Below are 377,551 nucleotides of genomic sequence, written 5' to 3'. Positions count from 1 at the left end.
AACCCCACTTGCTACGCAATACCAACTTCCGCTGGCTGCTGGGCGGCGGCCTCGTGTCGATGCTGGGCGACCAGTTCAGCATGCTGGCCCTGCCCTGGCTGGTGCTGGGCCTGACGGGCGATAGCCTCAGCCTGGGCATCGCCGTGGCCCTGATGGGCGCCCCGCGCGCCGTGCTGATCTTGCTGGGCGGCACCATCGCCGACCGCCATTCGCCGCGGCGCGTGCTGCTGCTGAGCAAATTGGCCAATGCCGCCATCCTGCTGGCCCTGGCCGGGCTGCTGTGGCTGGACCAGGCCAGCCTGGCGCTGGCGTATGGGGCCGCGCTGGCGCTGGGCATCGCTTCCGCCTTTGCCATCCCGGCCGGCACGGCCATCCTGCCGCAGGCCGTGCCGCCGCAGATGCTGCAGGCGGCCAACGGCCTGCAGATGGGCGCGCGCCAGCTGTCGCTGCTGGCCGGTCCCCTGCTGGCGGCCCTCGTGCTGGGCGCCCGCGATGGCGCGCAGCAAACCTCCATGGCGGCGCTGGCCGCCGCCTTCGCCATCGATGCGCTGACCTTCCTGTGCTCCGCGTGGACCTTGCGGCAAGTCAAGCTGCGGCCCCTGGCAACACCTGCTGCGCCGCAAGCCATGTGGCGCGACATGGCGGCGGGCCTGGCCGTGGTCTGGCGCGACCTTCCCCTGCGCAACTGCTATGCCTACTGGGCGCTGGTAGCCTTCTTCGTCATGGGGCCGCTGCAAGTGGCCTTGCCCGTGCTGGCCAGCGAGCGCCTGCACGGCGCCTCCGCGCTGGGCCTGCTGATGGGCGCGCATGGCGCCGGCACCTTGGCCGGCATGCTGGCCTCCGGCTTGGGCGGCGCCTGGCTGCGCCGCCGCTTCGGCGCCACCCTGCTGCTGGTCGACGCGGTCGTCGGCCTGCTGCTGATGGCGCTGGGGCAAATCGACACGGCCTGGCAAGGCGCGGTCCTGCTGGCCGTCACGGGCATACTGGGCGGCTACCTGCAGGTGGCCATCTTCACGTGGATACAGCGGCGCGTGGCGCCCGCCATGCTGGGACGGGCGATGGCCCTGTTCATGGGCATCTTCCTGGGACTGGCCCCGCTGTCGGCGGCCGCCACGGGCGCGCTGCTGCGCCACCTGACGGTGGGCGAGCTGTTCTGCGCCGGCGGCGCCCTGCTGCTGGCCGCCGCCGTGGCCGCCGCCCTCCTGACCGACATCCCCCGCATCGCGGGCAGCACGTCCACAGCATCACCTTGAGAAAGTTCCCCATGGATAAAACACGGCAAGCGGCCCTGAAAGCAGCCTACCGGCAGCAAGCCCCGGCCCTGGGCATCATCGCCTTGCAGCACCTGCCCAGCGGACGCACCCTGCTCGACCGCAGCCGCAACGCGCCTGGCGCGCTGAACCGCCACCGCTTCGAACTCGCGCTGGGCACGCACCGCAATGTGCGCCTGCTGGCAGACTGGCGGCGCGATGGCGCGGCGGCCTTCCGCCTGGCCATCATCGATACCGTCAAGCTGCCGGACGATCCCGCCTTCGATGCGCAGGCCGAGCTCGACGCCCTGCTGGCCCTGCACCGTGAGCAGGCGCTGGCGCAGGGCCAGCTCCTGTATTGAGCGCGCATGCTTTACACTTGCGCACTCAAGCACTTCGCAGCGAATTGAAAGGACCTCATGATGGATCACCCTCCCCCGTCGCCGGACGGCGCCGGCGCGCTGGATTTCTGCCTGCGCCTGGCGCGCGCCCAAGCCGTGCTGGTGCGCCGCTTCGACAGCATCCTGGGCAATCTGCACGGCCTGAGCTTTTCCGACTACCAATTGCTGTACCACCTGCAGCGCGCCCCGGGCGGCCGCCTGCGCCGCATCGACCTGGCCGAGCGCCTGGCGCTGACGGCGTCCGGCATCACGCGCTCGCTGATGCCGCTGGAAAAGATCGGCCTCGTGGCGCGCCAGGCCGATGCGCGCGATGCCCGCGTCGGCTATGCCGCCATCACCGGGGCGGGACTCGCCCTGCTGGCCCACGCCGATGCGACGGCGCAGGCGCTGGCGCAAGAATTGCTGGGCAGCGCCAGCGCAGAGCAGCTGGCGCCCCTGTCACTGCTGCTGGGCGGCATCGCCGGCAGCCCGCCCGCCAACGGCTGATCCCTCCCCCTACACAAGCGCCAGCTTGCGCAGGCGCCGCGTCGACGGCCAGCGCGCCATGCCCGTCTCGTCGCGGATGGCCGCGCAGGCGGCCAGCAGGCGCGCGCATTCGTCTTCGCGCAAGCCCGCATTCAGCGTCAGGCGCACCAGCGCGCGGTTCTTCGGCGTGGCCGGCGCGCAGAACACGGCGCCGTAGATGCCGTGCCGCTCCAGCGCCTTGCGCAGGATCAAGGTATCGGGCTCGCTGCCCGCTTCCAGCGCGATGATCTGCTCCGTGCCGTCGCTGACGTTGTAGCCGAGATCCATCAGCCCCTGGCGCAGCCGCACGCTGTGGCGGCGCAGGGCGGCGCGGCGGGCATCCGCGGCGCGGATGAAGTCGAGCGCCGCGTCGAACCACGCCAGCTCGTGCTCCAGCAGGCAGGAACTGAAAATGGCGGGCCGCGAGGCGGACAGGAAATAACCCTTGAAACGGGCGCAACAGGTGATCAGCCCGGCCCGGCCCGCAAAGGCCTTGGCCAGCGAGGCCGTGCGGAAATGCACGCGCCCGGCCAGGCCCAGTTCCACCACCAGGCCCGCGCCCTGCGGGCCGTGCGTGCCCAGCGAGTGCGACTCGTCGACGATCAGCATGCTGCCGCTGCGCTCGGCGATTTCCACCATCTGCAGCAGGGGCGCCACGCTGCCATTGGTGCTGTACAGCGCATCGACGACGATGATGCCAGGGCCATGCTTGTCGAGCTGGCGCTGCAGGTGGGCGCCGTCGTTGTGCAGGAAGGCGACGGGCGCGGCCTGCGCCGACTGCACGCCTTCCCACAGCGAGGCGTGCGCCTGCATGTCCAGGTAGACGGGGATGCCGGGGCCGGCCAGGCTTTGCAGCAAGCCCACGTTGGCGGCCCAGCCCGACTGCGCCAGCACGCAGGCCTCGCTGCCGAGATAGTCCGCGAATTTGTGTTCGAGGCGGTGCTGGCGGCTGCCTTCCTGCAGGAACACGGACGACATCAGCATGGCGCCGCCTCCCTGCAGGACGCGGGCCTGGGCCGCCAGCAAGGCCGGCTCGCCGGCGATGTTCAGGTAATCATTGCCTGCCAGCATGACCGCACTGGCCGGCACAGCCTGCCATTCGTGCAAGTGCTCGCCGCCGAGCAGCTTGCCGATGCGCTCGACGTAATGTTCATCCATGCGCGCGCGCACGAAGGCGGGCAGCTGCTGTTCGGCGGAGATGGCAGGCGATGGCAGGGGAAAAGTGGCGTTCGGCATAAGGGCTCCTGATTGGTTGCGGGGGTAACTACCGCGTCCAACATGCGCGAGCCATTCGGCAAGAGATTGATCCATCTCAACAGTTACGGCGATATGCATCTTTTGTGGCAGGAACCCGCCGATCATGTTGCATTGATACGCCTCAACGAAGTGTCCCCCATCATGAAGCATGTGCGGTCCCCTTCCGACAAACGCTGGCAAGGCAGGCTGCTCCAGCCTTTCCTGCATTTCCACGACGCCATCGAACACATGCCGATACGCCGTACCCAGGTGCGCACGCTGGCCGTCATCGGCGCGCTGGGCATGCCCCTGTACTATGCGCTGTGGCAGCACGTCTTTCCGCAGGAATATGAGTCGCCCCTGCTGCGCGCCGTGGCGGCGCTGCTGTTCCTGCCCGCGCTGTGGCCGGGACGCTTCCGCAATACCTGGTTCAGCGTGTACCTGCTGCTGGGGCTGACGTTCGAGCTGCCCTTCTTCTTCACGTATATGTTCCTGATGAACCACGCCTCGGCCCTGTGGGTGCATTCGCTGCTGGTGGCCCTGATCGTGCTGTTCCATTTCGATACGCGCATCGCCATGCTGGCCTACCTGAGCGGCACCGTGCTGGCCTGCCTGGCCTTTGCCGTGCGCGGCGACCCGGCCTACCTGCTCAGCCGCGACGTCTTGCAGCAATTGCCCGTGCACTGGTTCACGATTGCCGTCCTGTCCGTCGTCAAGGTGGGCCGCCACGTGGGCGCGCAGGAAAAGCTGGCGGGCCTGGCGGCCGGCCTGGGCAGCGTGGCGCACGAATTGCGCACGCCCCTCGTCAGCGTCGAGGCGAACGTACGGGGCCTGCAGCGCTGGCTGCAGCGGGGCCTGCCGCCCGGCGCGCCAGGCCAGCCGCCGGACGCGGCCAGCCAGGAAGCGCTGGCGCGCATCCAGTTCGAGGTGCGCCACATGCACCACATGATCGACCTGTTCCTGCTCAGCGCCACGGCCGTCAACCGCAAGCTCGAAGCGATCGAGAGCGTGGCCATGCAGGACAGCGTCGCCGCCGCCCTGCGCCGCTACCCGTTTACCAGCACGGCGCAGCGCGACATCGTCAAGGTCGACGTGCGGGCCGACTTCACCTTCCACGGGCAATCCGAGCTGTGCGCGGCGATCCTGCTGAACCTGCTGCGCAACGCCCTGAAAGGCATCCAGCGGGCCAGCAAGGGCCGCGTACGCATCATCATCGATGGCGCGCGGCCCGCACCGCGCCTGCTGTTCATCGATACGGGCTGCGGCATCGCGGCCAGCCGCCTGCCGCTGATCTTCGACCGCTTCTATTCCTATCCGGCGCACAACGGCAGCGGCATCGGCCTGGCCCTGTGCCGGCAAATCCTGCAGGCGTGGCATGCGCGCATCCGCTGCGTGTCGCGCGAAGGCGCGTATGCCATCTTCGTGCTGGAGTTTCCACCAGCCCCAGCCACGACCCGCTCCAGCCGTTTCCCATCCATCCATCGCGCAAGGTGACGCATGCAACTGCCCGTCTATACCCATCCGACCCTGACCGTATTGATCGATGACAGCGACTCCTTCCTGAAAAGCCTGGCGTTCCAGCTCGATCCCGCGCTGGCCCGCCAGACCTTCCACGACACGAGCAGCGCGCTGCACTGGCTGCGCCACAGCCCCCAGTTGGGCGAGACGCCGCTGCACGTCAATTTCGACACGCAAAACCTGCCGCCCGACCAGTGCAACGTGGCGCTCGACCTCGAACGCATCTGGCGCATCAGCGGCCAGGCGCAGCGCTTTGCCGTGCCTTCCGTGCTGGTGGTCGATTATTCGATGCCGCAGATGAATGGCCTGGAATTCTGCCAGGCCGTGCGTGACTTGCCGTGCAAGAAGATTTTATTCACGGGCGCGGCCGATGAAAAAGTGGCCGTGACGGCCTTCAACCGGGGCTTGATCGACCGCTACATCAAGAAGAGCGACGACGATGCGCTCGATATCCTGGAACAGGAAGTCCACGCCCTGCAACGCGAATTTTTCCTGCAGCAATCGGACACGGTGCGCGACTTGCTGTTGCTGCACGACTATCGTTTCCTGCAAGACGAAGCCATGGCCGCCGTCGTGCACGAGCTGTGCCGGCGCCATGGCTTTGTCGAGTTCTATATCTTCCCGAATCCCTGCGGCATCCTGTTCTTCACGCGCGACGGCCAGGCCCGCCTGATGATCATCGAGACGGAACGCAGCCTGCACACGCAGTACGAAATGGCGCGCGACAGCGACGCGCCCGCGTCCTTGCTGCTGGCCTTGCTGGAAATGCGCGTGATCCCGTATTTTTCCGATGCCGGCAGCGACGGCATGTATGCGGCGCACATCGGCGAAAACTGGTTCCGCTACTGCGCCGCGCCGACCATCTGCCACGGGCGAGAAACCTACTTCTGGGCCCTGTTCGACGTGCCGCCGCACCAGCTGGACCAGCCGGTCGTGTCCTACGCGCAATTTTTACGCGCGCAGGCGGACGACAGCGTGGGTGTCTAGCTTTCCCGCAAGGTTTGCAGCGGCGGATGTTTCAAGACATTGCGCAAGCCCAGCCAGCCGCCGGCGATCGCGCACAGGGCGCCGGCCAGCAGGCCAAAGGCCCACACGCCCGGCGCGAAGCTCCAGGCGAACTTGAACTGGTACGTGGCCAGGGCCCAGCCCATGGCGGCCGCGCCCGATGCCGCCAGCAAGCCGGCCAGCGCGCCGACGAGCGAAAACTCGATCAGCTGCGCCTGCGCGAGCTGGCGCCGCGTCGCGCCCAGGGCGCGCAGCAGGCCCGCTTCGCGCGTGCGCTCGTCCTGCGAACCCATCAGCGCCGCGTACAGCACCAGCAAGCCCGAGGCCAGGGTAAAGGCGAAGAGGAATTCGACGGCCGTCACCACCTGGTCCAGCACGCCCTGGATCTGTTTCAGCACGCCGCCCACGTCGACCACCGTCAGGTTCGGATAGTCGCGCAGCAAGGCGTTGCCCAGGTCCGCCTGCGCCGGCGCGGACGCGGTAGGCAAGTGAAACGCCGTGATCCACGTTTGCGGCGTATCCGCCATGGCGGCCGGATTGATGATGACAAAGAAATTGACGCGCATCGAACCCCATTCCAGCTTGCGCAAACTCGTGATCGATGCCTCCACGCTCTGGCCGGCGATGTCGAAGCGCAGCTTGTCGCCCAGTTTCAGTTTCAAGGTCCTGGCGATGCCCTCTTCCACCGATGCCTCGGCCGGCGCGCCCGGCGCATTGGCGAACCACTTGCCGGCCACGAGTTTGTTTTCTTCCTGCATGGTGGCCATCGTCGACAGATTGAATTCGCGGTCGGCCAGGCCCTTGGCGCGGTCATCCTCGTAGGTGCTTTCCGTGATGGCCTTGCCGTTCACGGCCACCAGGCGCCCGCGTATCATCGGATACAGCGGGGCATTGCGTACGCCGGCCTGGGCCAGGCGCGCGGCGATCGGGTCTTTCTGTTCCGGCAGGATATTGATCATGAAGCGGTTCGGCGCGTCCGGCGGCGTGGCGTTGCGCCAGGCCACCATCAGGTCGCCGCGCACCACCGTCAGCAGCAGCAAGGCCATCAGGCCCAGCGCCAGCGACACCACCTGGATGACGGTCGCGCCCGGGCGGCGCTGCAAGGACGTGACGGCGAAGCGCCAGCCCTGGTGATTGAAGGCGCCGCGCAGGGTTTTCAGTGAGCGGATGCCCAGCCAGCCGGCCAGGGCGAACAGGGCGAAACCGCCCAGGAAACCGGCCGCCGTCAGCAAGGCCAGTTTCACGTCGCCCGCCTGCCACAGGAGCAGCACGACGAAGGCGGCGATGCCCAAGCCGTAGGTGGCCAGGGCCAGCGCCTGCGGCGGCTCCTGCTCGCGGCGGATCACGCGGTTGTGCGGCACATTGCGCAACTGCAAAATCGGCGGCAGGGCAAAGCCCAGCAGCAACAGCATGCCGGTGGCCACGCCCTGCAGGGCGGGCAGCATGGACACGGGCGGCAAGTCGCTCTGCACCAGCTTGCCCAGCAGTTCCAGCAGCACCAGGTGACCGCCGAATCCCACCGCCACGCCGACCACGCTGCCGGCCAGGCCGACGAGCAGGAATTCGATCACGTACATGGCCGTGACCTGGTTTTGCGTCAGTCCCAGGCAGCGCAGCATGGCGCACGCATCGAGGTGGCGCAGCATGAAGCGGCGCGCGGCCATGGCCACGGCGACGGCCGCCAGCATGGCCGACAGCAAGCCGACGAGGGACAGGAAACGGTCGGCGCGGTCCAGGGTCGATTGCATCTGCGGGCTGCCCGACTCCAGCGACTCGATGCGCACGCCCTTGATGGCCTGCGTCTTGATTTGATTTTCCAGCCAGGCTTGATATTGCGCAAGCTCGGCCGCCTTGGCGGGCGGCGCCGACAGCAGCAGCCGGTACGACACGCGCGAACCGTTCTGCACCAGCGCCGTGGCGGCCAGGTCGCCCAAGGGCAGCATCACGCGCGGCGCGAAATTCAGGAAGGAGGCGCCGCGGTCCGGCTCGCTGGCGATCAATTGCGTGACGGTAAATGCCTTCTCGCCCAGGGTCAGGGTGTCGCCCAGCTTCGCCTTCAGGCTGGACAGGATCGCCGCATCGACCCACACGGTGCCGGGCGCCGGCACCTGGTCCGTTGGCCGTCCCACGGCATCCTGCGCTTCGCTGGTGCTGGTCGTGATTTTCAGCCTGCCCCGCTGCGGGTAGCCGGGCGAGACGGCCTTGATCGACGCCAGCTGCGAGGTCGACTGCTCGCCCGCGCCCGCCTGCGCCATGCTGGGAAACGTCACCGTGTCGGCCAGGATAAAACCGCGCTTCTGCGCTTCCGCGCGCCAGGCCCCATTGACGGGCTGGTCGGCGCTGATGACCAGGTCGGCCCCCAGCAGCTGGTGCGCGTCGCGGTTCAGGCCCGCGCGCAGGCGGTCGACGAAGAAGCCGACGGCCGACAGGGCCGCCACGGCGACGATCAGCGCGACGAGCAGGAAACGCAGTTGCCCGGCGCGCCAGTCGCGGCCGGTCATTTTCAGGGAGAGGCGCAGCATGGGCGGCGGGTCTTTCTAGAGTTACTGCGCGCTGCCGTGGGCGGCGGCGTGCTGCGCGAAATACGCATCGACGGTGGCGAGAAACGCGTCTTTTTGCGCCTGCGGCAGGAAGGCGGCGATGAAACCGTTGCGCGCCAGGCGTTGCGCGTGGGATAGGCCCAGCGGCAAGGCGTCGAAGATGGCCTCGAAATTGTCGTTCATGTAGCCGCCGAAATACGCGGGATCGTCCGAGTTCACCGTCACCAGCAAGCCCGCGTCGAGCAGTTGCACCAGGTTATGGTCATGCATCTGGTCGAACACGCGCAGCTTGGTGTTCGACAGCGGGCAGACGGTCAGGGCGATCTGTTCGCGCGCCAGGCGCGCCGTCAGTTCCGCGTCTTCCAGGCAGCGCACGCCATGGTCGATGCGTTCGACCCGCAAGTCGTCGAGCGCCGTGCGGATGTAGGCCGGCGGGCCTTCCTCGCCCGCGTGGGCCACCAGGTGTAGGCCCAGTTCGCGGCAGCGGGCAAAGACGCGCGAGAATTTCTCGGGCGGGTTGCCCACTTCCGAGGAATCGAGGCCGATGCCGATGAATTTGTCGCGATGCGGCAGGGCGTCTTCCAGGGTCTCGAACGCCTCTTTCTCGCTCAGGTGGCGCAGGAAGCACAGGATCAGGCTCGCGCTGACGGGGCTGTCCTGGCAGGCGCGGTGGATGCCGTTGATCACGTCGGCCATGGGCACGCCGCGCGCCGTGTGGGTTTGCGGGTCGAAGAAGATTTCCGTGTGCAAGACGTTATCGGCTTCGGCGCGGCGCAGATAGGCTTGCGTCATGTCATAGAAATCCTGCTCTTTCAAGAGCACGCTTGCGCCGGCGTAATAAATGTCGAGAAAAGACTGTAAATCCGTAAAAGCATAGGCGCTGCGCAAGTGTTCCACCGATTCATAGCCCAGCGGCACGCCATTGCGCGCTGCCAGTGCGAAAATCAGTTCTGGCTCCAGCGAGCCTTCGATATGGATATGCAGTTCGGCCTTCGGCATGCCGCGGACGATCGCGCGCAATGGGGAGTTCATCATGGGTGTTCCTTGTAGGGTGACGATAAAAATGCTGGCCCGCGCGCGTGCGGCGCGCGCGGCCATCAGACATGCAGGCATCTTAGCGCAAGATGGCCGGCCTCACCGGCGCCAGGCCGCCATGGCGCCGGCGACCGCAGCGCCACGGCCGGCACCGGCACGCGCTGAGGAATTGTCGTATGATGATTTAAAAGGGACAAAAAGGTTCACTGAAACCGATGAAAAATTTGATGATTTATTCAATTAAATCAACAATTTGCAAACAAGTATTAAGGATATGCCGACATATCTTTTGACTTCCTGATCCTTTAGAGCAATAATAAATTTCATGGGGTAAAGGTTGGTGCAACAAGCGCTATCAACAGTGAAAAAAAGCCGGCTGGCCACGTCAGCACACGGCATCAAGCGCCAGTTTTTTGGTCCGGGCAATCCGGACTCGCAAAGACAGCCGGGCTTGAAACAACAATAAAAATCGATACGGGGTACAGAAAAAATTCAAGCGGCAAGCCCAGGCGAGTGCCAGGCGGGCGGCCATGGTGACTGGCAGTACAGGTTTACATTAAAGGACATTGACATGACCATTTTTGATAACTATGCAGCACGCTACGAGCGCACCCGCGAAGAGGAAATGTCGCTCACCGAATACCTGGCCCTGTGCAAGAAGGACAAGCTGACGTACGCCAGCGCGCCCGAACGCATGCTGGCCGCCATCGGCGAGCCGCAACTGGTCGACACGCGCAACGACACGCGCTTGTCGCGCATCTTCGCCAACAAGGTGATCAAGATCTACCCCGCCTTCCGCGAATTCTACGGCACCGAGGAAGTCATCGAGCAAGTCGTCTCGTATTTCCGCCACGCGGCGCAAGGCCTGGAAGAGCGCAAGCAGATCCTGTACCTGCTGGGGCCCGTCGGCGGCGGCAAGTCGTCCATCGCGGAAAAACTCAAGTCGCTGATGGAACACGTGCCCTTCTATTGCCTGAAAGGCTCGCCCGTCAACGAATCGCCGCTGGGCCTGTTCAACGAGGAAGAGGACGGCACCATCCTGGAAGAGGATTACGGCATCCCGCGCCGCTACCTGCGCAACATCCCCAGCCCGTGGGCCGTGAAACGCCTGCATGAATACAATGGCGACATCAACCAGTTCCGCGTCGTCAAGCGCTACCCGTCCGTGCTGAAACAGATCGCCATCTCGAAGACGGAGCCGGGCGATGAAAACAACCAGGATATCTCCTCGCTGGTGGGCAAGGTCGACATCCGCAAGCTGGAAGACTATGCGCAGGACGACCCGGACGCCTACAGCTATTCGGGCGGCCTGTGCCTGGCCAACCAGGGCTTGATGGAATTCGTGGAAATGTTCAAGGCGCCCATCAAGGTCTTGCACCCGCTGCTGACGGCCACGCAGGAAGGCAATTACAAGGGCACGGAAGGCTTCGGCGCGATACCGTTCGACGGCATCATCCTGGCCCACTCGAACGAGTCGGAATGGAAGACGTTTAAAAACAACCGCAACAACGAGGCGTTTCTTGACCGTATCTATATAGTCAAGGTGCCGTATTGCCTGCGCGTCTCCGATGAAATCAAGATCTACGACAAGCTGGTGGCCAATTCCTCGCTGGTCAAGGCGCCGTGCGCGCCCGGCACCCTGCGCATGATGGCGCAGTTCGCCATCCTGTCGCGCCTGAAAGACCCGGAAAACTCCAGCATCTTCTCGAAGATGCTCGTCTACGATGGCGAAAACCTCAAGGATACGGACCCGAAGGCCAAGTCGATGCACGAATACGTCGATTACGCCGGCGTGGACGAGGGCATGAACGGCCTGTCGACGCGCTTTGCTTTCAAGATCCTGTCAAAAGTGTTCAACTTTGACAATTCCGAAGTGGCCGCCAATCCCGTGCACTTATTATATGTACTGGAACAGCAGGTCGAGCGCGAGCAGTTCGCGCCGGAACTCGAGCAGCGCTACTTCTCCTATATTAAAGAGCACCTGGCGCAGCGCTATGTGGAATTCATCGGCAAGGAGATCCAGACGGCGTACCTGGAAAGCTATTCGGAATACGGCCAGAACATCTTCGACCGCTACGTGACGTTTGCCGATTTCTGGATACAGGACCAGGAATACCGCGATCCGGACACGGGCGAAAGCTTCGACCGCGAATCGCTGAACAATGAGCTGGAAAAGATCGAGAAACCGGCGGGCATTTCCAATCCGAAGGATTTCCGCAATGAAATCGTGAACTTCGGCTTGCGCGCGCGGGCCTCGAACGGCGGCAAGAATCCCGCCTGGACCAGTTATGAAAAGTTCCGCACCGTGATCGAAAAGAAAATGTTCTCGAATACGGAGGAATTGCTGCCCGTGATTTCCTTCAATGCCAAGGCCAGCGCCGACGATGCCAACAAGCACGCCGACTTCGTGGCCCGCATGGTGGAAAAAGGCTATACGGCCAAGCAGGTACGCCTGTTATGCGAATGGTACTTGCGCGTGCGCAAGTCATCCTAGCGCGGACAGCGGAGGCGCGCTCCCGCCCGAGGGCTGGCGGGGCGCGCAAGACGAGAAGCAAGGAGGCACCCTTTGACATACCTCATCGACAGGCGCTTGCAAAGCAAGAACAAATCCGCCGTCAACCGCGAGCGTTTCCTGCGGCGTTACAAGGGCCAGATCAAGGATGCCGTGGGGCGCGCCATCAAGGGGCGCTCGATCACGGACGTCGAGAATGGCGAGAAGGTCAGCATCCCAGTCAAGGACGTGGGCGAACCGTCGTTCGGCCACGCGCATGGCGGCATCTGGGAAGTGGTCAATCCCGGCAACAAGGAATACCTGAAAGGCGACCAGATCGCCCGGCCGAAAGGCGGCGGTGGCGGCGGGCGGGGCAAGGCGGGCAATAGCGACGAGACGACGGAAGACGACTTCATCTTCGAATTGTCGCGCGAAGAATTCATGAACTATTTCTTCGAGGACCTGGAATTGCCGCACATGGTGAAAACCCAGCTGACGGCCACCACGGAATTCAAGAACCAGCGCGCCGGCTACAATATGTCGGGCACGCCATCGAACATCCACGTGCTGCGCTCCCTGCGCGGCGCGCTGGGACGGCGCATCGCCGTCGGCGGCGGCGCCCGCAGGCAGCTGGCGCAGGCCGAGGAAGACCTGGCGACCCTGCTGCACGAAGGCGCGCCCGACAGCGACCCGCTGGTGGTGGAACTGCGCCGCCTGATCCATCACCTGCACACGCGCCTGCTGGCGATTCCCTTCATCGACCCGTTCGACTTGCGCTACAGCAACCGCATCAAGGTGCCCAAGCCCATGACGCAGGCCGTCATGTTCTGCATCATGGACGTGTCCGGCTCCATGGACGAATCGCGCAAGGACACGGCCAAGCGCTTCTTCATCCTGTTATATCTGTTCCTCAAGCGCGTCTACGACAAGATCGAGGTGGTCTTCATCCGCCACCATACGGCGGCGGCCGAGGTGGACGAGCATGAATTCTTCAATTCGCGCGAGTCGGGCGGCACCGTCGTCTCCTCGGCCCTGCACTTGCTCAACACCATCATCGACGAACGCTATGGCGCCGGGCAATGGAACAGCTATGTGGCGCAGGCCTCCGACGGCGACAACTGGGACAACGACTCCGTGCTGTGCCGCCAGTTGCTTATTAATACCATCATGCCCAAGGTGCAGTACTACACCTATGTCGAGATCACCGACGGCCCGCAGCAAAACCTGTGGGAGCAATACGCGGGCGTGCTCGAGCACCACGCCCATTTCGCCATGCAAAAGATCGTCACGCCGGCCGATATCTACCCGGTCTTCCGCGAACTGTTCAAGAAACAGGTGAAATGATGAGTGCAGCCTTTGACCGCGCCAGCAACACCCCGGGCGAACCGTTCGTGCGCCTGCGCCACCCGAACGCCCTGCCCGAACAGTCGGAATGGACGTTCGAGCTGATCGAGCAAATCCACGAGGAAATCCGCCGCGTGGCGAAACAGTTCGGCCTCGACACCTATCCGAACCAGCTGGAAATCATCACGGCCGAACAGATGATGGATGCCTACACCTCGGTCGGCATGCCCGTCTCCTACAACCACTGGTCGTTCGGCAAGCATTTTCTGTCCACCGAGAAAAGCTACAAGCGGGGCCAGATGGGCCTGGCCTACGAGATCGTCATCAACTCGAATCCGTGCATCGCCTATTTAATGGAGGAAAACAGCCTGACCATGCAATCGCTGGTGATCGCGCATGCGGCCTATGGCCATAACTCCTTCTTCAAGGGCAATTACCTGTTCCGCGCCTGGACGGATGCGGACGCCATCATCGACTATATGGTGTTTGCCAAGAATTACATCGCCGAATGCGAGCAGCGCCATGGCGTCGATGCGGTGGAATTGCTGCTCGACTCGTGCCACGCCATCCAGAACTATGGCGTGGACCGCTACAAGCGCCCGGCGAAACTGTCGATGGCGAAGGAATATGCGCGCCAGAAAGAGCGCGAAGCCTATGTGCAGTCGCAGATCAACCAGCTGTGGCGCACCCTGCCCCGGCGCGACGAAGACGAGGAAGAGGACGACCAGCGCAAGGCCGCGCCCCGCTTTCCGCCCGAACCCGAGGAAAACCTGCTGTACTTTATAGAGAAGTACGCGCCGCTGCTGGAACCGTGGCAGCGCGAGATGGTGCGCATCGTGCGCAAGATTTCCCAGTACTTCTATCCGCAGCGGCAAACCCAGGTCATGAACGAGGGCTGGGCCACCTTCTGGCACTACACGATATTGAACCAGCTCTACGATGAAGGCGTGGTGGGCGACGGCTTCATGATGGAGTTTCTCAAAAGCCATACCAACGTGGTCTACCAGCCGCCCATCGACAGCCCCTATTACAGCGGCATCAACCCGTATGCGCTGGGTTTTGCCATGATGAGCGATATCCGCCGCATCTGCGAGCACCCGACGGACGAAGACCGCGCCTGGTTCCCCGACATGGCCGGCAGCGACTGGCGCAAGAGCCTGGACTTCGCCATGCGCAATTTCAAGGATGAAAGCTTCATCGCCCAGTATCTGTCGCCACGGCTGATCCGCGAATTCCATTTCTTTGCCGTGCTCGACGACGACAAGAACGAGAAGCTGGCCGTGTCCGCCATCCACGACGACGCCGGCTACCGCTACGTGCGCCAGCAGCTGGCCGAGCAGTACAACCTGGGCAACCGCGAACCGAACATCCAGGTGTGGTCCGTCAACACGCGCGACGACCGGGCGCTGACATTGCGCCACACGCAATTCCAGCGCCGCCCGCTGAACCAGCAGGCGGCCGAGGTGCTCAAGCATGTGGCGCGGCTGTGGGGCTTCGACGTGCACCTCGATACGGTCGATCCGCAGGGGGTAGTTCTGGGCACCTTGAATTGCCGGCGCGAGAAGCGCAACCGGCGCGACGACCCGGTCGCCAAGCCATGAAATGATTTATTGATAATAATCAATAGCAAGAATATAAGCGCTTCCTATGCCTATATAGGAATTCAGTATGGCCTGACGGCGTCAAAACGGCCTCCGGAAGGGCTTTTTTTGACCTGGGTGAAGTACGTTGCGCACCCGTTTGGTGCGCGCGGCGGGCTAAGTGGTCTGGTTCCGCGTCAAAACATTTCCTGCGAGAAAGATTTTTCTCCAAATTTAGCAGTTTCCATATTGGATATCACGAAATATAATTCCGCCAGATCGGCACATCGGAGAACTTAGCAGCGGTCGCCCAAAACGGCTGTAAAAAACCGATAAGACCGCCTTTTTTTCTGTCCGAAAGCGTGCAAAGATGACATAAGCAAGTACGTTTTCAGGGCGCAAAAGCGCCAAAAATTTAACCGGTTTTAGGCGTTAAAAATCTGTGTAAAATAAAGAATTCGTATGTATAATTCGGCGACGTCCCGGATACGGCTGGAGCTTTGTGTCGTCATTTTGGGGTTCAGTTGCAAGACAAGAGATGGTATTTGGAGAAAGCAGGCATGAATTTTTCGAACGAGAAAAGTCCCAAGAACTACACAGGCATAACCGTCGTTGTCCTGCTGCACGTTCTCGCGGCTTACGGGATCGCGACGGGCTTGGGCAAGCGGTTGGTCACCAAAATGATGGAACCGGTTGAAACCAAGATTATCGAGGAAGTCAAACCGCCTCCACCGAAGGATCTTCCACCGCCACCACCGCCGCCAGAAATGAAAGCGCCACCACCGCCATTCATTCCGCCAGTCGAGGTGAACGTGCAGCAGCCGCCGCCACAGCAGAACGTGATCGCAAATGCGACTGCCGTGAAGCCTGCCACGAATGTATTGGCACCGCCATCGCCGCCTGCACAGCCTGCGCCAACTCCTGGACCAGCCAAATCGGTGCGTACACCGGCCGTGGTTGACTTCAGTGTCTGCGAAAAACCGGCTTATCCAAAGTCGTCGCAGCGCAATGAGGAAACCGGTGTGGTGACACTGTCGTTCCTGATCGGTGTAGACGGCAAGGTCGCTGATTCGAAGATCGTGAAGTCCAGCGGCTTCAGAGACCTGGACAAAGCCGCGGTGCAAGGTATCAGCCGCTGTACATTCAAGCCGGCAACAGTTGACGGCAAGCCGGAACAAGGCTGGCAGCAAATGCAATACGTTTGGTCGCTGGATTAAAACCCGAGGCAGTTATCCCCTGTCTCACACTATGATTTCGTTGTCATTACGTTCAGCGATCTGTTATTTTTAATTTTGGAGGAAGCATGTTTAAGAATACCCGTTTGTCCGCATTTTTTGCCGCGGTTCTGTTGTCCGTCACCGCTACCACCGCTCTGGTAGCAGCTCCGGCATTCGCTGACGCGCCAGCATCGGCTGCCGCTTCGGCTCCTGCGGCAGACGCTGCACCAGCACCAGTTGCCGCAGACGCCGCCGCTCCAGCAGCAGACGCAGCAGCAGCTCCAGCCGCTGACGCAGCCGCTCCAGCCAAAACCGAAGAAGTGCACAACCCGTTCGGCCTGTCCGCAGTGTGGGACGGCGGCTTCGTGCCACGCGCCACCCTGATCATCCTGTCCATCATGTCGATCGGCAGCTGGTACATCATCATCACCAAACTGCTGGATCAAATGAAGATCTTCAAGCAAGCCAAAGAAGCCGCTTCCAAATTCTGGAAAGCGCCTTCGATCGCTGCTGGTTCGGCAACCCTGAGCGAAGGCTCGCCATTCCGCTTCATCGCTGAATCGGGCACCAAGGCAACCGCACACCATGACGGCGCCCTGCTGGAACAAATCGACCTGTCGACCTGGGTGACGATGTCGATCCAGCGCGCTTCGGACAAAGTCCAATCGCGTCTGCAAGATGGCCTGTCGTTCCTGGCAACCGTTGGTTCGACCGCACCGTTTATCGGTCTGTTCGGTACCGTTTGGGGTATCTACGGCGCGCTGACCGCTATCGGCATGACCGGTAACGCATCGATCGACAAAGTGGCAGGTCCAGTTGGTGAAGCACTGATCATGACCGCTTTCGGTCTGCTGGTCGCCGTTCCTGCCGTTCTGGGTTACAACTGGCTGGTACGTCGCAACAAATCCGCAATGGAAGACATCCGCTCGTTCAGCGCCGACGTTCACTCGGTCCTGGTTTCCGGCGTAATGTCCACCAGCGAAGCTGGCCGTGCTGCCGGCGCTAAAAAGATCGGATAAGAATCATGTCGATGTCCGTCGGCTCCGACAGCGGAGATGAAGATCAAGTAATGTCAGAAATCAACACGACGCCGCTCGTCGACATCATGTTGGTTTTGCTGATCATTTTCTTGATCACCAGTCCGGTTGTCCTCAAATTGCAGAAAATCGATCTGCCGATTGAGGCCAACCAAGCCCTGCAAACCAAGCCAGAGAACGTCAACATCGTTGTTAACAAGGATGGTGAGATTTACCTGGGCCAGACCAGACTGAAAGACACGAACGAACTGTTCGATTATCTTAAAGTTGAAGCAGTGAAAGTACCGCAGCCGGAAGTACACGTTCGTGGCGACCAAGAAACACGCTACGAATCGATCGGCCGGGTTATTTACACGACCCAACGTGCCGGGATCCAGAAGGTCGGCTTCATCACCGAACCACCTGACAAGGGCTGATAGCGACTGACAGCGGCGCCCCGGCAACATGGGGCGCCGCTGAAGGAAGCTTGCCGGGCGGCAGTATCGCCCGGTGCTTCGTTGGACTTCTTAAAGGAAACACTATGAGTATGAATGTCGGTTCGGGAAGCGCAGCAGGCGCGGATCCGGAACCAATGATGGAACTGAACATGACGCCCCTCATCGACGTGATGCTGGTGCTGATTATCATGTTGATCATCACGATTCCTAAGCAAAACCACTCGGTGAACCTGAACATGCCGGTCGGCACCCCGCCGCCACCGACAACCGAACCAGTGGTCGTCACGATCGATGTCGATTTTGATGGCACTATCTTGTGGGACAATCAGGTCGTACCTGATCGGAATACGCTGGAAGCCAAGCTGAGCAACGTTGCTGCGCAAGCAGATCAGCCAGAAGTGCATCTGCGTCCCAACAAGCTGGTGGAATACAAGGTCGTCGCCGGTGTGATGGCGTCGGCGCAGCGTCTGGGCGTGACCAAAATCGGTCTGGTCGGCAACGAGCAATTCCAGTAAGCTGTAGCAATCAGGTTATCTTTACATCCGAATAGGCAGGACTTCCTGCCTATTCGCTTTTTACTGAAAGACTTTCTCATGTCCAAGTTTCGTCTCGCTCATCTCGGCCTCGTCATGGCCGCTATCGGTTTTACCGCAGCAACTCCTGTAATCGGCCTGGGCTCGCTGGCATATGCCGCGGACACCGTGCGCGCCGAAGTCGGCAAGCCACTGCAAGAAGCACAAAAACTCGCTAGCAGCGGCAAGAACAAGGAAGCGCTGGCCAAACTGCGCGAAGCAGACAGCGTCGGCGGCAAGACCGCCTTTGAAAGCTACCAAATCGAACGCGTGCGCGCTTCGGCCGCCGCCGCCGCTGGCGACAACGGCACCGCCATCAAGGCCTTCGAAGCCGTCATCAATTCCGGCCGCCTGAGCGCCGCCGAAGCACCGAAATTCACGCAAGCGCTGGCAGGCATGTACTACCGCGCCAAGGATTGGCCGAACACCATCACCTGGATCAAGCGCTCGCTGAAAGACCGCGACGATGCGCAGATGCGCGAATTGCTGATCCAGACCTACTACGTCAGCGGCAACTACGCCGAAGCGGCCAAGGAACTGCAAGCGCGCGGCGGCAACTCGGAAGCGAGCCTGCAAATGCTGGCCAACATCCAAATGAAACAGAACGACAAGGCCGGCTATGTGGCTACCCTGGAAAAACTGGCCGGCAGCTATCCAAAGACCAGCTACTGGGCCGACCTGCTGAACCGCGTCTCGGGCAAACCTGGCTTCTCGCAACGCCTGGGCCTGGACGTCCAGCGCCTGCGCCTGGCCAACGGCCTGTTCACCAAGCCTTCCGAATACATGGAAATCAGCCAGCTGGCCCTGCAAGCAGGCAATCCCGGCGAAGCGCTGGCCATCATCGAGCAAGGCTACAAGAAAGGCGTGCTGGGTACCGGCGCCGATGCCGCCCGTCACCAGCGCCTGAAAGACCTGGCCCTGAAAACCCAGGCCGACCTGAAAGCCAACGCCGCCAAGTCGGAAGCGGAATACGTCAAGAACAAGGACGCCGACAGCTTGAGCAAGCTGGGCTTCGCGCTGGTCTACGATGGCCAGGCCGAGAAGGGCCTGGGCTTGATGAACGACGCCGTGAAAATGGGCACCGCCAAGTATGCGGAAGAGGCCAAGCTGCATCTGGGCATCGCTTACATTCACGCCGGCAAGAAAGCCAATGCCACGACGGCATTCAAAACCGTCAAGGGCACGGATGGTGCGGCTGATCTGGCACGCTACTGGATGTTAATGAATAAATAAGACAACATCCTCCGGGAGTTGCAGGCAGCTAGTCGAGTGCCACCCAAAAGCGTTGCCAGCACACTTGCCGGCAACGCTTTTTATCATTTCAGCAGTGAAATTCGCCCTGTGCCCGCCCTGCCGGGTGTGCATCGCTGAAACAGTCCGTATAATCCCCCTTTTGGCACAGTTTTTCATCAGATTCCTATGAAGGTATTCCGCGGACTTCCCAATGCCCAGGCACGAGCGCCTTGCGCTCTGACCATCGGCAATTTTGACGGTGTCCACATCGGCCATCAAGCCTTGCTGGCGCGCGTGCGCGGCGCGGCGACCGAACTCGGCATTGAAGCGGCCGTGATGACGTTCGAACCGCACCCGCGCGAATTCTTCGCGCAGCGCGCGGGCGACCTGTCCAAAGCCCCGCAACGCATCGCCAACTTGCGCGACAAGCTGCAATCGCTGGACGACGCCGGCATCGACCGTGTCGTCGTCGAGCACTTCAGCGCCCAGTTCGCCGCCTTGACGCCGCAGGAATTCACGGAAAAAGTCCTCGTCGACGGCTTGCACGTGAAATGGCTGATGGTCGGCGACGACTTCTGCTATGGCGCCCGGCGCGCCGGCGACGTGGCCATGCTGCAGGAAGCGGGCCGCCAATATGGTTTCCATGTAGAAACATTGCCCACCGTGATGAACGGCAGCACGCGCATCTCCTCGTCCGCCGTGCGCCTGGCCCTGGCGGCCGGGGATTTCCCGCTGGCCACGCAGCTGCTGGGCCATCCCTACGCCATTTCCGGCCACGTCATCCACGGCCAGAAACTGGGCCGCACCCTCGGTTTTCCCACCCTGAACCTGCGCGTGGCGCACCGCCCCGCCCTGTCCGGCATCTTCATCGTGCAGGTGCACGGCCTGGGACCGCAGCCGCTGCCCGCCGTGGCCAGCCTGGGCGTGCGCCCCACCGTCGACGACAGCGGCCGCGTCCTGCTGGAAGTGCATCTGTTTGATTTCGCCCAATCCTGCTACGGCAAGCTGGTGCGCGTGGAATTCCTGCACAAGCTGCGCGACGAAGAAAAGTACGACGACTTGCCTACCCTGACGGCCGCCATCGAGCGCGACTCGAATCAGGCGCGCGCCTATTTTGAGCAGCGCAGCGGCGCCATTACCGCCACCGACCGAATTTGACGCCGGCCAACTCCGCCGCCTGGCGGCACTTGCCGCCGCAAACCATTCAATATCATTAAAGAAGATTATGTCCGATCAAAACAAGCCAGCCACGCCCAAGCAGAACAAGAAACCCGAAAGCAAATACCCGGTCAACATGACGGAAACCCCGTTCCCGATGCGCGGCGACATGGCCAAGCGCGAGCCGCAATGGGTGCAGCAATGGCAAGACAAGAAGATTTACGAGCGCGTGCGCAAGGCTGCCGCCGGCCGTCCGAAATTCATCCTGCATGACGGCCCACCGTACGCGAATGGCGATATCCACCTGGGCCACGCCGTCAACAAGATCCTGAAGGACATGGTCGTCAAGTCGCGCTCGCTGGCCGGCTTCGACGCGCCGTATGTACCGGGCTGGGATTGCCACGGCATGCCGATCGAGATCCAGATCGAAAAACTGCACGGCAAGAACCTGCCGACGGCCGAGGTGCTGGAAAAGGCCCGCGCCTACGCGACCGTGCAGGTCGAGCGCCAGAAGAAGGATTTCATTCGCCTGGGCGTGCTGGGCGAGTGGGACAACCCCTACCTGACCATGGCGCACGGCAATGAAGCCGACGAATTGCGCGCGCTGGGCAAGCTGCTGGAAAAAGGCTATGTCTACCGCGGCCTGAAGCCCGTCAACTGGTGTTTCGACTGCCAGTCGGCGCTGGCCGAAGCGGAAGTGGAATACGCGGAAAAACGCGATCCCGCCATCGACGTCGGCTTCAAGTTCGCCGAGCCGGAAAAACTGGCGGCCGCCTTTGGCCTGCCTTCCCTGCCGACCGATAACGGTTTCATCGTCATCTGGACCACCACGCCGTGGACCATCCCGTCGAACCAGGCGCTGAACGTGCACCCGGAAGTGAAATATGCGCTGGTGAAGGCCGAGCGCGATGGCCAGCCTCTGCTGCTGATCCTGGCGCAAGACCTGGTCGTGGCCAGCCTGGCCCGCTTCAAGCTCGATGGCACGACCATCGCCACCTGCGACGGCGCGGCCCTGGCCGGCATCAGCTTCCGCCACCCGCTGCATGCGGCCGACGCCTTCTACGACCGCCTGTCGCCTTTGTACCTGGCCGACTACGTGACCACGGAAAGCGGCACGGGCGTGGTCCACTCGGCGCCAGCCTACGGCCTGGACGACTTCATCTCGTGCAAGGCGCACGGCATGAAGGACGACGACATCATCAAGCCCGTCATGGGCGACGGCAAGTTCGCCTCGACCCTGCCGCTGTTCGGCGGCATGACCATCTGGGAAGCGTCCAAGCCGATCTGCAACGCCTTGCGCGAAGCGGGCGCGCTGTTCGAAGTCAAGATGTTCGACCACAGCTACATGCATTGCTGGCGCCACAAGACGCCGATCATCTACCGCGCCACCTCGCAGTGGTTCGCCGGCATGGACGTGACGCCGAAGGATGGCGGCGCGACCCTGCGCGAGACGGCCTTGCAAGGCATCGCCGACACCGAATTCTTCCCGGACTGGGGCCAGGCGCGCCTGCACGGCATGATCGCCAACCGCCCAGACTGGACCCTGTCGCGCCAGCGCCAGTGGGGCGTGCCGATGGCCTTCATTGTGCACAAGGAAACGGGCGACCTGCATCCACGCACGCCGGAACTGCTGGAGCAAGTGGCCAAGCTGATCGAAAAGGGCGGCATCGAGGCATGGCAGGCGCTGGACCTGGCCGACCTGATCGGCGACGAAGCGGCCATCTACGCCAAAAACAAGGACACGCTGGACGTGTGGTTCGATTCCGGCGCCACGCACCAGACGGTGCTGGGCGGCCCGCAAGCGCACGGTTCGCACTCGACGCAGCTGCAATTCCCGGCCGACCTGTACCTGGAAGGCTCGGACCAGCATCGCGGCTGGTTCCACTCGTCGCTGCTGGTGTCGTCGATGCTCAATGGCCGTCCACCATACAAAGCCCTGTTGACGCACGGCTTCACGGTCGATGGCGAAGGCAAGAAGATGTCGAAGTCGCTGGGCAATACCTTAGCGCCGCAAAAGATCTCGGACACCCTGGGCGCCGACATCCTGCGCCTGTGGATCGCCTCGACCGACTACACGGGCGAGCTGTCGATCTCCGACGAGATCCTCAAGCGCGTGACGGAATCGTACCGCCGCATCCGCAACACCCTGCGCTTCCTGCTGGCGAACACCTCGGACTTCAACCCGGCCACGGACGCCGTGCCGGTGGCCGAGATGTTCGAAATCGACCGCTACGCGCTGGCCAACATGGCATCGCTGCAGCAGCAGATCGAGAACAACTATGCGCGCTACGAATTCCACCCGGTGGTGTCGAAGCTGCAGACCTACTGTTCGGAAGACCTGGGCGGCTTCTACCTGGACATCCTGAAGGATCGTTTGTACACCTCCGGCTTGACGTCGCACGCGCGCCGCTCGGCGCAGACGGCCCTGTGGCACATCACGCAAAGCCTGCTGCGCCTGATGGCCCCGGCCCTGTCGTTCACGGCCGAGGAAGCATGGGCCGTCTTCGCAGGCAGCGAAGCCTATGCCGCCAGCGATGAAACCATCTTCACGCAAACCTGGTGGCAGCTGCCGCAAGTGTCGGACGCCGCCGACCTGCTGGAGAAGTACACGGCCCTGCGCGCCGTGCGCACGGACGTGACGAAACAGCTGGAAGACTTGCGCACCTCGGGCGCCATCGGCTCCTCGCTGCAGGCGGAACTGACGATCAAGGCCGCGCCGATGAAGTACAAGCTGTTGACCACCCTGGGCGACGACTTGAAGTTCGTCTTCATCACCTCGCAGGCAACGGTGACTGAAGTCGCCGACGAAGCAGCCGAGGAAGTGCTCGTGGCCGCGTCGACGGCGCCGAAGTGCGAGCGCTGCTGGCACTACCGCAGCGACGTGGGCACGGACGCCGCCCATGCCACCTTGTGCGGCCGCTGCGTCAGCAACCTGTTTGGCGCGGGCGAGAAACGCCGCTTCGCCTAAACAACGTCGTCAAAATCTACTGCGCGTCGCGATTTGCGGCCTGCGATGCTCGCTGTACTAAAGTACAGCTGCGCGTCTCGGCCACAACTCGCTGCCGCTCGCTACGATTTTTCCCGCCGTTGTATGCTATGAGTCCAACCGCCGCCTGCCACCAGGCGGCGGCTTTATCTTCCCTGGAAAAATATGGCCACTAAAAACCGTTTTTCATCGAAATCGTCATCCTCGGCGTCGCTCGTGCCCTGGCTGGGTATTGCCGCCATCGTCATCCTGTTCGACCAGATCACCAAGATCACGATCCTGAAGACCTTCCGCTATGCGCAAGAGATGGTCATCACCTCGTATTTCAACCTGGTGCTCGCCTATAACAAGGGCGCCGCGTTCAGCTTCCTGTCCGACCAGGGCGGCTGGCAGCGCTATTTCTTCACCGGCATCGCCCTGGCGGCCGCCATCTACATCGTCTATCTGCTGAAAAAGCACGCCGGCCAGCGCATGTTCTGCTGGGCCCTGGCGTTGATCCTCGGCGGCGCGCTGGGCAACGCCATCGACCGCCTGATGTACGGCCACGTGGTCGACTTCCTCGACTTCCACTGGAAAAGCTGGGGCCATTTCCCCGCTTTCAACATCGCCGACAGCGCCATCTGCATCGGCGCGGCCCTGTTCATCATCGATGAACTGCGCCGGGTAAACAAATAAACACGCAGGAGAACGGCATGGAATTGTCCGGCAAAAAAATCGTCCTGGGACTTTCGGGCGGCGTCGCCTGCTACAAGGCGGCGGAACTGTGCCGCGCGCTGACAAAGGCCGGCGCCTCGGTGCAGGTGGTGATGACGGAGGCGGCCAGCCATTTCATCACGGCCGTCACGATGCAGGCCCTGTCCGGCCACCCCGTGCATACGAGCCAGTGGGATGCGCGCATCGCCAACAACATGGCGCATATCGACCTGACGCGCCAAGCGGATGCGATTCTGATCGCCCCGTGTTCGGCCGATTTTCTGCGCAAGCTGGCGCACGGCGTGTGCGACGACCTGCTGTCTACCCTGTGCCTGGCCCGCCCTGCCCACCTGCCTTTGCTGGTGGCGCCGGCCATGAACGTGGAGATGTGGCAAAACCCCGCCACGCAACGCAATGTGCAACAGCTGCGCGACGACGGCGTCAAGCTGTTTGGCCCCGCCGCCGGCGAACAGGCGTGCGGCGAAACGGGCCTGGGCCGCATGCTGGAACCGGAGCAGCTGCTGACGGAGCTGATCGCCGCCTTCCAGCCAAAGGTGTTGGCGGGCAAGCGCGTGCTGGTCACGGCGGGCCCCACCTTCGAAGCGATCGACCCCGTGCGCGGCATCACCAATCTGTCCTCGGGCAAGATGGGCTATGCGGTGGCGCGCGCGGCGCGCGAAGCGGGCGCCGAGGTGCTGCTCATTTCCGGCCCCACGGCCCTGGATGCGCCCTTCGGCGTGCGCCGCATCGACGTGCAAAGCGCGCAGCAGATGCATGATGCGGTACTGGCCCACGTCGACGGCCAGCATGTCTTCGTCGCCGTGGCCGCCGTGGCCGACTGGCGCGTGGCCAACGCCAGCGAACAGAAGATGAAAAAACAGGCCGACGGCTCCGTGCCCGAGCTGCAGTTCGCGCAAAATCCCGACATCCTGGCCACCGTGGCGGCGCGCACCAACCTGGCCGGCTATCCGTATTGCGTCGGCTTTGCCGCCGAATCGGAAAACCTCGTGGAATTCGGCTCGACCAAGCGCGAGAAAAAAGGCATTCCATTGCTGGTCGGCAATATCGGCCAGAACACGTTCGGCCAGGACGACAACACCATCATCCTGTTCGACGAGGAAGGCCATACCGTGCTGCCGCGCGCCTCGAAACTGAACCTGGCGCGCCAGCTGATTTCGGAAATCTCGAAGCGGCTGGCCAAAAATTCGCTGCTCAAATAAGAATGCCTAAAAACCTACTGCGCGTCGTGATTTGCGGCCTGTGATGCTCACTGTACCTTCGTACAGTTGCGCTTCTCGGCCACAACTCACCGCCGCTCGCTACGGTTTATTAGGCATTCCAGAAACCTTTTTATCAGTCTTAATGTAAAGCTTTAATGAAAAATATCGACATCAAGATCCTCGACGCCCGCATGCAAGACCTGCTGCCCGCCTACGCCACACCCGGCAGCGCCGGCCTGGACCTGCGCGCCTGCATAGACGAGCCGATCACCATCGAAGCCGGCCAGACCGTGCTCATTCCCACCGGTCTGGCCATCCATATCGGCGACCCGTCGTATGCGGCCATGATCCTGCCGCGCAGCGGCATGGGCCACAAAAACGGCATCGTCCTGGGGAATCTGGTAGGCTTGATCGACTCCGATTACCAGGGCCAACTGATGGTATCGACCTGGAACCGGGGCCAGAGCGCTTTCACGCTCAATCCCATGGAACGCCTGGCGCAACTGATTATCGTGCCGGTGCTGCAAGTGGGCTTTAACGTCGTCGAGGAATTCGGCGACAGCGAACGCGGTGTTGGCGGTTTCGGCAGCACCGGCAAACATTAACAGCGACTGACAAACCGTAGCGAGCGGATGTGCGTTGTGGCTGAGCATCGGAGCTGTGCGAATGCACGGGGCCGCCGAGACAGTGAGCATCGGAGGCCGCGACCCGCGCCGCGCAGTAGGTTTTGTCAGGAGTTACAAGAAGGATTTTCTCATGCCAGGTTTCCGCCATCTGATCCCAGCCCCGACTTCGCTGCGCCATCTGGCCTCGCCACTGCTGGTGGCTTGCGTTGCCCTTCTCTCTGCCTGCACCACGCCGGCGACGCATGTCAGCGGCCCGTTCAACGTCGTGCCGGCGCCCGATGCTCCCGCGCCGACGGCGCAGCAAAAGGCGGCGCAGGAAGAACTGGTGAAGATGGTGGCGCTGCAGGACCGCCTGTCGAAAGTCTCGGCGCCCCTGCTGATCAACAATGCGGACCTGTGCAAGACGTATGCGCGCAACCTGCTGGGCTTTACGGCGCAGAACAAGTATTCCTACCCTGGCATCTATGCCGATGCGGCGCAGGCGGCGCTCGGCTACGGCGAGCAGATGCAGGTGTCCGGCGTCTTGCCGGGCAGCGGCGCCGCGCGCGCCGGCTTGCGCAAGGGCGACGGCTTGCTGGCCGCCGAAGGCAAGCCGCTGCCGGCCGGCCCGAAAGCGGAAGGCCCGTTCGGCGCCATCGTCGGCCCGCTGGCCTCGAAAAGCGCGAGCCTGAACATGACCATCGCCCGCGACGGCCAGCAGCAGGACCTCAAAATTCCCGTCACGCGCGCCTGCGCCTTCCGCGTCGCCCTGGGCAATGCGGACAACGTCAACGCGTATTCGGACGGCGCGCGCATCATGCTCACGCGCGGCATGGTCAACGCGGCGCAAAACGATGAAGGCATCGCCTTCGTGATCGCCCGCGAAATGGCGCACAACATCCTCGACCACGCGCGCAGCCAGCGCACGGCGGGGACGGCCGGCAGCATCATCGACAGCCTGGGCGCCGTGCAGCCCGACGTGTCGATGCTGACGGGCGCCGCCGGCATCAAGGCCATGCCGCAGGAACTCGACGTGCAAGCCGACACGCTGGCCATCTACCTGCTGGCGCGCGCCGGCTACAACGTCGACAACGCCGCCCGCTTCTGGCAGCGCCTGGCCACGCAAGTGCCGGCCACGGTCGCCAACGGCTACACGGCCCTGCACCCGGGCACCAACTCGCGCATGGCGGCCATCAACCGCGCCGTCACCGACGTGCGCGCCAAGCAGGCGGCGAAGAAGCCGCTCAAGCCTTAAGCACCAGAGGCGCCTGATGCCGCAGGTTGGCTCAGGCGCCCGGGAAGTTGGGGAAGTAGGTGCCCATGATCCAGGTCAGGGCGCCGCAAAACACCACCGCCAGGAACAGGGCGATGAGCAGTTTGCCGAACTTGGGAATACCCTCTTCTTGCGTCTTGACTTCATTTGACATGAAAATTCTCCGCAGGGTGGTGGAACAGGTAGTATATCCACAATCTTGAATACTTTTCCATATTTTGCCGCAAACATGCGGCATGTCACTCGCGCGCACCATGGACAGCATCGACCTTGAAGTTCTGAAAACCAGCGCCGCCTGGCTCGCCACCGGCCACCGCTGCGAACTCGTCACCGTCATCAAGACCTGGGGTTCCAGCCCCCGCCCCGTGGGCGCCACCCTGGCCATCTGCGACGATGGCACGGTGGTCGGTTCCGTCTCCGGCGGCTGCATCGAAGATGACTTGATCGACACCGTGCGCGTGCACGGCATCGTGCGCACCTTGCCGGAAATCGTCAGCTACGGCATCAGCGCCGACGAGGCGCACCGCTTCGGCCTGCCCTGCGGCGGCACCATCGAACTGGCCATCGAACCGCTGCATGCGGGCAGCCGCGTGGACGAACTGCTGGCGCGCCTGGAAGCGCATGAACTGGTCGAGCGCCGCCTGGACCTGCGCAGCGGCGCCGTCACCCTGCAGCGCGCCGCGCCGGGCGCCGTGCTGGCCCTGGAAGATGGCGTACTCACCACGCAGCACGGCCCGCGCTGGCGCTTGCTGATCATCGGCGCCAGCCAGCTGTCGCGCTTCGTGGCGCAAATCGCCACGGCCATGGATTACCACGTCATCGTCTGCGACCCGCGCGAGGAATACCGGGGTGGCTGGAACGTGCCGGGGGTGCCCCTGCTGCACGCCATGCCCGACGACCTGGTGCTGGAATTAAAGCTCGACAGCCGCAGCGCCGTCGTCGCCCTCACGCACGATCCCAAGCTCGACGACCTGGCCCTGATGGAAGCGTTGAAATCGCCCGCGTTCTACGTGGGCGCCATCGGCTCGCGCGCCAACAATGCCAGGCGGCGCGAGCGGCTGCTGCAGTTCGACGTCAGTGCGGAACAGCTGGTGCGCCTGCACGCTCCCATCGGCCTGTACATCGGCAGCAAGACGCCGGCCGAAATCGCCATTTCCATCCTGGCCGAACTGACGGCCGTGAAAAACGGCGTGCCCGACGCGCTGCAGATCCAGCATGCGGCGGCCTTGACGCCGCCCAACCCTGACCTCTGCGTGCGCTGACGCCTGAAAAGCAAGAAACGCGGTGCGCCCGCATCGCCTCCCTGATACCGTCCCTGACTTTGGCCCACCATGACCCTGCTGCACTGGACGCTCCCCCTGCCCGCCGGCTACCGCCGCGACGACGTCATCGCCTTTCACGGCCGCGATACAGAAGCCGTGGCGGAACAAGTCACGCCGGCGGGCCTGCGCAAGGGCATCCTGCTTGCCGGCGCGCCCGTCGTACTGGACGTCGCCTTCACGCCGGATGCCGCCATCTGCCAGGCAGACATCGATGACGATGGCGATGCCGACCTTGACACGCCCCTGCACGGCGCCCTCCTGAACATCCTCGGCCTGCGCATCGACCCGCAGCCGTTCGCGCTACTGGCCGCCGCCGACCCGCTGCTGGCGCCCTTGGTGCGCCTCAATCCGGGCCTGCGCATCGTGCAGTCGGCCAGCCCGTTCGAGGCGCTGACCTGGGCCATCATCGGCCAGCAGATCAACCTGCCGTTCGCCATTGCCCTGCGCCGCACGTTTATTTTGCAGGCAGGACGCCGGCATGGCAGCGGCTTGTGGTGCTACCCGGAGGCGCGCGACGTGGCGCGGCTATCCGTCGAGGATTTGACGAGCCGCAAATTCTCGCGCGCCAAGGCGGAAACCGTGCTGCGCCTGGCACGCCTCGTCGACGACGGCGACTTGTCGCTGGAGCTGCCCCCGTCCGGCGACGTGGCCGCCATGTCGCAGGCGCTGCTGGCCGTGAAAGGCATCGGTCCGTGGACCGTCAATTACGCGCTGCTGCGCGGCTACGGCCATGCCGACTGCTCGCTGCACGGCGACGTGGCCATCCGCGCCGCCCTGCAAAGGCTGCTCGGCCTAGACGTCAAACCGGACATGGCGCGCACGGAGCAGTGGCTGCGCCAGTACGCGCCGCACCGCACCATGGCGGCCGCCCACCTGTGGGCCAGCCTGCATGCGCCGGCAAAAAATAATCCGCAAGACGTGGAATAAACGGCGGGCGGCGGGCGTCTATCCCTTGCAAGCCCACCAAAACCTCAAGGAGACCATCATGCGCTTCACCACTTTTGCCGCCACCGCCCTCGCCGCCCTGCTGTCCGCCCCGCTCGCCTTCGCCGCCGACGTCATGCCTGCCAACGGCATGCTGGTCAACGCCAGCGGCATGACCGTGTATGTGTTCGACAAGGACGTCGCCGACAGCGGCAAGAGCGCCTGCGGCGGCGGCTGCCTGGTGGCCTGGCCCGCCGTCATCGCCACCGAAGCGGCGCCCGCCGCCCCGTATGGCAGCATCCAGCGCGAAGACAACGGCGCCATGCAGCTGACCTACAAGGGCAAGCCCCTGTACCTGTACAAGGAAGACAAGAAGCCGGGCGACGTGGCCGGCGACAATGTCAAGAACGTGTGGCACGTCGTCAAGCCCTAAGCTCACTATCGCGCCGCCACGATGACCACGCAAGAGGACAGCCGCCAGCTGCAAGCCTGCCTGCCCGGCCTGCGCCGCTATGCGCGCGCGCTGGTCGGCGCCGTGCACGCGGACGACCTGGTGCAGGACACTGTGGAGCGGGCCTGGCGCAAGGTCGACCAGTGGCAACGGGGCGGCGAAATGCGGCCCTGGCTGTTTTCCATCATGCACAACCTGCACGTGGATCAATTGCGCCGTCCCGGCCTGGCGCTGCAGGAACTCGACGACGATGCCCTGCTGCCCGCGCCCGAGCATGCGCCGGGACAAGCCATCGCCATCGGCGAGATGGATGCGGCGCTGGCCCGTTTGCCTTTGGCGCAGCGCGAAGTCATCCTGCTCGTCGCGCTCGAACAGATGCCGTACGAGCAGGTGGCGGCCACCCTGGCCATCCCCGTCGGCACCGTCATGTCGCGGCTGTCGCGCGGGCGCGAGCGGCTGCGCGAACTGCTCGACGGCCGCCCGGCCGGTAGCCATGGCGCCCCCACCCTGAAAGTCGTGAAATGACAACGCAAGCCATCAGCGAAGCGCAATTGCACGCCCTGGCCGACGGCGTCCTGCCCGAGGCGCAGCGCGCCGCCATCGAGGCCCACCTGCGCGCGCATCCCGAAGACGCCGCCAGGGTGGACGCGTGGCGCGAGCAGAACCGGCAGTTGCGCGCCCTGTTCGATCCCGTGCTGGACGAAGCCGTGCCGCCGGCGCTGCGGCAGGCGGCGGCCCCGCCGGCCGCGAACGGCGCCTGGCGCCGCCCCGCCATGCAGGCGGCTGCGGCCATCGTGCTGGTGGTCGCTGGCGGCGCGGGCGGCTGGCTGCTGCGTGGCGGCGACGGCGTGAGCGCCAGCGCCAGCCCCATCTCCCTGGCGCGCAGCGCCGCCATCGCGCATGCCGTCTATACGCCCGAAGTGCGCCACCCCGTGGAAGTGGGCGCGGCGCAGGAAGCGCATCTGGTGCAATGGCTGTCGAAACGCCTGGGCACGCAACTGCAGCCGCCCGCGCTGTCGCCGCTCGGCTACCAGCTGATCGGCGGGCGCCTGCTGCCCGGCGATGGCGACGGCCCCGTGGCGCAATTCATGTATGAAGATGGCAAAGGCCAGCGCCTGACCCTGTACGTGGCCAGGGAGCGGAGCGGCAGGCAGGAAACGGCTTTCCGCTACACGCAGGAAAAGGATTTGAGTGTGTTTTACTGGATCGACGGCCAGCTCGGTTATGCCCTCTCGGCGAGCCTGCCCAAACAGGCGCTGGGCAAGATCGCCGACGCCGTGTACGCGCAGCTGGAGCAGGCGCGCTGAAGCAGGTCGACGTGAGGGTACCCGACGGCCGCCGGCCCCACTCCCTGCAGCGCACGGCGGCTGGTGCTACCATCGCCTACTGATGCGCTCATCCGTATGGCGGATGGCCGTCGCGCTTCCCCGCGCCATCCCCACTCCGAGGAATACACATGACGACCCTGACCATCAATGGCAAGCAGCACGACCTTGCCCTGCCTGACGACACGCCCCTGCTGTGGGCCCTGCGCGACGAACTGGGCATGACCGGCACCAAATTCGGCTGCGGCATGGCATTGTGCGGCGCCTGCACCGTGCATATGGACGGCGAGGCCATCCGCTCCTGCGTGACGCCCGTGTCGGCCACCGCCGGCAAGAAGATCACCACCATCGAAGCGGTGGGTGTAGACAAGGTCGGCCTGGCCCTGCAGCAAGCCTGGCAGGAGCACGGCGTGCCCCAATGCGGCTATTGCCAGGCCGGCCAGATCATGTCGGCCACGGCCCTGCTGCACAAGACCCCGAGACCGAACGACCAGCAAATCCGCGAAGCGATGAGCGGCAACATCTGCCGCTGCGGCACCTACACGCGCATCCACGCGGCCATCAAGCAGGCCTCGGCCAGCATCGGCGTGAAAGGAGCGGCCCAATGAGCATCCTTGAAAATCTCCCCGCCCCCGCTTCGCCTGCGCGGCGCAACTGGCTCAAGGCCGCCGGCGCGCTGGCCGGCTTGAGCCTGGTGGCCGGTCCTTCCGGCCTCGTGATGGCGGCCGACGCCGTCAAATACGGCGGCGACAAGATGGCGGGCGGCGTGGTCGACGACACCCTGGTCTTCCTGTCGATCGGCGCCGATGGCATCGTCACCATCGTGGCGCACCGCTCCGAAATGGGCCAGGGCATCCGCACCAGCCTGCCCATGGTGGCGGCCGATGAACTGGGCGCCGACTGGGCGCAGGTGCGCGTGCGGCAGGCGCCCGCCGACGAAGCGCGCTACGGCAGCCAGGATACGGACGGCTCGCGCAGCATGCGCCACTCGTTCCGCGCCATGCGCCACGTGGGCGCGACGGCGCGCCTGATGCTGGAAACGGCGGCCGCCGTGCGCTGGGACGTGCCCGTGACGCAAGTCAAGGCCGTCAATCACGCCGTCGTGCATGCGGCCAGCGGACGCTCGCTGTCCTTCGGCGCGCTGGCCGGGGAAGCGGCCAAACTGCCGGTGCCGCCACGCGCCCGCATCAGCCTGAAAACGGCGGGCGAGCTGCGCTACATCGGCCAAACCAGCACACGCGGCATCGACTTGCACGATATCGTCACGGGCAACACCCACTTCGGCATCGACACGCGCCTCGACGGTATGGCGTACGCCGTCATCGCCCGTCCGCCCGTCTTCGGCGGCAAGCTGAAAAGCGTGGACAAGACGGCGGCCCTGAAGGTGCCCGGCGTGCTGCGCATCGTCGAACTGGCGGGCAGCCCGCCACCGGCCATGTTCAATCCGCTGGGCGGCGTGGCCGTCATCGCCAGCAACACCTGGGCCGCCATCAAGGGCCGCGCGGCGCTGGTGCTGGAATGGGAGGATGGCCCGAACGGCGATTACGATTCGACCGCCTTCCGCAAGACGCTGGAAGCGGCCGTGCGCCAGCCGGCCAGCCCGGCGCGCGACCAGGGCAAGACGGTGGCGACGCTGGCCGCCGCTCCCGCCGCGCGCAAACTCAGCGCCGAATACTATCTGCCGCACCTGGCCCACGCCACCATGGAGCCGCCCGCCGCCACCGTGCGCATCGCCGGCGGCAAGGCCGAGGTGTGGGCCTGCGTGCAGGCGCCGCAGGCGACGCGCAGCAACGTGGCCAAGGCCCTGGGCCTGGCGCATGACGACGTGACCGTGCACGTGACCCTGCTCGGCGGCGGCTTCGGGCGCAAATCGAAACCCGATTTCGCCGTCGAGGCGGCGCTGCTGTCGCAAACCATGGATGGCGCGCCCGTCAAACTGACGTGGACGCGCGACGACGACCTGCAGCACGACTACCTGCACACGGTGTCCGTCGAACGGCTGGAAGCGTCGCTCGACGCGAAGGGCATGCCGACGGCCTGGCTGCACCGCACGGCCGCGCCCACCATCACCTCGACCTTTGCCGCCGGCGCGAACAAGCAGGCGCCGTTCGAGCTGGGCATGTCGGCCATCAACGTGCCGTTCGCCATTGCGAACATCCGCGTCGAAGTGCCGGAAGTGCCGGCCCACACGCGCATCGGCTGGTTCCGTTCCGTGTCGAACATCCCGCACGCCTTCGCCATCCAGTCGTTCACGGCCGAACTGGCGCACGCGGCGAAGAAGGACCATCGCGACTACCTGCTGGCGCTGTTGGGCCCCGCGCGCAAGATCAACCCGGCCGACCTGTCCGACGGCTGGAACTATGGCGAAGACCCGGCGAAGTATCCGGTCGACATAGGCCGCATGCGCCACGTGATCGAGCTGGCAACAAGCAAGGCGGGCTGGGGCCGCAAGCTGCCCAAGGGACGGGGGCTGGGTCTGGCCGTGTCCTACAGTTTCGTCACCTATGTGGCGGCCGTGATCGAAGTGGAGATCAACGCGGCCGGCGAAGTCATCGTGCCCAGGGTCGATATCGCCATGGATTGCGGCCCGCAGATCAACCCGGACCGCGTGCGCTCGCAGATCGAGGGCGCCTGCATCATGGGCCTGTCGCTGGCCATGAGCGGCGAGATCAGCTTCAAGAACGGCCGGGTCGAGCAAAGCAATTTCCACGACTATAGCGTGCTGCGCGCCGCCGACGCGCCGCGCGTGATCCACACGCACCTGGTGCCGGGCACCCTGGACATGGAGCTGGGCGGCGTGGGCGAACCGGCCACGCCGCCCATCGCGCCCGCCCTGTGCAACGCCATCTTCGCCGCCACGGGCAAGCGCATCCGCGCCCTGCCCGTCGGCATGCAGCTGGCGAAGAAAGCCTAGGCGCAAGAGTAAACACTCCGCACAACGAAAAAACCGCTGGCCCTCTTGCGAGGAGCCAGCGGCTTCGAATTGGTTGCGGGGACAGGATTTGAACCTGTGACCTTCGGGTTATGAGCCCGACGAGCTGCCAGACTGCTCCACCCCGCACAAGAATTATAAGGGCAAACGGGTGGCTTAGGCAATAGCTATCTCAACTTCGACTGCAATAGAGCCATTAAATTAAAAGAGTGCGACAATTGCCAGCTGGTATTGTGTCCGCCCGTCACGCCACGCCGTGCGCAATCGGTGTACAGTAAGCGTTACCGCAAACACCCATTTTCCCAAGCCCGCCCATGAAATTCTGCTCCGAATGCGCCCATCCTGTCAGCCTGTCCATTCCGGAAGGCGACAACCGTCCGCGCTATGTCTGCGCCAACTGCGACGCCATCCATTACCAGAACCCGAAAATGGTGGTCGGCTCGATTCCCGTCTGGGAAGAGGATGGCCAGTTGCAGGTCTTGCTGTGCAAGCGCGCCATCGAGCCGCGCCTCGGCTACTGGACCCTGCCGGCCGGCTTCATGGAAAACGATGAAACGACGTCGGACGCGGCCGAGCGCGAAACGGTGGAGGAAGCGGGCGCGAATATCGAGCTGGGCCCCCTGTTTTCGCTGCTCAACGTGCAGCGCGTGCACCAGGTGCACCTGTTCTACCTGGCGCGTTTGCGCGATCTCGATTTCGCGCCGGGCATCGAAAGCCTGGACGTGCAGCTGTTCACGGAAGCGCAGATTCCCTGGGACGACCTGGCCTTCCCCACCATCCGCGCCACCCTGGAGCTGTTCTTTGCCGACCGCGTGAAAATCCGCGAAGGCGGCAGCTACGGCGTCCATACGGGCGACATCACGCGCCCGATGGCGCGCGCGGATGCCGAGTAAGCCCCCGAATAAGTCCCCCTCACCCGCCACCTTTGACGCCGCATGATTCCCTGGCTCGACATCCACACCCCCTTCCCCGACGTCTCGCGCGCCCTGACGGACGAGGCGCCCGGCCTGCTGGCGGCCGGCGCCGACCTGTCGCCCGCGCGCCTGCTCGATGCTTACCGGCACGGCATCTTCCCCTGGTTTTCCGAAGGCCAACCCATCCTGTGGTGGAGCACCGATCCGCGCATGGTGCTGATGACGGACAACTTCAAGGTGTCCGACAGCCTGGCCAAGGCGATCCGCAAGGTCGAGCGCAGCGCCGCCACGGACGGGCGCTGGCAGCTGCGCTTCGACGGCGATTTCGAGGCCGTCATGCGCGCCTGCGCGGCGCCGCGCAAGGATGGCCCGGGCACCTGGATCTCGGACGACATCGTCGCCGGCTACACGGGCTTGCACAAGCTGGGCTACGCGCACTCGTCGGAACTGTGGCTGGACGGGGAACTGGTGGGTGGCGCGTATGGCGTGTCGATCGGGCGCATGTTCTATGGCGAATCGATGTTCGCGCGCGTCTCGGATGGCTCGAAGATCGCGCTGGCGCAGCTCGTGCGCTTTTTGCAGGCGCGCGGCGTGGCCATGATTGACTGTCAGCAAGAAACAAAACACCTGGCGTCGCTGGGCGCGGCGCCCATTTCGCGCGCGCGCTTCCTGGCCCACGTCCGCGTCGCCATTGAAGCAGCGCAAATCACGGATTGGCATGCTGCACCGCCCGCATAAAAAAGCTATGATATCTCCACGCAGACTTCCATTGCCGCGGACAGACCAGACAGGATCAGCATGACGCACCTGAACGAACTACCGTTTGCCACCCTGCAGTTCTACACGACGGCGCCCTACCCGTGCAGCTACCTGGACGACCGCCAGGCCCGCTCGCAGGTGGCCACGCCCTCGCACCTGATCAACAGCGACGTGTACTCGGAACTGGTGCGCAACGGCTTTCGCCGCAGCGGCATTTTTACCTACCGCCCGTATTGCGACGGCTGCCAGGCCTGCATTCCCGTGCGCGTCGTCACGGGCGAATTCACCCCCAACCGCAACCAGCGCCGCGCCTGGAGCCGGCACGCCGATCTGCAGGCGGGCGTGGCCACCCTGTCCTTCCTCGACGAGCACTACGAACTGTACCTGCGCTACCAGAGCACGCGCCACGCGGGCGGCGGCATGGACCAGGACAGCCGCGACCAGTATGCGCAATTCCTGCTGCAAAGCCGGGTCAACACGCGCCTGGTGGAGTTTCGCGATGCCGAAGGCATCCTGCGCATGGTCAGCATCATCGACGTGCTGGCCGACGGCCTGTCTTCCGTCTACACCTTCTTCGATCCCGACGTACCGGGCGCCTCGTACGGCACCTACAACGTGCTGTGGCAAATCGCCCAGGCGCGCGAGCTGGGCCTGCCCTACATCTACCTGGGCTACTGGATCGCGCAAAGCCCGAAAATGGCCTATAAAATCAACTTCAAGCCGCTGGAAGCGCGCATCAAGGGGCAGTGGGTGGTGATGTAAAAAAGGGGCTTGTGCCCCTTTTCCATTGCCTTACTTGCTCTTGTCCGGGAACGCCGGACGCTTGGGACGCGCGGGCGGATTCTTCGCCAGTTCGGCCTGGATCACCTCGATCGCCTTTTCCAGCTGCGGATCGCGTCCGGCGATGACGTCGGCCGGCGTTTGCTCGACGTCGATATCGGGCGGCACGCCTTCGTTTTCCACGCCCCAGCCATTCTCGCGCGTCCAGAACGCCAGGTTCGGCGCCGTGATGAAGCCGCCATCCATCAGCACGGGGAAGCCGAGGATGCCCACCAGGCCGCCCCACGTCGCCTTGCCGATCAGCGGGCCCATGTTATTTTTGCGGAACATCCACGGCAGCAAGTCGCCGCCCGAACCGGCCGTCTCGTCGATCAGCATGGCGCGCGGGCCCTGGATCGAGGCCGACGGCGTCTTCATGTCGGCGCCGTAGCGCATGGTCCACCAGGCGATTTCCTTCTTCTGCAGGATCTCGATGTAGTAATCGGCCACGCTGCCGCCGCCATTGAAACGCTCGTCGACGATGATGGCCTGCCTGTCCGCCTGCGGGAAGAAATAGCGCTTGAAGTAAGTGTGGCCCAGGCTCGCCGTATTGGGCACGTACACGTAGGCCACCTTGCCATTGGTTGCCGCATTCACCTTGCGCATATTGCCCTCGATCCAGTCGCGGTTGCGCAAGGCATCCTCGGTGGGCACAGGCACCACGGTGATGGTGCGCGCGCCCTTGCCGTCGGCCGACGGCCCCACGGTCAGGTCGATGGCTTTGCCGGCCGTGTTCTCGAAGGCGCTGTACAAGTTCGTCGGCGGCGCCAGCGGGCGGCTGTCGACGGCCAGCAGGTATTCGCCCGCCTTGACGTTCAGGCCCGGCTCCGTCAGCGGCGCGCGCAGGGTCGGATTCCAGTTCAAGCCGCCATATACCTTCTTGAAGCGGTAATGGCCGTCGCTCACTTCATAATCGGCGCCCAGCAAGCCGCCCGGCACCTTCTTCGCCTCGATGAAATCGTCGCCGCCGCCGCCGCGGTGGTGGCCCACGGCCAGTTCGCTGCACATCCACTGGATCAGGCGGTTCAGGTCCGCTCGGCTCGACAGCTCGGGCAGGAAGACGGCGTACTTGTCGCGCATGGCTTTCCAGTCCACGCCATGCATGCCCGGGTCATAGAAGTAGTCGCGGTTGATGCGCCACACCTCGTTGAAAATCTGCGTCCACTCGGCGCGCGGGTCGGCCTTCACTTCGATGGCATCGACCTTGATCTTGCCTTCGCCGGGCGCCAGCAGCTTGCCCGTGGCGGAACCCATGGCCCAGTTGTCCTTGTGGCGGTACAAGAGCTTCTTGCCATCGGCCGACACGTCGAAGTCGTCCGCGTCGGCCACCACGGTTTCCGCCTTGCGTTCCTTCAGGTCGAAGCGCTGCAAGGCCTTCTTGCCATCGCTTTCGCGCAGCAGGAAGATCTGCCCGGCGGCGCCCGCCTCCAGCCGGGAGAACTGCGCGGCCGGCAGCGGCAGGTCGACGATGCGCGTGGCGATGCCGTCGAAGTCGATGTGGATCGGCGCCACGGGGGCCACCGTGACTTTCGGATCATCGCGGCCCGTCTTCGGATCGATCTTCGGCTCGCTCTTCGCTTCCGTTTCCGCCTTGGCCGCGTCTTTCTTACTCTCCGCGCCGGCGGCCTTTTCCTCGTCGCTTTCCTTGATCAGGGGCGACGGCAGGTCGCGCCGCAGCACGGCCATCCACACGGTGCGCGTCACCAGGTTGTCTTCGTTCTGCTGCGAGAACCAGTTGTTGCTGGGGCCCGCATTCGTCGAGGCGAAGAAGTACAGGTATTTGCCGCTCTTGTCGAACACGGGCTGGGCCACGTCGGACAGGCCGTCGGTGACGGGCATGGACTTGTTCTGCTCGAGGGAATAGATGTAGGCGCTGCGCGTGTAGGTGGGCGAATTGAGCGTGTAGGCCAGCCAGCGCGAATCGGGTGCCCACGCGGCGCGCATGCTCTTGTCGACGCCATACATCGGCTCCGTGGCGACCTTCTGCACCTTGCCCGTGCCGATGTCGATCACGTACAGGCTCCAGCCATTGTCCGCAAACGCGATCTTCCTGCTGTCGGGCGACCACACGGCGTTGTCATAGAAGCCGCTGCCATTGAGCTTGAGTTTCTTCACGGCGCCCTTGCCATCCTGCGCCCGCACATGCAGTTCATACTCGCCCGACTCGTCCGAGAAATACGCGACCGAGCGGCCATCGGGCGACCAGATGGGCGTGCGCTCGTGGGCGCCGGCCGTCTGCGTCAGATTGCGCACGTCGCCCTTGTCGGCGGGGATGGTGACGATCTCGCCCCGGTACTCGAAGGCGACGCGCGCGCCCGACGGCGAAATCGAGGCGTCGCGGATATATTTCGCGTTCTTGACCCAGCGTGGACGCGTCTGTCCCAGGTCGCTGGCCACGGCGATGCTCAGCTTGTGCGCCTGGCCGCTGGCGATGTCGAGCGAGTGCAGGTAGCCGGCCTGCTCGTAGACGATGGTGCCGTTCGCGGCCGACGCGTTCAGCACGGGGAAATCCGCGTGCCGCGTCAGCTGGCGCACGGCCTTGGTCTTCACGTCGTAGGCAAACAGGTTGAATTCGCCGTTGCGGTCGGAACGGAAGTACACGGTGTCCTTGATCCACATGGGATCGACGTCGTTCGAGCGCGTCGTCGGCTGGGGGATTTTTTCGATCGATTTGTCGGCCGACGAGAATAGCCACAGCCAGGAATTGGTGCCGCCCCGGTAACGCTTCCACTGTTTAAAAGCGGGCATCAGCGGATTGTAGGCGATGCGCTTGCCATCGGGCGAATACGCGGCGCGCGACGCGTTGGGGATCTCCAGCTGGGTTTCCACGCCGCCCGCCACCGGCACCGTGAACAGCTTCTGGAAGCGGTTGTTGAAGGCGGCGCGGGGCGAGGTGAACATCACGGCCTGGCCATCGGGCGTGAACGACTGCGCCAGGTCCGCGCCCGGATGGAAGGTCAGGCGGCGCGGCACGCCGCCAGCCGCCGCGATCACATACACGTCGACATTGCCGTCGATGTTGGCGCTATACGCGATCAGGCTGCCGTCGGGCGAAAACACGGGATTGGACTTGTCGCCCAGGTCGGAGGTGAGGCGCCGCGCGCCACCGCCGTCGAGGTTCGACAGCCATACATCGCCCGCGTAGATGAAGGCGATGTGGCGGCTGGAGACGGCCGGTTCGCTCAGCATGCGGGTGTCTTGCGTATTGGGCAGGGCCAGGGCCGGGTGGCTCAGCAGCAGTGTGCTGGCGGCCGCGATGGCGGTCAGGATGCGTGTCTTTTTCAATCGATGTCTCGCTTATGAAGTCAACAGAACAGGGAAGAAACAGGGAATCCACGGCCGAATGCCAATTATCAATGGATCAATATTGCATTTGACCAACAAGAACTATACACCCGGCAGCCGCATGGAACACGGTAAAATACGGCAAATTACACAGCGCGCCGCCAGCCTCTCCCGGCGGCCCGCACACCTACTCAAAGCGCCCCATGTCCGAAAAATTCCTGTACTCCCTCGCCCGCCCCTTGTTGTTTTCGATGGATGCCGAAGCGGCCCACCATCTGACCCTGCCCGCCCTGAAACGCGCCAGCGCGCTGGGCCTGACCAAGCTGGCCGGCAAGCCGGCGGCGGACCCGCGCACGGTGATGGGCATCACCTTCCCGAATCCGGTCGGCCTGGCCGCCGGCCTGGACAAGGATGGCGCCTACATCGACGCGCTGGCCGACCTGGGCTTCGGCTCCATCGAAGTGGGCACCGTCACGCCGCGCGCGCAGGCGGGCAATCCGAAACCGCGCATGTTCCGCCTGCCGCAGGCGCAGGGCATCATCAATCGCATGGGATTCAACAATGGCGGCGTGGACGCCTTCGTCGCCAACGTGCAGGCGTCGAAGTTCTACCAGGACCGCGCCGGCGTGCTGGGCCTGAACATCGGCAAGAACGCCGACACGCCGATCGAGCGGGCGGCCGACGACTACCTGCTGTGCCTGGAAAAAGTCTACCCGTATGCCAGCTATGTGACGGTCAACATCTCATCGCCGAACACGAAGAACCTGCGCCAGCTGCAGGGCGCGTCCGAACTCGACGCCCTGCTGTCGCAGCTCAAAGATGCGCAGGCGCGCCTGGCCGACAAGCACAAGCGCTACGTGCCGCTGGCCCTGAAAATCGCGCCGGACATGGATGGCGAACAGGTCAAAAGCATCGCCGACTCGCTCACGCGCCACCGGATCGACGGCGTCATCGCCACCAACACGACCCTGTCGCGCAGCGCCGTCGAAGGCATGCCGCACGGCGCCGAAGCGGGCGGCCTGTCGGGCGCGCCCGTGTTCGAACTGTCGAACAATGTCATCCGTTTGCTGAAGGCGGAACTGGGCGACGCCCTGCCCATCATCGGCGTGGGCGGCATCATGCAGGGCCTGGACGCCGTGGCCAAGTTCGAGGCGGGCGCGCAGCTGGTGCAGCTGTACAGCGGCCTGATTTACGCCGGTCCTGCGCTGATCAAGGATTGCGCCCGCGCGCTGCGCGGCAAACAGGCGACATGATCGCCAGGGTCAAGCTGGGCGCCAGCAGCCTGGAAGTGAGCCGCATCTGCCTGGGCACGATGACCTTCGGCGAGCAGAACAGCGAAGCCGAAGCGCACAGCCAGCTCGATTACGCGCTCGAGCGGGGCATCAACTTCATCGACACGGCCGAGATGTATCCGGTGATGGCCAGCGCGCAGACGCAGGGCAGCACCGAGCGCTATATCGGCAGCTGGCTGAAGAAGAGCGGCCGGCGCGGCGACATCGTGCTGGCCAGCAAGGTGGCCGGGCCGAATTCGCGCATGCACTGGATACGCAAGGGCAAGACGGACCACGACGCGGTCAACATCCGCGCCGCCGTCGAGGACAGCCTGCGCCGGCTGCAGACGGAGCACATCGACCTGTACCAGTTGCACTGGCCCAGCCGCAACCTGCCCATCTTCGGCGCCAGCGTGTACAACCCGCGCAAGGAACACGCTTGCGTCGCCATCGAGGACACGCTGGCCGTGCTGGGCAAGCTGGTCGAGGAAGGCAAGATCGGCCACATCGGCGTATCGAACGAATCGTCGTGGGGCGTGTGCGAATACATCAAGCAAGCCGAACTGAAGGGCTTGCCGCGCATCGCATCCATCCAGAACCTGTACAACCTGACGGCGCGCCATTTCGAGACGAGCTTGCTCGACGAAACCTGCCACCGGGAAAATGTCAGCTTGCTGGCCTACAGCCCGCTGGCGTTCGGCCAGCTGACGGCGAAATATATCGACGATCCGCAGGCCAAGGGCCGCCTGACGCGCTTCCCGGCCGGCTGGAGTCCCCGCTACGTGCGCCCCGCCACCATCGCGGCAGCCAGCCGGTATGCGGCGCTGGCCCGCGCACACGGCTTGACGCCGGCGCAGCTGGCGCTGGCCTGGTGCTATACGCGCTGGTTCGTGGCCTCGACCATCATCGGCGCCACCAGCGTGACGCAGTTGCAGCAAAATATCGATGCCCATGAAGTCAGCCTGTCGCCGGAACTGGTGGCGGCCGTCGACGCCATCCACGCCGACGTACCCAATCCGGGACAGTAAGCGCCCTCCGCCCGGCGGCGCATGCCGCCGCCAGGCTCCTCCCTCCTCTCGCAGATAGTCGTATTTATACAACAGCCGGCAATTTACTGCTGTGCAGCATTGCGGCCTTGCCATGCCCGGCCGTATGCTGGAAACGAGGCCATATGCGCTACTCGCGCCATGTTGACGTGTTTCAGATATTTATTGCATATCGATAGACAGAACGATTCGTAAGCACGCCGCGTGCCCACTGTTAATCTGTTTTCATCACCGGACCGCCATGGTCCGCGCAACCACCAACCGAAGAGATATCGTCGATGAGTTCAAGCAACGCCCGCTCCCAGATTCCCGCCCTGCCCGTGAAAACCGTGATCGCCGCCAGCCTGGTCGCCTGCTTCAGCCTGCCCATGCAGGCGCAAGCGCAGCAAGAGCTGCCGGCCGAAGGCGAATTGCAATCGGTGGTCGTCACCGGCACCTTCGCCAAGAACCGCCGCACCATCGATTCCGAATCGCCGATCGACATCCTCACCTCGCGCGACCTGCAAAGCACGGGTTCGGGCGAACTGGCCACCGTGCTGGCACGTTTGCTGCCCTCGCTGAACTTCGCCCGCGCCACGGGCGCCGACGCCAGCGACGCCGTGCGTCCGGCGCAATTGCGCGGCCTGTCGCCCGACCAGACCCTGGTGCTGGTGAACGGCAAGCGCCGCTACACCTCGGCCGTCGTCAACGTCAACGGCTCGCTGGGCCGCGGCTCGGCGCCCGTCGACCTGAACGCGATTCCGCTGGCCGCCATCGACCACGTGGAAGTGCTGCGCGATGGCGCGGCGGCCCAGTACGGCTCCGATGCGATTGCCGGCGTGATCAACATCATCCTGAAAAAAGGCGCGGCCGGCGGCGACATCGAAGTGGGCTATGGCCAGACGCAGGAACGCGACGGCAAGCAGAAATCCATCAAGGGTTCGGCCGGCTTCGCCCTGGGCGACGACGGCTGGGTGCGCGTCTCGGCGGAAGTGGCCGAGCGCGACCCGACCAACCGCGCCGGCGCCGATTTCCGCAATCCCCTGGAACCGCGCTACGGCAAGGTCAACCAGCGCTATGGCGATGCGGAAAGCAAGCCGGCGACGCTGTTCCTCAACAGCGAATACCATATCAGCGATAACCTCGACTGGTATGCCTTCGGCAACTACGGCAAGCGCGACACGTCGGCCGCCGCCACCTGGCGCACGGCCTACAATGGCACGGCGCTGCGCACGCCCGTCTACCCGGAAGGCTTCCTGCCGCTGCAAAACAGCACCTTGACGGACCAGTCCATCGTCACCGGCCTGCGCGGCGAAGCGGCCGGCTGGCGCTGGGATGCCAGCCTGAATTACGGCAGCAACAAGTTCGAGCTGGACCTGGACAACACGATCAACCTGTCGATCGGCACCCTGGGCGCGAACAGCCCCACGCATTTCCATGCCGGTTCGCTGAAAAACGAGCAGACCGTGTTCAACCTCGACGCGGCGCGCGAATTCCCCGTCGCCGCCTTCTCCGGTCCCCTGACCGTGGCCGTGGGCGCGGAAGCGCGCCGCGAGAAATACAGCATCGGCGCCGGCGATGAAGCATCGTACATCGGCAGCGGCTCGCAAGGCTTTGCCGGCTTCCGCCCTGCCAACGCGGGCAGCCACTCGCGCCACAACGAGTCGATCTATGTAAATCTGGAAGCGGAAGCGACGAAGAAGCTGTCCGGCGGCGTGGCCCTGCGCCATGAGCGCTACAGCGATTTCGGCAGCACCACGTCGGCCAAGGGCTCGGCGCGCTACGCCTTCACGGATGCGCTGTCCCTGCGCGGCACCATGTCGAGCGGTTTCCGCGCGCCATCGCTGGCGCAGCAGTACTACACCATCACCACCACCAACTTCCAGGTCATCAACGGCGTCAACACGCCGATCGAGACGGGCACCTTCGCCGTCAACACGCCGCAGGCGCGCGCCCTCGGCGCCCAGGACCTGAAACCGGAAAAAGCCCGCAACTACAGCCTGGGCCTGCAATTCCAGCCGAACCGCAACTTCACCACCAGCGTCGACGCCTACCGCATCGACATCGACAACCGCATCCTGTTCTCGGCCAACCTGGCGCTGAACGACGCGCTGAAGGCCCAGCTGGCGGCGCAAGGCACGCCCGTGGGCGCGGCGCGCTACTTCACGAATGCCGTCGACACGCGCACGGAAGGCGTGGACATCGTCAGCACCTACCGCATCGACCTGCAGGACAAGGACCGCCTGGACTTCACGGTGGCCTACAATCACAACAAGAGTTCGGTGGAAAAAGTGGCCGACAACCCGGCCATCCTGACGGCCAACAACCTGAAGCTGATCGACCGCCAGACCATCGCGCGGGCCACCGTGGCGTCGCCGAAGGACAAGTTCAGCCTGGCCGCCGACTATGGCTTCGGCATCTGGAACGTGCATGGCCTGGTAACGCGCTATGGCAGCTTCACCGTGCCGCAAAACGATGTCAAGCTGGACCAGACGTATGACCCGCAGTGGGTGCTGGACGTGTCCGGTTCGGTGAAACTGGGCAAGAACTGGCGCCTGGTGGCCGGCATCGACAACGTCACCAACCGCTACCCGGCCCAAGTGACGAGCGCGGGCAACCTGAACGTCGCCGGCACCCAGCCGTACAGCATCTTCGCGCCGAACGGCTTCAACGGGCGCTATTACTACGCCAAGGCTGGCTATAGCTGGTAAACAAGGCCCGGCCATGCAAAAAGCCCGGAACGCATCGCGTTTCCGGGCTTTTTTTTCCTGCAATAGCGCTTGCGCCCGCAGGCGCTGCAGGCTCAGGCGCTGCGGCGGCGCGCCACAAAACCGAGCAGGCCAAGGCCCAGCATCAGCATGCCGTAAGTCGCTGGCTCAGGCACTGCCGAGACCGAGTTGTACGCGCGGAAATTGCTCAGGCCGCGCGGCAGGTTGGCAATGCTGAACAGCGTGTTGGCGGCCAGCGGCGTGTCCCAGTGAAACAACAATTCGCCACGGCCATAATGTACGGCCAGGTAGTCAAAGCTGGAGTTGACGGTGAACGAACCGGACTTGCTGCTGGCCAGGTCGCCCTGGGCGGCAAAGACCAAAGAACCGGTGCCGCTGGACGGCAGGCCGAACTTGCTGGTGACCAAACTCTGGATGGCGGCCGCGCTTTGCGCGCCGGGCGGGTTGGCGCCGTCATAGACCCAGACCGAGTCCGCTGCCACGCTGCCATAAGTGACGGTCTTGCCGCCCACCAAGAAGCCGCTCATGGCAGGATCGGTGATTTCCACCCAGCTCGCCGCCTGGGCCAATGGCGCCAGGCAAACCGAAACGCTCAGGCAAAGACCCAGTAACGCATGTTTAGTCGTGTTCATATCCGCCCCTTACTCAAATATTTCAATAAATATATTATTAATTAATTTTTTATCATTTCTCAACCACTGAGCAAAAGATATCATTCAGGAAAGCAAAATGCAATAAAAGAAACAAGTTTTACCATTGACATTTTCAATCGACCTCATCAATTCATTGCCAGTGCCGGCTATCGCAGGGCTTGCCGCCATCCTTGCCATGAGCGGCCGCCATTCCGGGCGACAGGATTGTTGTAGATCAGCACATGGGAAGCCGGGTAGCCCTGCGGCAATGGCAAGGCTGGACGATATGCGTGGTCAGTCTGACACGCGATCGGCTACCATGGGTGTTACTCTTTGGATCACGGATCACCATGCCCGGCTAGCGCCTGGCCGACGCCGCCGAACTGGCGGCGCGCCACATCATCAATACCCGGCACGACGATGACGATAAGCTCGTCAACCGCTACGCGGGCCTGTGCTTCGTGACGAAAAAGTGCCGGAAGACGGCGCTCGTGTCGCTGGGCGCCGTGCTCGGCGTGGATGACCGTTTCATCCGCCTGCTCGATTCTCCGACCGGGTCAGCCTATGCCTTCGACCACGACACGCAACAATTCATGGCGGTGAACGTATGACAAGTGATGAACTGAAGGAATTTTGCGCGGCCCTGCCCGGCGCTCAAGCCATGCTCTACGGTGCGCCGTCGAACATCCTCGTGTATGAAGTAGCTGGCAAGAAATTTGCATACTTTAAAACCAGCACGCCCGAGCAGTGGCGCTTCAGCCTGCGCGTCAGCGCGGAGCGCTTCATCGAACTGACGGACATGCCCGGCGTCAAACCGGCCCGCTACATGGGCCGCTTTCACTGGGTAAGCATCGTCGACGTGGCGCGCTTCCCGTCCGACTATCTGGCGGAACTGGTGCAGGATAGCTACGCGCGCGCCGTGGCCAGCCTGACGCGCGCGCAATGGGCGGCCATCGCCTAGAGGGCGTCCTCGCCCGCCATGGCGCGGTCGATGTCTTCGCGCGTCAGGTCCGGCGCCAGTTGCAGGATGAATTCGTAGGCGTAGGAACGCAGGTAGGCGCCGCGGCGCACGGCCAGGCGCGTCGTGTTGGTGGCGAACAGGTGCGACGCTTCCACCGCCCGCAGTCCCTTGTCGCGGCCATGGTCGAAGGCCATTGAGGCGACGATGCCCACGCCCAGGCCCAGCGCCACATATTGCTTGATGACGTCGGAATCCATGGCCGTAAGGATGATGTCGGTCGCCACGCCGGCCTTGGCGAAGGCGTCGTCGATATGGCCGCGTCCCGTGAAGCCCTTGTCGTAGGTAATCAACGGGTATTTCGCCAGGTCTTCCAGGCGGATGGGCGAATGCTCGAGCAGCGGGTGACCATCCGGCACGACGATCAAATGGCTCCAGCGGTAGCACGGGAAGGACACGAGGTCGGGGAACTGGCTCAAGCCTTCCGTGGCGATGCCGATATCGGTCTTGCCCGACAGCACCCATTCCGCGATGTGCTCGGGCGCGCTTTGCTGCAGTGCGATGCGCACGTCGGGATAGGCGGCGCGGAAGCCCTGCACCACTTTCGGCAGTGCATAGCGCGCCTGCGTGTGCGTGGCCGCCACGGATAAAGTGCCGCTGGTCTGGCCGCTGTATTCCAGGCTGGCCTGCTGCAGGTTTTCCGCCTCGATCAGGAGGCGGTCGACGATCTTCAGGATGCCCTTGCCCGGCTCCGTCAAGCCCGTCAAGCGCTTGCCGTTGCGTTCGAAAATCACCACGCCCAGCTCGTCTTCCAGCTCGCGGATCTGCCGGCTCACGCCCGGCTGCGACGTGAACAGGGCGTTGGCCACCTCCGTCAGGTTATAGCCGCGGCGGGCCGCTTCGCGGATCGATCGCAGTTGTTGAAAGTTCATGGCTATCCTGTATTAAGTTCGGCTGGGTTCGACAAAGACGTGCAGGCGTTTCGGGCGGACCACCAGCGTCTCGCCCTCCTTCAGCTGCAGATGGCTGAAGCGCTCGTTCGACATCACCGCTTCGATCAGTTCGCTGTTATCGACACGCTGCAAGTCCAGCTGGGCCAGCGGGCCGATGGCATGGGCGCGGCTCAGTTTCACGACGATGCCTTCCGCGCCCTGCGTGTAGCGGTCGATTTCCAGGTCGTGCGGCCGCACATAGGCCGTGCCCTTGCTGTCGCTCACGCCCGCGTAATCGGGCACCTCGAAGCTGGCGTCGCCCGTCGCCATCACGCCGTCGTGCACCCTGCCGTGAAACAGGTTGACGTTGCCCAGGAAGCCGTAGACAAACGGCGAGGCCGGGTGGTTGTAGACTTGCTCTGGGGAACCAAGCTGCTCGACGGTGCCCTTGTTCATCAGCACCACCTGGTCCGCCACTTCCAGCGCCTCTTCCTGGTCATGCGTGACGAAAATACTGGTCACGTGCAAGTCGTCATGCAGGCGGCGCAGCCAGCGGCGCAATTCCTTGCGCACCTTGGCGTCCAGGGCGCCGAACGGCTCGTCGAGCAGCAGCACGCGCGGTTCCACGGCCAGCGCGCGCGCCAGCGCGATACGCTGGCGTTGCCCGCCCGACAGTTGCGGCGGATAACGGTCGGCCAGCCAGTCCAGCTGCACCAGCTCCAGCAAATCTTTTACCTTGCGGCGGATCTGCTCTTCCGACGGACGCTCGCTGCGCGACTTCACGCGCAAGCCGAAGGCCACGTTCTCGAACACCGTCATGTGCTTGAACAGCGCATAGTGCTGGAAGACGAAACCGACCTGCCGCTCGCGCACGTGGCGGTTCGACGCATCTTCCGCGTCCAGCAGCACTTGCCCGCTGTCCGGATGTTCCAGGCCGGCGATGATGCGCAGCAAGGTGGTCTTGCCGCAACCGGACGGGCCCAGCAGGGCCGTCAGTTCGCCGGCGGGAAAGTCCAGCGAGATATTGTCGAGGGCGACGAAATCGCCGAAGCGCTTATGGATGTTTTTAACGGCGATGGTCATATCAGTGCTCCGTGGAACGTAAGGCGGAATCGTCGGCGTTGTTCTCGTTCAAACGCCACTCAATGAAGGCTTTCAGGGCCAGGGTCACCAGCGCCAGCAAGGCCAGCAGCGAGGCGACGGCAAACGCGGCGGCGAAGTTGTACTCGTTGTACAGAATCTCCACCTGCAGCGGCATGGTGTTGGTTTCGCCGCGGATATGGCCGGACACGACGGACACGGCGCCGAACTCGCCCATGGCGCGGGCATTGCACAGGATCACGCCATACAGCAGCCCCCACTTGATGTTCGGCAAGGTGACTCGGCGGAAAGTGTTCCAGCCCGAGGCGCCCAGCACGATGGCGGCCTCTTCCTCTTCGCTACCCTGCGATTGCATCAGCGGGATCAGTTCGCGCGCGACGAACGGAAAGGTGATGAAGATGGTGGCCAGCACGATGCCGGGCACGGCGAACAAAATCTTGATGTCGTGCGCCTGCAGCCACGGGCCGAACCAGCCCTGGGCGCCGAACATCAGCACGTAGATCAGGCCGGAAATCACGGGCGAGACGGAAAACGGCAGGTCGATCAGGGTCAGCAGGATGCTCTTGCCGCGGAAATCAAACTTGGCGATGCACCAGGACGCGGCCACGCCGAACACCAGGTTCAGCGGCACGGCGATGGCGGCCGTGATCAGGGTCAATTTAATCGCGGAAATCGCGTCCGGGTCGATGATGGCGGCGATATACGCTTCCCAGCCCTTCTTGAACGCTTCCGCGAACACGGCCACCAGGGGCACGATCAGGAAAGCCGTCAGGAACAGCAGGGCGATGGTGATCAGGACCGTGCGCACCCACAAAGGTTCCAGCACGACGGGACCGACATTCGGCTCGAAGCGGCGCGCCGTCGGGCGCGCATTGTCCGCGTTGGCGACGGCGGTAATATTCGTACTCATGATTTCTTCGCCTTTCCGCGCGTCCATGCTTGCAGCAGGTTAATCGTCAACAACAGCAGGAAGGACACCACCAGCATCACCACGGCGATGGCCGTGGCGCCTGCGTAATCGTATTGTTCCAATTTGGTAATAATGAACAGCGGCGTGATTTCCGACACCATCGGCATGTTGCCGGCAATAAAGATCACTGAACCGTACTCGCCCGTGGCGCGGGCGAAGGCCAGCGCAAAGCCCGTCAGCAAGGACGGCAAGATCGTGGGGAAGATGACGCGGATGAATGTTTGCAGGGAATTGGCGCCCAGGCTGGCGGCCGCTTCTTCCAGCTCCTTTTCCGCGTCTTCCAGCACCGGTTGCACGGTGCGCACGACGAAGGGCAAGCCGATGAAGGTCAGCGCCACCACCACGCCCAGCGGCGTGAACGCCACCTTGATGCCCAGCACGCCTTCGATGAACTGGCCGAACCAGCCGTTCGAGGAATACAGCGCCGTCAGGGTGATGCCGGCCACGGCCGTCGGCAAGGCGAACGGCAAGTCGACCAGCGCGTCGATGATGCGCTTGCCGGGGAATGTATAGCGCACCAGCACCCAGGCCAGGATGCCGCCGAACACCACGTTCAGCAGGGCGGCGATCAAGGAAGCGCCGAACGTCAGGCGGTACGACGCCATCACGCGCTCGGACGTGACGGCGCTGAAGAAGGCGTCCCACGTCATGGTGAAGGTTTTCAGGAACACCGACGACAGCGGAATGAGGACGATCAAGGCCAGGTAAAAGAGCGTGAAGCCCAGTGACAGCTTAAACCCCGGCATGACCCGAAACGGCGCTCCCCGCGCCTTGATCGGTGCTGCTGATGCTGCAGACATAGAAACTCCTTCTTATTACATTTTTGAGTTATAGGGCGCAATAATCACATGCAGTCGTTATAAAAAGAACTAACCATTTCTCATTTGCTTAGATGGATTTTGCATACTTCGCTGTCAAAGCGTCAGGCGAAAAAAAACGCACCGGTGAGGTGCGTTTTTGTGGGATCAAGAGTGCCGAATAAAACGTTCAGGGCTAGGCGCGTTGCCGAAGACAGTACGAATGTACGGCGAGGCAATGCAACAACGCCATGGACGTTTTTTCGGTGCTCTTATTTGTTGGGCTGCGGCGTGAGGCGCAAGTATGGCTTGGCCGCCGTAAAGCCCTTCGGATATTTCTGCTTGATCACGTCCGGGTCTTGCACGGTCAAGGGAATGATGACGTCGTCGCCATCTTGCCAGTTGCCGGGCGTGGCCACGGTGTAGCCGTCCGTCAGCTGCAGGGCGTCGATGACGCGCAGGATTTCATTGAAGTTGCGGCCCGTGCTCAGCGGATACGTGAGGATCAGGCGCACCTTCTTGTTCGGGTCGATGATGAAGACGGAGCGCACGGTGGCCGTGACGGATTGTTCCGGGTGGATCATGTCGTACAGCACCGACACTTTCTTGTCGACGTCGGCGATGATGGGGAAACCCACCACCGTGTTTTGCGTCTCTTCGATATCCTTGATCCAGCTCTTGTGCGACTCGGCCGCGTCCACGGACAGGGCGATGGCCTTCACGTTGCGCTTGTCAAATTCCGGCTTGAGCTTGGCCGTCAGGCCCAGTTCCGTCGTGCACACTGGGGTAAAGTCGGCCGGGTGGGAAAACAGCACCACCCAGGAGTTGCCGGCCCACTCGTGGAACTTGAGCGGACCGATCGAGCTGTCTTGTTCAAAATCGGGGGCGACGTCGCCCAGGCGTAAAGTCATCGTGATCTCCTTGTGAGGTTGTGTGGCGGGATGTTCGTCGTATCAGGCTGCCTGACGGTGGCGCTTGTCGCCTTGCGCCAGATCAAACAGCGTTTGCAGTTGCGCCTGGCCATAGAGCCAGTCGCCCAGGCCCGATTCGGCGTTGATGTGGCCGAGTTCTCCGCCATCAATATACTTGCAATTCCAGCGCCGCGCCCACTGCGCCGCGTGTTCGGCCGTCATCCACGGATCGGTCTGGCTGGCGATCAGGATGCCGGGGCAAGGCAGCCGCTTTTGCGGCAAGGCCTTGGCCACGCCAAACTTGTCGGGATCGGCCGGCCCCACCAGCAGCACGCCGGCCACGCCCTGCGGGTCGCGCGCCAGGCTGTGCGCCGTCGTCAGGCAGCCGAAGCTGTGGGCGACGATCAGCGTGGGACGCGCATCCTGCCGCCGCACCTGGTCCAGGCGCGCCGACCAGGCGGCCAGGTCGGAAGCATTCCAGTCGTCCTGCTCGACCCGCTCGAATTGCGGATACAGGCGCTGCCAGCGGCTCTGCCAATGCTCGGGACCGCTGTTCTGCAAGCCCGGCACGATCAATACCCGGTAATCGGAAAAGCTGCGCAGCGCCATGATGTGTCCTTGCGTGATCGATTCCGGCAAGCGTCGCCGCCTGCCGGTGAAGATTACTTCGGCTGGTAAATCTGGTCGAAGATGCCGCCGTCGGCAAAGTGCGCCTTCTGTGCGGCCGTCCAGCCACCCGCCACTTGTTCGATGGTGAACAGGTTGACCTTGGCGAACTGCGATGCGTATTTCTTCGCCGCCTTGTCCGTTGCCGGACGGTAGTAATTCTTGGCGATGATATCTTGCGCTTCGTCCGTGTACAGGTAGTTCAGGTAGGCCTCGGCCACCTTGCGCGTGCCGTGCTTGTCGGCAAACTTGTCGACGACGGCGACGGGCGGTTCGGCCAGGATGCTGACGGACGGCGTGATGATGTCGAACTTGGTGGGGCCCAGTTCCTTGACGGCCAGGTAAGCCTCGTTTTCCCAGGCGATCAGCACGTCGCCGATGCCACGTTCGACGAAGGTGGTGGTGGCGCCGCGCGCGCCGGAATCGAGCACGGGCACGTTCTTGTACAGTTTGCCGAGGAAATCCTTGGCCTTGGCTTCGCTGCCGCCCGGCTGGCGCAAGGCGTAACCCCACGCGGCCAGGTGGTTCCAGCGGGCGCCGCCCGAGGTTTTCGGGTTCGGCGTGATGACGGACACGCCCGGCTTGATCAAGTCGTTCCAATCCTTGATGCCTTTCGGGTTGCCCTTGCGTACCAGAAACACGATGGTCGAGGTGTAAGGCGAGCTGTTGTGCTTCAAGCGCTTTTGCCAGTCGGCGGCCAGCAGCTTGTGCTCGGCCAGCGCATCGATATCGTAGGCCAGGGCCAAGGTGACCACGTCCGCTTCCAGGCCGTCGATGACGGCGCGCGCCTGCTTGCCGGAACCGCCGTGCGATTGCTTGATCTTGACGGTGTCGCCCGTCTTGCCTTTCCACTCCTTGGCAAACGCCGTGTTCACATCCTGGTACAGCTCGCGCGTCGGGTCATACGACACGTTGAGCAGGGTGATATCGGCGGCCTGCGCCGTCTGCAGGAGGGTAAACGCGCCGATGGCGGCGGCAATGATGATTTTTTTCGACAGCATCTAAGATCCCCGTGTGGTTGAACTTTCAGAGCCACCAGATTACGGCGCCACGGCTGCAAAGAGAACGAAGCGTTTCGCCGTTTGATATACATTTTTCGCATATGGACGGCGCGCAACGGGGATTTAGTGCTTAATAAAACCGGTTGAACAATACGACGGCCCAGGCAGCGAAGGCCAGGATACACGTGAGCAGCACGGCCGCGCTGCCGAAGTCCTTGGCGTTTTTCGACAGCGGATGGCGCTCCAGCGAAATGCGGTCGACCACGGCTTCGATTGCGGAATTGATCAGTTCGACGATCAACACCAGCAGCAGCACGCCGATCAGCACCAGTTTTTCAAAGGCGGAGATGCGCAAGACCAAGGCGATCACCGTACCGACGACGAACAAACCGAGTTCCTGGCGGAATGCATGTTCATGGCGCCAGGCCGCCTTCAAGCCATCGAGCGAGTAGAAAAAGGCGGAAAAGATCCGCTTCAAGCCACTCTTGCTTTTGAATTCATTTACAGGTTGCATATTTTTCCATATGTAAAGCAGGTGCAGTGGGCACATTATGGGGGCGGCATGGCAGTGTGACCATTTATTCGCTGAATATCTCGGAACATTTCACTATTTTTTCACATCATGGTATAAAGAAGCATGAATACTGCATTGCACCAAATCCATCATGAAAATTGAACCGGTCGCAGCTCCAAAGACGACGATCCAGGTGATCGAACGAATGGTCGCCCTGCTCGATGCCCTGGCCAAATATTCCGACCCGGTCAGCCTGAAGGAATTATCCAAGGTCTCCGGCCTGCACCCCTCGACGGCGCACCGCATCCTCAACGACATGGTGCTCACGCGCTTTGTCGACCGCATCGAACCGGGCACCTATCGCTTGGGCATGCGCCTGCTGGAACTGGGCAATGTGGTGAAAAGCCGCCTCAGCGTGCGCGAAGCGGCGCTGGACTTCATGCGCCAGCTGCACAAGAAAACCCAGCAAACCATCAACCTGTCCGTGCGCCAGGGCGACGAGATCGTCTATATCGACCGCGCCTTTTCCGAGCGCTCGGGCATGCAGGTGGTGCGCGCCATCGGCGGCCGCGGCCCGCTGCACCTGACTTCGACCGGTAAATTGTTCCTCTCCGTGGACGAACCGAAAGCCATCCGCGCGTATGCCACGCGCACGGGCTTGGCCGGGCACAACAAGAATTCCATCACGGATCTGCAAAAGCTCGAACGCGAGCTGAGCCTGGTGCGCGAGCGCGGCTATGCGCGCGACAATGAAGAGCTGGAACTGGGCGTGCGCTGCATGGCCGCCGGCATCCGCGACGACTCGGGCAAGCTGATCGCCGGCCTGTCGATCTCGGCGCCGGCCGACCGTCTGCAGGATGAGTGGCTGGTGGACCTGGTGGAAACGGCGAACCAGATTTCCGTCACATTGGGTTATATCCCGCAAGACTGACTTCCGCATAAAAATGTTCAGGGCAAGGCGCACTAACGAAGGCAGTACGACTAGTACGGCGAGTTAGTGCAACGCCGCCATGGACATTTTTAGCCGCCGGGCAGGCTCATGTTGGCTGGTTTCAAGGCTTCCAGCCACTTGCGCATGCGGCCCGCGTCGGCCGTGCGCGACTGTTTTCCCTTGGAATCGAGGAATACCATGATCACGGCCCGTCCTTCGATGACGGCCTGCATCATCAGACAACGTCCCGCCTCATTGATGAAGCCCGTCTTTTGCAAGCCGATTTCCCAGCCGGGGTTGGCCACCAGGTGATTCGTATTGCCAAACTGCATGGGCTGGCCGCTGGCTTCGACGATGGCTTTCGGGTCCGTCGAGTACTCGCGCAACAGCGGATGGCGGAAGGCGGCCATGGCCAGCTTGCCCAGGTCGCGCGCGCTGGCCACGTTCATTTTCGACAAGCCGCTGGAATCGACGTAGTGCGTATCCATCATGCCCAGCTGGCGCGCCTTGCTGTTCATGGCGTCGACAAACGCCGGCAAGCCGCCCGGATAATTGCGGCCCAGCGCCGAGGCGGCGCGGTTTTCCGAGCTCATCAGGGCAATGTGCAGCATGTTCGCGCGCGTCAATTGCGAACCCACTTTCAAGCGCGAGCTGCTGAACTTGGCGCGGTCGACGTCCTCGTCCGTGATGGTCAGCAGCTCATCCATGTCCTGGCGCGCTTCGACCACCACCAGGCCAGTCATCATCTTGGTGATGGAGGCGATGGGCAGGGCGACATTCGAATTCTTTTCAAACAGTACTTCCGAGTTGGCCTGGTCCAGCACCAGCGCCACGCTCGACTTGAGGTCGAGCGGATCGCGCGTCAGGTTCAAGCCTGCCAGGTCGCCCATGGTGGGCATCGGTGCGGCCATGGGCACGGCCACGCTGCTGATTTTTTGATAGATGACCTTGCGTTTGCCGCGCACCATGACGACCCGGCGCACGGTCTTTTCGCGCGGCGCGGCCGTCGCGCCCTTGCGCAGCACGACTTTGACTTTCTTGGTGTTGTGTTTCTTCGCGGCTGAGGATTTGCCGTTCGCTTCCCTGGCGTGCACGGCCGCAGCCGGCGCCAGCGCAAACAGCAGGGAAGCCAGGACACCCAGCGCAAGTTTAAACTTAGCCATTCGATAATTCCCCGTGAAGCTGTTGCCTTATTGCAGTGTAGCGAAATGCAGAGTAATCGCAAGCCAATTTAACAGTTAGGACAGTATTTATTGCAGCAACGAAATACAAATCGTTAGCGATCCGCAAACAAGCTCATCCTTAACGGGCTGTTTAGCTGTGCCGGTCACTGGCAATGTCTATTTGTCCATGAATTTAACAAAACCTGCCAGCGGCTCGCGTTCCGTGCTCAAGCGGTTCTCGATCTTGTCCGGGTCGGCATGGCCGAGGGCCATGCCGCACACCACCATTTCGCTGTCCGGCACGCCCAGCTCGTCGCGGATGATGTCATGGTAATGGATGAAAGCCGCTTGCGGGCACGTATCGAGTCCGCGCGCGCGCGCCGCCAGCATGATGTTTTGCAAGAACATGCCGTAGTCGAGCCAGGAACCCTGCTCCAGCACGCGCTCGATGGTAAAGATCAGGCCGACGGGCGCATCGAAAAACTGGAAATTGCGCCCATGCTGGGCCGCCATGCCGGCCGTGTCGCCCCGCTCCAGGCCCAGCAACTGGTACAGGTCCAGGCCGATCTTGCGGCGGCGCTCGATGAACGGCGCCGTCCACTGGCGCGGGTAATAGGTGTACGACGCCGTGCGCGCGGGCGCATCGGGCGCCTTCGGCGCGTCGTAAGCGGCGAGGATGCGGCGCGACAGGCGCTGGCGCGCCTCGCCCGACAGCACATACACTTTCCACGGCTGCATGTTGGCGCCCGAAGGCGCGCGCGCCGCCACTTCCAGGATGCGCGCGATATCGTCCTGCGCCACCGGCGTGGGTAAAAAGGCGCGGATCGACCGGCGCGACAGAATGACGGCGTCCACGGCTTGCTGCGCCGACGATGTTTCCAATGCTTGCTTATCCACTGCCCTGCTCTCCCGCTTGTTGCTTTACTTCTTGACCACGAACACGACGCCAACCACGGCCACCAGCATGCCGGCGATGCCCAGCATATTAAAGGCTTCGCCAAACATCAGCCAGGCCATCACGGCCGTCGTGGGCGGCGTCAGGTACAGCAAGCCCGTCACTTTCGTCGCATCGCTGCGGCGGATCAGGGCGAACAACAGGAAGATGGCGCCGATGGACAGCACGAGTACCGACCACAGCAAGGCGCCGATGAAATTCGCCGTCCATTGAACATTGCTGAAATGCAGGTCCAGGCCTTCGTAGTACAAGGCGAACGGCAAGACCACCACGATGGAGGCGGCAAACTGCACCACCGTGCCGGTGCGCAAGTCGAACTGCGGGCAGTGGCGTTTTTGATACATGGTGCCGGCCGTCATCGACAACAGCGCGAACACGCACAGCAGCACGCTTTCCACGGTCAGGCCCACGAGGTTGATCTTCGCATACACGACGAGGGCTACGCCCAGCAAGCCAAAGAACAGGCCCAGCCACTGGCGCGGGCGCACGGATTCGCCGATCAGGGATGCGGCGCAGGCCGTCAGCACGGGCTGCATGCCGACGATCAGGGCGGACAGGCCGGCCGGCATGCCCAGCTTGATGGCGCACCAGACGCCGGCCAGGTAGCCGGCCTGCATCAAAATGCCGGCCACGGCGATCTGGCGGAACTGCCCCACGGGCCACGGCGCGCGCAACAGCAGCACCAGCGGCAACAGGATCACCAGCACGCCCAGGAAGCGCAGCAGCAAGAAGGTCAGCGGTGGCGCATACGGCAAACCGAACTTGGCCACGATAAAACCTGTGCTCCATAACAACACAAAGAAGCCGGGCAAGGCCATCGGCGCCACGGTGGTCAGGAAAGAAGCTTTGGGGACTTTGCCGCTGGCGCCAGCCGCGGCGGGAAGATTGGACATGGTATCGACTCGGGAAACGGGATCGGCACTGGAGCGCTGCGCCGGTGCGGGAGGCAAAGTCTAGCATGCTGCGCCGCGATCGTCCCCGTAGCCACTGGAAACGATAGTTTAAGGATAAACCATTGACACACGGAAATTAAATATTTCTCTTTAGAAACAACGGCTTTTGATGCAAATCTATTCAATTGTTGCATCGCACAAGAATCGCTTGACTTCGTTTTTTTTCACCGTAGAATAGGGTTTGTTGCGTTGCACAATTCTTGTTCAGCTTGAAAAATTTAGATTCACCTGCTTTCCCAAACGGTACACGCAGCATCAAATTAACCAGATTTCGATTTTTTGGAGATTTATATGTTTTCAATTCCTGAGCAATTTTCGTCCGCTACCAAAGCCAACCTGGAAGCCCAATTCGCCCTGTTCTCGTCGCTGACGGGCAAAGCCTTCGAAGGCATCGAAAAGATCGTCGAACTGAACCTGACCGCTGCCAAGGCAACGCTGGAAGAATCGACCGCCGCCGCCAAGCAATTGCTGTCGGCAAAAGATCCACAAGAATTCTTCTCGCTGACCGCTGCCCAAGCCCAGCCTGGCGCCGAAAAAGCCATCGCTTACGGCCGTCACCTGGCTGCCATCACGTCGGGCACGCAAGCCGAGTTCAGCAAAGCTGCTGAATCGCAAATCGCTGAAACCAACCGCAAAGTCCTGTCCCTGGTGGAAGAAGTCACCAAGAACGCGCCAGCCGGTTCGGAAAACGCCGTCGCCATCCTGAAAAGCGCCATCGGCAACGCCAATGCAGGCTACGAGCAATTCTCGAAAACCAGCAAGCAAGCCGTCGAAGCCATCGAAGCGAACCTGACGTCGGCCGTGAACCAGTTCACGCAAGCGGCTGAAAAAGTCGTGCCGCGCGCTGCCGCCAAGTAATTATCAAGCGACCGCCACGGCGGTCCGCTGTTATCGGCTCCTCCAGGCATCCATCCTGCACTTCCCCGACGGATGCCATTATGCCCCAGCCCAGCTGGGGCATTTTTTATGCCCGCAAGCTTCCCGCACCTTCCTACTCTCCCAGATACGCGGCCTTCACGCGCGGGTCGTCGAGCATGGCGGCCGCGTTGCCGCCCATGGTGACCAGGCCGGAATCCATCACATAGCCGCGGTGCGCCGCCTGCAGGGCCAGCCGGGCATTCTGTTCGACCAGCAGAATCGTGATGCCTTCGGACGAGACCCTGCGGATCACCTCGAAGATTTTCTCGACCATGATGGGCGACAGGCCCATCGACGGCTCGTCGAGCAGCAGCAGCTTCGGATGGCTCATCAGGGCGCGCGCCATGGCCAGCATCTGCTGCTCGCCGCCGGACAAGGTGCCGGCCATCTGCGCCGCCCTTTCCTTCAGGCGGGGGAACACGTCGAACCATTTCTCGATATCGGCCTCGACACCGGCCTTGTCCGTGCGCGTGTAGGCGCCCATCATGAGGTTTTCGCGGATCGACATGCGGGTAAACACGCCCCGCCCTTCCGGCACCATGGCCAGTTTCCTTTCCACCAGGTGGAACGATTTCGTACCCTTGAGCGACTCGCCCAGGTAGCTGATCGTGCCCTCGACCTTGCAGGCGGGCAAGGTGCCCGTGATGGCTTTCAAGGTCGTCGTCTTGCCGGCGCCGTTCGCACCGATCAGGGCGATCAGCTCGCCCTCGTTGACTTCCAGGTCGATGCCTTTGACCGCCTTGATGCCGCCGTAGGCCACGTGCAGGCCCGCTACCTTCAATATATTGCTCATGCGTGCGATCCCCCCAGGTAAGCCTCGATGACGGCCGGGTTTTGTTGTATTTCGGCCGGCAAGCCTTCCGCGATGCGCTTGCCATACTCGAGCACCGTGATGCGGTCGCACAGCCCCATCATCAGTTTCACGTCGTGCTCGATCAACAGCACGGTCTTGCCTTCGGCCTTGATTTTCACCAGCAACTCGCGCAGGGCCAGCTTTTCCGTCGCATTCATGCCGGCCGCCGGCTCGTCGAGGGCCAGCAGGGTCGGATCGGTCGCCAGCGCGCGGGCGATTTCCAGGCGCCGCTGGTCGCCATACGACAGGAAGCGCGCCGTGCGGCTGGCGAACTGGGCGATGCCGACGAAGTCGAGCAACTCCATCGCCCGCCGGCGGATGGACGCCTCTTCCTCGCGCGCCGCCTTGTGGCGGAAGATGGCGCCGAACACGCCCTGGTGCGAGCGCACGTGACGCCCCACCATGACGTTTTCCAGCGCCGTCATGTCGCCGAACAGGCGGATGTTCTGGAAGGTGCGCGCGATGCCCGCCTTGGCCACCTTGTGCGGCGCGGACGGCGAATACGGCTTGCCGGCCAGCTCGAAGGTGCCCGTGTCGGGCTGGTACAGGCCGGTGATCACATTGAAAAACGTCGTCTTGCCGGCGCCGTTCGGACCGATCAAGCCGTAAATCTGGCCTTGGCGGATGGTGATGCCCACGTCGGTGAGCGCTTGCAAGCCGCCGAAACGCTTGTTCACGCCGGCGATGTTGAGGATGATCTGTTCGCTCATGCTATCCCTCCCTTATGCGGACACGACGCCGGTGGATTTGTTCGGCTGGTCGACGTCGTGGTCGGGCCGGTCTTCGTGCTTCGGCGACGGCCACAGTCCCGCAGGACGGTTGAGCATGATCAACACCATGGCCAGGCCGTACAGCAGCTGGCGCAGCACTTCCGCCTCGATCACCACATGGCCGAACAGCGCCTGCTGGGCCGGCTCCACCACGTGGCGCAGCACTTCCGGTATCGAAGCGAGGATCACGCCGCCGAGGATCACGCCAGGAATATGGCCGATACCGCCCAGCACCACCATGGCCAGCACGGCGATCGACTCCGTCAGCGAGAACGATTCCGGCGAGACAAAGCCCTGGAACGAGGCAAACATGGCGCCGGCCACGCCGCCGAACGAGGCGCCCATGGAAAAGGCCAGCAATTTGACGTTGCGCGTATTGATGCCCATGGCCTTGGCGGCGATCTCGTCTTCGCGGATGGCCACCCAGGCGCGGCCCAGGCGCGAATGCTGGAGGCGCTTGGTGACGAACACGACGGCGATGCACAGGAATAGGAACAGGAAGTAATAGGCGTTCACGGACGGCATGGAAAAACCGGCCACCGTGACGGTGCTGTTGGTGCCCGCCTCGCCCGCCAGGTTGACGCCGAAGATGCGGATGGGGTCGATCAAATTGATGCCTTGCGGGCCATTCGTGAAGTTGATCGGGTCGTTCAAATTGTTCATGAAGATGCGGATGATCTCGCCAAACCCCAGGGTCACGATGGCCAGGTAGTCGCCGCGCAGTTTTAATGTGGGCGCGCCCAGCAGCGCGCCGAACAAACCTGCCACGGCAGCGGCCAGCGGCACGATGATCCAGATCGACAGGTGGATGCCGTTTTCACGGATCTCCGGCCCCATCAGCTGCACCAGGGTTTCCCCCAGCACGGGATACTGATTCACCACCGATTCGAGCAGGATGGCGAACTGGGGCGAGGCCAGCAAGGCCGTCAGGTAGGCGCCCACGGCATAGAAGGCGATGTAGCCCAGGTCGAGCAGGCCGGCGAAGCCGACGACGATGTTCAAGCCCAGGGCCAGCATGATGTACAGCAAGGCCATGTCGATGATGCGCACCCACGAGTTGCCGAACTGGGCGGCAAAAAACGGGAACACCATCAGCAGCGCGGCCAGGCCCAGCATGCCGGCATAGGCCTTGGCGGGATTCTTTTTTGCGTCGAAATCGAGTAATGCCATGATTATTCTCCCAGTGTCACATCAGGCACGGTCGGCCACGCGTTCGCCCATGATGCCGGACGGGCGCAGGGTCAGCACGATGATCAGCACGACGAAGGCAAAGATATCCTGGTAGTGGCTGCCCAGGAAACCGCCCGTGATGTCGCCGATATAGCCGGCGCCCAGGCTCTCGATAATGCCCAGCAAGATACCGCCCAGCATGGCGCCATAGATATTGCCGATACCGCCCAGCACGGCCGCACAGAAGGCTTTCAAGCCGGGGATGGCGCCCATGGAAAACTGGATGGATGCATAGTTGGCGCCCCACATCACGCCCGCCACGGCCGCCAGCGCGGCGCCGATGGCGAAGGTGGCGACGATGACCTTGTCGGAATCGACGCCCATGAGACCGGCCACGCGGGGATTTTCCGCCGTGGCGCGCATGGCGCGGCCCATACGCGTTTTTTCCACCAGCAATACCAAGCCGCCCATCGACAGCGCGGCCAGGGCCAGCAGCAGCACTTGCGTTTGCGAAATCACGGCGCCGCCTATGTTGATGGGGTCGGTCGACAGCAATTGCGGGAAGGGCAAGGGATTGCGCGTCCAGATCATCATGGCAAAGGTCTGCAGCAGGATGGAGACGCCGATGGCGGTAATCAGGGGGGCGAGGCGGGGGGCGTTGCGCAGGCGGCGGTAGGCGACCCGCTCGATGATGATGTTGACCAGAATACAGATGGGAATGGCGCCGAGGATGGCGGTGGCCAGTTTCAGATAGCCGGGCCAGTCCGGCACATAAATGCCCAGCAGCTTGAGGATGCTCAAGCCCACCATGGCGCCGATCATGAGCACGTCGCCGTGGGCGAAGTTGATCAGATTCAAGACACCGTACACCATGGTGTAACCGAGGGCGACTAAGGCATACATGCTGCCCAACACCAAGCCGTTAATGATCTGCTGGATGAATGTATCCATGATTGCCCTATCAAATATGCATTTTTCGGGAACAACTTCCGCCAGAACATGGGTCGCTGATACAAAAACGGCACCGGAGGAAGAATTCCTGCAGTGCCATCCCTGGACCGTTCTCACCAGCATGGTGCACGCACCAAAAACGGGCGTGACCTTGCTTAGTTATAACGACAACATATTCAAGCTTGAACCAATCATAACGATCTTTTGCAAAAACTAAGCTTGGAATAATGCGATCATTTCCGAATTAAATTCGGTTTTGAGGTAACTCCTCATCGATACTCAAGCGCCCTGGCAACTCAGGCGACGTCGCGCTTGACGCCGTCGAGGCCTTTCGGCATCGGGAACGTGACGGCTTCCTGCACGCCGTCGAGCGGGCGCACGCTCTTCACGCCGCACTCTTTCAGGCGGTCGATGACGGCCTGCACCAGCACCTCGGGCGCCGAGGCGCCAGCCGTCACACCCACGCGCAGCTTGCCTTCCAGCCAGGCGGGATCGATTTGCGAAGCATTGTCGACCATGTAGGCTGGCGTGCCCATCTTCTCGGCCACTTCGCGCAGGCGGTTCGAATTCGAGCTGTTCGGGCTGCCCACGACGATCACCACTTCCACTTGCGGGGCCATGAATTTCACGGCTTCCTGGCGGTTGGTGGTGGCGTAGCAAATGTCGCCTTTTTTCGGCTCGGCGATGTTCGGATATTTCGCTTTCAAGGCCGCGATAATGTCGCTAGTGTCGTCAACTGACAACGTTGTTTGCGAAACATAGGCCAGGCTGTCCGGATTGGCGACTTGCAATGCCGCCACATCGTCGAGCGTTTCCACCAGATGCATGCCCATATCGGCCTGCCCCATCGTGCCTTCCACCTCGGGATGGCCATCGTGGCCGATCATGATGATTTCGCGGCCTTCGCGGCGCATCTTGCCCACTTCCATATGCACCTTGGTGACGAGAGGGCAGGTCGCGTCGAAAATGCTCAGGCCGCGCGATTCCGCCTCGGCGCGCACGGCTTTCGACACGCCATGCGCGGAAAACACGAGCGTATTGCCAGCAGGCACATCATCGAGGTCATCGATGAAGATGGCGCCCTTGTTGCGCAAGTCGGCCACCACATAGGCATTGTGGACGATTTCATGGCGTACATAGATCGGTGCGCCAAATTGCTGCAAGGCGCGTTCGACGATTTCGATCGCCCGGTCGACGCCGGCGCAGAAACCGCGGGGCTGGGCCAGTAACAGTTCTTTATCCATCGCTATTCCTTCACAGCACCGAGATGAGCTTGACTTCAAAGCGCAGCGGCTGGCCGGCCAGCGGATGGTTGAAGTCGAACAGGGCGGAGTCCTCGCGCATTTCGCGCAGCACGCCGGCAAAGCGGCCGCCGCCCGGCGCGGCGAAATCGACCAGGTCGCCGATCTTGTAGTCGGCGCCGGGCACGGAGTTCTCGTCCAGCGTCGCGCGCGAGACCGATTGCACCAGCTCGGGATTGCGCTCGCCGAAGCCTTCGCCGGCGGCCAGCTCGAAGGTCTGGTGCGTGCCTTCAGGCAAGCCCAGCAAGCGCTGCTCGAGGAACGGCGCCAGTTGGCCCTGTCCCAGCATCAAGGTCGCGGGATTTCCGCTGAAGGTAGTGACAATATCAGTACCGTCAACAGTAGCAAGACGATAATGCAGGGTGAGGTAAGCCGCTTCGGTGACGACTGCTGGTTGCTCGTTGGACATAGTAGTTTTCAAGTAACTGGTGCAAAACGATATTGTAAGCCACACTGAGCCAGCGCGCCCCATGCCATCTCGGCGCGGCCGTGCTTTTGTCAAAAAAACATGGCCGCGCAACACATCCCACGTCGAATCAGCGAATCAGACGTTGACGTACGTCAACCCGCCCGCCGTGCTGGCATGATTGCCGAAGCCGGAGCTGTCTTCCAGGTTGCCGTCGAGCTTCCAGCGCCCCACAGGCCGGTGCACGATGCCGTACTGGCCATAGTCATACACTTCCTTGGGCGTCAGCACGCGGTCGTAGAGGATGACGTCCGACAACTGCCAGGCGGGCGCGCCCTGCTCCAGCGCATCCACGGTGCGGCCGATCACCAGGGGCGCGCCGATGGCCTGCACGAATGGCGTTGCCATCTTGCTGCCCTGCGACATCAGGAAATCGTCGACGTACAGGCTGATGGAACCATCATGCTTGACGGTGTAGGTGCAGCGAAACCAGCGGTTGGCGCTATCCACGTTCACGCCGTGGCCATTGTTATTGAAGCCCGCACCAGCACTATTGCGCAGGAACAGGAACGTCTGGATATCCTGCGTCAGCAGCGTCCATCCTTTCAGGTTCGCTTGGCGCGCGACAAACGCCCCGCCCCGGCCCACCATCGTGGAAAATGCCTGCTGCCGGATGCAATACGACAGCGAAAAATCGCTGCTCTCGTAACGCACGGACGACGGCACGGTGAGCAGGAGGCCAGGCTGGAACTGCACGGTTTTCTTGACGCCGAAGCAAGGCGTGGGCGGCGCCTGACGGACGGCGTCGTCGCCACGCAAGGCGTCCCAGACGGCCTTGCGCCCGTTGCTGTAGGCCGGTGTCTCCACCAGGTTCAGACCGTCGTCTTGCATAGGCTTGCCGCCGTTCCAGTCCCAATAGCATGCCAGTTGCACGCCCGTACGGCGTATGGCGCTCAGCAACGCGTGCAAGTTGTCTTGCCGTTCGGTATCTTGCAACGCCAGCTCCTGCTTTTCCGACAGGCAAAAACTGCCAAGGTAATACGGCTTGCCCAGGTCCCTGGCCGCGCGCTGCATCACTTGCAGGTAAGCGAGCGAAGACGAGACGAAGTCGGCCGGCAAATCCGCACTGTTGTCCAGGGCGCTGCTTACATATTCATTACCCGGAAACAGGTTTTCGCAAATACAGTCGACCGGGTCTGGATTCATCAATGGCAGGATTTCCGTGACGTATTGCTGCAAAGAGCCTTGACGGGGCCAGGTATGGGCAATGCCCGCGTTACCGGAAGAAATCATGCGCGCCAGGCTATCATTATCACGCAGCAATTGCGCCGTCTCCTGGATGATTTCCCGGCAAGCGCTCAAGCTCATCTCCGTCACGCCCTTCAGTTCCTGCGCTGCCATCCAGGCGGCGATGCCGGCGTGATTGCTGTAGTGCTGCGCAAAAGCCTGCGCAAAGGCACGCATGTAGCGGCGTGATTTCGACTGCGGATTGGCTAGTGCAACGCGCGCGGCGGCGGCCTGCTCGTCTTTTGTAGCGCCCGCAGCGCCCGCCTCGCCCACCAGTTGCGGCACGGCGTAGGGATTCCAGAATGGGCAGGCGATGATGCCGATGCCATTGGCCAGCGCGCAATCGAGCAGCGCCTGGATCGCGGCCCAGTATGCGGGCTTGATATTGAGCGCGGTCAGCGTGCTGTCGGGAGCGAAATCGGGCTTGCCAACGACCTCTTCCCAGCTCCAATAGCCGTCCTTGCCGTTGAAAGGCGCCACCATCACCTGGATGTACTTGAAGCCGTTGGCGGCAAGATACGGCAAATCGGTGCTGTAATCGGGATTCTTCACGTCCGGATCGAGCGGCGCGGTAACGCTCCAGTTGCGGTGTTCCAGATACGCGTGCGCATTGAGGCCGATGCCGCTAACCTTGCCCGTGTTGACGCCGGCGGCGTTGAACTCCTGCATGACTCCATTGATAACTTTGATATAAGGCATGACGACTCCTGTAAAACAAGTGGAAGACATTGAGTTCAGGGCCCTGACTCCCCGCCGCTGCAACTTGTATGAAGTGCAACGACAGGTAAATGATAGCGCTTGAAAATGCGCGGGCCGGGCATCTTGGTTTTTGTTTTTTTTACTACGATTTACAGTGAAGACGAGCTAGCGCAGCATGGCCGCCCGGGGAAGGCGCGACAATCGTCGGCAGGCGCCACGACCAGGCGGGCGCGAACGGGAGGCAGCATGGGCATCAAGGATTGGCCGGCCGGCGAACGGCCGCGCGAACGCCTGATCGAGGATGGCGCGCAGTCGCTGTCGGACGCGGAATTGCTGGCCGTGTTCCTGCGCACGGGCGTGCGCGGCAAGAGCGCCGTGGAACTGGCGCGCGACACGGTCGAGCACTTCGGCTCCCTGCGGGGCCTGTTCGGCGCCAGCCTCGTGAGTTTTTCCGCCGTACACGGCATGGGCAGCGCCAAGTTTGCCCAGCTGCAAGCGGTGCTGGAACTGGCGCGGCGCGCCATCATCGAGGACTTGCAGGCGGGCCAGGCCCTCAATTCACCGCACGCCGTCAAAGATTATTTGCGCCTGACCCTGGGCCACCTGGCGCATGAAGCATTCCACGTGTTGTTTTTGGACGTCAAGAACCGCCTGATCACGACCCAGGAAATGTTTCGCGGCACCCTCACCCACACCAGCGTGTACCCGCGCGAAGTGGTCAAGCAGGCGCTGCTGCACAACGCGGCCAGCGTCATGCTGGCCCACAACCACCCGTCCGGCGCGCCGGAACCGAGCGAATCGGATTTGTTGCTGACGCGCGCGCTGGTGCAAGCGTTGTCGCTGGTGGACGTGCGCATCCTCGACCATTTCGTCGTGGCCGGGCGGCAAGTGCATTCGTTCGCGGAACATGGCCAGATCTAGGCCTGGGCTGGTAAGGCGACAGTTAACCATGTGTAAACAAGGACATACGTGAACACACCGGCACGCTTATCTAACAGTAAACAGCGCTGTTTACCAGTGCCTTCCCCTATGAGGAAGGGCAAAAGTCAAATTGTTAAATTACTTCAATGCACCTTGACACAATTGTTTTTCGCAAGTCATTGATAAATCGGCTTATTTTGGATATACTCTCGTTTTTCCAATTTGGAATATCTTTAAGGAGTGCGCCATGGCACGTGTTTGCCAAGTCACTGGGAAGAAGCCGATGGTCGGCAACAATGTTTCCCATGCAAACAACAAAACCAAACGTCGTTTTTTGCCTAACTTGCAGAATCGTCGTATTTTTGTTGAATCTGAAAACCGCTGGGTCTCCCTGCGTTTGTCCAACGCCGGTCTGCGCGTCATCGATAAAGTCGGCATCGACGCCGTATTGGTCGATATGCGCGCTCGTGGCGAAAAAGTCTAATTAGCAGAATAAGGGAGCTATCATGGCAAAATCAGGCCGCGACAAAATCAAGTTAGAATCGACCGCCGGTACGGGTCACTTCTACACGACCACCAAAAACAAGCGTACGACGCCTGCGAAAATGGAGATCATGAAATTCGATCCTAAAGCACGCAAGCACGTCACGTACAAAGAAACCAAAATCAAGTAATTGATATTGTGTTCTGCAAAAAGAGCCGCTCCGATGAGCGGTTTTTTTTCGCCCTGATTTTCATCTCGCCGTTCTCCCCTTCTGCCTGGACGAAAAAAAGGCCCTGGAAACCAGGGCCTTGATATGACGCGACAGCTTACTCAGGCATAGCTGCGCAGGCGCAAGGAGAAATCCTGCAGCGACTTGATGCCCGACGCTTCGGCGCGCGCACACCAGTCCTGCAGCTTCTGCAGCAACTGTTCGCGCGTAAAGTGCGAACGCTCCCAGATGGCGCCCAGTTCCACGCGCATGTGGTGCATGGTTTCCAGCGCCTTGCTGTGCTGGAACAGTTCCGACAGCTGCTCGTGGTGCGCATCGGCCAGCTTGGCCGGCTCGCGCTGCATCAGCTTGCGCGACGACTTCAGGAAGCGCTTTTCCAGCTCGGCCTTGTGCTTCAGGTGTTCCAGCTCTTCCTTCCAGGCATGCTTGATCGATTTCGCGTACTTGGCCATCACGTCGTAGCGGTTGGCGATGACGGACTGCAAGGTCTCGAAGTCCGCTTCCACCTTGCCGTGCGAAAACTTCGGTTCCGGCGCCAGCTTTTTCACCTTGGCCAGGCCCAGCATTTCCAGCGCGCGGATATACGCCCAGCCGATATCGATCTCATACCATTTCGACGACAGCTTGGCCGACGTCGCATACGTATGGTGATTGTTGTGCAACTCCTCACCGCCAATCAGGATGCCGAAAGGAATGATGTTGGTGGCCGCGTCGGCGCAGTCGTAGTTGCGGTAGCCCCAGTAGTGGCCGATGCCGTTGATGATGCCGGCCGCCGTGATCGGGATCCACATCATTTGCACGGCCCACACGGAAATGCCGATCACGCCGAACAGGATGAAATTGATAACGAACAGCGATACCACGCCCAGCCAGCTGTATTTGGTGTACAGGTTGCGCTCGATCCAGTCCGTCGGCGTGCCGTGGCCATATTTCGCCATGGTTTCCATGTTCTTCGATTCAGCGCGGTACAGCTCGGCGCCCTCCCAGAACACTTTCTTGATGCCGCGCGTCACGGGGCTGTGCGGATCTTCTTCCGTATCGCACTTGGCATGGTGCTTGCGGTGGATGGCCGCCCACTCCTTGGTGACCTGGCCCGTCGTCAGCCACAACCAGAAACGGAAGAAATGGCTGGGAATCGCATGCAATTCCAGCGCGCGGTGGGCCTGGTGGCGGTGCAGGTAAATCGTGACGCTGGCGATCGTGATGTGCGTGACCACCATGGTGTACAGAAAAATTTGCCATGCAGACAGATCGGTAACACCGGTTGCCATGAACTGCAAAACGTCGTGTAAAACGGAACTCAATGTCATTACTGCTACTCCAAGTGGTCAGGGCGTGCGCACGGTCGCTCCAGTGACTCTGGAGGTCCGGCAGAGTTAAATTTTAGGCGTGATTGTACGCCCTAATGGGTGTTATCAGACAAAATCGGAGGCAGGCAGCGAGGTCAGGGCTGGGTGCCGGATGGCGCGGACTCCCCCTCTGCCGCGCCAGCGAGCGGGGCAGGAGGCGTACCAACAATACGCAATTCGCGTTGCGGAAACGGTACAGTGACCTTATGTTCCTGCAAGGTGCGCCAGATGGCGCGGTTCACATTCGACTTCACGCCACCGGTGCCGTTTTCCGGATCCGCGATCCAGAAGCCGATCTGCACATCGAGGCCGTCGGCGCCAAAACGCACGAGGGTGGCCGATGGCGGATTGCTTTGCGACACACGCGGCACCTTGGCCGTCGCCGCTTCCAGCAAGGGGAAGATGACGTCCAGGTCCGTTTCATAGCCCACCGACACGGCCGTCGACAACCAGACCATGCGGTTGCTCAGCGACATGTTCTGCACGCCGCCGGAAATCAGCATTTCATTCGGCACGATGGATTCAACGCCATCGCCACCCAGTAACACAGTATAGCGCGTATTGATCTGCGTGACCTTGCCCGTGAATTGGCCGACGGTGATCATGTCGCCGATGGTGAGGCTGCGGTCGAGCAGGATGATGAAACCGGAGACAAAATTGGCGGCGATCTTTTGCAGGCCAAAGCCCAGCGCCACGCCGAAGGCGCCGCCAAACACGGACAGCACCGTCAGGTCGATGCCCACCAGCGACAGGCTGACCAGCACGGAGACGAGGATCAGCACGGCGCGCCCCATGCGCGACAGCACCACGCGCAAGGAGGTGTGCAAGCCCTGCATTTTCATCAGGCGCTCGTCGAGCGAGGTGCCGGCCCACATGGCCAGCACCAGCAGCACGGCCACGGAAATCGCGGCTTGCAAGATGGCCGCCACGGACACCTTGTTGCGTCCCAGCGGCACGACGATGCCCTCCAGGAAGGCATGCAGATCCGGCCACAGGCCCGTGATATACAGGGCCATGCCGGCCCACACCACCACCGTGAAGATTTTCTCCAACAGCAACATTGTCGGACTGACCTCGCCGTGGCGGGTAAAGATGCGGCGCAGCACATAAAAGCCGAAGCGCACCAGCGCCATCGAGGTACACAGGGGAATGGCAATGCTGAGCAGGTTCACCGACTGGAACTTGGCCAGGAAATGTTGCGCAATGCCCAGCAGCATGGCCGCCAGCACGGGCGTCAGGATGCGAATGAAGCTGTCCGTGCGCTGCAAGGTCTCCGGCGCGGCCGGCGTGGCCGCCGCTTCCGCCCGGTGGTGCAGGAACAGGCGCAACTGCCGCACCAGCAGCCAGCTCAGGGCCAGGCAAGCGGCGATGACCAGCGCCTGCCACAGGATGGCCGGTTGACGGAAATCGTCGACAAAGTCAGTGATCAGATTCAGCAGTGGGGTTTCATTCATGGCGCAGGTGGTCCGGAAGGTGGGACGGATGGGAGTGCTCCCATGCCGCCAGGCGGGCTGGCGGCATTGCATGGCCACCGCCGCAAGGTGCGGCGGCGGCCGGTGACAGGCTTACTCGGCTGGTTCAGCGTCAACGTCGTCGGCCGGTTTTTCATCGGCGTAGACTTTTTTCGGCATGACCTTGCGTTCGAACACGGCGGCGAAGAAGCCGTCGGTCTGGTGCAAATGCGGCAACAATTTCAGGTAGTCGCCCATTTCCAGCTCGATCTTTTGCTCGGCCAGCACCTTGTGCATCGGCACCAGGGTGAAATCGGGGTTGGTGGCCAGGAATTGCTCGGCAATTTGATCGTTTTCTTCGTTCAGGAAACTGCAGGTGGCGTACACCAGGCGGCCGCCGCCCTTGACGAGGCGCGCCGCGCCGGCCAGGATGGCCGCCTGCTTGGCTTGCAGCTCGACGATGGAATTGGGCTGCTGGCGCCATTTCACGTCCGGATTGCGGCGCAGGGTGCCCAGGCCGCTGCACGGGGCGTCGACCAGCACGCGGTCGATCTTGCCGGCCAGGCGCTTGATCTTGGCATCGCGCTCATGCGCGATCTGCACCGGATGCACGTTCGACAGGCCGCTGCGGGCCATGCGTGGTTTCAGCTTGGCCAGGCGCTTTTCCGACACGTCGAACGCGTACAAACGTCCCGTGTTGCGCATCAGTGCGCCCAATGCGAGAGTCTTGCCGCCCGCGCCGGCACAGAAATCGACCACCATCTCGCCGCGCTTGGCGCCGACGATCTGCGACAGTATCTGGCTGCCTTCATCCTGCACTTCGATGGCGCCGCTCTGGAACAGGGGCAGGTTTTGCAGCGAAGGCTTCTTGATCACGCGCAAACCCAGCGGGGCATACGGCGTCGGCGTGCTGAGGATAGGCGCTTCGGCCAGCGCCAGCATCACGTCTTCCCGCGTGGCCTTGAGCGAGTTGACGCGCAGGTCCAGCGGCGCCGGCGCGTTCAGCGCATCGGCCAGCAGCATGGTTTCCGCCTCGCCGAACTGGGCGATCAGCTTGTCGAACAGCCATTTCGGCATATTGGCGCGCATGTTCGGCGGCATCAGGTTGCGGTCGATCTGCTTGATGCGTTCCAGCCATTCCACTTCTTCTTCCGTCAGGCCGCCCAAGGAGTCCGCGCCGACGGCTTCGGCCAGGCCGAGGATGGTCAGGCGGCGCATGGTCGGGCCATTGCCCGCCTCGGCGAAGTCCGTGAAGAACGATTTATTGCGCAGCACGGCATAGATGCCTTCGGCGATGGCGCCCCGTTCGCGCGAACCGAGGCGCGGATGGTCGCGGAAATAGCGCGACAGGGTGGTGTCGGCCGGGGCCGTGAAACGTAAAATTTCGCGCAATACTTCTTCAGCATTGGCAAGTATCGCTGGTGGCAATCTCATTGTTATTCTTCCTGTAATATTTTATTGAGGGTCCACGCGGACCTGGCCATGCTCGACTGACAGTTTATCGTCAATGAACAGGCGGATGGCGCGCGGGTAAAGCAGATGTTCCTGTACCAGCACGCGCGCCGATAAGCTGTCTTCTGTGTCGCCCGGCAAGACGGGGACTGTCGCGCTCGCCACGGCCGGGCCATGATCGAGCTCGGCAGTCACGAAGTGCACGGTCGCGCCATGTTCCGTCACGCCCGCCTCAAGCGCCTGGCGGTGCGTCGCCATGCCCGGGAACAGCGGCAGCAGCGACGGGTGGATGTTGAGCATGCGCCCCGCGTAATGCTCGACGAAGGGCGGCGTCAGGATACGCATGAAACCGGCCAGCACGACCAGGTCGGGGGCGAAGCCGTCGATCACGGCTTGCAGCGCCGCATCGAACTGTTCGCGGCTGGCATAATCCTTGTTGGCAACGACTGCGGTCGCTATCCCATGTTCCGCGGCAAAAACCAATCCCTGGGCATCGGCCCGGTTACTGATGACGGCGGCAATACGGGCTGGCCATTGCTCGGCTTGCGCCGCGCGCACGACTGCTTCCATGTTGCTGCCGCGTCCGGAAATGAGGATAACGATATTTTTCATAGCGCGCATTGTACCCGCTATGGCGATGCGAATCTAGAAAGGCCGGCATTATTGTTGCGGCGCAACATGAGCGCCGGTGCCCCGCAGCCGCCCGGCGATGCCGATTCTCACCGGCGCCGGAGGCCGGGTTGACGGCGTCGCGGCAAGAGTAAGTGTTTACTCGAACGAATAGAAGACGCGGAACGGGACTTTCTTCTCGGCCCAGTAGTCGGCCGCGTCGCGGAACACGTCGAGCAGGATCTCGCGCGCTTCCTTGTCGAATTTTTGCGTATTTGGCAATTGCTCGAGCACCACCAGGAAACCCGTCTGCGTGCCCGCCTTGAACATGGTGTCCGTCAGACACAGGCGCAGGGCATCGAAATTCTTTGCCAGGTTTTTCGGAAACAGGAATGCTTCTGCAATAATGCCGATGACTTGTTGTTTGGTCTGCCCAGCGTTGCAATGCGCATATAAAAAGTGCTGCCCGAGACGGATCGCCTCGTCTTGTAATTCGGTCACGCGAAAGGCACGGATGGACTGGACAAGGTTGGGCGGCACGGTTAGTAACAAACTCATTTTTCCCTCAAATCGACCTGTTATGTATGGATTGTTCTAGCTGCTCTTCTTATTGCATCCCCGCACGCGGGTCAATGCGCACGCGGTGATTCGATCTGTATCAACTTTTATGCGATTCAGTGCGATTTTATATAAGCCATACGCGTATTAGGGTAACGTGTTGTCCTGCATGAATCAACCCGAATATGATGTCAAACGCAAGATTTGTTACAAACCGCTGGTTTCAAGTCACTTCAACATCTTGTATCGATTGAAAGTGCATGTTACAGACTGTGGGGCAAGGGGCTTGGGCTGTTACATTTTGTTGCCATGCGAAACACTCTCCCCGGTCTGGCGGGATTACTATAGTCCCAAGTTGTAAAAAATACCCTGAAAGATTCTCTAGATAACGAGGTTACAAATGAACTTGCAAGCCAAATTGATGATGTCTGCCCTTTGTATCGGCGCATTGCCACTCGCCCAGGCCGCCGACTTTGAAGATTTTGGCAAGGTCGTGCGCGTCGTGCCGCAAGTGGAACAGATCAACCGTCCACGCCAGGAATGCCGTACGGAATACGTGCAAGTCCAGGCGCCGCCGCAACAGCGCAGCGCTGGCGGCTCCATCGTCGGCGGTATCGCCGGCGCCCTGCTCGGTAGCCAGGTCGGTGGTGGCAATGGCCGCACGGCCGCCGCCGCCGCTGGCGCGATCGCCGGCGCCGTCGTCGGCGACCGGGTCGACAACCAGAACAATTACCAGGGCGGCATGCAGGAACAAGCCGTCAAGCAATGTCGCCAGGTCGACCATTGGGAATCGCGCAACACTGGCTACCAGGTCACCTACGACTACCGCGGCCGCAACTACACGAGCATCATGTCCTACGATCCGGGCGAACGCATCCGCCTGCGTGTTTCCATTGAACCGGCACAGCAATAAGCGTCCCCTACCATGCCAGCCCCAGCGGCTGGCATTTTTTATGGCGCCCCGGCGCGGGCTATAATGCGGCACACTTTCAGGCCGCCTTATGCTTATCAAACGAAAATCCATCGAACAAGTCGAATCCTCGCGCCCCGCGCGCAAGCCCCGCTACGCCCCCGTCACCCTGTCCGAAATGGATGGCGTGCGCTATCTGCATTTCGGCACGGAATGGGTGCAGGGCGCCATGCGCATCCGCAAGCCGGACTGGCCGGAGCTCGAATACGCGCAGCAGATGATGGCGTGGATGTTGTGGATCGAGCAACCGCAACGCCTCGCCCAGCTGGGCCTGGGCACGGCCGCGCTGACCAAGTTCTGCTACCGCCAGTTCCCGCAGGCGCAAGTCGAGGCCATCGAACTGAACCCGTCCGTCATCACCATCTGCGCATCGATGTTCAAGCTGCCGTCCAACGACGAGCGCCTGCACGTGCGCGAGATGGATGCGCTCGACTACGTCAACGACGAGGCCAACCATGGCAGCCTGGACGCCCTGCAAGTGGACCTGTATGACGCCACGGCGCGCGGTCCCGTGCTCGACAGCGCCGATTTCTATACCGCCTGCTGCGCCTGCCTGGCGCCGCACGGCATCATGACGGTCAATCTGTTTGGCGACCACCCCAGCTACGCGAAGAACATCAAGGCGATGAAGTTTGCGTTTGAACAGGTGATCTGCCTGCCGGAAGTCCATGATGGGAACGTGGTGGCGATCGCTTTCAAGACGAAAGTGGCACTCGATGCCGAGGCGCAAGCAGCCCTGCTCGAGCGCGCCAAGCAGATCGTCGCCGAGACCAAGCTGCCCGCCAAGTCCTGGGTCAAGGGCATCGTCAGCACCCTGTAAGCGCCGGCCACCCAGGCAAGGCCGGCAGCCTGGAAAGGCGCCGGCCATGTCCGCTCCCCCTCCTCCCGACACGCCGCTGCAACTGCCGCAACTGCTGGCCTGGCTGCAGGAAGACGGCTTGCTCGACGCCGCGCAAGCGGCCGCCGTGCAGGTCCAGGCCGCCCTGCTGCCGGCGCCCGCCCTGCATCCACTGTGCAGCATCGCCCACGACACGCTGACGCTCGACACCCTGTGCGCCTGGCTGGCGCGGCGGGCCAGCCTGCCCTATCTGCGCATCGATCCCCTGCACATCGATTTCAGCCAGGTGGCCGACGTCATGACGGCCGGCTATGCGGCCCGCTTCAACATCCTGCCCGTGGAAAGCACGCCGGAGCGCATCGTCATCGCCACGGCCCAGCCCTACGCGCTCGCCTGGCGGGCGCAGCTGGGGAATCTTGCGCCGCGCAAGCTGAGCCTGGTCATCGCCAATCCGCTGCACATCGCCGACGCCATCGCGCAATTTTTCAGCCTGGCCAGTTCCGTCAAGGTGGCCCGCCAGGCGTCCACGCAAGACATGGCGCTGCGCCACAATTTCGAGCAACTGGTGGAACTGGGGCGCAACAAGGGCAACCTGGACGCCAACGACCAGCACGTGGTGCGCATCGTCGACTGGCTGTGGCAATACGCGTTTGCCCAGCGCGCTTCCGACATCCACCTGGAACCGAAGCGCGACGCGGGCCTCGTGCGCCTGCGCATCGACGGCCGCCTGCACCAGGCCTACCAGCTGCCGCCCGCCGTCATGCTGGCCATGACGGCGCGCATCAAGTTGCTCGGGCGCATGGACGTGGTGGAAAAGCGCCGCCCCCAGGATGGCCGCATCAAGACGCGCAATGCCCAGGGCCAGGAAGTCGAGCTGCGCCTGTCGACCTTGCCCACGGCCTTCGGCGAAAAGCTCGTCATGCGCATCTTCGACCCGGAAGTGGCCGTCAAGAGCCTGTTTGATCTGGGCTTTCCGCCCGCGGAGGCCGAACGCTGGCGCCAGCTGACGGCGCGCACGCACGGCATCGTGCTGGTGACGGGCCCCACCGGCTCGGGCAAGACCAGCACCCTGTACAGCACCTTGAAGGCGCTGGCCGGCAGCGAAGTCAATGTGTGCACGGTGGAAGACCCCATCGAAATGGTCGAACCGGCCTTCAACCAGATGCAGGTGCAAACCCAGGCCGGCATCGAGCTGTCGTTTGCCGACGGCGTGCGGGCGCTGATGCGGCAAGACCCCGACATCATCATGGTGGGCGAGATCCGCGACCTGGCCACGGCAGAGATGGCCATCCAGGCGGCGCTGACGGGGCACCTGGTGCTGTCGACCCTGCACACCAACGACGCGCCCTCGGCCGTCATGCGCCTGCTGGAACTGGGCCTGCCCGCCTATCTGCTGGAAGCGTGCCTGGCCGGCGTGCTGGCGCAGCGCCTGCTGCGCTGCCTGTGCCCGGACTGCAAGGAGCTGGATACCGCCCCCGGCGCCGGCGTCTGGCAGCGCCTGACGGGCGGTCAGCTGGAACGGCCAGACGTCATGTATCGCCCCGTCGGCTGCGCCCTGTGCCGGCACAGCGGCTACCTGGGGCGCGCCGGCATTTATGAATTGCTCTGCGTGACGGAAGCGTTCGGCCAGCTGGTCAAGGCGGGCGCCGACCTGCACGCGCTGCGCCGCCAGAGCCTGCTCGACGGCATGACGCCGCTGCGCCTCGCCGGCGCGCGCAAGATCATCGATGGCACGACCAGCATCGACGAAGTGCTGAAGCTCACGGCAGCCCTGCCTTAGCGCCTATCCCAGTAGATGAATACATCCCCTGCTGGGATAGGCTCTTAGCTGGCCTGCATTTTCTCGCAGGAATGCTTTGCATTCTTTTTCAACTGATATATAATGCGGCCTCTTTCGGGTCGTTAGCTCAGCTGGTAGAGCAGCGGACTTTTAATCCGTTGGTCGCAGGTTCGAATCCCGCACGGCCTACCACGAATGCGCAGTACCAAAAAGCCAATCCTTCGGGATTGGCTTTTTGCGTTTCCCGCCCCACGGTTATACTGGCCCTTCGTCTTGCCAGTCCTGAAAGAAACGCATGAAACTTGCCTCCGCCCTGTTACTTGCCACCGCGTGCCTGTCCGCCCAAGCGCAATCGCCCATCGTGCTCGACGGCCAGTACAGCGCGCGCACGGACGAGATGAGCCTGGAAATCATCGGCGACCGCGTCTGCTTCGCGCCCGACAAGGCGCAATGGGGGCGCCTGCCCCGCCCCGCCGCCCAGCATGAGATATGGTTTTGCTTTGCCAACGATGGCGAGGCGCGCCGCCTGCTGCGCGTGCCCGCGCGCCAGGCCGACAATTGCGGCTGGCAAGCGCGTGCCCGCATCATCATTGATTCTTATCAACCGTATGTGGAGCAAGGCGACGGCAACGACATGGCGCGCCTGGCATCGGTGGTCAAGGTGGCGCAGCCGAACGCCATCGCCTGCGAATAATCAACCAATCAGCCGAGTTCGTTTTCCTGCAGATAGCGCGCGAACAAGTCGCCATCGGCCAGCGGACACGCAAAGCCCGCGCCCCAGTCGGCCAGCAGCAACTGCTCTTTCAAGGGCAGCAGCATCAGCCCGGGCATGCCGTCGCTGCACCACAGGTCGCACACGATGCCGCTCTCGTCCAGGCCGGCGAATAATGTTTCCGTCTTGTCGCCGCCAAAGGCCAGCACGTTCTTGCATTCCACCCGGTAACTGCCGTAGCCCGTGCACACGGCGTCATACGGCGGCAAGGCGTCCGCCAGCGCCAGCCGTAGCTGGTCCGCCGTGATGCCCAGCGCGCGCAGCGGCGACGGCGGCGCCTCGGGCACGTACATCTGCGTCCAGCCGGCGCCGCTGCGGTGCGCATCGGCGAACGCCTGCTGCTCGCCCATCTGCGTCAAACAGTGCTGCAAGTTATCCAATGGCAACAGTTCGATCATGCAAAAATCGTCTTCGTGGTAATACGCTTCCCGCATGGCTTAATTCTCCAGCAAATCTTTTAGTTGCACATTGCGCCGCGACGTCAGGCGGCCGGCCCACGTTTCGCTCGTGACGGACGGATAGCGCACGGCGCCAAAGTTCATCCAGGCATCGCGGTACGCCAGCCACAGGCGCTGGGTGGCGCGGATGCCATCCTTGCCGACGGCGCCCGCATGGGTTTGCGCCGGCTTTTTCATCAGCTTGCCGTAGATGGCGTTGAGCTCCTTGTCGAGCGCCGCCGCCTGTTCCCTGGACATGCCTGGCGGCAGCTTGCCCGCCTCGACCTCGCGCAGATCCTGCGCCAGCAAGTCGAGCTCGGCCGTGCGGGCGGCGATGCTCAGGGCGGCGCGCGCCGTGCCGCTCAAATCCGTTTCATTGGCCGCGCGCGCATCGGCAAACTTGCTTGCCGCCGCCTGCAGTTTTTGCAGCGACGCTTGCGCCACGGCCGGCATGGCCGCACTCACCTGATCTGTCGCCTGCGCGCGCACGCGCTGCTTTTGCCGCGCATCGATGGCGCTGCACACGCCCATCATGTAGCCGCTGATGATGTCGTCGCACAAATCGATCAGCCCGCGCCCGCTGGCGTTAATCTGCTGCAAATGTTCGATGCGGCCCTGCATCTCGGCCGGCGCCGCATCGATGCTGCATGCATACTTGAGCGCCAGCAACGGGTCCTTCTGCACGCCCTGTCCATTCTGGTACAGCATCATCAAGACGGCGTTATTCTGCGTGGCCATGGCGCAATGGCGCACGGGACGCCAGTCGGCCGGCTTGGGCGAGGACATACTCTTGGTATCGTAATACAGGTCCGTCGCCTGGCACTGCCGCAAGGCCGCCACGGCGGATGGGGCCGGCTGGTCGGCCGGTGGCGGCGCCGCCTCCCTGACCTTCAGGCAGCCCGCATACCAGGCCGTGCTTTCCGCGTGCCCCACGCCCATGGCGCTGGTATTCGGGTACGGTGCGGCGGCGGCGGCAAAACCCGGGTTGGCAAGCAGCGCACACGCTCCCAGCAAGAGCGTTTTCAATAAGGGTAGACAAATTTTCATGTTGAATCGGCGCCAGCGTGAGTAAAGCGGCAAGTTTAACTGATCGGCCAGGCCGCGCCCGCCCGATACACGTCCATCCCGCCCGGTAAGTAACGGTTCATGGCCTTGGCAGCGGGGGAAACGATGGGCAATAATGTTGCCCGCTGTACTTTTTTCACTTCCCGGACCACGCCCATGACCTCACCCCGTCTTCGCCGTTCCCTCGGCTCCCTGCTGATCGCAGCGGCCTGCGCCTCGCTGGCAACGACCGTCCACGCCGCCGATACCAAGGCCATCACCCCGGTTGCCGCCACGCAAACCAACACCAGGCACGCCATCACGCATGAAGACGTGTGGCTGATGAAACGGGTGGGCGCCCCCGTCGCCAGCCCCGATGGGCGTTGGGCCGTGTTCTCCGTGGTCGACAGCGCCTACGACAACAAGGACCAATGGTCGGACCTGTGGATCAAGTCCCTGGGCGACGACAGCCCCGCGCGCCGCCTGACCTATTCCAAGAGCGGCGAAAGCGCCGTGGCCTGGTCGCCGGACAGCCGCCAGCTGGTGTTTGTCGCCAAGCGCGACGGCGATGAAGCGGGCCAGATTTACCGCCTCGACGTGGCCGCCGGCGGCGAAGCGCAACGCCTGACCTCGCTCACCCTCGGTGCACGCATGCCGAAATGGAGCCCGGACGGCAAGCAATTGCTGTTCATCAGCGACATCTATCCAGGCAACAAAACGGAAGCCGACGTCAAGCAGAGCGCGAAAGAGCGCAAGGAGCGCAAATACAGCGCCCGTTCGTATGAAACGACGGCGCCGCGCTACTTCGACAAATGGCTGACCGACAAGCAGGTGCGGTTGTTCATCGTCGACGCGCAACCGGAGGCGACGCCGCGCGACATCCTGTCGGGCACGCAACTGGCCGCCCTGCCGGGCTTTGGCGGCGGCCAGGGCGACGAGGGACAATCCTTGGACGCCGTCTGGACGCCGGACGGCAAGGCCGTCGTCTTCAACGCGGCCAGCAACCGCGACGCGGCCCAGCGCGAAGCCGTCTATTCGCAACTGTATCTGCTGCCCGTGGCGGGCGGCGAAGCGCAGCGCTTGACGCAGGACAAGCATAGCTATGGCAGCCTGAAATTCGCCGCCGACGGCAAGACCCTGTTTGCCTTGAGCGACGCGCAAACGCCGGGCAAGGTGTATGACGTGAAGCGCCTGGCCAGCTTCGCCTGGCCGATGAGCAAGCCTGCGCCAACCATCCTGACGGCCAAGCTGGACCGTTCGATCTCGCGCTTCGTGCTGCCCGAAGACGGCAAGCGCGTCATCTTCAGCTATGAACATGCGGGCCTGGAAAAGCTGTACTCGATCGACGCCAGGGGCGGCGACGTGCGCGAGGAGCCATCCTTGCCAACCGGCACCATCAACTCGCTGAGCAGCGGCGGCAAGGCCCTGGTGGGCGTGTGGGAGTCGTCCATCAATCCGCCGGAAATCTATGCCTTCAACGGCAAGCAGCCGAAGCGCCTGACGGCCTTCAACGCGGACAAGGCAAGCAAGATCGACTGGCAGGCGCCCGAGCACTTCTGGTTCACGACGGCCGACGGCCGCCATATCCACAACATGCTCGTCAAGCCGGCCAACTTCGATCCGAACAAGAAATACCCGCTGTTTACCGTCATCCACGGCGGCGCGGCCAGCATGTGGCGCGACCAGTTCGTGCTGCGCTGGAACTACCATTTATTGGCCAAGCCCGGCTATGTCGTGCTGCTGACCGACTACAAGGGTTCCACTGGTTACGGAGAGGAATTTGCGCGCTCGATTCAATTCGACCCCTTGAAAGGTCCGGGCGACGAAGTCAACCAGGGTGTCGATGAAGCCATCAAGAAATATCCCTTTATCGACGGCACGAAGCTGGCCGCCGGCGGCGCCAGCTATGGCGGCCACTTGGCCAATTGGCTGCAGGCGACCACCACGCGCTACAAGGCCATCGTCTCGCACGCGGGCGAAATGGATTTGATCATGCAATGGGGCACCAGCGATGGCGGTTTCGGCCGTGAAACGAATGCCGGCGGCCCCGTCTGGTCGAACCTGCCCGTGTGGCGCGATCAAAGCCCGGTCATGCAAGCGGGCAACCACGAAAAAGGCACGGGCTTCACCACGCCCATCCTGATCACCGTGGGCGAGCTCGACTACCGCGTGCCGGCCAACAATGCGCTGATGAACTTTGCTGTGCAACAGCGCCTGAACGTGCCGGCAAAACTACTCGTGTTCCCGGACGAAAACCACTGGATCCTGAAGGGCGAGAACAGCCGCTTCTTCTATAGCGAAGTCGAGGGCTGGCTGGCGAAGTATGTGAAATAAGAGCCGCTACCAGAGGAACGTCTGCTGCCGGCAGCGATAAACAGCCAGGTTCCGCATGCGCGGACCTGGCTTTTTTCATGCAAGCAGGGCCTTTGCCGCGGCGGCAAGCGCCACCGGGCTTACTTCACCTTCAAACCATTCTTCACATCCTTCACGCCTTCCACGCCACGGGCCAGGTCGGCGGCTTTTTTCACTTGCGCCTGGGAAGGCACGAAGCCGCTGAGCATGACGACGCCATTCACGGTTTCCACGTGCACGTCGAGCGCTTTCAAGTCATTGTCCTTGACCAGGTCCGCCTTGATCTTGGTGGTGATGACGGAGTCGGCCATGGCCGTCTTCGTGCTGCCGGCCGCATTGCGCGCCACGCAGGCGGCCTTGGCCGTCGCATCCATGGCGTCGCAGTTTTCCTTCATCGTGGCAGGCGGATTTTGCGCCACGTTGGTGCCGGCCCTGGCGCCCGTGTTGGCGTCGGCCAGCGCCGCCGTTTTCGCCGCCTTGGCATCGTTCATGCACGTGGTTTTATCGGCGCCCGTACGGTCGCCGCACTTGGCCTTGGCCAGGTCATACTCGGCATTGGCGACATCCTTGCGGGCCTTGCCCAGCTCGCGCGGCGTGTTGCGGTACTGGGCCACGGCGTCCGACTCGGCCTTGGCGCGCGCCACCTTCGCTTCCTCCACGCAGACTTTTTTCGCGTTGCCGCTGTGGCTGTCGCAGGCGGCCTTGGCCTGCTTGTAGTCGGCCGTCGCCTTGTCCGTCAAACTCTTGTACGAGGCATCCTGCGCATACGCGGGCGTGGCGGCAAGCAGGGCGCTGGCACTGGCGGCCAGCATGAGTGCGATCATTTTGTTCATGGTGGTTCCTCTCTGGTTAGTTGATGCCCAGATTAGACCCCTGCCGCGCGCAAAGCTCCGTGCGACAGCACACGCTGACAGTCCATCCGCGTACAAAATCACGTTTATTTGTCGCCGCTCAAGCCCTTCCGCCACAATACTTGCGCCTGTTCAAATGGTGAAGCGGAGTCATCAAATGCCCCCTCGCCATCGGCCAGCGCCAGCCATGCCTGCGTGGCGTGGGAACCGCCTGCGCCGCCGCCCGCCGCCTCGCCAGCCGCGCGCACGCCGCGCATCCAGGCCAGCACCTGCTGGTACTGCCCGGGGTGGCGCGCATGCATCCACGCCAGGGCCACCAGGTCCGCATAGCCCTCTTCGCGGCGCGTCTCGCGCAACTCCTGCGCCAGCGGTGTCAGCTTGCCGCGCCGCATGCCGCGCGGCTCGACAAAACCACGCGGCAAAGCGTGCCAGTCGCCTTGCGCATAGCGCCGGCAATGGCCGATTTCATGCGCCGTCATCGCTTCGATCATGAGGCCGTGGCGCGCGGGCGGCACGCCCTGCAGGACGGTATCGGCCATGGCATTGCCGCGCAAGGACAGCACCAGCTTGCAGCGCCCTGCCGCGTAGCCCAGCGCCAGCGGCACGGCGCCGGGCGCATCCTGCGGCTGCACGATGATGTCGATGGGCAAGTCCTGCGTGCGCGCGTAATCGATGACGGGTTTTCCCGCCTGCAGCCAGCGGCTTTCCAGATCGGTGAGCTGAGCATGCGCCATGGTGGGCGCGGCCATAAGAAAACTCAACAGCGAAAACAGTCTCAACATGGGATCAACGGGAAGAAAGAATGTCACCACTGCAGAGTAAGCGGTGAAAATATTTCCACAAGAAAAAACTGGCAACTTTTCAGAAAAAAAGCCGAAAAAAAACCGGTACGCGAGGCACCGGTTTTTCAGACTGACAATAGTTAAGGTCGAGTTATTTCTTCGTCGCCTGGTCCAGCGCGCGGGCCGTGACGAATTCCGGGCGGATATCGTTGGGCACGGCCTTCATCTTGTCGAGCGCCACCTGTACTTCCGGGCGGATCACCACGTACTTGGCCATCATCGCTTGCGCGCGCGCATAGTCGCCCGTCGCCTCGATGGTCAAGAATTCACGGTCCAGGTCGATCACGGCCTGCTTGATCTTGGCAAAATCGACGCCGAACTTGCCATCGCCCAGCGAGACAAAGCCGCCCTTGTCGAGGATGTAATTCATCTGGATGGCCATGCCGCGCGCATGCGAATCCGTCAGGCCGAAATGCAACGTGCGGAAACCGGAGGCAAGGAAAGTGTTGTACAGCTTGCGCTCGGCCGCCTCGCCCTGGCCCAGGGTGTCGTTGAGCTGCCCCTTGTCCATCATGTAGCGCAGCGCGAACAGGCCCGTGATGTCGGCCTTGGCTTCTTCGATGGTCGAGTAGGCTTCCTTCAAGTCCTGGCGCGGTGTCGATGGCTTGCCGTCGACGGTGGTGGCGTGCGGGCCCAGGCCGTGCATGATTTCATGCGCGAGGATGTGCGTGAAGAAGGAATTGAAATCGACGTCCTGCTGCGCTTCGGGCGTGAGCACCAGTGTCGAGATCGGCGTCAGGGTGGCCTTGAACTTGGCTTCCTGCACGTTTTTCAGCATCACGCGCTTGGAGCCGCGCGCGCTGATGATGCGCTCGTCATTGGGCAGGTTGTAGGCGGCCGTCTGCACGGCCATGTTGCCGTCGCCAGCGCCGTACACCTGGTTGACCACCACCATCGGCGCCAGCGCGCCCACTTTCGGGTTGCGGTACTGGGCGTCGAGCGGCAGGTTGTCTTCCAGCTCCTGCATGTGCCTGGCGAAGAAGTTCAGCTTCTGCGTTTCCGCCTGGTCGCGGATGTTCACATAGGCTTCAAACGCGGCCTTGTAGCCGAACAGCTCGTCGTTGTACGTCTCGTACGGGCCGATGGTGATATCGACGGGCGAGTCGAGGTCCATCCAGGCAAAATCGGACGGTAAATAGTCGTTGTCGAGGAAAGCCTTGGCGCGCAGGGTCAAGAATTTCTTCAGCGATGCGTTGTCCGTGGCGGCGGCCGCCTCGTCGAGCAGCTTAGCCAGTTGCTTGAGTTCCACCTTGTACTCGTCCGAGTATTTGACCGTCTGGTATTTGCCGTCCTTGCCCGTGCGAATGGTCGTGAAGAACCATTGCGCCTGCTGCTTGTCTTCTGGCGACAAGCCATGCATCCACGTTTCCAGGCTGGCCTTGGTGGCGCCCTGCGGATAGAAATTGCCCGCTTCCGGCTTGTGCGCGGGAATGGCGATGCCGGCATAGCTGGCCGGCATGAACGAGGCGTGCGCGTCGAGCACCGACCATGGACCCTTGTTGATCCAGAAATAGTTCAAACGGGCCTGGCCCAGCTTTGACTTGTCCTTCTTCAAGGCGGCCCACAGCGCTTCATTGCCGGACCAGCGCTGGCGCAGCTGCAGCACGTCGACCAGCTTGGCCGCCTCGACCAGCTTGGCGATGGCCTGGCGGTCGCCCGCGGACAGGTGCGTGACGTCGGCGGTCAGCGCAACGGGCGCGTAGCGGGCGCTCATGGCGGTCAGTTGCTCGGCGGTGGCCGGCGTGGCCACTTGTGGCGCGGCGCAGGCGCTGCCGACGGCGGCGGCCATCAGCAGGGGAATCAGGATGTTTTTCATGGAGGTCTCGGTTAAGTTTGGGGTCAGACCCGGCGGGTCAGACCCCGAGTGTGCCAAATTGTAATCCACCACCGACCCCGCCTGCAGAGCTGGCTTACCAGACCTTGTACACCTGCCCCGTCTGCGCCCCTTCCACGCTGCGGCTGTAGGCCAGGGCCACGCGGCTGGCGGCGGCCGGCTCGAAGCCGTAGAAGAAGGGGCCATACGCGTCCAGCGACTCGGCCAGCACCGTGGGGCTGACGACATTGATGCGCACGCCGCGCTGCAGCTCGATGGCGGCGCCCCGCACGAAGCCTTCCACGGCCGCATTCGTCATGCTGGCGGCCGCGCCGAAGCGGATCGGCTGCTCGGCCACGATGCCGCTCGTGAGCGTGATCGAACCGCCGTCGTTCACGTATTCCTGCGCCACCAGCGCCACGTTGACCTGGCCCATCAGCTTGCTGTCCAGGCCCAGCCGGAATTGCTCGGGCGTGAATTCGGCCAGGGGACCGAAATGCAGCTTGCCGGCCGTGACGACGACGGCGTCGACCTTGCCGATGCGCTTGAACAGGGCGCGCACTTGCGCGATGTCGCCCATGTCGGCCTGGTGCGTGCCGCTGCGGCTGCCCACTTCGATGATGTCGTGGCGTTGCGCCAGTTGGGCCGCGACGGCCGTGCCGATGGTGCCGCTGGCGCCGATGATGACGATTTTCATGATGCTTCCTTGTCTGGGGTTGAACGATGGAGCCAGTATGCGCCGCTTACAAAAAGGAATAAATACGCTAGAATTTACAAGATTACCAACCCACAGTTTGCAATCGAGACGCCATGGATAAATTGCGCAGCATGGAAATCTTTGTCGCCGTCGTCGATGCGGGCAGTTTCACGGCCGCCGCCGAGGCGTTCCAGATTTCGCCCGTTATGGTGGGCAAGCACATCAAATACCTGGAAGAGCGGCTGGGCGCGCGGCTGCTGGCGCGCACCACGCGGCGGCAAAGCCTGACGGAAATCGGCCAGCAATACGTGGAACAGTGCCGCCAGATCCTGGCCAGCATCCATGCGGCCGAACGGGGCGCGGAAGCCATGCGCACGGCGCCGCGCGGCAAGCTGAAGATCACGGCGCCCGTGTCGTTCGGCAGCGAGTGCATCGCGCCGCTGCTGGCCGACTACCTCGACGCGTATCCGGAAGTGAGCCTGGAATTGAACCTGAACGACAGGACGGTGGACCTGGTGGAAGAAGGATTCGATGCGGCCATCCGCATCGGCAAGCTGGAAGATTCCGCCATGGTGGCGCGCGCGCTGCGGCCGTATGCGATGGTGATGTGCGCCGCGCCCGCCTACCTGGCCAGACACGGCACGCCGCGCACGCCGGCCGACCTGGCGCGCCACGAATGCCTCGATTTCATGCAGTGGACGCGCCATGTGCGCTGGCGCCTGGCCAGGAGCGACGACGACGACGGCAGCCCCGTGCGCGAGAGCCGCTTCCGCTCGAACAATGGGCAGGCCTTGCGCGTGGCGGCCCTGCACGGCTTCGGCATCGTCATGCAGGCGGAAATCCTGATGGCCGGCGATATCGCCGCCGGCAGGCTGGTGCCGCTGCTGGCCGACTACGTGCCGGCGCCGCGCCCCATGCACCTCGTGTATGCGCGCGACCGCCAGCCCACGCCGAAGCTGACGACCTTCATCGACTTTCTGCTGGAACGCTACGGGCCGGCGGCGACACCGCCACCGGCCACGCTCACGTAACCGGGAAGCTTAGTTCACCTTTGCGGCGGGCGCCGACGCCAGCTTGGCCAGCTCGCCGTCCGGCTGCCAGCCGGCGCCCAGGGAACGGGCCACGGCCACCGTCGCCAGCAGGCGCTGGGTCTTGATCTGCGCGGCGGCGCGGTCCGCCGCCAGCGAGCTGCGCTGGGCATCCGTGACGTCCAGGTAGGTCGAGATGCCGCGCTCGTAGCGCGTGCGCGCCACCAGGTAGGCGCGCGCGGCGGCCGCCTGCGACAGGGCTTGTGCATCGCCCTGCAGCTGGCGCTGCTCCACGTCGGACAAGGCGTCTTCCACTTCGCGCAAGGCCGTCAAGAGCTTCGTCTCGTGGTTCGCCACGGCTTCCGCATAGCGCGCCTTGGACAGATCCAGGTTGGCCTGGTTGCGGCCGCCGTCGAAGATGGGCAGGGACAGGGCCAGCGGGCCAAAACTGAACTGGCGCGAGCCGCCCTGCGCCAGGTCGCGCAGCTTTTCCGACGCGTAGCCGAAATTGCCCGTCAATTGCAGCGACGGGTAAAACGCGCCTTCGGCCACGCCCACTTGCGCATTCGCCGCGCGCAGGTTCGCCACGCTGGAGACGAGGTCCGGGCGGTGCGCCAGCAGGCTGGCCGGCAAGCCGACGGGAATGGCGGGCGGCAACGGCAAGGCCGATGGCTGGGCGGCCACCGGCAGCTGCAGCGCCGACGGCGGCTTGCCCGTCAGGGTGGCCAGGCTGTTTTCCAGCTGGTTGCGCTGGCGCTTGACTTCATGCAGGTCGGCTTGCGCGTTCGACAGTTCGACTTTCGCGCGCGCCAGGTCCAGCTCATTCGTCAGGCCCGCGTTGAAGCGCGCCTCGACCAGCTGCGCCGACTCGCGGCGCGTATCCAGGGCGCCGTTCAGGATCGCCATTTCCGCGTCCAGGCCGCGCAGCTGCCAGTAGTTGCTGGCCACCTGCGCCGACAGCATCAGCAGCACGCCGTCGCGGTCGGCCTGCGCCGCCAGCGCCTGCGAGTCCGCCGCTTCAACCATGCGTTTCACGCGGCCCAGCAAGTCGACTTCATACGACAGCGAGCCGCCGACGGAAAAATTGTTGCCGCTGATGGAGCGGTTGCCCAGGGCCAGGCCCTGCGAGGTGTTGGCCGAGGTGCGCGAGTTCGAGATGCCCGTGCTGACGTTCACGCTCGGCCCCTGGTTGGCGCGCGCCGTGCCGCTTTGCGCCAGCGCCTGCAGCAAGCGCTCGCCGGCCGCTTTCACGCCGGGATTGTCCTGCAGCGCGCTGCGTTCGAGGCGGTCCAGGGTGGCGTCGCCGTAGATGCTCCACCACTCTTTCGGCAGTTGCGCGGCATCGGCCGCGGCCGCGCCGTGGCGGAAGGAGGCGTTGTCGATGCCGGCCACGTTCGCCGGGGCGGTGAAATCGTGGCCCACGGTGCCGCAGGCGGACAGCGCCACGGCAAGCGAGGCGGCCAGCGCGATTTTCGTCAAAACTGTTTGCATGATGTATACCTTCTTGTTCTTTAAGGGCTCGCGTTGGCGGTCAATGACCGCCGCCACCGCCACCGGGAGCTTTGAGTTTATCGGCCAGCCACAGGGGCACGATGCAGGCCAGCAGGATGGCGCCGACGAGGAAGAAGCCATCGTTGTAGGCCATCACATACGCTTCGCGGCGCACGATGCCGTCGATCGCCTGCAAGGCCTGGTTGCCGGCCGTGACGGCGTCATAGCCCTTGGCCATGAACGACGACGTCAGCTGGTCGATGCGCAGCTGCGTGGCGCTGGAATACGCATTGATCGCCTCGCCCAGGCGCTGCGAGTGGAAGTGCTCGCGGGTGCTCAGGGCCGTGGCCAGCAGGGCGATGCCGATCGAGCCGCCCAGGTTGCGCGTCATGTTGAACAGGCTCGAGGCCGACGCCATGTCCTTCGGCGCGATGCCCTTCATGGCGAAGTTCGACAGGGTCAGCATGACGAAGGGCTGGCCCAGCGCGCGCACCACCTGCGACCACAGCAGCTGGTCGTAGCCGGTGGACGCATCCATGTAGGCGTTCATCATGCACGAACCGCCGAACAGCAGCAGGCCGAACGAGCAAAGGATGCGGTTGTCCACCTTCGACGACAGTTTGGCGACAAACGGCATGATGAACAGCTGCGGCAAGCCCACCCACATGATGACTTCACCGATCTGCATCGGCGAATAGCCGGCGATCTGGCCCAGGAACAGGGGCAGCAGGAAGGCCGAACCATACAGGCCCATGCCCGTCACGGCCGACAGCACGGTGGCCACCAGAAAATTGCGCTGGCCGTACAGGGCCAGGTTGACGAAGGGCTCGGCGCGCGTGGCGCTGGTGACGACCCAGCCCAGGATGCCCGTCAGCGCCAGCGCGGCGAAGGCGATGATGAAACCGGAGTCGAACCAGTCCTTCGAATTGCCCTCTTCCAGGAAGATGGTCAAGCAGCCCAGGCCCAGGGCCATGAAGAAGATGCCCAGCCAGTCGGCCTTCCAGAACAATTTGAGCTGCATCGGCTCCTTGTCCAGGCCATAGATCATGCCGGCGATCAGCAGCACGCCCGGCACCCAGTTGATGTAGAAGATCGAAGGCCAGCCATACAGCTCTGAGAGATAGCCGCCCAGGGTCGGGCCCATGGCCGGCGCCAGGGTGGCCGTCAGGCCGAAGATGGCCATGCCGACGGCCCGCTTCGAGGCCGGCAGCTTGAGCATCACCAGGGTGAACGCCATCGGGATCAGGGCGCCGCCCGTGAACCCCTGCAGCATGCGGAAGACGATCATGCTTTCCAGGTTCCAGGCCGCCCCGCACAGGGTGGAGAACAGCAGGAAGAAGGCGGTGGTGCCGATCATGTAGGTGCGCAGACCGAACACGCGCGCCAGCAGCGCGGTGAGGGGAATGACGATGATTTCCGCCACCAGGTAGGCGGTGGAAATCCACGAGCCCTCTTCCTGGGTGGCCGACAGCGAGCCAAGGATATCCTTGAGCGAGGAATTCGTGATCTGGATGTCGAGCACCGCCATGAAGGCGCCCAGCATGCCGGCGGCGACCGCCAGCCAGGTGCGCGCGGAGACTTTCTCGTCGATCACGGGAAACGCCGGCGGCTTCGCCAGCGTGGTGGAAGGGCTGCTCATGGAAGCTTAGCGGGCGGTGGTCTGGGCGGCTGGCGCGGCGGCGTGGCGCGGTGCCTCGGCCGACGCGGGCTGGTTCACTTCCACTTCGGCGATCACCGACATGCCCGGCACCAGGCGGCCATTCATGGCCTTGATGTCTTCCGGCTGGAAGACGATTTTCACCGGTACACGCTGGACGATCTTGGTGAAGTTGCCGGTGGCGTTATCGGCTGGCAGCAGGGCGAATTGCGCGCCCGAGGCAGGCGCGAAGCTGTCCACGGTGCCCACCAGTTTCTTGCCCGGCATGGCGTCGATGCTCACGTGCACGCTCTGGCCGCGGTGCAAGTCGGCCAGTTGCGTTTCCTTGAAGTTGGCGGTGACCCAGACGTTGTCCTGCACGATGGCCGTCAATTGCTGGCCAGGCTGCACGCGCATGCCCGTTTCCACGTTGCGCTTGCCGATGCGGCCGGCGACGGGGGCCAGGATGCGGTTGTACTGCAGCTGCTGTTCCGCGTCCTTCAATTGCACGCGCAGCACGGCGACCTGCGCCTTGGCCACGTCACGCGCAGCTTGCGCCGCACCGATCTGCGCCTTGGCGGCGGAAGCGCTGTCGCGGCGGGCGGCCAGGTCGGCCACGGCGCTGGAGCGGGCCGCATTGGCGGCGTCCAGTTCCGCTTTCGAGACGGCCTTCATCTGGCTCGTGTACAGCTGGCCATAACGCTCGGCATCCTGTTTCGCGCGCAGCAGCTGGGCATCGGCTTGCGCCACTTGCGCCTGGGCGCCACTGGCTTGCGCCTGCACTTGCGCGATCTGCGCGTCCGCTTGCAGCACTTGCTGCTCGGCGCTGGCGATCTGCGCGGCGATCTGCTCGGTTTTCACGCGCTGGTCGAACGGGTCGAGTTCGGCGATCACATCGCCCTCTTTCACGATCTGATTGTCGTCGATGAAGACCTTGGTGACGACGCCGGAAATGCGCGCAGAGACGGGATGCACGTGGCCGGCCACATAGGCGTTTTCCGTTTCCACGAAATAGTGGCTGCGGTACCACATGCGCGCGCCGGCGCCCAGCGCGACGAGGACGATCAGGCCGGCGATGATTTTCACGCGCTTGTTCGGTGGGGCGGAGCTGGCGGAAGCGGCGGGCGTGGAAGGTGCGGCAGGGGCCGCGGGTGGGACGGCGGTCAGCACCTTGTGCTCTGCCTGGCCTGGCTGGTTGGACATACTCGCTCCGAAAATGAAATGATGTAGGTTCATTATTGGGCAAAGAAAAGCCAAAGTCAAGAAATGAAACGATTGCATTTCATTTTAATTTGCACTACAGTGTGAGCCATCACTTACCTTCCCACTTTTAAAGAGACCCAGACCATGTCCGATCCCGGCCTCAGCGATACCTTGCCTACCGATACAGAATCCGACGATGCCGCCCAGGAGCTTTCCTGCTGCGGCAAGCCAGCCGGCCGTCCGCGCGCGGCCGACATGGAAGCGCGCATGGACAAGCTGCTGCACACGGCCGGCTGCCTGTTTCTGGAAAAGGGATATGGAAAGGTGAGCCTGGAAATGATCGCCCGCGAAGCCCACGTGGCCGTGCGCACGATCTATGTGAAGTTTGGCGGCAAGTCGGGCCTGTTCAATGCCGTGGTGGAATTGCGCCGCGCCGCCTACTTCTCGACCATGCCGGCGCTGGAAACGGATATGCGGCCGCTGCCCACCATCCTGGGCGAGTTCGGCCTGCTGTTCGTGCAGCTCGTCACCATGCCGGCGGCGATCCGCCTGAATCGCATGGTGGTGGCCGAAGCGGCCACGCACCCGGAACTGGCGGAAACGTTTTACAAGGTGGGACCGGGACAGACGCGCGACATGCTGACCAAGTTTTTCAGCCGCCCCGACATCGCACCGCTGTTTCGCGCGGAGCTGACGCCCTCCATGCTGGCGTTGCACCTGCTCAATTGCCTGCTGGGCGACCAGATGTCGCGCCTGCTGTTTCCGCCACAGGCGCAACCGGACGTGGCGCAATTGCGCGCCAAGGTGGAGGTCAGTCTCGACCTGTTCCTGCGCGGCACCCTGCGCCAGCGGCTCGCGGACTGACGCGCGACGGCTGGCCGCGCAAGTCAGCCAGGGCGGCTGCAGTCTTGCGGCACCGCCGCTTCGGCGTATTCTTCGTTCAAGCCCAGCGCGCGCAGGAAAGGCTGGGCCGCCAAAGCGCCGTCAAGGCCAAGTGAAGACTCACTTCCATCGTGGCGCTGCGGGCCATAGCGCATCAGGTCGAACGAGGTTTCAAAGCGTTGCGCCAGGAAATACGTGCGGAAATAATCGAAGGAAAACGCCACCTGGCCATCGGCCCGCAGCAGCAAGCCATGCGCATACAGCGGCGCCAGCCACTCCCCGGCCGCCATGTTCCAGCCCTTCACGCCGCAATAGTCGCTGGCAAAGCGCTCCAGCTCCGCCTCGCCGAGGAATACCGTCTTGGCTTCGAACATCAGGAACGCCAGCTCCATCAGGAATTCGCGCGCATCGGCAGCCACGCCGGCGTCCACGCGCGGCTGCACGCCCGCCGTGCCCAGCAAGCCGTCGAGATAGGCGCGCTCGCCCGCCAGCTGCGGCAGCAAGGTGGCAAACACATACTCGGCATCCATCTGGCCCGTTTCCTGGCCATTCGGCGTGTACAGCACCGACAGAGCGAAGCGCTTGCTCACGTCGTCGAACTCGCGCAGGGACACCGTCCACTGCGTGCCTGCCGCGCCGCCATCGGCCGCGCCCGTGCCGAACTCGAGCACGGCAAACGCCGCCATCTGGCCCTGCGCACCGTACAGGCTGCCGGGATTGCTCTTGAACAAGATGCCCAGCGACTTCATCAGCGAACTGGCGTCGCCCGTATGCTGGTGGCCATGGAACACGGCGTGGATATTCTTGTAGTGCGCGCGCTGCTCGGCACTGGCGTGCTCATCGGCGGAGAAGAAGCTGAAGCCGGCATCGCCCAGCGCCGCCGCCGCGACACCCTGGGCGCGGCTGCCCGGCACCAGGTAGAAACGCGCGCCCGGCAGGCTGGCCGCCTGCAGCAAGGGGCGCAGGAAATACTCATAGACGTACACGGGCGTCGTGCCGGCACAGGCGTCGGGCGCCACCAGCTGGCCCGTGAAGAAAATCGCATCGATCTTCTTGCCCGTCGCCAGGATAGCGGCCACATCTTGGTACAAGGCATGCAGCATCACGGCTTGCTCTTGCTCGTCGGCCCGGCGCAAACGGACATCGGCAATATGAAGGGCGGTAAATTTTTTCATCGTTGCAAAACTCTCTCAGTACAGCGGAATTTGACCGTATCCCACGCTGGCAACATTCCTGGAAAAATCACACGCGTCTATCGCAGCAAAAGAAGCACATGGTGACAGACCTCCATTCTGCCACTTTTTCCATACGGCAATACTCACCAATTTTCACATGGGGCCGATGCGCCATCGCTTTACCATGCTAAAGGTCAAGGAAAATAAAAAAAACCCGCAATCGCTTGCGGGTTTTTCATGTTGCAACGTGCGCTTAATACATCAGCGCTTGCGCGGCGGCGGCAAGTCCGTGCACACGCCTTCGTACACTTCGGCGTTTTTTTCCAACCTGCAGATCGATTCACGCAGGGTCGGGGACGAGTGGTAGCCCGCTCCAAAAAAAACCCGCAATCGCTTGCGGGTTTTTCATGTTGCAACGTGCGCTTAATACATCAGCGCTTGCGCGGCGGCGGCAAGTCCGTGCACACGCCTTCGTACACTTCGGCGGCCATGCCGATCGACTCGCCCAGGGTCGGATGCGGGTGGATGGTCTTGCCGATGTCGGTGCCGTCGCAGCCCATTTCGATGGCCAGCGCGATTTCGCCGATCATGTCGCCCGCATGCGTGCCGACGATGGTGCCGCCGATGATGCGGTGCGTTTCAGCGTCGAACAGCAGCTTGGTGAAGCCTTCGGCGCGGCCGTTGGCCACGGCGCGGCCCGAAGCGGCCCACGGGAAGTGCCCCTTCTCGACCTTGATGCCCTTGGCTTTCGCTTCGTCTTCCGTGATGCCGGCCCATGCCACTTCCGGGTCCGTGTAGGCGACCGACGGGATCACCTTGACGTCGAAGTGCGACTTCTGGCCGGCAGCCGCTTCGGCCGCCACGTGGGCTTCATGCACGGCCTTGTGCGCCAGCATCGGCTGGCCCACCAGGTCGCCGATGGCGAAGATGTTCGGCACGTTGGTGCGCATCTGGCTGTCGACGTTGATGAAACCGCGATCCGTCACTTGCACGCCGGCCTTGTCGGCGGCGATCTTCTTGCCGTTCGGGCTGCGGCCCACGGCGACGAGCACCAGGTCGTAGACTTGCGGCGCCGGCGCCGTGGCGCCCGCTTCGGCCGCTTCGAACGTGACCTTGATGCCTTCCGGCAGTGCCTCGACGGCCACCGTCCTGGTCTTGGTCATGATGTTGTCGAAGCGCTTCTCGTTGAACTTCTGCCACACCTTGACGGCGTCGCGGTCCGCGCCCTGCATCAGGCCATCCATCATTTCGACCACGTCGATGCGCGCGCCGAAGGTCGAATACACGGTGGCCATTTCCAGGCCGATGATGCCGCCGCCGATGACCAGCATGCGTTTCGGGATCTGGCGCAATTCCAGCGCGCCCGTCGAATCGACGATGCGCGGGTCTTCCGGCACGAAGGGCAGCTTCACCACGGACGAACCGGCGGCGATGATGGCCTGCTTGAACTGCACGACTTTTTTCGTGCCGTCGCCAGCCGTCACTTCGATGTGGTTGGCGGACAGGAACTGGCCCACGCCCGTGACGACTTGCGTCTTGCGCGCCTTGGCCATGCCGGCCAGACCGCCCGTCATGTTCGAGATCACGCCTTCCTTGTACTTGCGTACCTGGTCGATGTCGATCGTCGGCTTGGCGAACGTCACGCCCGTATTGGACATGTGCGCCGTTTCATCGATGACGGAAGCGACGTGCAGCAGCGCCTTCGACGGGATGCAGCCCACGTTCAGGCACACGCCGCCCAGGGTCGCGTAGCGTTCGACGATGACCGTCGACATGCCCAGGTCGGCCGCGCGGAACGCCGCCGAATAGCCGCCAGGGCCGCCGCCCAGCACCATCATGTCGACGTCGATATCGACCTGGCCGCTGTAATTACCGGCCGGGATGGCGGCGACGGGTGCCGCCGGGACCGGGGCTGGTGCCGCAGCCGGAGCTGCAGCGGCTGCCGCAGGCGCAGGAGCGGCAGCGCCTTCGGATGCTTCCACCACCAGCAGCGCGCTGCCTTCGGCGATCTTGTCGCCGACCTTGACCTTGACTTCCTTGACGACGCCGGCGTGGGTCGACGGAATCTCCATGCTGGCCTTGTCCGATTCGACCGTGACCAGGGACTGGTCCACCTTGATGGTGTCGCCCACCTTGACCATCAGTTCGATGACTTCGACTTCCTTGAAGTCGCCGATGTTCGGTACTTTTACCTCTACTGTGCTCATCAATCGCTCCTTACAGCAGAATTTTGCGCATGTCGGCCAGGACTTCGCCGAGGTACACGGAGAATCGCGCGCCCATCGCGCCATCGACCACGCGGTGGTCGTAGGACAGCGAGGTGCCCATCATCAAACGCGGCTGGAAGGCCTTGCCATCCCATACCGGCTTGATCGAGGCTTTCGACAGGCCCAGGATGGCCACTTCCGGCGCATTGACGATAGGCGTGAAGTGCGTGCCGCCGATGCCGCCCAGGGACGAAATGGTGAAGCTGGCGCCCTGCATGTCGGCCGGTTTCAGCTTGCCTTCGCGCGCCTGCAGCGACAGTTCCGTCATTTCGCGGGCGATCTGCGACACCGACTTCTGGTCCGCGCCCTTGATCACCGGCACCACCAGGCCGTTCGGCGTGTCGGCCGCGAAGCCGATGTTGTAATACTGCTTGAGGATCAGGTTTTCGCCCTTGGCGTCGAGCGACGCGTTAAACGCGGGGAATTTCTTCAGCGCGGCGACGGAGGCCTTGATGACGAAGGCCAGCATGGTCAGCTTGGCCGCATCCTTGTTCTTCGCATTGGCCGCGTTGGTGTCGACGCGGAACGCTTCCAGGTCCGTCACGTCCGCTTCGTCGAACTGCGTGACGTGCGGGATCATGACCCAGTTGCGGTGCAAATTCGGACCCGAGATTTTCTTGATGCGCGACAGCGGCAGCAATTCGGTCGTGCCGAATTTGCTGAAGTCCAGCGACGGCCATGGCAGCAGATCCAGGCCCACGCCCGAACCGCCTTTGGCAGCGACCGGTGCGTTCGGCGCGGCGACGGCGCCCGACATCACACCCTTGACGAAGTTCTGCACGTCTTCCTGGGTGATGCGGCCCTTCGGACCGGAACCGCCAACCAGCGCCAGTTCCACGCCCAGTTCGCGCGCGAACTTGCGGATCGATGGCGACGCGTGCGCCAGCTTGCCGTTGACGGCAGGGGCGGCGGCAGGGGCAGGTGCGGCGGCGACCGGCGCCGAAGCGACGGCGGCGACTGGTGCGGCGGCAGCTTGCGCTGGCGCGGCGGCCGGGGCGGCAGCGGCAGGAGCGGCGGCGCCACCTGTCGTTTCCACCACCAGTACCAGACTACCCTTGGCAACCTTGTCGCCGACCTTGACCTTCAATTCCTTGACGATACCGGCATGGCTGGACGGGATTTCCATGCTGGCCTTGTCCGATTCGACCGTCAGCAGCGACTGGTCGACCTTGATGCTGTCGCCGACCTTGACCATCAGTTCGATGACTTCGACTTCCTTGAAGTCGCCGATATCGGGCACGGTCACGTCGACCAGGGCCGGCGCGCCGGCAGGGGCGGCAGGCGCTGGCGCAGGCGCAGCGGGGGCGGCTTCAACGGCAGGTGCTGCAACCGGGGCGGCAGCGGCAGGCGCCGGCGCAGAGGCGTCGTCCGCCACTTCCAGCAGCAGGACCAGCGAACCTTCGGCGATCTTGTCGCCCACGTTGACTTTCAATTCCTTGACGACACCGGCGTGGCTCGATGGAATTTCCATGCTGGCCTTGTCCGATTCGACCGTGATCAGGGACTGGTCGACCTTGACCGTATCGCCTGGCTTGACCATCAGTTCAATGATCTCGACTTCCTTGAAATCGCCGATATCCGGGACTTTGACTTCCACAATGCTCATAGCTTGCTCCGTTATTTTATTTGTCAGATGGACCCGCACACACGCCAGGGCGGCACTTTCGCACCGCCCTGGCATCATCGGGTCCGCACAACGATTACTGGGTCACCGGATTCGGTTTGTTCGCGTCGATGCCGTACTTGGCGATCGCCTGCTCCACCACCGACACGTCGATCTTGCCTTCGTCAGCCAGCGATTTGAGCGCGGCCACGGTGACATAATAACGGTTCACTTCGAAGAACTCGCGCAGCTTGGCGCGGCTGTCCGAGCGGCCAAAGCCATCGGTACCGAGCACTTTATAAGTGCGGCCCTTCGGCATGAAGGCGCGGATCTGTTCTGCAAACGCGCGCATGTAGTCGGTCGTGGCGACGATCGGGCCGTCCGTGTCCTGCATCAGCGACGTCACGTAAGGCACGCGCTGCTGTTTCGACGGGTTGACCATGTTCCAGCGTTCCGCATCCTGGCCATCGCGGGCCACCAGGGTCAGCGACGGCGCCGACCACACGTCCGCAGCCACACCCCAGTCGTTTTGCAACAGTTCGGCGGCGAAGATCGATTCGCGCAGGATGGTGCCGCAGCCGATCAGCTGCACGCGCAGCTTGGCGTCCGCCGGGCCTTCCTGCAGCTTGTACATGCCTTTCAGGATGCCTTCTTCCTGGCCTGGCTTGATGCCTGGCTGGGCGTAGTTCTCGTTCATGATCGTGATGTAGTAGAACACATCTTCCTGGTTGGCGATCATGCGGCGCAGGCCGTCCTGGATGATGACGGCGACTTCATGGCTGAAGGTCGGATCGTACGGCATGCAGGTTGGGATGGTCGCGGCGAAGATATGGCTGTGGCCATCTTCATGCTGCAAGCCTTCGCCGTTCAGGGTCGTGCGGCCGGCCGTGCCGCCCATCAGGAAGCCACGCGCGCGCATGTCGGCCGACGCCCATACCTGGTCGCCGATGCGCTGGAAGCCGAACATCGAGTAGAAGGTGTAGAACGGGATCATGATGCGGTCGTTGGTCGAATACGACGTCGCCGCGGCGATCCACGAGCTCATGCCGCCCGCTTCGTTGATGCCCTCTTGCAGGATCTGGCCGGCCTTGTCTTCGCGGTAGTACATGACCTGGTCCTTGTCGACCGGCTCGTACAACTGGCCTTTCGGGTTGTAGATGCCGATCTGGCGGAACAGGCCTTCCATGCCGAAGGTGCGCGATTCATCGACCAGGATAGGCACGACGCGCTGGCCCAGGTTCGGGTCTTTCAGCAGGGTCGAAATGACGCGCACGAAGGCTTGCGTGGTCGAGATTTCGCGGCCTTCAGGCGTCGCTTCGAGCACGTTCTTGAACGCGTCCAGGCCAGGCACGGGCAGGGTTTCTTCCGCCTTCTGGCGGCGCTGCGGCAGGTAGCCGCCCAGGGCCTTGCGGCGCTCGTGCAGGTAGACCATTTCCGGCGCGTCGTCGGCAGGCTTGAAGAACGGGATGTCGGCCAGCTTGTCGTCAGGGATAGGCAGCGAGAAGCGGTCGCGCATTTCGCGGATGGCTTCGTCGTCCAGTTTTTTCGTCTGGTGCGCCGTGTTGCGCGCTTCGCCGGACTTGCCCATGCCGTAGCCCTTGATGGTTTTCACCAGCAGGACGGTCGGCTGGCCCTTGTGTTCCTGGGCGATCTTGAAGGCCGCGTAGATCTTGTGCGGATCGTGGCCGCCACGGGTCAGGCGCCAGATATCGTCGTCCGTCATGTTGGCAACCATTTCCAGCAGCTTCGGATGCTTGCCGAAGAAGTGCTTGCGCACGTAGGCGCCGTCTTTCGCCTTGTAGTTCTGGTATTCGCCGTCGACGGTTTCCATCATCACGCGCTGCAGGATGCCTTCCTTGTCCTGCGCCAGCAGGGCGTCCCAGCCCGGGCCCCAGATGACCTTGACGACGTTCCAGCCGGCGCCGCGGAATTCGCCTTCCAGTTCCTGGATGATCTTGGTGTTGCCGCGCACGGGCCCGTCCAGGCGCTGCAGGTTGCAGTTGACCACGATGACCAGGTTGTCGAGCATGTCGCGTGCGGCCAGGCCGATCGCGCCCAAGGACTCTGGCTCGTCCATCTCGCCATCGCCGCAGAAGGCCCAGATCTTGCGGTTGTCGGTCTTGGCGATGCCGCGTGCGTGCAGGTATTTCAGGAAGCGCGCCTGGTAGATCGCCATGTGCGGGCCCAGGCCCATCGACACGGTCGGGAACTGCCAGAAGTCAGGCATCAATTTAGGATGCGGGTACGAGGACAGGCCCTTGCCGTCGACTTCCTTGCGGAAGTTCAGCATTTGCTCTTCCGTCAAACGGCCTTCCAGGAAGGCGCGCGCGTAGACGCCGGGCGAGGAGTGGCCCTGGATGTACAGCAGGTCGCCGCCGTGGTCGGCCGTTGGCGCGTGCCAGAAGTGGTTGAAACCGATGCCCAGCATGTTCGCCAGCGATGCGAACGAGGACAGGTGGCCGCCCAGGTCGCCGTCGGCGCGGTTGGCCTTGACCACCATGGCCATGGCGTTCCAGCGCATCCACGAGCGCAGACGCTCTTCGTATTCCAGGTTGCCGGGACAGTGTGCTTCTTGCTTGGTGGGGATGGTATTGACGTAGGCGGTGGTGCTGGAGAACGGGATCTGGGCGCCGCGGCGGCGGGCCAGGTCAACCATGCGCTCCATCAGGTAATGCGCGCGTTCCGGACCTTCATTTTCCAGCACGGCTTCGAGCGCGTCCAGCCACTCCTTGGTTTCCTGCATATCCGGGTCGGTGCCGATCTGTGTCGTTACCTGGTTCAGTTGAGCTGACATCTGTTGAGTCTCCTTTGTGAACGCCCCACCCCGATTTTCCGGATCGCTGTCGGACGGTATTTCGCTGATTATTTACTATTAAGTCGGTTTAGTGTGGGGATTCTAACAGCGTATTTACTATTTTTCAAATTACGATATAGCATTTCGCATTGTGAAATTACCCTATGAAATTTATGCTGCAGTGCCGCAAATTCTGTCTGGAAATTAGGGTGATCAAAGTGCCAAAAACGGCACCAAAAAAACCGCAGGCCCTTGCGCTCCCTAGGCCGCCAGTACGGCAAGGAGCCGCAACGCCGCCATCGGCATTTTCTCAGGCCCGCGTTTCCGGCCCGCTGTTGTTACGCCACATTGAGCCAAAACCGCCCCTTTGCGCCGCCCGGCTTTATAATCTGTCTTTTCCCTCCCACAGCTCTCAGCCCCTACCATGCCAGCACAACTGATCGACGGAATCGCCCTCTCCCAAAAACTGCGCAGCGAGATCGCCACACGCGCCGCCGCCCTCACCGCCAAGGGCACCCAGCCCGGCCTGGCCGTGATCCTCGTCGGCGAAGACCCGGCCAGCCAGGTATATGTCCGCAACAAGGTCAAGGCCTGCGGCGACGTGGGTTTCCACTCGGTGCTGGAAAAATATGAAGCGGACCTGTCCGAGGCGGACTTGCTGGCGCGCATCGCCAGCCTGAACGCCGACCCGGCCATTCACGGCATCCTCGTGCAAATGCCCTTGCCCAAGCACATCAACCCGCACAAGGTCATCGAAGCGATCGCCACGACGAAAGACGTGGACGGCTATTCCGTGCTGAGCGCCGGCGAACTGATGACGGGCTTGCCCGGCTTCCGCCCGTGCACGCCGTACGGCTGCATGAAACTGATCGAAAGCACGGGCGTGGACTTGGGCGGCAAGCACGCCGTCGTCATCGGCCGCAGCAACACCGTCGGCAAGCCGATGGCCCTGCTGCTCTTGCAAGCGAATGCCACCGTCACCATCTGCCATAGTGCGACCCCGGATCTGGGCCTGTACACGCGCCAGGCGGACGTGGTCGTGGCCGCCGTCGGCCGCCGCAACACGCTGACGGCCGACATGGTCAAGCCAGGCGCCATCGTCATCGACGTGGGCATGAACCGCGACGATGAAGGCAAGCTGTGCGGCGACGTGGATTTTGCCGGAGTGAAAGACGTCGCCTCCCACATCACCCCGGTACCGGGTGGCGTGGGGCCGATGACGATCACCATGTTGCTGATGAACACGGTCGAAGCCGCCGAGCGCATTTAAGAGGAGCGCCTGAGAAAACGTCCATGGCTGCGTTGCAGTGCCTCGCCGTACTATTCGTACTGCCTTCGGCACCGCGCCTTACCCTGAACGTTTTTCAGGCGCTCCATATATGAAGACAGAATGGACGAACCGACGATGAACACCAATCCCCTGCTTGATTTTTCCGGCCTGCCAGGCTTCGACGCGATCACGCACGAGCATGTCACGCCTGCCATCGATACCCTGTTGGCCCAGGCGCGCGCCACGGTGGCGCAGCTGGAAGCGCCCATGGAAGAAGTGAGCTGGGAAAACTTCGTCGCGCCCCAGGACCAGATCGCCGAAACCCTGGGCCGCGCCTGGAGCATCGTCAACCACCTCAACAGCGTGGTCGATACGCCGGAACTGCGCGCCGCCTACAATGCCAACCAGCCCAAGGTGACGGAATTCTGGACCGAACTGGGCCAGAACGAGATCCTTTTCGGCAAATACAAGCAACTGCAAGCGAGCCCCGCTTTCGCCAGCCTGTCGCCGGCGCGCCGGCGCATCGTCGAGAATGCCGTGCGCGACTTCCGCCTGGGCGGCGCCGAGTTGCCAGAGGATAAGAAAGAGCGCTTCGGCGCCATCCAGGAAGAACATGCGGCCGTCTCGACGCGCTTTTCCGAAAACGTGCTCGACGCCACGAATGACTACAAGTTGCTGGTCGAAAACGAAAGCGAGCTGGCCGGCCTGCCCGACGACGTGAAGGCCGCCGCGCGCGCCGCCGCCGACCAGGCCGGCAAGCAAGGCTATGAATTCTCGCTGCACTTCCCCTCGTATTACCCGATCCTGCAATTTGCCGACAATCGCGCGCTGCGCGCAACCATCTACCGCGCCAACGCCACCAAGGCATCGGACCAGGGCGAGGTCTTCAGCAAGAAAGAGGACTGGGACAACACGCAGAACATCGTCACCCTGTTGCGACTGCGCAAAGAAGAGGCACAACTGCTCGGCTACGCCAATTTCGCCGAAGTGTCGCTGGTCTCCAAGATGGCCACCTCGCCCGCGCAAGTCATCGCCTTCCTGGAAGACCTGGCCAAACGCGCGCGCCCGTTCGCCGAGAAGGACCTGGCCGAGCTGAAACAATTCGCCCGCGAAGAACTGGGCCTGGACGAGCTGCAAGCGTGGGACGTGCCGTACGCGTCCGAAAAGCTGCAGGAGCGCCGCTACGCGTTCTCGGCCCAGGAAGTGAAGCAATATTTCCCTGAACACAAGGTGATCGACGGCCTGTTCCGCCAGATCCAGAACCTGTTCAACGTCGAGATCAAACTGGATACGGCGCCCGTCTGGCACCCGGACGTGCGCTTTTACCGCATCGAGCGCGACGGCCAGCTGGTCGGCCAGTTCTACCTGGACCTGTATGCGCGCGCGGGCAAGAGCGGCGGCGCCTGGATGGACGACGCGCGCGGCCGCCGCGCCGATGGCGGCCAGGTGCAAACGCCGATCGCTTATCTCACCTGCAATTTCACGCCGCCGGCCGTGGTCGACGGCCAAGCCCGGCCTGCCCTGTTCACGCACGATGAAGTGATCACCCTGTTCCACGAATTCGGCCACGGCCTGCACCACATGTTGACGGTGGTCGACGAGCTGGGCGTGTCGGGTATCTCTGGCGTCGAATGGGATGCCGTGGAACTGCCGTCGCAATTCATGGAAAACTTCTGCTGGGAATGGGAAGTGCTCGAACACATGACGGCGCACGCCGTCACGGGCGCACCGCTGCCGCGCGCGCTGTACGACAAGATGCTGGCAGCCAAGAATTTCCAGTCCGGCCTGCAAACCCTGCGCCAGGTGGAATTTTCCTTGCTCGACATGCATTTGCACTATGACTACGACGCCGGCACGGGCCAAAGCGTGCAGCAGCTGATCGACGGCGTGCGCGCCAAGTTCGCGCTGATCATCCCGCCCGCCTTCAACCGCTTCCAGAATTCTTTTGGACATATCTTTTCCGGCGGCTACGCGGCCGGCTACTACAGCTACAAATGGGCCGAGGTGCTGTCCGCCGACGCCTATGCGGCGTTCGAGGAAGCCCGCGCACTGGGACCGGCCGCCACCACGGCGGCGGGCAAGCGTTACCTGCAAGAAATCCTGTCCGTCGGCGGCTCGCGCCCGGCGCTGGAATCGTTCACGGCCTTCCGCGGCCGCGAACCGTCGATCGACGCCCTGCTGCGCCACAGCGGCATGGCCGCCTGAGCGCCATGAGCCGCGTCGATTTTCACAGCAACGTGCCGGACAAGCTGGCCTACGCCTGCCGCCTGGCGCGCAAGGCTTACATGGCAGGCAACAAGGTGGTCGTCCTGGTGGCCGACAGCGCCCAGCTCGACGCCCTGAACAGCGCCATGTGGACCATTTCCGCCACGGATTTCCTGCCGCACGTGCTGGCCGGCGATCCGCTGGCGGGGCAAACGCCCATCATCCTGACCGATGACGAAGCGGCCGAGCTGCCGCACCACGACATCCTCGTCAACCTGTCGCAGTTGCCGCCCGCCAATTACGCGCAGTTCCAGCGCGTGTTCGAGATCGTCTCCATGGATGAGCAAGATGCGCAGGCGGGCCGCCAGCGCTTCCTGCACTACCGCCAGCAGAACGTGCAACCGACCCACTTCGTGGCGGGTAAAACATGAGCCAGCAGCCATTCGACCCGGGCATCCCCCTGCTGACGGAGGTGCTGCTGGGGCCGGACGTGGCGGAACCTGTCGCGCCAGCTGCCGCCGCACCTGCCGTTGTGGCAACGCCGGCATTCCCACCGAGCATAGCTCAGCCCGACTGGGACGTCATCGAAGCACGCCTGACGCAGCGCATCCTGCACCAGGTGCAGGGCAAGATCGACCACCTGCTGGAAGAACGCATCGCCCACGTCCTGCAGACGGCCCTGCAAAACGCCCTGATCGGCATGCGCGGCGCCCTGCGCGAAGACTTGCAGCAATCGCTGGAACAGATCGTGGCGCATGCCGTGAGCCACGAGCTGGGACACTTGCATCCGCCCGCGCAGTAACTGCACGCCCGTCTGTCGGCGGCACCATTTCACCCACCGGCAAAAATCCGGGGTCAGACCCGACGGGTCAGACCCCAGCATTCCCCCTACACCTTTCCCCCTCCCAACGCCATTCTTTGGTGCGCTCGCGCCTGCAAAATCGGTGCATCGCGCCTCACTTTGGTGATTGTTGCGACAAAATGTAAAAAGCCAGAAATGCGGCTTTGCGCCGCCTGTTTTTTGTTGTACCTTTCTTCACACGTACCGCCATTCGAAGCGGTTTTACGAGATGCCGCCGTATCTTTATCCATTGGAGAATGTTTATGCTGCTCAAGACCAAAGTCCTTCCTCTCGCCGTCGCCCTCGCCTTTGCCGGCCATGCGGGCGCGCAGGAAATCATCAAGATCGGCCACGTCGCCCCGGTCTCTGGCGCCAGCTCCCACCTGGGCAAGGATAACGAGAACGCGGCCAAGATGGCCATCGAGGATTTGAACGCCAAAGGCTTCAAGATCGACGGCAAAGCCGTGAAATTCGTGCTGGTGCCCGAAGATGACGCGGCCGATCCCAAGCAGGGCACGGCCGTGGCGCAAAAGCTGGTCGACGCCAAGGTCAACGGCGTCGTCGGCCACCTGAACTCGGGTACGACGATTCCCGCCTCGCGCATTTACTTCAATGCCGGCATTCCGCAGATTTCCCCTGCCGCCACCAACCCGACGTACACCCAGCAAAAGTTCAACACGGCCTTCCGCGTCGTCGCCAATGACAACAAGCTGGGCGGGACTTTGGGCGCGTATGCCGTGGGCAAGCTGCAAGCGAAGAAAATCGCCGTCATCGATGACCGCACGGCCTACGGCCAGGGCGTGGCGGAACAGTTCGTCAAAGGCGCCAAGAAGGCGGCGCCTGGCGTGCAAATCGTCGGCAAGGAATTTACGAATGCCAACGCCACCGACTTCAACGCCATCCTGACCAGCATCAAGTCCAAGAATCCCGACCTGATCTTCTTTGGCGGCATGGATTCCGTGGGCGGCCCCATGCTGCGCCAGATGAAGGCGCTGGGCATCAAGGCCAAGTTCATGGGCGGTGACGGCCTGTGCACGGAGCCGCTGGGCAAGCTGGCGGGCGACGCCGTGGGCGAAGACATGGTCACCTGCGCGGAAGCGGGCGGCGTGACGGGCGCGCAGCAAAAAGGCATGGACGATTTCCGCGCCCGCTACAAGCAAAAGTACAACATGGAAGTGCAGCTGTACGCGCCCTACGTGTACGACGCCGTGATGACCATGGCCACCGCCATGGCCGACGCCAAATCGTCGAAGCCGTCCGTCTACCTGCCATATTTGGCCAAGGTGCACTACCAGGGCGTGACGGGCCCGATTGCGTTCGATGCCAACGGCGACATCAAGGATGGCGCGCTGACCTTGTTCACTTACCGTGACGGCAAGAAGACCAAGATGGAAGTCGTTAAATAAACGGCTGCTCAGCCACGTAAGCCAGCAAGCCTTCGGCCAGCGCGTCGAAGGTGGCGCGGCAGCGCAGGCTGCCGCGCAAGTCCGCATGCATGGTGACCCACGTTGCCATCGGCAGCGAAAACGCTTGCGGCAAGACGCGCCGCAAGGCCGGATCGCGTGCCGCCAGCCCTGCCTGGCACACGCCGATGCCGGCGCCCGCGCGGATCAGGGCCAGTTGCGCCAGGTCGCTGTCGCTGCGCCAGGCAAAGGTCTCCCGCGAAAATCCCTGGAAGGCCGCGCCCGCGTTGCGCACGAACGGGCTCGCCTCGTCGTAGCCGATGACGGCATGCCGTGCCAGATCGGCCAGTGCCAGCGGCGCGCCATGGCGCGCCAGGTAATCCGCGTGCGCATGCAGGCCCAGTTCGATATCGCCCACCTTGCGCGCCACCAGCTGTTCCTGGCGGGGGCGCAGCATGCGCACGGCGATGTCCGCTTCCCGGCGCAGCAAATCCTGCACCTTGTTGCTCAATACCAATTCAACGATCAAGCCCGGATGGCGCGCGCGCAGCTGGGCCAGGATAGGCGGCAATACCTCCACGCCCACCACTTCGCTGGCCGCGATGCGCACGGTGCCGGCCACGCCCTGTCCCTGGCTGCTGGCGGCGCGCTCCATCAGGGCGGCCGTGTGCTCCATGGTTTCCGCATGGGGCCGCAGCGCCAGCGCCACTTCCGTGGGCAGCAAGCCCAGCTGGGAGCGCGTGAACAGGGTCGCGCCCAGCGCCTGCTCGAGCGCGGCGATATGCCGGCCCACGGTGGGTTGCGTGATGCCCAGCGCGCGGGCGGCGCCGGACAAGGAGCCTTGCTGCAGCACGGCCAGCAGCGAACGGTAGTATTCCCAGGCGATGGATGTGGCGGTCATACATAAATGTATAGCCTGTGGTCGATGCTCGTCAATTCCCAATCAGCCCTGCGCGGCAGATACTGGCGCCATCAACCACACGGAGGTCAGCATGGACACGACAGCATTGGTATTGGGCGCCACGGGCGGCATCGGCGGCGAAATGGTGCGCCAGCTATTGGCGGCGGGCTGGCGGGTGCGCGCCCTCACTCGGGGCGAGACGCCATCGCCACGGAGCGACCGCATCGAGTGGCTGCGCGGCGATGCGCTGGCGCGCGCGGACGTGCTGGCGGCCGCCAGGGGCTGCGCCGTCATCGTGCACGCCGTCAACCCGCCCGGCTACCGCCACTGGGGCCGGCTGGTGCTGCCCATGCTCGACAACACCATCGCGGCGGCGATTGCCGAGGGCGCCACCATCGTGCTGCCCGGCACCGTGTACAACTTCGGTCCCGACGCCTTTCCTGTAGTGGCCGAAGACGCGCCGCAACGTCCGCTCACCCGCAAGGGCGCCATCCGCGTGGAGCTGGAAGCGCGGCTGGAACGGGCCAGCACGCAGGGCGCCAGGGTGCTGATCGTGCGCGCGGGCGACTTCTTCGGCCCCCGCGCCGGCAACAACTGGTTTTCGCAGGGCCTGGTAAAGCCGGGCCAGGGCGTGCGCAGCATCCTGTATCCGGGCGCGCCGGGCATCGGCCACCAGTGGTCCTACCTGCCCGACGTGGCGCGCACGATGCTGCAGCTGCTGGCCGTGCGCGCCACCTTGCCGCCGTTTGCGCGCTTCCACATGGCCGGCCACTGGGACCACGACGGCCGGCAAATGACGGGCGCGATTGCCCGCGTGGTGGCACGGGCGACGGGCGCCGCGCCCGCCATCCGGCGTTTTCCGTGGTGGCTGGTGACGCTGGCGTCGCCGTTCGTGGCGACCTTGCGCGAAATGCGCGAGATGCGCTATCTGTGGCAAACGCCCTTGTCCATGGAGAATGCGCGGCTGCTGGCCGTGCTGGGTCAGGAACCGCATACGCCGCTCGACGAGGCGGTGCGGGCGACATTGGAAGGCATGGGCAATCTGAACGCTGCAGGCAAAAAAAATGCGCCGGGATTGCCGGCGCGCTGATTGCAGGTACCGCGGCACAGATTATTTCTGTGCCAGTACCCATTTGACCAGGGTGTGGGCTTCAGCATCGCTCACTTGCGGGTTCGCTGGCATCGGGATCGCGCCCCAGGTGCCGGAACCGCCCTTCATGACTTTCGCCGCGAGCTTGGCTTCCGCGTCTTTCTGACCGGCGTACTTGGCAGCCACGTCCTTGAACGCAGGGCCCACCAGTTTCGTGCTCACCGCGTGGCAAGCCATGCAGTTTTTTGCTTTCGCCAGGTCCGGATTGGCCAATGCTGCTTGCGATGCCAGAGCCGATACGGTCAATACACTCACCAACATAAAACGTTTCATTGTCTTTTCTCCAAAGTTACTTCCTGCGGCATTTTACTGTGTTTCCGCAGATGCACCACGAGCCCAGATCAAGCGTTTCAATGTAGTAACGCAATGTCGTCAGAAGGCAGTCCTATTCTGCCCCATCTGCGCGCGCATGACCATGTTGTTTGTAAGGCGATGTAACGACAGGCGGCCCCGTCCGGTCAAACGGGGCCGGCCGTCGCGCTTACACAACAAATCAGCGTTTCTTCAGTTGGGAAAGATCGCGCACGGCGCCGCGGTCGGCCGACGTCGTCAGGGCCGCATACGCCTGCAGCGCCTGCGACACATAGCGGTCGCGGTTGACGGGCAGCCAGGCCGCATCGCCCTTCGCTTCCATGGCGGCGCGGCGCGCGGCCAGCTCGGCATCCGTCACGCGCAGCTTGATGGTGCGCGCGGGGATGTCGATGTCGATGAAGTCGCCCTCTTCCACCAGGCCGATGGCGCCGCCTTCGGCCGCTTCCGGCGAAGCGTGGCCGATCACCAGACCCGAGGAACCGCCCGAGAAGCGCCCGTCCGTGAACAGCGCGCATGCCTTGCCCAGGCCCTTGGACTTGATGTACGACGTCGGGTACAGCATTTCCTGCATGCCGGGGCCGCCTTTCGGACCTTCGTAGCGGATGATGACGACGTCGCCCTCATGCACGGTGTCGGCCAGAATCGCTTCAACAGCGGTATCCTGGCTTTCGAACACGCGCGCCTTGCCCGAGAATTTCAGGATGCTTTCATCGACGCCCGCCGTCTTGACGATGCAGCCCTTTTCGGCCAGGTTGCCGTACAGCACGGCCAGGCCGCCATCCTGCGAATAGGCGTGGGCCTTGTCGCGGATGCAGCCGGTGGCGCGGTCCGTGTCGACGGCAGCGAAGCGCTCCGACTGCGAGAACGCCGTCTGCGTCGGCACGCCGCCCGGCGCGGCCCGGAACAATTCATGCACGGCCGGATCGTCGGTGCACATGATGTCGTTTTGTGCGATGGCATCGGCCAGGGTAGGCGCGTGGATGGTCGGCAGAGTGGTGTCGAGCAGGCCGGCGCGCGCCAGTTCGCCCAGGATGCCCACGATGCCGCCCGCGCGGTGCACGTCTTCGATATGGTATTTGTCCGTCATCGGCGCCACCTTGCACAGGCACGGCACCTTGCGCGAAATGCGGTCGATGTCGGCCATCGTGAATGCCACTTGCGCCTCGTGCGCGGCGGCCAGCAAGTGCAGCACGGTGTTGGTCGAGCCGCCCATGGAGACGTCGAGCGCCATGGCGTTCTCGAAGGCCGCCTTGGTGGCGATGGAACGGGGCAGCACGGTGTAATCGTCCTGCTCGTAATGGCGCTTGGCCAGTTCCACGATCAGGCGGCCCGCGCGCAGGAACAGCTGCTGGCGGTCCGCGTGCGTGGCCAGAATCGTGCCGTTGCCGGGCAGGGCCAGGCCCAGCGCCTCGGTCAGGCAATTCATCGAATTGGCCGTAAACATGCCGGAACAGGAACCGCAGGTCGGACAGGCCGAGCGTTCAATCTCGGCCACGTCGGCGTCGGAGACGGTGCTGTCGCCGGCCTTGATCATGGCGTCAACGAGGTCCAGCTTGATGATCTTCTGGCTGCCGTTGACGACCTTGACGACCTTGCCCGCTTCCATCGGTCCGCCGGAAATAAACACGACGGGGATATTGATGCGCATGGCGGCCATCAGCATGCCCGGGGTGATCTTGTCGCAGTTCGAGATGCACACCATGGCGTCGGCGCAGTGGGCGTTGACCATGTATTCGACGGAGTCGGCGATCAGGTCGCGCGAGGGCAGCGAATACAGCATGCCGCCGTGTCCCATGGCGATGCCGTCATCGACGGCGATGGTGTTGAATTCCTTGGCCACGCCGCCAGCCTTTTCAATTTCGCGCGCCACCATCTGGCCCAGGTCCTTCAGATGCACGTGACCGGGCACGAACTGGGTGAACGAGTTGACGACGGCGATGATCGGCTTGTCGAAATCGCCGTCCTTCATGCCGGTGGCGCGCCACAGGGCGCGGGCGCCAGCCATGTTGCGGCCGTGGGTGGTGGTGCGGGAGCGGTATTGCGGCATGATGGGGACCTTCCGAGAGTAATGGATGCCGGACTGCGCGGGTTTGCAACAAAACCCTGCATGGGGGGTACGCCAGATTGCCTTGCGCGCGCCCCACTGTCAAATATATGATGCACGTGTCTGTGAGTCGTTTTACATATCACAGAACTTATTCCACATGGAAACACATATGAATCTCGAACTGCGCCAGCTGCGCTACTTTGTCACCGTCGCCGAGGAATTGCACTTCGGCCGCGCCGCCGCGCGCCTGCACATGACGCAGCCGCCCCTGTCGCAAACCATCATGGCCCTGGAAGAATTGCTGGGCGTCCCCCTGTTCGTACGCACGCGCCGCGAGGTGCGGCTGACGCCGGCCGGCACGGCCCTGCTGCCCGAGGCGCGCCGGCTGCTGGCGCAGGCGCTCGAACTGCCCGCGCTGGTGCAACGGGCCGCGCAGGGCGAGGCCGGGCGCCTGAGCCTGGCGTTTGTCTCGTCGGCCGACTACAGCGTGCTGCCGCCCTTGCTGCGCGCTTACCGGACGGCCTATCCGCAAGTGCAGATCGCCCTGCAGGAAGCCACCTCCGACCTGCAGCTCGACGAATTGCTGGCCGGGCGCACGGATGCGGGCCTGCTGATCCCGCCCCTGCCCGAGAAGGCGAAAGGAGAGCTCGATTACCTGCCCGTGCTGGCCGAACCGCTGGTGCTGGCCGCGCCGTCCGGCCTCGCCATCCTGGCGGCGCCGGGACCCGTGCGCCTGCGCGACGTGCCGCCCCTGCCGCTGATCATTTTCCCGCGCGCGATCTCGCCCGCCCTGCACGACGCCATCCTCGGCGTGTTCCGCGCGGCCGGCATCACGCCGCGGATCGGCCAGGAAGCGATCCAGATGCAAACCATCGTCAGCCTCGTCTCGGCTGGCATGGGCATCGCGCTTGTGCCACAATCGGTATCGAATCTGATGCGCCCCGGCGTAGAATACAGGCCGTTGCAGGACGCCACGCCGCTGGTGGAAACGGGCCTGGCCTGGCGCCGCGACAATCCGTCCGCCGTGCTGCAGGGTTTCCTGGCGCTGCTGCGCGGGCAGATCGGCGCTGCCGCCCAATAAATTAAGTGGCCGCTAAGGCAAAAAACCGCCTGTGCCCCCATACTACGCAACCTTGGCTTTAAACAAAGAAAGAAACCCCATGCTGAACCACCCGATGCCCGACCCGATCGCCATACAAATCGGCCCGCTCGCCGTGCACTGGTACGGCCTGATGTACGTGCTGGCCTTCGCCCTGTTCATACTCCTGGGCCGCGTGCGCATCAAGCAGCCGCATATCGCCAGGCTGGGCTGGCAGAAGGAAGATCTCGACGACATGCTGTTCTACGGCATGCTGGGCGTGGTGATCGGCGGACGCCTGGGCGAAGTGCTGTTCTACCGCCCCGAATACTTCCTGCACAATCCGCTCGAGATCTTCATGGTCTGGCATGGCGGCATGTCCTTCCATGGCGGCTTCCTCGGCGTCATCCTCGCCATGTACCTGTGGAGCCGCAAGGCGGGCCGCAACCTGTTCGACGTGCTCGACTTCATCGCGCCGCTGGTGCCGCTGGGCTACGCGGCTGGCCGCCTGGGCAACTTCATCAATGCCGAACTGCCGGGCCGCATCGCCCCGGAAACGCTGCCGTGGGCCATGCAATGGCCGGGCATTCCGTATCCCGTGCACCCGTCGCCGATCTACCAGATGCTGGTCGACGGCATCCTCGTCTTCATCATCCTGTGGCTGTATGCGCGCAAGCAGCGCCCGCGCATGGCCGTGGGCGCCATGTTCACCCTGTTGTACGGCTGCGCGCGCTTCTTCACGGAATACTTCCGTACGCCGGACTGGGAAGTCGTGTGGCTGGGCGTGCCGATCACGTCGGGCCAGATGCTGTCCTTGCCGATGATCGTTGGCGCCATCGTGCTGCTCGTGTGGGCGTACAAGAGCCAGATGACGGGCACGCCGCCCAGCAAGGCGCGCCCGGCCTGAGGGGCGATCAGCCGATTAGTTTGCTTGTAATGACTTTCCATTGCGCCGGCGTCACGGGCGTGATGGACAGGCGGCTGCCCTTCTTGAGCAGCAGCATGTCTTCCAGTTCCGGCATCTGGCGCATCTCGGACAGGGGCAGCAGCGCCGTCTTCTTCACGCCGCGCACGTCGACGCTGATCCAGCGCGGCTGTTCAGGCGTGGCCTTGGCATCGAAGTATTTGCCGCCCTCTTCAAACTGGCTGTGATCGGGATAGGCCGTGCTGGCCACTTCGGCCACGCCCGCCACGCCCGGCTGCGGGCAGCTCGAATGGTAGAACAGCACGCCATCGCCCGGCCGCATGCCGTCGCGCATGAAGTTGCGCGCCTGGTAGTTGCGCACGCCAAACCACGGCAGGGTGTGCTGGGGCGCGGCCATCAGGTCGTCGATGCTCACCTCGTCGGGTTCGGATTTCATCAGCCAGTATTGTTTCATGCTCACTCCCTATCAAAAGCACCAGGCGTAAAAAAACGGTTGCGCATGATGCTGCAACCGTTTTCTTTGTACTGCAAATTGGGCCCCGCCTGTGCCGCTATGCCGGCATCCCGAACCAAACGGTTCAAGGTGGTCACGTTAGTTCAATTTCGGGTTCGTCGAACGAGCGACGCTCACTCCCATCAAACAAAATTCGCAACCGATGCGCATAAATGGTTCAAGGAATATATGGCAATCGCGAACACCGCAGGGTAGACCCAAGTTTACTCCTTTGATCGCGCATCGCAAAGACAAATCGTACCGTGCCCGCTTAAAATCCAATTAATAACACCGAATAAAACCGTAGCGAGCGGTGATGAATTGTGGCTAAGAAGCGCAGCTGTGCTAGCACGGGGCCGCCGAGGCAGCGAGCATCGCAGGCCGCAATGCGCGACGCGCAGTAGGTTTGATTCGGTGTTTAAAAAAGGTTTTCCTGGGGCGTCAATGCGCTATCAAGGACGGTATGCATGGCCGAGATTTTCTGCTTCACTTCCAGTATCGTCAATTCCGACAGCGGACCTTGCGGCGACTTCACGGAGAGGAATTCCGCGGCCACGCCCAGGGCGGCCAGCACGGCGATGCGGTCGTTGCCCTTGACCTTGCCCGCGTCGCGGATGGCTTTCATTTTACTATCAAGATAGATCGCCGCTTCGCGCAGCGCGCGCTCTTCGCCGTCGCGACACACCATGCTGTAGGACTGGCCCATGATATTGACATCGACACGCGACATTACGCTTCCTTCTCGTTCTCGGCAATAGAGGCGCCCGCTTCCGAAGCGGCTTGCTCCAGGCCCGCTTGCACCAGTTCGGGAATTTTTTCCAGCAACGCTTCCACCCGCTCCTGCGCCTCGCGCATGCGTTGCACATACAGGGCGTTCTCGGCGGCCAGCGCGGCATTGTCCTTGCGCAGTTGCGCGTTTTCACGGCGCAGCGCATGGGTCATTTCGGCCAGCAGGCCTATTTTGTCGGATAATTCGTTGAATTCGGAAATCATCCCGCCACTATAGGGCGGACGCTCCATGGGCGTCAATCGAATCACGCCGCTGTCACACATATTTACATCAATGCAGGGCAGTTGGCGGACAATACACGCTTTTTCCGGCGCTTTTGCCATCTGCGCGCATCCGCCAGCACCGCGACGGCAGCGTTTTACTCGTCGACGTAATCGGCTTCGATATCGAGTCCGCCATAGCTGTTTTCGCAAGAGCGGCGCGTCAGCGTCTGCTGTCCGCCCTTGCCCTCAAGCACCATCGTCAAGTCGCGGCAAGTGCGGCGGTAGCTGCCAGGTTTGGCGTCCGTCCGCGAGGGCGTCAGGCGCACTGTCAGCGGCGCCGCATTGCCCAGGCCCTTGTTGCTCCACTGCCGGCTCTTGCCATCCTCTTCATCTTTCAGGGTGCGCACGGCGGCCGTCAGCAAGGATTTCTGTTCCTGCGCATTCAGCTTGGCGACGGTGACGTCGGACAGGAAAGGCGGAGCCACGACGGGCGCCGGGTCCTTGCCCTGCACATCCCAGCGGCCGCTGTTCTGCGAACAGGTGCGGCGGCTCAGGTCCTGCGACTTGCCTGCCGCCGTGACGACGAATTTCAGGTCGCGGCAAACGTGCGCCTTCAGGCTGTGCTCCGTCATGCCGGAGTTGCTGAAGTTATACGTGACTTTCACCGGCACGCCCTTGTCGCCGCCGTTGTCCCATACATGGGCTTCCTGGTCGTCGTCATCCTTGTTCAAATCGTTGAACAAGTCGTTGAGCAACATTTCCTTTTCCTGCGGCGTCAGGGTCGCCACGGTGATCTCGTCGACGATGGTGGGCGTTTGCGCGCCAGCATTACCCAGGCAGGCGAGGCCGATGAGGGCGGCGCCCAGCAGGCGCAGGGAGGGGCTGGAAATCGGGAATGACATGGTGTGCTTTCTGGCGCAGGTGGCGATATGTGGTAATAATGATATGCAATTGCAATCATCTTATCAAATTTCATAGTCAAACTCTGTTTCCTGTGCGTACAGGAACGCCCCCTCTCCGGACGGCATGCTAGAGTCGCGCCTGTTGCTGACGCCCGGGAACGAGGCTTGCGCTGGCGCAAACCCTGTGTAGATGCAGGCTCTGCTCAGCATCTATCTATATGTTCCCTTTGAATAAGCCCTTGAAGTTGCCCCCTACCGTCCCTATAATTAGCACTCGTTAGTAGAGAGTGCTAACAAACTCTTTCGTAGCAATCCTCAGGACTGATGGTGCTTGCCAGACCACTGCAGGGAACGCTACGCGGCGGGCGACGCCGCGATGCACCACTGCCGCAGACAGGCAAGGACAGGATGACATGGGGGTTGCTTGACCGTTGCGGGCTGCTTTCAACGGCGGTCACTGAAAGCACGTCTGGCGCTGTGCCAGGCATGTATTCATTTGGCAACACCTATCCATTGAACTTTAAGGAGTTTTGTATGAATCTGCGCCCATTGAACGATCGCGTCATCGTCAAACGCCTCGACCAGGAAACCAAGACTGCGTCCGGCCTCATCATTCCTGATGCAGCTGCTGAAAAACCGGATCAAGGCGAAGTCCTTGCCGTAGGCAATGGCAAGATTCTCGACGACGGCAAAGTCCGTCCTCTGGATGTCAAAGTGGGCGACCGCGTCCTGTTCGGCAAGTACGCCGGCCAAACCGTCAAAGTTGACGGCGATGAGCTGCTGGTCATGCGCGAAGAAGACATCATGGCGATCGTCGTCAAGTAATTGTTTCCACGTTTTATTAAGTAGATCTATTCCGAAATCTCTGGAGAATTGAACATGGCAGCTAAAGAAGTAGTATTCGGCGACGCAGCGCGCGCCAAGATGGTCGAAGGCGTCAATGTCCTGGCCAACGCAGTCAAAGTCACGCTGGGCCCGAAAGGCCGCAACGTGGTCCTGGAGCGCTCGTTCGGCGCCCCTACCGTCACCAAGGATGGTGTGTCGGTAGCGAAAGAAGTTGAACTCAAAGACAAGCTCATGAACATGGGCGCGCAAATGGTCAAGGAAGTTGCTTCCCGCACCAGCGACAACGCCGGCGACGGCACCACCACCGCGACCGTGCTGGCACAAGCCATCGTGCGCGAAGGCATGAAGTTCGTTGCCGCCGGCATGAACCCGATGGACCTGAAGCGCGGTATCGACAAGGCCGTTGCCGCCACCGTCGAAGAACTGGCGAAAATCGCCCGTCCTTGCACCACGACCAAGGAAATCGCCCAAGTCGGTTCGATCTCGGCCAACTCGGATGCATCGATCGGCGAGCGTATCGCTGAAGCGATGGAAAAAGTCGGCAAGGAAGGCGTCATCACCGTCGAAGACGGCAAGTCGCTGAACGACGAGCTGGACATCGTTGAAGGCATGCAGTTCGACCGCGGCTACCTGTCGCCATACTTCATCAACAACCAGGAAAAGCAAGTTGCCGTGCTGGACAGCCCATTCGTCCTGCTGTGCGACAAGAAAATCTCGAACATCCGTGACCTGCTGCCGGTACTGGAACAAGTCGCCAAAGCTGGCCGTCCACTGCTGATCATCGCCGAAGACATCGAAGGCGAAGCGCTGGCGACCCTGGTGGTGAACAACATCCGCGGCATCCTGAAAACCTGCGCAGTGAAAGCCCCTGGCTTCGGCGACCGTCGCAAAGCCATGCTGGAAGACATCGCTGTCCTGACCGGCGGTCAAGTGATCGCTGAAGAAGTCGGCCTGACCCTGGAAAAAGTGACCCTGGCCGAACTGGGCCAGGCGAAACGCATCGAAGTGGGCAAGGAAAACACCATCGTCATCGATGGCGCCGGCGAAGCTGCCTCGATCGAAGCACGCGTGAAACAAGTGCGCGTACAGATCGAAGAAGCGACCTCGGACTACGACCGTGAAAAACTGCAAGAGCGCGTGGCCAAACTGGCTGGCGGCGTTGCCGTGATCAAGGTTGGCGCAGCCACCGAAGTCGAAATGAAAGAGAAAAAAGCCCGCGTTGAAGATGCACTGCACGCGACCCGCGCTGCCGTGGAAGAAGGCATCGTGCCAGGCGGCGGCGTAGCCCTGCTGCGTGCACGCGCCAACATCGCGATCAAGGGCGACAACCCTGACCAGGACGCCGGCATCAAGATCGTCCTGCGCGCAATGGAAGAGCCACTGCGCATGATCGTGCAAAACGCTGGCGAAGAAGCTTCGGTCGTCGTGGCAGCCGTTCTGGCTGGCTCGGGCAACTACGGCTACAACGCTGCCAACGGCACGTATGGCGACATGGTGGAAATGGGCGTGCTGGACCCAGCCAAAGTGACCCGTTCGGCGCTGCAAAACGCCGCTTCGATCGCATCCTTGATGCTGACGACCGACTGCATGGTCTGCGAAATCGCTGACGACAAGGCAGCCGGCGGCATGGGCGGCGGCATGGGTGGCATGGGCGGCATGGGCGGCATGGACGGCATGATGTAATGTCCGGCGTCCCCGCGCCGACGGCGCGCAGGGACGCTTACGCCGGACAGGCGCTGGCAAGCCAGGACCTGCCAGCGCCCGCCCGGCGGCCCCGAAAGCCACCTTCTACGGAAGGTGGCTTTTTTTTCGTCTTTCTTTTTAGCAATTCCAACGATTGCCCGTGCGGGCGTTTTGCTTTAGCATGGCCGCCATCCTTCACCTTCTGACGCCACCACCGCCATGCCGCCACGCGCCTCTTCTTCCAAAACCACCATCATCGCCGGCATCCTGGCCGGCTTGCTGGCCGCCGGGCTCGGCGCGTTCTACCTGCACCAGCAGTCCGCGCCGCGCGCAGGCAATCCCCCGGCCGCGAGCAGCCCGGCGCAAGAGCAGAATGCGCGCGCCGTCGATGCCTTGATGGCGTTGCCGGAGATTAAGGCCTGGTCGGCGCATATCGAAAAGGCGTCGGGCGGCCGCGCGCACGGCGCCGTGATGGAAACGTCGCCCGAGACGCGCCTCGTCGATGGCGTCGCCTGTTATCAGCTGAGCTTTTTCGAAAGCACGCCCGATGCGGCGCACCGCTGGGAAAGCTTTGTCGTGACGCCTGACGGCAAGCGCATCCTCGTCGACGACATCGTCAGCGGTGAGCTGATCAGCCTGGAGCAGTGGCGCAAGGACAACGCGCCCATGCAGCGCATCGCCACGCAGTAACACCCTACGCCGGCGCCCCTTGCGGCGCCGCGCCGCGCACGCGCGCCACCCACCACACCGTCCACAGCGACAAGCCCGCCGCCAGCCAGCCATTGACGCCATAACCGCTGATGTGGCCGGCCGCGTCCGTCTGCAGGCTCAAGCCGCCCAGCCAGGCGCCCAGGCCGCTGCCCAGGCTTTGCAGGGCTGCATTGGCGCTGAGAAAGGCGCCGCGCTTGTGCGGCTCGGGTATCGTCGTCAACAGCGCCTGCAGTGGCACCATGCGGCCCGACACCAAGGCCATAAAGAAGGGAAACGCCAGCATCAGCCCCAGCAGCGGCAACTGGGGCAAATGCGTCATGAACAGCAGCGGCGCGATCGACAGCAGCGAGACCCAGCGGTACACCTGCTGCTTGCCGGCCCGGTCCGCCCAGCGGCCGATCAGGCGCGCCGTGAAGATCGTGGCGCAGCCGCCCGCCAGGTACACCCAGGTGACGTCGGCCGGCGCCAGTCCCATATTGCCCACCAGTACGGGCGAAATGAAGGGAATCACCAGCATGCCCGCCGTCATGTTGACAATCGACAAGGCAAACGCTTGCAGGTGGCGCCGCTCGCGGAACAGCGCCAGCAGCTTTGGCAGCACCTGGCGCAGCGGCGTGGCAGCCGCGCCCATGTGCGCCGTCAGCGAGGGCAGCACGCGCGCCGCGCCCAGCCAGACCAGCAGCGACAGCACGACCAGCAGGAAAAACGGCGAAGCCCAGCCGAAGTGCGCGGCCAGCACCACGCCGATGGGCACGCCGCCCACGGCCGCCATGGCAAACGAGGTCATGACGATGCCCGTGGCCGCGCCGCGCCGCTCGGCAGGAATCACGTCGCCGATGATGGCCATGACCATGGCGCCCAGCACGCCGCCCGTCAGCCCGGCAAAGGCGCGCGACCACAGCAGCACGTGGAAGGTCGGCGCCAGCGCGCAAGCCAGATTCGACAAGGTGAACAGGCAAAACATGGTCAGCAGCAGCTTCTTGCGGTCGAAGCGGTCGATATACGTGGCCGCCAGCAAGCCGGACAGGCCCGCGCACCAGGCGTAGGCCGAGACGGCGCCGGACACGGCCGCCGGGCCGATGTGAAAAGCCTGCATCAGCTGGGGCGCCAGCGGCATCATCACCATGAAATCCATGATGACGGTAAATTGCGTGAGGGCCAGCAGCCACAGCATCGCGCGCTCGCGGGCCGGCGTCAGCATGGGGACGGGCGCGGCCTTCGGTGCGCCCATCATGCGAGCGCCTCGATCTCGGCACGGGCCTGGCGCAGGATGGCGCGGATGGCGTCGAGGCGGGCCGCGTCCGGCTCGCCCATGTGCCCGCGCGCCAGCACCGCGGCCTTCAGTTCGTGCATCAGGTGGCGCAAGTCAGCGTCGCCATCGGCCGGTGCGCACACGCGGGCGGCGATGGCGTCGACATAGGCGCGGTTGGCGTCCAGGAAGGCCAGCCCTTCCGGCGTGATGCTGTGCAGTTTCTTGTTGCCATCGAGGCTGACGGCCACGTAACCGTGTCCCACCAGGCCATGCATGAGCGGATAGATGGCGCCGGGGCTGGGCGCATACGCGCCGCCGGCGCGCTGCGCGATGGCCTGGATGATGTCGTAGCCGTGGCGCGGCTTGTCGGCGATCAATTGCAGCACCAGGTAGCGCAAGGTGCCCGCATCAAACATTTTCGGCCCGCGCGCGGCGGGAACAGGCTTGGCGGCCGCGGCGGCCGGCGCATCGCCCTGGCTGTGGGCCGCCGCGCGCAGCGGGTGCGTACCGCAAAGAAAAAGGGACATGGCATTCCTTAAGATATATCGCAATAAGATATATCTTATGTTCGATACCGCCGCAACGCAAGGTTTACTTTCCGGTATCGAAGCCCGATACTCGCCCACATGCCCGCCGCCTTCCGCGCCACGCATGCGGCGGAAAGCGGCTTGGCGCAGGCACAGACAACCAAGCGCTTGCGCGTCACTTTTCACCAAATAATATTTGGCGTTTTTAACGGCGAACAATTGATCGCCATTGCAGGCCGCCATAGCCCATGCCTGCACCTGCCCGTGGCGCAGGACAAGCACGCGGCGTCGCCCCTGTCCTGGGTTGCGGTTTTACCCTGGAAGACCGTCCCGCGTCGGACGGCATGCTGCCGATGCGGCTGTGGCTGTCCCGCCCCGCTCGTGCAAGTGCCAGTGCAAGTGCCGAAAGTAATGTCTTTATGGAAATCAATACCTTACAAATCCCTGCGAAATAGCGGACAGGCCGTTTTTTCTGTTGCAAGCAAACGCGGCAGGCCTTAGCATCGCGGCTTACAAAAAAAACTTGGGGAGAGCCAATGTCATCGGCCGAGACACACACCGCCACGGGCAAGATGCCCCGGCAAATACCGTACATCATCGCCAACGAAGGCTGCGAACGCTTCAGCTTTTACGGCATGCGCAACATCCTGACGCCATTCCTCATCAGCACCCTGCTGCTGATGATCCCGATCGACCAGCGCACGGGCGAAGCCAAGCACGTCTTCCACACCTTCGTCATCGGCGTGTATTTCTTCCCGCTGCTGGGCGGCTGGCTGGCCGACCGCTTCTTCGGCAAGTACAACACCATCTTCTGGCTCAGCCTTGTGTATTGCGCCGGCCACGCCTGCCTGGCCATCTTTGAAAACAGCGTCAACGGCTTCTATTTCGGCCTGTTCCTGATCGCCTTCGGCTCCGGCGGCATCAAGCCGCTCGTCGCTTCGTTCGTCGGCGACCAGTTCGACCAGACCAACAAGCACAAGGCCAAGCTGGTCTTCGACATGTTTTACTGGATCATCAACTTCGGCTCCTTCTTCGCTTCGCTGCTGATGCCGATGTTCCTGCGCGACTACGGTCCGGCCATCGCCTTCGGCATCCCCGGCATCATGATGCTGGCCGCCACCATCGTCTTCTGGATGGGCGCCAAGAAATACGTGCACGTGCCGCCGGCGCCGCCGAATCCCGATTCGTTCACCCGCGTGGCCCGCACGGCCCTGCTGGCGCGCGTCGACGGCGGCTCGCGTCCCGGCCTGTACGTGGCGTATGTCGGCGTGATCGGCGCCCTGTATGCGTTCTACAGCATTCCCGAATGGGGCTTCGTGATTTCCGCATGTACGGCGCTGGTCCTGCTGCTGGCCTTCGGCAGCATCGGCACGGCCATGCAGCTGGAACGCGCGCGCGGCATCCACCCGGACGAAGCCGTCGAAGGCGTGCGCGCCGTGTTGCGCATTCTCGTCATCTTCGCCCTCGTCACGCCCTTCTTCTCGCTGTTCGACCAGAAGGCCTCGACCTGGATCGTGCAGGCGAACACCATGGAAAAACCAAGCTGGTTCCTGCCGGCGCAGATGCAGGCGCTGAACCCGATGCTGGTGATGCTGCTGATCCCGTTCAACAACCTGGTGCTGTACCCGATGCTCAACCGCTTCGGCCTGGAAGCGACGGCCCTGCGCCGCATGACGGCCGGCATCGGCTTTTCCTCGCTGGCCTGGATCGTCATCGGCTTGCTGCAACTGGCCCTCGACAGCGGCAACGCCGTCTCCATCATGTGGCAGATCCTGCCGTATGCCCTGCTGACGTTCGGCGAAGTGCTGGTCTCGGCGACGGGACTGGAGTTTGCCTACAGCCAGGCGCCCGTCTCGATGAAGGGCGCCATCATGAGCTTCTGGAACCTGTCGACCACGGTGGGCAACCTGTGGGTGCTGATCGTCAACCGCAGCGTCATGAACGAAGGCGTGATCGGCAAGATCGCCGAAAGCGGCATCAGCGTGACGGCCTTCCAGATGTTCTTCTTCGCCGCCTTCGCCGCCGTCGCCATGCTGGCCTTCGGCCTGTATGCGAAGCGCTACAAGATGGTGGACAACTACCGCCAGGCGGCCATCCCGGCAAAGGCGTGATGCCGGCTTGATCTACGACAAATCTGCCGCAATGAAGAAGGGCGCCCTCGGGCGCCCTTTTTTTACGTCGTCACGCTCGGCGCATCGCGCCCCGTGCGCGCGCGGATCTGCGCCACCTGCTCGGCCACGGCGATCAGTCCCGCCAGCGCTTGCTGGGTCGGGATGCTGTGTTGCCCGGGATCGGCTTCGTAACGCTCCAGATACAGGCGCAGGGTGGCGCCTTCAGTGCCCGTGCCGGACAGGCGCAGCACGATGCGCGCGCCATCCGTCATGACGATGCGAATGCCCTGCCGCGTCGCCACCGAGCCGTCGACGGGGTCCGTGTAGCTGAAATCGTCGGCCAGCGCCACCGTGTAGCCATCGAACACCTGGCCCGGCAGGGCGGCCAGCCGGCCGCGCACGGCTTCCATCAGCTGCTGCGCGCCGGCGCTGTCGATGTCTTCGTAATCGTGACGCGAATAGTAATTGCGGCCATAGGTCGCCCAGTGCGCGCGCACGATGTCTTCCACCGATTGTTTTTTCGCTGCCAGCAGGTTGAGCCAGAACAGCACGGCCCACAGGCCATCCTTTTCGCGCACGTGGTCCGAGCCCGTGCCGTAGCTCTCTTCGCCGCACAGCGTCGCCATATCCGCGTCGAGCAGGCTGCCGAAGAACTTCCAGCCCGTCGGCGTCTCGTAGCACGGGATGCCCAGCGCGCTGGCGACCCGGTCGGCCGCGCCCGACGTCGGCATGGAGCGGGCGATGCCCTTCAAGCCCCCACGGTAGCCGGGCGCCACGCTGGCGTTGGCGGCCAGAATCGCCAGGCTGTCCGACGGCGTGACGTCGAAGCGCCGGCCGACGATCATGTTGCGGTCGCCGTCGCCGTCCGAGGCGGCGCCGAAGTCGGGGCCATCGCCGGCCGCCATGATGGCGATCAATTCCTGCGCGTTGACGGGATTCGGGTCCGGGTGGCCGCCGCCGAAGTCTTCCAGGGGCACGCCGTTGATGACACTGCCCTTGGTAGCGCCCAGCATGTCTTCCAGGATGGCCGTCGCATACGGGCCGGAGACGGCGTGCATGCCGTCGAAGCAAAGGCGCAAGCCGCCCGCGAACAGGGCGCGGATGGCGTCGAAATCGAACAGCTGCCGCATCAGTTCGGCGTAATCAAGCACCGGGTCGATCACCTCGACCGTCATCTGCTCGATGCGCACCGCACCCGGTTTGTCGAGGTCGATGTCGGCAGCGTCGCTGATGCGGTATTCGGTGATGGCTTGCGTGCGGGCATAGATGGCTTCGGTGACCTTCTCGGGCGCCGGGCCGCCATTGGCGATGTTGTACTTGATGCCGAAATCGCCATCGGGGCCGCCCGGATTATGGCTGGCCGACAAGATGAGGCCGCCGCTGGCGCCATGCTTGCGGATCACGCAGCTGACGGCCGGCGTCGACAGGATGCCGCCCTGCCCCAGCAGCACGCGCGCGTAGCCATGCGCGGCCGCCATGCGCAGCACCGTCTGGATCGCCGCGCGGTTGTAAAAGCGGCCGTCGCCGCCCAGCACCAGGGTCTGGCCATGGCAGTCGCCGAGCGTGTCAAAAACGCTCTGCACGAAGTTTTCCAGGTACTGCGGTGCGCTGAAGACAGCCACCTTCTTGCGCAGGCCCGACGTGCCTGGCCGCTGGCCGGCAATCGGCGCCGTATTGATGATTTGTATACCCATGTTGCCTCCCTTGACTCCCCATGTTAACCCATGCCGGACCAGCGGCAAAACGTTGTACGTCTGCCACGGTGCGGCAAGCCGCTTAGCGCAACATCCCGGCATGCCATATAATGAGAATCATTCTCATATGCGGCATTCCTGGCTGCGGACTCATATATCGGACGCCGTGGTTGCACGCTATTACCAAGAACTGTTGAACTTTTGCTGGCGCAGCTTGCGCAACCGCGAGGCTGCCGCCGACCTGGTGCAGGAAAGCTATGCGCGCGTGCTGAGCGAAGCGGCCGTACGCGAGCCGCGCGCGCTGCTGTACCACACGGCGCGCAACCTGCTGATCGACCAGCATCGCCGCGCCGCCTTGCGCCAGCATGAGGCACTCGACGCCCTGCCGGAGGCCGCGCATCCGGCCGCAGCGCGCCATTTGCAGCCGGAGAAGGCGCTGGAAAGCAGCCAGGACTGGCAAGCCTGCGTGGCCGCCATCGACGCCTTGCCGCCCCGTTGCCGCGACGCCTTCGTGCTGCACGTGTTCGAGGAATTGCCGCACGCGCAAATCGCCGCGCGCATGGGCATTTCCGTGAGCATGGTGGAAAAACATATCGCGCGGGGCATGCTCAGTTGCCAGGCGCAGTTGCGTTCTCTGCGGGAATGCGCATAATGCCGGGCATGACCGCCCACCCGCCCCGCCACGATTTCGGCCCCTCGGCCCAGGAGCAGGCGGACTTGCGCGAGTACGCCGACTTTGCCGCCACACAAGATGACGTGGCGCTGGCCGCGGCGACCTGGTTCAGCCGCCGCCATGCCCTGACCGCGCAACAACAGGCCGAGTTCGCCTCCTGGCAGGCGGCCGATCCGGCCCATGCCGAAGCCTACGCGCAACTGCAAAGCACGCACCGCGTGGCGCGCCGGATTCCCGCACAGTTCGCCGCGCGCTGGGCGGTGCCGCCAGCCGCAACGCACGTGACACCGCAGGCGCCGCGCCGTCATTGGCTGCGCGCGCTGCCGTATGCGGCCGCCGCCATGCTGCTGCTCAGCGTGGGCGCGGGCGGCTACCAGTGGTGGCAGCAACCCGTCTTCAGCCAGTCGTATGCCACCATGCGCGGCCAGCGCCTGGCCGTCGCGCTGCCCGACGGCAGCCAGGTGCAGCTCGACACGGCCACGCAGCTGCACGTCACGCTGTACCGCCAGCGCCGCGAAGTGCGCCTGGCGCACGGTGAAGCGCTGTTCCAGGTGCAATCGAAGCAGGGCCAGCCCTTCGACGTGCTCAGCGGCCCTTTGACGGTGACGGTGGTGGGCACGCAATTTGCCGTGCGCAATACCCTCGAGCACGACGGCGGCCTGCGCGTGGCCGTGCAGCAAGGCCACGTGCGCGTGGCGGGCGCGGGACAGGAACTGGTCGACCTGCGGGCCGGCCAGGGCGTCAGCAGTGATGCCGGCGGTCACTTGTCCGAGGTCGCCAGCCTGGCCCCGAACAGCGTGGCACCCTGGCGCGCAGGCAGGGTCACCTTCGACAACGTGCCCCTGGGTGCGGCGCTGGCCGAGTTCGAGCGCTATGGCGACACGGGCCTGGTCGTGCGCGATCCGGCCGTCGCGCAGCTGCGCATCGGCGGCAGCTTCAGCCTGACCCAGCTGGACCGCTTCGCCGCCGCCCTGCCCCAGCTCTTGCCCGTGCAGATCGTGCGCAGCGGCACCGTCAGCACCATCGGCATGGCGCCGAAAGCCGCCGCGCAGGCGCCGCTCATGCAACTGCAACAAAATTAATGAAAATAATTCTCATTCGCAGGTGAGGATTTGATCCACTGCCGCGTCTACCCAGTTAATCGACAATAAATTAACCTGGAGAAATGCAACATGTGGTCCCCCCGCCTCAATCTGACACCCGCCCCCCTCGCCTTGGCCGCCATGCTGGCACTGGGTAGCTTTTCCCTGGCGCACGCGCAAACGGCCCCCACCGTCAAACTGTCCATCGCCGCCCAGCCGCTGGGACAAGCCCTGAATGAGCTGGCCCGGCAAGCGAATCTGCAACTGCTGTTCGCGCCGGACCTCGTGGCAGGCAAGACGGCACCCGCCGTCAGCGGCAGCCTCAGCGTGGCCGACGGCCTGGAGCGCCTGCTGGCCGGCAGCGGTCTGACGGCTGCCATCGACGGCAACAGCGTCATCATCCGCCCCACGCCTGCTGCCACAGGCAAGGTGGCGACCCTGGCGGAAATCACCGTCAGCGCGCGCCAGGAGGCGACCAGCGATACCGAGCTGACCAAATCGTATGCGGCGCAAGCGGTGAGCATCGGCAAGGGCCGGCAAAGCCTGCGCGAGATTCCCCAGTCCGTCTCCGTGCTGACGCGCCAGCAGCTGAACGACCAGAACCTGCTGAGCCTGGACGACGCCATGCGCGGCGTGACGGGCATTACCGTCGAAGCGAGCAGCACGGGCGGCAACCACGGCAACTTTTATTCGCGCGGCCATGCGCTCGATAGCGTGCAGGTCGATGGCGTGATGACGCCGGCCAGCACGGGCAACGACTTGTCGGCCGGTTTCGGCCTGGCCATCTATGACCGCGTGGAAGTGTTGCGCGGACCGGCCGGCCTGTTCCAGGGCGCGGGCGATCCGGGCGGCACCATCAACCTGGTGCGCAAGCGGGCGCGCGACACCTTTGCCGCTAGCGGCGTGCTCAGCGCGGGTTCCTGGGACCGCTACTACGCGGAAGCGGACGTGACGGGTCCCCTGAGCGCGGACGGCAAGGTGCGCGGCCGCCTGGTGGCCGCGTATGAACACCGGCGCTCCTTCGTCGACCACGTGTATGCGGAAAAACCGCTGCTGTACGGCACCGTCGCCGTCGACGTGGCGCCGGACACCGTGCTGACGGGCGGCGTCACCCACCAGCAATACCAGGGCCGTCCCGCCTTCGGCCTGCCCGCGTATGAAGACGGGCGCCTGCTCGACGTGCCCCGTTCAACGTACCTGGATCCGGCCTGGAACCACATCACGGAAAAAGTCACCGAATACTTTGCCGAACTCGATCACAAACTGGACAACGGCGGCCAGTTCAAGGTGACCGCCCTGCACCGCGAGCAGGATGAACCGTCGCGCCATTTCGGCTGGTCCGACTGCGCGGCCGATCCCGTCACGGGCGACAGCTGCCTGGTCAGCTGGACCTACCGCAGCCACTGGAAGACGCAGGGGCTCGACGCCTGGCTGGCCACGCCGTTCCAGGCGTTTGGCCGCAGCCACGACCTGATCGTGGGCGCCGACTACCGCCAGGTGCACAAGAATTTCCAGTATGGCGGCGGCGACAATGCACCGATCAACATCTTCCACCCGGATAACAATGTGCCACAGCCCAGCTATACTTTCTCCAACGGCAATGACAACCGCACGAAGCAGTTCGGCCTGTACACGCGCACCCGCCTGCAGGCGACGGACCGGCTGGCCGTCAATCTGGGCGGGCGCCTGACGCACTGGCACAACCATACCATCAACCGCAACGCGTATTTCAACCAGTTCACCGACGTCAGCGACACCATCAACGCGAAATTCACGCCGTACGCGGGCCTGCTCTACGAGCTTGACAAACAGGTGTCGGCCTACGGCAGCTACACGCGCATCTTCTCGCCCCAGACCACCACGGACGCTGCCGGCCAAACCCTGAAGCCGCGCACGGGCCAGCAATTCGAGCTGGGCCTGAAGGCGGAGCTGTTCGACAAGGACGTCAACGCGCATGCGGCCCTGTTCCGCATGGAAGACGAAAACCGCGTCATGCCCGATCCGGCCAACCCGCTGTTTTCCATCGGCGCCGGCAAGATGCGCAGCCAGGGCCTGGAAGCCGAGCTGAGCGGCAGCCCCTTGCCGGGCTGGAACATCACGAGCGGCTATTCCTACACCAGCACGCGCACCCTCGAAGGCAGCGACGACCAGAAGGCCCAGCTGTACACCTTCATCGCGCCGCGCCACAATTTCAATCTGTGGACTAATTACCGGCTGGCCGGCGCGCTCGACAAGATCAGCGTGGGCGGCGGTTTGCGCAGCGTCAGCAGCATGTACCGCCTGAACGGGCCCGTGAAATTCGAGCAGGGCCCCGTCACCACGGTGGGCTTGCAGGCGGGCTACCGCCTCAGTCCCAAGCTGGAGCTGTCCTTGACGGTAAACAACCTGTTCGACAAGAAGTACTACACGCGCGTGTGGGCCGCCTATGGTTCCAACTTCTACGGCGAACCACGCAACGCCATGCTGACCCTGCGCGGCCAGCTGTAAACGCCCGCGCTTGCGCTTGCACGGCCGCCGCCAGCAATGGAGCGGCCGTGCTCGTTTGCAACATCGCACTCTTGCATGTCTCGCAACCCCGCACTATAATAAGAATAGTTCTCATTCACATTTGACTCACTCCCGAGTCTGCACGCAGTCGCCTGACTGATGCGCGGCTGGATGACATGCTGCGCCAGCCAGGCACCACCGCCAAGCAAGCCTTCCCCTACCAATAAAGCGTGCCGCACGACGGCAGGCGCACGAGAAGAAGGATGTTTCATGGCACGAACACATTCGTTGGCCGGCAGCGTTGCCGCCACGATTTTCCCCGTCCTCCCTGCATTGCGCATCCGGCCGCTGGCCATCGCCATGCATGCGGCCTTGCTGACGGCGGCGCTGGGCGCGGGCGCGTCCGTAGCTGCCGATGCGCCCGCTGAACCCGCGGAAGCCACCCTGGGCGAAATCAAGGTGCTGGGCCAGCAAGACAAGGCATCGACCGAGCATACTGGCTCCTACACGACCAGACAGATGGCCACGGCCACGCGCCTGGGCCTGTCGATCCGCGAAACGCCGCAATCGATTTCCGTGGTGACGCGCCAGCGCATGGACGACATGGGCTTGAACAGCCTGGCCGAGGTGCTGGTGCAGTCGACGGGCGTGACGGTGCAGGAAAACGACAGCGAACGCACGAACTTTTCGGCACGCGGCTTTTCCATCGGCAATTACCAGATCGACGGCGTGGCCGTCAATTCCGGGTCGAATGCGCTGTTCGACACGGCCATCTATGACCGCATCGAAATCGTGCGCGGCGCCACGGGCCTGGTCAGCGGCAATGGCGACCCGTCGGCCACCATCAACATGCTGCACAAGCGTCCCGGCAAGGAATTTTCCGCCTCGGCCGGACTGACCGTCGGTTCCTGGAGCAAGGTCCGGCTCGAAGGCGACGTCAGCGCGCCGCTGAACGCGGACGCCAGCATCCGCGGTCGCGTCGTCGTGGCCGGCCAGAACCGCCATTCCTATATGGACCTGTACCAGGAACGCAAGCTGGTGGGCGCCGTCATCGTCGAGGCGGACCTGACGCCGGACACCATGCTGACGGCCGGCATCGACTATCAAAAGAACACGCCGAAAGGCACGAGCTGGGGCACCACGCCCCTGTTCTTCAGCGATGGCACGCCGGCCAACATGCCCCGCTCGTTCAACATGGCGGCCAAGTGGAGCAGCTGGGAGCGCGCATTCGAAAACAAATACGTCTACCTCGAACACCGCTTCGCCAACGACTGGAAGATCAAGGCCGCCTACGGGCGCCTGGACAGCGCATCGAACGGCAAGCTGTTCTACGGCGGCAGCGGCTACCCGAACCGCGACGGCTCCGGCCTGGGCGTGTGGAGCAGCGCCTTCCCCTACGATGAAAAGCAGGACAACTTCGACCTGTCGGCCAATGGCGCCTTCCCCCTGTTCGGCCGCCGGCACGACCTGGTGCTGGGCGTGAATGGCTGGAAGCGCGCGGGCACGACGAATGAAACGCAGTTCGAGGATCCGCTGCCCTTCGCCACCACCATTCCCGACTTCCGCCACTGGACGGGCGACGTGCCCGAGCCGGCCATGCTGCGCACGGGCGCGCGCGACGTCGCCACCACCAAACAGTCGGGCGCCTTCATCGCCACGCGCATCAACGTCATGGACAATCTGAAGGTGCTGGCCGGCGCGCGCGTCTCGAAGTGGGAAACGTATAACGACCGCTACGATACCCAGGGCCGTTTTGCGAAGCGCAGCTCCGCCTACAAGACGGACGATGTCGTCACGCCGTATGCGGGCCTGGTGCTCGACGTCAGCAAGAGCACCTCGCTGTACGCCAGCTACACGGACCTGTTCAAGCCGCAGAACCTGAAGGACAAGAACAATGCCTTCCTCGACCCGATCACGGGCAGCAACATCGAGGGCGGAGTGAAAAGCGAATTCTTCGACGGCGCCGTCAATGCCTCGTTCGCCGTGTATGAAGCCAAACAGGACAATCTGGGCGAGGAAGACAGCTCGGTGCCGCCGACCTTCGTGCTGCCGGACGGCAACCGTCCGTATGTCTCGACGGGCAAGGGCACGAAAAGCCGCGGCTACGAAGCGGAAGTGTCGGGCAGTCCGATGACAGGCTGGCAGCTGTTCGCCGGCTACACGCACAGCAAATCGAAGACGGGCAAGGGCGTGCTGACCAACACCATCCAGCCGAGCAATATGCTGCGCGTCTCGACCACCTACCGCCTGCCGGGCGCGCTGCACAATCTCACCGTCGGCGGCGGCTTGAACTGGCAGAACGATATCTGGACGATGGCCACCCTGCCGAACAAAAGCAAGATCCGCGTCAGCCAGGGCAGCTACGTGCTGGCCAACCTGATGGCGCGCTACCAGATCAGCCCGCAACTGTCGGCCAGCCTGAATGTCAACAACCTGTTCGACAAGACGTATTTCCGCCGCGTGGGTTTCTATAACGGCGGCTATTACGGCGAACCGCGCAACGTGGCGCTGAACCTGCGCTACCAGTACTGATGCATCGCAGGCCGCTGCCCCCGGGAACGCGGCCGCTTTGTCCATTTCACATAACAAGATAAGGGATACACCATGCACCTCACTTCCATCGCGCGCCTCGGCGCCCTCGCCGCCGCCCTGCTGGGCGCGGCCCTCGCTTCTGGCTCGGCCAGCGCGCACCAGATCTGGCTGCAGCAGGACGGCAAGGCAGCCAGCGTGTACTTCGGTGAATTTGGCGACAACCTGCGCGAAGCATCGCCCGGCCTGCTGGACAAGTTCAGCATCAGGAACGTGACGTGGATCTCGGCCAAAGGCGTGCAGCCACTGCAGGCAAGCAAGACGGCTGGCGCGTTCATCCTGAATGGCAAGGTGGGCGCCGGCGAAAGCATCGTCGTCGAGGAAGACAATTACCCGTCATGGGAAGAAAAGAAGGATGGCAAGAGCACGCGCACCGTGTGGATTCCCGCCGCGCGCCTGGTCGCCGACGGCAAGGCGCAAGCGCCCGCGCTGACCCTGGACCTGGTGCCGACCGGCCAACCGGGCCAGTTCCAGGTCAGCTACCGGGGCAAGCCGCTGGCGCAAGCCAAGGTCAACGCCGTGGTGCAATCGGGCTGGGGCAAGGAAGCGTGGAGCGATGCGCAAGGCCTGGTCAGCTTCCCGCTGCCATGGAAGGGCAGCTATGTACTGGAAGTGCAGCACACGGACAAGACGGCCGGCCAGCGCGGTGCGCAAGCCTATGACAAGGCCATGTTCGTGACCACCCTGAGCCTGCTGCAGCCGCACGGCGTGACGCCGCTGCCGGCCGGCCCGGCCCAGCCACCGAGCAAGGATCACGACTGACCATGCAAGCGCCAGCCATCATTAAAATGCCGCGCCTGCGGCTCTCCGCCGGCGCCGTCTACCGCCTCGGCGTGGCGTCGCGCAGCGTGGCGGCCATCGTCGGCGGCTACGTGCTGGCCGCGCTGCTCACCATGCTGCTGTCGGTGAGCCTGCCCATGGCCCGAGCCGAAGCCGTCATGACGGCCACCCTGCTGTCGTTTGCCATCTACACCTGCGCCGTGCTGTGGGTCTTCGCCACGCGCAGCGCCCTGCGCGCCTGGCTGGGTCTCCTGATTCCGGCCGCCGTCATCGCCGCCATCCTGCAGTGGATGGACGCACTCTCCTGGAGTCTCGCATGAAAGAAGGTTTCCGCCAGTCGATGGCATGGCTGCACACCTGGTCCGGCCTGCTCGTCTGCTGGATCTTGCTGCTGGTGTTTTGCGCCGGCACGGCCAGCTACTACCGCAATGAAATCACCTTGTGGATGCAGCCCGAACTGCACGGCGCCGCCGCCAGCCAGGTGAGCACCGAGGAAGCGGCCAAGGTGGCGCAGCAGGCGATGCAGGAGCGGGCCCAGGGCGCCACGCGCTGGTTCATCAGCCTGCCCGGCGAACGCAGCCCCGCCACGCAGCTGGGCTGGAGCAAGCCATCGCAAGCGGGCGAGAAAAAACGCGGACGGCGCGGCAATTTTCATAGCGAAAAAGCCGATCCGGCCACGGGCGAGGTGCTGTCCAAGCCGCGCGAGACGCGCGGCGGCGAATTCCTCTACCGCCTGCATTTCGACCTGCACTACATGTCGGCCATCTGGGGCCGCTGGATCGTCGGTTTCTGCGCCATGTTCATGTTCGTTGCCATCATCAGCGGCATCGTCACGCACAAGCGCATCTTCAAGGACCTGTTTACCTTCCGGCCGAAAAAGGGCCAGCGCTCGTGGCTCGACGCGCACAACGTGACGGCCGTGCTGGCCCTGCCCTACCACATCATGATCACCTACACGGGCCTGGTCACCCTGATGTTCCTGTACATGCCGTCCGGCGCCACGGCCGCCTACAAGGGCGACCAGGACGCCTTCTTCGCCGAGGCCTTCCCTGGTCGTACGGGCGACGGCAAGCCGGCCGGCGTGGCCGCGCCGCTGACGCCGTTCGCGCCCCTCGTGCGCCAGGCGGAACAGCACTGGGGCGGCAAGGTCGAGCGCATTTCCGTGAACCACCCGGGCGATGCCAACGCCACCATTTCGCTGACGCGCGCCGGCGGACGCGACATGTCGTCGAAGCAGCCGTCGATGCAATTCGATGGCGTGTCCGGCAAGCTGCTGGCCACCGACGGCGACGCGCAGCCCGGCGCGGCCGCCACGCACGGCGTGATGGTCGGCCTGCACGTCGCGCATTTCGGCGGACCGCTGCTGCGCGCCCTGTTCTTCCTCTCCGGCCTGGCCGGCTGCGCCATGGTCGCCACGGGCGCCCTGCTGTGGGCCGTCAAGACGCGCCAGAAGCAGGCCAAGGCGCTGGCCGCCGGCAAGCGCGCCAGCTTCGGCCTGCGCCTGGTGGAAGCGCTCAACATCGGCGCCATCGCCGGCATGCCGATCGCCTTCGGCGCCTATTTCTGGGCCAACCGCCTGCTGCCTGTGACGATGGCAGACCGGCCAAAAGAGGAAATCGCCTGCTTCTTCGGCGCCTGGGCCCTGGCCGCCATCATCGCCCAGCTGCGCCCCTCGCGCGCCATGTGGCGCATGCAGCTGGCCGCCGGCGCCTTCCTGCTGGCGTCCCTGCCCGTGCTGAACGTCTTCACCACCAGTTCGCACCTCGGCGTGACCCTGTTCCTGGGCCGCGGCCCCGTGGCGGTGGCCGCCTTCGACCTGGTGGTGCTGGTGCTGGGCGTGGGCCTCGCGTATGCGGCATTCAAACTGAAACCGCTGCCCGTGAAAGCGGCCAAGGCACACAAGGCAACGGATGCGGTGAAACCGGCGCAAACGATGGAGGCCGCATGATGGAGCTGTTAGCCGACTTCCTCGCAAATTTCCTTGTTTTCGCCCTGTGCTACGCGGGCCTGTCGTCGCTGTGCCTGGCGATGGACCGCCACTATGCCGACCTGCACGGGCGCGGCGCCGAACCGCCCGCACCGCTGCGCCGCCGCCTGCAGTGGGCCGGGTCGCTGACGCTGGCGGCGGGACTGGCCTGGGCCATGCACCTCGCCGGCGGCGGTTACGGCCTCGTCTACTGGGTCGGCAGCCTGACGGGCTGCGGCTTGCTGCTGATCTGGCTGCTGCCGTATGCGCCGCGCCAGGCCATGCGCCTGGCGCGCGTTGCCGGCCGCGCGGCCGTGCTGGCCGCCGTGCTGCTGGCGGCGCTGTCCGTCAGGCCGGGCTAGGCGACTTGAGCAGCGCCTCGATGCCCTCGGGCGCCATGGCGCGGCCGAGAAAATAGCCAAACGCCTCGTCGCAGCCCATCTCGGCCAGCAGTTCCAGCTGCTCGCCGCTTTCCACGCCGCCGGCGATGGTGCGCAGTCCCAGCGTGCGCGCCATCGCCACGATGGCGCGCACCATGGCGCCGTCGCCGCCCGGTTTGCCCACGTCATCGACGAAGCACTTTTCGATCTTCACGGCATCCGTGGGAAAGCGTTTCAGGTAATTGAGCGAAGCGTCGCCCGTGCCGAAATCGCTGATGGCGATCGCCATGCCCAGCTGGCGGAACTGGCGCAGTATCAGTTCGCAGTTCTGGTTGCGGTCGATCAGGATGCCGGCGGCGATTTCCAGCTCGATGCAATGGCCCGGCACGCCGGCCGCGTCCAGCGCGGCGGCGAAATTGCGCGCGATATCGCGCTGGTAGAACTGGCGCGCCGACAGGCTGACGGACACCGTCAGCATCTGCCCCTGCGCGATCCAGCTGCGCGCCTGCTCCACCGCCGTGGCCATCACCCAGGCGCCCACCGGCAGGATCAGCGCGCTTTCCTCCAGTACCGGTAAAAAATCGAGCGGCATCATCAGGCCCAGTTCCGGGTGCTTCCAGCGCAGCAGCGCCTTCACGCCCGTGATCGTGCGCGTCTTCAAGTCCATGCGCGGCTGGTAGAACAGGGCGAACTCGTCGCGTTCAAGCGCGTGGCGCAGGGCCGTCTCGAGGATGGTGCGCGAATACGACTGCGTCTGCATGCGCGGCGCGTAGCGCAGGCAGGTGCCCGGCGCGTGGCGCTTGGCCGCGTACATGGCCAGGTCGGCCTTTTCGATCAGCGCATTGACGTCGTCGTCGTCATCCGGGTACAGGGCCACGCCCACGCTGGCCGCCACCGACAGGCTGTATTCGCCGATGACGAAGGGCGCGGCGATGGCGCCGACGATTTTCTCGGCCACCCGCTCCGCATCGTGCGCCGTGCGCAATTCCGTCAGCAGGATGATGAATTCGTCGCCGCCCTGGCGCGCCACCGTGTCGACCTTGCGCACGCACTGCTGCACCCGGCGCGCGAACTCCGTCAGCACCTGGTCGCCCACGTCGTGCCCCAGGCTGTCGTTGATGGATTTGAAGCGGTCGATGTCGACGAACAGGACGGCCAGCAAAGCCTGGTGGCGGCGCGCGTAGGCGATGCCGTGCTCGAAGCGGATCTGGAAATGCAGGCGGTTCGGCAACCCCGTCAATCCGTCGTGGTGGGCGATGAATTCCAGCTGCTGCTCGGCGCGCCGGCGCGCCGACACGTCGTGCAGCAGCAGCACCGCGCCGCCCTGCGCCAGCGGCGCGCAGCTGTATTGCACGTCGATGCGCTTGCCATCGAGATGGCGCAGCAGCACGGCGCCGCGCACCACCTCCAGCACTTCCTGCCGCGCCACGCAGTCGCGCACCTGGCGCGCCGCATCGACGGGCGTGCCGTCGTGGAACAGCGGCAGCAGCTGCGTCACGGGCTGGCCCAGGCCATCGTCGCCCAGCCGCCCGCCCATGGCGCTGGCGCGGGGATTGAGGTAGCGCACCACGCCGTCGTGGTCGGTGCCGACGACGGCCGCCGGCAAGGCATGCAGCAGCGCCAGCGCATCGGCCATGCGCCGCGCCTGCGCCGCCTGCAGCACCACGCCCGTCGCATGGCGCAGGCGCCACATGCGCGCCGCCTGCCACTGGCAGGCCAGCAGCACGCTCAGCATCACGGCCAGGGTCAGGCACAGGGCCAGCAGCAGCGCCGTCATGCGTCACCCGGCAGGCTAGAGATGGAAGACATGCTTTTCCTTTGCAACGCGCGCCATGCGGCCGGGCGCAGAACCATGCGGAAAGGAAATAGTATAAGAATTTCGGCGCGATAGTTGCCTGATGGGGCGCCGCTTGACTGGCGTCAAGCGGCACGGCGGCACGCCCGCGTCAGGCCAGCGACAGCTTCCGCGCCGGGGCGGCGCCCGCCGGGACGGCCACGTTGGGCGTGCCGTGCAGCTTGAAGATGCTGACGGCGTCGGCCAGGCTGGCCGCCTGCTGCTGCAGCGCGTCCGCGGCCGCGGCGGCCTGCTCCACCAGCGCCGCGTTCTGCTGCGTCACGCCATCCATCTGGCTGATGGCGATGCTGATCTGCTCGATGCCGTCGCGCTGCTCCACGCTGGCCACGGCGATCTCGCCGATGATGGCGTTGACGCGCTGCACGCTGCTCACCACCTCATCCATCGTGCGCCCCGCCTGGCCGGCCAGCACGCTGCCCTCTTCCACCGTGCGCACGGATTCGCCGATCAGCTGCTTGATTTCCATGGCCGCCGCTGCCGAACGGTGCGCCAGGCTGCGCACTTCCGTCGCCACGACGGCGAAACCGCGTCCCTGCTCGCCCGCGCGCGCCGCTTCCACGGCCGCATTCAGGGCCAGGATATTCGTCTGGAAAGCGATGCCGTCGATGACGGCGATGATGTCGACGATGCGCTTCGACGAGGCGTTGATGTGGCTCATGGTCTGCACCACCTGCGCCACGGCCTCGCCGCCACGCTGCGCCACGTCGGACGCGCCGCCGGCCAGCTGGCGCGCCTGGTCGGCGTTGTCGTTATTCTGCCGCACGGTAGAGGTCAGCTCGACCATCGAGGCGGCCGTCTCTTCCAGCGAGCTGGCCTGCTCTTCCGTGCGCGAGGACAGGTCCATATTGCCGCTGGCAATTTCGCTCGACGCCGTGGCGATGGCGTCCGTGCCGCTGCGCACGCGGCCCACGATGGCGGCCAGGTTGCCGCTCATCGCCTTCAAGGCGCGCAGCAGGTCGCCGATTTCATCGCGGCTGCCGTCGGCCACGACGGCGCGCAAGTCGCCCGCCGCCACCTGCTGGGCGATGCCGACGGCCGCGCCCAGCGGCACGGTGATGCTGCGGATCAGCCACCACACGGTGACGGACCCGACGACCAGGGTCACCAGCACGGTGGCCAGCATGGCGATGCTGGCGCTGCGGTGCGCGGCCGCGTCCTGCTCCTTCATCTGCGCCGTCAGGCTGTGCGACTGCTTGCCGATGACGGCAACGATGGCGTCGATCTGGCGCGTCGGTTCGCGGTCCATGCCCTTGACCAGCGCATCGACGGTCTGGGCGCTGTCGGCGCGCGCGCCATCATACTTTTGCAATGCCGCCAGGTAGCTCACGCCCAGCGCGTCGTGCGCCTGCAGCGCCTGCTCCACGGGCGCCGTGTCGAGTTTTAATGCGCCCATCATCGCCTGCAGGTTTTTTAATTCCTTGCGCGTCTGCGCGCCACTGGCAACAAAGGCTTCGCGGTAGCGCCGGAAAGCGGCCGCATCGCCGCCGCGCAGCAGGATGTTTTTCCATTCCTGCACCTGGATCTTGAATTCCACCTGCGCGCTGCGCGCCGCATCCACCGCTTCCGTCAGGGCCACGGAGCGCTGCATGGCCTCGTTGGCGCGCGCGCTGGCCGCGTCGAGCGCGCTCCAGCCGCGCGCGCCGACGAACACCAGCGCAAGAAAGAAGAAGGCGCCCAACAGACCCAGGCGGACGGAGATTTTCAGATTCGCAAGTTGCATGTGTTTCTCCCGACGGCAAGAACAGGATGGCAACAAAGACGCCGCCAAATCTATCCAATTCTCACCAAATAAGGAAATCATGCGGCGCGCCCCGTGAAAAACCAAGCGACGCTTTCGCTAGAGAAACACTTTCAACATAGAAACAACAAATTACACGGGAAGATTGACTGTCTGGCCATATTGCCGCGCCCGCAGGATGGTCAGGCGGGCAATCTTGCCGGCGGCCTCAGCGCGCCGCGGCCGCCCCCGCGAACTCCGCGCGCAGCAGCGGATACAGGCGCCGGTAGCGCGCCAGGCGCTCGTCGAGCACGCCGCACGCCTGCGGCGCCACCGTTTCCTGCACGGCCGGGCGCGTGCACACCTGCGCGGGCGGCAAGCCCGTCACCGCCATCTGCGCCAGGCGCGCCGCGCCCAGGGTGCCGCCAGCCACGCCGTGGTCGTGGCGCAGCACGTGCAAGCCGGAGGCATTCGCGCACAGCTGCGCCCAGAAGCGGCTGCGCGACCCGCCGCCCACGAACGACGCTTCTTCCAGATGCGTGCCGGCGCTGCGCAGGGCCGCATTGCCGTCGGCCATGGCAAAGGCCACGCCTTCCATCACGCTGTAGGCCAGCTCCGCGCGCCCGTGTTCCGTCGACAGGCCGAAGAACACGCCGCGCGCGGACGCATCGTTGTGCGGCGTGCGTTCGCCGCTCAAATACGGCAGGAAGATGGGCGCCGTGCGCGCCTCGACGCCTTCGGCCAGGTTCACCAGTTCGCCGATGTCGGGCGACTGCGTCAGCCGCGCCACCCAGGCCAGGCTGGACGCGGCGCTGAGGATCACGCTCATCTGGTGCCAGCGCTCGGGCAGGCAATGGCAAAACGCGTGCACGCCCTGGCCCGGATTGGGCGCGAAGCCGTCGCTGCCGGCGAACAGCACGCCGGACGTGCCCAGCGACAGCAGGCCGGCGCCCGGCTCCACCACGCCCAGGCCCACGGCGGCGGCCGCGTTGTCGCCCGCGCCGCCGGCCAGCAGCACCGTGTGCGCGATGCCCCATTCCTGGCACAGCGAGGATCGCACCTGCGCGGCGCTCGCGCTGCCTTCGACCAGGCGCGGCATGTGCTCGCGCGAGAGGCCGGTGGCGGCCAGCATGCGCTCGGACCAGTCGCGTTTGGCCACGTCCAGCCACAGGGTGCCGGAAGCGTCGGACATGTCGGTCACATACTCGCCCGTCAGGCGCAAGGCCACGTAATCCTTCGGCAGCAAGACCTTGGCCGTGGCGCGGAACAGCGACGGCTCGTACTTTTGCAGCCACAGCAGCTTGGGCGCCGTGAAGCCGGGCATGGCCTGGTTGCCCGTGATGGCGCGCGACTCGGGCACCAGCGCTTCCAGCTCCACGCATTCGGCAAACGCGCGCGTGTCGTTCCACAGGATGGCGGCGCGCAGCACGTGCTGCTGCTTGTCGAGCAGGGTGGCGCCATGCATCTGGCCCGACAGCGCGATGCCGCGCAAGCCGGAAAACGCCACCGGCTGCGCGGCGCGGATGGCGGCGATGACGTCCAGCGTGGCGTGCCACCAGTCCTCGGGATTCTGTTCCGACCAGCCGGGATGGGGACTGGAGACGCGCAGCGTCACGCCGGCGCTGGCCAGGATGGCCTGGGCGTCATCGGTGAGGATGGCCTTGACTTCGGAAGTGCCGATATCGATACCGAGATAAGTCATTTGATTCCAAAAGAAAGTTAAGAATGGCCGTCGCCGGACGGCTCGGGCATGTTCATCAGCAGGCAGGAGCGGAATTTCGACGGCGACATCTGCTTGTGCGCCAAAAACTGGCGGTTGAAATTGGAGAGGTTGTTGAATCCCGTGCGGTAGCAGATATCGGTGACCTTCATGTCCGTGTTCATCAGCAGTTCGCAGGCCAGCGCGATGCGTTCCTGGTTCACGTATTGGATGAACGAGGTGCCCGTGTGCTTGCGAAAGAAGCGCGTGAATTTCAGGGTATTCATCTCCGCCACGTCGGCCACATCCTGCTCGCAGAAATCCAGGGTGATGTTTTGCTTGATGTAGGCCAGCACCAGGTTGATGGTCGACGACATGTAGCGCCCCGCCTGCGCCAGGTAGGTGACGCTGGCCAGCGGACGCCGTTCGCGGCAGTCGCACAGCTCGCCGAACAGGCGCGTAAACAGTTCGACGCGGCGCAAGCCCTGCGCCGTCGTCAATTCCTTCATCAGCGGCACCAGGCGCAGGCCCAGCGCATCGGGAAACTGCAAGCCCCTGCCCGCCTCGGCCAGCAGCGCTTTCAGGGGCGCCATTTCCGGGAACAGCAGCGCGCAACGTTCGATGAAGTCGCTGGAAAACTGCAGCACCAGATCGCGCTCGGGCAGGACCACGCCTTCCGGCAGTTCGCTGACCCAGTTGTGCGGCAGGTTCGGTCCCGTCAGGATCAGATTGCCCGCCCCGTAACTGCCGATATGGTCGCCGATAAAGAATTTGCCGCTCGACGTGATGATGAAATGCAGTTCGTACTCGGGATGAAAATGCCATTTCGCCACGGTGTGCGGAAAGCCGTGCGCCCACGCGCGAAACGATTCGTGGATCGGTTTGTGGATCAGTTCCAGGTCAGGCGTCACGGCAGTTCCCTTGCACGGTCTCGGTCCCCTATTTTAACGACTTCAGCCCGCGGCCACCGCCAGCCCGCTGTCGGCGTCGAACAGATGCATGTGTTCCTCGTCGAAGGCCAGCGCCAGGGTCTGTCCCACCTGCGCCGCGCCATTGGCCGCGTTCGCCGGCAGCAGGGCCGACAAGGTCAAGGCGCCGCACTGAAAGCTGATCAGTGCTTCGGCGCCCAGCAGCTCGACCAGGTCGATCGCGCACGCCAGGCCATGCGTGCCGGCCGGTTTCTGCGTTTGTGCCTGCGTTTTTGCCTGCGCTGGCGCCGCGCGCAAGTGATTCGGGCGCAGGCCGAAGACCACGCGCATGCCTGCCTGCAGCGCGGCGAAGCGGGGCGAAATCAATGGCCAGCGGTAGCCGGCGCACGCGAGCACCGTTTGCCCGCCCGCCTTGTCGACGACGCCATCGATGAAGTTCATGGCAGGCGTGCCGATGAAGCCTGCCGCGAACAGCGTGCGCGGATGGTTGTACAGGTCCGCCGGCGTGCCGATCTGCTCGATATGTCCGCCCTTCATCAGCACCACGCGGTCGGCCAGGGTCATCGCTTCCAGTTGGTCGTGCGTGACGTACAGGGTGGTGGTGCGCAGGCGCCGGTGCAGGCGCTTGATGTCGGCGCGCAGCTGTGCGCGCAGCTTGGCGTCCAGGTTCGACAGCGGCTCGTCGAACAGGAACACCTGCGGCGTCTTGATCATGGCGCGCGCAATCGCCGTGCGCTGCTGCTGGCCTCCCGACATGGCGCGCGGCTTGCGATCGAGCAGGCTGTCCAGGCTGAGGATGGCCGCCACCTCGCGCACGCGCCGCTCGATCTCGTCGTTCGGCACCTTCAGGCGGCGCAGGCCGAAGGCGATATTGTCGTACACCGTCATGTGCGGATACAGCGCGTAGTTCTGGAACACCATCGCCACGTTGCGCGCGCGCGGCGGCAAGTCGTTGACGATGGCGCCGCCGATGTGCAGCTCGCCGCCGCTGATGTCTTCCAGTCCCGCGATCATGCGCAGCAAGGTCGACTTGCCGCAGCCCGAAGGCCCCAGCAGGACGATGAATTCGCCGTCATCGATATCCAGGTCGAACGGCTGCAGCACGGCCGTCTTCTCGTCATACGTCTTGTGCAGCTGCCTGCAGGCGATATTTGCCATGGTTAGTCTCCCGCCAGTTCAATTTGGATCTTGACGTCGCGCGGATGGCCCTTGGCCGCTTCCTCGAACGCCTGCACGCCGTCGGCAAAGCCGAAGGTGCGCGAAATGAAGGGCTTCACGTCGATCTTGCCCGAGGCCAGCAAGGCGATGGCGCGCGGGAAGATGTTCGCGTAGCGGAACACGGATTCGATGCGCACTTCCTTGGCCTGGATGGCGACGATATCGAAGGGGACGTTCTCCGGCGGCATGCCGACCAGCACCAGGCAGCCGTTCGGACAGAGCAGGTCGACGATGTGGTCGTAGGCGCGCATGCTGCCGCTCGCTTCGAAGACGATGTCGGCGCCCCAGCCATCGGTGGAATCGCGCACCGTGTCCGCCAGGCTGGCCTGGCGCACGTCGACCGTGGTCACGGCGGGGTTATCGGCGAACAGGGCCAGTTTTTCCGGCACCAGGTCGGCCAGGATCACGCGCGAGCAGCCGCCCGCCAGCGCGGCCAGCGCATTCATGGCGCCGATGGTGCCGGCGCCGATGACCACCGCCACGTCGCCCGGCTTGATGGCCGCCTTCTTGGCCGCCTGCAGGCCGATGGCCAGCGGCTCGACGATGGCGCCTTCGCCGAAGCTGACATTATCCGGCAGCTTGAAGGTGAACGCGGCCGGATGCACGACGTACGGCGTGAGGCAGCCGTGGATGGGCGGCGTGGCCCAGAAACGCACGGCCGGGTCGAGGTTGTACAGGCCGCGCATGGTGGCGGGCGAATCGAACTGCGGCACGCCTGGCTCCATGCAGACCCGGTCGCCCACTTTCAGGTGCGTGACGTCCGCGCCCACTTCCGCCACCACGCCGGACGCCTCGTGGCCGAGCACCATAGGCGCCTCGACGGCGAAGGGGCCGATCCTGCCATGTTTGAAGTAGTGCACGTCGCTGCCGCAGATGCCCACGGTATGAATCTTGATCTTCACATCGCGCGGGCCGACGGCGAGCGGCACGTCGATGTCGCGCAGGGTGATGGAATGCGCGTGTTCCAGTACGAGTGCTTGCATGATGGGAGTCCTTATTTATGTTTGAGCATGGAGTTGAGCAGCCGTCCCAGGATGCCGACGAACAGCAGCGGCGGCAGCGCCAGCAGCACGGTGGAGGCGTTCACCACGCCCCACGGCACTTCCTGGCCCATCGACGTGAAGGCCGACGCCACCACGGGCAGGGTCATGCTTTTCGAGGAGGTGAGCGCCAGCGCGATCATCAGTTCATTCCAGACCAGCACGAAGCTGAAGACGATGCCGCCCATCAGGGTCTTCGAGGCCACCGGCAGGGCCACGTGCCAGAACACCTGGTAGGGGCCGTAGCCGTCGAGCGCGGCCGCTTCCTCGATCTCCTTCGGGATGCGGGCAAAGGCGGGAATCGACAGCCAGATGATGGTCGACAGGGTCACCAGCAGATACGTCACCACCATCGACAGGCGCGAGTCGTACAGCCCCAGGTCGATCCAGATCGAGATCAATGGAATGGCCACGGCAACGGGCGGCAAAAAGCGCAGCGACAGCAGGAAGAACTGGATATCCTTCTTGGCCGGGATCGGGTAGCGGGCGATCGCATACGCGGCCGGCACGCCCAGCACGGCGCCCAGCAAGACGGCCACGCCGACGATGGCCACGCTGTTGCCCAGGCCCGTCAGCACTTCCGGGCTGGCCAGCACCTGCTGGTAGTTGGCCAGGGTCGGGCTGAAGAAAAAGCGCGGCACGGGCGTGACGATGTCCATCAGCTCCTTGAAGGAATTGAGCACGGCCCACAGGATGGGGAACAGCGCCACCAGCACGATGAGGGTCGTGATGGCGGTGGTGGTGACGGCGCCAAGGCCGCGCGTAACAGTCAGTTTTCCCATTTGGCGACCCGCTTCCAGAGTAAGGTAAAGATGACAGTCGTCGCCAGCATCATCAGCACGGCCATGCTGGACGCGTACGACACCTTGCCCATCAGGCCGATGCCTTGCGCATACGCGTACATGTCCAGCGTTTCGGTGGAGATGCCGGGGCCGCCCTTGGTCATCACGTAAATCAGGTCGAACGAACGCAGCGACTCGACCATCTTGATGAACACGAGGCTCATGATGGGTACCTTCAGCATGGGCAGCGCAATGTACGCATACACCTGCAGCGTGCTGGCGTAGTCGAGGCGCGCCGCTTCCAGCGGTTCGGCGGGCAGGGTTTCCAGCAGTTTCAGGATGACGGCGCCGAAGAACAGGCCCCACTGCCAGATATCGACCAGCGCCACCGCGTACAGGGCCGTGGCGGGGTCGGACAGCAAGGCCGTGCCGCCCAGGCCCACGCATTCCAGCAGCCAGTTCAAAATACCCATCAACGGCGAATACATGAACTTCCAGATGAAGGCGGCCGACACGCGCGGCAGCAGCACGGGCACGATCAGCAGCAGCGCGATGACGTCACGGGTGCGTCCCTTGACTCTCTCGAACAGGAACACGGCCAGCAGCACGCCGACGATCAGCGAGCCGGCCACGGTGACGACTTCCCAGATGGCCGATACCTGCACGGCATTGACGAAGCGGCGGTCGCCGAACAGGCGGAGAAAATTGGCAAAGCCGACGTAGTCGCTGTCGCTGTAGCGCAGCACGCGGTTTTGCAGGGCCAGGTTGATGGCGGCGATGCTGGGCACCAGGCCCAGTATCAGCAGGATCAGCAGCGGCAGCGTCAGAAAGACGGCCGGCAGCCAGGTGTGGCGTTTTTGACGGATGGAATGCGGCATAAAAATAGGCTTTCAGGCTCGTTAGCGTAAATCCGGGGTCAGACCCGACGGGGGATTGAGCCCCAGTGGGGCCCAATCCGATCGCAAAGCGACTGACCCCTGGTTTTAGCTGGTGGAGTTGTTGGCGATAAGGGCTTATTTACGCTTGCTGGCCCGCTGCATCACTTCCGTCGCGTACTCATTCGCCTCATCAAGCGCGCTCTGCACGTCGCCGCGCGTGCCGGTAAACACCTCTTCCAGCACCACGCCCAGGTTGTCGCCGATGTCCGGCCACTCGGGGCTGGGCCAGATGGTGACGCGCGAGACGGGCGTGGTGTCCGTCAGGCCCGCCTGGATCTGCGGCTTGACGTGCTTGCGGAAGTAGTCGCTGGCGATGGTGCTGCTGCGGTTGTAGTCGCTGAAGACGTTGTCCTTCAGGCGCGCCTGTTCCTGTTCCTTGCCGGTGGCCCAGGCGATGAACTTGCCGGCCGCCTGGCGCGTGCATTCATCCCTGGCGCCCGTGGCGGAGATGGCCAGGCCATGGCCGTAGGCGGCCGACGCCAGCGGCGCGGGTGGGCGCACATAGCCGACCTTGTCGACCACCGCGGATTTTTTCGGGTCTTCCATCCAGTCGGCGAACGGCGTCGACTCGATCATGAAGGCCACCTTGCCCGACCTGAATGCTTCGAGCGCGTTGCTCCAGTCGTAGGTGGCGCCGCCAGGCGGCGAATACTTGAACAGGTCGCGGTACAGGGTCGTCGCCTTGACGGCCTGCGGCGAATTGAAGGTCGGTACGCCATCCTTTTCCCACTTGCCGCCGGCGGCCAGCATGAACGGCGACCAGCGCCACACATTCATGCCCGAGCCGCGCTGCCCGCGCGCCGCCCAGCCATACACGTTCGGCGGACTATTGAGCTTCTTGACGGCGGCGACCAGTTCGTCGAGCGTCTTCGGCACGGCGATGCCGGCCTTTTCCAGCAGGTCGCGGCGATAGAACAGGAAGTCGCTGCCGCCGATCAGGGGCGCGAAATACGCCACGCCCTTGTACGAGGCGACGGCGCGGCGACCGGGCAGGAAGTCATCGTAGTCGGCGTCCTTGGGCAGGTATTTGAGCAGCGGAACGACCCAGCCGGCCGTGGCAAATTCGGCCACGTTGGCTTCGTCGATGTAGTAGATCTGGTAGGAACCGGCCTTGGTGGAAGCGTCGAGGCGGGCCTTGGAGCGGCGGTCGTTTTCGCCGAAATAGCTGATTTGTACCTTGGTGCCGTTTTTCTTTTCATACTCGGCCAGGGTCTTTTCCATCACGGTCAGACCCAGGCTTTTCTGCGCCAGCACCTTGATCACCGGCACCGAGCAGCTTTGCGCCGAGGCGTCGGCAAACCCGGCGGACATAAGTGCGCCCCATGCAACAGCAGTCATGATTTTCATAACACGTCTCCATTTTTATAGTCCGGCGGTTTTCCACCGGTGAATCCACTATAAAAACAAAGACGGCCTGCCACCACTACAAAAGGCGCGGGTTTCTAAATACTTTTTTTCAGCCGTTCCTCACCTGCTGGCGGATCGTCAAGAGCCAAGATGTCCTCATTTTCTCGAGGACTCACACTTCAGGCAAGACACGCCGACAAGGTGCGCCGAGAAATTCTTGTATCGCTTTCGCTACGTTCTCCAGATCACGAAGCTCGCACTCCCACACGACCATGACATCCCATCCAGATTGACGCAAGGCATCGACTGCTCGTGCATCGCGTAACTTATTACCGCTCAATTTTGAGTCCCAAAAATCGATTCGTGACTTAGGCATGCGAGCCAAATCACAACCCTCATGCCGGTGCCAAAAACATCCATGTACGAAGATGACTTTTTTCCTGCGAGGAAACGTCAAATCGGGAGATCCCGGCAGATTCTTGACATGAATTCGATAGCGATATCCAGCTGCGAACACCAGCTTTCGAACCAACAGCTCTGGCCCAGTGTTTTTGCCTTTAACCCGTGCCATCACTCTGCTACGCGATGGCTGATCTAGAGTGTCAACCATAATGCACCTCATGAAACCGTGCAAAAATAGTGCCGTTCCTGGCATTTTCAATGGGTAGTTTGAGTCACAACAAATCAGCCCATTGAGCACTGTACAAAAACACAGTAAAATGAGGTCTACAGAAAGATGGGCATTGAGGCATATGGCGTTCAGCTACCTCCTTCGGTTTGTTCCTCTTGTGTTCATTGCTTTATACTGCTGCACTACTTAAATGTATCCACACAGAAGTTGCTATACACACCATCACATGCAGACGAGAGTGGCAGTTGCCACCCTACAATGTCAGGTTACGATCAACCACATCGATTCAATAATGTACCGAAGAAGCAGCAGCGTTTCAGCCACCCAAAATGACCATGTATAACACGCCCGCCCTCTTAGTCCCTTCAGACACACTAGTGACAAATGCTCGTACCATTGAGTCAATTGAACTATTCGCAGGGGCGGGAGGACTGGCGCTTGGTTTTTCCAGCAATGATGTTCAGCATCGCGCAGTTGTCGAATGGAACAGCCATGCGTGCAATACCTTGCGCAATAACAAACTTCAGCAGGTGGAACCGATCAGTCATTGGCCTGATGTCATAGAAGGCGACGTACGTGATTTTAACTATACAAGTCATATCAATATCGATCTAATCACCGGAGGTCCACCATGCCAACCTTTTTCCATGGGTGGGAAGCACGGCGGATTTCTCGACGAGAGAGATATGTTCCCGCAAGCGATACGTGCTGTCCGAGAGGCCCGGCCGCGCGCGTTTACCTTTGAAAATGTACAAGGTCTAAAACGTGCGGCATTCGCCGACTACTTCAACTACATCCTTCTGCAACTTGAATTTCCATCACAAATTTCCAAAACGAAAGAGCTGTGGACAGAACACTTGGCAAGGCTGCAAACATACAAGGCCAAGGGGGCGCCGAGCGAATATCATGTCTATCACCGTCTGGTCAATGCCGCCAATTATGGTGTTCCGCAAAAGCGTATGCGTATCTTTTTCGTTGGTTTCAGGGCTGATGTTCACAAGCCTTGGGACTTTCCAGCTGAAACACATAGTAGCGATGCGCTGGTGCTGACAAAATGGGCAAACGGGAGCTACTGGGAACGTCACCGCGTCGCATCCAAGAAGCGTCCGCCGCGGCCCGAAGGCATAGATAAAAAGATCCAAAAAATTCTAGATGCTGATGACGGCGCAAACATGCTTGCCTGGCAAACCGTCAGAGACGCTATCTCAGATCTCCCCGACCCTGAGAGATCCTCCACAAAGGAATTGGAGTTGACGCAAGCACATCGCTTTCAGCCAGGCGCAAGAGCTTACGCCGGGCATACAGGAAGCCCGATTGATGAACCAGCAAAGGCACTCAAAGCAGGTGACCATGGGGTTCCTGGAGGTGAAAATATGCTACGCCGCACTGACGGCTCAGTTAGGTACTTTACTGTCAGGGAATCAGCACGTATTCAGACCTTCCCTGACAATTTCATATTTGAAGGTACATGGTCTGAGACCATGCGCCAGCTAGGCAACGCCGTTCCTGTAAAGTTAGCGGCAGTAATGGCACGCAGTGTATGCGCACTTCTGCGAGAGTAAAAGTGGATCCCAGCATGGCGGGAAGAATGCAAGAGGTGCACCAAAAGCCCCTGCCCTTCCGCCATATTTTAAAGAATAAATCCGAGTCAAAAAAATCGCGCCACTACTCTGAAGGGGGCATGACCTCGGCGGCTACCTGATCGAACAAAGCATCACCTTTTGCAGGAGTAAAGAAACGCTCCCGGTTAATCTGGCGCATATCGGCCATGATCCGCTCAAAAATTTGATGGACATCTGTGTAAGGCGTATGTACTGACAAGTGACCAGCAATTTGCTCATTGATCACCTCGATCGATTTCTGGTTCTCAAAAGTTCTATCCGCCCATTCTCGTCCTGGATGCATGGTATCCCAGGGTGAGCGCTTATTGACACGCGTATCGGAACTGTCTCCATGCTTCCCAAGACCAAAGCAGATCTTCGTCTCCGAGTTCCAGATCGGCTTGAAAAAGTTGATCAAGTAATCTTCGGCCGACTTTTGATACCCGCTTTGCACAATCAAAAAACGACATTCAAAATCTTCAATTTTCAGTGTAGTAGTTGCTTTTCGAATACTGCGGGCATGTTCATTGAGTCGTGCCGATAGCTTTGTTCCTTGAGTTACAGCATCCTTGGCGCCTTGTCGATCAGGGTCAGCTTTTCCCACGTAGATAGGATGATCAGTATCTTTCAATGGTAAGTAAGGTGAAAAATCGCCTCGATAATAGATCGCATACACCCCGGCACCATAGAATTCAGGGATAGCCGCCAACGAATGCCTTTCCTGCGCAACCATGGTCAAGGCCACTACCCTGCCAGCGGTGTTAGGATCGGATGGATCGAAAATCGATTCCGGACGCCAAACGGGGTCCAACCTTTCCGTGGTCGCCTTGATCTCAGACACCGCCCGCTCTAGTTCCAAACGGATTTTTTTGACACTACGGGCATCAGTACCTGCGTCAACATTGGCTATTCGACTGGCTAGATCTTGCAATTCAATAAGCATAGTTTCGAGAGGTGGAACGACTTTTTTACTTGTGGCCATCTATTTCCTTACCCTATTCAATATTTACGTTCACCCTACGAAAACTGGCGAAAATCCTTACGGTAGACATTCGTATCCTTGCCATCCGGCTGGCGGCGCGTAAAGCGCTCGAAGCGCAGACCCAGCTTGTTGAGCAGATTGATCGACGCCTGGTTTTGCAGCGAGGTGATGCCGTACAGGGTGGGCAGGCGCAGCACGTGCTGCGCATGCCGCACGATGGCGGCCGCCGCCTCGTAGGCATAGCCCTGGCCCCAGTAGGCGGGGCGCACGGCATAGCCGATATCGGGGCCGGGCAGGCTGTCGCGGCGTACCAGACCGGCCATGCCGACAGGCGCGCCGTCGCTGCGGCGTTCGACGATGTACAGGGAATAGCCATGCTCGCGGAACTGCGCCATCGGTCCCGTTTCCAGTGCCGCGCGGGCCGCCTCCAGGGTGTGGATATTGCGCTGGCCGATGTTGGCGATCCAGGACGGGTCGTTGACCAGTTCCATGTAGAACGCCGCATCGTCGGGCGTGACCGTGCGCAGGCGCAGGCGCGGCGTCTCGCAGATGGTGATGGCGCCGCTCATGCCGGCCACTGCATCGGGTCGGTCAGCAACTGGTACATCACGTAGGCGTCGACATAACCGAGCTGCGCGTGGCGGTAGGCCAGCGGCAGGGTGGCGACCACCGTGAAGCCCAGCTTTTTCCACAGGGTGACGGCGGCCAGGTTGGTGCTGACGACGAAGTTGAACTGCATCGCCAGGTAGCCCGCGCGGCGCGCCTCCTCCATGCAGTGCACGCCCAGCAAACGGCCCACGCCGACGCCCTGCGCGGCCGGATCGACCATGAACGAGGCATTGGCCACGTGCGATCCATGGCCCTGCTGGTTCGCCACCAGCTTGTACATGCCCAGCAGACGCTCGCTGCCCATCACGGCGACAAAGCTTTGCACGCCGGGGCCGAACCAGTAGGCGCGGCACGCTTCGCGCGTGGTATCGGCGGGGAAGGTATAGGTGTCGCCAGCGGCCACCAGGACCTGGAAGATGGCCCACATGGCGTCGAAGTCGGCTTCGTTGGCCGGGCGGATGTCAATTTCTTTCAAGGCGCTGCTCCCGATAACAAGTGATGGCCGATTGTATCAGCGCCCCAGGCGGAAATTCACGCTGTCCGGCCGCCCCGCCAGGTGCAGACGCGCACTGGCGCGCGGCGACTCGCTGACGACCTGCCCGCGCCGCAGCACCAGGCGCCGCGCCGCGCGCAGGCGCAGCGCCTCCACCGTGGAGCCGCAATCGAGGATCAGCAAGTCCGCATGGCAGCCTGGCGCGATGCCGTAGCCATCCAGGCCCAGGATGCGCGCCGGCGTTTCCGTCACGGCCAGGAAGCAGTCGTGCATCGCTTGCTGGCCCGTCATCTGCGCCACGTGCATGCCCATGTGCGCCACTTCCAGCATGTCGCCCGAGCCGAGGCTGTACCACGGGTCCATCACGCAGTCGTGGCCAAAGGCGACGGGGATGCCGGCGGCCAGCATCTCGGGCACGCGCGTCATGCCGCGCCGCTTCGGATACGTATCGTGGCGCGCCTGCAGGGTGATGTTGATGAGGGGATTGGCGATGGCCGCCACGCCCGCCTCGCGGATCAGGGGCAGCAGTTTGCTCACATAATAATTGTCCATCGAATGCATGGACGTCAGGTGCGAGCCCGTCACCCTGCCCTGCATGCCGAGGCGCTGGCTGTGGAAGGCCAGGGTTTCGATATGGCGCGACAGCGGGTCGTCCGACTCGTCGCAATGCATGTCGACCATCAGACCGCGTTCGCAGGCGAATTCGCACAGCAGGCGCACGGATTCGGCACCATCGGCCATGGTGCGCTCGAAATGCGGGATGCCGCCCACCACGTCGACGCCCATGGCGATGGCGCGCTTCAGATTGTCGAAGGCGCCGGGACTGCGCAGAATGCCGTCCTGCGGAAACGCCACCAGCTGCAGATCGAGATACGGCGCCACCTGCCGCTTGACGTCGAGCAGCGCTTCGACGGCCAGCAGGCGCGGGTCGCAGATATCCACGTGCGAGCGGATGGCCAGCAAGCCGCGCGCCACGGCCCAGTCGCAATACTGCAGGGCGCGCGCCACCAGGGCGTCCTGCGTCAATTGCGGCTTGAGTTCGCCCCACAGGGCGATGCCTTCGAGCAGGGTGCCGGAGGCGTTCACGCGCGGCAAGCCATAGCTGAGCGTGGCGTCCATGTGGAAGTGGGCGTCGACGAACGGCGGCGTGACGAGGTCGCCGGCGGCGTCGATCTCTTGCGCGCCCGTCACGGGCAAGGCGGGAGCGACGGCGGCGATGCGGCCACCCTCGATGGCGATATCGATGGCGCGGCGCCCGTCGGGCAGGCTGGCATTGCGGATGACAAGGTCCATGCGGACACTCCTTCGGTTGACTACGGTATCTGGTGCTTCCAATAGATTGTCATCTTCTTTTTTCAAGGATGCTGCGGTGCATGAATATTGTCACTGGCAAAAGCGTAGCCATAGATTCGCTGACAACACCTTGCGCGTGCACAAACTTCCCGCAAATTCTGCCAGGCCCATGAATGCGGCGTGTGCGCGCCAGGCACGCGGCGCACGCCCTTGAGAAAATAGCTTTCAACTAACTCGAATCACCGCTAGAATATTCATATTGCGTTGCATCATAAACAGTCCATGTTCAGCACCTAGCACGCTACCCACTTTACAAAACGCGGCCAACTCTGGTTTTCGGGATTTTGCAGAGCGTTTTGCCAGCATTTTAATCCGTACAAAGGAGTAAATATGTTTCCGCTTCCTGAACAATTTTCCAGTGCCGCCAAGTCGCAACTGGAAAACCAGCTGCAAATCTTCAGCGCCCTGACCAGCAAAGTCTTCGAAAGCGCCGAGAAAATCATCGCCCTGAACCTGAACGCCGGCAAGGCCGCCCTGTCGCACACGGCGGAAACGGCGCAGCAGCTGCTGGTCACGCAGGACCCGCGCGACTTCTTCAGCTACAGCACCAGCCAGGCGCAGCCCAGTATCGAGAGCGTACTGGCCTACAGCCGCCAGCTGTTCGGCATCGCCTCGAGCACCCAGGCGGAATTGCTGGCCTCGGCCAAGGCGCGCCTCGATGCGACCACCCCGGCCGTCGCACCCGCCCCTGCTCCTGTCGCGGCCAAGCCTGCGCTGGCCGCGGTAGCTGCGCCTGTAGCTGCGCCAGCACCAGCGCCCGCGCCAGCAGCGGCACCTGCCCCCGTTGGCGCCAAGCCTGCCGAAGTGGCCAAGCCTGCCGCCAAGGCGGCACCCGCCCCCGTTGCCGCCTCCGCCCCCGCAGCCAAACCACAAACAGCGCCCGCCAAGGTTGCCGAGAAGGCCGCCGACAAGCCCGCCGTGAAAGCGGCCGAAGCCAAACCGGCTGCCAAATTGGAAGCCAAGCCTGAAGCGGCCAAGCCCGCACCGGCGCCTGCGAAAGCCGCCGCGCCGGCACCGGCCAAGCCGGCCGCGAAACCATTTCCTTCGAGCAAACCAGCCACCAAGCCGGCCAGCGCCGCCGGCAAGACCGTGGCCAAGGCCGCCCCCAAGGGCGCGCCGTCGAAACAGCTCGACATGCTGGGCGGTGGCAAAGGCAGCGGCCGCAAGTAAGCCGCGCGCGCCGCGCTGACGCAGCAACACAACGGGCTACGGCCCGTTTTTTGCGTGCCCGTCCACAGCGCGCTTTTCCGCCTTGTTGTATCCTACGCGTACTTTCCGTCCGCGTGCCCGTCCTTCCGCCCCGCGACACCCCATTATTCAAAACAAAAGGTAACCATGAGTTTATCGAGGCTCATCGCCGGCTTCGTGCGTCAGCATTGGCCGGCGTATGCCGCCGCCGCCGTCATGCTGACAGGCGTGGCAACACTGACCGTCTGGATCCCGCGCCGCGTGGGCGCCATCATCGACGCGCTGGCCGCGCACCGCATGACGGCTGCCGAACTGTGGCTTGAACTGCTGACCCTGCTCGCCGTGGGCGTCGTCATCTACTTCCTGCGCGTGGGCTGGCGCATCACCCTGTTCAAGGCCGCCTACCAGCTGGGCGTGATGCTGCGCACGCGCTTCTACACGCGCATGTCGCAACAGGGCGCCTCGTTCTACCAGAACCAGCGCACGGGCGACCTGATGGCGCTGGCGACGAACGACATCGACGCCATCGAAATGGCCGCCGGCGAAGCCATGCTGGCCGGCTTCGACGGCACCTTGACCTTGCTGATGGTGCTCGGCATCATGCTGCTGGGCGTGGACTGGCGCCTGGCCTGCATCGCCTTGCTGCCCTTCCCCCTGATGGGACTGGCCTTCTGGCGCATTTCCAGCCATATCCACACGGCGTCGACGGATTCGCTCAAGCGTTTTTCCGCGCTGAACGACCATGTGCAGGAATCGCTGTCGGGTGTGCGCACCTTGCGCGCGCTGGGCCTGGAAGAGCGCAGCAGCAAGCAGTTTTCCACCCTGGCCGGCCACGCGGCCAACGCCAGCCTGACGGCGCAGCGCTGGGAAGCGGCGTATGAACCGGCCGTCGGCCTGACCCTGACGGCCGCCACGGCGCTGACCCTGGGCCTGGGCGGCTACCTCGTGTGGCAAGACCAGCTGACCATCGGCGCGCTGACGAGCTTTTCCATGTACCTGGGCCAGCTGATCTGGCCCATGTTCGCCGCCGGCTGGGTGCTGTCATTGATCGAACGGGGCCGTGCCGCCTGGCAGCGGCTGCAGCCGATGCTCGACGCGCCGCTGGCCATCGACGACCATGGCAGCATCACCACGCTCGCGCCCGGGCCCCTGCAATTGCAGGACGTCGGCTTTGCCTACGCGGGCCAGACGGCGCCCGCGCTGTCCGGCATCTCGCTGCGCCTGCTGCCGGGTCAGACCCTGGGTCTGGTGGGCCCCACGGGCAGCGGCAAGTCGACCCTGCTGCGCGTGCTGCTGCGCCAGGTCACGCCGCAGACGGGCACGGCCACATGGAATGGCCAGCCGCTGGACGCTTATACGTTACACGCGCTGCGCGCGGCCATCAGCTGGGTGCCGCAGGAGTCCTTCCTGTTCTCCGCCACCATCGCCGACAATATCGCCCTGGCCCGCCCCGACGCCACGCGCGAGGAAGTGGAGCGGGCGGCGCAGCTGGCCGACATCCATGCGGACATCCTGCAATTCCCGGACGGGTATCAAACGCACGTGGGCGAAAAGGGCATCACCCTGTCCGGCGGCCAGCGCCAGCGCGTGGCGATCGCCCGGGCCCTGCTGGCCGACAACGGCTTGCTGCTGCTCGACGATGCGCTGTCCGCCGTCGACACGGGCACGGAAACGCGCATCCTGCAGCACCTGGAAGAATTGCGCCGCAAGCGCCCCGAGCGCAGCGCCATCATCGCCAGCCACCGCCTGAGCGCCGTCGTCAACGCGGACCTGATCCTGGTGCTGCGCGACGGCCACGTCACGGAAACGGGCAACCACGACGCGCTGATGCAGCGCGACGGCTGGTATGCCAGCCAGTGGCGCTATCAACAACTGGAGGCCAGCCTCGATGCCATCTAAGACCGACCACGCCACCACCGCCACGCCATCCGTGCGCCGCCAGGCCGCGCAAGCCATCGGCCTGCTGCGCCGCGCCGCTGCGCCCGACCTGCGCCATTTATACTGGGCCACGTTCTGGCTGATCCTCGCCGCCGCCCTTGAAGTGACGGGGCCGATCCTGGGCAAGGCCCTGATCGACCAGCACCTGCTGCCGCGCCACCTGGACTGGACGCGCATGGCATTGCTGCTGGGCGGCTGCCTGCTGACGGGCTGGGTCGCATCCGGCCTGCGCTACCTGCAGCTGGTGCGCCTGTCCGGCCTGGCCATGCGCTCGGTGCAGCGCCTGCGCGAAACCGTGTATCAACACGTGCTGCGCCTGCCCATGGCCTTCTTTGACCGCGCCATCACGGGGCAACTGGTCAGCCGCGTCACCAACGACACGGAGGCGGTGAAATCGCTGTACGTGCAGGTGCTGTTCGTCATCCTCGACAGCTCCATCGTGCTGGTCGGCACCATGGCCGCCATGGCCTTCCTCGACTGGCGATTGATGCTGATCGTGCTGGCCCTGCTGCCGGCCGTGCTGGCGATCGTCTTCCTGTATCAGCGCTGGAGCGCGCCGGCCGTCACGCGCGCGCGCGCCCTGCGCAGCGAGATCAATGGACAGATCGCCGAATCGATCGGCGGCATGAGCGTGCTGCAGGCGAACAATGCGGAAAAACGCTTCGGCGCCCGCTTCACGGGCATCAACCAGGACCACTACACGGCGCGCATGCAGGAATTGCGCGCCAACGCCTGGCTGCTGCGCCCCGCGCTCGACATGCTCAACATCGTGCTGCTGGCCGTCGTCATCTTCAGCTTCGGCCGGCGCGAGATGGGCGCCGTGGAAGTGGGCGTGCTGTATGCGTTCATCAGCTACATCGCGCGCGTGATCGAGCCGCTGATCCAGATCACCATGCAATTTAGCCAGCTGCAGCAGTCGGTGGTGGCCACGGCGCGCGTCTCGGCCCTGCTGGACGAGGCGCAGGCGCTCGAGCACGCGCAGGGCAGGCAAACACCGGCCCTGCGGCAGGCGAAAGCGGACATCGACGTGCCCGCCGTGGACATTTCCCGCCTGACGTTCGCGTATGTGGAAAACCAGCCCGTGCTGCACGACCTGTCGCTGACCATACCCCAGGGTGCGTTCTTTGGCATCGTCGGCCACACGGGCAGCGGCAAGTCGACCCTGCTGTCCTTGCTGCTGCGCTTCTACCCCGTCACGCAGGGCGGCATCGCCATCAATGGCGTCGCCCTCGACAGCATAGCCAACGAGCGCTTCCGCGCCGACGTGGGCCTGGTGCCGCAAGACCCCTTCCTGCTGGCCGCCTCGGCGCGCGAGAACATCGACATGGGCCGCGGCTACACGCAGCAGCAGATCGAGACGGCGGCGCGCGCCGCGCATGCGCACGACTTCATCGCCGCGCTGGAACACGGCTACGACACGCCGCTGGGCGAAGGCGGCTCGCGCCTGTCGTCGGGGCAGAAGCAGCTGATCGCGATTGCCCGCGCGCTGGCCGGCCAGCCGCGCATTTTGCTGCTGGACGAAGCGACGTCGCGCATCGATAGCCAGACGGAGCAGATCGTGCAGCAGGCCCTGAACGAGTTGCGCGGCAAGGTCACCATCATCGCCATCGCGCACCGCCTGTCGACCATCCGCGAGGCCGACCGTATCATCGTGCTGAACCACGGCCGCATCACGGAAGCGGGGCCGCACGAGGAATTGATGCAGATCGAGGGCGGCCTGTACCAGCGCCTGTACCTGCTGCAGCAGCTGGCGCAGTAAGAGGCTTAGCTTAGTCTAGACCTGCCGTGTGCACTTTCGCACATTTCTGCGCACCGCATGATATTTCTTGATTGCAACAGAATATAATCTGTTACAGACAGGTGGTCATTGCGGGAGCGGGACGTTGGCAGGCAGACAGAAACGGGCATCATGGCGAAACGCGCAGTGGCTGCTGGTATTGGCCTGCTGGCTGCCGCCTGCCGCGCATGCCCAGGTCGGCAACCTTGAGCAGTATCTTGCCGCCGTGCGCGACGATGGCCGCTTCGTGCCCGCGCGCGCCCTGCAGCGCCTGCAAGAGGTGGAAACGCAGGCGCGCAGCGCGCCCTTGCCCGTGCACGCGGAATTTCTTACCCAACTGAGCAACGCCCGCATGCGCCTGGGGCAGAACGACATCGCCATGCAGCTGGCCGAGGAGCTGATCGCCTACGCGCGCCGGAACAAGAGCGACGTGGCGCTGGCGAAAGGCATGCTCAACAAGGCCTACATCACGTTTGCCCGGAATGAACGCCGCGCCTCGCACCTGCTGGCCTTTGAGGCGGAACGCATCGCCAACCGCACGGACGACTTGCCCGTGCGCGTGCAGGCCACCATCAGCGCGGGCCAGTCGTGGGCCGAGGAAGGCAATTTCCCGTTTGCGCTGGCCAAGCTGCAGGCGGCCGTCGACCTGGCGCGCCAGAGCAATTCCCCGTCCAGCCTGGCCGCCGCCCTGAATGCCCTCACCCTGCTGTACACGCAGATGCGCGAATACGAGCAGGGATTCAGGACACTGGACGAATTGCTGGCCGTGTCCAGCACCCTGGCCTCGCCGGGCCGCATGGCGCAGGCGAAGAATACGGAGTACGGGCTGGCGCTCGACGCGCAGCAGCCGCAGCGGGGCCAGCGCGCCCTGCTGGCGGCGCTGGCGCTGGAACGCCAGCTCGGTGCGCGCGGCATGGTCGCCGTCACCCTCGTCAACCTGTCGGACAGCTACCTGAAGGAAGGCGATTACGCGCGCACCCTGCGCTTTGCGAATGAAGCCATCACGGCGGCGCGCCTGGTCAACGATGAACAGGTGGAGGCGACGGCGCGCCTGAACATCGGCCAGGCGCTGATCGGCCAGGGACGCTTGCAGGAAGGCAAGCAAAGCGTGGCCACGGGCCTGGCCTACTACGAACGCACGGCCAACCAGCCGGAAATGCAGGCGGTGCTGCTGGAATACGGCACGGCGCTGGAAAAGGCGGGCGACCTGCGCGGCGCCGTCACGGCATATCACCGCGAGCGCGGCATTTCCAACCAGCTGTTCGAAAAGCAGCGGCAAAAGGCCGTATATGAATTGCAAGAAAAGTATGAAGCGGAAAAGAAACAGCGCCAGATCGAGCTGCTGAGCCGCGAAAACCAGCTCAAGAGCACGGAAATCGACAACCGCCGCCTGCAGCAGCGCGTATGGTGGCTGCTGGCACTGGTGCTGGCCATGGCGTCCGCCATCGTCGGCTTGCTGTACCGCAAGGTTCGCCACGCGAACGTGCAGTTGAAGGTGAAGAACCAGGAGCTCAAGCGCCAGAGCTCGCGCGACCCGCTGACGGCCCTGTACAACCGCCGCCATTTCCAGGAATTCATGCGCAGCCATGCGGGCAAGCCGCAGCCGGCCTGCGCGGGCAGCGACATCGTGGGCGCGCTGTTCCTGCTCGACGTCGACCATTTCAAGCACATCAACGACCGTTACGGCCATGCGGCGGGCGACCTGGTGCTGACGACGATCGCCGAAACCTTGCATGAGGTGCTGCGCGAAACGGACATGATCGTGCGCTGGGGCGGCGAGGAATTCCTCGCCTTCCTGCCAGCCGTCGCGCGCGACGGACTCGACGATATCGCGCGGCGCATCCTCAACGGCATGGCGGCGCAACGCATCCATTACCAGGGACAGGCCATCGGCGTGCACGTGTCCGTAGGCTTCGCGCCCTATCCGCTGGCGCCGCTGGGGCGGCCGCTCACGTGGGAACGCAGCGTCAACCTGATCGACATGGCGCTGTACCTGGCCAAGGCGCACGGGCGCAACCGTGCATATGGCTTGCGCGGTTTTCAGCAGGTGGAAAAAACGACCCTGGAAGCGGTGGAGCAAGACCTGGAACGCGCGTGGCGCGACGGCTTCGTCGATTTGAGCGTGGTGCTGGGGGGAACGGACGGGATGGATGGGGGAAGTACGGGGACAACGGCGCATGGCAGGCCAGCCGGCGCCAGCGACGGCGTCGCCGCAGCCGCCACCGCGTGACGGCAGCTGCGGGCTGGCGCGGGTATTGCGGGTATTACTTGTGCGCGGCGTCCTGGATCTTTTCGCCGGCTTTTTCCACTTTTTTGCCGACGGCATCGGCCGCTTCGCTCATTTTCTTGTCGGCGTCAGCTGCGACCTGGTCCATCTTGGCGCCCGTATCGGCGGCGGCCTGGCTCACGGCGGCGTCGGCTTTGCTGGCGGCGGCCTTGATGTCGGCTTCCGCCTTGGCAGCGGCCGCATCGATCTTCTGGCCAGCTTGTTCCGCAGGACCAGCGGCGACATCGTCCTTCTTCTGGCAGGCAGCCAGCGCCACGACCATCATCCCGGCGGCGCACACGGTCATCCAATTTTTGCTTGCTTTCATGATATTCCCTTTCATTGTTATCAAAAGACACAGATCAGTCCGCAATATACACCTGCCTAAAAATTTTTAGCGTGCGCTAACGCACATAAGAACACGCTTTTGTGGCGTAGTTGTAAGCAATGGTATCTTGATATCTTTCACATTGCCCTACGCGCACCTGGCGGCGGGCCCAGCCATGCTGCCTTGCGCTACTGGCCGGGGGCCGGCGCCGCGTCCAGCAGCGAGCGTTCGAGCAATTGCGACAAGGCCGCGCGCAGCGCCTGCGTGCGCGCGGCCAGTTCCGGGCGCTTGTAGCGCTCGGCGGCAAGCAGGCTGCTTTCCAGGCAGACGCGGTCGCCTTTCGCCAGGCAGGCGTCGGCCAGGTCGAGCTGGGCGCTGGCCTGCGCCACGTTCACCGTGGCGTCGAGTTCCAGTGTGTCGGGATCGTCGCCCCAGCGTTTCACGTAGACGGCCAGGCGCGTGGCGGCCAGCTCCGGCTTGCCCGCGTCGAGCGCCTGCCTGACGCTGTCCTGCAGCGCCGTCCACGCCTGCACCCGCTGCTGTTGCCGCTCGCAGGCGGCGGCGGACTTGGTGATGCTTGCCTGCAAGCGCTTGAGGTGCGAGGCGGGCGCCTTGGCGCTTTTCAGCACGGCCAGCGCGCTGCGCGCGCCGTCCAGGTCGCACTGCGCCGCCAGCGCAGCGGCGGCCTCGACCTGCTCCGCCACGCTGGCCGGCTTGTCGGCCGGCTTGTTGAAGAACCAGATACCGGTCAGCACCACCGCCGCCGCGATCCACGTGCGCAAGCGCACGGGCGGACGCGGCGGCGGCACCGAGCCCTTGCTGGCCGGTTTCGCGGGCGGCGCCTTGACCGGCGCGGGAGCCGCTGGCGCGATGGGCTTGGGAGCGGGCTGAGGCTGCGGTACGGATTGCGGCGCGGGTTGTGGTGCAAGAATGGGCGCGGCGACGGGCACCGGCGGCGGCATGCGCGGCAGCGGGGGCGGCGCCACGGTTTTCTCCAGAACCGGCGCTTGCGCCACCTGGCGCGCGCCGCAAAACGGGCAATGCGCCACGCGCAGCGGCAAGGTCCGGCCGCAAGCGGCGTTGATGCAAACGTCATTCACTGTTTCAGACACATTCCAACCTTCTGCTCATGCAACAAGGCAAAGCATACGATCAAATCGAATGCCCTGGCCATTGTGCGAGCTCTGCTTATCTCTGCTGGCGGAGATAGCGCAGACTTAACGCTCCGCCTTCACCAGCCCTAGTGCTCGTTCTTTTTCTAATATTACCTCACGATCACGGTTCAGCAGCTTCGCACGTGCCAACCACTTGGCCGCCGCGCCAAGATCATTTGATGTGGCACTTTTTTCAGCCAGTTTGATGTAATGATCAACTATCTTGCTGGCAAGTCCTTTGACTTCTTCACCACGATATTGCCCCTCGGGGTCAATCTGGCGAATTTGATCCAGCGAAGCCTTGGCTGAGCTTTCCGGCGGATCAGTGTATTGAGCTTTCTCAATATAAAGAGAGGCACGACGCAACTGATCATCGATTTCCGAACGATCATTTTCATTAAGCTTGATCGCCTTCGTATCCACAGACCGGCTCTCATTGACTTGTGCCACTGCGCCTGGAGTTGCATCCTTCGGCGGCCGAGTCGCAAAGTAGATGGCTGCGCCAACAACTGCAACGGCGACAAGCGCCAGTCCCATCTGGGAACCCAGCCATTTTTTTGTATCCGTCGAACGCGATGCCCCGTTCGCCTTGCAAAAACTAGTCACATACTCTTCCGCCACACGTGGATCCAGTCCAACACGTTTGCCAGACGCCGCATTAACTACTTTACTCAGTGCCAGACGCTCTTCTTTCTGATCCAACTTCTTGTCGTTGTCAGTAAACTGATGCAGTAATCTATCCAGCTCCTCCACGAGCGCACGTTCGGACACTGCGGAGTACTCATCCAACTGTTCACGGATGACCAACTCTATTTCTCTGCTCACGATACCGCGTGCGGCGGATTCTTCTTTAATGCGCCGCTCTTCACCACGATCCAGATAAAAATCATCATCCACAGCCGCAGCTACACGGTTCTTCAACCAGTCCAGATCGGATTGATTCATGTTTTCCTCTGTTTTTTAAAAATTGTAATTTGAACGATCAAACCAGATCATGTCTATGTAATCCCACCACACTACAAAATTTTCCAGCCCCAGATACCTGACCTCTGCATCACGCTATGCTTGCGACAAAAATCGTTGATGTACCTCTCCGCGATCTCTGGATCGACACCCTTCATCGCGCCAGGACGCGGCTTTGAAACACTTTGCAGGGCGTCGACACGACTTTTTTTATCTAATTTTTTTTCAGTGTCTGTAAACACGTGCAACAGTGCATCAAGTTCATCCAACAACGCTTTTTCATTCACGACATTCAAACGTTGCAAAGCCATCGACAAAATCGACTCGACCCGTCTTATATCCAGACCTAAGGTACTTTTCCCATATCGCAACAAAGCACCAAACGAGACGCTATCGCAGTACGAATTTGAAATACTGTCGGCAATATGAATACTGTATTTTTTCTGACCATCGTCCAATAAAACGAGATCTGGCAATGCTCGATCCTTCATTCCGCGATCGTCCCGCTCACTGGAAGCAACAATCCTTGTTTGATCGTTCATATTGAACGATGCACTTTCATCAACGTTTTGCACCTCGAATTGCGGTGACATTATCTTCACTTTGACAACCGTTTGCTTCGCTCCACAAAAAGGACAAAAGCTCACAATCCAATGAAATGTCGCCTGACAAGTCGATTCCTGACATTGGTATTCAATTTCCTTTTTCACAAAATACCTCTTCATGCATCACCCATACGTCACCGGAAAAATCATCCTGTCATAACAATGAAATCAACATCAATAAAATTGCGATCAATCACTTCAAATTATCTTTCAAATAATAGCTCATCATTCGCCACCCATGCCATTTATTTCCAGCACAACAAATTTAGAACTTCGGGCCAGCTCTGCCTGTCTACGAAAATCGCACACTACGTTCCACATAAACACCTGCCGCCGCATTTCAGCAGATTTGAGGCTAATCAATCTCTGAATCGCCACCGCAGCCTAAGCTACAAGCACCGGCCAAGGACAAGGAGAACGCCATGCCAGCCCACCTGATCATCGAAGACGGCCAGCCCTGGTGGTGGGACAGCGCCGACATCTGGGTGGTGCCGGGCAATGATCCGAACGGTCCGCCCGGCGCGCCCATCGCCGGCAGCGGCAACTATCTGTGGGGCCGCGTGCACAACACGGGCAACAGCGCCTCGAACGGCGTGCGCGTGGATTTTTACTGGGCCGACCCGTCCGGCCAGATCGCCGTCGGCGCCGCCACGCAGATCGGCTCCGCGTTTGCCGACTTGCCGCCCGGCGCCACGCAGGAAGTGCTGTGCCTGGTGCCCTGGGTCCCCGTCATCGTCAATGGCGGCCACGAATGCCTGCTGGCCGTGGCCCACGGCCCGGGCGACGTCAATCCGCTGCCCGATCCCCTGCCCAACGGCTTTCCCTTCCAGCCCAGGCAGCACGAACAGATTGCCCAGCGCAATGTCACCGTGGTGCTGGCGGCGCGGCGCGCGCAATTGCTGAGCATCGCGGTGGCGGCCCTGCCGCGCACCGACAGGAAAGTGGCATTGCACATCGAACAGGGCGGCGAGCTGCCGGAGCACCTGCTGGCCACCCTGGGGCTCGAGCGATGGCAGCCGGCCAGGGACGCGCGCCTGATAGCGGGTCTGGCGCGCACGCCCCATTGCCATGGGGATGCGCCCGGCGAACAAAAACTGGTGCTGGAAGTGCCGCGCGGCCAGGCGCAGGCCGTGTACCTGAGCCTGCGCGCCGAGGCATTGCCGCCACGCCAGTATGCGCTGCTGCGCGTGCTGGAGAGCCATGAGGGCAAGATACTGGGCGGCGTCACCTATATCGTCACCGACCAGGAGAAAGAGCAAGCGCAAGAACAGCAAGGCCCCGAGGAGCAAGCATCATGAGCGATACCCCCCTGCAGGTGCTGACGCGGCCGTTCGCGATCGAGCCCGTCACCCATATCATGCTGCCCGATGGCATCTTCGACAATGCCATCTATGGCTTGCGCATCGCCGCCCATGTGACGAATACGTCGAGCAGCGCGCTGAACAATGTCACCGTGTATCTGGAAAGCGTGGGCGACCCCGGCATCGCGCCCGTGGCACGCACCTTTTTCTTTGCCAGCATTCCCGCCGGCGCGGCCATGCTGGTCATGTGGGATGCCGACTTCCAGCACGCCACGCCCGGCAAGCGCCTCGTCAGCTTTGTCGCCAAGGCGGACGGCTACACGCCGCACCGCTCGATCCAGCAAATCTTCGTTTCGCAAACGCGCTTCGACAGCGCCACCAACACCTATACGTGCACGGTCGAGGAAGGCACCCTGGAACTGTCCAAGCCGCAGGGTCACCTGCCGGGCAAGCGCTGGGGCGCCACGGGCGGCGACAACAAGGACTGCCGCTGCCCGCCCGGCCTCGGGCCCATCGTGCCGACCGGCATGACCCTCGTCTGGACGCCGAACCCCGCCTACGCGGGCACGCATGGAGACCTGCCGTTTTCCGACCCGTGGTGGAAGGTTCTCGCCATTATCATCGCCATCATCGCCGCCCTGGTGGCCATCATTTCTGCCGCGCTCGGTTCCGGCAAGGCCAGCTTCAGCGTGGGCGGCACGTTCGAGGAGACCGATCCCAGCGTGCATTGCTGTTCGCTCGAAGGGGCCGGCTCGGGCCAGCCCGAATTCACGGTGGCGGGCGTGGCCTCGGCCATCGCCTCGGGCGCCATCGCCGTCGCCTGCTCCGATATCGCCGACCCGTTCTGGCGTGGCCAGGAAGCAACAGCACCGGCCGCCGGCGAACTGACCCTGGCCGAGCGCGTGGTGGCGAAATGGGTGTTGTCGGAAGCGCCGAACGCAGGCCTGCCCTACACGGCCGACATCAGCTGGCAATATGACCGCTTTACCACGGGCGCCACCTATCAGCATGCGGTGAGCGAAACGCAAGTCAACATCCATGTGGCGGGTCCCGTGGAAACGGATACGCCCGCCGTCGTGCAGGCGTTTGAACCGTTGTGGCTGCGCGCCAGCTTCAAGCGCGACAATGGCAATGTCTTCCGCGGCACGGAGCTGTACGCCTTCGTGCTGTTCCAGGCGCCGCAGGGCCTGTATTTCGTGGAATCGCTGACCGACGACGGCCTGGGCTTCGACCCGGGCGCCAACGACGGCGTGTACGCAGGCAGCCTGGACTTGAAGCGGGCTTACCGCACCCTGCTGCGATATGATCAAACGGTGTACGGCACCTGGCGGGTCTTCGTCTTCGCCCAGGACGTCAACCTGACCAAGCCCGGCACGCCGCCTGAAATCGCCGCCCAGCACATCGGCGGCATGTTCATCGCCAGCGCCATCGAAATCACCTTCGACGACACCCTGCCCTGCCCGCTCAAGGCGCAGGCGAATATCGTCGTGGTGTGATGGGGAGAAAGTGAAACGGTTGATAAAACGCCTTGGGCGTCTCTTATCAACCGCTCTTATACCTTGACGCTTTCGGGTTTCGCGATCACCGTGCGCGGAATGATATCCGTTGCCGGGCAAGACTCCATCGCCTCCGAATACGCGAGCCAGCGTTGCAGGCTTTCCATGCGGCGGATGGTGATGCCCTTGCCATTGATATAGCCGATCTGCTCGAAATTGGCGGGACTGGTGGTCAGCTTCGACACTGTGGGCGCATTGTCGACCAGGCGGTCGTAGGCCTTGCGCGCCTTGTGCTCCCACTTGGCCAGTACGGGGTCGTCAAAGCGGTTGCTTTCAAAATACACGGTGATGGTGCGGTCGTGGTTGGCAAAGCCGACGATGGCCGCGCCCTTGCGTATGGTCAACAGGACATCTTCCTTGACGCCCGTGACGGGAACGAAGACGGCGGCGCGCCCATCCGTATCCGGCCGCTCCATGGGAATATCTTGTCCGATTATGCTCATCACATCACACTCTTCATCATCGCCTGTCGGCTTGTTGTCCCTGCATCACTGAAAGCGTGCCGCCGAGCGCATGCGTGCGTTTGCCGCCGCGCCGGGCCGCTTCCAGGCTCGCTGCCATACCCTGCCATACTATTACTTAAATAATACATTGCCGTAAAGCACTGCACAAGATAATCAGGGACGCGGCAGCCGCCCGTCCTGCGCCGATGGGGAATGGTGTGCTCAGCAGCAATCACCTCACGCAGCAATCACCTTATAATGCTGCGATTACTTCACGTCCCCCACCTTCGCACCATGACGCTTCCCGAGAATGACACCAGCCGGCTCGACGCCATCAGCGCCGCCGCCACCGAAGTGGCCGCGCAAAACGTGGCCGACCTGCTGGCCATGGCCATCTGCCACCGCCCGGACGAACCGTCCCTGATCGTCTGCGACAAGCGCAGCTGGCTCAATGTCGTGCTGACGGAAGCGTATCGCCAGGCCTTGCCGGACGCCACCTTCATCGATTTCGACGAGGTGACGCCCGACGCCGTGCTGGCCGCGTTTGCCGAACTGCCCGCCGGCAGCCTCGTCGTGCTGATCCAGTCGACCAGCTTCCGCCTGGAAGCGTTCCGCATCCGCATCGAGCTGTTCAAGCGGGGCCTGAAGGTGATCGAGCACGTGCATTTGTCGCGCATGCCCGGCGTGCAGGGATTGCACTACATCGCCTCGCTGGCCTACGACCCCGCCTACTATCGCGGCATCGGCCATGCGCTCAAGGCGCGCATCGACGGCGCCCGCCACGGCATGGTCGACAGCGGCGGCGAGCGGCTGGTCTTCGCGTCCCCATTCGAATTGGCCAAGCTCAACATCGGCGACTACCGCGGCATGAACAATATCGGCGGCCAGTTCCCGCTGGGCGAAGTATTTACGGAAGCGCAGGACCTGGAAGCGGTGAACGGACGCGTGCGCATCTTCGTCTTTGGCGACACGCACTTCATGGTCAACCGCCCCGACACGCCGATCACCCTGATCATCGACAAGGGCCGCGTGACGGGCACAGAAAACGCCACGCCGGAATTTTTGGCCATGCTGGACATCATCCGCGCCCACGAAGGCGAGGTATGGGTGCGCGAACTGGGCTTCGGCATGAACCGCGCCTTTTCGCGCGAGCAGCTGGTCAACGACATCGGCACGTATGAACGCATGTGCGGCATCCACCTGTCGCTGGGCGCCAAGCATGGCGTGTATGCGAAACCGCAGTTCAAGCGCAAGGATGCGCGCTACCACGTCGACATCTTCGCCGTCACCGAAGCCGTGTATCTGGACGACGAGCGCGTGTACGCGGATGGCGCGTGGACGCTGGAACCGGTCGCTTTCAGCTAAAAAATCCTGCCGCCGCCAGCTCGCGGTCCCATGGCGGCACGGGCTGGTATTCGGCCACCAGGAAATCGATCAGCGCGCGCACCTTGGGCGACGGCTGGCGGCTGGCCGGATACAGGGCGCTCAAGTGATTCAGCGGCAGGTCCCAGTCCGACAGCACGGGCAACAGGCTGCCATCGAGCAGATTGCGCCAGGCGAGAAACGTGGTGCTGTAGACGATGCCGAGTCCCCGCTGCGCCGCCTGGTGCAGCACCAGGCCATTGTTCGCCGTAAAACCCGCCTGCACGCGCACGCTCACCGCTTCTTGCTGGCCGCCCTCGCTGCGCTGGAAATGCCAGTTCGTGCCATCGGTCAGGTGGCTGAAATGCAGGCACTGGTGCTGCAACAGCGCTTGCGGCGTCTGCGGCACGCCCCATTGCGCCAGGTAGGCGGGACTGGCGCACAACACGGCGCGGCACGGCGCCAGCGGGCGCATGGCCAGCGCGCTGCTGTCCGGGATGCCGCCCACGCGGATGGTCAAATCGAAGCCGTGGCGTATCGGGTCGAGCAGCGCATCGTCGACAAACAACTCGGCGCGCACCTGCGGGTGCAGCAGGCTGAAACGGGCGACGGCGTCGGCCAGCCACGCGCTGCCAAAACTGGACGGCGCCTGGATGCGCAGCGGCCCGGCCAGCTCCGCCCCCGCACCGGCCTGCGCCACGTGCGCCACCATGCGCGCCGCTTCCTGCGCCTGGCTGACGGTGGCCATGCACGGCGCCAGGTAGGCGCGCCCCGCGTCCGTCAGGCTCACTTCGCGCGTGGAGCGGTGCAGCAGGCGCGCATGCAGGCGTTCTTCCAGCTGCATGATGGTCTTGCTGACCATGGCCCGCGTCAGGCCCAGGCGCTGCCCGGCCACCGTGAAGCTGCGCTGGCGCGCCACTTCGACAAAGATTTCCATCGCTTTTAGTTGATCCATGTCAAAGATTGTCTGCGCTTTGGCGACAATCTGTCAACCGCAGGGCGATTGTTTGCCGCCCTCGCCCACCCTACAATGGCGCTTTCTATCTACTTACGGAGCCGCCGCCATGCTAACGATCGAACAACAAGAACAGTACCAGCGCGACGGCTACCTGATCCTGCCCGATTTCAAGGGCGCGGACGAGATCGCCGCCTTGCGCGCGCGCGCCGAACAGATTGTCAACGAATTCGATCCCAGCCAGAGTCAATCCATCTTCACCACGCGCGACCAGGCGAAGAACACCAACGATTATTTTCTCGCTTCCGACAACACCATCCGCTGCTTCTTCGAGGAAGAAGCGTTCGGCGCGGACGGCCAGCTGAAGCAGGCGAAATCCCTGTCGATCAACAAGATCGGCCACGCCATGCATGACCTGGACCCCGTCTTCCGCGCCTTTTCGGCCGATCCGAAGCTGGCCGCGGTGGCGCGCGACCTGGGGCTGGCGGATGCGCAGGTCTGGCAATCGATGTACATCTTCAAGCAGCCCGGCATCGGCGGCGAAGTGCGCTGGCACCAGGACGCAACGTATTTCGAGACCACGCCCATCAGCGTGACCACCTTCTGGTTCGCGCTGGAAGACGCGACCCTGGACAACGGCTGCCTGTGGGCCGAACCGGGCGGCCACCGCGGCCCGCTGCGCGAACGCTTCATCCGCAACGGCGACGCCGTGCGCGTGGAAAAGCTCGATGCGACGCCCTGGCCCGACGACAGCACGGCCGTGCCGCTGGAAGTAAAAGCGGGCGCCCTCGTCTGCTTCCACGGCTTGCTGCCCCATTACAGCGCGCCAAACCGCTCGCCCGTCTCGCGCCACGCTTATACCCTGCACGCCACCGACGGCCAGACGGCATACGCGGCCCACAACTGGATACAGCGCGACGCGTCCTTCCCCGTGCGGGGCTTCGTCTGATGCGCATCGAGGTGTTTGCCGCCCACTGGGGCAATAACGACCTGCCGCCCGAAGTCTTCATCGACAAGGTAGCGGCGGCCGGCTTCGACGGCATCGAAATGTCGCTGCCGCTGGACGCCGCCCTGCGCGAGGAATGGACGGAGCGCATCGCCAGGGCCGGACTGCAACTGATCGCCGCGCAGTGGGAAACCGTCTTCCACGGCGACTTCGAGCTGCACCGCGCCGCCCTGGCGGAGTTGCTGGAAAACGCCTGCCTGGCGCGCCCCGTGCTGGTCAACACGCACACGGGCAAGGATTTCTATACGCCGGCGCAAAACATGCAGCTGCTCGACCTGGCCGCCGCCATCTCGGAAAAGCACGGCGTGCCCATCGTGCATGAAATCCACCGCAGCCGCTTTTCCGGCCACCCGCTGCTGCTGCTGCCCTACCTGGCGCAGTATCCCGAGCTGCCCTTGACGGCCGACCTGTCGCACTGGTGCTGCGCCTGCGAATCGCTGCTGGAAGACCAGCCGCAGACCCTGGCGCAGGTGCTGCCGCTGGTGCGCCACGTGCATGCGCGCGTGGGCCATGCGCAGGGGCCGCAAGTGGCCGACTTCCGCGCGCCGGAAGCCAAGCCAGCGCTCGACGCCCACCTGGCCTGGTGGGACGCCATCGTCGCCCTGCGCCGCGCGGCCGGCGCCGAGCGCATGACGTTCACGCCGGAATTCGGCCCTGCGCCCTACACGCAAACCCTGCCCTGGACGCAGCAGCCCGTGAGCGACGCGTGGGAACAGAACGTCGCCATGCTGCAGCTGCTGCGCCAGCGCTATGCGGCGGATTGAGGAAGCTGCGGAGGCGGCGCAAAATTGGCCTGCACGAAATCGATGAAGGCGCGCAGCGGCGCTGGCAGGTGGCGCCGGCCCGCATAGTATAAAAACGGGCCGGGAAAGGGCATCGCCCAGTCTTCCAGCACGGGCTGCAGCTGGCCCGCATCGATGTACGGCTGCAGCCACTCTTCAAACAGGTAGACCAGCCCATGGCCGGCGATGGCCATGCTGACCGCGAAGTCGGCCGCCGTCGGCGTGACGATCACGGGGCCGTCCGGCTCGACGCTCACTTTTTGCCCGTCCCGTTCGAACTCCCACGGTGGAACCGCGCCACTGAGGAATTTTCCCAGCAGGCAGGCATGCCGCAGCAGGTCGCGTGGATGCACGGGCACGCCGCGCAGCGCCAGGTAGGATGGCGCGCCCGCCACCGCGAAGCGCTGCGTGCGCGGGCCGATCGGGATGGCGATCATGTCCTGCTCCAGCCTTTCGCCATAGCGGATGCCCGCATCGCAGCCACTGGCGACGACATCGACAAAATTGTTATCGACCACCAGTTCGACCCTGATCTGCGGATGGGCGCGCAGGAACTGGTCGACCATGGGCTGCAAGAAGAAGCGCGCCGCGTTGACCGGCACGTTCAGGCGCAAGGTGCCGCGCGGACTGTCGCGCAAGTCGTTCAGCACGTCGAGCGCGCTGCGCACTTCATCGAGTGCCGGACGCAAACGCGTCAGCAGCAGCGCGCCGGCCGCCGTCGGCGTGACGCTGCGCGTCGTGCGTTCCAGCAGGCGGATGCCCAGTTGCTGCTCCAGCCGGCGCAGCGCCTCGCTCAGCGCGGACGCGGACTGGCCGCTGGCGCGCGCGGCCTGGCGAAAACCCCGGTGCCGGGCCACCAGGGCAAAGGCGGACAGGTCGGCCATGGAAGGGCCGTCCGCATGCATGAGGATTTCTTTCATGGAGTGTGATTGTGCATAATTAAGTACAGCCCGTGCCGGATTGACCTGATTATCATACAGCGCAATCGCCCTTACCATGGCTGCTCCCGTCACCCACCACAACACAGGAGCTACCATGCACACCTCTTCCCCCGCCCGCGACCAGTTCACGCCCGCCCATTGCGACATCGGTTTCAAGCGCGTCGGCTACGGCGCCATGCAGCTGGCCGGCCCGCACGTCTGGGGGCCGCCGAAAGACCGCGCCGCCGCCGTCGCCGTGCTGCGCGCAGCCATCGAACTGGGCGTCAACCACATCGACACGTCGGACTTCTACGGCCCGCACGTCACCAACCAGATCATCCGCGAAGCGCTGCATCCATATCGCGAAGGCCTGACCATCGTCACCAAGATCGGCTTCGTGCGCGGCGCCGACCAATCCTGGCTGCCGGCCGCATCGCCACGGCAATTGCGCGACGCCGTGCACGACAACCTGCGCAACCTGGATCTGGACGTGCTCGACGTGGTCAACCTGCGCGCGCCGGGCCTGGACGGTCCCGATGGCTCGTCGCTTGCCGAGCCGCTGGCAGCGCTGGTGCAGCTGCAGCAGGAAGGCCTGGTGCGCCATATCGGCCTGTCCAATGTCGATGCCGGCCAGGTGGCCGAGGCACAGCGGCTCAGCCCCATCGTCTGCGTGCAGAATCACTACAACCTGGCGCACCGCGCGGACGATGCGCTGATCGACACCTTGGCCGCGCAAGGCATCGCCTACGTGCCGTTCTTCCCCCTGGGAGGTTTTTCGCCGCTGCAGTCCGATACCTTGAACCAGGTGGCGGCCGCCATGCAGGCCACGCCGATGCAGGTGGCGCTGGCCTGGCTGCTGCAGCGCGCGCCCAATATGCTGGTCATTCCCGGCACCTCGTCGGTGGCGCATCTGCGCGAGAACGTCGCGGCCGGCGCGCTCAGGCTCGATGCGCAGGCACTGGCGGCATTGAACACCCTGTAGCGCCGCCAGGCAGTGAGCTCGCTTGCAACTAAGTAGCGCACTATATATACTGTGTCCATGGATACCACCACCGCCCCCAACCCATTGCACCAGGTACCGCGCCTGGACGGCCAGTTGTGCTTTGCGCTGTACTCGACCTCGCTTGCCATGAACAAGCTGTACCGCAAGCTGCTGCGCAAGCTCGGTCTCACCTATTCGCAATACCTGGTGATGATGGTGTTGTGGGAGCGCGACGGCCTGACGGTGTCGGAAGTGGGCGAGCGCCTGTTCCTCGATTCGGCCACCCTGACGCCCCTGCTCAAGCGCATGGAGCAGTCGGGCCTGTTGACGCGCACGCGCGCCGCCAGCGACGAGCGCCAGGTCATCATTTCCCTTACGGAACAAGGCGACCAGCTGCGCCATGAAGCGGCCCTGTTGCCGGAAGCCATACTGACGGCCAGCCACTGCAGCGTGGAACAAGTTGTGGACATGAAACAACAACTGAACCAGTTGCGCGACAGCCTGATGAAAAGTGAGTAAACGCACCGCTTTTCCGAGCAAAATCAGGCAAAGCATCCGCCTGACAGCGGCAGGCAAAAGCTGGCGCACAATCCGCCTTTCTTTATTACAAATCGATACATGGCTGGCCTCGCCCTGCGTATAGAATAGTTGCCACTATTTCCTTACAACAACATCAGGGTGGATATGCGCTTATCTTTCGGCTCCGTAGCCTCGTTGGCTCTCTGCTTTACCGTGTCGGCCCATGCTGCCGAACCATTCGACGACAAGTTCCGCCAGCTCGAAGAAGTGCTGCCCACCCCGAACACCTACCGCACTGCCTCCGGCGCGCCGGGCCACGCCTACTGGCAGCAGCGCGCCGACTACACGATCCGCGCCACCCTGGACGAAGCCAAACGCGAAATCGCCGGCAGCGGCACCATCACCTACCATAACCAGTCGCCCGACACCCTCGGCTACCTGTGGGTGCAACTGGACCAGAACATCTACCGGCCCGATTCCGACGCGCGCCGCATGACCACGGCGCCCTCGCGCCAGGCCTGGGCCAGGACGGCGGGCGAAGACACCATGAAGTTCGAAGGCTTGCGCGGCATCCTGGCGCGCGGCGACTTCCAGGGCGGCTTCCATATCCGCGCCTTGAAAGGGGCGGATGGCCAGCCCCTGAAGTACCTTATCAACCGCACCATGATGCGCATCGATTTGCCGCAGCCCTTGAAACCGGGCCAGGATTTCGTCTTCCAGGTCGACTGGGATTACCGCATCAATGAACAGAAGGTACTGGGCGGGCGCGCCGGCTATGAAGTCTTCGACGACAAGAACGCCCTGTTCGAAGTGGCGCAGTGGTTCCCGCGCATGGCGGCCTACTACGACGCGGCCGGCTGGCAGCACAAGCAGTTCCTTGGCTCGGGCGAATTCACGCTGGAATTCGGCGACTACGACGTGCAGCTGACCGTTCCCGCCGACCATATCGTCGCCGCCACCGGCGCGCTGCAAAACCCGCAGGACGTGCTCTCGGCCGCACAGCGCGAGCGCCTGGAAAAGGCCCGCGGCAGCGACAAGCCCGTCGTCATCGTCACGCAGAAAGAGGCGGAGGCGGCCGAAAAATCCGTCAGCCGCGCGCAAAAGACGTGGCACTTCAAGGCAGCCAACGTGCGCGACTTCGCCTGGGCATCGAGCCGCAAGTTCATCTGGGACGCGCAGGGCTACAAGAAGGGCGGCAGCGATGTGATGGCCATGTCCTACTATCCGAAAGAGGGCAATCCGCTGTGGGAAAAGTACAGCACGCAAGCCATCGTGCACACGATCGAACAGTACAACAAGTACAGCATAGACTACCCGTACCCGACGGCCATCTCCGTCAACGGCCCCGTGGGCGGCATGGAGTATCCGATGATCTCGTTCAACGGTCCGCGTCCCGTGAAGGACAAGAAGACGGGCGAGTTGACCTACTCCAAGCGCACGAAATATGGCCTGATCGGCGTGATCATCCACGAGGTGGGCCACAACTACTACCCGATGATCATCAACTCGGACGAGCGCCAATGGACGTGGATGGACGAAGGCCTCAACACCTTCGTGCAATACCTGGCGCAGCAGGCCTGGGAAGAGAACTACCCGGCCTCGCGCGGCGAGCCGCGCGAAATCGTCGACTACATGCGTAGCCGCGACCAGGTGCCCATCATGACGAACTCCGAATCGCTGCTGCAGTTCGGCAACAACGCCTACGCCAAGCCGGCGGCGGGCCTGAACATCCTGCGCGAGACCATCCTCGGGCGCGAACTGTTCGACTACGCGTTCAAGGAATATGCGCAGCGTTGGAAGTTCAAGCGCCCCACGCCCGCCGACTTTTTCCGCACCATGGAAGACGCGTCAGGCACGGACCTGGACTGGTTCTGGCGCGGCTGGTTTTATACCACCGACCCGGTCGACATCAGCATCGACGGCATCAGCGAATACGGCGTGAGCTCGAAGAACCCGGAAACGGAAAAAGCCTGGAAAAAGGCGCAGAAGGACGCCCAGCCGGAATCGGTCACGAGCCGCGCCAACAAGGGCATGCCGCGCCGCGTCGACGCGCATCCGGAGCTGAAGGATTTCTACAACCAGCATGACGATTTCACGGTGACCAACAAGGACCGCAACGCCTATGCCGAAGCGCTGGCCGCCCTGGAGCCGTGGGAAAAGGACTTGCTGAAACAGGGCAAGCACCTGTACCTGGTCGACCTGTCGAACGTGGGCGGCATGGTGATGCCGCTGATCCTCGAGATCGAACTGAAAAGCGGCAAGAAATACGTCGAGCGCGTGCCGGCCGAAGTGTGGCGCTACTCGCCGAAGAAAATCACCAAGGTCGTCATCACGGATGAACCGATGGTGGGCCTGGTGCAGGACCCGTACTGGGAAACGGCCGACATCGACACCAGCAACAATAGCTGGCCAAGAAAAATCACGCCATCGCGCCTGGAACTGTTCAAGAGCGAGAAGTCGCCCAAGGATAACCTGATGCGCGATTTCCAGACGCCGTTGAAAGGCAGCGGCTCGGCCAAGGGCGACGAGGCGTGAAGCGCTGGCGCCTGCCCGCTTGCGCCATGCTGGCCTGCGCCAGCATGGCGGCGGGCGCCCACAATTTTCACATGGGCATCGCGGACATCAGCTATAACGCGGCCAGCGGCAGCACGGAAGTGGTGCACACCTACACGGGCCACGACGTCGAGGCGCTGCTGACGAATCTGTACCAGCGCCAGTTCGACCTGGGCCAGGAAGACAGCGAAGCGGCGCTGCGCCGCTATGTCGAAAAACAGTTTTATCTGGTGGGACCGGACGGCAAGCGATTGCGCCTGAACTGGGTCGGCATGAAGGTCAATGCCGACAACGTGGTCATCTTCCAGGAACTCGAAGGCACGCGCCTGGCCCCCGCCACGCGCATCCACAACCAGCTGCTGATCGACTTCCTGCCCAGCCAGCGCAACACCCTCAACGTGCAGGACAGCGGCGCCATCCAGACGCTGACGTTCGACCGCCAGAACACGGCACTGCCGATCCGCTGAACAACGGCAGACCGCCGCCACACCCCGACACCCATGACGCCACGCCATCTTCCCCTCCTCCTCGCCGCCCTGTTTTCACCGGCCGCCCACGCCGACGACATCTTCCAGCGCGTGCTGGTCGACGGTTCGCGCCTGAACCAGCTGGGCGTGGCCGATTCGGCCAACGCGGGCAGCGTCACGCAACAGCAGCTCGACGCGCGCACCAGCTACCGGCCCGGCGAATTGCTCGAAGCCGTGCCGGGGCTGATCGTCAGCCAGCATAGCGGCGAGGGCAAGGCCAACCAGTTCTACCTGCGCGGCTTCAACCTCGATCACGGCACGGACTTGCGCACCACCGTCGACGAGATGCCCGTCAACCAGCGCAGCCATGGCCACGGCCAGGGCTGGACGGACCTGAATTTCCTGATCCCCGAACTGGCCATGCGCCTCGATTACAAAAAGGGACCGTATTCGGCGGCGCAAGGCGATTTTTCCTCGGCCGGCGCGGCGTCCGTCGTCTACGCGAACCGCCTGACGCAGGGCGTCGCCAGCGCGGGCGTCGGGCAAAACGGCTTTCGCCGCGCCCTGCTGGCCGACTCCCTCGATGCGGGCGAGGGCAGCCTGCTGTACGCGCTCGAAGCGCAGCATAACGACGGCCCGTTCACGCAGCCGGACCGCTACCGCAAGCGCAATGGCGTGCTGCGCTACAGCGAAGGCTATGCCAACAACGGCTACAACGTCACGGCCATGGCGTACGACGCCAGCTGGAACGCCACCGACCAGATTCCGCTGCGCGCCGTGCGGGACGGCACCTTGGGCCGCTTCGACGCCATCGATGCCAGCGACGGCGGCAAGGCCCAGCGCTACAGCCTGTCCGGCGCCTGGCGCCAGACGACGGACGACGTGTCGTCCAGGGTCAGCGCGTACGTGATCGCCAACCGCCTGGCCTTGTTCTCGAATTTTACGTATGCGCTGGACGACCCCGACAACGGCGACCAGTTCGCCCAGCCCGACCGGCGCGTGACGTCAGGCCTCGATGCCAGCCATACCTGGCACCGCCACACGGACAGGGGCAGCAGCGACACCACCATCGGCGTGCAGCTGCAGAACGACAATATCCGCAATGGTCTGTACAACACGCGCCAGCGACAGATCGTGTCGACCACGCGGCAAGACCATATCGTCGAATCGAGCATCGGCGTGTATGGCGAAAACAGCACGCGCTGGTCGCGGTCGCTGCGCACCGTGGCCGGCCTGCGCGCGGACGCCTACCGCTTCGACGTGCGCAGCGACCGGCCGGAAAATTCAGGCACGGCCAGCGACCATTTGTTCAGTCCCAGCCTGAGCGTGATCGCCGGGCCGTGGCGCGACACGGAAGCGTATGTCAACATCGGCAATGGCTTTCACAGCAACGACGCGCGCGGCACGACGATCGCGCTCGACCCGAAGACGGGCGAGGCGGCAGACAAGGTCACGCCCCTGGTGCGCTCGCGCGCCCTGGAACTGGGCTTGCGCAGCGCCGCCATCGCCGGCCTGCAAACGTCGCTGTCGCTGTACCGCCTGGACTTCGATTCCGAGCTGCTGTTCATCGGCGACGCGGGGGCCACCGAGGCGGGCCGCCCCAGCCGCCGCTATGGCATCGAGTTTTCCAGCTACTACAAGGCCGCCAGCTGGCTGTCGCTGGACCTGGACCTGGCGTATGCGCGGGCGCGCTCGCGCGGCAGCGACCCGGAGGGCGACTTCATCCCCGGCGCCATCGAAGGCGTGGCCCAGCTGGCCATGACGGTGACGCCGGCGGGGCCGTGGTCGGGCTCCTTGCGCCTGCGCTACTTCGGCCCGCGCCCGCTGATCGAAGACAACAGCGTGCGCTCGGCGGCCAGCGTGGGCCTGAACGGGCGCATCGCCTACCAGATCGACAAGACCTTGCGCGTGGAGGTCGAAGGCTACAACCTGGCCAACCGGCGCGACTCGGCCATCGATTACTACTATGCCTCGCGCCTGCCCGGCGAGGCGCAACCCGTCGACGATATCCACTTCCATCCGGTGGAGTCGCGCTCGCTGCGCCTGACCCTGGTAAAGAATTTTTAACTCAACAAGCATAATTCCTGTCGGACCTGGCACAAGAACTGCCGCGAAGTCGTAGAATGCCAGGCTGGATAAACTGAGACAGGCCGCGTTCCGGCCCGCACCGCCATGAGCACTTCCGCACCGATCTTTACCGACCCGTCCCACGTCAAGGACGCCTTGCGCGATGACGGCTATGCCGTCCTGCGCCCGCAGGACGTGGCCGCGCTGGCCGGCTGCCCGCTGGCCGCGCTGCGCGCGCTGGAAGGCAGCTGGAACACGCTGGCGCTGGACAATTACCTGAAGGATGGCGGCCGCTATCGCCGCCGGCGCCACTCGTGCTTCGTGCAGGATGGCGAGCGCCTGACGCAGACGGCGCACCGTCCGCACTGGCAGCCGGTGGAATACAACGCCCTGCACGGCGGCATGCACCGCCTGTTTGAACCGGTCGAAGCGGCCATCGTCGCGCAGCCGGCTTGGCAGCAGCTGATCCGTGCGCTGGGCGACGTTTGCTCGCAGGTCAAGGGCCGCCAGCCGTGGTTCATCGAGGCGCACCAGTTCCGCATCGATACGACCGACGGCATCGGCCGCCCCACGCCGGAAGGGGCGCACCGCGACGGCGTCGATTTCGTCGCCGTGCTGCTGATCGGGCGCGAACAGGTCAAGGGCGGCGAGACGCGCATCTTCGAGGCTGACGGCCCCAACGGCAAGCGCTTTACCCTGACCGAGCCGTGGTCGCTGCTGCTGCTCGACGATGCGTCTGTCATCCATGAATCGACGCCGATCCAGCCCCTCGGCAAACATGGCCACCGCGACACCCTCGTGCTCACCTATCGCGCAGGCCAATTCCAGGGGGAGAATTAACAGGCGGCCACAGCATTTCCTGTGGCCAAAATAGTTACTTGGAAGTTACTTTTGCAGACCTAAATCCGATATAGTCATACGATGTCGATATTGCGCGCTCACGGCGCCCAGCATCACCACACTGAAATCCTAGGAGAGGTCTGTGGACTCCAACAACCAAATCAAGCCTGACGAAATCGAGATCCTGATCGTCGAGGACAGCCCGACCCAGGCGGAGCGCTTGCGCCGCCTGATCCAGTCGCTGCACTATAACGCGCGCGTGGCGGCGAATGGCCAGCTGGCCCTGGCCGCCATCCGCGACCGCAAGCCGCACCTGGTGCTGTCCGATATCGTCATGCCTGAAATGAATGGTTACGACCTGTGCCGTGCCATCAAGTCCGATCCGACCCTGCGCGACATTCCCGTGATCCTCGTCACCTCGCTCAACGACCCGAAGGACATCATCCGCGGCATCGAGTGCGGCGCCGACAATTTCATCCGCAAGCCCTACGCGGAAGACTACCTGCTCAACCGCATCAGCCACATGCTGATGAACCAGAAGCTGCGCAAGAACCAGAATGTGGAAATCGGCATCGCCCTGTACCTGGGCGACCAGAAGCATTTCATCAATGCGGAACGCCAGCAAATCCTCGATTTGCTCATTTCCACGTATGAACAGGCGGTGCAGGTCAACGGCGAACTGCAGGCGCGCGAACGCCAGGTGATCGAACTGAACATGCGCCTGGCGCACCATGCGGCCGAACTGGAAACCATCAACCGCGAAATCGCCCTGAAAAATCTGGAACTGGCCGAGGCGAGCCGCATGAAGTCCGCCTTCATCGCCAACATGTCGCATGAACTGCGCACGCCGCTCAACGCCATCATCGGCTTCACGGGCGCGCTGCTGATGAAACTGCCCGGCCCGCTGACGTCGGACCAGGACAAGCAGCTGAACACCATCCGCGCCAGCGCGCGCCATCTGCTCTCGCTGATCAACGACATCCTCGACGTGGCCAAGATCGAGGCGGGCAAGCTGACCCTGTCGATCGAACCCGTGCACTGCCAGGAACTGATGGCCGAGGTGGCCGACACCCTGCGCCCGCTGGCCCAGCAAAAGGGCCTGGCGCTGGAAATGGCGCTGGGAGAAGCGGGCCAGCCGCCCGTCATCATCGACACGGACCGACGCGCGCTGACGCAAATCCTCATCAACCTGCTCAACAACGCCATCAAGTTCACGGAACAGGGCACGGTGCGCATCAGCCTGGCCCAGCGCGAGGAAGACGGCGTGCTGGTGACGGAAATGAGCATCGCCGACAGCGGCGCCGGCATCAAGGAAGAAGACCAGGCCAAGCTGTTCCAGGCCTTCTCGCAGCTCGATTCCACCTCCACGCGCCACGTGGAAGGGGCGGGACTGGGCCTGTACCTGTGCCAGAACCTGGCCAACGCCATCGGCGGCGCCCTGTTCTTCAACAGCGACTACGGTTCCGGCAGCACGTTTACCCTGGCCCTGCGCAACAAACCCTGATCCCGGTGCACCGCAACATAAACCATGGTTTTTTTGCCATCTCAACCGGGCCGATACCGTAGTTCTACGGTATTGCACTGCACCATTTTCAGCGCTATAGTGGAACTGTCTCCTCCAATTCGTTCTCCGAACATTGGATTGCGCCCGCGAATACAACCGCGGGCTTTTTTTTGCCCGCGTTTTACCGCGTCTTCATCTTTCCTTAACTAAATCAATCGATTTAGTTATATCAATCGTTTGAGATATATGATTAAATCTCCGACATGATTGAAAAAAACATTTCCCATACCGTACCCGCCGACGACGGGCGCAAGCCCCGTTCCGATGGCGAACAGTCGCGCGAGCGGCTGCTGCATAGCGCCATCCGCCTGTTTGCCGAGCAGGGCTACGCCAAGACGTCCACGCGCGAACTGGCACAGGCGGCCGGCACCAACGCGGCCGCCATCAGCTACTATTTTGGCGACAAGGCGGGCCTGTACCGCGCCGCCTTCTCCCATCAACTATCGGCTCCACAAGACAATATCGCCCTGTACGAGCAACCGCATTTCACCCTGCGCCAAAGCCTGGAAGGCTTTTATGCGCAATTGCTCGCCCCCATGCAGCAGGGCGAGATCGCGCGCGACTGCATGCGCCTGTGGTGCCGCGAGATGCTCGAACCGACGGGCCTGTGGGCGCGCGAGGTCGACCAGAACATCCGTGCCGAACACGAGGCGCTCACGCGCGTGCTGGCGCGCCACCTGGGCGCGCCCGACGACAGCGACGACATGCACCGCCTGGCGTTTTCCATCGCCTCGCTGGCCCTGCAGCACATGGTCGGCGCCGAGGTGCTGCACACCTTGCGTCCGCAACTGATGGAGTCGCCGCACGCCATCGATACCTGGCTGGCGCGCATGACCGACTACGCGCTGGCCATGGCCGACGTGGAGCGCCGGCGCCTGGCCCTTCCCCCCTCTCCTCCCACCGCTCAACGACAAGCAGAAGGACCAGCATGACGACCATTCAATGCACCGTTCAACGCGTCCTGGCCGCCAGCATCGTGCTGGCGCTGGGCGGTTGCGCCCTGCAGGCGCCACCCGCAACGGTGGCCGCCGGCACGCCCGCGCAGTGGCAGGCGCCGCTGCCGCATAACGGCAAGCTGACGGACCTGTCCAGCTGGTGGCAAGGCCAGGGCGACAGCCTGCTGGTGGAACTGATCACCGATGCGCAACAGGTCAGCCCGACCATCGCCGCCGCCGGCACGCGCATCGCGCAGGCGCGCGCCGACAGCATCGGCAGCGGCGCCGCGCTGGCGCCCAAGCTCGACGCGACGGGCAGCGTGGTGCGCACCAGCCAGCAATCGGTCCAGCCCGGCGGCACCACCTCGCAGGCCGCGTTGCAGGCGTCGTGGGAAATCGACATCTTCGGCGCCAACCGCGGCACGCGCGATGCGGCGCAGGAGCGCTACGACAGCGCGCGCGCGCTCTGGCATGAGGCCCGCGTCTCGGTCGCCGCCGAAGTGGCGAACCAGTACTACGCCTTGCGCACCTGCCAGCAATTGCAGGCCGTGTCCGAGCAGGACGCCGTCTCGCGCCGCGACTCGGCGCGCCTGACGGAACTGAGCGCCGGCGCCGGCTTCCAGCCGCCCGCCAACGCCGCCCTGGCCCGCGCCAGCGCCGCCGAAGGCGCCAGCCGCGCCATCGAACAACGGGCCGCCTGCGACGTGAATGTCAAGGCGCTGGTGGCCCTGTCGGCCATGCCGGAAACGTCGCTGCGCCAGAAGCTGGCGGCCAGCCCGGCGGTCCTGCCCTCGCCCGTAGCGATTGCGCAGCTGCCGGCGCAAACCCTGGGCCAGCGTCCCGACATCTACAGCGCCGAACGCGAAGTGGCGGCGGCCAGCTTCGAAGTGCGCGGCGCGCAGGCGCAGCGCTATCCCCGCCTGAGCCTGGCCGGCTCCATCGGCAAGGGCAACATCCGCGCTGGCGGCAGCAGCATCACGGCCAGCACCTGGAGCATCGGACCGCTGGCCGTCAGCCTGCCCATCTTCGACGGCGGCACCCGCCGCGCCCAGGTCGATGCGGCCAGCGCGCGCTACGACGAGGCGGTGGTGAAATACCGCGCCGGCGTGCGCCAGGCCGTGCGCGAAGTGGAAGAGGCGCTGGTCAACCTGGCCAGCACGGACGAGCGCAGCGGCCACGCGAAAGCCGCACTGGAAGGCTACCGCGTGTCGTTTGTCGCCACCGAGGACCGCTACAGGAATGGCCTGGCCAGCCTGATCGAACTGGAAGACGCGCGCCGCACGCGCCTGGCCGCCGAAAACACCGTGGTCAACCTCGAGCGCGAACGCAGCGCCGCCTGGGTGGCGCTGTACCGCGCCGCCGGCGGCGGCTGGAACAGCAGCGCCATCGCCAACAACGCACCTTGACGGATACGACAACATGAAAAAACAGACCTTGAAACCGATGGCGCTCGCGCTGGCCGCCCTGTGTGTGCTGCTGGGCGCCGGCGTTACCCTGTACTCCCCTTCCTCCACCGCGGCCGACGAGGCCAAAGATAAAAAAGCGGCGCAAAAGCCGGCCCTCACCGTCACCACGGCCAAGCCGCAAACGGCCAGCCTGCCCATCAAGCTGAAGGCCAACGGCAACGTGGCCGCCTGGCAGGAAGCCGTCATCGGCAGCGAATCGAACGGCTTGCGTCTGACGGACGTACGCGTGAACGTCGGTGACGTGGTGCGCGCCGGCCAGGTGCTGGCCGTGTTCTCGAACGACACGGTAAACGCCGACGTGGCGCAGGCCAAGGCCGCCGTGCTGGAAGCGGAAGCGAATGCGGCGGAAGCGGCGGCCAACGCGCAGCGCGCCCGCTCGCTGCAAAGCACGGGCGCCATCAGCGCCCAGCAGATCAGCCAATACCTGACGGCCGAACAGACGGCCAACGCCCGCATCGCGTCCGCCAAGGCGCAACTGGCGTCGCAGCAGCTGCGCCTGAAATACACGCAGGTGGTGGCGCCCGACAGCGGCATCATCTCTTCGCGCTCGGCCACAGTCGGGTCGGTGGTGGGCGCCGGCACGGAACTGTTCCGCATGATCCGCCAGGGCCGCCTCGAATGGCGCGCCGAAGTGACGGCCACCGAGCTGCTGAACCTGAAACCTGGCACCCTGGCGCAGGTCAAGGCGGCCAATGGCAGCGTCCTGACGGGCAAGGTGCGCATGATCGCTCCCACGGTCGATCCGCAGACCCGTTCGGCCCTCGTCTACGTCGACCTGCCGGCCAGCACGGGCAACAACGCGCCGTTCAAGGCCGGCATGTACGCCAGCGGCGAATTCGAACTGGGCACCTCGGGCGCGCTGACGGTGCCGCAGCAGGCGATCGCCGTGCGCGACGGCTTCAGCTATGTCTTCCGCCTGAATGCCGATCAGCGTGTCAGCCAGATCAAGGTACAGGCCGGACGGCGCCTGAGCGACCGCATCGAAATCATCGACGGCATCACGGCCGACACGACGATCGTCGTCAGCGGCGCCGGCTTCCTCAATGACGGCGACCTGGTGCGCAATGTCGTCACTCCGGTGGCAGCCAAGCCCGTTGCGCCGGCCGCCGTGGCAGCGAAAAAGTAAGGAAAGCCATGAACTTTTCCTCCCTCTCGATCAAGAACCCGATCCCGGCCATCATGCTGTTCGCGCTCTTGACCCTGGCCGGGCTGCTGGCCTACAAGGCCAATCCGGTACAGGATTTCCCCGACATCGAACTGCCCATCGTCACCGTCAGCGCGGTGCTGCCCGGCGCCGCGCCGGCGCAGCTGGAAACGGAAGTTGCGCGCAAGATCGAAGACTCCGTCGCCACCCTGCAAGGAGTGAAGAACATCTACACCAAGGTGCTCGATGGCGTCGTCACGGTGACCGTTGAATTCATCCTGGAAAAGCAGATCGCCGAAGCCGTCAACGACGTGCGCGACGCCGTCGCGCGGGTCAAGGCGGACATGCCGGCCGAGCTGCGCGACCCCACCGTCACCAAGGCGTCCACGGCCGGCAGGGTGGTGCTGACCTTCATCGCCACGGCAAAACCAGGCGTGGACAATCCGCTCGACGCGCCCGACCTGTCGTGGTTCGTCGACAACACGGTGGCCAAGCGCCTCCTGACGGTGCCCGGCGTGGGCGCCGTCACCCGCGTGGGCGGCGTCTACCGCGAGATCCAGGTGGAACTCGACGAGGCGCGCATGGCGGCATTGAAGGTGTCGGCCCTCGACGTCTCGCGCCAGCTGCGCCTGGTGCAGCGCGAAGCGCCTGGCGGCCGGGGCGACGTCAGCGGCGCCGAGCAGTCGGTGCGCACCATCGCCACCGTCAAGACGGCCGATGAACTGTCGCGCGTGGAAGTGCCGCTGCCGGATGGCCGCCATGTGCGCCTGGACCAGGTGGCCACCGTGCGCGATACGGTCGCCGAACCGCGCGCGCTGGCCGAGCAGGATGGCAGGACGGTCGTCGCCTTCGAGGTGTTCCGCACCAAGGGCGCCAGCGAAGTGGCCGTCGCCAAGGGCGCGCGCGCCGCCATCGCCGAGCTGCAGAAGGACAACCCGAATGTCGTGCTGCAGCAATCGATCGACAATGCCTTCCCCGTCGAGGAAAACTTCGACGGCTCGATGGAGCTGCTGTACGAAGGCGCGCTGCTGGCCGTGCTGGTGGTGTGGTGGTTCCTGCGCGACTGGCGCGCCACCCTGGTGGCCGCCGCCGCCCTGCCCCTGTCCGTGATGCCGGCGTTCCTCGGCATCTACTGGTTCGGCTACACGCTCAACACCGTCACCCTGCTGTCGTTGGCGCTGGTCGTCGGCGTGCTGGTCGACGACGCCATCGTGGAAATCGAAAACATCGAGCGCCATCTGCGCATGGGCAAGTCGCCCATGGAGGCGGCCATGGAAGCGGCCGACGAAATCGGCATGGCGGTGATCGCCACCACCTTCGCGCTGGTGGCCGTGTTCCTGCCGACGGCCTTCATGAGCGGCATTCCCGGCCTGTTCTTCAAGCAGTTCGGCTGGACCGCCGTGCTGGCCGTGCTGGCCTCGCTGGTGGTGGCGCGCCTGCTCACGCCGATGATGGCCGCCTACATCCTGAAACCGCTGCCGCACAAGGAAGAACAGGATGGCTGGCTGATGACGCGCTACCTGCGCGTCATGCGCTGGTGCCTGAACCACCGCGGCATCACGGCCATCGCCGCGGCCCTGTTCTTTGTCGGCGCCATCGCCCTCGTGCCGCTGCTGCCGACCGGTTTCGTGCCGGCCGCCGACCGTGCGCAGACGCAGATCAACCTGGAACTGCCGCCCGGCTCCACCCTGGCCGAGACGCAGGCCGTGGCGGCCCTGGCGCGCGACGCGGCCATGCGTACAGAAGGCATCAAGGGCGTCTTCAGCTCGATAGGCGGCGGCTCCAGCGGCGACGCCTTCGCCCCCGGCGCGGCGGCCGAGGCGCGCCGCGCCGTGCTGACCCTGACCACCGTGCACCGCACCGAGCGCAAGGAATCGATGGCGGACCTGGAAACGCAGCTGCGCCACAAGCTCGATACGATCCCCGGCGCCCGCTTCACGGTGGGTCCGCCCGACACGGGCGTCAAGATGCAGCTGGTGCTGCGTTCGGAAGACCCGGTGGCGCTGATGGCCGCGGCGCAAAAGGTCGAACGCGAGCTGCGTGGCCTGAAAGGCATCGGCAACGTCAATTCCAGCGCCTCGCTGGTGCGCCCGGAAATCATCGTGCGCCCCGATTTCGCCAAGGCGGCCGACCTGGGCGTGACGGCGGCAGCCATCGGCGAAACCGTGCGCGTGGCCACGGCCGGCGACTACGATACGGATCTGACGAAAATGAACCTGCCCGAGCGGCAGGTGCCGATCCGCGTCAAGCTGCCCGACAGCGTGCGCGCCGACCTGGCCGCCATCGAACGCCTGACGGTGCCCGGCAAGAATGGCCCGGTGCGCCTGGCGAACGTGGCCAGCGTGACGATGGAAAGCGGCCCGGCGCAGATCGACCGCTTGAACCGCAGCCGCAACGTGACCCTCGACGTGGAACTCGGTTCGCGCACCCTCGGCGAATTGAACGAGGAAGCGCGCGCGCTGCCGTCGATGAAGAATTTGCCGCCTTCCGTGAAGATCGCCGAACTGGGCGACGCGCAGGAGATGGCCTCGCTGTTCGCCAGCTTCGGCCTGGCCATGCTGATCGGCGTGCTGTGCATCTACTGCGTGCTGGTGCTGCTGTTCAAGGACTTCATGCAGCCGGTGACCATCCTGGCGGCGCTGCCGCTGTCGATCGGCGGCGCCTTCGTGGCCTTGCTGATCACGGGCAGCGCCCTGTCGATGCCGTCAATGATCGGCCTGATCATGCTGATGGGGATCGTCACGAAAAACTCGATCCTGCTGGTCGACTATGCGATCCTGGCGCGCCAGGCCGGCATGAACCGCTTCGATGCGCTGGTCGACGCCTGCCACAAGCGCAGCCGCCCCATCCTGATGACGACGATCGCCATGGGCGCCGGCATGATGCCGCTGGCGCTGGGCTGGGGCGCAGACCCCAGCTTCCGTTCGCCGATGGCCATTACCGTCATCGGTGGCCTGATCACCTCGACTTTGTTGAGCCTGCTGGTGGTGCCGGCCGTATTCACCTATATCGACGACCTGGAGCACCTGCTCAAGCGCGGCATGGCGAAACTGCGCCGCCAGAAGGCGCCGCTGCGGCGCGATGACAAGGTGGCGCTGGAAAAATAAGCGCCACCGCGAATTGCAGAATCGCCCCCTGCGGGCAAGGAAGCGAAGGACCGGCCGCCAGGCCGCGCTCCCTCGCTTCCATCTATCTGGCATACTGCGCCCATTCTCCATGAACGCAATCTGCCCTGCCTATGAATTACCGCACCCCGCTCGCCCTGTTAATCGTATCCGCACTGCTTGGCGCCTGCTCGGACAAGACCGCCCCCGCCAGCGCCAGCGTAGCAGCTGACGTGGCAGCCGAGGTCCCCGCCGCCCCCGCCGACACGGCATCGACCGAACACGTGCCGCCGCCGGCCGCCACCGCGCCCAGGACGGAAGCGATGAACACGCCGCAGGCGCGCGAACGCGAAGCGGGCATGATGCGCGCCGTCTTCGGCAAGGACTACCGCAGCGACAGCGACGATGCGCTAGCCGACCTGTCCGATCCCGATAACCACGTCGACAAACTCAGTTACGTGGTCAGCGCCGTCAGCCACAAGCTGCTGCCCGATGGCCGCGCCATCCTGGTGGCGAATGCGGAAACGGCGAACACGGAAGGCACGGCCGAATCGGCGCATGCCTCGCCGGGCCTGTTGAACGTCTTTTTCCTGGCGCCCAAGGGCCAGCCGGAAGACGGCCAGTGGCAAGTCGTGAAGCGCCTGGAAAACATCGCCGCCCTCGGTTCCTCGGGGCAGCTCGGCGAAGTCCACTGGGTCATGCTGGGCGCGAACAAGCCGGGACTGGCGATCCGCCATGGCTATACGGGCCAGGGTTACACCATCACGCAGCTGGCCCTGTTCGAGATCGGCGACGGCAAGGTGGCCGCGCTCGATGGCGGCATCGACCTGTACTCGGACAATATGGGCGCCTGCGGGCCGGAAATGGACGAGTGCTGGATGGTCGACGGCAAGTGGCGCTTCGCGGCAGCGCGCAACGGCGGCGCCTACGACGACCTGCTGATCGATTTCAAGGGCGCCTCCGAGAAGATCAAGCCGGGCGTCACGGTCAAACCGGACGAAGACCCGCCGCGCATCGCCACGCCCTTGAACGGCCACGCGCGCTATGCTTTCGATGGCAAGGGGTATAAATTAGTCGAAGGGAAGAACACGGTGCCTGGCGTCTGAGCCAGGCACCGGCAAAAAATCAGCGGCGCGCCGCCTCCAGGCGCGCCAGCAGCGGCGCATACATGGCACGCGTATGGCTGCTCCAGCGGGCCATGGCGTTGTCGATATCGAGCAGCAGGCGTTCCGACAACACCTTGTCGCCCTGCTGCAGGGCCCAGATCGCGCATTCGGCGCGGCACTCGAAGCTGTTGTAGCGCGTCAGCGCATCGTCGAATTCCGCCTTCGCGTCCGTCTGTCGCCCGCTTTGCGCCAGCGCGCGCGCCGTCAGCAGGGACACCATCTCGGGACGGAAATGGATATCCGTGCGGCGGATGAATTCCAGGTGCGCCAAGGCCTCCGCACCGCGCGCGCATTCCAGGTAGGCGCGCGCCGCGCCCAGGCGGATTTCCAGGTCCGATGAAAACGCTCCCTGCAGGCAGGCTTCATACGTCGCCGCCGCTTCCTTTGCATCGCCCGCCTCCAGCTGCGCGCTAGCCAGGCGCATCTGGTTTTGCGCCGTCGGCGTGTACTCGAAGGCGGCTTTCGCCTCGCGCAATTCGCGGTTCGGATCGAGTACCTGCACGGCCACCGACGCGACCTTGCGCGCGCCTTGCGGCAGGCGCGAATTGGGCAGGTAAATGGCGAAGAAATACACTACGCTGCCCAGCAGCGGGAACATGAATAAAATGAGCAGCCAGTACAACTGCTGCCCGTTGCGCACCACGTGAATCGCAAAAAATACCGCGATCAGGATGTGGATGCCTATGCCAAAAATCGTCATGCTGCGACCTCGTTCGTGACGGGAGCGGCTGGCACCATGCCGCCGCTTTCCCAGTCCGGAATAGTACACCGGCCGCGGCAAACGGCCACGCCGTGCACGCGCGCCTAAGGCGTCGGGGCCGACCAGCCGCCGCCCATGGCGCGATACAGGTCGACCGAAGCGACGAGGATGCGCGTCTTCAGCTGCAGCATGCCCACGTCGGCGCTGTACAGGGTGCGCTGGGCGTCGAGTTCTTCCAGGTACGAGGCGTAGCCATTGCGGTAGCGGTTATGCGCGATGCGCAGGGTATCAAACGCGGTGGCGCGGCGCGCGTCGTTTTCCACGGCTTGCTGCCGCAGCCGGTAGATGGCGCCCAGGCTGTTTTCCGTTTCGGCGAAGGCGTTGCGCACCACGTTTTCATACGCGTACACGAGCTGGTCGCGCTGCGCGCCGGCCGCATCCGTCTGCGCCTGCACGCGGCCGCCATCGAACAGGGGGCCGGCCGCCAGCGCCGTCAGGCGCCACAGGGCGGTCGGCGCATGCAGGAAATCGGTGAGCGTCGTCGCCTGCCCGCCGCCGACGGCCGTCAGCTTGAACGAGGGCAGCAGCTGGTCGCGCGTGGCGGCCAGGCTGGCGTTGGCGGCCGCCAGGTTGTGTTCCGCGCGCGCGATGTCGGGCCGCCGGCGCAGCAATGCGGACGGCAGGCCGGCCGGCACGTCAGGCGCCGCCAGCTCGGCCAGGGGCAAGCCGCGGGCGATGGGGCCGGGATTGCCGCCGACGAGGATGGCCAGCGCGTTTTCCTGTTCGAATATCTGCCGCTGCAGCTGCGGCACCTGCTCGGCCGCCGCATGGTATTCCGATTGCGCCTGCAGCCATTCCAGGCGCGAACTGTAGCCCACCTCGAACTGCTTGCGCGCCAGCTCGCGCGACTGTTCGCGCAGTTGCAGCGTCGATTGCGTCAGCGCCAGCTGCGCGTCGAGCCCGCGCAAATTCAGGTAACTGGTCGCCACGCTGGCGGCGATCGACAGGGCCGCCGCATCGAGGCTGGCCTGCTCGGCGCGGTAGCTCTCGCCGGCCGCGTCGCTCAGACTGGCCAGCCGGCCCCACACGTCGATTTCATAGCTGGCCTGCAGTTCCGCCTGGAAGACATTCGTCACATACGGCTTGCCGCTGGAAGCCAGGGTGCGCGTGCGCGTGGGCGAGCCGTCGAACGCCAGGTTCGGCGCGCGGTTCGCGTCGGCCTGCGCCAGGCGCGCGCGGTATTCCTGCACCCGGGCGCGCGCCACGCGCAAGTCGCCATTGCGCGCCAGCGCCTCGCCCACCAGGTCGCTCAAGACCGGATCGCCAAACGCCTGCCACCACAGCTGCTCGACATGGGCGCCCGTCGCCGCTGGTGCGCCGATGGCTTGCGCGCGCCAGCCGGACGGCAGTTGCAGCGCCGATGGCGGCTGCAAGGGCGCCTTGGCGGCGCAGCCGGCCAGCGCCAGCGCGCCGGCCATCAACAGGGCGCGGCGCTTCATGGCTTGGCCTTCTTCGGCGCCGGCGGCGGCGGCGCCGGATTATCCGCCGAGTCGTTCAGCACGGCCGACGTATCGACGCTGACCACCACCGACATGCCGGGAACGAGGCGGCGCGCATTCGCCTGCCCTGGATCGATGCGGATGCGCACGGGAATGCGCTGGGCGATCTTGAGGTAGTTGCCCGTCGCATTATCGGCCGGCAGCACGGAAAACTCGGAACCGGTGGCCGGCGAGATGCGCTCCACCTGGCCCGTCAGCACGGCGCCATCGAGGGCGTCGACGTGGAAGGTGGCGCTCTGCCCTTCCTGCACCCCATTCATCTGCGTTTCCTTGAAATTGGCGATCACCCACATCTGGCGCGGCACCAGCGCCATCAGCTGCGCGCCCGAATTCACGTATGCGCCCTGGCGCACCGTCACCTGGCCCAATTGCCCATCGGATGGCGCCACGATGCGCGTGTTATCGAGGTCGATCTTCGCCGCCTTGGCGGCCGCCTGCGCGTTCGCCACGGCCGCTTCCAATGCCTGCTTGTTGACCACCACGCTATGCACGCTTTGCTGGGCGATGTCCAGGTTGGCGCGCGCTTGCGCCAGCGCGGCCGCCATCTGCGCCTGCGTGGCGCGCGACTGATCGTGTTCGCGCTGCGACAGGGAACCATCGGCCACCAATTGCTCCACGCGATTGAGGTCGGCGCTGGCCTTGCGCGCCTGCGCTTCCGCATTGGCCAGCGCCGCTTCGCTGACGGAAATGCCCGCCTGCGCGCTGGCCTTCTGCTGCGCCCAGTTCGACAACGCCGCCTGCTGCGCGGCCAGCTGGGCCTGGGCCTGCTCGTAGCGCTGCTGGTAGATGCGGTCGTCGATGCGCACCAGCAACTGCCCCTCCTTGACGTCCATGAAGTCCTGCACCGTCACTTCCACCACATAGCCCGACAACTGCGTGCCGATGATCGTCACCTGCCCGCGCACGGTGGCGTTTTCCGTCGTCACGATGGGACTGGTGAACGGCGGCAAGCGCCACGCATACAATACGATCAGCACGCCCACCAAGGCCACGGCGGCAAAGGCCAGCGCGGACAGCCACTGGTGGCGCCGGTCCGGCTGCGCCGTGGAAGGGGCGGCGGGGGCGGCTGCTGGCGCCGTCGATGCTGGTGGCGGGATGTTATTTTCTGTCATTGCTCGGTTCCGAATTGGTAATGGGGACGATGGCCATGGCCGTCTGCGCATCGCGCACGGGGCCGACCAGGCGGCGCGCGCCGGTGGTGATGCGGGTCCAGGACTGGCTGACCAGCATCCAGATCAGGGTGGCGATGGCGACGCCGGCGATCATCAGGAAGACGTCGTTATAGGCCAGCACATTGGCTTCGCGCGTGGCGACGGCGCCCAGGCGCGCCACGCCCTGGGCGCTGCGCAAGGCGGGGTCCGTCAGCACGCCGCCATAGGCCGACGCGCCCGACTGCACGCGCGCGGCCACCTGCGGGTCGAGCATGGTGAGGTGCTCGACCAGATAGCTGGAATGGTATTTTTCGCGCGCCGTCTGGATGGTGCCGACGATGGCCGACCCGAGCAGGCCGCCCAGGTTCTGCGTCATGGTAAACATCACGGAAAAACTCACCAGGTTGCGCGGTTCGGCGATCACGGCGCCCATGCCGGCCACCATCGTGGGGCCGAGGAAATACGTGCCGCCAAATGCCAGCAGGAACTGGCTGACATACATGTTGACGGGGCGCGTCTGGCTGGTGGCGTGCGCGTCGATCAGGGCGCCGGCCGCGATCAGCAGCAACGCGAACATCAGCGAGCGGTGCAGGGTCGCCGGGTTGATCGTCAGCGCGCTGACCACCAGGCCCGCCACGCTGCCCAGAAAGACCACGATGAACAGGTTTTGCATCTGGTCCGTGTTCAGGCCCAGCGCCTGCAGGAAGCCGACCGCCCCCGTCGATTCGGACAGTACGATGCGAAACAGCAGCACCGATAAAAACAGCTTGGCGATCTTGCCCGTGGTGAGCCAGCGCGTGTTGAGCAGCGGGCGGGCGCGGTTGTGCTCGATGGCCAGCGAGGCGGCGATCAGCACGATGGAGCACGCCAGGCACACGCCCACCCACTCGGACTCCATCCACCACGCCGTGCGCCCCTGCGCCAGCACGGCGCACAGCAGGGCCACGCCGGGCGCGAACAGGATGAAGGTGAGGAAGTCGAGCGGCTCGAAGGTCTGCACGCGGTCGCCGGGCGGCAGTTTCAGGGCCAGCACGCAGCCGAGCGCCAGCAGGGCCAGTCCCAGTTCAAACAGGTACAGGCCGTGCCATTCGCCGATCTGCAGCAGTTCGGAGGTGAAGATGCGCGCCAGGGGCAGCGCCAGCTGGGCAAAGCCCAGGCCCAGCACCACGCCTTTCAGGCGGTGCCGCGCGGGAAACGCCTGCAAGGTGTAGTACAGGCCCAGCACCCCCAGCGCGCCGCCCACCATGCCATGCGCGGCGCGCACGGCGATCGCCGACGGCAGGGTATTCGCATACAGGTGGGCAAAGGTGACGAGCGCGTACAGCACCAGGAACGCTTCCGTAAACAGGCGCAGGCCGAACTGCTGGCGGAATTTCACCAGCAGCAGATTCATCGAGACGATGGTCATCACGTAGGCGGCCGGCAGCCACTGCATCTGGTAGGCATAGGCGGCCAGCGAACCTTGCAGGTTCAGCAGATTGGCCGTCACCAGGCCGTTGCCCAGTCCCCCCGTCAGCGCGACGATCAGGCCGACGATGAAATACGCGACACGCTTGGGCGTCGAATGTTCGGGCATCGATGGCGACCCGGGCAAGGTCGGGCGTTCGCCCGGCCCCCAGGTGCGAGGTGTGTACTTGTCCATGCGGTAATCGCGATCCGGTTTGCTGAAGCCGTTCCTTGCTGCTTTGCTATCAAGCAAACAGTTGCAAATGAACAGTTCTAGTCAGCAGCATATCACCGCAGGACGTTTTTATTGTTTACATTGTTGCATGGCGTTGCGCATGCAGCGCAGCGTGCAACGGGACCGGCGGGACCGGTCCGTTGCTGAGGCAAGCAATCACACCCTCGGCGGGTCCGTTTCGCGCGCAAACGCCCGGTGCGCGGCCAGCGCCTTTTTAAAGGCCACCACGGCTTTCACCACGTCGCCGGAAGGCGCGACGATGATGGCCGGGTCGGGCTTGCCATCGGGCAGTGACGCCGGGATGCCCGCCTTGTCCAGCAAGCCCTTGCCCGCGCCGACGGCCAGCATCGGCTTGCAGTGGCGGTATTGCAGGCGCAGGAAGTCGAGCGCATTGGCGTCGCTGCCCAGTTGCTGCACGGCGCCCTGGCCGTCCGGCACCACGACGGCGTCGAACAGCACGGCCGGTCCCGCCTCGAGCGAGCTTTCCACGTCGAGCGGCGCGCCGCCGCTGGTGTCGACTTTCCCCAGATGGCTGCCCACCAGGCGCGGCACGGCGCCATCGGCCAGCAGCGAGGCATAGATGCTGCGCACCTGCGCACCATCGCTGCCCGGTCCCACCAGGATGGCCACGCGCAGCGTATGGATGCCCGTCTTGCCGGGACGGAAAAAGAGCGACAGGGCCGGCGATGGCGGATACGTGGGGATCGGCAGCGCAGGATCGGACGCCAGCGCGCGCGGCATGACGGGCGGCAGGGCCAGGCCCAGGCCATCGGCCAGGCGCTGCGCCAGGGTCTCGTCGACGTTGCGCAGCATGGCGACGATGCGCTGGCGGATCGCCACCGTCTGCACCTTGCTCAGCTCGAAGCGGAACGCATGCACGATATGGTCTTGCTCGACCGGCGTCTGGCTGATCCAGAACAAGCGCGCCTGGCCGAAGTGCTCGGCGAACTTTTCGGGCTTGCCGCGCACCTTGTCGCCTTCGGCGGATGCGGGAAAACTGTTGAAACCCTTCGCGCCCGCCTGGAACGGACAGCCGCCCGCCAGAGAATTGGGCTCGTACGCAACCCGGCCCCGGTTGATGGCCTGGCGATGGATGCCGTCGCGCTGGTTGTTGTGCAAGGGCGCCAGCGGGGAGTTGATGGGAATTTCATGGAAATTGGCGCCGCCCAGCCGCGTGATCTGCGTGTCGACGTAGGAGTGGATGCGCCCCTGCAGCAGCGGGTCGTTGGAAAAATCGATGCCAGGCACGATGTGCGCCGTGCAAAAGGCCACCTGTTCCGTCTCGGCGAAAAAATTGTCGGGATTGCGGTTCAAGACCATCTTGCCGACGGGGACCAGCGGCACCAGTTCTTCGGGAATCAGCTTGGTCGGATCGAGCACGTCGAAGGGGAAGGCTTCGGCCTGCGCTTCCGTGAACACCTGGAAGGACAGCTCGTATTCGGGATACGCGCCGCACTCGATGGCTTCCCACAGGTCGCGCCGGTGGAAATCGGAATCGGCGCCGCTGATCTTGACGGCTTCGTCCCACACGAGCGAATGCGTGCCGGCCATCGGCGACCAGTGGAATTTGCAGAACACGGACTGGCCCTTGGCATTCACGAGACGGAAAGTGTGCACGCCAAAGCCCTGCATCATGCGGAAACTGCGCGGGATGGCGCGGTCGGACATGACCCACATCAGCATGTGCGTGATTTCCGGCGACAGCGAGGCGAAGTCCCAGAAGGTGTCGTGCGCGCTGGCCGCCTGCGGCATGCCATTGTGCGGTTCGGGCTTGACGGCGTGGATCAGGTCAGGGAACTTCATCGCATCCTGGATGAAGAAGACGGGGATGTTGTTGCCGACCAGGTCCCAGTTGCCCTCGTCCGTATAAAACTTCACGGCGAAGCCGCGCACGTCGCGCGCCGTATCGGTGGAACCGCGCTCGCCGGCCACCGTGGAAAAGCGCACGAAGACGGGCGTGCGCTTGCCCGCCTTGGCGAACAGTTTGGCGCGCGTCAGCTTGCCCTGCTCCTTGTAGCATTCGAAGTAGCCGTGGGCGGCCGAACCGCGCGCATGCACGACGCGCTCGGGGATGCGTTCATGGTCGAAATGCGTGAGCTTTTCACGCAAGATAAAATCTTCCATCAGGGTGGGGCCGCGCAAGCCCGCCTTCAGCGAGTTCTGGTTGTCGCCCACGGGCACGCCCTGGTTGGTCGTCAGCACGCAGCCGCTGTCGTCGGCGCGGGCGCCATCCAGCGAGCTATTCAGCGCATTCTCGCCCAGCGCGGGCCGGCCATCGCCCGTCTTCGGAGAAGCCATCGTTTCGCCCGTGGTGCTGGCCGTGGCCAGCGGATCGCCCGCTGCCACATGCACGCCTTCGGCCGGCGTGCGCGCCGCCTCGCCATACTGGCCCTCCTCCTTGGGGTTGGCGGCCATGGCGGCGGCCAGCTGCTGGCCGGCGGCCGTCTTTTGCAGCAGCGCGCGGGCCACGTCATTGTCCGCGCCCAGGCTGTGCGGCGCGTTGCCGTCGGATGGGCCGGACATGCTGCTCAAGACGGAACCCGCACCGTCCGTGGACGGCGTTTTCTTGTTGGTAGCCATTACGTCTCCTGTGAGTAGTTTGCCCCGGGAGAACGCCACAACTTCCTCATTCAGCGCACGAGCAGGGCAATCAAAACAATGATGGGAATAGGTATGCCGATCAACCACAACAAAATGGAGCGCATCTTCACTCTCCTTTACTGCCTGCTACTAGCTACTACCTTGTGCGCGTGGGCGCTGTTCCGCACCGCCATGACGGCGTAGGGAACAGCGCCCACGACAAATACCGACCAGGAAGGCGTCAAACTTATTTACGCGAACCCAGCAATTTCGACAGGCCATACCCGGCCGCTGCCGCGATCAGCAAGGACATGGCCGGGCGCTCGCGCACATAATCGCGGCCCGTTTCGCCGGCGCGCTGGCAGGCGGCACCCAATTGCTTGCCGCGCGCCATCAGGCGTTCCGAGGCCTTGCTGACGGTGTCGCTGACCTGGTCGATGCGGTCGCCCACCTGGTCCACGCTGTCATGGGCGCGCGTGGCCATCTTGTCGGCCAAGGGCTGGGCCTGGCTTGCCACCTTGTCGATGGTGCGGTGCAAATCCTGGCGGGTGTCCTGGGCGGTGCCGTTCATCTCGGAGCTGGTTTTTTCAATCGCGTTCATGATGGTTTCCTTTAACAGTGAACAATTTCAACCATGCTCGATGCCGTGACCGAATCATGATTCTCCTCGCTTCAGGGAAAAAGAAGCGGCTAAACGCTGCCGGGCTGAGCCATATCAAACAGTGGATCAGCAGCAAGCTGTTAGCAGCACCTTAACCGCGCCTGCCGCGCGCCACCGTGCGTTGCCACACCTTGAGGCGCAGACCTAAATTCCTGTTGGAAATAGCAATCGCCCCGCCTGGCGACCGCGGTCCTGGCCGCATGACGCCATGCCAGCCAAGAGGGAGTGCGGGGGGATGCAACGAGGAGCCGTGCGTGGAGCTGATCCGAAGACCAGGCCAGCCCCACAAATGTATGGATTTCAACACGGATTTTATGCATAATGCCTGCAATAAAATCCATACATTGAGATAAAATGTCCACGCCAAAATCCATGCAAGATGACAGCCAGGCCTATGCCTGGCTCACGCCGTTCGTGCAGCACGGCGGGCCGCGCTACCTGCAGATCGCCGACATGCTCGAGCGCGCGATGTCCGACGGTAGCCTGCGCCCCGGCGACCGTCTGCCGCCGCAGCGCCGGCTCGCCGCGCTGTTCCAGGTCGACCTGACGACGGTGACGCGCGCCTATGACGAGGCCAAGCGCCGCAACCTGCTGGAGGGACAGGGCGCGCGCGGCACCTACGTGGCGGCGCCGAAAGTCGAATTGACGCAGATGCTGGACCTGAGCATGAACATCCCGCCGCCGCCCTTGGGCGTGGATTTCGACGATCTGCTGAAACAGGGACTGGCGCAGGTGCTGCTGCGCACGGACAGCGATTTATTGATGAGCTATCACCTGGGCGGCGGCGGCAAAGCGGACCGCGCGGCCGGCGCCGCCTGGCTGGCGCCCATGTTCGGCGATGTCGACGCGGAGCACGTCGTGGCCTGTCCCGGCGCGCAGGCGGCGCTGGCGGCGCTGATAATGGCCCTCAGCCGTCCCGGCGACAGCATCCTGACGGAAGCGGCCGTGTATCCGGGCTTGCGCACGGCGGCGGGCCAGCTGAAGCGCAAGGCCGTCGCGGTGGAGGCGGACGCCGACGGCATGCTGCCCGATGCGCTGGAAAAGGCCGGCCGCAAGCACCACGCGCGCCTCGTGTACTTGAACCCCACCCTGCAAAACCCCACCGCGCACACCATGCCGGCCGCGCGCCGCCTGGCCATCACGCAGGTGGCGCAGCGCTGCGGCATGCACATCATCGAGGATGACCCGTACTGGCTGCTGGCCTCCGACGCGCCGCCCCCGCTGGCGCACTACGCGCCGGACCACGTGTCGCATATCGCCACCCTGTCGAAATGCCTCGCGCCCGGCCTGCGCATGGCCTACACCCTGATCGCCGACGCGCAGCTGCGCGAGCGCTTCCTGCATGCCCTGCGCTCGTTTTCCCTGATGGCCACGCCCGTGACGACGGCGCTGACGACGCAGTGGATACACGACGGCTCCGCGCACGCGCTGCTGGCCGGCATACGCAGCGAGGCCGATGCGCGCCAGGACGTCATCCGCACCATCCTGACGGGCACCAGCCATCCGCGCAGCGACGGCATCCATGTATGGTTTTCGCTGCCCAGCTACTGGAGCTCGCGCGAACTGGCCGCCACCGCCCGCGCCCAGGGCGTGGCCGTCACGGCTTCCGACGCCTTCTACGACAGCCGCCCGCCAAACGCCATCCGCATCTCTCTGGGCAGCATCCGCGACCGCGCGCGGCTGGCCAACGCATTGAAGAAATTATCGCTGCTGCTGGCGCACAAACCGGCCGTGCCGCGGGAATGCGTGATTTAGCCGCGCAGCCGCGCATCGAGCGAATAGCGTCCCGCGCCGCCGATGGCGATGCTGCCGAAGACGATGATCAGCAGCCAGCCGAACTGGCCCTCGGCGATGCTCCAGTCAGGGTGGACGAGCAGCATCGACACGCCCAGCAGGAACAGCAGGGGCAGGCAGGCCAGGCGCGTCAGCAAGCCGGCGGCGATCAGCAGCGGGCAGAGGATTTCCGCGAACAGGGCGCAGTACAGGGTGACGGCGCGCCCCAGGTGCAGCGGGTCGTCGATGCGCGCCAGTTCCTGGGAAAAATGCAGCAGCTTGGGCAAGCCGTGCACGTGCAGCACCAGCAGCGCGCCCGCCACGCGCGCAAACAGCAAGCCGGCATCGGGTAAAAAGGGGCCGGCCAGCGCCGCCATCCAGTCGTTCTTCATGTTCGCTCCATTGAAAAGCCAGGCGGCACGGCGCGCCGCTGCCGGCCATCATAGGCAAGCGCCGGCCCGGGCGCGACTGGTCTTTTGGCAGAGGCGCCCGCGCGCGCGAAGGCCTAGACTCGCCGATGCCATCACTGGTCCACGCCGTAACTGGCCCCTCCCCCATCCCCGAAGGAAATGCATCATGTCGAAGAAAATCGAAGCCGAAGAAGTCAACTCCCGCCGCAAGCTGCTCGTCAGCGTCGCCGGTGTCGCCGCCGGCGCGGGCCTGCTGGCCGCCGGTGGCGCCAGTGCCGCCGCCAAGCCTGCCGCTGCCGCTGCAGCGGCGCCGGGCAAGCTCAGCGTCAACAGCATCACCGTCAAGGACGGCACCGTCATCCATTTCAAGGACTGGGGCACGGGCACGCCCGTCGTCTTCAGCCACGGCTGGCCCTTGCAGGGCGACGCCTGGGAAGACCAGATGATGTTCCTGGCCAGCCACGGCTACCGCGTCATCGCGCACGACCGCCGCGGCCACGGCCTGTCCAGCCAGCCTTGGCAGGGCAATGACATGGACACCTACGCCGACGACCTGGCCACCCTGCTCGACGCGCTCGACATCAAGGGCGCGACCCTGGTCGGCCATTCGACGGGCGGCGGCGAAGTGGCGCGCTACATCGGCCGCCATGGTGAAAAGCGCGTGGCCAAGGCCGTGCTGGTGGGCGCCGTGCCGCCGCAGATGGTCAAGTCGGAGACCAATCCGGGCGGCTTGCCGATGTCCGTCTTCGACGGCATCCGCGCCGGCGTGCTGGCCGACCGTTCGCAATTCTTCAAGGACCTGACGGTGCCGTTCTTCGGCGCCAACCGTCCCGGCAACAAGGTGTCGCAAGGCATGCGCGACACCTTCTGGCTGCAGGGCATGCAGTGCGGCATCAAGAACGCCTACGATTGCATCAAGCAGTTTTCCGAGACGGACTTCACGGCCGACCTGAAGAAAATCTCCGTGCCGACCCTGGTGGTGCACGGCGGCGACGACCAGATCGTGCCCATCGACGCGTCCGGCAAGGCGGCGGCAAAGCTCATCAAGAACGCCAAGCTGGTCATCTATGAAGGCGCGCCGCACGGCTTGCCGGCCACCCACAAGGACCGCCTGAACGAAGACTTGCTGGCCTTTATCAAGTCCTGATCGTTCTGCGCTTCCCGCACCGCCGGCCCGCCCGGCGGTGTTTCTCGTCCCCACCGCATAAAAAAACCGCCCGCCTCCCCCATTCGTATAAGTGCCCTGGCGACGATGCCATGCATACTTGTCGCAATGCGGCATCCGCCGCGACAGCGACAGGAGCACGGCGATGGCCAGCATGCATTATTTCCCTCAGCAGCAAGACCCCGCGCAGGCGCAGGCACAGCGCATGAGTGGCATGGGTGGCATGGGAGAATTCGCCGCGTCGGTCGCGCACGAGGTGCGCCAGCCGCTGGCCGCCATTGCGCTCAATGCGGATGCCGCCTTGCGCTGGCTCGACCACGATCCGCCACGCCTCGACGAGGCGCGCGCGGCGCTGGCCCTGGTCGCCAGCGCCGGCAGCCACGCCAGCGCCGTGCTGCGCAGCATGCATGGCCTGGCCTGCAACGCGCCGGGCGGCCACGATCATTTTGTCGCCGATGACGCCGTGCAGGAGCTGCTGCCGCTGTTGCGCGCGCTACTGCAACGCCACGCCATCCACCTGGAAACGCGGCTGGCGCCGGGCCGCCCGCTGCTGCAGGCCGACCCGGCGCAATTCCGGCAAGTCATCCTGAACCTGCTGATGAACGCCATCGAGGCCCTGCAGGGCACCAGCGGCCGGCCGCGCACGGTGCTGCTGTCCTCGCGCCTGGAGGCGGGCGTGCAGCATTTCAGCGTCGCCGACAACGGCGCCGGCATCGTGCCGCAGGCGGCCGGGCGCCTGTACCACGCCCTGTATTCCAGCAAGCCGGACGGCATGGGCATGGGCCTGGCCATCTGCCGTCGCATCCTCGACGCGCACGGTGGCCGCCTGTGGCATGCGCCCGGCGCGCCGCACGGCACAGTCTTCCACTTCACCCTGCCAGCACCATGAAACCAAGCATGCACACTCCCCGCGACGACGCCGCCGCGCCCCCTGTCTCGCTGCTGATCGCCGACGACCACCCGCTGATCCTGGCCGGCCTGGCCTCGCTGATCGCCTCCCTGCCGGGTTTAGTCCTGCTGGGCCAGGCCGGCACGGGCCGCGCCGCCGTGGAGTTGTACCGGGAGCTGCGGCCCGACGTGGTGCTGATGGATTTGAACATGCCGGAAATGCACGGCGTCGAGGCGATCGAGCGCATCTGCGCGGAGGACGCGCAGGCGAAGATCGTCATCCTCACCACCTACCAGGGCGAGGACAGCGTGCACCGCGCCTTGCGCGCCGGCGCGCGCGGCTACCTGCTGAAGGATTCCGGCTTCCAGCAACTGACGCAGTGCATCGGCCAGGTGGCTGCCGGCAGGCACTACCTGCCGCCGGAACTGGCGGCGCAGCAGGCCGGCCGCATCGAGGCGAACCGCCTGTCGAAACGCGAACACGACATCCTGCTGCACCTGTCGGCGGGCAAGAGCAACAAGATGATCGCGCGCAGCGCCGGCATCGAGGTGGGCACGGTTAAATTCCACGTGAATAATATTTTGACCAAGCTCAACGTATCAAGCCGCACCGAGGCGGCCACGGTGGCCGCCCGGCGCGGCTTGCTGGGCGCGTTCTAGCGTTTTGACCCGGCAGGCGGGGGTCAGGCCGCGCCGTCGTCCTTCGGCTGCTCGGCCTTGGCCAGCGTTGGCTTCGCTTCCACGCCGCTGATCTTCGGCACGCATTCGCTGCGCAGCCACGACACGGTCACGGGCTCGCCCGCCATCAGGCGCTTGACGCTGGGGACGATCTGTTCGCCGATCAGCATGCCCAGCAGGCCGATCAGGGCTATCGCGGGCGGCGCCGGCGAGCGCACCTGCAAGACGGCGTAGATGATGCCGACCAGCAAACCCACGGCCAGCGAAATCACATATAACTTCATGGCGCATTCCTTTCGATGAAAAAAAACGCCGCGCGCGGTCAGGCGCGCGGCGCATGGCACGGCCGCGCGGGGTTTACTTCGCCGGCACCGGCGCCAGCGTGGCGTGCTCGCCGTGGATGCGCTGCGGCGCCTTGTGCACCATCGTGTAGGCATAGTCGACGCCCATGCCGTAGGCGCCCGAATGTTCGCGCACGATGGCCATCACGGCGTCATAAGTTGCCTTGTGCGCCCAGTCGCGCTGCCATTCCAGCAGCACCTGCTGCCACGTCACGGGCACCACGCCGGCCTGGATCATGCGCTGCATGGCGTAGTCGTGCGCTTCCTTCGAGGTGCCGCCCGAGGCGTCGGCCACCATGTAAATTTCATAATCGCCTTCGAGCATCGCGCACAGGGCGAAGCTGTTGTTGCACACTTCCGTCCACAAGCCCGAGACGACGACCTTCTTCTTGCCGTTGGCGGCCAGCGCATCGCGCACCTTCTGGTCATCCCACGAATTCATCGAGCTGCGCTCGAGAATATCCTTGCCGGGGAAAACGTCGAGCAGTTCCGGATAGGTATGGCCGGAGAAGCTTTCCGTTTCGACCGTGGTGATGATGGTGGGGATGTTGAACACCTTGGCGGCCTTGGCCAGGCCCACGGTATTGTTTTTCAGCGCTTGCCGGTCCATCGACTGTACGCCGAAAGCCATTTGCGGCTGCTGGTCGATGAAGATGATCTGGCAATTATCGGGGGTAAGGACTTCCAGTTTCGGATTGGTCATGATGTCATCCATGCAAAGTAGGGTTGAGTGGGTACTGCCATGCATCGTATGCCTGGCGGCGCGCCCGCGCCACTATCTAAATATAGGCTCCCCCGGGCCATCCGCCCTGCAGGCTGGCGGGCGCTGCGGTAAAATACCTTTTGCTCACCCTGTTCCGACGACTCTTGATCGATCACTCCTCTTTGCCAGGCACCATCATGCGCAGCGATACGGCAGCGATACGCGTGCTCATCGCCGACGACCACCAGTTGCTGCTTGACGGCATCACGGCCCTGCTGCGCGCCTTTCCCGGCGTGACACTGGTGGGCCAGGCCACCGATGGCCAGCAGGCGGTGCAGCAATTTGACGCGCTGCTGCCCGATGTCACGCTGATGGATTTGCAGATGCCGCGCATGAGCGGCCTGGACGCCATCGGCGCCATCCGCGCGCGCCATCCGCAGGCGCGCATCATCGTGCTGACCACCTACAAGGGCGACACCCAGGTGCTGCGCGCCATCCGCGCGGGCGCCTGCGGCTATGTGCTGAAAAGCGCGCTGCGCCACGAATTGCTGGCGGCGATACAAAACGTGCACGCGGGGCGGCGCCACATCACGCCCGAGATCGAGGCGGAGCTGGCGCTGTATGCCTGCAGCGACGTGCTGTCGAACCGCGAACTGGACGTGCTCAAGCAGGTCGCGCAAGGCAATTCCAACCGCGAAACGGGCGCCCTGCTGCAGATCAAGGAAGAAACCGTCAAGGCGCACATGAGCACCATCCTGGCCAAGCTGGGCGCCAGGGACCGCACCCACGCCGTCACCATCGCGCTACGGCGCGGCATCCTCGACGCCTGAGCGGCGCCAGCGCCGCCACCAGCGGCGCAGCGGGCCGTGCCCTGTGGGCCAGGCGCGGCGCGCGGGCACCCGCAAGCGCCACTGCGTGCCGCCCCCGTCGCGCCCGTCCAGCGCCAGGCGCGCACCGAGCCTGGCGGCGCGCTCGCGCATGCCGGGCATGCCCCAGTGTCCGGGAATCTGGCCGTGCGCCGCCACCACCGGCGGCAAGCCCTGGCCATCGTCGCGCACGAGCAGTTCGATGCCGCCGCGCGCATAGCGCACCGTCACCTCGACCACCTGCGCGCGCGCGTGCTGGAAGGCGTTGCGCAGCGCTTCGCTGGCGATGCGATAGATTTCGTGCGCGGCGCGCGCATGCAGCATGCGCGCCTCGCCTTCCTGCGCATAGCGGAACACGATGCCGTGCTGCGCCGCCAGCCGCTCGCCTTCGCGCCGCAGGATGGCACTCCAGCGCGCGCCGGCGTCGTCCCCGGCGCGCAAGTCGTGCACGTGGTCGCGTCCCTCGCCCAGCATGCGGTCGGCGTCGTCGAGCGCGCGCAGCATGGCGGCGCGCGCGGGATCATCCTCGGCGATGGCCATGCTGGCATTGTGAAAGTGCAGGATCATCGCCTGCGTGCCCTGCAGCAGGGTATCGTGCAGCTCGCGCGCGATACGTTCGCGCTCGGCCTGCTGCGCCTCCATCCGCGCCTGCAGGCGCGCGGCGTGCTGGCGCATCCGCCAGCGGCAGGCGCCATATGCGGCCGCCAGCAGCGCCGCCGCGCACAGGCTGCGGAACCACCAGGTCTGGTAAAAGGCGGGCAGCACGCGGAACGGCAGTTGCGCCACCGTGCTGGCCACGCCGTCGCCATTGATGGCCATCACCTGGAAGCGGTAGGCGCCCGGCCCCAGGCCCGTGTATTGCGCCTGGCGCCGCTCGTCCGCGTTCTGCCAGTCCTTGTCATACCCTTCCAGCCGATAGCGGAAATGCAGGCGCGCCGGCGTGCCCAGGCTGCTGGCGTTGTAGGTGAACTGCACGTCGCGCGTGCCGGCCGGCAGATGGCCGTAGTCCGCCGCCGCCACCATTGCGCCATGCGCCAGCAGCGCAGCGATTTCCACCCGTGGCGCCGGCAGCGGGGCCGCGGGCTGCCGCGGGTCGATCCAGAAGGTGGCGCTTTGCCGCGAAAACCAGATCTTGCCGTCCCCCGCTTCGGCAACGGAGCGGTTGTGCAGCATGCCGATGCTGCCATTGAGCCCATCGGTGGCGTCATACACGCTGGCCTGCATCGCATGGCCTGCGTCGCGCAGCGCCCGTTCCACCTCGCTGGCGGCGATGTGCGCGGCGCCGACGCCATTATTGAGCCACAGGCTGCCGTCGCGCGCGCGCAGCAGACCCACCACGCCCTCGATGGCAGCGGCGGGCGCGCTGCGCAGTGCCGTAAAATGACCGCCACGCCACAGCGCCACGCCACGCTGTCCGCCCGCCCACACCTGCCCCTGGTATTCGCTCAACATGGGGATCTTGCCCAGGTCTAGTCCCTGTTCCGGGCCGTAGCGGCGCAAGCGCCCCGCTTCCAGCATGGCCAGCGTGCCATCCGGATAGGACAGCCACAGGCGCCCGGCCGCGTCGGCCAACAGCGCCAGCGGCACGCGCCGCCCGCCATCGGGCAGCAAGGGTTCGCGCCGCCACGCCCCGTCGCGGTACTGGAACACGCCAGCGCCGCTGAAGACGCCCCAGATGCTGCCATCGGGCGCCACCACGCCCGCGCGCATGCGCTTGAGCGCCGCCGCGCCAGGCGGATAGGCCAGCGTGCGCAGCACGCGCCCGTCGGCGCTGTCGAGCAGTCGCAGGCCGTCGCGGCCCGCCACCCACACGCCCTGCGGCGCGTCCATGATGGCGCTGACGGGACCAAACGCGGGCGCGCGCAGCACCTTGCCGTCGGCCCGCGCCAGCAGCAGCGGCGCCACGCTGTCGTCCTTCGAGAGCCACATCGCGCCGGCGGGGCCGGCAACCATCTCTTGCGTGCGGAACACCTCGGGCACCGCCGCGCCCTGGCGCGCGCGCAGGACCACGGGCGCGGCCTGGCGAAAGCGGTCCAGGCCAGCATAGGTGGCGGTCCAGACGTTGCCCTCATTGTCGTCGCACATGGCGCTGATCCAGGCATTGCTCAAGCCATCGCCGGGCAGGAACGATTCGGTGTCGCTGCCGATGCCCAGCTGGCGCGGCGCCAGCGTACCGGCGCTGCGCGTGCGGTGCAGGCCGAACTGGCTGTCGAACCACAGCGTGCCCTGGCGGTCGACCAGCATGCTGCCGCTGGTGCCGCTGGTGTCGCGGTAGATCCAGCGGTGGTCGAGCCGGTCGTAGCGCTCGAGCGAATCGATGATGCGGATGCCGCGCTGCTCCAGCAGATACAGGCGTCCGTCCGGCCCCTGCTGCGGCGGCGCGCGCAAGTCCAGGCTGCCGATGGGCGGCGCGAAACGCGCCTGGCCCGGCTGCCAGAGAAACAGGCCCTGCTCGCTGAACACGCCCAGTTTGCCATCGCGGTCGGCAAACACGGCCGATGCCTTTTGTGCCGTATAGCCCTGTGCCGGCCCCATCGCTTGCCAACGCCGGCCGTCAAAACGCGAGATGCCGGACACGCCGGCCGCCCACAGGGCGCCGCTGCCATCGAAGGCAAAGCCCCAGATGGAACCGGCCTGCACGCCCTGTGCTTCACCGTAGTTGCGCACCACGCCGTCCTTGACGTGGCTGATGCCGCCCACCTGCCAGCCTATCCACATGCCGCCATCCGTGGCGCGCTTGAGCGCCACGGCCACGGTGTCGGGAAAGCGGCCCTGGCGCGCCTGCAAGGGCATGAAGCGCAGGCCGTCAAAGCGGATGACGCCCGCATGCGTACCGAGCCACAGAAAGCCATCGTTGCCCTGCGCCATGGAACTGATATCGTCCGGCGCGCCATCCCTGGCCGTCCAGCTGGTGTGCTGCAACTGATGCACGCCGCGCCCCGCGTCGATGGCCATCCCGCAAGGACTGGCCAGCATCAGTGCCAACCATAGCAGGCAGGCGCGCGGGAGCACGGTCAGGCTGCCCGGCCGCTGCGGTGCTGCACGATGATCAGGCCACCCAGCAGCAGCAGAGGTACGGCCAGCGCCACGAAGCCCAGCGCCAGATAGGCAAAGGCGGCGGCGATGGCGCCCAGGGCGAAGGCCAGCAACGGCCAGAAAAACTTGCCGCAGCGCGCATGGGTGGCGCCATCGGCCGCGCCGCGCAGCACGTCGACCGTATCGAGCACGATCTGCGTCACGTTCCCCGTCATCATGGAGGTGGGCGCCAGGTGCGCCAGCAACAGCCGGCTGGTGGCGCTGTGCACGCCCATGGCGGCCGTGCCCAGCAAGCCCGCCAGCATGGCCAGGTCGCCGACATCCCTGCCCACCGGTTCGGCCAGGATGCCGAACAGCATGAAGCCTGCCAGCAGTACCCACTGCAGCAGGAAAGCCAGGGTCAAGGCCGGGCCGCCACGGCGCTCGATGGCCAGCACCATCAGGCGCGTGACGACAATGCCTGCGATAAAGGCGGGAAAAGCGAGTATCTTGAGCAGGATGGGAATGCGCGTGGGCTCGGCCAGCGCGGCGCCGATCAACACGAAGTTGCCCGTGACATGGGCCGTAAACAGGCCAAACAGGGCAATAAAACCCAGGGTATCGACATACCCCGCTAAAAATCCCAGACTGGTGCCGAACAAGCGGCTGTGTGGTGGCTGATCCATTGATAAAACTCCTGAAACGATGCAATAACTGTAAAACGCGCCCGGGCATGGCCGCGGCGCCACTGCCAGCATGGTAAGCCATGCGGCCGGCCGCCGCCCCCGTCCTTCGGCCAGTGCGCCACGCGCCACCTGATCTTTTGGCCCGTGTCCCGGCGCCGCACGCCCGCTACACTGGCCGACGTGACTTTCGCGCCGCGCACGCCGGCCCTCCCCGCACCGCAACCATGGAGCTGCACCATGCCAGAACATACCCTCCCCGCCACCGCGCCCTTGATCCTGCTCAATGGCTGCTTCCATACCGTCGACAAGAGCTGCCCGCAAGCGAGCGCCGTGGCCATCGCCGACGGCAAATTCCTCGCCGTGGGCGACTTTGAAGACGTCATGCGCCACAGCGCGCCCGACAGCCGCGTGATCGACCTGGGTGGCCGCACCGTCATCCCGGGCCTGAACGACTCGCACCTGCACCTGATCCGCGGCGGCTTGAACTACAACCTGGAATTGCGCTGGGAAGGCGTGCCCTCGCTGGCCGACGCCCTGCGCATGCTCAAGGAACAGGCGCTGCGCACGCCGAATCCGCAATGGGTGCGCGTGGTGGGCGGCTGGAACGAATTCCAGTTCGCGGAAAAACGCATGCCCACCCTCGATGAAATCAACGCCGCCGCGCCCGACACGCCCGTCTTCATCCTGCACCTATATGACCGCGCGCTGCTCAATCGCGCCGCCCTGCGCGTGGTCGGCTACGACAAGAACACGCCGAACCCGCCCGGCGGCGAGATTGTACGCGACGCGGCCGGCAACCCGACCGGCATGCTGATCGCCCGCCCGAACGCCATGATTTTATATGCGACCCTGGCCAAGGGCCCGACCCTGCCGCGCGATCTGCAAGTCAATTCCACGCGCCAGTTCATGCGCGAGCTCAACCGCCTCGGCCTGACCAGCGCCATCGACGCGGGCGGCGGCTTCCAGAATTATCCGGAAGACTACGCGGTGGTCGAGGAACTGGCGCAAAAGGAGCAGCTGACCATCCGCATCGCCTACAACCTGTTCACGCAGAACAAGGGGCGCGAACTGGAAGACTTCGAAAAATGGACGCAGATGGTCACGCCGGGCCAGGGCGACGATTACTATCGCCATAACGGCGCCGGCGAAATGCTGGTGTTTTCCGCCGCCGACTTCGAGGATTTCCTCGAGCCGCGCCCTGACCTGGCGCCCGGCATGGACGACGAACTGGAAAAGGTGGTGCGCCACCTGGTCTCCAAGCGCTGGCCCTTCCGCCTGCACGCCACCTATGACGAATCGATCGAGCGCATGCTGACGGTGTTTGAAAAGGTCAACCGCGATATCCCGTTCGACGGCCTGCACTGGATGTTCGACCACTGCGAAACCATCACGCCGCGTAACATCGACCGGGTCAAGGCGCTGGGCGGCGGCATCGCCATCCAGCACCGCATGGCCTTCCAGGGCGAATACTTTGTCGACCGCTACGGCGCGGAAGCGGCCAAGGCCACGCCGCCGATCGCGCGCATGCTTGCCTCGGGCGTGCCGGTGGGCGGCGGCACCGACGCCACCCGGGTCGCCAGCTACAACCCGTGGACGGCGCTGTACTGGCTGGTGTCGGGACGCACCGTGGGCGGCTTGCGCCTGTACGATGCGGGCAGCCGTTTGTCGCGCGACACGGCGCTGGAACTGTGGACGGCGGGCAGCGCCTGGTTCTCCAGCGAGCAAGGCAAGAAGGGCCGCATCCAGGAAGGCATGCTGGCCGACCTGGCCGTGCTGAGCGCGGATTTTTTCAGCATCGATGAAGAGGCCATCAAGTCGATCGAATCGGTGCTCACCATCGTCGGCGGCAAGATCGTCTACGGCCAGGCGGAATTTGCGCCACTGGCGCCGCCTCCCATTCCGGTGTTGCCGGACTGGTCGCCCGTGAAAAACGTGGCCGGCCACTACCGCGCCGCGCCGCCGCAAACGGCCAGCGTCATGCAACAGCACCAGTGCCAGGGCGCCTGCGGCGTGCATGCCCACGCCCACGACGTGGCGCGCAAGAGTTCCGTGCCCGTCTCCAGCCATTCCGGCTTCTGGGGCGCGCTGGGGTGCAGCTGCTTTGCGTTCTGATGCCATGCTGACGCGATTGCCTTTGCTGGCGGCCGGCGCGCTGGCGCTGGCGGCGGCCCTGCCCGCCGCGGCACAACAGAATGTGCAGCTGTACGGCCGCCTGAACGTGGCGCTCGAAGCGCTGCACTCGTCCGGCAGCGGCGACAGCGTGCAGCGCCTGTCCAACAACCGCTCGGTACTCGGCTTTCGCGGCGGCGAAGACCTGGGCGGCGGCTGGCAGGCGCTGTTCCAGGTCGAGGGCACCTTGGCGCCCGACACGGGCACGGGGTCCATCGCCGCACGCGACACGCGCGTCGGCATTGCCGGCCCGTGGGGCACGCTGTTTGGCGGGAACTGGACCCTGCCCTACAACAGCGCCACGTCCGCGCTCGACCCGTTCTACCCCACCACGGCCGGCTACATGAGCCTGATGGGCAACGGCGCCGGCGCCAGCGAAAGCAATACCAGCAACAGGTATTCCTTCGACCGGCGCCAGCAGAACAGCGTGCATTACTGGACGCCGCAGTGGCAGGGCTGGTCGCTGCGCGTGGCGCGCGGCATGGCCGAAGAGCGGCCCGCCAGCGGCGCGCATCCGGCCCTGACCTCGGCCGCATTGATCTACGACGGCGGCGCCCTGTACGCCACCCTGGCGCAGGAAGACCATCACGACTACCAGGGACGGGGGCTGACCGACCGTGGCAGCAAGCTGGCCCTGGCCTGGCGTGTCGACGGCGCCACGCAGCTGGCGCTGGCGCTGGAAAGCCTGCGCTATGCGACGGCCACGGGCGAGCTGCGCCGGCGCACGGTGTATGTCTCCGCCACGCGCCAGTTCGGCCGCCATGGCTTGCGTTTCGGCCTGGCGCATGCCCAAAGCGCCAGCGGCGGCGCGCTGGAAACCATCGGCACGGTGCGGGCGGGAGCCGGCACGGGCGCCACCCACGCCACCGCCGGCTACGACTACCAGCTGTCGAAACGCAGCAGCCTGTATGCCTACTACACGCGCCTGGCCAACGGCGGCAACGGCGTCGCCGACTTTGCCATCAACAGCCTGGGACGCGACGCGGCAACCAAGGGCGCCGCCTTGTCGGGCGTGGCGCTGGGAATCCGGCACAATTTCTGAGGCACGATTTCCGGTACGGCGTTTTTCGTGGACAGCCGCGCGCGCGGCGGGTACAGTCGGCATTCTGCAACCAGGGCGGGCATCCACGGACAAACACCATGAAGCGAGCATCAATGCCAGCGCGCAGCGACTGGGTCAAGTGCGCCGAACCGGTACAAGGGGTCGAACGCATCGAGGCGTGGTTCAAGGGCAAGGCCTATGCCATGCACCGCCACGACACCTACGCCATCGGCCGCACGCTGGCGGGCGTGCAGCGTTTCAGCTACCGTCGCGGGCAGCGCGACAGCCTGCCCGGCAATACCATGATCCTGCATCCCGACGAGGCGCACGATGGCCAGGCGGGTACCGACGCCGGCTTCCGTTACCGCATGCTGTATATCGAACCGGCGCTGTTCCAGGACGTGCTGGGCGGACGCGCACTGCCCTTCATCGAAGGCGGCGTGTCCACCGATCCCCGCCTGGCGGCCGCCACATCCGCCTTGCTGCCGCACGACGGCCACCCGCTCGAAGCGCTGGAACAGAGCGAGGCGCTGGCCGAGCTGGCGCATGCGCTGGCGGCGGTGGCCGGCACGCCGGCCCAGCGTTTGCGAGGAGACTTCCTGGCGGCGCGCCGCGCGCGCGACTACCTGCAGGCGCACTGCACGCAGGCCGTCACCCTGGCGGAACTTGAGGCGGCAACGGGACGCGACCGCTGGAGCCTGTCGCACGACTTTCGCGTCTTCTATGGCACCAGCCCGTACCGCTATCTGACGATGCGGCGCCTGGAGATGGTGCGGCGCCTGCTGCTGGCTGGCGCCACGCTCGCATCGGCCGCCATGGCCGCAGGCTTCGCCGACCAGAGCCACATGACGCGGCATTTCCTGAAAACCCATGGACTGACGCCTGGCCGCTGGCTGCGCTACGCCGGCGGCAGCGTCAAGGGCTAAGAAAACACCCACGATCGTTCAATACGGCCGGCAAGTGCATGCGTATTCTGGCTGCATCGCCACTTGAACGGAGCACAGCATGTCCACCACCATCACTACCATCACCGCGCGCGGCCAGGGCCAATCCATCGACCTGGCGGGCAAGGTCGCCCTGTTAGAGGGGCACTGGCAGCCGCGCGTCATCGCCGAAATGAATGACTACCAGTTCAAGGTGGTCAAGGTACTGGGTGAATTCCAATGGCACCGGCACGCCGACACGGACGAAACCTTCATCGTGCTGGAAGGGCAATTGCGCATCGCCCTGCGCGGCCCTGGCTACGCGGAAGGACACACCATCGTGCTGCACGCCGGCCAGATGGCGGTGGTGCCCAGGGGCGTCGAACATAAACCGTGCGCCCCAGCCGAAACCAGGCTGCTGCTGATCGAACCGCGCGGCGTGGTCAACACGGGCGACGGCGACGCGGGCGAGCGCACGGTGGAAAACGATCAGTGGATCTGAGCCCGGGAATGTGACAGACAACAAAAAACCCGCTGACTTTTGCAAGTGAGCGGGTTTTCTGATGAAACTTGGTGCCGTTGGCCGGAATCGAACTGGCGACCTTCACATTACGAATGTGCTGCTCTACCAACTGAGCTACAACGGCGAAGACCCACATTCTACAAACAATGCACAAAATTTGCTAGTGTCAACGCGAACTTTTTTGCATTTTTTTAGCGGCCCGGCTGCGGGCCGCTGAAAATCGTGGAAAAGTGCGGCTTTTTTACTCCGCGTGGTAGGCCGTGACGCGGGCCACTTCGTCTTTCGAGCCGAGGAAGACGGGCACGCGCTGGTGCAGCTTGTGCGGGGCGATGTCCATGATGCGCTGCTGGCCGTCGGTGGCCGCGCCGCCGGCTTGCTCGACGATGAAGGCCATCGGGTTCGCTTCGTACATCAGGCGCAGCTTGCCGGGCATCGAGGTGTCGCGCAGGTCGGCCGGGTACATGAAGATGCCGCCGCGATTCAGGATGCGGTGCACGTCGGCCACCATCGAGGCGATCCAGCGCATGTTGAAGTTGGTGCCGCGCGGGCCCGTGTCGCCGGCCAGCAGCTCGTCGACATAGCGTTTCACGGGCGGATGCCAGTGGCGCGCGTTCGACATGTTGATGGCGAATTCCTTCGTCGTCGGCGGAATCTGCATATTGCTTTGCGTGAGTACCCACGAACCCATCTCGCGGTCCAGGGTGAAGCAGTTCACGCCATTGCCGAAGGTCAGCACCAGCATGGTTTGCGGGCCGTACACGGCGTAGCCGGCCGCCACTTGCTTGCTGCCTGCCTGCATGAAGTCCTGCTCGGTCGGCTGCCCCATGCCGTCCGGCGCCTTCAGCACCGAGAAGATGGTGCCGATCGAGACGTTGACGTCGATGTTCGACGAGCCATCCAATGGGTCGAACAGCAGCATGTATTCGCCCTTCGGATAGCGGTTCGGGATCGGGTGGATCGATTCCATCTCTTCCGACGCCATGGCCGCCAGGTGGCCGCCCCATTCGTTCGCTTCGAGCAGGATCTCGTTGGAGATGATGTCGAGTTTTTTCTGTACTTCGCCCTGCACGTTTTCCGTGTCGGCCGTGCCCAGCACTTCACCGAGGGCGCCCTTGCCGACGGCGTGGCTGATGGTTTTGCACGCGCGCGCGACGACTTCAATCAGCAGGCGCAGTTCGGCCGGAATGCTGTTGTTCGAGCGCTGCTCTTCAACCAGGTATTGCGTAAGACTGATGCGTTTCATGAATTCCCTTTTGTTTTGGTGATTATTTGCCGTGCTAGTTCGCTAAAGCCTTGCTGACCACTTCCATCACGTCGTTCGACAGGCTGGCCTGGCCGGCGACTTTTTCCAGCGCGTCGCGCATGTGGCTCTGCAGCGCCGGCACGTAACGGCGCCAGCGGTCCATGGAGCGCGCCAGGCGGGCCGCCACTTGCGGATTCAGGGCGTCGAGCGCGATGACCTGCTCGGCCCAGAAGGCGTAGCCGCTGCCATCAGCCGCATGGAACTGCGACGGATTGCCGTTGGTGAAATTGAAGATCAGGCTGCGCGCGCGGTTCGGATTCTTCAGGGTGAAGGCCGGATGCGTCATCAGCTGGCGCACGGCTTGCACGTCGGTCGATGGCGCGGCCGCCTGCATGGCGAACCACTTGTCGACCACCAGCGCCTCGTTCTCGAAGTCGCTATAGAAACTGGCCAGCGCGGCCTGCGCATGCGCTGCGGAACCCGAATGTATCAGGGCGCCCAGGGCGGCCGCGCGGTCCGTCATGTTGCCGGCGCCGTCGAACTGCCGCTGCGCCAGGGCCAGCTCTTGCGGGCCTGGCGCGATCAGCAGATAGGACAGGGCCAGGTTTTTCAAGGCGCGCTTGCCGGCCGACAGGGCGTCGGGGCTGTATTCGCCCGGCGTCTGGTTGGCGTGGTATTGCGCCAGCAATTCAGGTTTCAGAGCGGCCGCGATGCTGCGGCGCATGAACTGGCGCGCCGCATGGATCGCCTGCGGGTCGACTTGCGCCATACGCTCGGCGATGATGGTTTCCGACGGCAGGATCAGGGCCAGCTCGCGGAAGGCGGGATCGAGCGTGTCGTCCTCCAGCAGGGCGCGCTGCGCTTCGATGAAGGTGTCGTCCAGCGCCAGGGTCTCTCCGGCGGCGACGGCGCCCGTGAGCTTGAGCAGACGCTCCATGGCCAGGCGCTGGCCCGCTTCCCAGCGGTTGACCGGGTCGCTGTCATGACGGAACAGGTGCAGCAGCTCGGCGTCGGTGTAATCGTATTCCAGCACCACCGGCGCGGAAAAGTCGCGCAGCAGCGACGGCACGGGCGCTTCCGCCACGTGCGTGAAGCGGAAGGTTTGCGACGCTTCGGTCAATTCCAGCACGACGCTGGCAGCGCCGTTCGATGCCACGCCGTCGACGTGCAGCGGCAGGTCGCGGCCGTCCGCTGCCAGCAAGCCGACGGTGACGGGTATGTGGAACGGCAGTTTTTTCGGCTGGCCCGGCGTGGCGGGGCAGCTTTGCGACAGGGTCAGCTCGAACGTCCGGCTGGCGGCGTCGTAGCGCGTGGAAGCGGCCACCACCGGCGTGCCGGCCTGGCTGTACCAGCGCTCGAACTGGCTGAAGTCGCGGCCATTCGCGTCGGCCATGGCGGCGCGGAAGTCGTCGCACTGGACGGCCTGGCCATCGTGGCGCTCGAAATACAGGTCCATGCCCTTGCGGAAACCGTCGCGGCCCACCAGGGTCTGGTACATGCGCACCACTTCGGCGCCTTTTTCGTAGATCGTGACCGTGTAAAAGTTATTGATTTCGACGAAGGAATCGGGACGCACGGGATGCGCCATCGGGCCGGCGTCTTCGGGGAATTGCGCCTGGCGCAGGGTGCGCACCTGATCGATGCGCGTGACGGAGCGGCCCGTGTCCGTGCCGATCATGTCGGCCGAAAATTCCTGATCGCGGAACACCGTCAAGCCTTCTTTCAGCGACAGCTGGAACCAGTCGCGGCACGTGACGCGGTTGCCGGTCCAGTTATGGAAGTATTCATGCCCCACCACCGCCTCGATGCCCGCGTAATCGACGTCGGTCGCCACGCGCGGATTGGCCAGCACATACTTGGTATTGAAGATGTTCAGCCCCTTGTTTTCCATGGCGCCCATGTTGAAATCGCCCACGGCGACGATCATGAAGCGGTCCAGGTCCAGTTCCAGGCCGAAGCGCTCCTCGTCCCAGCGGATCGAGTTTTTCAGCGACTGCATGGCGTAGTCGGTTTTATCGAGGTTGCCGTCTTCCACCCACACCTGCAGCAGCACTTCGCGGCCGGATTTGAGCGTATAGCGCTCTTCCTGGCACACCAGGCGCGCCGCCACCAGGGCGAACAGATAGGACGGTTTCTTGAACGGGTCTTCCCACTTGGCGTAATGGCGGCCGTCGCCCAGGTCGCCCTCTTCGATCAGATTGCCATTCGATAGCAGCACCGGATAGTGTTCCTTGTCGGCGCGCAACATGACCGTGTACTTGGCCATCACGTCCGGGCGGTCCGGGAAGAAGGTGATGCGGCGGAAGCCTTCCGCTTCGCACTGCGTGAAGAAATTATGGTTCGACACGTACAGGCCGGACAGCGACGTATTGTCCTGCGGCGCCAGCACGGTCTCGATATCGAGTTCGACGTCGTCGGGCGCCTTGGGGATGGTCAGCATGCCGGGCGTCAGCGTGTACTGCGACGGTTTCAGCACTTTGCCGTTCAGGCGCACCATCACCAGTTCGATGTGTTCGCCGTGCAATTCGATGCTGCGGCTGCCGCTGGCCGGGTTGTGGCGCATGCGGATCCGGCTCGCCACCACTGTGCGGGCGGGATCGAGATCGAAACCAAGTTCGACACTGTCGACCAGGAAGCTGGGCGGCGTGTAATCTTTGCGGTAAATCGTCTGTGGGCTGTCTGTGCGCATAGGGAATGGATGGGAGCGGAGGCAAAAGCCTATTTTACCAACACCAGCCCCCGATGGTCGCGATTCAGCTCAGGAATGTTGGATTCCCTTACACGCCGACATGCCAGGTAACATTCTGTAATAATGCATGGAAACAAATAGAACTATTCTTATAATACTAGCCGATGAATTGCGTCTACTATCAGGAGATCATGCAATGAAACGATATCTCACCATCATGATGGCCGCATTGACCGTGTTGCTGACCGGCTGCGCCACCACCCTACGCAGCGACGTGACCGTCTTCCATGAGTGGCCTGCGCAATTGCAGGACAAATCGTATGCGTTTGAAGCGCCGGCGGCGGAAGACGACACGCTGGAATACCGCAGCTACCAGAACCTGGTGCGCGCGGAACTGGCCAAGCACGGCTTCGGTGAAGCTTCCGGCCCGGCGGCCGCCAATTTGCGCGTGGCGATGCAGTTTTCCACCGTCGATTATCCGGAGCGCGTGCTGCAAGCGACCGATCCATTCTGGTATGGCCCAGGCTACTGGCCTGGCCGCTACGGCTACCGCTATGGCGCGTGGCCAGGCTATGGCCGCTTTGGCTACAACCCCTACTGGTATGGTCCGCTGGACGTGGAAGAAAGCGTGCGCCATAAATACGAACGCGAATTGCGCGTGACGATCAATGACCGCAACGGCAAGAAACTGTATGACGTGACCGTGCAATCGACCAGCAACAAGCGCGCCACGTCGCAAGTGATGCCGGCCATGGTGGCCAGCGCCTTTGCCGACTTCCCCGGCCAGAGCGGCGTGCCGCGCAAGGTCGAAGTCAAAATCGAGTAAGGACTTGGCAAGACAAGAAAACCGGCTGGTGCAGCAATGCGCCAGCCGGTTTTTTTACGTCTGTTTTATGCCTATGAGTAATACGCCTCGGCGGCAAAGGTGAGCGCGCCGATCAGGGCCACGGCCAGCAACAGCACGAGCAGCAGGCGGCCGAACTTCGGCGTGCCATCATTGTCGCCGCTCATGGCACGATGATGGTCGAGCCGGTCGTCTTGCGCCCTTCCAGGTCCGTGTGCGCCTGGGCGATATGGGCCAGGCCGTAGCGCTGGTTGATCTCGATCTGCACTTCGCCGCTGCTGACGACGCCGAACAGCGAGGTGGCCATCTCTTCCAGGTTGGCGCGGTTCGAGGCATAGCTGAACAGGGCCGGGCGCGTGATGAAGAGCGAACCGCGCGAGGCCAGCTCGCCGAGGGTGAAGGCCGGCACGGGGCCGGATGCGTTGCCGAAGCTGACCATCATGCCCAGCGGCGCCAGGCAGTCGAGCGAGCCCGTAAACGTATCCTTGCCGATGGAATCGTAGACCACCGAAACGCCCTTGCCGCCCGTGATCTCGCGCACGCGCTCGACGAAGTTTTCCGTGTTGTAATTGATGACGTGGGCCGCGCCATGCGCCTTGGCCAGCGCCGCCTTTTCATCGGAGCCGGCCGTGCCGATCAGGTTCACGCCCAGCACCTTCGCCCACTGGCAGGCGATCAGGCCCACGCCGCCCGCGGCCGCATGGAACAGGATGGTGTCGCCCGCCTTCAGGGCCACCGTGCGGTGGAACAGGTATTGCACCGTCAAGCCCTGCAGCATCATGGCGGCGGCCGTGTCGAAACCGATGCGCTCGGGCAACACCAGCAGCAAGGCCGCCGGCAAGTTGCGCTGCTGCGCATACGCGCCATTGATGCGCGCCGCGTAGGCCACGCGGTCGCCCACTTTCACTTCGGTAACGCCCTCGCCCACCGCCTCGACGATGCCCGCACCCTCGACGCCGAGGCCATTGGGCAGCGGCTGCGGATACAGGCCCGTGCGGAAATACACGTCGATGAAATTGAGGCCGATGGCCTCGTGTTTCACGCGCGCCTCGCCCGGGCCGGGCGGCGGCAGTTCCACATCCACGTATTCCATCACTTCCGGGCCGCCCACGCGCTGTACGCGGATGGCCTTGGTGGTAATCGTTGCGCTCACAATATGCTCCTTGAAGAAGAATCGGGAAAACGTCAGGCGGCAGCAACGGCCCGCGCCTGCAGCTGCGACAGCACCAGGTGCGCCGATGACAGATTCGTCGCGCACGCCACGTTGTGCACGTCGCAGGCGCGCACCAGGGCGTTGATGTCCGGCTCGTGTGGCTGCGGCGTCATCGGGTCGCGCAGGAAGATCACGCAATCGATCAAGCCTTCCACCAGCAGCGAGCCGATTTGCAGGTCGCCGCCGAACGGCCCCGAATGCTTGCGTTCGACGGCCAGGCCCAGCTCATTGATCAGGCGGCCGCCCGTGGTGCCCGTGGCCGACAGTTCGCAATCCTTCAAAAAGTCCAGGTATTCGCCCGCCAGGGTAATCATGTCATCTTTTTTCTTGTCGTGGGCAATCAGGGCGATGCGTGTTTTCATGGTGAGGACCATTTCAGTGGGTGGAGGAATTATTTCTTTTTCGACAGCAAGTAAATGCCGGCCAGGACCAGGCTGGTGCCAGCCAGCTGCCAGTTGGTGATCGGTTCATCGAGGATCAAGGCGCCCAGGAACAGGGTCGACACGGGGCCGATCATGCCCGCCTGCGAGGCGACGGGCGCGCCGATGCGCTCGACGGCGATCATCGTCATGAAGACGGGCATCACCGTGCAAAAGATGCCATTGAGCAAGGACAAGCCATACACGGGCATGGGCTGGATCAGCAGCTCGACGGGACGCAGGATGAAGAACTGGGCGATGCAGGCAAAGCTGGCCACGCACATCGCGTAGGAAACGAGCCGCATCGAGCCGATGCGTTTCACCAGTTCGCCCGAGCCCAGCAGATATACGGCATACGAACAGGCCGAACCCAGCACGAGAGTCGATCCCAGCGCCACATTGCTGGCGCCGCCCTGCAAGTCGTGCACGAATACCAGCACGATGCCGCAATACGAGGTCAGCAAGGCCAGCCACTGCAGGCGGCTGATGCGCTGCTTGAAGTACACGGTGGTAATCAGCAGCACGAAGGTGGGCGTGAGGAACAGGATCAGCCGCTCCAGCCCCACGGAAATGTATTGCAAGCCAAGAAAGTCCAGATAGCTGGACAGGTAATAGCCGACGAGGCCCAGTCCGACGAGGCGCAGCCGGTCGCTGTTTGATAACGGCGGCTCCGTGCGCATCTGCCAGTACGCGATGACGGCGAACACGGGCAGCGAAAAGATCATCCGGAAGGCGATCAGGGTGACGGCGTCGATCTGGTAGCGGTACAGCAGCTTGGCGACGATGGCCTTGGTGGAAAACAGCACGGCCCCGCCCACGGCGATGGCCAGGCCACCGAGGTAGACGGAACGGGGAAGCGAGGGAGAAGATGCTTGCGGGGAACTGGAGCTCATGCCCAGATTGTAAGGCAAAAGCGACAGGCGGCTGATAAGCCCAGCGGCAAAAACCGGGGTCGGACCCTGAGGGTCCGACCCCAGCCCTTGCTTTGGGCTTGACGTTTAATCAATAATATTAAGACACTACCACCGCCGCCGTCCCGGCATTGACCGTCGCCGTCGTCACGCGCGCGATCACGTTGCCCGGCGCCGCCGTGCCGATCAGTTTATTCACCTGCTTGAACTGCGCCACCAGCTTGCCCGGCGTCAAGGTGACCACCGTGTAACCCTGCGCATCCGTGTTCAGATGCTTGATCCACGGGTTGTTGCCCAGGCCGGACAATTGCTGCGCCAGGCCCAGCAAGGTCGTACTGAAGTCAGCGCTCGCTTTCAGGCCAGCCTGTACGGCAGCGACCGTCGCATCGAGTTGCGCCTCCGGCACGCCCTTGGCGGCCAGCGCGCCGCGCAGCTGCACGCGCAACTGCTCGAGCAGGCTGTCGACGGTGGGCGCGGCCTTGCCCATGGTGTAGTCGAGCAGGTTGACGTCGAGGTTGACGGTGCCCACGCCCGTGACGGGAATGGCCAGCGGGTAGCTGACGAGGGTGCCGATGTCGCCCATGGCGCCGGCGGCCGACTTCAGGTAGCTGAAGAAGGAATCGGAACTGACGCCGGCCGACACCAGGTCCACCATCACGGGCGTGCCGCCGCCGGCCGCGTCGAAATCGTCGCTGACCGTGCCCGCAAAGAACGAGTGGATATCGCCCGTGAGCGCCACCACGTTGCCGATGGCATTGTTTTTCAGGTGCGCCATCAGGTGCTTGCGCTCGCTGTTGTAGCCATCCCACTGGTCGCAATTGAGCAAGAAGCGCGTGAAGAACGGCGCCAGCGCGGCTTGCTGGCCGGAAGCGGCGACAAAGCTGGACGCGGCGCCCTTCGCTTGCACGTCGGGCTTGATCCAGCCGAAGGCGATCACTTGTGCGGCGGCGGCCGGCGAAGCGCTGTTGTAGGCCGCCACCGTGATGCCGGCCTGGGCCGCGCTCAAGCCGGCGCCCACGGCGGCGGCGCCCTGCGCGCCGGCGTTGGCCGCCGCGCCGGCAATCGCCATGGCCGCCGCTTGCGCCAGGGTCGATGACGCGCCCGCCGTCGAGGCCGCCACGATGGCGCAGGCCAGCGGCACGCTGCCGCCCACCAGCGGCAGCGTGCTGGCGATGGCCTTGCCCACGTTCGCCATGGCGCCCAGCGCCAGCAAGGTGGCGATCGCATCCGTGCCATTCAAGCCCATGCGCAGCAGCGACACTTCATTGCCCCACAGCTTCCAGGTGGACGTGGCCGCCTTCATCTTGCCCTTCCACCAGTCGCGCTGCATGCTGCCCAGCATGCCCACGGCCGCCAGCGGATCGGCGCCGGCCTTGGTAGCGGCCGCCATCTTCTGCCCTTCCACGCTGTCGAACAGCGCTTGCGGCACCAGGTAGCGGCTGCCGATGCTGCCCAGCGGCTTGCCCGTGGCGGGATTGATGGTCGACTCGGCGATCGCATGGTCGGCGCGGTACAGGCGCTCGTCCGTCATCACCAGCTGCATCAGTTTGCCGAACTGGAAATCGCGGTAGATCTGGATGTTCTGGAACGTCGTCGCGCCCGCGTCGAAGGTGACGTCGGCCGGCATGTACTCGAACCACGCCTGGTTGGCGCTGCGGCGGCGCGCCGGCTGGTGCAGATCGCTGCCGTCTGCGGCCACGAGGCCCTCGTAGGTGGACGCGTCCTGCCAGGCGTCGTCCGTGAATTCGTGATCATCCCAGATGGCGATGAAGGCGAAGCGCTCGTGCACGGCTTGCAGGCGCGCATCGGTGCGGTATTTCTTGTACAGGTAGCGGTAATCGGCCACCGTGGTGGCGTATTTGGCGCCGGACGCGCCGCTTTTATACGTGCCGTCGGGCAATTTCAGCTGGTCGTGGCGGCTTTCCACGGCGCCGCTCTGGAAGGCCTCGCCCACCGTTTCATAGATGTAATCGCCCAGGTGGACGATAAAGTCCAGGCTTTCGTTGGCGGCGATGTGCGACAGCGCGCCCCAGTGGTTGATGCTCCAGTCCTGGCACGTCAGGTAGGCGAACTGCAGCTGGGCCACATCGGCCGTGGCGGCGGGCGCCGTCTTGAAGCGGCCCACGTTCGAGCGCACGTCGCCGGCGATGAACTGGTAAAAGTACACCTGGCCCGGCTGCAAGCCCGTCACCTTGTGGCGCAGGGTGTTGTCGAAATCGGCCTTCAATGGCAACTTGGCGTCGACGATGGGCGTACCCAACAGGGCCGTGTTGCCGCCCAGGGCGGCCGTATTGTCGCTGGCGCTGACGATCAGGCGCACGGCCACGTCGGACTTGCCGGCCACGGCGGGCGCGACGGCATCGGCACTGGCGGGCACGACGCGCGTCCACAGCATGGCGCTGTCGGCGCGCGGATCGCCCGACGCCACGCTTTGCGGAAATTTCCAGTCGCTGCCGGATGCGAGCGGCACGCCAGGCTCGCTGTAATCGGTGCTGCCGCAGGCGGCGAGGCCGGCGGTGGCCACCGACACGGTAACGAATGTGCCAAGTGCGCCGCCGAATTTCAGAAATTGCCGCCTGTCCATTTGACTTGCCATGATGTCGCGCCCTAAATATGGTGAAAGCGCGTCACTTTAGCAACAGATTGTGTCATCCTGATGACGGGGCCATGCCGCTTCGCAGGGGGCCGATATGCTAAAATGTCGGCCACAATTGAACACCCGTCTAAGGAAGATTCGACATGGCAGGACATAGCAAATGGGCCAACATCAAGCATAAAAAGGCTGCCACCGATGCCAAGCGCGGCAAAATCTGGACGCGCCTGATCAAGGAAATCACGGTCGCGGCCCGCATGGGCGGCGCCGATATCGCGGCCAATCCGCGCCTGCGCCTGGCCGTCGACAAGGCGGCCGACGCCAATATGCCAAAAGACAACGTCCAGCGCGCGATCAACCGCGGCAGCGGCGGCGTCGATGGCGCCAACTACGAAGAAGTGCGCTACGAAGGCTACGGCGTGGGCGGCGCGGCCGTCATCGTCGAATGCATGACGGACAACCGCGTGCGCACGGTGGCCGAGGTGCGCAACGCCTTCAACAAGAATGGCGGCAACATGGGCAACGAAGGCTCGGTCGCCTTCATGTTCCAGCACTGCGGCCAGCTGCTGTTCGCGCCGGGCACCGACGAGGACAAGCTGATGGAAGCGGCCCTGGAAGCGGGCGCCGAAGACGTCATCGCCGACGAGGAAGGCGGCTTCGAAGTGCTGACCCCCGTGCACGATTTCGCCGCCGTCAAGGAAGCGCTGGAAGCGGCCGGCTTCAAGGCCGAAGTGGCCGAAGTCATCATGAAACCGGCGACGGAAACCGTCTACACGGGCGACGACGCCGTCAAGATGCAAAAGCTGATCGATGCGCTGGAACTGCTGGATGATGTCCAGGAAGTCTTCACCAACGCGCTGATAGAGAATTAATCACTCTGCTCTCAAGGGCGGCGGCGCCGCCCTGCAACCCACATTGAACGAACGGTCCTTATGAAAATTCTGGTAGTCGGCTCTGGCGGCCGCGAACACGCCCTGGCCTGGAAACTGGCCCAGTCCGAACGCATACAGATGGTATATGTCGCGCCGGGCAATGGCGGCACCGCGCGCGACGCGCGCCTGGTCAACCTCGACATCAGCGACCCGCAATTGCTGGCCGATTTCGTTCAGCAGGAACACATCGGCCTGACCGTCGTCGGCCCGGAAGTGCCGTTAGCAAGCGGCATCGTCAACCTGTTCCGCTCGCGCGGCCTGAAAATCTTCGGCCCGACGAAAGAAGCGGCGCAGCTGGAATCGTCGAAAGACTTCGCCAAGGCCTTCATGCAGCGCCACGGCATCCCGACGGCCGCCTACCAGACGTTTTCCGACGTCGCTCCCGCGCACGCCTACGTCGACGCCATGGGCGCGCCCATCGTCATCAAGGCCGACGGCCTGGCCGCCGGCAAGGGCGTGGTCGTTGCCATGACCCTGGAAGAAGCGCACCAGGCGGTCGACATGATGCTGGCAGATAATCAGTTCGGCGACGCCGGCGCGCGCATCGTCATCGAGGAATTCCTCGCCGGCGAAGAAGCGAGCTTCATCGTCATGTGCGACGGCAAGAACATCCTGCCGCTGGCCACCAGCCAGGACCATAAACGCCTGAAGGACCACGACGAAGGCCCGAACACGGGCGGCATGGGCGCGTATTCGCCGGCGCCGATCGTCACGCCGGCCATGCATGCGCGCGTCATGCGCGAGATCATCGTGCCGACCATCCAGGGCATGGCCAAGGACGGCATCACGTTCACGGGCTTCCTGTACGCGGGCCTGATGATCGACGACAAGGGCACGCCGAAGACCTTGGAATTCAACTGCCGCATGGGCGACCCGGAAACGCAGCCCATCATGGCACGCTTGAAAACCGACCTGGTCACCGTCATGGAGCACGCCGTCAACGGCACGCTCGACGCCGTGGAACTGGAATGGGACCGCCGCACGGCCGTCGGCGTCGTCATGGCCGCCGCCGGCTACCCGGACGATCCGGTGAAAGGCACGCCGATCGGCGACATCCCGGCCGAAACGCTGGACTCCGTCACCTTCCATGCGGGCACCCGCATCGAAGGCGAACGCCTGGTCACCAACGGCGGGCGCGTGCTGTGCGTGGTGGGCCTGGGCGACAGCATCAAGATGGCGCAGAAACAGGCGTATGAAACCGTGGAAAAAATCCATTTCGACGGCGCGCAATACCGCCGCGACATCGGCTGGCGCGGCCTGAAGCATTAAGCACGCCGTTTGCGGCATACGGCGGGGCCGGCGCGGACAGCATCCGCCCCGGCCCCGTTTGCATAGACGCGCCGGAAAAACGGGCTTTGCGCTAAGATCTTGCCTCCCTGACAAAGTTGCGCTCAATGACCACACGCTCCCATCCAGCCCTTGCCGAACTGCGCCAGCTCGGCCTGATCACTGCCCAGGAACGCGACGAGGCGATGGACGAACTGGACATCCTCGCCCTGCCTGACGAGGACGACATCGACATGCCGCAACTGGCCGCCGGCGCCGGTCTCGCGCAGACCCTGGCATGGCTGCTGCGCACGGACCTGCTGCCGCAGGACGCATTTCTGCCACGCGTGCGCGATTTGCCGCGCCAGCATGGCGGCGCGGCCCTGCTCGAGCGCCAGCAACTGGCCGCCGCCGCGCTCAAGCTGGTCAACGGCCAGGCCATCGACACCCTGTACGACGAAGACTTGATCGACCAGTGGCAGCGCGACGCCGCGCATGCCAGCTTGCCGTCGGACCGCCTGCTCGCTTCGCCCATTGCCGCCCTGTGCGACATGCTCCGGCAAGGCACCTTGTCCGCGCCTCAATTCGAGGCGCTGCGCCTGCGCGCCAACCGGCGCGGCGCGGAACTGGCTCGCATCATCGTCGACGGCGCCGCGCGCCAGGCCCACCAGGAACGCCCCGCGCATGCGCGGCCGGGAACATGGGCCATGGCCACGCTGCTCGTGCTGGCAGCCGCCTTTGCGGCCCGCGCCATCGTCTCCAGGCAGGCGTCCGTTCCCGCCGCGGTCCCCGTCGCCGGACAGGGCGTCGAGCGGCGCGACCTGCAGCAGCGCGCCGCGCAGGCCGTGGAAGGTGCGCGCCTGCCGGCCGCCGGACCGGACCTGTCCATCACCGTCGTGCAGGACGATGCGACGCCGCCAGCGCACCAATAACCTGTCCCGGCAGATGAATACATCCCCCGCTGGCGCGCCTCGGAAACGGGAACGGCGTTGATCGTCGTCGCGTGCTCTAAATCACAACATAAGCCACAGCGCCAGCGCTGCCCTATCACAAAAACGCGTAACAGGGTACAATCCGTCCTTACTTTTTTATTTCGGCCTCGTCGGCCCACGCGATGTCGTCAACTCCCTCTCCTTCGGCCGTCAAGACCTATTTGCTCGATTTGCAAAGCCGTATCGTGCAGGCGCTCGAAGCGCAGGACGGCAAGCCCTTTCTGACCGATGCCTGGCAGCGCCCCGAGGGCGGCGGCGGCATTTCGCGGCTGATCGAGGAAGGCAATGTATTCGAGCGGGGCGGCGTGAATTTTTCGCACGTCACCGGCGCCGCATTGCCGCCATCTGCCGCGGCCGCGCGCCCTGAACTGGGCGGCAAGGCGTGGGAAGCGATGGGCGTGTCGCTGGTTCTGCATCCGCGTAATCCATACGCGCCCACGGTGCACATGAACGTGCGTTTCTTCACCACGGTGAATGCCGATGGCGAACCCGTATGGTGGTTCGGCGGCGGCATGGACCTGACGCCGTATTATGGCGACGCGGGCGACGTGAAGCACTTCCACCAGGTGTGCCATGATGCGCTGGCGCCGTTTGGCGAGGAACTGCATCCGGCATTCAAGCAGTGGTGCGACGATTATTTCTACCTGAAGCACCGGCGCGAAGCGCGCGGCGCGGGCGGGATCTTCTTCGACGACTTCAATGCCCTGGGCTTCGACGACAGCTTTGCCATGATGCGCAGCGTCGGCGACGCCTTCGTCAAGGCCTATGTGCCGATCCTGGCGCGCCGCAAGGACGCGCCCTACGGCGAACGCGAACGCGATTTCCAGTGCTATCGGCGCGGACGCTACGTCGAGTTCAACCTGGTGTTCGACCGCGGCACCCTGTTCGGACTGCAGTCGGGCGGACGCACCGAAGCGATCCTGATGTCGATGCCGCCCGTGGTCAAGTGGCGCTACGACTGGCACCCGGAAGCGGGCAGTCCCGAAGCGGCGTTGTATACCGACTTCCTCGTGCATCGCGACTGGCTGCAGGCGTGACGGCAGTTAGCACGGCGAATGGCACGGCGGGCAGTATGGCGAGCGGTACGCCCTGCGTGACGCTGCTCGGTGGCAGCTACGATCCGGTGCACACGGGCCATGTCGCGCTGGGCACGCATTTTTCCAGCCTGCTGCGCGCCGATGAACTGCGCGTGATTCCGGCCGGCGCGCCCTGGCAAAAGGGCAAGCTGGGCGCCACCGGCGAGCAGCGCGCCGAAATGGCCAGCCTGGCGTTTGCCGGCCTGCCGCTGCCGGTCGTGATCGACCGCCAGGAAATCGCGCGCAGCGAACATGGCCAGGCCAGCTACACCATCGATACCTTGCGCCAGGTACGCGCCGAGCTGGGAGAACGCGCCTCCATCGTTTTCCTGATGGGCGCCGACCAGCTGCAGCGGCTCGCGACCTGGCGCGAATGGCAGCAATTATTTGAATACGCGCATATCTGCGTCGCGGCCCGCCCCGGCTTCGCGCTGAATGACACCGCAGTGCCGCAAGTGGTCGCCGAAGAATTTTCGCGCCGCCTGGGGTCACTGGAAAGCATCCGCAACACGCCGCACGGTCTGACTTATCTGGCACAGGACTTCGCGGTGGATATCTCCGCCACCGAAATACGTGCGGCATTACAACGGGGGAATCGGGCAAACCCGCTTGTTTCCCCGCTAGTGCTAGACTATATTGAACAACATAATTTATACAAAAGCTAAATGGATATCAAAAAACTGCAAACCCTCGTCGTTGACGCCCTTGAAGACGTCAAAGGCCAAGACATCGCCGTCTTCGAAACGAGTCACCTGACCAGCCTGTTCGACCGCATCGCGATCGTTTCCGGTACCTCGAACCGTCAAACCAAGGCGCTGGCCGCCTCGGTGCGCAACAAGGTCAAGGACGCCGGCGGCGACATCATCGGCATGGAAGGCGAGGACACCGGTGAATGGGTGCTGGTCGATCTGGGCGACATGATCGTCCACATCATGCAAGCGCCTATCCGCGCCTACTACCGCCTGGAAGAAATCTGGGGCGACAAGCCGGTCAAGCTGGGCGCCGCCAAGCGCGCGCCGAAAAAAGCGGCTGGCGACGAGCCGAAAAAGGTCAGCGGCCATCTGGCGGCAAGCAAGGCCAATGTGGATGCAACGCCCGTGATCGAGAAAAAGGCGCCAGCGAAAAAAGCCACGGCTGCCACCGCCGCCAAGAAAGCCCCGGCGAAGAAAGCCACCGCCTCCAAAGCCGTCGGCAAGACCGTGAAAGTCGCGCCAACCAAGACCGAAACGGCCGCCGTGAAAGCGCTGAAAGCGCTGCCGGAGAAAAAAGTGCGCGCCCCGCGCGCGGCCAAGCCGGCAGCCGATGCCGCTCCGGCAAAAACCGTGATCAAGCGTATCAAAAAAGTCGAAGCGTAAGCCTCGATGCAGCTCATCATCGCTGCGGTCGGCCATAAGATGCCGGCCTGGATAGAGACGGGCTTCGCGGAATACGCGAAGCGCATGCCGCCGGAATTGCGCATCGTGCTGAAAGAAATCAAGCCGGTGGAACGTTCCGGCAGCAAAACCGCCGCCACGGCGATGGCGCTGGAACGCGAACGCATCGAAGCCGTCCTGCCCAAGGGCGTGCGCATCATCGCCCTCGACGAACGCGGCAAGGACCTGACCAGCGTCGGCCTGTCGCAGCAATTGATGGCGTGGCAGCAGGATGGCCGCGACACGGCCTTCCTGATCGGCGGCGCCGACGGCCTCGATCCGCAACTCAAGGCGCGTGCCGAAGGCATGCTGCGCATCTCCAGCATGACCCTGCCGCACGGCGTGGTGCGCGTGATCCTCGCCGAGCAGCTCTATCGCGCCTGGTCGATCACGCAAAACCACCCCTATCACCGCGTCTGAACTCCCCCATGAAAACGGCTGATCACAAGATCTACCTCGCTTCCAAAAGTCCGCGCCGGCGCGAACTGCTGCGCCAGATCGGCATCGATTTCGAATTGCTGCTGCTGCGCAGCGACGGCCCGCGCGGCGCCGACGTCACCGAGGAAGTCCTCCCCGGCGAGTCGGCGCTCGACTATGTCGCCCGCGTGTCGAACGAAAAAGCCGCCTTCGCCTGGGACCTGGTGCGCCGCCGCCACCTGCCCCCGCGCCCCGTGCTGGCGGCAGACACCACCGTCACCATCGATGGCGTCATCCTCGGCAAACCGGCCGACCGGGCGGAAGCTGTGGCGATGCTGCAGCAACTGTCGGGCCGCACGCACGAAGTGCTGACCTCGATCGCCGTGCATTACAAGGATTTCGCGGAACAGCGCACGCAGGTGTCGCAAGTGCGCTTCGGCGTGCTCTCGCCCGCCTCGATCGCCGCCTACTGCGCCACGCCCGAGCCCTACGACAAGGCCGGCGGCTACGGCATCCAGGGCAGCGCCGCGCTGTTCGTCGAGCATATCGAAGGCAGCCATTCCGGCATCATGGGCCTGCCCCTGTACGAAACCGCACAGTTGCTAAGGCTGGCAGGTTTGCCCCTGCCCTGATCGGGTATGATGTCATTCGTTGCCTCCACTCCCGCGCCTCCATGAACGAAGACATCCTGATCAATATCACGCCGCAAGAAACGCGCGTCGCCCTCATCCTGCAGGGCGCCGTGCAGGAATTGCACATCGAGCGCACGCTCACGCGCGGCCTGGCCGGCAATGTGTATTCCGGCAAGGTGGTGCGGGTGTTGCCGGGCATGCAGTCGGCCTTCATCGACATCGGCCTGGAACGCGCCGCCTTCCTGCACGTGGCCGACATCTGGGAAGCGCGCGGCCACGACGGCCAGAACGCCACGCCCGCTCCCATCGAAAAAATCCTCTTCGACGGCCAGGTGCTGACGGTACAGGTGATCAAGGACCCGATCGGCACCAAGGGCGCGCGCCTGTCGACGCAGATTTCCATCGCCGGGCGCATGCTGGTCTACCTGCCACAGGACAAGCACATCGGCATCTCGCAGAAAATCGAGAAGGAAGCGGAACGCGAACAGTTGCGCGTGCGCCTGCAAAGCCTGCTGCCGCCCGATGAAAAGGGCGGCTACATCGTGCGCACCATGGCCGAGGACGCATCCGACGCGGACCTGAAGGCGGACGTCGACTACCTGAGAAAAACCTGGAGCACCATCACGCACGGCGCGCGCACGCGTCCCGCCACCAGCCTGCTGCACCAGGACTTGAGCCTGGCGCAGCGCGTGCTGCGCGACTTCGTCGGCGATGAAACGGCCACCATCCAGGTCGACTCGCGCGAAAACTATGTGAAACTGCGCGAATTCGCGGAAATCTACACGCCCAGCGAACTGACGCGCTTGCAGCACTACACGGGCGAGCGTCCGTTGTTCGATCTGTACGGCGTGGAAGAAGAGATTCTGCGCGCGCTGGGCCGCCGGGTCGACCTGAAATCGGGCGGCTACCTGATCGTCGACCAGACGGAAGCGATGACCACCATCGACGTCAACACGGGTGGCTTTGTGGGCGGGCGCAATTTCGCCGACACGATTTTCAAGACCAACCTGGAAGCGGCGCACGCCATCGCGCGCCAGCTGCGCCTGCGCAATCTGGGCGGCATCATCATCCTCGACTTCATCGACATGGACAATGCCGAGCACCGCAACGCCGTGCTGGCCGAGCTGAAACGCACCCTGTCGCGCGACCGCACCAAGGTGTCGGTGAGCAATTTCTCGCCGCTGGGCCTGGTGGAAATGACGCGCAAACGCACGCGCGAATCGCTCGCCCACATCCTGTGCGAACCGTGCCCCGCCTGCGCCGGCAAGGGACAGGTAAAAACCTCGCGCACCATCTGCTATGAAATCCTGCGCGAACTGCTGCGCGAAGCGAAACAATTCAACCCGCGCGAATTCCGCATCCTCGCCTCGCAGGAAGTGGTCGACCTGTTTTTGGAGGAAGAATCGCAGCACCTGGCCATGCTGGGCGACTTCATCGGCAAGAAAATCTCGCTGCAGGTGGAAAATGCCTACCACCAGGAGCAGTACGACGTGATTCTGATGTAGACATGCCCGGCACCGCCGCCTTCTGGCGCGACCCGCGTCTGCCCCACGTGGAAAGCCGGCGCGCGTGCCGCAGCCGGGCGTGCTACAAGCCGCACAGCCATCCCACGTTTTCCATCGGCGCCGTCGATGCCGGCGGCAGCATCTTCACGGGCAGCAAAGACGGCCAGGTCGCCCTCGGCAATGGCAGCCTGGTGCTGGTGCCGGCCGGCTGCGTGCACGCCTGCAATCCCCTGCCCGACACCGTCTGGAGCTACCAGATGCTGCATCTCGATGCGCGGTGGCTGCAGGCACACGCGCCGGGGCTCGATGGCGAGTCGGCGGCGGTGTTGCACTGCCCGCAACTGTACGCGCAGTTTTGCGCCATGAATGCGCTGCTGTTCTCAAAGGTCGGCGCAGCAGAGAAGGATGCGGCGCTGCTGGCGTTCCTGGGCGCTTGCGCCGACGCCCGTGCAGACCGGCTGCCCTCGGAACGCAAGCCGCTGCCGCTGCAACTGGCGCCCGTGCTCGCAACGCTGCAGGCTCGCCCTTCAGCCAGCCTGCGGCAGCTGGCGCAGGCGGCAGGCCTGAGCCCCTTTCAATTGATCCGCGCCTTCCGTGCCGCCACGGGCCTGACGCCGCACGCCTACCAGCTGAATATGCACGTCAACCGCGCGCGCAGCCGCCTGCAGGCGGGCGGCGCCCTGGCCGACATCGCCTGTGAACTGGGCTTTGCCGACCAGAGCCATCTGCAGCGCGTCTTCAAGGCGCATGCGGGCATCACGCCGGGGCGCTATCGCGGCCAGGGCGGCTAAAGCGCCTGCAATTTTCTTCAATACAGGCTGTCGCCGGCCCCTGCATACTCGCGCATCGCCATTGCCGGAGCCGCGCTTCATGCAGGATTTCCTCTTCATCGCCGTCGCCCATTTCCTGGCCCTGCTGTCGCCGGGTCCCGACTTTTTCCTCATCGCCCGCAGCGCGCTGGCGCACGGCTGGCGCGGCGCGGTGGGCGCGTGTCTCGGCATTACCTTGGCCAATGGCGTGTTCATCGTGGCGGCGTTTGGCGGCGTGGCCGTGCTGCACCCGGACAGCATGCTGTTCCTTGCCGTGCAGCTGGCCGGCTGTGCCTATCTGCTGTACCTGGGCTGGCTATTCCTGCGCCATGCGGGCAGCGGCCGCCTGGACACCGGCAGCACTCCCACGCGCGGCGGGACCGGCTGGCGCACGGGCCTGGGCATGGGATTTCTCTCCGCCATCTTCAATCCGAAGAATGCGCTGTTCTATGCGAGCCTGGCGTCCGTGGTCGCCAGCCGGCATAGCAGCAGCGGCTGGGTGCTGTTCTACGCGGTGTGGATGGTGTGCGCCGTGCTGGCGTGGGATATGGCGGTGGCGCTGGCCATCGGCAACGCGGCGCTGCGGCAGCGCTTTGCGCGTGCCCTGCCGACGCTGGAGCGGCTGTCCGGCGTCATGCTGATACTGATGGCGGCGGCGCTGCTGGTCAATCTCGCCAGAAGCGCCGCCTGAGATGCATCATCAGGCTGGCAGCGGGTCCAGGTAAAACACGGCATACACTTTCAGCGGCGTGGTTTCCGTCGCCTTTTCCGAACGCACGACGGAGCAGTCGTCGGCGGCCAGGCTGCGCCAGTTCTGGATGCCCGCCTTGGCGAACATGGCGTGCGCCGGGGCATTCGCTGCCAGGTCCAGCACCAGGCAGGCGTTGCGCGGGCCGGCGCCATAATTGACGGCGCGGATCTCGATGCCGAAGGTCGTCATCCACGGTTCCCACAAGCCTTTTTCCTTGCCGGCGGCCATGCGCTCGAGCATCTCGCCGAACGTCAAACCTTTCTTGACGGTATCGCGCAATGCTTGCAACGACGGCGCCAGGCGGGGCTCGGGCTGCTTGTTGCCGGCGCGAATCTCGGCGATCGCCTTCAATTCCTTGATGATGGCCGCGTCGCGCTCCGTGTAGTCGCGCATGCGCGCGTAAAACTCGGCGTCGAGGAAGGGATTGACGGTCAGCTTGGCGACGCCCTCTTCGCGGCGTTTCGGAGAGGGCGTGTTGGTTTTGGTCATGGCGATGGAGGGCAAAATACGTTGAGGGGCGCCAGTGTACCACCTTGCGGCGGCGCGGCCCCAGGCATTGCATCAGCCCCTGGTGGCGGCCGTCGATTCGCGCACCACCAGTTCCGGTTTCAAGCGCACGTCAAGCACCGGGGCATCGGGCGAAGCGATGGTTTGCAGGATCAGCCGGGCCGCCTCCGTGCCGATGCCGTGGTGGCGGATGCGGATGGTGGTCAGGGGCGGACGGATCATGTCCATGTACGGCATGTCGTTGTGGCCCACCACGGAAATATCTTCGGGGCAGCTCAAGCCCAGTTCGCGGATGGCGTCGTAGCAGCCGAGGGCCACCAGGTCGCTGCCCGTCACCACGGCCGTCGTGCGCGGCGACTGGCGCAGCAATTCCAGCAGCGCCGCCTTGCCGCACTCGCGCGAATAGCCGCTGCTTTCAAACACGAAGGCTTGCGAGGGATCGAGTTCGCTGGCCTGGATGGCGGCCAGGAAGCCCAGGCGGCGCACGTGGCCCGTGGACAGGTTTTCCGGGCCGGCAATGTGCGCGATATGGCGGTGGCCCAGCGCCAGCAAGTGCTCGACGGCCAGGCGCATGCCAACCACGTCGTCGCTGACGACGCAGGAAGCGACGCCCGTCTCGTCGCTGCGGTTGACGGTGACGACGGGCACATTCTGGTCGATGCACATCTTGATGACGGGATCGTCGCGCCGTGCGGTGGCCAAAATCAGGCCATCGACCTGCTGCCCCAGCAGGCGGTTGATGACGAACAGCTGCTCTTCCTCGTCGGCCCCCACGTTGGCGACGATGGCCAGGTAGCCATGCTTGCGCAAGCCTTCCTCGATGCCCAGCAGGATAGGCGGAAAAACCGCGTTGGTAATGTCGGGCAAGACCACGCCGATGATGCGCGACTTGCGCGTGACGAGGGTGGAGGCGGCGCGGTTCGGGCGGTAGCCGAGCCGGGCCGCTTCGGCCAGCACGCGCGCGGCCACCTCGGCGCTGACCATCTGCCGCGTGGCCGGGTTCATCACGCGCGACACGGTGGAAAAGTGCACGCCGCTGGCCCGCGCGACGTCGCTTAAGGTGGGGTTCTTGTTTGTCATGGGCTTCCCGGATCGCAATACGGTGATTTTATCGCAAAAAATGCCCGCTCCGTCAAAAACCGAGCAAACGCTTGCATTGAAATAATGCCGTTGCCCAAAGCGGTTTTGGCCGGCTTAAGTACAATCCAGCCTTGACAGCGTGCAAACGCTTGCATACCATGACCCGGATTGACCACTCGGGCCCGGTTGCCCTTCCCAGAATTCTTATGTCTACTTCCCACAGCAAGCACGCCGAACAGAACGGCGAAACCTTCAACCTGAAAGAAGCCGCCCTCGCCTATCACGCCGAACCCCGCGCAGGCAAGATTTCCGTGACCCCCACCAAACCGCTGGGCGACGCCCGCGCGCTGACCCTGGCGTACTCGCCGGGCGTGGCCTTCGCCTGCGAAGCGATCGTGGAAGATCCGCGCACGGCCGGCACCTACACGTCGCGCAGCAACCTGGTGGCCGTGATCACCAACGGCACGGCCGTGCTGGGCCTGGGCGATATCGGTCCGCTGGCCAGCAAACCGGTGATGGAAGGCAAGGCCTGCCTGTTCAAGCAATTCGCCGACGTCGACGTGTTCGACATCGAGCTGGCCGAGAACGATCCCGACCTGTTCATCGACACCGTGGTGCGCATGGAGCCGACCTTCGGCGGCATCAACCTGGAAGACATCAAGGCGCCGGACTGCTTCTACATCGAACAGCAATTGCGCAAGCGCATGAACATTCCCGTCTTCCACGACGACCAGCACGGTACGGCCATCATCGTCGCGGCCGGCATCCTGAACGGCCTGGAACTGGTGGGCAAGGACATCGGCAATGTGAAAGTGGCCGTCTCGGGCGCCGGCGCGGCGTCGATCGCCTGCCTGGACCTGCTCGTCTCGCTGGGCCTGAACAAGTCGCTGCTGAAAGTGTGCGACAGCCAGGGCGTGATCTACCCGGGCCGCGATGCCAGCATGGAAGAGAACAAGGCGCGTTACGCGAACGACACGAGCGACCGCGACCTGGCCGACGCCATGGTCGGCGCCGACATCTTCATCGGCGTCTCGAAGGGCGGCGTGGTGAGTGCGCAGATGGTCGAATCGATGGCCGCCAAGCCGCTGATCTTCGCCCTGGCCAATCCGCATCCGGAAATCGCCCCGGAAAAAGTCCATGCCGTGCGCGACGACGCCATCGTCGCCACGGGCCGCTCGGACTACCCGAACCAGATCAACAACGTGCTGTGCTTCCCGTACATCTTCCGCGGCGCGCTCGACGTGGGCGCCACCACCATCAACGAAGAAATGAAGCTGGCCTGCGTGCGCGCCATCGCCGCGCTGGCCAAGGAACCATTGCCGGGCCACGAGAGCAGCGCGCTGACGCCGCTGCAACTGATCCCGTCGCCATTCGACGAACGCCTGCGCAGCTGGGTCGCACCTGCCGTGTCGCAAGCGGCCATCGCCACCGGCGTGGCCACCCGCGTGCCAGCCAAAGCCTGAGACGCATGACGGGCCTTGCGGCCTTGGCAAAATAACAGCAAGTTACCATTGCTTACAAAAAAACCATGGCTAAGAACCATGGTTTTTTGCATTCTCCCCCCTTGAGAGCGCCTATACAGTTATCGAAGAGCAAATTCTCCCGAAGGCGTTTTTTCAGCCACCTTCGATTACAATGACGCCTACTTTAGTTGCTACAGTTGCCATCATGGCGGCGACGTGCGTTACCAAGGATATCCATGCTCGGCCTGACCTCTGTTTCTGTTTTTCTCTTTTCGGCATTGGCGCTGGCTGTCAACAGCGGATACTCCCTGGGCGCGCTGGTGCTGCTGCTGGCCAGCAGCTGGCTGCTCTGGAAACGTCCCCGTCTGAACCTGCAACGCCGCGATTATCTGATGCTCGGTACGCTGCTGCTGTACTTCTTCATTTTTACGGCCAACATGCTCTATCACGCCGATCCGGCGCGAGAACTCGATATGCCCCTGCGGGCGCTGCTGGCCGCGCCCGTGCTGCTGCTGCTGATTGCTTATCCGCCGCGGCCGGGAGCCTGGTGGAGCGGTATTGCAATTGGTGCCATCGGCGGTGCCGCACTGGCTTTTTGGCAATTCTTTGCCCATGATATTGGCCGTCCCCAAGCAGCCACGAGCAACGCCATCCATTATGGCAATGTGAGCATGCTGCTGGGCATGCTATCGCTGTGCGGCGTCGCGTGGGCACGCGCTCAATCGCGCCAGCGCCTGTGGACAGTGCTGATGCTGTGCGGCTGCGTCGCTGGCGTTGCAGGTTCGATCATCAGCGGTAGCCGTGGCGGCTGGCTGGCATTGCCCGTTTGTGTCGGCATCATTGCCCTGCATCAGGCTAAAAAACACGGCAACCGTTATCTATTCAGTGTCGCCGCCGCCTTTGTTGTATTGGGCACCCTGGTCTATGCCCTCCCCAACTCACCGGTGCGGGAGCGCAGCATCGCCGCCATCAACGAACTCAACAGTTTCAACGATTCCGGCAACATATACTCCTCAGTTGGCCAGCGCGTGGAAATGTGGCGTTCCGCGCTGCGCATGTCGGACGAAAACCTGTTACTGGGCATCGGTCGCAATGGCTATCTGGAACAAAAGCAGGCACTGGCAGCCGAAGGCAAGATGAATGCCGTGGCACGCGATTTCACGAATGCGCACAACGACTATATCGATTCCCTGGTCAAGCGCGGCATGCTGGGCCTGTTAGCATTGCTGGTGCTGTTTTTCCTCCCGCTGCGCTTGTTTTCCCAGTCCCTGCGGGAGGCCGGAAATGGACAAACGGCACAACCCTATGCGCTGGCCGGTGTCATCCTGCTTTCCTGCTATATCACGTTCGGCTTGACGACGAACTCGCTTACCCTAAATATCGGCATCATCATGCTGGTCTTCCCGATGGTGATACTGTGGGCCATGCTGCGCCAGCAAGAACGCATTGCCTGAGCTCGTTTTTCGCCTGACCGTTGTTGCTGTCCCTGCAAGGAACCATACCGATGCTCACACCCGACCTGAAGCGCCTCACCGCGCTGCACGCGCCCTATAAGAAACATCTGGCCCTGGCTCTGCTGGCGATGGTCGTCACGGCGGCCACGGAACCGCTGCTGCCTTATGCGCTCAAATTGCTGCTCGACAACGGTTTTGGCGGCAAGGTGAGTTTTTCCTTCTGGCTGGTGCCGCTGATCGTCATCGGCATCTTTGCCATGCGCGGCGCGTCGACGTTTGCCAGCAGCTACCTGATGAGCTATGTCTCCACGCGCATCCTCAACGAATTGCGGCGCAGGATGTTTGCCAGCATGCTGAACTTGCCCATCGATTTCTACAACACGCACACGGTGGGCAAAGTCATCAACTCCATCATGTTCGAAGTGCAGCAGATCATCGAAATGGTGACCAAGGTGTTTACCTCGATCGTGCGCTCCTCGCTGACCGTGCTGGGCCTGCTCGCCTGGCTGCTGTACCTGAACTGGGTGCTGACCCTGGTGACCCTGGTGCTGCTGCCCCTGCTGACCATCGTCGTGCGCACCACGGGCAAGCGCCTGAAAAAACTCAACCGCGACTCGCTGGCCGTCAATGCCGAGTTGACCCAGGTCATCGAGGAAACCACGCGCGCCCAGCAAGTGATCAAGATCTTCGGCGGCCAGGATTACGAAAAGTCGCGCTTCGAAGAGCGTGCCGAGCAATTGCGCCGCTACAGCATGCGCATGACCACCACCTTTTCCGCCACCGTGCCCATCACGCAGGTGATCACGGCCGCCGCCGTGGCCCTGGTCATCGTCATGGCCCTGTTCCAGTCGGAGCAGGGACAGATCACGGTCGGCGGCTTTGTCTCTTTCATCACGGCCATGCTGATGCTGCTGACGCCCCTGAAGCAACTGGCTGAAGTCAACGGTCCCCTGCAGCGCGGCATGGCCGCCGCGGAAGAAGTCTTTTTGCTGATCGACAAGACACCGGAGCGCACGGGCGGCACGCCGCTCGCTGGCCGCGGCAAAGGCCGCATCGAGTTCAAGGACGTGAGCTTTACCTACCCCGGGCATCAGGAGCCGGCCCTGCGGCACATCGACCTGAGCATTGCGCCGGGACAAACGGTCGCCTTCGTCGGCATGTCCGGCGGCGGCAAATCGACCCTGGTCAGCCTGCTGCCGGGCTTTTACTCGGCCAGCAGTGGTGAGATTTTGCTCGACGGACAGAATATCGACACCATCTCCCTGACCAGCCTGCGCAGCCAGATCGCCATGGTCAGCCAGCAGGTGGTGCTGTTCGACGATACCCTGGCCGCCAATATCGCGTATGGCGATGCGGCGCCTGACCGGCAGCGCATCGAAGCGGCCGCCGCGGCCGCCTTCCTGTCGGACGTCATCGACGGCTTGCCCGATGGCCTGGAAACGCGCCTGGGCGACAACGGCTCGCGCCTGTCCGGCGGCCAGCGCCAGCGCGTGGCCATCGCCCGCGCCATCTACAAGGATGCGCCCATCCTGATCCTCGATGAAGCCACCTCGGCACTGGATACGGAGGCGGAACGGGCCGTGCAAGCGGCACTGGAACACCTGATGCAAGGTAAAACCACCCTCGTTATTGCTCATAGGCTATCAACAATTGAACGTGCGGACCGTATCGTGGTATTGTCACATGGGAAAATAATGGAAACCGGCAATCACCAGCAATTATTGGATGCCAACGGCGCGTATGCCAATCTGCATCGCCTGCAGTTTTCCCAGCAAGTGGTTTGACACCATCGAACGAATACCTGAAATCGTACTGATACATGACGCCTTTGATTCCCGCCGAACTTCTACAAAAGTCGGAAAAAATTCTTTTCATCGCCCATCTGGCGCTGGGAGACTTTACCTACCTGCAAAACGGTTTCCGCGCCTTTGCCGCGGCCTATCCCCATATCCAGATCCACCTGTGGGTCGACGAAGTCCGCCGCACGTCCGACGCCAGGCAATGGGAAGGCTTGCGCACCTATTCGCTGTACGACTGGGTGGAGCAATCGGGCCTGTTCGCCAAGGTCTACCGCAAGACCTACAGCCCGGCGCTGTACGAAGAGTCACTGCGCGAGGCCAAGGCGGAAGACTATCCTGTCGTCGTGTCGCTGGCCCACGTAAGGCCACAGCAATACGCGGACCTTGCCCGCGCGATCAGCCCGAACGGGCTGGTGATCGGCACGCGCAAGCCGTTCAGCCCGTTGCGCCCCTGGCATTACCTGGCGTACCGCAAGATCGATGCCGTGCTGGCCTCGTATGCGGGACAGGATGCGGGCGAGCACCATATCAGCAGCGTGTATGCGGACTGGTTCCATCAATTGACGGGACTCGACATTCCCGTGGCCGAGCGCTATCCCTTCGTACACATCCCCGAGCACGCGCTGCAGCAGGCGCGGCAGCAGCTGGCCGCCTGGGGCTTTGCCCCGCGCCAGGGGCCGCTCGTACTCCTGAACCCGTTTGCCAAGTCGCACAAGCGCGGCTGGCCGCTGGAACGCATCGTCGAACTGATTGCGCGCATGCAGGCGATGCCGAAATGGCAGCATGCCTGTTTCCTGATCAATGCCATGCCGCAGGAACTGGCCAAGGTGAATGCCGTCGTGCAAGCGCATGGCTTGCCACGCACGCAAGCCTTCAGCGCCGTCGACAACTTTTTCCAGCTGCCGGCCATGCTGGCGCAATGTGACCTGATTATTTCGGTGGAAACGTCGATCATGCATCTGGCGAACGCCGTGCATGTGCCTGTCGTGGCGTTGATGCGCAAGAAAAATCCGGAATGGGCACCGTTCGACAGCGCCAACAGCACCGTCATCACGGTGGCGCGGCGCAGCGACTGGGTCAAGGCGATCTCGGTCGAGCAGGTATTGCAGACCCTCGCCTAGGGAACGCGGCAGTGCTGCAGTGACTAACCGCTGCCCAGCATGCTGATACGCACCAGGTCGGCCACGTTGTCGACCCCCAGCTTGTCCATCAGGCGCGCCTTGTGTACTTCCACCGTGCGCACGGAAATGCCCAGCGCCGGCGCGATATCGCGGTTGTGCTGGCCCGTCACCACCAGCTGCATCACTTCCCGTTCGCGCGGCGTCAAGGCGCGCAGCAAGGCCAGCCCCTCCACCTGGCGCAGCAACTGGCCGCGCGCGTGCGCCTCGCGCGAAAACGCTTCATCGATGGCTGCCAGCAGCTTGTCGTGGTCAAACGGTTTTTCCAGGAAATCGCTGGCCTGTGCCTTGAAGGCCTGGCGCGCCAGGGCGACGTCGCCATGTCCCGTGATAATGATAATGGGCAGCATGCATTTAAGCTCCAGCAAGCGTCGCTGCAAGCTCAGGCCATCCATGCCCGACATGCGGATATCGATCAGCAGGCAGCCGGCCCACTCGGGCCGCCAGCTGTGCAGGAAATCCTCGCCGCAGGAAAACAGGGCCGTGCGGTAGCCGCGTATGCCCAACAGCAAACCCAGCGCATCGCGCACGGCGGGATCGTCATCCACGATAAACACCGTCATATTACTTGTCACCATACTCTCCTGTAGCGGCCGCACTGGCGCGCGCCAGGGGCAGGACAAAACGAAAAATGCCATGCTTGCCCACTTCGGCCCATAGCTGGCCGCCATGCGCTTCGACGATGCTGCGGCTGAGCACCAGCCCCAGACCCAGGCCGCTGGCCTTGGTCGAGACGAACGGTTCGAACAGGCGTGCCGCCAGGCTGTTGGAAATGCCGGGACCGCTATCTTCCACGGACAGGCGCAAGCGCCCGCCTTCGAGCCGCTCGGCCGAGACCGTGATGCGGCGCCGGCCGCGCGGCTGGCCCAGCACCGCATCCTGCGCATTGGCCAATAAATTCCGCAACACCAGCTCGATTTGCAGGCGGTCGGCGTTGACGGCCAGCGGCGACGGCGGCGCCAGCACCAGCTCGATGCCATGCTCATGGAACAACGGCGTGAACTGGCGCGCCATGCCCTCGATCAGGGCGCCCGCCTCCACCGCTTCGAGTTGCATCGCGCCCGTGCGGAAAAAGTCGCGCAGGCGGCGCACCACGTCCGCGGCGCGTCCCGATTCGACGATCATATGCCCCACGGCGCCCTGCAGCAAGGCGCCGGTCTCGCCCCGTTCCAGCAAGTATTCGCACGCCTTGCCATAGGTCGACAAGGCCGTCAGCGGCTGGTTCAACTCATGCGCGAGGGCGGCCGCCATCTCGCCGGCGGCCGCCAGGCGCAGCGTGTGTTTCAGTTCGTCGGCCACCTGGCGCATTTCATCGACGACGATGCCGATAAAAAATCCCACCAGCGCCAGCACGGCATCGAGCAATTGCAATTCATAAAACTGGATATCGACCGCATGCGTCCACTTCACCAGGGTGATGAGGCACAGTTGCAATACAAACACAGCCAGCACGGCGCCATGCAGCCCCTGGCGCGAGGCGGCCCAGATCACCGGGAGAAACAGGAAATAGAAATGCTTGTATTCGGAACGCACGATGGAACCGAACAGGCTCCACAACACGAAGCTGGCCAGGGCAAGGTACGCCAGGGTTTCCCAGCGCCAGACGGCGGCGCGCAGGCGTTCGCGCCCGCGCTCGCTGAACAACACCCAGATCAGTGGCATCGACACCAGCATGCCGACCGTGTCGCCGATGCTGAAACGCCAGACCGCCGTTGCCCACTCGCCGGCCGGGATGCGTCCCGTCAGCGACAGCAAGGAAATATAGCCGAGCGCGTTAAGCACGGTGCCAAACAGCACGATGGCTACCCAGGCGCTCAGGCGGCGCCGGTTGTCGAAGATATCGCTGCTGCTGAAACTGCGGCGCAAGACTACGCCGATAGCGCCATAGCCGAGCACCAGCCATGCCGAACAGAGCAAGGTCAGGGGCAGGCCTGCCGGCATGCCGCGCACCAGCACCTCGCCAGCCACCAGGGCGATAAACCACGGCAGCGCCGCCTTGCGGCCGTGGATCAGCCAAAATACGAGGCCCAGCGCGGGATCGGGATTCCATGGGGTGATGTTGAGCCCGTACATCGGGTCGATATAGGTGGCCCAGTCAAACAGCAGATACAGGCCGACAAAGGCGGGATACGGCAGGTAGCGGGACAGGAATGGGCGCATAACGGTGTTTTTTAACTGTCCCGCATTATGCATCGCAAGCGTGCGCCACGCCATGCCATCTTGCGTTATATGCACATGAAATAATTTTCAGGCAAGGTCGCAAGGCGCGCCGGCGCCGTCAGGCCCCGGCCAGCGGCAGGCGCACTTCCACCAGCAAGCCCAGGCCGCCATTGCCGCTGTGCAACTGAATCGTGCCGCCGTGCTGGCGCACGACGGAAGCGACGATGGACAAGCCCAGGCCGCTGCCCGGCTGCGCCTGCTGCGGCGCGCGGAAAAAGCGGTCGAACACGCGTTCATACAGCGCCGGCGCGATGCCCGGGCCCTGATCGGCCACATGCAGCACGGCCTGGCCCCGCTCCGCATGCAGCGACACCGTCACGCTGCTGCCGCGCGGGCTGTACTTGATGGCGTTCTCCACCAGGTTGTCGATCAGCGAGACGAGGCTCTCGCGCTGTCCGGGTACGCTGAGCGAGACCCCGGCTTGCAATTCGAGCTCGATATCGCCCGCCTGGGCCAGGCCGGACAGGGCCGCCAGACGGTCTTGCAGCAAGATATCGAGCGCCTGCCGCCGCGGCAACTCGCCCCCGCCCGCCTGCACTTCGCTGCGCGTCAGCTGCAGCAACTGCCCCACCAGCCGCGCGGCGCGTTTGCCGCTGTTCAAGATACCGTCCAGCAGCTCTTGCTGACGCGCATCATGCGCCTGCCCCTGCAAGGCCTCGACATTCACGCGCATGGCCGCCAGCGGCGTGCGCAGCTCATGCGTGGCATCGGCGATGAAGCTGCGTTCGCGCGCGGCGCTGGCGTCGACCCGCTGCAACAGGGCATTGATATTGTCGACCAGCGCCGCCAGTTCGCCATGCGGCGGCTTGAACGCCAGCGGACGCAAATCCTGCGGCCCGCGCGCCGCCACCTCCTGCGCCACCTTGCGCCACGGGCGCATGGCAAGGCGGATCGACAGCCAGGCCGGCACCAGCAGGAACGGCAGGCTGATCAGCAGCGGCAGCAAGTAGTAGCCGCGCGAATTGATCGTGATGAAAAATTGCCAGGCGCCCCCCACTTCCAGCACGGTCACGCGGGTGGCCCCTTCGACCAGGCTGCGGCTGCGCCAGGCCTGGCCCTTGATGTACACCACTTCCATCTGCTCCGGGCCGGCGCTGCGGATACCACTGGGCGCATCGGGCGACTTGTAGACCAGCTTGCCCGCACGCCAGACCAGGATGCGCGGCGCCAGCTCAGGCACCTGGCCCATTTCAAATTCCTCGCGCAAGGCTTCGTCGATGGCGCGCAAGCTTTGTTGCTGGCGCTGCGGCTGCTCGGCCAGGTTATCTGCCACGCTGACAATGGCGTGCAGGACGCCGCGCGTCACATTGCTCGCTTCGCCGGCGCCCTCGACCAGCACATACGCCACGGCCAGGCTCCACAGCACGGTCAGCATCAGCATTTGCGCCATCATCAGGCGGCGCACCAGGGTAGGCCGGCGCAGCATGGCCCAGAAACGCCCCATCATGCGCCGCCGCCCGGCGCAGTCGAGGTCTCGCCCTGCTGGTCGATGACGTAGCCAACGCCGCGCACGGTACGGATATACCCTTCGCCTATCTTGCGGCGCAGGTTGCCCATATGCACATCCAGGGTGTTGCTGGCATTGGCCAGTCCGCCGGGCAGGATGTGTTCTTCCAGCACGCGGCGCGTGATGACCCGGTTGGCGCGCATGAGCAAGGTCTTCAGCAGTGCATATTCACTGGCGGTGAGCTCCACGGGCCGGCCATGCACGCTGACGCGGCGCGTGGGCACCTGCAGCAGCAGGCCGCGCAATTCGATGGTGTCGCCATCGAAGCCATAGCTGCGGCGCGCCAGCGCGCGCACGCGCGACAGCAGCTCGGCCAGCACGAAGGGCTTCACCAGGTAATCGTCGGCGCCACCGTCCAGGCCCCGCAAGCGCTGTTCCAGCGTGTCGCGGGCGCTGAGGATCAGCACGGGCAGGCGCGCCGCGCGCAGCCGCGCCAGCAAATCGAGGCCATCGCCATCGGGCAAGCCCAGGTCCAGCAGCACCAGTTCGCAACTGTCGTGCTCGATGCTGCGCGCCGCATCCTCCAGGCTGCGCACCCAGACCACTTGCATGCCCTGGTCGCGCAAGGCGATCCGCACGCCATTGCCCAGGTCCATATCGTCTTCAATCAGCAGTATCTTCATGCTGAGTATTAAACCACCGCAAGCTGAAGAATGGGTAAAGAAGCGTTCTTCATACAATCTTAATAAAAGGCTCATTTTTCCTTCATGGCAAGGATGGATACTGTCGACAGTCAATCGAGCCACTCCGGACTCGGTTCTCCACCTGACGGAAAACTCCATGCACGCATCTACAACCCTGTTGACCTCGCTGGCACTGGCCTGCGGCCTGAGCTTGAACCCCCTGGCTGCCGCGGCGGCCGAACCGGCTGCGGAAAATGTCTTCACCATCGGCGGCGGCGTCGCCGCCGTGTCCAGCTATTCCGGCGCCGACAAGCTGTCGGCCTCGCCCCTGATCATCCTCGATTACGCCATGGCCAATGGCCTGTTCTTCAGCACTTCGCGCGGCATCGGCTATGGCGGCCAGGCCGGCCCCCTCAGCTACAGCGCTGCATTGGGCTACCGCGGCAACCGCGAAGACCACAAGCGCAAGGGCGTCAATGGCTGGGGCGGCAGCGATTACCTGAAGGGCATGGGCGAAGTCAAGGGCAACGCCAGCGCCCTGCTCAGCGCAGGGTATTCGCCCTTGCCGGGCCTGTCGCTGAGCATCTCGAGCGACATTCCCCTGTCGAACCGCGAAAATGGCGCGAACGTGCATTTCGGCGCGACGGGCCAGGTCTACGGCCGGAGCGATGCCAAGGGCATGCAGCAGGATAGCGTGACCATCGGCGGCCAGCTGGGCTGGGGCGAGCGCAAGTATGTGCAGACCATGTATGGCGTCACGGCCACTCAGGCCGCGAACACTTCGTTCAAGCAATACACGCCCAAAGGCGGTTTCTATGAAGCACAGGCCACCATCAACTGGGAGCACCGCTTCGATGCGCGCTGGGCCGTCAATACCCTGGTCGGCGTCGAGAGCCGCCTGGGCGACGCGGCCAAGAGCCCCATCGTGCAGCGCAAGACTTCCCCGGTCGGCGCCGTGTATGTCACCTACCGCTATTAAACAAGCTTGAAGCGGGCGCTGGCATAAGGGAAACCCGTACGCTGTTTCGCCAATTTACAGCGGGGGGTGGCATGGCTAAGATGACATGGTTTTCCGACTATGGCCATCCCTTCCATGCATGCATCGCGCCTTGCCACGCAACGTCACCGCGCCGCGGACGGCAAGCCGGGCCAGGATACCTTGCTGCTGCTCTTGCCGGTCAAGCGCGCCAGCGACATCATCTACGGCGCGCGCTACGCCAGGCGCCTGCGGGAATGGGGTATCCAGGTCAGCGTCAGCCTGCTGCACGTGACACCGCCCCCACCACGCCGGGCCGATGGCTTGCCCCGGCACAGCCCCGCTGCATGCCATGCGCTGGATCCGGCCACGCAGCAGATGATGCACGAGGCGGGACTGTATCTGAGCCGTTCGCAGCTCGCCTTCAGCACCCATATTGTCGCCGGCGAGCTGCTGTTTTCGATCCTCGATACGGCGGAACTGCTCGGTTGCCACGAAATCGTCCTGCCGGCCCTGCGTCACGCTCCCTGGCAGCGCCGCTTTGCCGGTGCGCTGGCGCGCAAGCTGGCGCGCGCCACGCGCAGCGCCACGGTATTGCTGGCCGATACGGACGGCATGAGCGGGCCGCCGGCCTGAAGCGTCGCCGGCGCCCGGCCCTCCACCTACACATGGAACTTTGATGACACAAGCTATTACCCTGCACGCGGGCCTGAGCAATATGCCGCCAGGCATGTCACGCGTGCGCGAGCTGCTCAAGCTGCAATTGCGGGCACAGCTGCAGCGCCGGCAGACGCGCATCTGGCTACAACTGCTCAATTCCCACCCCGTGTTCCACGATTTGCTGCAAGCCTATCCGCGCATGATGCACAAGGTGTACCGCCCTTATCTGAGCACGAACCTGTCGTGCCGCCAGCGCGTCGCCTTGCTGGTCGAGCACTATCATTTCATCCTGCAGCAAGGCTGGGGCAAGTTGATGGCGCAGGCGGCGCGGGCGCCGGTGCGGCTGGGCTCCGTGCCGGGAAAGTCGGGCGCACCCTACCACCTGCAGCTGTGTTCGCTACAACCGATGGACCGCGAAGGCGAGATGGTCCTGCAACTGACGCGCGGCGATGACGTGATCTATTCGGTCGCGTTTACCTTTTTCGGTTCCCGCACACGCGCCAGCATGAGCGTGGGCATCGGTTGCATCCAGGGGCCGCGCGGCGCGGAAGGCTTGCGCCGCGTGCGCGAGGCAACCCGCGACCTGCATGGCATGCGCCCCAAGGCACTGATGGTGCGCCTGGTGCGCCAGCTGGGATATGAACATGGCTGCCGCAATATGGTACTTGTAGGCAACGCCAACCGCGCCGTCCATCATTCCGCAAAAAAGGGCCGTTTGTTTGCCGACTACAATGCTCTTTGGCAAGAACTCGGCGCCCAGGTACGCCAGGATGGCGATTTTGAACTGCCATGCGATAAGCTGCCCCTGCCTGCCCTGGAAGACATGCCCTCGAAGAAGCGCTCGGAAGCACGCAAACGCCACGCACTGACGCTGGCCATGATCCGCAGCCTGCATAGCGGCCTCGACGCTCATCGCAGCCCGGTGCAGGCCGCCACGGCAGGCACTGCGGCAACTGCCAACGAGGGACGGCAAGCGGTCGATCTGGACGACGACGACTACGCTTCCGCTGTCGCCTGAGCGACTTCTCCTCTTGCGGCACACGCTACAACCCATGCGCGGCCCAATCCTGTTACGCTAGCGTTATCGGCATGCACCGCGGTGCGCCGGTTCCCCCAACGCTTACTAGGAGGCAAGTCATGCGTGTAGACATCTACCGCCGGGCCGAGCACGACGGCATTTTTTCCTACCTCGCCGTGCCGGAAGGAAAGCTCATTCCAGAAGAAGTGACCAATACCGACTGGCAGCTGGAAATACGCGCCAGCGAAGTGGCCGACGATGCCCAGGCCTTGCCCGACTACCATATCGAACAACCGCACCAGCAGATCGCCGCCAAGGGCTATGCGATCACGGGCCTGAAAGACATGTAAACGAAAAAAGCCAAACCAGCATGTCTGCGGTTTGGCTTGCTTGTCTGCGCCGCGCGGTGCCGGTCAGTATTCGACCGCCACTTCTTGCGCGCCCAGTATTTGCTCCAGCGCCATCTGCAATTCATCCGAGGGCGCCACTTTCCACTCGTCACCAAACTGCAGCACGCAACTGACGCCTTGCGGGCTGACCCGCGCGGCGATCGGCAAGCCCGTGTCGGCGCGGTGCGGCAGGATCACGTCACGGATGCGCTTGGCGTCCAGGGTGGCGGGCAAGGTCAGGCCCAGCTGGCGGCCATACTGCACGCGCGCGGCGATGATGTCGAAGGCGCTCTCGGCCGTGATGCGCAAGCCGCCCGAGAAACGGTCTTCCGACACTTTGCCCACGACGGCCAGGAATTCATCCTCCTTGAAGATTTTCCGGTTGGCGTCGAACAATTCGCCGTACACCGTCACTTCCACCGTGCCGCTCTTGTCATCGAGCGTGACGATGAGGATCTTGCCGCGCTGCGTCATCTGCGTGCGCAAGCCCGTGATGACGCCCGCCATCATGCGCGGCTCGCGCGACGGCGACAGTTCCGACAATTTGGTGCGGGCAAAGCGGCGCGCCTCGGGCGCATACGAGTCGAACAGGTGGCCGGACAGGTAGAAGCCCAGCGCGATCTTTTCTTCCGTCAGCCGCTGTTTATCCGTCCACACGGGTACCTTGACGTACTCGGGCGGCGCCACCATGTCGCTGTCGTCGCCGCCGAACAGGCTCACCTGGTTCGCCGCCTTGGCGGCCTGGTCGGCGCACTCCATGGCGAACGCCACGGAAGCGAGCAAGATGGCGCGGTCGACCTTCAGGCAGTCGAAGGCGCCGCTGCGGATCAGGGATTCGATGGTGCGGCGGTTGATCTGTTTCTTATCCACGCGCTTGCAGAAGTCGAACAGGCTCGTGAAGGGGCCGCCGGCCTCGCGCGCGGCGATGATGGCTTCGATGGCGTTCTGGCCCGAGCCCTTCACGGCGCCCAGGCCATAGCGGATCTGCGTGACTTTCTTGCCGCTCACGGATGGCGGCGCGCCGCTCGGCGTGAAGCGGTAATCGGATTCGTTGATATCCGGCGGCAACAAGGTCAGCTTGCAGATTTCCAGCGAATCTTCCACCAGGATCTTGATCTTGTCCGTGTCGTCCATGGCCAGCGACAAGTTGGCGGCCATGAAGGCGGCCGTATGGTGCGCTTTTAAATATGCCGTGTGATACGACAGCAAGGCGTAGGCGGCGGCGTGCGATTTATTAAAACCGTAGCCGGCGAACTTTTCCATCAAGTCGAAGATCTCGTCGGCCTTTTCCGCCGTCAAGCCGTCTTTCGCCGCACCGGCGCGGAAGATCTCGCGGTGCTCGGCCATCTCTTCGGCTTTCTTTTTACCCATGGCGCGGCGCAGCATGTCGGCGCCGCCCAGCGAATAGCCGCCGACGATCTGCGCCATCTGCATCACCTGCTCCTGATACACCATGATGCCGTAGGTTTCGGACAGAATCGATTCCGTGCGCGGGTCGGGATAGTCGAAGCGTTCGCCGTGCTTGCGCTTGCAGAAATCGGGAATCAGGTCCATCGGGCCCGGACGATACAGCGCCACGAGCGCGATAATGTCCTCGAAGCGGTCGGGACGCGCATCTTTCAGCATGCCCTGCATGCCGCGCGACTCGAGCTGGAACACGGCCACGGTCTTGGCCTTGGTCAGCAAGTCGTAGGACGGCTTGTCGTTCAGCGGCAAGGTCGCCAGGTCGAAGTTCGCCTGCGCGGGGTCGAGCTGCTTGATGTAGCGCACGGCGCGGTCGAGAATCGTCAGCGTGGTCAGACCCAAAAAGTCGAACTTCACGAGGCCGACGGCTTCCACGTCATCCTTGTCGTACTGCGACACGACGCCCGAGTCGCCGCCCTGCGTGTACAGCGGGCAGAAATCCGTCAGCTTGCCCGGGGCGATCAGGACGCCCCCCGCGTGCATGCCGATATTGCGCGTGATGCCTTCGACTTGCTGCGCCAGGTCCAGCAGTTGCTTGACCTCTTCCTCGTTTTCCAGGCGCTCCTTGAGCAACGGTTCTTCCTCGATGGCGTCGGCGATCGACACGGGCTTGCCGGGCTTGAACGGGATCAGCTTGGAGATGCCGTCGCAGAAGTTGTAGCCGAAGTCCATCACGCGGCCCACGTCGCGGATCGCGCCCTTGGCCGCCATGGTACCGAAGGTGGCGATCTGCGAGACGGCCTCCTTGCCATACAAATCCTTGACGTGCTGGATCACCAGTTCGCGCTTTTCCTGGCAGAAGTCGATATCGAAGTCGGGCATCGATACCCGTTCAGGGTTCAGGAAACGCTCGAACAGCAGGTTGTACTTGAGCGGATCGAGGTCGGTAATCTTCAACGCATATGCCACCAGCGAGCCAGCACCCGAGCCACGGCCCGGGCCGATCGGCACGTCATTGTTCTTGCCCCACTGAATAAACTCGGCCACGATCAGGAAGTAGCCAGGGAACTTCATGTTGATGATGGTGTTGTTCTCGAACTCCAGGCGCGCCTCGTAGCGTGGGCGCTCCTTCTCGCGCTGCTCCGGGTCCGGATACAACTGGATCAGGCGCTCTTCCAGGCCCTTCTTGGTTTCCGCGCGCAGGAAATCGTCGATGGTCATGCCCGGCGTCGGAAAGTTCGGCAATTGCGGCTTGCCCAGGGTCAGCGTCAGATTGCATCGCTTGGCGATTTCCACCGAGTTTCGCAGCGCGGCCGGCAGATCGTGGAACAGCTGGCTCATTTCATCCTGCGTGAGGAAGCGCATCTGCTCGTTGAAGCGTTTGACACGCTTGGCGTTGGCCAGCATCTCGCCTTCGGCGATACAGACGCGCGCCTCGTGGGCAATAAATTCTTCCTGCGAAATGAATTGCACGGGATGCGTAGCCACCACCGGCAGACCCAGCTTCGACGCCAGCGCGACCGAATGCCGTACCTGCAGCTCCTGGTTGGGCTGGCCGGCGCGCTGGATTTCGATATAGAAATGGCCGGGGAACAGCGCCGCCCACTTGCTGGCATGGGCTTCGGCCAGCGCCAGGTTGCCGTTTTCAATCGCCGTGCCGACATCGCCAAAGTGCGCGCCGGAGAGCGCAATCAGGCCATTGGCCGCGCTATCGTCCGGATACAGCTCGTAGCGCTTGCTGGGCAGCGCCTGCAGCCATTCGTAGCGCACCTCGGCGCGCCCCTTGTGCTGATTGGTCAGCCAGGCCTGCGACAGCAGCTCGCACAGCTGCAAATAGCCCATGCGGTTCTTCGCCAGCAACAGCAAACGCGACGGTTTGTCGCGGTTATCGTCGTTGGTGATCCATACCTCGACGCCGACCACCGGCTTGACGCCCTTGCCGCGCGCTTCCTTGTAGAACTTGACCATGCCAAACAGGTTCGACAGGTCGGTGACGGCCAGCGCCACCTGCTTGTCCTTCGCCGCCGCCTTGACCACGTCGTCGATGCGCACCAGGCCATCGACGATCGAGTACTCCGAGTGCACGCGCAAGTGGACGAAAGCGGGACCGGGCTGCATCGCTTGCTGTGAACCTGCCGGAGCGCCGGCCTCTTGCATTACCATTTCCATCCTGTGTACCGTTTCGTGCAAAATTCAATGGGGTCTATTCTACCGCGTCGCGCGTACGGACCGGGTATCCCGACTGGCCTGCCGGGCTTATAATATCGGCTGTTCAGTCTAAGCCGATCGCCATCATGCAAGCCATCACCCCAGCAACACCTGCCGCAACACCTGCCGTTTCCGCCGCTGTCAGCCCGCCCGCCGCCACGTTTGTCAATATTGCAGCGTATAAATTCATTACGCTAGCCGATACGGAAGCCATGCGTCCCTTGTATCAGGAGCAATGTCTGACGCTGGGCCTGAAAGGCACGATCCTGCTGACGCCGGAAGGCATCAACATGTTCCTGTCGGGCACGCGCGCGCATATCGACAGCTTCCTCGCCTGGGTGCGCAGCGACGCGCGCCTGGCAGACCTGGAGTGGAAGGAAAGCTTGTCGAACGAGCAATCGCACAAGCGCATGCTGGTCAAGCTGAAAAAAGAAATCATCACCATGCGCATGCCGCTGATCAAGCCGGAATTGGGCCGCGCCCCGTCCGTCGATGCGCATACGCTCAAGCGCTGGCTCGACGCCGGCGTCGACGATGCTGGCAAACCCGTGGTCATGATGGAAACGCGCAACGCCTTTGAAGTGGACGTGGGCACGTTCAACAACACGCTTGATTATCGCATCGACAAGTTTACGGAATTCCCGGCCGTCGCTGCCGCGCACAAGGATGAACTGGAAGGCAAGACCGTCGTCACCTTCTGCACGGGCGGCATCCGCTGCGAAAAGGCCGCCATCCACATGAAGGAAATCGGCTACGACAGCGTGTACCAGCTCGACGGCGGCATCCTGAAATACTTCGAAGAGGTCGGCGGCGAGCACTACACGGGCGACTGCTTCGTCTTCGATTACCGCACGGCGCTGAACCCGAAACTGGAACCGACGGAAACCGTGCAATGTTTCGTCTGCCGCGCCGTCGTCACTCCGCGCCAGCAACTGGCGCCGGAATATGTGTATGAGGTGTCTTGCCCGCATTGCTACGAAAAAAAGAACTAGCGCCTGGTGGCGCGCAGCAACGCGCCAAAGGCGCACCAACTGCGCATGTCATAATTCACAATGTTGCCCGATTCCGTGAAACGCCACCATGCATAGTAGAGACAAGCAATAACAAGATGACAAAACAAGGCTTGGCCATTGCGGTCGTCATACCCAGTTACAAGGTCGATCGGCATATCCTTTCGGTCATCAGTCAGATTGGCGCCGAAGTGAGCCGCATTTATGTCGTCGACGACTGCTGCCCGGACCGCTCAGGCGACCTGGTCGAGCGCCACTGCGGCGACAAGCGCGTGGTCGTGTTGCGCCATGCCGAAAACCAGGGTGTCGGAGGCGCCGTCATGACCGGCTATCGCGCCGCACTCGATGACGGCATGGATATCATCGTCAAGGTCGATGGCGATGGCCAGATGGATCCCGCATGCATTCCCGACTTTGTCGCGCCCATTATTGCTGGCGAAGCCGACTACACCAAGGGCAACCGCTTCTACGATCTGGAAAGCGTGCGCAGCATGCCCAAGGCGCGTCTTTTTGGCAACGCGATCCTGTCTTTCATGAGCAAGATCTCTTCCGGCTACTGGGACATTTTCGATCCGACCAACGGCTACACCGCCATCCACTGCGAAGTGGTGCGCCACCTGCCGATGGAAAAAATCAGCCGCCGCTATTTTTTTGAAACGGATATCTTGTTTCGCCTCAATACCTTGCGCGCCGTCGTGGTCGACATCCCCATGGATGCAAAATATGGCGATGAGGTTAGCAATCTGAAGATTTCCCAGGTGGTGCTGGAATTTTTTGCCAAGCATCTACGCAATTTCTTCAAACGCATTTTCTACAACTATTACTTGCGGGACCTGTCCATTGCCTCCATTGAACTGCCCATCGGTGTCCTGATGCTTGTCTTCGGGTGCGTGTTTGGCGCGACGCAATGGCTGCATTCCGTGCATGACGCTATGCCCGCCTCGGCAGGGACAGTCATGCTGTCAGGCTTGCCGGTGATTGTCGGCCTGCAATTAATACTGGCCTTTCTCGGACACGATATCAGCGCGATTCCTAAAAAACCGTTCCACCGCATTCGGCGTGGCAGGAAGTGACGGCGCGATTGCATCGCCTGACAGACAAACCGCAGGCAATGGCAGAAGACTGTGCCCGTGCGCTGGATACGGCGCACGGGGCAGCGCGCCCCAGCAACTCTATGGAGATAAATAAATGACGTACATCGTAGCCCTGTTATGTGTGCTTGGCATTGCAGCTGGACAAATCCTGTTTAAAGTCAGTGCGAATGGATTGCTGCAAAGCGGCAGCTTTTTTTCCCTCAAAACCCTGACTGCGCTGTCGGCGGCAATCTTCCTCTATGGGCTGACGACGCTGGCCTGGGTCTGGGTACTGCAGCGCGTCGAACTGGGCCGAATCTACCCGCTGATGGCGCTGGCCTTTGTGCTGGTGCCGATCGGCAGCCATTTTCTTTTTGGCGAACGCTTCCAGACCCAATACATGATCGGTGTCGCGCTGATCATCGTCGGCATCCTTGTTGCCACGAAGGCATAAGCACGCTGTCGCCGCCACCCGCGGTGCTGCTCCATTCTCTTGCTCGAATTTGAAGTTACCCATGAAAAATCAGGTTTTTACTCCCCTGGCCATTGCCCTGACAGCCGTCGTCCTGGCTGTCATCTGGTTCTGCTTTGCACCCGGCTTCATGTCATATGATTCCATGGTCCAATACAAGACGGCCCTGAATCAGTACTATACGGATAGCAATCCCGCCATCATGTCCTACGTGTGGCATCTGTGCCTGTACCTGGTTTCCGGCCCGCAAAGCCTGCTGATGCTGCACCTCGCCTTGCTGGCAGCAGGCATCCTGATCTGGTACGGCAATATGGCACAGCGTGGCTGGGCCCTGCTGATTCCCGCCATGTGCTTGCTGCCATGGGTCGTCAATTTTGCCGGTGTACTGTGGAAAGACGTGGGCATGGCCTTCGCCCTGCTCGTGGCGACGGGACTGTTGTATACAAGGACGAAGAACTGGCGCGTCGCCGCCCTGGCCATCCCTTTCATTTTCTATGCCTCCGCCGTCAGGCACAATGCCATCCTGGCCATCGTGCCCCTCATCTACTGTGCACTGCGCCACTTCTGGCCGACACGGTCCATCGTACAAATGGCGATCCTGAGCGTGCTGCTGTCCGCCACCCTGCCCCTGGCCACGTCGGTTCTCAGCTACAACGTCCTGCATGCGGAGAGAAAACACTTTGAAACGTTAACGATGGGGGATGAAGTGGCCAGGATCGCCTTCATGACGGGCGAAAACTTGATGCCATGGGTGAAGCCTGAAGACAATGCCGCCTGCTCACCCCTGCCTATCCAATATGAGCGGGCGATGTGCTTTGTCCGCAAAGGCTATGACCCTAGCGGCAGCCTGTTTGCCGGCATGCCGCATACGCAAGCCCATGCCTTATGGAAAAAGACCATCTTCGAGCATCCGCTGCCGTACCTGCAGATCAAGGGCGGGGCATTCCTGTATTTCCTGCGCTCGCCCACGCTGGAACCCTACTATGCCTGGCATCCAGGCATCATGGACAATGAATTGGGAATCAAACTGGACAATCCGAAACTGGCGCACCTGATGCAAGCCTATGTCGAAGGCAGCCAGGCCACGCCGCTCGGAGAGCTCTTCAAGCCGTATTCCTGGCTGCTGCTATCCATCGCCATGATGGTGCTTGGCTGGCGCATGCAGCCGTCGCTGGAGAGGACCCAGATACTGGCATTGAACGCCTCTGCGCTCGGCTACTTCCTGGGCTACCTGGCGAGCGTGCCGTCAGCCGATTTCCGCTATATCTACTGGTGCATCATAGCCACCAGCCTGTCCATCATCATCTGGCTGGCGGCACGCGCTGGCCTGGCCAAGCCAAAAACCAGCCAGACCTAAGTCACCATCAGATGGGGGAATGCTCCCGGCGTTGCCAAGCTGCGATAGCGTCAAATTCTATCCAGCACGGCGAACGTCACATGCCCGAGTACCTGCTCCACGGGCAGATCATCGCGCAGTGGAAGCCACATCTGGAGCCGGACGGGGGCCAGTTCGAGCGTCTTGCCATGCAGCTGCAACGCATGCAATATCGCATCCTGCGCAAGCACGTTCAGGCGCCAGCAAGCGGGTAGATGGCGCACCATCGCCGCAGCGGCGGCGGCAGGCAAGCCTTCGTATGCCGTGACAATGGCGCCATGGGCATCCTCCAGCACGACCATCGAGCACACGGGATCGCGATAGCAATATACGGCGCGCGCAAACGGCGGCAAGGGCAAGCTGGTGTCGGGCACAAGGCTGCCATCGGGCTCGAATGGCTGCTGTTCGTTGCCTTCGGCGCCCCTGACCCAGCCATACATCCAGCGGTCAGCCACTTGAAAGCCATGTTTTTCATACACCGCATACTGGCTGGTCCACAGCGTCAGGTAATCGAACTGCTGTTCTCTCGCATGGGCAATAATGGTTTCCAGCATGCTGTTGGCGATACCCTTGCCGCGCTCCCCTTGTGCCACGCAGACAAGGCCGATCATCGCGATACGCAGCGTGCGCTCACCCAGCTGATGCTGCTTTTCCCGCAACACCAGCCCGCCGACGGTCACCGTGCCGATGCGCGCTTCGGCAAAAACCACGCCGTCCGACGCCGCCGACAGCCAGGGAAAATGACGCTGCAGCGTCACGCCACGGTTTTTACTGTGGAAAAAAACATCCCAAAACAACGCTTTCAAAGCCTCGGATGCCACCGTGGAGAGTGTGATTGTCACACCCTCTGCATGCACCATTTTCGACGATTCCATGAGTTAATCCGCTCCAACATGAACAGTGAGAAGAGGCAGCAGACGGCATTCGCAGCGGCGCGTCCGGCCGATGCCATCAGCCGATGCATGCATCGGCCAAAACAACTGCCAGGCGCCTCGCGACTGCCGCGTTCCACTCAAGGACGAACGCCATCCATATTCAGCGCCCACCATTTACGCAGCAAGACGATCGCCGAGGACAGGAAGAAGCCGAATAGCAGACTGAGCAGCAATACCGCGGATAAGCGGATATTGCGTTTCTCCGGCAAGGTAGGACCAGCGATGAAGCGGCTCTTTTCCAGATACAAATTGATGGAGCGCTGGTTATCAATCGTTATCATGTTATACACTTCCTTGACCACTTCATCGTTCAGATTCTTGTTCTTGAAGACGCCTTCCTTCACCGCTTCGAGGCCGCGCAGCAACGCTTCGCCCGATTGGTTGGTATCCAGCAGGCTCTTGGCCTGGTCGTAGTACTCGCGCAACAGAATACTCTGCGCCTGCTCGCGCTTGAGGCGGATGATGGTTTCGCTGGTGCTCAAGGCTTCCACTTCGCCGGACATCAGATGGGTAATGGGCGACAAATAACGGGCGCTGTCTTCCGTGACGGAAATCACCGAGGTTGCCGACTTGTTCGCCGCTTCCGGATAACTGCCCACGATTTTCTTGAGTACCACGCCCTTGCGCTGATACATCTCCAGCCGCTCATTCATGCTGATGATGTCGTTATCAAGCTTGGTGATCTTGGCCGATAATTCAATATGCTTGAAACGCAGCACATCGGAATAATTGGAGTAGATGATGCTGTCGATGGCATAGCGCCCCAGCAAGCCCACCATGCGCTGGGCATTCTCGGCACTGCCTGCGGCATACGAAATACGCAAACCAATCACATTATTGCCGCCATCCTTCGGTTGTTCCATCAACTCCTTGGCGTCCATCTTGGTGAAGGGGAAAATCGGCTCCACCATCTTGTTGAATCCGTCACCGCTGGCCATGGCCTTGCGCAGTCCGCCGATGCCGTCGACTCCCTGCAGCTTGTTCGCTTGCACAAAGGCGTCAAAGCGCTCGCTGGTACTGAAGGCGGCGGCGTAGCGTTTGTAATCGGCCAATACGATACCCGGATTACCTTCCTTGTCCTTGTCCTTTTTCGGATCCTTGTCCTTGTCCAGCGTCTCCAGCGGCAAGGGAATCGGACCGCCAAACTGCAGGAAGCCTTCGCTACGATACTGCCCCAGATACAAGGCACCGGACACGGCGATGGCCATGACCGCGATCGTGGCAACGCCTATCCACTTGCGCGCGTCGCGCAAGGCTTTGACATAATTGACAACGTTTTCGCCATTCTGCGTGTCAAGCTGATTCAAATTTTCCATGTTTCTTCTCTAGAAAGTAAATATATCCATCACCGGTACCGCAAGGCACGAGGTGTGCAGACTGTGCCTGCTTGCTCAAGGCGGCGGCGATGCGGCATCGCCACGGGCGCACCAGATCAAATCTTCAATACCGCACTGCGGTGCATATTCGGTGACCGCCTGCAGCAGCAAGGCGCGTACGGCTTCATGATCAAACCGTGCGCATGCTTGCGTCAAGTCATCGAGCAGCAACTCCAGCTGCGGCCAGGGCAATTCGGCTTCCTGGGCACGCATGATCAAGGGATGATCGGTACCTTCAACGTTATCGCCGATCAGCAGTTCCTCATACAATTTTTCACCGGGACGCAAGCCCACATGATGGATATCAATGGTGCCATTCGGCGTCTGTTCGCCACGCACTTCCAGGCCGCTCAGATGCACCATGCGCTTGGCCAGATCGACGATCTTCACGGGATCGCCCATGTCCAGCACAAAGACATCGCCCCCTTCGCCCATGGCGCCCGCTTGCAGTACCAGCTGTGCGGCCTCCGGAATGGTCATGAAGTAACGCGTGATTTCCGGATGGGTAATGGTGATGGGACCGCCTGCCATGATCTGCTTGCGGAACAGGGGGACGACAGAACCGGATGAGCCCAGCACATTGCCAAAGCGCACCATGCAGAAACGCGTCTTGTCCTGTTCGCGTGAAAATGCCTGCAAGATCAATTCCGCCAGGCGCTTGGTCGAGCCCATGACATTGGTCGGGCGCACGGCCTTGTCGGTGGAAATCAGCACAAAGCGTTTCACTCCGGCGGCGATGGCGGCCCGTGCCATGCTCAGCGTCCCCAGGGCATTGTTGCGTATCCCCTCGATCGGGTTATGCTCCACCAACGGCACATGCTTGTAGGCGGCTGCGTGATATACCGTTTCCACCTTGAACGTGCGCAGGATCTTTTCGCATTTCTCGGTTTCCAGGACGGAGCCCAGGAATGGCAACAGCTCGAGTTCGATATGCTGCGCCTTGCGCAAGCCCTGCAATTCCTGTTCGATGGTATACAGGGCAAATTCCGACATCTCGAGCAAGATCAGGCGCGCAGGCCGCTGCCGCAGAATCTGGCGGCACAATTCGGAACCGATGGAGCCGCCGGCGCCCGTGACCATGACGGTCTTTCCAGTGATACACATGGCCATCAAGTCATGGTCAGGCTCGACAGCGTCACGGCCCAGCAAATCCTCGATCTCGATCTCGCGCAAGTCCTGCAAGCGAACCAGACCGCTGATCAAGCTCTTGATCGGCGGGGTCACCAGCGTCTTGATCTTCAGCGGTTCCAGCTTGTCGAGGATACGGCGCTGCTGTGCACGCGACAAGGATGGCAGGGCCACCAGGATCTTGGTGATGCCCTTGTCCGCCACGAGTTCCGGCAAGTCTTCAGGGGCATACACGCGAATGCCGGCGATGATTGCGCCGTGCAGCTCTTTTTTCTCATCGATCAGCGCCACCGGGCGGTACTCGGTGCCATAGCTCAGCGTCTGTGCCAACTGGCTGCCGGAAGCGCCGGCGCCATAAATGGCGACAGGGATGCCACCGGTCACGCCCGATACCCGCGCGAAATAACCGCGCGCCATGAAACGGCTGGCCGTCACGTACATGATCGCACTGACCCAGTAAATGCCAAAGACACCGCGCGACAGGCCGATCATGTGCGTCGAGAAGGCCGCGAAGGCCAGCAAGACCGCCACCGACAGCGTCACGCCCAGCACCACCACGTAGACTATCTTGTAGTCGATAAAGCGGATCACCGCGCGATACAGTCCCAGCTTGATAAAGATCGGAATCGAGATCAGTGGCGCCAGCAGAATCAGCCAGAAGTACGGGCGGAATACGGCGAGGCTGACACCGTCAAAGCGCAGCAGTATCGCCACGCAAAATGTCAGTGGCAAAAAGAACATGTCCGCAGAGGCGGCGATCAGCTGCTTTTGCAAGCGCGGGAAATTCGATAAAGGAGTCATCAATTCTTACCAATCTCAATATGCAGGCGCAACCTGGGCATCAATGCGTGATGCCATCGCGACGCACCACTTTCAGGAAAGTCAGGAAGATAATTTTCAAGTCGAGTAAAAACGACTGGCGCTGCAGATATTCGGCATCCAGGCGAACCTTGTCCGGTATCGGCAATTCATCGCGGCCGTTGATTTGCGCCCAGCCGGTCAAGCCCGGCAATACCTGGTCTACGCCATATTCGGTGCGCAAGGCAATCAGGTCATCCTGGTTGAACAGCGCGGGACGCGGGCCGACAAAACTCATGTCACCGGCAAGGATGCTCCACAGCTGCGGCAACTCATCCAGGCTGGATTTACGCAGGAACGGGCCGACCGGCGTCAGGAAACGCTTGGGATCGGACAGCAAATGGGTCGCGACCGCCGGGGTATCCACACGCATGGTGCGAAATTTCGGCATCCGGAAAATACGGTTATGGCGTCCCACCCGGTCCGACCAATACACGATGGGCCCGGGCGAGGTCAGTTTGACCAGCACGGCCACCACCAGCAGCGGTATGGACAGCACGGCAATAGCCAGCAAGGCAACACTTACATCAAACAAACGTTTCATTTAATTTCCCCGCGCCGCACGGCGCAAACCTTCATCCACACTCAACGGCGGCACCCAGCCAAGCAGCTGTCGCGCCTTTGAAATATCCACCTGCAAGGAGCCGCACAAGCGCTGTGCGAAGCCGCGCTTGCCGATCACCGCGCATGCCGCGCCCAGCATCCATGCCGGCACCGGCAGCAGCCGCGCAGGCTTGCCCAGCGCCTGGCCCATACGGCGCAGCAGCTGGCTCGTCGACAAGTCTTCGCCATCGGCCGCCAGCCAGACCTGATTGGCCGCCGCCGGGTGTTCCGCGCATACGGCAACCAGGTCCGCCAAATTGCCCAGCGCAACCAGGCTGCGCCGGTTCTGGATCGCTCCCAGCGGCAGCGGCACGCCGCGCCGCAGCCAGCGCATCATGCTGAGGAAATTGGCCCCGACGCCAGGCCCATACACCAGCGGCGGCCGTATCACCACCACCTGCATGCCGGTTTCCTGGGCCAGCGCAAACAATCCCTGCTCGGCTTCCAGCTTGGAAATACCATATGGATCCGACGGTGCCGGAACATCGCTTTCCGAGAAGGCCTGTCCAGGCAGCGTCGCTTCGCCATTCACCTTGATGGAACTGATAAACACAAAACGCCGTACCCCCGCGCGCGCGGCGCAACGCGCCAGGTGCAGCGTGCCATCGACATTCACGCGGCGAAATTCCTGCAGCGGATCGGCCGCCGTCTCGTTCATCACATGCACGCGCGCCGCGGCATGCACGACGACACTCACCGAGTCGAAAGCATGATCCCAGCATGTCTGGCCGGACAGATCATCGATGACAAACGTTTCCACCGTCTCGGGAAACACGGCGGCGGCATCGCGCGTGCAGGCACGAATGTGTCCATCGCCCATGCGGGCCAGCCGTTCAATCAATGCGGCGCCGACAAATCCGGTCGCTCCAGTCAATAACACCACAATACATTCCTAATCAAAAACCTCGGGACAGGACACCGGGCCGGCATCCTGCGCGCCGCATGGGCGGCTTATCCTGCCATTAGCGCAGCTGGCGCGGCGTGTCAAACAAGGCGGCATACTTCGCCGAAATGGTGCTCCACGTATAATTTTCTTCGGCGATCCGCTTCATGGTACGCCCAATCGCTTGCAGCTCATCTGGCTGCACGGTATTGAGAATGGCCAGCAAGCCGGCTTCATCGTCGAAGTACCGTGCCTGATTTTGCGTTGTTTCCCGGTTATAGCTCACGCCAAATGCCAGAATGGGCAAGCCCAGGTACATCGCTTCCACCAACGAAGGATTCGTTCCACCGGCGCTGTGGCCATGCACATACATGCGGCAATTGCTGCGCAACTGGTTCAGGATGGCCTGGTCATAAATCGGATCAAGCAGGTGCACATGCGCCACGTGCGCATATTTTTGCTTCAGCTCCTGCCCGTACGCGCTATTGGCCCAATTACCGACAATCACCAGGGGCATGCGCGTCTGCGCAGCAAAGACATCGATGATCAAGTGCACATTATTTTCCGGCTCGATGCGGCATACCTTGAAGGCATAGTCATGCTGCAAGAAGGGAAAGCGCTGCAGTACCTCGCCGCTGATGGGCTGCTGCGTCACATGGTCGGCACCATACGCAATCAGTTCGCTGGGGCGGCCATATTGCGCGCTGACGTATTGCTGAATCGCCTTGTTGTCCGCAATCGTCACGTCGGCAAAACGCACCGCCGTCGCCTCGGAAAGCTTCAGGAACCATTTGGCGAAACGTCCCCATTTGGCGCGGCGCCATTCCATGCCATCGATATTGACGATGACTTTCTTTTTGCTCAGCAACTTAATAACAGGCAAGAAAATACAGCCTGAGACCCCGAGGATCACCAGCACATCCGCATAGCGTAATGCGGATAGCATGGAAACGATATCGTATGGAATACTCTGCACGCCATTCGCGTCCAGATTGACATATTTCAGCTTGACGCCCTTGTACGTCGGCGGCTGCTCGGCATATTTTTTACCACTGCAGTATACGGTGATATCAAACTTGTCGCTCAGATTATCCGTCAGGTGCTCGGTCAGGGTTTCCCAGCCACCGTATTTTGCCGGCAAGCCCACCGTTCCAATAATTGCAATCTTCATTTACCAACCTTCATTTTTAACTTGTCATTCAACACAAATGCCTCTCGCGTATCCTCTGCACACGGCCTGCGGCAAGACGATACGATAGGCAATACAGGTAATTATTTCCGGAAATACCTTAGCTTCAGCACATCTGACAATATTCTCAAGCAACCGAATGCGACGGAAATCATCAGACAGCCGATGCCATAAAAGCGCCAATGGCGCAGCATCACTTTCTTTGCGCGGAATTCATTCATGCGCATCTTGAACAGTGCGGAGGACAGGCCGCCCGTGCTGCCCGGCGCGCGCGACAGCGTCGTCATCGGCAGAGGAACGAAATGTACCGCCTTGGCACGCGCATTAATATTGAGCAGATACGCATAATCTTCGCAATAGCGCATCAACGGCACGCCCAGGCCCAGGTTACGCCGTACTGCCAGGCAGGGGGTGTACACGGGATTGAGCGCCGCCAGCAGATACTTGAACGGCAAATGGCGCAGGCGCCCCGCATACCAGCGCGCATTGATGGCATTGATATTCGTCGGTGTATCGACGGGATGATAAACAATGTCACACGTCCCCTGCTTCAGGTAGCCAAGCAGGAAATCAATCTTCTCTGGAGCAAACCGGTCATCCGAGTCCAGAAACGCCACGAAACTGAAGCGCGCGCGGCGCACGCCCAGGTTGCGTGCCGACTGGGGGCCACTGTTTTTCGCCAGGCGGTAAACCCGTACCGGCACGCCCGACGAATTACAAACGGGCAATTTCTCGGCCAGCACCAGATTGGGCGAGCAGTCGTCGACAACCACGATCTCAACCTGCTCAATGGCGCTGGTCGTGACGGACTCGATGGCATCAAGCAAAGCCTCATGGCGCGCATACGCGGGAATGACCACGGTAATGCCAAATGTTTTTCCGATAGTCATAATTAGAAGAAGCTCACCGAATTAATGGAAGACGAACCAAGCAGGAAAGCGATGGTCAGTCCAAATGACACGAGAACATAGCAGTACACGCGCGGGTACATCTCCAGGGCTCGGCTGCGCTCAAGCTCATAGGCAAAGCACCACACAAAGATCGGATATATCGAATACACAAAACGATAGCTGAAGTACGGCAGCGGGAACAGCAGCACGCTGGCGATAAACAGCAGCCACAGGAAACTCGCATAGGGCTTCAGGTCGATATATTCCCGCTTGTTCAAATGGCGCATGAACGCATACAGACAGAAAAAACTGGCATAGATACTGATCCGCGCCAAAATCTCATCGTTATCATGCGCCAGATATTTCGTGACCTCGTAGATAAAACCGTTGACGGGTGCATACAGGACGCTGTCCGCCGGGACAATAAACAGGCAAAGCAAGGCCACCAGGCCGCCCTGGAGCAAACGCCGCATGTCACAGCATGACAACAGATAAATTGCCAGCAATAGCAATGAACTTTTGTGCAACAGCAGCGACAGGACCAGGAAGACCAGGCCAGACTTGCTTTTCATTCCGCGCGAGACAGCCACGCAAAACAGGATGGCCGATGCGGATTGCCTGAATGCATTTGTAAAGAACTCGGTGCCGACCGGAGAAATAACCAGGAAAAACAGCATGAAGAACTTGACCCGGATATTTCCTTTCATAAACAAAATCGGCAACACGATGAAGAGAATCCAGATGCTCGCGAATGCATACCGGTTGCACAATGCCCCGGGCGCCATCGAGAAAAAGAAGTCCATGACATAGAAGGAATAGTCATCGGCTTCGATGGCGCCGCCGCCTCCTTGGCAAGCCGTCAAGAAATAGTTCAGGTATGTCGAGGAATCCGTGCCGAATTCCGGCGAACGGAAGGCAAAGGCGCACAAGGTGATCAGGCAGCACATCGCAATCTGAAATGACAGACGCGACTTATCCTGGGTAAACATCCCGAGTATCAAGACCGGCAGGAAAGCGAGTATATAAACTTGACCGATTGGCATTTTTCTTTTTTCAAACGGGGGCGCGCCGAACTTGCGCTACAGAAACGCAACATCTGCGGCGCTGCGTGCCAGGCACCGAAGGGCCCGGCTACGCACTCCGACGCCATCTCAGCGCTTGAATTCTTTCATGGCGGATTGCAACTGGCTCAGACTCGGTTGCACATGCGTCAACAAATGCGCATATGCCTCGCCAATATTCGTCAGATTTTGCTGAGCATATGCCTGGCGGTTAATGGCAGGTTTGAATTTGATCTGCATAAAACGATAAGCCCGGCGTGAAAACTCGCGGCCCAGTTCCCATATGAACGATAAACAGGCGGGGCTATAACGTTCGCGCTTGACATAGGCACACAGGGAAGCCTTCGTTTCACGCCAATATTTAGGATGATGCAGGCAGCACTTGGCATACATGCGGGGCAGATTGGGCCGATACTCGGCTTTGCCGATCTTATCGATCGCCGCCTTGAATGAGTAAGACCAGACCGTTGGCACGCTGTAGAACTCGGGGATCAAGGGGTCCCACACCAGATTGGTGAAGGCGCCGATGTGCGCATTGTCGCGCAAGCCACCCTTGTGCCCGCCTTCCGCACTTTGTCCCGAGGTGCTGCCACCCGAACTACCCGCGATAATAAAGGGAAAGTCGATCTGCACGCTGCTGCGCGACTCCTCGGCAATCAGTGCCGCGCTATAGATGTCCGGACTGACTCCGCCAAACAGCGAACCATATTTTTGCTCGATACGTTCGGCAAGCGCACGCGACATCATGCCCAGATAGGCGCGTGGCATGGACATGACGCCCGTTCCCAGATTTTTCAATGCCTGCTGCAGCACCTGCGGTCCGTCGAGCGGGGAAATGGTGGCGGCAAATGGCTGCACCGTCAGCTTGGCCGTAAAGTCGGCCCCGAAATACAGGGACTTGAAGTCCGGCCAGAAGTAAGCGGCGCCCAGGGAACAGGCGGCCGCTTCGACCTGCGTATCGCGTGCCCAGCGCGCCAGCTCTTCCGCACCGGGTCCCAGGCAATCGTCGTCGCCGAGGAAGATCAGATAATCGCCGGTTGCCAGGCGCAGTCCATTCTGAAAATTGCTGACCACATCCATCGGACGTTGCGGATGGTGATAAATCAGCCGTCCCGATTCGATCCAATGCCCCAGTTCTTCAGCAATTTGCATCGTATCGCTGGTATCCGACACAACGACTTCCGTATCCGGAAAATTTGTCAGGATGGTGGTAATCGCATTGATCGCATAGCGTTGACGATTATGCGTAGGAATGATGGCAGACAGAAGAGGCATTATAAGTATTATGTATAAACAAATGGGTGGTGTATCAACAATGTCAGATGCTGCCTTAATGCGGCAGCCGTCGGATAAATCTGGTGTTAGCCAGCCAACGCCGGATATCTGGCGCGCACAGCGCACTGCATGCAACGGACAGTACTGCCGTCACAGCGATAAGCAACAAGCGCGGCCAGCGGTCATCAATGGTAGAGAGGCACCAGTAACCCAACATCAGGCATGGCAAACTGGCCAGCACCGGCAATGCCAGGCTTTGCCGGAACCACCGTCCAAACTGGCCCGGCAAAAAATTGCGATGCAAGAAATACATATACGGCGGCATCGTGCACAGGTTCATGATCAGCCATGACAAGCCAGCCCCGGCCAGACCATGATGCAGCACGAGGTAAATCATCATCGGCGTCACGACGACGACGGATACAATGCCGACCTGCAAATTCAAGCGAATATTGCCGTGCGCCAGGGCCAGGTAATATGGCACCACTGTCAGCGCCTGCAATACTTGCCCGCCGAGTAACAGCGAGGCGGCGAGTGCGGCGGCCTGGGCACTGGCTGCGGAACCGGTCCATAAATAAATCACATCTTGCGAAAACAGCGCCACTACCAGGCAGCCAGGCACGGTTACGATGGCAACAAACTGGCAGGTCCGGTGATACAGGGCAATGAGCTGCTCGGGCTCATTGCGTGCGACCAATTCTGTAAAGCGCGGGAAAATTGCCGAGGCAATTGGGCTGGCCAATATCAACGGGACCGATGCAAGCGTCCCGGCCAGCGTATAAAAGCCCAGCATTTCAAGCGACAGCATTTTACTAACCGTCAACTTATCGATTTGGGTCAGCAAAATCGACAGCAGCGCCATGCCCGCCATTCCTGACGCATAGCGCCAGGTATTGTGAAACACTTGCTTGCGGAAAAAGCCGACGGCACGCACACCATCGGTTTTCAGCGCATGCCACAAGCCATGCCGTACCGTAATGCAATAAATCGCGTTCGCCACCAGTTGCCAGATAGCAAAGGTGACGATCGTTGGCGAAAACAGCCACAGCACCAACAGGGTGCCAAAGCCCCGGTAGGCGCTCCAGGCGATCTGCAGGAAGTTCGCGCGTACCTGTTGCTGCAAGCCCATCAAGCCACCGATGTACAAGCCGGATGGCAACTGGAACGCAATGGCAACACCCATCAGCCGGATCGCCAAGGTGATGTCGTCGGAACGCAGGGTGCTGGCCTGCAACCAATGCTCGGTAATCAATGGCGCGCCCAGCCACAGCGCCACGGCGATCACGCAGCAAATCACCAGGTAGCTCAACTCGTAGGTGCGCAACAGGTCGCGCCGCTCCTGCGCCGCATTCGCGCTCGCTGACAGGCGTGCCATCTCGCGATTCAAGGTGGCGGAAAATCCCATGTCGGCAAAGGCCATGACACCGAGCAGTGTGGAATAAAACCCTACCAGGCCATATGCTTCCGCCCCCAGCATGTGCAGATACAGGGGCACAAACAGATACACTGAAATGAAGCCCCATGCACGTCCCACGATATTGGCAGTGATATTCCGCTTAATCATGAATATCCGGGGAATGGTGCAGCAAGATAGGAGATTTCATTTTTATTACATTTTTATTATAATTATTAAAGCAATATGTTCGACATCAGTTATCGATGCCGTACCATTTCCGCTGCTTATCAGCTATTTTTCAATTCCTGCTGCACATAATCAAGCGACAGCAGCAATTTCTTGACGCCTTCGACATCGAGGCGCTGCGTATTATGCGAGGTGTAGTCCTGCGCCTGGTTCACCTCTGGCTGTCCATCCAGGATGAATTTATCGTAGTTCAAATCGCGGTTATCGGCCGGCACGCGATAATAATCGCCCATGTCCTCTGCCTTGGCGATCTCTTCGCGCGACACCAGCGACTCGTACAGCTTTTCACCATGCCTGGTACCGATCACCTTGACGGGCACATTGCTGGAAAACAGTTCCTGGATCGCCTGCGCCAGTACTTCGATGGTGCTGGCAGGCGCCTTCTGCACAAAAATATCGCCTTGCTGTCCATGCTCGAAAGCATGAATGACCAGGTCAACCGAATCTTCCAGGGACATCAGAAAACGGGTCATTTCCGGATCGGTCACCGTCAGCGGCACGCCAGCCTTGAGCTTTTCAATAAACAGCGGAATCACCGAACCACGCGATGCCATTACATTGCCATAACGCGTGGCGCACATTACCGGGCCGCCTGGGCGCACCATGCGCGACTTGGCAACCAGCACTTTTTCGGCCATGGCTTTGGAGATACCCATTGCATTAATGGGATACACCGCCTTGTCAGTACTCAGCAAAATGACTTTTTGAACGTTATTGGCGATCGCCGCATTCAGCACATTTTCCGTACCCAGCACATTGGTCCGCACCGCTTCCATGGGATAAAACTCGCAGGACGGTACCTGCTTGAGTGCCGCCGCGTGGAAAACATAATCCACACCAGCCATCGCCTGCGCGACACTCTGGTAATCGCGCGTATCGCCGATATGAAATTTGACCTTATCGTTGTTCAACGCGATCCGCATGTCCTCTTGCTTCTTCTCGTCGCGGCTAAAAACAATGATCTCTTTGACATTCGTGTTTAAGAATCTGTTCAACACGGTATTGCCAAACGATCCAGTGCCGCCAGTAATCATTAAAACTTTATTATCAAACATGTCAGTCCAGGTAAAGGTAGAATTAAAAATGGCGCTGCCGTCAGGCCTGACCGGCAGACTCGTGCAGCGCGCTCTTCACGGCAGCGATCAATTGCTCGATGTCCTGCGCGGAAAGCCACCAGCCACACGGCAGGGCGATTATGCTACGTTGTAATATGTCGGTATTCGGCAATTCACGGCGACAAGCCGCAAACCCGGAATAAATATCATTGCGTTGATGCAAGATTGACGCTGCTACGCCGCGCGCTTTCAGCGCTGGCAGTACAACGTCACGTTGCTCAACCGCAATTAGTACGGCCCAATATGACGGCAGCGCTCCGGCGCTCGGCGTCAACAGGGTCAAGCCGGCACAGGAAGCCAGCCCATCTTTGATCTGCTGTGCATGCAGGCGCGTTTGTGACATGCGCTGCGCGACTCCCTGCAATTGTACAGAGCCCAGCGCCGCACACAAATTATTCATGGCCATCGACCAGCCAATGACGGGAATATCGGACTGCGGATTGATTTCACCAGCCGAGGTGCGAAAACTGCCGGCATCGATACCGAAACGGCGCAGCTTGCGCGCGCGCGCAGCATCGTCCGGGTCACGGCACGCCAGCGCGCCACCCTCGGTGGTATTGATTTGCCGGTTCGGATAAAAAGAAAACACCGCAAAATTACCGAACGTACCCACCTGTTGACCATCGACTGTCGCCAGCAAGGCGTTATCGCAATCTTCGATCAAAACGATGCCGCGCTGGCGGCAAATTTCAGCGATCGCCTGCGCCGGGCCAGGATAGCCGGCCAGGTGATACAGAATCACTGCGCGCGTGGCCGGCGTGATGGCACGCTCAAAATCGGCCACGTCCATACAGGCCGATGCGGGTGCCACATCCACCCAGACGGGGCGCCCCCCGCAGCCGGCAATGGCCGAATTGGTCGACATGCAGGCAAAAGCCGTGGTCAGCACGTCATCGCCCGGACGTACGCCCGCCAGATACAAGGCCAGGTGCAGCGCACTGGTCATATCCACGGTGGTCACGACATGCGACTGGTCCAGCAATTCCCCCAGGCCAGCCTCGAATGCGGCAACGTGCGGGCCGGAGGCAATGCGCCCCGAGCGCAATACGGCCAGGGCCGCCGCTTCCATCTCGGGCGTATTTACCACGCCAAACAAAGGCAGTACGGACATGGACGTCACCCTTTTTTCAAGGCTTCGACAATGCGCTCGCGATCTTCCGCACCCAGCCACCAGCCGCACGGGATATGCACCATGCGGCGATAGTAGGTATCGAGCTGCGGCAGGGGAGCGGCCAGTTCCTTGAAAATGCTATGCAAGTGGTTCGGGCGATGCAGCTTCGACGCCGACACGCCGATGGCGGCAAGCCGGCGCTCGACATCGGCGGAGTCATCCGACAAGACGGTGTACAGCCAGTAGCTGGGCTCGGCCAGCTCGTCGAACGCGGCCACGGCAAGACCCGGGATGGCGCCGATGGCACGGTCAAAATAACGGCCGTTTTCCTTGTGCGGGTTCAATACACGGGCATCAATGTCTTGCAGTTGCGCCAGCCCAAACGTGGCCGTCACATTATTCATATTGTATTTGTAACCGATGGACGTGATGTCGACTTCGGTACGCGGCACGCCCTTTTCCAATCCGAACCAGCGGAATTTCTTTGCTTCCCGGATCAGCGACGCATCGCGCATGGTCAACATGCCACCGTCAACGGTTGTCATGTGCTTGATGGCTTGCAGCGAGAAAATGGCAAAGTCGCCAATGGTGCCAATTGCCGCGCCATCGTAGCGCGCCCCCATGGCATGCGCACAATCTTCGATCAACGCAATGCCGTGACGACGCGCGATGGCGGCGATCTCGGCCAGTCGCACCGGCATGCCGGCATAGTGCACCACCAGGATAGCCTTGGTCTTGCTGGTGATGCCTGCCTCGATGGCGGCGGGGTCAAGGTTGCCGGAAAGCGCATCGACATCGGCAAACACGGGCACAGCGCCCATTTGCAGGATAACGACATTCGTTGGCTCCGCCGTCATGCTGGTCGAAATGACCTCATCGCCAGGTCCTACCCCAGCCAGATGCAATGCTGCATGCAATGCTGCCGTACCACTGCTCATCCCCAATGCAAAAGGCAAACCAAAATGCTCGGCGAAACGCCGCTCAAATTCGTAGACCAGCTCCCCCTCCCCGACTTGGCCGCTATACAGCACTTGCTCAAGCGCAGGCATCAGGACCTGCTTGTCAGGGAAGCCAACTTTTACTAAAGGAATCATCTTCAACTCTCGGTTTACCAAAGGCATTAAACAATGGGCAGCAACGCAAAGGGGCAGCAGCACCCCGACTTTCCTGTGCCCCCCCTACGCCAATGCTGACATAAAATAGTCACACCGCACATTGCCACGCGTAGGCAATGTGCAACGCCTTGACAATCAATTGCGAGATCAATTTCTTTGATCTCAGCAAGATCATGGGGCGACGCACCACCAAAGCCGCACATGCTGGCAACATCACACCAGACACGCATGCACCACGAATGGATGCAGATCGACATGCAATGCAACTCGTGACATCAATCGCACTCAAGAGATACTACAGCGCGGACACTACAGCGCGTGGGACTCGCATGCGCCGCCCCACAAAGAAAGTTCCCGAAATCCTTGTGCTGGGTCAAGCATTTCATTGCGAAAGAAAAAACTTTCTCTGGAAGTTGAAAAAAAATCAACGACCAGCAATGCAAAATACGGGCATTCATTTTAAATGAAACACACCTTTATTACCAGAGCCGGGCAACGGAAATTAAATCACCCCCAACAGAAACTGCAACACACCAACAATGCATATATTGAATTTTTCAAGAATGCATACAGCAGCAACGCACTCAAAACACCAGAAACAGAATAACCTCTCCCTATCAAGCGACATATCAAGATTATCAAAAAATAATCGTGACACTTCAGGATAACGCCACGAGAAATGCACTTGCGGCGAGAGGAAATATCTGTTGCGGTGTTTTCGCGCACAGAGATACAGCCACGTGGCTCGCAATGCGCACAGGATCATCAAGACAGCGGGCAGCGGGAGCGGGCAGCGGGCACGGCAACACAGAGCGAAACCAGAGCAGACCAGAATAAAATGGTGCTTTTCACAACAAAAATAGCTTGCAGTTCAACTCCGCCATAGCCTATGCCAAATTTATCCAATGAAAAAAGTGTCTTACACCTTGTCACAAAAAATGTCGACCACTCAAGCCGTCCGATGCCCTCCCCAGGACAATCAGGAAAGCGCCTCTGCGGCTTGGCCGACTGCATCAGTCGTCACACGACAGAACCGCCGGCACAAGCAGAACCACAGCCATCTCGCCCCGCCCCACAGGAAAAATAGGCGGAAAAAGGTGAAATATAGCAGCAAAAGAATGCAGGACTTGAATGCCGTATCCACTCAAATAATGGATATGAAAAATTACAAAGACAATATCTATTAACTGCAGCCTAAGCCGGGCGACATGAAAAATGAAGATGAATATCTAAATTAATCATTTATGATCATAGGCATTAGGAACTGCCGGACATTGATTGAATATCGAAAAATATATTTGCATCGCGAAAAAAAACCCACCTTGGAAGGCGGGCATCTTTTTCATACTGACAGGCGACAAGTACTATCCATATCAACACCATGAATAAAAGCTACACCCCTCATCATTTCCCATGCAACATCATTGCTTCAACAACCCACCCAACAACGCGGCTACCTTCTGTTTCGGCTTGGCTGCGACAGGCGCCATGCTGGCGGCAGCCGGGGCTGCTGCCTTGGCGGGTTCATACGGCTTCAGGAACCAGGGATCGGCCTTCTCGCGGCGGGCACCGGGGCCAAAGGCGGGACGCGCGCCACGCTCGGGGGAGCGGCTATCGCGGCTGTCGCCAGCGTGGCGGCTGTCGGGTGCGCGCGCGGGACGCACCTCGCCGCCTTCGCTGCGGCGCGGCGGACGGCGCTCGCTGTCACCGCTGCGGGCGGGTGCCGGATTGAAGCCCGTCAATTCGCCGCGCTTGATGCTTTGCTTGATGAGTTTCTCGATGTCGGCCAGCAAGCGCTCGTCTTTGTCCGAATAGATCGAAATGGCGTCGCCCGAGGCGCCGGCGCGGCCCGTGCGGCCGATGCGGTGCACATAATCTTCCGCGTTGTACGGCAAGTCGAAGTTGATGACGCAAGGCAGGTCGGAAATGTCCAGGCCACGCGCCGCCACGTCGGTGGCCACCAGCACGTCGATCTCGCCTTTCTTGAACGCTTCCAGCGCCGCCATGCGTTCTTGCTGGCTCTTGTCGCCGTGAATCGCCGTGGCGCTCATGCCTTCCTGTTCCAGCACGCGGGCCAGGCGCGAGGCGCCGATCTTGGTATTCGAGAATACGATGACCTGCTTCAAGTCGCGCTGGCGCAGCAGATGGGCGACCAGGGCATGCTTCTGGTCTTCCGTCACCTTGTACACCACTTGCGTGACCTTGTCGGCCGTCTGGTTGCTGCGCGCCACTTCGATCGTCAGCGGATCGTTGAGGAAGGTCGCGGCCAGCTTCTTGATTTCTGGCGAGAACGTGGCCGAGAACATCAGGTTCTGGCGCTGCTTCGGCAGCAAGTTGATGATGCGCTGCAAGTCCGGCAAGAAGCCCATGTCCAGCATGCGGTCGGCTTCATCCATGACCAGCATCTGCACCTGGCTCAGGCTGATGTTCTTTTGCTCGATATGGTCTAGCAGGCGGCCCGGCGTGGCGATGACGATTTCCACGCCACCGCGCAGGATGACGGTTTGCGGCTTCATATCCATGCCGCCGAAGACGACGGTCGAGCGCAGCGGCGTGTGCTTGGCGTAGGCCTTGACGTTCTCGGCCACCTGCACCGCCAGCTCACGCGTCGGCGTGAGGATCAGCGCGCGCACCGGATGGCGTGCCGGCGACATGCTGCTGCTGGCATGCGCCATCAGCAACTGGATGATCGGCAAGGAAAAACCGGCCGTCTTGCCGGTGCCCGTCTGCGCGGCACCCATCACATCGCGGCCTTGCAGCACCACGGGGATCGCTTGTTCCTGGATCGGTGTCGGATGGGTGTAACCCTGGTCGGTCAGCGCGCGCTGGATTTCAGGCGCGAGGCCAAAGTCGGCAAAAGTCAGGCTGGGGGCCGTGGATGCGGCAGGTACTGGTGCAGGTGCAGCGGCGGGCGCCGCTTCAGGGGCAATCGCCGGGCTGGGCGTAGGAGTCGATTCGGTTTCAGACATAAATTTTCTGGTGTGCCTCCGCACTGCGGAAGCCATGCTTTCTCAATAAACAACATTTCGGGGCACAGGCAGCTCCGTCTTGCAAGCCATGGATCATTGTTCTTGCGGCACCTCCGTGCTCCGGGACATGCTGTATGGCGTATGCGGGAGCGTCGAAGAGATGTGCTGCGATGGCGGCGGAGATCGCGCCGGCGGAACATCGCGCGCAGAAGATACAATATCAGTGCTGTAAACGATACCCTAATTCACCGCAACTGTACACGGAAACCGTGATTTTTGAGCAAAAAGCGTTCCAGCAACGGCACGCCGGGATACCGTATCATGCCAGCTCCTATGCCAACGTCGATGCCTGCTCCGCCGCCCCATGCCCACGCCGCCATTACTCCACGATCCGCAACCGCAAGCGCCCAGCAAACCGGGCAATGACGAGTGCTGCCACAGCGGTTGCACCTTTTGCGTGCTGGAGATGTACCAGGAAGACCTGGCCGCCTACGAAGAGGCCCTGAGGGCGTGGCAACAGCGCCAGCAAGCCGCCGCCGACCAGGGCATCAGGAAACCGCGCAAGCGCTTAAATTTCTGAATTAAAAGCTTTCCCACTCATCCACTGGCGCCGCGCGACGCGCCGTGCCAGCCAGTTGACGCGGCGCCGCCGCCGGCGCCGCGCTTGCCGGCGTCTTGGCGGCGACAGGCGCGCGCGGCCGGGTTGCAACGGTACTGGCCGCGTCGAGCTTGAAAATGCTGACCACGGCGCTCAGGCTGGCAGCCTGCTCCTGCATCGACTCGGCCGCTGCCGCCGCCTCTTCCACCAGGGCCGCATTTTGCTGCGTCACCTGGTCCATCTGGGCGATGGCCTGGTTGACCTGCTCGATACCGGCGCTCTGCTCGCTGCTGGCGGCCGTGATCTCGCTCATGATGTCCGTCACGCGGGTGATGCTGGCAACGATGTCGTCCATCGTGCGGCCCGCCTGGTCCACCAGCTTCGATCCCGCCTCGACTTTCTCGACCGAATCGCCGATCAGGACCTTGATATCCTTGGCCGCGGCGGCCGAGCGCTGCGCCAGGTTGCGCACTTCCGTGGCCACGACGGCAAAGCCACGCCCCTGCTCGCCTGCGCGCGCCGCCTCGACGGCTGCGTTCAGGGCCAGGATATTGGTCTGGAATGCAATGCCGTCGATAACGGCGATGATGTCGACGATCTTGCGCGACGAGGCATTGATCGACGCCATCGTGCCCACCACTTCACCGACCACCTTGCCGCCCTCGATGGCGATGCTCGACGAGGTCAGCGCCATGGTGTTGGCCTGGCGCGCATTGTCCGCATTCTGCTTCACGGTCGAGGTCAGCTCTTCCATCGACGAGGCCGTTTCTTCCAGTGAACTGGCCTGCTCCTCCGTGCGCGACGACAAATCCTGGTTGCCGGCGGCAATCTGGCTCGACGCCGTGGCGATGGTATCGGTGCCGCTGCGCACCTGGCCCACCAGCTTTTGCAAGCTGGCATTCATGTCTTTCAGGGCCTGCATCAATTGCCCCGTTTCGTCTTGCGATTGCACAACGATATGCGCCGTCAGATCGCCGGCCGCCACCTGCCGCGCCACCCCGACGGCCGCGATCAACGGACGCGCCACGCTGCGCGCCACCCACAGCGCCAGCAGCATGCCGATGACGACGATGCCCACCAGTAAACCGATCAGGCTGGCACGCGAGGCCGCATAGGTGGCATCGGCGCTGGCGCTCGAACGCACGCCGCCGTCCGTGTTAATCGACACCAGTTTATCGAGGGTCGCCATCATGTCCGTCATGACCTTGGCCGACGGCCCCACAGCCAAGGCGCGCGCCTCTTCCTTTTTCATCTCGCGCGACAAGCTCAGCATGGTTGCATGCAGGCGCATGAATTCATCGTTGAGCGCCAGAAAGCGCTCGAACGCTTCCTTCTCGCCCGGTTCGGAAATCAGGCGGCGGTAGTTGTCGCCGTCGGCCTTCAGCTTGGCCTGCGTTTCCGTCATGCGCGTTTCGTTCTGCACCATGTCGGCATCCTGCGCGGCCAGCATGTGCGCCAGTTCCCAGCGGCGGAAATCGCTGACATCGCTGCGCATGGACATGGCTGCCAGCACGCTGGGCATCCAGTTGGCGGACAGGTCCGTCGACGCGGTATTGATGCGCGCCATGGAAAAGATCGCCGACACGCCCAAAGCCGCCGTCAACAAGAGCACGGCGCCAAACGACAAGATCAGCTTGGTGGCAATTTTCAAATCAAAGAACCATTTCATGCGTTGCTTTCTTTCATTAAACGGGTAAACGGGACAAGACAACCGCACGCTCCCAAAGGCAGGGCGCGGGCGGCGAGGCGACCAAGGCCAGCGTCGCAGATTGCGGCGGGAGTGATCAGTGATGGGGAGCAGGAGTAGCCAGCAATAGCCAGGAATAGCAGCCCATCCCGAAACACCGGTCAAATTTCCGCAATGCAACATTTTATCACCGTCGTATGGCGACGCAGCGTGGTTTGATCGCTGCCTGCGGCCAAAGTTCGCGGCCAAGTTCGCAGGCACGGTATTTTTTTGTTTTGTCCGGACACCATTGTGTCCACAGGGAAAAATGCAGCGACAGGCGTAGGAGTCGGATGACAAGAGGCAATGTTCCTAGCCTACATAAGCGCGTCGGCTCATCCGATGCCCGTGCGCGGCCCCTGGTTCTATAGTGGATACAAGATTCAGCACAACGCTAGCAAGCCAGAAAAGCAGCGCCATCCAACAAAATCAGAAGACGAGGCCCTACCATGTACAAAGCTTATAGCAACCTGACACCAGCAACGCATACCCACGCCACCGCCCAGCACCACTGGCAAGCGGCGCCCGCCACGCCCATGATCAGCATCACGGGCGCGCAACAGAACGAATTGCTGCGCGCCTTGTCGCGCGCCGATCTGGAGCGCCTGTTTTGCCAACTGGAACTGGTCGCTTTGCCTGCCGGCAAGCACCTGTTCGATTGCGGCGGCAAGATTGAATACGCCTACTTCCCCACCAACGCCATCGTTTCCCTGCTGTATGTGATGGAAGACGGCGCCACCACGGAAATCGCCGTCATCGGCCGCGAAGGCGTGGCCGGCGTGGTGCTGTACGAAGCCGAGCGCGCCACGTGCACGGCCATCGTGCAAACGGCCGGCTATGGCTACCGCCTGAAAACAGCCTTCCTGCGCGAAGTGTTCAATGAAGGCGGCGCGCTGGCGCAATTGCTGATGCGCTATACCAGCGCCATGTTTGCGCAAATGGCGCAGAACGTGGTGGGCGGCCGTCATTGCAGCATCGAACAAAAACTGTGCCGCTGGCTGCTGGACCGCCTCGACCGTTCGCTGTCGAACGAGTTGAAGGTGACGCAAGACACCATGGCCAACATGCTGGGCGTGCGTCGCGAAAGCGTCACCGTCACGGCGCGCAAATTGCAGGACGAAGGCTTGATCCAGTATCGCCGCGGCACGGTCGAAGTGCTGGACCGCGAAGGCCTGGAAGCGGCCGCCGGCAATTGCTACAAGGCAGCGCGTGCCGGTTTCGAACAGTTCCGCAGCGGCATCAGCGCACACAACTGAAAAATGTGCAGGGTCTTGCGGCAGGAAAGCAACACCTTGCACCGCCATTCTTGCCTTACGCCATTCCAGCCCCTATCATCCCTGCAGAAATTACCAAGTGGAAACTTTAGTTTCTGCTTGGCACATTTATCACGTGGTTTGACCAACAACTGGAGTCCGTAAGCATGAAACAGCAACACCTGATCGCCGCTTTGCTGGCCGGCATGTTCTGCGCAAGCCAAGCCCAGGCAGAAATGGCCATCTCGGCCGACCTGGGCACGACTGGCGTCGGCGCGCACCTGAGCGTCCCGCTGCAATCGAACCTGAATGCCCGTTTTGGCGTCGGCTTCCTGAACTACTCCTACGACTCCAGCACCGACGACGTCGACTACAAGCTGAAACTCAAGCTGCGCACCGTCGACGCCCTGCTCGACTACTTCCCCATGGACGGCGCCTTCCGCGTCAGCGCCGGCGTCGTGTACAACGGCAATAAAATCGACGCCAAAGGCAAGCCGAACAAAAACGGCAGCTACACGCTGAACGGCAACACCTACACGGCAGCCAGCGCAGGCCAGCTCGATGGCACCATCGATTTCCGCAAGGTCGCGCCCTACATCGGCATCGGCTGGGGCAATCCGGTGAAAGAAGCTGGCTGGGGCATTTCCAGCGACATCGGCGTGCTGTTCCAGGGTTCGCCAAAGACTTCGCTGCGCAACACCGGCTGCGACCCATTGGTATGCGCCGCCCTGAAAACGGACGTGGCCGCTGAAAACGAAAAACTGGCCGACAAGGTCAAGGATTTCAAGGCGTACCCGGTGCTGCGCATCAGCGCCAGCTACCGCTTCTAAGTGCGCAGTCTGACGCCAAGCCGTCAGGCAAAATATCAAGGCACGCCACGGCGTGCCTTTTGCATATCTCGTGTTCTTGAGACGCGGCAGGCCAGACAGAAGCCGCCACCAGCCCGCACCACATGCTCCATTGCCTCTCCTCATTTGCACCGTTGCGTACCGCGCCAGCTGGCAGGTACCCGGTACAATATTGCAATAAACCCTGCTGGCGCACCCTGCCGCACGTCACAGCACATGGCGCCGGCACTATGAAAGAATCAATGGAAGACATCAATTGCGAAGGCTTGCCGCACATCCGCGTACTGGCAGGCGAAAACACCAGCGGTCCCGTGTATGAAACCCTGCCTGCGCGTCAAATTGACGAGCACGTCTACGAACTGCTGGCTTCGCCAGGCCTGACCCTGAACCTGGCGCGCGGCGACATCATCAGCATCGCCGACCCGCTCGCCCCCGCCGAAGTCTTAAAGCGCGGCGGCAACTTCTGCATCCAGATCTACGCCGACGACGTGCCGCAAGCAGCAGTGGACCAGCTCGAACGCGATGTGCAAAGCCAGCTGGGCGGCACCCTGGACGGCCAGTACAAGGGCAACCTCACCTTCAGCGTGCCGGGGCGCCACGGCATCTACAACGTCAACGGCCCCTTTGATGCCTTCCGCACGGCGACGGGCGTGGAATGGTACTTCTCCAATATCTACGTCAACCTCGATGACGACGATGATGAAACCTTGCTCAACTGGTGGGTGGGTATGTAAGCATGCCCGTGCGACAGGCGGGGCCATGACACATGTCAATGCTCCGTATTGCTCTGGCACACATCAAACTGCTTGCCCGTGACTTGCGTACGCTCTCTCCATCGTCAACCACAGAGAGCAACGATATGCCCTACATTGCACGCGGCGACTATGCGAAGCAAAAAGAAATCGTGGGAAATGGCGAGTGTGTGACGCTGGCCAGACACTTCACCGGCGCCCGTGCCTCTTCGCTTTGGCGCGAAGGCGACAAAGTGCCGGACCTGCTGGAACAAGGCGGCATCGCGAAAGGCACGCTGATTGCCACCTTCGTCAATGGCCGCTATCAGAATCTGCGGCAAGGCAACCATGCGGCACTGTTCATCCGTCAGGTGCCTGGCGGCATAGAAATTTTCGACCAGTGGCGTAACCATAAGCCCAGCGCCCGCGTGATCTACTTCGGCCGTTCGGCGGCCGGAGCATCGAATCGCCCCGAACGCTATTCGGTGGTCGAATGAAGCCGCTCGCACTGCTGGCATTGGCCATCTCTGCCGCGCCAATGCAGCCAACTGCCGCAGCCCCCCTTTCTTGTCCACCAGCCGCTCCATCAAGCTGGAACCTGCCCGGTAGCCGACTTGACGGCGTGCGCGTACTGTCCTACCCGGCGGATCAGCCGCCAGCAGATGGCGAAGCCTTGCCTATCCTGGTCCCGGACAGGGAATGGACTCGCGACGGCACCTTGTATCAACGCTGGAATATCAACTTCGATGCTCCCCAATACCTGTTTCAGGTGGACTGCCTGTATGCGGGTACCGAGCGTTACCTGCGCATGGCTTTGCCAGGCGTCAGGAAGTGCGTCGCAGCCAATCAACAACGACCAAAAATGGTCAGGCTTCAGTGTAAGTAGTCAACGCGGCTGGGATTCAGCGAAGCGGCTATCGCCACCGGATCGTCGTATTCCGTTAAACGGGCTGTAGCCCAATTCCGCCACCTGCCAGCGTCACCGCCCGCGTCCCCTACGATCGACATATCTCAAGGTAGCGGCCCAGCACCTTGTCCATGCCCAACTCAAGGCATTCGACCACCAGCGCGTGGCCGATCGACACTTCCAGGATGCCGGGAATGTCCAGGAAGCGCGCCAGGTTGTGCAGGTCGAGGTCATGTCCGGCATTCACGCCCAGGTCCAACGCCTGGGCCCGCCGCGCCGCCTGCAGATAGGCATCAAACACGGCATCGGCCTGCGCACCGCCAAAACTCTCGGCAAACCGCTCCGTGTACAGCTCAACCCGCTGCGCGCCCACCTCGCATGCCCATTCCAGCGCCGGGTAGTCGGCATCGACAAACAGGCTGACGCGAATGCCCAGGTCATTCAATTGCGCAATGGCGGGACGCAGCAGCGCCGCGTGCTTTTCAATATCCCAACCGTGGTCGGACGTCAATTGCCCCGGCATGTCGGGCACCAGGGTGCACTGCGCCGGGCGCGCGCTTTTCACCACCGCCAAAAATTCCGCCGCCGGATAGCCCTCCACATTCAGTTCGCGTCCCCGCTCCGCGCACAGGCGCTGCAACGGGGCAACATCATCGTAGCGCACATGGCGCTGGTCCGGGCGCGGATGCAAGGTGATGCCAGCTGCGCCCAGATCGAGAAAGCGCGCGGAAAACGCGAGCAAGTCGGGGAAGTTGCGGCCGCGCGAATTGCGCAGCAGGGCGATTTTATTGACGTTGACGGAGAGCTGGGTCATGGGCAGGAAAGCAGTGAGGGTGATGGGTCTGGCAGCGATTGTAGCGGATCGCCCACGCAGGACATGACCAACCGAACTCAGCGCTACGTGCTACGATGCAAGACAAGTTCCACGCATTCAATACATACCATGACCTACCAGCTATTCCTGTTTGACCTGGACGATACCCTGCTCGATTTCAAGGCGTCCGAAAAACGCTCGTTCCTGCACACCATGCATGAACTGGGCTTGCGCGACGGCATCGACGGCTTGTTTTCCCAATACCAGGCGATCAACGTCGACCTGTGGAAACGTTTTGAGACGGGCGACGTGAGCAAGGATTTCCTGAAGGTGGAGCGCTTCCGCAAGACGTTTGCACTGAACGGCATCGCCATCGCCCCGGAACTGGCCAGCCGTCTGTATCTGGAATCCCTGCCGGACACGGTCGTGCTCATCGATGGCGCCAAGCAAGTGTGCGAAACGCTGTCGCGTATCGGCGAAGTGGGCATCATCACCAACGGCGTCGAAGCCATCCAGAACCGCCGCATCGCCGCATCGGGCCTGGGCGACTACATTTCCTTCGTCGCCACCTCGGAAGCGTGCGGCCACGCCAAGCCGGACGTGCGCTTCTTCGAATACGCCGCCAACATGGCGCGCGCATTCAGCAAGGATACGACCATCATCATCGGCGACCGTCTGGACGCCGACATCCTCGGCGCCAACCGCTACGGCATCGACAGTTGCTGGTTCAACCCGGACAGCATGGCCAACGCCTCGGCCGCCATTCCCACCTGTGAAGTGGCCAGCCTGCACGACATCGTGCCGGCGCTGGACGCGATGCAAGTCAAGCTGAATCAGGCTTGATCTTCCACAAGCGCACCACCTGAAATACGCCGGCAGCGGCACGAAAACACGCCGCTGTTCGCGTACCATCAGGACTCCTCCCTCCTGATGCCAGCCCATGCCTTCCTACACCATCCTGCTCGCCATCGCGGCCTTGATCCTGTTCTTTGCCATGCTGGCCGTGCGCGGGAACGCGAAGTCACGTGCGCCGCTGCGACTGCACAGAAAACCCGTCATGACGACGCGCGAGCAACAGATGTACCAGCTGCTGCAGACAGTCTTGCCGGAATGCGCGGTGCTGGCGCAAGTGGCGTTTTCCGCGCTGGTGACGGCGAAAGGATGGGCCAACAGAAACCGTTTCGACCGCAAGGTGGCCGATTTTGTTCTGTGCAACCAGCAACTGAACGTCATCGCCGTCATCGAGCTCGACGACCGCAGCCACGCCGGCCGCGAACGCCAGGACAGGGAGCGCGACGCCATGCTCAGGCTGGCAAGCTATGTGACCTTGCGCTATGCCAACGTCCCCACCCAGCAGGCGCTGCGCGCCGATGTCGAGCAACTGTTGCGGCAAAGGGGCGACGTCGTTCCAGCCTGATGACACCATCGCGTATCAATCGCGCGTCAATACTTCCAGCAACTCGATCTCGAAGACCAAATTGGAGTTTGGCGGAATCAAGCCCACCTGCCGCTCCCCATACGCCAGCGCCGCCGGCACCCACAGCTTGCGCTTGCCGCCCACCTGCATACCCTGCAAACCCAGAATCCAGCCCTGGATGACCTTATTATTGCTCAACACACAGCGGAAAGGTTCGCCCCGCTTGTGGGACGAGTCAAACTCCGTGCCATCTTCCAGCCAGCCCCGGTAGTGGGCCGTGATCAGCGCGCCGCGCGCAGCCGCCTTGCCATTACCCACCACGATATCGTCCATCTTCACTTCCGCCGTCATCTCGTTTCATCCTTCATCAAAGCGCCAAGCCGCGATTGTACGACAGCACGAAAAAAGCCCCGGCAGTTACCTGGGTAACAGGGTCAGGTCCGCCATTCAGACACAAGCCCAGCCATAGCCACTAACTGCTAATTTCGGATCTTCATTCCCATGCAACGAGTTTGCCTAAGCTTTCTATGCGTCAGGAAACAGCGGGAAGCCAGTACCAGCAAAATGTCCAGTATCGAGCCAGATGTATTGGAATGATCGAACTGTAAAGACCCAGTCAACTCCCGCTCGTTGCAATTGATCAAATGCGATGCAATGATTACGATAGAACTTCTCGCCGGGTCCGCGTGCCGCCTCATGCACGAAAGTTCGTGTGACTGCTTTATCACCGTTGATTTCGATGACGCCAGGCAATGCAAATTGTACAAAGAAGTCTTTATCTGCGCGCAGCTTCCGCAGCAAAGCGACGTTATTTTCGCTGCCCTTTGAGTGTTGGCCATGCGGGGCACTGCCGATGATGAACTCGCCATCCTCAGCCCATACGCTTCTGAACATCGAATAGTCGCATCGAGTCGCGCTGTCGGCGAAACGGGCAATGGTATTACGAATGGACGCCTCGTCCAAGAATTGCTGCAAGCGCGTTTGTTGGTCTGACATGTTTGCTCCCGGGTATTCGTCGCAATTCGACACTCCGAATTATGTCCTGTGCTTCAAGGCGTGCCATCCCCGATCGCTCCAATTATTTGCCTAATCCTGCCAATCTCTATAGTCTGTAGGTCAGAATGCGCCTCCAGGAAGGACGGAATTATGTTGAGCAAACTCATCGCCATTGCAAACCGACATGGTCACGCTGACGGCTTGCCATCGGCGCACGCGGGCCTGATCATCCGCTCGGTAGATGCGCCAACCGTCCCGGCACCGGCTCTCTTTGAACCGAAGTTCTATCTACTCTTGCAGGGTTCCAAGCGAATGACAATTGGTGGGAACACGTTCGACTGCGGAGCGGGTACATGTGCAGTGGCCTCGGTCGGGTTACCTTTCGTCAGCGCCGTGGTAACAGCAAGCAGGACGAAGCCTTACCTGAGCATTGAGCTCAAACTGGATGCGGGCATCGTCGCTGGCTTGCTTCTCGACATGCGCGAACCAAATTCTGCCGATCGGCAGGCTGGTGTGCCTTCTGGAGCCATATCAGTCGAACGGGTTGAGGAGAGCATCGTAGAGCCGTTGGGGAGACTGCTAGGACTCCTTGACACGCCCTCCGAGATTCCCGTGCTCGCCGCGCAATTTGAGCGCGAGCTCTATTATCGGTTGCTGTCGGGCCGTCTGGGAGCAAGGCTTCGACAGGTCGGCCAATGCAATGCGAGGTTCAGCCAGATCAAGCTGGCGGCAGATTGGATTGGCGCGAACGCCAACCAGCCCATGAGTGTCGAGTGGCTTGCGTCACATGTTGGAATGAGCATTACCTCATTCCACCGGCATTTCAAGGCGGTTACCGCATGCAGCCCGCTCGCCTATCAGCGGCAGATCCGGCTACTTAATGCGCGACGACGACTTGTGTCCGGTAGTGCCAACGTGACTGAAACCGCCTTCGCGAGCGGATATATGAGCGCCTCGCAATTCAGTCGTGAGTACAAAAAGGCTTTCGGTAGGTCACCGATTCGGGACGCTGTGGTACTACAGCGATGAATCGCGTGCGCCGTGCTAAGGTCTTAGCGAGGGGGCAGGGTCATGGAGGCAGGGTCAGGCTAAGCTGGCTTGCTTTGTCCGAACAACAATACCTTGCAGTAACCGTTTCGCGCATAAAAAAAGCCCCGGCAGTGGCCCGCCGGGGCTCGTCTATTGCTGCAAATTCTGGTGGGCCTCCCGTGAGTCGAACACGGCACCAACGGATTATGAGTCCTTACTGACATACAACTATGTTCAACTTTGTCTTACTTTACATAGACTTAGCAACCATCGTATAACTTTACAATACCGTTACACAACAATGCAGTTGAACCTTTGTTGACCCCGAGATGCTGAGGAAAACCTATCTACCAGCCAGCAGCACCATTCGGCCAGTTGTTAGGGAATCCCAGCTCTTGCATCAGCCCCATACCATACTTAACCTCTAAATCGATGAGTCGTTGACGAAAAGTGCTATTGAATCCAATAGAGACAAGCAAGACATGGATAACAGTAAGGGCTGCGTACACAGATTTATTGTCCACAAAATTGATGTGCTTGGCTCTCAGATTCGTTGGCGCTACACGTAGCTTCTGTCCAAGAAATCTATCGTGATGGGCCGCCATGTTACGTAATACTGTCAAGGTATGTAACCAGCTCTCAAAGACTTCAACCTGTCCTATACCAAATTTTGAGGCTATCGATTTTTTGTCTGCGGCATCGCGCAGCATTTGATAAGTTTTCGACCACATCCCTAGCGTCACACACTCGCTCATCGCCCAGCTTGGAGGCAAATATGGATCGTCGTATTCATTGTAATAGGCCTTGATGAACCGCTTGTCCCCTGATCTAGCGACCTCGCCTTCAATCTTAGAGAGCATTTGACCAACACCAAATTTTCGACCTGGCTTGAACAAGAAAGTATCCAGATACCAGTGCGGCGAATGCTTAAGGCATAAGAAATTGCACAGCGAGCTACGAATGGCAACCTCCAAACGCTCAACAGCCTCAAGAATGAAGGCTCGGATTTCGCGGTCGAATTCATATCGGTCACGGATGTTCTCGAAGGTAGTTCCGGCCTTGAACTCCTTAGTAGCCGGATCAATGAAATGGAACCAGTAACCTTTTAGTCGGTAGTGCCCGATGAAGGTGATGTACTGCTCTGCAAGCTTGGGATCGGTAACGGAAAGCTTCTGCGCAATTAGCTTCGCCAGTAAAGCGGCCGGGGTTTGCGCAGTCTTGGAAAATGTTGCCAATTAGCTTCCTGAAATAGAAAAGTCGCCTTTTGCACGACTTCTTTCGAAGACCCTCCCCGTTGAGGAGGACGTGTGGCGACTGTGTTAAAACAAGTGTACTTCTTATTGACAGCCCTGTCAATAACGATGCCAGGCGCGCCCTTGACAAATGTCTCAGTCTCTGCTTGTGGCGTTCATGACACTAGCTCCAGAGCATTACAAATCTAGATGCTCAGTGTAAGAAATTTTCAGCCTGCAGATGGATGACATCGTCGCTGGCCGGGACGGCCGGCCAAAACGCTCCTGCATGTCCCCATGACAAGAAAAGGGTTCCGCTTCGCTCCAGCCCTCGCGGGCCTCAAATCGCCCTTTTTCATGTACGCTAGTATCTAAACTCCCTGCCGACCGGCACCATGTCCAGCCACGCACGATCCTCATCGATAAAGCGGTAGAGGAGCAATTTTCCTGCCTTAGCTTCAGCAAGACCCCGAAGAGTATCCTTCACGAACTGCGGTCTCAACTTTCGACGCATCGCAAGATGCTTTTTCCTAGCACGATTTTTCATACTAAAATCCTTGTTCAAAGCTGAAATTCACCAGAAAAAAAACTCCAGCATGTCCAAACGTCAAACCGCAAAATTGGTCATGCGCAACGATGTGCGAGATCCCCGCAAAAAAACCGACTAGTAACTTGGGCTACGATCAAGGTCACTGAGAACCATATTGAGGTCGCGCAAAAACCCAGGCAACGGCCAAGTCTGAAGGACTTTGTCAACATCGTGCTTTGCTACTAGCCAATATACAAACAGCACAATCGGCTGAGAAAATAGCCCAACAGATGCCGATCGAGATTGAATCTTTGGAACCAAATAGCTTTTAGATTGAATGAATTCCTTGATGTCCGCAACCACTCCCTGAGTCAGCATTTCTCCGTATTCTTCAAGAACACATAGATTGCTTCTCAAATCTGGACGCATATACTCAACGCCAATGAGAGAGCGAAATAGTTGCCGTAAATCTTCGTAAATTTCATCTCGTGGACGACCCGCCTCAGCCAGAAGCGCCATCGTCTTACAGAACAATTCGTCTGTGGTTTCCATGAGTGCCATACTCTTGGCGACTTGTCGCTCAGCCATCGGTGGCACAACGCCATTAGGCTTGTATATGCTGTCGTGGACCAATTCAGCATATGCATGTTGAAGCAACGTTCTGACCTGAACCTCACAACAAACAGTCGAAGGTACAACAACTCCGTCTATTTCAACATCCTTTAAGGGGCGAACTTCAAAATGCTGAGACTGGTAATCAAATGTCTTTGGATTTTTCCGTATTTCATCAGCGATATCCTTCGAAACTTGCGCTTTCCAACCAGCATTCCCGAGTACGACATTGCTGACCTCGTGAACGTGATCCGCTAGCAAAAAAACGAACCTTGCTCCAACCAAATCAGTCATTTGAGCCACTGGATCAGAGTAGCCCTTGCGACCAACCTTATGCAAAGCCGACTCTATTTCCTTAACTCGTGGGACCACAGGAATTCGGACATAGAAGGCAGGATTACTCACAGCAATAGACTTGATAGCACAGCTAATTTCTTGAGCAACAAATTTCCCCCAAGCATTAAATACCGCCTGGTTTTCCTCAAGATAAGTGCGAAATTCCACGAGATTCATTTCATTCTTGGCCTTGCAACACACCTTTGATACGGATCAGGCTAACGCCCTCCTCACCACTATCTTCAATCTGCATGTAATCCTCAGTTCGCTCCGGCGGTGTTGAGATAAAAATCCCATTTGAAAAGACGAAACGACGACGGCGCCGCAGCTTGCTCTTAATGTAGTCATTGTCTTTACTTACAGAGTTCTGCGGGAAGCCTCTAGTTTGCATGAATCCTTCGTATTCTTGGCGCGCAGTATCCGGCAAGTGACGAACCGCAAACGTGGCAACGCTAAGTGTGGCCTCTTGGCTACGCATCTCAGAACGCAAAGCCTCGTGAAGCTCAAATTTTTTCTCGCTCTCCAGACGGCTGGTATCGATAAAATTACGTGTCAACTCAAAGAAATCTTGCGTAAGTTTTTTGGCAGACGCTTGAATATCCATCCCTAAAAAGATTCGATAGAAGAATGCCGCAGCAGCACGAGTTTCCGTCGCAGTCATCAAGTGATCGAACAAAAATGCCCTAAAATTTGCGGCACTGTACTGCCCGCCGACGGCAGAGGCGCTGACCAGTTCGGTAAGTAATCCAATTTTGTACAGCCGTTGAGTTCCGGTAAGCACAAGCTCAGCGATATATTCCATATCGACCTGATCATCAGATTCATTGGCCTTAAATCCGTCTTGCGGTTCTGCTTTGATAACGCCGATAAACGGTTTTGCTCCAGTGCCAAGTCGTCCACCAATAATTGCCAACATACCGCCTGGCGAACTAGTGGTGAGTTGAGATTTATGAAGGCTAAGCGCCAAAATCTTAGATGCTTCAACAAACTCAAGTTCAGTAGCGCCCATCATGCTAGCGGCAACCTGGAAAAAGCTAGGCGGAGTCGTCTCGTGTATCGACATTTCGATACCGTGGGACTTGCTTCCCAAAGCTTTCTGAAGACGCAGTTGAAGGGCATCAAGTGCCTCCTGCCCAAGTCGAATAATGTTGGAGCTAACCTTGGGGTCACGCCGTGCCTTGTCAGGCCCTCTATCGTAGACACGATGAACAATGATGCGTTCAATCGTTAACCCTTCAAAGCTGAACTGTGCGTTGTTCAGAACGTTTGAACCATCCATGACTTCTCCTAAACTCGACTTGTTTTATTAACACTTGGAAACAAGCAGTCTAGCAGAATGCTAGGAATCATCTTCCTTCGCATTTCCACCGTTGGAAATCGATATGATTTTCTTGTCTTAGCTTCAGCAACAAGGAAGATTTAGCGTTGTCCTCGGCCAAACCAGTCAAAGGCAAAAGTCTGGGTCAAACCTCGAAGTGAAAATCTACAATCCACTACGACGGCCGTGCTCCCCCTCGCCAAACCTGTTAGTTGAACATGTATTTGCTGAAGTATTCAAGGTTCGACCCATGAAATCAGAAATTTTGGTGAAGTGTTCGAGGCTCGACCCATAAAAATCAAAAATTTTAGCGGCTAAAAAAAGACCTGTCACCTCACGTGTTTAAGGACTAATTTTGGAAACCTGCAACAGCAACAGTAGCTCTGTGCGTGCATCGCTCTCGCTCGACGTTTGCAGGAACTTAGGTAAGAACGATAGCCTGGACGTGCTCCTACTGGTCTTTTCCTGAGTCAAACCACCAAGCATAATTAACTCGCCATCGCTGGCCGTCACCGTGGTGGAAAGGGATCGTTTGGTAAGCGTAGGTGAATTGTTGACGCCAGTTTCAGTGCGGGCAAAGTCGCTAATCTGCTGGTCCACTAAAAGCTCCACACCTTCCTGCCGCACAGTCGGCAACAATCCAAGAATTACACCGGACGACCTGTACTCAATGGATTGAATAGCCTGTCCGCTGCCCTGCGGCATTGTGACTGCGCCCAGCGTAGGCACGTCCTGGCCAACCACTAAACGGGCCTGCTGGCCGGACTTGACGCGCACGCGAGGTGTGCTTACAGCCTTGAACCGCGAATCAGCCGATAACGCTGAGAATGCTGCCTCAATGTTAGCACTGCGGATAGTCACTGCGTTGGCCAGCGCGGAAGGCGAACCCACGGAAACGCCTAGCTTACCGCCAAGTACACTCGCCACCAACGAAAACGCCGTGCCGTCCGCCTTACCAGTCGTGACCTCGACCACCACCGCTTTAATGATCACCTCACCGGCGGCAACGTCAACCTGCGGCAGCAGCTTTTCCAACGTAGCTATCTCCTTAGCAGTGCCATTGAAAATCAACGTGTCGGCGTCCTGATCAATCAGCGACGCAGCCGAACCGGAGGGGATAGGCGACGCAGGACCGGCGGCGCTGATATTGATCTTGTCATGCGCAGGCGCACGAATGCTGCGGTTCAACGCGAAGCCGCCGGACTGGAACAGCGGCGACAGCATCTCAACCAAATAGGATAATAGCTCGGAAAGATAAGAAGCAACAGGGTCTAACTGAAACCCCGTTCCTGGGCATAGATCCGCGAACACGCCACCAGGACAATGCCGATTTGTTCTATGAACCGCAAGAAGCAATCCGACAAAAGTTTGCAAGAAGCGTGCTCAACATTGCGCCCTCATCATTAACCGACGAGCAAGTTGAAACAATCGCCAAATTGTCTCTTGCGGAAGTTGACGATTACTTAGCTCATCACGGAATTGACAGGCGCCAGATCTTCCCTTTTAAGGCCGGTGTGATCCGATACAGCGAAGGCGGATTAACGCAGGAAGAAGCTGCTCGTTTTGCGGAGCAAATTAAGCAACTACGAAAAATGGACTCATGACAATCAAGCCAGTAAAAACAGGTTGGCAGGTAAATATTCAGCCAGGGGGACGTGCTGGAAAACGACTTAAGAAAACCTTTCCGAGCAAAGCAGAGGCCATAGCGTGGGAACGGCACATACAGGCACGAGTGCAAGAAACGCCAGAATGGGCTCCTCCGAAGAAAGACGCTCGGAGGGTTTCTGATCTCGTCGACGTATGGCACCAGCACCACGGTTCTGGCCTGAAAGATGGCGCGGGACGGAAGCGCATCTTGCTGGTGATGTGTGAAGCTATGGGAAATCCGCGTGCCGATCAATTTACACCCGACCAATTTGCTGAATATCGGATGAAACGCATGGCGGCCGGCATCACTGCTAACACAATGAACCGTGAGCAAGCGTATCTAAGGGCTGTATTCAATGAAACGATCAGACTCGGCCACTGGAAAAAGGAAAACCCGCTGACTAAATTGCGCGCCTTCAAGATTCAGGAAAAAGAGCTGTCATATCTGGAACATGACCAGATCATCACCCTGCTAGCACAGCTGGATAAATCTACAAATGCGCACGTTTCGCTGGTCACAAAAGTATGCTTGGCGACCGGTGCGCGTTGGGGTGAGTCAGAAGGTCTGCGCGCTACTCAGATACGGAACGGCTTGATTCAGTTCGTACAAACCAAATCGAGCAAGGCGCGAGCGGTTCCAATCACCGACGAACTTGAGAAAGCACTCAAAGCACACCACAAAGACGCAGGCGACGGCGAGCGGCTTTTCACTACTGCTTATGCCGCATTTCGGGAAGGACTGAATCAGGCAAAACTAAAGTTGTCGGTAGGCCAGCTAACGCATATCTTGCGCCATACGTTTGCGAGCCATTTCATGATGAATGGCGGAAATATCTTAGCCCTGCAAAAAGTCTTGGGGCATCACAGCTTAACGATGACGATGCGGTACGCTCACCTGTCACCCGAACACTTACAAGAGACCCGCCACCTCAATCCGCTGGCACGACTAAATCTCTGTTGAACTTCTGTTGAACCTTTGATGAACGCCAGATAAAAAAAGGGGCTACGCAATCGCGCAACCCCTTGTTTTTACTGCAAATTCTGGTGGGCCTCCCGTGAGTCGAACACGGCACCAACGGATTATGAGACACATGCTCGACAGAATTCACGACGCTATACTGCAGTTCAAATTACTTTTTTCACCAGGCACTCTGTACAGCCAGTCCTAAAACACGGCACCTGATCGCTTGATGAACTCTAAAAAGCTAATGCACTCAACGCGCACTTCTTGCATCTTGCAAACAGCTGGAATCTTGTAATTTGCCATGAGCTTAGGCAATCCAGCTTGTACTCGTTCATCAGACACTAAGATCGCCTGCGACGCCTTGGCAGTCGCAATAATAAACAGGTCATTCTCACCGACTCCACTGCCATACTTATCATCAAGTATGCCTAAGAGCCTCTTTATACGCATGGCATCGAGCAAAATTTCATTCGTCATGGCAATGCGATTCAAGCCACTGTCATTTAGCCATCCAGCACATTCATCCGCTGGGTGCTCAACCTCAGCAAAGGCGACAGCAGGCATCTGGATGTGCCCCTGATTAATTCCGTCGCGAATCCATGACCATAGGCCAGGAAATTGACTCACAGGATAGTTGTCCCATGCATAGATAATAGAAGAGGCATCAAAGACCAGCATAGTGCCTTTCTAACTGGTGTAGATCGGTAATTTTTAATCCATCGAGATATCGGCTAGCCTTGGCAAGAGTGATGTAGCGACCGTTTAATGCTCCCAGCACCGTGCGAACAAAAGGGTCACCGAAAATATGCTTCGGCTCTCTGTTCCTAAAAGCACGCGATCCGCCATCTTTCTGCTCAATGTGAAGCGCAGCACGCCACGCACGATACGCCACATAATTATGCCGAGGCAGACGTCCACAGTCTAATAGACGACGAAGCACGACCTCAGTACTTACACCCCAAGCTTTCCGACACCAGTCAAGCCAGTCGTCGTACTGATCTACATCTGCTGGCCGCGTATTGTCGTTCACGCGGAGTAAGAACTCATCCGGCACTAGCACTAAACCTGCAAACAGGTTCGCATCACGTTCGTGCCCCTGATGCGAATTCATGTCCGCTTCATCATCAATGGAACTTGTTCTATGAAGCAGAAGATGCCCGAGTTCATGCATAAGGGTAAACGACTGCTGAGTCTCCCACTGAAGTTTTTTTACAACTATGACGGGACAAACTTCATCGTACAAAGTAAAGCCCAAAATAGGACTATCTTTAGCTATCTGCCACCTACCGTTATAGCCGTTACTTCGAAAAACCAAGACACCCTTGTCCTCAATAGCTGCGCGATAACTGTCAAAGTCGTTCCTGTCGCTCAACCCAAGCCATTTTCGAGCAATGGCAGCTGCGGCACGGGGGTCAGCGGCAGGGAAATCAGGAGGGACAAATGCAGGCAAGTCAGGGTCATCCAACTCTTCTTTTAGTGCCAAAAATACCGCTCTCTGCTTCTCTACCCGCTCAATTAAGCCTCGAACCTTCACCGACAATTCTGGCTTCTGATTCGCAAGTGTTCTGAAAGCAGGCGTATGTACGCTCTCGGCACGTACAGGCTCATCTTCCAAGAAGAACAACACCCCACGCCCAAAATACTCGGCAACGTTCGTCAACTGCTTGAAGGTAAGCCCCACTTCACCAAGAGCAACTTTCTCTAGTGTCGCGACAGCAATGCCAACCTCAGCAGCAAGGTCGTCCAGCGTCATGCCGTAGTCGGCACAACACCAGGTGAGTCGCTGCGAGTTGATGAATATTCGTTCCATAAGAAGGATTATACATATATGAGCAAGGGTTCTTTTTTTTGGAAGAAAATGCCACCAAACGACAGCCTAACTCAACGCGTTAAGGTAGGTAGTGAGTCGGCGTAAGAAGCCAGATGAGATGCGGAAAAATGAGCATATCGCCTAACCATTTGAGCACTTTCCCAACCGCCAAGTTCCTGCAAAACGTTCAAAGGTGTGCCGTGTTGAACATGCCAGCTAGCCCACGTGTGACGCAAATCATGCCACCTGAAATCCTCAATCCCACACCTCTTGAGAGCCTTATACCAAGCAGCGGTAGTAACCTGCGCCACAGGTTCACCCTTATAGCTAAAAACTCGTACAGGATGCTTCCCAATCTGCAAGAACACGATACGAAGGGCATCGACGTTCAGAGGAACTGCGATAGCCTTTCGAGTCTTAGACTGATCTGGATGTATCCATGCAACTCTACGGGGTAAATCAACTTGCGACCAGCAAAGTCCAGTGACGTTGCTCTTACGAAGCCCTGTCGCCAATGAAAAGGCCGTCATCTCAGCAAGGTGAGCGGGAAGTTGCAACAACAAAGACTCTGCCTGAGCCTTCGTAAGGTAGCGCACGCGCCGTACTGGTTCACGCAAAAGCCGAACCTTAGGCACTACTGGCAACCACTCCCAATCTACAGAAGCACGAATAAGGATAGAGCGTAGCAACGCGAGCATTCGATTAACTGTACCGTTTGCAGCACCAGAGGCAATTTTTTGGTGCGTCAGCGAATCGACTACAGTGCGCGTAATCTCGCATATCGGAAGACCAGCTAGACGGGTATCTAACCAACGAATGATGCATTGATCTGACTTCAAAGAAGCTTTGTCAGCCTTCTCGATTAACCACCGGGCGACGGCATCATCCCAAGTCTTCTGCATGCCACCATCCACCGGAAAAACCAACTGCGACGACTCCGAAACTCCCATAGCCAGGTAACTCCAAATGTTGCATTAAATAAACTATACAACATTCAAAACGGACACTCATGCACGACATCAGGTAGACCCGGAGCAGTCGCAAGGTAGACGACGCCAAGGCCATTGTTGCACCACGTCTGCAATCCGTCCATGCAATGCCCTTCAATCGCACGGAAAGCGGCCTGCGCGGCGCCAAGCATCGACGTGCAACCCAACAAGCGCCAAGAGTGGACTTCGGGCACCACAATGCCCTTAGAGCGGAAATAGCGTTTTTGATCGAGCGCCCTACACTGCATTTCCTTGCCGCAGTACTTGGCAATATAGCTGGCAATTTTGTGCGCGCCAGTGACACCAAAGCCGAAGCGATGCGGATCGCGGACGTTGACTTGCCCCATTTGCTCGCCGTTCGGCCCACGGCCCAAAACGCTTTGCCAGATCGAGCGCAAGAGCGCATACATTTGCCGACCGGCCACCGCCACATGGAAGTGCAGCGCGCCGCGCTCTTGTTCCTCGATGACTGCGACATAGTGAAATTGCTTGTGCTTGCCGAGCTTGCGGCAGAATGCTTTCCAGTGCTTGAGTGCTGTCTCACGATCCACCATATTTTCTCGATACGTCAGCGTGACCATGCGATCAGCGCCGATCTGTTTGCAGCAGTGTTTGACGTTCTTTTTCGCACGGCGGCCAGCATCATCATCGTTTGCTTCGCGGTTCTCGGACTCGCCGCGTTTGGCTTTCGTTTTGAGCAGCCTAGCCGGGCCTACAAAGTGCCGTTCCTTGGTTACTGTCACTTCGCACTGCCCGTCCGGAAAAACGCGCTTACGGGCCGTATAGTTGTCGTTCCATGTGTTCTTGATTCCTTCGTCATCCCACCAGTCGGGGCGATGTTGCGTAGATGGCTCGACAGGAGAGAAATCAATTGACGCTAAAGCGTTTTCATAATCTAATTCGGTCATTCGGTACTCCTGTAACGGCAGGTTTATCGAAGGCCCCGGGCATTTAGTAGATGCCTGGGGCTTTTTTTTGTCCATCAAAAACTGGTCTTAAATCCTGTACTGCAATTGCCCGTAACTGCGATTTCTACTGCTGTGTTCTTAAGTGTCCCTAATACAAGTTTAGCGGCGCTTCGCGCCGCCACCCGCGCTGCGCGCAGATAGCGGCACCAAGCTTTCCGCTACCGTTTGCGCAGCAATTGCTGACGCAATAATTTCTCTATCACCTGATCCGGCGTAATGTCCTTGAAGCGGATATACGCCTTCAATCCTTCCAGCACCTGCGCATCCACATGCACCGTCAAAAATGCCTTGCCATCGTCACGCAAGCGATCCCTACGCTCTTTTTGCCGCTGTGCACTAGTCTTTGCCGCACCAGTTGCCGGACGCCCCCTGCCGCGTTTAATCGGGCCGAGCAGATCAATCATCTTGTCATCCTCAAGCTGTTTCATGTGCATACTTTCAAAACGGTTTTTCAGAGTGGGCTGCACTGGCCAACGTGCAGCGACGAGGCACTAAGCGAGGCAGCGGACTACCCGCTAAAACTTTGAAAACGTGTCGCTCCTCGCTCCGATGCGCATGGGCCGTCTGATGCCATCACCCCAAAATCCAACGCCGACTTCGATATGCCCTCAAAGATTTTGCCCTTCGGGCCGCTTGTGCAGCCACCCCGGAATTAATGTGACAAGTCACTGTTTTTCTGATGTACGCGGAACTTGCGCGCTCAAGATCAGCACCAGATCGGTATGCAGCTTCGTCCCTGATCGAGCGGCCCAAGATGACGGCAGAAAGGAGAAGCCAGAGGAGCTATCGACGGTTTGAGCATCGTTCAGCCCACCGATCAACAATACCTCGCCATCGTTCACCGTCACCGCTGTTTTGACCTGGCGCTTAATCAGCGTGGGCGAACCCGTCACGCCGCTGGCCGTTGGCTTAAAACTGGAAATTTGTCCATCGATGGCGAGATTGATTTTTCCGCTACCGAGTATCTTGGGCAGCACGTCGACAATGACGCCGGAAGGCCGATAGACGATGTTCTGCACGCTGTTGCCGGAATTGTCTTTACCAGTGCTGGCAATCGTCGGCGTTTCATCGCCCACCGTCAGCACCATCTTTTGATAGTCGTCACCCACGATCCGGCTGTTCGATACCTGTTTGAAACGGCCATCGGTATTGAGCGCATCGATCACCAGCTGAAAATTTGTTCCGCGTAAGCTGATCGCAGACGCCGAATTGACGCTCCCCAGCGACGCACCGAACTTTGCACCGAGTACGCTGGCCATGATGGAAATTCCGCGGCCCGAGCTAGCGTTATCCGTGACCTCGACCCACGACGCCGACACATCAACCATACGCGGCAACTGATCGAGCGCACCTAGCAGAATACGCATCTTGTTTAACTCTGCCGGGCTGCCGGTAAGCACAATTTGATTGCCAGCCGCGACCGCACTGCGAGGGCCAAACGCAGCCGCCACTACCTGCACCAAGAAATCAGCCGAACGGCCAGCCGGCGCGTATACCTCGGACTCATCATCACGGCGCCGGCCGGAGGTACTACCTGCACCACCACTGGCATACCCACCGTCAAAATATCCCTCATCTGATTTAAGCCTGTTCAGCGGCGCAAACAAGGCTGCAGCAGACGACGACACGCTTTGTGTAGTGACCTCAGGTGGAGGCGACACGACCGGAGCTTGCGCAAAGCGTGAAGACTGCGCAGCACGCAGGTAGTACACACCGTCGCGCAACTCAGACGAGATACCCTGATCAGCAAGTACGCCTTCAATAAAAACAGGCAATTGCTGGGGCGTCAGCGACCGCACAGAAACCGAAATTTTGCGATCCAACGCCAGCGCATCCGGCGCAATCACAAAATCGCGCTCGAGAAGATTTTTGTACGTCGCCTGCGCAAATGCCACCAGCGGAGCAGAGGACAAATTGATGGCGATGGGCTGGTTATTTGCCATCGCCAAGCAAGGCGAAAGCAACAGGTACAAGAGCCATTTTTTCATGCGACACCTCGCACCCACAAGTCCGGCTCAATCTGCGCTATCCAGCCGCCATCCACGAAGCGGAAGCGCAACGCCTGTATCACGCGCCCGTCAGACAAACTGACAATATATTTATGCCCCTGATTCATGTAGCCGACGCCTGTAATCGTCTTCGAATAAACAAATTCCTCATTTTTCTGGACAACCTCATGTGCAAAAAATGAGCCGCCGAAGTGGTATCCAAAAACACCAAGGGCAGCGCCCAACAGCAGCGAACAGAATAGAAATTTAGACATATGTTTGTGTGGTGGCTTAGGAGGAAGCGCCCTACGGCGCAACAGTGACAAGGCAGCAGGCGTAGCCTGCAATGGCCCGATGAAATCGGGAGGAACACCCACCACGGCAGATAAGTGCCATGCCGACAGCAAGGAATGCGTGCCATGGGGGTAGCTATCAGAAAAGACTTGCGTGGTGTTATAGGCATTGTTCAAGTCATCACCCCGGAAGTACCAGCGATCCGCCACCAGCCCATCGGGAGAAGCGCCCAAGCGCACGACACCAATATGCAAGCGGGGCATGCTGCCCGACGAGGCGCCAGCCGTCATAAACGCAATGGCGGGGCTCAGAAGCGGCACCTTCATGCGGTCAAGACGATTCAACCGCACCACATATTCAAGCAGCGATTCGCGCAACTGTTTATCGACCTGACTGATGTTCTGCATAATGAAAAAAATGTCCCAACCATACTTACGCGCATGGATGGCCCATTCCAGCATTTCCGCCCTGCCCTTGTCCTGAAAATTGCGCGTATTGAGCCAGGATCCGCACTCATCGAGAATGAGCGCACCATTGTGGTGTTCATCAAATCCCGGCAGCAACTTAGGTGATGGTGCAATGGCCGTGATACCAGCGCGGCCATACTGCAAAATAGGCTCAAACTGGATAAACCGATTGCCGCTACCGACCATGTACAGATCGACCGCTGACGGCTTGTCTGGCACGCGTATGACCACGCTTTTATCCGTCGATGGCATCAAGTGCTCAAGGAAAACGTCACAGTTCGTCGCCACCCTTTTACCGTCGCGCAGGTAACGCCTGATCTGATCAATTGCCGCCTTCCCCTTACCACTGCCGAGCTTGCCCGTAATTGCGTAAACAGCCATATCAAACGCCTACTTGGTAACAATGTTCAGGCCCTTTTTCTGGAAAACGTACAGCTGGCAAGCAAGCCACACCGAAACGTAACAAGAAGCAGCAGCCATCGTAGTGCTGTTAAACGCAATGCCGAGACCAACGGCAAAGTTTGGATGTGAAGTGGAAATCCCCGAAATACCCTGCGCACAAACGCCACGGGCGCACGAGGACATCGCAGTCATGAGAATTCCAAAAAGCGTCAACATCACCAGCACAGCCGAGACACGAAACGCTTTTTCAGCCACCATGAACTTACCGAAAATATTAATCAGCAGAGTAACAATCGAGATAAGTAAATTTCCGAGAAGAGGCATGATTAAGCTTTCGCAGCAGAGGTAACTTGTTGAACAGAACCAATAACGGCGAAGAAACAAATAACGCCGGAAATGAACTTTGCAAATATGTCAACATACGAACAAATGCTGACTTCATATGTTCCACGGCCTATAGGATTAGGGACAGTTGGATTCGTGCAAGCAGCGGTATTAATTTGCGGAAACCAATCACCAAGCATCAATTTATCTTTTGAAATTTCGCCTATCTGATCCAGCGCGTCTTTATTCTTCGCTTTGATATCACTTAACTGCGAATCCCCCTCATCGCCATTCATACCCTTAACTCCGGTCTCATCGATACGGCATGCCGGTTGCCCTGGTGCGCCACAAGCAGCCTCTTGCTTACCACCAGAACCGGTTCCTGTGCCTGTGCCTGTGCCGGTGCCGGTGCCGGTGCCGGTGCCGGTTCCGGTGCCTGTTCCGGTGCCTGTTCCGGTACCTGTACCTGTTCCGGTGCCTGTTCCGGTGCCTGTTCCGGTACCTGTTCCGGTACCTGTTCCGGTACCTGTTCCGGTACCTGTTCCGGTACCTGTACCTGTTCCGGTGCCTGTTCCGGTGCCTGTTCCGGTACCTGTGCCTGTTCCGGTACCTGTGCCTGTGCCTGTACCCGTTCCCGGATTATTCGGATCAGGAGTCTCTGTACCAGTACCGCTACCGTCACCCGGCCCCACAGAACCATTAAACGGAGGCACATCAGTAGGATCAGCCCAAATAGAACATTTTTGTCCCGTTTCTTCCATTGCCAAATTACAACTAACTAATGCCAAATTTGGCGACACAGTACGAGAATCATTGCAGGCTGAAACAGACGAAGTGCGCGCCACACAACCCTCAATACAAACTTTGTAATTTTTTGCATCAGCATCGGCCATAATTGCTTGCTTTAGTACCGGTGGCGCAATCTGCCAATATCCAGTCGCCACTTTGTACGAACCGAGCGCATCGCCATCAAAACATTTAACTCGCTGGCATTGCTGACCAATCGGCTTAGAAATATCATACTGAAAGCGAGGACGATCACAATCCTCACGGAGAGTACTTTTTGCAACCTGCTTACCATCCGAGTTCTTAATCGTATAAGCACCGCCAGAGTCAGGCCCTTCGCAAGTAAAGCCATAATCACGAGAATAAGACGCTCTCACAGTGGCCAAAATGCCAGAACAATTAGGCGTTGCAACAGGCATCGCATAATCTGAGAAATAGACTTTTCCGCCACCGGCATATACCGGAGCCACACTCACAAATAACAAAGAAATAAATGCAAAAATAAAACGCATAATGGCCCCTCAAAAAAAAAGGCGACCGAAGTCGCCCATACCGCAGAGCCGGACTTAGCCAGCCTTCGAGAATGCCTTTTTCATCATCTTGATACCCCAGAAGCCACCGGCGACCAGGACGGCAACCGCGAACGCCGCCGAGATGTACGTGCTGGCAGTGCTGGACAATGCAGTGATCGCGGCAACACCTTGATCATCAGCAGCCGACGCACCAGCCGAAACAGCGACAGCACCCACCAGAGCCAGACCACGCAGAATATTTTTGTTCATGTTCAATTCCTTAAAAATTGGCCTACAAGTACGATTGACGGCGACCAAACGCCAAAAGAAAGCTAATCCAAAATTTCGATAGAACGCCGGATAATTCGCTGTATCGAGCCAGCGGCATACCCGATCCCGAACGCGCTCAAGGCGTAGCCAACGGCGGCGGCAATAGTCATTATTTGTGCTCCAAAAACCGGGCAATAACATACTTGACCAAATGCACGCCGCAGACAAACAGGCCAGCCAAAAACAGAATGGGCCAGAGGTTTTTAAGCAGCATCATCGTTGCGCCCCTGCGATCCAGCCCAACGCGAACAGCACCACTACGGCCGCTGCGAAAAACGCATCCAAAGCCTTGTCCTGCACCGCCGCTGCCGCCACGTATTCAGCGCCTGACTCGACCACATAGGCACATGCGGACAACTCAGTTGGCGCGCTAGACACCGTGTAAAGCACAGCACCTGACGGAGCGTCTGGCCCCGTCATTTGTGTGGAATCGACGCAGGAAGGCATGGGAAATTACGAAGCGGTTTGTTGACCTGGGTTCGCCTTGATGGCGGGAGCCGCTGCAGCGGGTTTTGCTTGGGAAGCAGCGGAAATTGCAGTGATAGAAAAGACCTGCGCGCCGACACGTTTGTCCTGCGAGATCGAGACTTCGAACTCAACCTCATACATGCCCGGTTGAGTGTCTTTGAAGCGCTCCGGCAAGACCAGCTCACCGATTAACGGCTCGATGACGCCGGTATCGCGGTTTGGCTTGTGGACGATGCATTGCGCCATGCGCATATCGTAGTCATTGCCGGTTTTTTTCGAACGGCCAGCCACTTGAGTGACATGCAAAATTTGGATAGTGTTTTTCATAGTCTTTTCCTTGGAGTGAGTCGCCCGCTAGAGCGATTGCGTTTTGCACAAGTCAGCAGCCGAAAAAACCTCCCAAGGCGTACCAGTGGGCAAACAGGCGGCCCGTGGGCCGGAGACTGAGCGGTTTACATTCAACCTAGATGTGCTATCGTTTACTTACCCAAACGGACAAGAATTTGCGCGTTTGGACAAATACATATTATTGTCCAAACGTGTAAATTGCAAACAGGAAATAACTATGAACTATGCAGAATTGATAGAAAATGCAATGAAGGGACGCCCGACGCTGGCGATGTCCAAGCTGTGGGGACTGCCAAACTCAACGTTGGTGAAGTATGTGAAGGGGGAGCGTATGCCAGACTTCAATACGGCCCTGAAGATCGTAAAAGAAGCTGGCGTAGACCCTGCCGTGGCCTTTGAGGCGCTGGCAGAAGAAGAACGCAACCACAAATCGAAAAATTTCAAATTGCAGTTGCAAGATAATGGTGGGCCTCCCGTGAGTCGAACACGGCACCAACGGATTATGAGTCCGCTGCTCTAACCAAGCATGAGCTAGAGGCCCGGGGGACTGCGGCGTGGCGGCGCTGTTGATGCCCGCCTCGCGCGGCCGTTTTGGAAACGGACACGCGAGGATAGGGGTATCAGGGGCGCGCGTCAAGCCCTATTGGCTTCTAGTTGCCTTCCAAGAAGCTTTTCAGCTTGTCGGAGCGCGATGGGTGGCGCAGCTTGCGCAGCGCTTTCGCTTCGATCTGGCGGATGCGCTCGCGCGTCACATCGAATTGCTTGCCCACTTCTTCCAGCGTATGGTCGGTGGACATCTCGATGCCGAAACGCATGCGCAGCACTTTCGCTTCGCGCGGCGTCAGGGAATCGAGCACGTCCTTGACCACGCCGCGCATGGACGCGTGCAGGGCCGCGTCGGCCGGCGCCAGGGTGTTGTTGTCCTCGATGAAGTCGCCCAGGTGGGAATCGTCGTCGTCGCCGATCGGCGTTTCCATGGAGATCGGCTCCTTGGCGATTTTCATGATCTTGCGGATCTTGTCCTCGGGCATTTCCATCTTGATCGCCAGGGTGGCCGGATCGGGCTCCGCGCCCGTTTCCTGCAGGATTTGGCGGGAAATCCGGTTCATCTTGTTGATCGTCTCGATCATGTGCACGGGAATGCGGATCGTGCGCGCCTGGTCGGCGATCGAGCGCGTGATGGCCTGGCGGATCCACCAGGTCGCATACGTGGAAAACTTGTAGCCGCGGCGGTACTCGAACTTGTCGACGGCCTTCATCAGGCCGATATTGCCTTCCTGGATCAGATCGAGGAATTGCAGGCCACGGTTCGTGTATTTCTTGGCGATCGAGATGACCAGGCGCAAGTTGGCCTCCGTCATTTCGCGCTTGGCCTTGCGCGCCTTCATTTCACCGGCCGCCATCTGGCGGTTGATGTTGCGCAAGTCCGGCAGCGGCAGCACGACGCGCGCCTGCAGGTCGATCAGGCGCTGCTGCAGTTCCTTGACGGTTGGAATGTTGCGGCCCAGGATGGCGCTGTACGCGTGTCCTGCGTTGACTTCGCCATCGACCCAGTCGAGATTGGTTTCATTGCCGGGGAAGACCTTGATGAAGTGGGCGCGCGGCATGCCGCAGCGGTTCACGGCCACGTCGAGGATCTGCTTCTCGATATGGCGCACTTCGTCGACCTGGCCACGCAGGGTGTCGCACAGCTTTTCCACCACCTTGGCCGTGAAGCGGATGCCCAGCAATTCTTGCGAAATGGCTTCCTGCGCCTTGGCGTACGGTTTCGAGTTGTAGCCTTCTTTTTCGAAGGCGCGGCGCATCTTGTCGAACTGCTGCGAAATGACGGCGAATTTTTCCAGCGCCGTGCGTTTCAGGGTTTCCAGCTGCTCGGCCGAGAAGCCGGCGGCGCCCGACGCGCTCGCTTCTTCTTCCTCTTCTTCTTCCTCTTCTTCCGCTTCGCCCTCTTCCTCGTCTTCTTCGACGGGAGCGGCCACGACAGGAGCGGCGGCGACCGGTTCGTTTTCATCGACGAGGCCGTCAACGATTTCGTCGATCTTGATCTCTTCGTTGGCGATGCGGTCGGCGGCGGCGATGATCTCGGCGATCGTCACGGGACAGGCGGAAATAGCCTGGATCATGTCTTTCAAGCCATCTTCGATGCGCTTGGCAATCTCGATCTCGCCTTCGCGCGTCAGCAGCTCGACCGAGCCCATTTCGCGCATGTACATGCGCACGGGGTCGGTGGTGCGGCCAAAGTCGGAGTCGACGGTCGACAATGCGGCCTCGGCGGCAGCTTCCGCCTCGTCGTCGCTGGTGACGACGGCGACGTTATCGGACAGCAACAACGTTTCCGCATCGGGCGCATGCTCGTAGACGGCGATGCCCATGTCGTTGAAGGTACCGATGATGCCTTCGATGGCTTCCGGATCGACTATGTTTTCGGGCAAGTGATCGTTGATTTCCGCGTAGGTCAGGAAACCGCGTTCCTTGCCGAACTTGATCAGGGTCTTGAGTTTCTGACGCCGGCGCTCGAGTTCTTCCTCGCTCGCTTCCGTGTCCGACGAGAACGCATCCTTCAACAGCGCGCGCTCTTTCGCCTTGCGATCCTTGGCCTTGGCCTTGTCGACGGCCTTCAGTTCGGCCCGCTCGACGGCGTTCAGGGCGGCGACTTCATCATTTTCTGGCTGGAATTCTTTGGGTTTGCGGCCGCGGCGGCCTGGCACTTTTACCGACGGCAAGACATAACCGGACGTATCGATGGCCGCCAGGGTGGCGGCGTCGGTGGTCTGGCTGACCACGGGCGCGCTGGTGACGCGCGCTTCTGGCCGGTCGAGCGCCTTTTCGGCTTTCGTGGTAACTTTAGTGGGCTTTGCAGCCGCTTTGGATTCGGGTTTCTTGATTGGCACAGGCGCTTTCGATTACACAACGACTTGCTTTACGGTGGATTAGGATAAAGTTTGCTGCCAGTTCCCTGTCTACCTGCGGGAACCACCATCTTCGAACCTGCCGACTACGCAAATTCGACACTGTTACGTTACTTACACCTCATCGGCCACGATCCGCGGGAATCGCAGCAATTCCTGTCCACCGGCTGTTGCCAGCCGCCTCGGCAAAAATTCCTGCATCGACCGCGTTGGGAGCGAGAGCGTGGCGCGGCTTGCCAGCGTCTGCGAGCCTTGCCCGCAACGCCGAAAACGCCAGTTGGCTCTGGCCGCCGACACGATCCACCGCGCCGATCAAGAGCCTAACTTACTGAAAACAAATACTATTTACGAAACAGAACTAGCTTGCCAAAGCACACAATACTTAGCATTTAATTATAGCACGCGAAAAATGTTTTTCCAGTGCGCGCCATACCCTCAGGACAACGTTATCGATTCACCAACTCAGCGTCGCGCTCGCGCTCCAGCTCGCCTTGCTCCTGCATGATTTCGCGGTAGCGTACACCAATTTTCTCGGATGGCAAACCCGACGCAAACAATTGCTGCAATTCCGCCTTCAAGGCATTCAATTTGATCTCGCGGATGGTACTCACCAGCCATGACAATTCGCTGTCGTAATCGGATTCCGTGCCGGCCGCGATCTCGCCGATGATCTCGTCGTATTCGCTGCCCAGCTCCTTCAATTGCTGCGCCAGTGCGGCAAAACTGCCATGCTCGCCCAGCGCCTGGCCGACGGCCACCAGCTGTCCCAGGCTATGGGCCGCGTCCGGTCCCAGGTGCTGGAAGGCCGTCAGGGCGGCCTCATCGATGCGCAGGGTCAGGGGCGGATGCGCCACCAGCATGCGCATGATCTTCAATTCCAGGCCCACGGGTACGGGGCGGCCCGATTTCGGCGGCGCGCGATGCGCCACGGCAACGGGTTTCGCCAACTCGAACAGAGCTTCGATCTCGGCCGGCGTGGACTGCGTCAGCTGGGCCAGGCCGCGCACGATCTGCAGGCGCAGGGACGACGGCGCCATCAGCTGCAGCAGGGGCTTGGCGTCGAACTGCACGCGGGCGCGCCCTTCCGGTTCCGACAAATCATGCTCGCCCGACACTTCTTTCAGCAAAAACTGCGACAGCGGTATCGCTTCATGCACTTGCTGCTCAAAACCCTCGGCGCCGAATTCGCGGATATAGCTGTCCGGATCGTGTTCCGACGGCAGGAACAGGAACTTGATCGTCTTGTTGTCCGACACGTGGGCCAGGCTCGCTTCGAGCGCGCGGCGGGCGGCGCGGCGGCCGGCCTTGTCGCCGTCGAAGCTGAAAATCACGTTGTCCGTCTGGCGCAGCAGTTTTTGCACGTGGGTCGGCGTGCAGGCCGTGCCCAGGGTCGCCACCGCTTGCGGGAACCCCATCTGCGCCAGCGCCACCACGTCCATGTAGCCCTCCGTCACCAGCACGTAGCCGGCGTCGCGGATGGCCTGGCGCGCCTCGAACAATCCATATAGTTCGAAACCCTTGGAAAACAAGGGGGTTTCCGGCGAATTCAGGTATTTCGGTTCGCCATGGTCGAGCACGCGGCCGCCAAAGGCGATGACCTGGCCCTTGGTATTGCGAATAGGAAACATGATGCGTTCGCGGAAACGGTCATAGCGCTTGCGGTTATTGCCCTCTTCATCGACCTTGTCGATCACGAGACCGGCCTCGGCCAGCGCCACCACATCGTAATCGGGGAAGACGGAGCGCAGGTTGTCCCAGCCGCCGGGCGCGAAGCCCATGCCGAAGCGAGCGGCCACTTCGCCCGTCAGGCCCCGGTTCTTGAGGTAGGCGATGGCTTCCGGCGCGTGGCGCAATTGCCCGCGGTAATAATCGCAAGCCTGCGTCATGGCGTCGGACAGGGCCAGGCTTTGCGCCTGGATCTGCGCGCGCTGGGCGGGCGGGATCTTGTCGTCCGCTTCCGGCACGACCATGCCCACGTTCTGCGCCAGGTCCTTGACGGCGTCGACAAAGCCCATGCCCGAGTACTCGATCAGGAAGCCGATCGAGGTGCCATGCGCGCCGCAGCCGAAGCAGTGATAGAACTGCTTGGTGGGGCTGACGGTAAAGCTGGGCGACTTTTCACTGTGGAACGGGCACAAGCCCATGAAATTGGCGCCACCTTTTTTCAGTTGCACATAGCGGCCCACGACGTCGACGATATCGACGCGGTTGAGCAAATCGGAAATGAAGGATTGAGGTATCACTGGCGAAGGCGGGTCTTGTTCTAGGTCAGACTATACTACCGCACGTGGCCGGAGGTTGAGCCAGGTCAACGTGTGGGCTATTAACAGGCTGCCAGCGCGACGGCGGGCAGCCCTTGCTACTATTGTATGCTTACGCCGCCGGCGTCAAGGCTTTCTTGACCAGCGCGGAAACAACCGTCATGTCGGCGCGGCCAGCCAGCTTCGGCTTGACGATGGCCATGACCTTGCCCATGTCTTGCGGACCAGCGGCGCCCGAGGCGGCCACGGCGGCTGCCACTTCGGCCGCCACTTCCTCGTCCGACAGGCCGGCCGGCATGTAGCCGATCAGGTGCACCAGTTCGGCTTTTTCGATGTCGGCCAGGTCGGCACGGCCACCGGCTTCGAACTGGGCGATCGAATCCTTGCGCTGCTTGATCATCTTTTCCACGATGGCCGTCACGTGGGCATCCGTCAATTCGATGCGCTCGTCGACTTCCTTGCGCTTGATTTCCGCCAGCAACAGGCGAATCGTGCCCAGCTTGCCCGCTTCCTTGGCGCGCATGGCGTTTTTCATGTCTTCGGTAATTTGTTCTTTCAAGCTCATGGCAATCCTCGTTGGTCAGTATGGGTTCAGTGCGCGTGCATGCGACGGGGCCAAAAAAGCGAAAACCCGCCGCGGCGAACCGGAGCGGGTATGCGACTCATCTGAAGTATCACTCCAGGCGAATCAAAACAAAACCCGTGGCGAACAATGCGCCGAACTACCCGGGTTGGTTTTGACTGAACAGTCTTAGAATAATTTTTTCGGCAGTTGTTGGCTGCGGATGCGTTTGTAATGACGCTTGACAGCAGCTGCCAGCTTGCGCTTGCGCTCAGCTGTTGGCTTTTCGTAGAATTCGCGAGCGCGCAATTCGGTCAGCAGACCCGTTTTTTCGATGGTGCGTTTGAAGCGACGCATTGCGACTTCGAACGGCTCGTTTTCTTTAAGGCGAATAGTGGTCATGTAAAATTCAAACCGTTGAGGTGGTGTATAGGAAGAGATAGATAGTAGCAGCTTTTATTCGGAAAGGGAAGCCCCTCCCCACTTGCGCGCGGGATGCAGCCTGCGGTCGCTGCCGGAATGTGACGTGAATGTCGCGTAAACCCCACGCACCGGGGCGGCGCACGGGGCGCCAGAACCCCATCCTACAGAGTTGCTTACTGCAAAGCAATACCTGCCGCCACGCCCGAGGCCCAGGCCCACTGGAAGTTGTAGCCGCCCAGCCAGCCCGTCACGTCGACCGATTCGCCGATGAAATACAGGCCCGGCACTTTATTCGCCATCATGGTCTGCTGCGACAGTTCGCGCGTGTCGATGCCGCCGCGCGTCACTTCCGCCTTGCGGTAGCCTTCGGAACCGTTCGGCACAATGGACCAGGCATTGATGGCCTGGCCCAGCTTGCGCAGCTGCGCGTCGGGCATGTCGGCGATGCGCGCGTCCGGCGCCAGGCCGTTGACGGCCAGCAGGCAGTCGGCCAGGCGCTGCGGCAGCCATTGGGCGACGATATTGCCCAGCTGCTTCTTCAGGGTGCCCTTGCCTTCAATCAAGGTCTGCGCCACATCCACTTCCGGCAACAGATTGATGACGATGGGCTCGCCCGGCAGCCAGTAGCTGGAAATCTGCAGAATCGCCGGGCCCGACAGGCCGCGATGCGTGAACAGCAAATCTTCGCGGAAACGCGCGCCCGTCGCCTTGCGGCCTTTCAGGCTGCCCGTCTCCACATCGACTTCCAGCGCAATGCCCGACAATTCCGCGAACGGCGCCCAGCTGGCCGCATCGAACGTCAGCGGCACCAGGGCCGGACGCGGCTCGACCATCGCCAGGTCGAATTGTTTGGCGATGCGATAGGCAAAGTCCGTGGCGCCGATCTTCGGGATCGACAGGCCGCCCGTGGCGATGACGATGCTCGCCGTCTCGATGTCGCCGTTATCGGTCTGCAGCACGAAGCCGCCGTCGCCTTGCCGGGCAACATTGTCGATCTTGCACGGCATGCGCCAGTGCACGCCGCCAGCGGCGCACTCGTCCTTGAGCATGTCGATGATCTGCTCGGCCGATTCATTGCAAAACAGCTGGCCCTTGTGCTTCTCGTGGTAGCCGATGCGGTATTTTTTCACCAGCGCGAGGAAATCCTGCGGCGTGTAGCGCGACAGCGCGCTCTTGCAGAAATGCGGGTTTTCCGAGAGGAAATTTTGCGGGGTGGCGTTCATATTGGTGAAATTGCACCGTCCACCACCCGAGATGCGGATCTTTTCGGCCAGCTTGGCCGCGTGATCGATCAACACCACGCGCTTGCCTTGCTGGGCGGCAACAGCCGCACACATCATGCCGGCCGCGCCCGCGCCGATCACTGCCACATCAAATTGTTTTGCCATAAGAATTCCGGTCACCGCTGATTACAAAGACGCCATTGTAAACCGCGGCGACGCGGCTAGCGCGGCCGTGCTGCAATCTGCCGCGACGCCATCAGGCATTGCGCCACCTGCGCGGCGATCGATGGCGGCACGGGCGCCTCGCCACGCAGCACGGCCGCGATCCAGTCGGCCGTGGTGGCCGCATCGCGCTCGGCCGGCAAATGCGGCAACTCTTCCACCAGCAACTGTTTTTCCACCAGCAGCGTGCGTTCGCTCCCGTGAAACCAGTCGATCTGCTGCGCCTTGCTGGCGTTGGCCACCGTCTCGCCTTCCGTGCCGCGCATCAGGAAGGCGTCGCCGCGCGCCGGATCAGAGGCGGTCAGGAAATATTCGCCGAGCATTTCCAGGTATTCCGGGTGCGTGTACGACACCAGGCGCAGGGCCGGGCCGGCGAACGGCTGCATGATTTTCACCAGCGTGTGCGTGGAATTGCGCACGCCCAGCACGCGCCGCAGCGACAGCATGTGCGCCAGGCGCGGCGCCAGCGCGGCGATGGGCAGGAAGGCGGCTTCGCCGCGCGCCATGGCGGCCTCGGCTTGCGCATGGTCCGCCGAGGCCGGCACGCCCAGCGCGGCCAGCACTTCGGCCGTCGTGATGCGACCCGGGTCGCTCGTCACGCCATGCACGAGCACGGGCGCGCCCGCGCGCGCCAGCAGCAGCGCCAGCAAGGCCGTCAAGTTCGCCATCTTGCGCGCGCCGTTGTAGCTGGGAATGATGATCGGGGCGAACTCGCCGGCCGGCGCGGCCAGCGGCGCGAACGACGCTTCGGCCGCGTCAAGGAAGCCGGCGATCTCGTCCACGGACTCGCCCTTGATGCGCATGGACAACAAAATGCCGCCCAACTCCAGGTCCGACACACGGCCCTCGAGCATGGCGCGATACAGGGCGCGGGCGTCATCGCGCGTCATGCTGCGCGCGCCGTTCTTGCCGCGTCCTATTTCCTTAATGAAACGTGCTGCGGGGAATGGCTCACCGGCCACATCGGTATGGGGGATGGATACAGTCGTCATGGCGCCAGCTTACACGGATTTTCTCCCTCGCAGACGGGCTGGAGGACGCCATAGGCGCCAATGCAACAGTCTTTCCCGCTATTTTTCGGGTGAACTGCATCGCGAGCGCATCCAAACGCGCCGCCGCTGCGTATAAGACGGTACAGGGGGGAACTCATCATGGAACACGCGATCAAACAGGAAACCGCCTTCGTCGGCATCGAACCGAACAAGCTGCTGCTGAAGGCCGTGCTGCTCTCGGGCGGTGAAGTGCTGTGCAAGGTGCTGGAAAACGACGTGGCCGGCTACCGCTGGCTGCGCAGCTGGCTGCAAAGGAACGATGTCACCATCATGGGCTTGCGCGTCTGCATGCGCCTCGATATGCCGTACAGCGAGGCGGCCGCCAACGCGCTGGCCGGCATGGGCATGCTGGTCTGCGATGCCCAGCCCGCGCCGCTGCAAGACTATCTCCGCAACCAGGGCTTGCCTGAGAATGCGGCACGCAGCGCCGTGGTGCTGGCCCATTATTGCGCGGCGGCACGCCCTGCCCCCTGGACGCCGCCCTCGCCCGCCTACGTGGAATTGCGGCTATGGCTGCGCCGCCTGCAAGCCGTGCGGCAATTGCGCAAACAGGAAATGGCGCGCCTGGAAAGCCATTTCCATGCGGGACAGATTGCGCTGCATCAATTATTGCGCAAGCAAATCGCCTGCCTGGATGCACAGATACGCCAGCACGAAAGCGCCATCTTCGAGCATGTGCGGCGCCATCCCGACCTGCCCCGGCCGCCTGAGCTGGCCGGCAACTACCAGCGCATCGCCCGCTACGGCGTTGGCGCCAGCCTGCCGGGCAGCCACTGAGCGCCCGGCTGCAAGGGGCCGGCGGCGTGCCGGCCCTGCCATAAAAACAACTCAGCCATTCCCGTTTTGGCCCCATCCCCTCCGCCAGCCCGCATTTCCGCTACACTATTGCCTCTTAAAGAACGCAATAGCGAAAGCCGAGCCAGAATCATGAATACGCCAGACATCGAAAATATCAACGTCACCTCCTTCGCGCCCATGCCGACACCGGCTGAATTGCACGCCAAGCTGCCCCTGTCGGAAAGCGCCTTCGATACCGTCAGCCGCGGCCGCGAAGCGCTGCGCAACATCATCGACCGCAAGGACCAGCGCCTGTTCGTCGTCGTCGGCCCGTGCTCGATCCACGACCCGGTCGCCGGCCTCGATTACGCGCGCCGCCTGAAAGCGCTGCAAGAGGAAGTCAAGGACACGATGCTGCTGGTGATGCGCGTGTATTTCGAAAAACCGCGTACCACCACGGGCTGGAAAGGCTATATCAACGATCCGTACATGGACGATTCCTTCAAGGTCAACGAAGGCATGGAAAAGGCGCGCCAGTTCCTGCTCGACGTGTGCGAACTGGGCCTGCCCACCGCCACCGAAGCGCTGGATCCCATCTCGCCGCAATACCTGGGCGACCTGATCGCCTGGACGGCCATCGGCGCGCGCACCACGGAATCGCAGACGCACCGCGAAATGTCGTCCGGCCTGTCGACGCCCGTCGGCTTCAAGAACGGCACCGATGGCGACATCAGCATCGCCGTCAACGCCATCCTGTCGTCGGCGCACCCGCACTCCTTCCTGGGCATCAATGCCGAAGGCAACGTCGCCATCGTGCGCACGCGCGGCAACGCGTATGGCCACGTGGTGCTGCGCGGCGGCGATGGCCGTCCGAACTACGATTCGGTCTCGATCGCCATCGCCGAACAGGCGCTGGCCAAGGCCAAGCTGCCAGCCAACCTGGTGGTCGACTGCTCCCACGCGAACAGCTATAAAAAGCCGGAACTGCAGCCGCTGGTGATGGGCGACGTGGTCAACCAGATCCGCCAGGGCAACCACTCGCTGGTGGGCGTGATGATCGAATCGAACATCGTCGGCGGCAACCAGAAGATCCCGCAAGACCTGTCGCAACTGACCTACGGCTGCTCCGTCACCGACGGCTGCATCGACTGGGACACGACGGCCACCATGCTGCGCGACGCGCATGCGCATTTGCTCAATCGCCCGAAGTAAACAGCTGGGGTCAGCCCCCCTCTTGCGTTGGCGCTGAACCTGGCGTTAGCGGCATTGAGGGTCTGACCCCAAACACCTATGCCATCTGCACATGCGGCAGCACGGCGAACGATCCCGCCAGCGCCTGTTCCGCCTTGCTGGCCGGGATATTGAGCTCATTGACGTCCAGGTAGATGCGCCCGTCCATGAGGCGCACGGCATACATGCGCGCCATGCCCTGCACGGGCGCCACCAGGCGGCCCGAATCGAGCTCGATGATCCAGCTGTTCTTCGGCCCCATCAGGTTTTTCTCCATCAACACGCCATGCGCCAGCGGGCCGCCCAGGCCGGGCACCGTGTCGAGCAGCGCGTACACCGTATCGTCCGCCGCGCGGAACAGCGCCACGCCGGGCAAGTCCTGCCAGGCCAGGCCCCGCTGCACCATGCGCGCGCCCGCCAGCGGCATGTCCTTCAGGCGGCAAATCATTTTCCATTGTTCCGACATTGCGAACTCCCTTGAGAAAGGCACACGCCTGTCTAAGCAAGAGCGGTGCCAGTGGCGGCACAGGCGCAAGAGCGGTGAAATACAAGGCAAAACCCTACCGCGGCGCACTGCGCAAGTGCACACTGCCGCCGAAATGGTGCGCCGGCCGCACGGTGGACTGCCCGGCTTTCCTTTACAATGGCGGATTACTCCTCCCTATCTAGCACCTTCATGATTGTTCTTGGCGTCGAATCCTCCTGTGACGAAACCGGCCTGGCCTTGTACGACACGCAACGCGGCCTGCTGTCGCACGCCCTCTATTCGCAAGTCGCCATGCACGAGCAATATGGCGGCGTGGTGCCGGAACTGGCGTCGCGCGACCATATCCGCCGCGCCATCCCGCTGCTCGAAGAAACCCTGGACAAGGCCGGCATCACCCTGCCCGAAATCGACGCCATCGCCTACACGCAGGGCCCGGGTCTGGCCGGCGCGCTGCTCGTGGGTTCTTCCGTCGCCTGCAGCCTGGGCCTGGCCATCAACAAGCCGGTGCTGGGCATCCACCACCTGGAAGGCCATCTGCTGTCCCCCTTGCTGGCGTCGGAGCCGCCGCAATTTCCCTTCATCGCCCTGCTGGTGTCGGGCGGCCACACGCAACTGATGCGCGTCGATGGCGTGGGCCAGTACACGATGCTGGGCGAAACGCTCGACGATGCGGCCGGCGAAGCGTTCGACAAGTCGGCCAAGCTGCTGGGCCTTGGCTATCCGGGCGGCCCCGCCATTTCGCGCCTGGCCGAATTCGGCGACCCGCTCGCGTACAAGCTGCCGCGCCCCATGCTGCACTCGAAGGACTTCAATTTCAGTTTCTCGGGCTTGAAGACGGCCGTGCTGACGGTGGTGAAGAACCATGAAGAAAAGGTCATCGCCAATATCTGCGAGCAGGACAAGGCGAACATCGCGCGCGGCTTCGTCGACGCCATCGTCGACGTGCTGACGGCCAAATGCGTGTCGGCCCTCAAGCACACGGGCTTGAAACGCCTGGTGATCGCCGGCGGCGTGGGCGCGAACGCACAGCTGCGCGCCTCGCTCAACGCGGCCGCCGCCAAAAAGCGTTTCAAGGTGTATTACCCGGAGCTGGAATTCTGTACCGATAACGGCGCCATGATCGCCTTCGCCGGCGCCATGCGCCTGCAAATCAATCCCGACGCCGCCAAGCACGATTACTCGTTCAACGTGCGTCCGCGCTGGCCGCTGGACGAGATCCGCGAAGTCTGATCACTCCAGCAGGAAATTGCGCGCGCCCGCCAGGGCCGCGCCCTCTTCCACCGTTTCATCCTTCAAGTCCACGCCCGACAGCCGCCGGCTGAACGCCTGCGACAGCAAATAATGCAGCCGGTACGCGGCCGGCGCATACGCCAGCCCCGCGGGGCGCACGTTCGAGATGCAGTTGCGGCGCTCGTCCAGCAGCCCCACTTTTGGCGCCCACGTCAGGTACAGGCCCAGGCTGTCCGGGGAACTCAGGCCCGGGCGCTCGCCGATCAGCACCAGCACGGCGCGCGCCCCCAGCAATTGCCCCACCTCGTCTCCCACCGCCACCCGCCCCTGCACCACGATGTGCAGCGGCGACAGCGTCCACGCTTCCAGCGCCAGCCGTGCGCGCAAGGCGGCCAGGAAGGGCGCCGCGTGGCGCTGCACCGCCAGCGCCGACAAGCCATCGGCCGCCACCAGCGCCAGGTCGATTGCCGTAGCACCGGCGGCCAGCCGCGCCCGTGAAACGTCGTCAAGCCGGCGCCCTAGGTCGGGACGCTGCAGGTATTCGCTGCGCGTGGCGGCCGCGCTGTGCAACTGCACGCAGTCGTGCCCTTGCGCTGCCAGCGCGCCGGCCAGCGCCTCGCCATCGAGTTCCAGGTGCACGGCGTCGCGCGCCCGCGCATGGGCCAGCTGGAACGCCAGCTGCGCGCGAGTCGGCACGCTCACGCCGCGGCGCCCGAGCGCGATGCGCGCCGCCGTATGCGCGCGCAGCGCCTGCCACAGATCGGTTTCGTCCATGCCTCCTCCCTAGGTGTCCAGGCGCAGCAGGGCCGCCTGGAAGGCCGGCGCCAGCGCCGTGTGCAAACGGCCCTGCGCATCCGTGATCCGCATGCGCGCCAGCCAGGCCTCGAATTCGGGCGCCGGACGCAAGCCCAGCACGCGGCGCGCGTACAGGGCGTCGTGGAACGAAGTGCTCTGGTAGCCCAGCATGATGTCGTCCGCGCCCGGCACGCCCATGATGAAATTGCAGCCGGCCACGCCCAGCATGGTCAGCAAGGCGTCCATGTCGTCCTGGTCCGCTTCCGCGTGGTTGGTGTGGCACACGTCGCAGCCCATGGGCAGCCCAAGCAGCTTGGCGCAGAAATGGTCTTCCAGCCCCGCGCGCATGATCTGCTTGCCGTCGTACAGGTATTCGGGGCCGATGAAGCCCACCACCGAATTGACCAGCAGCGGCCGATACGCGCGCGCCACCGCATACGCGCGCGCTTCGCACGTCTGCTGGTCCATGCCGTGGTGCGCGCCGGCCGACAGGGCGCTGCCCTGCCCCGTCTCGAAATACATGACGTTGTTGCCCAGCGTGCCGCGCCCCAGCGACAGGGCCGCCGCCTGCCCCTCGGCAAGCAGAGACAAGTCGATGCCGAAGCTGCGGTTGGCCACCTGCGTGCCCGCCACCGACTGGAACACCAGGTCGACGGGCGCGCCGCGCCGGATGGCCTCAATCGTATTGGTGATGTGCGTGAGCACGCACGACTGGGTGGGAATCTGATATTGATCGATGACGGCGTCGAGCAGGTGCAGCAGCGCGACCACCTGCGCCACATTGTCGGTGGCCGGATTGATGCCGATCACGGCGTCGCCGCTGCCCAGCGTCAAACCGTCGAGGATGGAAGCGGCGATACCCGTGGCGTCGTCCGTCGGGTGGTTCGGCTGCAGCCGCGTGGACAAGCGGCCTTCCAGGCCCAGGGTATTGCGCAAGGCCGTGACGACCCGGCACTTGCGGGCCACCAGCACCAGGTCCTGCAGGCGCATGATTTTTGAGACGGCGGCCGCCATTTCCGGCGTGATGCCGGCGGCGACCTCGGACAGCGCTTGCGTATCCGTCGCGTCGTCCAGCAGCCAGTCGCGGAAATCGCCCACACACAGGTGGGAGATCGGCGCAAAGGCGGCGCGCGCATGCGAATCGATGATCAGGCGCGTGACTTCGTCGTCCTCATACGGCACCAGCGCCTCGTTGAGGAACAGCGATAGCGGCACGTCGGCCAGCGCCAGCTGCGCCGCCACCCGCTCGCTCGCGCTGGCGGCCGCCACGCCCGCCAGCACGTCCCCGGAACGCAGCGGCGTGGCCTTCGCCAGCAGCTCCTTCAGGCTGGCGAAGGCATGGGTATGGCTGTCTATCGTGTGGCTGAAGCGGGGCATGGTTCGGTTCCTTCCATCCCCATCTTACGCCAACTTATAAACTGCGCAGCGCGCCTTCCAGTTGCGGATAGCGGAAGACAAAACCGTCGGCCAGCAAGCGGCGCGGCGCGACGCGCTGGCCCTCCACCAGCAAGTCGGCCTGCTCGCCCAGCAAGGCGCGCATGACGAAGGCCGGCGTGGGCACGAAGGAAGGCCGGTGCAGCACCGCGCCCGCCATTTGGGCGAAGCGGCGCTGCTCGATGGCTTGCGGCGCGCAGAAGTTGTAGGCGCCGCTCACTGCCTGTGCTTCGCTGCGGCGCGCCAGGTGGGCGATGCCGCGGATCACGTCGCGCACATGCACCCACGTGACCCACTGCCTGCCGCTGCCGAGCGGGCCGCCCACGCCGAAGCGGACCGGCAGCAGCATCTGCGGCAGCGAACCCTGGTGGCCGAAGACGAGGCCAAAGCGCATGCAGCCGACCTGCACGCCAAAGGCCTGCGCCTGGCGCGCGGCCACTTCCCATTCCTGGCACAGCTGCGACATGAAGATGGCTTGCGGCGCGCTCTCCTCCGTCAATTCCGTCGCGTCGCCCTGCGGCTGCACGCCGTAATAGCCGATGGCCGACGCCGACAGCAGCACGCGCGGCTTGTGCTGCGCGCGCGCGATCCACGCCACCAGATCCTGCGTCAGCGCCACCCGGCTGCGGCGCAAGGCCGCCTTGCGCGCGTCCGTCCAGCGGCGACCGACGATGCGCGCGCCGGCCAGGTTGACCACCATGTCGATGCGCTGCGCATCCGACAATTCGTCCAGCGAGCGGATGCAGCGCACCTGGCCATCGAAGGTCCAGGCGGCCTGCTTGGGCTGGCGCGTCAGCACCGTCACCGCATGGCCATCGGCCAGCAAGGCGCTGACCAGCTGCTGGCCGATGAAACCCGTGGCGCCCGTCACCAGCACGGACTGCGGCGCGGCGGCAAAGCGCAGATGCTCTTCCTGCTCTTGCTTTTCCTGCACCTTGCGCCGGCCCAGCTGCCACACGGCATACGCGTCGCGCAGGCCGGACAAGCCCACGCCGACGCCGCACAGGGCGAGGAAGACGCTGAGCCAGCCATACGGCTGCCACACGAGGGCCGTCGGCAACGTCGCCCACTGGCTGCTGTTCAGGGCCAGCAAGGCGATGAAGGCGCCCGCGTTAATCGCCAGCACCGTGTGCGTGACCCGCTCCGTGGCGGGCAAGAGGCGGGTCCGGTCTTCGACCACGAAATCCCACAGGGTCAGCACGATTTCCACGCCAAACACGATGACCAGGACCCAGGCCCAGGCGCCATGCCACTCCCACGCCGCCAGGCCGACGAACAGCAGGCTGTAGATCAGGGCGCGTGTCGCGTGGATCGTCAATTCCAGGCGCGCCGATGCCTTTTGCGGCAGCGCCTCCGTGATTTCATGGTGATAGATGGTGTCGAAGGCGCCCAGGCAGCCTTGCGCCGCCATCAGTTGCAGGGCCAGCAGATGCGTATTCATGGTGTCTCCTTGTGAAGGGTGGGCGCGGCGCTTTCGCGGAACACGCCCACTTGTGTAAACGTGGTGCCGAACAGGGCGTGGCGGATCTCGATGCGGATATTGAATTGCTGCGGCGTGTCGTTGCGGTGGCACAGATAGGTCTTGCCGGGCGTGAGCACGCCGGGCAGCGGCATGCGCCAGCCGAAAAGATCCCAAAAATAACCGTCGCTGGTGAAGTGCAGGTTGCCATCCTCGACGTGGAGCAGCAGCTTCATGCCCAGCCCCATGCCCACGTATTCGAGCACTTCGCCTTTTTCGCTTTCAGCCATGTAGGAGGTGAAGCGGATGGGCGCGCGACCATGCAGGCGATAGGTGCGCTGCTTGAAGATGAAGGGACAGCCGGGACGCGAATAGACTTCGATATCCACGGGGAAGTCGTGGTCGTCATGGGGGATCAGGGCGCCGTCGATGAAGGGCCGCGTCAGCCATCCCAGCACCTTGCCCAGGCGCGAGCTGGTGAGCTCACCGAGTTCACCGCGGTAGTACAGGGGCTGGCCCGGCGCGGGATTTTTCTCGAAGCGGCGGCGGATGTCCGGGTGCAGCGCGAGCCACTGTTCGCCCATCACCTTCTTGAACAGTTCTCCTTCCGAGGGGCCGTTCATGATTTGCCACGCTTGCCCGGTTTGTCTTCCGGGCTGAGGAACTTGGCCACCTTGCCGCCCATCGACAGCATGCGCTGCAGGGTCGCCGGCGGCAGGTTCTTGTAGTCGCTATAGGTGCTGCTGAGCATTTCCAGGAAGGCCAGCACCTCGCCCATGCGCGCCAGCGTCTCTGGCGGCATCGCCGCATCGTGCTCGCCCTCGATCGCGCATTCGCGCAGCACCGTCAGGGTGGGGTCGATCTCGCGCCGCTTGCGCTCCTCCATGATGACGCGGAAGATTTCCCACACATCCTGCAGGGCGACGAAATGGTCGCGCCGGTCTCCCATCACGTGGGTGATGCGCACCAGGCCCCAGCTTTGCAATTCCTTCAGGCTGTTGCTGACGTTGGACCGGGCCACGTTCAGGCTGGCCGCGATATCTTCCGCCGTCAAGGGTGCGTTGGCCAGGAACAGCAGCGCGTGGATTTGCGCCACCGTGCGGTTGACGCCCCAGCGGGTGCCCATCTCGCCCCAGTGCAGAATGTATTTCTGAGTAGTCGGGCTTAATTCCATGATTTCTCTTATTTCTGTCGTTACAGAAATGTAAGATGGAACGGAAACCGAGTCAAGCGCGATTCGTCAGGACTGTGCCGGTGGCTGGCCCATGGCGCGCAGGAATGCCTGCTGCGAGGCGTGCAGCTGGCCGTAACCGAGTTCGCGGTACACGAGGCCGTGGCGCGGCGCCAGTTCGGCCAGGATGCGCGCCAATGCCGGGTAGTGGCGGTGGCTCCAGGTGGGGAACAAGTGGTGCGTCAGGTGCAGGTTCAAGCCGCCCAGCCAGTAGCCGAGCCAGCGCAGGGCGCGCGGCCTCGGCGTCCAGTCGCAGGCCGTATAAAACGTGTGCTGGTACCAGTCGTGCGGCAGGGTGCCGTCCTGCCCCGGCTGGAAAAACGCCACCTCGGCCCAGTGCGTCCCGAGGATCAGCGCCACCAGCGCGCACGAGGCGATCATCTGGCCCAGGAAATACGCGCCCAGCACCACGCCCCAGGCTATGCCATGCGGCTGCAGCGCCCACATGGGCAGCGCCAGCACCAGCGCCACGTGGCCCAGCTTCCAGCCGAGGAACGACAGCCAGCCGCGCCAGCCCCGCAGGCGGCTGTGCGCGGCCACGGGCGTCTTGCCGAAGCGGTCCAGCCAGTCGCCATACCAGTTCAAATACGGCAGCGACAGGGCCGCCACCACGGGCCAGTACAGGTATTGATAGCGGTACTGCGGCGACCAGCGTTGGAACGGCGTCTGGCGCAGGAACGGGTTCGGTTCCGTGTCGAGGTCATAGCCCTCCACGTTCGCATACGTATGGTGGAAGTGCACATGGCGGATGGTCCAGAAATCCGTGTCCACGCCCACGGGCAAGCCCACCAGGCGGATCAGCACACGGTTCCAGGCGCCCTGGCGGAAGACGGCGCTGTGGGCCGCATCGTGCAGGGTGTTCATGGCCAGCGCCATGGCCGCGACCAGGCAAGCGACATAGCTGGCGACGAACGGCCAGGTGCTGTCGGCGCTCAAGGCCAGCGCATACAGCCCCACCGTCAGCACGGCCAGGAAGACGGTTTTTAAGTGCAGGCGCCAATCGCCAAAACGGTGTTTTCCTTCATCGGCCAGGTAGGCGTCGGCGCGCGCGCGCAATTCGCGGCGGAAGGCGGAATCGCGGGCGGGCTGGAAGCGCAGCGGCGGCAGCGAAGGCACAGGCTGCGTCACGCGCGCGTCCCCGCCGCTGCCGGCCACCACAGGCGGCGCGCGCCGTCGAGGCCATGCCCCAGCAGCGCGGCCAGGAACACCATGCCCCACGCATCGCGCGCGCCATACCAGCCCAGGAACAGCAGCGGCATGGCCACGGCGATGGCGACCCAGGCGATGGCGCCCCAGCGGCGCGCATCGGACAGGCCGCCCAGCGCCAGGGTGCCGCCGAAGATCAGCGCGAACAGGATGGCTTGCTGCGCGCCCGCCAGCGCCGCTTCGTGGTTGACGTAATAGATCACCAGGCCAAACAGGATCACGCCGCCGCTGCCGATGAACAGCTCGGGCACCTCGAACGTGCCGCGCGACTGCCAATCGGGAAAGCGCGCGCGCAGCCATGTGAACAGTTTGCCGTTGCTGGCCAACAGGGGGTTGTGCGTCGGCGTCATGCCCTTCACGCCGTAGCGCATTTCCACGCCCTCCAGTTCCGGCTGGAAGCTGCCGAACAGCCGGTCCCACAGCAGCAGGGTGCCGCCGAAATTGCGGTTGATGTAACGCTTGTCCGTGCCGTGATGGACGCGGTGGTGCGACGGCGTGACCATGAACTTGTCGAGCATGCCGGACTTGTTCACCAGCGCATTGTGGTTGTAGAACTGCACCGTGTAATGCAGCGACGAGACGACGAGGAAGATTTCCAGCGGCACGCCCAGCACGGCCAGGATGGCGATGAAGGGGAAATTCGTCAGCGAGGAATACCAGGAATTGCGCACGCCCAGCGACAGGTTGAAATGCTCGCCCTGGTGGTGCACCACGTGCACGGCCCACAGCAAGGGGATTTTATGGTGCAGCCGGTGCATCCAGTAAAAGCACAGGTCCCAGGCGAAAAAGGTGAAGACCCATTGCGCGGCCACGGGCCACTGGTCGACGAGGTGCAGGTTCACGTGGCGCAGCAGCAGGGCGAAGGCCGCCACCTCCACGCCGCGGAACGCCCACATCAATATGTGTCCGGAATTGAGGTTGAAAATCACGTCCTTCCACGGCACGGGGGTCTTGCGCACCCATTTCAGGATCAGCAGTTCGGCCAGCACGAAGGCCAGCATGATCAAAAATGACAGGGCAAAGGGATTCATCATGGTGCGGTTTTCATGGACACGGCGCGGCGGGCAGCCAAGGATACCTGCATTTTCGCCAGCATGCCGCCCGCGATGCCGACAGCCAGGCCGGCGGCCAGGTCGATGCTCACGTGCCGGCGCAGGGCGATGATGGCGTAGCAGATGGCCACGCCCAGCACCACGGCCAGCGCGGAGCGCAGCAGGTGGCGCCTGTCGCACAAGGCCCACACGCACAGCAGGGTCAATGCGCCGTGCAGCGAAGGCAGGCAGTTCTGCGCGGAATCCGCCGCTTGCAGCAGGCGCAGCGCCTGCGTGCTCCAGGCGCTGCCGTCACCGACGGGCGGATACGCGAGCGTGGTCGGATACAGCAGGAAGACCACGCCGCAGGCCAGCGCGGAAAGCGCCATGGCGCGCGCCAGCCAGCGCACCCGCGCCGCGTCGGCCACCAGATAGGCGTACGGGATCAGGATGAAAAAGGACAGGTACAGCCAGATGGCCGAGTCGCTGTAGGAAATGGCGCGGTCGAGGGCCGTCTCGGGCAGCAGCACGCCCTGCCCTTGCAGCAGGTCGCTGGAAAAATATACGAGGCCGACGCTGCCCCAGCCGGCCAGCAGGTGCAGCAGGCGGCCGCGTACCGTCATGGATGAATAGTTCATGCGCTTGCGAGGCGCCTGATACGGCGCCGTTTCATGGTGGGGTCAAAGGGAGGCAATTCGCCGCTGCTCGTCCAGGCCAGGCCGTCGACGGCCACGCCCAAGCCGCGCAGCACGGTTGCCAGGTGCGCACGCAGGTCGGCCAGGCCGGCATCGTCCAGGGCCGCGTGCAGCTGCAGGGCAGATTCGCCTTGCTGCACCAGGCGGTAATCTGCGTCCGGCGGCAAGGCTTGCGCAAACGCGCGCGTCAGCACGTCGGCAAACACGGCGACCGGCTCGCCGCCGCGCGCCGACGGCAGCAGCAACATGTCGTCGCAGCGCCCTTCGATGCCGTCGATGGCGCGCGTGGCGCGGCCGCACGGGCATGGCGTGGCGCGCGCGAGCAGGATATCGTCCAGGCGGTAGCGCACGATGGGCTGCGTGATGCGGGTAAAGTCCGTAATCACGGGCACGAAGCGACGTTGCTCGGCATCGAGCCACTGCGGCTCGATGTGCACGTATTCCTCGTTCAGGTGCAGCACGCCGTGTTCGCAGCTGCTGGCGAGGAAACCCTCGGTGGCCTGGTAGATTTCATGCACGGCGCCGAACGCCTGCGCGATCAGCGCGCGGTCCTGCGCTTCCAGCACTTCGGCCACCGAGATGACTTTTTTCGGCGCCAGCGCCAGGCTGCCGTCGATGACGCGCAAGGCCAGCTGGCGCAGCACCTGGGCCGGCGCGACGATGACGGACGGTTGATAGTGCGCCAGCCGCGCGCACAGGCTGTCTAACGGTTGGAACAGGTCGTAGAAGGCAAAGGTCAGCCACGGCGAGCGCACGGCCGTGTACAGATTGCTGTTCGCGCGCAGGAACAGCGCCACCTTTTCGCCGGAAAACAGGCCCTCGGGCAGCGCCTTGGCCAGCATCACGCCCGCCCATTGGGCCTTTTCGCGGGGGCTGACGGTAAACACGGCGCGCCGCGACGAGGTGCCCGAGGACAGGCCCACCGTGATGTCGCCGACGGCCGGCGTGAAGTCGCGGCTATGCTCGGCCGCCATGGCCGCGTCCATCGCCTGCGCCAAAGTCACCCCCTCGGTGTTCATGGCGTCGAAATGCTCGAGCATCAAGGCCTTGTTCATCGTCGGCCACTGCGCCAGGGGCTGGTCGCGGTACGGGGCGAAGTAAGCGCTGCGCGCGCACAGGGTATCGATGAAACGGGCCAGCTGCTTGCGCTGGTAGGCGTCGAGCCGCGCGCGGCTGGTGAAACGCAGGCGGCGCGTGCGCCAGTACGACAGCAACAGCCAGACGATGCGCTTCACGGGCGGCCCGCCACAGGCAGATAGTCGGGCGTGTCTTCATGCGTGATGCGGATCTGCGCATTGCCCGACCGGTGCAGCTGGTGCAGGCGGTTCAGGGTGGCGTAGTACGGCGCGCGCTTGTGCTGGATGATGAACGAGAGTTCCGACGGCCCACGCAGCTGCTGGAAGCTTTCCGGCACCCAGGCCGCATCCGACGCCAGCAAGGTCCAGCCTTCGTCCTGCAGCACGAAGGCGCCCAGGTGGCCGATCGCATGGCCGGGCAGGTCGACGATGTAGATCTCGCCCGTGCCGCTGACGTCGCGCCCGTGCGTGAATGGCAGCAGGGCCGCCGGCAAGGCCGTCTCGGGCACGCTTTCCACGAAATCCAGGCGGTCGGCGATGTCGTTCGGCAGCAGCTCGGGCACGAAGGCCTGGCGCACGGCGGCCACGCCGGACAGGCCGCGCACGGCGTCCCAGCCCGTTTTCGAGGCCATCAGCCGCGCGCCGGGGAAGTCGCGCAGGCCGGCGATATGGTCGGCGTGGAAGTGCGACAGCAGCAAGGTGTGGATGTCGCCGGGCGACACGCCATGCGCGCGCAACTGGCCGTGCAGCGACTCCTTCTCGTCAAACGAAATCGGCGTCACCCACGCATACATGCGGTACACGCCTTTCGACGTGGCGGCGCGGAAGTGCTCGGCGTAACCGGTGTCCCACAGGTACAGGCCCGCGCGCGTCGCTATCAGGTAGGCGCGCGAGGGGAAGCAGCGGCTGGCCAGCCCGCTGCCTTTCAAGACCATGCACGAAGGATGGGTGCAGTGGCCGACGCGAAACGCGGTGATGCTAGCCATTGCGCTCCTTGCCCACCTTGTGCGCCGCCGCTTCCTGGCGCATCCACTGCGCCGTGCGGGCGATGCCTTCCTGCAGGCTGACGACGGGGCGATAACCGAGCACCTTGCGCGCCTTGGCGTTATCGAGCGTCATGTCGAAACTGAGCGCGCCGATGCTGTAGGGCGTGAGCGATGGTTCGCGGCGGGTAAAACGCGAAGCGAACTGCATCAGGCGTGCAAGCACCGCCAGCACGCGGTAAGGCACGCTGACGATCTCGAACGGCTGCTGCAGATGCTCGCAAAACAGGCTGCGCAAGATGTCGCACAGGCGCGCCGGTTCGCCATTCGTGATGTTGAAGGCGGCGCCCGATGCGATGGTCTTGTGCACGGTGGCCAGCCACATCGCATGCACGACATTGTCGACATAGGTGACGTCGATGGTGGCCGCGCCGCCGTTGGGCAGGGGCAGCTTGCCGCCGCGCTCCTGCAGCACCCGCGCCAGGCGCGGGATCAGCACCTGGTCGTACGGGCCGAAGATGGCGCGCGGGCGCAGGATCACGCACGTCATGCCGCGGTGGCGGTCGACCGACTCCTGCACCAGCTTTTCCGCCATCGCCTTGCTGCGCGCGTACGCGTTGACAAAAGAATCGGGGCGGAAGGTTTCCGGCACCTCGTAGCGGTTGTGGTAATCGAAATAGATGGCCGGCGTGGAAATGTGCACGAAGCGCGCCACGTGCAGGCTGGCGGCCGCGCGCAGCAACTGGGCCGTGGCCGTGACGTTGGCGGCGATGAAGTCGCGCTCCGCGCCCCACGGCGACGACAGCGCGGCGCAGTGCCAGACGGCGTCCATGCCGCGTACCAGCTCGTCGACCTGGCGCGGCGACGCCTGCGCCAGGTCGAGCGCGACGAATTGCGCGCCCATGCGTTCAAGTTCGCGCCCGACGGCGGCGTTGCGGCCCGTGGCGCGCACTTCCACGCCCTGCGCCAGCAGGGTGCGCACGGCATTGCGCCCCAGCCCGCCCGTCGCTCCCGTGACCAGTATCCGCCTCATCACATCACCTTCACAGGTCAAGAATCATGCCGCCGATGGTCAGGCCTGCGGCCGTGCCCATCATCAGCAAACGCTGGCCCGCCTTGGCCCGCCCCGTCATTACCGCCTCGTGCAGGGCGGTAGGCAGGGACGCGGCCACCTGGTTGCCATGCGTCTCGAAGATCTTGATGATTTTAGCATCGGGAACGTCGAGGATGCGCGCCGCATGCGCGAGTCCCAGGGGACTGGCCTGGTGCGGCACGACCACGTCGACTTTTTCCAGTCCGGCACCGGACTCGGCCATCAATTCCGTCAGGAAATCCGGCATCACCTTGACGGCCAGGCGGAACACGGCCTTGCCATCCATGCGGAACAGATAGTCGCCCGGTTCGCAGCCGTTGCGCGGGTTGCGCTCGGTGCCTCCGCCGCGGATTTCGCAGTAGCGCCGCCCTTCCGGATACGTGCCCATCTTGTAGGCGCGGATGCCGGCGCTGCCATCGCCCTGCTCGACGATGACGGCGGCGGCGCCGTCGCCAAAGATCATCGACGCTTCCGGCTCGCTCCAGTCGACACCGCGCGAAGCGAGGTCGGACGAAACGATGGCGATGCGCCGGTAGGCGCCGCCGGCCAGCATGGACGCCGCCACGCGGAAGGCGGCCATGAAACTGAGGCAGCTGGCGTTGACGTCGAAGCTTTGCGTGCCTGGCGGCAAGCCTGCGTGTTCGGCCACGAAGCAGGCCGTGTTCGGCAAGGCCTGCTCGGGCACGCCGTTGGCGCAGATCAGCAGGTCGATGTCGGCCGGACGCAGGCTGGCGTTCTTCAGCGCGTCGAGCAGGGCGGCGGCGCCCAGCTGGCTTTGCGATTCATCGGGCGCGGCGACAAAGCGCGACAGCACGCCGCTCTTGCGCTGGGTGTAGCCGGCCGGATGGCCCAATGTCAGGTCGAGGCTGGCGGACGTCACGCTATGCGACGGCACGGCCTTGCCCGTCGCGATCAGGCGAACTGGAATCATGTTGGCCTTAATAAAAAAGTAAAGTGAATGCGCTGAATGCGCTTAATCGAGTGCCAGCGGCGGCAGTTCCACGCCGCAACTCTTGCAAAAACGTGCATCGTCATCGAGCCCTTCTTTCAGGCACGTGGGACAGGTACGCGTGGTGACCAGCTTGGAACTGCGCTGTACCGTCATCTCCGCACTGATAATGCCGGTAGGCACTGCCAGGATGCCCCAGCCGAGCAGCATCATCAGCGAAGCGATGGTGCGCCCGATGTCGGTGCGCGGCGTGATATCGCCGAAGCCGACGGTGGTCATGGTGCTGATGGCCCAGTAGATCGACGTGGGGATACTGCTGTAACCGTTATCCGGCCCTTCCACGACATACATCACAGTACCCAACAGAAAGACCACCATCATGACGAAAGACAAGAAAATGAGGATCTTGCGCCGGCTGGCCAGCAAGGCCCGTCCCAGCACCGTGTATTCATGCACGTAGGACGTGAGCTTGAGGATACGGAACATGCGCAGCAGGCGCAAAATGCGCACGTCGATCAGCACGTGGGCGCCCGGCAACAGCAAGCCGATGTAGGTCGGCACGATGGCCAGCAAGTCGATGATGCCGAAAAAACTCTTGGCGTAACGCACCGGATGGCGCAGGCACGACAGGCGGGCGACATATTCGATGGTAAATAAAATGGTGAAAAACCATTCCAGCGCCGTCAGCCAGGCGCCATAGCGCTCGGCCACGGAAGCGACACTGCTGAGCACGACCACCGTCACGCTGATCAGGATGGCGCCGATCAGCACCAGGTCGAAGGCGCGGCCCGTGCGCGTTTCCGCCTCGAAGATGACGGTGTACACCTGTTCGCGCCAGCCCCGCTCCGGCTTGCCATATTTCTGCTGCGTTTCCTGCGCCGCCAGCTGCTGCGGCGTCAGGGGCGCCGCTCCGCTCTTCGTCGCGGCTTTCATGTGGTGAGTGTGCTCATATACTATTATTGTATAGATAATTGACAAAGCACGGCGACACGCACGATTGCACTACGGCAGCTTTTTCGCCAGCAGCACGGCATTGCGCCGGTCGCGCTCGGCTTGCACGATGTCCGTCGTGCGCGCTTCCGACAGGCCCACCGTGTGCAACACGGTGGCCGTCAGTTGCAGCGCCGATTCCAGCGCCTCGGGCACGACCAGGGTGGCGCCCGCCTGTATCAGGGCCACCGCATGCGCCTCGTCGCGCGCCCGCGCATACACGGGCAGTTGCGGATATTCGCGGCGGATCGATTTGACGGCATGCAGCACGGAGGCCGCATGATCCATGGTCAGCACCACGGCGGCGGCCCGGTCCGCATTGACTTTTTGCAACAATTCCGCGCGCGACGCATCGCCGAAATACACGGGGAAACCGCGCGGATGCAGGGTCGTCACCAGGCGCGCATCATTTTCAATCGCCACATAGGCGATGTCCTGCTCCGTCAGCACCTTGGCCAGCAACTGCCCCACCCGGCCGAAACCGGCGATGATGACGGTGCTGCCCTGCGGCGGCAGCGCGCCGTGCGCCAGGTCGGCCAGCTGATGGTGGTGGCGCCGTTCCCACCAGTTGCCGAAAGCGCGCGCCGCCTTGGCCAGCGCCGGCGTGGCGAACAGGCTCAGGCCCACCACCAGCATGACGAATTGCGCCACCTGCGGACCGATCAGCTTGGTACCGAGCGCATACGCGACGACGATGAAGGCGAACTCGCCGCCCTGCCCCAGCAGCACGCCCGTTTCCACGGCGCGCCCCCAGTGAAAGCCGCCGAGGCGGAAAATCACGCCGATGACCAGGGTTTTCACGGCAAACAGGCTCAGCACGGCCAGGGGAATCAAGACCGGCGACTTGAGGATTTCGCGCACGTCGATCTGCATGCCCACCGACATGAAGAACAAGCCCATCAACAAGCCCTTGAACGGTTCGATCGTCACTTCCACTTCGTGGCGAAATTCCGTTTCCGCCAACAACAGGCCGGCCAGCAAGGCGCCCAGCGCCATCGACAGTCCCGCCAGGTAGGTCAGGCCCGCGATGCCCAGGGTGCTGAGCAGGGTCAGGGCCATGAACACGTCGGGCTGGCGCTTCTTGACGAAAAACTGGAACAGCGGGCGAATCACGCGGCGTCCCAGCAGATAGATCAGCAGGATGGCGCCGGCCGATTTCACGGCGGCAAAGCTGAGCAGATAGGCCAGGTCGTCGCTGCGTCCGCTGGCGAACACGTCGATCAGGATGAACAGCGGCACCACCATCAAATCCTGAAACATCAGGATGGAAAAGCCCGCCTGGCCGCTTGGCGTCTGCAAGGAGCGCTGGTCGGTCAGCAACTGCATCACCACGGCCGTCGACGACAGCGACAGCACCAGGCCCAGCACGATGGACGCTTCCAGCGACAGGCCAAAATAATACGCGACGGCGCCGATCAGGCAGGCGCTGACGGCCACCTGCCCCACGCCGGCGCCGAATACCCAGCGCCGCAGCGCCCACAGCCGTTCCGTCGACAGTTCCAGGCCGATCATGAACATCAAAAACATCACGCCCAGCTCGGCCAGGCCGCTGACTTGCTCGGCGCGGACGAACGAGAAATACGTCAGCCACGTGAAGTCGCCGGCCCACAGGCCGAAGCCGAACGGGCCGAACAGGGCGCCGACGGCCAGGAAACCGAGCACCTGGTTGACCTTCAGGCGTTGCAATAGCGGAATGAAAATCCCGGCCAGGGCGAGAAACAGCAGGGTTTCCCGCAAATAAGGTAAGGCGTGTTGCTCTTCCAAGATAATCCTAACTGAATGACATCTATGCCGAATTGGCAATTTTCACATGCGCCCCCATGGTGAAGCGGGCGCACACACGATATTTTTCCATAAGGAAATAAATCCGCTACGGGCGCTGCGCTTGCGGCGGCGCCAGCATGTCCGCGCGGGGGCGGTCCCAGCCCGGCACGTAGGCGGGACACGGCCGGCTGCGGAACTGCTGCAATTCGACCGTGGTGAAATTGGGCAGCATGCCGGGGTTGAAACGCACGTCCGTCAGTTTGTCCGCATTCAAGCGGGGCATGCGGGCGAAGCGGAACCAGGCGTCGACATAGCAATTATCCTCCTGCAGCGCGCGCAAGGCGGCCAGGCTGCCGGCCGCCTGTGCCGACACGGCGATGCCGGGCGCCAGTTGCTGGCCCTGCCTGCCCGTTTCGGCCAGCCCGGCCGGGCAGGCGGCGGGCGCCAGCGAGGCGGGCAGCAAGCTCAAGGTGCCGCGCCGCAAGGTGTACACGTCGGTCTTGCTGTCGAGCGATACATAGATCCAGCACAAGGGGTTGCTGGGAAACGCCGTCATCGCCACGTCCCACACGCGCGTGCCGGGGTCCAGGCGCTGCACGGCCGCCTCGATGCGCGTGCGGCCGAGGGCCGACGCCACGCCCTGCGTGCCGATGAAGGTGGCGGCCAGCGCGAAGGCCAGCAGCAGCGGTCCGCGCCCCCGCTCGCCGGCACGTCCCTGCAGCACGGCCAGCACCACGCCCAGCCCCAGCAGCACGACCAGCGAGGCGGGCGCCAGATAAGTTTGATAGGTGAAGAAACACAGGGCCGCCGCCAGCGCGGCCAGCAGCACGCTTTTGACGATGCCATAACGCAAGCACATGATCACGGGCACGCCCAGCAACACCCAGAACATGGGCTCGACGATGAAGACCATGTCGCCATACAGCCAGCGGCTGTTGAAGGGATAGAACGGGTGCAAGCCGTAGGAATTGAGGAAATCCATGCCCATGTGCAAGCAGAATCCCAGCAGCAGACAAGCCGCCAGGCCGACGCGCGCGGGCACGCTCTCCTTCAGCAACCGGCGCGCGCCGGGCCACAGCAGCCACAACAGCGCCAGCAGCAACAGCGCCTGCGGCAAGGCCAGCAGCAAGGTATGCGTGTGGCCACGGTGGTGCAACATGTAGCCGAACGGACGCGGCAGCAGCTTCGTCAGCACCAGGTCGAGGTCGGGCGCGTTGCTGGCAAACCAGGCCGTAAACAGAAACAGCGCGCGCCGGGTGCGCTGGGCGGGGACTTGCGGCTCCGGCGGCAGGCTGCGGTGTAGCAGTTCGCCGACCCCGAGGCCGATGACCGAATGTGTAATATTATCCATCGGGCAATTTTACAGGATGGCCGCCCCGGCGTGCTTGTGCGCTACGGTTGCTACAGCTTCTCCAGCGCCGGACCGCGCATGCCCACCAGCAAGGCGCGACCATCGGGCAGCACGCGGAACTCGCCATAGCGGGCCTTTTCCCAGCGCGCCGCCTCGCCTTCCTTGAAGAACCAGGCATCGCTGACCAGCACCCAGTTTCCATCTTTCGGCGTCAGCTCGAGCAGGAATTCGCCGGGCGCCAGCGCCTCTTTGGTGTACGGGCGCAGCAATTCCGCCACCCCGCGCGCATCGCGCCTGGCCACCACCAGGGGCCGGCCAGGCGCCCTCTCCACGCTGGCCAGGGTGGACAGGACGCCCAGGTTGACGAAATTGAGGCGCATGTAGTCGCCCTGCATCAGCGAGCGGGGATCGACGGGCTCCAGCGCCACGAAGATGGCGTCGCCCTTGGCAATCAGCTGCTCTTTTTGCCAGATGCCGACATTGGCCACCAGCAGCACCAGCAGCAAGCCCGTCAGCACGCCCAGGCGGACATGGCGTCCCTGGGCGGCCACGCCCGATGGTTTATTTTCCACCAGGTGCAGCACGGCGCCGCGCGTGGCCAGCCACGCCAGGGCGCACAGCACGGCGCCGGCCGCGGCCAGCAGCGCCGCCTTGCTGGCCAGCGGCCAGGCCAGCTGGTAATAAAAGCTGCCCATGATCCACGCCGCCGCCAGCGCGGCCGCCACGGCCACGCGCGAACGCCCGCTGGTCAAACAATACGCGAGGATCAGCAGCACGGGCCCCAGCGCCGGCATGCACCACGCCAGCACGACCAGCACCAGCGCCACGCCGATGGCGGGCAGCTGGCGCAACGCCGGCCAGCGCCAGCCCGTCCAGACGGCGGCCGCCATGGCCAGCACGAGCGACACCCCGTTCAAGGCTTGCGCATACCAGGCAGCGCCCTGGTGCCTGGTCACTTCGCGCGCCACTTCGCCCGTAAAGCCACCACCCACGACACCGCCCAGCATGAAGGTCATGCCAGACCAGAAGACCAGCCCCAGCAAGATTGCCAGGACCCACCCCGTCGACAGCGATTCCAGGAAGGCGGCGACGGGCGCGCCGCGGCCGTCGTTGAAGGCCTGTTTCTGCAGCCAATGCACGCCCAGCCACAGCGCCAGGGCCAGCATCCAGGCCAGATACAGCTGCGTGGGGTCGTTCTCGAAAATCCAGTCGCGCGTGCTATCGACGATGCCCAACCCCAGCAAGCCGCAGGCGACCAAGCCCAGCAGCACGCGCAGCCAGTCGCGCGGCAAGGCGGCGGCCACCACCAGGCACGCCACGCACAGCAGCAGCGACGCCGTCTGCGTGGAACAGTCGCGGTACAGCGCATAACCGAGCAAAGCGCCGCCCACCAGCAGACAGGGCACGGACAGTTGCTCGACAAACAGCGCCACGCCGCGCGTGCGGATCAGCAGCACGGCCGCCACCAGCACGATGGCGGCCACGACATACGCGCCGGGGCCGTGGCGCACGACGCTTTCCAGGCCCACGCCCAGCGCCACGACCAGGGGGATGGCGGCCAGCCAGGCGCCGAAGGCCGTCATCAGCACCAGCGGCCACGGCCGTACATCCTGCACGGGACGGGCGGCGCCGGGCGGCAACAGGCCGGCGCGCGTGGCGTCGTCGATCAGGGTGGCGAGCGCATCGGCTCGCTGACTGCTCATCTTGCTCATGCCGCCTCCCGGCGCGCGCGCCACAAAATGCCTTGCACGGTGAGCGCCAGCAGCACGGCCGCAAACAAGCCCAGCATCACCAGTCTGCCGACGCCATCGCCATTGCCACCGTCATGGAACAGCACGTGCCCCAGCCCCCACACCAGCAGGGTGTTGACGCCCAGCGCCACGGCGCTCAGGCCGAACACGTCAAACAAGGCAGGCGCGGCCAGCAGGACGCCGGCGACGGCCAGCAAAGCCAGTCCCGCCCAGTATGGCGACTCGATCTCGCTGCCGAACAGGGCGCTGACGGCCGTGCCCGTGATGAGGATGGTGGCCAGCACCAGGCCCAGGCGCAAGGCCCAGCTGCCCGCGCCCGTCCAGCGCGCCAGCAGGGGCGAAACGAACGCGCAGGCAAGCAGCACGGCCAGCCAGCCGCTGACGAAAATGGCCAGATCGGCCGAATCGACGCGCCAGCTGTGGTGCGCATGCGCCTGCATCCACAAGGCGGCGGCCGTCGACACGATCAGCATCCACGGCGTCCACAGCACGTCGCTGCGCGCCACCAGGCATAGCGGCAAGGCCAGCGCGGCCCACAGGGCGAACAGCTGCCACGGATCGGCGCCCGTCTGGTACGTTTGGCCGAAATACGCGAACAGGCCGCCGATGGCCAGCAGGGCCAGCAGCAGCAAAGGCGCGCGCGCCTTGGGCACGGCGAAGGCGCCCACGCAGGCGGCGGCAAACACTCCTTGCAGCAGGGCAAAGCGGCCGATGCGCCCCAGCTCTTCCCAGTTGGCGGCCACCCAGCAGATCAAGCCCATGCCCAGCAGTGCGGCGCCCAGCACGGCCACGCCGCGCGGCAGCCAGTAGGCCAGGCGCGCCGGTTCGCGCTGGAAGCCGGCCACTTCCTGCAATTGCCGGGTTTGTTGGGCGTCGAGCGCATGGGCCGAGGCGAGCTGGTACACGGCGAGGCGTAAATCCATCGTCTGCTTTCAGGTTGATTGGTAGCAGGAAAGCGTCAGCGCTCGACGCTCACGCCGCGCCAGAAGGCGACGTGGCCGGCAATTGCTTTGGCGGCATCCTTGGGCTGGGGGTAATACCAGGCCGCGTTGGCATTGACGGCGCCATCGACGACGAGGTCGTAATAGCTGGCCGTGCCCTTCCACGGGCAGACGCTCGTGTGGCTGCTGGGACGCAGGCAGGCCTGCGTCACTGTAGCTAAAGGAAAATATACATTGTTTTCAACGACTTGCACCTGGTCGTCGGCAGCTTGCGCGATGACGGCGCCATTCCAGCGGGCTGTTGGCATTTGACTATCCTCCTCCTGGAGCGAGTGTAGCCGAAAATGCCCGCCATGGCGCGCGCCATTGGCGTCCCGTTCAGGCGCCGGCGATGATCTGGCGCAAGGCTTGCTCGAACACGTCGGGCGGCTGGCCGCCGGAAATCAGGTGGCGCTCGTTGATGATGACGGCGGGCACCGAGTTGATGCCGTTCTGCTGGTAGAAGCGCTCTTGCGCACGCACCTCGTCCGCATAGGCGTTCGATGCCAGCACCTCGGCCGCCTTCACGGGGTCGAGGCCCACCTTGCCGGCCACGGCCAGCAAGACCGCGTGCGAGGACGGATCCTGGCCCTGCGTGAAATAGGCGTCGAACAGCGCCATTTTCAATGCTTTCTGGCGCCCTTCGATCCCGGCCCAGTGCAGCAGACGGTGCGCGTCAAACGTGTTGTAGATGCGGCCGCGCTTGTCCATGGCGAAGGTAAAGCCCAGCTGCTCGCCGCGCGCGCGGATCGCTTCGCGCGACTGCGCCATCTGTTCCGGGGTGGAACCGTATTTGCGGGCGATGTGTTCGCCGATATCCTCGCCTTCGGGCGGCATATGCGCGTTCAGTTCGAAGGGCTGGAAGTGGATCTCGGCCTGGACCGTGTCTTGCAGCTTGTCCAGCGCCTGCTCCAGCGATTTCAGGCCGACCACGCACCAGGGGCAGGAAACGTCGGAAACGAAATCGATACGGATGGGAACGGGTGTGGCGGAGGAGGTGGGGACAGTCATGGTGGGCAGCCTTTGCGCGAGTCGGTGGCGGCCGCACCGCGCGGCGCCGCAAGCACAGCATATGCGTGCGGGCCGCGGGAAATCAAGCGTTTACTTCTTCTTGACGGGCGCCTTGGCCCCATCCTTCTTGCCGCCGATCTTGCTTTCTTTGCCAGAGAGCAAGTTGGCGATGTTCTGGCTGTGGCGGTAAGCGAGCAGCACGCTCATCACGATGACAGACAGCAAGATCGGGTCGACGCCGAACAGCAAGCCATAGTAAAACGGCGCGAACAGGGCCGCCACCAGGGCCGCCAGCGAGGAATAGCGGAAGGCATAGGCGATGATCAGCCAGGTCGCCAGGGTCGCCAGGCCCAGCCAGGGATTAATGCCCAGCAGCACGCCGAGCGCCGTCGCCACGCCCTTGCCGCCGACGAAGCGGAAGAACACGGGCCACAAATGGCCGAGGAAGACGGCGATGGCGACGAGGGCCACGGCCATGTCGCCCACGCCCAGCGCGCCGGCAAAGTGGTCGGCCAGGAACACGGCCAGCCAGCCCTTGGCGCCATCGCCCAGCAGGGTCATGATGGCGGCGCCCTTGTTGCCGCTGCGCAGCACGTTGGTGGCGCCCGGATTTTTCGAGCCATAGGTGCGCGGATCGGCAATGCCGTAGACCTTGCTCATCACCACGGCAAACGATATCGAGCCGAGCAAGTAAGCGGCCACTGTCATCGCCACGGTTGTCATTACTGGATTCATTTCTTCCCTTTATTGTGTTTATTACACCAGCATCGAGGCTGGCGCAGCAGAATATACACCATGGCCGCAGGGGCCAGGCCTTCGGTCAGGCGTTTTAGTCCTGCAAAGCGCACTGCACCGGCTTGGCGTTCAGTACATCGAGCAGCACTTGCGGCGCCAGCGAGACGAGGAAACCGCGCCGCCCGCCATTGATGTAGATGCGCGGCAACTCCAGGATGGATTGCTCCACGTATACGGGCATGACCTTCTTCGTGCCGAAGGGCGAGGTGCCGCCGATCATGTAGCCGGAATGGCGCTGCGCCACTTCCGGCTTGCACGGCTCGACGGACTTGCAGCCGATGCCGCGCGCCAGGTTCTTGGTCGACACCTTGCAATCGCCATGCATGAGCACGATCAACGGCTTGGCCGCCTCGTCCTGCATCACCAGGGTCTTGATCACCGCGTGCTCGGGCACGTTCAGCTCGCGCGCCGAGACGCTGGTGCCGCCGTGCTCCTCGTACGGATACGGGTGCTCGTCGAAGGAAACGTGATGCTTGCGCAGCAACTGCGTCGCCTGGGTTTCGGAAATATGCTCTTTTTTAGCCATGCGTGATACGCTGATCGTTCAGTGAGGAGTGCTAATTATGCAGGAAGAAATCCGCTTTGCCACATTCAATGTCTGCAACCTGGCTCCCGCCGGGGCGAAATTGTATGACAACCTGGAACCGTTGAGCCCGGCGCAATACGAAGCCAAGGCGGAATGGACGGCGCGGCAAATCGACCTGCTCGACGCCGACGTGATCGCTTTCCAGGAAATTTTCTCGCAGGCGGCCTTGCGCGACGTGCTGTCGCGCACGCGCCATTACCGCACGGCCACCCTGGCCGGCCACGATGCCATCGATGCCGCCGGACGCATGCTGCCTGCGGTGGCGCTCGTGTCGCGCCTGCCGCTGGCCGGCGCGGGGGTTGTCTGGGCGAACTTCCCCGCCGGCGTGAGCGTGCCCGCCGAGGACAATGCCGGCCGCTTCGCCCGCGCGCCCCTGCACGTGCAGGTCATCTTGCCTGGCGGACAACTCACGGACGTGGTGGTCGTGCATTTGAAATCGCGCCGGCCCGACTACCGCCATGGCGACGGCAGCGATGCGGCCGCCTATGCGCTGGCCAACCTGCGCTCGCTGCAGCGGCGCGGGGCGGAGGCCGTGGCCCTGCGCGTGCTGGCAAGCGAACTGGGCCACAGCGGCCGTCCGCGCATCGTGCTGGGCGACTTCAATGACATCGCCAATGCCGTCACCACGGCCATCGTCATGGGGGCGGGCGCGCCGTGCGAAGCGGGCATGGAGATGCACGCGCGCCTGTACGACGCCAACGCCATCCAGCTGCGCCAGGACGCCTTGCGCCACGTGGGCTACACGAATATCCACGACAGCGCCTACATGACGATCGACCACATCCTCGTGTCCGACCATTTTCATCCCGCCTCGCCGCGCGCCATCGGCGTGCTGCAGGAAGTGACGTATCTCAACGACCACTTGCTGCTGGGCCTGCCGTACGCCTCCGACCATGGCCAGGTACTGGCGCGCATCAAGTTGCTGGGAAACCTTCATTAGTTCAATAGCGTCGCCAGCGCGCTGCCCGCGACTTGCGCGCTGGCGTAGCGCCCCTGGTATTGCTGGCAACCCTGGCCCCGCAGATACGCCAGCTGCTGGGCCGTTTCCACGCCTTCGGCGATCACCGTCAATCGCAGTTCGCGCGCCATAGCGATGATGGTGGCGGCGACGGCCGTGTCGGCGAGGCCGCCATCCGGCGCCCCCGGCAGGAAGGATGGGTCGATCTTGAGCTTGTCCACCGGGTAGTGGCGCAGATTGGCCAGGCGCGAATAGCCGGTGCCGAAATCGTCGATGGCCAGCCTGGCGCCCAGCGCCCGCAATTGCGCCAGCACGCCGGCCAGGCGCGCGCCGCCCTTCATCAGCAAGGACTCCGTCACTTCCAGTTCCAGGCTGCCGGCGGGCAGACCCGACACGGCCAGCGCCTCTTGCACGCTGAGCAACAGGTTATTGTGCAGGCATTGCGCCGGCGACAGATTCACGGCCACGCGCCAGTCCTGGCCCGCATCGTGCCAGGCGCGCGCACGCCGGCACGCTTGCTGCAGCACCCAGTTGCCAATCGATACCATCAAGCCGCACTCCTCGGCCACGGCGATGAAGCGCTCGGGCGGCAGCAGCCCCAGCTGCGGGTGGCGCCAGCGCAACAGCGCTTCGGCGCCGACGATCTGCCCGCTGGCGACATCGAGCGCGGGCTGGAATTCCAGCACGAGCTCATCGCGCCCCAGCGCTTCGCGCAAGCCTTGCTCCAGGCTGGCCCGTTCGACGATTTGCGCATTCATCTCGGCATTGAAAAACTGGAAATTGTTGCGTCCGCTTTCCTTCGCGTGGTACATGGCGACGTCCGCGTTGTGCACGAGGGTATCGATGCCGTCGCCGTCGCTGGGAAAGATGGCCACGCCGATCGAGGTGGACACCTGCAATTCGTATTCGCCCAGCTGATAGGGCTGCGTGACGGCATGCAGCAGGCTGGCCGCCACATGGGCCACCTGGTCGATGCCGCCCACCTCGGCCAGGATAATGACGAACTCGTCGCCGCCATGGCGGCTGACCGTGTCGACGCCGCGCACGCAGCGCACCAGGCGCCGCGCCACTTCCTTGAGCAGCAAATCGCCCACGTGATGCCCCATGCTGTCGTTGATGTGCTTGAAGTGGTCCAGGTCCAGGTACAGGATGGCCAGCATGCTCAGCTTGCGCCGCGCGGCCGCCAGCGCCAGCGACAGCCGGTCCAGCAGCAGCACGCGGTTCGGCAAGTCGGTGAGGAAATCGTGTTCGGCCAGGTGGCGCGTGTGCTCCTCGTTCTTCTTGCGCTCGCTGATATCGCTGAGGATGGCCAGGTAATTGCTCAATTGTCCCTGCAGGTCGCGGATGGCCGTCAGCGACAGCCAGGCCGGGTAGCGCCCGCCCGCCTTGCGCTGACCGACGATATCGCCTTGCCAATAGCCGTTGGCATCGACCTCGTCCCACACGTGGTCGAAAAACGCCGGCGCGTCCGGCTCCACGCCGTGCAGGACGAAAGGCTTGCCCAGCATGTCGTCCAGGCTGTAACCGCTGATCTCGCTGTACGCGGGATTCATGCTGACGACGCGCTGCTGCGGGTCCAGCACGACGATGGCGACGCTGGCATGCTCGATGACCTTGACCGCCAGGTACAGGGAACGCTCGGCCAGTTTGCGCGAGGAAATGTCGCGGATCACGGCGTAAAACAGATAGGTATGGTCGAGCGTGACGGAAGTGAGCAGCACTTCGCCCCAGAACAGCTCGCCCGCGCACGTCTGGTAGCGCCACTCGTAGCGGCAGTTGCCGTCGGCGTGGGCCTGCGCCGCCAGTTGCGTACCGCGCAGCGAGGACAATGCGCCATCGGGCTGGCGCAACGGCGAAAAGTCGCTGAGGCGACGCCCCAGCAGGCGTTGCCGGTCTTCGCATTGAAACAGGGCAATGGCGGCCGGATTCGCTTCGGCGATATGCTCGTCGCGCAGCAGCACGATGGCGTCGGCGGATTTCTCGTACAGCTGGCGGAAATTGTCCCCCATCAGCAACAAGGCGCCCTGCGCGGCGCCATCCAGGCCGCTGGCCGTGATGTCGACGTCGATGCACACCACTTGCCGCACGCGGCCGGATTGGATGACGGGAAACACGGTGGAACAGATGCAGCGCGGCGCGGCCCCATCGGCGTCCAGCTTCCACAGACGCATGCCGCGCGCCTTGCCGCTGTCCCACACGGCCGCCAATTCGCCGGCCACCTCTTCGGCCACGGTGGCGGCGCCTGGCAGCGCGGCGGCCACCCTGGCCCATGGCTGGCCCAGCGCCAGCTCGGCCGTCACGCCGTACAGGCGCGCCGCGCCCAAACTCCAGTAGCGCACGATGCCGTCGCGGTCGATGCCGCGCACGGCCAGGCCAGGTGCCTGCTCGACGGCGGCGACGATGATGGACAGCAAATCGAGCGCCTTGGCGGCCGGCCCCGCCTGCGGTTCGGCCGCGGCCAGCAAACGGCCCGGCGACGGGGCGGCTCCGGCAATCCGATCAGACATCAGGCCCCCCGTGACGTGGCCGCGCGGCAACCGGCGGGCGAATGGCCTGTCCGGTGGCGCAACCATCCCGACCATTCTTGCGCGCCGGCGAATCGGCTTCTTGAGCATGCGCAAGCATCGTCACGCGCACGGCGCCGAGGCCGGCAGCGGTCTCCGGTCGCCGTTTTTTGCATTCCAGCCCCGGTTTTGTGCAATCTGTCGCACGGCGATGGCGGCCGGACTTGAATCTTCCTAAAGTGGCAACATGCGCATCGCCGTGAACGGCCGCAGCGGCAGGCGTGTTGTCTGCGGCCGCCACGGTGATGCGCTACCCGAATTTCCCCCGGCCAGCGACAGGCCGGATCCGCACCGAGACCTGGCGCCGAACCCCTGCGCCGCTCCTGACCAAAAAAACCTATGAAAAACGAGACCCTGCCCCCCGCCTCTCCCCTTGCCGCCACGCGCCGCCGGCGCTGGCGCACCCCCGTGCTGATCCTGGTCGTGCTGGGCCTGGCCGGCGGCAGCTGGACGGTGATGCAATCGAAGCAACAAGCCGCCAAGGCGGCCGAACTGCAAGCGAGCAAGAAAAAGGAGCAGGCCAAGACGCCCGTGCATGAACTGGCGCAGGGCGACGTGGCCGCCATCGCGGCGCGCGCGCTCAGCATCAGTTTGCCCCTGTCCGGTTCGCTGGCGCCCTTGACCCAGGCCACCATCAAGGCCAAGGTCTCCGGCGTGATCCAGGAAACGACCTTGCAGGAAGGCCAGTCAGTGGCCAATGGGCAAGTCCTCGTGCGCCTGGATGCGGCCGACCAGCGCGCCCGCCTGACGCAGCAGCAAGCCATGCTCGACGAAGCGCAGGCGCGCCTGTCGATGGCCAGCAAGAATGAAGCGAACAGCCAGGCCCTGCTCAAGCAAAAATACATTTCGCAGACGGCCTACGACACGACGCAAAACTCGGTCGACCTGGCGCGCGCCAACGTCAAGTCCGCCGCCGCCATGCTCGACATCGCCCGCATCGCGCTGGCCGATACGGTGATCCGCGCACCGATGGCCGGCATCGTCAGCAAGCGCCACCTGCAGGCCGGCGAAAAAGTCGCGCCCGACATGCCCGTGTACACCATCGTCAACCTGGCGCAGCTGACCCTGGAAGCGCCCGTGCCCAGCGCCGACATCCCCCGCATCAAGCTGGGCCAGGACGTGCATTTCAAGGTCGACGGCTTCGGCGCGCGCGACTTCGCCGGCAAGGTCACGCGCATCAACCCCACCACCGAGAGCGGCTCGCGCGCCATGCTCGTCTACATCGCCGTCGACAATGGCGATGGCGCGCTGCGCGGCGGCATGTTCGCCAAGGGCAGTATCGTCACCGAGCGCTCTCCCGTGGCGCCGCTGGTGCCGTTGACGGCCGTGCGCAATGAGAAGCAGGGTCCCGTCGTATATGCGCTGGTAAACAACAAGGTGGTCGCCCAGCCCGTCACCCTGGGACTGCGCAACGACGATGAAGGCTATGCGGAAGTCAAATCCGGCCTGGCGCCGGGCGCGAAAGTCATCATCGCCAAGCTCGATGGCGTCCAGCCGGGCCACGGCGTGACCTTCGCCGGAGCGGCCACCGCGCCCGCCACACCGGCGGCCGTGCTGGCACGGAAGGATTAAATCATGTGGATGACCAAAGTCAGTATCCAGAACCCCGTCTTCGCCACCATGGTCATGGTGGCGCTGGTGGTGCTGGGCATCTTCTCCTACCGCGGCCTGGGCGTGGAAAGCATGCCCAGCGTGCAGTTCCCGTTCGCCGCCATTGAAGTGAATTACCCGGGCGCCTCACCCGAAGCCGTGGAAAACGACATCACGCGCCCCATCGAGGACGCCGTCAACACCGTCAGCGGCATCAAGACCATCCGCGCCAACTCGTGGGAAGGACGCGCCGGCGTCTACCTGGAATTCGAGCTGTCGACCAATATGGACAAGGCCATGCAGGACTTGCGCGACAAGGTGGCCCTGGTGCGACCGCGCTTCCCGAAGGAAGCCAAGGACCCGTTCATCGCGCGCGCCGAGGGCGACAACGAGCGTCCCATCGCCACCATCGTGCTCACATCCACCGGACATGACCTGCGCGCGCTGTCGACCATGACGGAACAAATCATCAGCAAGCGCTTCCAGGGCGTGGCCGGCGTGGGGCAAGTCAAGCTGCGCGGCCTGCGCGCGCGCCAGATCCTCATCAGCATGAAACCGATCGAACTCAATGCCCAGGGCATCGGCGTCGATGAAGTGATCCGCGCCATCCAGGCCACGAATACCAATTTGCCGGCCGGCTCGATCAGCCATGGCGCGGCCGAACAACTGGTGCGCGTGGAAGGCAAGATCAAGGATGCGCGCGAATTCGGCAAGATCATCGTCGCGCGCCGCGCCGTCGGTCCCGTCTACCTGGACCAGGTGGCCACTGTCGTCGACGGCGAACAGGAAGAACTGTCGATCTCGCGCATGAACGGCCAGCAAGCCGTGACCATGGAAATCACCAAGGTGCAGGATGCCAACGTGGTGGAAGTGGGCACCGGCATCCTGAAGGTGGCGGCGGACCTGCAAAAGACGCTGCCGCCCGATATCACCCTGCGTGTGCTGGACGACGAATCGGAACGCGTGCAAAGCCAGCTCAATAACGTCAAGCGCACCATCATCGAAGGCGCCGTGCTGACCATGGTGATCGTCTTCCTGTTCCTGCACTCGTGGCGCTCGACCATCATCACGGGACTGACCTTGCCGATCTCCGTGCTGGCCAGCTTCATCGCCATGAAGGCCTTCGGCTTCACCCTGAACTTTTTGACGCTGATGGCGCTGTCCTTGTGCATCGGCCTGTTGATCGACGACGCCATCGTCGTGCGCGAAAACATCGTGCGCCACCTGGGCATGGGCAAGAGCCACTATAAGGCGGCCAACGACGGCACCAATGAAATCGGCCTGGCCGTGATGGCCACCACCTTCGCCATCGTCGCCGTGTTCGTGCCCGTCGCCTTCATGGACGGCATCATCGGCCGCTTCTTCCTGCAGTTCGGCATCACCGTGGCGGTGGCCGTCCTCGTCTCCCTGTTCGTCAGCTTCACGCTCGACCCCATGCTGTCGTCCGTCTGGCGCGACCCCGTCAAGGACCGCTTCAAGTACGCGCCGTGGCTGGGCCGCTTCATGGCCTGGATCGAGACGGGCATCGACCGCCTGCACGTCTGGTACGGCAAGGTATTGAAAGTGGCCCTGCGCTGGCGCAAGACGACGCTGGCCACGGCCGTGGCGCTGTTCGCGGGCAGTCTGATGCTCGTGCCGATGATCGGCGGCGAGATGTTCCCGGAAACGGACCAGGGCTGGGTGAACCTGCGCTTCAAGACCCCCGTCGGCTCCAGCCTCGCCTACACGGATAGCAAAGTGCGCCAGATCGAAACGGCGCTGAAGGAATTCCCCGAGATCGACAGCCTGGTGGCCAATATCGGCACGCCCGATGGACGCAACGCGGCCGAGGTGAACCTGAAGCTGACGGACATCAAGACGCACAAGCGCCGCTCGCAGCAGGAACTGGAAAAGCTGATCCGCGAACGCCTGGCGCCGATCGCCGGCATCACCCTGTCGGTGGGCAACCGCCCCATCTTCATCGCCATCCTCGGCACGGATGAAGGCAAGCTCGATGCGGTGGCGCACCGCCTGATGGACAAGATGCGCACCATCAAGGGCCTGGCCGACATGGAATACAGCCAGGAAGGCGCCAATCCGTCGACCACCGTGAAGATCAACAACGAGCTGGCCAGCGACCTGGGCTTGTCGGTGCAGCAGATCGGCAATGCCCTGCGTCCGTTCGTGGCGGGCGACACGGTCAGCCACTGGCTGGCGTCCGACGGGCAAAACTACGACGTCAACGTGCAGCTGCCCAAATCGGGCCGCCAGAAGGTGGCCGACCTGGCCGACCTGTCGCTGGCGTCGAGCAAGCTTGATGCGAATGGCAAGCCGATCATGATTCCGCTGCGCCAGGTGGTCGACTTCGTGCCGTCGTCCAGCCCGCAAGTGCTGAAACGCCAAGCCTTGCAGCGCCGCGTCGCCATCTATGCGGGCGTGCAGGGCCGGCCCGCCGGCGACGTCGACGCCGACGTGCAGAAGGCCATCAAGTCCATCGACCTGCCGCCCGGCGTGCGCTTCGACGTGGCCGGCAATGCGCAGCAGATGGCCGAGACCATGGGCGGCGCGATGATGGCGCTGGGGATCGCCGTGATCTTCATCTACCTGGTGCTGGCGTCGCAGTTCGGCAGCTTTTTGCAGCCGATCGCCATCATGGTGTCCTTGCCGCTGTCGCTGATCGGCGTGCTGGCCGCCCTGCTCATTACGGGCAGCACCCTGAACATCTTCTCCGTGATCGGCTTCATCATGCTCATGGGCCTCGTGACCAAGAACGCGATCTTGCTGGTCGACTTCACCAACCAGCGCCAGCGCGAAGGCCTGGGGCAGTTCGAGGCGCTGATGGAAGCGGGGCAAGTGCGGCTGCGCCCCATCCTGATGACGACCCTGGCGATGGTGTTCGGCATGCTGCCGATGGCCATCGGCATGGGCGACGGCGGCGAATCGCAGGCGCCGATGGGCCGCGCCGTCATCGGCGGCGTCATCACCTCAACCCTGTTGACCTTGGTGGTGGTACCCGTCGCCTACACCTATCTGGATAGCCTGGGCAAGCGCGCCGCCCGCTTCTTCGGCGGCGAGCATGCCGAATCCGCCGACGGCGGCAAGGCGCACGCCCACTGATCGACCGGTCGCCTTCACCGTCCCCGCATTGGCGGGGACGACGCGGCGGCTTCCTGAAGAGAGCTTCAGTTGACCAAAGCTGCCCCACTGGCTAGACTGTCCCCGTTATCAATGATATGGAGTGACTCGTGGGTGCTTGTTCCAGTGACAGTAGTCGATTGACCATCGGCGATCGGCCTTAGGCAAGACGCGCGCATTCCGCCCGCCCTGCCCATGGCAAGGTGCGGTTTTATCAGCGGCAGTACTCTCTCGCCGCCCCTTCCCTCCTCATCGTTCCCCCGTGATCGCCTGCTGACCCAATCCGGGCGGATTGTCTTCGCCCTTGCACTCGCCTGTTCCTTCCCAGCCGGGAGAAACTGATGGTGGTATTTGACTTTGCGCTGCGCGTTGCCGCGGCATTGACCCTGGGCGCCATGATCGGCGCTGAACGCCAGCTGCGCCAGCGCATGGCGGGCCTGCGCACGAATGCGCTGGTGTCCGTCGGCGCCTCGCTGTTCGTGATGGTCTCCGTGCTCGAAGGCGACAGCGCCGGCCATATGCGCATCGCCGCGCAGGTGGTGTCGGGCATCGGCTTTCTGGGCGCCGGCGTCATCATGCGCGAAGGCATGACGGTGCGCGGCCTGAACACGGCCGCCACGCTGTGGTGCTCGGCCGCCATCGGCATCCTGTGCGGCCTGGGATTCGCCCTCGAAGCGGCCATCGGCACGGGCTTCGTGCTGATCGCCAACCTGGTGCTGCGCCACCTGGCGCAGCGCATCAACGCCCATGGCAGCGAAGCGGGCATCGAGACGGAAAGCATCTACCGCGTGACGGCCGTGTGCGAGGCGGAGCAGGAAGTCCAGGTGCGCAAGCTGATGCTGCGCTTGATCAGCGGCATGCCGGCGCTGATGCTGCAATCCTTGCATAGCGAGGATGCGGCGCAGGCCGGGCGCATCGAAGTGCGCGCCGACCTGCTCACGCCCTTGTCCAGCCTGGGATTGCTGGAGCAGATCGTCAGCCAGGTCAGCCTGGAAGGCAGCGTCTCGGCCGTGCGCTGGGCGCTGGTCAACAACGCGGAATTTGTCGCCGAGCGGGGAGTGTGACGATGAAAAAATTCTTCCATTGGTTTGCCCGCCGCGGCCCTGTCGTGGCCACCTACCGCCTGACCATCACCTGCCCCGCGGCGCAAGCGGACCACGTCGCGCGCCTGCTGCTGGCCGAACTGCATGGCGCGGGCCTGGCGCCGTCGCAGATGCTGCGCAGCTGGGACGCGGCACGGCAGGTGGTGCGCCTGATCGCCACGGTGCTGTGCCAGGCCGTGCAGCGCGCCGTGCTGGTGCGCTTCGTCAACCGCGCGGGCGCCTGGCCGCAAGTGCGGCAGGTGCGCTGGGAAGGCGTCGCGCCTTCAGCTTGAGGCGGGCAGGCGCAGCAGGAACAGCGCGCCGCCCTGCGGGCGGTTCTGCGCCTCGATACTGCCGCCGTACGCGTGCACGATGGCTTGCGACAGGGCCAGGCCCAGGCCGAAACCGGGCGCCTCGCCAGCGCGCGCCTGGGCGCCCCGGTAAAAACGCTCGAACAGGTGCGGCAAGTCTTCCACGCCGATGCCCGGTCCCGCATCGGCCACGCCCACCAGCGCATGCCCGCCCTCGCGCGCCACATGCACCGTGATGCTGCTGCCGGGCGGCGAAAACTTCACGGCGTTATCGAGCAGATTGGCCAGCACCAGGTCCACCGGGCCGGCCGCCACGCGCGCCTGCACGTCCACGCCGGCATCGAAGACGATGCGGATGCCGCGCTGCGCCGCCGCCTTTTCCAGGCGCTGCGCGGCCGCCCGCACGAGCGGATTGAGCGCGACCGTTTCCACCGCATTGCGCTCCTGCCCCACGTCCAGGCGCGTGAGCATCAAGAGCTCTTCCACCAGGGTCGTCAGGCGCCGCACTTCATCGAGACAGGACGCCAGCGCGTCGACATACTCGGGCGCTTCGCGCGGGCGGCGCAGGGTGATTTCAATTTCCGTGCGCAGGCGCGACAGGGGCGAGCGCAGTTCATGCGAGGCGTCGGCCGTGAAGCGGCGCTGCGCATCGTAGCCGTGTTCCAGGCGGTCCAGCATGGCGTTCAGGGTATCGACCAGGCGGCCGATTTCGTCCCGCGTGCCGGGATGGGGCAGGCGCTGGTGCAGGCTGGCTTCGCCGATCGAATGCGCCTGGTCGACCACGTCGTCGATGGCGCCGAGCACGCGGCGCGTGAGCATTTCGCCGGCCAGCCCCACGGCCGCCAGCAAGGCCAGCGCCATGGCGCCAAACAGCACGGTGGCCGCGGCCAGCACGTGATTGGTGTCGTCGAGCGAACCGGCCACCTGCACCGCCAGGCCCGCGCCGGACGAAGGCACGGGAATCGAGACCATGCGCAGCGGTTCGTCGCCGAACTTGGGCAAGGTCTCAAAAACGGTGTCGCCGGCCGCCAGGCGCGCCAGCAGGGCGGGCGGCGCCGGCAGCTGCGCCGCCTCCAGGTTGCGGCTGCGCGCCAGCACGCGGCCTTCGCCATCGATGATCTGCACCAGGCGGTCGAGCCGCGTCAATGACGGCGGCGCCAGGCCCGGCGCCACCTCGTGCACCTGCACGGGCTGGCGCGGCGCGGCCGGCAGCATGGCCATTTCCGTTTCGGCCAGCGCCAGCAGGGCCGCATCGAGCTGGCCATGCACGGCGCGCGACAGGCCCCAGTAGCCGGCCAGCGCCGTGCAGGCGACGATGGCGAGGATGACGGCCAGGTGCACCAGCAGCAAGCGCTTGCGAAAGCTAGCCACCGTTGTTTTCCGCCAGGCGGAAACCGCGTCCGCGCACCGTGTGTATCAATGGCGGCAAGCCCGGCACATCCACTTTTCCCCGCAGGTTGCGCACATGGACGTCGATCAGGTTGTCGATGCCGATCAGGTCCGCCTGCCATATCTGCTCGGCCAGGCGCGCGCGGCTGACCACCTCGCCCGCCTGGCGCAGCAGGATCAATAAAATCGCATACTCCTTGGGTGTCAGCACCAGCGGCGCGCCGGCCCGCGTCGCCTGGTGGCTGACGGGATCGAGCGTCAGGTCGGCCAGCGCCAGCACCAGCGGGCGGCTGATGTCGGAACGCCGCAGCAGGGCGCGGATGCGCGCCAGCAGCTCCTCGAATTCGAACGGCTTGGTCAGGTAATCATCGGCGCCCGTGTTCAGGCCCGCCACCCGGTCGGCCGTGGCGTCGCGCGCCGTGAGCATCAGCACGGGCGTCTGGATGCCACGCGCGCGCAAGTCGCGGCAAAAGTCGATGCCCTGCTTGCCCGGCAACATCCAGTCCAGCACGATCGCGTCGTAGTCGACGGCGTAGCTGTCGTCCTCGCCCTCTTCCGCGCTGTGCGCCACGTCGACGACGAAGCCTTCTTCCTGCAAGCCACGCGCCAGCAGGCGCGCCGCCTTGCGGTCGTCTTCCACCAGGAGGATTCTCATGCCTGCCTTTCCCGTTGCACCGTGTTTTTCATGCCGCCATTTTACCGCGCAGCACCGCGCGCGCACCGAACCTGAAGAATGATTCAGGCGTTCTTTGGCGCTTCTTCAGGACGGCATTGCTATGCTTTCCCGGCGCTGCAGTGCCCCTATTCGTAACACGCTGCCCGCGCCCCCTTCTGAACGCCCGCCTGGGCATGGCATCCACGCATGCCCCATCACCATCGATAACAAGGAAACACGGGATGAACACGACCACCCGCAACGCCCTGGGCGCCAGCTGCGCCCTCGCTCTCGCCTGCTCGGCCCTGGCCGGCTGCTCCAAGCCGACGCCAGCTTCCACGCCGCCCGCCCAGGCGACGCATCTGGACGACGGCAGCATCGCCGTCGACAAGCTGTCGCCGCTGCGCCAGCGCCTGCGGATCGCCGCCGTGCAGGAACGGGACATCGCCACGCAGACGGAGGCGCCGGGCAGCATCGAGGCCATGCCGGAAAAACTGGTGAAGATCACGCCGCCCCTGGCCGGACGCATCACGCGCTTGCAGCGCGCGCTGGGCGACAGCGTGAAGGCGGGCGATCCGCTGTTCACGCTCGATTCCGCGGAACTGAGCGCCGCCTACGCGGACGACAGCAAGGCGAAGTCCGCCCTGCTGCAGGCGCGCCAGGAACTGGAACGCCAGAAAACCCTGTTCGAGGCGGAAATCGCCGCGCGCAAGGAGTACGAAGCGGCGCAGGCAGCCTTTGCGCAGGCCGGCAGCGATGCCCGGGCCAGCGCCGACAAGCTGGCCCAGTACGGCGCCGGCGCACGCGGTTCACGCCGCGACTACGTCTTGCGCTCGCCGATCGCCGGCACCGTGATCGCCATGGAAGGCGCCCAAGGCGGCTACTGGAACGATATCAACGCGCCCGTCATGACGGTGGCCGACCTGTCCACCGTGTGGCTGTCGGCCAACGTGGCCGAGAGGGACCTGGCGCAGGTGGCCGTGGGACAAAAGACAGCCATCGCCGTCGACGCCTGGCCCGCCAAGACTTTTGAGGGCAAGGTCGCCTATGTGGGCGCCGTGCTCGATCCCGAGACGCGCACGGTGAAGGTGCGCGTGGCCATCGACAACCGCGCCGGCGCCTTCAAGCCCGGCATGTTCGCCCACGCGGGATTCGCCGGCGCGCCCCGCCGCGCCCTCCTCGTGCCCGCGTCCGCCGTGCTGCAAAGCGGGCCATCGACGCGCGTGATGGTGGAACGCAGCCCGCTGGTGTTCACGCCGCGCACGGTGGAAGTCGGGGCCAGCCATGGAGACCAGGTGGAAATCGTCTCGGGCTTGCGCGCGGGCGAACGCATCGTCGTCAAGGAAGGAGTGCTGCTCAATGATTGACCGTTTCATCGCCACCTGCTGCCAGCGGCGCGGCATCGTCTGGCTGGTGCTGCTGTTCGTCGCCGCCTACGGCGTGTATTGCTGGAAGCAGCTGCCCATCGAAGCGTATCCCGACATCGCCGACGTCACCTCGCAAATCGTCACGCAGGTGCCGGGCCTGGGCGCAGAGGAAATCGAGCAGCAGATCACGATTCCGCTCGAACGCGCCCTGCTCGGTACGCCCGGCATGCACGTGCTGCGCACGCGCAGCCTGTTCGCGCTGTCGCTGATCACGGTGGTGTTCGAGGATGGCAGCGATGGCTACTTCACGCGCGAGCGGCTGCAGGAGCGCCTGGCCAGCGTGAACCTGCCGTATGACGCCAAGCCGGGCCTCGATCCCTACACCTCGCCGACGGGCGAGATCTACCGCTACACGCTGGAATCGAAAACGCGCAGCTTGCGCGAGCTGTCCGAGCTGCAGTTCTGGACCGTGATCCCGCGCCTGCAGCAGGTGCGCGGCGTGGCGGACGTCAGCAATTTCGGCGGCCTGACGACGCAGTTCATGCTGGAACTCGATCCCGCAAAACTGGACAGCTACGGTTTCTCGCTGGCGCAGGTGAAGGACGCCATCAACGCCAACAACATCAGCGGCGGCGGCAGCGTCATCGACCGCGGCCAGCAATCGTACGTGGTGCGCGGCGTGGGCCTGCTGCATTCGCTCGACGATATGGGCAACGTCGTCGTCAGCAGCAAGGACGGCGTGCCGGTGCATGTGAAGGACCTGGGCAAGCTCGATTACGGCAACGTGGAACGGCGCGGCATCCTCGGCAAGGATGACAACCCCGACACCATCGAAGGCATCACCCTGCTGCTGAAGGATTTCAATGCATCCGAGGCGCTGGCCGGCATCCATGCGGCCGTGGACGACCTGAATGCCAACCTGCTGCCGAAGGACGTCAAGGTGGTGCCCTACCTGGACCGCAGCTCGCTGATCGACGCCACCCTGCACACGGTCAGTTATACCCTGGGCGAAGGCATGCTGCTGGTCGCCCTGGTGCTGCTGCTGTTCCTAGGCAGCCCGCGCGCGGCCGCCATCGTCGCGCTGACGATCCCGCTGGCCCTGCTGATCGCCTTCATCTTCATGCACCACTTTAAAATTCCGGCCAACCTGCTGTCCTTGGGGGCGATCGACTTCGGCATCCTCGTCGACGGTTCCGTGGTGGTGCTGGAAAACATGCTGCGCCGCCGCGAGCAGGAACAGCAGCGGCCCCTCACCCTGCACGACGCCATCGAGGCGACCCTGCAGGTCGCGCGCCCCATCATGTTCGGCATGGCCGTCATCATCGCCGCCTACCTGCCGCTGTTCGCCTTCCAGCGCATCGAATACAAGCTGTTCTCGCCGATGGCGTACGCGGTGGGCGCGGCGCTGGTGGGCGCGCTGGTGGTGGCGCTGGTGCTGATCCCGGGCCTGGCATGGCTGGCCTTGCGCAAGCCGCGCCGCATGCCCCATAACCGCGCGCTGGACAAGCTGGCGGCCGCGTATGGCCGCTTCCTCGAGCGCATGGTGGGCAGGAAGCGCTGGGTGGCGATGGTGTGCGCAGCATCGCTCGCGGCGCTTGCCATCCTGGGCGCGAGCATCGGGCGCGACTTCCTGCCCTACCTCGATGAAGGCTCGCTGTGGCTGCAGGTGCAGATGCCGCCAGGGATCACCCTGGACAAGGCGTCGGAGATGGCCAGCGAACTGCGCCGCGCCGCGCTGGAGTTTCCGGAGGTGTCGACCATCGTCACGCAGACGGGGCGCAACGACGACGGCACCGATTACTGGACACCGTCGCATATCGAGGCGAGCGTGGGCCTGCATCCGTACAAGAGCTGGAAGTCGGGCATGAGCAAGCAGCAGCTGATCGCCAAAATGAACGCGCGCTTCGCCCGCATGCCCGGCATCACGGTGGCCTTCATGCAGCCGATGATCGACGGCGTGCAGGACAAATTGTCGGGCGCGCACAGCGACCTGACGGTGAAAATCTTCGGCAACGACCTCGATGAAGTGCGCGCCATCGCCGGCAAGGTGGCAAATGTCCTGAAAACCATCCCCGGCGCCTCCGACGTGGCGGTGGACGTGGAGCCCCCGCTGCCCAACCTGAAGGTGGAACTGGACAGGGCGAAGGCGGCCCGCTACGGCATCAACGCGGCCGACGTGGCCGACCTGATTGCCACCGGCATCGGCGGCGCGCCCATCGGCCAGGTCTACGTGGGCGAGAAAAGCTACGACATCGCCGTGCGCTTCCCGCCGGCCACGCGTTCCAGCCCGGACGCCATCGCCAGCCTGAAGCTCACGGCAGCGAATGGCGCCAAGGTACCGCTGGCGCAGGTGGCCAGCATCGGCACCACCTCGGGCGAAAGCGTGATCGTGCGCGAGATGGGACGGCGCCACATCATCGTGCGCCTGAATGCCCGCGGACGCGACCTGGCCGGTTTCCTGGCCGAGGCGCGTCCGCGCGTGGCGCAAGCCGTGGCCGATGAACACCGGCGCATCAGCGTCGAATGGGGCGGCCAGTTCGAAAACCTGCAGCGCGCGCAAAGCCGATTGGCCCTGATCCTGCCGATGACCCTGGGCGCCATGTTCCTGCTGCTGTTTGGCCAGTTCCGCAACCTGCGCCAGCCCGCGCTGGTCTTGCTGGCCGTGCCGCTGGCCATGCTGGGCGGCCTGGCCGCGCTGCACCTGCGCGGCATGACCTTGAATGTGTCGAGCGCCGTCGGCTTCATCGCCCTGTTCGGCGTGGCCGTCCTGAATGCCGTGCTGATGCTGGCGCAGATCAACCGCTTGCGCGCCGACGAGGGAAAAAGCTTGCGCGAGGCCGTGCTGGAAGGCGCGCGCGACCGCATGCGCCCCGTGCTGATGACGGCCACCGTGGCCGCCCTGGGCCTGACCCCGGCCATGCTGGCCACTAGCCTGGGCAGCGACGTGCAGCGCCCGCTCGCCACCGTCGTGGTGGGCGGGCTGGTGACGGCGACGGCGCTGACCCTGCTGCTGTTGCCGGCCCTGTATTACCTGATCGAGGCGCACGTGCAAAAACGCCGGACCGATACCGAAGGAGTGAACCATGACGCGTTTTAACGTACTGCTGGCGGCCTGGCTGCTGGCCCCCTGCGCCTTCGCCGCGCCCCTGAGTTTTGAAAGCTACCTGTCCGCCGTGGAAAGCCACAGCCTGGAACTGCAGGCGCAGCAGGAAGGCATCACGTCGGCCAAGGCCGGCATCGGCATCGCCGGCCTGCGTCCCGACCCGGAATTCACGCTGGGCGCCACGCGCGAGACGGTGCGCAGCGTCGGGCACCGCCCCGTCACGTGGAACCCGGCCATCAGCATGGCCATCGAGACGGGCGGCAAGCGCGCCGCGCGCGTCAAAGCCGCACGGAGCAACGTCGCGCTGGCCGAGGAAACGGTGGCCGGTTTCAAAAGCGCACTGTATGGCGCGGCCGCCAACGCATTCACGGAAGCGTGCCGCACGCGCGAAGTCCTCGCGCGCAAGGAGCAGACCATGGCGGCCCTGTCGAAGGTGGTCGAGGCGAACGCCGTGCGGCGCAAGGCGGGCGACGTGGGCGGCATCGAGCTGCTGCAGTCGCGCGTGGAGCGCGACCAGTTCCAGGCCGACCTGGCGCAGGCGCGCAGCGAGGCCGATAACGCCATGCTGGCCCTGTCGCCGCCGCTGGGGCGCCAGTTCGACACCCTGTTCCCGCACGCGCAGCTGGCGTGCGACTTCGCCGCGTACCAGGACCAGGATGCCACGGTGCTGGTGCCGCAGGCGCTCGAGGCCCGCAGCGACGTGCGCATCGCCCGCGCCACCGTGGACAATCTGCGCGATGGCGCGGCGCTGGTGCGCGCCAACCGCGCCGTCGACCCGACCGTCACGCTGGGTCTGGCCGCCGCGCGCGGCTATCACGACGGCTTTGATGCCGGCGGCAATCCCGTCGACGGGTCACCGCGCTCACGCGCATTGAGCCTCTCGTTGGCCATCCCCATCCCCCTGTCGCGGCGCGACAAGGGCGACATCGTGCAGGCGGAGTCCGGCGTGACGCAAGCCATGCTGGCCCTGCGCCAGGCGGAACTGACAGCGGAAACGCAAGTGCGCACGGCGCAGCGGCAGTTGCGGGCGGCGCAGGACAGGCTGGCGCGCTACCGCGACGGCGTGCTGGTCGATGCGCAAAAGGTGGTCGATGGCATGCGCCTGTCCTACGTCAAAGGCAATGCCTCTCTGCTGGAATGGCTGGCGGCGCAGCGTTCGGCCGATGAGGCGTACCAGGGCTATGTGCAGGCGCGCGCCGATGCGGCCATCGCCAGCACGCAGCTGCAACTGGCCATCGGCCAGCGGCCGAGCTTGTAGCGGGGGAAGATAAAACGAGGGGATACCGGCGCGGCGATGATGCCGCACCGGTCAATCGAAGGCGGGAGATTACTGCGGCTGGGCGGGCGCGTCGCCAGCGTCATCGTCCGCTTCCGGCTCTTCACCCTCGGCGCCCTCTTCGCCTTCGGCCGGCTTCGGATTGTTCTTCGCTTCCAGCTTGCGCCTGGCTTTTTCCTCGGCTTTCTTCTTCTTTTCCAGCTCTTTTTGCCGTTTTTCGTATTGGAAATTTGTCTTGGCCATTTACTACCTCTTTAGTTTTTAGATGTTACAGATATGCACATAAGGCACATTATGACGCAGTTGGGCCAAACACCAAATGTTTAGCCGCGCGGATGATGCTGCGCATGCAGCAGTTTCAGCCGTTCGCGGGCCACATGCGTGTAAATCTGCGTGGTGGAAATATCGGAGTGCCCCAGTAACAATTGCACAACACGCAAGTCCGCGCCATGGTTGAGCAAATGCGTGGCGAACGCATGGCGCAAGGTGTGCGGCGACAGCGGCGCCGTGATGCCGGCGCTCAGCGCGTGTTTCTTGATGATGACCCAGAACATTTGCCGCGTCATGGCGCCCCCGCGCCGCGTGACGAACAGCGCATCGTCCATCTGGCCGTCGAGGATGACGCGGCGCGCTTCCTTCAGGTAGCGCTCGATCCACAGCCGCGCCTGTTCGCCGAACGGCACCAGCCGCGTCTTGCTGCCCTTGCCCGTGATGCGCAGCACGCCATCGTTGAGGCTCAGCTCCACCGATTTCAAGTCCACCAGTTCCGACACGCGCAAGCCGCTCGCATACATGAGTTCGAGCATCGTGCGCTCGCGCAAGCCCAGCGGCGTACTCACGTCGGGCGCCGCCAGCAGCGCTTCCACCTGCGCTTCGCTCAAGGTATGCACGAAGCGCGCCGGCTGCTTGGCCGAGACCATCTTCAGGCAGGGGTCGGCCGCGATATGCTTGTGCCGCAGGGCCAGCTGGTAAAAACGCTTGAGCACGGACAGGCGCCGGTTCGACGAGGTCGCCTTGCTCTCGTCGTGGCGGGCCGCGAAATACGCCTCGATGTCGGCCGTGGATACCTCGTACAAGCCCTCGCGCCCGGGCCGCGCCACTTCCAGCCAGCGCGCAAACAAGCGCATGTCGCGCCGGTAGGCGTCCAGCGAGTTCTTCGACAGGCCGTCTTCCAGCCACAGGCTGTCGCAGAATTCATCGATCAGGGTGGCGTTGTCGGGCGCCAGCAGGCTGTTCATCATCGTGTTGACCACCCCATGCCCGCCACGCCTTCATGCGCCAGCAGCCAGCGCTTCACGCCCAGGTGGAATCCCGTGGCGTCGTCGTGGTGGGCAAAGCCGCCCAGGCCGCCAGCGGCCGTGACGCGGTGGCAGGGGATCACCACGGGAAACCAGTTGGCGCCGCATGCCTGGCCCACGGCGCGCGGGGCCGAGCCGATCAGCCGCGCCACGTCGCCATACGTGCGCACCTGGCCGCGCGGGATGCCGGCGATCGCCGCCCAGACCCGTTGCTGGTAGGCGCTGCCCAAGCCTGCCAGCGGCAGGTCGAACGGCGCATCGGGATCGTGGAAATAGCGCGCCAGTTGCTGGCAAGCACGCTCGGAGACGGCGTCCTGCGCGTCTTTTTCCGCGAAGTGCGGCGGCAGGTAGACCAGTTCGCATAGCTGGCCGTCCTGCGCGCGCACGCCCATGGCGCCGAAGGGCGCGGCCACGATGGCACTGAACAGTTCACTGCCCTGTTGTTTTTTCATCTGCTGATCATTATTCAAGTGTGGCATATATGCAACTTGCCGGCGCCAGAAGCCGCGCCACGGGAATTATGCACCGACTTCGGGCGTGCCGGCGGACGTTTCCCCCGCACGAAAAAAAAGCGCACCAGTCGGTGCGCTTCAAATATTGCTTCACGTTCCCGGTCGTTTGGGTCCGCCGGTGCCGGCTTGTGGCCGCAGACAGCTATGACTCAACAACTTCTGTGAAACGTGTGTCTCCTCAATATATCCCCGGTATCAATACCGTTTTTATAGACCACTCCCCCACTAACTTTATTGCCAATTCTGTCTTTCAGCCTTGCTACACGGGCGCATATGCATATACGTCTTTCCCCTTGAGGCCGCCCATCATAGCGCATTTATTCGGCCGGATCGACTTTTTTTGCACCATGACGGGGACAACTGTTTTAGTTGTAAATTAAATTTGGCAGCCACAGCGAGATTTGTGGTACGTAGGTGATCAGGCCCAGGAAGGCCAGCATCGTCAGCAGCCACGGCATCACGGCCACGGTCAGCTCCGAGATGCCCATCTTGGTGATGCCGGACGCCACATACAGGTTCAGGCCCACGGGCGGATGGCACATGCCCACCTCCATATTGACCACGATTAAGATACCGAAGTGCACAGGATCGATGCCCAGCTTCATGGCGACGGGGAACAGGATAGGCGCCATGATCAGCACGATGGACGAGGGCTCCATGACGTTACCAGCCAACAACAGCAAGACGTTGACCACCAGCAGGAAGCTGATCACGCCCAGGCCCTTGCCCGTGATCCATTCGGCCATCGCTTGCGGAATGTTTTCGCTGGTCATCAGGAACGAGAACAGCACGGCATTCGTGATGATGTACAACAGCATTGCCGACATGGCGGCCGAATCGAGCAAGACCTTGCCCACCTGCTTGATCTTCAAGTCCTTGTAGACGAAGACGGCGATGATGAAGGCATACACGGCAGCCATGGCGGCCGCTTCCGTCGGCGTGAACGCGCCCGAATAGATGCCGCCCATGACGATGACGATCAGGAGCAGGCCCCAGGCGCTCTTCTTGAACGTCACGAAGCGCTCGCCCCAGCTGGCTTTTTTCATGCGCGGATAATTGTGCTTGCGCGCCAAAAACCACGTGGTCAGGCCCAGCAGCATGGCCAGCATCATGCCGGGAATCACGCCCGCCATGAACAGCTTGCCCACCGAGGTATTCGTGCTGACGGAATACATCACCATCACGATCGATGGCGGTATCAAAATGCCCAGCGCGCCCGAGGTAGTGATGACGCCGGCGCCGAAGCCGCGCGGATAGCCCTGCTTGACCATGGCCGGCAGGATGATGGAACCGATCGCCACCACGGTGGCGGGGCTGGAGCCGGAGACGGCCGCGAACAGCGCGCACGCCATCACGCCGGCCAGCGCCAGGCCGCCATGCCAGTGCCCCACCATGGAGCTGGCGAAGTTGATCATGCGCCGCGCCACCCCGCCATGCGTGAGGAAGTTGCCCGCCAAGATGAAGAACGGGATGGCCATGATCTCGAATTTCTCGATGCCCGTGAAAATCTTCAGGGCCACCGATTCGATGGGTACGCTGGTCATGGTGAACAGGAAGGTGAGCACCGTCAGGCCCAGCGAAATGGAAATCGGCATGCCGGTCAGCATCAGCGCCAGCAGCAACACAAAAATAATCAGCGCGTTCATGCCTTGGCTCCTTTTTCTTCCGCCGTCAATTCGTCTTCCAGCCCCTCGACGTGCGAGTGGTCGTGTTTCGGCAAGGCGCCCGTCTTGATGAAATGCACCATCACCTGCAGGAAGCGGAAGCACATCAGGTAGGAACCGAGCGGCACGGCCAGGTAGACCAGCCACATCGGGATTTCCATGTCGGCCGAGGTCTGGTCCGTGTGGCCGATCGACCACACGAAGCTGGCGCCCAGCGTCCCCACGATGCCCGTAAACAGGGCGCCGGCGCCCAGGCCGAAGACGATGAAACGGTCGCGCCAGCGCGGGTTCATGCGGTTGATCAGCACGTCAACGCCCACGTGGATGCCCGTGCGCACGCCATACGCGGCGCCGAACTTGGCCATCCAGACGAACATGTAGATGCACAGTTCCTGGGCCCAGCTGGTATTGATTTGAATCAGGAAGTCTTGCAGGCCGGGGATGGGCAAGCCTGCCAGGTAGCGGTGCACGACCGCGACGAAGATGATGAAGGTGGCGGCGCCCATCAGGGACGCGATCAGCCACTCTTCCAGGTGATCCAGAAATTTCATGGTGGACTTTCAAAGAATGCGGGTACGCTGGCACCCGCGCAGGACGCGCAGGTGCCGTTGCTGCGGAAAGCCAGGGATGTCCCTGGCAACCGCGCCGGGTGGCGCGGCCAGCGCCGTTACTTCGCGCTTTCCTTGTTGATGGCCGAGATCAGATCCTTGCCGATGCGCCCTTCCATGGCCTTCTGCACGGGCGCCAGCGCGCGGCGCCACTCGGCCTGTTCCTGCACCGTCAAGGTATAGATCTGCGTCTTGCCGGCTTTCTTGATGGCATCGAGCGCCTGGTCGTTGTCGCGCTGGGCGATGGCTTTTTCAAACGTGGTCGCTTCGCGCATGGCTTTTTCCAGCTGCGTGCGGATCTCGGGCGGCAAGCCATCCCAGAATTTCTTGTTGACGATGACGGCATAGCCCAGGTAGCCGTGGTTCGACACGGTCACGTGCTTTTGCACTTCATGCATCTTTTGCGTGTACATATTCGACGGCGGATTTTCCGTGCCGTCGACCACGCCCGTCTGCAGCGCCTGATACACTTCCGAGAAGGCCAGCACCTGCGGGTTGGCGCCCAGCGCGCGCATCTGCGCGTCGAGCACCTTGGACGACTGGATGCGCATCTTCAGGCCCTTGAAGTCGGCCGGCGTGTGCAGCGGCTTGTTGGCCGACATCACCTTGAAGCCATTGTCCCAGTAGGCCAGGCCCGTGATACCCTTGGGTTCCAGCTTTTTCAGCAGGCTCTTGCCGATTTCGCCTTCGGTGACGTTGTACAGCGCCGTCTTGGTGGGGAAGATATAGGGCAGGTCGAACGCTTCGAATTCCTTCACGCCCAGCGGGCCGAACTTGGCCAGCGACGGCGCCAGCATCTGCACGGCGCCCAGCTGCAGCGCTTCGAGCTCTTCCTTGTCCTTGTACAGCTGGCTGTTCGGGTACAGTTCGACCTTGACCTTGCCATTCGTGGCTTTCTCGGCCAGCTGCTTGAAGCGTTCGGCGGCCTGGCCTTTCGGCGTGTCCGTGGCCACGACGTGGCTGAATTTGATGACGATGGGGGCTTGCGCATAAGCGTGGACGCCGGCGGTGGCGCCAATCGCCGCGCACAGCGCGACGAACATGGTTTTCATCTGCATTTTTGTCTCCTGAGTGATTTTTAAAAAACTTTATTATTTGTCTACTTGGATATTGTGCCAAAGAAACTGCCAAGGCTATTGTGGTTAACCACAATAGCCGGCTCCCGATAAGCCGCTACCCTGCCTGCCATGCCGACCTCCCCCACCTTTGCGCGCCGTTTCAAGCTGTCGAGTCCGATGCGCTGGCTGCTGCCCGTCATCCTGCTGCTGCTGTTCCTCTCCATCCTGTTCTGGTTGCCCTGGCAGGCGCGCCAGATGGAAAGCAACGAGCGCCAGGAGCAGCTGATCGCCGACACCCTGTGGGTGGAGCAAACCATCCGTTTCCAGCTGGCGCGCAACGAGGAAAGCCTGTTCAACCTGGGCGTGGACATCGCCAGCGGCTCCCTGTCGGCGGAAAAAGTGCACGAGCGGCTGCAGCAGATGCTGCGCAATGGCCGCGAACTGCAGCGCGTGCTGTGGCTCGACACCAGCGGCAAGGTGCTGGCCACCAGCGACGCCAGCCTGCCGCACGCGCTGGCGTTTTCGCCCGCCTCGCTGACGGCGGCCGACAATGCGCGCCGCCTGCACCGGGGGCAATACGCCCAGCCGTCGCAGCAAAGCGGCTTTCCCGACGCGCCGCCCGGCGCCATGCTGATGGATTACCACCAGCCCCTGTTCGATGGCCAGCGCTATGTCGGCAGCCTGGTGGCCACCTATCAGATCAGCAGTCTGCTCGATGAAATGGTGCCGTGGTGGTTCGCGCAGGACAACCAGATCTCGCTGATCGACCGCGACGACAAGGTGCTGGCGCGACGCGCCGCCGCCGGTCCCGGCCACGGCGTGTACACGCACAAGCGCGCGCTCGACGTGCCGGGCGCCAGCATCACCCTGTTTACCGACAGCGTGAAAAGCCAGCCCAAGCTGCTGCCCAATCTGCTGGTCGGCTCCGTCATCGCCCTGTCGCTGGGTTTGCTGTGGAGCTTGCTGGCCCTGTGGCGGCATATTTCGCGCCGCCTGGTGGCCGAAGGCGCGCTGCGCCAGCAGATGCTGTTTCGCACGGCGATGGAAAACTCGCTGGTGACGGGCATGCGCGCGCGCGACCTGGAAGGAAGAGTCACGTACGTCAATCCCGCGTTTTGCCAGATCGTCGGCTATCCGCCCGAGGAAATCCTGGGCCGCCTGCCGCCCATGCCCTACTGGGTGCCCGAGGCGCTGGAGGAATACCAGCAGCGCTTCGTCCAGGCCCTGGCGGGCAATCCCACGCCGCAGTTCGAAACGTATTTCCAGCGCCCCGACGGCACGCGCGTGGCCGTGCTGATCTTCGAAGCGCCGCTGGTGGACAAGAACGGCCAGCAGACGGGCTGGATGGGTTCCGTGCTCGATATCTCGGACCGCAAACGGGTCGAGGAACTGAATCGCCAGCAGCAGGAAAAGCTGCAAACGAGTTCGCGCCTGGCCACCATGGGCGAGCTGGCGTCGATGCTGGCGCACGAACTGAACCAGCCGCTGGCGGCCATTTCCAGCTACACCACGGGGGCGCTGAACCTGATCCGCCGCGCCATCGAGCATGACGCCCCCGTCGATCCCGGCACCCTGAAACCGGCGCTGGAGCAGGCCAGCGCGCAGGCGCAGCGGGCCGGCCAGATCATCCGCAGCGTGCACGATTTCGTGCGCAAGAGCGAGCCGCAGCGCCAGGATATCGCCATCCGCACCCTGATCGACGGCATCCGCGCGCTGATCGACCTGCAGGCGCGCAAATACTATGTCACCATCCAGGAAGACATCCCGGCCGACCTGCCGCTGCTGCGCGCCGACCCCGTGATGATCGAGCAAGTGCTGCTGAACCTGACGCGCAACGCCATCGAGGCGATGCAGGATGCGGCGCCGGGACGGCGTATCATGCGCCTGCGGGCCAGTCACGATGCGCAGCAAGGCATGGTGACGGTGGACGTGATCGACCATGGCCACGGCATTGCGCAGGACGTGGCCGAGCGGCTGTTTTCGCCGTTTTTCTCGACCAAGTCCGAAGGCATGGGCATGGGCTTGAACATCTGCCGCACCGCCATCGAATTTCACGGCGGCGCGCTGACCTTCAAGGCCAACCCCGCTGGCGGTACTATCTTTACCTTCAGCGTGCCGGCCGCGCCGCGCGCGCCGCACTCGCATTAACGCATAACGCATAACGACAAGCCGGAGACACCATGCTACACATCATCGACGACGAAGAGGTCGTGCGCGACTCCCTGTCCTGGCTGGCCGCCTCGCGCAGCATCGAAGCGCGCAACTACGCCAGCGCCCAGCAATTCCTCGATAGCCTCGACGGCAGCTTCGACGCCGCCGGCGACTGCGTGCTACTCGACGTGCGCATGCCCGACATGAACGGCATCGCCCTGTTCGACCAGCTGGTCAAGCGCGACCTGACGGCGCGCCTGCCGGTGATTTTCCTCACCGGCCACGGCGACGTGCCGATGGCCGTCGACAGTCTGAAACGGGGCGCCTTCGATTTCTTTGAAAAGCCGTTCAACGACAACGACCTGATGGACCGCGTGCAGCAGGGCCTGGCCAACTCGCGCCAGGCCGGCGAGCTGGCCGCCGTGCACGCGCGCCTGGCCACCCTGTCGACGCGCGAACGCGAAGTGCTGGACCTGATTTTGGCGGGGAAGATGAACAAGGTGGTGGCCGACAAGCTGGGCATCAGCATGCGCACCGTGGAAGTCCACCGCGCGCACATCTTCGACAAGATGCAGGTCAAGACGGCGGTGGAGCTGGCGGGGTTGTTGAAGTAAATCTGGGGGCAGCCCCCCAATGCCGCTGGCGTCAAGCCCGGTGCCAGCGCATCCGGGGGTCTGACCCCGGCCTTAATCACTCGTCATGGCGCTCGTGGTGCTCCGCCGCCCCATGCTTCCAGTAGCTGGCCACATGCAGGTGCTGCTTCGGCACGCCGGCATCGATGAAATGCCCGCGCAAGCCCTGCACCTGCGCATGCTCGCACGCCACCCACACATGGCCGTCGCCATCCTGCGGCAAGGCGACCTGCGCCAACGCTTCCAGCAGCAGCGGCCCCTTGCGGCCATTGCGCGCCACCCAGCGCACGTCCAGCTGCGCGGCGCACTCCAAGGCGATCTGTTCGCCGTCTTCGACGATCTCGATCACGGCCATCGCGCGCGCCGTGGCCGGCAACTGCGCCAGGCGACGGGCGATGGCCGGCAAGGCCGTCTGGTCGCCCACCAGCACATACCAGTCGAAGTCGAGCGGCACCAGCATGGAGCCGCGCGGGCCGCCCACGCCCAGGGTCTGGCCGGGTGCGGCTTGCGCCGCCCACAGCGACGCGGGGCCGTCGCCATGCAGCACGAAGTCGATGTCCAGCTCGCGCCGCGCGGCGTCGTAGCGGCGCGGCGTGTAGTTGCGGGCGATGGGGCGCGGCCCTTCCGCATGCTCGATGGGATTGGCGTCATTGCCCAGCACGGGGAACGCGGGCTTGTCTTCGCCGGGAGCGGGGAAGAACAGTTTCACGTGGTCGTCGTGCGCCGGCGAGACAAAGCCCTCCAGGTCGTCGCCCGCCAGGGTGATGCGGCGCATGTGCGGCGTCAGTTGCTCGGTGCGCACGACGGTGAGCACGCGCAGTTTCAAGTCGTGGCGCACGCGCTCGATGGCGTGCGGGCGGGATGCAGCAGGTGATGCAGTAGTCATTGCTTATCCTTGTAAAGTAGGCTCAGTGGCCATCGACGATGGCGTTCGCCGCCTGTTCCAGCACGGCGGAGACGCGCTCGGCTTCCGCGTCGCTCCAGTTGCTCTTGTTCAGCAACAGCGCATGCTTGAGGGTGTGCATGGCCTGGCGCACGCGCTCGGGCAAGGCGTTTTTCGCCTGGACGCGGGCAAACATGTCGAGGCGGGCCAGGATGCCGTCCACCTGGGCGCGGTTCTCGTCGAGATACGCGCGCCCCAGGTCCGTGATCGTGTAGAGCTTCTTGCCGCTGGCGCTTTCGCTTGACGTGACGTAGTCCTGCTCTTCCAGCAGGGTGAGCGTGGGATACACGGCGCCCGGGCTGGGGGCGTAGGCGCCGCCGCAACGCTCTTCGATGGCCTTGATGATTTCATAGCCGTGGCGCGGGCTGATCTCGATCAGCGCCAGCACGATCAGCGGCAGGTCGCCGCGGCCGAAGACGCGCTCGGCCCGCTCGCCGCGCCCGCCCCGGCCACCGGCACCACCGCCCATGCCGCCCATGCCATCACCGCGCTCGTCGAAGCCGCGCGGACCGCGGCCATGCATGAAGTATTCATGACGGTGTTCGTGGCGATGCTCGCCGTGATGGTGATGCCAGCCGCAATGGCCGTGATGATGGTGATGGCCGCCGTGGCCGTGTTCTGTGTGGTGTGAGTTTCTCATGTTTTCTCTTTAAAGATATATCGTTAGTAGGTATCGTCATTTTATAACGATATATCGATAAGTCAAGGAGAAATTTGTTATGCTGGTCTTTTTCCCAGCCCACGCTCCTGCCATGCCTGACAAAACCATTGCTGAAAAAATGTACGTGAAAAACGCCAGGACCCTGGCCGTGCTCAATGACGGCGGCGCGCACGATGCCCTGCTGGCGCAGCTGCCGGCGGAAAAGCTGGTGAGCGAAGGAGAAAGCGCGGACTGGCTATTGCTGTTCGCGCGCAGCCGCGCGGAACTGGAGCGCTTCCTGCCCGTGACGCAGGCGCGCCTGGCGCCCGGTGGCGCGCTGTGGGTGGCGTACCGCAAGGGCGGGATGAAAGCGGGCAGCGACATCCAGCGCGACGATCTGCGCGCTTTTGCGCAATCGGTGGGACTCGACAGCGTGGCGATGGTCGCCATCGACGGCGAGTGGTCGGCGCTGCGCCTGAAGCAGGCTTGAGAGGGGGTTAAACGATGCCGTGCAAGGCGAGCGCCCATTCGACGTGTTCGCGCACGATGGCCGACGGATGCGCGCGGCGCGACAGCAGGGCCGCGACGATGTCGGCCTGGCCACGGGCCTTGGCGGCCGCGTTGCCCATGCCGACGGCCAGGTTGCGCAGCCAGCGTTCGTGGCCGATGCGGCGGATCGCGCTGCCTTCCATGCGGCGGTTGAACTCTTCTTCCGTCCAGGCGAACAGTTCCACCATGCCCGCGCTGCCCAGGCTATGGCGCTCGTCGAAGTCGGGCACGACGGCGCGCTGGGCGAACTTGTTCCACGGGCAGACGGTCTGGCAATCGTCGCAGCCGTACACCTTGTTGCCGATCAGGGGGCGCATCTCGACGGGAATGGCGCCCTTCAATTCGATCGTCAGGTAGGAGATGCAGCGGCGCGCGTCGAGCTGGTACGGCCCCAGGATGGCTTGCGTGGGACACACCGTGATGCACGCCGAGCACTGGCCGCAGCGCGGGGTCTCCGGCGGGTCGACGGGCAGCGGCACATCGACGAGGATCTCGCCGAGGAAAAAGAAGGAACCGCCCTGGCGGTTGATCAGCAAGGTGTGCTTGCCGCGCCAGCCCAGGCCGCCCTTTTGCGCCAGTTCGACTTCCATCACGGGCGCCGAATCGCTGAAGACGCGGTAGCCGAAGTCGCCGATCTCGCCGCGGATAAGCTCGGCCAACTGCTGCAGGCGCGAACGCATCACCTTGTGATAGTCGCGGCCGCGCGCATACACGGAGATCACGGCCGCCGACGGATCGGCGTCGCGCGCCGCCTCGTGGGCGCGCCAGTCGGGCCCCAGCGCCGGCGGCAGGTAGTTCATGCGCGCGCTGATGGCGCGCACCGTGCCCGGCACCAGTTCGGCCGGGCGCGCGCGCTTCATGCCATGGCTGGCCATGTAATCCATTTCACCGTGGTAGCCTGCATCGAGCCAGGCTTGCAAGGGCGCTTCCATGTGCGACAGGTCGACGTCGGCGATGCGCACCTCGGCAAAACCCAGCGCGCGCCCCCATTCTTTAATGGTGCGCGCCAGGACGGCGAGATCGGTGACGGTGGCGGACATAGGGGACTTTACGGAAAACGGCAGGCGCGCGGGCGGTTACAATGACAGCAGCCTCCATTTTATGCGATACGGAAGATAATGACCGAACACTTCAAAGCCCACCTCCACGACGAAGCCGGCACCGCCGCGCTGGGCGCCGCACTGGCGCGCGCGCTGGCGCCGGGCCTGGCGATCTACCTGCACGGCGACTTGGGCGCCGGCAAGACGGCCCTCACGCGCGCGCTGCTGCACGCGGCCGGCCATGCGGGCCACGTGAAAAGCCCCACCTACACCTTGTCCGAACCGTACACGGTGCAGCTCGACGGCCAGAGCGTCAACGTCATTCACTTCGACCTGTACCGCATGGGCAGCGCCGAGGAATTCCTCGACGCCGGTTTTCGCGAAGACTTCGATGGCCGTAACATCTGCATCGTCGAATGGCCGGAGAAAGCCGAACCGGTGCTGCCGCCGGCCGACCTGAATGTTTATTTGAACGTTGCGGGGTCAGGACGTGATGTAGAATTGCAAGCGTCTTCTGAATTGGGTCTGTCATGCCTTCACCGTCTCAAATTCGCCCCGAACCTTTGATCTCCTCGCCCATCACCCGGCGCACGGTCCTCAAGGCCGGCGGCACCCTGCTGTTGTCCGTGTTCGCGCCCATGTCGGCGATGGCGGCGCAAATTCTCGCGGTGCGCGTCTGGCCGGCCGAGGACTACACCCGCGTCACCCTGGAAAACGACAGCATCCTCAAGGCGACCCACTTCATCGTCAAGGACCCGGAACGGCTGGTGGTCGACATCGAAGGGCTGGAACTCAATCCCACCTTGAAAGGCCTGGTGGCGAAGATCCAGTCGAACGACCCTTACATCAAGCAGGTGCGCGTGGGCCAGAACCGGCCCAACGTGGTGCGCCTGGTGTTCGACCTGAAGGAAGAAGTCACGCCGCAGCTGTTTACCCTGCCGCCGGCCGGTTCCTACAACCACCGCCTGATCTTCGACCTGTATCCCGTGCGCGAGCCGGACCTGATCGCGCAAATGATCGAAAAGGGCGACTGGTCGAGCGACCCGGCCAAGCCGCCCATGGCCGACACGCATACGCCGCCGCCCGCGCTGCCCCTGCCCGAGAGCGGCAAGCCGCCCGTGGCCGCTGTGGCGCCGCCGGTGGCGCCCATCGCGCCGCCCGCAGCGGAACTGCGCCCCGAGCAGCGCCCGGAAGCGCGCCCGCTGCCGGGCCAGAAGGTGGTGCGCATGATTACCATCGCCCTCGATCCCGGCCACGGCGGCGAAGACCCGGGCGCCATGGGCAGCCGGGGCAGCCGCGAAAAAGACGTGGTGCTGGCCATCGCCAAGCGCCTGAAAACCAAGCTGGAACTGCAGCCCAACATGCGCGTCATGCTCACGCGCGACGCCGACTTCTTCGTCCCGCTGGGCATGCGCGTGGAAAAGGCGCGCAAGGTGCAGGCCGACCTGTTCGTCTCTATCCATGCCGATGCGTTCATCCAGCCGACGGCGCGCGGCTCGTCCGTCTTCGTGCTGTCCGAAAAGGGCGCCACCTCGACGGCCGCGCGCTGGCTGGCCAACAAGGAAAACCAGGCCGACCTGATCGGCGGCGTGAACGTGAAGAACCACGACAAGCAACTGGCCAGCGTGCTGCTCGACCTGTCGACGACGGCGCAGATCAATGACAGCATGAAGCTGGGCAAGGCCGTGCTGCGCGAAATCGGCGGCATCAACCGCCTGCACAAGGGTTCTGTCGAACAGGCCGGCTTCGCCGTGCTCAAAGCGCCGGACATCCCTTCCATCCTGATCGAGACGGCCTTCATCTCGAATCCGGAAGAGGAAGCCAAGCTGACCGACAACGGCTACCAGGACCAGATGGCCGACGCCATCGTCACGGGCATCAAGAATTACTTTGCCAAGAATCCGCCGCTGGCGAAAAGCCGCCTGACCTGACATGAAAGCCTAGCATGAGCAACAGCACCTTTGGCGAGCTGCCGGCCGTGACCATCCGCGCCGCCGATGGCGCGCAAGCGACCGTCACCCTGTACGGCGGCCACCTGGTCGCGTGGCAGACCAGCGATGGCCAGGAGCGCCTGTTCTGCAGCCGCGCTTCAGCCCTCGACGGCAGCCGCGCCATCCGTGGCGGCGTGCCCGTGATCTTCCCCCAGTTCGGCGCGCGCGGCACGGGCATGCGCCACGGCTTTGCCCGCGTGGCGACGTGGCAGCTGGAATCGACCGGCGACGCCGATGGCGCCGCGTGGGCACAATTTGCGCTGACCCAGGCCGACTTGCCGGAAGCGATCGCCGCCAGCTGGCCCTGGGCCTTCACCCTGCGCCTGCGCGTGGCGGTGCAAGGCCAATCGCTGGAGCTGAGCCTGTCCGTGCACAATACGGGCGAGCAGGCGTTCCCGTTCTCGGCCGCCCTGCACAGCTATTTTGCGATTGATCAATTGAGCGAGGCGTGCATTGGCGGCCTGCAGCGCGTGCGCTATTCGGACGAGACGCCGCAGGATGCCCTGCAAGCGGAAGAATTGCTGCAATTTGACGACAAGCTGGACCGCATCTACTACCAGTTGCCGGGCGCCTTGCAGCTGCAGTCCGGCGGCGCCACCCTGCGCCTGGAGCAGCAGGGCTTTACGGATGCCGTCGTGTGGAACCCGGGCGCGCAAGACGCGGCCGCCCTGCCCGACCTGGCTGGCGACGAATACCAGCGCTTTATCTGCATCGAGCCGGCCCTGATCCAGCCCGATACGCTGGCAGCCGGCGCCGAATGGGTCGGCCGCCAGCGCCTCAAATTTATGCAAGAGTGACTGAAAAAGTCCAGGGCTAAGCGCCTTGCCGAAGGCAGTACGCATGTACGACGAGGCATGGCAACAACGCCATGGGCTTTTTTCAGGCGCTCTTAGTTTGATTCCTTGATGATGCGGCCGTTGGCCGGCTGAATCGGACGCGCATTCAAGGGATACAGGCGGCTGAACAGCGCCATCTGCGCCGGCGAAGCCTGCACCGGCTGCTTCATCACCATCCACAGCACGCCTTCACTGCAAGGCGGCTCCGTCATCGATCCCATATAGGTGTAGTAGTCGCGCCGCGCCGGCAGCATCTCGGCCGGGTCGAGCAGGATGGTGGGCTGCATGGTCTCGAATTTTTCCAGCGGCAGGTTGTTCCACACGGTCTGGATGGTCGCCTGCGGCGCGCCCCGTTCCAGCAGCAGCGCCAGCACGGCTTGCCGCCCTTCCGCGTCGCGGTGCACCAGGTGCACCACCATCTCGAATGCCTTGCCATTGATGCGCTCTTCGGACGGACGGTGGAAATGGAATTGCTGCAGCTCGAACATGCGGTTCTGCACCGTGATGTAATTGCCGCCGCTCACGCCCACCTGCACCGTGTGGCCATTGTCGACCACATTGAACGACGAGGGGTGGTAGTCAAAGCTGATCTGCTCAAGCTCCACCTTCATGCCGTCGCGGATGTCGATCGGCGACTGGCGGCTGCCATTGCCGCACTTGGCCCAGTCGACATTGATCTTGCTCCAGTAGGCCGGGCCGCTGTCGCCCTCGTACGACCAGTGCGTGCCGCGCGGCACGGGCGGCGGTGGCGGCGGCGCGGCCTTCACCACGGCGGCGCGCTTGGCGCGGGCGGCGGCGCGGGCCGCCTGGGTGGCGCGCATTTCCGCCAGGCGCGCCGCGATGCGTTCGGACAGGTCGACTTCGGCCGCTTCTTCCTTCTCGCGCGCCGTGGGCGCGACGACGACAGGCGCCTTGGCTTCCTTGCCCTTCACCGATTCGGTCAGGGTTTTCATGGCGGCCGCGCGCGCCGACGCGGACATGGGCGCGGATGCGGCGGCGCTCGCCGAAGCGGGGGCATCTTTGGCGCTTGCCATGACCGTCATCGCTGCAAGGCTGCAAGCTAACAGGGCGCTCAAATGTCGCATGGAAATCCAGAAAGTGAGAATACCCTCTGGTTTACGGCTGGAAAGCAACAAAACTTGAATCAGTGGCGGAGTAAAACAGAAATGCGCAGAAATGCGGAGAAGAAAGTTAATCCAGGGCCAGCTGCGGACGGCGCCGCAGCGTGCTTGCCCTGGATCGACGGAGCGTCAAGCCGACTTGCCGACCATGCGCTTGTAGAGTTTCCACAAGCCGCCCAGTACCACCGGCACGACGGCGGCGCCGACACCGATCAGCACGATCAAGGTCAGGTGGTCGCGGATCCACGGGATATTGCCGAAGAAGTAGCCCGCCGTCACCAGACCGACCACCCACAACAGGGCGCCCGTCACGTTGTACATCTGGAAGCGCGCATGCGTCATGTCGGAAATGCCGGCCACGAAGGGGGCGAAGGTACGCACCACCGGCACGAAACGGGCCAGGATGATGGTCTTGCCGCCATGCTTTTCAAAGAATTCATGCGTGCGGCGCATGGCATCCTTGTTGATCCAGCGGTAATCGTGGGTGAACACCCTTTGCCCGATGGCCTCGCCTATCCAGTAATTGAGCGTGTTGCCCGTGACGGCGGCCGTCACCAGCAAGGCGATCAGCAAGCCCAGGTGCATCTGTCCCGTCGCGCAAAACGCGCCGGCGATAAACAATAAGGTATCTCCAGGGAAGAAAAACAGCACCACGAGGCCTGTCTCGCAAAAAATAATGGCAAACAGCACCGCATACACGAGGGTACCGTACTGCTCGATCAAGAGACCCAGCGTCTTGTCGACATGCACGATCATGTCGAGGAATTGCACAAAATCCATATATTTTTCCCTAAAGGTAGCGGCGGAATCATACACCACCCGGCCGGCGCAACGGCAGTCCCCCGGCCGATATTTCGTGATTAATTCGGCAGCGCCCTTGGCGGCGTGGCATTTTAAGTAAAGGTTAAGGAAACGCCGTCGCGGCAGGCCGCTGCCAGGATTGCTATCCGCAATGTTTTTCCAACGAAATATTGCCATTCCGGTATACACTTTCTGACCAGCGCAACCCGCGCCGACCAGGAGAAAACATGTATCGAACCCCACTGAGCGGCCTGACCATGGCCACCGTACTGGGCCTTGCACAGCTGACCGCCCACGCGGCGCCCGTCCAGATCAAGGCGCCCGCCGAACTGCCCGCCAAGGCGACCTTGGCCGACGCGATCAAGGCCTCGAAGCCGTCCGACTGGCGTGCGCTGGACCCGGACAACACCCTGTACCTCGACATTCCCGCCGGCCGCGTGGTGATCGAACTGGCGCCCGATTTCGCGCCCAGGCACGTGGCCAACATCAAGGCCCTGGTGGCGGAACAGTATTATGACGGCCTGGCCATCACGCGCGCGCAGGACAACTGGGTGGCGCAGTGGGGCGATCCGAACGAGAAAAATCCCAAGCCGATCCAGCATGCCCAGCGCACCCTGCCCGGCGAATTCACCGTGCCCCTGAAAAGCGTCAAGAGCTTCACGCGCCTGCCGGACGTTGACGGCTATGCGCCGCAAGTGGGCCATTCGAACGGTTTCCCGTCCGCGCGCGATCCGAAGTCCGGCACGGCCTGGCTCACACATTGCTATGCCACCGTGGGCGTGGGCCGCGACAGCGCCAGCGACAGCGGCGGCGGCACGGAGCTGTACGCCGTCATCGGCCAGTCGCCGCGCCACCTAGACCGCGACATCACGGTCGTCGGCCGAGTCGTCTCCGGCATGCCATTGCTGTCGACCCTGCCGCGCGGCACGGGCCCCATGGGCTTTTATGACAGCCCCGAGAAAAACGTGCCGATCCAGGCCATCCGCCTGGCCGCCAGCGTGCCTTTGGCCCAGCGCAGCAACCTGGAAGTGATGCGCACCGATAGCGCCGCCTACCAGGCCGTGCTGGAAGCCCAGCGCCACCGCGGCGGCCCGTGGAGCAAGGTCACGGCCGGCCACGTCGACGTGTGCAATGCGCCGATACCGGTGCGGGAGGTGGGGAAGTAGCCGGTGCCCGGCAATTCGCAACCCGTTATAATCAGGGGATGAACGCTCCCATCACGCCCCACCGCCCGATCCAGGCCCTGCCTGACCAGTTGATTTCGCAAATCGCCGCCGGCGAGGTGGTCGAGCGGCCATCGGCCGTCGTCAAGGAACTGCTGGAAAACGCGCTCGACTCGGGCGCCACGCAGATCACGGTGCGGCTGGAAGAAGGGGGCGTGAAACGCATCGCCATTACCGATAACGGGCGCGGCATCGACAAGGATCAGCTGCCGCTGGCCCTGGCGCGCCACGCCACCTCGAAGATCGCCTCGCTGCACGACCTGGAAAACGTGGGCACCCTGGGCTTCCGCGGCGAGGCGCTGGCCTCGATCGCCTCGGTGGCCGCCGTCACCGTGACCTCGCGCACGGCCGACGCGGCCCACGCGTGGGAAATCGTCGGCTCGCACAACGGCAGCGTCTCGCCGTCGTCGGGCGCGCACGGCACCACGGTCGACGTGCAGGACCTGTATTTCAACACGCCCGCGCGACGCAAATTCCTCAAGTCCGAGCAGACGGAATACGGCCACTGCGCCGAAGTCGTGCGCCGCATCGCCCTGGCGCGGCCGGACGTGGCGTTCTCGCTGTCGCACAATGGCCGCACCATCGACCAGTGGAACATCAGCGAACTGGCCAAGCGCAGCGCCCACATCCTGGGTAACGACTTCGCCGAGGCGCGCCTGGCGCTGGACGAGTCGGCCGGCACCTTGCGCCTGCACGGCTTTGCCGGCTTGCCGACGGCCTCCAAGGCGCGCGCCGATGGCCAGTTCTTTTATGTCAACGGGCGCTTCGTGCGCGACAAGCTGCTGGTGCACGCCGTGCGCATGGCCTACCAGGACGTGCTGCACGGCGACCGCTTCCCCTCGTATGTGCTGGCGCTCGACCTCGACCCGGCCCTGGTCGACGTCAATGTGCACCCGTCGAAGATCGAAGTGCGCTTCCGCGACAGCCGCTCGGTACACCAGTTCGTCTTCCACGCGGTGCAGCGCGCGCTGGCGCAGACGTCGGCCACGGCGTTCGGCAGCGTGCCGGCGCCCTTGCCGGCCGCTTCCAGCCTGGGCGGCGACGCCGGCGCGGCTGGCGGCGGCCCCGGCATCTGGCGCCGCGAACAGACGCAAACGTCGTTCGGCGCGCAATTCACGAATACCTTCGCGCCCGCCTCGCCCGGCGCGAACCGCCCCTTCTTTGCCGAGGCGCCAGGCGTCGCCCAGGATACGGCGGCCTACGGCGCCCTGTTCGGCGGCGGCGCATCCTCGCCCATCACGCAGGTGGAGCCCTACATCGCCTCGCCCGAGGCGATGGCGCGCGAAGAATATCCGCTGGGCTTTGCCCTGGCCCAGCTGCACGGCATCTACATCCTGGCGCAGAATACCAAGGGCCTGGTGCTGGTCGACATGCACGCCGCGCACGAGCGCATCCTGTACGAACAACTGAAGAACGCGCTGCAGGCGCAGGTGTCGGGCCAGGACATGCAGGTGCAGTCGCTGCTGATCCCCGTGACGTTCTACGCGGACGCCATCGAAGTGTCGACGGCGAATGAAAACCAGGACACATTAAAAGCGCTGGGCTTCGACATCGCCGCCCTGTCGCCCACCACCCTGGCCGTGCGCTCCGTGCCGACCCTGCTGAAAAACGCCGACGCGCAGACGCTGGCGCGCGACGTGCTGCGCGACGTGCGCGAATACGGCGGCTCGCGCGTGCTGATCGAGCGCCAGAACGAATTGCTGGGCACCCTGGCTTGCCACACGGCCGTGCGCGCCAACCGCATCCTGTCGGTGCAGGAAATGAACGCCCTGCTGCGCCAGATGGAGAGCACGGAACGCGCCGACCAGTGCAACCATGGCCGGCCGACGTGGGTGCAGGTCGAGATCAATGCGCTGGACAAGCTATTTTTACGGGGACAGTGAGTTTCCCCCAAACGGCGAATACCGGGGTCGGCCCCTGAGGGTCCGACCCCAGCCCTTAACGCCGGGTTTGACAAAGACCTACGCAGACTTGCGCACCACCTTACAAGATTCAACATGCAAACCACCCCACACCTCCCCCTGGCCGTCGCCATCATGGGCCCCACGGCCAGCGGCAAGACGGCCAGCGCACTGGCCATCGCGCAAGCCATCCCGTCCGAGATCATTTCCGTCGATTCCGCCCTCGTCTACCGCGGCATGGATATCGGCACGGCCAAGCCGTCGCACGCAGAACTGGCCGCCGTGCCGCATCACCTGATCGACATCATCGACCCGCTCGACGCGTATTCCGTGGCGCAGTTCCGCAGCGATACCCTGCGCCTGGTGGCGGACATCTCCGCGCGCGGCAAGCTGCCGCTGCTCGTCGGCGGCACCATGCTGTACTTCAAGGGCCTGGCCGATGGCCTCGACGATTTGCCCGGCGCCGATCCCGCCTTGCGCGCCCAATTGGAAGAGGATGCGACCGCCATCGGCTGGCCCGCCATGCATGCGCGCCTGGCGCAGCAAGACCCCGTCACGGCCGCGCGCCTGGCGCCGCAGGATGCGCAGCGCATCGGCCGCGCGCTGGAAATCATCGCCCTGTCCGGCCAGCCCATGTCGGCCCTGCTGGACCGCCGCGAAAAGACCGTGCTGCCATTTCAATTGCAATCGTTCGCGCTGGAGCCGTCGGACCGCGCCGTGCTGCACGCGCGCATCGCCACGCGCTTCGACCTCATGCTGAAAAACGACGCCCTGCTCGACGAAGTGGAGCAGCTGCGCCGGCGCGGCGACCTGCATCCGGGTTTGCCCTCGATGCGCTGCGTGGGCTACCGCCAGGCCTGGGAATACCTCGACGGCCGCATCGACCGTGCGGCCTTGCGCGAGACGGGCATCATCGCCACGCGCCAGCTGGCGAAACGCCAACTGACCTGGCTGCGCTCCATGCCGGAACGCATCGTCATCGATTGCCTCGGTGCCGACCCGGCCAGCGCCATGCTGGCACAGATCCAGCCGTTGCTGAAATAATCATGAACGCGGCAGCACGCAAAAAATCCGCACATTTTTTTGCGCCGGCATTGACAAGGAAATGCGAAGACTGGATAATGCTCGGCTGTTGGGTGATATAGCTCAGTTGGTTAGAGCACAGCATTCATAATGCTGGGGTCGGTGGTTCAAGTCCACCTATCACCACCAAAGAACATCGATCAGGTTTGCCCTGGTCAAAACCAGCATCCGGTCTGACCGGTCTGTTTGGTGATATAGCTCAGTTGGTTAGAGCACAGCATTCATAATGCTGGGGTCGGTGGTTCAAGTCCACCTATCACCACCAAGAATTAGCAGCATCGAAAAACCCGCCACTGCCCCGTGCAGCGGCGGGTTTTTTCATTTCCGGCGCCGCCGCGTATGCGGCCTGGGCGCAACACCTGCGCCACTCGCATGCAAGCGGGGATTGTGGCAAGCGGCCACTGGCGCTTACAATGAGAATAATTCTCATTTATATTATTCATCGCCCATGTCCGCCATCCAGCCCAGCCTGCAACAGCAAGTGCAGTCGCTCTACAGCGAACATCACGGCTGGCTGCTTGGCTGGCTGCGCAAAAAACTCAGCTGCCCGCATGGCGCGGCCGACGTGGCGCAAGACACCTTCGTGCGCATCATCGCCTCGCGCGACGCGCTGTTCGGCATGCGCGAGCCGCGCGCCTACCTGTCGACGACGGCGAAGCGCTTGCTGCTCGACCGCACGCGCCGCCAGATACTCGAGCGCAGCTACCTGGCGGAACTGGCCCTGCTGGCCGACGGCCTGCCCGGCGCGCCCTCGCCGGACGAGATCCTGATGGCCGTGCAGGCGCTCGGGCAGATCGCCACGGCGCTGGATGGCTTGTCCAGCAAGGCGCGCGACGCCTTCTTGCTGCACTACCTGGAAGAGCAATCGCAGGCCGCCGTCGCCGCACACCTGAACGTCTCCACGCGCATGGTGCAAAAATACCTGGTGCAAGCCTTGCTGGCCTGCCGCCACGCCTGCCCGGCCATGGCGGCATGAATCGCCCCGGCGCCGAGGTGGCGGCCGAGCAGGCCGCGCACTGGATCGTGCGGCTCAGCGCCGGCGACCCGGCCGAGCGCGAACAGGCGCGCATCGGCTTCGCCGCGTGGAAGGCGGCCGACCCGCTGCACGCGACGGCGGCCGCCGGCATGGAAAACCTGCTGCGTCAATTGCACGCCGTGCGCGAGCCGGCCGGCGGCGACCACCGCCCCGCGCGCGCCGCCCTGGCCGCCATCGCCCCCGACCGCCCCCGCCAGCGTCTGCGCCGGCTGGCCGCCGCCAGCGCCGTGGCCATGCTGGTGCTGACCGGTGCGCTGGCCCTCGGCGAGCACCCCGCCTGCCTGCTGGCCGACCTGCGCAGCCCCACCGGACAATGGCGCACGCACACGCTGGCCGACGGCAGCCGGATCACCCTGGGCAGCGACAGCGCCGTCAACGTGCGTTTCCATGCAGGCGAGCGGCATGTGGAGCTGGTGCGTGGCGACATCCTCGTCGACGTGGCCAGGGATGCGCGGCGCCCCTTCATCGTCGACAGCGAGCAGGCGGCGATCCGCGCCCTGGGCACGCGCTTTACCGTGCGCAGGGAAGACGGCGCCACCATCCTGAGCATGCTGGAATCCAAGGTGCTGGCGCAGGTGCCGCAACATCCGGCCGTCGTGGTGCAGGCGGGCCAGCGCACGCGCATCACGGACGACGGCGTGGGACAGCCAACGGCCATCGATGCGGCCAGCGTGCAGGAAGCGTGGCGCACGCGCCAGCTGGTGGTCGACGACCAGCCGCTGGCCGAGGTGCTCGACGAGCTGGCGCGCCACCGCCCGGGCCAGCTGCATTACGACCGCGCGCAGATCGCCGGCATCCGCGTGGCGGCCGTGCTGCCGCTGGACGATACGGACAAGGCGCTGCAGCTGTTGATCGACAATTTCCCGCAGCTGCGCATCCGCATGCTGACGCGCTACCTGGTGATGGTGGACGCGCCCGCAAAAAAATAAATACATTTTTTTTGCATTCGCGGTTCCACTTTGCGCATCTCGCGCGTCAAGGCAGCTGAGATCAATCCAAAAAGGCTGTCACCATGTACGCTCAAGTCGTTGCCGTTTCATCCCCGCACACCCTGCGCACGCGTCTGCGCCCGCTGGCCCTGGCGGCCATGCTGCTGGCCGGCGCCGGCCTGCACGCCCAGGCAGCCGCCCAGGCGCAGGCCAGCCCTGCCGCCATCAGCTACGCCATCCCCGCCGGTCCGCTGGCCGGCGCGCTGAACCGTTACGCCCTGCAGGCGGGCGTCTCCATCGTCATCGACGCCTCCAGGGTGCAGGGGCTGCAGACGGCTGGCCTGCAGGGCAGCTACGCCATCGAGGACGGTTTCGCCGCGCTGCTGCGCGGCAGCGGCTACGCCATCGGCAAAACGGCCACCGGCTATGTGCTGGTGGCCGCGCCGGCGTCCGCGCCCACCGCGGCAGCCAGCGCCGCTTCGGCGGCCGAACGTACCATGCCCTCGATTACCATCGTCGGCCAGGCCGAGCAAGGCGCCACCACGGAAGGCAGCGGCTCCTACACGGCGCGCAAAGTCACCATCGGCAAGGGCGAGCAAGCGATGAAGGACATCCCGCAATCGGTGAGCGTGCTGACGCGCCAGCGGCTGGACGACCAGGGCATCACGGACTTGCGCGAAGCCGTCAACAACGTCACCGGCGTGGTGGGCGTGCATGGCGTGGGACCGGGCGTGGTGATCACGGCGCGCGGCTTCCAGATCGACCAGTGGCAGTACGACGGCGTGCCGATCGACCGCAACACCTATGCGCTGGGTAACTGGGGCCAGGAAAACATGGTCATCTACGACCGCCTGGAAGTGCTGCGCGGCGCTTCCAGCATGCTGGTCGGCACGGGCAGCCCGGGCGGCTCCGTCAACCTGGTGCGCAAGCGTCCGCTGGCCACGCGCGCGATCACGCTGACGGGCCGCGCCGGCTCGTGGGACCACTACGGCGCCCAGGTCGACATCAGCAGCCCCCTGAACGCGGAAGGCAGCCTGCGCGGACGCGCCATCGTCGACGAAGACGACAGCCACTCCTTCATCGACCAGGTGTGGAGCAAGAACCGCACCCTGTATGCGGCGCTCGACTATGACCTGGCGCCCGCCACCACCTTGGGCCTGGCCGCCAGCCATGTGAAAGCCCACGGCCGTCCCACCTTCATCGGCCTGCCCCGCTACGCGGACGGCAGCGAACTGCCGCTGCCGCGCTCCACCTTCACGGGTGCCGACTGGAACCGCAGCCTGGTGGAACAGAGCACGGTCTACCTGGACCTGGAACACCACTTCAACACGCAATGGAGCCTGAAGGCCTCGGCGCTGGGCATGAATGAAAGCACCAGCTCCACGCACCAGCGCACGGCCTTCGCCATCAATCCCGACGGCAGCGGCGCGCGCTATGGCGACTTTTCCACCGATTTCGACAACCGCAAGCGCGGCATCGACGCCTTCGTGCGCGGCCAATTCGACGGCCTGGGCATCGCGCAGGAAGTCGTCGTCGGCGCCAGCTATGTCAGCTTCACGTCGAACGACCGCTATGCGCGCGCGTGGGAAACGGGGGCGGATATCTTCCATATCAACCACCATCGCCCGTGGCAGGACTTCGACACCATCGCCGCGCGCCCAGCGGGCGTGACCAGCTACAGCACCTACGACATGCGCCAGAAAGGCCTGTACGCCACCTGGAACGGCCAGCTGACCAGCAATCTGAAAGCCCTGCTGGGCGGGCGCTTCAGCTGGTACGACTTCCTGTATGCCACGCCGGACGGCTACCGCGACGCCACGCGCGCCACGGCCAGGTTCACGCCATCGGTAGGCCTGATCCATGCATTGACGCCGCAATGGTCGGCCTACGCCAGCTATGCGGACGTGTTCCAGCCGCAGACGAACCACGATGTGGCCGGCCGGACCCTCAAGCCGATCACGGGCAGCAACTACGAGGGCGGCATCAAGGGTGAACTGCGGGACGGCAAGGTCAACACCTCGCTGGCCGTGTTCCGCTATGACCACAAGGACCGCGCCGTCACCGACTACGCCGCCGGTTTCGCCTGCGATGGCTGGTACTGCTCGCGCGCCTCGGGCAAGGTGCGCAGCCAGGGCCTGGAAGCGGAAGTGTCGGGCGAGGCGGCGCGCGGCCTGCAGCTGTCGGCCGGCTACGCCTACACGACGACGACCTATCTCGACGATCCGGACAACAAGGGCCAGATCTTCTCCACCTGGACGCCGAAGCACATGCTGCGCCTTTGGTCCAGCTATGCGCTGCCCGGCGCGTGGGACAAGTTCAGCGTGGGCGCCGGCGCCAGCCTGCAAAGCCATACGGTCGATACCGAGCGCACCTTCAAGGTTGCCGGCTTCTCGATCTGGAATGCACGCCTGGCCTGGCAAGCCACGCCGCAAATGGTCCTGTCGCTGAACGTCAACAACGCCTTCGACAAGCGCTACATCATCCCTGCCTACAACACCACGGGGTCGAACAACTACTATGGCGAGCCGCGCAACGTGCAGTTCACCCTGAAGTACACGCCGAAGTGGTAAGACGACCAGGAGGCTGAGAGCCGGCGCGCTGGCCATGGCGCGGGACTGGCATTCAGTTCGCGCCGCGGCCGGGATTTTCGGCTAAGATGATGGCGCGGCATTGCGCCGCACCGCATCGTGCATCGGCCTCTCATTCATCTACACCGTCAATGGAACAAAAAGACAAGTCTTGGGTCACTTCGGTGGACGTCGCCAAACGGGCCGGCGTCTCCCGCTCCGCCGTCTCGCGCACGTTCACGCCCGGCGCCAGCGTGGCGCCCGAAACACGGGCCCGCGTGATGGAGGCGGCGCAATCGCTGGGCTACCAGGTCAACATCCTGGCGCGCAGCATGAACCAGGGACAAAGCAACCTGGTGGGCGTCGTCATCACGGGCTTCACGGACCCGTTCCGCGTGGCCCTGCTGGGGGAAATCACGCGCAGCCTGAGCGAACATGCGCTGGTGCCGCTGCTGATGAATACGGAAGACCCCGAACGCCTCAGCGAATTGCTGCGCATCCTCCTCAGCTACAAGATTTCCGGCGTCATCATGACGTCCGGCTCGCCGCCATCCGCCGTCGCCACGGAATACCTGCAGCGGCAAGTGCCGGTGGCCATGATCAACCGCGCGCGCGACCTGAAAGGCGTGGACGTGGTCAACAGCGACAACCGCCATGGCGGCGAACTGGCGGCCAGCACCCTGCTCGACAGCGGCGCCAAACGGCTGGCCTTCGTCAACACGCGCGCCAGCAGTTTCAGCGGCATCGCGCGCGGCAAGGCCTTCCTCGACCACCTGGCGCCGGCCGTGGCGAAGAAGCGCTGCACGGCCGGCGAATACCTGGCCGACGCCATCGGCTACCAGGCGGGCCAGGAAGCGGCCGACGCCCTGCTCGCGTCAGGCAAGCTGCCCGACGGCGTCTTTTGCGCCACCGACCTGATCGCCTGCGGCTTCATCGACGCGGCGCGCAGCAAGTACGGCATCGACGTGCCCGCGCAACTGCAGGTGATCGGCTTCGACGATATTCCCATGGCCGCGCTGGACGCCTACCAGCTGACCACCATCCGCCAGGATGCGGGCGAACTGGCGCGCCGCGCCGTCAAGAGCCTGGTCGAGCGCATGGAAAAATTTGCCATGCCGGGCCGCCTGAAGGAAGTGCCCGTCACCCTGGTGCGGCGCGGCACGACGCGCTAAACGATGCAGCATGGCAGATGGCGCGCCGCCGTCTGCCCGCCCGCCGTTCCCCGTTTTCCACACTTTTTCATCCCCCGCCTGTACTTGTTGACATCAAAAAAAATCCGGGTTACTGTTTGCACACGCGTGCTGCACACGTGTGCAATTTCTTCAGACAGGCCAGTTCTGGCCACACCATTAAAAAAGCGCCCCATCCGCGGAGGCGTATCAAGGAGACTGTGATGTTGAACCACGTTCTAAGAATCGCCCTGTTCGGCGCCGGGGCCATCGGCCTGGCGGCCTGCACCACCCCCGCCGGCACGCAGCAAAATACCACCGCCGATCCGAAGCTGGCGAAGATCGGCCAGATCGTCGTCGTGTACATGGAAAACCGCAGCTTCGACCATCTGTTCGGCACCTTCCCCGGCGCCGACGGCATCGCCAATGGCCACGCGCCCGACACCACCACGCAGACAGGCCCCGATGGCAAGCCTTACCGCCTGCTGCCCGCCGTGGCGTTCGACAAGGGCGGCCTGGATCCGCGCTTCAAGGGCGACATCGGCAACCAGGCCTTCCGCATGGAGCCGAGCGTCTCGCTGGGCGACAAGACGGCCAGTCCCGTGCATGCCTTCTGGACGCACAAGCGCCAGATCAACGACGGCAAGAATGACCGCTTCGTCGTCGAGGGCAATACGGGCGCCCTGCCCATGGGTTATTTCGACGGCAGCAAGCTCAAACTGTGGGCGCTGGCGCAGCGCTACACCTTGGCCGACCGCTTCTTCCAGTCCGCCTACGGCGGTTCCTTCCTCAACCACATGTGGCTGACCTGCGCCTGCACGCCCGTGTTCCCGAACGCGCCCACCTCCATCGTCGCCCAGGACGACCGCGGCACGGGCCACAAGAAGGGCGAAGAGGCGGAAGTGACGCAGGATGGCTACGCCGTCAACACCATGCAAGGCCCGCTGCTGTTCGATCCCACCAAGAAGCAGACCTTTTTGCCGCCGCAAACCATGCCCACCATCGGCGACCGCCTGACGGACAAGGGCATCTCGTGGGTCTACTATGCGGACGGCTACGACATCGCCGTCGCCTCGACCAAGTCGGGCAAGAAGGCCGAGGATTTCTCGTACCACCACCAGCCGTTCACCTACTTCAAGCGCTTCATCGACAGCCCGCAGCAGCGCGCCACGCACCTGAAGGACCGCTCCGACATGATCGCCGACATCAAGGCAGGCAAGCTGCCGCCCGTCTCGTTCTACAAGCCGATGGGCAAGAAGAACATGCATCCGGGGATGGAAAAATCGAGCGTGGCGGCCGGCGACGACGAGGGCGTGGCCATCATCAGCGCCATCATGGAAGGCCCGCAATGGAAGGATACCGTCGTCATCGTCACCACCGATGAAAACGGCGGCTTCTGGGACCACGTGGCGCCCCCGAAAGGCGACCGCTTCGGCCCTGCCACGCGCATTCCCGCGCTGGTGATCTCGCCCTTCAGCGAAGGCGGGCATATCGACCATACCGAATATGAAACCGTGTCGATCCTGAAGTTCATCGAGGAACGCCACGGCCTGGCGCCATTGAGCGAACGCGATGCGCGCGCCAACAGCCTGGCCAAGGCCCTCAAGCTGTAACTCCCCCCCTGCCTGTCTACCCTGGGTGCGCCGTCCTGCGCGGCGCGCCCGGGCTCACCACACCTGAAGGAAACGCCATGCTGCACGCACGCCATCTGCCCCTCTCCCTCCTGATGCTCGCCCTGGCCGCCTGTGGCGGCGGCGACGATACGCCGCCCCCTGCCACGCCACCGATAACGCCGCCGGTGACGCCACCAGTGACGCCGCCGCCCGCCACCTACTACCAGACCAAGACACCGTACACGCCACAACAGGAAGCCGCCACCTACGAGGCCGCGCCGGCCGGCTACGCGCCCGTATTCACCGAACTGGTGGCGCGCCACGGCTCGCGCGGCCTGTCGAGCATGAAGTACGACGCCGCCTTCTACAACGTCTGGCAAAGGGCGGCTGCCGACGATGCGCTCACGCCGCTCGGGCAAAAACTGGGCGCCGACATCCTGAAACTGATGAAGGCCAACGCCCTGCTCGGCTATGGCGTGGACGGCATCACGGCGCCCGGCTACGGCAACCTGTCGCAGACGGGCATCAATGAACACAAGCAGCTGGCCGTGCGCATGCTGGCGCGCCTGCCCGCCCTGTTCACGCAGCTGGGTAGCAATGCCGCCAGCGCGCCGCGCCAGATCGTCACCGTCAGCTCCGGCGTGGACCGAGCCAAGGACAGCGCCGCGTATTTCGCGCAGTCGCTGGCCAGCACGGCGCCAAGCGTCGCCCCGCTGATCACCTTGCCGCCCGCCCCCACGGGCTACCCGGCCGGCAAGCCCGTGGCGCAGCCGGCCGGCACCAACCGCTTCCTGCTGTATGCGCACAAGCTGGTGCCGAAGACGGACCTCGTCACCGATGCCCTCGACCGCTACTACCAGACCTACCAGGACAGCCAGGCCTACCAGGCCTACCTGAAAAGCCCCGACTTCCTGGCCAAATACACGGCCATCGACACGGATGCGACGGCGCGCACCCTGGGCCGCGAAGTACTGGAACGCTTGTTTGCCAAGGCGTTCGTGGACAAGATCGACAACGGCACCTACAGCTTCGCCAATACGGGCACCTACAGCTTCACCAGCGACGACGGCAAGTTCACCAACACCGTCACGGGCGACGGCGAGACCACCATCAAGGGCCTGGCCGATGCCGCTTCCGTGCTGTACAACCTGTACGCCATCATGGCCGGCATGACGAACGAGGTCAAAGCCGACTTCGTGCAGTACATGCCGTCGGATGCGGCCAGGTACCAGGCCTTCGTGCAGGACTACCAGGATTTTTATAACAAGGGTCCCGGCACCACGGAGAGCGCCAACGTCACCTGGAACTACGTGCGCGCGCTGCGCGAAGACTTCTTCACGGAAGTCGACGCCATCGCGCGCGGCGACCTGTCGCACGGCGCCAAGCTGCGCTTCACGCACGCCGAAGCCATCATCCCGCTGGCCACGGCCATGGGCCTGAAGTCCGTCGTCGGCACGCTGCCGGCGGCGCAGACCTACAGCTATGACAACAGCAGCTGGCGCGGCCTGTATGTGGCGCCGATGGCCGCCAACATGCAATGGGATGTGTACCGCGACGGCAGCGGCAATGTGCTGGTGAAGATGCTGTACAACGAAAAGGAAACGGACTTCCAGGCCGCCTGCGATGGCGCCCGCTTTGCCGCCGGCAGCCATTTCTATGTGTACGCGAAGCTGAAGACCTGCTACGGCCACGTGGCACAGTAAACAGGGAAGGCAGGCGGGCAGCCGTGCCCGCCTGTTTCACGTTTGGTGCTAGGCTTGCACGTAGGAAATTAAACTCAGCTACGGACTTCCATGCGCCCACCACCTACCCCGACCAGCACGATGCTGGCCCTGGCACTGGCCCTCTGCGCCAGCCCCGCCCTGGCCGTCGAAGGCTATTACCAGACCAAGACGCCGTATGCGCCGCAGCAGGACCCGGCCACCTATGCCGCGCCGCCGGACGGCTTCCAGCCCGTCTTCACGCAGCTCGTGGCGCGCCACGGCTCACGGGGGCTCACCAGCATGAAAAACGATGCGGCCCTGTATGCGATGTGGCAGCAAGCGGCCGCGCAGGATGCGCTCACGCCCCTGGGACGCGAACTGGGTCCCGACATCCTGGCCCTGATGAAGGCGAATGCCTTGCTCGGCCATGGCGTGGCAGGCATCGAGCAAGCCGGCTATGGCAATCTGTCGCAGACGGGCATCGACGAACACCGGCAGCTGGCCGCGCGCATGCTGGCGCGCCTGCCCACCCTGTTCGCGCAGGTGGCGCAGGAGTCGGCGACGGCGCCGCGCCAGCTCGTCACCATCAATTCGGGCGTGGACCGCGCGCGCGACAGTTCGCGCTTCTTCACGCAATCGCTGCTCGAGCACGCACCCGCGCTGGCGCCCTTGCTCTACCTGCCGCCCGCGCCGGCGCCGTATCCGCAGGGACGCAAGGCCGCGGTACAGCCGATATTGCAGCCCGATGGCGTGAACCGCTTCCTGCTGTATGCGCACAAGCTGGCGCCGCGGACGGATCTTGTCACCGATCGGGCCAACCCGCATTACGCCACCTATGCCGCCAGCCAGGCCTACCAGTACTATGAAAGAAGCAAGCAGCTGCACGCGCTGATGGATGCTCCCGCCAGGCTGCCAGCAGCGGCCGCGCATGCGCGCCATGTGCTCGAACGCCTGTTCGCGCCCGCTTTCCTCGACCAGTTCGAAGGCGGCCGCGCCAGCTATGCGGACACGGGCAGCTACACCTTCACCAGCGCGGACGGCAAGCTCACGCGCACCATGACGGGCAGCGGCAAGACCGTCATCCGCAGCCTGAATGCGGCCGCCACGAAACTGTATGAGCTGTATGCGATCGCCGCCGGCATGCGGCATGAAGTGCCGGCCGATTTCGGCCGCTACATGCCCATCGAGGATGCGCGCTACTACGCGTATGTGGCCGACTACGAGGATTTTTACCAGAAGGGACCGGCCACCACGGAAAGCGGCGGCGTGACGTGGCGTTTCGCGCTGGCCTTGCGCGAGGATTTTTTCAAGGAAGTCGACGCGCTGGCCAGGGGCGACTTGCGCCACGCGGCCAAGCTGCGCTTCACGCACGCCGAGATGATCATCCCGCTCGCTTCGGCCATGGGCTTGCAGCAGATGCTGGCGCCCCTGCCGGCATCAGTCGGTTACAGTTATGCGACGAATCCGTGGCGCGGCCAGAGCGTCTCGCCGCTGGCGGCCAACATGCAGTGGGATGTGTATCGCAACGGCGAAGGCCGGCTGATCGTGCGCCTGCTGTACAACGAAAAGGAAACCGACTTCCAGGCCAGTTGCGACGGCGCCCGCATCGCGCCCGGCAGCGTCTTCTACGACTATGCGAAACTGAAAACCTGCTACGGCCACGTGGCGGCGCGCTGACGCGCTGATGCTGCGCGCCGCCATCTTTTACAGCGGATTTTACTTCAGGGTCGGCATGGCGAATTCCGCCCCGGCCGCCGTCGAGGCCGGCCAGCGCTGCGTCACGGCCT

Annotated in this window: 332 protein-coding genes, 6 tRNA genes, 1 other RNA gene and 1 pseudogene; 163 read left to right on the top strand and 177 right to left on the bottom strand. The window is 63.1% G+C overall.

Features of this window, described 5'->3' with window-relative positions; all coding sequences use genetic code 11:
* The 3 genes from J0O65_RS10960 to J0O65_RS10950 form a co-directional block, all read left to right on the top strand.
* The coding region (locus J0O65_RS10960; RefSeq protein WP_215406630.1) for an MFS transporter at positions 1-1,253 on the top strand (1,253 nt) is incomplete at its 5' end.
* Between the two features lie 11 nt (positions 1,254-1,264).
* Entirely contained in the window at positions 1,265-1,612 is a 348-nt protein-coding gene (locus tag J0O65_RS10955; RefSeq protein WP_215406628.1) for a GIY-YIG nuclease family protein, read from the top strand.
* Positions 1,613-1,672: 60 nt separating this feature from the next.
* The gene (locus J0O65_RS10950; RefSeq protein ID WP_251373651.1) at positions 1,673-2,137 is read left to right on the top strand and encodes a MarR family winged helix-turn-helix transcriptional regulator; all 465 of its coding nucleotides are present in this window, start codon (positions 1,673-1,675) and stop codon (positions 2,135-2,137) included.
* 9 nt (positions 2,138-2,146) lie between these two features.
* Here the strand turns inward: J0O65_RS10950 and cqsA are convergent, their stop codons facing one another.
* Positions 2,147-3,391, bottom strand: coding sequence for an alpha-hydroxyketone-type quorum-sensing autoinducer synthase (gene cqsA, locus J0O65_RS10945; RefSeq protein ID WP_215406624.1), 1,245 nt, complete (start codon positions 3,389-3,391; stop codon positions 2,147-2,149).
* 162 nt (positions 3,392-3,553) lie between these two features.
* Between cqsA and J0O65_RS10940 the strand changes: the two genes are divergently transcribed.
* Together J0O65_RS10940 and J0O65_RS10935 are read left to right on the top strand one after the other, a co-directional pair.
* Positions 3,554-4,885 carry a sensor histidine kinase gene (locus J0O65_RS10940; protein ID WP_215406622.1) on the top strand — a complete coding sequence of 444 codons (1,332 nt, stop codon included), beginning with the start codon at positions 3,554-3,556 and terminating at the stop codon, positions 4,883-4,885.
* Between the two features lie 3 nt (positions 4,886-4,888).
* Positions 4,889-5,896 carry a response regulator gene (locus tag J0O65_RS10935; RefSeq protein WP_215406621.1) on the top strand — a complete coding sequence of 336 codons (1,008 nt, stop codon included), beginning with the start codon at positions 4,889-4,891 and terminating at the stop codon, positions 5,894-5,896.
* Here the strand turns inward: J0O65_RS10935 and J0O65_RS10930 are convergent.
* Together J0O65_RS10930 and J0O65_RS10925 are read right to left on the bottom strand one after the other, a co-directional pair.
* A complete protein-coding gene (locus J0O65_RS10930) occupies positions 5,893-8,436 on the bottom strand; it encodes an ABC transporter permease (RefSeq protein ID WP_215406619.1) in 2,544 nt (847 codons plus the stop codon). The two genes, J0O65_RS10935 and J0O65_RS10930, sit on opposite strands and share 4 nt — an antisense overlap.
* Before the next feature lie 21 nt (positions 8,437-8,457).
* On the bottom strand, positions 8,458-9,489 hold the full coding sequence (locus tag J0O65_RS10925; protein ID WP_215406617.1) for an adenosine deaminase: 1,032 nt from the start codon (positions 9,487-9,489) through the stop codon (positions 8,458-8,460).
* Between the two features lie 571 nt (positions 9,490-10,060).
* Between J0O65_RS10925 and J0O65_RS10920 the strand changes: the two genes are divergently transcribed.
* The 14 genes from J0O65_RS10920 (at position 10,061) to J0O65_RS10855 (ending at position 27,317) form a co-directional block, all read left to right on the top strand.
* Positions 10,061-11,983, top strand: coding sequence for a PrkA family serine protein kinase (locus J0O65_RS10920; RefSeq protein ID WP_034754154.1), 1,923 nt, complete (start codon positions 10,061-10,063; stop codon positions 11,981-11,983).
* A gap of 72 nt (positions 11,984-12,055) precedes the next feature.
* A complete protein-coding gene (locus J0O65_RS10915; protein ID WP_215406615.1) occupies positions 12,056-13,324 on the top strand; it encodes a YeaH/YhbH family protein in 1,269 nt (422 codons plus the stop codon).
* A complete protein-coding gene (locus tag J0O65_RS10910; RefSeq protein WP_215406613.1) occupies positions 13,324-14,925 on the top strand; it encodes a SpoVR family protein in 1,602 nt (533 codons plus the stop codon). Before J0O65_RS10915 ends, J0O65_RS10910 begins: the two co-directional genes overlap by 1 nt.
* Before the next feature lie 539 nt (positions 14,926-15,464).
* On the top strand, positions 15,465-16,121 hold the full coding sequence (locus J0O65_RS10905) for an energy transducer TonB (RefSeq protein ID WP_215406611.1): 657 nt from the start codon (positions 15,465-15,467) through the stop codon (positions 16,119-16,121).
* Positions 16,122-16,207: 86 nt separating this feature from the next.
* Complete coding sequence (locus J0O65_RS10900) at positions 16,208-17,140, top strand: MotA/TolQ/ExbB proton channel family protein (protein ID WP_215406609.1); 933 nt, start codon at positions 16,208-16,210, stop codon at positions 17,138-17,140.
* Between the two features lie 5 nt (positions 17,141-17,145).
* Positions 17,146-17,574: an ExbD/TolR family protein gene (locus tag J0O65_RS10895; RefSeq protein WP_071075811.1), complete on the top strand. Its 429-nt coding sequence runs from the start codon at positions 17,146-17,148 to the stop codon at positions 17,572-17,574.
* Positions 17,575-17,678: 104 nt separating this feature from the next.
* Positions 17,679-18,110, top strand: a complete 432-nt coding sequence (locus J0O65_RS10890) for an ExbD/TolR family protein (RefSeq protein ID WP_170840419.1) — start codon at positions 17,679-17,681, stop codon at positions 18,108-18,110.
* Positions 18,111-18,188: 78 nt separating this feature from the next.
* Entirely contained in the window at positions 18,189-19,400 is a 1,212-nt protein-coding gene (locus tag J0O65_RS10885) for a tetratricopeptide repeat protein (RefSeq protein ID WP_215406607.1), read from the top strand.
* A 186-nt stretch (positions 19,401-19,586) separates the two neighbouring features.
* Complete coding sequence (locus J0O65_RS10880; RefSeq protein ID WP_215406605.1) at positions 19,587-20,558, top strand: bifunctional riboflavin kinase/FAD synthetase; 972 nt, start codon at positions 19,587-19,589, stop codon at positions 20,556-20,558.
* Positions 20,559-20,625: 67 nt separating this feature from the next.
* Positions 20,626-23,526, top strand: coding sequence for an isoleucine--tRNA ligase (ileS, locus tag J0O65_RS10875; protein WP_215406603.1), 2,901 nt, complete (start codon positions 20,626-20,628; stop codon positions 23,524-23,526).
* A 183-nt stretch (positions 23,527-23,709) separates the two neighbouring features.
* Positions 23,710-24,219 carry a signal peptidase II gene (lspA, locus tag J0O65_RS10870; RefSeq protein ID WP_215406601.1) on the top strand — a complete coding sequence of 170 codons (510 nt, stop codon included), beginning with the start codon at positions 23,710-23,712 and terminating at the stop codon, positions 24,217-24,219.
* Positions 24,220-24,236: 17 nt separating this feature from the next.
* The gene (gene coaBC, locus J0O65_RS10865) at positions 24,237-25,457 is read left to right on the top strand and encodes a bifunctional phosphopantothenoylcysteine decarboxylase/phosphopantothenate--cysteine ligase CoaBC (protein WP_215406599.1); all 1,221 of its coding nucleotides are present in this window, start codon (positions 24,237-24,239) and stop codon (positions 25,455-25,457) included.
* A gap of 155 nt (positions 25,458-25,612) precedes the next feature.
* Positions 25,613-26,062, top strand: coding sequence for a dUTP diphosphatase (gene dut, locus J0O65_RS10860; RefSeq protein ID WP_215406597.1), 450 nt, complete (start codon positions 25,613-25,615; stop codon positions 26,060-26,062).
* 151 nt (positions 26,063-26,213) lie between these two features.
* Complete coding sequence (locus tag J0O65_RS10855; protein ID WP_215406595.1) at positions 26,214-27,317, top strand: M48 family metallopeptidase; 1,104 nt, start codon at positions 26,214-26,216, stop codon at positions 27,315-27,317.
* Between the two features lie 31 nt (positions 27,318-27,348).
* Here the strand turns inward: J0O65_RS10855 and J0O65_RS10850 are convergent, their stop codons facing one another.
* Positions 27,349-27,489, bottom strand: coding sequence for a hypothetical protein (locus tag J0O65_RS10850; protein WP_215406593.1), 141 nt, complete (start codon positions 27,487-27,489; stop codon positions 27,349-27,351).
* A gap of 100 nt (positions 27,490-27,589) precedes the next feature.
* On the opposite strand from J0O65_RS10850, the gene J0O65_RS10845 reads away from it, so the two are divergent.
* The 7 genes from J0O65_RS10845 to J0O65_RS10815 all read left to right on the top strand — a co-directional run bounded on the left by J0O65_RS10845 (position 27,590) and on the right by J0O65_RS10815 (position 34,271).
* On the top strand, positions 27,590-28,597 hold the full coding sequence (locus J0O65_RS10845; protein WP_215406703.1) for an XdhC family protein: 1,008 nt from the start codon (positions 27,590-27,592) through the stop codon (positions 28,595-28,597).
* Positions 28,598-28,666: 69 nt separating this feature from the next.
* Positions 28,667-29,584 carry a DNA-3-methyladenine glycosylase family protein gene (locus tag J0O65_RS10840; protein ID WP_215406591.1) on the top strand — a complete coding sequence of 306 codons (918 nt, stop codon included), beginning with the start codon at positions 28,667-28,669 and terminating at the stop codon, positions 29,582-29,584.
* 58 nt (positions 29,585-29,642) lie between these two features.
* Positions 29,643-30,014: a COG4315 family predicted lipoprotein gene (locus J0O65_RS10835; RefSeq protein ID WP_215406589.1), complete on the top strand. Its 372-nt coding sequence runs from the start codon at positions 29,643-29,645 to the stop codon at positions 30,012-30,014.
* 21 nt (positions 30,015-30,035) lie between these two features.
* On the top strand, positions 30,036-30,557 hold the full coding sequence (locus J0O65_RS10830) for an RNA polymerase sigma factor (protein WP_215406587.1): 522 nt from the start codon (positions 30,036-30,038) through the stop codon (positions 30,555-30,557).
* Positions 30,554-31,339: an anti-sigma factor family protein gene (locus J0O65_RS10825; RefSeq protein ID WP_215406585.1), complete on the top strand. Its 786-nt coding sequence runs from the start codon at positions 30,554-30,556 to the stop codon at positions 31,337-31,339. The genes J0O65_RS10830 and J0O65_RS10825 overlap by 4 nt, the downstream gene beginning before the upstream one ends.
* A gap of 149 nt (positions 31,340-31,488) precedes the next feature.
* Entirely contained in the window at positions 31,489-31,965 is a 477-nt protein-coding gene (locus J0O65_RS10820) for a (2Fe-2S)-binding protein (RefSeq protein ID WP_215406583.1), read from the top strand.
* Positions 31,962-34,271, top strand: a complete 2,310-nt coding sequence (locus J0O65_RS10815) for a xanthine dehydrogenase family protein molybdopterin-binding subunit (RefSeq protein WP_215406581.1) — start codon at positions 31,962-31,964, stop codon at positions 34,269-34,271. The genes J0O65_RS10820 and J0O65_RS10815 overlap by 4 nt, the downstream gene beginning before the upstream one ends.
* A gap of 70 nt (positions 34,272-34,341) precedes the next feature.
* Here the strand turns inward: J0O65_RS10815 and J0O65_RS10810 are convergent.
* Positions 34,342-34,418, bottom strand: a tRNA-Met gene (locus J0O65_RS10810).
* Between the two features lie 185 nt (positions 34,419-34,603).
* Between J0O65_RS10810 and J0O65_RS10805 the strand changes: the two genes are divergently transcribed.
* The 3 genes from J0O65_RS10805 to J0O65_RS10795 are packed head-to-tail and all read left to right on the top strand — an operon-like array spanning position 34,604 to position 36,724.
* Positions 34,604-35,182 carry an NUDIX hydrolase gene (locus J0O65_RS10805; RefSeq protein WP_034747557.1) on the top strand — a complete coding sequence of 193 codons (579 nt, stop codon included), beginning with the start codon at positions 34,604-34,606 and terminating at the stop codon, positions 35,180-35,182.
* Between the two features lie 42 nt (positions 35,183-35,224).
* On the top strand, positions 35,225-35,941 hold the full coding sequence (gene aat / locus J0O65_RS10800; RefSeq protein ID WP_215406579.1) for a leucyl/phenylalanyl-tRNA--protein transferase: 717 nt from the start codon (positions 35,225-35,227) through the stop codon (positions 35,939-35,941).
* A gap of 60 nt (positions 35,942-36,001) precedes the next feature.
* Positions 36,002-36,724 carry an arginyltransferase gene (locus tag J0O65_RS10795; protein WP_215406577.1) on the top strand — a complete coding sequence of 241 codons (723 nt, stop codon included), beginning with the start codon at positions 36,002-36,004 and terminating at the stop codon, positions 36,722-36,724.
* Positions 36,725-36,754: 30 nt separating this feature from the next.
* Here the strand turns inward: J0O65_RS10795 and J0O65_RS10790 are convergent, their stop codons facing one another.
* A complete protein-coding gene (locus J0O65_RS10790) occupies positions 36,755-40,066 on the bottom strand; it encodes a S41 family peptidase (protein ID WP_215406575.1) in 3,312 nt (1,103 codons plus the stop codon).
* 203 nt (positions 40,067-40,269) lie between these two features.
* Between J0O65_RS10790 and J0O65_RS10785 the strand changes: the two genes are divergently transcribed.
* The 3 genes from J0O65_RS10785 to J0O65_RS10775 all read left to right on the top strand — a co-directional run bounded on the left by J0O65_RS10785 (position 40,270) and on the right by J0O65_RS10775 (position 45,073).
* Positions 40,270-41,319 carry a quinone-dependent dihydroorotate dehydrogenase gene (locus J0O65_RS10785; RefSeq protein ID WP_215406573.1) on the top strand — a complete coding sequence of 350 codons (1,050 nt, stop codon included), beginning with the start codon at positions 40,270-40,272 and terminating at the stop codon, positions 41,317-41,319.
* Positions 41,319-42,365 carry an aldo/keto reductase gene (locus tag J0O65_RS10780; protein WP_215406701.1) on the top strand — a complete coding sequence of 349 codons (1,047 nt, stop codon included), beginning with the start codon at positions 41,319-41,321 and terminating at the stop codon, positions 42,363-42,365. The genes J0O65_RS10785 and J0O65_RS10780 overlap by 1 nt, the downstream gene beginning before the upstream one ends.
* Positions 42,366-42,661: 296 nt before the next feature.
* On the top strand, positions 42,662-45,073 hold the full coding sequence (locus tag J0O65_RS10775; protein WP_215406571.1) for a TonB-dependent receptor plug domain-containing protein: 2,412 nt from the start codon (positions 42,662-42,664) through the stop codon (positions 45,071-45,073).
* A gap of 92 nt (positions 45,074-45,165) precedes the next feature.
* Here the strand turns inward: J0O65_RS10775 and J0O65_RS27865 are convergent, their stop codons facing one another.
* The gene (locus tag J0O65_RS27865; protein ID WP_251373649.1) at positions 45,166-45,723 is read right to left on the bottom strand and encodes a PEP-CTERM sorting domain-containing protein; all 558 of its coding nucleotides are present in this window, start codon (positions 45,721-45,723) and stop codon (positions 45,166-45,168) included.
* A 607-nt stretch (positions 45,724-46,330) separates the two neighbouring features.
* Here J0O65_RS27865 and J0O65_RS10765 point away from each other — a divergent pair.
* Complete coding sequence (locus J0O65_RS10765; protein ID WP_215406569.1) at positions 46,331-46,684, top strand: MmcQ/YjbR family DNA-binding protein; 354 nt, start codon at positions 46,331-46,333, stop codon at positions 46,682-46,684.
* On the opposite strand, the gene J0O65_RS10760 is transcribed toward J0O65_RS10765, so the two are convergent.
* From J0O65_RS10760 to J0O65_RS10725, 8 genes are all read right to left on the bottom strand, one after another.
* Positions 46,681-47,613, bottom strand: a complete 933-nt coding sequence (locus tag J0O65_RS10760; protein WP_215406567.1) for a CysB family HTH-type transcriptional regulator — start codon at positions 47,611-47,613, stop codon at positions 46,681-46,683. The genes J0O65_RS10765 and J0O65_RS10760 overlap by 4 nt on opposite strands.
* Before the next feature lie 12 nt (positions 47,614-47,625).
* A complete protein-coding gene (locus J0O65_RS10755) occupies positions 47,626-48,696 on the bottom strand; it encodes a sulfate/molybdate ABC transporter ATP-binding protein (RefSeq protein ID WP_215406565.1) in 1,071 nt (356 codons plus the stop codon).
* Position 48,697: 1 nt separating this feature from the next.
* Positions 48,698-49,624, bottom strand: a complete 927-nt coding sequence (cysW, locus tag J0O65_RS10750) for a sulfate ABC transporter permease subunit CysW (RefSeq protein WP_251373648.1) — start codon at positions 49,622-49,624, stop codon at positions 48,698-48,700.
* The gene (gene cysT, locus J0O65_RS10745) at positions 49,621-50,430 is read right to left on the bottom strand and encodes a sulfate ABC transporter permease subunit CysT (RefSeq protein WP_251373664.1); all 810 of its coding nucleotides are present in this window, start codon (positions 50,428-50,430) and stop codon (positions 49,621-49,623) included. Before cysT ends, cysW begins: the two co-directional genes overlap by 4 nt.
* A gap of 323 nt (positions 50,431-50,753) precedes the next feature.
* Entirely contained in the window at positions 50,754-51,392 is a 639-nt protein-coding gene (locus J0O65_RS10740; protein ID WP_215406561.1) for a peroxiredoxin, read from the bottom strand.
* 42 nt (positions 51,393-51,434) lie between these two features.
* Complete coding sequence (locus J0O65_RS10735; protein WP_215406698.1) at positions 51,435-52,001, bottom strand: RBBP9/YdeN family alpha/beta hydrolase; 567 nt, start codon at positions 51,999-52,001, stop codon at positions 51,435-51,437.
* A gap of 53 nt (positions 52,002-52,054) precedes the next feature.
* Complete coding sequence (locus tag J0O65_RS10730) at positions 52,055-53,059, bottom strand: sulfate ABC transporter substrate-binding protein (RefSeq protein ID WP_251373647.1); 1,005 nt, start codon at positions 53,057-53,059, stop codon at positions 52,055-52,057.
* Between the two features lie 130 nt (positions 53,060-53,189).
* Entirely contained in the window at positions 53,190-53,573 is a 384-nt protein-coding gene (locus tag J0O65_RS10725) for a diacylglycerol kinase (protein ID WP_251373646.1), read from the bottom strand.
* 151 nt (positions 53,574-53,724) lie between these two features.
* Here J0O65_RS10725 and J0O65_RS10720 point away from each other — a divergent pair, with 151 nt between their 5' ends.
* Positions 53,725-54,504, top strand: a complete 780-nt coding sequence (locus J0O65_RS10720; RefSeq protein ID WP_034785179.1) for an IclR family transcriptional regulator — start codon at positions 53,725-53,727, stop codon at positions 54,502-54,504.
* 89 nt (positions 54,505-54,593) lie between these two features.
* On the opposite strand, the gene pbpG is transcribed toward J0O65_RS10720, so the two are convergent.
* The 3 genes from pbpG to J0O65_RS10705 form a co-directional block, all read right to left on the bottom strand.
* Positions 54,594-55,667, bottom strand: coding sequence for a D-alanyl-D-alanine endopeptidase (gene pbpG, locus J0O65_RS10715; protein ID WP_215406558.1), 1,074 nt, complete (start codon positions 55,665-55,667; stop codon positions 54,594-54,596).
* Positions 55,668-55,844: 177 nt separating this feature from the next.
* On the bottom strand, positions 55,845-56,564 hold the full coding sequence (locus J0O65_RS10710) for a nitroreductase (protein ID WP_353056179.1): 720 nt from the start codon (positions 56,562-56,564) through the stop codon (positions 55,845-55,847).
* Positions 56,565-56,588: 24 nt separating this feature from the next.
* Positions 56,589-57,515, bottom strand: coding sequence for a DMT family transporter (locus J0O65_RS10705; RefSeq protein WP_502793555.1), 927 nt, complete (start codon positions 57,513-57,515; stop codon positions 56,589-56,591).
* A 351-nt stretch (positions 57,516-57,866) separates the two neighbouring features.
* Here J0O65_RS10705 and J0O65_RS10700 point away from each other — a divergent pair, with 351 nt between their 5' ends.
* Complete coding sequence (locus tag J0O65_RS10700) at positions 57,867-58,433, top strand: phasin family protein (protein ID WP_034785173.1); 567 nt, start codon at positions 57,867-57,869, stop codon at positions 58,431-58,433.
* Positions 58,434-58,566: 133 nt separating this feature from the next.
* Here J0O65_RS10700 and J0O65_RS10695 read toward each other — a convergent pair whose 3' ends face one another.
* The 7 genes from J0O65_RS10695 to J0O65_RS10665 all read right to left on the bottom strand — a co-directional run bounded on the left by J0O65_RS10695 (position 58,567) and on the right by J0O65_RS10665 (position 65,930).
* The gene (locus tag J0O65_RS10695) at positions 58,567-59,286 is read right to left on the bottom strand and encodes an ABC transporter ATP-binding protein (RefSeq protein ID WP_215406556.1); all 720 of its coding nucleotides are present in this window, start codon (positions 59,284-59,286) and stop codon (positions 58,567-58,569) included.
* Positions 59,283-60,056: an ABC transporter ATP-binding protein gene (locus tag J0O65_RS10690; RefSeq protein WP_092795837.1), complete on the bottom strand. Its 774-nt coding sequence runs from the start codon at positions 60,054-60,056 to the stop codon at positions 59,283-59,285. The genes J0O65_RS10695 and J0O65_RS10690 overlap by 4 nt, the downstream gene beginning before the upstream one ends.
* Before the next feature lie 12 nt (positions 60,057-60,068).
* The gene (locus J0O65_RS10685; protein WP_215406554.1) at positions 60,069-61,286 is read right to left on the bottom strand and encodes an ABC transporter permease subunit; all 1,218 of its coding nucleotides are present in this window, start codon (positions 61,284-61,286) and stop codon (positions 60,069-60,071) included.
* 21 nt (positions 61,287-61,307) lie between these two features.
* On the bottom strand, positions 61,308-62,237 hold the full coding sequence (locus tag J0O65_RS10680) for a branched-chain amino acid ABC transporter permease (RefSeq protein ID WP_215406552.1): 930 nt from the start codon (positions 62,235-62,237) through the stop codon (positions 61,308-61,310).
* A 296-nt stretch (positions 62,238-62,533) separates the two neighbouring features.
* Complete coding sequence (ispH, locus tag J0O65_RS10675; protein WP_131689622.1) at positions 62,534-63,481, bottom strand: 4-hydroxy-3-methylbut-2-enyl diphosphate reductase; 948 nt, start codon at positions 63,479-63,481, stop codon at positions 62,534-62,536.
* A 10-nt stretch (positions 63,482-63,491) separates the two neighbouring features.
* Positions 63,492-63,947, bottom strand: coding sequence for an FKBP-type peptidyl-prolyl cis-trans isomerase (locus J0O65_RS10670; protein ID WP_070224501.1), 456 nt, complete (start codon positions 63,945-63,947; stop codon positions 63,492-63,494).
* A gap of 135 nt (positions 63,948-64,082) precedes the next feature.
* On the bottom strand, positions 64,083-65,930 hold the full coding sequence (locus tag J0O65_RS10665; RefSeq protein ID WP_215406550.1) for a LamG-like jellyroll fold domain-containing protein: 1,848 nt from the start codon (positions 65,928-65,930) through the stop codon (positions 64,083-64,085).
* Positions 65,931-66,176: 246 nt separating this feature from the next.
* Here J0O65_RS10665 and radC point away from each other — a divergent pair, with 246 nt between their 5' ends.
* The 3 genes from radC to rpmG all read left to right on the top strand — a co-directional run bounded on the left by radC (position 66,177) and on the right by rpmG (position 67,525).
* Positions 66,177-66,851: a RadC family protein gene (radC, locus tag J0O65_RS10660; protein WP_152250350.1), complete on the top strand. Its 675-nt coding sequence runs from the start codon at positions 66,177-66,179 to the stop codon at positions 66,849-66,851.
* A 247-nt stretch (positions 66,852-67,098) separates the two neighbouring features.
* On the top strand, positions 67,099-67,335 hold the full coding sequence (rpmB, locus tag J0O65_RS10655; protein ID WP_010400928.1) for a 50S ribosomal protein L28: 237 nt from the start codon (positions 67,099-67,101) through the stop codon (positions 67,333-67,335).
* Between the two features lie 22 nt (positions 67,336-67,357).
* On the top strand, positions 67,358-67,525 hold the full coding sequence (rpmG, locus tag J0O65_RS10650) for a 50S ribosomal protein L33 (RefSeq protein ID WP_010400929.1): 168 nt from the start codon (positions 67,358-67,360) through the stop codon (positions 67,523-67,525).
* 140 nt (positions 67,526-67,665) lie between these two features.
* Here the strand turns inward: rpmG and J0O65_RS10645 are convergent, their stop codons facing one another.
* The 5 genes from J0O65_RS10645 to J0O65_RS10625 form a co-directional block, all read right to left on the bottom strand.
* Positions 67,666-68,835 (bottom strand): DesA family fatty acid desaturase, encoded by a 1,170-nt coding sequence (locus J0O65_RS10645; protein WP_502793554.1) that lies wholly within the window; start codon positions 68,833-68,835, stop codon positions 67,666-67,668.
* Between the two features lie 173 nt (positions 68,836-69,008).
* The gene (locus tag J0O65_RS10640; RefSeq protein ID WP_215406548.1) at positions 69,009-70,367 is read right to left on the bottom strand and encodes a mechanosensitive ion channel family protein; all 1,359 of its coding nucleotides are present in this window, start codon (positions 70,365-70,367) and stop codon (positions 69,009-69,011) included.
* Between the two features lie 111 nt (positions 70,368-70,478).
* Positions 70,479-71,798, bottom strand: a complete 1,320-nt coding sequence (locus J0O65_RS10635; RefSeq protein ID WP_215406547.1) for an RsmB/NOP family class I SAM-dependent RNA methyltransferase — start codon at positions 71,796-71,798, stop codon at positions 70,479-70,481.
* A 21-nt stretch (positions 71,799-71,819) separates the two neighbouring features.
* Entirely contained in the window at positions 71,820-72,428 is a 609-nt protein-coding gene (gene purN, locus J0O65_RS10630) for a phosphoribosylglycinamide formyltransferase (RefSeq protein WP_076568208.1), read from the bottom strand.
* 156 nt (positions 72,429-72,584) lie between these two features.
* The gene (locus J0O65_RS10625) at positions 72,585-72,983 is read right to left on the bottom strand and encodes a barstar family protein (RefSeq protein WP_034747450.1); all 399 of its coding nucleotides are present in this window, start codon (positions 72,981-72,983) and stop codon (positions 72,585-72,587) included.
* 400 nt (positions 72,984-73,383) lie between these two features.
* On the opposite strand from J0O65_RS10625, the gene J0O65_RS10620 reads away from it, so the two are divergent.
* From J0O65_RS10620 to J0O65_RS10600, 5 genes are all read left to right on the top strand, one after another.
* Positions 73,384-73,896, top strand: a complete 513-nt coding sequence (locus J0O65_RS10620; protein WP_215406546.1) for a glycine zipper 2TM domain-containing protein — start codon at positions 73,384-73,386, stop codon at positions 73,894-73,896.
* Between the two features lie 88 nt (positions 73,897-73,984).
* Entirely contained in the window at positions 73,985-74,773 is a 789-nt protein-coding gene (locus J0O65_RS10615; protein ID WP_215406545.1) for a class I SAM-dependent methyltransferase, read from the top strand.
* Positions 74,774-74,819: 46 nt separating this feature from the next.
* Positions 74,820-76,571: a GspE/PulE family protein gene (locus J0O65_RS10610; protein WP_215406543.1), complete on the top strand. Its 1,752-nt coding sequence runs from the start codon at positions 74,820-74,822 to the stop codon at positions 76,569-76,571.
* A gap of 116 nt (positions 76,572-76,687) precedes the next feature.
* Positions 76,688-76,763, top strand: a tRNA-Lys gene (locus J0O65_RS10605).
* A gap of 103 nt (positions 76,764-76,866) precedes the next feature.
* Positions 76,867-77,265 (top strand): hypothetical protein, encoded by a 399-nt coding sequence (locus J0O65_RS10600; RefSeq protein WP_215406541.1) that lies wholly within the window; start codon positions 76,867-76,869, stop codon positions 77,263-77,265.
* Between the two features lie 8 nt (positions 77,266-77,273).
* On the opposite strand, the gene J0O65_RS10595 is transcribed toward J0O65_RS10600, so the two are convergent.
* Positions 77,274-77,777: a hypothetical protein gene (locus J0O65_RS10595; protein WP_215406540.1), complete on the bottom strand. Its 504-nt coding sequence runs from the start codon at positions 77,775-77,777 to the stop codon at positions 77,274-77,276.
* Positions 77,778-77,780: 3 nt separating this feature from the next.
* The gene (locus J0O65_RS10590) at positions 77,781-78,827 is read right to left on the bottom strand and encodes a lysozyme inhibitor LprI family protein (protein WP_215406539.1); all 1,047 of its coding nucleotides are present in this window, start codon (positions 78,825-78,827) and stop codon (positions 77,781-77,783) included.
* Positions 78,828-79,001: 174 nt separating this feature from the next.
* On the opposite strand from J0O65_RS10590, the gene J0O65_RS10585 reads away from it, so the two are divergent.
* A complete protein-coding gene (locus J0O65_RS10585) occupies positions 79,002-81,158 on the top strand; it encodes an alpha/beta hydrolase family protein (RefSeq protein ID WP_215406538.1) in 2,157 nt (718 codons plus the stop codon).
* 119 nt (positions 81,159-81,277) lie between these two features.
* On the opposite strand, the gene J0O65_RS10580 is transcribed toward J0O65_RS10585, so the two are convergent.
* The 4 genes from J0O65_RS10580 to J0O65_RS10565 form a co-directional block, all read right to left on the bottom strand.
* Positions 81,278-82,009 carry a BON domain-containing protein gene (locus tag J0O65_RS10580; protein WP_215406537.1) on the bottom strand — a complete coding sequence of 244 codons (732 nt, stop codon included), beginning with the start codon at positions 82,007-82,009 and terminating at the stop codon, positions 81,278-81,280.
* A 104-nt stretch (positions 82,010-82,113) separates the two neighbouring features.
* The gene (locus tag J0O65_RS10575) at positions 82,114-82,776 is read right to left on the bottom strand and encodes a hypothetical protein (RefSeq protein ID WP_251373645.1); all 663 of its coding nucleotides are present in this window, start codon (positions 82,774-82,776) and stop codon (positions 82,114-82,116) included.
* A 184-nt stretch (positions 82,777-82,960) separates the two neighbouring features.
* The gene (locus J0O65_RS10570; protein WP_215406535.1) at positions 82,961-84,685 is read right to left on the bottom strand and encodes a dipeptidyl-peptidase 3 family protein; all 1,725 of its coding nucleotides are present in this window, start codon (positions 84,683-84,685) and stop codon (positions 82,961-82,963) included.
* A gap of 94 nt (positions 84,686-84,779) precedes the next feature.
* Complete coding sequence (locus J0O65_RS10565) at positions 84,780-85,379, bottom strand: short chain dehydrogenase (RefSeq protein ID WP_215406533.1); 600 nt, start codon at positions 85,377-85,379, stop codon at positions 84,780-84,782.
* A gap of 113 nt (positions 85,380-85,492) precedes the next feature.
* On the opposite strand from J0O65_RS10565, the gene J0O65_RS10560 reads away from it, so the two are divergent.
* On the top strand, positions 85,493-86,410 hold the full coding sequence (locus J0O65_RS10560) for a LysR family transcriptional regulator (protein ID WP_215406531.1): 918 nt from the start codon (positions 85,493-85,495) through the stop codon (positions 86,408-86,410).
* 9 nt (positions 86,411-86,419) lie between these two features.
* On the opposite strand, the gene J0O65_RS10555 is transcribed toward J0O65_RS10560, so the two are convergent.
* From J0O65_RS10555 to J0O65_RS10545, 3 genes are read right to left on the bottom strand one after another with little or no spacing between them, the layout of a single operon-like run.
* The gene (locus J0O65_RS10555; RefSeq protein ID WP_251373644.1) at positions 86,420-87,898 is read right to left on the bottom strand and encodes an efflux transporter outer membrane subunit; all 1,479 of its coding nucleotides are present in this window, start codon (positions 87,896-87,898) and stop codon (positions 86,420-86,422) included.
* 40 nt (positions 87,899-87,938) lie between these two features.
* Positions 87,939-89,537 carry a DHA2 family efflux MFS transporter permease subunit gene (locus tag J0O65_RS10550; RefSeq protein ID WP_215406529.1) on the bottom strand — a complete coding sequence of 533 codons (1,599 nt, stop codon included), beginning with the start codon at positions 89,535-89,537 and terminating at the stop codon, positions 87,939-87,941.
* Positions 89,538-89,543: 6 nt separating this feature from the next.
* Positions 89,544-90,737 carry an HlyD family secretion protein gene (locus tag J0O65_RS10545; RefSeq protein WP_215406527.1) on the bottom strand — a complete coding sequence of 398 codons (1,194 nt, stop codon included), beginning with the start codon at positions 90,735-90,737 and terminating at the stop codon, positions 89,544-89,546.
* A gap of 144 nt (positions 90,738-90,881) precedes the next feature.
* On the opposite strand from J0O65_RS10545, the gene J0O65_RS10540 reads away from it, so the two are divergent.
* A complete protein-coding gene (locus J0O65_RS10540; RefSeq protein ID WP_215406525.1) occupies positions 90,882-91,601 on the top strand; it encodes a TetR/AcrR family transcriptional regulator in 720 nt (239 codons plus the stop codon).
* 23 nt (positions 91,602-91,624) lie between these two features.
* Here the strand turns inward: J0O65_RS10540 and J0O65_RS10535 are convergent, their stop codons facing one another.
* The 4 genes from J0O65_RS10535 to aceE form a co-directional block, all read right to left on the bottom strand.
* Positions 91,625-92,794 carry a hypothetical protein gene (locus J0O65_RS10535; RefSeq protein ID WP_215406523.1) on the bottom strand — a complete coding sequence of 390 codons (1,170 nt, stop codon included), beginning with the start codon at positions 92,792-92,794 and terminating at the stop codon, positions 91,625-91,627.
* Positions 92,795-93,225: 431 nt separating this feature from the next.
* Positions 93,226-95,001 carry a dihydrolipoyl dehydrogenase gene (lpdA, locus tag J0O65_RS10530; RefSeq protein ID WP_215406521.1) on the bottom strand — a complete coding sequence of 592 codons (1,776 nt, stop codon included), beginning with the start codon at positions 94,999-95,001 and terminating at the stop codon, positions 93,226-93,228.
* A 10-nt stretch (positions 95,002-95,011) separates the two neighbouring features.
* The gene (aceF, locus tag J0O65_RS10525; protein ID WP_215406520.1) at positions 95,012-96,667 is read right to left on the bottom strand and encodes a dihydrolipoyllysine-residue acetyltransferase; all 1,656 of its coding nucleotides are present in this window, start codon (positions 96,665-96,667) and stop codon (positions 95,012-95,014) included.
* A 94-nt stretch (positions 96,668-96,761) separates the two neighbouring features.
* On the bottom strand, positions 96,762-99,458 hold the full coding sequence (aceE, locus tag J0O65_RS10520; protein ID WP_215406517.1) for a pyruvate dehydrogenase (acetyl-transferring), homodimeric type: 2,697 nt from the start codon (positions 99,456-99,458) through the stop codon (positions 96,762-96,764).
* Between the two features lie 424 nt (positions 99,459-99,882).
* Between aceE and folD the strand changes: the two genes are divergently transcribed.
* From folD to J0O65_RS10500, 4 genes are all read left to right on the top strand, one after another.
* Positions 99,883-100,728, top strand: a complete 846-nt coding sequence (gene folD, locus J0O65_RS10515) for a bifunctional methylenetetrahydrofolate dehydrogenase/methenyltetrahydrofolate cyclohydrolase FolD (RefSeq protein ID WP_215406515.1) — start codon at positions 99,883-99,885, stop codon at positions 100,726-100,728.
* A 120-nt stretch (positions 100,729-100,848) separates the two neighbouring features.
* A complete protein-coding gene (locus J0O65_RS10510) occupies positions 100,849-102,933 on the top strand; it encodes a M3 family metallopeptidase (protein ID WP_502793553.1) in 2,085 nt (694 codons plus the stop codon).
* A gap of 5 nt (positions 102,934-102,938) precedes the next feature.
* The gene (locus tag J0O65_RS10505) at positions 102,939-103,364 is read left to right on the top strand and encodes a DNA polymerase III subunit chi (protein ID WP_215406513.1); all 426 of its coding nucleotides are present in this window, start codon (positions 102,939-102,941) and stop codon (positions 103,362-103,364) included.
* A complete protein-coding gene (locus tag J0O65_RS10500) occupies positions 103,361-103,735 on the top strand; it encodes a DUF2486 family protein (RefSeq protein ID WP_215406511.1) in 375 nt (124 codons plus the stop codon). The genes J0O65_RS10505 and J0O65_RS10500 overlap by 4 nt, the downstream gene beginning before the upstream one ends.
* Positions 103,736-103,821: 86 nt before the next feature.
* On the opposite strand, the gene J0O65_RS10495 is transcribed toward J0O65_RS10500, so the two are convergent.
* Positions 103,822-104,025 (bottom strand): hypothetical protein, encoded by a 204-nt coding sequence (locus J0O65_RS10495; RefSeq protein WP_215406509.1) that lies wholly within the window; start codon positions 104,023-104,025, stop codon positions 103,822-103,824.
* A gap of 12 nt (positions 104,026-104,037) precedes the next feature.
* On the opposite strand from J0O65_RS10495, the gene J0O65_RS10490 reads away from it, so the two are divergent.
* Complete coding sequence (locus tag J0O65_RS10490) at positions 104,038-105,180, top strand: branched-chain amino acid ABC transporter substrate-binding protein (protein ID WP_215406507.1); 1,143 nt, start codon at positions 104,038-104,040, stop codon at positions 105,178-105,180.
* Here the strand turns inward: J0O65_RS10490 and J0O65_RS10485 are convergent.
* Positions 105,173-106,078, bottom strand: coding sequence for a LysR family transcriptional regulator (locus J0O65_RS10485; protein ID WP_215406505.1), 906 nt, complete (start codon positions 106,076-106,078; stop codon positions 105,173-105,175). The two genes, J0O65_RS10490 and J0O65_RS10485, sit on opposite strands and share 8 nt — an antisense overlap.
* Before the next feature lie 91 nt (positions 106,079-106,169).
* Here J0O65_RS10485 and J0O65_RS10480 point away from each other — a divergent pair, with 91 nt between their 5' ends.
* The gene (locus J0O65_RS10480) at positions 106,170-107,168 is read left to right on the top strand and encodes an NAD(P)H-binding protein (RefSeq protein WP_215406503.1); all 999 of its coding nucleotides are present in this window, start codon (positions 106,170-106,172) and stop codon (positions 107,166-107,168) included.
* A gap of 21 nt (positions 107,169-107,189) precedes the next feature.
* Here J0O65_RS10480 and J0O65_RS10475 read toward each other — a convergent pair whose 3' ends face one another.
* Both J0O65_RS10475 and ilvD read right to left on the bottom strand, forming a co-directional pair.
* Positions 107,190-107,501, bottom strand: a complete 312-nt coding sequence (locus J0O65_RS10475; protein ID WP_070221905.1) for a c-type cytochrome — start codon at positions 107,499-107,501, stop codon at positions 107,190-107,192.
* 220 nt (positions 107,502-107,721) lie between these two features.
* Positions 107,722-109,587 carry a dihydroxy-acid dehydratase gene (ilvD, locus tag J0O65_RS10470; RefSeq protein WP_215406501.1) on the bottom strand — a complete coding sequence of 622 codons (1,866 nt, stop codon included), beginning with the start codon at positions 109,585-109,587 and terminating at the stop codon, positions 107,722-107,724.
* 169 nt (positions 109,588-109,756) lie between these two features.
* On the opposite strand from ilvD, the gene J0O65_RS10465 reads away from it, so the two are divergent.
* Entirely contained in the window at positions 109,757-110,668 is a 912-nt protein-coding gene (locus J0O65_RS10465; protein WP_215406499.1) for a LysR family transcriptional regulator, read from the top strand.
* Positions 110,669-110,747: 79 nt separating this feature from the next.
* On the top strand, positions 110,748-111,572 hold the full coding sequence (gene lgt, locus J0O65_RS10460) for a prolipoprotein diacylglyceryl transferase (RefSeq protein WP_215406497.1): 825 nt from the start codon (positions 110,748-110,750) through the stop codon (positions 111,570-111,572).
* A gap of 7 nt (positions 111,573-111,579) precedes the next feature.
* Here lgt and J0O65_RS10455 read toward each other — a convergent pair whose 3' ends face one another.
* The 5 genes from J0O65_RS10455 to J0O65_RS10435 form a co-directional block, all read right to left on the bottom strand.
* Positions 111,580-112,044 (bottom strand): EVE domain-containing protein, encoded by a 465-nt coding sequence (locus J0O65_RS10455; RefSeq protein WP_215406496.1) that lies wholly within the window; start codon positions 112,042-112,044, stop codon positions 111,580-111,582.
* Between the two features lie 78 nt (positions 112,045-112,122).
* Positions 112,123-112,300: non-coding RNA, 6S RNA (ssrS, locus tag J0O65_RS10450), on the bottom strand.
* Between the two features lie 201 nt (positions 112,301-112,501).
* Positions 112,502-112,813 carry a cell division protein ZapA gene (locus tag J0O65_RS10445; protein ID WP_152250380.1) on the bottom strand — a complete coding sequence of 104 codons (312 nt, stop codon included), beginning with the start codon at positions 112,811-112,813 and terminating at the stop codon, positions 112,502-112,504.
* Positions 112,813-113,196, bottom strand: a complete 384-nt coding sequence (locus tag J0O65_RS10440) for a hypothetical protein (RefSeq protein WP_251373643.1) — start codon at positions 113,194-113,196, stop codon at positions 112,813-112,815. Before J0O65_RS10440 ends, J0O65_RS10445 begins: the two co-directional genes overlap by 1 nt.
* Before the next feature lie 35 nt (positions 113,197-113,231).
* On the bottom strand, positions 113,232-113,978 hold the full coding sequence (locus tag J0O65_RS10435; protein ID WP_215406494.1) for a hypothetical protein: 747 nt from the start codon (positions 113,976-113,978) through the stop codon (positions 113,232-113,234).
* Positions 113,979-114,512: 534 nt separating this feature from the next.
* Between J0O65_RS10435 and groES the strand changes: the two genes are divergently transcribed.
* From groES to J0O65_RS10420, 3 genes are all read left to right on the top strand, one after another.
* Positions 114,513-114,803, top strand: a complete 291-nt coding sequence (groES, locus tag J0O65_RS10430) for a co-chaperone GroES (RefSeq protein WP_010400979.1) — start codon at positions 114,513-114,515, stop codon at positions 114,801-114,803.
* Positions 114,804-114,857: 54 nt separating this feature from the next.
* Positions 114,858-116,507, top strand: a complete 1,650-nt coding sequence (gene groL / locus J0O65_RS10425; RefSeq protein WP_215406492.1) for a chaperonin GroEL — start codon at positions 114,858-114,860, stop codon at positions 116,505-116,507.
* 219 nt (positions 116,508-116,726) lie between these two features.
* Positions 116,727-117,197 carry a hypothetical protein gene (locus J0O65_RS10420; protein WP_251373642.1) on the top strand — a complete coding sequence of 157 codons (471 nt, stop codon included), beginning with the start codon at positions 116,727-116,729 and terminating at the stop codon, positions 117,195-117,197.
* Between the two features lie 4 nt (positions 117,198-117,201).
* On the opposite strand, the gene J0O65_RS10415 is transcribed toward J0O65_RS10420, so the two are convergent.
* Positions 117,202-118,452: an MFS transporter gene (locus J0O65_RS10415; RefSeq protein WP_215406490.1), complete on the bottom strand. Its 1,251-nt coding sequence runs from the start codon at positions 118,450-118,452 to the stop codon at positions 117,202-117,204.
* Positions 118,449-118,997, bottom strand: coding sequence for a PadR family transcriptional regulator (locus tag J0O65_RS10410; RefSeq protein ID WP_251373641.1), 549 nt, complete (start codon positions 118,995-118,997; stop codon positions 118,449-118,451). The genes J0O65_RS10415 and J0O65_RS10410 overlap by 4 nt, the downstream gene beginning before the upstream one ends.
* A gap of 536 nt (positions 118,998-119,533) precedes the next feature.
* Here J0O65_RS10410 and J0O65_RS10405 point away from each other — a divergent pair.
* Complete coding sequence (locus tag J0O65_RS10405; RefSeq protein WP_251373640.1) at positions 119,534-121,108, top strand: POT-type proton-dependent oligopeptide transporter; 1,575 nt, start codon at positions 119,534-119,536, stop codon at positions 121,106-121,108.
* A gap of 62 nt (positions 121,109-121,170) precedes the next feature.
* On the opposite strand, the gene J0O65_RS10400 is transcribed toward J0O65_RS10405, so the two are convergent.
* Positions 121,171-122,802, bottom strand: a complete 1,632-nt coding sequence (locus J0O65_RS10400) for an alpha-D-glucose phosphate-specific phosphoglucomutase (protein ID WP_215406488.1) — start codon at positions 122,800-122,802, stop codon at positions 121,171-121,173.
* Positions 122,803-122,968: 166 nt separating this feature from the next.
* Here J0O65_RS10400 and J0O65_RS10395 point away from each other — a divergent pair, with 166 nt between their 5' ends.
* The 8 genes from J0O65_RS10395 (at position 122,969) to J0O65_RS10360 (ending at position 132,741) form a co-directional block, all read left to right on the top strand.
* Positions 122,969-123,454, top strand: coding sequence for a sigma-70 family RNA polymerase sigma factor (locus J0O65_RS10395; RefSeq protein WP_215406486.1), 486 nt, complete (start codon positions 122,969-122,971; stop codon positions 123,452-123,454).
* Positions 123,454-124,557 carry a FecR family protein gene (locus J0O65_RS10390; RefSeq protein ID WP_215406483.1) on the top strand — a complete coding sequence of 368 codons (1,104 nt, stop codon included), beginning with the start codon at positions 123,454-123,456 and terminating at the stop codon, positions 124,555-124,557. The genes J0O65_RS10395 and J0O65_RS10390 overlap by 1 nt, the downstream gene beginning before the upstream one ends.
* A 90-nt stretch (positions 124,558-124,647) precedes the next feature.
* The gene (locus J0O65_RS10385; RefSeq protein ID WP_215406482.1) at positions 124,648-127,044 is read left to right on the top strand and encodes a TonB-dependent siderophore receptor; all 2,397 of its coding nucleotides are present in this window, start codon (positions 124,648-124,650) and stop codon (positions 127,042-127,044) included.
* A 270-nt stretch (positions 127,045-127,314) separates the two neighbouring features.
* Positions 127,315-129,576: a TonB-dependent siderophore receptor gene (locus J0O65_RS10380; RefSeq protein ID WP_215406480.1), complete on the top strand. Its 2,262-nt coding sequence runs from the start codon at positions 127,315-127,317 to the stop codon at positions 129,574-129,576.
* Between the two features lie 72 nt (positions 129,577-129,648).
* Entirely contained in the window at positions 129,649-130,395 is a 747-nt protein-coding gene (locus J0O65_RS10375) for a DUF4198 domain-containing protein (RefSeq protein ID WP_215406478.1), read from the top strand.
* A 2-nt stretch (positions 130,396-130,397) separates the two neighbouring features.
* Positions 130,398-130,733, top strand: coding sequence for a DUF3649 domain-containing protein (locus J0O65_RS10370; RefSeq protein ID WP_251373638.1), 336 nt, complete (start codon positions 130,398-130,400; stop codon positions 130,731-130,733).
* The gene (locus tag J0O65_RS10365; RefSeq protein WP_215406477.1) at positions 130,730-132,361 is read left to right on the top strand and encodes a PepSY-associated TM helix domain-containing protein; all 1,632 of its coding nucleotides are present in this window, start codon (positions 130,730-130,732) and stop codon (positions 132,359-132,361) included. Before J0O65_RS10370 ends, J0O65_RS10365 begins: the two co-directional genes overlap by 4 nt.
* On the top strand, positions 132,358-132,741 hold the full coding sequence (locus J0O65_RS10360) for a DUF3325 domain-containing protein (protein WP_251373637.1): 384 nt from the start codon (positions 132,358-132,360) through the stop codon (positions 132,739-132,741). The genes J0O65_RS10365 and J0O65_RS10360 overlap by 4 nt, the downstream gene beginning before the upstream one ends.
* Here J0O65_RS10360 and J0O65_RS10355 read toward each other — a convergent pair.
* The 10 genes from J0O65_RS10355 to J0O65_RS10310 form a co-directional block, all read right to left on the bottom strand.
* Complete coding sequence (locus tag J0O65_RS10355) at positions 132,728-134,536, bottom strand: putative bifunctional diguanylate cyclase/phosphodiesterase (protein ID WP_215406475.1); 1,809 nt, start codon at positions 134,534-134,536, stop codon at positions 132,728-132,730. The genes J0O65_RS10360 and J0O65_RS10355 overlap by 14 nt on opposite strands.
* Positions 134,537-134,705: 169 nt before the next feature.
* Complete coding sequence (locus J0O65_RS10350) at positions 134,706-136,334, bottom strand: methyl-accepting chemotaxis protein (protein WP_215406473.1); 1,629 nt, start codon at positions 136,332-136,334, stop codon at positions 134,706-134,708.
* 226 nt (positions 136,335-136,560) lie between these two features.
* Positions 136,561-138,033: a xylulokinase gene (gene xylB / locus J0O65_RS10345; protein WP_215406471.1), complete on the bottom strand. Its 1,473-nt coding sequence runs from the start codon at positions 138,031-138,033 to the stop codon at positions 136,561-136,563.
* Between the two features lie 17 nt (positions 138,034-138,050).
* Positions 138,051-138,941, bottom strand: coding sequence for an AraC family transcriptional regulator (locus J0O65_RS10340; protein ID WP_152250393.1), 891 nt, complete (start codon positions 138,939-138,941; stop codon positions 138,051-138,053).
* A gap of 42 nt (positions 138,942-138,983) precedes the next feature.
* Positions 138,984-140,117: a sn-glycerol-3-phosphate ABC transporter ATP-binding protein UgpC gene (locus J0O65_RS10335; protein ID WP_215406469.1), complete on the bottom strand. Its 1,134-nt coding sequence runs from the start codon at positions 140,115-140,117 to the stop codon at positions 138,984-138,986.
* A 2-nt stretch (positions 140,118-140,119) separates the two neighbouring features.
* Positions 140,120-141,160, bottom strand: coding sequence for an NAD(P)-dependent alcohol dehydrogenase (locus tag J0O65_RS10330; RefSeq protein ID WP_215406467.1), 1,041 nt, complete (start codon positions 141,158-141,160; stop codon positions 140,120-140,122).
* 11 nt (positions 141,161-141,171) lie between these two features.
* On the bottom strand, positions 141,172-141,999 hold the full coding sequence (locus tag J0O65_RS10325) for a carbohydrate ABC transporter permease (protein WP_152250396.1): 828 nt from the start codon (positions 141,997-141,999) through the stop codon (positions 141,172-141,174).
* On the bottom strand, positions 141,987-142,877 hold the full coding sequence (locus J0O65_RS10320) for a carbohydrate ABC transporter permease (RefSeq protein WP_215406465.1): 891 nt from the start codon (positions 142,875-142,877) through the stop codon (positions 141,987-141,989). Before J0O65_RS10320 ends, J0O65_RS10325 begins: the two co-directional genes overlap by 13 nt.
* Positions 142,878-143,012: 135 nt before the next feature.
* A complete protein-coding gene (locus tag J0O65_RS10315) occupies positions 143,013-144,284 on the bottom strand; it encodes an ABC transporter substrate-binding protein (protein WP_215406463.1) in 1,272 nt (423 codons plus the stop codon).
* Between the two features lie 172 nt (positions 144,285-144,456).
* Positions 144,457-144,894, bottom strand: coding sequence for a very short patch repair endonuclease (locus J0O65_RS10310; protein ID WP_215406461.1), 438 nt, complete (start codon positions 144,892-144,894; stop codon positions 144,457-144,459).
* A 350-nt stretch (positions 144,895-145,244) separates the two neighbouring features.
* Here J0O65_RS10310 and J0O65_RS10305 point away from each other — a divergent pair, with 350 nt between their 5' ends.
* Positions 145,245-146,477 carry a DNA cytosine methyltransferase gene (locus J0O65_RS10305; RefSeq protein ID WP_251373635.1) on the top strand — a complete coding sequence of 411 codons (1,233 nt, stop codon included), beginning with the start codon at positions 145,245-145,247 and terminating at the stop codon, positions 146,475-146,477.
* A 103-nt stretch (positions 146,478-146,580) separates the two neighbouring features.
* Here the strand turns inward: J0O65_RS10305 and J0O65_RS10300 are convergent, their stop codons facing one another.
* Genes J0O65_RS10300 through J0O65_RS10285 form a run of 4 tightly spaced genes read right to left on the bottom strand, consistent with a single transcriptional unit; the run spans position 146,581 to position 149,893 of the window.
* Entirely contained in the window at positions 146,581-147,498 is a 918-nt protein-coding gene (locus tag J0O65_RS10300; RefSeq protein ID WP_215406459.1) for an Eco29kI family restriction endonuclease, read from the bottom strand.
* Positions 147,499-147,533: 35 nt separating this feature from the next.
* Positions 147,534-148,067: a GNAT family N-acetyltransferase gene (locus J0O65_RS10295; RefSeq protein ID WP_251373634.1), complete on the bottom strand. Its 534-nt coding sequence runs from the start codon at positions 148,065-148,067 to the stop codon at positions 147,534-147,536.
* Complete coding sequence (locus J0O65_RS10290) at positions 148,064-148,582, bottom strand: GNAT family N-acetyltransferase (protein ID WP_215406457.1); 519 nt, start codon at positions 148,580-148,582, stop codon at positions 148,064-148,066. Before J0O65_RS10290 ends, J0O65_RS10295 begins: the two co-directional genes overlap by 4 nt.
* 36 nt (positions 148,583-148,618) lie before the next feature.
* Positions 148,619-149,893 (bottom strand): amidohydrolase family protein, encoded by a 1,275-nt coding sequence (locus J0O65_RS10285; RefSeq protein ID WP_215406455.1) that lies wholly within the window; start codon positions 149,891-149,893, stop codon positions 148,619-148,621.
* Positions 149,894-150,283: 390 nt separating this feature from the next.
* Here J0O65_RS10285 and J0O65_RS10280 point away from each other — a divergent pair, with 390 nt between their 5' ends.
* The 4 genes from J0O65_RS10280 to J0O65_RS10265 all read left to right on the top strand — a co-directional run bounded on the left by J0O65_RS10280 (position 150,284) and on the right by J0O65_RS10265 (position 157,086).
* Complete coding sequence (locus J0O65_RS10280; protein ID WP_215406453.1) at positions 150,284-151,123, top strand: phasin family protein; 840 nt, start codon at positions 150,284-150,286, stop codon at positions 151,121-151,123.
* A gap of 165 nt (positions 151,124-151,288) precedes the next feature.
* The gene (locus tag J0O65_RS10275) at positions 151,289-153,040 is read left to right on the top strand and encodes an ABC transporter ATP-binding protein (protein WP_215406451.1); all 1,752 of its coding nucleotides are present in this window, start codon (positions 151,289-151,291) and stop codon (positions 153,038-153,040) included.
* Positions 153,030-154,838, top strand: a complete 1,809-nt coding sequence (locus J0O65_RS10270) for an ABC transporter ATP-binding protein (protein ID WP_215406449.1) — start codon at positions 153,030-153,032, stop codon at positions 154,836-154,838. The genes J0O65_RS10275 and J0O65_RS10270 overlap by 11 nt, the downstream gene beginning before the upstream one ends.
* A gap of 178 nt (positions 154,839-155,016) precedes the next feature.
* Entirely contained in the window at positions 155,017-157,086 is a 2,070-nt protein-coding gene (locus J0O65_RS10265; RefSeq protein ID WP_353056178.1) for a sensor domain-containing diguanylate cyclase, read from the top strand.
* A gap of 34 nt (positions 157,087-157,120) precedes the next feature.
* Here J0O65_RS10265 and J0O65_RS10260 read toward each other — a convergent pair whose 3' ends face one another.
* The 4 genes from J0O65_RS10260 to J0O65_RS10245 form a co-directional block, all read right to left on the bottom strand.
* Positions 157,121-157,450 (bottom strand): hypothetical protein, encoded by a 330-nt coding sequence (locus tag J0O65_RS10260; protein WP_215406447.1) that lies wholly within the window; start codon positions 157,448-157,450, stop codon positions 157,121-157,123.
* Positions 157,451-157,638: 188 nt separating this feature from the next.
* A complete protein-coding gene (locus J0O65_RS10255; RefSeq protein ID WP_215406445.1) occupies positions 157,639-158,562 on the bottom strand; it encodes a hypothetical protein in 924 nt (307 codons plus the stop codon).
* A gap of 105 nt (positions 158,563-158,667) precedes the next feature.
* On the bottom strand, positions 158,668-159,549 hold the full coding sequence (locus J0O65_RS10250) for a hypothetical protein (RefSeq protein WP_215406443.1): 882 nt from the start codon (positions 159,547-159,549) through the stop codon (positions 158,668-158,670).
* A gap of 71 nt (positions 159,550-159,620) precedes the next feature.
* Entirely contained in the window at positions 159,621-160,277 is a 657-nt protein-coding gene (locus J0O65_RS10245) for a hypothetical protein (protein WP_215406442.1), read from the bottom strand.
* Positions 160,278-160,594: 317 nt separating this feature from the next.
* Here J0O65_RS10245 and J0O65_RS10240 point away from each other — a divergent pair, with 317 nt between their 5' ends.
* Positions 160,595-161,470 carry a hypothetical protein gene (locus J0O65_RS10240; RefSeq protein ID WP_215406440.1) on the top strand — a complete coding sequence of 292 codons (876 nt, stop codon included), beginning with the start codon at positions 160,595-160,597 and terminating at the stop codon, positions 161,468-161,470.
* Entirely contained in the window at positions 161,467-162,969 is a 1,503-nt protein-coding gene (locus J0O65_RS10235; protein ID WP_215406438.1) for a hypothetical protein, read from the top strand. The genes J0O65_RS10240 and J0O65_RS10235 overlap by 4 nt, the downstream gene beginning before the upstream one ends.
* Positions 162,970-163,025: 56 nt before the next feature.
* Here the strand turns inward: J0O65_RS10235 and J0O65_RS10230 are convergent, their stop codons facing one another.
* On the bottom strand, positions 163,026-163,445 hold the full coding sequence (locus J0O65_RS10230) for a hypothetical protein (RefSeq protein WP_152250577.1): 420 nt from the start codon (positions 163,443-163,445) through the stop codon (positions 163,026-163,028).
* 321 nt (positions 163,446-163,766) lie between these two features.
* On the opposite strand from J0O65_RS10230, the gene J0O65_RS10225 reads away from it, so the two are divergent.
* On the top strand, positions 163,767-164,837 hold the full coding sequence (locus J0O65_RS10225) for a M29 family metallopeptidase (protein ID WP_215406436.1): 1,071 nt from the start codon (positions 163,767-163,769) through the stop codon (positions 164,835-164,837).
* On the opposite strand, the gene J0O65_RS10220 is transcribed toward J0O65_RS10225, so the two are convergent.
* Positions 164,830-165,789, bottom strand: a complete 960-nt coding sequence (locus tag J0O65_RS10220; RefSeq protein ID WP_251373633.1) for a LysR family transcriptional regulator — start codon at positions 165,787-165,789, stop codon at positions 164,830-164,832. The two genes, J0O65_RS10225 and J0O65_RS10220, sit on opposite strands and share 8 nt — an antisense overlap.
* 109 nt (positions 165,790-165,898) lie before the next feature.
* On the opposite strand from J0O65_RS10220, the gene J0O65_RS10215 reads away from it, so the two are divergent.
* Together J0O65_RS10215 and J0O65_RS10210 are read left to right on the top strand one after the other, a co-directional pair.
* Complete coding sequence (locus J0O65_RS10215; RefSeq protein WP_215406434.1) at positions 165,899-166,738, top strand: phytanoyl-CoA dioxygenase family protein; 840 nt, start codon at positions 165,899-165,901, stop codon at positions 166,736-166,738.
* Positions 166,738-167,559, top strand: a complete 822-nt coding sequence (locus J0O65_RS10210) for a sugar phosphate isomerase/epimerase family protein (protein WP_215406432.1) — start codon at positions 166,738-166,740, stop codon at positions 167,557-167,559. Before J0O65_RS10215 ends, J0O65_RS10210 begins: the two co-directional genes overlap by 1 nt.
* Here J0O65_RS10210 and J0O65_RS10205 read toward each other — a convergent pair.
* Entirely contained in the window at positions 167,544-168,497 is a 954-nt protein-coding gene (locus J0O65_RS10205; RefSeq protein WP_502793552.1) for a LysR family transcriptional regulator, read from the bottom strand. The genes J0O65_RS10210 and J0O65_RS10205 overlap by 16 nt on opposite strands.
* A 115-nt stretch (positions 168,498-168,612) precedes the next feature.
* Between J0O65_RS10205 and J0O65_RS10200 the strand changes: the two genes are divergently transcribed.
* The 12 genes from J0O65_RS10200 (at position 168,613) to J0O65_RS10145 (ending at position 185,244) form a co-directional block, all read left to right on the top strand.
* Complete coding sequence (locus J0O65_RS10200; protein ID WP_215406429.1) at positions 168,613-169,479, top strand: oxidoreductase; 867 nt, start codon at positions 168,613-168,615, stop codon at positions 169,477-169,479.
* A 57-nt stretch (positions 169,480-169,536) separates the two neighbouring features.
* Positions 169,537-169,998, top strand: a complete 462-nt coding sequence (locus tag J0O65_RS10195; RefSeq protein WP_099378088.1) for a MarR family winged helix-turn-helix transcriptional regulator — start codon at positions 169,537-169,539, stop codon at positions 169,996-169,998.
* 165 nt (positions 169,999-170,163) lie between these two features.
* Complete coding sequence (locus tag J0O65_RS10190; RefSeq protein ID WP_215406427.1) at positions 170,164-172,533, top strand: M1 family metallopeptidase; 2,370 nt, start codon at positions 170,164-170,166, stop codon at positions 172,531-172,533.
* Positions 172,530-173,018 carry a DUF6702 family protein gene (locus tag J0O65_RS10185; RefSeq protein WP_353056177.1) on the top strand — a complete coding sequence of 163 codons (489 nt, stop codon included), beginning with the start codon at positions 172,530-172,532 and terminating at the stop codon, positions 173,016-173,018. The genes J0O65_RS10190 and J0O65_RS10185 overlap by 4 nt, the downstream gene beginning before the upstream one ends.
* A gap of 33 nt (positions 173,019-173,051) precedes the next feature.
* Complete coding sequence (locus J0O65_RS10180) at positions 173,052-175,085, top strand: TonB-dependent receptor (RefSeq protein WP_215406425.1); 2,034 nt, start codon at positions 173,052-173,054, stop codon at positions 175,083-175,085.
* Positions 175,086-175,190: 105 nt separating this feature from the next.
* Positions 175,191-175,925, top strand: coding sequence for a 2OG-Fe dioxygenase family protein (locus J0O65_RS10175; RefSeq protein WP_215406423.1), 735 nt, complete (start codon positions 175,191-175,193; stop codon positions 175,923-175,925).
* A 142-nt stretch (positions 175,926-176,067) separates the two neighbouring features.
* Positions 176,068-177,429 carry a hybrid sensor histidine kinase/response regulator gene (locus tag J0O65_RS10170; protein WP_215406421.1) on the top strand — a complete coding sequence of 454 codons (1,362 nt, stop codon included), beginning with the start codon at positions 176,068-176,070 and terminating at the stop codon, positions 177,427-177,429.
* 263 nt (positions 177,430-177,692) lie between these two features.
* On the top strand, positions 177,693-178,421 hold the full coding sequence (locus J0O65_RS10165) for a CerR family C-terminal domain-containing protein (RefSeq protein ID WP_215406419.1): 729 nt from the start codon (positions 177,693-177,695) through the stop codon (positions 178,419-178,421).
* A complete protein-coding gene (locus J0O65_RS10160; RefSeq protein ID WP_251373632.1) occupies positions 178,418-179,830 on the top strand; it encodes an efflux transporter outer membrane subunit in 1,413 nt (470 codons plus the stop codon). The genes J0O65_RS10165 and J0O65_RS10160 overlap by 4 nt, the downstream gene beginning before the upstream one ends.
* Before the next feature lie 13 nt (positions 179,831-179,843).
* Complete coding sequence (locus tag J0O65_RS10155; RefSeq protein ID WP_215406417.1) at positions 179,844-181,016, top strand: efflux RND transporter periplasmic adaptor subunit; 1,173 nt, start codon at positions 179,844-179,846, stop codon at positions 181,014-181,016.
* An 8-nt stretch (positions 181,017-181,024) separates the two neighbouring features.
* On the top strand, positions 181,025-184,141 hold the full coding sequence (locus J0O65_RS10150; RefSeq protein ID WP_215406415.1) for an efflux RND transporter permease subunit: 3,117 nt from the start codon (positions 181,025-181,027) through the stop codon (positions 184,139-184,141).
* Positions 184,142-184,371: 230 nt separating this feature from the next.
* Positions 184,372-185,244, top strand: coding sequence for a hypothetical protein (locus J0O65_RS10145; RefSeq protein ID WP_215406413.1), 873 nt, complete (start codon positions 184,372-184,374; stop codon positions 185,242-185,244).
* A gap of 19 nt (positions 185,245-185,263) precedes the next feature.
* Here the strand turns inward: J0O65_RS10145 and J0O65_RS10140 are convergent, their stop codons facing one another.
* The 6 genes from J0O65_RS10140 to J0O65_RS10115 all read right to left on the bottom strand — a co-directional run bounded on the left by J0O65_RS10140 (position 185,264) and on the right by J0O65_RS10115 (position 193,576).
* Complete coding sequence (locus J0O65_RS10140) at positions 185,264-186,004, bottom strand: hypothetical protein (protein WP_215406411.1); 741 nt, start codon at positions 186,002-186,004, stop codon at positions 185,264-185,266.
* A 104-nt stretch (positions 186,005-186,108) separates the two neighbouring features.
* Positions 186,109-187,503, bottom strand: a complete 1,395-nt coding sequence (locus tag J0O65_RS10135; protein ID WP_215406409.1) for an efflux transporter outer membrane subunit — start codon at positions 187,501-187,503, stop codon at positions 186,109-186,111.
* Positions 187,500-188,675, bottom strand: a complete 1,176-nt coding sequence (locus J0O65_RS10130) for an HlyD family secretion protein (RefSeq protein ID WP_251373631.1) — start codon at positions 188,673-188,675, stop codon at positions 187,500-187,502. Before J0O65_RS10130 ends, J0O65_RS10135 begins: the two co-directional genes overlap by 4 nt.
* Positions 188,662-190,356, bottom strand: coding sequence for an MFS transporter (locus tag J0O65_RS10125; protein WP_215406407.1), 1,695 nt, complete (start codon positions 190,354-190,356; stop codon positions 188,662-188,664). Before J0O65_RS10125 ends, J0O65_RS10130 begins: the two co-directional genes overlap by 14 nt.
* Before the next feature lie 195 nt (positions 190,357-190,551).
* On the bottom strand, positions 190,552-192,975 hold the full coding sequence (locus J0O65_RS10120) for a catalase (protein WP_285896783.1): 2,424 nt from the start codon (positions 192,973-192,975) through the stop codon (positions 190,552-190,554).
* A gap of 247 nt (positions 192,976-193,222) precedes the next feature.
* Positions 193,223-193,576, bottom strand: coding sequence for an ElaB/YgaM/YqjD family protein (locus tag J0O65_RS10115; RefSeq protein WP_215406405.1), 354 nt, complete (start codon positions 193,574-193,576; stop codon positions 193,223-193,225).
* Between the two features lie 414 nt (positions 193,577-193,990).
* On the opposite strand from J0O65_RS10115, the gene J0O65_RS10110 reads away from it, so the two are divergent.
* The gene (locus J0O65_RS10110; protein WP_215406403.1) at positions 193,991-195,391 is read left to right on the top strand and encodes an aminotransferase-like domain-containing protein; all 1,401 of its coding nucleotides are present in this window, start codon (positions 193,991-193,993) and stop codon (positions 195,389-195,391) included.
* Here J0O65_RS10110 and J0O65_RS10105 read toward each other — a convergent pair.
* Positions 195,388-195,801 carry a DoxX family protein gene (locus J0O65_RS10105; RefSeq protein WP_215406401.1) on the bottom strand — a complete coding sequence of 138 codons (414 nt, stop codon included), beginning with the start codon at positions 195,799-195,801 and terminating at the stop codon, positions 195,388-195,390. The two genes, J0O65_RS10110 and J0O65_RS10105, sit on opposite strands and share 4 nt — an antisense overlap.
* A 184-nt stretch (positions 195,802-195,985) precedes the next feature.
* Between J0O65_RS10105 and J0O65_RS10100 the strand changes: the two genes are divergently transcribed.
* From J0O65_RS10100 to J0O65_RS10090, 3 genes are all read left to right on the top strand, one after another.
* The gene (locus J0O65_RS10100) at positions 195,986-196,966 is read left to right on the top strand and encodes an alpha/beta fold hydrolase (RefSeq protein ID WP_215406399.1); all 981 of its coding nucleotides are present in this window, start codon (positions 195,986-195,988) and stop codon (positions 196,964-196,966) included.
* 163 nt (positions 196,967-197,129) lie between these two features.
* Positions 197,130-197,873 carry a sensor histidine kinase gene (locus J0O65_RS10095; RefSeq protein WP_215406397.1) on the top strand — a complete coding sequence of 248 codons (744 nt, stop codon included), beginning with the start codon at positions 197,130-197,132 and terminating at the stop codon, positions 197,871-197,873.
* Between the two features lie 8 nt (positions 197,874-197,881).
* Complete coding sequence (locus J0O65_RS10090) at positions 197,882-198,532, top strand: response regulator (RefSeq protein WP_215406395.1); 651 nt, start codon at positions 197,882-197,884, stop codon at positions 198,530-198,532.
* A gap of 23 nt (positions 198,533-198,555) precedes the next feature.
* Here the strand turns inward: J0O65_RS10090 and J0O65_RS10085 are convergent, their stop codons facing one another.
* On the bottom strand, positions 198,556-198,834 hold the full coding sequence (locus tag J0O65_RS10085) for a XapX domain-containing protein (protein ID WP_215406393.1): 279 nt from the start codon (positions 198,832-198,834) through the stop codon (positions 198,556-198,558).
* 73 nt (positions 198,835-198,907) lie between these two features.
* Positions 198,908-199,594 carry a hydrolase gene (locus tag J0O65_RS10080; RefSeq protein ID WP_035828118.1) on the bottom strand — a complete coding sequence of 229 codons (687 nt, stop codon included), beginning with the start codon at positions 199,592-199,594 and terminating at the stop codon, positions 198,908-198,910.
* A 197-nt stretch (positions 199,595-199,791) separates the two neighbouring features.
* On the opposite strand from J0O65_RS10080, the gene J0O65_RS10075 reads away from it, so the two are divergent.
* Positions 199,792-200,424 carry a response regulator transcription factor gene (locus J0O65_RS10075; RefSeq protein WP_215406391.1) on the top strand — a complete coding sequence of 211 codons (633 nt, stop codon included), beginning with the start codon at positions 199,792-199,794 and terminating at the stop codon, positions 200,422-200,424.
* Here J0O65_RS10075 and J0O65_RS10070 read toward each other — a convergent pair.
* Positions 200,398-203,436 (bottom strand): sensor histidine kinase, encoded by a 3,039-nt coding sequence (locus tag J0O65_RS10070; protein WP_215406389.1) that lies wholly within the window; start codon positions 203,434-203,436, stop codon positions 200,398-200,400. The two genes, J0O65_RS10075 and J0O65_RS10070, sit on opposite strands and share 27 nt — an antisense overlap.
* Positions 203,437-203,474: 38 nt before the next feature.
* Positions 203,475-204,161: a YoaK family protein gene (locus J0O65_RS10065; protein WP_215406387.1), complete on the bottom strand. Its 687-nt coding sequence runs from the start codon at positions 204,159-204,161 to the stop codon at positions 203,475-203,477.
* A 237-nt stretch (positions 204,162-204,398) separates the two neighbouring features.
* On the opposite strand from J0O65_RS10065, the gene J0O65_RS10060 reads away from it, so the two are divergent.
* From J0O65_RS10060 to J0O65_RS10045, 4 genes are all read left to right on the top strand, one after another.
* The gene (locus J0O65_RS10060) at positions 204,399-206,273 is read left to right on the top strand and encodes an amidohydrolase (RefSeq protein WP_215406385.1); all 1,875 of its coding nucleotides are present in this window, start codon (positions 204,399-204,401) and stop codon (positions 206,271-206,273) included.
* 4 nt (positions 206,274-206,277) lie between these two features.
* Positions 206,278-207,372 carry a porin gene (locus tag J0O65_RS10055; protein ID WP_215406383.1) on the top strand — a complete coding sequence of 365 codons (1,095 nt, stop codon included), beginning with the start codon at positions 206,278-206,280 and terminating at the stop codon, positions 207,370-207,372.
* A 98-nt stretch (positions 207,373-207,470) separates the two neighbouring features.
* The gene (locus J0O65_RS10050) at positions 207,471-208,298 is read left to right on the top strand and encodes an AraC family transcriptional regulator (RefSeq protein WP_215406380.1); all 828 of its coding nucleotides are present in this window, start codon (positions 207,471-207,473) and stop codon (positions 208,296-208,298) included.
* A 79-nt stretch (positions 208,299-208,377) separates the two neighbouring features.
* Positions 208,378-208,797, top strand: coding sequence for a cupin domain-containing protein (locus tag J0O65_RS10045; protein WP_215406378.1), 420 nt, complete (start codon positions 208,378-208,380; stop codon positions 208,795-208,797).
* Between the two features lie 69 nt (positions 208,798-208,866).
* On the opposite strand, the gene J0O65_RS10040 is transcribed toward J0O65_RS10045, so the two are convergent.
* From J0O65_RS10040 to pepN, 3 genes are all read right to left on the bottom strand, one after another.
* Positions 208,867-208,942 (bottom strand) — tRNA-Thr (locus J0O65_RS10040).
* Between the two features lie 117 nt (positions 208,943-209,059).
* Positions 209,060-210,061, bottom strand: coding sequence for a class 1 fructose-bisphosphatase (locus J0O65_RS10035; RefSeq protein WP_034747152.1), 1,002 nt, complete (start codon positions 210,059-210,061; stop codon positions 209,060-209,062).
* A gap of 34 nt (positions 210,062-210,095) precedes the next feature.
* Positions 210,096-212,750, bottom strand: a complete 2,655-nt coding sequence (pepN, locus tag J0O65_RS10030; protein ID WP_215406377.1) for an aminopeptidase N — start codon at positions 212,748-212,750, stop codon at positions 210,096-210,098.
* Between the two features lie 196 nt (positions 212,751-212,946).
* Between pepN and J0O65_RS10025 the strand changes: the two genes are divergently transcribed.
* Positions 212,947-213,576 carry a DUF4136 domain-containing protein gene (locus J0O65_RS10025; RefSeq protein ID WP_215406374.1) on the top strand — a complete coding sequence of 210 codons (630 nt, stop codon included), beginning with the start codon at positions 212,947-212,949 and terminating at the stop codon, positions 213,574-213,576.
* Between the two features lie 181 nt (positions 213,577-213,757).
* On the opposite strand, the gene J0O65_RS10020 is transcribed toward J0O65_RS10025, so the two are convergent.
* The 4 genes from J0O65_RS10020 to J0O65_RS10005 all read right to left on the bottom strand — a co-directional run bounded on the left by J0O65_RS10020 (position 213,758) and on the right by J0O65_RS10005 (position 218,733).
* Positions 213,758-214,687, bottom strand: a complete 930-nt coding sequence (locus J0O65_RS10020) for a quinone oxidoreductase family protein (RefSeq protein ID WP_251373658.1) — start codon at positions 214,685-214,687, stop codon at positions 213,758-213,760.
* Positions 214,688-214,779: 92 nt separating this feature from the next.
* On the bottom strand, positions 214,780-215,169 hold the full coding sequence (locus tag J0O65_RS10015; protein ID WP_215406370.1) for a methylglyoxal synthase: 390 nt from the start codon (positions 215,167-215,169) through the stop codon (positions 214,780-214,782).
* A gap of 29 nt (positions 215,170-215,198) precedes the next feature.
* Positions 215,199-216,119 (bottom strand): DMT family transporter, encoded by a 921-nt coding sequence (locus tag J0O65_RS10010; protein ID WP_215406368.1) that lies wholly within the window; start codon positions 216,117-216,119, stop codon positions 215,199-215,201.
* 118 nt (positions 216,120-216,237) lie between these two features.
* A complete protein-coding gene (locus tag J0O65_RS10005) occupies positions 216,238-218,733 on the bottom strand; it encodes an alkaline phosphatase D family protein (protein WP_251373630.1) in 2,496 nt (831 codons plus the stop codon).
* Between the two features lie 143 nt (positions 218,734-218,876).
* Between J0O65_RS10005 and J0O65_RS10000 the strand changes: the two genes are divergently transcribed.
* The 11 genes from J0O65_RS10000 to J0O65_RS09950 all read left to right on the top strand — a co-directional run bounded on the left by J0O65_RS10000 (position 218,877) and on the right by J0O65_RS09950 (position 228,462).
* Positions 218,877-219,602 carry a YebC/PmpR family DNA-binding transcriptional regulator gene (locus J0O65_RS10000; RefSeq protein ID WP_215406367.1) on the top strand — a complete coding sequence of 242 codons (726 nt, stop codon included), beginning with the start codon at positions 218,877-218,879 and terminating at the stop codon, positions 219,600-219,602.
* Between the two features lie 60 nt (positions 219,603-219,662).
* Positions 219,663-220,931, top strand: a complete 1,269-nt coding sequence (gene purD / locus J0O65_RS09995; RefSeq protein ID WP_215406365.1) for a phosphoribosylamine--glycine ligase — start codon at positions 219,663-219,665, stop codon at positions 220,929-220,931.
* Between the two features lie 125 nt (positions 220,932-221,056).
* Positions 221,057-221,860 (top strand): hypothetical protein, encoded by an 804-nt coding sequence (locus J0O65_RS09990; protein WP_215406363.1) that lies wholly within the window; start codon positions 221,057-221,059, stop codon positions 221,858-221,860.
* A 182-nt stretch (positions 221,861-222,042) separates the two neighbouring features.
* Positions 222,043-222,957, top strand: a complete 915-nt coding sequence (gene hemF / locus J0O65_RS09985; protein ID WP_215406361.1) for an oxygen-dependent coproporphyrinogen oxidase — start codon at positions 222,043-222,045, stop codon at positions 222,955-222,957.
* A 35-nt stretch (positions 222,958-222,992) separates the two neighbouring features.
* Entirely contained in the window at positions 222,993-223,661 is a 669-nt protein-coding gene (gene nadD / locus J0O65_RS09980) for a nicotinate (nicotinamide) nucleotide adenylyltransferase (RefSeq protein ID WP_215406659.1), read from the top strand.
* Positions 223,662-224,351, top strand: a complete 690-nt coding sequence (gene rsfS / locus J0O65_RS09975; RefSeq protein WP_215406359.1) for a ribosome silencing factor — start codon at positions 223,662-223,664, stop codon at positions 224,349-224,351.
* Between the two features lie 6 nt (positions 224,352-224,357).
* Positions 224,358-224,828, top strand: a complete 471-nt coding sequence (rlmH, locus tag J0O65_RS09970; protein WP_034747108.1) for a 23S rRNA (pseudouridine(1915)-N(3))-methyltransferase RlmH — start codon at positions 224,358-224,360, stop codon at positions 224,826-224,828.
* An 8-nt stretch (positions 224,829-224,836) separates the two neighbouring features.
* Complete coding sequence (locus J0O65_RS09965; RefSeq protein WP_215406357.1) at positions 224,837-225,457, top strand: Maf family protein; 621 nt, start codon at positions 224,837-224,839, stop codon at positions 225,455-225,457.
* Between the two features lie 41 nt (positions 225,458-225,498).
* Positions 225,499-226,962 (top strand): ribonuclease G, encoded by a 1,464-nt coding sequence (rng, locus tag J0O65_RS09960; protein WP_034747098.1) that lies wholly within the window; start codon positions 225,499-225,501, stop codon positions 226,960-226,962.
* Between the two features lie 2 nt (positions 226,963-226,964).
* A complete protein-coding gene (locus tag J0O65_RS09955) occupies positions 226,965-227,753 on the top strand; it encodes an AraC family transcriptional regulator (RefSeq protein WP_215406355.1) in 789 nt (262 codons plus the stop codon).
* 79 nt (positions 227,754-227,832) lie between these two features.
* On the top strand, positions 227,833-228,462 hold the full coding sequence (locus J0O65_RS09950) for a LysE family translocator (protein WP_215406353.1): 630 nt from the start codon (positions 227,833-227,835) through the stop codon (positions 228,460-228,462).
* A 9-nt stretch (positions 228,463-228,471) separates the two neighbouring features.
* Here J0O65_RS09950 and J0O65_RS09945 read toward each other — a convergent pair whose 3' ends face one another.
* Positions 228,472-229,011, bottom strand: coding sequence for a hypothetical protein (locus J0O65_RS09945; RefSeq protein WP_251373629.1), 540 nt, complete (start codon positions 229,009-229,011; stop codon positions 228,472-228,474).
* A gap of 72 nt (positions 229,012-229,083) precedes the next feature.
* Positions 229,084-230,109, bottom strand: coding sequence for a LacI family DNA-binding transcriptional regulator (locus J0O65_RS09940; RefSeq protein ID WP_215406349.1), 1,026 nt, complete (start codon positions 230,107-230,109; stop codon positions 229,084-229,086).
* 206 nt (positions 230,110-230,315) lie between these two features.
* Between J0O65_RS09940 and J0O65_RS09935 the strand changes: the two are divergent.
* From J0O65_RS09935 to J0O65_RS09920, 4 genes and pseudogenes are all read left to right on the top strand, one after another.
* Positions 230,316-231,554 (top strand): annotated as a pseudogene (locus tag J0O65_RS09935) (malic enzyme-like NAD(P)-binding protein); the annotation flags it as partial.
* A gap of 254 nt (positions 231,555-231,808) precedes the next feature.
* On the top strand, positions 231,809-233,026 hold the full coding sequence (locus J0O65_RS09930; RefSeq protein ID WP_215406345.1) for an O-antigen ligase family protein: 1,218 nt from the start codon (positions 231,809-231,811) through the stop codon (positions 233,024-233,026).
* A gap of 50 nt (positions 233,027-233,076) precedes the next feature.
* Positions 233,077-234,810 (top strand): lipid A export permease/ATP-binding protein MsbA, encoded by a 1,734-nt coding sequence (gene msbA / locus J0O65_RS09925; RefSeq protein ID WP_215406344.1) that lies wholly within the window; start codon positions 233,077-233,079, stop codon positions 234,808-234,810.
* A gap of 35 nt (positions 234,811-234,845) precedes the next feature.
* Complete coding sequence (locus tag J0O65_RS09920; protein WP_215406342.1) at positions 234,846-235,946, top strand: glycosyltransferase family 9 protein; 1,101 nt, start codon at positions 234,846-234,848, stop codon at positions 235,944-235,946.
* A gap of 23 nt (positions 235,947-235,969) precedes the next feature.
* Here J0O65_RS09920 and J0O65_RS09915 read toward each other — a convergent pair whose 3' ends face one another.
* The 4 genes from J0O65_RS09915 to J0O65_RS09900 form a co-directional block, all read right to left on the bottom strand.
* Positions 235,970-236,581 (bottom strand): response regulator transcription factor, encoded by a 612-nt coding sequence (locus J0O65_RS09915; protein ID WP_251373628.1) that lies wholly within the window; start codon positions 236,579-236,581, stop codon positions 235,970-235,972.
* Positions 236,568-238,163, bottom strand: a complete 1,596-nt coding sequence (locus tag J0O65_RS09910) for a sensor histidine kinase (protein WP_215406340.1) — start codon at positions 238,161-238,163, stop codon at positions 236,568-236,570. Before J0O65_RS09910 ends, J0O65_RS09915 begins: the two co-directional genes overlap by 14 nt.
* A 118-nt stretch (positions 238,164-238,281) precedes the next feature.
* Positions 238,282-239,670: a sensor histidine kinase gene (locus tag J0O65_RS09905; RefSeq protein ID WP_215406338.1), complete on the bottom strand. Its 1,389-nt coding sequence runs from the start codon at positions 239,668-239,670 to the stop codon at positions 238,282-238,284.
* Positions 239,667-240,353 carry a response regulator gene (locus J0O65_RS09900; RefSeq protein WP_215406336.1) on the bottom strand — a complete coding sequence of 229 codons (687 nt, stop codon included), beginning with the start codon at positions 240,351-240,353 and terminating at the stop codon, positions 239,667-239,669. The genes J0O65_RS09905 and J0O65_RS09900 overlap by 4 nt, the downstream gene beginning before the upstream one ends.
* A gap of 157 nt (positions 240,354-240,510) precedes the next feature.
* On the opposite strand from J0O65_RS09900, the gene J0O65_RS09895 reads away from it, so the two are divergent.
* From J0O65_RS09895 to J0O65_RS09880, 4 genes are all read left to right on the top strand, one after another.
* Complete coding sequence (locus tag J0O65_RS09895) at positions 240,511-241,332, top strand: MipA/OmpV family protein (RefSeq protein WP_215406333.1); 822 nt, start codon at positions 240,511-240,513, stop codon at positions 241,330-241,332.
* 99 nt (positions 241,333-241,431) lie between these two features.
* Positions 241,432-241,965 (top strand): universal stress protein, encoded by a 534-nt coding sequence (locus J0O65_RS09890; RefSeq protein WP_215406331.1) that lies wholly within the window; start codon positions 241,432-241,434, stop codon positions 241,963-241,965.
* Positions 241,966-242,008: 43 nt separating this feature from the next.
* Positions 242,009-243,007: a VirK/YbjX family protein gene (locus tag J0O65_RS09885; RefSeq protein WP_215406329.1), complete on the top strand. Its 999-nt coding sequence runs from the start codon at positions 242,009-242,011 to the stop codon at positions 243,005-243,007.
* A gap of 119 nt (positions 243,008-243,126) precedes the next feature.
* Entirely contained in the window at positions 243,127-243,357 is a 231-nt protein-coding gene (locus J0O65_RS09880) for a DUF6139 family protein (protein WP_152250479.1), read from the top strand.
* 63 nt (positions 243,358-243,420) lie between these two features.
* Here the strand turns inward: J0O65_RS09880 and dnaE are convergent, their stop codons facing one another.
* Positions 243,421-246,957, bottom strand: a complete 3,537-nt coding sequence (dnaE, locus tag J0O65_RS09875) for a DNA polymerase III subunit alpha (RefSeq protein WP_251373627.1) — start codon at positions 246,955-246,957, stop codon at positions 243,421-243,423.
* A 137-nt stretch (positions 246,958-247,094) separates the two neighbouring features.
* Here dnaE and J0O65_RS09870 point away from each other — a divergent pair, with 137 nt between their 5' ends.
* The 4 genes from J0O65_RS09870 to J0O65_RS09855 all read left to right on the top strand — a co-directional run bounded on the left by J0O65_RS09870 (position 247,095) and on the right by J0O65_RS09855 (position 250,920).
* A complete protein-coding gene (locus J0O65_RS09870; RefSeq protein ID WP_251373626.1) occupies positions 247,095-248,000 on the top strand; it encodes a sulfurtransferase in 906 nt (301 codons plus the stop codon).
* A 116-nt stretch (positions 248,001-248,116) separates the two neighbouring features.
* On the top strand, positions 248,117-249,091 hold the full coding sequence (locus tag J0O65_RS09865) for a glycosyltransferase family 2 protein (protein WP_215406327.1): 975 nt from the start codon (positions 248,117-248,119) through the stop codon (positions 249,089-249,091).
* 115 nt (positions 249,092-249,206) lie between these two features.
* Positions 249,207-249,545, top strand: a complete 339-nt coding sequence (locus J0O65_RS09860; protein WP_215406325.1) for a DMT family transporter — start codon at positions 249,207-249,209, stop codon at positions 249,543-249,545.
* 61 nt (positions 249,546-249,606) lie between these two features.
* On the top strand, positions 249,607-250,920 hold the full coding sequence (locus J0O65_RS09855) for a hypothetical protein (RefSeq protein ID WP_215406323.1): 1,314 nt from the start codon (positions 249,607-249,609) through the stop codon (positions 250,918-250,920).
* Positions 250,921-250,970: 50 nt separating this feature from the next.
* Here the strand turns inward: J0O65_RS09855 and J0O65_RS09850 are convergent, their stop codons facing one another.
* The 13 genes from J0O65_RS09850 to J0O65_RS09790 all read right to left on the bottom strand — a co-directional run bounded on the left by J0O65_RS09850 (position 250,971) and on the right by J0O65_RS09790 (position 266,161).
* Positions 250,971-251,813 carry a GNAT family N-acetyltransferase gene (locus tag J0O65_RS09850; protein WP_215406321.1) on the bottom strand — a complete coding sequence of 281 codons (843 nt, stop codon included), beginning with the start codon at positions 251,811-251,813 and terminating at the stop codon, positions 250,971-250,973.
* A 137-nt stretch (positions 251,814-251,950) separates the two neighbouring features.
* A complete protein-coding gene (locus J0O65_RS09845; protein WP_215406319.1) occupies positions 251,951-253,189 on the bottom strand; it encodes a lipopolysaccharide biosynthesis protein in 1,239 nt (412 codons plus the stop codon).
* A gap of 75 nt (positions 253,190-253,264) precedes the next feature.
* Positions 253,265-255,178 (bottom strand): polysaccharide biosynthesis protein, encoded by a 1,914-nt coding sequence (locus J0O65_RS09840; RefSeq protein ID WP_215406317.1) that lies wholly within the window; start codon positions 255,176-255,178, stop codon positions 253,265-253,267.
* A gap of 40 nt (positions 255,179-255,218) precedes the next feature.
* A complete protein-coding gene (locus tag J0O65_RS09835) occupies positions 255,219-255,779 on the bottom strand; it encodes a sugar transferase (RefSeq protein WP_215406315.1) in 561 nt (186 codons plus the stop codon).
* Positions 255,780-256,724 carry a UDP-glucose 4-epimerase family protein gene (locus J0O65_RS09830; protein WP_215406651.1) on the bottom strand — a complete coding sequence of 315 codons (945 nt, stop codon included), beginning with the start codon at positions 256,722-256,724 and terminating at the stop codon, positions 255,780-255,782. It lies immediately after the preceding gene.
* Positions 256,725-256,800: 76 nt separating this feature from the next.
* On the bottom strand, positions 256,801-257,892 hold the full coding sequence (locus J0O65_RS09825) for a DUF1972 domain-containing protein (RefSeq protein ID WP_215406313.1): 1,092 nt from the start codon (positions 257,890-257,892) through the stop codon (positions 256,801-256,803).
* A gap of 101 nt (positions 257,893-257,993) precedes the next feature.
* Entirely contained in the window at positions 257,994-258,800 is an 807-nt protein-coding gene (locus J0O65_RS09820) for a glycosyltransferase family 2 protein (RefSeq protein ID WP_215406311.1), read from the bottom strand.
* A gap of 2 nt (positions 258,801-258,802) precedes the next feature.
* The gene (locus J0O65_RS09815; protein ID WP_215406309.1) at positions 258,803-259,843 is read right to left on the bottom strand and encodes an EpsG family protein; all 1,041 of its coding nucleotides are present in this window, start codon (positions 259,841-259,843) and stop codon (positions 258,803-258,805) included.
* Positions 259,844-259,951: 108 nt separating this feature from the next.
* Complete coding sequence (locus tag J0O65_RS09810) at positions 259,952-261,136, bottom strand: glycosyltransferase family 2 protein (RefSeq protein WP_215406307.1); 1,185 nt, start codon at positions 261,134-261,136, stop codon at positions 259,952-259,954.
* A gap of 55 nt (positions 261,137-261,191) precedes the next feature.
* Entirely contained in the window at positions 261,192-262,700 is a 1,509-nt protein-coding gene (locus tag J0O65_RS09805) for a lipopolysaccharide biosynthesis protein (protein ID WP_215406305.1), read from the bottom strand.
* A 119-nt stretch (positions 262,701-262,819) separates the two neighbouring features.
* The gene (locus J0O65_RS09800) at positions 262,820-263,833 is read right to left on the bottom strand and encodes a nucleoside-diphosphate sugar epimerase/dehydratase (RefSeq protein ID WP_070254302.1); all 1,014 of its coding nucleotides are present in this window, start codon (positions 263,831-263,833) and stop codon (positions 262,820-262,822) included.
* 40 nt (positions 263,834-263,873) lie between these two features.
* The gene (locus tag J0O65_RS09795; protein ID WP_215406303.1) at positions 263,874-265,004 is read right to left on the bottom strand and encodes a DegT/DnrJ/EryC1/StrS family aminotransferase; all 1,131 of its coding nucleotides are present in this window, start codon (positions 265,002-265,004) and stop codon (positions 263,874-263,876) included.
* 5 nt (positions 265,005-265,009) lie between these two features.
* The gene (locus J0O65_RS09790; RefSeq protein WP_353056176.1) at positions 265,010-266,161 is read right to left on the bottom strand and encodes a DegT/DnrJ/EryC1/StrS family aminotransferase; all 1,152 of its coding nucleotides are present in this window, start codon (positions 266,159-266,161) and stop codon (positions 265,010-265,012) included.
* Between the two features lie 86 nt (positions 266,162-266,247).
* On the opposite strand from J0O65_RS09790, the gene J0O65_RS09785 reads away from it, so the two are divergent.
* Positions 266,248-266,586: a hypothetical protein gene (locus tag J0O65_RS09785; protein ID WP_215406301.1), complete on the top strand. Its 339-nt coding sequence runs from the start codon at positions 266,248-266,250 to the stop codon at positions 266,584-266,586.
* A 954-nt stretch (positions 266,587-267,540) separates the two neighbouring features.
* On the opposite strand, the gene J0O65_RS09780 is transcribed toward J0O65_RS09785, so the two are convergent.
* Positions 267,541-269,088, bottom strand: coding sequence for a DEAD/DEAH box helicase (locus J0O65_RS09780; protein WP_215406300.1), 1,548 nt, complete (start codon positions 269,086-269,088; stop codon positions 267,541-267,543).
* A 364-nt stretch (positions 269,089-269,452) separates the two neighbouring features.
* On the opposite strand from J0O65_RS09780, the gene J0O65_RS09775 reads away from it, so the two are divergent.
* A complete protein-coding gene (locus J0O65_RS09775; protein WP_215406298.1) occupies positions 269,453-269,668 on the top strand; it encodes an oxidoreductase-like domain-containing protein in 216 nt (71 codons plus the stop codon).
* 1 nt (position 269,669) lies between these two features.
* Here the strand turns inward: J0O65_RS09775 and J0O65_RS09770 are convergent, their stop codons facing one another.
* Entirely contained in the window at positions 269,670-271,355 is a 1,686-nt protein-coding gene (locus J0O65_RS09770; protein WP_215406296.1) for a methyl-accepting chemotaxis protein, read from the bottom strand.
* Positions 271,356-271,948: 593 nt separating this feature from the next.
* On the opposite strand from J0O65_RS09770, the gene J0O65_RS09765 reads away from it, so the two are divergent.
* From J0O65_RS09765 to J0O65_RS09745, 5 genes are all read left to right on the top strand, one after another.
* Positions 271,949-272,668 (top strand): Crp/Fnr family transcriptional regulator, encoded by a 720-nt coding sequence (locus J0O65_RS09765; protein ID WP_215406647.1) that lies wholly within the window; start codon positions 271,949-271,951, stop codon positions 272,666-272,668.
* Between the two features lie 164 nt (positions 272,669-272,832).
* Positions 272,833-273,495 carry a hypothetical protein gene (locus tag J0O65_RS09760; protein ID WP_215406294.1) on the top strand — a complete coding sequence of 221 codons (663 nt, stop codon included), beginning with the start codon at positions 272,833-272,835 and terminating at the stop codon, positions 273,493-273,495.
* A 248-nt stretch (positions 273,496-273,743) separates the two neighbouring features.
* Entirely contained in the window at positions 273,744-274,247 is a 504-nt protein-coding gene (locus J0O65_RS09755; RefSeq protein WP_251373625.1) for a DUF4265 domain-containing protein, read from the top strand.
* Between the two features lie 32 nt (positions 274,248-274,279).
* Positions 274,280-274,741: a BPSL0067 family protein gene (locus J0O65_RS09750; RefSeq protein WP_251373624.1), complete on the top strand. Its 462-nt coding sequence runs from the start codon at positions 274,280-274,282 to the stop codon at positions 274,739-274,741.
* Positions 274,738-275,130: an STY0301 family protein gene (locus tag J0O65_RS09745; protein ID WP_215406292.1), complete on the top strand. Its 393-nt coding sequence runs from the start codon at positions 274,738-274,740 to the stop codon at positions 275,128-275,130. The genes J0O65_RS09750 and J0O65_RS09745 overlap by 4 nt, the downstream gene beginning before the upstream one ends.
* Positions 275,131-275,239: 109 nt before the next feature.
* Here the strand turns inward: J0O65_RS09745 and J0O65_RS09740 are convergent, their stop codons facing one another.
* On the bottom strand, positions 275,240-275,965 hold the full coding sequence (locus tag J0O65_RS09740; RefSeq protein WP_215406290.1) for a pyridoxine 5'-phosphate synthase: 726 nt from the start codon (positions 275,963-275,965) through the stop codon (positions 275,240-275,242).
* A gap of 129 nt (positions 275,966-276,094) precedes the next feature.
* On the opposite strand from J0O65_RS09740, the gene J0O65_RS09735 reads away from it, so the two are divergent.
* Both J0O65_RS09735 and J0O65_RS09730 read left to right on the top strand, forming a co-directional pair.
* Positions 276,095-276,808, top strand: coding sequence for a YjjG family noncanonical pyrimidine nucleotidase (locus tag J0O65_RS09735; protein WP_215406288.1), 714 nt, complete (start codon positions 276,095-276,097; stop codon positions 276,806-276,808).
* Positions 276,809-276,905: 97 nt separating this feature from the next.
* Entirely contained in the window at positions 276,906-277,382 is a 477-nt protein-coding gene (locus J0O65_RS09730; protein WP_215406286.1) for a DUF2726 domain-containing protein, read from the top strand.
* Positions 277,383-277,397: 15 nt separating this feature from the next.
* On the opposite strand, the gene J0O65_RS09725 is transcribed toward J0O65_RS09730, so the two are convergent.
* On the bottom strand, positions 277,398-277,733 hold the full coding sequence (locus tag J0O65_RS09725) for an FKBP-type peptidyl-prolyl cis-trans isomerase (protein ID WP_215406284.1): 336 nt from the start codon (positions 277,731-277,733) through the stop codon (positions 277,398-277,400).
* A 174-nt stretch (positions 277,734-277,907) separates the two neighbouring features.
* Positions 277,908-278,378 carry a nuclear transport factor 2 family protein gene (locus J0O65_RS09720; RefSeq protein WP_215406282.1) on the bottom strand — a complete coding sequence of 157 codons (471 nt, stop codon included), beginning with the start codon at positions 278,376-278,378 and terminating at the stop codon, positions 277,908-277,910.
* Between the two features lie 150 nt (positions 278,379-278,528).
* On the opposite strand from J0O65_RS09720, the gene J0O65_RS09715 reads away from it, so the two are divergent.
* Positions 278,529-279,407, top strand: coding sequence for an AraC family transcriptional regulator (locus J0O65_RS09715; protein ID WP_215406280.1), 879 nt, complete (start codon positions 278,529-278,531; stop codon positions 279,405-279,407).
* A gap of 347 nt (positions 279,408-279,754) precedes the next feature.
* Here J0O65_RS09715 and J0O65_RS09710 read toward each other — a convergent pair whose 3' ends face one another.
* From J0O65_RS09710 to J0O65_RS09695, 4 genes are all read right to left on the bottom strand, one after another.
* Complete coding sequence (locus J0O65_RS09710) at positions 279,755-280,642, bottom strand: Abi family protein (RefSeq protein ID WP_215406278.1); 888 nt, start codon at positions 280,640-280,642, stop codon at positions 279,755-279,757.
* A 661-nt stretch (positions 280,643-281,303) separates the two neighbouring features.
* The gene (locus J0O65_RS09705) at positions 281,304-282,293 is read right to left on the bottom strand and encodes a GTP pyrophosphokinase (protein WP_215406276.1); all 990 of its coding nucleotides are present in this window, start codon (positions 282,291-282,293) and stop codon (positions 281,304-281,306) included.
* A 1-nt stretch (position 282,294) separates the two neighbouring features.
* On the bottom strand, positions 282,295-283,395 hold the full coding sequence (locus tag J0O65_RS09700) for a nucleoid-associated protein (protein ID WP_215406274.1): 1,101 nt from the start codon (positions 283,393-283,395) through the stop codon (positions 282,295-282,297).
* A gap of 381 nt (positions 283,396-283,776) precedes the next feature.
* Positions 283,777-284,808 carry a type II secretion system protein GspD gene (locus J0O65_RS09695; protein WP_215406272.1) on the bottom strand — a complete coding sequence of 344 codons (1,032 nt, stop codon included), beginning with the start codon at positions 284,806-284,808 and terminating at the stop codon, positions 283,777-283,779.
* A 5-nt stretch (positions 284,809-284,813) separates the two neighbouring features.
* Here J0O65_RS09695 and J0O65_RS09690 point away from each other — a divergent pair, with 5 nt between their 5' ends.
* Together J0O65_RS09690 and J0O65_RS09685 are read left to right on the top strand one after the other, a co-directional pair.
* Positions 284,814-285,038: a hypothetical protein gene (locus J0O65_RS09690; protein WP_215406270.1), complete on the top strand. Its 225-nt coding sequence runs from the start codon at positions 284,814-284,816 to the stop codon at positions 285,036-285,038.
* Positions 285,035-286,042: a phage integrase gene (locus J0O65_RS09685; RefSeq protein ID WP_215406268.1), complete on the top strand. Its 1,008-nt coding sequence runs from the start codon at positions 285,035-285,037 to the stop codon at positions 286,040-286,042. Before J0O65_RS09690 ends, J0O65_RS09685 begins: the two co-directional genes overlap by 4 nt.
* Before the next feature lie 204 nt (positions 286,043-286,246).
* Here J0O65_RS09685 and J0O65_RS09680 read toward each other — a convergent pair whose 3' ends face one another.
* The 18 genes from J0O65_RS09680 to ybiB form a co-directional block, all read right to left on the bottom strand.
* Positions 286,247-286,723 carry a DUF4411 family protein gene (locus J0O65_RS09680; RefSeq protein ID WP_215406266.1) on the bottom strand — a complete coding sequence of 159 codons (477 nt, stop codon included), beginning with the start codon at positions 286,721-286,723 and terminating at the stop codon, positions 286,247-286,249.
* On the bottom strand, positions 286,710-287,798 hold the full coding sequence (locus J0O65_RS09675) for an ImmA/IrrE family metallo-endopeptidase (protein WP_251373623.1): 1,089 nt from the start codon (positions 287,796-287,798) through the stop codon (positions 286,710-286,712). The genes J0O65_RS09680 and J0O65_RS09675 overlap by 14 nt, the downstream gene beginning before the upstream one ends.
* Positions 287,799-287,926: 128 nt before the next feature.
* Positions 287,927-288,757, bottom strand: a complete 831-nt coding sequence (locus tag J0O65_RS09670; RefSeq protein ID WP_215406262.1) for a tyrosine-type recombinase/integrase — start codon at positions 288,755-288,757, stop codon at positions 287,927-287,929.
* Positions 288,758-288,849: 92 nt separating this feature from the next.
* Positions 288,850-289,752, bottom strand: a complete 903-nt coding sequence (locus J0O65_RS09665; protein WP_215406260.1) for a rolling circle replication-associated protein — start codon at positions 289,750-289,752, stop codon at positions 288,850-288,852.
* Between the two features lie 218 nt (positions 289,753-289,970).
* Positions 289,971-290,240: a hypothetical protein gene (locus J0O65_RS09660; protein WP_139248417.1), complete on the bottom strand. Its 270-nt coding sequence runs from the start codon at positions 290,238-290,240 to the stop codon at positions 289,971-289,973.
* Positions 290,241-290,477: 237 nt separating this feature from the next.
* Positions 290,478-291,800, bottom strand: a complete 1,323-nt coding sequence (locus tag J0O65_RS09655; RefSeq protein WP_215406258.1) for a type II secretion system protein GspD — start codon at positions 291,798-291,800, stop codon at positions 290,478-290,480.
* The gene (locus J0O65_RS09650) at positions 291,797-292,942 is read right to left on the bottom strand and encodes a zonular occludens toxin domain-containing protein (protein ID WP_215406256.1); all 1,146 of its coding nucleotides are present in this window, start codon (positions 292,940-292,942) and stop codon (positions 291,797-291,799) included. The genes J0O65_RS09655 and J0O65_RS09650 overlap by 4 nt, the downstream gene beginning before the upstream one ends.
* A gap of 9 nt (positions 292,943-292,951) precedes the next feature.
* Positions 292,952-293,287 (bottom strand): hypothetical protein, encoded by a 336-nt coding sequence (locus J0O65_RS09645; RefSeq protein WP_215406253.1) that lies wholly within the window; start codon positions 293,285-293,287, stop codon positions 292,952-292,954.
* Positions 293,288-293,289: 2 nt separating this feature from the next.
* Positions 293,290-294,585, bottom strand: a complete 1,296-nt coding sequence (locus tag J0O65_RS09640; protein ID WP_215406252.1) for a hypothetical protein — start codon at positions 294,583-294,585, stop codon at positions 293,290-293,292.
* A 54-nt stretch (positions 294,586-294,639) separates the two neighbouring features.
* Complete coding sequence (locus tag J0O65_RS09635) at positions 294,640-294,855, bottom strand: major coat protein (protein ID WP_215406250.1); 216 nt, start codon at positions 294,853-294,855, stop codon at positions 294,640-294,642.
* A gap of 513 nt (positions 294,856-295,368) precedes the next feature.
* Positions 295,369-295,710, bottom strand: coding sequence for a hypothetical protein (locus tag J0O65_RS09630; protein ID WP_215406248.1), 342 nt, complete (start codon positions 295,708-295,710; stop codon positions 295,369-295,371).
* Positions 295,711-296,193: 483 nt separating this feature from the next.
* Positions 296,194-296,272: transfer RNA gene (locus tag J0O65_RS09625), tRNA-Ile, on the bottom strand.
* 109 nt (positions 296,273-296,381) lie between these two features.
* Entirely contained in the window at positions 296,382-298,622 is a 2,241-nt protein-coding gene (gene rpoD, locus J0O65_RS09620) for an RNA polymerase sigma factor RpoD (protein ID WP_099666644.1), read from the bottom strand.
* Between the two features lie 464 nt (positions 298,623-299,086).
* Complete coding sequence (gene dnaG / locus J0O65_RS09615; protein ID WP_215406246.1) at positions 299,087-300,883, bottom strand: DNA primase; 1,797 nt, start codon at positions 300,881-300,883, stop codon at positions 299,087-299,089.
* 130 nt (positions 300,884-301,013) lie between these two features.
* Positions 301,014-301,466 carry a GatB/YqeY domain-containing protein gene (locus J0O65_RS09610; protein ID WP_215406244.1) on the bottom strand — a complete coding sequence of 151 codons (453 nt, stop codon included), beginning with the start codon at positions 301,464-301,466 and terminating at the stop codon, positions 301,014-301,016.
* A 186-nt stretch (positions 301,467-301,652) separates the two neighbouring features.
* Positions 301,653-301,865 (bottom strand): 30S ribosomal protein S21, encoded by a 213-nt coding sequence (gene rpsU / locus J0O65_RS09605; protein ID WP_008451879.1) that lies wholly within the window; start codon positions 301,863-301,865, stop codon positions 301,653-301,655.
* Positions 301,866-302,059: 194 nt separating this feature from the next.
* Positions 302,060-303,274, bottom strand: a complete 1,215-nt coding sequence (locus J0O65_RS09600) for a BaiN/RdsA family NAD(P)/FAD-dependent oxidoreductase (protein WP_215406242.1) — start codon at positions 303,272-303,274, stop codon at positions 302,060-302,062.
* A gap of 56 nt (positions 303,275-303,330) precedes the next feature.
* Positions 303,331-304,323, bottom strand: coding sequence for a DNA-binding protein YbiB (ybiB, locus tag J0O65_RS09595; RefSeq protein WP_215406240.1), 993 nt, complete (start codon positions 304,321-304,323; stop codon positions 303,331-303,333).
* Between the two features lie 159 nt (positions 304,324-304,482).
* On the opposite strand from ybiB, the gene J0O65_RS09590 reads away from it, so the two are divergent.
* Positions 304,483-305,160: a hypothetical protein gene (locus J0O65_RS09590; protein ID WP_215406238.1), complete on the top strand. Its 678-nt coding sequence runs from the start codon at positions 304,483-304,485 to the stop codon at positions 305,158-305,160.
* A gap of 150 nt (positions 305,161-305,310) precedes the next feature.
* Positions 305,311-306,372, top strand: a complete 1,062-nt coding sequence (locus tag J0O65_RS09585) for a 3-deoxy-7-phosphoheptulonate synthase (protein ID WP_215406236.1) — start codon at positions 305,311-305,313, stop codon at positions 306,370-306,372.
* A gap of 76 nt (positions 306,373-306,448) precedes the next feature.
* On the opposite strand, the gene J0O65_RS09580 is transcribed toward J0O65_RS09585, so the two are convergent.
* On the bottom strand, positions 306,449-306,856 hold the full coding sequence (locus J0O65_RS09580) for a nitrite reductase (NAD(P)H) small subunit (protein ID WP_215406234.1): 408 nt from the start codon (positions 306,854-306,856) through the stop codon (positions 306,449-306,451).
* 210 nt (positions 306,857-307,066) lie between these two features.
* Here J0O65_RS09580 and tsaD point away from each other — a divergent pair, with 210 nt between their 5' ends.
* A complete protein-coding gene (tsaD, locus tag J0O65_RS09575; RefSeq protein ID WP_215406232.1) occupies positions 307,067-308,107 on the top strand; it encodes a tRNA (adenosine(37)-N6)-threonylcarbamoyltransferase complex transferase subunit TsaD in 1,041 nt (346 codons plus the stop codon).
* Here tsaD and eutC read toward each other — a convergent pair whose 3' ends face one another.
* From eutC to ybaK, 21 genes are all read right to left on the bottom strand, one after another.
* Positions 308,108-308,881, bottom strand: coding sequence for an ethanolamine ammonia-lyase subunit EutC (eutC, locus tag J0O65_RS09570; protein ID WP_215406230.1), 774 nt, complete (start codon positions 308,879-308,881; stop codon positions 308,108-308,110).
* Between the two features lie 9 nt (positions 308,882-308,890).
* On the bottom strand, positions 308,891-310,279 hold the full coding sequence (locus J0O65_RS09565) for an ethanolamine ammonia-lyase subunit EutB (protein ID WP_215406228.1): 1,389 nt from the start codon (positions 310,277-310,279) through the stop codon (positions 308,891-308,893).
* A 34-nt stretch (positions 310,280-310,313) separates the two neighbouring features.
* A complete protein-coding gene (locus J0O65_RS09560; RefSeq protein ID WP_215406226.1) occupies positions 310,314-311,777 on the bottom strand; it encodes a TIGR01777 family oxidoreductase in 1,464 nt (487 codons plus the stop codon).
* Complete coding sequence (locus J0O65_RS09555; protein WP_215406224.1) at positions 311,774-312,418, bottom strand: DUF4166 domain-containing protein; 645 nt, start codon at positions 312,416-312,418, stop codon at positions 311,774-311,776. The genes J0O65_RS09560 and J0O65_RS09555 overlap by 4 nt, the downstream gene beginning before the upstream one ends.
* The gene (locus tag J0O65_RS09550) at positions 312,415-312,969 is read right to left on the bottom strand and encodes a GbsR/MarR family transcriptional regulator (protein ID WP_215406223.1); all 555 of its coding nucleotides are present in this window, start codon (positions 312,967-312,969) and stop codon (positions 312,415-312,417) included. The genes J0O65_RS09555 and J0O65_RS09550 overlap by 4 nt, the downstream gene beginning before the upstream one ends.
* 66 nt (positions 312,970-313,035) lie before the next feature.
* Positions 313,036-314,154: a fatty acid desaturase family protein gene (locus J0O65_RS09545; protein ID WP_353056175.1), complete on the bottom strand. Its 1,119-nt coding sequence runs from the start codon at positions 314,152-314,154 to the stop codon at positions 313,036-313,038.
* A complete protein-coding gene (locus J0O65_RS09540; RefSeq protein ID WP_215406219.1) occupies positions 314,151-315,266 on the bottom strand; it encodes a sterol desaturase family protein in 1,116 nt (371 codons plus the stop codon). Before J0O65_RS09540 ends, J0O65_RS09545 begins: the two co-directional genes overlap by 4 nt.
* A complete protein-coding gene (locus tag J0O65_RS09535) occupies positions 315,263-315,901 on the bottom strand; it encodes a phosphatase PAP2 family protein (RefSeq protein ID WP_215406218.1) in 639 nt (212 codons plus the stop codon). Before J0O65_RS09535 ends, J0O65_RS09540 begins: the two co-directional genes overlap by 4 nt.
* Positions 315,898-317,193 (bottom strand): F390 synthetase-related protein, encoded by a 1,296-nt coding sequence (locus tag J0O65_RS09530; RefSeq protein WP_215406217.1) that lies wholly within the window; start codon positions 317,191-317,193, stop codon positions 315,898-315,900. Before J0O65_RS09530 ends, J0O65_RS09535 begins: the two co-directional genes overlap by 4 nt.
* On the bottom strand, positions 317,190-318,020 hold the full coding sequence (locus J0O65_RS09525; protein WP_215406216.1) for an MBL fold metallo-hydrolase: 831 nt from the start codon (positions 318,018-318,020) through the stop codon (positions 317,190-317,192). Before J0O65_RS09525 ends, J0O65_RS09530 begins: the two co-directional genes overlap by 4 nt.
* Positions 318,013-319,050: an NAD-dependent epimerase/dehydratase family protein gene (locus tag J0O65_RS09520; protein WP_215406215.1), complete on the bottom strand. Its 1,038-nt coding sequence runs from the start codon at positions 319,048-319,050 to the stop codon at positions 318,013-318,015. The genes J0O65_RS09525 and J0O65_RS09520 overlap by 8 nt, the downstream gene beginning before the upstream one ends.
* Before the next feature lie 10 nt (positions 319,051-319,060).
* The gene (locus tag J0O65_RS09515; protein ID WP_215406214.1) at positions 319,061-320,041 is read right to left on the bottom strand and encodes a 3-oxoacyl-[acyl-carrier-protein] synthase III C-terminal domain-containing protein; all 981 of its coding nucleotides are present in this window, start codon (positions 320,039-320,041) and stop codon (positions 319,061-319,063) included.
* Between the two features lie 42 nt (positions 320,042-320,083).
* Entirely contained in the window at positions 320,084-320,992 is a 909-nt protein-coding gene (locus tag J0O65_RS09510) for an ion transporter (RefSeq protein WP_215406213.1), read from the bottom strand.
* 69 nt (positions 320,993-321,061) lie between these two features.
* A complete protein-coding gene (locus J0O65_RS09505; RefSeq protein ID WP_215406212.1) occupies positions 321,062-322,813 on the bottom strand; it encodes a cation:proton antiporter domain-containing protein in 1,752 nt (583 codons plus the stop codon).
* Between the two features lie 106 nt (positions 322,814-322,919).
* Positions 322,920-324,164, bottom strand: coding sequence for a metal-dependent hydrolase (locus tag J0O65_RS09500; protein ID WP_215406211.1), 1,245 nt, complete (start codon positions 324,162-324,164; stop codon positions 322,920-322,922).
* A 50-nt stretch (positions 324,165-324,214) separates the two neighbouring features.
* On the bottom strand, positions 324,215-325,867 hold the full coding sequence (locus tag J0O65_RS09495) for a GDYXXLXY domain-containing protein (RefSeq protein WP_215406210.1): 1,653 nt from the start codon (positions 325,865-325,867) through the stop codon (positions 324,215-324,217).
* A 5-nt stretch (positions 325,868-325,872) separates the two neighbouring features.
* Entirely contained in the window at positions 325,873-326,838 is a 966-nt protein-coding gene (locus J0O65_RS09490) for a DUF2157 domain-containing protein (protein ID WP_215406208.1), read from the bottom strand.
* A gap of 35 nt (positions 326,839-326,873) precedes the next feature.
* Complete coding sequence (locus tag J0O65_RS09485) at positions 326,874-327,164, bottom strand: DUF427 domain-containing protein (protein WP_215406206.1); 291 nt, start codon at positions 327,162-327,164, stop codon at positions 326,874-326,876.
* 70 nt (positions 327,165-327,234) lie between these two features.
* On the bottom strand, positions 327,235-327,906 hold the full coding sequence (locus tag J0O65_RS09480; RefSeq protein WP_215406204.1) for a DsbA family oxidoreductase: 672 nt from the start codon (positions 327,904-327,906) through the stop codon (positions 327,235-327,237).
* A gap of 90 nt (positions 327,907-327,996) precedes the next feature.
* Positions 327,997-328,641, bottom strand: coding sequence for a glycerol-3-phosphate 1-O-acyltransferase PlsY (gene plsY / locus J0O65_RS09475; RefSeq protein WP_251373622.1), 645 nt, complete (start codon positions 328,639-328,641; stop codon positions 327,997-327,999).
* Positions 328,642-328,735: 94 nt separating this feature from the next.
* Positions 328,736-329,227: a Cys-tRNA(Pro) deacylase gene (gene ybaK / locus J0O65_RS09470; protein WP_215406202.1), complete on the bottom strand. Its 492-nt coding sequence runs from the start codon at positions 329,225-329,227 to the stop codon at positions 328,736-328,738.
* Between the two features lie 37 nt (positions 329,228-329,264).
* Here ybaK and J0O65_RS09465 point away from each other — a divergent pair, with 37 nt between their 5' ends.
* A complete protein-coding gene (locus J0O65_RS09465) occupies positions 329,265-330,227 on the top strand; it encodes an endonuclease/exonuclease/phosphatase family protein (protein WP_215406200.1) in 963 nt (320 codons plus the stop codon).
* On the opposite strand, the gene J0O65_RS09460 is transcribed toward J0O65_RS09465, so the two are convergent.
* Complete coding sequence (locus J0O65_RS09460) at positions 330,224-332,752, bottom strand: sensor domain-containing protein (RefSeq protein ID WP_215406198.1); 2,529 nt, start codon at positions 332,750-332,752, stop codon at positions 330,224-330,226. The genes J0O65_RS09465 and J0O65_RS09460 overlap by 4 nt on opposite strands.
* 396 nt (positions 332,753-333,148) lie before the next feature.
* Here J0O65_RS09460 and J0O65_RS09455 point away from each other — a divergent pair, with 396 nt between their 5' ends.
* From J0O65_RS09455 to J0O65_RS09440, 4 genes are all read left to right on the top strand, one after another.
* Positions 333,149-334,381 carry an efflux RND transporter periplasmic adaptor subunit gene (locus tag J0O65_RS09455; protein ID WP_215406196.1) on the top strand — a complete coding sequence of 411 codons (1,233 nt, stop codon included), beginning with the start codon at positions 333,149-333,151 and terminating at the stop codon, positions 334,379-334,381.
* Between the two features lie 3 nt (positions 334,382-334,384).
* The gene (locus J0O65_RS09450; protein WP_215406194.1) at positions 334,385-337,495 is read left to right on the top strand and encodes an efflux RND transporter permease subunit; all 3,111 of its coding nucleotides are present in this window, start codon (positions 334,385-334,387) and stop codon (positions 337,493-337,495) included.
* Positions 337,496-337,857: 362 nt separating this feature from the next.
* Complete coding sequence (locus J0O65_RS09445; protein ID WP_215406639.1) at positions 337,858-338,577, top strand: MgtC/SapB family protein; 720 nt, start codon at positions 337,858-337,860, stop codon at positions 338,575-338,577.
* Positions 338,578-338,579: 2 nt separating this feature from the next.
* The gene (locus tag J0O65_RS09440; RefSeq protein ID WP_215406192.1) at positions 338,580-338,888 is read left to right on the top strand and encodes a hypothetical protein; all 309 of its coding nucleotides are present in this window, start codon (positions 338,580-338,582) and stop codon (positions 338,886-338,888) included.
* Here the strand turns inward: J0O65_RS09440 and J0O65_RS09435 are convergent.
* Both J0O65_RS09435 and J0O65_RS09430 read right to left on the bottom strand, forming a co-directional pair.
* Positions 338,880-340,277 carry a sensor histidine kinase gene (locus J0O65_RS09435; RefSeq protein WP_215406191.1) on the bottom strand — a complete coding sequence of 466 codons (1,398 nt, stop codon included), beginning with the start codon at positions 340,275-340,277 and terminating at the stop codon, positions 338,880-338,882. The genes J0O65_RS09440 and J0O65_RS09435 overlap by 9 nt on opposite strands.
* Entirely contained in the window at positions 340,270-340,950 is a 681-nt protein-coding gene (locus J0O65_RS09430) for a response regulator transcription factor (protein WP_215406190.1), read from the bottom strand. Before J0O65_RS09430 ends, J0O65_RS09435 begins: the two co-directional genes overlap by 8 nt.
* Before the next feature lie 242 nt (positions 340,951-341,192).
* Between J0O65_RS09430 and J0O65_RS09425 the strand changes: the two genes are divergently transcribed.
* From J0O65_RS09425 to J0O65_RS09415, 3 genes are read left to right on the top strand one after another with little or no spacing between them, the layout of a single operon-like run.
* Complete coding sequence (locus J0O65_RS09425) at positions 341,193-342,317, top strand: efflux RND transporter periplasmic adaptor subunit (RefSeq protein ID WP_215406189.1); 1,125 nt, start codon at positions 341,193-341,195, stop codon at positions 342,315-342,317.
* Positions 342,310-345,414, top strand: coding sequence for an efflux RND transporter permease subunit (locus J0O65_RS09420; protein ID WP_215406188.1), 3,105 nt, complete (start codon positions 342,310-342,312; stop codon positions 345,412-345,414). Before J0O65_RS09425 ends, J0O65_RS09420 begins: the two co-directional genes overlap by 8 nt.
* Complete coding sequence (locus tag J0O65_RS09415; protein ID WP_215406187.1) at positions 345,401-346,678, top strand: TolC family protein; 1,278 nt, start codon at positions 345,401-345,403, stop codon at positions 346,676-346,678. The genes J0O65_RS09420 and J0O65_RS09415 overlap by 14 nt, the downstream gene beginning before the upstream one ends.
* 69 nt (positions 346,679-346,747) lie before the next feature.
* Here J0O65_RS09415 and J0O65_RS09410 read toward each other — a convergent pair whose 3' ends face one another.
* The 6 genes from J0O65_RS09410 to J0O65_RS09385 form a co-directional block, all read right to left on the bottom strand.
* Positions 346,748-346,939, bottom strand: coding sequence for a hypothetical protein (locus tag J0O65_RS09410; RefSeq protein ID WP_215406186.1), 192 nt, complete (start codon positions 346,937-346,939; stop codon positions 346,748-346,750).
* A gap of 80 nt (positions 346,940-347,019) precedes the next feature.
* Positions 347,020-347,937 (bottom strand): site-specific tyrosine recombinase XerD, encoded by a 918-nt coding sequence (xerD, locus tag J0O65_RS09405; RefSeq protein ID WP_251373620.1) that lies wholly within the window; start codon positions 347,935-347,937, stop codon positions 347,020-347,022.
* Positions 347,934-348,446, bottom strand: coding sequence for a methylated-DNA--[protein]-cysteine S-methyltransferase (locus J0O65_RS09400; protein WP_215406185.1), 513 nt, complete (start codon positions 348,444-348,446; stop codon positions 347,934-347,936). Before J0O65_RS09400 ends, xerD begins: the two co-directional genes overlap by 4 nt.
* A gap of 425 nt (positions 348,447-348,871) precedes the next feature.
* Positions 348,872-350,152 carry a TRAP transporter large permease gene (locus J0O65_RS09395; RefSeq protein WP_034746868.1) on the bottom strand — a complete coding sequence of 427 codons (1,281 nt, stop codon included), beginning with the start codon at positions 350,150-350,152 and terminating at the stop codon, positions 348,872-348,874.
* Positions 350,149-350,721: a TRAP transporter small permease gene (locus J0O65_RS09390; RefSeq protein ID WP_070312269.1), complete on the bottom strand. Its 573-nt coding sequence runs from the start codon at positions 350,719-350,721 to the stop codon at positions 350,149-350,151. Before J0O65_RS09390 ends, J0O65_RS09395 begins: the two co-directional genes overlap by 4 nt.
* 116 nt (positions 350,722-350,837) lie before the next feature.
* The gene (locus J0O65_RS09385) at positions 350,838-351,830 is read right to left on the bottom strand and encodes a TRAP transporter substrate-binding protein (protein WP_502793556.1); all 993 of its coding nucleotides are present in this window, start codon (positions 351,828-351,830) and stop codon (positions 350,838-350,840) included.
* 135 nt (positions 351,831-351,965) lie between these two features.
* On the opposite strand from J0O65_RS09385, the gene J0O65_RS09380 reads away from it, so the two are divergent.
* Positions 351,966-353,984, top strand: coding sequence for a sensor histidine kinase (locus J0O65_RS09380; RefSeq protein ID WP_251373619.1), 2,019 nt, complete (start codon positions 351,966-351,968; stop codon positions 353,982-353,984).
* A 32-nt stretch (positions 353,985-354,016) separates the two neighbouring features.
* Positions 354,017-354,601 (top strand): response regulator transcription factor, encoded by a 585-nt coding sequence (locus tag J0O65_RS09375; protein ID WP_034780029.1) that lies wholly within the window; start codon positions 354,017-354,019, stop codon positions 354,599-354,601.
* Positions 354,602-354,677: 76 nt separating this feature from the next.
* On the opposite strand, the gene J0O65_RS09370 is transcribed toward J0O65_RS09375, so the two are convergent.
* Together J0O65_RS09370 and J0O65_RS09365 are read right to left on the bottom strand one after the other, a co-directional pair.
* Positions 354,678-355,505 (bottom strand): siderophore-interacting protein, encoded by an 828-nt coding sequence (locus tag J0O65_RS09370; RefSeq protein ID WP_215406181.1) that lies wholly within the window; start codon positions 355,503-355,505, stop codon positions 354,678-354,680.
* Between the two features lie 22 nt (positions 355,506-355,527).
* A complete protein-coding gene (locus tag J0O65_RS09365; protein ID WP_251373618.1) occupies positions 355,528-356,085 on the bottom strand; it encodes a PadR family transcriptional regulator in 558 nt (185 codons plus the stop codon).
* A gap of 229 nt (positions 356,086-356,314) precedes the next feature.
* Here J0O65_RS09365 and J0O65_RS09360 point away from each other — a divergent pair, with 229 nt between their 5' ends.
* A complete protein-coding gene (locus J0O65_RS09360) occupies positions 356,315-356,692 on the top strand; it encodes a DUF3052 domain-containing protein (RefSeq protein ID WP_215406179.1) in 378 nt (125 codons plus the stop codon).
* A gap of 7 nt (positions 356,693-356,699) precedes the next feature.
* On the opposite strand, the gene queG is transcribed toward J0O65_RS09360, so the two are convergent.
* Positions 356,700-357,791: a tRNA epoxyqueuosine(34) reductase QueG gene (gene queG / locus J0O65_RS09355; RefSeq protein ID WP_215406177.1), complete on the bottom strand. Its 1,092-nt coding sequence runs from the start codon at positions 357,789-357,791 to the stop codon at positions 356,700-356,702.
* A 78-nt stretch (positions 357,792-357,869) separates the two neighbouring features.
* Here queG and tsaE point away from each other — a divergent pair, with 78 nt between their 5' ends.
* From tsaE to J0O65_RS09340, 3 genes are read left to right on the top strand one after another with little or no spacing between them, the layout of a single operon-like run.
* Positions 357,870-358,358 carry a tRNA (adenosine(37)-N6)-threonylcarbamoyltransferase complex ATPase subunit type 1 TsaE gene (tsaE, locus tag J0O65_RS09350; protein WP_152250554.1) on the top strand — a complete coding sequence of 163 codons (489 nt, stop codon included), beginning with the start codon at positions 357,870-357,872 and terminating at the stop codon, positions 358,356-358,358.
* On the top strand, positions 358,322-359,722 hold the full coding sequence (locus J0O65_RS09345; protein WP_215406175.1) for an N-acetylmuramoyl-L-alanine amidase: 1,401 nt from the start codon (positions 358,322-358,324) through the stop codon (positions 359,720-359,722). The genes tsaE and J0O65_RS09345 overlap by 37 nt, the downstream gene beginning before the upstream one ends.
* A 14-nt stretch (positions 359,723-359,736) precedes the next feature.
* Entirely contained in the window at positions 359,737-360,579 is an 843-nt protein-coding gene (locus J0O65_RS09340) for a D-hexose-6-phosphate mutarotase (RefSeq protein ID WP_215406173.1), read from the top strand.
* A 92-nt stretch (positions 360,580-360,671) separates the two neighbouring features.
* Here J0O65_RS09340 and J0O65_RS09335 read toward each other — a convergent pair whose 3' ends face one another.
* A complete protein-coding gene (locus J0O65_RS09335; protein ID WP_502793551.1) occupies positions 360,672-361,571 on the bottom strand; it encodes a carbonic anhydrase in 900 nt (299 codons plus the stop codon).
* Between J0O65_RS09335 and J0O65_RS27860 the strand changes: the two genes are divergently transcribed.
* The gene (locus J0O65_RS27860) at positions 361,570-361,761 is read left to right on the top strand and encodes a hypothetical protein (protein WP_251373666.1); all 192 of its coding nucleotides are present in this window, start codon (positions 361,570-361,572) and stop codon (positions 361,759-361,761) included. The genes J0O65_RS09335 and J0O65_RS27860 overlap by 2 nt on opposite strands.
* Positions 361,762-361,868: 107 nt before the next feature.
* Here J0O65_RS27860 and J0O65_RS09330 read toward each other — a convergent pair whose 3' ends face one another.
* On the bottom strand, positions 361,869-362,519 hold the full coding sequence (locus J0O65_RS09330) for a VTT domain-containing protein (protein WP_070223029.1): 651 nt from the start codon (positions 362,517-362,519) through the stop codon (positions 361,869-361,871).
* Between the two features lie 248 nt (positions 362,520-362,767).
* Between J0O65_RS09330 and J0O65_RS09325 the strand changes: the two genes are divergently transcribed.
* The 12 genes from J0O65_RS09325 (at position 362,768) to J0O65_RS09270 (ending at position 377,441) form a co-directional block, all read left to right on the top strand.
* A complete protein-coding gene (locus J0O65_RS09325; RefSeq protein WP_215406169.1) occupies positions 362,768-363,706 on the top strand; it encodes a peptidylprolyl isomerase in 939 nt (312 codons plus the stop codon).
* 38 nt (positions 363,707-363,744) lie between these two features.
* On the top strand, positions 363,745-365,646 hold the full coding sequence (gene mutL / locus J0O65_RS09320) for a DNA mismatch repair endonuclease MutL (RefSeq protein ID WP_215406167.1): 1,902 nt from the start codon (positions 363,745-363,747) through the stop codon (positions 365,644-365,646).
* A 114-nt stretch (positions 365,647-365,760) separates the two neighbouring features.
* Positions 365,761-366,708, top strand: coding sequence for a tRNA (adenosine(37)-N6)-dimethylallyltransferase MiaA (gene miaA / locus J0O65_RS09315; protein WP_215406165.1), 948 nt, complete (start codon positions 365,761-365,763; stop codon positions 366,706-366,708).
* Positions 366,709-366,799: 91 nt separating this feature from the next.
* A tRNA-Met gene (locus J0O65_RS09310) sits at positions 366,800-366,876 on the top strand.
* 59 nt (positions 366,877-366,935) lie between these two features.
* A tRNA-Met gene (locus J0O65_RS09305) sits at positions 366,936-367,012 on the top strand.
* 183 nt (positions 367,013-367,195) lie between these two features.
* Complete coding sequence (locus J0O65_RS09300) at positions 367,196-367,723, top strand: sigma-70 family RNA polymerase sigma factor (protein WP_215406163.1); 528 nt, start codon at positions 367,196-367,198, stop codon at positions 367,721-367,723.
* A complete protein-coding gene (locus tag J0O65_RS09295; protein WP_215406161.1) occupies positions 367,720-368,712 on the top strand; it encodes a FecR family protein in 993 nt (330 codons plus the stop codon). Before J0O65_RS09300 ends, J0O65_RS09295 begins: the two co-directional genes overlap by 4 nt.
* Before the next feature lie 83 nt (positions 368,713-368,795).
* Positions 368,796-371,282, top strand: a complete 2,487-nt coding sequence (locus J0O65_RS09290) for a TonB-dependent siderophore receptor (protein ID WP_215406160.1) — start codon at positions 368,796-368,798, stop codon at positions 371,280-371,282.
* Between the two features lie 149 nt (positions 371,283-371,431).
* Positions 371,432-372,451 (top strand): LacI family DNA-binding transcriptional regulator, encoded by a 1,020-nt coding sequence (locus J0O65_RS09285; RefSeq protein WP_131685455.1) that lies wholly within the window; start codon positions 371,432-371,434, stop codon positions 372,449-372,451.
* Between the two features lie 221 nt (positions 372,452-372,672).
* Complete coding sequence (locus tag J0O65_RS09280) at positions 372,673-374,061, top strand: alkaline phosphatase family protein (RefSeq protein WP_215406159.1); 1,389 nt, start codon at positions 372,673-372,675, stop codon at positions 374,059-374,061.
* Between the two features lie 77 nt (positions 374,062-374,138).
* Entirely contained in the window at positions 374,139-375,764 is a 1,626-nt protein-coding gene (locus J0O65_RS09275) for a histidine-type phosphatase (protein ID WP_215406158.1), read from the top strand.
* Between the two features lie 90 nt (positions 375,765-375,854).
* The gene (locus tag J0O65_RS09270; RefSeq protein WP_251373616.1) at positions 375,855-377,441 is read left to right on the top strand and encodes a histidine-type phosphatase; all 1,587 of its coding nucleotides are present in this window, start codon (positions 375,855-375,857) and stop codon (positions 377,439-377,441) included.
* The last annotated feature ends 110 nt before the right edge of the window (positions 377,442-377,551 follow it).

Source organism: Janthinobacterium sp. JC611, assembly GCF_018682595.1.
Classification (GTDB): domain Bacteria; phylum Pseudomonadota; class Gammaproteobacteria; order Burkholderiales; family Burkholderiaceae_D; genus Janthinobacterium.
This window is presented reverse-complemented; position numbering and strand designations above follow the sequence as displayed.

Excerpts from the sequence above, each read along its gene's own strand:
- J0O65_RS09525 (WP_215406216.1), bottom strand. The coding sequence starts at position 318,020 with ATGGCTAGCATCACCGCGTTTCGCGTCGGCCACTGCACCCATCCTTCG.
- ileS (WP_215406603.1), top strand. The coding sequence starts at position 20,626 with ATGTCCGATCAAAACAAGCCAGCCACGCCCAAGCAGAACAAGAAACCC.
- J0O65_RS09540 (WP_215406219.1), bottom strand. The coding sequence starts at position 315,266 with ATGATGAATCCCTTTGCCCTGTCATTTTTGATCATGCTGGCCTTCGTG.
- J0O65_RS09300 (WP_215406163.1), top strand. The coding sequence starts at position 367,196 with ATGTCCGCCATCCAGCCCAGCCTGCAACAGCAAGTGCAGTCGCTCTAC.
- J0O65_RS10295 (WP_251373634.1), bottom strand. The coding sequence starts at position 148,067 with ATGAGCGGCGCCATCACCATCTGCGAGACGCCGCGCCTGCGCCTGCGC.
- J0O65_RS10200 (WP_215406429.1), top strand. The coding sequence starts at position 168,613 with ATGCACACCTCTTCCCCCGCCCGCGACCAGTTCACGCCCGCCCATTGC.
- J0O65_RS09800 (WP_070254302.1), bottom strand. The coding sequence starts at position 263,833 with ATGTTTGATAATAAAGTTTTAATGATTACTGGCGGCACTGGATCGTTT.
- J0O65_RS09425 (WP_215406189.1), top strand. The coding sequence starts at position 341,193 with ATGAACACGACCACCCGCAACGCCCTGGGCGCCAGCTGCGCCCTCGCT.
- cysT (WP_251373664.1), bottom strand. The coding sequence starts at position 50,430 with ATGCCGGGGTTTAAGCTGTCACTGGGCTTCACGCTCTTTTACCTGGCC.
- J0O65_RS10815 (WP_215406581.1), top strand. The coding sequence starts at position 31,962 with ATGAGCATCCTTGAAAATCTCCCCGCCCCCGCTTCGCCTGCGCGGCGC.
- J0O65_RS09915 (WP_251373628.1), bottom strand. The coding sequence starts at position 236,581 with ATGGTGACAAGTAATATGACGGTGTTTATCGTGGATGACGATCCCGCC.
- J0O65_RS09420 (WP_215406188.1), top strand. The coding sequence starts at position 342,310 with ATGATTGACCGTTTCATCGCCACCTGCTGCCAGCGGCGCGGCATCGTC.
- J0O65_RS10320 (WP_215406465.1), bottom strand. The coding sequence starts at position 142,877 with ATGCCGCATTCCATCCGTCAAAAACGCCACACCTGGCTGCCGGCCGTC.
- J0O65_RS09705 (WP_215406276.1), bottom strand. The coding sequence starts at position 282,293 with ATGAATCTCGTGGAATTTCGCACTTATCTTGAGGAAAACCAGGCGGTA.
- J0O65_RS10055 (WP_215406383.1), top strand. The coding sequence starts at position 206,278 with ATGCTGACGCGATTGCCTTTGCTGGCGGCCGGCGCGCTGGCGCTGGCG.
- radC (WP_152250350.1), top strand. The coding sequence starts at position 66,177 with ATGGGCATCAAGGATTGGCCGGCCGGCGAACGGCCGCGCGAACGCCTG.
- J0O65_RS10500 (WP_215406511.1), top strand. The coding sequence starts at position 103,361 with ATGAGCCAGCAGCCATTCGACCCGGGCATCCCCCTGCTGACGGAGGTG.
- J0O65_RS09865 (WP_215406327.1), top strand. The coding sequence starts at position 248,117 with ATGACAAAACAAGGCTTGGCCATTGCGGTCGTCATACCCAGTTACAAG.
- J0O65_RS10935 (WP_215406621.1), top strand. The coding sequence starts at position 4,889 with ATGCAACTGCCCGTCTATACCCATCCGACCCTGACCGTATTGATCGAT.
- J0O65_RS10080 (WP_035828118.1), bottom strand. The coding sequence starts at position 199,594 with ATGACCAATCCGAAACTGGAAGTCCTTACCCCCGATAATTGCCAGATC.
- J0O65_RS09450 (WP_215406194.1), top strand. The coding sequence starts at position 334,385 with ATGTGGATGACCAAAGTCAGTATCCAGAACCCCGTCTTCGCCACCATG.
- J0O65_RS10195 (WP_099378088.1), top strand. The coding sequence starts at position 169,537 with ATGGATACCACCACCGCCCCCAACCCATTGCACCAGGTACCGCGCCTG.
- aceE (WP_215406517.1), bottom strand. The coding sequence starts at position 99,458 with ATGTCAGCTCAACTGAACCAGGTAACGACACAGATCGGCACCGACCCG.
- J0O65_RS09750 (WP_251373624.1), top strand. The coding sequence starts at position 274,280 with ATGTCAATGCTCCGTATTGCTCTGGCACACATCAAACTGCTTGCCCGT.
- J0O65_RS10670 (WP_070224501.1), bottom strand. The coding sequence starts at position 63,947 with ATGTCCAACGAGCAACCAGCAGTCGTCACCGAAGCGGCTTACCTCACC.
- cqsA (WP_215406624.1), bottom strand. The coding sequence starts at position 3,391 with ATGCCGAACGCCACTTTTCCCCTGCCATCGCCTGCCATCTCCGCCGAA.
- J0O65_RS10375 (WP_215406478.1), top strand. The coding sequence starts at position 129,649 with ATGCACCTCACTTCCATCGCGCGCCTCGGCGCCCTCGCCGCCGCCCTG.
- J0O65_RS09480 (WP_215406204.1), bottom strand. The coding sequence starts at position 327,906 with ATGACTGTCCCCACCTCCTCCGCCACACCCGTTCCCATCCGTATCGAT.
- rpsU (WP_008451879.1), bottom strand. The coding sequence starts at position 301,865 with ATGACCACTATTCGCCTTAAAGAAAACGAGCCGTTCGAAGTCGCAATG.
- aat (WP_215406579.1), top strand. The coding sequence starts at position 35,225 with ATGATTCCCTGGCTCGACATCCACACCCCCTTCCCCGACGTCTCGCGC.
- J0O65_RS10075 (WP_215406391.1), top strand. The coding sequence starts at position 199,792 with ATGCGCAGCGATACGGCAGCGATACGCGTGCTCATCGCCGACGACCAC.
- J0O65_RS10070 (WP_215406389.1), bottom strand. The coding sequence starts at position 203,436 with ATGCTGGCCAGTCCTTGCGGGATGGCCATCGACGCGGGGCGCGGCGTG.
- J0O65_RS09460 (WP_215406198.1), bottom strand. The coding sequence starts at position 332,752 with ATGTCTGATCGGATTGCCGGAGCCGCCCCGTCGCCGGGCCGTTTGCTG.
- J0O65_RS09905 (WP_215406338.1), bottom strand. The coding sequence starts at position 239,670 with ATGATGGGGCGTTTCTGGGCCATGCTGCGCCGGCCTACCCTGGTGCGC.
- J0O65_RS09500 (WP_215406211.1), bottom strand. The coding sequence starts at position 324,164 with ATGGATAATATTACACATTCGGTCATCGGCCTCGGGGTCGGCGAACTG.
- J0O65_RS10540 (WP_215406525.1), top strand. The coding sequence starts at position 90,882 with ATGTCCGATCCCGGCCTCAGCGATACCTTGCCTACCGATACAGAATCC.
- J0O65_RS09415 (WP_215406187.1), top strand. The coding sequence starts at position 345,401 with ATGACGCGTTTTAACGTACTGCTGGCGGCCTGGCTGCTGGCCCCCTGC.
- J0O65_RS10305 (WP_251373635.1), top strand. The coding sequence starts at position 145,245 with ATGACCATGTATAACACGCCCGCCCTCTTAGTCCCTTCAGACACACTA.
- J0O65_RS09950 (WP_215406353.1), top strand. The coding sequence starts at position 227,833 with ATGCAGGATTTCCTCTTCATCGCCGTCGCCCATTTCCTGGCCCTGCTG.
- J0O65_RS10955 (WP_215406628.1), top strand. The coding sequence starts at position 1,265 with ATGGATAAAACACGGCAAGCGGCCCTGAAAGCAGCCTACCGGCAGCAA.
- J0O65_RS09680 (WP_215406266.1), bottom strand. The coding sequence starts at position 286,723 with ATGCTGGTCTTTGATGCCTCTTCTATTATCTATGCATGGGACAACTAT.
- J0O65_RS10895 (WP_071075811.1), top strand. The coding sequence starts at position 17,146 with ATGTCGATGTCCGTCGGCTCCGACAGCGGAGATGAAGATCAAGTAATG.
- nadD (WP_215406659.1), top strand. The coding sequence starts at position 222,993 with ATGGCGAGCGGTACGCCCTGCGTGACGCTGCTCGGTGGCAGCTACGAT.
- J0O65_RS09655 (WP_215406258.1), bottom strand. The coding sequence starts at position 291,800 with ATGAAAAAATGGCTCTTGTACCTGTTGCTTTCGCCTTGCTTGGCGATG.
- J0O65_RS10275 (WP_215406451.1), top strand. The coding sequence starts at position 151,289 with ATGAGTTTATCGAGGCTCATCGCCGGCTTCGTGCGTCAGCATTGGCCG.
- J0O65_RS10370 (WP_251373638.1), top strand. The coding sequence starts at position 130,398 with ATGCAAGCGCCAGCCATCATTAAAATGCCGCGCCTGCGGCTCTCCGCC.
- J0O65_RS10555 (WP_251373644.1), bottom strand. The coding sequence starts at position 87,898 with ATGCAAACAGTTTTGACGAAAATCGCGCTGGCCGCCTCGCTTGCCGTG.
- tsaE (WP_152250554.1), top strand. The coding sequence starts at position 357,870 with ATGACCGAACACTTCAAAGCCCACCTCCACGACGAAGCCGGCACCGCC.
- J0O65_RS09670 (WP_215406262.1), bottom strand. The coding sequence starts at position 288,757 with ATGCAGAAGACTTGGGATGATGCCGTCGCCCGGTGGTTAATCGAGAAG.
- J0O65_RS10165 (WP_215406419.1), top strand. The coding sequence starts at position 177,693 with ATGATTGAAAAAAACATTTCCCATACCGTACCCGCCGACGACGGGCGC.
- J0O65_RS10600 (WP_215406541.1), top strand. The coding sequence starts at position 76,867 with ATGAAACTTGCCTCCGCCCTGTTACTTGCCACCGCGTGCCTGTCCGCC.
- J0O65_RS10625 (WP_034747450.1), bottom strand. The coding sequence starts at position 72,983 with ATGAGTTTGTTACTAACCGTGCCGCCCAACCTTGTCCAGTCCATCCGT.
- J0O65_RS10440 (WP_251373643.1), bottom strand. The coding sequence starts at position 113,196 with ATGGCAAAAGCGCCGGAAAAAGCGTGTATTGTCCGCCAACTGCCCTGC.
- J0O65_RS09860 (WP_215406325.1), top strand. The coding sequence starts at position 249,207 with ATGACGTACATCGTAGCCCTGTTATGTGTGCTTGGCATTGCAGCTGGA.
- J0O65_RS09495 (WP_215406210.1), bottom strand. The coding sequence starts at position 325,867 with ATGAGCAGTCAGCGAGCCGATGCGCTCGCCACCCTGATCGACGACGCC.
- J0O65_RS10620 (WP_215406546.1), top strand. The coding sequence starts at position 73,384 with ATGAACTTGCAAGCCAAATTGATGATGTCTGCCCTTTGTATCGGCGCA.
- J0O65_RS09855 (WP_215406323.1), top strand. The coding sequence starts at position 249,607 with ATGAAAAATCAGGTTTTTACTCCCCTGGCCATTGCCCTGACAGCCGTC.
- J0O65_RS09675 (WP_251373623.1), bottom strand. The coding sequence starts at position 287,798 with ATGACGCTGGACGACCTTGCTGCTGAGGTTGGCATTGCTGTCGCGACA.
- J0O65_RS10155 (WP_215406417.1), top strand. The coding sequence starts at position 179,844 with ATGAAAAAACAGACCTTGAAACCGATGGCGCTCGCGCTGGCCGCCCTG.
- xylB (WP_215406471.1), bottom strand. The coding sequence starts at position 138,033 with ATGACTTATCTCGGTATCGATATCGGCACTTCCGAAGTCAAGGCCATC.
- J0O65_RS10840 (WP_215406591.1), top strand. The coding sequence starts at position 28,667 with ATGACCCTGCTGCACTGGACGCTCCCCCTGCCCGCCGGCTACCGCCGC.
- J0O65_RS10910 (WP_215406613.1), top strand. The coding sequence starts at position 13,324 with ATGAGTGCAGCCTTTGACCGCGCCAGCAACACCCCGGGCGAACCGTTC.
- J0O65_RS10615 (WP_215406545.1), top strand. The coding sequence starts at position 73,985 with ATGCTTATCAAACGAAAATCCATCGAACAAGTCGAATCCTCGCGCCCC.
- J0O65_RS10635 (WP_215406547.1), bottom strand. The coding sequence starts at position 71,798 with ATGAGATTGCCACCAGCGATACTTGCCAATGCTGAAGAAGTATTGCGC.
- J0O65_RS09630 (WP_215406248.1), bottom strand. The coding sequence starts at position 295,710 with ATGAAAAACACTATCCAAATTTTGCATGTCACTCAAGTGGCTGGCCGT.
- J0O65_RS10805 (WP_034747557.1), top strand. The coding sequence starts at position 34,604 with ATGAAATTCTGCTCCGAATGCGCCCATCCTGTCAGCCTGTCCATTCCG.
- J0O65_RS10495 (WP_215406509.1), bottom strand. The coding sequence starts at position 104,025 with ATGGATAAAGATACGGCGGCATCTCGTAAAACCGCTTCGAATGGCGGT.
- J0O65_RS10435 (WP_215406494.1), bottom strand. The coding sequence starts at position 113,978 with ATGTCATTCCCGATTTCCAGCCCCTCCCTGCGCCTGCTGGGCGCCGCC.
- J0O65_RS10400 (WP_215406488.1), bottom strand. The coding sequence starts at position 122,802 with ATGGGTATACAAATCATCAATACGGCGCCGATTGCCGGCCAGCGGCCA.
- J0O65_RS10685 (WP_215406554.1), bottom strand. The coding sequence starts at position 61,286 with ATGGCATTACTCGATTTCGACGCAAAAAAGAATCCCGCCAAGGCCTAT.
- J0O65_RS09340 (WP_215406173.1), top strand. The coding sequence starts at position 359,737 with ATGAGCAACAGCACCTTTGGCGAGCTGCCGGCCGTGACCATCCGCGCC.
- J0O65_RS09600 (WP_215406242.1), bottom strand. The coding sequence starts at position 303,274 with ATGGCAAAACAATTTGATGTGGCAGTGATCGGCGCGGGCGCGGCCGGC.
- J0O65_RS10105 (WP_215406401.1), bottom strand. The coding sequence starts at position 195,801 with ATGAAGAACGACTGGATGGCGGCGCTGGCCGGCCCCTTTTTACCCGAT.
- J0O65_RS10220 (WP_251373633.1), bottom strand. The coding sequence starts at position 165,789 with ATGGATCAACTAAAAGCGATGGAAATCTTTGTCGAAGTGGCGCGCCAG.
- J0O65_RS10260 (WP_215406447.1), bottom strand. The coding sequence starts at position 157,450 with ATGAAAGCAAGCAAAAATTGGATGACCGTGTGCGCCGCCGGGATGATG.
- J0O65_RS09565 (WP_215406228.1), bottom strand. The coding sequence starts at position 310,279 with ATGCCCCGCTTCAGCCACACGATAGACAGCCATACCCATGCCTTCGCC.
- J0O65_RS09585 (WP_215406236.1), top strand. The coding sequence starts at position 305,311 with ATGAATACGCCAGACATCGAAAATATCAACGTCACCTCCTTCGCGCCC.
- J0O65_RS10270 (WP_215406449.1), top strand. The coding sequence starts at position 153,030 with ATGCCATCTAAGACCGACCACGCCACCACCGCCACGCCATCCGTGCGC.
- rlmH (WP_034747108.1), top strand. The coding sequence starts at position 224,358 with ATGCAGCTCATCATCGCTGCGGTCGGCCATAAGATGCCGGCCTGGATA.
- J0O65_RS09685 (WP_215406268.1), top strand. The coding sequence starts at position 285,035 with ATGACAATCAAGCCAGTAAAAACAGGTTGGCAGGTAAATATTCAGCCA.
- J0O65_RS09330 (WP_070223029.1), bottom strand. The coding sequence starts at position 362,519 with ATGGATTTTGTGCAATTCCTCGACATGATCGTGCATGTCGACAAGACG.
- J0O65_RS09400 (WP_215406185.1), bottom strand. The coding sequence starts at position 348,446 with ATGAAAAAACAACAGGGCAGTGAACTGTTCAGTGCCATCGTGGCCGCG.
- J0O65_RS10280 (WP_215406453.1), top strand. The coding sequence starts at position 150,284 with ATGTTTCCGCTTCCTGAACAATTTTCCAGTGCCGCCAAGTCGCAACTG.
- coaBC (WP_215406599.1), top strand. The coding sequence starts at position 24,237 with ATGGAATTGTCCGGCAAAAAAATCGTCCTGGGACTTTCGGGCGGCGTC.
- J0O65_RS10735 (WP_215406698.1), bottom strand. The coding sequence starts at position 52,001 with ATGGCGCTGCGCAGCTTTTCCGATTACCGGGTATTGATCGTGCCGGGC.
- J0O65_RS09375 (WP_034780029.1), top strand. The coding sequence starts at position 354,017 with ATGCTACACATCATCGACGACGAAGAGGTCGTGCGCGACTCCCTGTCC.
- J0O65_RS09755 (WP_251373625.1), top strand. The coding sequence starts at position 273,744 with ATGAAAGAATCAATGGAAGACATCAATTGCGAAGGCTTGCCGCACATC.
- J0O65_RS09520 (WP_215406215.1), bottom strand. The coding sequence starts at position 319,050 with ATGAGGCGGATACTGGTCACGGGAGCGACGGGCGGGCTGGGGCGCAAT.
- J0O65_RS09910 (WP_215406340.1), bottom strand. The coding sequence starts at position 238,163 with ATGCGCCCATTCCTGTCCCGCTACCTGCCGTATCCCGCCTTTGTCGGC.
- groES (WP_010400979.1), top strand. The coding sequence starts at position 114,513 with ATGAATCTGCGCCCATTGAACGATCGCGTCATCGTCAAACGCCTCGAC.
- J0O65_RS09270 (WP_251373616.1), top strand. The coding sequence starts at position 375,855 with ATGCGCCCACCACCTACCCCGACCAGCACGATGCTGGCCCTGGCACTG.
- J0O65_RS10490 (WP_215406507.1), top strand. The coding sequence starts at position 104,038 with ATGCTGCTCAAGACCAAAGTCCTTCCTCTCGCCGTCGCCCTCGCCTTT.
- J0O65_RS10705 (WP_502793555.1), bottom strand. The coding sequence starts at position 57,515 with ATGTCCAATCTTCCCGCCGCGGCTGGCGCCAGCGGCAAAGTCCCCAAA.
- J0O65_RS10465 (WP_215406499.1), top strand. The coding sequence starts at position 109,757 with ATGAATCTCGAACTGCGCCAGCTGCGCTACTTTGTCACCGTCGCCGAG.
- J0O65_RS10390 (WP_215406483.1), top strand. The coding sequence starts at position 123,454 with ATGCCGGGCATGACCGCCCACCCGCCCCGCCACGATTTCGGCCCCTCG.
- J0O65_RS10905 (WP_215406611.1), top strand. The coding sequence starts at position 15,465 with ATGAATTTTTCGAACGAGAAAAGTCCCAAGAACTACACAGGCATAACC.
- J0O65_RS09645 (WP_215406253.1), bottom strand. The coding sequence starts at position 293,287 with ATGCCTCTTCTCGGAAATTTACTTATCTCGATTGTTACTCTGCTGATT.
- J0O65_RS10665 (WP_215406550.1), bottom strand. The coding sequence starts at position 65,930 with ATGCCTTATATCAAAGTTATCAATGGAGTCATGCAGGAGTTCAACGCC.
- J0O65_RS10445 (WP_152250380.1), bottom strand. The coding sequence starts at position 112,813 with ATGTCGCGTGTCGATGTCAATATCATGGGCCAGTCCTACAGCATGGTG.
- J0O65_RS09930 (WP_215406345.1), top strand. The coding sequence starts at position 231,809 with ATGCTCGGCCTGACCTCTGTTTCTGTTTTTCTCTTTTCGGCATTGGCG.
- rsfS (WP_215406359.1), top strand. The coding sequence starts at position 223,662 with ATGGATATCAAAAAACTGCAAACCCTCGTCGTTGACGCCCTTGAAGAC.
- J0O65_RS10585 (WP_215406538.1), top strand. The coding sequence starts at position 79,002 with ATGACCTCACCCCGTCTTCGCCGTTCCCTCGGCTCCCTGCTGATCGCA.
- J0O65_RS10610 (WP_215406543.1), top strand. The coding sequence starts at position 74,820 with ATGTCCGCTCCCCCTCCTCCCGACACGCCGCTGCAACTGCCGCAACTG.
- J0O65_RS09555 (WP_215406224.1), bottom strand. The coding sequence starts at position 312,418 with ATGAACGGCCCCTCGGAAGGAGAACTGTTCAAGAAGGTGATGGGCGAA.
- J0O65_RS10315 (WP_215406463.1), bottom strand. The coding sequence starts at position 144,284 with ATGAAAATCATGACTGCTGTTGCATGGGGCGCACTTATGTCCGCCGGG.
- J0O65_RS09745 (WP_215406292.1), top strand. The coding sequence starts at position 274,738 with ATGAAGCCGCTCGCACTGCTGGCATTGGCCATCTCTGCCGCGCCAATG.
- J0O65_RS10150 (WP_215406415.1), top strand. The coding sequence starts at position 181,025 with ATGAACTTTTCCTCCCTCTCGATCAAGAACCCGATCCCGGCCATCATG.
- J0O65_RS10330 (WP_215406467.1), bottom strand. The coding sequence starts at position 141,160 with ATGCAAGCACTCGTACTGGAACACGCGCATTCCATCACCCTGCGCGAC.
- J0O65_RS10310 (WP_215406461.1), bottom strand. The coding sequence starts at position 144,894 with ATGGTTGACACTCTAGATCAGCCATCGCGTAGCAGAGTGATGGCACGG.
- J0O65_RS10545 (WP_215406527.1), bottom strand. The coding sequence starts at position 90,737 with ATGTCCAACCAGCCAGGCCAGGCAGAGCACAAGGTGCTGACCGCCGTC.
- J0O65_RS10230 (WP_152250577.1), bottom strand. The coding sequence starts at position 163,445 with ATGGAGCGGCCGGATACGGATGGGCGCGCCGCCGTCTTCGTTCCCGTC.
- J0O65_RS10325 (WP_152250396.1), bottom strand. The coding sequence starts at position 141,999 with ATGGGAAAACTGACTGTTACGCGCGGCCTTGGCGCCGTCACCACCACC.
- J0O65_RS10690 (WP_092795837.1), bottom strand. The coding sequence starts at position 60,056 with ATGAGCGAACAGATCATCCTCAACATCGCCGGCGTGAACAAGCGTTTC.
- J0O65_RS09845 (WP_215406319.1), bottom strand. The coding sequence starts at position 253,189 with ATGGAAAATTTGAATCAGCTTGACACGCAGAATGGCGAAAACGTTGTC.
- J0O65_RS09440 (WP_215406192.1), top strand. The coding sequence starts at position 338,580 with ATGAAAAAATTCTTCCATTGGTTTGCCCGCCGCGGCCCTGTCGTGGCC.
- J0O65_RS10065 (WP_215406387.1), bottom strand. The coding sequence starts at position 204,161 with ATGGATCAGCCACCACACAGCCGCTTGTTCGGCACCAGTCTGGGATTT.
- J0O65_RS10120 (WP_285896783.1), bottom strand. The coding sequence starts at position 192,975 with ATGGCTACCAACAAGAAAACGCCGTCCACGGACGGTGCGGGTTCCGTC.
- J0O65_RS10160 (WP_251373632.1), top strand. The coding sequence starts at position 178,418 with ATGACGACCATTCAATGCACCGTTCAACGCGTCCTGGCCGCCAGCATC.
- pbpG (WP_215406558.1), bottom strand. The coding sequence starts at position 55,667 with ATGGCTAAGTTTAAACTTGCGCTGGGTGTCCTGGCTTCCCTGCTGTTT.
- msbA (WP_215406344.1), top strand. The coding sequence starts at position 233,077 with ATGCTCACACCCGACCTGAAGCGCCTCACCGCGCTGCACGCGCCCTAT.
- J0O65_RS09880 (WP_152250479.1), top strand. The coding sequence starts at position 243,127 with ATGCGTGTAGACATCTACCGCCGGGCCGAGCACGACGGCATTTTTTCC.
- J0O65_RS09850 (WP_215406321.1), bottom strand. The coding sequence starts at position 251,813 with ATGGAATCGTCGAAAATGGTGCATGCAGAGGGTGTGACAATCACACTC.
- dnaE (WP_251373627.1), bottom strand. The coding sequence starts at position 246,957 with ATGCAAGAGGCCGGCGCTCCGGCAGGTTCACAGCAAGCGATGCAGCCC.
- J0O65_RS09900 (WP_215406336.1), bottom strand. The coding sequence starts at position 240,353 with ATGAAGATACTGCTGATTGAAGACGATATGGACCTGGGCAATGGCGTG.
- mutL (WP_215406167.1), top strand. The coding sequence starts at position 363,745 with ATGAACGCTCCCATCACGCCCCACCGCCCGATCCAGGCCCTGCCTGAC.
- J0O65_RS09455 (WP_215406196.1), top strand. The coding sequence starts at position 333,149 with ATGAAAAACGAGACCCTGCCCCCCGCCTCTCCCCTTGCCGCCACGCGC.
- J0O65_RS10510 (WP_502793553.1), top strand. The coding sequence starts at position 100,849 with ATGGACGAACCGACGATGAACACCAATCCCCTGCTTGATTTTTCCGGC.
- J0O65_RS09385 (WP_502793556.1), bottom strand. The coding sequence starts at position 351,830 with ATGAAAACCATGTTCGTCGCGCTGTGCGCGGCGATTGGCGCCACCGCC.
- J0O65_RS10420 (WP_251373642.1), top strand. The coding sequence starts at position 116,727 with ATGCCGCCACGCGCCTCTTCTTCCAAAACCACCATCATCGCCGGCATC.
- J0O65_RS09430 (WP_215406190.1), bottom strand. The coding sequence starts at position 340,950 with ATGAGAATCCTCCTGGTGGAAGACGACCGCAAGGCGGCGCGCCTGCTG.
- J0O65_RS10215 (WP_215406434.1), top strand. The coding sequence starts at position 165,899 with ATGCTAACGATCGAACAACAAGAACAGTACCAGCGCGACGGCTACCTG.
- J0O65_RS10595 (WP_215406540.1), bottom strand. The coding sequence starts at position 77,777 with ATGCGGGAAGCGTATTACCACGAAGACGATTTTTGCATGATCGAACTG.
- J0O65_RS10300 (WP_215406459.1), bottom strand. The coding sequence starts at position 147,498 with ATGGCCACAAGTAAAAAAGTCGTTCCACCTCTCGAAACTATGCTTATT.
- J0O65_RS10925 (WP_215406617.1), bottom strand. The coding sequence starts at position 9,489 with ATGATGAACTCCCCATTGCGCGCGATCGTCCGCGGCATGCCGAAGGCC.
- lspA (WP_215406601.1), top strand. The coding sequence starts at position 23,710 with ATGGCCACTAAAAACCGTTTTTCATCGAAATCGTCATCCTCGGCGTCG.
- J0O65_RS09835 (WP_215406315.1), bottom strand. The coding sequence starts at position 255,779 with ATGAAACGTTTGTTTGATGTAAGTGTTGCCTTGCTGGCTATTGCCGTG.
- J0O65_RS10580 (WP_215406537.1), bottom strand. The coding sequence starts at position 82,009 with ATGAACAAAATGATCGCACTCATGCTGGCCGCCAGTGCCAGCGCCCTG.
- J0O65_RS10880 (WP_215406605.1), top strand. The coding sequence starts at position 19,587 with ATGAAGGTATTCCGCGGACTTCCCAATGCCCAGGCACGAGCGCCTTGC.
- J0O65_RS10060 (WP_215406385.1), top strand. The coding sequence starts at position 204,399 with ATGCCAGAACATACCCTCCCCGCCACCGCGCCCTTGATCCTGCTCAAT.
- J0O65_RS09325 (WP_215406169.1), top strand. The coding sequence starts at position 362,768 with ATGTATCGAACCCCACTGAGCGGCCTGACCATGGCCACCGTACTGGGC.
- rpmB (WP_010400928.1), top strand. The coding sequence starts at position 67,099 with ATGGCACGTGTTTGCCAAGTCACTGGGAAGAAGCCGATGGTCGGCAAC.
- J0O65_RS10480 (WP_215406503.1), top strand. The coding sequence starts at position 106,170 with ATGGACACGACAGCATTGGTATTGGGCGCCACGGGCGGCATCGGCGGC.
- J0O65_RS10235 (WP_215406438.1), top strand. The coding sequence starts at position 161,467 with ATGAGCGATACCCCCCTGCAGGTGCTGACGCGGCCGTTCGCGATCGAG.
- J0O65_RS10015 (WP_215406370.1), bottom strand. The coding sequence starts at position 215,169 with ATGAAAACACGCATCGCCCTGATTGCCCACGACAAGAAAAAAGATGAC.
- J0O65_RS10240 (WP_215406440.1), top strand. The coding sequence starts at position 160,595 with ATGCCAGCCCACCTGATCATCGAAGACGGCCAGCCCTGGTGGTGGGAC.
- J0O65_RS10930 (WP_215406619.1), bottom strand. The coding sequence starts at position 8,436 with ATGCTGCGCCTCTCCCTGAAAATGACCGGCCGCGACTGGCGCGCCGGG.
- J0O65_RS10755 (WP_215406565.1), bottom strand. The coding sequence starts at position 48,696 with ATGACCATCGCCGTTAAAAACATCCATAAGCGCTTCGGCGATTTCGTC.
- J0O65_RS10760 (WP_215406567.1), bottom strand. The coding sequence starts at position 47,613 with ATGAACTTTCAACAACTGCGATCGATCCGCGAAGCGGCCCGCCGCGGC.
- J0O65_RS09485 (WP_215406206.1), bottom strand. The coding sequence starts at position 327,164 with ATGCCAACAGCCCGCTGGAATGGCGCCGTCATCGCGCAAGCTGCCGAC.
- J0O65_RS09765 (WP_215406647.1), top strand. The coding sequence starts at position 271,949 with ATGATCAGCATCACGGGCGCGCAACAGAACGAATTGCTGCGCGCCTTG.
- J0O65_RS10250 (WP_215406443.1), bottom strand. The coding sequence starts at position 159,549 with ATGAATCAATCCGATCTGGACTGGTTGAAGAACCGTGTAGCTGCGGCT.
- ybiB (WP_215406240.1), bottom strand. The coding sequence starts at position 304,323 with ATGACGACTGTATCCATCCCCCATACCGATGTGGCCGGTGAGCCATTC.
- J0O65_RS10125 (WP_215406407.1), bottom strand. The coding sequence starts at position 190,356 with ATGGACAAGTACACACCTCGCACCTGGGGGCCGGGCGAACGCCCGACC.
- J0O65_RS10385 (WP_215406482.1), top strand. The coding sequence starts at position 124,648 with ATGTGGTCCCCCCGCCTCAATCTGACACCCGCCCCCCTCGCCTTGGCC.
- J0O65_RS10940 (WP_215406622.1), top strand. The coding sequence starts at position 3,554 with ATGAAGCATGTGCGGTCCCCTTCCGACAAACGCTGGCAAGGCAGGCTG.
- J0O65_RS10010 (WP_215406368.1), bottom strand. The coding sequence starts at position 216,119 with ATGAGCTCCAGTTCCCCGCAAGCATCTTCTCCCTCGCTTCCCCGTTCC.
- J0O65_RS10775 (WP_215406571.1), top strand. The coding sequence starts at position 42,662 with ATGAGTTCAAGCAACGCCCGCTCCCAGATTCCCGCCCTGCCCGTGAAA.
- J0O65_RS09650 (WP_215406256.1), bottom strand. The coding sequence starts at position 292,942 with ATGGCTGTTTACGCAATTACGGGCAAGCTCGGCAGTGGTAAGGGGAAG.
- J0O65_RS10640 (WP_215406548.1), bottom strand. The coding sequence starts at position 70,367 with ATGAATGAAACCCCACTGCTGAATCTGATCACTGACTTTGTCGACGAT.
- J0O65_RS27865 (WP_251373649.1), bottom strand. The coding sequence starts at position 45,723 with ATGAACACGACTAAACATGCGTTACTGGGTCTTTGCCTGAGCGTTTCG.
- J0O65_RS09770 (WP_215406296.1), bottom strand. The coding sequence starts at position 271,355 with ATGAAATGGTTCTTTGATTTGAAAATTGCCACCAAGCTGATCTTGTCG.
- J0O65_RS09365 (WP_251373618.1), bottom strand. The coding sequence starts at position 356,085 with ATGCATGGCCGCGGTCCGCGCGGCTTCGACGAGCGCGGTGATGGCATG.
- J0O65_RS09730 (WP_215406286.1), top strand. The coding sequence starts at position 276,906 with ATGCCTTCCTACACCATCCTGCTCGCCATCGCGGCCTTGATCCTGTTC.
- ispH (WP_131689622.1), bottom strand. The coding sequence starts at position 63,481 with ATGGATAAAGAACTGTTACTGGCCCAGCCCCGCGGTTTCTGCGCCGGC.
- J0O65_RS09870 (WP_251373626.1), top strand. The coding sequence starts at position 247,095 with ATGCAAGCCATCACCCCAGCAACACCTGCCGCAACACCTGCCGTTTCC.
- J0O65_RS10225 (WP_215406436.1), top strand. The coding sequence starts at position 163,767 with ATGACGCTTCCCGAGAATGACACCAGCCGGCTCGACGCCATCAGCGCC.
- J0O65_RS10380 (WP_215406480.1), top strand. The coding sequence starts at position 127,315 with ATGGCACGAACACATTCGTTGGCCGGCAGCGTTGCCGCCACGATTTTC.
- J0O65_RS10140 (WP_215406411.1), bottom strand. The coding sequence starts at position 186,004 with ATGACGATTTTTGGCATAGGCATCCACATCCTGATCGCGGTATTTTTT.
- J0O65_RS09820 (WP_215406311.1), bottom strand. The coding sequence starts at position 258,800 with ATGACTATCGGAAAAACATTTGGCATTACCGTGGTCATTCCCGCGTAT.
- J0O65_RS10535 (WP_215406523.1), bottom strand. The coding sequence starts at position 92,794 with ATGAAAAAATTTACCGCCCTTCATATTGCCGATGTCCGTTTGCGCCGG.
- J0O65_RS10855 (WP_215406595.1), top strand. The coding sequence starts at position 26,214 with ATGCCAGGTTTCCGCCATCTGATCCCAGCCCCGACTTCGCTGCGCCAT.
- J0O65_RS10680 (WP_215406552.1), bottom strand. The coding sequence starts at position 62,237 with ATGGATACATTCATCCAGCAGATCATTAACGGCTTGGTGTTGGGCAGC.
- J0O65_RS09490 (WP_215406208.1), bottom strand. The coding sequence starts at position 326,838 with ATGGATTTACGCCTCGCCGTGTACCAGCTCGCCTCGGCCCATGCGCTC.
- J0O65_RS09715 (WP_215406280.1), top strand. The coding sequence starts at position 278,529 with ATGTTGAGCAAACTCATCGCCATTGCAAACCGACATGGTCACGCTGAC.
- J0O65_RS09895 (WP_215406333.1), top strand. The coding sequence starts at position 240,511 with ATGCACGCATCTACAACCCTGTTGACCTCGCTGGCACTGGCCTGCGGC.
- J0O65_RS10830 (WP_215406587.1), top strand. The coding sequence starts at position 30,036 with ATGACCACGCAAGAGGACAGCCGCCAGCTGCAAGCCTGCCTGCCCGGC.
- J0O65_RS09285 (WP_131685455.1), top strand. The coding sequence starts at position 371,432 with ATGGAACAAAAAGACAAGTCTTGGGTCACTTCGGTGGACGTCGCCAAA.
- J0O65_RS09640 (WP_215406252.1), bottom strand. The coding sequence starts at position 294,585 with ATGCGTTTTATTTTTGCATTTATTTCTTTGTTATTTGTGAGTGTGGCT.
- J0O65_RS10410 (WP_251373641.1), bottom strand. The coding sequence starts at position 118,997 with ATGTCCCTTTTTCTTTGCGGTACGCACCCGCTGCGCGCGGCGGCCCAC.
- J0O65_RS10850 (WP_215406593.1), bottom strand. The coding sequence starts at position 27,489 with ATGTCAAATGAAGTCAAGACGCAAGAAGAGGGTATTCCCAAGTTCGGC.
- J0O65_RS09465 (WP_215406200.1), top strand. The coding sequence starts at position 329,265 with ATGCAGGAAGAAATCCGCTTTGCCACATTCAATGTCTGCAACCTGGCT.
- J0O65_RS09700 (WP_215406274.1), bottom strand. The coding sequence starts at position 283,395 with ATGGATGGTTCAAACGTTCTGAACAACGCACAGTTCAGCTTTGAAGGG.
- J0O65_RS10550 (WP_215406529.1), bottom strand. The coding sequence starts at position 89,537 with ATGAGCAGCCCTTCCACCACGCTGGCGAAGCCGCCGGCGTTTCCCGTG.
- J0O65_RS09720 (WP_215406282.1), bottom strand. The coding sequence starts at position 278,378 with ATGTCAGACCAACAAACGCGCTTGCAGCAATTCTTGGACGAGGCGTCC.
- J0O65_RS09380 (WP_251373619.1), top strand. The coding sequence starts at position 351,966 with ATGCCGACCTCCCCCACCTTTGCGCGCCGTTTCAAGCTGTCGAGTCCG.
- J0O65_RS09890 (WP_215406331.1), top strand. The coding sequence starts at position 241,432 with ATGGCCATCCCTTCCATGCATGCATCGCGCCTTGCCACGCAACGTCAC.
- J0O65_RS09290 (WP_215406160.1), top strand. The coding sequence starts at position 368,796 with ATGTACGCTCAAGTCGTTGCCGTTTCATCCCCGCACACCCTGCGCACG.
- rpmG (WP_010400929.1), top strand. The coding sequence starts at position 67,358 with ATGGCAAAATCAGGCCGCGACAAAATCAAGTTAGAATCGACCGCCGGT.
- J0O65_RS10950 (WP_251373651.1), top strand. The coding sequence starts at position 1,673 with ATGGATCACCCTCCCCCGTCGCCGGACGGCGCCGGCGCGCTGGATTTC.
- J0O65_RS09275 (WP_215406158.1), top strand. The coding sequence starts at position 374,139 with ATGCTGCACGCACGCCATCTGCCCCTCTCCCTCCTGATGCTCGCCCTG.
- J0O65_RS09885 (WP_215406329.1), top strand. The coding sequence starts at position 242,009 with ATGACACAAGCTATTACCCTGCACGCGGGCCTGAGCAATATGCCGCCA.
- J0O65_RS10205 (WP_502793552.1), bottom strand. The coding sequence starts at position 168,497 with ATGAAAGAAATCCTCATGCATGCGGACGGCCCTTCCATGGCCGACCTG.
- J0O65_RS09740 (WP_215406290.1), bottom strand. The coding sequence starts at position 275,965 with ATGACCCAGCTCTCCGTCAACGTCAATAAAATCGCCCTGCTGCGCAAT.
- dut (WP_215406597.1), top strand. The coding sequence starts at position 25,613 with ATGAAAAATATCGACATCAAGATCCTCGACGCCCGCATGCAAGACCTG.
- J0O65_RS09550 (WP_215406223.1), bottom strand. The coding sequence starts at position 312,969 with ATGGAATTAAGCCCGACTACTCAGAAATACATTCTGCACTGGGGCGAG.
- J0O65_RS10475 (WP_070221905.1), bottom strand. The coding sequence starts at position 107,501 with ATGAAACGTTTTATGTTGGTGAGTGTATTGACCGTATCGGCTCTGGCA.
- J0O65_RS09955 (WP_215406355.1), top strand. The coding sequence starts at position 226,965 with ATGCCCGGCACCGCCGCCTTCTGGCGCGACCCGCGTCTGCCCCACGTG.
- J0O65_RS10730 (WP_251373647.1), bottom strand. The coding sequence starts at position 53,059 with ATGCTGTCGAAAAAAATCATCATTGCCGCCGCCATCGGCGCGTTTACC.
- J0O65_RS09510 (WP_215406213.1), bottom strand. The coding sequence starts at position 320,992 with ATGAAAGCCGCGACGAAGAGCGGAGCGGCGCCCCTGACGCCGCAGCAG.
- J0O65_RS10700 (WP_034785173.1), top strand. The coding sequence starts at position 57,867 with ATGTTTTCAATTCCTGAGCAATTTTCGTCCGCTACCAAAGCCAACCTG.
- J0O65_RS10115 (WP_215406405.1), bottom strand. The coding sequence starts at position 193,576 with ATGAACGCGATTGAAAAAACCAGCTCCGAGATGAACGGCACCGCCCAG.
- J0O65_RS10415 (WP_215406490.1), bottom strand. The coding sequence starts at position 118,452 with ATGATGGGCGCACCGAAGGCCGCGCCCGTCCCCATGCTGACGCCGGCC.
- groL (WP_215406492.1), top strand. The coding sequence starts at position 114,858 with ATGGCAGCTAAAGAAGTAGTATTCGGCGACGCAGCGCGCGCCAAGATG.
- J0O65_RS09780 (WP_215406300.1), bottom strand. The coding sequence starts at position 269,088 with ATGTCTGAAACCGAATCGACTCCTACGCCCAGCCCGGCGATTGCCCCT.
- J0O65_RS10485 (WP_215406505.1), bottom strand. The coding sequence starts at position 106,078 with ATGACCGCCACATCCATCGCCTGGGAATACTACCGTTCGCTGCTGGCC.
- J0O65_RS10005 (WP_251373630.1), bottom strand. The coding sequence starts at position 218,733 with ATGGCAAGTCAAATGGACAGGCGGCAATTTCTGAAATTCGGCGGCGCA.
- J0O65_RS10090 (WP_215406395.1), top strand. The coding sequence starts at position 197,882 with ATGCACACTCCCCGCGACGACGCCGCCGCGCCCCCTGTCTCGCTGCTG.
- J0O65_RS10885 (WP_215406607.1), top strand. The coding sequence starts at position 18,189 with ATGTCCAAGTTTCGTCTCGCTCATCTCGGCCTCGTCATGGCCGCTATC.
- J0O65_RS10590 (WP_215406539.1), bottom strand. The coding sequence starts at position 78,827 with ATGAAAATTTGTCTACCCTTATTGAAAACGCTCTTGCTGGGAGCGTGT.
- J0O65_RS10455 (WP_215406496.1), bottom strand. The coding sequence starts at position 112,044 with ATGAAACAATACTGGCTGATGAAATCCGAACCCGACGAGGTGAGCATC.
- J0O65_RS10180 (WP_215406425.1), top strand. The coding sequence starts at position 173,052 with ATGACGCCACGCCATCTTCCCCTCCTCCTCGCCGCCCTGTTTTCACCG.
- J0O65_RS09560 (WP_215406226.1), bottom strand. The coding sequence starts at position 311,777 with ATGAATACGCATCTGCTGGCCCTGCAACTGATGGCGGCGCAAGGCTGC.
- cysW (WP_251373648.1), bottom strand. The coding sequence starts at position 49,624 with ATGAGTACGAATATTACCGCCGTCGCCAACGCGGACAATGCGCGCCCG.
- J0O65_RS09370 (WP_215406181.1), bottom strand. The coding sequence starts at position 355,505 with ATGACTACTGCATCACCTGCTGCATCCCGCCCGCACGCCATCGAGCGC.
- J0O65_RS10575 (WP_251373645.1), bottom strand. The coding sequence starts at position 82,776 with ATGGCCGCGCCCACCATGGCGCATGCTCAGCTCACCGATCTGGAAAGC.
- J0O65_RS10570 (WP_215406535.1), bottom strand. The coding sequence starts at position 84,685 with ATGAAAAACATCCTGATTCCCCTGCTGATGGCCGCCGCCGTCGGCAGC.
- J0O65_RS09965 (WP_215406357.1), top strand. The coding sequence starts at position 224,837 with ATGAAAACGGCTGATCACAAGATCTACCTCGCTTCCAAAAGTCCGCGC.
- J0O65_RS10100 (WP_215406399.1), top strand. The coding sequence starts at position 195,986 with ATGTCGAAGAAAATCGAAGCCGAAGAAGTCAACTCCCGCCGCAAGCTG.
- ilvD (WP_215406501.1), bottom strand. The coding sequence starts at position 109,587 with ATGCCGCAATACCGCTCCCGCACCACCACCCACGGCCGCAACATGGCT.
- J0O65_RS10175 (WP_215406423.1), top strand. The coding sequence starts at position 175,191 with ATGAGCACTTCCGCACCGATCTTTACCGACCCGTCCCACGTCAAGGAC.
- J0O65_RS10720 (WP_034785179.1), top strand. The coding sequence starts at position 53,725 with ATGAAAATTGAACCGGTCGCAGCTCCAAAGACGACGATCCAGGTGATC.
- J0O65_RS09535 (WP_215406218.1), bottom strand. The coding sequence starts at position 315,901 with ATGAACTATTCATCCATGACGGTACGCGGCCGCCTGCTGCACCTGCTG.
- J0O65_RS10845 (WP_215406703.1), top strand. The coding sequence starts at position 27,590 with ATGGACAGCATCGACCTTGAAGTTCTGAAAACCAGCGCCGCCTGGCTC.
- J0O65_RS09825 (WP_215406313.1), bottom strand. The coding sequence starts at position 257,892 with ATGAAGATTGCAATTATTGGAACGGTGGGCTTGCCGGCAAAATACGGT.
- purN (WP_076568208.1), bottom strand. The coding sequence starts at position 72,428 with ATGAAAAATATCGTTATCCTCATTTCCGGACGCGGCAGCAACATGGAA.
- J0O65_RS09810 (WP_215406307.1), bottom strand. The coding sequence starts at position 261,136 with ATGCCTCTTCTGTCTGCCATCATTCCTACGCATAATCGTCAACGCTAT.
- J0O65_RS27860 (WP_251373666.1), top strand. The coding sequence starts at position 361,570 with ATGGCGGCCGCGCGCGCCGACGCGGACATGGGCGCGGATGCGGCGGCG.
- J0O65_RS09945 (WP_251373629.1), bottom strand. The coding sequence starts at position 229,011 with ATGACCAAAACCAACACGCCCTCTCCGAAACGCCGCGAAGAGGGCGTC.
- J0O65_RS09775 (WP_215406298.1), top strand. The coding sequence starts at position 269,453 with ATGCCCACGCCGCCATTACTCCACGATCCGCAACCGCAAGCGCCCAGC.
- J0O65_RS09635 (WP_215406250.1), bottom strand. The coding sequence starts at position 294,855 with ATGAACAAAAATATTCTGCGTGGTCTGGCTCTGGTGGGTGCTGTCGCT.
- J0O65_RS10050 (WP_215406380.1), top strand. The coding sequence starts at position 207,471 with ATGAAGCGAGCATCAATGCCAGCGCGCAGCGACTGGGTCAAGTGCGCC.
- J0O65_RS10820 (WP_215406583.1), top strand. The coding sequence starts at position 31,489 with ATGACGACCCTGACCATCAATGGCAAGCAGCACGACCTTGCCCTGCCT.
- J0O65_RS09660 (WP_139248417.1), bottom strand. The coding sequence starts at position 290,240 with ATGAAACAGCTTGAGGATGACAAGATGATTGATCTGCTCGGCCCGATT.
- J0O65_RS10110 (WP_215406403.1), top strand. The coding sequence starts at position 193,991 with ATGTCCACGCCAAAATCCATGCAAGATGACAGCCAGGCCTATGCCTGG.
- J0O65_RS09940 (WP_215406349.1), bottom strand. The coding sequence starts at position 230,109 with ATGACAAACAAGAACCCCACCTTAAGCGACGTCGCGCGGGCCAGCGGC.
- J0O65_RS09815 (WP_215406309.1), bottom strand. The coding sequence starts at position 259,843 with ATGCCAATCGGTCAAGTTTATATACTCGCTTTCCTGCCGGTCTTGATA.
- J0O65_RS09335 (WP_502793551.1), bottom strand. The coding sequence starts at position 361,571 with ATGAAAACCCTGACCGAATCGGTGAAGGGCAAGGAAGCCAAGGCGCCT.
- J0O65_RS10085 (WP_215406393.1), bottom strand. The coding sequence starts at position 198,834 with ATGAAGTTATATGTGATTTCGCTGGCCGTGGGTTTGCTGGTCGGCATC.
- J0O65_RS09735 (WP_215406288.1), top strand. The coding sequence starts at position 276,095 with ATGACCTACCAGCTATTCCTGTTTGACCTGGACGATACCCTGCTCGAT.
- J0O65_RS10560 (WP_215406531.1), top strand. The coding sequence starts at position 85,493 with ATGGATAAATTGCGCAGCATGGAAATCTTTGTCGCCGTCGTCGATGCG.
- plsY (WP_251373622.1), bottom strand. The coding sequence starts at position 328,641 with ATGAATCCAGTAATGACAACCGTGGCGATGACAGTGGCCGCTTACTTG.
- J0O65_RS09920 (WP_215406342.1), top strand. The coding sequence starts at position 234,846 with ATGACGCCTTTGATTCCCGCCGAACTTCTACAAAAGTCGGAAAAAATT.
- ybaK (WP_215406202.1), bottom strand. The coding sequence starts at position 329,227 with ATGGCTAAAAAAGAGCATATTTCCGAAACCCAGGCGACGCAGTTGCTG.
- J0O65_RS09610 (WP_215406244.1), bottom strand. The coding sequence starts at position 301,466 with ATGAGCTTGAAAGAACAAATTACCGAAGACATGAAAAACGCCATGCGC.
- J0O65_RS10025 (WP_215406374.1), top strand. The coding sequence starts at position 212,947 with ATGAAACGATATCTCACCATCATGATGGCCGCATTGACCGTGTTGCTG.
- J0O65_RS10835 (WP_215406589.1), top strand. The coding sequence starts at position 29,643 with ATGCGCTTCACCACTTTTGCCGCCACCGCCCTCGCCGCCCTGCTGTCC.
- J0O65_RS10020 (WP_251373658.1), bottom strand. The coding sequence starts at position 214,687 with ATGGAATACGTGGATGTGGAACTGCCGCCGCCCGGCCCGGGCGAGGCG.
- J0O65_RS10405 (WP_251373640.1), top strand. The coding sequence starts at position 119,534 with ATGTCATCGGCCGAGACACACACCGCCACGGGCAAGATGCCCCGGCAA.
- pepN (WP_215406377.1), bottom strand. The coding sequence starts at position 212,750 with ATGCGCACAGACAGCCCACAGACGATTTACCGCAAAGATTACACGCCG.
- J0O65_RS09295 (WP_215406161.1), top strand. The coding sequence starts at position 367,720 with ATGAATCGCCCCGGCGCCGAGGTGGCGGCCGAGCAGGCCGCGCACTGG.
- J0O65_RS09760 (WP_215406294.1), top strand. The coding sequence starts at position 272,833 with ATGAAACAGCAACACCTGATCGCCGCTTTGCTGGCCGGCATGTTCTGC.
- J0O65_RS10565 (WP_215406533.1), bottom strand. The coding sequence starts at position 85,379 with ATGAAAATCGTCATCATCGGCGCCAGCGGCACCATCGGCACGGCCGTC.
- lpdA (WP_215406521.1), bottom strand. The coding sequence starts at position 95,001 with ATGAGCACAGTAGAGGTAAAAGTACCGAACATCGGCGACTTCAAGGAA.
- aceF (WP_215406520.1), bottom strand. The coding sequence starts at position 96,667 with ATGAGCATTGTGGAAGTCAAAGTCCCGGATATCGGCGATTTCAAGGAA.
- J0O65_RS10900 (WP_215406609.1), top strand. The coding sequence starts at position 16,208 with ATGTTTAAGAATACCCGTTTGTCCGCATTTTTTGCCGCGGTTCTGTTG.
- J0O65_RS10695 (WP_215406556.1), bottom strand. The coding sequence starts at position 59,286 with ATGAGCAATATATTGAAGGTAGCGGGCCTGCACGTGGCCTACGGCGGC.
- J0O65_RS10365 (WP_215406477.1), top strand. The coding sequence starts at position 130,730 with ATGAAAGAAGGTTTCCGCCAGTCGATGGCATGGCTGCACACCTGGTCC.
- J0O65_RS10360 (WP_251373637.1), top strand. The coding sequence starts at position 132,358 with ATGATGGAGCTGTTAGCCGACTTCCTCGCAAATTTCCTTGTTTTCGCC.
- rng (WP_034747098.1), top strand. The coding sequence starts at position 225,499 with ATGAACGAAGACATCCTGATCAATATCACGCCGCAAGAAACGCGCGTC.
- J0O65_RS09410 (WP_215406186.1), bottom strand. The coding sequence starts at position 346,939 with ATGGCCAAGACAAATTTCCAATACGAAAAACGGCAAAAAGAGCTGGAA.
- purD (WP_215406365.1), top strand. The coding sequence starts at position 219,663 with ATGAAAATTCTGGTAGTCGGCTCTGGCGGCCGCGAACACGCCCTGGCC.
- J0O65_RS10190 (WP_215406427.1), top strand. The coding sequence starts at position 170,164 with ATGCGCTTATCTTTCGGCTCCGTAGCCTCGTTGGCTCTCTGCTTTACC.
- J0O65_RS09590 (WP_215406238.1), top strand. The coding sequence starts at position 304,483 with ATGGAACACGCGATCAAACAGGAAACCGCCTTCGTCGGCATCGAACCG.
- J0O65_RS10130 (WP_251373631.1), bottom strand. The coding sequence starts at position 188,675 with ATGACAGAAAATAACATCCCGCCACCAGCATCGACGGCGCCAGCAGCC.
- J0O65_RS10000 (WP_215406367.1), top strand. The coding sequence starts at position 218,877 with ATGGCAGGACATAGCAAATGGGCCAACATCAAGCATAAAAAGGCTGCC.
- J0O65_RS09795 (WP_215406303.1), bottom strand. The coding sequence starts at position 265,004 with ATGTCCGTACTGCCTTTGTTTGGCGTGGTAAATACGCCCGAGATGGAA.
- J0O65_RS10210 (WP_215406432.1), top strand. The coding sequence starts at position 166,738 with ATGCGCATCGAGGTGTTTGCCGCCCACTGGGGCAATAACGACCTGCCG.
- J0O65_RS10335 (WP_215406469.1), bottom strand. The coding sequence starts at position 140,117 with ATGGCAAATATCGCCTGCAGGCAGCTGCACAAGACGTATGACGAGAAG.
- J0O65_RS10765 (WP_215406569.1), top strand. The coding sequence starts at position 46,331 with ATGACAAGTGATGAACTGAAGGAATTTTGCGCGGCCCTGCCCGGCGCT.
- xerD (WP_251373620.1), bottom strand. The coding sequence starts at position 347,937 with ATGATGAACAGCCTGCTGGCGCCCGACAACGCCACCCTGATCGATGAA.
- J0O65_RS09515 (WP_215406214.1), bottom strand. The coding sequence starts at position 320,041 with ATGATTCCAGTTCGCCTGATCGCGACGGGCAAGGCCGTGCCGTCGCAT.
- J0O65_RS10645 (WP_502793554.1), bottom strand. The coding sequence starts at position 68,835 with ATGGCAACCGGTGTTACCGATCTGTCTGCATGGCAAATTTTTCTGTAC.
- J0O65_RS09725 (WP_215406284.1), bottom strand. The coding sequence starts at position 277,733 with ATGACGGCGGAAGTGAAGATGGACGATATCGTGGTGGGTAATGGCAAG.
- J0O65_RS09360 (WP_215406179.1), top strand. The coding sequence starts at position 356,315 with ATGCCTGACAAAACCATTGCTGAAAAAATGTACGTGAAAAACGCCAGG.
- J0O65_RS10095 (WP_215406397.1), top strand. The coding sequence starts at position 197,130 with ATGGCCAGCATGCATTATTTCCCTCAGCAGCAAGACCCCGCGCAGGCG.
- J0O65_RS10740 (WP_215406561.1), bottom strand. The coding sequence starts at position 51,392 with ATGACTTTACGCCTGGGCGACGTCGCCCCCGATTTTGAACAAGACAGC.
- J0O65_RS10045 (WP_215406378.1), top strand. The coding sequence starts at position 208,378 with ATGTCCACCACCATCACTACCATCACCGCGCGCGGCCAGGGCCAATCC.
- J0O65_RS10825 (WP_215406585.1), top strand. The coding sequence starts at position 30,554 with ATGACAACGCAAGCCATCAGCGAAGCGCAATTGCACGCCCTGGCCGAC.
- miaA (WP_215406165.1), top strand. The coding sequence starts at position 365,761 with ATGCAAACCACCCCACACCTCCCCCTGGCCGTCGCCATCATGGGCCCC.
- J0O65_RS09390 (WP_070312269.1), bottom strand. The coding sequence starts at position 350,721 with ATGAAATTTCTGGATCACCTGGAAGAGTGGCTGATCGCGTCCCTGATG.
- J0O65_RS10725 (WP_251373646.1), bottom strand. The coding sequence starts at position 53,573 with ATGCAACCTGTAAATGAATTCAAAAGCAAGAGTGGCTTGAAGCGGATC.
- J0O65_RS10890 (WP_170840419.1), top strand. The coding sequence starts at position 17,679 with ATGAGTATGAATGTCGGTTCGGGAAGCGCAGCAGGCGCGGATCCGGAA.
- hemF (WP_215406361.1), top strand. The coding sequence starts at position 222,043 with ATGTCGTCAACTCCCTCTCCTTCGGCCGTCAAGACCTATTTGCTCGAT.
- J0O65_RS09280 (WP_215406159.1), top strand. The coding sequence starts at position 372,673 with ATGTTGAACCACGTTCTAAGAATCGCCCTGTTCGGCGCCGGGGCCATC.
- J0O65_RS09840 (WP_215406317.1), bottom strand. The coding sequence starts at position 255,178 with ATGACTCCTTTATCGAATTTCCCGCGCTTGCAAAAGCAGCTGATCGCC.
- J0O65_RS10355 (WP_215406475.1), bottom strand. The coding sequence starts at position 134,536 with ATGACGGCGCTGCTGCTGGCCCTGTGCCTGACCCTGGCCGTGATGCTG.
- folD (WP_215406515.1), top strand. The coding sequence starts at position 99,883 with ATGCCAGCACAACTGATCGACGGAATCGCCCTCTCCCAAAAACTGCGC.
- tsaD (WP_215406232.1), top strand. The coding sequence starts at position 307,067 with ATGATTGTTCTTGGCGTCGAATCCTCCTGTGACGAAACCGGCCTGGCC.
- J0O65_RS09990 (WP_215406363.1), top strand. The coding sequence starts at position 221,057 with ATGACCACACGCTCCCATCCAGCCCTTGCCGAACTGCGCCAGCTCGGC.
- J0O65_RS10350 (WP_215406473.1), bottom strand. The coding sequence starts at position 136,334 with ATGCAACTTGCGAATCTGAAAATCTCCGTCCGCCTGGGTCTGTTGGGC.
- J0O65_RS10135 (WP_215406409.1), bottom strand. The coding sequence starts at position 187,503 with ATGAAGCGCCGCGCCCTGTTGATGGCCGGCGCGCTGGCGCTGGCCGGC.
- J0O65_RS10795 (WP_215406577.1), top strand. The coding sequence starts at position 36,002 with ATGACGCACCTGAACGAACTACCGTTTGCCACCCTGCAGTTCTACACG.
- J0O65_RS09665 (WP_215406260.1), bottom strand. The coding sequence starts at position 289,752 with ATGACCGAATTAGATTATGAAAACGCTTTAGCGTCAATTGATTTCTCT.
- lgt (WP_215406497.1), top strand. The coding sequence starts at position 110,748 with ATGCTGAACCACCCGATGCCCGACCCGATCGCCATACAAATCGGCCCG.
- J0O65_RS10035 (WP_034747152.1), bottom strand. The coding sequence starts at position 210,061 with ATGAAACGCATCAGTCTTACGCAATACCTGGTTGAAGAGCAGCGCTCG.
- J0O65_RS10285 (WP_215406455.1), bottom strand. The coding sequence starts at position 149,893 with ATGGACCTTGTCATCCGCAATGCCAGCCTGCCCGACGGGCGCCGCGCC.
- queG (WP_215406177.1), bottom strand. The coding sequence starts at position 357,791 with ATGTCCGCCACCGTCACCGATCTCGCCGTCCTGGCGCGCACCATTAAA.
- J0O65_RS09345 (WP_215406175.1), top strand. The coding sequence starts at position 358,322 with ATGCCTTCACCGTCTCAAATTCGCCCCGAACCTTTGATCTCCTCGCCC.
- J0O65_RS09805 (WP_215406305.1), bottom strand. The coding sequence starts at position 262,700 with ATGATTAAGCGGAATATCACTGCCAATATCGTGGGACGTGCATGGGGC.
- J0O65_RS09580 (WP_215406234.1), bottom strand. The coding sequence starts at position 306,856 with ATGTCGGAACAATGGAAAATGATTTGCCGCCTGAAGGACATGCCGCTG.
- J0O65_RS10505 (WP_215406513.1), top strand. The coding sequence starts at position 102,939 with ATGAGCCGCGTCGATTTTCACAGCAACGTGCCGGACAAGCTGGCCTAC.
- J0O65_RS10785 (WP_215406573.1), top strand. The coding sequence starts at position 40,270 with ATGTCCGAAAAATTCCTGTACTCCCTCGCCCGCCCCTTGTTGTTTTCG.
- J0O65_RS10920 (WP_034754154.1), top strand. The coding sequence starts at position 10,061 with ATGACCATTTTTGATAACTATGCAGCACGCTACGAGCGCACCCGCGAA.
- J0O65_RS09395 (WP_034746868.1), bottom strand. The coding sequence starts at position 350,152 with ATGAACGCGCTGATTATTTTTGTGTTGCTGCTGGCGCTGATGCTGACC.
- eutC (WP_215406230.1), bottom strand. The coding sequence starts at position 308,881 with ATGGACGAAACCGATCTGTGGCAGGCGCTGCGCGCGCATACGGCGGCG.